This is a genomic window from Alkalihalobacterium alkalinitrilicum (assembly GCF_002019605.1).
Classification (GTDB): domain Bacteria; phylum Bacillota; class Bacilli; order Bacillales; family Bacillaceae_F; genus Alkalihalobacterium; species Alkalihalobacterium alkalinitrilicum.
Map to the genome: position 1 here is coordinate 4,793,097 of NZ_KV917368.1, position 332,573 is coordinate 5,125,669.

General features: G+C 35.9%; 349 protein-coding genes, 1 tRNA gene, 10 pseudogenes and 1 riboswitch. Of the genes and pseudogenes, 247 read left to right on the top strand and 113 right to left on the bottom strand.

Features of this window, described 5'->3' with window-relative positions; genetic code table 11:
- Window positions 1-157: 157 nt before the first annotated feature.
- Window positions 158-307: a YrzI family small protein gene (locus tag BK574_RS23135; RefSeq protein ID WP_078430246.1), complete on the top strand. Its 150-nt coding sequence runs from the start codon at window positions 158-160 to the stop codon at window positions 305-307.
- An 85-nt stretch (window positions 308-392) separates the two neighbouring features.
- Here BK574_RS23135 and phnE (BK574_RS23140) read toward each other — a convergent pair whose 3' ends face one another.
- From phnE (BK574_RS23140) to BK574_RS23160, 5 genes are all read right to left on the bottom strand, one after another.
- Window positions 393-1,193, bottom strand: a complete 801-nt coding sequence (phnE, locus tag BK574_RS23140; RefSeq protein WP_078430247.1) for a phosphonate ABC transporter, permease protein PhnE — start codon at window positions 1,191-1,193, stop codon at window positions 393-395.
- Window positions 1,193-1,984: a phosphonate ABC transporter, permease protein PhnE gene (gene phnE, locus BK574_RS23145; RefSeq protein ID WP_078430248.1), complete on the bottom strand. Its 792-nt coding sequence runs from the start codon at window positions 1,982-1,984 to the stop codon at window positions 1,193-1,195. Before phnE (BK574_RS23145) ends, phnE (BK574_RS23140) begins: the two co-directional genes overlap by 1 nt.
- On the bottom strand, window positions 1,977-2,753 hold the full coding sequence (phnC, locus tag BK574_RS23150; RefSeq protein WP_078430249.1) for a phosphonate ABC transporter ATP-binding protein: 777 nt from the start codon (window positions 2,751-2,753) through the stop codon (window positions 1,977-1,979). The genes phnE (BK574_RS23145) and phnC overlap by 8 nt, the downstream gene beginning before the upstream one ends.
- A 113-nt stretch (window positions 2,754-2,866) precedes the next feature.
- Window positions 2,867-3,823, bottom strand: a complete 957-nt coding sequence (locus BK574_RS23155) for a phosphate/phosphite/phosphonate ABC transporter substrate-binding protein (RefSeq protein WP_078430250.1) — start codon at window positions 3,821-3,823, stop codon at window positions 2,867-2,869.
- Window positions 3,824-4,101: 278 nt separating this feature from the next.
- Window positions 4,102-4,998: an EamA family transporter gene (locus tag BK574_RS23160; protein ID WP_142248023.1), complete on the bottom strand. Its 897-nt coding sequence runs from the start codon at window positions 4,996-4,998 to the stop codon at window positions 4,102-4,104.
- Between the two features lie 251 nt (window positions 4,999-5,249).
- On the opposite strand from BK574_RS23160, the gene BK574_RS23165 reads away from it, so the two are divergent.
- The 14 genes from BK574_RS23165 to mgtE (BK574_RS23230) all read left to right on the top strand — a co-directional run bounded on the left by BK574_RS23165 (window position 5,250) and on the right by mgtE (BK574_RS23230) (window position 19,376).
- Entirely contained in the window at window positions 5,250-5,675 is a 426-nt protein-coding gene (locus BK574_RS23165; protein ID WP_075385822.1) for a disulfide oxidoreductase, read from the top strand.
- 6 nt (window positions 5,676-5,681) lie between these two features.
- Entirely contained in the window at window positions 5,682-6,155 is a 474-nt protein-coding gene (locus tag BK574_RS23170) for a thioredoxin family protein (protein ID WP_078430251.1), read from the top strand.
- Window positions 6,156-6,265: 110 nt separating this feature from the next.
- Complete coding sequence (locus BK574_RS23175; protein WP_142248024.1) at window positions 6,266-7,240, top strand: YncE family protein; 975 nt, start codon at window positions 6,266-6,268, stop codon at window positions 7,238-7,240.
- Window positions 7,233-7,919, top strand: a complete 687-nt coding sequence (locus BK574_RS23180; RefSeq protein WP_078430253.1) for a response regulator transcription factor — start codon at window positions 7,233-7,235, stop codon at window positions 7,917-7,919. The genes BK574_RS23175 and BK574_RS23180 overlap by 8 nt, the downstream gene beginning before the upstream one ends.
- Window positions 7,916-9,301 carry a sensor histidine kinase gene (locus BK574_RS23185; RefSeq protein WP_078430254.1) on the top strand — a complete coding sequence of 462 codons (1,386 nt, stop codon included), beginning with the start codon at window positions 7,916-7,918 and terminating at the stop codon, window positions 9,299-9,301. Before BK574_RS23180 ends, BK574_RS23185 begins: the two co-directional genes overlap by 4 nt.
- A 197-nt stretch (window positions 9,302-9,498) precedes the next feature.
- Window positions 9,499-10,023 (top strand): FixH family protein, encoded by a 525-nt coding sequence (locus tag BK574_RS23190; protein ID WP_078430255.1) that lies wholly within the window; start codon window positions 9,499-9,501, stop codon window positions 10,021-10,023.
- Between the two features lie 539 nt (window positions 10,024-10,562).
- Window positions 10,563-12,629 (top strand): chemotaxis protein CheW, encoded by a 2,067-nt coding sequence (locus BK574_RS23195; RefSeq protein WP_078430256.1) that lies wholly within the window; start codon window positions 10,563-10,565, stop codon window positions 12,627-12,629.
- 24 nt (window positions 12,630-12,653) lie between these two features.
- Window positions 12,654-13,100: a chemotaxis protein CheW gene (locus BK574_RS23200; RefSeq protein ID WP_078430257.1), complete on the top strand. Its 447-nt coding sequence runs from the start codon at window positions 12,654-12,656 to the stop codon at window positions 13,098-13,100.
- Between the two features lie 41 nt (window positions 13,101-13,141).
- The gene (locus BK574_RS23205; protein ID WP_075385830.1) at window positions 13,142-13,504 is read left to right on the top strand and encodes a response regulator; all 363 of its coding nucleotides are present in this window, start codon (window positions 13,142-13,144) and stop codon (window positions 13,502-13,504) included.
- A gap of 228 nt (window positions 13,505-13,732) precedes the next feature.
- Window positions 13,733-14,875 (top strand): MBL fold metallo-hydrolase, encoded by a 1,143-nt coding sequence (locus BK574_RS23210; RefSeq protein ID WP_078430258.1) that lies wholly within the window; start codon window positions 13,733-13,735, stop codon window positions 14,873-14,875.
- Window positions 14,876-14,891: 16 nt separating this feature from the next.
- Window positions 14,892-15,146: a DUF3006 domain-containing protein gene (locus tag BK574_RS23215; RefSeq protein WP_075385832.1), complete on the top strand. Its 255-nt coding sequence runs from the start codon at window positions 14,892-14,894 to the stop codon at window positions 15,144-15,146.
- Window positions 15,147-15,296: 150 nt separating this feature from the next.
- Window positions 15,297-15,461: riboswitch (M-box (ykoK) riboswitch) on the top strand.
- A gap of 376 nt (window positions 15,462-15,837) precedes the next feature.
- Window positions 15,838-17,196 carry a magnesium transporter gene (gene mgtE / locus BK574_RS23220; protein ID WP_078430259.1) on the top strand — a complete coding sequence of 453 codons (1,359 nt, stop codon included), beginning with the start codon at window positions 15,838-15,840 and terminating at the stop codon, window positions 17,194-17,196.
- A 91-nt stretch (window positions 17,197-17,287) separates the two neighbouring features.
- A complete protein-coding gene (locus BK574_RS23225) occupies window positions 17,288-17,977 on the top strand; it encodes an MgtC/SapB family protein (RefSeq protein ID WP_238458076.1) in 690 nt (229 codons plus the stop codon).
- Window positions 17,978-18,008: 31 nt separating this feature from the next.
- On the top strand, window positions 18,009-19,376 hold the full coding sequence (gene mgtE / locus BK574_RS23230; RefSeq protein ID WP_078430261.1) for a magnesium transporter: 1,368 nt from the start codon (window positions 18,009-18,011) through the stop codon (window positions 19,374-19,376).
- A gap of 76 nt (window positions 19,377-19,452) precedes the next feature.
- Here the strand turns inward: mgtE (BK574_RS23230) and BK574_RS23235 are convergent, their stop codons facing one another.
- Window positions 19,453-20,157, bottom strand: a complete 705-nt coding sequence (locus BK574_RS23235; RefSeq protein ID WP_238457495.1) for an MgtC/SapB family protein — start codon at window positions 20,155-20,157, stop codon at window positions 19,453-19,455.
- 200 nt (window positions 20,158-20,357) lie between these two features.
- Complete coding sequence (locus BK574_RS23240) at window positions 20,358-20,714, bottom strand: YhjD family protein (protein ID WP_078430262.1); 357 nt, start codon at window positions 20,712-20,714, stop codon at window positions 20,358-20,360.
- A 163-nt stretch (window positions 20,715-20,877) separates the two neighbouring features.
- Between BK574_RS23240 and pcp the strand changes: the two genes are divergently transcribed.
- Window positions 20,878-21,501, top strand: a complete 624-nt coding sequence (gene pcp, locus BK574_RS23245; protein ID WP_078430263.1) for a pyroglutamyl-peptidase I — start codon at window positions 20,878-20,880, stop codon at window positions 21,499-21,501.
- A 266-nt stretch (window positions 21,502-21,767) separates the two neighbouring features.
- Complete coding sequence (locus tag BK574_RS23250) at window positions 21,768-22,064, top strand: IDEAL domain-containing protein (protein WP_075385838.1); 297 nt, start codon at window positions 21,768-21,770, stop codon at window positions 22,062-22,064.
- Between the two features lie 97 nt (window positions 22,065-22,161).
- Here BK574_RS23250 and BK574_RS23255 read toward each other — a convergent pair whose 3' ends face one another.
- Complete coding sequence (locus BK574_RS23255) at window positions 22,162-23,328, bottom strand: FAD/NAD(P)-binding protein (RefSeq protein ID WP_078430264.1); 1,167 nt, start codon at window positions 23,326-23,328, stop codon at window positions 22,162-22,164.
- Window positions 23,329-23,496: 168 nt separating this feature from the next.
- On the opposite strand from BK574_RS23255, the gene dcd reads away from it, so the two are divergent.
- The gene (gene dcd / locus BK574_RS23260; protein ID WP_078430265.1) at window positions 23,497-24,027 is read left to right on the top strand and encodes a dCTP deaminase; all 531 of its coding nucleotides are present in this window, start codon (window positions 23,497-23,499) and stop codon (window positions 24,025-24,027) included.
- A gap of 112 nt (window positions 24,028-24,139) precedes the next feature.
- Here the strand turns inward: dcd and BK574_RS23265 are convergent, their stop codons facing one another.
- Both BK574_RS23265 and BK574_RS27145 read right to left on the bottom strand, forming a co-directional pair.
- Complete coding sequence (locus BK574_RS23265; protein WP_078430266.1) at window positions 24,140-25,681, bottom strand: class I adenylate-forming enzyme family protein; 1,542 nt, start codon at window positions 25,679-25,681, stop codon at window positions 24,140-24,142.
- Window positions 25,682-26,161: 480 nt separating this feature from the next.
- A complete protein-coding gene (locus tag BK574_RS27145; protein WP_218970612.1) occupies window positions 26,162-26,317 on the bottom strand; it encodes a hypothetical protein in 156 nt (51 codons plus the stop codon).
- Between the two features lie 325 nt (window positions 26,318-26,642).
- Here BK574_RS27145 and BK574_RS23270 point away from each other — a divergent pair, with 325 nt between their 5' ends.
- The 13 genes from BK574_RS23270 to fabG all read left to right on the top strand — a co-directional run bounded on the left by BK574_RS23270 (window position 26,643) and on the right by fabG (window position 44,300).
- Window positions 26,643-28,007, top strand: coding sequence for a sigma-54 interaction domain-containing protein (locus BK574_RS23270; RefSeq protein ID WP_078430267.1), 1,365 nt, complete (start codon window positions 26,643-26,645; stop codon window positions 28,005-28,007).
- Window positions 28,008-28,345: 338 nt separating this feature from the next.
- Window positions 28,346-29,449: a TRAP transporter substrate-binding protein gene (locus tag BK574_RS23275; RefSeq protein WP_078430268.1), complete on the top strand. Its 1,104-nt coding sequence runs from the start codon at window positions 28,346-28,348 to the stop codon at window positions 29,447-29,449.
- A 106-nt stretch (window positions 29,450-29,555) separates the two neighbouring features.
- Entirely contained in the window at window positions 29,556-30,071 is a 516-nt protein-coding gene (locus BK574_RS23280) for a TRAP transporter small permease subunit (RefSeq protein WP_158211732.1), read from the top strand.
- A 3-nt stretch (window positions 30,072-30,074) separates the two neighbouring features.
- Entirely contained in the window at window positions 30,075-31,403 is a 1,329-nt protein-coding gene (locus BK574_RS23285) for a TRAP transporter large permease (protein WP_078430270.1), read from the top strand.
- Window positions 31,404-31,524: 121 nt separating this feature from the next.
- Window positions 31,525-32,301: a 3-hydroxybutyrate dehydrogenase gene (locus BK574_RS23290; RefSeq protein WP_078430271.1), complete on the top strand. Its 777-nt coding sequence runs from the start codon at window positions 31,525-31,527 to the stop codon at window positions 32,299-32,301.
- A 695-nt stretch (window positions 32,302-32,996) separates the two neighbouring features.
- Complete coding sequence (accC, locus tag BK574_RS23295) at window positions 32,997-34,337, top strand: acetyl-CoA carboxylase biotin carboxylase subunit (RefSeq protein ID WP_078430272.1); 1,341 nt, start codon at window positions 32,997-32,999, stop codon at window positions 34,335-34,337.
- A 47-nt stretch (window positions 34,338-34,384) separates the two neighbouring features.
- A complete protein-coding gene (locus tag BK574_RS23300) occupies window positions 34,385-35,017 on the top strand; it encodes a TetR/AcrR family transcriptional regulator (protein ID WP_180320601.1) in 633 nt (210 codons plus the stop codon).
- A gap of 22 nt (window positions 35,018-35,039) precedes the next feature.
- On the top strand, window positions 35,040-35,519 hold the full coding sequence (gene accB / locus BK574_RS23305; protein ID WP_078430274.1) for an acetyl-CoA carboxylase biotin carboxyl carrier protein: 480 nt from the start codon (window positions 35,040-35,042) through the stop codon (window positions 35,517-35,519).
- Window positions 35,520-35,566: 47 nt separating this feature from the next.
- The gene (locus tag BK574_RS23310) at window positions 35,567-37,117 is read left to right on the top strand and encodes an acyl-CoA carboxylase subunit beta (protein WP_078430275.1); all 1,551 of its coding nucleotides are present in this window, start codon (window positions 35,567-35,569) and stop codon (window positions 37,115-37,117) included.
- Between the two features lie 231 nt (window positions 37,118-37,348).
- Complete coding sequence (locus BK574_RS23315) at window positions 37,349-39,469, top strand: methylmalonyl-CoA mutase family protein (protein ID WP_142248026.1); 2,121 nt, start codon at window positions 37,349-37,351, stop codon at window positions 39,467-39,469.
- A complete protein-coding gene (scpA, locus tag BK574_RS23320; protein WP_075385846.1) occupies window positions 39,466-41,658 on the top strand; it encodes a methylmalonyl-CoA mutase in 2,193 nt (730 codons plus the stop codon). Before BK574_RS23315 ends, scpA begins: the two co-directional genes overlap by 4 nt.
- Window positions 41,651-42,781 (top strand): methylmalonyl Co-A mutase-associated GTPase MeaB, encoded by a 1,131-nt coding sequence (gene meaB, locus BK574_RS23325; RefSeq protein ID WP_078430277.1) that lies wholly within the window; start codon window positions 41,651-41,653, stop codon window positions 42,779-42,781. The genes scpA and meaB overlap by 8 nt, the downstream gene beginning before the upstream one ends.
- Before the next feature lie 778 nt (window positions 42,782-43,559).
- Window positions 43,560-44,300, top strand: a complete 741-nt coding sequence (gene fabG / locus BK574_RS23330) for a 3-oxoacyl-ACP reductase FabG (RefSeq protein ID WP_078430278.1) — start codon at window positions 43,560-43,562, stop codon at window positions 44,298-44,300.
- A 146-nt stretch (window positions 44,301-44,446) separates the two neighbouring features.
- On the opposite strand, the gene BK574_RS23335 is transcribed toward fabG, so the two are convergent.
- Entirely contained in the window at window positions 44,447-45,382 is a 936-nt protein-coding gene (locus tag BK574_RS23335; protein ID WP_078430279.1) for an AEC family transporter, read from the bottom strand.
- 84 nt (window positions 45,383-45,466) lie between these two features.
- Here BK574_RS23335 and BK574_RS23340 point away from each other — a divergent pair, with 84 nt between their 5' ends.
- The 4 genes from BK574_RS23340 (at window position 45,467) to BK574_RS23355 (ending at window position 50,289) form a co-directional block, all read left to right on the top strand.
- Window positions 45,467-46,225 carry a TatD family hydrolase gene (locus BK574_RS23340; RefSeq protein ID WP_078430280.1) on the top strand — a complete coding sequence of 253 codons (759 nt, stop codon included), beginning with the start codon at window positions 45,467-45,469 and terminating at the stop codon, window positions 46,223-46,225.
- A gap of 392 nt (window positions 46,226-46,617) precedes the next feature.
- Window positions 46,618-47,631: a TAXI family TRAP transporter solute-binding subunit gene (locus tag BK574_RS23345; RefSeq protein ID WP_078430281.1), complete on the top strand. Its 1,014-nt coding sequence runs from the start codon at window positions 46,618-46,620 to the stop codon at window positions 47,629-47,631.
- 11 nt (window positions 47,632-47,642) lie between these two features.
- Entirely contained in the window at window positions 47,643-48,122 is a 480-nt protein-coding gene (locus BK574_RS23350) for a DUF1850 domain-containing protein (protein WP_158211733.1), read from the top strand.
- 13 nt (window positions 48,123-48,135) lie between these two features.
- Window positions 48,136-50,289 (top strand): TRAP transporter permease, encoded by a 2,154-nt coding sequence (locus BK574_RS23355; protein WP_078430283.1) that lies wholly within the window; start codon window positions 48,136-48,138, stop codon window positions 50,287-50,289.
- A gap of 57 nt (window positions 50,290-50,346) precedes the next feature.
- On the opposite strand, the gene BK574_RS23360 is transcribed toward BK574_RS23355, so the two are convergent.
- The 3 genes from BK574_RS23360 to BK574_RS23370 form a co-directional block, all read right to left on the bottom strand.
- Window positions 50,347-51,093, bottom strand: a complete 747-nt coding sequence (locus BK574_RS23360; protein WP_078430284.1) for an NADPH-dependent oxidoreductase — start codon at window positions 51,091-51,093, stop codon at window positions 50,347-50,349.
- Between the two features lie 73 nt (window positions 51,094-51,166).
- A complete protein-coding gene (locus tag BK574_RS23365) occupies window positions 51,167-52,078 on the bottom strand; it encodes a DMT family transporter (protein ID WP_078430285.1) in 912 nt (303 codons plus the stop codon).
- Window positions 52,079-52,139: 61 nt separating this feature from the next.
- Window positions 52,140-53,906, bottom strand: coding sequence for a B12-binding domain-containing radical SAM protein (locus BK574_RS23370; protein ID WP_078430286.1), 1,767 nt, complete (start codon window positions 53,904-53,906; stop codon window positions 52,140-52,142).
- A gap of 173 nt (window positions 53,907-54,079) precedes the next feature.
- Between BK574_RS23370 and BK574_RS23375 the strand changes: the two genes are divergently transcribed.
- The gene (locus tag BK574_RS23375; protein ID WP_078430287.1) at window positions 54,080-54,712 is read left to right on the top strand and encodes a hypothetical protein; all 633 of its coding nucleotides are present in this window, start codon (window positions 54,080-54,082) and stop codon (window positions 54,710-54,712) included.
- 80 nt (window positions 54,713-54,792) lie between these two features.
- On the opposite strand, the gene BK574_RS23380 is transcribed toward BK574_RS23375, so the two are convergent.
- Entirely contained in the window at window positions 54,793-55,284 is a 492-nt protein-coding gene (locus tag BK574_RS23380; RefSeq protein ID WP_078430288.1) for an AbrB family transcriptional regulator, read from the bottom strand.
- Entirely contained in the window at window positions 55,262-55,804 is a 543-nt protein-coding gene (locus BK574_RS23385; RefSeq protein WP_078430289.1) for an AbrB family transcriptional regulator, read from the bottom strand. Before BK574_RS23385 ends, BK574_RS23380 begins: the two co-directional genes overlap by 23 nt.
- Before the next feature lie 370 nt (window positions 55,805-56,174).
- On the opposite strand from BK574_RS23385, the gene BK574_RS23390 reads away from it, so the two are divergent.
- From BK574_RS23390 to BK574_RS23410, 5 genes are all read left to right on the top strand, one after another.
- On the top strand, window positions 56,175-57,194 hold the full coding sequence (locus BK574_RS23390; protein ID WP_078430290.1) for an ABC transporter substrate-binding protein: 1,020 nt from the start codon (window positions 56,175-56,177) through the stop codon (window positions 57,192-57,194).
- A gap of 140 nt (window positions 57,195-57,334) precedes the next feature.
- Window positions 57,335-58,330: an ABC transporter permease gene (locus BK574_RS23395; RefSeq protein WP_078430291.1), complete on the top strand. Its 996-nt coding sequence runs from the start codon at window positions 57,335-57,337 to the stop codon at window positions 58,328-58,330.
- Entirely contained in the window at window positions 58,317-59,111 is a 795-nt protein-coding gene (locus BK574_RS23400) for an ABC transporter ATP-binding protein (protein ID WP_075385863.1), read from the top strand. The genes BK574_RS23395 and BK574_RS23400 overlap by 14 nt, the downstream gene beginning before the upstream one ends.
- A 121-nt stretch (window positions 59,112-59,232) precedes the next feature.
- Window positions 59,233-59,529 (top strand): hypothetical protein, encoded by a 297-nt coding sequence (locus tag BK574_RS23405; RefSeq protein WP_218970614.1) that lies wholly within the window; start codon window positions 59,233-59,235, stop codon window positions 59,527-59,529.
- Window positions 59,530-59,591: 62 nt separating this feature from the next.
- Window positions 59,592-60,497 carry a fumarylacetoacetate hydrolase family protein gene (locus BK574_RS23410; RefSeq protein WP_078430293.1) on the top strand — a complete coding sequence of 302 codons (906 nt, stop codon included), beginning with the start codon at window positions 59,592-59,594 and terminating at the stop codon, window positions 60,495-60,497.
- A 40-nt stretch (window positions 60,498-60,537) separates the two neighbouring features.
- Here the strand turns inward: BK574_RS23410 and BK574_RS23415 are convergent, their stop codons facing one another.
- Together BK574_RS23415 and BK574_RS23420 are read right to left on the bottom strand one after the other, a co-directional pair.
- Window positions 60,538-61,272 carry a hypothetical protein gene (locus BK574_RS23415; RefSeq protein WP_218970615.1) on the bottom strand — a complete coding sequence of 245 codons (735 nt, stop codon included), beginning with the start codon at window positions 61,270-61,272 and terminating at the stop codon, window positions 60,538-60,540.
- Between the two features lie 140 nt (window positions 61,273-61,412).
- Window positions 61,413-62,594 (bottom strand): KamA family radical SAM protein, encoded by a 1,182-nt coding sequence (locus BK574_RS23420; RefSeq protein WP_078430295.1) that lies wholly within the window; start codon window positions 62,592-62,594, stop codon window positions 61,413-61,415.
- A 357-nt stretch (window positions 62,595-62,951) separates the two neighbouring features.
- Between BK574_RS23420 and BK574_RS23425 the strand changes: the two genes are divergently transcribed.
- Together BK574_RS23425 and BK574_RS23430 are read left to right on the top strand one after the other, a co-directional pair.
- On the top strand, window positions 62,952-64,355 hold the full coding sequence (locus BK574_RS23425) for an aspartate aminotransferase family protein (protein WP_078430966.1): 1,404 nt from the start codon (window positions 62,952-62,954) through the stop codon (window positions 64,353-64,355).
- A gap of 5 nt (window positions 64,356-64,360) precedes the next feature.
- Window positions 64,361-65,215, top strand: a complete 855-nt coding sequence (locus BK574_RS23430) for a MurR/RpiR family transcriptional regulator (RefSeq protein WP_075385868.1) — start codon at window positions 64,361-64,363, stop codon at window positions 65,213-65,215.
- 155 nt (window positions 65,216-65,370) lie between these two features.
- Here BK574_RS23430 and BK574_RS23435 read toward each other — a convergent pair whose 3' ends face one another.
- The 5 genes from BK574_RS23435 to BK574_RS27720 form a co-directional block, all read right to left on the bottom strand.
- A complete protein-coding gene (locus BK574_RS23435; RefSeq protein ID WP_078430296.1) occupies window positions 65,371-67,314 on the bottom strand; it encodes a TRAP transporter permease in 1,944 nt (647 codons plus the stop codon).
- 109 nt (window positions 67,315-67,423) lie between these two features.
- Window positions 67,424-68,416: a TAXI family TRAP transporter solute-binding subunit gene (locus BK574_RS23440; protein ID WP_078430297.1), complete on the bottom strand. Its 993-nt coding sequence runs from the start codon at window positions 68,414-68,416 to the stop codon at window positions 67,424-67,426.
- A 309-nt stretch (window positions 68,417-68,725) separates the two neighbouring features.
- Complete coding sequence (locus tag BK574_RS23445; RefSeq protein ID WP_078430298.1) at window positions 68,726-70,042, bottom strand: IS1380 family transposase; 1,317 nt, start codon at window positions 70,040-70,042, stop codon at window positions 68,726-68,728.
- Window positions 70,043-70,259: 217 nt separating this feature from the next.
- On the bottom strand, window positions 70,260-70,901 hold the full coding sequence (locus BK574_RS23450) for a GerMN domain-containing protein (RefSeq protein WP_078430299.1): 642 nt from the start codon (window positions 70,899-70,901) through the stop codon (window positions 70,260-70,262).
- 246 nt (window positions 70,902-71,147) lie between these two features.
- A complete protein-coding gene (locus tag BK574_RS27720) occupies window positions 71,148-71,306 on the bottom strand; it encodes a hypothetical protein (RefSeq protein WP_158211734.1) in 159 nt (52 codons plus the stop codon).
- 210 nt (window positions 71,307-71,516) lie between these two features.
- Between BK574_RS27720 and BK574_RS23455 the strand changes: the two genes are divergently transcribed.
- Window positions 71,517-72,602, top strand: a complete 1,086-nt coding sequence (locus tag BK574_RS23455) for an AI-2E family transporter (protein ID WP_075385872.1) — start codon at window positions 71,517-71,519, stop codon at window positions 72,600-72,602.
- A 51-nt stretch (window positions 72,603-72,653) separates the two neighbouring features.
- Complete coding sequence (locus tag BK574_RS23460; protein ID WP_075385873.1) at window positions 72,654-73,022, top strand: rhodanese-like domain-containing protein; 369 nt, start codon at window positions 72,654-72,656, stop codon at window positions 73,020-73,022.
- 54 nt (window positions 73,023-73,076) lie between these two features.
- Here BK574_RS23460 and BK574_RS23465 read toward each other — a convergent pair whose 3' ends face one another.
- Window positions 73,077-73,208 (bottom strand): DUF3941 domain-containing protein, encoded by a 132-nt coding sequence (locus tag BK574_RS23465; protein ID WP_075385925.1) that lies wholly within the window; start codon window positions 73,206-73,208, stop codon window positions 73,077-73,079.
- 121 nt (window positions 73,209-73,329) lie between these two features.
- On the opposite strand from BK574_RS23465, the gene BK574_RS23470 reads away from it, so the two are divergent.
- The 4 genes from BK574_RS23470 to BK574_RS23485 all read left to right on the top strand — a co-directional run bounded on the left by BK574_RS23470 (window position 73,330) and on the right by BK574_RS23485 (window position 76,992).
- Window positions 73,330-73,599, top strand: coding sequence for a hypothetical protein (locus BK574_RS23470; RefSeq protein ID WP_078430300.1), 270 nt, complete (start codon window positions 73,330-73,332; stop codon window positions 73,597-73,599).
- 533 nt (window positions 73,600-74,132) lie between these two features.
- The gene (gene ltrA, locus BK574_RS23475; RefSeq protein WP_078427324.1) at window positions 74,133-75,407 is read left to right on the top strand and encodes a group II intron reverse transcriptase/maturase; all 1,275 of its coding nucleotides are present in this window, start codon (window positions 74,133-74,135) and stop codon (window positions 75,405-75,407) included.
- Between the two features lie 253 nt (window positions 75,408-75,660).
- Window positions 75,661-76,482 (top strand): YitT family protein, encoded by an 822-nt coding sequence (locus BK574_RS23480; protein WP_078430301.1) that lies wholly within the window; start codon window positions 75,661-75,663, stop codon window positions 76,480-76,482.
- Window positions 76,483-76,497: 15 nt separating this feature from the next.
- On the top strand, window positions 76,498-76,992 hold the full coding sequence (locus BK574_RS23485; protein ID WP_078430302.1) for a BsuPI-related putative proteinase inhibitor: 495 nt from the start codon (window positions 76,498-76,500) through the stop codon (window positions 76,990-76,992).
- A gap of 598 nt (window positions 76,993-77,590) precedes the next feature.
- Here the strand turns inward: BK574_RS23485 and BK574_RS27725 are convergent.
- The 3 genes from BK574_RS27725 to BK574_RS23495 are packed head-to-tail and all read right to left on the bottom strand — an operon-like array spanning window position 77,591 to window position 81,994.
- Window positions 77,591-77,755, bottom strand: coding sequence for a hypothetical protein (locus BK574_RS27725; protein ID WP_158211735.1), 165 nt, complete (start codon window positions 77,753-77,755; stop codon window positions 77,591-77,593).
- Window positions 77,752-80,733 carry a DEAD/DEAH box helicase gene (locus BK574_RS23490; RefSeq protein ID WP_218970616.1) on the bottom strand — a complete coding sequence of 994 codons (2,982 nt, stop codon included), beginning with the start codon at window positions 80,731-80,733 and terminating at the stop codon, window positions 77,752-77,754. Before BK574_RS23490 ends, BK574_RS27725 begins: the two co-directional genes overlap by 4 nt.
- Window positions 80,726-81,994 carry a hypothetical protein gene (locus tag BK574_RS23495; RefSeq protein WP_078430304.1) on the bottom strand — a complete coding sequence of 423 codons (1,269 nt, stop codon included), beginning with the start codon at window positions 81,992-81,994 and terminating at the stop codon, window positions 80,726-80,728. Before BK574_RS23495 ends, BK574_RS23490 begins: the two co-directional genes overlap by 8 nt.
- A gap of 178 nt (window positions 81,995-82,172) precedes the next feature.
- Here BK574_RS23495 and BK574_RS23500 point away from each other — a divergent pair, with 178 nt between their 5' ends.
- A complete protein-coding gene (locus BK574_RS23500; protein WP_075385878.1) occupies window positions 82,173-82,475 on the top strand; it encodes a hypothetical protein in 303 nt (100 codons plus the stop codon).
- Between the two features lie 272 nt (window positions 82,476-82,747).
- Window positions 82,748-83,830 (top strand): NAD(P)H-dependent flavin oxidoreductase, encoded by a 1,083-nt coding sequence (locus BK574_RS23505; protein ID WP_078430305.1) that lies wholly within the window; start codon window positions 82,748-82,750, stop codon window positions 83,828-83,830.
- 247 nt (window positions 83,831-84,077) lie between these two features.
- Here the strand turns inward: BK574_RS23505 and BK574_RS23510 are convergent, their stop codons facing one another.
- Both BK574_RS23510 and BK574_RS23515 read right to left on the bottom strand, forming a co-directional pair.
- Complete coding sequence (locus tag BK574_RS23510) at window positions 84,078-84,383, bottom strand: AzlD domain-containing protein (protein WP_078430306.1); 306 nt, start codon at window positions 84,381-84,383, stop codon at window positions 84,078-84,080.
- Between the two features lie 14 nt (window positions 84,384-84,397).
- Entirely contained in the window at window positions 84,398-85,099 is a 702-nt protein-coding gene (locus BK574_RS23515) for an AzlC family ABC transporter permease (protein WP_078430307.1), read from the bottom strand.
- A 91-nt stretch (window positions 85,100-85,190) separates the two neighbouring features.
- On the opposite strand from BK574_RS23515, the gene BK574_RS23520 reads away from it, so the two are divergent.
- Window positions 85,191-85,751 carry a helix-turn-helix domain-containing protein gene (locus BK574_RS23520; RefSeq protein ID WP_078430308.1) on the top strand — a complete coding sequence of 187 codons (561 nt, stop codon included), beginning with the start codon at window positions 85,191-85,193 and terminating at the stop codon, window positions 85,749-85,751.
- Window positions 85,752-85,983: 232 nt separating this feature from the next.
- The gene (locus tag BK574_RS23525; RefSeq protein WP_078430309.1) at window positions 85,984-89,040 is read left to right on the top strand and encodes an efflux RND transporter permease subunit; all 3,057 of its coding nucleotides are present in this window, start codon (window positions 85,984-85,986) and stop codon (window positions 89,038-89,040) included.
- Between the two features lie 436 nt (window positions 89,041-89,476).
- On the opposite strand, the gene BK574_RS23530 is transcribed toward BK574_RS23525, so the two are convergent.
- The 5 genes from BK574_RS23530 to BK574_RS23545 form a co-directional block, all read right to left on the bottom strand.
- Window positions 89,477-90,082, bottom strand: a complete 606-nt coding sequence (locus BK574_RS23530; RefSeq protein ID WP_078430310.1) for a hypothetical protein — start codon at window positions 90,080-90,082, stop codon at window positions 89,477-89,479.
- Between the two features lie 119 nt (window positions 90,083-90,201).
- Window positions 90,202-90,654, bottom strand: coding sequence for a GNAT family N-acetyltransferase (locus BK574_RS23535; protein WP_078430311.1), 453 nt, complete (start codon window positions 90,652-90,654; stop codon window positions 90,202-90,204).
- A 289-nt stretch (window positions 90,655-90,943) separates the two neighbouring features.
- Window positions 90,944-91,165, bottom strand: coding sequence for a DUF3813 family protein (locus BK574_RS23540; protein ID WP_075385886.1), 222 nt, complete (start codon window positions 91,163-91,165; stop codon window positions 90,944-90,946).
- Window positions 91,158-91,301: a competence protein gene (locus BK574_RS27155; protein WP_139313800.1), complete on the bottom strand. Its 144-nt coding sequence runs from the start codon at window positions 91,299-91,301 to the stop codon at window positions 91,158-91,160. Before BK574_RS27155 ends, BK574_RS23540 begins: the two co-directional genes overlap by 8 nt.
- Window positions 91,302-91,375: 74 nt before the next feature.
- Window positions 91,376-92,194, bottom strand: a complete 819-nt coding sequence (locus BK574_RS23545; RefSeq protein WP_078430312.1) for a Cof-type HAD-IIB family hydrolase — start codon at window positions 92,192-92,194, stop codon at window positions 91,376-91,378.
- Between the two features lie 182 nt (window positions 92,195-92,376).
- Between BK574_RS23545 and ctaG the strand changes: the two genes are divergently transcribed.
- The 16 genes from ctaG (at window position 92,377) to BK574_RS23620 (ending at window position 108,344) form a co-directional block, all read left to right on the top strand.
- On the top strand, window positions 92,377-93,306 hold the full coding sequence (gene ctaG / locus BK574_RS23550) for a cytochrome c oxidase assembly factor CtaG (RefSeq protein ID WP_338020615.1): 930 nt from the start codon (window positions 92,377-92,379) through the stop codon (window positions 93,304-93,306).
- An 80-nt stretch (window positions 93,307-93,386) separates the two neighbouring features.
- Window positions 93,387-94,016 (top strand): SCO family protein, encoded by a 630-nt coding sequence (locus tag BK574_RS23555; RefSeq protein ID WP_238458077.1) that lies wholly within the window; start codon window positions 93,387-93,389, stop codon window positions 94,014-94,016.
- Window positions 94,017-94,476: 460 nt separating this feature from the next.
- Window positions 94,477-95,517: an N-acetyl-gamma-glutamyl-phosphate reductase gene (gene argC, locus BK574_RS23560; protein WP_078430313.1), complete on the top strand. Its 1,041-nt coding sequence runs from the start codon at window positions 94,477-94,479 to the stop codon at window positions 95,515-95,517.
- 32 nt (window positions 95,518-95,549) lie between these two features.
- Complete coding sequence (gene argJ / locus BK574_RS23565) at window positions 95,550-96,785, top strand: bifunctional ornithine acetyltransferase/N-acetylglutamate synthase (protein ID WP_075385889.1); 1,236 nt, start codon at window positions 95,550-95,552, stop codon at window positions 96,783-96,785.
- Between the two features lie 24 nt (window positions 96,786-96,809).
- Window positions 96,810-97,589 carry an acetylglutamate kinase gene (argB, locus tag BK574_RS23570; protein WP_078430314.1) on the top strand — a complete coding sequence of 260 codons (780 nt, stop codon included), beginning with the start codon at window positions 96,810-96,812 and terminating at the stop codon, window positions 97,587-97,589.
- Complete coding sequence (locus BK574_RS23575; protein ID WP_078430315.1) at window positions 97,586-98,716, top strand: acetylornithine transaminase; 1,131 nt, start codon at window positions 97,586-97,588, stop codon at window positions 98,714-98,716. The genes argB and BK574_RS23575 overlap by 4 nt, the downstream gene beginning before the upstream one ends.
- Window positions 98,717-98,830: 114 nt before the next feature.
- Window positions 98,831-99,910 carry a carbamoyl phosphate synthase small subunit gene (locus BK574_RS23580; RefSeq protein ID WP_075385892.1) on the top strand — a complete coding sequence of 360 codons (1,080 nt, stop codon included), beginning with the start codon at window positions 98,831-98,833 and terminating at the stop codon, window positions 99,908-99,910.
- Window positions 99,903-103,079, top strand: a complete 3,177-nt coding sequence (locus tag BK574_RS23585; protein ID WP_078430316.1) for a carbamoyl phosphate synthase large subunit — start codon at window positions 99,903-99,905, stop codon at window positions 103,077-103,079. Before BK574_RS23580 ends, BK574_RS23585 begins: the two co-directional genes overlap by 8 nt.
- A gap of 12 nt (window positions 103,080-103,091) precedes the next feature.
- Window positions 103,092-104,051 carry an ornithine carbamoyltransferase gene (gene argF, locus BK574_RS23590; protein ID WP_075385894.1) on the top strand — a complete coding sequence of 320 codons (960 nt, stop codon included), beginning with the start codon at window positions 103,092-103,094 and terminating at the stop codon, window positions 104,049-104,051.
- 170 nt (window positions 104,052-104,221) lie between these two features.
- The gene (locus BK574_RS23595; RefSeq protein WP_075385895.1) at window positions 104,222-104,401 is read left to right on the top strand and encodes a YjzC family protein; all 180 of its coding nucleotides are present in this window, start codon (window positions 104,222-104,224) and stop codon (window positions 104,399-104,401) included.
- A 387-nt stretch (window positions 104,402-104,788) separates the two neighbouring features.
- Entirely contained in the window at window positions 104,789-105,544 is a 756-nt protein-coding gene (locus tag BK574_RS23600) for a lipase family protein (protein ID WP_078430317.1), read from the top strand.
- A gap of 43 nt (window positions 105,545-105,587) precedes the next feature.
- The gene (locus BK574_RS23605; RefSeq protein WP_078430318.1) at window positions 105,588-106,508 is read left to right on the top strand and encodes an NAD-dependent epimerase/dehydratase family protein; all 921 of its coding nucleotides are present in this window, start codon (window positions 105,588-105,590) and stop codon (window positions 106,506-106,508) included.
- An 89-nt stretch (window positions 106,509-106,597) separates the two neighbouring features.
- Window positions 106,598-106,762 carry a hypothetical protein gene (locus tag BK574_RS27730; protein ID WP_158211737.1) on the top strand — a complete coding sequence of 55 codons (165 nt, stop codon included), beginning with the start codon at window positions 106,598-106,600 and terminating at the stop codon, window positions 106,760-106,762.
- 66 nt (window positions 106,763-106,828) lie between these two features.
- On the top strand, window positions 106,829-107,785 hold the full coding sequence (locus BK574_RS23610; protein WP_075385898.1) for a BMP family ABC transporter substrate-binding protein: 957 nt from the start codon (window positions 106,829-106,831) through the stop codon (window positions 107,783-107,785).
- A gap of 18 nt (window positions 107,786-107,803) precedes the next feature.
- Window positions 107,804-107,992, top strand: a complete 189-nt coding sequence (locus BK574_RS23615; RefSeq protein WP_078430319.1) for a ComZ family protein — start codon at window positions 107,804-107,806, stop codon at window positions 107,990-107,992.
- 85 nt (window positions 107,993-108,077) lie between these two features.
- The gene (locus BK574_RS23620) at window positions 108,078-108,344 is read left to right on the top strand and encodes a penicillin-binding protein (RefSeq protein ID WP_075385900.1); all 267 of its coding nucleotides are present in this window, start codon (window positions 108,078-108,080) and stop codon (window positions 108,342-108,344) included.
- Between the two features lie 103 nt (window positions 108,345-108,447).
- On the opposite strand, the gene BK574_RS23625 is transcribed toward BK574_RS23620, so the two are convergent.
- A complete protein-coding gene (locus tag BK574_RS23625) occupies window positions 108,448-108,714 on the bottom strand; it encodes a hypothetical protein (protein ID WP_078430320.1) in 267 nt (88 codons plus the stop codon).
- A gap of 246 nt (window positions 108,715-108,960) precedes the next feature.
- Here BK574_RS23625 and BK574_RS23630 point away from each other — a divergent pair, with 246 nt between their 5' ends.
- Both BK574_RS23630 and fabF read left to right on the top strand, forming a co-directional pair.
- Window positions 108,961-109,905, top strand: coding sequence for a beta-ketoacyl-ACP synthase III (locus tag BK574_RS23630; protein ID WP_274379163.1), 945 nt, complete (start codon window positions 108,961-108,963; stop codon window positions 109,903-109,905).
- 54 nt (window positions 109,906-109,959) lie between these two features.
- Window positions 109,960-111,198, top strand: a complete 1,239-nt coding sequence (fabF, locus tag BK574_RS23635) for a beta-ketoacyl-ACP synthase II (RefSeq protein ID WP_078430321.1) — start codon at window positions 109,960-109,962, stop codon at window positions 111,196-111,198.
- Window positions 111,199-111,317: 119 nt separating this feature from the next.
- On the opposite strand, the gene BK574_RS23640 is transcribed toward fabF, so the two are convergent.
- Complete coding sequence (locus BK574_RS23640; protein WP_078430322.1) at window positions 111,318-112,292, bottom strand: LCP family protein; 975 nt, start codon at window positions 112,290-112,292, stop codon at window positions 111,318-111,320.
- Window positions 112,293-112,495: 203 nt separating this feature from the next.
- Here BK574_RS23640 and BK574_RS23645 point away from each other — a divergent pair, with 203 nt between their 5' ends.
- Entirely contained in the window at window positions 112,496-113,782 is a 1,287-nt protein-coding gene (locus BK574_RS23645; protein WP_078430323.1) for an acetyl-CoA hydrolase/transferase family protein, read from the top strand.
- 27 nt (window positions 113,783-113,809) lie between these two features.
- On the opposite strand, the gene BK574_RS23650 is transcribed toward BK574_RS23645, so the two are convergent.
- The 5 genes from BK574_RS23650 to BK574_RS23670 form a co-directional block, all read right to left on the bottom strand.
- On the bottom strand, window positions 113,810-114,019 hold the full coding sequence (locus BK574_RS23650; protein ID WP_075385905.1) for a sigmaY antisigma factor component: 210 nt from the start codon (window positions 114,017-114,019) through the stop codon (window positions 113,810-113,812).
- Complete coding sequence (locus BK574_RS23655) at window positions 114,012-114,359, bottom strand: YxlC family protein (protein ID WP_078430324.1); 348 nt, start codon at window positions 114,357-114,359, stop codon at window positions 114,012-114,014. Before BK574_RS23655 ends, BK574_RS23650 begins: the two co-directional genes overlap by 8 nt.
- Window positions 114,352-114,876 carry an RNA polymerase sigma factor SigY gene (sigY, locus tag BK574_RS23660; RefSeq protein ID WP_078430325.1) on the bottom strand — a complete coding sequence of 175 codons (525 nt, stop codon included), beginning with the start codon at window positions 114,874-114,876 and terminating at the stop codon, window positions 114,352-114,354. The genes BK574_RS23655 and sigY overlap by 8 nt, the downstream gene beginning before the upstream one ends.
- A 156-nt stretch (window positions 114,877-115,032) precedes the next feature.
- The gene (locus tag BK574_RS23665; RefSeq protein ID WP_078430326.1) at window positions 115,033-117,627 is read right to left on the bottom strand and encodes a CBS domain-containing protein; all 2,595 of its coding nucleotides are present in this window, start codon (window positions 117,625-117,627) and stop codon (window positions 115,033-115,035) included.
- A gap of 409 nt (window positions 117,628-118,036) precedes the next feature.
- Window positions 118,037-118,867, bottom strand: coding sequence for an ABC transporter permease subunit (locus tag BK574_RS23670; protein WP_078430327.1), 831 nt, complete (start codon window positions 118,865-118,867; stop codon window positions 118,037-118,039).
- A gap of 359 nt (window positions 118,868-119,226) precedes the next feature.
- Here BK574_RS23670 and BK574_RS23680 point away from each other — a divergent pair, with 359 nt between their 5' ends.
- Window positions 119,227-120,498 (top strand): IS4 family transposase, encoded by a 1,272-nt coding sequence (locus BK574_RS23680; RefSeq protein ID WP_078427785.1) that lies wholly within the window; start codon window positions 119,227-119,229, stop codon window positions 120,496-120,498.
- A 145-nt stretch (window positions 120,499-120,643) separates the two neighbouring features.
- On the opposite strand, the gene BK574_RS23685 is transcribed toward BK574_RS23680, so the two are convergent.
- A complete protein-coding gene (locus tag BK574_RS23685; RefSeq protein WP_078430329.1) occupies window positions 120,644-121,384 on the bottom strand; it encodes an ABC transporter ATP-binding protein in 741 nt (246 codons plus the stop codon).
- 150 nt (window positions 121,385-121,534) lie between these two features.
- Here BK574_RS23685 and BK574_RS23690 point away from each other — a divergent pair, with 150 nt between their 5' ends.
- Window positions 121,535-121,879, top strand: a complete 345-nt coding sequence (locus BK574_RS23690) for a DUF3221 domain-containing protein (protein WP_075385912.1) — start codon at window positions 121,535-121,537, stop codon at window positions 121,877-121,879.
- Window positions 121,880-121,939: 60 nt separating this feature from the next.
- On the opposite strand, the gene BK574_RS23695 is transcribed toward BK574_RS23690, so the two are convergent.
- Window positions 121,940-122,533 carry a cell wall hydrolase gene (locus tag BK574_RS23695; protein ID WP_078430330.1) on the bottom strand — a complete coding sequence of 198 codons (594 nt, stop codon included), beginning with the start codon at window positions 122,531-122,533 and terminating at the stop codon, window positions 121,940-121,942.
- 368 nt (window positions 122,534-122,901) lie between these two features.
- Between BK574_RS23695 and BK574_RS23700 the strand changes: the two genes are divergently transcribed.
- Both BK574_RS23700 and BK574_RS23705 read left to right on the top strand, forming a co-directional pair.
- On the top strand, window positions 122,902-123,165 hold the full coding sequence (locus tag BK574_RS23700) for a hypothetical protein (RefSeq protein WP_078430331.1): 264 nt from the start codon (window positions 122,902-122,904) through the stop codon (window positions 123,163-123,165).
- A gap of 334 nt (window positions 123,166-123,499) precedes the next feature.
- Window positions 123,500-124,519 (top strand): D-alanyl-D-alanine carboxypeptidase family protein, encoded by a 1,020-nt coding sequence (locus tag BK574_RS23705; protein WP_238458078.1) that lies wholly within the window; start codon window positions 123,500-123,502, stop codon window positions 124,517-124,519.
- Window positions 124,520-124,719: 200 nt separating this feature from the next.
- Here the strand turns inward: BK574_RS23705 and BK574_RS23710 are convergent, their stop codons facing one another.
- The 5 genes from BK574_RS23710 to BK574_RS23730 all read right to left on the bottom strand — a co-directional run bounded on the left by BK574_RS23710 (window position 124,720) and on the right by BK574_RS23730 (window position 127,966).
- Complete coding sequence (locus BK574_RS23710) at window positions 124,720-125,163, bottom strand: MarR family winged helix-turn-helix transcriptional regulator (protein WP_078430333.1); 444 nt, start codon at window positions 125,161-125,163, stop codon at window positions 124,720-124,722.
- Window positions 125,164-125,196: 33 nt separating this feature from the next.
- Window positions 125,197-125,673, bottom strand: a complete 477-nt coding sequence (locus BK574_RS23715; RefSeq protein WP_078430334.1) for a glutathione peroxidase — start codon at window positions 125,671-125,673, stop codon at window positions 125,197-125,199.
- Window positions 125,674-125,966: 293 nt separating this feature from the next.
- Complete coding sequence (locus BK574_RS23720) at window positions 125,967-126,416, bottom strand: carbonic anhydrase (RefSeq protein WP_078430335.1); 450 nt, start codon at window positions 126,414-126,416, stop codon at window positions 125,967-125,969.
- A 34-nt stretch (window positions 126,417-126,450) separates the two neighbouring features.
- Window positions 126,451-127,461 (bottom strand): sodium-dependent bicarbonate transport family permease, encoded by a 1,011-nt coding sequence (locus BK574_RS23725; RefSeq protein ID WP_075387224.1) that lies wholly within the window; start codon window positions 127,459-127,461, stop codon window positions 126,451-126,453.
- Between the two features lie 136 nt (window positions 127,462-127,597).
- Window positions 127,598-127,966: a Na-translocating system protein MpsC family protein gene (locus tag BK574_RS23730; RefSeq protein WP_078430336.1), complete on the bottom strand. Its 369-nt coding sequence runs from the start codon at window positions 127,964-127,966 to the stop codon at window positions 127,598-127,600.
- 421 nt (window positions 127,967-128,387) lie between these two features.
- Here BK574_RS23730 and BK574_RS23735 point away from each other — a divergent pair, with 421 nt between their 5' ends.
- The 5 genes from BK574_RS23735 to BK574_RS23755 all read left to right on the top strand — a co-directional run bounded on the left by BK574_RS23735 (window position 128,388) and on the right by BK574_RS23755 (window position 133,691).
- The gene (locus BK574_RS23735) at window positions 128,388-129,272 is read left to right on the top strand and encodes a diacylglycerol/lipid kinase family protein (RefSeq protein ID WP_078430337.1); all 885 of its coding nucleotides are present in this window, start codon (window positions 128,388-128,390) and stop codon (window positions 129,270-129,272) included.
- Window positions 129,273-129,366: 94 nt separating this feature from the next.
- Window positions 129,367-131,340, top strand: a complete 1,974-nt coding sequence (locus BK574_RS23740) for an electron transport protein (RefSeq protein WP_078430338.1) — start codon at window positions 129,367-129,369, stop codon at window positions 131,338-131,340.
- A gap of 341 nt (window positions 131,341-131,681) precedes the next feature.
- Window positions 131,682-132,515 carry a DUF2268 domain-containing putative Zn-dependent protease gene (locus BK574_RS23745; protein WP_078430339.1) on the top strand — a complete coding sequence of 278 codons (834 nt, stop codon included), beginning with the start codon at window positions 131,682-131,684 and terminating at the stop codon, window positions 132,513-132,515.
- A gap of 106 nt (window positions 132,516-132,621) precedes the next feature.
- Window positions 132,622-132,834, top strand: coding sequence for a YuzI family membrane protein (locus tag BK574_RS23750; protein WP_078430340.1), 213 nt, complete (start codon window positions 132,622-132,624; stop codon window positions 132,832-132,834).
- 104 nt (window positions 132,835-132,938) lie between these two features.
- Window positions 132,939-133,691, top strand: coding sequence for a DUF3603 family protein (locus BK574_RS23755; RefSeq protein WP_078430341.1), 753 nt, complete (start codon window positions 132,939-132,941; stop codon window positions 133,689-133,691).
- A gap of 677 nt (window positions 133,692-134,368) precedes the next feature.
- On the opposite strand, the gene trpS is transcribed toward BK574_RS23755, so the two are convergent.
- Window positions 134,369-135,358 carry a tryptophan--tRNA ligase gene (gene trpS, locus BK574_RS23760; protein WP_078430342.1) on the bottom strand — a complete coding sequence of 330 codons (990 nt, stop codon included), beginning with the start codon at window positions 135,356-135,358 and terminating at the stop codon, window positions 134,369-134,371.
- Between the two features lie 213 nt (window positions 135,359-135,571).
- Here trpS and BK574_RS23765 point away from each other — a divergent pair, with 213 nt between their 5' ends.
- Window positions 135,572-136,699: an MGDG synthase family glycosyltransferase gene (locus BK574_RS23765; RefSeq protein WP_078430343.1), complete on the top strand. Its 1,128-nt coding sequence runs from the start codon at window positions 135,572-135,574 to the stop codon at window positions 136,697-136,699.
- 8 nt (window positions 136,700-136,707) lie between these two features.
- Here BK574_RS23765 and BK574_RS27735 read toward each other — a convergent pair whose 3' ends face one another.
- The gene (locus tag BK574_RS27735; RefSeq protein WP_158211738.1) at window positions 136,708-136,875 is read right to left on the bottom strand and encodes a hypothetical protein; all 168 of its coding nucleotides are present in this window, start codon (window positions 136,873-136,875) and stop codon (window positions 136,708-136,710) included.
- A gap of 76 nt (window positions 136,876-136,951) precedes the next feature.
- Between BK574_RS27735 and BK574_RS23770 the strand changes: the two genes are divergently transcribed.
- Window positions 136,952-137,509, top strand: a complete 558-nt coding sequence (locus BK574_RS23770; protein ID WP_078430344.1) for a peroxiredoxin family protein — start codon at window positions 136,952-136,954, stop codon at window positions 137,507-137,509.
- A 124-nt stretch (window positions 137,510-137,633) separates the two neighbouring features.
- Here the strand turns inward: BK574_RS23770 and BK574_RS23775 are convergent, their stop codons facing one another.
- The gene (locus tag BK574_RS23775) at window positions 137,634-138,632 is read right to left on the bottom strand and encodes a sodium:calcium antiporter (protein ID WP_078430345.1); all 999 of its coding nucleotides are present in this window, start codon (window positions 138,630-138,632) and stop codon (window positions 137,634-137,636) included.
- Window positions 138,633-138,907: 275 nt separating this feature from the next.
- Window positions 138,908-139,444: an HD domain-containing protein gene (locus BK574_RS23780; RefSeq protein ID WP_078430346.1), complete on the bottom strand. Its 537-nt coding sequence runs from the start codon at window positions 139,442-139,444 to the stop codon at window positions 138,908-138,910.
- 260 nt (window positions 139,445-139,704) lie between these two features.
- On the opposite strand from BK574_RS23780, the gene BK574_RS23785 reads away from it, so the two are divergent.
- Together BK574_RS23785 and BK574_RS23790 are read left to right on the top strand one after the other, a co-directional pair.
- Window positions 139,705-139,935, top strand: a complete 231-nt coding sequence (locus tag BK574_RS23785; RefSeq protein WP_078430347.1) for an excisionase family DNA-binding protein — start codon at window positions 139,705-139,707, stop codon at window positions 139,933-139,935.
- A gap of 58 nt (window positions 139,936-139,993) precedes the next feature.
- Window positions 139,994-141,205, top strand: a complete 1,212-nt coding sequence (locus tag BK574_RS23790) for a putative glycoside hydrolase (RefSeq protein WP_078430969.1) — start codon at window positions 139,994-139,996, stop codon at window positions 141,203-141,205.
- A 104-nt stretch (window positions 141,206-141,309) separates the two neighbouring features.
- Here the strand turns inward: BK574_RS23790 and BK574_RS23795 are convergent, their stop codons facing one another.
- Window positions 141,310-141,492: a hypothetical protein gene (locus BK574_RS23795; protein ID WP_078430348.1), complete on the bottom strand. Its 183-nt coding sequence runs from the start codon at window positions 141,490-141,492 to the stop codon at window positions 141,310-141,312.
- A 297-nt stretch (window positions 141,493-141,789) separates the two neighbouring features.
- Here BK574_RS23795 and BK574_RS23800 point away from each other — a divergent pair, with 297 nt between their 5' ends.
- A complete protein-coding gene (locus BK574_RS23800) occupies window positions 141,790-142,359 on the top strand; it encodes a GNAT family N-acetyltransferase (RefSeq protein WP_078430349.1) in 570 nt (189 codons plus the stop codon).
- Window positions 142,360-143,341: 982 nt separating this feature from the next.
- On the opposite strand, the gene BK574_RS23805 is transcribed toward BK574_RS23800, so the two are convergent.
- Both BK574_RS23805 and BK574_RS23810 read right to left on the bottom strand, forming a co-directional pair.
- The gene (locus tag BK574_RS23805) at window positions 143,342-146,422 is read right to left on the bottom strand and encodes an efflux RND transporter permease subunit (RefSeq protein WP_238458079.1); all 3,081 of its coding nucleotides are present in this window, start codon (window positions 146,420-146,422) and stop codon (window positions 143,342-143,344) included.
- Entirely contained in the window at window positions 146,419-147,645 is a 1,227-nt protein-coding gene (locus tag BK574_RS23810; protein WP_078430351.1) for an efflux RND transporter periplasmic adaptor subunit, read from the bottom strand. Before BK574_RS23810 ends, BK574_RS23805 begins: the two co-directional genes overlap by 4 nt.
- A 370-nt stretch (window positions 147,646-148,015) precedes the next feature.
- On the opposite strand from BK574_RS23810, the gene spxA reads away from it, so the two are divergent.
- Window positions 148,016-148,411 (top strand): transcriptional regulator SpxA, encoded by a 396-nt coding sequence (gene spxA / locus BK574_RS23815; RefSeq protein ID WP_075387240.1) that lies wholly within the window; start codon window positions 148,016-148,018, stop codon window positions 148,409-148,411.
- A 47-nt stretch (window positions 148,412-148,458) separates the two neighbouring features.
- On the opposite strand, the gene BK574_RS23820 is transcribed toward spxA, so the two are convergent.
- Window positions 148,459-149,136, bottom strand: coding sequence for a TerC family protein (locus BK574_RS23820; RefSeq protein WP_075387241.1), 678 nt, complete (start codon window positions 149,134-149,136; stop codon window positions 148,459-148,461).
- A gap of 373 nt (window positions 149,137-149,509) precedes the next feature.
- Here BK574_RS23820 and mecA point away from each other — a divergent pair, with 373 nt between their 5' ends.
- The 4 genes from mecA to pepF all read left to right on the top strand — a co-directional run bounded on the left by mecA (window position 149,510) and on the right by pepF (window position 155,202).
- Window positions 149,510-150,205: an adaptor protein MecA gene (gene mecA / locus BK574_RS23825; RefSeq protein WP_078430352.1), complete on the top strand. Its 696-nt coding sequence runs from the start codon at window positions 149,510-149,512 to the stop codon at window positions 150,203-150,205.
- Between the two features lie 240 nt (window positions 150,206-150,445).
- Window positions 150,446-151,957, top strand: coding sequence for a cardiolipin synthase (cls, locus tag BK574_RS23830; RefSeq protein ID WP_078430353.1), 1,512 nt, complete (start codon window positions 150,446-150,448; stop codon window positions 151,955-151,957).
- A gap of 117 nt (window positions 151,958-152,074) precedes the next feature.
- Window positions 152,075-153,256 (top strand): competence protein CoiA, encoded by a 1,182-nt coding sequence (locus BK574_RS23835; protein ID WP_158211739.1) that lies wholly within the window; start codon window positions 152,075-152,077, stop codon window positions 153,254-153,256.
- 131 nt (window positions 153,257-153,387) lie between these two features.
- A complete protein-coding gene (pepF, locus tag BK574_RS23840) occupies window positions 153,388-155,202 on the top strand; it encodes an oligoendopeptidase F (RefSeq protein WP_078430355.1) in 1,815 nt (604 codons plus the stop codon).
- Between the two features lie 115 nt (window positions 155,203-155,317).
- On the opposite strand, the gene BK574_RS28130 is transcribed toward pepF, so the two are convergent.
- From BK574_RS28130 to BK574_RS23860, 5 genes are all read right to left on the bottom strand, one after another.
- Window positions 155,318-155,494, bottom strand: a complete 177-nt coding sequence (locus tag BK574_RS28130) for a hypothetical protein (protein WP_218970617.1) — start codon at window positions 155,492-155,494, stop codon at window positions 155,318-155,320.
- 388 nt (window positions 155,495-155,882) lie between these two features.
- Complete coding sequence (locus BK574_RS23845) at window positions 155,883-156,812, bottom strand: DsbA family protein (protein WP_078430356.1); 930 nt, start codon at window positions 156,810-156,812, stop codon at window positions 155,883-155,885.
- Window positions 156,813-156,828: 16 nt separating this feature from the next.
- Complete coding sequence (locus tag BK574_RS23850; RefSeq protein WP_075387246.1) at window positions 156,829-157,218, bottom strand: globin domain-containing protein; 390 nt, start codon at window positions 157,216-157,218, stop codon at window positions 156,829-156,831.
- 257 nt (window positions 157,219-157,475) lie between these two features.
- Window positions 157,476-158,126: a lytic transglycosylase domain-containing protein gene (locus BK574_RS23855; protein WP_078430357.1), complete on the bottom strand. Its 651-nt coding sequence runs from the start codon at window positions 158,124-158,126 to the stop codon at window positions 157,476-157,478.
- Window positions 158,127-158,408: 282 nt separating this feature from the next.
- A complete protein-coding gene (locus BK574_RS23860) occupies window positions 158,409-158,993 on the bottom strand; it encodes a CYTH domain-containing protein (protein WP_078430358.1) in 585 nt (194 codons plus the stop codon).
- Between the two features lie 266 nt (window positions 158,994-159,259).
- On the opposite strand from BK574_RS23860, the gene BK574_RS23865 reads away from it, so the two are divergent.
- The 4 genes from BK574_RS23865 to BK574_RS23880 all read left to right on the top strand — a co-directional run bounded on the left by BK574_RS23865 (window position 159,260) and on the right by BK574_RS23880 (window position 162,131).
- Window positions 159,260-159,640 carry a UPF0738 family protein gene (locus BK574_RS23865; protein ID WP_078430359.1) on the top strand — a complete coding sequence of 127 codons (381 nt, stop codon included), beginning with the start codon at window positions 159,260-159,262 and terminating at the stop codon, window positions 159,638-159,640.
- Between the two features lie 141 nt (window positions 159,641-159,781).
- On the top strand, window positions 159,782-160,411 hold the full coding sequence (gene yjbM / locus BK574_RS23870) for a GTP diphosphokinase (RefSeq protein ID WP_075387250.1): 630 nt from the start codon (window positions 159,782-159,784) through the stop codon (window positions 160,409-160,411).
- Window positions 160,412-160,440: 29 nt separating this feature from the next.
- The gene (locus BK574_RS23875) at window positions 160,441-161,235 is read left to right on the top strand and encodes an NAD kinase (protein ID WP_078430360.1); all 795 of its coding nucleotides are present in this window, start codon (window positions 160,441-160,443) and stop codon (window positions 161,233-161,235) included.
- 5 nt (window positions 161,236-161,240) lie between these two features.
- Window positions 161,241-162,131: an RluA family pseudouridine synthase gene (locus BK574_RS23880; protein WP_078430361.1), complete on the top strand. Its 891-nt coding sequence runs from the start codon at window positions 161,241-161,243 to the stop codon at window positions 162,129-162,131.
- Between the two features lie 53 nt (window positions 162,132-162,184).
- Here the strand turns inward: BK574_RS23880 and BK574_RS23885 are convergent, their stop codons facing one another.
- Both BK574_RS23885 and prpE read right to left on the bottom strand, forming a co-directional pair.
- A complete protein-coding gene (locus BK574_RS23885; RefSeq protein ID WP_078430362.1) occupies window positions 162,185-162,625 on the bottom strand; it encodes a hypothetical protein in 441 nt (146 codons plus the stop codon).
- A gap of 112 nt (window positions 162,626-162,737) precedes the next feature.
- Entirely contained in the window at window positions 162,738-163,487 is a 750-nt protein-coding gene (prpE, locus tag BK574_RS23890) for a bis(5'-nucleosyl)-tetraphosphatase PrpE (RefSeq protein ID WP_075387254.1), read from the bottom strand.
- Between the two features lie 165 nt (window positions 163,488-163,652).
- Between prpE and BK574_RS23895 the strand changes: the two genes are divergently transcribed.
- From BK574_RS23895 to BK574_RS23910, 5 genes and pseudogenes are all read left to right on the top strand, one after another.
- Entirely contained in the window at window positions 163,653-165,716 is a 2,064-nt protein-coding gene (locus BK574_RS23895; RefSeq protein WP_078430970.1) for a cation:proton antiporter domain-containing protein, read from the top strand.
- A gap of 78 nt (window positions 165,717-165,794) precedes the next feature.
- Window positions 165,795-165,944 carry a hypothetical protein gene (locus BK574_RS27950; RefSeq protein ID WP_169917363.1) on the top strand — a complete coding sequence of 50 codons (150 nt, stop codon included), beginning with the start codon at window positions 165,795-165,797 and terminating at the stop codon, window positions 165,942-165,944.
- A gap of 156 nt (window positions 165,945-166,100) precedes the next feature.
- On the top strand, window positions 166,101-166,880 hold the full coding sequence (fabI, locus tag BK574_RS23900) for an enoyl-ACP reductase FabI (RefSeq protein ID WP_075387255.1): 780 nt from the start codon (window positions 166,101-166,103) through the stop codon (window positions 166,878-166,880).
- A gap of 519 nt (window positions 166,881-167,399) precedes the next feature.
- Window positions 167,400-168,675: pseudogene (gene ltrA / locus BK574_RS23905) on the top strand (group II intron reverse transcriptase/maturase).
- 246 nt (window positions 168,676-168,921) lie between these two features.
- A complete protein-coding gene (locus BK574_RS23910) occupies window positions 168,922-169,611 on the top strand; it encodes an FkbM family methyltransferase (RefSeq protein WP_158211740.1) in 690 nt (229 codons plus the stop codon).
- A 109-nt stretch (window positions 169,612-169,720) separates the two neighbouring features.
- Here BK574_RS23910 and BK574_RS23915 read toward each other — a convergent pair whose 3' ends face one another.
- Both BK574_RS23915 and BK574_RS23920 read right to left on the bottom strand, forming a co-directional pair.
- Window positions 169,721-170,347, bottom strand: a complete 627-nt coding sequence (locus tag BK574_RS23915) for a class I SAM-dependent methyltransferase (protein WP_078430364.1) — start codon at window positions 170,345-170,347, stop codon at window positions 169,721-169,723.
- 64 nt (window positions 170,348-170,411) lie between these two features.
- The gene (locus tag BK574_RS23920; RefSeq protein ID WP_078430365.1) at window positions 170,412-171,215 is read right to left on the bottom strand and encodes a glycosyltransferase family 2 protein; all 804 of its coding nucleotides are present in this window, start codon (window positions 171,213-171,215) and stop codon (window positions 170,412-170,414) included.
- A gap of 247 nt (window positions 171,216-171,462) precedes the next feature.
- On the opposite strand from BK574_RS23920, the gene BK574_RS23925 reads away from it, so the two are divergent.
- On the top strand, window positions 171,463-172,146 hold the full coding sequence (locus BK574_RS23925) for a PIG-L deacetylase family protein (protein ID WP_075387259.1): 684 nt from the start codon (window positions 171,463-171,465) through the stop codon (window positions 172,144-172,146).
- A gap of 199 nt (window positions 172,147-172,345) precedes the next feature.
- On the opposite strand, the gene BK574_RS23930 is transcribed toward BK574_RS23925, so the two are convergent.
- Entirely contained in the window at window positions 172,346-172,819 is a 474-nt protein-coding gene (locus tag BK574_RS23930) for a hypothetical protein (protein WP_078430366.1), read from the bottom strand.
- A 208-nt stretch (window positions 172,820-173,027) separates the two neighbouring features.
- On the opposite strand from BK574_RS23930, the gene BK574_RS23935 reads away from it, so the two are divergent.
- From BK574_RS23935 to BK574_RS23955, 5 genes are all read left to right on the top strand, one after another.
- Window positions 173,028-173,381, top strand: coding sequence for a DUF1360 domain-containing protein (locus BK574_RS23935; protein WP_078430971.1), 354 nt, complete (start codon window positions 173,028-173,030; stop codon window positions 173,379-173,381).
- A gap of 65 nt (window positions 173,382-173,446) precedes the next feature.
- Window positions 173,447-174,439: a dTDP-glucose 4,6-dehydratase gene (locus BK574_RS23940; protein ID WP_078430367.1), complete on the top strand. Its 993-nt coding sequence runs from the start codon at window positions 173,447-173,449 to the stop codon at window positions 174,437-174,439.
- 148 nt (window positions 174,440-174,587) lie between these two features.
- The gene (locus tag BK574_RS23945) at window positions 174,588-175,700 is read left to right on the top strand and encodes a CotS family spore coat protein (RefSeq protein WP_078430368.1); all 1,113 of its coding nucleotides are present in this window, start codon (window positions 174,588-174,590) and stop codon (window positions 175,698-175,700) included.
- On the top strand, window positions 175,697-177,175 hold the full coding sequence (locus BK574_RS23950; RefSeq protein ID WP_078430369.1) for a glycosyltransferase family 4 protein: 1,479 nt from the start codon (window positions 175,697-175,699) through the stop codon (window positions 177,173-177,175). The genes BK574_RS23945 and BK574_RS23950 overlap by 4 nt, the downstream gene beginning before the upstream one ends.
- A gap of 309 nt (window positions 177,176-177,484) precedes the next feature.
- Window positions 177,485-178,444 (top strand): nuclease-related domain-containing protein, encoded by a 960-nt coding sequence (locus tag BK574_RS23955; protein WP_158211741.1) that lies wholly within the window; start codon window positions 177,485-177,487, stop codon window positions 178,442-178,444.
- 42 nt (window positions 178,445-178,486) lie between these two features.
- On the opposite strand, the gene sat is transcribed toward BK574_RS23955, so the two are convergent.
- From sat to BK574_RS23995, 9 genes and pseudogenes are all read right to left on the bottom strand, one after another.
- Window positions 178,487-179,623 carry a sulfate adenylyltransferase gene (gene sat, locus BK574_RS23960; protein WP_078430371.1) on the bottom strand — a complete coding sequence of 379 codons (1,137 nt, stop codon included), beginning with the start codon at window positions 179,621-179,623 and terminating at the stop codon, window positions 178,487-178,489.
- 11 nt (window positions 179,624-179,634) lie between these two features.
- Window positions 179,635-180,258, bottom strand: coding sequence for an adenylyl-sulfate kinase (gene cysC, locus BK574_RS23965; protein WP_078430972.1), 624 nt, complete (start codon window positions 180,256-180,258; stop codon window positions 179,635-179,637).
- 38 nt (window positions 180,259-180,296) lie between these two features.
- Window positions 180,297-180,731 (bottom strand): SLC13 family permease, encoded by a 435-nt coding sequence (locus BK574_RS23970; RefSeq protein ID WP_078430372.1) that lies wholly within the window; start codon window positions 180,729-180,731, stop codon window positions 180,297-180,299.
- A 3-nt stretch (window positions 180,732-180,734) separates the two neighbouring features.
- A complete protein-coding gene (locus tag BK574_RS23975; RefSeq protein WP_158211743.1) occupies window positions 180,735-181,172 on the bottom strand; it encodes a cation:proton antiporter regulatory subunit in 438 nt (145 codons plus the stop codon).
- A gap of 45 nt (window positions 181,173-181,217) precedes the next feature.
- Window positions 181,218-181,538: pseudogene (locus tag BK574_RS29330) on the bottom strand (TrkA C-terminal domain-containing protein); the annotation flags it as partial.
- Window positions 181,427-182,065, bottom strand: coding sequence for an SLC13 family permease (locus tag BK574_RS23980; protein ID WP_078430374.1), 639 nt, complete (start codon window positions 182,063-182,065; stop codon window positions 181,427-181,429). The gene BK574_RS23980 and the pseudogene BK574_RS29330, both read right to left, overlap by 112 nt.
- Window positions 182,066-182,320: 255 nt before the next feature.
- On the bottom strand, window positions 182,321-183,472 hold the full coding sequence (locus BK574_RS23985) for a glycosyltransferase family 4 protein (RefSeq protein ID WP_078430375.1): 1,152 nt from the start codon (window positions 183,470-183,472) through the stop codon (window positions 182,321-182,323).
- 2 nt (window positions 183,473-183,474) lie between these two features.
- Complete coding sequence (locus BK574_RS23990; protein WP_078430376.1) at window positions 183,475-184,428, bottom strand: NAD-dependent epimerase/dehydratase family protein; 954 nt, start codon at window positions 184,426-184,428, stop codon at window positions 183,475-183,477.
- Complete coding sequence (locus BK574_RS23995) at window positions 184,425-185,705, bottom strand: UDP-glucose dehydrogenase family protein (RefSeq protein ID WP_078430377.1); 1,281 nt, start codon at window positions 185,703-185,705, stop codon at window positions 184,425-184,427. Before BK574_RS23995 ends, BK574_RS23990 begins: the two co-directional genes overlap by 4 nt.
- A 279-nt stretch (window positions 185,706-185,984) precedes the next feature.
- Between BK574_RS23995 and BK574_RS24000 the strand changes: the two genes are divergently transcribed.
- From BK574_RS24000 to BK574_RS24030, 7 genes are all read left to right on the top strand, one after another.
- Entirely contained in the window at window positions 185,985-186,188 is a 204-nt protein-coding gene (locus BK574_RS24000) for a hypothetical protein (RefSeq protein ID WP_078430378.1), read from the top strand.
- 11 nt (window positions 186,189-186,199) lie between these two features.
- Window positions 186,200-186,841 (top strand): glycosyltransferase family 2 protein, encoded by a 642-nt coding sequence (locus BK574_RS24005; RefSeq protein WP_158211744.1) that lies wholly within the window; start codon window positions 186,200-186,202, stop codon window positions 186,839-186,841.
- 51 nt (window positions 186,842-186,892) lie between these two features.
- A complete protein-coding gene (locus BK574_RS24010; RefSeq protein ID WP_078430380.1) occupies window positions 186,893-187,762 on the top strand; it encodes a hypothetical protein in 870 nt (289 codons plus the stop codon).
- Entirely contained in the window at window positions 187,734-188,591 is an 858-nt protein-coding gene (locus tag BK574_RS24015) for a galactosyltransferase-related protein (RefSeq protein ID WP_218970618.1), read from the top strand. The genes BK574_RS24010 and BK574_RS24015 overlap by 29 nt, the downstream gene beginning before the upstream one ends.
- 122 nt (window positions 188,592-188,713) lie before the next feature.
- Complete coding sequence (locus BK574_RS24020; RefSeq protein ID WP_078430382.1) at window positions 188,714-189,406, top strand: glycosyltransferase family 2 protein; 693 nt, start codon at window positions 188,714-188,716, stop codon at window positions 189,404-189,406.
- A 323-nt stretch (window positions 189,407-189,729) separates the two neighbouring features.
- A complete protein-coding gene (locus BK574_RS24025; RefSeq protein WP_238458080.1) occupies window positions 189,730-190,437 on the top strand; it encodes a galactosyltransferase-related protein in 708 nt (235 codons plus the stop codon).
- Window positions 190,438-190,469: 32 nt separating this feature from the next.
- Complete coding sequence (locus tag BK574_RS24030; protein ID WP_158211746.1) at window positions 190,470-191,168, top strand: galactosyltransferase-related protein; 699 nt, start codon at window positions 190,470-190,472, stop codon at window positions 191,166-191,168.
- A gap of 61 nt (window positions 191,169-191,229) precedes the next feature.
- Here the strand turns inward: BK574_RS24030 and BK574_RS24035 are convergent, their stop codons facing one another.
- Genes BK574_RS24035 through BK574_RS24045 form a run of 3 tightly spaced genes read right to left on the bottom strand, consistent with a single transcriptional unit; the run spans window position 191,230 to window position 193,775 of the window.
- Entirely contained in the window at window positions 191,230-192,165 is a 936-nt protein-coding gene (locus tag BK574_RS24035) for a glycosyltransferase (RefSeq protein ID WP_158211747.1), read from the bottom strand.
- A 16-nt stretch (window positions 192,166-192,181) separates the two neighbouring features.
- A complete protein-coding gene (locus tag BK574_RS24040; RefSeq protein ID WP_078430385.1) occupies window positions 192,182-192,958 on the bottom strand; it encodes a glycosyltransferase family 2 protein in 777 nt (258 codons plus the stop codon).
- Between the two features lie 52 nt (window positions 192,959-193,010).
- The gene (locus tag BK574_RS24045; protein ID WP_078430386.1) at window positions 193,011-193,775 is read right to left on the bottom strand and encodes a polysaccharide pyruvyl transferase family protein; all 765 of its coding nucleotides are present in this window, start codon (window positions 193,773-193,775) and stop codon (window positions 193,011-193,013) included.
- A 353-nt stretch (window positions 193,776-194,128) separates the two neighbouring features.
- Between BK574_RS24045 and BK574_RS24050 the strand changes: the two genes are divergently transcribed.
- The 25 genes and pseudogenes from BK574_RS24050 to BK574_RS24165 all read left to right on the top strand — a co-directional run bounded on the left by BK574_RS24050 (window position 194,129) and on the right by BK574_RS24165 (window position 216,748).
- Window positions 194,129-194,881: a sugar phosphate nucleotidyltransferase gene (locus BK574_RS24050; protein WP_078430387.1), complete on the top strand. Its 753-nt coding sequence runs from the start codon at window positions 194,129-194,131 to the stop codon at window positions 194,879-194,881.
- Complete coding sequence (gene rfbB, locus BK574_RS24055) at window positions 194,874-195,827, top strand: dTDP-glucose 4,6-dehydratase (RefSeq protein WP_078430388.1); 954 nt, start codon at window positions 194,874-194,876, stop codon at window positions 195,825-195,827. Before BK574_RS24050 ends, rfbB begins: the two co-directional genes overlap by 8 nt.
- A gap of 123 nt (window positions 195,828-195,950) precedes the next feature.
- Window positions 195,951-196,694, top strand: coding sequence for a dTDP-4-dehydrorhamnose reductase (gene rfbD, locus BK574_RS24060; RefSeq protein WP_274379471.1), 744 nt, complete (start codon window positions 195,951-195,953; stop codon window positions 196,692-196,694).
- Window positions 196,687-197,142, top strand: a complete 456-nt coding sequence (locus BK574_RS24065) for a dTDP-4-dehydrorhamnose 3,5-epimerase family protein (RefSeq protein ID WP_078430389.1) — start codon at window positions 196,687-196,689, stop codon at window positions 197,140-197,142. The genes rfbD and BK574_RS24065 overlap by 8 nt, the downstream gene beginning before the upstream one ends.
- A 438-nt stretch (window positions 197,143-197,580) precedes the next feature.
- Window positions 197,581-197,871 (top strand): annotated as a pseudogene (locus BK574_RS28595) (dTDP-4-dehydrorhamnose 3,5-epimerase family protein); the annotation flags it as partial.
- A 708-nt stretch (window positions 197,872-198,579) separates the two neighbouring features.
- Window positions 198,580-199,977, top strand: coding sequence for a capsular polysaccharide export protein, LipB/KpsS family (locus BK574_RS24075; RefSeq protein WP_078430390.1), 1,398 nt, complete (start codon window positions 198,580-198,582; stop codon window positions 199,975-199,977).
- Window positions 199,978-200,092: 115 nt separating this feature from the next.
- The gene (locus tag BK574_RS24080; RefSeq protein ID WP_078430391.1) at window positions 200,093-201,793 is read left to right on the top strand and encodes a CDP-glycerol glycerophosphotransferase family protein; all 1,701 of its coding nucleotides are present in this window, start codon (window positions 200,093-200,095) and stop codon (window positions 201,791-201,793) included.
- Window positions 201,783-202,787: an SDR family NAD(P)-dependent oxidoreductase gene (locus BK574_RS24085; RefSeq protein WP_078430392.1), complete on the top strand. Its 1,005-nt coding sequence runs from the start codon at window positions 201,783-201,785 to the stop codon at window positions 202,785-202,787. The genes BK574_RS24080 and BK574_RS24085 overlap by 11 nt, the downstream gene beginning before the upstream one ends.
- Window positions 202,788-202,802: 15 nt before the next feature.
- Window positions 202,803-203,750, top strand: a complete 948-nt coding sequence (locus BK574_RS24090) for a dTDP-glucose 4,6-dehydratase (RefSeq protein ID WP_078430393.1) — start codon at window positions 202,803-202,805, stop codon at window positions 203,748-203,750.
- Window positions 203,751-203,763: 13 nt separating this feature from the next.
- Window positions 203,764-204,960 carry a UDP-4-amino-4,6-dideoxy-N-acetyl-beta-L-altrosamine transaminase gene (gene pseC / locus BK574_RS24095; RefSeq protein ID WP_078430394.1) on the top strand — a complete coding sequence of 399 codons (1,197 nt, stop codon included), beginning with the start codon at window positions 203,764-203,766 and terminating at the stop codon, window positions 204,958-204,960.
- A 19-nt stretch (window positions 204,961-204,979) separates the two neighbouring features.
- Window positions 204,980-205,525, top strand: coding sequence for a GNAT family N-acetyltransferase (locus tag BK574_RS24100; protein WP_158211748.1), 546 nt, complete (start codon window positions 204,980-204,982; stop codon window positions 205,523-205,525).
- Window positions 205,526-205,589: 64 nt separating this feature from the next.
- The gene (locus BK574_RS24105) at window positions 205,590-206,474 is read left to right on the top strand and encodes an aldo/keto reductase (protein WP_218970619.1); all 885 of its coding nucleotides are present in this window, start codon (window positions 205,590-205,592) and stop codon (window positions 206,472-206,474) included.
- A 22-nt stretch (window positions 206,475-206,496) separates the two neighbouring features.
- The gene (locus BK574_RS24110) at window positions 206,497-207,276 is read left to right on the top strand and encodes a cytidylyltransferase domain-containing protein (RefSeq protein ID WP_078430397.1); all 780 of its coding nucleotides are present in this window, start codon (window positions 206,497-206,499) and stop codon (window positions 207,274-207,276) included.
- Window positions 207,269-208,561, top strand: coding sequence for an aminotransferase class III-fold pyridoxal phosphate-dependent enzyme (locus tag BK574_RS24115; protein WP_078430398.1), 1,293 nt, complete (start codon window positions 207,269-207,271; stop codon window positions 208,559-208,561). Before BK574_RS24110 ends, BK574_RS24115 begins: the two co-directional genes overlap by 8 nt.
- A 28-nt stretch (window positions 208,562-208,589) precedes the next feature.
- A complete protein-coding gene (gene pseG / locus BK574_RS24120; protein ID WP_180320625.1) occupies window positions 208,590-209,702 on the top strand; it encodes a UDP-2,4-diacetamido-2,4,6-trideoxy-beta-L-altropyranose hydrolase in 1,113 nt (370 codons plus the stop codon).
- A gap of 6 nt (window positions 209,703-209,708) precedes the next feature.
- Window positions 209,709-210,068 (top strand): hypothetical protein, encoded by a 360-nt coding sequence (locus BK574_RS27745; protein WP_078430399.1) that lies wholly within the window; start codon window positions 209,709-209,711, stop codon window positions 210,066-210,068.
- Between the two features lie 169 nt (window positions 210,069-210,237).
- Window positions 210,238-211,287, top strand: coding sequence for a pseudaminic acid synthase (gene pseI, locus BK574_RS24130; RefSeq protein ID WP_078430400.1), 1,050 nt, complete (start codon window positions 210,238-210,240; stop codon window positions 211,285-211,287).
- 478 nt (window positions 211,288-211,765) lie between these two features.
- Complete coding sequence (locus tag BK574_RS28955) at window positions 211,766-211,900, top strand: DegT/DnrJ/EryC1/StrS family aminotransferase (RefSeq protein WP_274379443.1); 135 nt, start codon at window positions 211,766-211,768, stop codon at window positions 211,898-211,900.
- Between the two features lie 112 nt (window positions 211,901-212,012).
- Window positions 212,013-212,288, top strand: a pseudogene (locus BK574_RS28960) (DegT/DnrJ/EryC1/StrS family aminotransferase); the annotation flags it as partial.
- A 68-nt stretch (window positions 212,289-212,356) separates the two neighbouring features.
- The gene (locus BK574_RS28135) at window positions 212,357-212,539 is read left to right on the top strand and encodes a cytidylyltransferase domain-containing protein (RefSeq protein ID WP_218970621.1); all 183 of its coding nucleotides are present in this window, start codon (window positions 212,357-212,359) and stop codon (window positions 212,537-212,539) included.
- 243 nt (window positions 212,540-212,782) lie between these two features.
- The gene (gene pseH, locus BK574_RS24145; protein WP_238458081.1) at window positions 212,783-213,430 is read left to right on the top strand and encodes a UDP-4-amino-4,6-dideoxy-N-acetyl-beta-L-altrosamine N-acetyltransferase; all 648 of its coding nucleotides are present in this window, start codon (window positions 212,783-212,785) and stop codon (window positions 213,428-213,430) included.
- 13 nt (window positions 213,431-213,443) lie between these two features.
- A complete protein-coding gene (locus BK574_RS24150; RefSeq protein ID WP_078430401.1) occupies window positions 213,444-214,157 on the top strand; it encodes an SDR family oxidoreductase in 714 nt (237 codons plus the stop codon).
- A gap of 17 nt (window positions 214,158-214,174) precedes the next feature.
- Window positions 214,175-214,642: a hypothetical protein gene (locus BK574_RS24155; RefSeq protein WP_078430402.1), complete on the top strand. Its 468-nt coding sequence runs from the start codon at window positions 214,175-214,177 to the stop codon at window positions 214,640-214,642.
- Window positions 214,627-215,226, top strand: a complete 600-nt coding sequence (locus BK574_RS24160) for a PseG/SpsG family protein (protein ID WP_158211750.1) — start codon at window positions 214,627-214,629, stop codon at window positions 215,224-215,226. The genes BK574_RS24155 and BK574_RS24160 overlap by 16 nt, the downstream gene beginning before the upstream one ends.
- Before the next feature lie 204 nt (window positions 215,227-215,430).
- A pseudogene (locus tag BK574_RS24165) lies at window positions 215,431-216,748 on the top strand (IS1380 family transposase).
- A 441-nt stretch (window positions 216,749-217,189) separates the two neighbouring features.
- Here the strand turns inward: BK574_RS24165 and BK574_RS24170 are convergent.
- Entirely contained in the window at window positions 217,190-217,930 is a 741-nt protein-coding gene (locus tag BK574_RS24170; RefSeq protein ID WP_078430404.1) for a sulfotransferase family 2 domain-containing protein, read from the bottom strand.
- Between the two features lie 319 nt (window positions 217,931-218,249).
- On the opposite strand from BK574_RS24170, the gene BK574_RS24175 reads away from it, so the two are divergent.
- The 5 genes from BK574_RS24175 (at window position 218,250) to BK574_RS24195 (ending at window position 221,712) form a co-directional block, all read left to right on the top strand.
- Window positions 218,250-218,564, top strand: a complete 315-nt coding sequence (locus BK574_RS24175) for a hypothetical protein (protein WP_078430405.1) — start codon at window positions 218,250-218,252, stop codon at window positions 218,562-218,564.
- 66 nt (window positions 218,565-218,630) lie between these two features.
- A complete protein-coding gene (locus BK574_RS28965) occupies window positions 218,631-218,960 on the top strand; it encodes a peptidase G2 autoproteolytic cleavage domain-containing protein (protein WP_078430406.1) in 330 nt (109 codons plus the stop codon).
- Entirely contained in the window at window positions 218,918-219,178 is a 261-nt protein-coding gene (locus tag BK574_RS28970) for a peptidase G2 autoproteolytic cleavage domain-containing protein (RefSeq protein WP_078430407.1), read from the top strand. The genes BK574_RS28965 and BK574_RS28970 overlap by 43 nt, the downstream gene beginning before the upstream one ends.
- A 224-nt stretch (window positions 219,179-219,402) precedes the next feature.
- A complete protein-coding gene (locus tag BK574_RS24190; protein WP_078430408.1) occupies window positions 219,403-220,122 on the top strand; it encodes a peptidase G2 autoproteolytic cleavage domain-containing protein in 720 nt (239 codons plus the stop codon).
- Between the two features lie 300 nt (window positions 220,123-220,422).
- Complete coding sequence (locus tag BK574_RS24195) at window positions 220,423-221,712, top strand: glycosyltransferase family 2 protein (RefSeq protein WP_078430409.1); 1,290 nt, start codon at window positions 220,423-220,425, stop codon at window positions 221,710-221,712.
- Window positions 221,713-221,743: 31 nt separating this feature from the next.
- Here BK574_RS24195 and BK574_RS24200 read toward each other — a convergent pair whose 3' ends face one another.
- The 6 genes from BK574_RS24200 to BK574_RS24225 form a co-directional block, all read right to left on the bottom strand.
- Window positions 221,744-222,721 carry a CgeB family protein gene (locus BK574_RS24200; RefSeq protein WP_078430410.1) on the bottom strand — a complete coding sequence of 326 codons (978 nt, stop codon included), beginning with the start codon at window positions 222,719-222,721 and terminating at the stop codon, window positions 221,744-221,746.
- 70 nt (window positions 222,722-222,791) lie between these two features.
- Entirely contained in the window at window positions 222,792-223,277 is a 486-nt protein-coding gene (locus BK574_RS24205) for a hypothetical protein (RefSeq protein ID WP_078430411.1), read from the bottom strand.
- Between the two features lie 106 nt (window positions 223,278-223,383).
- The gene (locus BK574_RS24210; RefSeq protein WP_078430412.1) at window positions 223,384-224,355 is read right to left on the bottom strand and encodes a BMQ_0737 family morphogenetic spore coat protein; all 972 of its coding nucleotides are present in this window, start codon (window positions 224,353-224,355) and stop codon (window positions 223,384-223,386) included.
- 369 nt (window positions 224,356-224,724) lie between these two features.
- Window positions 224,725-225,453, bottom strand: coding sequence for a BMQ_0737 family morphogenetic spore coat protein (locus BK574_RS24215; protein ID WP_078430413.1), 729 nt, complete (start codon window positions 225,451-225,453; stop codon window positions 224,725-224,727).
- A 201-nt stretch (window positions 225,454-225,654) separates the two neighbouring features.
- Complete coding sequence (locus BK574_RS24220; protein ID WP_078430414.1) at window positions 225,655-226,365, bottom strand: BMQ_0737 family morphogenetic spore coat protein; 711 nt, start codon at window positions 226,363-226,365, stop codon at window positions 225,655-225,657.
- 301 nt (window positions 226,366-226,666) lie between these two features.
- Window positions 226,667-227,404 carry a BMQ_0737 family morphogenetic spore coat protein gene (locus BK574_RS24225; RefSeq protein WP_238458082.1) on the bottom strand — a complete coding sequence of 246 codons (738 nt, stop codon included), beginning with the start codon at window positions 227,402-227,404 and terminating at the stop codon, window positions 226,667-226,669.
- 247 nt (window positions 227,405-227,651) lie between these two features.
- On the opposite strand from BK574_RS24225, the gene BK574_RS24230 reads away from it, so the two are divergent.
- The gene (locus tag BK574_RS24230) at window positions 227,652-230,234 is read left to right on the top strand and encodes a hypothetical protein (protein WP_078430416.1); all 2,583 of its coding nucleotides are present in this window, start codon (window positions 227,652-227,654) and stop codon (window positions 230,232-230,234) included.
- A 712-nt stretch (window positions 230,235-230,946) separates the two neighbouring features.
- Window positions 230,947-231,741: a CsxC family protein gene (locus tag BK574_RS24240; protein ID WP_476559211.1), complete on the top strand. Its 795-nt coding sequence runs from the start codon at window positions 230,947-230,949 to the stop codon at window positions 231,739-231,741.
- A gap of 133 nt (window positions 231,742-231,874) precedes the next feature.
- On the opposite strand, the gene BK574_RS24245 is transcribed toward BK574_RS24240, so the two are convergent.
- A complete protein-coding gene (locus BK574_RS24245) occupies window positions 231,875-232,177 on the bottom strand; it encodes a hypothetical protein (protein WP_078430419.1) in 303 nt (100 codons plus the stop codon).
- A 195-nt stretch (window positions 232,178-232,372) separates the two neighbouring features.
- On the opposite strand from BK574_RS24245, the gene cysQ reads away from it, so the two are divergent.
- The 6 genes from cysQ (at window position 232,373) to BK574_RS24270 (ending at window position 238,092) form a co-directional block, all read left to right on the top strand.
- Window positions 232,373-233,185 (top strand): 3'(2'),5'-bisphosphate nucleotidase CysQ, encoded by an 813-nt coding sequence (cysQ, locus tag BK574_RS24250; RefSeq protein ID WP_078430420.1) that lies wholly within the window; start codon window positions 232,373-232,375, stop codon window positions 233,183-233,185.
- A gap of 276 nt (window positions 233,186-233,461) precedes the next feature.
- Window positions 233,462-234,286 carry a UTP--glucose-1-phosphate uridylyltransferase GalU gene (gene galU, locus BK574_RS24255; RefSeq protein WP_078430421.1) on the top strand — a complete coding sequence of 275 codons (825 nt, stop codon included), beginning with the start codon at window positions 233,462-233,464 and terminating at the stop codon, window positions 234,284-234,286.
- A gap of 193 nt (window positions 234,287-234,479) precedes the next feature.
- The gene (locus tag BK574_RS27750; RefSeq protein ID WP_158211751.1) at window positions 234,480-234,644 is read left to right on the top strand and encodes a hypothetical protein; all 165 of its coding nucleotides are present in this window, start codon (window positions 234,480-234,482) and stop codon (window positions 234,642-234,644) included.
- Between the two features lie 26 nt (window positions 234,645-234,670).
- The gene (locus BK574_RS24260; RefSeq protein ID WP_078430422.1) at window positions 234,671-236,374 is read left to right on the top strand and encodes a glycosyltransferase family 4 protein; all 1,704 of its coding nucleotides are present in this window, start codon (window positions 234,671-234,673) and stop codon (window positions 236,372-236,374) included.
- Window positions 236,375-236,561: 187 nt separating this feature from the next.
- Complete coding sequence (locus BK574_RS28015) at window positions 236,562-237,011, top strand: hypothetical protein (RefSeq protein ID WP_158211752.1); 450 nt, start codon at window positions 236,562-236,564, stop codon at window positions 237,009-237,011.
- Window positions 237,012-237,282: 271 nt separating this feature from the next.
- Window positions 237,283-238,092: a beta-1,6-N-acetylglucosaminyltransferase gene (locus tag BK574_RS24270; protein WP_158211753.1), complete on the top strand. Its 810-nt coding sequence runs from the start codon at window positions 237,283-237,285 to the stop codon at window positions 238,090-238,092.
- A gap of 67 nt (window positions 238,093-238,159) precedes the next feature.
- Here the strand turns inward: BK574_RS24270 and BK574_RS24275 are convergent, their stop codons facing one another.
- Window positions 238,160-240,451 carry an ATP-dependent helicase gene (locus BK574_RS24275; protein ID WP_078430424.1) on the bottom strand — a complete coding sequence of 764 codons (2,292 nt, stop codon included), beginning with the start codon at window positions 240,449-240,451 and terminating at the stop codon, window positions 238,160-238,162.
- Window positions 240,452-240,656: 205 nt separating this feature from the next.
- Between BK574_RS24275 and BK574_RS24280 the strand changes: the two genes are divergently transcribed.
- From BK574_RS24280 to BK574_RS24285, 3 genes and pseudogenes are all read left to right on the top strand, one after another.
- Window positions 240,657-240,896, top strand: a complete 240-nt coding sequence (locus BK574_RS24280; RefSeq protein ID WP_078430425.1) for a hypothetical protein — start codon at window positions 240,657-240,659, stop codon at window positions 240,894-240,896.
- Window positions 240,897-241,039: 143 nt separating this feature from the next.
- Window positions 241,040-241,216, top strand: a complete 177-nt coding sequence (locus tag BK574_RS27760) for a hypothetical protein (RefSeq protein WP_158211754.1) — start codon at window positions 241,040-241,042, stop codon at window positions 241,214-241,216.
- Window positions 241,217-241,423: 207 nt separating this feature from the next.
- A pseudogene (locus BK574_RS24285) lies at window positions 241,424-241,683 on the top strand (HNH endonuclease signature motif containing protein); the annotation flags it as partial.
- On the opposite strand, the gene mscL reads toward BK574_RS24285, so the two are convergent.
- A complete protein-coding gene (mscL, locus tag BK574_RS24290) occupies window positions 241,680-242,180 on the bottom strand; it encodes a large conductance mechanosensitive channel protein MscL (RefSeq protein WP_142248102.1) in 501 nt (166 codons plus the stop codon). The pseudogene BK574_RS24285 and the gene mscL overlap by 4 nt on opposite strands.
- Before the next feature lie 176 nt (window positions 242,181-242,356).
- Between mscL and BK574_RS24295 the strand changes: the two genes are divergently transcribed.
- Window positions 242,357-243,808 carry an ATP-binding protein gene (locus BK574_RS24295; protein ID WP_078430427.1) on the top strand — a complete coding sequence of 484 codons (1,452 nt, stop codon included), beginning with the start codon at window positions 242,357-242,359 and terminating at the stop codon, window positions 243,806-243,808.
- Window positions 243,809-243,883: 75 nt separating this feature from the next.
- Here the strand turns inward: BK574_RS24295 and BK574_RS24300 are convergent, their stop codons facing one another.
- From BK574_RS24300 to BK574_RS24310, 3 genes are read right to left on the bottom strand one after another with little or no spacing between them, the layout of a single operon-like run.
- Window positions 243,884-244,306 (bottom strand): GNAT family N-acetyltransferase, encoded by a 423-nt coding sequence (locus tag BK574_RS24300; RefSeq protein ID WP_078430428.1) that lies wholly within the window; start codon window positions 244,304-244,306, stop codon window positions 243,884-243,886.
- A gap of 2 nt (window positions 244,307-244,308) precedes the next feature.
- On the bottom strand, window positions 244,309-244,824 hold the full coding sequence (locus BK574_RS24305) for a YjcG family protein (protein WP_078430429.1): 516 nt from the start codon (window positions 244,822-244,824) through the stop codon (window positions 244,309-244,311).
- Window positions 244,825-244,851: 27 nt separating this feature from the next.
- Complete coding sequence (locus tag BK574_RS24310; protein WP_078430430.1) at window positions 244,852-245,577, bottom strand: alpha/beta hydrolase; 726 nt, start codon at window positions 245,575-245,577, stop codon at window positions 244,852-244,854.
- A 196-nt stretch (window positions 245,578-245,773) separates the two neighbouring features.
- On the opposite strand from BK574_RS24310, the gene BK574_RS24315 reads away from it, so the two are divergent.
- The 3 genes from BK574_RS24315 to BK574_RS24325 all read left to right on the top strand — a co-directional run bounded on the left by BK574_RS24315 (window position 245,774) and on the right by BK574_RS24325 (window position 247,832).
- Window positions 245,774-246,640 carry an exostosin domain-containing protein gene (locus BK574_RS24315; protein WP_078430431.1) on the top strand — a complete coding sequence of 289 codons (867 nt, stop codon included), beginning with the start codon at window positions 245,774-245,776 and terminating at the stop codon, window positions 246,638-246,640.
- Between the two features lie 288 nt (window positions 246,641-246,928).
- Window positions 246,929-247,480, top strand: coding sequence for a phosphatidylglycerophosphatase A family protein (locus BK574_RS24320; RefSeq protein ID WP_078430432.1), 552 nt, complete (start codon window positions 246,929-246,931; stop codon window positions 247,478-247,480).
- A gap of 157 nt (window positions 247,481-247,637) precedes the next feature.
- Window positions 247,638-247,832, top strand: a complete 195-nt coding sequence (locus BK574_RS24325; RefSeq protein WP_075387739.1) for a hypothetical protein — start codon at window positions 247,638-247,640, stop codon at window positions 247,830-247,832.
- Window positions 247,833-248,132: 300 nt separating this feature from the next.
- Here the strand turns inward: BK574_RS24325 and fumC are convergent, their stop codons facing one another.
- On the bottom strand, window positions 248,133-249,515 hold the full coding sequence (gene fumC / locus BK574_RS24330; protein WP_078430433.1) for a class II fumarate hydratase: 1,383 nt from the start codon (window positions 249,513-249,515) through the stop codon (window positions 248,133-248,135).
- Window positions 249,516-249,871: 356 nt separating this feature from the next.
- Between fumC and BK574_RS24335 the strand changes: the two genes are divergently transcribed.
- The 5 genes from BK574_RS24335 (at window position 249,872) to BK574_RS28975 (ending at window position 254,317) form a co-directional block, all read left to right on the top strand.
- The gene (locus BK574_RS24335; protein WP_078430434.1) at window positions 249,872-251,086 is read left to right on the top strand and encodes a NupC/NupG family nucleoside CNT transporter; all 1,215 of its coding nucleotides are present in this window, start codon (window positions 249,872-249,874) and stop codon (window positions 251,084-251,086) included.
- A 412-nt stretch (window positions 251,087-251,498) separates the two neighbouring features.
- Window positions 251,499-251,897, top strand: coding sequence for a GntR family transcriptional regulator (locus tag BK574_RS24340; protein WP_078430435.1), 399 nt, complete (start codon window positions 251,499-251,501; stop codon window positions 251,895-251,897).
- On the top strand, window positions 251,884-252,762 hold the full coding sequence (locus BK574_RS24345) for an ABC transporter ATP-binding protein (RefSeq protein WP_078430436.1): 879 nt from the start codon (window positions 251,884-251,886) through the stop codon (window positions 252,760-252,762). The genes BK574_RS24340 and BK574_RS24345 overlap by 14 nt, the downstream gene beginning before the upstream one ends.
- A gap of 10 nt (window positions 252,763-252,772) precedes the next feature.
- Window positions 252,773-253,765: an ABC transporter permease subunit gene (locus tag BK574_RS24350; RefSeq protein WP_218970622.1), complete on the top strand. Its 993-nt coding sequence runs from the start codon at window positions 252,773-252,775 to the stop codon at window positions 253,763-253,765.
- A gap of 429 nt (window positions 253,766-254,194) precedes the next feature.
- Window positions 254,195-254,317, top strand: coding sequence for a hypothetical protein (locus tag BK574_RS28975; protein ID WP_274379444.1), 123 nt, complete (start codon window positions 254,195-254,197; stop codon window positions 254,315-254,317).
- On the opposite strand, the gene msrB is transcribed toward BK574_RS28975, so the two are convergent.
- Window positions 254,306-255,262 carry a peptide-methionine (R)-S-oxide reductase MsrB gene (msrB, locus tag BK574_RS24355; RefSeq protein WP_078430438.1) on the bottom strand — a complete coding sequence of 319 codons (957 nt, stop codon included), beginning with the start codon at window positions 255,260-255,262 and terminating at the stop codon, window positions 254,306-254,308. The two genes, BK574_RS28975 and msrB, sit on opposite strands and share 12 nt — an antisense overlap.
- 173 nt (window positions 255,263-255,435) lie before the next feature.
- Here msrB and BK574_RS28980 point away from each other — a divergent pair, with 173 nt between their 5' ends.
- The gene (locus BK574_RS28980) at window positions 255,436-255,561 is read left to right on the top strand and encodes a hypothetical protein (protein ID WP_274379445.1); all 126 of its coding nucleotides are present in this window, start codon (window positions 255,436-255,438) and stop codon (window positions 255,559-255,561) included.
- Between the two features lie 13 nt (window positions 255,562-255,574).
- On the opposite strand, the gene BK574_RS24360 is transcribed toward BK574_RS28980, so the two are convergent.
- Window positions 255,575-256,231 (bottom strand): potassium channel family protein, encoded by a 657-nt coding sequence (locus BK574_RS24360; protein WP_078430439.1) that lies wholly within the window; start codon window positions 256,229-256,231, stop codon window positions 255,575-255,577.
- A gap of 498 nt (window positions 256,232-256,729) precedes the next feature.
- Here BK574_RS24360 and BK574_RS24365 point away from each other — a divergent pair, with 498 nt between their 5' ends.
- Window positions 256,730-258,466: a BCCT family transporter gene (locus BK574_RS24365; protein ID WP_078430440.1), complete on the top strand. Its 1,737-nt coding sequence runs from the start codon at window positions 256,730-256,732 to the stop codon at window positions 258,464-258,466.
- Window positions 258,467-259,264: 798 nt separating this feature from the next.
- Entirely contained in the window at window positions 259,265-260,713 is a 1,449-nt protein-coding gene (locus tag BK574_RS24375) for a SulP family inorganic anion transporter (protein ID WP_180320602.1), read from the top strand.
- Window positions 260,714-260,911: 198 nt separating this feature from the next.
- Here the strand turns inward: BK574_RS24375 and BK574_RS24380 are convergent.
- A pseudogene (locus BK574_RS24380) lies at window positions 260,912-261,565 on the bottom strand (glycoside hydrolase domain-containing protein).
- 435 nt (window positions 261,566-262,000) lie between these two features.
- On the opposite strand from BK574_RS24380, the gene BK574_RS24385 reads away from it, so the two are divergent.
- A tRNA-Val gene (locus tag BK574_RS24385) sits at window positions 262,001-262,076 on the top strand.
- Between the two features lie 118 nt (window positions 262,077-262,194).
- Here BK574_RS24385 and BK574_RS24390 read toward each other — a convergent pair.
- The 3 genes and pseudogenes from BK574_RS24390 to BK574_RS24400 all read right to left on the bottom strand — a co-directional run.
- The gene (locus tag BK574_RS24390) at window positions 262,195-263,382 is read right to left on the bottom strand and encodes a tyrosine-type recombinase/integrase (RefSeq protein WP_078430442.1); all 1,188 of its coding nucleotides are present in this window, start codon (window positions 263,380-263,382) and stop codon (window positions 262,195-262,197) included.
- 16 nt (window positions 263,383-263,398) lie between these two features.
- On the bottom strand, window positions 263,399-263,764 hold the full coding sequence (locus BK574_RS24395) for a hypothetical protein (protein WP_078430443.1): 366 nt from the start codon (window positions 263,762-263,764) through the stop codon (window positions 263,399-263,401).
- 1 nt (window position 263,765) lies between these two features.
- Window positions 263,766-264,182 (bottom strand): annotated as a pseudogene (locus BK574_RS24400) (ImmA/IrrE family metallo-endopeptidase); the annotation flags it as partial.
- Window positions 264,183-264,366: 184 nt separating this feature from the next.
- Here BK574_RS24400 and istA point away from each other — a divergent pair.
- Together istA and istB are read left to right on the top strand one after the other, a co-directional pair.
- The gene (gene istA / locus BK574_RS24405; RefSeq protein WP_078428143.1) at window positions 264,367-265,914 is read left to right on the top strand and encodes an IS21 family transposase; all 1,548 of its coding nucleotides are present in this window, start codon (window positions 264,367-264,369) and stop codon (window positions 265,912-265,914) included.
- A complete protein-coding gene (istB, locus tag BK574_RS24410; protein ID WP_420796988.1) occupies window positions 265,911-266,666 on the top strand; it encodes an IS21-like element helper ATPase IstB in 756 nt (251 codons plus the stop codon). The genes istA and istB overlap by 4 nt, the downstream gene beginning before the upstream one ends.
- A 293-nt stretch (window positions 266,667-266,959) precedes the next feature.
- Here the strand turns inward: istB and BK574_RS24420 are convergent, their stop codons facing one another.
- The 5 genes from BK574_RS24420 to BK574_RS24440 all read right to left on the bottom strand — a co-directional run bounded on the left by BK574_RS24420 (window position 266,960) and on the right by BK574_RS24440 (window position 271,025).
- Window positions 266,960-267,214, bottom strand: a complete 255-nt coding sequence (locus BK574_RS24420; RefSeq protein WP_218970623.1) for a hypothetical protein — start codon at window positions 267,212-267,214, stop codon at window positions 266,960-266,962.
- Window positions 267,215-267,287: 73 nt separating this feature from the next.
- Window positions 267,288-268,397 carry a hypothetical protein gene (locus tag BK574_RS24425; protein ID WP_078430445.1) on the bottom strand — a complete coding sequence of 370 codons (1,110 nt, stop codon included), beginning with the start codon at window positions 268,395-268,397 and terminating at the stop codon, window positions 267,288-267,290.
- Window positions 268,387-269,022 (bottom strand): hypothetical protein, encoded by a 636-nt coding sequence (locus tag BK574_RS24430; RefSeq protein WP_078430446.1) that lies wholly within the window; start codon window positions 269,020-269,022, stop codon window positions 268,387-268,389. Before BK574_RS24430 ends, BK574_RS24425 begins: the two co-directional genes overlap by 11 nt.
- Window positions 269,023-269,042: 20 nt before the next feature.
- Window positions 269,043-270,344 carry a hypothetical protein gene (locus BK574_RS24435; RefSeq protein ID WP_158211755.1) on the bottom strand — a complete coding sequence of 434 codons (1,302 nt, stop codon included), beginning with the start codon at window positions 270,342-270,344 and terminating at the stop codon, window positions 269,043-269,045.
- Between the two features lie 246 nt (window positions 270,345-270,590).
- Window positions 270,591-271,025 (bottom strand): helix-turn-helix domain-containing protein, encoded by a 435-nt coding sequence (locus BK574_RS24440; protein WP_078430448.1) that lies wholly within the window; start codon window positions 271,023-271,025, stop codon window positions 270,591-270,593.
- Window positions 271,026-271,203: 178 nt separating this feature from the next.
- Between BK574_RS24440 and BK574_RS24445 the strand changes: the two genes are divergently transcribed.
- A complete protein-coding gene (locus BK574_RS24445; RefSeq protein ID WP_078430449.1) occupies window positions 271,204-271,440 on the top strand; it encodes a helix-turn-helix transcriptional regulator in 237 nt (78 codons plus the stop codon).
- 32 nt (window positions 271,441-271,472) lie between these two features.
- Window positions 271,473-271,631: a hypothetical protein gene (locus tag BK574_RS27770; protein WP_158211756.1), complete on the top strand. Its 159-nt coding sequence runs from the start codon at window positions 271,473-271,475 to the stop codon at window positions 271,629-271,631.
- Here BK574_RS27770 and BK574_RS24450 read toward each other — a convergent pair.
- The gene (locus BK574_RS24450; RefSeq protein ID WP_078430450.1) at window positions 271,615-271,827 is read right to left on the bottom strand and encodes a hypothetical protein; all 213 of its coding nucleotides are present in this window, start codon (window positions 271,825-271,827) and stop codon (window positions 271,615-271,617) included. The genes BK574_RS27770 and BK574_RS24450 overlap by 17 nt on opposite strands.
- 80 nt (window positions 271,828-271,907) lie before the next feature.
- Here BK574_RS24450 and BK574_RS24455 point away from each other — a divergent pair, with 80 nt between their 5' ends.
- From BK574_RS24455 to BK574_RS24675, 51 genes are all read left to right on the top strand, one after another.
- Window positions 271,908-272,165: a helix-turn-helix domain-containing protein gene (locus BK574_RS24455; protein ID WP_142248032.1), complete on the top strand. Its 258-nt coding sequence runs from the start codon at window positions 271,908-271,910 to the stop codon at window positions 272,163-272,165.
- A gap of 14 nt (window positions 272,166-272,179) precedes the next feature.
- A complete protein-coding gene (locus tag BK574_RS24460; RefSeq protein WP_078430452.1) occupies window positions 272,180-272,425 on the top strand; it encodes a hypothetical protein in 246 nt (81 codons plus the stop codon).
- Window positions 272,418-272,591 (top strand): hypothetical protein, encoded by a 174-nt coding sequence (locus BK574_RS27775; RefSeq protein WP_158211757.1) that lies wholly within the window; start codon window positions 272,418-272,420, stop codon window positions 272,589-272,591. The genes BK574_RS24460 and BK574_RS27775 overlap by 8 nt, the downstream gene beginning before the upstream one ends.
- Before the next feature lie 82 nt (window positions 272,592-272,673).
- The gene (locus BK574_RS24465; protein ID WP_078430453.1) at window positions 272,674-272,961 is read left to right on the top strand and encodes a hypothetical protein; all 288 of its coding nucleotides are present in this window, start codon (window positions 272,674-272,676) and stop codon (window positions 272,959-272,961) included.
- On the top strand, window positions 272,954-273,307 hold the full coding sequence (locus BK574_RS24470) for a hypothetical protein (RefSeq protein WP_078430454.1): 354 nt from the start codon (window positions 272,954-272,956) through the stop codon (window positions 273,305-273,307). The genes BK574_RS24465 and BK574_RS24470 overlap by 8 nt, the downstream gene beginning before the upstream one ends.
- 198 nt (window positions 273,308-273,505) lie before the next feature.
- Window positions 273,506-273,655, top strand: coding sequence for an FmdB family zinc ribbon protein (locus tag BK574_RS27780; protein WP_158211758.1), 150 nt, complete (start codon window positions 273,506-273,508; stop codon window positions 273,653-273,655).
- Window positions 273,656-273,667: 12 nt separating this feature from the next.
- Entirely contained in the window at window positions 273,668-274,444 is a 777-nt protein-coding gene (locus BK574_RS24475) for an ORF6N domain-containing protein (RefSeq protein ID WP_078430455.1), read from the top strand.
- A gap of 12 nt (window positions 274,445-274,456) precedes the next feature.
- Window positions 274,457-274,804 carry a zinc-finger domain-containing protein gene (locus BK574_RS24480; RefSeq protein WP_078430456.1) on the top strand — a complete coding sequence of 116 codons (348 nt, stop codon included), beginning with the start codon at window positions 274,457-274,459 and terminating at the stop codon, window positions 274,802-274,804.
- 82 nt (window positions 274,805-274,886) lie between these two features.
- Window positions 274,887-275,462, top strand: coding sequence for a host-nuclease inhibitor Gam family protein (locus BK574_RS24485; RefSeq protein ID WP_078430457.1), 576 nt, complete (start codon window positions 274,887-274,889; stop codon window positions 275,460-275,462).
- Complete coding sequence (locus BK574_RS24490) at window positions 275,462-276,259, top strand: exodeoxyribonuclease X C-terminal domain-containing protein (RefSeq protein ID WP_078430458.1); 798 nt, start codon at window positions 275,462-275,464, stop codon at window positions 276,257-276,259. The genes BK574_RS24485 and BK574_RS24490 overlap by 1 nt, the downstream gene beginning before the upstream one ends.
- Complete coding sequence (locus BK574_RS24495) at window positions 276,256-276,582, top strand: DUF6906 family protein (RefSeq protein WP_078430459.1); 327 nt, start codon at window positions 276,256-276,258, stop codon at window positions 276,580-276,582. The genes BK574_RS24490 and BK574_RS24495 overlap by 4 nt, the downstream gene beginning before the upstream one ends.
- A 38-nt stretch (window positions 276,583-276,620) precedes the next feature.
- Window positions 276,621-277,673 (top strand): DnaD domain protein, encoded by a 1,053-nt coding sequence (locus BK574_RS24500; protein ID WP_078430460.1) that lies wholly within the window; start codon window positions 276,621-276,623, stop codon window positions 277,671-277,673.
- A 12-nt stretch (window positions 277,674-277,685) separates the two neighbouring features.
- Window positions 277,686-277,850: a Fur-regulated basic protein FbpA gene (locus BK574_RS24505; protein WP_078430461.1), complete on the top strand. Its 165-nt coding sequence runs from the start codon at window positions 277,686-277,688 to the stop codon at window positions 277,848-277,850.
- A complete protein-coding gene (locus BK574_RS27785) occupies window positions 277,847-278,017 on the top strand; it encodes a hypothetical protein (RefSeq protein ID WP_158211759.1) in 171 nt (56 codons plus the stop codon). The genes BK574_RS24505 and BK574_RS27785 overlap by 4 nt, the downstream gene beginning before the upstream one ends.
- Window positions 277,999-278,151, top strand: a complete 153-nt coding sequence (locus tag BK574_RS27790; protein ID WP_158211760.1) for a hypothetical protein — start codon at window positions 277,999-278,001, stop codon at window positions 278,149-278,151. Before BK574_RS27785 ends, BK574_RS27790 begins: the two co-directional genes overlap by 19 nt.
- On the top strand, window positions 278,152-278,337 hold the full coding sequence (locus BK574_RS24510; RefSeq protein ID WP_142248033.1) for a hypothetical protein: 186 nt from the start codon (window positions 278,152-278,154) through the stop codon (window positions 278,335-278,337). It begins immediately after the preceding gene.
- A 38-nt stretch (window positions 278,338-278,375) separates the two neighbouring features.
- A complete protein-coding gene (locus tag BK574_RS24515) occupies window positions 278,376-278,684 on the top strand; it encodes a hypothetical protein (RefSeq protein ID WP_078430463.1) in 309 nt (102 codons plus the stop codon).
- A 35-nt stretch (window positions 278,685-278,719) separates the two neighbouring features.
- Complete coding sequence (locus tag BK574_RS24520; protein WP_078430464.1) at window positions 278,720-278,986, top strand: hypothetical protein; 267 nt, start codon at window positions 278,720-278,722, stop codon at window positions 278,984-278,986.
- On the top strand, window positions 278,983-279,537 hold the full coding sequence (locus BK574_RS24525) for a dUTP diphosphatase (RefSeq protein WP_078430465.1): 555 nt from the start codon (window positions 278,983-278,985) through the stop codon (window positions 279,535-279,537). Before BK574_RS24520 ends, BK574_RS24525 begins: the two co-directional genes overlap by 4 nt.
- Window positions 279,537-280,055, top strand: a complete 519-nt coding sequence (locus BK574_RS24530) for a hypothetical protein (RefSeq protein WP_078430466.1) — start codon at window positions 279,537-279,539, stop codon at window positions 280,053-280,055. The genes BK574_RS24525 and BK574_RS24530 overlap by 1 nt, the downstream gene beginning before the upstream one ends.
- On the top strand, window positions 280,036-280,425 hold the full coding sequence (locus BK574_RS24535) for a hypothetical protein (RefSeq protein WP_078430467.1): 390 nt from the start codon (window positions 280,036-280,038) through the stop codon (window positions 280,423-280,425). Before BK574_RS24530 ends, BK574_RS24535 begins: the two co-directional genes overlap by 20 nt.
- On the top strand, window positions 280,418-281,125 hold the full coding sequence (locus BK574_RS24540) for a hypothetical protein (protein WP_078430468.1): 708 nt from the start codon (window positions 280,418-280,420) through the stop codon (window positions 281,123-281,125). Before BK574_RS24535 ends, BK574_RS24540 begins: the two co-directional genes overlap by 8 nt.
- 16 nt (window positions 281,126-281,141) lie before the next feature.
- A complete protein-coding gene (locus BK574_RS24545; protein ID WP_078430469.1) occupies window positions 281,142-281,438 on the top strand; it encodes a hypothetical protein in 297 nt (98 codons plus the stop codon).
- 68 nt (window positions 281,439-281,506) lie between these two features.
- Window positions 281,507-281,947 (top strand): ArpU family phage packaging/lysis transcriptional regulator, encoded by a 441-nt coding sequence (locus BK574_RS24550; protein WP_078430470.1) that lies wholly within the window; start codon window positions 281,507-281,509, stop codon window positions 281,945-281,947.
- A 220-nt stretch (window positions 281,948-282,167) separates the two neighbouring features.
- On the top strand, window positions 282,168-282,689 hold the full coding sequence (locus tag BK574_RS24555) for an Ltp family lipoprotein (RefSeq protein ID WP_078430471.1): 522 nt from the start codon (window positions 282,168-282,170) through the stop codon (window positions 282,687-282,689).
- Window positions 282,690-282,729: 40 nt separating this feature from the next.
- Entirely contained in the window at window positions 282,730-282,906 is a 177-nt protein-coding gene (locus BK574_RS27960; protein ID WP_169917364.1) for a hypothetical protein, read from the top strand.
- Window positions 282,907-282,969: 63 nt separating this feature from the next.
- Window positions 282,970-283,680 carry a hypothetical protein gene (locus tag BK574_RS24560; protein ID WP_078430472.1) on the top strand — a complete coding sequence of 237 codons (711 nt, stop codon included), beginning with the start codon at window positions 282,970-282,972 and terminating at the stop codon, window positions 283,678-283,680.
- Between the two features lie 91 nt (window positions 283,681-283,771).
- Window positions 283,772-284,041, top strand: coding sequence for an HNH endonuclease (locus tag BK574_RS24565; protein WP_078430977.1), 270 nt, complete (start codon window positions 283,772-283,774; stop codon window positions 284,039-284,041).
- 147 nt (window positions 284,042-284,188) lie between these two features.
- The gene (locus BK574_RS24570) at window positions 284,189-284,503 is read left to right on the top strand and encodes a P27 family phage terminase small subunit (RefSeq protein WP_078430473.1); all 315 of its coding nucleotides are present in this window, start codon (window positions 284,189-284,191) and stop codon (window positions 284,501-284,503) included.
- Window positions 284,490-286,145: a terminase TerL endonuclease subunit gene (locus tag BK574_RS24575; RefSeq protein WP_338020617.1), complete on the top strand. Its 1,656-nt coding sequence runs from the start codon at window positions 284,490-284,492 to the stop codon at window positions 286,143-286,145. The genes BK574_RS24570 and BK574_RS24575 overlap by 14 nt, the downstream gene beginning before the upstream one ends.
- A 14-nt stretch (window positions 286,146-286,159) precedes the next feature.
- A complete protein-coding gene (locus BK574_RS24580) occupies window positions 286,160-287,317 on the top strand; it encodes a phage portal protein (protein WP_078430475.1) in 1,158 nt (385 codons plus the stop codon).
- Window positions 287,317-288,030 carry a head maturation protease, ClpP-related gene (locus tag BK574_RS24585; RefSeq protein WP_078430476.1) on the top strand — a complete coding sequence of 238 codons (714 nt, stop codon included), beginning with the start codon at window positions 287,317-287,319 and terminating at the stop codon, window positions 288,028-288,030. The genes BK574_RS24580 and BK574_RS24585 overlap by 1 nt, the downstream gene beginning before the upstream one ends.
- 31 nt (window positions 288,031-288,061) lie before the next feature.
- Entirely contained in the window at window positions 288,062-289,249 is a 1,188-nt protein-coding gene (locus BK574_RS24590) for a phage major capsid protein (RefSeq protein ID WP_078430477.1), read from the top strand.
- Between the two features lie 14 nt (window positions 289,250-289,263).
- Entirely contained in the window at window positions 289,264-289,488 is a 225-nt protein-coding gene (locus tag BK574_RS24595; RefSeq protein WP_078430478.1) for a hypothetical protein, read from the top strand.
- Between the two features lie 8 nt (window positions 289,489-289,496).
- On the top strand, window positions 289,497-289,805 hold the full coding sequence (locus BK574_RS24600; RefSeq protein ID WP_078430479.1) for a phage head-tail connector protein: 309 nt from the start codon (window positions 289,497-289,499) through the stop codon (window positions 289,803-289,805).
- The gene (locus BK574_RS24605; RefSeq protein ID WP_078430480.1) at window positions 289,780-290,124 is read left to right on the top strand and encodes a head-tail adaptor protein; all 345 of its coding nucleotides are present in this window, start codon (window positions 289,780-289,782) and stop codon (window positions 290,122-290,124) included. The genes BK574_RS24600 and BK574_RS24605 overlap by 26 nt, the downstream gene beginning before the upstream one ends.
- Window positions 290,117-290,509: a hypothetical protein gene (locus BK574_RS24610; RefSeq protein ID WP_078430481.1), complete on the top strand. Its 393-nt coding sequence runs from the start codon at window positions 290,117-290,119 to the stop codon at window positions 290,507-290,509. The genes BK574_RS24605 and BK574_RS24610 overlap by 8 nt, the downstream gene beginning before the upstream one ends.
- Complete coding sequence (locus BK574_RS24615) at window positions 290,493-290,912, top strand: hypothetical protein (RefSeq protein WP_078430482.1); 420 nt, start codon at window positions 290,493-290,495, stop codon at window positions 290,910-290,912. The genes BK574_RS24610 and BK574_RS24615 overlap by 17 nt, the downstream gene beginning before the upstream one ends.
- A complete protein-coding gene (locus BK574_RS24620) occupies window positions 290,912-291,493 on the top strand; it encodes a phage tail protein (protein ID WP_078430483.1) in 582 nt (193 codons plus the stop codon). Before BK574_RS24615 ends, BK574_RS24620 begins: the two co-directional genes overlap by 1 nt.
- 60 nt (window positions 291,494-291,553) lie before the next feature.
- On the top strand, window positions 291,554-292,036 hold the full coding sequence (locus BK574_RS24625) for a hypothetical protein (RefSeq protein WP_078430484.1): 483 nt from the start codon (window positions 291,554-291,556) through the stop codon (window positions 292,034-292,036).
- Between the two features lie 177 nt (window positions 292,037-292,213).
- Window positions 292,214-294,532 carry a phage tail tape measure protein gene (locus tag BK574_RS24630; RefSeq protein WP_078430485.1) on the top strand — a complete coding sequence of 773 codons (2,319 nt, stop codon included), beginning with the start codon at window positions 292,214-292,216 and terminating at the stop codon, window positions 294,530-294,532.
- The gene (locus BK574_RS24635) at window positions 294,533-295,990 is read left to right on the top strand and encodes a phage distal tail protein (RefSeq protein ID WP_078430486.1); all 1,458 of its coding nucleotides are present in this window, start codon (window positions 294,533-294,535) and stop codon (window positions 295,988-295,990) included. It abuts the gene before it with no gap.
- A 12-nt stretch (window positions 295,991-296,002) separates the two neighbouring features.
- Window positions 296,003-300,595, top strand: a complete 4,593-nt coding sequence (locus tag BK574_RS24640; protein WP_078430487.1) for a phage tail spike protein — start codon at window positions 296,003-296,005, stop codon at window positions 300,593-300,595.
- Window positions 300,596-300,608: 13 nt separating this feature from the next.
- Window positions 300,609-300,902: an AbrB/MazE/SpoVT family DNA-binding domain-containing protein gene (locus BK574_RS24645; RefSeq protein WP_078430488.1), complete on the top strand. Its 294-nt coding sequence runs from the start codon at window positions 300,609-300,611 to the stop codon at window positions 300,900-300,902.
- Window positions 300,899-301,330 (top strand): DUF1617 family protein, encoded by a 432-nt coding sequence (locus tag BK574_RS24650; RefSeq protein ID WP_078430489.1) that lies wholly within the window; start codon window positions 300,899-300,901, stop codon window positions 301,328-301,330. Before BK574_RS24645 ends, BK574_RS24650 begins: the two co-directional genes overlap by 4 nt.
- Before the next feature lie 56 nt (window positions 301,331-301,386).
- A complete protein-coding gene (locus tag BK574_RS24655) occupies window positions 301,387-301,608 on the top strand; it encodes a hypothetical protein (RefSeq protein WP_078430490.1) in 222 nt (73 codons plus the stop codon).
- A gap of 183 nt (window positions 301,609-301,791) precedes the next feature.
- Window positions 301,792-301,998: a methionyl-tRNA formyltransferase gene (locus BK574_RS24660; RefSeq protein WP_142248103.1), complete on the top strand. Its 207-nt coding sequence runs from the start codon at window positions 301,792-301,794 to the stop codon at window positions 301,996-301,998.
- A gap of 68 nt (window positions 301,999-302,066) precedes the next feature.
- Window positions 302,067-302,348 (top strand): hypothetical protein, encoded by a 282-nt coding sequence (locus BK574_RS24665; RefSeq protein WP_078430492.1) that lies wholly within the window; start codon window positions 302,067-302,069, stop codon window positions 302,346-302,348.
- A 3-nt stretch (window positions 302,349-302,351) separates the two neighbouring features.
- Window positions 302,352-302,585 (top strand): phage holin, encoded by a 234-nt coding sequence (locus BK574_RS24670; protein WP_078430493.1) that lies wholly within the window; start codon window positions 302,352-302,354, stop codon window positions 302,583-302,585.
- The gene (locus tag BK574_RS28985) at window positions 302,585-302,707 is read left to right on the top strand and encodes a hypothetical protein (RefSeq protein ID WP_274379446.1); all 123 of its coding nucleotides are present in this window, start codon (window positions 302,585-302,587) and stop codon (window positions 302,705-302,707) included. Before BK574_RS24670 ends, BK574_RS28985 begins: the two co-directional genes overlap by 1 nt.
- Window positions 302,707-303,501 (top strand): N-acetylmuramoyl-L-alanine amidase family protein, encoded by a 795-nt coding sequence (locus BK574_RS24675; protein WP_218970624.1) that lies wholly within the window; start codon window positions 302,707-302,709, stop codon window positions 303,499-303,501. The genes BK574_RS28985 and BK574_RS24675 overlap by 1 nt, the downstream gene beginning before the upstream one ends.
- A gap of 41 nt (window positions 303,502-303,542) precedes the next feature.
- Here BK574_RS24675 and BK574_RS24680 read toward each other — a convergent pair whose 3' ends face one another.
- A complete protein-coding gene (locus BK574_RS24680; protein ID WP_238458084.1) occupies window positions 303,543-303,902 on the bottom strand; it encodes a YjgN family protein in 360 nt (119 codons plus the stop codon).
- Window positions 303,903-304,083: 181 nt separating this feature from the next.
- Here BK574_RS24680 and BK574_RS27175 point away from each other — a divergent pair, with 181 nt between their 5' ends.
- Window positions 304,084-304,338, top strand: coding sequence for a DUF2535 family protein (locus BK574_RS27175; protein ID WP_142248034.1), 255 nt, complete (start codon window positions 304,084-304,086; stop codon window positions 304,336-304,338).
- On the opposite strand, the gene BK574_RS24685 is transcribed toward BK574_RS27175, so the two are convergent.
- Entirely contained in the window at window positions 304,292-304,543 is a 252-nt protein-coding gene (locus BK574_RS24685; RefSeq protein ID WP_142248035.1) for a hypothetical protein, read from the bottom strand. The genes BK574_RS27175 and BK574_RS24685 overlap by 47 nt on opposite strands.
- 592 nt (window positions 304,544-305,135) lie before the next feature.
- Between BK574_RS24685 and BK574_RS24690 the strand changes: the two genes are divergently transcribed.
- The 8 genes and pseudogenes from BK574_RS24690 (at window position 305,136) to BK574_RS24720 (ending at window position 311,311) form a co-directional block, all read left to right on the top strand.
- Window positions 305,136-305,363, top strand: coding sequence for a hypothetical protein (locus tag BK574_RS24690; RefSeq protein ID WP_078430496.1), 228 nt, complete (start codon window positions 305,136-305,138; stop codon window positions 305,361-305,363).
- Window positions 305,364-305,859: 496 nt separating this feature from the next.
- Window positions 305,860-307,210, top strand: a pseudogene (locus tag BK574_RS24695) (IS4 family transposase).
- Window positions 307,211-307,480: 270 nt separating this feature from the next.
- Entirely contained in the window at window positions 307,481-307,987 is a 507-nt protein-coding gene (locus BK574_RS24700) for a GNAT family N-acetyltransferase (RefSeq protein ID WP_078430497.1), read from the top strand.
- A gap of 354 nt (window positions 307,988-308,341) precedes the next feature.
- Window positions 308,342-308,773, top strand: a complete 432-nt coding sequence (gene tnpA / locus BK574_RS24705) for an IS200/IS605 family transposase (RefSeq protein WP_078430498.1) — start codon at window positions 308,342-308,344, stop codon at window positions 308,771-308,773.
- A gap of 140 nt (window positions 308,774-308,913) precedes the next feature.
- A pseudogene (locus tag BK574_RS24710) lies at window positions 308,914-309,659 on the top strand (amidohydrolase family protein).
- Window positions 309,660-309,725: 66 nt separating this feature from the next.
- Entirely contained in the window at window positions 309,726-310,319 is a 594-nt protein-coding gene (locus BK574_RS28615; RefSeq protein WP_238458085.1) for a MarR family winged helix-turn-helix transcriptional regulator, read from the top strand.
- A 41-nt stretch (window positions 310,320-310,360) separates the two neighbouring features.
- Window positions 310,361-310,660 carry a GNAT family N-acetyltransferase gene (locus BK574_RS28620; protein WP_238458086.1) on the top strand — a complete coding sequence of 100 codons (300 nt, stop codon included), beginning with the start codon at window positions 310,361-310,363 and terminating at the stop codon, window positions 310,658-310,660.
- 228 nt (window positions 310,661-310,888) lie between these two features.
- Window positions 310,889-311,311 carry a hypothetical protein gene (locus BK574_RS24720; RefSeq protein ID WP_078430499.1) on the top strand — a complete coding sequence of 141 codons (423 nt, stop codon included), beginning with the start codon at window positions 310,889-310,891 and terminating at the stop codon, window positions 311,309-311,311.
- A 175-nt stretch (window positions 311,312-311,486) separates the two neighbouring features.
- Here the strand turns inward: BK574_RS24720 and BK574_RS24725 are convergent, their stop codons facing one another.
- Both BK574_RS24725 and BK574_RS24730 read right to left on the bottom strand, forming a co-directional pair.
- On the bottom strand, window positions 311,487-312,710 hold the full coding sequence (locus BK574_RS24725; protein ID WP_078430500.1) for an IS110 family RNA-guided transposase: 1,224 nt from the start codon (window positions 312,708-312,710) through the stop codon (window positions 311,487-311,489).
- 356 nt (window positions 312,711-313,066) lie between these two features.
- Entirely contained in the window at window positions 313,067-313,924 is an 858-nt protein-coding gene (locus BK574_RS24730; protein ID WP_078430501.1) for a manganese catalase family protein, read from the bottom strand.
- Between the two features lie 256 nt (window positions 313,925-314,180).
- On the opposite strand from BK574_RS24730, the gene BK574_RS24735 reads away from it, so the two are divergent.
- The 14 genes from BK574_RS24735 (at window position 314,181) to BK574_RS24800 (ending at window position 327,504) form a co-directional block, all read left to right on the top strand.
- Window positions 314,181-314,501: a hypothetical protein gene (locus tag BK574_RS24735; RefSeq protein WP_078430502.1), complete on the top strand. Its 321-nt coding sequence runs from the start codon at window positions 314,181-314,183 to the stop codon at window positions 314,499-314,501.
- A 14-nt stretch (window positions 314,502-314,515) separates the two neighbouring features.
- Window positions 314,516-315,679, top strand: a complete 1,164-nt coding sequence (locus BK574_RS24740; protein ID WP_078430503.1) for a diguanylate cyclase domain-containing protein — start codon at window positions 314,516-314,518, stop codon at window positions 315,677-315,679.
- A gap of 414 nt (window positions 315,680-316,093) precedes the next feature.
- Complete coding sequence (locus BK574_RS24745; RefSeq protein WP_078430504.1) at window positions 316,094-316,813, top strand: HAD family hydrolase; 720 nt, start codon at window positions 316,094-316,096, stop codon at window positions 316,811-316,813.
- On the top strand, window positions 316,791-317,657 hold the full coding sequence (locus BK574_RS24750) for a MurR/RpiR family transcriptional regulator (protein WP_078430505.1): 867 nt from the start codon (window positions 316,791-316,793) through the stop codon (window positions 317,655-317,657). Before BK574_RS24745 ends, BK574_RS24750 begins: the two co-directional genes overlap by 23 nt.
- Window positions 317,658-317,684: 27 nt before the next feature.
- Window positions 317,685-319,256, top strand: coding sequence for an ABC transporter substrate-binding protein (locus tag BK574_RS24755; protein WP_078430506.1), 1,572 nt, complete (start codon window positions 317,685-317,687; stop codon window positions 319,254-319,256).
- Window positions 319,257-319,276: 20 nt separating this feature from the next.
- On the top strand, window positions 319,277-320,239 hold the full coding sequence (locus BK574_RS24760; protein ID WP_078430507.1) for an ABC transporter permease: 963 nt from the start codon (window positions 319,277-319,279) through the stop codon (window positions 320,237-320,239).
- A 1-nt stretch (window position 320,240) separates the two neighbouring features.
- Complete coding sequence (locus BK574_RS24765) at window positions 320,241-321,035, top strand: ABC transporter permease (RefSeq protein WP_078430508.1); 795 nt, start codon at window positions 320,241-320,243, stop codon at window positions 321,033-321,035.
- Window positions 321,035-322,030, top strand: a complete 996-nt coding sequence (locus BK574_RS24770) for an ABC transporter ATP-binding protein (RefSeq protein ID WP_078430509.1) — start codon at window positions 321,035-321,037, stop codon at window positions 322,028-322,030. Before BK574_RS24765 ends, BK574_RS24770 begins: the two co-directional genes overlap by 1 nt.
- Window positions 322,027-322,848: an ABC transporter ATP-binding protein gene (locus BK574_RS24775; RefSeq protein ID WP_078430510.1), complete on the top strand. Its 822-nt coding sequence runs from the start codon at window positions 322,027-322,029 to the stop codon at window positions 322,846-322,848. The genes BK574_RS24770 and BK574_RS24775 overlap by 4 nt, the downstream gene beginning before the upstream one ends.
- 27 nt (window positions 322,849-322,875) lie before the next feature.
- On the top strand, window positions 322,876-323,643 hold the full coding sequence (locus tag BK574_RS24780) for an MBL fold metallo-hydrolase (RefSeq protein WP_338020618.1): 768 nt from the start codon (window positions 322,876-322,878) through the stop codon (window positions 323,641-323,643).
- Between the two features lie 234 nt (window positions 323,644-323,877).
- Entirely contained in the window at window positions 323,878-324,099 is a 222-nt protein-coding gene (locus BK574_RS24785; RefSeq protein ID WP_078430511.1) for a hypothetical protein, read from the top strand.
- Window positions 324,100-324,101: 2 nt separating this feature from the next.
- A complete protein-coding gene (locus tag BK574_RS24790) occupies window positions 324,102-324,848 on the top strand; it encodes a type II toxin-antitoxin system VapC family toxin (protein WP_078430512.1) in 747 nt (248 codons plus the stop codon).
- 86 nt (window positions 324,849-324,934) lie between these two features.
- Entirely contained in the window at window positions 324,935-326,086 is a 1,152-nt protein-coding gene (locus tag BK574_RS24795; RefSeq protein WP_078430513.1) for a hypothetical protein, read from the top strand.
- 264 nt (window positions 326,087-326,350) lie between these two features.
- Window positions 326,351-327,504 (top strand): IS3 family transposase gene (locus BK574_RS24800; RefSeq protein WP_274379447.1). Its coding sequence is split into 2 segments (ribosomal slippage): window positions 326,351-326,606 and window positions 326,606-327,504, totalling 1,155 coding nucleotides; the frame shifts between segments, so codons are not numbered across the junction.
- 65 nt (window positions 327,505-327,569) lie between these two features.
- Here BK574_RS24800 and BK574_RS24805 read toward each other — a convergent pair.
- The 4 genes from BK574_RS24805 to BK574_RS24815 all read right to left on the bottom strand — a co-directional run bounded on the left by BK574_RS24805 (window position 327,570) and on the right by BK574_RS24815 (window position 329,902).
- A complete protein-coding gene (locus tag BK574_RS24805) occupies window positions 327,570-328,436 on the bottom strand; it encodes an IS3 family transposase (RefSeq protein WP_078430514.1) in 867 nt (288 codons plus the stop codon).
- Complete coding sequence (locus BK574_RS24810; RefSeq protein ID WP_075387519.1) at window positions 328,400-328,963, bottom strand: helix-turn-helix domain-containing protein; 564 nt, start codon at window positions 328,961-328,963, stop codon at window positions 328,400-328,402. The genes BK574_RS24805 and BK574_RS24810 overlap by 37 nt, the downstream gene beginning before the upstream one ends.
- 180 nt (window positions 328,964-329,143) lie before the next feature.
- On the bottom strand, window positions 329,144-329,311 hold the full coding sequence (locus BK574_RS27965) for a hypothetical protein (protein WP_169917365.1): 168 nt from the start codon (window positions 329,309-329,311) through the stop codon (window positions 329,144-329,146).
- 99 nt (window positions 329,312-329,410) lie between these two features.
- On the bottom strand, window positions 329,411-329,902 hold the full coding sequence (locus BK574_RS24815) for a spore coat protein (protein ID WP_142248104.1): 492 nt from the start codon (window positions 329,900-329,902) through the stop codon (window positions 329,411-329,413).
- Between the two features lie 187 nt (window positions 329,903-330,089).
- Between BK574_RS24815 and BK574_RS28990 the strand changes: the two genes are divergently transcribed.
- Both BK574_RS28990 and BK574_RS24820 read left to right on the top strand, forming a co-directional pair.
- On the top strand, window positions 330,090-330,224 hold the full coding sequence (locus tag BK574_RS28990; RefSeq protein WP_274379448.1) for a hypothetical protein: 135 nt from the start codon (window positions 330,090-330,092) through the stop codon (window positions 330,222-330,224).
- A gap of 389 nt (window positions 330,225-330,613) precedes the next feature.
- Window positions 330,614-331,930 (top strand): IS1380 family transposase, encoded by a 1,317-nt coding sequence (locus tag BK574_RS24820; RefSeq protein ID WP_078430515.1) that lies wholly within the window; start codon window positions 330,614-330,616, stop codon window positions 331,928-331,930.
- A 265-nt stretch (window positions 331,931-332,195) separates the two neighbouring features.
- Here the strand turns inward: BK574_RS24820 and BK574_RS24825 are convergent.
- On the bottom strand, window positions 332,196-332,573 hold a 378-nt coding region (locus tag BK574_RS24825), incomplete at its 5' end, for an IS3 family transposase (protein ID WP_158211761.1).

Genomic DNA, 332,573 nt, shown 5'->3' on the forward strand with positions numbered 1-332,573 from the left:
CAGAGGCCGACCTGTGGCTTTTTATATATATTTTTGCTTATAAATTCAAAAAAAGGAGGTAATAACAATGATGATTGTTCAAAGTTCTGTAATTATTTGGTATAAGAAGGTGAAAGGCCTCACCTAATCATGTTCTAATGAAAAGGAGGCAATTAGTATGACGATCCAGTTTTTATTTTTCACGATTACGATTACGAAACGTAAAATAGCGGAAACTGATGTTGAAAAATATCACCAACGTGAACAACGTGAAAAAGAAATAAAAGAAAAGATTGACCGCTACAGACATGTACGTCAATATTTCTAATAGTAAAATAAAGAAGAGCGTTCAAAGATTGAACGCTCTTTCTATTGGTTTGGGAGTGAATCCTTCGTGACAATTCGTGTTTTGATTATACGATTCGCTTTCGAATCTGTGCACTGATCGTATCAATAAGTGTTACAACAACTATAATGACAAGTAAAATCATACCGACTTCATCCCATTTACGGTTAGAAATTGAAATAGTAATTAAAGTACCGATACCACCTGCACCAATGATCCCTAAAATGGTAGAGGCACGGACGTCGATTTCAAACCGGTAAATAGCATAAGATAAGAACTCAGGAATGATTTGTGGTAAGACTCCGTAAAAAAGAACTTGAATACGATTGGCGCCATTTGCTTGTAAAGCTTCAACAACATTCATATCAATCGATTCGATTACTTCGGAATAGAGCTTACCTAGCATTCCGATTGAACCAATTGCAATGGCTAATACCCCAGCAAACGGTCTCGGACCTACAGCGGCAACGAACATAAGGGCAAGTACTAACTCAGGGAAAGCACGAATTCCATTTAAAACTCCTTTGGAAAAGTTATTTAATACCTTGTTCTTGACCATATTACTAGCTGCAAAAAGGCCAAAAGGAATGGCTAAAATCGCGGCTAGTAGTGTTCCAGTATAGGCCATTTGTAAAGTTTGCCACATTAAGCCCATCACCTTTGGAAAAGCACTCCAATCAGGTGAAAATAACTGAGGAATGACCCGTCCAACATTTCGTAAGGTTTGTTCACTGAATACTCGGTCCCAACGAATATCAATAGAAACGAACGTCCATGTATAAAGTGCAATAATAGCAATTGCGATAAGAATGTTACGAATAATCTTTTTAACCGAACGTTTTTTCTTCGGTGGCATAATTAGTTCCATTAGACAATTCTCTCCCTTATCTTATTACTAATGTAGTCAATGATGATAACGGCGACAAAAATAATGATAATGATCGTCATGACTCGTGGATAATTAAAGAAACTAATTTGTTGTTGAAGTAATAAACCGATACCACCAGCCCCGACAAATCCTAATACGGTTGATGCTCGTACATTGACTTCAAAAACATACAAGCTAAAGGAGACGAATTGTGGTAATACTTGCGGAAGTACCGCATACCAAATTACTTGTAACGTATTTCCTCCAGATGCCCGAATGGCATCAAGCGGGTTCATATCAATAGCTTCAATTGTCTCATACATTAACTTGGCAAGTAGGCCAAGAGAAAAGATAAATAAAGCAATAATACCAGGGAAAACACCTACACCAAAAATTCCAACGAAAATAATGGCGAGTAAAATGTCAGGAATCGTTCGTAATACATTCATGATAAAACGAACGGGTTGGTGGATCCATGGGCTTGGAAATAGGTTTGCTGCTGATAATAAAAAAATAGGAATACTAATAATGGCGGCAAGCGTTGTTGCGATGATAGCCATATGTATGGTTTCGGCTAGCTTATCCCAAACTTGTGGTGCGTAAGCCAAGTTTGGAGGAAACAAATCCGTTGTAATTCGCTGAAAGCCACTCCATCCTCGAATAAGATCTCCTGGTGTGGACCGGGTTGCCCAAGATGTGTAAATGTATACTCCGACGATTGCGATTAAAATAAGGGTCATTCTTAGTTTAGCTTTTGAGGATATAACACCTTTTATTTCGGGATTACTCATCGTCTTGACCTCCTACAAGGTCATCCTCTCGAATTTTTCGACCGTATATTTCTTCGAATGTTTGTTCAGATACTTCACTAGAAGGACCATCAAATACAACTTCTCCTGCACGCATACCAATAATACGGTCAGCATACTCCATGGCCATGTCAATAAAGTGGAGGTTAACAATCGTCGTAATATTGTCTTCCTTGTTTACTTTACGTAAATAGGTCATGACCTGATGAGATGTTGGTGGGTCAAGGCTCGCAACGGGCTCATCGGCAAGAATAATTTTCGGCTGTTGAGTTAGAACACGAGCAATAGCAACCCGTTGTTGTTGACCACCACTAAGCTGATCCGCTCTTTGGTATACTTTCTCAGCAATATTTACACGTTGAAGGCTGTTATAAGCTAAAGCAATATCTTCTTTTGAATATAAGTTTAATAGACTTCGTAAAGTACTTGTATGTCCTAAGCGTCCAGAAATAACATTCTTCATAACAGTGGAACGTTTGACTAAGTTATAGTTCTGAAAGATCATTCCAACTTCTGTACGAAGCTTACGGAGTTTACGTTGTTTATACTTTAAGATATCTTCTTCATCAATAAGGAGCTCACCATTTGTTGGAGTAACGAGTCGGTTCATGCTACGGATGAGTGTTGATTTTCCTGCACCAGACAACCCTACAATTACAACAAATTCACCTTGATTTATTTTAAGGTTTACATTTTTTAAGCCTTGTGTTCCATTTGGATAAACAAGTGATACGTCCTTAAACTCGATCATGTTCTTCCCTCATTTCGTCATCTTTGTAAGTATTGCCCTCCTCTTATGTCCTCTAAATGATAGAGGACATAAGAGGAGGGGAGAAGTGGTCTCCTCCCCTAGCACATATTAAATTAGTTTAGCATGTCTGGGAAAACTTGTGCTGTTTCACGTACTACATCATAGTCGCTGTCAGATGCTGTATCGATACCAGTCCAGTTATATACTTCATCCATAATCGTTAACATTTCTTCGTCACTATTAAAAGCCATAAATACTTCAACGATTAAATCTCTTAACTCTTGTGGAAGATTTGTGTTTAGAGAGATAGTATCGTTCGGAATCTCAGCAGTGTAATCCAGTATACGAAGCTCTTCCATCGCTTCAGGATAATCAGCTTCGATTGCTGTACGAGCATCATCGAATGTTGTTGCCACATCGGCATTTCCTTCAAGTACTTGAATTAATGCATTATCATGACCACCAGCTTGAATTAAATCAGAGAAGAAACCGCTGATATTTTCTGGGTCAACTCCATATTCGTTTACGAGTTGTGCTGCTGGGAAAAGGTAACCACTTGTAGATGCAAGGTCTGGGAATGCCCAAACTTTTCCTTCTAAATCTTCAAGGGATTGAATATCTGAATCTGTACGTACAGTGTATTGTGCTTTGTATGTTGAACTACCATGACGGATTGATTTTAAAACAGCATCTATATTATCATAACGTTCTGTTGCTAAAACGTAACCGAAAGCTGGAATGAAACCGATATGTACTTGATCATTACCCATTGCTTCAACGAGTGCTGTGTAGTTCGTCATAACTTCACCACGAACATTAACACCTAATTCTTCAGATAAGCGATCTGCAAGTGGGGCAACTGTGTCAGCGATATTCGCTGAATCTTGAGAAGGAACAAATCCCATGATTAATTCATCAGGCCATTCCGCTACTGTAGCGTCCTCTTCAGTTGTTTCTGGTGTATCTCCACCAGCATTTTCTTCTGGAGGTTCAGTATCATCAGCCGTTCCACAGCCAACAAGTGCGATGCTCATTGCAAGGGCAAGTACCATTGAATAAATCTTTTTCATTTTTTTCACCTCAATAAGAATTTTAAGTACTTTGACATTATGCCTTAAGATTTTTATAAAATCTAGGGGTAGTACGAACATCTTTAAATTTTCTTAATATAATTATTCGGATCTTAACGAAATTTACACTGGATTAACAAAACATTGGTTTACTTTAACACTGAAACCTGTATTATTAGGTGAATATGTTTTGTTTAACCCATCAGCATATATCTTATGAATAAACTACCAAAGGAACAACAAAAAGGCTGACAAATTGTCAACCTCCTTTTTTAACATCATGATGTTTTCTCATGTTTTTTTCGAATAAGGGGAAGGTTCTGGTACTGAGAATAGGTAATGGCGGCTAAGATCAAGATGACACCTGCCCATTGAGCCAGTGAAACAAATTCTTTTAATACGAGAACGGACATCACTACAGCAGTCGGTAATTCTGCAGCGCTGAGGATGGTTCCTAGGCCTGTCCCGATTTTTGGGATCCCGATGGCAAATAAGATAGTTGGTAAAACTAATCCGAAAAAGCCTAAGGGAAGTGCATAAATCCACAATCCATTCTGTAATGCCCCACTTAATAGGAAGGAGGGAGGGAAAACGAGTAGTGTAAACAACATCGCACCTGTGACGAACAAAAAACTCCGTAAGATTGGATTAACGGATATAGCAACTTTTCCGCTTAAAAAGATAAACCATGCAAAAGCAAAAGCAGCAATCAGCCCATACATAACTCCTATCAAAGTCAATTCTTCCGTTAACCGTAAAAGGGGACCTGCGGCTAAAAATGTTCCGATAAAGATCAGCCCTATGGAGATCAATTTGGATTTAGATGGCCATTTTTTTTCCGAGATCGCTTCTATTAGTACACCTATCCATGTAAATTGAAATAATAGAATAATGGCTAGAGAAGCTGGAATCGTTTCAAGAGCCAAATAGTAAAAAATTCCTGTTAAACTAGTTGTTGTTCCTGCTGCAAGTAATAGAAAGAGGTTTTTTCGTGTCATTTTCTGTTTATGAATAAACAAGATGAGCAAAAGTAATAAAAACCAGCCGATAAAAAATTGACTTCCAATGACTTCAGAGTGACTAAACCCTTGTCCATAAGCAAGTTTCACGAATGTGGATAAAATACCATAACTGCAAGCTCCAATAAAAACTAAAAGCGAATATTTTAATTTCACAATATATACTCCTTTACTCAATAACGCGTTTATCTTATCGAAGTCACATCAAATGTGCAAGTTTAACGAAAGAATTAAATAGTCTTGTTAATGAGTAGAGAAAGAGTAATCTTTTTCTCTATTTTTTTTTGTTTCATATTTTATTCATATTTTCCTTTTATTATATAGAGGTATTTGTTTGCTGTGTTTCTGTTTTTTTTGTACTATAAGGATTAGAGTTTAGGGACTAATAAGCTTAATGAGGGTGGAGAATGAAAAATCAAAAACAAAGTGAAAATCTGTTGTTTGCAGCATGGAGCGTTTCTTTAGTTGCGACGTTGGGAAGTTTATATTTTTCAGAAGTACTTGGATATATTCCGTGTGAACTTTGTTGGTATCAGCGGATTTTTATGTATCCTATCGTTCTTATTTTAGGGATAGCTGTTGTGAAAAAAGATTTAAAGCAAGCTTTATATTCTGCAGTATTTTCAGGAATAGGGATTTTAATTGCTTTTTACCATTACTTGCTTCAAAAAGTACCAGGAATGTCTGAACTGGATTCGTGTGGATTAATACCTTGTGCGGGCCAATATATTAATTGGTTAGGGTTTATTACGATTCCATTTTTAGCTTTAGTTGGATTTACTATTATTTTTGTATTAAGTGTCATGATTTTAAAAACAAACCGAGGGAGATAGAAACCGATGAAAAAAATATTAATCTTTTTAGGGGTCGTGGTTGTTCTGTTTGCAGGGTTAGCGATCGTAAATAATGCTTCAACGAGTAAAAAGGTCGAGGGAAATCCATTTGAAAAATCAAGCCTACATCCAGAAACGATTAAACAATTAGATAATCCAAATTATCAAAATATTATTTTACCAGAAGAGCTAAAATCTTCATTAGATGCTGATGAAAGTATGACTGTTTATTTTTATCAACCGACATGTCCTGCATGTGTTGAGGCTTCACCTATTATCGTTCCGATGACAGCTGATATGGGAATCGATTTAAAGTTATACAACCTTTTAGAGTTTAACGAAGGATGGGCGGAACACAACATTCAATCAACACCTACCGTCATCCATTATCAGGATGGTCAAGAAGCTGGAAGAGTAGAAGGGTTGTATCCTGAAGAACAATATAACCTTTGGTTTGAACAAGTGAAAGCTTTAGACTAAAGAATTGGTAGAGAGGCTAACATTATAACGTTAGCCTCTTTTTTCACAAACTCATCACAATTGTATAGTAGTTTAATTAGAGTAGGACGAATACGAAAATAGGTGATGAAATGAAAGGATATGTAGTGATTTTTGTATTCATATTTCTGGTGTCTGGCTGTCAGCACCTGCATCTATCACTTCCTGAGAAGAAGCCGCTATTAATGGTGACACATTTAAAAGAACAAAAACTCAGTTTTGTCGACCTTAATACATTTGAGTTGGTATATTCAGAAGCATTTCCATTTGAAATTCACTCATTAGAAATGCTTGCACGAAATCAAGTCGCTCTTGCAGGTCAATTAGAGGAAGAGGTATTAGTACTTGATCTAAGTTCTGGGCGTACCGAGACCCTCCTTGGGCTTGGGCAGGGAATTACAAGTATGAATTATGATCAACGTGAACAGCTTTTGTTCATAACAGATGCAAAACACCATCGATTACATGTGTATCATTTGGGTAAAGATGAAGTCGTTCAATCTATACAAGTGGAAAATCATCCGCTTCAAGTTTCTTTAGATGATGGTGGAAATTATATATATGTCTTGAGTGGAGGGAATCCGTCCATAACCGTCATTAATCGATTAAATTATGCGGTGGAGCTAACATTTCCTGTCCTGGATATGCCAACAGACCTAATCTTTGATGGACAGTACGCCTGGGTAACTGGACATGGTCATTACACAAACTGGAACGAAAGCATTAAAGCATATGACCCGCTATCTGGTGAAAACGTCCGAGAGGTAAAAGTTGGTCTAATGCCGATTTATTTCTATGATGACTCAATGGGAGAGGAATTTTTTGTCTTATGTCACGGGTCTAATGAGATGTATGCGATTGACCGCAACACTTATGAAGTGACGGAGACAGTATTAGTTGATGATAACCCTCATTATATGAGTGGAAATGATCAGTATTTGTTTGTCACAAGTTTAGATGGTAATAAATTAACGGTCATTGATCGCAATACTTATGAAGTAATAGCGAAAACGGACATGGCTGCAGGACCATTTGGGATTGCGATAGGAGAGTTAGAAGATGAGTAAAAAAACCATATTAGTTGTTGACGATGAGAAAGAATTAGTGGAATTAGTATCTTCTTATCTGATCAAAGAAGGTATGGATGTAATTAAAGCGTATGATGGCCATGAAATAATACCAATCCTACAACGAGAAAAAGTTGATCTTATCGTTTTAGATGTGATGATGCCGACAATAGATGGTTTTACCGCATGTGAGATGATCAGAAAAAAGTGGACAGTTCCTATTATAATGCTAACTGCAAAAGGCGGTGAAATGGATCGAGTTCAAGGATTAAAAATTGGGGCTGACGATTATGTCGTGAAGCCTTTCAGTCCGAAAGAACTTGTAGCGAGAATAGAAGCGCAGCTTCGTCGTATCGAGTTAGTGACTATGAAACCATCTATAATTCGCTATGGTGAGCTTGAACTAGATCTTGACGGACGGTCAGTTAATGTTCGTGGCAGTCAAGTAGTATTGACGAGAAAAGAATACGATTTACTTTTATACTTAATCCAGCATGAAAAACAAGTGTTCAGTCGAGAACAAATTCATGACTATGTGTGGGGAATGGATTATGAAAAAGGTACGTTTCGTACAGTCGATACCCACATTAAAACGTTACGTATTAAGCTAGGAGAGTATGGGAAATGGATTAAAACCGTTTGGGGTGTAGGATATAAATTTGAAGGTGACCATGGATGAAGCGAAGCGTGTTGAAACAAAGAGTACGGGTGTCCTTCATTTTACTTATTTCTTTAACGGTAATTACTATTATTATGTTAACCTACTTCTTATATGAGAAGTTTTATGTGGAGAAGCAAATCTCATTACTTCAATCACATGGGCAATTAGTTGCTGCTCAATATGGTCAGTTTTCAAATTCGGAGTTCATCGAGAAAATTAACTGGCTCGATAGTGTACTAGAGGCTAATGTTATTTTTACATCAGACCCGATGTTATTGAGTGGTGGTCTTCCATTTGAAATGGAGATTGAAGAAACATTAATAACATTTGAAGAACGTCAAGTGCTACTCGAAGGAGATACGCTTGTACTTATTCGTGAACATCCTCGGTTTGCGCAAGATATATTAGCTGTTGTAACGCCGATTATGGGAAGTCAAGGACTTGAAGCTGTTCTATTTTTGTATATGCCGTTGGTTACTGTTTATGAACCATTTGAATCGATCCGGTATATACTGATTGGGTTTGTTGTTCTGACGGTGATGGTTGTTAGCTTTGTGACCCGTAAAATTACGAACTACTTTATTCGCCCTATCGAAGAAATGATGGAAATAACAAAGAAAATGGCAAATGGAGATTTAACGGAACGACTTGAAATAAACCGAAGGGATGAACTAGGTCAATTAGCCATATCATTCAATCGAATGTCATCTTCTTTAGAGCAAGCAGAGACGAAACGGAGAGAGTTTTTATCTAATGTTTCACATGAGCTAAGGACGCCAATTAGCTATATGCAAGGATATACGGAAGCATTTGAAGAAAAGATGATTACACCAGAAAAGTATATGCAAACGATGAAAAAAGAAACGGCATACATTGGTAGGCTTGTTCATGATCTATTAGATTTAGCGCAATTAGAAGGCGATACATATCCCATCACTAAAGTGCCGTTACCATTTGCCCAGTTGATTGAAGAGGTTGTCGAAAAATTTGAGTGGAGTATAAAAAATAAAAAGCTAACGATTCGGAAAGAACTAGATGAAGAAATAATTGTAGAAGGTGATGAAGATCGTCTTGCTCAAGTGATTTCAAACGTGCTTACTAATGCGATTCGATATAGTAACGAACATGGGAACCTCAGTATTCGTCTTGATGCCCATGACAATGAAGCCGTATTAATATTTAGAGATGAAGGAATAGGTATTCCTAAAGATGACGTAGATAAAATAACGGAACGGTTTTACCGAGTAAATAAAGGGCGTACTCGTAAAGACGGTGGAACAGGCTTAGGACTGGCCATTGTGCATCAAATCGTGAAGCTTCATGGTGGAAAAATAGAGATTCAATCAGAACTTAGACAAGGTACAACGGTTTCTGTCTTTCTTCCTATTTATCCCGTATAAATGGCGTTAAGACTATCACTTTAAGGTTTTTAAGGTTCATGATTAATACTAATATTCAGGATGATTGCTGTTGTTCAATAATTTGTTTGAGAGATTTCAAAGTTTTATCACAAATTAGCGCGATCATTTATTACTAATACGACAGTAAATTTAATACTATAGGGTAATCCTATCAATATTTAAGGGAGATAAGGAAAATGAGAAAAAAATTAAGTGTAATTAGCACAGTTTTATTATTAGGGTTTTTGACTGCTTGTGGACAGTCAGGAGATGAAGGGCAAACGGAAGGGACAACAGGCGCATGTGATAATCCACTCGTACCGATTGAAGTTGATTTTACCTGGACTCCTGACACGCTAGAAAGTGGACAAAGCCACCTTTTTTCAGCGCATGTTACACATGATGGATTTGATGTTGAGGAAGCTGAAGACGTGAAATTTGAAATTTGGGAACATGCCAATCCAGATTATCATCATATGTTAGAAACTGAAAATCAGGGAGAAGGGTTATACACATTAGATTGGACATTCCAAGAAGATGGCGTATACTATGCATATTATCATGTAACCGCATGTAGCATGCACCGTATGGAAAAAGAGATGCTCGTTGTTGGCGATGTAGATGTAGATGCGATTACAGCTGAACCTGATACGATTTCAACGAAAATGGGCGGTCATAATAGCCATGAAGACCATGAAGACCATGGAGACCATGATCATTAATAGATGGTGGTAGAAAAAGTGAAGAAGCATGGACTACGGGTACTTTATATTCATAAAGTAGTGTGAATTTTAGGATCAAACCGACCTTGGTTCCTTTATTGTCTGTTAAGATAGGTCTTTTTTAATAAAATTCAGCAATTAAAGGAAGCTGTGTCAGCAAAACGTTAAAAAGTGACGTTTTTCTAAAATACCGGATGTCTGGACCGTTCAAAACCTAATAAGGAATCTTAAAAGTGATTCGAATAAGAATAAGACGTGTATGAAAATAATGGCTGAGGGAATATTCTCTCAGCTATTTTTCATGTAAAGAATTTCGACAAAAATTAACAAATCAATAGCGATAATTTTACGAAATTTATTAATTCGACTATATTCTTAGGCGAGATTAGTTTATGATATGTGTAAATAAACTCTATGGCACGTTACTTATTTCCTAGATTCATGGTACTATTTATTAAGTATTTCTATTAATAATTTTTTACAATGATTATATAAAAATAAAACTCTGGTAGACTTTAAATGTTGAGGTGAAGAGAGTCTTGAGTACTTCAGAATACTTAGATGTGTTTATTGATGAGAGCCAAGAACACTTACAGTCATTAAATGACAACCTATTATTATTAGAAAATGAACCTACTAATTTAGCAATTGTTGGTGAAATTTTTCGTTCGGCTCATACTCTAAAAGGTATGGCAGCGACAATGGGCTATGATGATTTAGCTCATTTAACACATAGTATGGAAAATGTATTAGATTTAATAAGAAACCAAAAACTGGATGTTTCAACTCCTGTTCTAGATGTAGTATTTGCAGCCGTCGATGATTTAGAAGCGATGGTAAATGATATCGCATCAGGGGGAACAGGGAAGCGTGATGTCTCAAATGTAACCGTATTACTTGAGCAAATTGAAAAAGGGGGTTCACCTTCTCAAGTTGCTGCGACGGTAGAAGAGGTAGAAATACCAACAACTGAAGAAACATTGACAGCAGCATTTGATGTTTCTTATGACCAGTTTGAACTGACTGTACTTATGCAATCTCAAGAACAAGGCTATCATTCGTATCAAATTAAAATTTCTTTAGATGAGCGGACGATGTTAAAAGCTGCTCGTGTGTTTATGGTTTTTGAAGTGCTTGAACAAGTCGGTGAAATCATAAAATCGAATCCAAGTGCAGAAGATTTAGAGGAAGAGAAATTTGATCTTGAATTTGTGGTTACATTTATTTCCAAAATAGAAGCTGAGGAAATTGTTAAGCGAGTAAATAAAGTTTCCGAGATATCATCTGTTCAAGTCCATCAATTAAATATTGAGGAGTTAAAGAAAGCAGCCTCTGAAAAAGAAACAGGTCTTGAGGAAGTAGTAGTAGAAACGGTCGTATCTCCTCAAAAAGCCGTTGAAGAAGCACCGCAAGAAAAAACAACGGCGATTAATGGAAAAAAAGTAACAAATGAAGCAAATAAAACGATTCGAGTGAATATCGAAAGACTTGATGTATTGATGAATTTATTTGAAGAACTTGTTATTGATCGTGGTCGTCTTGAGCAAATTGCTAGCGACCTGAAAAATAATGAACTAAATGAAACGGTTGAAAGAATGTCTAGAATTTCAGGGGACCTTCAAGAAATCATATTAAACATGAGAATGATGCCAGTCGAACAGGTATTTAATCGATTCCCACGCATGGTTCGAAGCCTTTCGAAAGATTTAAATAAAAAAGTAAATCTGCAAATCTTAGGAGCGGAAACGGAGCTTGATCGAACCATCATTGATGAAATTGGTGACCCCCTCGTTCATTTAATTCGAAATTCAATTGATCATGGAATTGAAACGCCACAAAAACGCCTTGAATTAGGAAAACCTGAAGAAGGAACAGTTATTCTGAAAGCTTTCCATAGCGGAAATAATGTCTTTATCGAAATTGAAGATGACGGTGCAGGAATTGATCGTGACAAAGTATTAAAAAAAGCATTAACAAACGGTGTTGTAACTGAAGATGAAGCAAGTAAAATGACAGATCAGCAAATTTATGGTCTATTGTTTAGAGCGGGCTTTAGTACAGCTGATAAAGTGACTGACGTATCCGGTCGAGGTGTAGGTTTGGATGTTGTTCGCTCTACATTTGAGTCTTTAGGCGGTGTTGTAACCGTGGACTCTACATTAGGTCGGGGGTCTGTTTTCTCTATTCAACTCCCATTAACTCTATCGATTATAGACGTTATGTTAGTAGAAGTAAGTGATGAAAAGTATGCGATTCCTTTATCATCGATCGTTGAGACAGCGATTGTGAATAAGAAAAATGTATTTAGTGCTCATAATCAAAAGGTGATTGACTTCCGTGGAAAAGTAGTTCCTCTTGTATTTCTTAAGGATTTATTTGAAATACCTGTGGAAGATGAACTAGACGAAGAGTACTATTCTCTTGTTATTGTTCATAAAGGAGACAAAGTGGCAGGATTAGTTGTCGATTCACTAATTGGACAACATGATATTGTATTAAAATCATTAGGAAACTATCTAACAAATGTGTTCGCTATTTCAGGTGCAACCATTTTAGGGAATGGACAAGTAGCCTTAATTGTTGATACGAATGCACTAATTAAGTGATTACAAGGATGGAGGCAAACCTCGATGTCTGTTGAAAGTGCAGTAGGTACTGAGTTAAAAGTTATTGTTTTTCAACTGAAAGACGAAGAATACGCAATCGAAGTTGAATACATTCAATCCATAGAGAGAATGCAACCCGTAACTCGTATTCCTAAAACTTATTCATTTATAAAAGGAGTTATGAATTTACGTGGCGTAATTACCCCAATAATGGATTTAAGAACGCGATTTGGGATAGAGTCTAAAAAGTCAGATGATGCGACTCGCATTCTTGTTATTTCAAAAGACAATATTGAAATTGGCTTTATTGTAGATGGGGCGAATGATGTCATTGATATTCCGTCAGGAAAAATCGAACCAACGCCTGAAGTCGTTGGTGGAGTTGAGGCTGACTATTTAAGTGGGGTCGTAAAGCTCGACACTCGACTATTTACATTGTTAAATATTGATAAGGTAATATTAAATTCATAGTTTCTCAGTAATAGATTTCAATATAGGGGTGAGATGTTTAAATGACTTCAGTTTTAGTTGTTGATGATGCTGCTTTTATGAGAATGATGATTAAGGATATTTTAACCAAGAATAACTTTGATGTTGTTGGTGAAGCGGCGAATGGTCAAGAGGCTGTTGACAAGTATAAGGAATTAAATCCTCAGATTGTAACAATGGATATTACAATGCCTGAAAAAGATGGGATTGAAGCACTTCGTGATATTAAAAGTATCGATCCAGATGCTAAAGTCATCATGTGTTCAGCAATGGGGCAGCAAGCGATGGTTATTGATGCGATTCAATCAGGCGCTAAGGATTTTATCGTAAAACCGTTTCAAGCGGACCGAGTAATTGAAGCTCTTCAAAAAGTTGCGAATTCGTAACTGTACCTCTTATGAATAATAGACTGACTCTTAGTAGAATGTCAGGCAACTCAATCAGCGAATCAAAAGCTAGTAATTGGCTATCATGTTTCGTTTAGGAGACGCGTTGACACTAGGGGTCAGTTTTTTTTGCATTTTAGTAGACTTGGTTTCATGATTGATTTAATTTGTTAAAATAAGCTTAATAGTGTAATGCTAGTGGAGATAAAAATGAATTGAGGAGAAGTTATGCAACTTAGAACTTGGAGTTTATCTGTTATTATTTTTATATTGCTATTGACAGGGTGTGAATTAGGCCAGAATCAACCGAAAGCCCCTGTTGTGACTGAAACAAACGGTGAAGAACTACTCATTCATTTTATTGATGTAGGTCAAGGAGACGCCACGTTATTCCAAGGACCTGATTTTACGATCCTTGTTGATGCAGGAAGACATGATCGAAGTGATGTTGTTCCATATTTGCAGCAAGTAGGGGTCACGAAGTTTGACCTAGTGGTGGGTACTCATCCTCACGCAGATCATATTGGGCAAATGGACCAAGTATTAAAAGCATTTCCTACAAAAGAAGTGTGGATGTCAGGAGATGAACATACAACACGGACGTTTGAGCGTACTATTGATGCAATCATGGAAACAGATGCTGAATATTATGAGCCGCGGGCGGGGGAAACATTTGAAATTGGTTCACTTTTCATAGAAGTAGTTAATCCAGAAGAATTAACGACTGATTTTCATGAAGGATCATTAAGTATGAAGCTTACTTATGGAGAAGTATCCATACTATTGACAGGAGATGCTGAAAAACAAACAGAAGAATGGATCCTTTCGCAACGGTTTAATTTAACATCAACTATTTTTCAACTTGGTCACCATGGTTCAAGTACATCCAATACAGAAGCTTTTCTGGAGGCAGTTGATCCACAAATTGCAATTTACTCGGCAGGTAAAAATAACGAGTATGGTCACCCTCATCGAGAAGTGATAGAGCGTTTAAATGGAATGAATATTCCTGTATATGGTACTGACCAACAAGGAACAATTGTAATAATCACAGACGGAAAAGACTTAGAATTACACACGGAACATGAAGTTAATCAGGAAGTAAATTTAGATGAAGAAAGAGCAGATGGAAACGAAGAGGAAGTAAATCTTATAGATGGCGACTTAGCTGATAGTAGAGAAGAATGTATAAATATTAACAATGCAACCCTCGAAGATTTAATTGAAATTGTCCATATTGGAGATGAGCGAGTTGAACAGCTTTTAGCTTTTAGACCATTTGAAAAGATAGAAGACTTAACGAAAATTAACGGAATTGGAAGTGGACGGTTAGCAGAAATTATCGAACAAGGCTTGGCTTGTCTCGAATAAAAAGAGGTGAATTTGAATGAAAGCGGTCATTGATCGAATAATTGGTGAAATAGCTGTAGTACTCGTAGAAAACGAAGAAAAAGAATATAATATTTCAATCGAAAAACTTCCAGCAAACGTGAAAGAAGGAAGCATAGTTGAAGTTGAGTTTAAAGGTGAGATGTTAACGATCTTAACTATCAGTCCTAACGAAAATAAAGAAACAACGAAACGAATTTCTGATAAAATGAGTAAACTGCGTCAACGAAAAAATAGTCAATTTAAACGCTAAAACTTTATAGTAGCTCTAAAGAAGGCTGCTTGTTTAATGATAAAAATATACTAGAATAACAAATTTATAAAAAGTTGACAAATTTTAATTCACTTGTTGACAGATTACTAGCCTTGCTGTAACATCAACAATGCAATAAGGAAATTAAATATAATTCCTCGTTAGGTGAGGCTCCTGTACGGAGATATGCTGCTGCCCAAAAATGTCCAAAGACGCCAATGGGTCAACAGGAACCATCGAAATAAGGTGGTTTTTAATGTAGCTGGTCATAGACCTATGCCGTACAGTGCTAAAGCTCTACGATTGAAGGAATGCTAATGAACACTTTTTTAAGTATGCTTATATATTAAAGTATGCCTTAATTTTGATGTGGATTTAACACCTTCTTTCGTAGAAGGTGTTTTTTGTTTCACTTTAAGCAAGTTCAACTTTTATAGAGGATTAAGCTTAAGAAAATCATTGATCATCACAATTTACAACAGATCAATCGTATTTTCTTACCGTAAAAATCTTCTGTCAATAAATCTTTTTTGGAGGTGATGTGGAATGGATAGCTATCCCGAACCCGAACCCGAACCTGAAATTTGGTGTTTAGTATATAAAACAAAAGGAATAATACAAGGAAAAGGGAGGATTCCACTTCACTTCCGATGTGGTGTGAACGAATTCTCCCTCTAGGGAGGAAGCGACCATGGTTAGACTTAACGAACAAACACGTGAAGAATACGTCAATCATATACTTCACGTATTAAAAGAAAATGACAAAGCACAATTTAGAGAAGCATTTCTGGAGCTACATCCAACTGATCAAATGGATATTTTCTCCAATTTAGAAAAGGATCAACGTCAGCTCATGTATGGCTATCTTTCAGCTGCTGAATTTGCGGAAGTATTCCAAGAGTTAGACATTGATGATCAAAAAAATATTGCGCTTGAATTAGATGATGATTTTATTGCAGAAATGTTTAATAACATGTATGCCGATGATGTCGCCGATTATCTTGCTGAAATTAAAGATGTAAAAGCAAAAGCAATTCTTAGCGCAATGGATAAAGAAGATGCGGATGACGTAAAAGAATTATTATCATATCCACCAGAAACAGCTGGTGCGATCATGACAAAAGAATATATATCCATAAAAGCGTCGCAAGCTGCATCAGAGGTAATTGACCTTCTACGCGAGCAAGGTCCAGATGCGGAAACGGTATATTATCTATATGTTGTAGATGAGAAAGACAAATTAGTAGGAGTAATTTCGTTGCGTGATCTCATCATTGCACCAATTACAGAAAAAATTGAAAACATTATGAGCTCTCGAGTTGTTTCAATTGAGGCGCATATGGACCAAGAAGAAGTGGCAAAGTTAATTAAGAAATATGATTTTCTTGCTGCACCAGTTGTTACAAGCACGGGAGAGTTAATAGGTATCGTAACCGTCGATGATGTAATGGATGTATTAGAAGATGAAGCAACCGAAGATTTAGGAGAAATTTCTGCAGTAAGAGGGGCAACGGATGTTAATGTCACCGCATTTACTGCAGCGAAGAAACGTTCCCCGTGGATTATCCTATTAATGTTTTTTGGATTGATTACGGCTGGCGTAATTGGCACATTTGAGGAAACACTTGAGGAAATCGTTCTTTTAGCCGTGTTTATTCCGTTAATTATGGACTCTGCAGGTAATACAGGTACACAGTCTCTTGCAGTTACTGTCCGTGCATTAGCAACAGGAACATTAGAGAAAAAAGGATTATGGAAAACGGTTAAGCGTGAGTTTGGAACAGGTATGATGTTAGGACTAATATGTGCCGTGACATTAATTCTTGTTGTTCCGTTCCTTTATGGCTATATGATTGCCTTTATTGTTGGTGTTTCTTTATTCATAACCTTAAGTATCGCAACGGTTGTTGGTGCAACTGTACCGCTACTTATTAATAAATTAAAGTTAGATCCTGCGATTGCATCAGGTCCATTTATTACAACCGTAAATGATATTTTAGGGTTACTCATTTATTTTTCAATTGCAACTTCTTTAATTCAATATTTATAAGCAGGTAAAAACGGTGCCAGGCTCCTTTAAGGTGCCTGGTATCAATGTGTAAAGGTAGGTGAAAAGGATGATCCTAACATACGAAGTGTTCATGAAACTTTCTTTTGCTCTTTTACTCGGACTTTTGATTGGAATTGATCGGCAGCTCAAGCATAAGCCACTTGGCTTAAAGACAAGCATGGTCATTTGTGTAGCGAGTTGTCTCATAACTATCGTATCAGTTGAATCATTTCATCGTTATGCAACGCCTACCTTTAATACTATGGATCCGATGCGATTAGCAGCGCAAATCGTAAGTGGTGTCGGTTTCTTAGGTGCAGGGGTAATACTAAGACGAAATAACGATGTCATTTCAGGTTTAACGACGGCAGCGATGATTTGGGCTGCTTCAGGACTTGGAATTGCGATCGGGGCTGGATTTTATGCTGAGGCACTTTATGTAGTCCTTCTTCTTATTGTAGCAGTGAATACCCTTCCTTTTTTTGTGAAGAGAATTGGCCCGAGTACATTGAGTAAACGAGATGTCTCAGTAAAAATTGTGATGGAACAGAATATGAAAATGACCGAGCTATTGCGAGCGATTGAACGAAAAGGAGATAGCTTAAAAGAAAGAAAAAATTACGAAATCAACATTCGTAATGTGAAAATTAAAGATCTTGAAAACGGAAATCAACAAATCGATCTAGTCATTTCAGCTCCTGAAAAGCAATATACAACTGAAATTTACTATTTATTTAAAAAAATTGACCACGTATTAACGGTTGATGTGGAACATTTATAAAAATTAGCCTCTGTGAAGGGAGGTAACTGATATGGTGATGCTAAATTTTAAAAACAGAGAAGAATATACATTTTATTTACAATTATATTTAAAACAAGAGAAAAGAGAAGAATTTTGTAAAGATTTCCTTTCTCTTCATCCAACGGATCAAATCGACATCTTTCAAGAATTTAGTGAGATCCAAAGAAAGCTCGTTTATCAATATTTATCAACAGAGGAACTCTCAAATATTTTTGTAGGGCTTCCAGTAAAACAACAGAAAATTGTCATTTCAGAGTTAGATGAACACTTGGTCCCCACGTTACTAGAAGAACTTTCTGCAGATGATGTGACCGATTTTTTAAGTGAAATACCAGACCACATTGCCAATTACTTTTTAGAGCGAATGAGTAAAGAAGACGCAGATAATATTAAAAAGCTGTTATCTTATCACCATGATACGGCGGGCTCCTTAATGACGACGGAATTTATTACGGCATTAGAAACGGAAACCGCCGAGCATATTATGGAGAGATTACGAACGGAAGCAAAAGATGCTGAAACGATTTACTATATTTATGTGACAGATGAGAAGATGGTCTTAAAAGGAGTTCTTTCTTTAAGAGAAATGATCTTAGCTGAACCACTTGATATGGTTGCAAATATAATGAAAAATAGGTTTATTTCAGTACTACCATCAACTGACCAAGAGCAAGTAGCAGAAGTTATTAAAAACTATGATTTAATAGCCGTTCCCGTCGTGACTGAAAAAGACGTTATCATAGGAATTGTAACAGTGGACGATGTGATGGATATTGTTGAAGAAGAAACGACTGAAGACATTGAAGACTTAATGGCGACGAAAGGTTCTGTTGATCTTGAAGTCGGTCCTCTAATAGCCGCTAAACGGCGCTTACCGTGGTTAATTATCTTAATGATATTAGGAATCGGTACAGCAGGTATTATCGGACAATTTGAAAGTACATTAGCTGAAATGACCATATTAGCGATATTTATTCCGTTAATTGCTGATATGGGCGGTAACACTGGTACGCAATCATTGGCAGTTGTAGTAAGGAGTATTGCACTTGGTAATTTAGACGAACAAAATATTTTTCGTAAATTGTTAAAAAGAGAAGCGTTAACAGGATTAATTATGGGAGTTTGTTGCGGTGTTATTGCGTTTCTAATTGCTTTAATTTTTGATATTAGTGGAATGTATTTTGGTGTAGTAGTCGGTATTTCATTGTTTTTTACTATTGTTATATCGACGATTACAGGAACAATTATTCCTTGGGTTGTTCATCGTTTAAAAATAGATCCTGCCGTTGCTTCAGGACCATTTATTACAACGATCAATGATATTGTTGGGTTGTTCATTTATTTTTCAGTTGCTACTACCTTGCTTCAATATGTTTAAATGACAAGTGTGTGAGTGTATTGAAGAGAATGGCGTCTGACACCATTCTCTGATTCGTCTTTCGTATCTAATTTACTTATTCTAAACTTTCGGCTTCTACCTTTATTACCCCATTTAATGATTTAATGGAATAATAAATATCTGTTGTATAAACCTTTTTATGGACGGTCACAATACAGGTAATAATAATATCGTCGGCTCCCTCTTCTTTTATCTTCACATGTTTGATTCCTAGATCTTTTGATTTCATTTCTTTGAGTAATGTAGTTAAATCGGTTGCCATTTTAATATATAGTTTTATTTTTATTTCCTTTTCATTTAATTTTTTTGGTCCGAGCTTATTAAATAGATAGGGAATGACTTTCATTCCTATAATGATAAAAATTACACCTGTTAACGCTTCGATATAAAAACCTGCACCAATAGTTATTCCTAACGCTGCTGAACCTAGGACTAATGCAGCTGTGGTTAAGCCTGAGATTGCTTCATTACTTCTCCGAAGAATTACACCAGCACCTAAAAAACCGATACCACTGATAATATAGGAAGGGATACGACCTGGGTCCATTGGTCGTGAATACTCCTTAGAATATAAAAAAGCCGACTCAAATGATACGACGGTTAGTAAACAAGATATTACAGATACAATTAGGCAAGTTTTTAATCCTAATGGTTTCCCCTTAAGTTCTCTCTCCAAACCTATTACTAATCCAGCTACGGCAGCAAAACTCATTTTTACAAAAATTTCATAATTAATTACATCATGTAATATCTTCTTCACCTCCTCTAACTATTTTTAGAGTTAACTATTATATTATTAATATAAAATATATATAAAATTATGCCTTCTTTTAAAAACTATTAAATTTGTTAGAATTTTAATAGTTTAGTTAACTATCATTAATCATTCTTATTTGAGTGTAAAATGAAAAAAAAGAAGAGGGCAACAAATACTTTGTTGGCCCTCGTTTCATAATTTGCTTATTTTACTCCATTTGCAAAACAGTTCGTTATATATTGTGTAACTTGATTTTTTAAGTTCACATTTAAGTAATGATTTTGCCCTTCATACCCACGACAGAAATAATGGTAATAAGAAAATGTGCCGTCATTTTTTCCAACTTCAACTTTCAACTCTTTTTGTTTCATATAACGCTTAATGACTCCAAGTTCTTTACTTAGTTGATCGAGTACAGTTGTTGTTAGGTTTAGATAAGCTGGTTGTAGTTTTAAAGAAGATGCTTTTAGTTGTTCAAGGTCTTTTTCTAATGCTTTCCGTGCAATTGTTAATAGCACAAATTGATGAATGGTTGTTTGGTCTTCCTTCGTTATCACCATAAACGATCAATCCCCCCGTTGTAAGAACGTTTGTTTGTATTTATTATATGAGAACTAACGTTCTTTTACAACTGCATAATATTTGGAAGCGGCTTTACATTGCCACTTAGTGTAGCGACCTTTACAATAAAACTATACAGCAATGAAGGAGGCAATCATAATTATGAAAGTATTATTATCAGGGTTTGAGCCGTTTGGTGATTTCAACGTAAACCCTACTTTAGAAATAGTAAAGGCATTAAAGAACCAAGGGGTAGAAGGAGTAGAAATCGAGACGATCGGACTACCAGTAGTGTATGGTCAATGTGTAGATACCCTTCTAATAAAAATGGAAGAGATAAATCCAGATGTTGTCATTTCTTGTGGACTTGCTTTTGGACGAGCAGCGATTACTCCGGAGCGAATTGGGATCAATGTTCAGGATACAGCTGGTGAAGGAGATAAAGGCGATAATCAAGGAGATAAGCCGGTCGATCGTACGATTTTTAGTGATGGTCCAGATGGGTTATTTACGACATTACCAATTCGCAATATGGTAGAACGGCTAGTTTCTGAAGGCATTCCAGCGCAAATTTCGAATACGGCTGGTACTTATATTTGTAATAATACATTATATGGGGTCTTGCATCATATTCAGCAAAATGAGTTAAATATTAAGGCTGGGTTTGTTCATTTTCCAGCAACACCAGATATGGTAACAACTCGCCCGAATATACCAAGTATGTCGTTAAATGAACAAATAAGAAGTTTAAAAGTAATGGTTGAAGCGATAAGAGATCATGAGTAGACCTGACTAATTATATATAATAAATAATTCAACACCTCTAACAATTTTGCATGCAACGAAATTTGGACTGCGTTTTATTGTGTAGAGGTGTTTTTTAGTGTTTCAAATAGGGCAAATTCGTCTGATAGAAAGGTTTATTTATAGATAAAGTAGGGTAAAAAGATTGTAAATCAAAATAATTAGATAAAATTGGGTAAAATTAGACAATTAAAATGTTTGAATTATCCGAAAATTTAGTGTAAAATAACAAAAAGGAGGTAACTTCTATGAACAAATTTGCCATTGATAAAAAGCTTATGAAACAATTAGCCGCGATTCGTAACAAGAAGAAGCCTTCAGAAGAAATTCTGAATTCCCTCTATGCCCAAGCGATGCTTGAATATTCAATATACGAGTATCAAAAGAACGAGATTTGTAAGCAGATTGATGATGCATTAGAGGAAAATAATGAACAAAGGTTTTTCGTATTATCAACGCAATACAATGAACTGTTAGATCGTTATCGACCAGGCAAAATGTTATTTGAAAAAGGATATGAATTAGATATACAATTTATTGATTAATCATAGCAGAGTGTCTTTGTGCACTCTGCTTTTTTTGTTTTTTTTATTGTTTACTTATGGTGGGTTAGCTACTGAGAAAGTCAAAATGAATATGAAGTTAAAAGGACTGTAGTATTTTTTCAATTCCACGGCGCGCACCCGATATATTTCTTGCGACAGGTCCAATCTCAAGTTCAGAAAGTGCACCAATAGCATATAATCCTTCATCCCATTGTAATGAATTAGACAATATAGGATAGCCGCACGCAGCACATCGAAGCTTGCGTTCTTCAATCGTTGTACTTAGCCATTCAATGCCAGGTGGTGATTGATGAAAACCAGTTGCAAGAAGAATATGTTCACTGTTAACCGTATCACCAGACAGTAACTTAACTACATTCATGGAGTCGTTTATTTGTAGACCCACAACTTCATCACGTAAAAAGGACAGAGCGCCGCTTTTTATTTGTTTACTAATTTTCGCTTTAAGGTCAAGGGGGAGTGAACCTCTATGCCTAGCTTGACGTATCATATCTCGTCGCTTGTCATAACTCGAAACGGCTTGGAAGCTTCTCATTAATTTTGGACCAAGCCATCCAGGGTCAGAGTCAAATTGGTGGACTCGAAGCGGATGTCTTGAAATTTGAGTCACGTTTCCTGGAAGATGACGGCTCCATTTGATGGACGCATGGGCAGCTGTAATCCCACCACCGACAATTATTAAGGATTTGGTCGTCTCCGGTACCTGTCGTTCACGGTCGAACACATGTGAAATAGAAGCACCGTTTTCCTTAGCCATAACCGCCCACTCAGGCCAGTATGGATGTTCACTCAATCCAATGGCTAATATAACATTTTTGCTTTCAAGCTGTTGACCATCCTTAAGGACAACTTGCCAATTTTTATTACCTTTCTTTAACTGAACGACTCTGCCTTGAATCCAACTATTATAAAGTGTAGTTTCTTCAAATAGGTGCTCACAGTGATTGTTAAAAAGCTTTAAACCAGGTCGATCATAAGGCTTATAAAAAGCAGCGTAAGGCTTTCCGCTTGCCGTTTTCGAAAACTTTTCAAGGTCAAAATGAGCGGGTGCCAGATGATGAATCGATGGGGAACGTAAATAAGGCATTTCAATAGTAGATGTACAATGAAGCCACATGGATAATGGCTTTTCATTTGGGTCGATTATGGCTAAGTTTTCAATTGCAACTTTTTTCTGTTTTATGAGATAAACAGCTGCCGTGCAACCTTGAATACCTCCACCAATAATTAGCCAGTCAAACATGATGTAACCTCCAAAACTATAATCGTAATCATTACTATTTAATATACAAAAATACAGTTTATTATGCAATGTATTCTTTTATGATGGAGAAGAATATGGTACACTTCAAATCGTAACAGTTTCGTTTTGTTTATAATAAATAATTATAGTAATAGTGAGGAGAAAGCGATGATCTTATCAGATAAAACAATAAATGAAATGTTAAACAAGGGAGAGCTTTCAATAGAGCCTTTAGTGGATGGACAAGTACAACCCGCTTCTGTAGACATTCGTTTGGGAACACACTTTTTAAAAATTGATGAAAATGCCATCGAATCGATATCACTTGATAAAGAAGCTAAGTATATTGAATTTGAAAGTGATGAAGTTGTCATTCCATCAAACTCATTTCTATTAGCAACAACGAAAGAATATATAAAGCTCCCAAACCATGTAACCGCATTTGTAGAAGGGCGAAGTTCAATTGGAAGAATGGGATTATTTATTCAGAATGCTGGCTGGGTCGACCCTGGCTTTGAAGGTGAAATTACATTAGAGCTATATAATGCGAACCGACTTCCTATTAAATTGAAGTCAGGGCGTCGAATTTGTCAGCTCGTTTTTGCATTAATGGATCAAGAAGCAAAAACACCTTATCAAGGAAAATACCAAGGACAACGTCAAGCTGTAGGAAGTCGAATTTATAAAGATATCGATTAGCAGCATCGAAAAACAGAGGGCCTGAAACAGGACCTTCTGTTTTCGTTTCTAGATGCCTCGCAGCGTTCAGTGGATGTCGCTCTAAAAAAAATAATATCGTGAAACATGGAAATTAGATCCTTTTTCCTTGACCTTGCCAGTAAGGTGCACGAAGGTCTGTTTTTAGTATTTTACCAGACGGATTACGAGGCAAGACTGAAACGAAGTCTACCGATTTAGGCTTCTTGTAACTAGCTAATCTGCCTTCACAGTAGGAGATAATTTCTTCTTCTGTTAAGGAAACACCTGCTTTAGGTACGACAATCGCCTTAACCGCTTCACCCCAAACTGGATCAGGCACACCGATGACAGCAACTTCTAAAATGCCTGCATTTGTATATAAAAACTCCTCAATTTCACGTGGATAAATGTTAACACCACCACTAATCAGCATATCTTTTTTACGATCCACGATATAATAATAACCGTCATCATCCTGTCGAGCCATATCCCCGACTGTAAAGTAATTACCGTAAAAAGCATCTTGATTCGTTTGATCATTTTGGTAATATTCATCTAGCAAATAAGGGGCTTTAATATAAAGTTCGCCAACTTCTCCTCTTGCCATAGGATTTTTTTGATCATCTAAAAGTAAACACTCAACCATTGGAAATGGAAGTCCTACACAAGCTTCTTTTTGCCGAATATCCTTTGGTTTAATATTTAAAGTAATTCCACTCTCTGTGGACCCGTAAAACTCATGAAGATCAGCATCAATAAAATATTTAAGCACATCATTTTTTGTTTGTGTTGGCAAGGGAGCACCAGCTGAAATCAGTACCCGCATCGACTCGTGATTATACTTTTGCTTAATATCAGTCGGGAGGTTCACGATGAAATTAAACATAGTTGGTGCCAGAAATGTGTTTGTTGCCTGGTATTTTTCCGTAAGTTGTAAAAATTCTTCGGGATCGAATGTTTCTTGAATAATGATCGTACCACCAACAATGAGTTGCATTAGTAAGAAAATCCATGGTGCTGCATGATAAATTGGGCCAGCAACAATATGAACATCATCTTCGGCCACTTTGTATTCAGTGGCAGCCACGATGCCAGTAAGTACACGAGAACGATGAGAAATGACAACGGCCTTAGGTTTTCCTGTTGTTCCAGAAGTATAGCCAAAATAAAAGGGATCATTTTCATGAATTTCTACGTCGGGTTCTTCGTTGGAACCAGATTGAAGGAATGGCTCGTATTGATGAAAGGGATATTCTCCCTCACTTCCAAGCATAAGTAACGTGTCAAGCTGGGGAGTAGCAGGGATAACAGAACGAATGAGACTTTCATATTCTCCTGTTGTAATAACCGCACGACATTTGGAATGGTTAATAATATATTGAACATCTTTACGAAGAAGTCGGTAGTTAATGGGAACGATGATGACACCAATTTTTGCAAGTGCACCAATTATTTCAATATAAGCGGCATGATTCTTCATAAGCACTGCAATTTTGTCACCTTTTTGATAGCCTTTTTTAACAAGAGCATTTGCCAATCGATTTGCTCTTTCGTTTAATTCTTGATATGTAAGGGTCTGGTCACGATCGATGATGGCAATTTTATTTCCATACTTCAAGTTATTTTGTTTGAAAAAAGTTCCGATAGTTAGCATTTGCTCACATCCTTTTAAAAATAAGTGCCACTAATATTGTAACAAAATTCTGAAAATAACAAAATAAAATAATTGGTCAAATTTAGTCAGAAGAACTTGGAAATAAAGTCATTGGACAACAAGCTGCGGTTGAAAGTGTTGCAAAGGCAGTACGCAGAAGTCGTGCAGGGTTTAGCCGTGCCAATCGTCCGATTGCCTCATTCATGTTTGTCGGTCAAACAGGGGTAGGGAAAACAGAATTAACGAAAACATAGCAAAGTTAAAAATTTAACTCGACTGATGGAAAGTTTGAAGAGATCTAATAATTAAAGTTTAGTGCCATAAAACATAAAACGAAAACTTTCACATAAAGCAATAAAAGGTAGTTAAAAAGATAAAAGAAGCATCCTAATGTCATGAAATATGGTGACGGATGCTTCTCTATTCTTTCTTTATATCAATAGTTGGGTATAACTTTAAATTAATCGTATACTTCATTATTTACGTTAAATGAACATAAGCATTTTGGAGAATTTTTTCTTTCATAACATATGTTTGAAAGACAATTTCGAGTGCAGTATCTTCGCAACCTACTTTTTCTTTCACATCTTCATAAGTGCCATGTAGAAACCTGTCAACTTCTAACAACTTTTTCATTTTTATTGGATTGTAACCCATCACCATCACCCTTCCGTTATTATGCATAGCCACTTTATCCTTCGCGTTTTTTTACTATTATTAGCATACTATGTCGAATTCGTCTAGATATGTGAACGATAAAATAATGCCTACTCATTCTATAACCGCAAAGGATAGAACTTAAACGTATGTAATATATATGTATTAGCTGTATAAGAAAATGGTGAAAGGGTTTTGGTTTTAATTAAAATCTATTCTCATTCGACAGTATTTATGTAAAAAAAGGGAAAGCGTTTATTGAAATAGAATTAAATATTAAGTAAAGTATTGAAGGAATGATCTTATGATTAGATACGACATAAATAAAGAAATACTTGAAACGATAATTGATTCTGCGTACGAAAGAATTGTAGTGGTTGATCAAAGTGGTTATATTACGTATTTGAATCGGTCGTATTGTGAGTTTATAGGTGTGGATATAGAAGAAGTAATTGGCAAACATGTGACTGACGTGATTGAAAATACGCGAATGCATATTGTCGTTGAAAGTGGTAAAGAGGAAATTGCACAACTTCATTATATAAATGGTACGTATATGATCGCTAATCGTGTACCTATATTACGTGGTGATGAAATCATCGGGGCAGTTGGTAATGTCATATTTAGAGATACAGAAGAATGGCAACAGATGAACACTCACATTAAAGCATTAATGTCCCAGCTTGAGTATTATCGTAAAGAATGGGAAAAAACATCAGGTGCTAAATATGACTTAAGTGATATTATAGGTAATTCAGAAAAGCTCCAACAGATCCACGATCAAGTACAGAAAGTGGCAGCAAGTGATATTTCTGTTCTCATTCGTGGAGAAAGTGGAACGGGTAAGGAACTTTTTGCTCATGCAATTCATCAGTTAAGCAACCGTAGTCATAAACCGTTTGTTAAAGTGAATTGTGGAGCAATACCAGAACATCTTCTGGAATCAGAGCTATTCGGCTATGAGGAAGGTGCATTTACAGGAGCTAGAAAGGGTGGTAAGCCAGGCAAATTTCAACTTGCTGATTCAGGAACAATTTTTCTTGACGAAATTGGTGATATGCCGATTAATATGCAGGTAAAACTGTTACGTGTTTTGCAAGAAAAGGAAGTCGAGCCTGTTGGGGCAACGAAGTCAGAGTCTATTGATGTTCGAATTATTACGGCGACTAACCGTCCCTTAGAAAAGATGGTGAAAGATGGCAAGTTCAGAGAAGATTTATTTTATCGAATTAATGTTATTCCTTTGACAATCCCTCCATTACGAGAGCGAGTAGAAGACATTATCCCTATTTCTAACGCTCTTATCGAAAAAGTAACCAAAAAAATTGGAAAGCGAAAACTACTTCTTTCCCCAGAAGTTGAAGAAGTATTGCTGCAACATCATTGGCCAGGTAATGTGAGAGAGTTAGAAAATGTAGTTGAGGCATCCGTACATTTTGCAAATGGCAATGAAATTACTATAGAAGCATTGCCTGAATACTTAAAAGAAACCGTAAGTCTTGCAACTGGTGAAAAAACGTTGAAAGAAATACTTGAGGAGACGGAAAGAAAAGTCATTAAGAATATGTTGGTCAAGCATAACTATGATAAGTTAAAGACGGCTAAGTATTTAGGTGTAAGTAAATCGAGTTTTTATGAAAAGCTGGCGAAATATAAGTTTAAATATTAAGCTATGCCTTCATTCCGTAATCTTGGAATTCATTCCAAAATTACGGAATTTTTACTTTTGCTTGTTTTACCTTGATTTTTGAATGAAACGACTAAGTTAGCGCTTTGATTTTTCCGAATATATGGAATATTAAATAAACGGATTCAGTTTCATAATTTGAGTTTTCTCTTATAACAAGAGGGATAGAAGGGAAAGAAACAAAAAAAATGAAACATGGCATAAATATTGCAGATAGGAGATAAGCAAACCATTAGCTTAATAAAAGGAGGGGTAATTTCTAATCTATTAATGTAAGCGTTTACTTAATGGTTGATTAATAACCAAAGGGGGAATAAAGTATGAAAAAAAAGTTGTTAATGATGTTATCAGTCGTAATGATTGCTTCTATTTTTATGGTAGGTTGTACGTCTAAAGAGTCAAGTGGTGGGGGAGAAGGTAGTGCTGATGCTGGAAATAGTGGGAAAACGTATAAATGGGTTGCGCAGTCACCATGGCCTTCAGGGACAACTCTTCACTGGATGGCAGAAGAAATTGCCAGAGACATTACTGCAGCTACTGGTGGACGTATAGAAGTTGAAATGCATCCAGCAGGGTCGATCGTAGCAGCATTCGATATCTTAGACGCGGTGGATACAGGAACTCTCGATGCAATTCATAGCTGGGAAGGGTACTGGGTTGGACAAATACAAGCGGCAGGTTTCTTTGCATCCATGCCTCTTGGGATGAATGAACAACAATATATGACGTGGGTATTACAAGATGAAGGTACGGAACTTTGGCAAGAGACGTTCTCAGATTACAATGTAGAAGTTCTTCCAGCGGGCGCCTATACACCAGAGGTTTTCTATCATTCTACAGTTCCTATTCATAATTTAGATGATTTAAAAGGTTTGAGAGTACGTGGTTCGGCGTTCTGGGGCGAAATTCAATCACGCTTAGGAGCAAATGTTGTAAACGTTCCAGGTGGCGAGGTGTATCAAGCGCTTGAACGTGGAATGGTTGATGCTGCAGAATTTGCGACACCTACGGATAATTTTGGATTAGGTTTCCATGAAGTTGCAGAGTATCTTGTTGTACCTGGAGCCCATCAACCGACATCAACGTTTTCGTTTATGGTTAATAAACAACGTTGGGAAGAGCTTCCAGATGATTTAAAAGAAATTGTGTCACTAGTCACTGAAAATATGTGGGGGAAAGCTTGGTCTTATGCTGCTTATCAAGATATGCAAACAATGGAAAAGTATCGTGAGTTAGAAGAGCAAGGAAAGCTAACAATTATTGAATTTGATTCCAGTGACCAAGTTCGTATGAGTGAAGTAACGAATGAATACTATGCAGAACTTGCAGAAAATGATGAACAGTTTAGAAAGGTATGGGAATCACAAAATCGTTTCCTTGAGAAATACAATTTTTGGAGAGACTTTATGAGTCCAAGTTACTAAGATAAATGTTTGAGGCTGACTCTCATTCAGGGGGAGTGAAGACTCCCCTTGAATTTCCGAAGTTCTAGCAAAGCTAGAACGAGTTTTCTCTTCAGGAGGGATACAAGTGACGAATATCTTAATAAAAGTGTCACAAACATGTGATGCAATTAGTGAATGGGCAGGAAAATTAATAAGTTGGTTCATCGGAGTATTGATTTTAATTTTAACGTATGAAGTCATTTCTAGGTTTCTATTTAATCGAAACGTACCATGGGCGATGGATGTCAGTTATATGCTCGGTGGTTCGGCCATTATCATTGGAGCGGCTTGGGCATTGAAAAACCGCCAACATGTAAGAGTAGATACTTTTTACGATCGGTTTCCACCTAAGATGAAAGCGATTATTGATATTGTGTTTGTTCTTTTACTGTTTTTCCCGTTAATTATCTTTGGCCTTATGAATTCGTTTGATGCGGCTTTACTTTCGTGGCAAAGAAACGAACATATTATGACTGGAAACTGGCAACCTCCAATTTATCCACTAAAAAGTGCGATTCCAATAGCCTTTTTTCTATTACTTATCCAAGGTATAAGTGAGCTATGCAAAAGTATTTTACAACTAACGGGAAAGGAGGAATAGCCAATGGATGCTAGTGCTTTAACGATATTTATATTAATGCTCGTCGGTTTAATGATCGGAATTTTCTCTGGGTATTATCTTTTTATCGTATTAGGTGCTTTAGGATTGTTATTCGGTCTGATCTTTTGGGGAGAAGGCGTTATTAACTTAATCACATTAAATGCATTTGATACTATTAGGAACTATTCACTTCTTGCAATCCCGTTATTTATTTTTATGGGGAACGTCATTGATCGATCGGGTATAGCAGAGCGATTGTTTCATGCGTTAAGTATAAATTTAGGCAGTATTCGTGGTGGCTTAGCGATATCGGCATTATTGATATCTATTTTATTTGGTGCAAGTACAGGTGTTGTCGGGGCAACCGTCGTTACGATGGGGGTGTTATTTCTTCCAGCAATGTTAAAAAGAAACTACAATAAGTCGATGGCGACTGGTGTAATATGTGCGGGAGGAACTTTAGGTGTTTTAATACCTCCAAGTATTATGTTAATTCTTTATGGTCCAGCAGCAGGTATATCTGTCGGGCAACTTTTTTATGCGGCCTTAATTCCAGGGTTATTAATGGGTTTCTTATATATTGTGTATGTACTCGTTCGTTCATACACGAATCCAACCTTTGCCCCTGCTATTCCTAAAGAAGAGTTAGCTCAATACTCAACAAAAGATAAAGTTATTGGTATCCTTCATATTTTACCTGTATTAGCCATTGTGTTTGCTGTTCTAGGTTCGATTTGGTTTGGTATTGCACCTCCTACTGAAGCAGCAGCTGTCGGAGCATTTGCTTCATTAATTGTTGCAGCTGCGTATCGAGAGTTAAATTTTACGGTAATTAAAGAGTCGCTCTATCGAACACTCCAAGTGTCCGCGATGGTTTATGCAATTATTATCTTTGCAGGATTTTTCGTCAGTGTGTTTATGCGGTTGGGTGGCGGACGAATAGTAGAACAAGCAATTCTCGCTATTCCTTTAGAAAAATGGGGCATTTTCATTATGATGATGCTTATCGTCTTCGTTCTAGGTTTATTAATGGACTGGATTGCTTCGATCTTAATTATTATCCCGATCTTTACGCCAATTGCTGCAATGCTAGGGTTTGATCCGATTTGGTTTGCAACGATGGTTTGTATTATGTATCAAACGTCTTTCTTAACTCCACCTTTCGCTTACTCTATTTTTTACCTTAAAGGTGTTGCCCCTAAGGAAGTGCAAACGTCTGATATTATGAGAGGGGTTTGGCCGTTTGTCGGTATTCAAGTATTAACTCTCATTTTATGTGCACTTTTTCCAGAGATTGTTCTTTGGTTACCGAATAAAATGATTGGAAATTAAAGATTTTTAATCGATATCGTATAACGTTAGGGCTAGTAAAAACGTAGGTAATGAGGTTAGCTAGTTAGATTTCAGGAATTTATGAATAGCTCTAATAGTTGGAGTAGAAGGAGAGGTATAGATGCTTAACGAGCGAGTTGTTTTTATTACTGGCGCAGGTAGTGGGATTGGCTATGCATTAGCCGAATATTTTGTCAAAAATGGAGCTTATTTAGCCATATGCGATATTAACGAACAAACTGTGGAACAAGCAGGAGAGAAACTGAAGGCTCATTCTGAAAATATATTAACATTAGCATGTGATGTAACGAATGAACAACAAATGGTGGATGCCGTTCAACAGATCTATGATCACTACGGAAAAATTGATGTCTTAATTAATAATGCAGGGAAGCAACATATTGCAAAGATTGAAGAGTTTCCATCAGAAACGTTTGAACAATTAATGAAAATCATGCTCGTTGCCCCTTTTTTGGCGATGAAGTATGTTCTCCCTTATATGAAAAAACAACAATATGGTCGCATCCTTAATATCGCTTCTATTAATGGATTAGTAGGATTTGCTGGAAAAGCTGCATATAATAGTGCAAAGCATGGTGTAATTGGATTAACAAAGGTTGCGGCACTAGAGTGTGCAAGTGATGGGGTAACCGTCAATGCTCTGTGTCCTGGTTATGTAGATACACCATTAGTCCGCAATCAACTCGAGGGGTTATCGAAAACAAGAAATGTATCATTAGAAAGGGTCCTTGAAGATATCATTTATCCACTCGTTCCGCAAAGGCGACTGTTGGATGTAGAAGAGGTTGCTCATTATGCGATGTTTTTAGCAAGCGAGCAAGGAGCAGGGGTTACGGGGCAAGCTGTTGTTATTGATGGTGGTTATACTGCGCAATAGAGCGAACTCGTTCCAGCAACCTAGAACATCGGGGAATCAGGTGGAGTCGAGGCTCCACCTTGATTAGATCATCCCACCTACGCTACGCGGTGGGAACGGACCGTGAAGCCGTTATTTTTAGAAATAACGGCTTTACGGTCCGCTAAAATGTTAAAAAAATATTTTTTGTAGTCACCCATTTAGGAAGCATAAATGTTAATTCACTATAAAGAAAGGTTAACAATTCATAGATTATAGTTAGAAGACATGACTCCGTTATAGCTCGGTTTTAGGTTAGCCCCATCTGAATTCTCCAACCATTCATTACGTGAAGCGTATGTATTATATAAGGAAAATATATGAATGGATCCCTCAAGCGAATTCGTTTTAGCAAGCTGAAACATCGAGGATGCAGATGTTCGCGACTCCACCTGATGAGAACATCCTACCAACGCTACGCTAAGAGGTGGAGGTCTTTACCCTAAAAACTAAACCAAAATCAATGAACTCCATTTCATGCTTCCAACCGAATTTGGGTATAATACGAAATGGAGTGTTAGATAGAACAAAAATTTCAGTTAACAAAATAAAACTAATAGTTAGCTAGAAACAATTACTTGACAAAAACCGTTAATTTTCTTAAAATTCAGGTATACAGACTGACTAGTCGGTCTCGGTAAAAACAAAAAGGCTCATAAACGGAAAAGGGTGAGAGAATGTTTAAAAAGGTATTGATTGCCAATCGAGGCGAGATTGCAGTTCGCGTCATTCGTGCTTGTAAAGAATTAGGAATTGAGACAGTAGCTGTTTTTTCAGAAGCGGATAAAGAAGCTTTACACGTTCATTTAGCAGATGAAGCATACTGCATTGGACCGCACCTTTCTAGTAAAAGTTACTTAAATATGATTAACCTTTTGAGTGTTGCCGTAAGTACTGGAGCAGATGCCATTCACCCAGGATACGGTTTCCTAGCTGAAAATGCTGATTTTGCAGAGAAGTGTGCTGAGCATAACATTACTTTTATCGGTCCTTCACCAGAAGCGATCAATAAAATGGGTGCAAAAGCTGTAGCTCGTGACACGATGCAAGCAGCAGGTGTTCCAATTGTTCCAGGTACTGATGGAATTATAGAAAATATCGATGATGCACTCGTTACTGCTAGAGATATTGGTTTCCCTGTAATGGTTAAAGCTACAGCAGGTGGTGGCGGTAAAGGAATGCGTGTCGCTCAGACAGAAGCTGATTTACAAAAAGCGATTTCCATGGCACAGCAAGAAGCTGAAACCGCTTTCGGTAACCCAGGTGTTTATTTAGAGAAATTCGTTGAAGAACCACGTCACGTTGAAATCCAAATTATCGGTGATAGTTTTGGAAACGTTGTTCATTTAGGAGAGCGTGATTGCTCTATCCAACGTAGACACCAAAAATTAATTGAAGAAGCTCCATCACCAGCGCTTGACGAAGACCTTCGTGCAAAAATGGGTGAAGCTGCACTTAAAGCAGCGCAAGCGGTTAGCTACTGTGGTGCTGGAACGGTCGAGTTTTTATTAGACAAGCATAAGAACTTCTATTTTATGGAAATGAATACTCGTATTCAAGTTGAGCATCCTGTATCTGAATTAGTAACAGGGGTAGACTTAATAAAGGAACAAATTTTAGTTGCAAGTGGTAAAAAACTATCATTCACACAAGAAGAAATTCAAATTGACGGATGGTCGATAGAGTGTCGTATCAATGCAGAAAATCCAGATAAAAACTTTATGCCATCACCTGGAAAAATAGAAATGTACTTACCGCCAGGAGGATTAGGTGTTCGTGTTGATAGTGCCGTATACCCAGGTTATACGATTACACCTTTCTATGATTCAATGATTGCAAAGCTTATCGTTCATGGTAGAACTCGTGAGGAAGCTATTGCAAGAATGAAACGAGCACTTAATGAATTCGTAATTGATGGTGTGGAAACAACGATCCCGTTCCACCTTCGATTATTAGAACATCCAGATTTCATTTCTGGCAACTTTAATACAAAGTTTTTAGAAAAAAACAAAGTATAACAAGTTGCTATAAATGTCGACCGTCTTAAAAAGTAGGTGAGTTGAAATTGACACAACGATCGACAAAAGAGCGAATTACGGAAGCTGCTCTTCATTTGTTTGAAGAAAACGGCTTCCATGCAGTAACGGTCGATAAGATTGCGAGAGCAAGTGGTACATCCAAGGGTGGTTTTTATCACAATTTTAAATCAAAAGATGAACTGCTATACACAATTCATGACTCATTTATAACGTATGTACTAGATAAAGCAGAGGAAGCCTATCAAACGTATAACACTCCAGCAGAAATCTTATACGAAACGGTTAAATCGTTTGTTATGATGTTTGATATGTATCGGCCACACGTTACTGTTTTTTATCAAGAAAGCTTGTACTTATCAGCTGATTATTTTCAATCGATTAAACATAAGCGAGATCGTTATAAAGAAATGATGTTTAAAGTGGTTCGAGAAGGAATTGACCAAGGGGAGTTTCGTCCAGAGCTACCTGTACCGATCACATCGATGGGGATATTCGGGATGATTAACTGGACATACAAATGGTATAAATCCAATGGACGTTATTCAATAGAAGAAATTGCAACAATATATGCAGATTTCGTTATGCATTCAATTCTTACAAAAGATACTCTTGAAAAACCAGAGTATCAACGATTTTTCTTGAAAAATCAACCAAACTAAAAAATATTAAGGAGTGTTTTACATGTTAAAAATTACTGATCTTAAAGAACTTATCCGTGCGGTGGACCGTTCAACGATTACAGAGTTAACAATTAAAGGGGAAGGTAAACAAGAAGTTACAATCAAACGTGGAACAGCAACAGAATTTGTAGCACCAGCAGAAGCAGTTACTTCAGCACCAGCACCTACTCCAGCACCAGTAGCAGTAGCACCAGTGAAAGACGAAAAACAACCTGAAGCACAAGCACCAGCTGTAGAAGATGCAAATCTACAGAAAATCGTATCGCCAATGGTAGGAACGTTTTACGCATCTCCATCTCCAGATGCAGATCCATACGTAAAAGCTGGCGATAAAGTAACTCCAGACAGTGTTGTTTGTATCGTTGAAGCGATGAAATTAATGAATGAGTTAGAAGCAGAAATTAGCGGTGAAGTTGTTGAAGTATTAGTAGAAAACGGCCAATTAGTAGAATACGGTCAACCTTTATTCCTCGTAAAATAAGCTTAATTTGCAAAAGATAAATACCGAACAGAATGGAGGAATAGACGATGGACATGTTTGATAAAATCGAAATTATGGAAGATCGCCGCGAGAAAGTTAAACTTGGTGGTGGTGAAGATCGTATTGAATCTCAACATGCTAAAGGTAAGTTAACAGCTCGTGAGCGTATTGACCTACTTCTTGATGAAGATACATTTGTAGAAATCAACCCTTTTACTGAAACGAGAAGTGTTGAATTTGGTATGGCAGAAGCTCCTGGTGAAGGGGTTGTGACTGGTTACGGTAAGATTGATGGTCGCTTAGTTTTTCTTTTCGCCCAAGATTTCACTGTATTTGGTGGAGCACTAGGAGAAATGCATGCTCAAAAGATTGCAAAAGTCATGGACTTAGCAGCTGAAAACGGTGCGCCATTCATTGGTTTAAATGACTCAGGTGGTGCGCGTATTCAAGAAGGTGTGCTATCTCTGGATGGTTATGGTCATATTTTTTACCGTAACTCGATTTATTCAGGTGTAATACCGCAAATCTCCGTTATTATGGGACCTTGTGCAGGAGGAGCTGTATATTCTCCAGCAATAACAGATTTTGTGTTCATGGTAGAAAAAACAAGTCAAATGTTCATTACGGGTCCAAAAGTAATTGAAAGTGTGACAGGTGCAAAGATTAATGCAGAAGACTTGGGTGGTGCGCGTGTTCATTCATCAGTAAGTGGTAATGCTCATTTTACAGCTACTTCAGAAGAAGAAGTTCTAGAGGATGTTCGTAAATTAGTAAGTTATTTACCACCAAATAATGAACAAAAACCGCCTACTGTAGATCCTAAAGAGAAGAAGCCAATCAATGAAAGAGTTGATGAGCTAATTGATGCAGTTCCTGTTGACGGAACAAAAGTGTACGATGTTCGCAAAGTTCTCAACTTAATTCTTGATGATGGTGAATTCATGGAAGTTCAACCGAAATTCGCTAAAAACATTGTGAATGGTTTTGGTCGTATTAATGGAGAAACAGTAGGAATTGTAGCGAACAATCCAAAAATGATGGCTGGAGGACTTGATATTGACTCCTCTGATAAATGTGCTCGTTTCATTCGTTTCTGTGATTGCTTTAACATTCCGATCATTACGTTTGAAGATGTAAGTGGCTTTATTCCAGGTGTTCAACAAGAACACGGTGGAATTATCCGTCACGGTGCGAAAATCTTATACGCATATTCTGAAGCAACTGTTCCGAAGATTACTGTGATCCTTCGTAAAGCGTTTGGTGGTGCATATGTTGCCCTTAACAGTAAAGCAATTGGTGCCGACTTAGTATTTGCATGGCCGAATGCAGAAATTGCCGTAATGGGTCCTGAAGGAGCAGCGAACATCATTTTTGCAAAAGAAATCCGCGAGAGTGCTGACCCAGAAGCAACAAGAGCGGCAAAAATTCAAGAATATCGTGAACGATTTGCAAATCCGTATGTTGCAGCAGCTAATGGTATCGTTGATGACGTTATCGATCCTCGCGACACACGAAAAAGTTTAGCAAATGCTTTAGATATGTTGAAAAACAAGAAGAAATCATTACCGAAGAAAAAGCACGGAAATATCCCGCTATAAAAGAAAGAATAGTAGGGTAGGAGTGGGACTATAGATTGTACGACTTTTTAGAGATAGATAAAGTGGAGAGAGCCGACTTGGATCGGACGGAGTAAACGATTGATCATTTCCATAGCCGTTCAAAAGAAAAAATGGACGAAGTCGATTGGCTTCATCCTCGTTTTATAGTAACAAGAATGAACTTTTGAACGATCTTAAAAAGAAGGGAGAGAGCGGTAAGTATTCATTGGAGTGCTTACCGCAACTATTATGGGTGATAAAAAAGCGTTAGAACCATTTTGGGAATTTCCAATTCCGTCGTACGATGAATGGCGTGAAGTAACTGAAAAATCGTTAAAAGGTGCTTCTTTTGAAAAGAAATTAGTTACGAAGACGTATGAAGGAATTGCCTTACAACCGATGTATCAACAAAAAGATGCACAAGATTTACCATTTATTGATTCGCTTCCTGGTCAAAATCCATTTTTAAGAGGAGCAGGAGTAGTTCCTACGAAGGATAAAGCATGGGAGATTAGCCAAGAACTCACAGTTTCAACACCTAAGGAATTTAATCTTGCTGCGAAACACGACTTGTCTCGTGGTCAAACTGCACTTCATATCGTACTAGATGAAGTTACCAAGAAAAGGCTTCCTATTGAAGATGCGAAGGGGTTAGTAGGCCAATTAGGGTTAAATGTTGCAACAGTAGAAGATATGCAAGTTGCAATTGAAGATATTGATTTAGCCAATACCCCTGTTCATATCCATACTGGAGTCAATTCAGTTCCAGTTTTAGCAATATTATTAGGTGCGTTACAAAAGAATAATATTGAGGTTTCAAAACTTAATGGTGTAGTCGGAATGGACCCGATTGGCCAATTAGTTGAAAATGGTACGATCGATACAGCATTAGAGGAATGCTATAACGTAATGGCTGATGTCGTAAAATGGTCAAAAGAAAATACACCAGCTCTTCAAACAGTACTTGTGGAAGGAACTCCGTATCATAATGGTGGAAGCAGTGCGGTTGAGGAATTAGCATTTTCATTAGCTACTGGAGTTGAGTACTTACAGGCGTTAACTTCTCGTGGAGTGTCGATTCAAGATGCAGCAAAATCAATTCGGTTTGTTTTCTCAGTTGGCTCAGATTACTTTATGGAAATCGGTAAAATCCGTGCAGCTAGAATTCTTTGGTCTAAAATTGTTACCGCTTTCGGTGGAGAAGAAAGTGATGGACAGCTTTATATTCATGCCCGCACATCTTCATGGACGAAAACAAAGTACGATCCTTATGTGAATATGTTAAGAAGTACGTCTGAAGCATTCGCAGCGGCTGTAGGTGGAGCCAACAGTATTCATGTAAGCCCGTTTGATGAGCCAATCCAAAAGTCAACCGCTTTTTCTCGTAGAATAGCACGTAACATTTCGATTATTTTGCAAGAAGAATCTCATATTGGTAAAACAGTAGACCCTGCTGGTGGCTCTTGGTATATCGAAGTATTAACGAATGAACTAGCTGAAAAGGCTTGGGCACTTTTCCAAAAAGTAGAAATGACTGGTGGGATTGTAACAGCATTACATTCGGGATTACCACAACAGGAAGTTGCTGATACAAAAGCAAACCGTCTCAAAAATATTGAACAACGCAAAGATATTTTTGTCGGGACGAATATGTATGCGAATACGACCGAAAAGACGATTGATGTATTGCCAGAAGATGATTCGGCTTATATTGAAAAACATGTTGCTGAAAAGTTGAAAGCAGGAGCTACGACGGTTCAATTTACAAATGAAACGAATGTTGTGGATCAAGCCATTCAATTTGCAGTTAACGGGGCAACAGTTGCCGAGCTCGCTACTGGATTAGGGCAAACGGAAGTAGCGTTAGCAATTGAGCCGATCGTTCCTAGCAGAGGAGCAGAGAAGTTTGAAGAAATTCGCCAAGCAAGTGAAACGTATGCGAAAGAACAAGGTGAGTCTGTTAAAGTATTTTTAGCAAATCTCGGACCTATTCCTAGTCATAAAGCTCGTGCTGACTTTACGGCAGGTTTCTTTGAAGTTGGTAGCTTTGAAGTACTTCGTAATAATGGCTTTATGACAAGTTCTGAAGCGGCTCAAGCAGCTATTGATTCAAAGGCTAGTGTAGTAGTGATCTGTGGGAAAGATGAAAGTTATCAAGAGCAAGCTGCAGACATTATTAAAGCGATCAAGCAAGAAAACGAAGAGGTTACAGTGATGATCGCAGGGAAGCCAGCGGATGAAGACGAGGCGAACTACCGTAACGCAGGTGTGGATGAATTCGTTCATATTCGATCTAACTGTTATGAAGTTCTAAGGAAGCTTCAAGTCGAGAAAGGAGTTGTTAAAGGATGACGAAGCCGGATTTCACAAGTATATCTTTTACCGCAGAAAAACCTTCTTCTAATTTAGACAACTGGCGCCAGCAAGCGGAGCAAACGACTGGAGCTTCATTAGAAGAACTAACATTTCATACGACCGAAAAAATCGATGTAAAACCACTTTATACAAAAGAAGATACAGAAGGTATGAAGCATCTTGACTATGTGGCCGGGATTGCACCATTTTTCCGTGGGCCATATCCTGCGATGTATAAAGCGCGCCCATGGACAGTCCGCCAATATGCTGGGTTTTCTACAGCGGAAGAAAGTAATGCCTTTTATAGACGTAACTTAGCGGCTGGACAAAAAGGTTTATCGATTGCGTTTGATTTAGCGACTCACCGTGGTTATGATTCTGACCATCCGCGTGTTGTCGGTGACGTAGGTAAAGCAGGGGTTGCCGTAGATTCGATCTTAGATATGAAAATCTTATTTGATGGCATTCCGCTCGATCAAATGTCAGTTTCAATGACAATGAACGGTGCGGTTCTTCCAGTTATGGCCTTTTATATCGTTGCTGCAGAAGAACAAGGGGTAGCACAAGAACTTCTTTCTGGGACGATCCAAAATGATATTTTAAAAGAATACATGGTACGTAATACGTATATTTATGGACCTGAAATGTCGATGAAAATCATCGCAGACATTTTTGAGTATACATCCAAATATATGCCGAAATTTAATAGTATTAGTATTTCGGGTTACCACATGCAAGAAGCAGGTGCAACTGCTGATATCGAATTAGGTTATACATTAGCTGATGGTTTAGAATACGTTAAGACAGGCTTAAAAGCGGGTATCGATATTGATAAGTTCGCACCACGTTTATCGTTCTTCTGGGCCATCGGAATGAACTATTACATGGAAGTCGCAAAAATGCGCGCAGGGCGTCTGATTTGGGCAAAACTAATGAAGCAGTTTAACCCGAAAAACGACAAGTCATTAGCTCTTCGTACACACTCACAAACATCGGGATGGAGCTTAACAGAGCAAGATCCATTTAATAATGTGACGCGTACATGCATTGAAGCGATGGCAGCTGCATTAGGGCATACACAATCGTTGCATACAAATGCATTAGATGAAGCGATCGCTTTACCAACGGACTTCTCAGCTCGTATTGCTCGGAATACGCAACTATATCTTCAAGATGAAACAGGTATTTGTAATGTGTTAGATCCTTGGGGTGGTTCGTATTACGTTGAGTCATTAACGGCAGAACTCGTTGAAAAAGCATGGGCTCACATTCAAGAAGTTGAAGAGCTTGGTGGAATGTCAAAAGCAATTGAGACGGGTCTTCCGAAAATGCGTATTGAAGAAGCTGCAGCAAGACGACAAGCGCATATTGACTCTGGAAAAGAATCGATTATCGGTGTAAACAAATACCGTTTAGAAAAAGAAGATCCAATTGAAATTTTGGATATTGATAACACAGCAGTTCGTGAAGCACAACTTCGTCGACTTGAAAAATTAAGAGCTGAACGTGACCCACAAAAAGTCGAAGCAGCGTTAAACGCGATCACACAAGCAGCTGAAACGGGTAAAGGCAACTTACTTGAACTTGCTGTTGAAGCCGCTCGTGTACGTGCGAGCTTAGGTGAAATTTCTGATGCGATTGAAAAAGTAGCAGGAAGACATAAGGCGGTGATTAGGTCGATTAGTGGAGTATATAGTTCAGAGTTTGGTGATGCAGAACAAGTGAAAGTCGTTCGCACAATGACAGATGAGTTCGAAGAGCGTGAAGGACGTAGACCGAGGATTATGATTGCTAAGATGGGGCAAGATGGACATGATCGTGGGGCGAAGGTTATTTCGACTGCTTTTGCTGATTTAGGGTTTGATGTTGATATCGGACCACTTTTCCAAACTCCAGAAGAAGCTGCATTACAAGCGGTTGAAAATGATGTTCATGTATTAGGTGTAAGCTCACTAGCAGCTGGTCATAAAACACTTCTACCTCAAGTCGTTGCTGAATTAGAACGTCTTGGGCGAGGAGATATTGCTGTCGTAATTGGTGGGGTTATCCCAGCTCAAGATTATGATTACTTGAAAGAAAAAGGAGCTGCCGCTATTTTTGGACCAGGTACAGTTATTCCAGTTGCAGCTGAAAAAGTGTTAGTTGAAGTGAATCGTAGACTAGGTTACGAGGATCACAATGAGTAACGAAAAATCAAGACCAGAATGGGTAACAAATCAAGCTGAAGGCTATGCTAGTCACTACCTTAAAGGAATTGAAGGGGGACATGACGGTATGAGCAATGATAAAAAAACGGTGACAGGGAACCAATTTCCTCGTCGCCGTCAGCTTTCAGTTGACGACTATGTTGCGGGGGTTCTTGAAGGAAATAGGGCAATAATAGCTCAAGCGATCACATTAGTGGAAAGTAATTCACAAAAGCATATCCAACTCGGTCAAGAAGTGTTAAAGAAATTAATGCCTTACACTGGGAACTCCGTTCGAATAGGGTTTACTGGTGTCCCTGGGGCAGGAAAAAGTACACTTATTGAATCCTTTGGTACGATGTTATGTGACCAAGGTCATAAAGTGGCAGTTTTAGCGGTAGATCCATCGAGTAGTTTATCAAAGGGGAGCATACTCGGTGATAAAACGAGAATGGAACAACTATCAAGACATCAAAATGCTTACGTTCGTCCATCACCAGCGGGAGGAACATTAGGTGGTGTCGCCAGAAAAAGCCGCGAGACACTACTTATTTGTGAAGCGGCTGGATATGATGTCATCATAGTAGAAACCGTTGGCGTTGGACAAAGTGAAATTACCGTTCGTTCGATGGTCGATTTCTTTCTTGTAATCATGTTGACTGGTGCTGGTGATGAATTACAAGGCATGAAAAAAGGCGTGATGGAAATTGCTGATGCGATTTTCATAAATAAAGCGGATGGCAATAATAAGCAAGCGGCTTTGACTGCGAGAGCAGAATATAATCGTTTATTACACTTTCTGCAGCCCGCCACCCAAGGGTGGGAAACGAAAGCCTATACAGTCTCAGCTTTAACTGGTGAAGGTGTCCCAAATATTTGGGAAGTAATCCAACAATACGAACAAGATACGAAGGCATCAGGAGTGTTTGACGAACGCAGGAAACAGCAGATGTTAGACTGGGTAAGAACGTTAATCGACGATCAGCTAAAAACACGGTTCTACCAAAATGAACAGGTGAAAGAAAATTTGCCTACCATTGAAAAGTTACTAATCAATGGTGAGACATCCCCAACACTAGCTGTTCAAACGTTATTAAAAATCTATGATGAAGGTACTATCTAAATTGGATAAACCATGGTCTAGGCTCTTTACTGACAGACAATCATCCATACGATTGTATGTGAAGGTTAGGTCTTAAAGGGTCTAGTTTTTTTGTTTTACAACTTTAAATTTAGTGAGATTTATCAAGCGTTGAGTGACGAGGTTGAAGGTGTTTTGGACTTTGCAAAGGATTGACCGATCCCTAATTAATCATTGTGACATAGATCAAGAAAAGCAGCGAAAAATACGGAGCATAAAAGAATCACTTGTGAAAAAGGGATAACCTTATTGGCTGAGGGGATTGAGCGAAAAGAAGAACTATTATATTGTAAAGATATCGGTATTGATTTAGCCCAAGGGTATTTTATAGGAAACCAAAAGCGTCTCCTGTATTCACCCCGTCCATTATCATCTGTAGGTCTGACATCGATTTGTCAGTCTTTTTCTTTTTTGAGTTCTATTTTTCATTTCTTTGTACGTATACTTTGATGAAAGTCTTCTTGGATAAGGCGAAAGTGTATCACGTTTAATTGGGGCTGTGACTCCCACTTCAAAGTACTCAGGAAGCAAGAAAGACAAAGTGTGGGATAAGAGCAAGTAACTGAATGAAGTTTACTTTAAAAGAGATATAATATGACAGGCAGGAGTTGAAGTATATTTGTCGAAGTATAATGATGTCGGAATTGTAAGAAGGAAAGTGATAATTGTTAGATTTTGAAAACGTTCACAAAGTTAAGTACATAGAAGTACTTTGAGTAATTGTGGAAAGTATTAATCTATCTAAATAGGAGGAAGTTTGATGAGATTAAAAGACAAAACAGCAATCATTACGGGTGGAGGAAATGGGATTGGTAGAGAAGCTGCTCTTACATTTAGTAGAGAAGGAGCTAATGTAGTTGTAGCTGATTTTGACGAAGTAGCTGCCGAAGCGGTAGTGGCTGAAATTAAAGAAAACGGTGGTCAAGGAATAGCGGTAAAAGTGAATGTTGCAGATCAAACGAGTGTTACACAAATGGTAGAAGAAACGGTAAATGCATTTGGAACCGTTCACATTTTAATTAACAATGCGGGTATTACAGCAGACGCTATGCTACATAAGCTAACGCCTGAAGATTGGCAAAAAGTCATTGATGTGAATTTAACAGGTGTATTCTATTGTACGCAAGCAGTTATTCCAAAGATGGTCGAACAAGGAAAAGGAAAAATCGTTACGACTTCTAGTGTTTCAGGGGTTTATGGGAATGTCGGTCAAACGAATTATGCAGCAACAAAAGCAGGCGTCGTTGGTATGACAAAATCATGGGCAAAGGAACTAGGCGGAAAAGGCATTAATGTCAATGCGGTTGCACCAGGATTCGTTGAAACGGGAATGGTTGCAAAAGTTCCTGACAAAGTGATTGAAAAGTTAAAAATGACGATCCCAGTTAACCGACTCGGAAAGCCTACTGATATTGCGAATGCGTATTTATTTTTAGCTTCTGATGAATCTGATTATGTAAATGGTACGGTTCTACATGTCGACGGCGGCATTATGATGTAACCACAGATTTTTTCTGTGGTTTTTTTTACACTTTAGAGAGTTTAATTTTTCTAAAGTTATAAAGTATTAGAAAAGCTTCAATCTTTTAAGGATTGAAGCTTGAAAAAGGACATTTTTCTACAAGAGAGCAGCGAGTGTCATTCAATTTAAAGCAACCAGGAAACAAAGAGGGCAACAATCGGTATCGTGAGTAATGACAATAATGTGGAGTAAACGGTTGTTACAACAGCGAGTTCCTCATCGTTTGAATATTGAGCAAATAGGACAGTTGCGAGCATGATCGTTGGCATTGCGGAAAGAATGATCACGATGTTTTTTAATAAGTGATCTAATGGAAGTACATACATAATCGCTAGTGTTACAATAGGAATAACTAAAAGTCGAACACTTAGTGGAAACCACATTTGTCGGTAACCTAAGGATTCTCTTTTTTGAAAAAGCGGTGGTAGTAACATTCCAATATATAGCATTGCTAACGGTGCAGCGAGGCCAGCTAGCATACTCGTTAGTTGTTTAATAAATTGTGGTGGCTCTACTCCTGTTATTACTGCTGTTAAGCCAAGGATGATGGCCAATAAAGGTACATTTAATAGCGCTTTTAATTGTCTAAATTGAAAGCGTTTTTCGGACTGCAACATGTAAATAACAACTGAAAATAAGACGATGTCTAGCCCCGCATCAAAAATAGCTGCTAATAGGCCTCCAATTGGGCCAAAAATGGTTGCACATAGCGGTATTCCGATGAAGCCAGTATTTCCAAGAGCTGCTAAAATGGTCATTTTTTTAGCAAAAGAACTCTTGAAACGACATACTTTTGCTAAAATCCATGCAAATAATAGTGCACCTAAATGAAATAAAATCGACACAATAAAAATGATGAGTACTTGATGTAATAATTGTGATGTTACTTCTGTATTAAAAACACCATTCAAAATAATAGAAGGTACGGCAATATTTAATATGATTAAAATAAGGACATGTTTTATTTCTTTTGTAATATCTGCTTTAAAAGCTAACAACGCTCCTAATGCAATAATAATTCCCATCACGGTTATAGAGGTTACGACAACGTATATTTCCATTAGTAATCCTTCTTTTTTAATAGTAATAGTTTCATTGTAGCTTAATCTTAAGTACTGTCAAAATTTTTTTCTTTGGAGGAATGTATGATTGATTCACATATTCACCTTTATCAGTATGATCAAGTCGAAAAAAGAATGAATCAGTGGCTATCAGAAGGAATTCACAAAGTCGTAGCTGTTTCAAATGATCTCAAATCTGCCTATGAAACGTTAGAGTTAAAACAAAGATTTCCGAATTTTATTCTTGCAGGAGTAGGTTATCATCCTGAACAAAAACCGATGCAAGTACGAGAGATGAACGAATTCATAAACTTGATCTATTCTGAAAAAAAGGCTATTTCTCTAATTGGAGAAGTAGGACTGCCTTACTATGAACTAAATCGATTAACGGAACGTGAACAAGACCTCCATCTGGAGCAGTTTGCTTGGTGGGTGGAAATTGCTCGCCGAGAAAACTTACCGTTGGCCATTCATGCGGTTCACTCTCAAGCTGAACGAGCACTCGCGATACTAAAAAAAGTACCTACCGTTTCTGCTCATTTTCATTGGTTAAAGGCTCCTGTACCAGTTGTTCAAGAAATTGTAGCAGCAGGCCACTTTATTTCATTTACTCCTGAAATTTGTTACCGTGAACGTGATCAAAAACTCGCTGAGATAGTACCACTTACGCAATTGCTGATCGAAACAGATGGTCCTTGGCCTTATAATGGTCCATTTGAACAACTAGAAACAACACCATTATTGCTAAAGCATATTGCAAAAAAGCTAATAGAATTGAAAAATGAACCCCATTGTCAAATCGTTCATCAAACGGTTACGAATACAATTCATTTATACCGTTAGCCTTTAATGGACGACTTATTTTGTTCATCTTTCGTTCATATAAAGTGTTATTTATATCATGTAATACATAATAGGAAATCATGCTAGATAGATGGATGATCAGTCAATAATTAATAACATAAATTCTAGGCATGTACACTAGTTTGCTCTGAATAAAAACAACCAACATAGATTAAAAAGCCTATCAATGAAAGAGTTTGGATATTGGTCCAAGCTCTTTTTTTAGTGCTAAATTCAAAACTTAATAATTTGTTAATATTTCCCTCTCCCTTTCATATTGTTATTAAGAGGAGAATGACGGTTGTTCAGGTTACTTTAGGGTGGTCTGTACTTAAGAAGTCATTTTGTAACTACTCTAGTTTAACTAAATAATAGAAATAGGGGGGAAAGGTATGAAAAAATTGAGTTGGTTCACATCTCTGATGTTTGCTCTCATCTTCTTTTTAGCAGCGTGTGGTAGTGGAGGTACGAATGATGGAAGTAGTGAAGCAGAAATAGATGGTGGTAATACGGATATAGCAGAAGAAGGAGGTATGGTTGATATTACGGTTTTAACTGGTGGAGAACAAGGTACATATTTTCCACTAGGAGCAGCACTTGCGAATAATATTATTAATCCAAACGTTGATAATGTTATTGCTTCTTCATTTTCTTCGGGAGCTTCCGTTGCCAATATAAATGATATTGTGGACGGAGGTGCTGATTTAGCATTAGTACAAAATGATATAGCGTATTATGCTTCAAACGGACTTAATATGTTTGAAGGTGATGTCCCGTTAACAGGTTTCCACGGAATCGCAACATTGTATCCTGAAGTTGTCCAAATTATTACTGCGGCAGACAGTGGGATTGAAACGGTAGATGATCTAGTTGGCAAGCGAGTAGCAGTTGGAGATATCGGTTCAGGTGCTGAAGCGAATGCCAAACAAATATTGGATATACATGGAATCACGTATGATGACATTAATGAAGAATATATGAGTTTCGGTGATGCGGCTGGAAGCATTCAAGACGGTAACATTGATGCTGCGTTCATTACTGCTGGATTACCAACAGGTGCAGTTGAAGCATTAAAAGCAACGAAAGATATTCGACTCGTATCCATCAATGCTGATAAAATTGCTGAAATAAAATCAGAGTATCCTTACTATACTCCGTATACTGTGTCTGCAGATGAATATGGAACACCTTCTGATGCAACAACTGTTGCCGTACTAGCGATGTTAATCGTCAAATCCGATATGAGTGAGGATCTTGTATATGAAATAACCAAAGCGATGTTTGAACATGTGGAACAATTCGGTAATGCCCATCAGCAAGGTCTCAACATTACGTTAGATACGTCATTAGACGGTATGCCAATTGATGTTCACCCGGGAGCACAGCGCTTCTATGATGAACAGTAATGCTCATAAACATGAACAGGAAAAAGGCATTGCTTTTAAGCTTTGCCTTTTTGTTCCTTATTCCTTACAGTATTTTATCGATGACTAAAGCGGAAGCGGAAAACTATTATTTACAAATATATCTTTTAAAAGAAAATGAGGTTTACTGGGAAACGAAAGTGAATAAGAACGATACGTTTTATCATGAATATATTCATTCGGTCGAGCTAAGTCCTGTCAGAGAATATTATTTTATAGTCGAGCAGTATTCACTAGTAGCACAAGAAAGTTGGACGAAATCGTTCGGTGCGGGTTTACCTACAGAAAAGAAAAGGGAGATCGAGTTTAAGGATGGATTTATGGTCATTCGCGATGAGCGACCCATTGAGTATATTAATATGCAATCTTCACATTTATTTCCACATTATTTGTATGTAGGTAAAGAACAGGTAGAGCTGTCTAGTCAGTATTTAAGTGGGAAGCCGTTTCGGATTAGAGTCCTTTTGAAGTAAAGGAGTTGAATTCATGACAAACCAAAAGGAAGAGAGTAGCTACAAGCCTGATACTACGATAAATCAAAAAATGAATGAACTCGCAGGAAGTGATCGTGTCGTGCGTGGGTGGATGGCATTATTAATTTTAGCGGTCACTATTGCGATGTCATTATATCATTTTTATACGGCAGGTTTTGGCTTAATGCCAGGTGTTGGAACAAGGTCACATATGATCATTCATTTAACGTTTGGGCTATCACTCGTTTATTTAATTTTTCCAATCAAAAGAGGGCTAGGACAAAAGTCGATCGTTTGGTATGATCTTTTACTCGCGATCATTGTTGTTCTTATTGGGTATTACTTATACACAAATCAAACATCGCCATCGGTTTTAGCTGGGCGAATGACGATAATGGATAAAGTAGTGGGCATCGGATTACTTGTACTTGTGTTAGAAGCGACGAGGCGCGTGGTAGGGAAACCTTTAGTGATCATTGCTTCTTTGTTTATCGCGTATTTCTTCTTAGGGGGCTATTTAAATCCTCCCTTTAGACATACACGAGCAAACTTTGATAACTTTATTTACGAGATGACCTATACAGGTTCGGGCATTTTTAGCACACCACTGTCTGTATCTGCTACTTATGTTTTTGTGTTTATTTTATTCGGCGCGATTTTGGAGGCTACTGGTGCTGGGAAAATGTTTATCGATTTAGCACTAAGAGCGTTTGGTAAATATAAAGGGGGTCCTGCAAAAGCTGCAGTTGTTTCCTCAGGGATGCTAGGGTCTATCTCTGGTAGTTCAGTAGCGAACGCCGTAACGACAGGGACGTTTACTATACCACTAATGAAAAGAGTAGGATTTAAGCCGCAAGTGGCAGGGGGAATAGAGGTCGCAGCTTCATCTAGCGGTCAATTGTTACCGCCGATTATGGGGGCAGCAGCATTTTTAATGATCGAATATACACCGTATTCATATGCGGAAATTATTACGTCAGCAGCTATTCCAGCCATTTTAAGTTACTTGGCGATCTTATTTATGGTTCATCTTGAAGCTTCGAAAAATAATATTAAAGGTTTGCCTAAAGAATCTCTCGTTTCCGCGCGGAAAACATTAATACAACATGGTTATTTAATATTACCTGTTATTGTTCTAATCTACTTTTTAGTAAAGGGGAATACGGTTCCAAACGCAGCCTTTTTTTCGATCATGATACTCCTTACTTTAGCTGTGTTTACGCATCGCATTCGCGAGAAAATGGGAACAGGGATCTTAATCGCTGCGATTATTGGGGGAATGGCTTATGGAATGCATTTTGTACTGGACTGGAGAATTGAAATCGCGGTTATGATTTCAATTGGAATTTTTGTGGCTTTATTCGTTGTCTTACTACAAACCAAGTATAAAATTGATGCGGCACCTGTTCGTTTTGGATTACGAGAATTAGCAGCTGGTTTTGAGATGGCAGCAAGAAACTCATTGACGGTTGTTGTTGCCTGTGCGACAGCAGGTATTTTAATCGGGGTCATTAACTTAACAGGGCTTTCAGCGAAGATACCGATTATTATCGTTAATTTTGCAGGTGACAATCTTTATCTTGCACTAGCTTTTACTTTAGTGGCTTGTTTAATTTTAGGGTTAGGGTTACCAACGACTGCGACGTATGTCATCTTGGCGGCCATGGTAGCACCAGCACTTGTGCAGATGGGTGTTCCTATTTTGGCGGCGCATTTATTCGTACTTTACTATGGAATTTTAGCTGACGACACACCACCGATTAATTTACCAGCTTATGCTGTATCGGGAATTGCCAATTCTGAACCGATCCGAACAGGTATCCAAGGGTTTAAGTTTGACTCAGGAGCATTGCTGTTACCGTTTGTATTTGCAACGAATACGATTATTTTATTACTTCCAGAAAACGCCGGGCTATATAGTTGGCCTGTTATTGCACAAAATATCTTTACAGCGTTAGTTGGGATTATTGCTTTTGTTATGTTTATTCAAAACTATTTATTTACGAAGCTGCGAATATACGAACGGCTTCTTGCATTAGCGGCTGCGCTCGTACTTATTCACGGTTCTCTTATAACAGATTTGATCGGTATTACCCTGGTTGTTCTACTCATGTCTATGCAATATACGAAAAAGAAGAAAAATGAAAATATCGTCCAAAATGTTTAAAATAAACGGTGCCAGGTACCTTTATTATACTATAGGTGCCTGACACCGTTGAATTATTTAGTTCATATTCTTACAGTTATATCCTTGTTGTTTTAGCATTTCGGCAACATTTTGATAATAAGGTTTGCTGTAAAGGGTACCAATCCGAGTTGACCAATTCGTTTTCGTTTGTCCATTCGAATGCTTTGAAGTATGTTGTTCCATTTGTTCATCATACGTATCAAGGATTTCTTTAAGATTTGAATTATAAGTTTCGGTATGAAGTACTGCTTCTTTAGGAAAACGTAGCTTTTTTACAGGGTCTTCAGCTGCATAACCGATACACAACCCTGAAATAGGAATAACGTATTTAGGAAGTTCAAGTAGGTTAATGACTTCAAGTGAATTTCGACGGATACCACCGATTGGTACACAACCTAATCCTAATGATTCAGCAGCAGTAATCGCATTTCCTAGTGCAAGACCTACATCTGTAGCACCAACTAAAAGGAAATCGACATCCTCTTCAATCGCTAGGGCTAAACCTTCTTTTTCAGCGGCTAAAGAAGAACGATAAAAATCAGCACAAAACACGAAAAAAACAGGAGCTTCATCAACGAACTTTTGATTACCAACGAGTTCTGATAATTTCTTTTTTTTCTGCTCATCTTTTACGCAAATAATCGAAACTTGCTGTCCATTCACCCAAGAAGGGGCTGCTTGAACTGCTTCAACGATGGCTGATAAGTATTCTTCACTTACAGGTTCATTCATGTATTTGCGAATGGACCGATGGTTCTTTAATGTTTCAATGACTTTATTCATTGAAATTCCTCCCATTCTTTTTTCATTAGCATAAGACTTTTTAAGAATAAAAGCAAAGAACCTAACCTACAAATTACACCGATTGATCCATCTTTGACTTCTTATTAAATTTCGTAATCGAGATATTTTGAACCGCAATGACAGAGATAATGACGAGAATTACGCCTATGTATTGCCAGACTTGTAAAACTTCAGCATAAAATAACATCCCGATAAAAGCAGCGACAACAGGTTCTAACGTGGCTACGATAGAAGCTTTGCCTGCTTCAACTTGCCCAAGGCCTTTCGTATAAAAAATAAAGGCTAACACGGTTGGAAACAATCCTAAGCTAGCAGCATAGAGCCAAATTTTTAAATCGGATAGATAGGCCGCCCATGTCCAAATTTGACTTACAGGTAGAATAAATATAGTTGCAAATATAAAAGTATAGGTCGTGACGGTTATTGGATGATATATTTTTAGAGCAAACTTTCCAAAGATACTATACAAGCCGTAAAATAACCCAGAAGCGATTCCTGCAAGAATGCCAAACGTTGTCATTGTGATCAAGCCATTCGGTAGTAATTCGACGACAAGCATACAACCACTCAATGTCAAGGCAAGAGAAACGAGCTTCCTTGCCGTTAATGGTTCTTTAAATAAAATTCGTGACAACAGCAGGACAAATGCAGGAGCCGTATAAAGTAAAATGGCGGCAACTGAAATTGATGTTTCTTGGATAGCAATAAAAAAACACCAATTGAAAAATACCACACTTATAACCCCAGTTCCAATAAAAATGGGACTATCTTTGATATGAATACGAAGCCACTGTCGATTAATAACGAATGCATAGCTTACTAGAAAAATAACTGCACAGCTGACACGGAGAGCAACGACTTGTAATGGAGTTAACCCAAGGCGATAAAGCTCTTGTACAAACAACCCAATCGTTCCCCAAAGCGCAGCACCTGCGGCAATGGATATATAAGCCCAACGATTCAATTTTTCCCCTCCTAATTAAAACTACAACAGGATAATTCAGTTCTAAAGTGGAAAAAACGACTTATGAAAAGGCGCCTTGTTGGAGTTTGGTTAGAGAGCAAGTATAATGTGTTGTTTCCTGATCTTTTGGATTGAAATAAGCGACGATTAATTGCTCTTTACAAACTATTTCATTAGTTTGTAAATAATGATCAAGATCAAAGGATATGACTTCAATCATTGTATGTTTATGAAGATTTTTTTCTGAAAGGTCTAATTCACTAAAAGAGTCGGAAATCAACTTTGGTGATGCAGCAACTGATTTCAAGTAGTGAGATTGTTCGTCTTTTGTTAACGAGAAATTCCACCATGTTGTTCGTGGCTTATGTTTGTGACGAATGAAATAGTCATAGATCATTAATCCTTTAATGATTTCAAGATTATTCGTCTCTCTTTCTTGTAAAAACTGATATAAGCGTCGAAATAAATCTTCAAGTTGGTGACCAATCTTTGCCCAGCCTTGTTGATCCCAATAATCTCCAAATTGTTGAAAAAAATCAAATGGCGATGCAAACTCTTTCGTTACTAAATATTCGATCGTTTCATCCATTCGATGATCGTTCCAATATTTTTCTAACACATCTTCTACCCGTTTAATCCGAACGATGTCTTGAAAAGCGAGCACATTATTGCCTAAAATTTCATATGGGGCGTGCTCCATATAGACATAGTCATGATCGTTTGCGCGAAGACGAAGTCCAGTTCCTCTTAACATTTTTAAGAAACCGAGTTGTAGTTCTTCAGGACGAAGAGCAAATACATCATTAAAAGTATTTTTAAACGACTCATAATTTTCTTCGGGTAAGCCAGCAATTAAATCAAGATGTTGATCGATTTTGCCACCTTCTTTAACGAGTGTTACCGTTCGAGATAGCTTTTCAAAATTTTGCTTTCGCTTCACGAGCTCATTTGTTGCATCATTTGTGGATTGAACCCCAATTTCAAATCGGAAGACGCCAGCAGGAGCATTTTCATTTAAAAACTCCAGAACTTCTGGACGCATAATATCAGCTGTTATTTCAAATTGAAAAACACAGCCTTCGTGGTGATCAATAAGAAATTGAAAAATTTCAAGAGCATAATCGCGTTTAATATTAAACGTTCGATCGACAAATTTTATGAGTTTTGCTCCACTTTTAATTAAGAAAAGTAAATCTGATTTGACTCGTTCAATATCAAAGTACCTGACTCCGACTTCAATGGAAGATAAACAAAATTGACAGCTAAACGGACAGCCTCGACTCGTTTCAAAGTAAGTGACACGCTTTGATAGAGCGGGTAAATCTTCCTGAAAGCGGTAAGGAGATGGAATAGCATTTAAATTTAGTTTTGAACTTGGTGGATTAACAATTCCTTTTCCGTCTTTTCGATATGCCAGTCCAAACACCATATGATATTTTTTATCACGGCTCAATTCATCCAATAACAGTTTAAATGCTTCTTCTCCCTCACCGACAACGATAAAGTCTGCTTCAGGAATTTGGTCAAGCCAGTAAGCAGTATCATAAGAAACTTCTGGTCCACCAAGGACAATTTTCACGTTTGGCATTACTTTTTTTATCATTTCAACGACTTTGATCGTTTCTTCAATATTCCAAATGTAACAACTAAATCCGATAACATCAGGATTTTTTTTGTAAAGGTCAGTCACGATATTCATGATCGGATCTTTTATTGTAAACTCGATCATTTCTATAGGGTATTCAGGTTCAGCATAAGCTTTCAAACAGCGAAGCGCTAAGCAAGTATGAATATACTTCGCATTTAATGTAGTTACAACGACTTTCATTTTAGTTTACCTCTATTCTATAGTACTTTATGTTTACATCAGATGGTCCGAGCCTTTTCTTTGACAAGAATAAAAAAGTCTTATGCTCATTGTTTTGCTTTTGAGCGGTAATTTATACGTTAAGTATGATACCATATTTTCTATGGAGAATTATATAGATAGGATTTGATAGAATGTTGTTATTATTTCCAAGTTGGCTATTCATTGTAGTCGGCTTACTATTAGTTGGTATTCTTTGTGCTTGTTTATCAATTTTTATTTCAAAGTGGATGAAAAAGAAAAACATAATAGACAAACGGATCGAAAATGTTGCGGCATTTTTAATCGTTATTGTAGTCTTTGCCAGTGCAATGTTTATAAAAGAGAATATGTTTACGAGTGTGTATGAGGGAAGTTTAATTGTGACAGAAGATGGGATTGTTGAAGTTCCGTATTCAAGCGCTGAATTTTTAACTCTTAATGATGTAATTATTATTGATTATCTTTTTGCACAGGTAAACTACGGGGAAAATTTTCAAATGAACAACAAAGAAAACGAAAATGTGCGAGTAACAGTTGCAATAAATGATTTTCGACCGTTATTAACATATATGAAGAAGTATGAGCAAGAAGGAATTGAAGGGTATGTCCAACATCATTTCCCGTTTGACATTTATTTTGAGCGCGAACATTTCGAAAAGGTTAAACAAGTTATTGAAGGAGTGGACTCTACTCAATCATGTGAAAATCTTCTACCGTCGCTAAAACAGGAGTTAGCGCAAATGGAGAAAGACTATTATGAGTATGAAGTGACATGTGTAAAGTAACGAGGGTGACATCGATTACCCTCATTACTTTTGGTTTTTGCTCTAAGAGTAGGAGAAGTGATTAGGTGCTTGCTTACTTTTTAACGAATGAATAAATAATAAATGAGAAAGGGCATCACACTTACAATGAGCATAAGACGGAATAAATGTAGTGTAACTACCGTTGGAACGGAAACAGGATATTTTTCAGCAAGGACGATCATTTCTGTCATCCCTGCAGGTGCTGAGCTACATACTGCCGTTAATGTATCAAATTTAAGCCATTTTATTAGAAAAAACGCTAACAGCAACGAACCAATAATTTGTAATAATGGTAATAAAAGTGCGGAAAGCCAGATGGATGATAATACAGAAAATGTTTCCTGACTAAAAGTAAGTCCGATGCTTCCTCCTAAGAGCATTTGGATAATTTGTTTTGCTTTTTGGGGCAATGAAGGAAGTTTATTGGTCTTCATTTGAAAGATAGCAATCATTATTAGTGCACCTAAGAGAGGGTCTAAAGGAAACGACGTTAGATATCCAAACAGTCCACCAAGTAAAGCTAGTAAACTAGTGATGACCCAGCGTTTCATAATGAGAGCCTCCCTTTTGTAGCTCTTTCCGATGTAAATAATCAAGTAAAATTGGAAAGATCGTCATAACACTAAGAACCCGAATTAGATGAAGCATAATGACGACAGGAGCATGAAGGGAAAGTGTTTTAGCAATCGTCGCCATTTCTATCATTCCACCAGGGGCAGCGGATAAAATAGCATCACTAAGCTCAAAAGAAGAGAATGTTGAAATAAGCACTCCACTGCCCAGCGTGATGAAAAAAATGCTAAATGTAACTGCAACGAGACTCGTGGCTAATTGGCGGAGTTGTGTCACGGATAACTTCAAAAACGTTAAACCGACCATTAACCCTAATGTCACTTGTAGAAGAAATGACATAAGCACGGTCGTTTCTAACGTTAGTAGTTGAAATGTTTTGGCAAGTCCAACCGCAAACATTGCTCCAACGATGGTCCCGACAGGAATTTTTAATTTTTGTCCAATCGTCCCTCCTATAATTGAAAGTGTAATAAACAGTATAAATTGTAAGACATCCATTTTAATCGACCCTTTTTAATCTAGTTCTTTCCTTACTGTATGAAAAGGATAAATTAATTGCAAGAACAATATTTTTATCATCAAATAGCGATGCGTATAGTTAGCAAAGGAAATTATATCGAGAATACCCCCCTTTTTTTAAAAAAATTATGGAACTGAAACTATTCTGAAAAACAGTATAAACCATCTCAAATCAAGATATTCGCAAGTCATATTCAACAAATAAGAAAGTTTCGGTGTAAGAGAGTTCAGTACTTGTTTGCATAAACGCTTTAACCCAATAAAAAAAGTTATTTACAATCTGAGGACAGTTGTACTATGATTATACATAACTATTAGAAAATTATAAAAACTATAGGGGGATAATGAAATGAAGAAATGGATGAAATTAGTAGGGACTGCAGCTGTAGGTCTAATGGCGCTTACTGCATGTGGTCAGGATAGTAGTGCACCAGCAGAACCAGAAGAAAATCAAGGTGGAGAAGAAGCACCTGCAGAGGAAGAAGTTACTTTTAAAATTGGTGCAACCCAAATTGTGGAACATCCTTCACTTGATGCGGCTTATGAAGGGTTTAAAAAAGCAATCGAAGATGCTGGACTTTCGGTTACATATGATTTCCAAAGTGCACAAGGTGATCAAAACAATGTTCATACGATTGCGAATAACTTTGTCGCTAATAATGTAGACTTAATTTTCACGAATTCTACTGTCAGTACGCTAGGTGCATTAAATGCAACTGATGAAATTCCAATTGTCTTTGCTTCAGTTTCAGATCCAGTAGCAGCAGGACTTGTTACTTCATTAGATGAACCAGGCGAAAATATCACAGGTGTTATTGACTTACATCCTGAATTTACAAAGAAAACAGTAGAATTTATTGAAGAAAATTTTGAAGGTGCTACCGTTGGAATTATCATTGATTCTGGCGAGCAAAACTCAATTTCTCAATTGGAAGCAGTTAAAGCAGCGATGGAAGGAACTAGTCTTACACTCGTTGAAAGAAGTGTTGACTCATCAGCAGTTGTAGCTGAAGCGGCGCGTTCGTTAGCAGATCGAGTCGACGTTTTCCTAATGACAACGGATAATACAGTTGTGCAAGGACTAGGAGCTTTAGTCGGAATTGCAAACGACTACGATATTCCATTAGTAGTGGGAGACCCTGACTCACTAGATGGTGGTGGGTTTGTAACGTATGGAGTTGATTTCTTCTCTATTGGTTACCGTGCAGGTGAAATGGCTGTACAGATTTTAACAGGTGAAAAAATACCTTCAGACATTCATATTGAAATTCCACCAGAGCTTTCTTTATTAATCAACAAAAAAGCAGCTGAAGAACAGGGCGTAGAGTGGAACGATGAGTGGGATGCAATTGCTGAAATAATCGAATAATAAAAAAGGCACGGTCGGCTCTAAATAGTAAAGCAGTTAGTCTATGATGCTTTCTAATAGTGTAAAACCTATGCTGGATATAGAGTCGGCTAGTGTGTCTAATAATAGAGAAATATTAAGAGGGAAGGAAGAGGTTCATCATGTTTATCTCGATATTTGGCTCAATTGAATCTGGAATCATTTATGCACTCATGGCACTAGGGGTCTACCTCACCTTTCGGATTCTTGATTTCCCAGACTTAACTGTGGATGGGAGCTTTGTGACAGGAGCAGCAGTTGCTGCGATGATGATTATTAATGGGTATTCTCCTATCATTGCTACTATTGTGGCTGTCCTGGCCGGATTTATTGCTGGTTGTGTCACAGGGATTCTCCATACAAAAGGAAAAATTAATCCGTTATTGTCTGGTATATTAATGATGATTGCACTTTATTCTATTAATTTACGTATTATGGGACGACCTAATCTACCATTATTAAATGAGACGACATTAGTCAACCAACTCACGGGCTTTTGGCAAAGCCTAGGGTTTGATCAATTTTTTAATAGTATTTTAACGCTTTTAGGAGTGCCACAACTTCCACGTACGTGGGCTGTTGTCTTTTTTGCTTTAATTATTACATTAGTGATTAAGATTTTACTTGACCAATTTTTGAAAACAGAAGTTGGTTTGGCACTTAGAGCAACAGGGGATAACAAGCGCATGATTCGTAGTTTTTCTGCGAATACTGACTATTTAATTATACTAGGTTTAGGGATTTCAAATGGACTTGTTGCTTTATCTGGTTCACTCATTGCCCAATACGGCGGGTTTGCTGATGTTGGTATGGGTATAGGGATGATTATTATAGGCCTTGCCTCTGTTATTATTGGTGAAGCACTCTTTGGAACTAAAACGATCGCACGTACAACATTAGCGGTAATTGGTGGTGCGATTATTTACCGAATTGTTCTGACCTTAGCACTACGTGTTGAGTTCTTAGAAACAGGAGATATGAAGTTGATAACAGCGGTGATCGTCGTTGCAGCACTTGTAACTCCGAAAATATTAGCGGCCCGGAAAGAAAAACGACGACGATTAAAGAAACGGGCACAGCTTTCACAACTTGGGGGGGATGGAAATGTTGCATCTTAATAACATTAGCATTACCTTTAATGAAGGTACACTAGATGAGAAAAAAGCGTTACAACATATTAATCTAGCACTAGAATCTGGAGATTTTATTACGGTTATTGGAAGTAATGGTGCAGGGAAATCAACGTTAATGAACACCATTTCTGGAACACTATCTCCAGATGTCGGAGATGTTATTATTGATGGAAATCACGTGACCCATTTACCAGAATATAAACGATCTACTTTCATTGGTCGTGTGTTCCAAGATCCGATGGCTGGAACAGCACCGACGATGACGATTGAAGAAAATTTAGCAATGGCGTATTCACGAAATAAAAAACGAACGCTTCGTTTTGGCGTAACGAAAAAACGTCGTGAAATGTTTCGTGAATATTTAGCAACGCTAAATTTAGGTTTAGAAGACCGACTCACAGCAAAAGTAGGCTTATTATCAGGTGGAGAAAGACAAGCGTTATCGTTATTGATGGCGACTTTTACAGAACCGAAAATTCTCTTATTAGATGAACATACCGCTGCGCTTGACCCTTCAAGAGCAGAGCTCATTACACGCCTGACAGGTGAAATTGTTCGTAACTTCAATTTAACAACATTAATGGTTACACATAATATGCAGCAAGCGCTAGACTTAGGAAATCGTTTAATCATGATGGATAAAGGGCAGATCATCTTTGATGTAAAAGGTAAGGAAAAGCAGAATTTAACGATAGAAAAACTATTAAGTGAGTTTCAACGCATTCGTGGAGAACAGATGGCTAGTGATAAAGCAGTACTTGGGTAAAAAATGAACCTACTAAATATTCATTTATATGGACGTAGAGGAGCTTAGACATTTAATAGTCAGCTCCTCTTATTTTATTTGTGTACGGCTTGTTCCGTTCTAAATTGTGCTTATGACCGAAGTGAGGAACGAGTTAGTGATTCTCCAACGAAAATCGCTGTATATCAAAAAGAACATATTTAAAGATGAACATCCTATTGCGAAAAGCTCGAGTGCTTTTGTTGAGATAAAAAATAGAGATGAACGAAAAAATCTGGAAACAAACGATGAAAAGAAAGAGGATTTTGAAGGAAAACGAGGAATTATTTTAAAGGAAGAAACACGCTTTAACTCAACAAGTTGTGAAACAGACAACGGGCGTTGTACCAACTTTGGACTTCAACTAACTATCAGTGGGGAAAGAGAAAACCCTAACTGATGGAAGTTTCACTTCATAATATTAGTGGCTAGTAATAATCATTTTTTGAAAGGGTGTTATCTATGAAGTTTCTTACATTTGAGTATAATGGTTTACAAGGGGTTGGGATTTTAAATCAAGATCAAACGAGAATTATTGGTCTACAAAAAGTTCAAAACGATAAAGAACATCATGTAAAGGTGCCTAATTCTTTACTTGAAGCAATCGAATTAGGAGAGGCCTTTATTCATGAAGCTACTGAAATTTTGAAGTGGGTTGAAGAAAGAAACTCCGAAGAATATTCGTATCCTCTCTCCAATCCTAATGTGAAGGTACTAGCTCCAATACCAAGGCCAACAAAAAATATTTTCTGTGTAGGGAAAAATTATGCAGCACATGCAATTGAAATGGGAAGTGCAGATGATATTCCTAAACATTTATTAATGTTTACGAAAGCACCTACCGCTGTTATTGGAACAGAAGAGACGGTATTAAACCATGCTGAACTAACGAGTGAATTAGATTATGAAGGTGAAATTGCAATTGTCATTGGTAAAAAGGGGAAGGCCATTAAAGAAGAAGAAGCATTAGATTACATATTTGGATATACACTTCTTAATGATATTACCGCAAGAGATCTTCAAAAAAGACATAACCAATTCTTTTTAGGGAAAAGCTTAGATACAACCTGTCCGATTGGGCCATGGATAACTCATTCTAGCTTCGTTAATCATAATGAATTAGATATTGAAACGAGAGTAAATGGGGAATTAAGACAAAAAGGGAGTACGAACCAAATGATATTCTCAATTCCGACAATTATTTCGGTTATTTCCCAAGGAATGACGTTAGAACCAGGAGACATTATAGCTACTGGAACTCCATCAGGGGTTGGAAGTGGTTTCAATCCTCCTAGATATATGAAATCTGGGGATGAAATCGAAATTAGGGTCAATGGGTTAGGTGTATTAACAAATACAATTGAATAATAACGTCACATGAAAAGCTGACCCATTCCGAGGGGTCAGCTTATTTTAGCGTGATCGTGATTGGATAGTCCCAAAGCATATCTTGAAGACGATGACGTTTCACTTTTAGTGTGAAAGGGTCAGGTATATTGATAGCAAATTCATGGTTTGCGATAATAGAATGATTAAATTTACCAATTTCAGTTGATGAAAAAACAGGATAAATTTCTTCTCCACCATGGACCATTGTTGTTTCTAAGCCTTGTATATTGTGTACATCTTCTATATATAAGGTTAATTTATTTTTATCTGTTTTTACACGAGCAATGTTTAAATCATTAACAACCACATTTTCGCTATCGTGATCTAATTCTTCGAAGAGAACGGTTTGTTGATAATATAAGGGCTTAGCATAGAACAATACGGATAGTTTACTACTTTCTATGTTTAACTCAGGTTTAAAATATTGTCTAAAATAAACGGTCCCCTCTGGTAGCGTTTCTCCGTTTTCTTTTTCTGTAATGATTTCAGTTTTTACACTTTCATATTGATTGCCTACATCATCTTCAATCACCCGCTGTAACGCAAATGAAAAATGCTTATCATCTAATGGATAAGGTCCAATTTGGTCAATTTGAAAAGTCATATAAAAGCCGTTTTCCGCATCTTTATTTGTATTTGCAAGACCGTCATAGGCAACAGAAAGATGTTGATTTTCAAATTGAGAAGGAGAGGCAGTTGATTTTGTTTCAGAACCAAGATTACAACCGCTCAGTATGAAGATTACAATTAACATGAAAAATCGGATGGAAAGTTTCATGATACACCTCTCGAAGTAAAGATAGTTCTATTCTAGCACTTTCTCGTGTTGTCGAATAGAGACTAAATATTAGAAAAAATGAAAGAGGCTGACAAAATTTGTCAGCCTCAAAATTATTATTTAACAATTGCTTTTCCTTGTTTTCCTTGTGGTACATCTGGAAGTTCATTAACAGAGATGACTTTATCTGTTTTCTTAGATGGTTTATTCCAGTATTGTTCGTTACCTGGAAGATCATCAAACCAAGCTGCTTCTTTCGGACAGTCCAGTACCATAAATTTACCATATTCATTATCACGAGATTGGTGATATTTTAAATAGGCTTTTCCATTTTCGATCGCTAGTATTTCAATTTTACCAGATGTATGACTCATTGAAAGGCGAACTCGTTTTCCTAATCCAGACGTGCGAGCTTTTGCCCCTTCCACGATATTATACACTTCTTCTAACGAAAGAACGAAATCTTTGTTACCTGCAACTGGGCGATTGACGAAGAAATAGTACGGTGTAACACCAGCCCAAGATAGTTTATCAAGAAGTTCTCCTAAAACGACAGGATCGTCATTAATCCCTCTTAAAACTGGGGTTTGGTTAACTACGATTGCACCAGCTTCATGAAGGGCTTGGAAACCTTTTCTTGCTTCATCAGTAATTTCTACTGGATGGTTAATATGTGCCATAATGTAAATTCGTTTTTCAGATGTTGAGTATTCACGAATTAAGTTTAGCAACTCTTCATCTTCATAGATTCGCATTGGGTTAAATACTGGTAGCTTAGAACCAATACGGATAATTTTTACGTGATCAATCGCACGTAGACGATCGAGAATATAGCGAAGTTTCTTTGTTGCAAGAATTAATGGATCTCCACCAGTAAGAAGAACATTATTAATCTCTGGAGTGTTCGCAATGTATTCTAAACCAGGATCAACATCAGACATTGCTTCTTTTACATCGTTACGGAACAAGCGTTTTCGGAAACAATAACGACAATAAGCACCACACACTTCAGAACAGATAAGAAGTGCAGTTGTTTTATATTTGTGCTGACAACCAGGAACCGCATAGTTGGTGTCTTCATCGGAAGCATCCCAGCGCCCATACTCTTCTAATTCATTTTCATTAGGTATGACCAATTTCCGTATAGGATCGTTCGGATTATCCCAATCAATTAAGCTTAAATAATATTCGTTTACTCTGAAAACAAATTTATCGGTAATTTGCTTGAGTTTTTCCCGCTCTGCTTTAGGGATCTGCTCAAGTTTATCAATGTTCATAATATATTTTGGCTGAGCCACAACTATCACCCTCCATTTTCGTAGTCTTTAATATTATAACAAGATTAGTAGAATATCGTCAAAAAAGAAAGAAATCATTACTTTTTTTATATTTTTTGAAGTTTTTACTTCAAATTTATTCGAAATTGAGTAGAAATACGACGATAGCTTTATGCGTTAGATGATATTTTAATAACATTCTATGTAAAATGCTAGACGTTGAAATAGGCGTAGGTAACAGACTAATTATAGGAAAAAGAGTATGTGTTGAATGTAATTTTTCATATGATATATAAAAATGAAATATTACCTTCATTTAGTGAGGTGTATGAGAATACTCATGTGATGAAGAAATATTTTAATAATGGGGGATCAAAAGTGGCTTTACGAAAGAGTGAACACCCAATCATCGAGTTAATGAAAAGAACGAAAGGGTCTTTAGTTTTTAATGAACAGGCAAAAGAAGTAATGCCTGGGGGTGTGACAGCCAATATAAAATACTTTGCTCCGTATCCGATTGTTATGAAAAAGGGGAAAGGGGCGTATTTGACAGATATTGATAATAATCAATATATTGACTACCTGTTATCATATGGGGCATTGATGCTCGGTCACGGACATCCAAAAATACAACAAGCAGTTGAAGAACAACTGCACAACAATGGAACTTGTTTATTTGGTACACCGCACCCACTAGAGTACGAATTAGGAAAAAAAATTCAACATTATTATCCAAGTATGGAGTTGTTAAGGTATACCAATTCAGGTACAGAAGCGACGTTATTATCGCTTCGTATTGCAGCTGCGTATACAGGCAAGTATAAAGTTGCGAAGTTTGAAGGTCATTATCATGGTGGATTTGATCAAATGTTGCTAAGTGTAAATCCGCCTGTATCAGAAGCAGGTCCAATAGAGAAGCCCCTTCCAGTCATCGAGTCTAAAGGGATTAATGATTACTATCAAAAACATACAATCATTTTACCATTTAATGACCTTGAGAGTTGTGAAGCGATTTTGAGAGAAAAACACGAGGAAATAGGAGCAGTAATAATTGAGCCTGTCCAAGGAGGGTTTATCCCAGCGGAACAGGAATTTATGGATGGACTACGAAAGGTCACAAAAGAACTTAATATACTATTCATTTTTGATGAAGTAAAAACAGGGTTTAGAGTAGGACTAGGTGGAGCACAAGCCCTTTACAACATCAAACCAGACTTAACTACATTAGGAAAAGTAATTGGAGGCGGTTATCCAATTGGTGTTATCGGTGGAAAAAAAGAAGTTATGGAGATAACGGCTCCAAGTGTTGCATCCGATGTATTTGACAACAGCCAGAGCAATACTTCTTCAGCAAAAGATGTTCTTTTTCATAGTGGTACTTATAATGGTCATCCGACGATATTAGCAGCTGGTCTTGCAACGATAAATGTATTAGAGAGAGAGATCTCTCATGTTCTTCATGTAACGGATCAATTAAAAAAGCGACTAGAAAAGCTGTTCTCCTATTATGATATACCGATGAAAGCGATTGGCGTTGGTTCAATCTTTAGTGTAGTATTAACTAGTAAAGAGAAAATACGAAACTATCGAGACCTTCAAGAAGCCGACCTCATGACAAGAAAAGAAATAGACTTATATTTATTGAGTGAAGGCATTTATACGAAGCCGCTTAATCGATATAGTTTATCTACTGCACATACTATGATAGAAGTAGATCAAACGGTAGCGGCATATGAACGAGTTTTGAAAAAAATGTATGGGGGTCCCGTCATCAAAGGGTGATTACGATGCTACAAAGCGAAGTATATCAAAGGATTAGTGAAATGAAGAATAAGATGAGTAAATCGCAAATGAAAATTGCGAACTACCTCATTGAATATTCTGAAACAGCGCCATTTTTGACGGCTTCCAAATTAGCCAAAAATGCAGGAGTTGGAGAAGCAACTGTTATTCGATTTGCTGTCTTTTTAGATTATAAAGGATATCCAGACCTGCAAAGACATTTACAGGATGCATTAAAGCGCAAATGGACATCAGCGGAAGTGTTTGCAAGAACAACAGATGCAACGGATGTACCTGAAAATGCATTAAAGGAAGTTTTGTCTGACGATATTCAAAATATAAAAAGTACTTTACAGCAAATCAATCCTGACGTTTTTCAAGAGGCAGTCAATGAGATTATTTCAGCCAAACGGATTTATATTGTAGCGTACCGAAGTGCAATGAGTTTAGGTATGTTTTTACAATTTTATTTAGATCTCGTGTTACAAAATACAGAAATGATTGATCAAGCTGATGGGGTATCCGAGCATCTATTAGACTTAACGGAAAACGACTTAGTGATTGGGTTTGGATTTGCACGATACACGAAGAGAACAGTAGAGGTATTAAAATATGCGAAGCACAAAGGTGCAAAAACTTTAGTGATCACGGATCATCTAATGTCTCCTCTAGTCCCGTTTGGCGATAAAAACTTACTAGCAGCTACAGAGATCAATTCATTTATCGATTCCTTTTCCGCGCCATTAAGTCTTGTAAGCGCTCTAATTACAGCAGTTACTCGATCGGAACATATTAAAGTGGAAAAAAGGTTAGGTCAGTTAGAAGGGCTTTGGGAAAGTTTTGATGTGTTCACTGATTAATATGTGACCCACATCGTGTGGGCCTCAAATAACCATCAGTGGGGGAAGAGGTAAACCCCTGACTGATGGAGATTTCACTTTATTATAAAAAGTAGGCTTAGAGAATTCTCTAAGCCATTTGTAATGCTTTAAATACTACGAATTAATGTGGATTATTATGTGGCAACTTTTTGCCTGCGACTACGAAAAAGTTGAAGAATAGAAATACCGACGAATATGGCTAATCCTGATAATGATACGGAGATGTTTCCAGGATAGATGAGTAATAAGCCGCTAATAAATAGCAAACCACGTTCGACTATGTTTGGTGATGTGATGTAATAGTTCATCATTGAAGCACTAACGGCTGTCATCCCAACGAGTGCAGTAATTAAAGCAGGTGCTAGTGTAGCTAGTGTTGCTTCATGTAAAACAAGCACGGGGTTATACACGAAAGCATATGGGATAATAAAGGCCGCTATCGCTAATTTTAATGCAGTTACCCCTGCTTTCATTGGGTTTGCTCCTGCAATTCCTGCTCCTGCGTACGCAGCTAAACAAACGGGAGGTGTGATGTCCGCTACAATTCCAAAGTAAAACACAAACAAGTGCGCAGCAATAACAGGAATATCAAAAGCAATAAGGGCTGGTGCAGCCATAGAAGCAGTAACGACGTAATTTGCTGTCGTTGGTAATCCCATACCGAGTAAAATACAAGCGATCATCGTAAACAACAGAAGTAAAAAGAAATTTCCACCAGCTAAATTCAATATCCCTCCTGCAATTTTTCCGCCTAGACCTGTTAAGACGACAATTCCGACGATAATCCCAGCTGAAGCACAAGCAGCGATTACAGGTAATGCGACTCTTGCCCCTTGTTCTAATGTTTGTAACATATTGCTTATCGTCATCCGAGTATCTTTTCGTAAAAAGCTTAACCCAAATGCAACGGCAATTGCCCATAAGGCTGCAAATGTTGGGGTATAGCCAAGATAAAGAAGAATGATGATTGTAAACAAAGGAAGCAATAGATCGAGACGCTTTACTATTCCTGATAAAGAAGGAAGCTCATTTTTAGGCAATCCACGTATTCCTTGTTTTTTTGCTTGAAAATGAGTGCCGATAAAAATTCCTGAAAAATAGAGGAGTGCAGGAATTAATGCAACTAAAATAATTTCGTTATAAGGAACTCCTGTATACTCCGCCATAATAAATGCGGCAGCTCCCATAATCGGGGGCATAATTTGACCACCTGTTGAGGCAGATGCTTCAGCCGCTGCAGCAAACTCAGGCTTAAAGCCTGCTCGTTTCATCATAGGAATGGTAAATGAACCTGAACCAACAGTATTTGCTACTGAACTTCCCGTCACCATCCCTTGAAGCGCACTAGCAGAAACGGCCGCTTTTGCAGTCCCACCCGTCATACGTCCTGTTAATCCAAATGCGAGATCATTAAAAAAGCGGGCAATTCCCGTTCCAGTTAAAATGACACCGAAAAATAAAAACAAATAAATAAATGTAGAGGAAATTTGTATTGGAATGCCAAATACAGCTTCTGTTGTATAAAACATTCTCGTCATTAGTCGATCAAAATTAAATCCAGCATGTCCAAAGTGAGGAATTCCTTTTCCCCAAAGACCGTATGCTAGTGCGATAAGAGCAATTATGACGATCGGTAGACCAACAGCTCGTCTTGTCCCTTCAAGTATTAATAAGACACCGAGAGTAGCCATGATGATATCCAATGTTGAAAAACCAAGGATAATGGTTTGCGTACTTGTTAACCTCGTATAATTAAAAATAATATAATAATGGGTTGCTAACGAAGTAAAGGCTAAAAGCACGTCATACCAAGGGACACCGTCTCTTTTTAAAAGGGACCTTTTGAACGGATATAAAATAAAAATAAGTGAAAGTCCTGTTCCAAGATGTATAGCTCCTTGCATAATACGTGGCAATGGAACTGTAATAGCCGTATATAAATGAAAAATGGTTAATGAACTTCCAATGATCGCAACAATCCATGCCCATTTCCCAATTTGGGATCGGTAGGCAGATTCTTTATCATACTTCTCCAATAATTGTTTTGCACTAATATTTTGATCACTTTCATTACTCAAAAAAAATCACCACCTATAAGGGAAAAGAGGTTAACTCATGTTAGGGGCATATAAGCTAATTATATGCCAGAAATTAATTGAATCTTTGAGTTAACCACGTCTATTAGCTTTAGTCTTGAAGTCCGATTTCTCTAAAGTACATTTCGGCACCTGGATGCAACGGAAGCAGCTCTGAACCATTTAAGAAGTTCTCTTGTGTCATAAAGCGTCTTGCTACGTCATGTGTCATCGTATCGATGTTTTCATATAACGCTTTTGTAATCTCGTAGCCTAATTCTTCACTGATTTGATTTGTTGAACCAACGAGTACGGCATAAGCTGTAATCGTATTAACAGGACCATCAAGGAAGTTATACGTATCATCAGGAATTTCTAATGATCCATAACCACTATTTTCTTCAATATATTGTAATGCCTCGCCTTCAATTGGTAGAAGGACGATATTACGAGACCTGTTTATCGATTCCATTTCACCGTATGGAAGTCCTAGCAATCCAAATGAAGCATCAACTGTACCGTCACCAATAGCATCTGCGGCAACACCAAAGCCTTCTTGTAAAGGTGTATAATCACCATCTTCGAGACCGTAAGCTTCAAGTATTAATTTTGCTGCAGACTGAGTAGCACTTCCTGGTGGACCAATAGCAACGCGTTTTCCTTCCAAGTCTGCAATTGAATTAATTCCTGCATCGGCCCGAGCGATAACTTGCATAACTTCAGGATAAATATGAGAAATAAAGCCGAAGTTTTCAATAGGAGTACCATCAAATTCACCTTGACCATTTAATGCATCAATCGCTGTTACATGTACGGTCATTCCTAATTGGAAATTTCCTTGTAAAATACTCGCTAAATTTTCAACAGATGCCCCCGATGCAATCGCACTTACGTCAAACCCTTCAGTATCTACATTGGCATTCATTACATTAGCGATCTCTTGCCCTAACGGATAATAAGTTCCACCTGTACTACCAGTGCCTAATTGAAGAGTCGTCATAAAGTTTTCGTCACCAGCTTGTCCGCCTCCATCCGTTCCACAAGCAGGTAGAATGAAACTTATTACAAATAACACGAGTAGAAAAGGCATTAATTTTTTTCTCATCATAAATTCCCCCTTTTGTAAAATGTTTTCTTATATGATGACTTTGCTTATTTTTTACAAAAAGGGTGACTTTTATCAAAGAAATTTACGAATGGAATAAAATATAATATTAGACCTGAATTATTCATACTTCCTAGTTAATACATGAATGAAGACAATACCAGATATTTTTCTGCTCTCTTGAAACTTATCAAGTTGATTTCGCTACTTAAGATGTGATTTTATATTAAATGCTTGAATATAATCAGTTTTTGGGCAGACTACTCCCTTGTTCTGACATTTAATTTTAAAAATAGGTATTAGGGTAGTTCACTCTAGCTTTAGCTTCTGAATTCGCTGAAGTACTTTCCAAAAGAATTCTTGGTAGACGAAACTTGACGATAGTTTAAAGTAAAGGGACCGTCCTGACGTTACTAATTTACTAGCAACTTTAATACTTCGTGTTCGGATTGTATCAATTTGCATGTTCTTTTGTTCTTCTGGAAAACAAAGAGTACGTAGCCAATTGGTTAGATTATAGGCTAACAGGCTCAACATCATCTTTACCTCGTTTACTTGGAAAGAATGACTATTCATTTTATCAAAACTAAAACCATTCTTGGTTTCTTTAATGTAGTTCTCCATCGTTCCCCTTTTTTGATAAGAAAGAACGATATCCTTGGGAGAAAAGACATCTACTAAATTAGTGACAAAGAACGAATGGCTGAAAATTAATTCACCAGCCGAGCGGACTGATTTTATAATCACTTTTCTAGGCTTAGCCCAAGATTTGGCTTGATAAATAGTTTCTTCATAATAGCATTCTGCCTTCGTAACATCGGAAGGTAGAGATGATGGAAGGAGTTCATCCGCGATTCGTTGCAAATTTGCATTGGATTTGAGCCGAATCACGTAATAAACCGATTCTTTTTCGCACAAATCATACAAAGCAGGTACGGCAAACCCACTATCCCCGCGAATAAATGATGTCGTCTCTGGGAATTTTTCGTTGTAATGTTCAATGAGAGGTTGTATAAATTCCACAACACCATTAGAGGTATAGACATTCCCAGGTCGTAGCTTGGCTTTAAGGAAATCGCCTGTTACTCCGTCAAAGGCAACTAATGGATGGAAACCAACAGTTCCATAATGAGCATTGTAAGCTGCAGCTTCTTGATCTCCATAGGTATCTGAATGCGTTGAATCCAAGTCAAAAATGAGTGATTTAGACTCTCTAAATTGATGAACTTTGTCAATCAGTTCTTGGTTGGCTTGATTTAACTGTTCGATAGATTGGTTATCGAAACGTCTAAAGAAACGAGATAGGCTAGGCTGCGAAGCTAGCGCATCAGTACCGATGATTCGAGTAAATACAGGATCTTTCGTCAATTGATCCGCTGCATCATCTTCGGTATAACCCGCAATGATTTGATAAATCTTTTGACGAAGTAAGTTTTCATTCGAATGAACGTAGTAACGTCTGTTGTCTTTCAGGTTTAAAAACTGTGCCAATGTAGAAGAAAAACCTACCTTTTCATCGAATTCTCTAAAAAGGAATTCGCCAGTATCGGACGAGAGTTCTCCTCCATCATTAGATAATTTAATTTGACGATTGAAATCTAGTGTTAATTGCGGTAAAGTAGCCATTATAAGAATCCTTTCTGGTGGTTATTAGTCGCATTTTAACCTTATCAGAAATGGGTTCTTTTTTCATTTTTCAAGTGAAAAACTATTTAACAAAAAAACTTATTAGATAGGCATTAATGGCCAATTAATGATTTTCTATGAATAATTCAGGTTAGAGATTTGCCTCGTTAAATTAGATCAAAAAAAGCTGACTCCTCGAAGTCAGCTTTCAACGCTACTAATTTATTTTTTCATAATTGGCAGGATTATTTGCTTGAATTGGGACATTTGTTTCAATATGACCAAAAAGCGCATCCTTAATATTTCCATCAATTAATATTTGTGTTTCGTTAAATCCGAATTGTTTCATTGTGAGGGCAATTTGTTGTAGAAGCATTTCCTCAATACCAGATCCTACATTGGCATCTAGTAATTCTTCTGAAAACGATACATGAGCAATGCCACCTTTTTCTTCTACATATTGCACTTGAACATTAGATGGAATTAATGAAATTAATTGATCGTGTGTAGGACCAGCAACCCAAGCTTCTAATGTTTTGACAAAAACATCTTCTTTTTCAGCTTCAATCGTTGTCTCTACTCTGTACATATTCATAACTTGATTATCTGCAAAAAATAACTCAACAGGATGGACGGTATCTTCTGTTGTAACTTCTGTATTTTCCTCATCTTCGGTAATTGGTTCTGCTAAGTTATCTTCTTCTTGTTGATCATTATCCTCAATAAGCTCTTCATTATGGTCTGAGTCAATTCCACTACCATTTTCTTCAGGCTCAATAGGTCCTTCACCTTGTCCACAAGCAGCTAATATGAGAGCAGTCAGAATTGCTACAAACAACAGATGTAATGATTTTGTCATATAGATCCCCCTAAAAGTAAGAAATAGGTTTATTAATACAAATTTAATTTCCCTATTTCTATTAAGTTGGCTTTTATTCACAAAGTGCTTAGAAAATAAAGCCAATTTTTTTCTATTGTACAATATAGGCGACAAAATTCAATCATTTTTTGCTCAAAATATGCTCTACACTTTAATAGAAAATAAAGAACAAAGCTAAGGATAAGTGAATAAAGTGTGTATTCCTAATGATTTCGTCGTTTATCATTAATTTTGAAAAAAAGGAAATACGTATTGTACTAGGAACCAAAGAAAACCGAAAAAGATGACAATGTAAGCAACATACTTAATAAAAGTGGCAGCAACCATACTAGAATTTTCTTTCTTTTCAACATTCCGCTTTTGTACTTCTACATTTTTATTCATTGAAATTTCCTCCTTGTTTTATTGCTTGGTTGTTTAACTGTTACCCGAAAAAAATTGTCGGAAAACATAAGGTGAGATTTCAAATGGAAATGGGAGGGAGTATGCCTGTAGAACTGCAAAAGAAATCGTTTAGCTATTTTTATTGTTATTTAAACCCAGTATAATGATATAATAGATTTATTAGCACAATTTTACATATGGGGTGAGAAAATGCCTCGTGGCAAATTTTTCTATTTTTGTTATGGCGTAATACTTGTATTTTTAATTATTTTGTTAGGTTCAAAAGTACAATTTATCTTTAGACCGCTCGTTGTTCTTGTGCAAACATTGTTTGCACCGATCATTATTGCAGGAGTATTGTTTTACTTATCGCGACCGTTCGTTAATCTTCTGTCTCGCTGGATGCCAAGAGGAATATCCATCTTAATTTTGTATTTAAGTGCGATATCGATTTTCACCATGCTTATCTTATTAATTGGACCTGAACTACAAATACAGTTTAACAGTTTAGTTAAAAATATGCCTCTATTTGTTAATGAGATGAGAGATCTACTTATTCAAGTACAGGAAAATGAATGGGTTGCAAGATTCCAACAAAATGAAAATTACACGATTGAAGAAATTACGTCTAGTCTTGTTGAGTATTTAAATGAATTAGTTTCAGCAATTGGTTCGAATGTTGCAACGTTCATTGGTTTTATTACTAATATTATCATCATTATGATCATCATTCCTTTCGTGTTGTTTTATATGTTAAAAGAAGGTGAAAAGGCGCCTCAACAAGTAATTCGCTTATTACCAGTAAAGCAGCAACAAGAAGGTCGGCATATTTTAAGTGATATGGATACGGCCCTGAGTTCCTATATTCAAGGTCAAATTATTGTAAGTATTTGTGTCGGAGTGCTGTGTTACATCGGTTTTCTCATTATCGGTCTCGATTATCCGCTCGTGCTAGCATTAATTGCCATGTTTACGAATGTTATTCCTTTCGTTGGACCTTGGATCGGCACGATACCGAGTGTGATTGTCGGATTACTTCATTCACCCTTAATGGTGTTACTCGTCATCATCGTTGTCATTATTGTTCAACAAGTGGAAAGTAATTTAATTTCACCACAAGTAATGGGAAGGAAATTAGCGATACATCCTTTAACGATTATCTTACTCCTTTTAGTAGCTGGTCGCTACGCCGGGCTGTTAGGTCTCTTATTAGCAGTACCCACCTATGCAGTCGGAAAAGTAATTGTTAGTCATACGTATCGGTTATGGAAGCTGAAAAAGTATCCGATTGAGTAATAAGTGGCAAAGTGATAAAATAGTTAAATTCTTACGATGAGGTGATTCTCTATGGCATACGAAGTTGAAGGTATTAAACAAATTGAAACAAATGAGTTACAGGAAATTGTAAATGAAGGGAAAGCAGACCCTATTTTAGTAGATGTTCGAGAGCCTGAAGAATATGTAGAAGGGCATATTAGCAATATTCCTTTAATCCCTATGCATAATTTGCCTGCGCTTATCGATCAATTTGATAAGGATAAAGAATATATTTTCGTTTGTCGAAGTGGTAATCGAAGCCAAAATGTAGCGATGTTTTTCAAAGAACGTGGCTTTGATAAAGTAAGTAACTATGCCGGTGGCATGTTAGCTTGGGATGGCGAATTAGCAACAGGTATGGAACGTGTCATTACAGATGTTAAAGAACTTTATAAATAACCAAGAAGAGATGCAAACGATTATCAAGACGCTTGCATCTCTTTTCCTGTTTATTTACAAATGGTCGGTTTTCTTAGAATATTGATTTTTGCCTCGTTCAGCATTTTTCTCGCGTAAGCTGTTTTTTTGTTGCAGCTTTGCATTGTTATCTTTCTTCTTCTTGTCGTCATCTTTCGTTACAGACATACTTGTTACCTCCCTCATCATCGGTGTTCTCCTTTATTGTAACCATGTATTTGACCCGATATGTTTAGCATTTATCTTTAAGGGTATAAAATCATTAACAAATAATTGGGAGGGAATATAAATGGTTGGTAAAGGAATTATGATAACAGCAGTAGCAGTAGGGGCGGTAGGAACAGCCATATATACATTTAGCGACAGAACTAAACGAGAAAAAGTCATGAATAAAGTCAGAAAAAAAAGATCTTCAAATCAGATAAAGATAGATAAAAACGTTGGACATCCCGACCCTTATGATGTGAAGGATAACACGATGGTTAGTGAAGGGGCTTTATATGCGATACAGCGGTATAATGAAGAGGTTCAACAAAAGGACGAAAATAAGACGACGTAAACCCTTTGAGCTGATACGATCAGCTCTTTTTACTTGTGTGCCAGGCATGGCAACTATCTAGGTGGTGAAAGTCCACTGTGGGGGTACACATCGACCAACCACTAAGGAAGCGCAAGGTACTTATCGTGAGGTAAGGGCTAGAGGAAGCGTGGAATAAAATCTTGGCTCGACGAACAGAAATCTGATACCAAGGCTTTATAAAGGGATGAGGCTCCATGACAAGTCAAAGTCCAAAAGATGTGCGTAACTTTATAGAGTAAATCAGGCGAGTAAAAGAGGAAAGATAGTTGTCTTACCCTGGGAGATCTTGCGAATGTACATATGTACATTCGAAAAAGGTTAACCGCAAGAAGTCAGCAGAAGCCATAGTAATGAGTAATCTCATGAAGGGCTGAACAATTTATAGTGTTTCAACGCCACGAATGCGTAAGTGACGAACTCCGAATGTGTTAATGGTGAAAGAATGAGCGTATCTCAAAGGATAGCCAAAATGGAGCTATCACTTACTACGTGAGAGGAGAGGAGAAACGAGTGTGAAGCTTTTAGAGCAGATTTTAAGTAATCAAAACATGAACGAAGCTTACCTGCGTGTTTATAGAAATAAGGGTGCAAGTGGGGTCGACGGAGTAACAGTCGACGAACTAAAACAATATCTGAAAGAGAACAAGGATGAACTGCGCCAGCGCATCAGAACAAGAAAATACCAACCACAAGCTGCCTTAAGAGTGGAGATCCCAAAAGAAAATGGAAAGATGCGCAAATTGGGAATACCAACAGTAGTGGATAGGGTAGTTCAACAAGCAATTCACCAAGTACTTAGTCCGATATTCGAAAAGCAGTTCAGTGAATTCAGTTACGGCTTTAGACCAAAAAGAAGTTGTGAGATGGCAATTATAAAAAGCTTGGAATATCTGAATGATGGACACGATTGGATAGTGGACATTGACCTTGAAAGATTCTTCGATACAGTCCACCACGATAAACTCATGCGAATTATTGCCAACACAATAGATGATGGAGACGTTATCTCTCTAATAAGAAAATATCTTGTTAGTGGGGTCATGGTGAATGGGAAATATGAAGAAACACCAACCGGGACTCCGCAAGGAGGTAACCTCAGTCCATTATTGAGTAATATTATGTTGAATGAACTCGATAAGGAATTAGAAAGTAGAGGATTACGATTCATAAGATACGCTGATGACGCACTCATCTTTGTGAAAAGCGAAAAAGCCGCTGACAGAGTGATGAAATCAATCGTGAGATTTATAGAAGAGAAATTAGGATTGATAGTAAATGCCGAAAAGAGTAAAGTTTCTCGCCCAAAAGAGTTAAAATTCTTGGGATTTGGGTATTATTATGATCCTAATAACAAGAGATATCAAGTGCGGCCTCATCCAATTTCAGTACAGAAATTTCAAAGGAAGCTTCGACAATTGACAAAGCGAAATTGGAGTGTTCCGTTAGACTACCGAATACTGAAACTGAAACAAGTCATATTCGGATGGGTGAATTACTTTAGAATCGCAAATATGAAAACAGCAATGAGTCGAATAGATAAGAAATTACGCTCAAGATTAAGGGTAATCATCTGGAAACAATGGAAGGTAGCGAAAAAACAAATCAAGTCGCTAACTCAATTAGGGATACCTGAAGAAGAAGCGAAAGGATTAACGTTCTGCCGGAAAGGTTATCGGTATATCGGATTATCGAAAGTTGTTCAAAAAGCAATCTCAAACAAAAGACTAAAACAAAGGGGAGTACCCTCTGCTTTAGAACGTTACTTAAAAGTACACACTGTAATATAAATTGAAACGCCGTATACGAGACCCGTATGTACGGTGTTGTGAGAGGGGCGAAAATAGGTTAACTTATTTTCCCTCTACTCGATTTCCTTTTTTAAAGAATAAGCTAAAATAAATTTATAGATATGAAACTTGAATACACAAAAGGCATGGAGAGAAAGCTTACTGATTTCAAGTGAGCTTTCTCTTTATGTGTTTAATATAGTCTCGAAACGTTAAAACTACAATTAGCACTATTATGTAGGAGAAGATAAGCATGGAAATTGTAAAAAAGTTAATTGTAATTATTTTGGGTGCCCTTCTATTAGCTATAGGCTTAAATATCTTTTTAATTCCAGCTAACGTATTTGCGAGTGGATTTACAGGGGTAGCTCAGCTCATCGCAACGCTTATTCCGTTGTCGACAGGTATCCTTTTATTACTTTTAAATATACCAGTTGCGATCTTAGGTTGGTTAAAAATTGGGAAAGCTTTTACTCTTTATAGTTTTTTAAATGTAGTGCTTACGACAATCTTTCTAGAAATCATTCCTGTGATTGAAATTTCATCTGACTTACTTTTAAATGCCGTGTTTGGTGGAGTTATTTTAGCGTTAGGTGCGGGGATCACCCTTAAATGGGGGGCATCTTCTGGTGGTTTGGATATCATTGCTCTATTTTTATCACGTAAGAGTGATCGCCCTGTTGGTATTTATTTTTTCGGTTTAAATGCACTTATTGTGATTACTTCAGGTTTATTATTTGATTGGGAAAGAGCGCTTTATACACTAGTATCGTTATATGTCAGTTCAAGAGTGATTGACGCTATTTACACACGTCACGTAAAATTAACAGCTTTTATTATTACGAAAAACGCTGATAAATTAAAAAAAACTATACATGATCGAATTACGAGAGGTATAACACGAATACCTGCAAAAGGTGGCTATTCACAAGAAGAAAAAGAAATAGTGATGATAGTTATTACGAGATATGAGCTCTATGAATTAAAGAAAGTCATTCAAGAAGTAGATCCTAGTGCCTTTACAAACATTGTGGAAACCGCGGGTATCTTTGGTTTATTTAGGAAAGAAAATTAGAAAGGAAGAAGTGAGATGAAAAAAATACTCTCTTTGTCGTTATTGATTGTTATAGCATTAGTAGGATGTGGTACATCTGATGAAGTTACCGAAACAAACGGTGAAGGTAATCAAGGGGGAGAAGAAGTGAGTACACTAGCAACATCTTTAAAAGTAGATAAAGAAGAAGACCAACTTGCTTTTACAATATCGCTAACCAATAAAGGTACAGAAGAAGTGAGTTTGCAATTCCCAACAGGACAATTGTTTGATTTTATGGTCGCCACAGAAAAAAGTGAAGTGGTTTATAAGTATTCAGAAGGAATGATGTTCACTCAAGCAATCGTTGAAAAACAGTTAGGTCCGAATGAAACGATTACGTTTACAGATGAATGGGATTTAACGTTCGATGGGGAGAGAGTACCTGCTGGTAGTTATAGAGTAATTGGCGAACTACCAATCATGACAGTGAATGGAAACGAAGCATTTAGAGAACAATTTCTCGTCGAGGAAAATATTATTATCGAGTAAAATAAAAACAATGGAAAGACGTCTCTAAGTTTTGCCACTTAGAATGTGTATTCGTTGACCCACTGAATAGCTAGAGGTACAACAAATATTAAATGTTGTACCTCTTTTCGGTTTTATTGCAATCCTGTTGTGGAAAAATCAGGAGACAGCCGTAACGAAAGAAGAGGATAAGTGTCCATAAGAGGAAAAATCAAGAGACAGCCGTAACGAAAGAGGAGGATTAGTGCCCGTAAGAGGAAAAATCAGGAGAATACGGTAACGAAAGAGGAGGATTAGTGCCCGCAAGAGGAAAATTCAGGAGAATACGGTAACGAAAGAGGAGGATTAGTGCCCGTAAGAGGGGAAATCAGGAAAATACGGTAACGAAAGAAGAGGATTAGTGCCCGCAAGAGGAAAATTCAGGAGAATACGGTAACGAAAGAGGAGGATTAGTGCCCGTAGGAGGAAAAAATTAGGAGAACTCGGTAACGAAAGAGGCAGATTAATCCCCATAAAACAAGTAGGTGAATGAGGTCTCAAAAAAGAAAGATTAAAAAAACGCGAAAAATGAGAAGAGTTCCCATTTCACGCGCTTTAAATAGCCTTTTGATCAAAATTACTATTTCGGTCCCCACTCTTTTTGGGCAGCGTTTTGAATAGATTCCAACAATAATTTCCACTCTTTTCCAAGTTCTTCATAGTTAGTTATATTAGCTTCTTTTTCGGGCAAAATTCCTTTTCCCTTCCAGTATTCGGCACAATGTTTCGGAACTACTCGTTTCATGATGACGCGTCACTCCACTCGAGTAAAGATTTTAGTTCATCCGTTGATAACTCAGAGACACTTTTTTCATCTGAAGATAATATGTCGTCTGAAAGAGACTGCTTTTTCATGAGTAGCCGATCAATTTTTTCTTCGATTGTACCTTTAGCAACTAGTTTATAAACGGTTACTTTTTCAGTTTGACCAATTCGGTACGCTCGATCAGTCGCTTGATTTTCAACGGCTGGATTCCACCACCGATCATAATGGATGACATGATTAGCAGCTGTTAAATTTAAACCAACTCCACCTGCTCTTAAGGATAAAATGAAAATAGGAGTTTTTTTGTCTTGTTTAAACGTCGTAATCAGTTCTTCCCGCTCATGTCGCGCTAATCCTCCATGTAGGAAAGGTACTTCCACATTAAACTGTTCTCTAAGGCCCAGTTGTAATAACTCTCCCATTTCTCGATATTGCGTAAAAATTAACAGTTTTTCTTCATTGTCAATAATTTGCTCGACGAGTGTAAATAGTAAATCCCATTTTTCAGAACGATGCTGGAGACGACCGCGATCTTTTAAAAATTGCGATGGGTGGTTACAAATTTGTTTAAGTCTCGTAATACTACTTAAGATGGTTGCTCTTCTTTCGATTGAATTTTTTTCATCAATGGTTGTTAGTAGCTCATTGACGACCGCCTGGTATAGTGAAGCTTGTTCAGCGGTTAAGCCGACAATATAGGTTTGCTCGGTTTTATCTGGTAATTGAAGCTCTAATGCTTCGTCAGATTTTTTTCGTCTTAACAGGAAAGGCGATATTAATAGTTGTAATTGATGTAGCTTCTTTTCATTTGGTTGACCGCCTTCAATTGCTTTTACAAAAGCTCGTTGAAATTGTTGGAAGCTGCCTAAATACCGATCATTTAACATATCCATAATTGACCAAAGCTCTTTCAGACGATTTTCAATAGGTGTCCCTGTTAAAGCGATGCGATGGAAAGCGTTAAACATTTTAATTGCTTTTCGTTGTTTTGTTTCCACATTTTTGATTTGCTGTGCTTCATCAAGAATGAGTCCGTTCCAAACTGTGTTCGAAAAAATGCTTTCATCACGAAAAGCGAGTGTATAAGAAGTAATAACAATATCATAGTCCGTTTGATTACCTTCTTGTTCGGTTAAGCGCTCAACACCATGGTGGATAAATATTGAAAGGCCAGGAGCGAACCGGTGCAATTCTTCTTCCCAATTTCCGATGAGTGATGTAGGACAAATAATGAGAAATGGTGCTGTTTGATCTTTTACTTGGTTTTCAATAACTTCTAACATGTAGGCAATTGTTTGAATAGATTTTCCTAACCCCATATCATCAGCTAAACAAGCTCCGAATCCAACTTTACGCATATGTAACAACCATGACATCCCTTCCACTTGATAAGGTCTAAGCTCTCCTTTTAATGAAGAGGGTGGTGTAATGGTAGGTACTTTTTTATTAAGCGTAGCATCAACGGCACTTGAAAGTTTATCGTCCCATTGGATTGATATATCGAACCCATCATTTTCTTCTGCATCGGCTATCAGGTACGTTTTCCATGTGTCGAGAAGCGATGGTTGATTATCTTTTTGTCGGTTTAAATATTGATTTAAATGCTTTGCTTCAATCGGGTCCCAATATAACCATTTCCCATTCCATTTAATAAAGGGTGTTTTCATTTCAACTAGCTTTTTAAATTGTTCTTCGCTTAACTTTTCACCATCAAGGACAATTTCATAATTAAATTCGCTAATGTTTTGCCAATTGAACGTCGATTCGCTTTCGCTCGTAAATTCACTAGGCTTATCAGCAACTTGAATAGTAGTTTGAAAATGATTGGGCCGTTTTTTTAGCCAATTTGGAACAACAACACCTATTCCTAAACGTCGTAGTTGATCGTATTGCTCAGTAAGCAGTTCGTAAACGACTTCTTTTGATACCAGTGAAGTAGGGTGTGTTATCGATAACGCAGAAAGTTCAGGAATGATTTGAATAATTTCTGCTATATCTTCTTTTAAACGAGTAATCGGGTTCGTTCTCCACGGGTGATGTCCGCTATGTAGTTCTTCAAGTGCAACGATCAAAGAAGGATCTTTACGATCTTGTAGGAAAAGTAAAATTTTCCAACTCTCTTCATCTTGTGCAGGTTCTTCAATAGCGATTGTCGTCTGAAAAGGTACGGTTGGGATCGCTCCAAGTTCTTCGAGAAATGTTTTGTCATTTGTTTCTTGGTTATCGACATCATTTAATAAATATTGTTTTGATACATGAAGTTCAGTAAATGCTTTTTGAACATATGGATTTTCTGCAATCAAGTAACGAATAAAGTGACTACAAATTTCATTTGTTATTTCTTTGTAGGAATAATTCTCACGTTGTTTATCAAGAAGATGAGCATGAACTCCCGATTCCATTAAAGAAAACGAAACAGTCGGTAAGGCATCCTCCCAGTCATCCCAATTCCATTTCGCAATTTCCCATGCTCCGGAAGGTGTTAACAAAAGATTACCGTTGATAATTTCAGATTGAATGTTTGTAAAAGTCGTCAACCAAAAGGTAAAGTCATACGCTAATGTTATTTTAGGTCGTTGTTCCCATGTTTTCATGCTTTCCACAGCTTTAGGTAAGTCTTTTTTGTGAATGATAATGCCTTCTAGCGGGAACACAAATTCAGTCGATGTGGTCGTTGCTTGATAGACGAGAGTATCGCCTACTTCGCTATAAAACATTCGATCTTCTACAGGAGCGATTAAGGAAGCTTTTTTTGTAGGAATGAATGTTCCATAAAATGAAGCCGCGTCATCTTGAAAAAGAGTTAACTTTAATTCAAAAGGTGAATAAAGAAATGGGTATTGAAAGTTTAAATAATCTTTATACTTCTTATGTTGTTTTTGTTCACCCCATATAAAAAAGTAGTCTCCTAACCAGCCACCATGAATGAGGACGTTGTTTGGATTATAATTACTCATCAATCGTTTTCATCTCCTGAATTAATGCACGGTAAGTTTTATAGGTTTGCTTAAAAATAGCAGTATATTCATGAAATCGCTCAGTTTGGTTGAGCGTTTCATATAATCGTTTCAATTTTTTCATATATTGAACAGCGTCTGAATAATGTGACCGGGTTTTTTTCTCCACTAAGCGAACGATAAATTGATGGTAGATCGGTATTGTTCTTTCAGGGAGGTGCTTTTCTAGCTTTTCTAACAATTGCTGCTTTTCTACACTTAGTTGAAAGGGATTGTGCTCTTGGTTTAAAAAGTAATAAATAGCCTCATCCCATTTCTTTTCGTATAAAATAATTTCAATAAAGAGCTTTTGAATTGTTGGATAAGATAGTTGATTATTGAAACTCTCTTTAACTTTTTCAAAAAGTAATTCTCTTTCATTGTTTTCTACGGAACTAGATAACTCCATATAAGATTGAAGTGTAGGATAATTGATCCATTTTGTTAACCGGTCCGTAAAGTGAAATGAGCTTTTGTTATGTTTTATTAATTTAGTGTAGAAAGGCTGAAGATTGCCAATCGAATGATTCCAACTCGCTGTAAAAAGTTCGAACCACCTTTGCATCGTATCCCATTCACGACGGGTGTTTAACAACGAAAAATGGTGATACAAATCGTTTGCAGTTAATCTTTGTTTATAAAGTTTTAAATAAGTAAGAGACCCGACACCGTCCTGACAAATTAGGGCTAATAAGCTTGTTATAATGGTAAGCTGAAACGGGCCATTCTGTTCTTGGTGCATCTTTTGAAAATATTGATAATAAGGTTTAACCCATGGCTCATGCTCATTTTTGACCAACCATTTAGGGAGGAGGTTATACCATACGGTTTCTCCTAAATCCAAATATCGAATAAACAAAAGAACAAGTACTTCTGTAATGGCTTGCTTTTCTTCCATTTTTAAATTAGAAAAATGATTATCTAATAACCCAATAATTCTGTCACCGAGAATGGTTAAGAAAAGGTGAAACCTTCGTTCAAAAGAAGTGTAAGTCGTAAATTTCACACTAAGTGATAATAGACCGTTCATGATCATGAACGCTTGGTCAACAATTGACAATGGATCTAACTGTTTATGGAGTTTATCCATAGTTTCTTCTACAAGTTCTGAAATTTGAACATCCTTTAAATAAGTAGAAGACGTTATTTTTTTATACAGCTCAAGAATATGTCCTTCAAGGTCGTTTATTTCATCATGGTCGTATTGTTTTAAGTTCAGCATTACTACTATCAATCCTTTACTTCAACTATTTCATAGGATGGTCAAAATCGCTTTATTATACAATAGTAACAAAAAAGCTTGTAAGATACCTAAAATTTAAGGAGGAAATACGAAAAGCATAAAGAATGAAAGAGATATAAATAATCTTTAGACGAATAGAAAAAGGAGTGGGTATGAAATGAGTATTCGTAGTAAACTGCATATTGAACAATTACTACAGTCGTTTAGTAAATGGTCCGAATATGATGCTGTTCACTTAAAATATTATTTTATCTTCGATGATAAGGAGCGCGGTGGAATTATTACATTAATGAACAAAGATGGTCGGTGGTCTATTCATGGAAAGGGCGAAAGTTATTGTGATCATGAGGAAACTTTACTACAAATAGACGACGTAAAAAAGCTAATATGGAATCATCGTGCAGCGGTAAACCGAGCAATCAAAGCAATACATGGGGACAAACAATTAATTGTAAGCTGAACTACTGTTCATTCAATTCGATAAAAAAGCGAACTCGTTCCAGCAAGCTGGACCATCGGGGAATCAGATGGATTCTCGATCCCACCTGATTAGACATCCCACCTACGTTAAGAGGGGGGACCTTTACCCTAAAAGACGAAACAATAAAAAAAAGGTAGAAGGATATGGCAGGTTATTCCTTCTATCTTTTTTTGGCACTTATACAACCTTCATTCTAAGTTATGAAAACAATTCATTTTCTCAGTTTTATATTAAATTAGGAGGAAAATAAAATGTGGTATGAGACAAAGTTAACCAAATTACTAAAAATAAAACGACCAATTATTCAAGCGGGGATGGCAGGAGGACCGACAACGCCTGAGTTAATCGCAACGGTTTCAAATTGTGGGGGTCTAGGAACATTAGGGGCAGGCTATATGGGGCCTGAAGAAATAAAAGGAGCGATCCAAAGAATTAAACAATTAACGGATCAACCGTATGCCGTAAATTTATTTATTCCAGAGACTACGACGATAGAAGAAAGTAAAATTATAAAAATGACGGATACTTTAAAAGGATTTTATGAAAAGCTTGGGATAGAACAGCTATCGTTACAAGATGAATGGGGACCTAACTTTGAAAAACAAATCGAAGTGATTATTGAAGAAAGTGTGCCTGTTTTTTCATTTACATTTGGAATACTCGAAACAGAATGGATAAATAGGTTGAGGGCTAATGGAACAATTGTAATTGGCACAGCAACAACAGTTGAAGAAGCTTTGCAACTTGAAAAAATGAATGTCGATGCGATTGTAGCGCAAGGAAGTGAAGCAGGTGGACATCGTGGGACTTTTTCAGGTGCTGCTGAAGATGCGATGATTGGGACGATGGCGCTCGTTCCACAAATGGTTGATGCTGTACATATTCCAGTGATAGCTGCAGGTGGAATTATGGACGGAAGAGGCTTAATTGCAAGTATTTCACTTGGTGCAAGTGCTGTTCAAATGGGAACGGCTTTCTTACCGACGCTTGAGAGTGGAGCCAATCCGCTTTATAAAAAAGCAATAATTCAAGCAACGGAAGCAGCGACAACCGTAACGACCAAATTTTCAGGAAAAGCTGCAAGAGGACTTAAAAATGAATTTATTGATCGTTTAAAGGATGTACCTGTTAGTGAAGTTCCAATTTATCCAGTGCAAAATGCATTAACTCAACCCTTACGTAAAGAAGCAGCGAAGCAAGAAAAGTCAGAATGGATGTCGATGTGGGCAGGACAAGGATTGCGTCTAACTGAAGGTATCGGGGCTAAACAAATCATTGATCGGATAATGGAAGAAGCGAATGCCACATTACTTCGTTTAACCAAAAAGGGCTGACAAATAAATTCATCAACCTAGAGGGTAAGCGCTATTCTTTTATCCCGCAACAACTGACAGTGATACCCCCGCTTCAAGACTTCGAGGAATTAAAGAAGGATAAGTGGGGGATAAACTGCCAGTAAGTGCTTAATGAACACAGACGTTGCCACGTCCTGTGGCAACGTCTGTGTGACCCACATCGTGTGGGCCGCAACTAACCATCAGTGGGGGAAGAGGAAAACCTCTCACTGATGGAAGTTTCACTTTATAAAAAAAAGGAAATGATTGATAAAATTCCAATACTACTGAGGACTACAACAATCAAACTTGCACCGAAATAGGCAATAATGGCAGCTGTAATTCCGCCAATAATCCCAAACATGACGTTCTCATGTACGGTTAAGATGCCAGGGAAGATTAATGCACCAAGAGCTGCATACGGTACATTTCTTAAAATGGCTTGCATTTTTGGTGGAATTTTTTTAGCGTCCCAAAATACAAGCGGTAACATTCTAGGGATGTAAGTTACAATTGCCATTCCAGCAATAATGAGGAGAATGCTCGTATCCATTATGTTTTACACTCCTATGCAGTTTTTTTGTCAATGAGTTCAATGACGATACAAGAGGTTAATGTCGCACAAATGATCGCCCATCCACTTGGAATAAATTGAGATAGTATCATATTTAGTACAGCGGCAAACACAGCTAATGATACTACTTTTCGATGTTTTTTCAATGAAGGCATAAGCAAGGCGATAAACATGGCATATAAAGCAATGGCCATACTTTGTTGTAATGTTTCGGGGAGGATTGAACCTGCTAGAAACCCTAACCCTGAATTGATAACCCAGCTGCCGTAAGCCATAGAAGCAACACCTACGATAAAGCCTGTCTTAATCGTACCTTCCTGTGTTGATGTTACTGCGAATACTTCATCGGTGATTCCGAATGAATAAAGAGCCTTCTTTATCGGATGCTCGTCTTCTACTTTTTCACTAACAGCAGCACTCATAAGTAAATGACGAATGTTGACAATAAAAGTAGTAAAAATAATTTCAAAAGCACCCGTACCGATTGCAAGTAAATTGAGTGCCATATATTGAGATGCACCAGCAAAAACAAACATGCTCATCGCGACCGTCTCGACAAAGCCTAATCCTGTAGCTTTCGCTAAAAGGCCAAAGGTAATCGCTGCAGGTGTATAACCGATCGCAATACCGACACCAACCATCACCCCTTTTGTGAAAGGTTGATTCGCACGGTTAGCGCTCGTTAAAGTTGCCATTCTATTCCCTCGCTTCTAGAATAATAGATTGTATGTTATGATATACTGAATTGTAAATCATAATATACATGTTTTCAAGGAGAATTCTTCTATGAGTAAATTGAATTTAAATGAAATTATTGGTAAGAGACTTAAACAAATTCGTGCAGAACGAGGACTAAGTTTAGATAAGTTAGCTCAAATAACCGAAGTTAGTAAACCAATGCTTGGACAAATTGAACGAGGGGAATCAAATCCAACGGTCAGTACATTATGGAAAATTGCTAACGGTTTGAAAGTCCCTTTTACCACATTTATTGAAGAAGAAACCCCTTTTATTCAAATTGTAAGTCGTCAAGAAGTTGAACCGCTGATCGAAGAAAAAGGCGTAGTTCAAGTTTATCCGTTGTTTCCGAAAGAATACCAAAAGCCATTTGAAATCTTTTCTCTCATTCTTCAACCTGGATGTCACCATGAGTCGGATCCTCATGCGTATGGTGTCGAAGAATATATATTAGTTGAAAAAGGAAAAATGGAAATTGGAGTGGTTGAAGAAAAATTTTCCATTTGTACTGGGGAAGGGATCCGTTTTTCAGCTCACTACAAGCATCGTTACATTAATAAAGGTGTAGAAGATGCCATTGCAACGATGATAATTTTTTACGCAATCTAATAAATAAATAAATAAATGAAGATGACTTATCCGTTTTCAGCACTTCATTTTAGGGGGAATTACAGAAGTTGTTCAGGTGAAAACAACTATTCTTTTCTCTTGAATGATGATGTGAGCATAGGCTAAGTCATTTTTTTTGTTTTCTTAAGTAAAAATAGTTGTAATATAATTATACATATCGTATAACAAATGTATAGGTTTTGTTGTTTGTTTTGAGAGGGGCGAAAAAGCGATGTTTGATTGGCTAATTAAAAAGTCAAAAATTACCCTTATGTTATTATTTTTCCTAATGCTTATTGGGTTGATTACGTTTTATCAATTACCGCAGAGAGAAATTCCAGAAATTTCATTACCGATAGCTACAGTGTCAACCGTTTTTCCAGGAGCTAATCCTGAAACGGTAGAGCGATTTATTACGGTTCCTATTGAGGAAGAGATAGAAAGAGTGGAGGGGATAAGTGCTTATTCATCATTTTCTGCATCGAGTGTATCAACGATTGTTTTGGAGCTTGAAGAAGGTGTTGACCAAGAAAATGTTTTAACTAAAGTTACTCAGTCCATGTTAAATATTTCTTTTCCAGAAGGGACCTTACCTCCAACTATTAGTGATGATCGGGCATTAGGTGCACTGTCATCTTACCATTTTGTAACCGAAGAAAGTTATGAAGAACTTTATTATTTACAGCCACTTATTACTGAATGGCAAAGGGTTATTGAAAGTATCTCAGGGGTAAAAGCAACGATCGTAAAAGGAATTCCAAATCAGGAATTGCTTTTAAAACTTGATCAAGATGTAATGAATCAATTGGAGATTTACTTACCTAGTGTAATAGATGCACTTGAAGGTGAGTTTGACCAAGTACCGTTAGGAAAACAAGAAATAAATGGCCGTCTGAACCAACTAACATTACCTGTCGTAACAAACATTGATCAACTTGGGGAACTCGTTGTTGGGTTTTCGAATGGAGAACCTGTTCAATTAAATGAGATAGGAGAAGTTGAAATTCGATACGAACAGCCGACCGATATTATTACGTATGAAGGAAAGTTTACAGTATCATTTACGATCATTCCTGAAAGCGGAATCGATGTACCTTCGCTTCACCGTAATGTAGATGAAAAAATGAAAGAACTAAGTCAAGCACTACCAGCTACCATTGAGTTGGACTTATTCTATACTCAAAATAGTATTGTTACAGAGATTTTTAGTGATTTAGCGGTTTCTTTTATCATCGCTGTTATTGTGGTCATTATCGTAACATTATTAGGACTAAATTTTATTTCAGCAATTATCGTTGCACTAGCGATTCCTACTTCGATATTGCTTGGGCTTATTCCGCTCCCTTATTTAGGGGTGGATTTAAACCAAATTTCCATTATTGGCTTCATTATTGCTATAGGGATATTAGTTGACGATGCGATAGTCGTTAACGATAATATTGAACGTAGATACAAACTAGGTGACTCAGCACTAGAAGGTGCTTTAATTGGAACGAGAGAAGTTAGAGTTTCAATTATTACTTCAACATTAGCGATCGTATTTACCTTTTTACCACTTGTGTTTATATCAGGTAGCGGTGGAGATTTCATTCGAGCGCTTCCAAGTGTTTTAATTACAACGATTATTGCATCGACGATTATTTCGTTAACGCTAGTACCCATTTTTCAAATTTGGCGTCACAAAAAAAGAAAAGCGCCTAGAAAGTTTGATAACGGTTTACTTGGAACCCCAATTGATAAACTAGCTAATTGGTATGCGGATAAAATTTTGGGGAGAATTGTTTTAAAGCCATGGCGGATTGGAATCTTTGGGCTTGCGCTATGTACTGTTGTATACGGTTTGGTCCCATTTATTCCTGTTGTCTTTTTCCCAAGTGCAGATCGACAAGAAGTTACTGTCGATGTGACTGCACCTATTGAAATGACTATTGAACAAACCGATGATCTATTAGTAACCATTGAGGAAAGTATGAGAGCGGACGAGGCCATCCTTGAAGTTTCTCGGTTTACAGGAGGAGGTTTACCACCTCTATTCGGATCAGTTCTTTCAGGTGCAGGTGAGAACACAGGACAATTACTCGTACGGGTTGACAAAGATATTCAATCAGCAGAAGAAACGATCAGTAAATGGAGTGATATTTTACAAGAAGAGTTTCCTTCCCTTGAAACGAAGTTAACAACCATTGAAGCAGGACCACCCGTTGGTGCACCAATAGCTATTAAAGTTTCAGGAAAAGAAATGCAAACGATTCTCGATATTGTAGAAGATTTGAAGAATTCCATTTTAACTATGGAAGAAACGCGTACAGTTGTAGACGATGTTGGCGATCCTTGGCCTACTATTTTATTTGAACCAGACCGTGAAAAAATGAACGAACATGGAATTACGATGAGGGACATTAGTCAACAAATTCGTCTAGTAACAGAAGGTATACCAGTAGGGCAATTTGATGATGGCTTCAATTATTATGATATGAGGTTAGTTATTCAAGGAGACGGTTCTACTGATGAATTAGATTTATCGCAATTTGAAATTTCAGGGAGAGGTGAGGAAGGTTCATCAACTTTATTAAATGACCTATTAGTTGAAAAACGGACAGAAAATATTCAAAGAATTCCGCATGAAAATGGTATTCGTACGGTAACTTTACGTGTTTATCCGCGAGAAGATAAGAAAACAATGTTAGAAACAAATATTAATGATTATATTCAAGGGTATTCGTACAATGAAGAATATTCGATCACTATAGGTGGAGAAACAGAAGCAAGAAGTGACTTCTTTATTGAAGTAGGTAAACTGTTTATCATTGTTATCTTTCTTATTTACATTGTGATGGCTGTCCAATTTTATTCTTTATCTACGCCTATACTTGTAATGAGTACAGTATATTTAGCGATCTCAGGTGCAGTAATCGGTCTTTTTATTACTCAGACAGGGTTAGGGTTTATGGCGATGATGGGTGTAGTATCATTAGCTGGGATTGTTGTTCGAAATTCGGTGGTACTTATTGAATTTATTGAGCAACGAATGCGGGAAGGGTATTCACTCACAAGAGCAGTTATAGAAGCAGGTAGAGCGAGGTTACGTCCGATAATCTTAACAGCACTCACGGCTATTGCTGCACTGATTCCAATTGCGTTAAGTGGGGATGTATTATTTACACCGTTAGCGATTTCCATTATGTCAGGTATTTTCTTTTCAACATTTTTTACGCTTATATTAGTACCAGCACTCTATACAGCCATAAGTAAGAGAAAAAAGGATAAAATGGATAAGGTTAATATGTAGGAAATATCTAAAAAGACGCAAGCCACACGGTTTTGCGTCTTTTCTAGGTCTTGTATAGTGGTAAATATTAATCTTGAAACTTGTCTTATTCAAACAAACAATTAACAAAGACACCATTTCTATTTTATAGAGACTAACTAAGAAGTTCCTACTTTTTTTCAATCAGGGGTATATGTATTAACATGGTGGATGGAACTGTGTTATTCATAAAAGTTTAGGCTGACTCACAAGTTTCATGTTTCCTCATTACAAGAGAGTGCTACCATTGATGGGAACGGCTAATAGTGTCTAAGAGGTGTTTGATACATGAAATAGAGTCAGCCTAACTTTTGACCATTAAAATTAGAGTGTATGGTGAGCGTTGGTGAAAAAGCTTAGAAGTGAAAAGGAACGCAGTTTATCATAATTGTTGTATTAGCTTTATTCATTTTACATATTATAAAAGTTGAGATACTTCTTCCTTGCGATTAAGTAATTTCCTTAAGCGTTTTTTGTGCACTCTTATTTTTTGTTCATCGTTTTCTTGAATAGCTTCATGTAATTCCATCAGTTCATAATCAATCTCCATATTGGTAATATTATAAACTGTCTGGGGTTCCAAATTATGACCATACTCTCTGTATTCTACAATCGAACCATTCCTATTCATAATAATTTTTTCACTCCCATCAATTTCGATAATAGACTGAATACTCCCCGTTTTGTAATTTGTGATGTAATGGGGACCGCCAGTACCCGTGAACTTTTTTACTACACCATTCCCGTTAAACCGAGAAATAATGACTTCTAGGGCTTCAACAATAATCTCATCGTTAACTGTGAGGTGTTCAATATCTAAAGTTAAAAATTCATTATTTCGGAAGAATGGTATTTCGTAAAGTGTTTCATGGTTGTCGATAATAAGTAAGATCGAGTCGTCTTCATACCGCCAAAAGAGTGAGAAATCTTCATTCATCATTTTTTTAATAAACTGATGGAGTGCATGCTTGGACAGTTCCACATGGAGGTTGTTAAATTCTGCTTCGTAGTAATAATAAGACATGGGCCACACTCCTTTATCACTGTCATGACTGAGTTTTCTAGAGGTTGCTACTATACTATGAACAACAAAAAAGAAAAAGAAGTAAAAAAAATAAAACTGTTGAATATTACTCAACAGTTTTAAAATCTAAATCCATATCGTTTTGAAATGATGTCATAAAAACCTAAAGAATTATACAAGGCTTTCGTTGCTTCATTATTAATACCTGTTTCTAATTCAATTCCTTTGATACTTGTATTTTCAGACCAGTAAATTATCTTTAATAGAAGTTTCTTGGCGATTCCACGATTTCGGTACTCTTTATGAACATAGAGATCATTTAACCAAATGTAATGACCACCTTTAGTCATACTAATTCCGATATTGAAGAACGCAGCACCGATAATGGCGTCTTCCAATTCGGCTACAAAAATATGTGCGGGCGATCCTTCTTGCAGTGCTAGATTAATAGCATTTAATAATTGATCATAAGCGTCTTCTTTACCAAGTGATTCCATTTGCCCCATTAAAAGATCCGCTAGACGAATTCGTAATGCTTGATCAGCGTTTTTTGGAACTTCATAAACTTTCATAAACCCTAGTCCCCCTATCCAAGACCAATATATTCAATTCTAGAGTAAAATTACATGTTTTTCATGTGTCTACAAACGAAACGATTCTCCATTTAATAGAGTAACATAAAAAGATTAGAGCGAATAGGGTTATCGAAATGATTCTTCATTTACATAAAGAGGTTTAATCTAACGCTTATACATGAAAAATACATTTTATAAACTTTTTGGAAGACGAAGATCGATAATTGAAAAAAGCCACTTAACCTAGGCAATTTTTGCCAAAAAAAGGAGGTTAAGTGGGTTGTATTTATTGATATTCATTATCGATTTGATTTAGACACTCTTGCATTTCTTCTAATTGTTGTTTTTGGGCAATAGTCGAATTGGCGTAAGCAGATAGCAAATTATTTCTTGCTTTTTCAACTTGTACTTGTGCGGCTTGCGTTTCTTCTGGTGTTACAGCATGTTGTGCCATTTGCTCGGCTAACTCAATCGCTGTACGAGCTTCTTGTAAAAGTTGATTACTCATGACAATCCCTCTTAGAGTGACGACTGGATTTTTCAGCTTCAGCCATTGTTGTCACGTTTGTATATCGTTCGTTTTCTGGTTGTACCGCATCTTTACCTTGCTGTATTTCACGCTTAGATCGAGATCGTTTGCTCATTTTTTTGTCTCCTTTGAAAAAAATTAAAAAGTAATGCTCTTACGCACTAGTATTTTTTCCAAGGAGTCATTTTCTTATGTAAGTTTAAGATTGAGCTTTTCTTCCAGAAAGATTGCAATACCATCGTCTTCATTACTTAAGGTTATTTCATTAGCGATCGATTTTAACTCAGTTATACCGTTTTTCATTGCTACACCTGTACCTGCATATTCAATCATTTCAAGATCGTTGTCTTCATCGCCAAAGGCGATAATTCGATCTTTTGGAATATGGTAATATTCAGCAATTCGTTTTAAACCGACTGCTTTATTCATCCCTGCACGAATAATTTCAATAATATTCCAGGGGGCTCCCCATGAACGTTGATCTACAACTTCAGCATGAGCGTCTGCTAACAAATTACGTAAATCATCGATATGCTCGCCTTTAGGGTGAACGAGTACAGAGGTAGGGTCATCTTGGAGAATTTGTTGTAAATTACCGTGTTCTACAGGAGTTTGTCCCATTGTAAATGTTTCAATAAATACTTTATCATAATAACGGAGGTAATAATCGTCAATAATTTCTACCATAATATTATTAACTCTAAAGGCTTCACATGTTTCAATGATTGTTTTCGCAGTTTTTATGTCTAAGGGGGTATGATGATATCCAAAGGAGCTTTCCAAAGGATGATGAACAAACGCACCGTTAAAATTCACAATAGGTGTAGTTAGAGATAACTCGTTATAATATTGTACGCTTGCGCGGTACGGTCTTCCAGTAGAAATACAAACGATATGACCTTGAGATTTCGCTAGTTCAATTACTTTTTTCGTCCGAGATGAGATGGTTTTATCATCTTTTAACAAAGTACCGTCGAGATCAAGAGCAATTAAATGTGGTTTACTCATATTACGACTCCTTTACGTTCAAAATATTGTTAGAAATTAGCCATCACTTTACACCTTAGGAAAAGGAATAAAGTGTGCTATAGTTATAGACGAGAGTATCATACATCGTATATTTACACTACTAATAGTAATTTTATTCCCTATTTTTAATGAAGGAATGCACTCGATAGGAGGAAAGATCAGTGATACAACAGTTATTTACAAACTTTGGTTTTCGTGCACTTTGGACACCAGAGCTCATCATTATATTAGTTATTGTCGGCTGGCTCTATTTTAGATTAGTCGGAAAGTGGCGCGACCGTTTTGTTGGAGCTGAACCTGTCTCAGGAAAACAAAAAACATATTTTATTCTCGGTCTCATCGCACTCTATCTAGGTTGGGGAAGTCCGCTTTATATAGCAGGACATTTAATGATCTCTTTTCATATGACGCAAATGGTGTTTGCATATTTTGTTGCCGTCCCACTTTTTATTCTAGGTACACCAAAATGGTTCTTCCGTGCCGTTTTGCATAAATCAAAAGGGACATCGCTTGAGCCGATTGGGCGACTTTTTTTTAACCCGTTAATAGGGGTATTATTCTTTAACTTTCTTTTTTCGGTTTATCATTTACCCAACATCTTTGATTTCTTAATGCGAAATGTAATGCTCCATAGTGCATATGAGATGTTGATGTTTGTTGCTGCTACTTTAATGTGGTGGCATATGTTAGCACCAATTCCAAGTAAATTCCAGCTTTCTGATTTACGACGTATTGGTTATATTTTTGCAAATGGTATTTTAATCACGCCTGCTTGTGCTCTCATTATATTTGCAGGTACACCGATGTATGGAGTCTATACAGATCCGAACACGTGGGCAACGGTCATGGCGTTTTGTTTACCTGCAGGTGCAGATATTCCATATGACCTTTTTGCGAGTGGGGCCAATCCATTCTCACCAATGAAGCCTCTCTATGATCAACAATTAGCAGGGATTGTAATGAAAATTATGCAAGAAATTACGTATGGCTTTACCATTGGCTATGTTTTTAAACAATGGATTAAGAAAGAAAAGCAGTCTGAAGGACCTTCAATTAGTGATATTCCAGTCACTCACACAATTAAAAATTAATAGTATTGATTATCATCGATCCATAAGTGGAGAGAAAAAACTCCACTTATGGAAGTTTTTAATGATTAGGAGTTGTAAATATGAGTTATAAATTAATGAAGTCACTTGGTCAAATAAAAATACTAGTACCTGTATTAGCATTCACTGTTTTGTTAAGTGGGTGTGGCTGGCTTTACCACACAGAAAAAAAGGAAGAAAACGACTTTGACCTCACAGCAGCTAATTTAACAATTAGCGCGTTTGCAGCCGAGAATCAATCGGGAGAAATCATTACAAATGAAGATTTACTTGGAACGCCATGGATCGCTAATATGGTGTTTACTCGTTGTCCAACCGTTTGTAATTTGATGACACCTAACTTTAGAGTGTTGCAATATGCATTAGAAGATGAGGGGTTAGACGTAAAGATGGTTTCATTTACCGTAGACCCAGAATATGACTCACCAGAAGTGTTAAAAAAGTATGGTGAAAATAATGACGCAGACTTCTCACGTTGGATGTTTTTAACAGGCTATTCAGAAGAAGAGATTTCGGCTCTTGCTACAAGTTCTTTTCAAACCATCGTCCAACCATTAGCTGATAGTGACGATATTATGCATGGAACGAGCTTCTATTTAATAGATGAAGCAGGAAACGTTATTCGGAAGTATGATGGTTTAAATGCCGATCCACAACCCATTATTAATGATGTAAAAAACTACTTACGATAATTACTTTTAGTTAAGTAGTGTACGTGGTGATTACATATAAAATCATTCGTTATCATACAAACACATAAAATTAGATATACAAAAAGCAGAGAAATTCATTTTCTTTGCTTTTTTGTGTTCGATGGCTTTGTAATTGAGTTAATAGCATAGCAAGATAGTCCAAACTAGGACTCTTTGGTTTAGCAAGGAAAGTCACGAATGTAAACATTTCAGTATTTGTTCTTATTCACTTAAAATTTGGTTATGGTTAATTGTATATTCAAGGAATTTACATTTAAAAAACGTAAACAGAAATGAAGAGCTTGTATAAAACATTCCAGTGAAAAAAGGTTAAGAAAATTTCAATTAAAAATAAAAATACAGTTGCATTTATTTTTATTCATACTTATAATTATACACAACGTTAAGAATATGGAATAGATTGAATTGAATGAAGAAGTAATTGGAGGAGGAGAAACTAATGAAGGCAGCAATTATCGGTGCAACGGGTTACGGCGGAGCAGACTTAATCCGGCTACTACATAATCATCCAGAGGTTGAGTTACGTTCTGTTCACTCTTCCTCACAACAAGGAATAAAGATCAGTGATAGCTATCCGCACTTACAAGGAATAAATGACTTAGTTTTACAAGATATAGACCCTCAAATAATTAAAGAACAAGCAGATATTGTATTCTTATCGACACCACCTGGAGTATCAAGGGACATTTCAGAACAACTATTAGATGTAGGTCTGAAAGTGATTGATTTATCAGGAGATTTACGGTTAGTAGATGGGAATGTTTATGAGAAATGGTATGGTATCGATGCTGCAAAGGATAGTTTACTAGAAAAAGCAGTGTATGGATTACCTGAATGGGAAAAAGAAAAAATACAACAAGCTGAATTAATATCCAACCCTGGCTGTTATCCGACAGCTACATTACTTGGACTTTTACCACTCATAAAAAATGAATTAGTTGATAATCAAAGTATTATCGTCGATGCGAAATCAGCGGTTTCAGGTGCAGGGAGATCCCCATCAGCCGTGACACACTTTAGTGAAATGAATGATAATTTTAAAATATATAAAGTGAATCAACATAAACATATTCCAGAAATTGAACAAGGATTAAATGTATACGCAGGGGAAGTACCTTTTGTTACCTTTAGTACTCACCTTGTGCCAATGACAAGAGGGATCATGGCAACGATTTACGTGAATAGTAAGAGTGATCAAATAACTGAAGAACAGTTACGAGAACTGTTTGAAGAAACATATAAGAATTCACCTTTCGTAAGAGTTCGAAAAATGGGTCATTACCCATCTACAAAAGAGGTTTACGGTACGAACTATTGTGATATCGGGATTACGTATGATGAGAGAACTGGAAGAATTACCGTTGTTTCAGTGATCGATAACTTAATGAAAGGCGCTGCAGGTCAAGCGATTCAAAACTTAAATTTAATGCACGGGTTTGAGGAGACTTTAGGATTAAATTATATCCCAACTTACCCTTAAGCAACCAGGATGATGAGAGGTGGAAATACAATATGAAAACAATTAGTAAAAAGGTGGAGGCCGTAATTCCTGTTGAAGGTGGAAGCATCGTGACTCCAAAAGGATTTTCGGCGGCGGGTGTATACACGGCTGTCAAAAAGAGACGTCTTGACTTAGGGGCAATTGTATGTGAAGTGCCAGCAAGTAGTGCTGGGGTATTCACGTTAAATAAAATTCAAGCTGCACCATTAAAAGTAACGAAAGAAAGTATTGCAGCAGAAGGTAAATTACGTGCCATTATCGTTAATAGTGGGAATGCGAATGCTTGCACAGGTAAAAAAGGGTTAGAAGATGCTTATGAAATGCGTGAACTAGGAGCAAAAAAGTTCTCTTTACCTGTACATCAAGTCGCCGTAACTTCAACAGGAGTTATTGGTGAATTTTTACAAATGGATAAAATAAGAAAAGGGATTACCGAGTTAGATCCTGAGGCGTCATTTGAAGGTGCTGAACGTTTTAATGAAGCGATTTTAACTACGGATACAGTAAAGAAACATGCTTGTTATCAAACGAAAATCGATGGAAAAGAAGTGACGATTGGTGGAGTCGCAAAGGGATCAGGAATGATTCATCCGAATATGGCGACGATGCTTGGCTTTGTAACAACAGATGCAAATATTGAAGCAGAAGATTTACAAAAAGCTTTATCCTATGTGACTGACAAAACATTTAATCGCATAACAGTTGATGGAGATACGTCAACGAATGATATGGTTGTGGTCATGGCTAGTGGGTTAGCAAATAATGAGCCTTTAACTGAAGAGCACCCAAATTGGTCAGATTTTCTTACAGCTTTAGAGAAGACGTGTGAAGGCTTATCGAAAAAGATTGCTAGAGATGGTGAAGGTGCCACAAAGCTTATTGAAGTCCAAGTACGTGGTGCGAAGAATGATGAAGAAGCAGGTAAAGTGGCAAAACAAATCGTCGGATCTGATCTAGTTAAGTCAGCGATATACGGTACAGATGCAAACTGGGGACGTATTATTTGTGCGATCGGTTATAGTGGCGCTGATATCGAACCAGAAACGATTGATATTGCACTTGGATCAATTGAAACGTTAAAGATGAGCCAGCCTGTCTCCTTTTCTGAAGAAGAAGCAACGGCGTATTTAAATAATGAAAATATTACGATAAACGTAGACTTACATGTTGGTGATGGTTTTGGAAAAGCATGGGGTTGTGATTTAACGTATGACTATGTCAGAATAAATGCCGGTTATCGTACGTAAACGATAACAAGTGAGGGGAGAACTATGAAAGAGATTGTCGTTGTTAAATGTGGAGGAAGTACAATCGGAGAACTTTCAGATGATTTTTTTCTAAGTATAAAGTCTTTAAAAGATGCAGGAAAGTCACCTGTGATCGTCCATGGCGGTGGGCCGGAAATTAACAAACTATTAACTGTAATGAAAATAGAGAGTGAATTTATAAATGGTTTACGAAAAACAACAAAAGATGTACTAGATACTGCTGAAATGGTTCTTTGCGGAAAAGTAAACAAAAATTTAGTTTTAAAGTTGCAAGAAGCAGGGTTAAATAGTATTGGATTATCAGGTTGTGATGGGAAGCTTATGACCGCTAAACCGATCGATAAAGAAAGATTAGGTTTTGTTGGTGAACCCGTTTCTGTTAATAAGCAAATGCTAGAACAGTTAATCGACAGCGATTTAGTCCCTGTTATTGCTCCAATTGGACTTGGTGAGAATGGCGAACGATATAATATCAATGCAGACACAGCTGCGGGGGTTATTGCAGACGCTTTAATTGCGAAACAGCTATTATTCGTAACAGATGTCCCAGGTATTCTAAAAAATGGAACTTTATTAGAACAAGTTACAACAGAAGAGGTAGAGCAATTAATTGAAAGTGGAACGATTTATGGTGGTATGATCCCTAAAGTAAAAGCAGCAATTAAAAGTCTACAAGGCAAGATTGAAACGGTGATGATTGTTAATGGAAAGGGAACTTCATTAACGAAACACGGTTCAATCGTTGGCACGAAAGTGATTAAAGAAAAGGTGGCCTTATCATGAGTTCGATTTTTCCAACGTATGCAAGATGGGACGTAACAGTGCAAAAAGCAGATGGAGCTATATTAGTTGATACGAATGACAAAGAATATTTAGACTTTACATCGGGAATTGGTGTTTGTAATTTAGGACACAATCACCCGACTGTAAAAGAAAAAGTTATAGAACAATTAGATCAAGTGTGGCATGTATCTAATTTATTTCATATACCGACACAAGAGCAAGCTGCGATGATGTTAACTGAACATACATGTGGTGATTATGTTTTCTTTTGTAATAGTGGTGCAGAGGGAAATGAAGGTGCGATAAAACTAGCACGAAAATATACAGGGAAATGGAAAATCATTTCTTTTAAACAATCATTTCACGGCAGAACGTTCGGTTCAATGTCTGCGACAGGTCAGGATAAAATTCATGAAGGCTATGGTCCATTACTACCTTCTTTTGAATATGCAACTTTTAATGATATCGACTCGGTTAAGAGTTTAGTAGATGATCAAGTGGCAGCTGTCATGATTGAAGTGATCCAAGGTGAAGGTGGCGTCCATCCTGCTGATCCAGTCTTTATGGAAGCACTTGAGCAGTTATGTCAAGAAAACGGGATCTTATTAATTGTGGACGAAGTGCAAACAGGTATTGGCCGAACAGGAAAGGCATTTGCTTATGAACATTACAACATTTCACCAGACATTATCGTATCTGCAAAAGGTTTAGGAAACGGATTTCCAATCGGTGCGGTTATCGGAAAAGAAAAGTTGAAAGAAGCCTTTGGTCCAGGAAGCCATGGCTCCACATATGGTGGAAACCCGTTAGCAACCGCTGCCGCTAGTGCTGTAATGTCAGAAGTTTTTCGGCCTGAATTTCTTAAGCAGGTAGAAGAAAACGGGCATTATTTTATGAAGTTATTAACGGAAAAACTAACTTCAAGCTTTGTTAAAGAAATCAAAGGAAAAGGTTTAATGATTGGAATTGAATGTACAGGTGAAGTAGGTCCATTATTAACGCAAATGAGAGAAGAAGGCTTCTTAGCCCTAAGTGCAGGCCCTAATGTTATTCGATTATTACCGCCATTAACGGTGACGAAAGATCAATTGGAAAAAGCGGCAGCAATACTAGCCGATGTTCTATAAACCATAATAAAATAGATATCTCAAATGACGAAATTTTTTTTAAGTAATATTGAATAAAAATACTAAAACTAAAATAAATATACGGACATTGAGTGTGGTGAGGAGGAGAAGGAAATGAAAGGCTATTTAGTGCTCTCCACAGGAGAAACATTTGAAGGGGAATGGGTTGGCCAAGAAGTAGATGTGTACGGTGAGGTCGTTTTCTTTACAGGGATGACAGGATATCAAGAGGTAATAACAGACCCTTCTTTTAAAGGTCAAATCGTCGTATTTACGTATCCGTTGATCGGAAATTACGGCGTAAATGATTTTGATAATGAAAGTAAGCATCCACAAGTTTCAGGTGTAATTATGAGTGAATGCAACCCAAGTGGTTTTCACTACGAATCGAAACAATCTTTTCAAGATAATTGTGAAAGCTCAAATATTCCAATGTTAACGGGCATTGACACACGTGCGGTTGTGAAGCGTATTCGTGAACTAGGTGACATGGGTGCTATTATAACGACAGATTTAAGTCGAGTGAACTTTGACCAATATGAACCGATTGATCAGTTAAATTTAGTCGAAGAAGTTTCGACAAAAGAAACTGTTACTTACGGTGAAGGTAGTTCTCATGTCGTTCTCATCGATTTTGGTTATAAGAAATCGATTGTCGATACATTAGTGAAATTCGATTGTAAAGTTACAGTCGTTCCCTACGATACACCGTTTGAAACGATAGTAACGTTAAAGCCAGATGGCATTTTATTATCCAATGGCCCTGGTAATCCAAAACAGATGGCAGCTCAACTAAATGATATTAAAAAATTAGCAGCAACATATCCAACGTTCGGTATTTGTTTAGGTCATCAATTGCTAGCATTAGCGTTTGGAGCAGATACAGAAAAGCTTCGTTTTGGTCATCGTGGTGCAAACCAGCCTGTCCAAGATTTACTTACGAAAAGAGTGTATATGACCTCACAAAACCATAGTTATGTTGTAAAAGAAAATTCTTTACAAGATACGGGTCTAGTCGCTCGTTATAAAAATATTAATGATGGATCGGTTGAAGGTCTTATTCACACTCAATTACCAGTAGCATCCGTTCAATTTCATCCTGAAGCCCATCCTGGCCCGTCAGATAGTGAAGAGATTTTTTCAATTTTCATAAAAGAAATGAGCAGCAAGAGGAGAGAGAAAGCTTATGCCTAGAATTACGTCGATATCGTCAGTGCTTGTGATTGGCTCAGGACCAATTGTCATTGGGCAAGCGGCAGAATTTGATTATGCTGGAACACAAGCATGTCTTGCACTAAAAGAAGAAGGAATCCGCGTTATACTCGTTAATAACAATCCAGCAACTGTCATGACCGACGAAGCGTGTGCAGACGTAGTTTATTTTGAACCGCTAACCGTTGAGAGTATTGAGAAAATCATTCAAAAAGAACAACCCGATGGGCTTCTAGCAACATTAGGTGGTCAAACGGGATTGAATTTGGCTTTTGCTCTTCATAAGGCTAATATTTTAGACAAATATAACGTTCATCTTTTAGGTACACCGATCGAGTCGATTATGAAAGGTGAAGACCGTGAAGAATTTCGCGACTTAATGAACGAGTTAAATGAGCCTGTTCCTGAAAGTCAAATTGTATCAACGGAAGAAGCTGCTGTGAAGTTTGCAAACTCAGTAGGGTATCCAATTATTATCCGTCCCGCTTACACATTAGGAGGAGCTGGTGGTGGCATAGCAGATGATGAAAAGGAACTTCGTTATATCGTAAAAGGTGGTTTAGCGCAAAGCCCGATTACGCAATGCTTAATTGAACGAAGTATCGCAGGTTTTAAAGAAATTGAATATGAAGTCATGCGTGATGCAAACGATACGTGCATTACGGTTTGTAATATGGAAAACATCGATCCAGTAGGTATTCATACAGGAGATTCGATTGTTGTTGCACCTTCTCAAACATTAACAGATGTTGAGTACCAAATGCTTAGATCGGCTTCTGTTAAAATTATTCGCGCATTAGGAATTGTTGGTGGTTGTAATATTCAATTTGCACTTGATCCTAATAGTAAGCAATATTATTTAATTGAAGTAAACCCACGTGTAAGTAGGTCTTCAGCACTTGCATCTAAAGCAACAGGCTATCCGATTGCTCGTATGGCGGCGAAGTTAAGTATAGGTTATCATTTGCATGAACTACTAAATCCTGTAACAGGACATACGTACGCAAGTTTTGAACCTGCCCTTGACTATGTCGTCGTAAAATTCCCACGTTGGCCGTTTGATAAATTTACTCAAGCTGATCGTAAGCTTGGAACACAAATGAAAGCGACAGGGGAAGTTATGGCGATTGAAAGAAACTTGGAAAGTGGTATTCAAAAAGCTGTTCGTTCTTTAGAGATCAAAACAGACGGTTTATCGTTCCCAGCCCTAAAGAAATGGGGTGACGAAGAGCTTTGGGAAGTCGTGAAGAAAGCTGATGATCGACGCTTCTTTGCGATCCTCGAGTTGTTGCGTCGCGGGATTACAGTAGATACTATACATGAGGAAACGATGATTAACTTGTTTTTCTTATATAGCTTCAAACACTTGATTGATTTAGAACAAGAAATTACAAATTCATCACTTGAGTTGGTTAGTGAAGCGGATTTAATCAAATATAAACGATTTGGATTTTCTGACCAATGGATCAGTCAAGTTTGGAATGTTTCTCTTCATGATGTGCGTGAAAAGCGAAAAGCTTATGGCATCTTACCATCATATAAAATGGTCGATACGTGTGCAGCAGAGTTTACTGCTAATACTGCCTACTATTATTCAAGTTGGCACGGCGAACATGATGTTGATGTTTCAAGCAATAAAAAGAAAATATTAATCGTTGGCTCAGGGCCAATCCGAATTGGTCAAGGGATTGAGTTTGACTACTGCTCAGTTCACGGGGCCATTAGTTTAAAAAAGCTTGGTTATGAAGCGATTATCATGAATAACAATCCAGAAACGGTAAGTACCGACTATGAAATGGCAGACCGTCTCTATTTTGAACCATTAACAGTCGAGGATGTCTTGAATGTTGTGGAATTAGAACAAATAGAAGGTGTAATCGTTCAGTTAGGAGGTCAAACGGCTATCTCTCTCGTTCAAGGGTTAGAAGAAGCTGGAGTTCGTCTCTATGGCACAACAATGGATACAATTGATCAACTTGAAGACCGTGGACGATTTTATGATTTTATGAAGAGCGTGAATGTTCCACATATTCCAGGAGTTACTGTGTACGATGAAGTTGGCTTAGTAGAACAAGCAGAAAAAATCGGTTATCCTGTGTTACTTCGTCCTTCTTATGTTATTGGTGGTCAAGGAATGGTCATTATTACAAGTCGAGAAGAAATGGTTGATTATGTAAATAATCAAGACCAATCCATCGTTTTTCCTATTTTAATTGATGCGTATTATCCTGGGGTAGAGATTGAAGTTGATGCCCTTACAGACGGAGAAGATATTTTAATTCCTGGGATGTTCGAACATATTGAAAAAGCTGGAGTTCATTCAGGAGATAGTATGGCGGTAACTCCACCGTTTTCTTTAAAAGAAGAGGTCAAACAAACGGTTTACGAATATACGAATAAAATTGCAAAAGGAATGGATTTTAAAGGGATTTTTAATATCCAATTTGTTTTGTATAATCATCAGCTATATGTAATTGAAATTAACCCACGAGCATCGAGAACAGTTCCAATCTTAAGTAAAGTAACAGGTCTTAATATGGTGGAAACGACGGTCCAACTATTATTAGGTCAGTCATTACGTAATTTAGGATTACCGACAGGACATCTTCCTGAGACGAATTATTATACAGTCAAAGCACCAATTTTCTCGTATAGCAAATTAGCAGGATTAGATCCTATCCTTGAAGCTGAGATGAAATCGACAGGTGAATTAATCAGTATTGGTAATACTGTGGAAGATGCGATGAAAAAAGCATTTGCTTGGAGCGAAGGGCAAATTCCACCGCTATATCGACAAAAAGGATTGATTTTTGTTAACATCGCAGAGGAAGAGCTAGCTGAATTTCGTCCTCTAGTTAAAAAGATGAGCGAGTTAGGGTTTACAATTGTGGAAGAAAACCAGCTTCTATCTGATAGTAGACCACTCACTTTTAATGAGTGGATTGACCAAGAAGATGCAGTCGCCTATATTAGTATACCTAAAAAAGGGTATAAGACATGGAAAGAACAAAGACAACAGGCTTTGAAAAACCGTGTAACCGTCATTACGGAAATGACGACGTTATCGATGATGCTTAATAGCATAAATGGAAATGCTGATGAAGTTGTTTCTATACAAGAATGGATGCACCGAACAAAATCAAGTGTATAAGGTTGTGATCAAATGCTACAGTTTGAAACAAAAGTAGATGTGAATAAATTAAAAGGAAAAGATTTTTTAACTTTACTTGATTTTAGTTCTGATGAAGTTTTCTACTTATTAGAGTTAGCAAGTAAAATGAAAAAGGAACAAAAGGAAGGAATAATCTCAAATGTACTTCAAGGAAAATCCCTAGGAATGATCTTTGAAAACGCGTCGACAAGAACGAGGGTATCCTTCGAAGTTGGTATGACACAGCTTGGAGGACATGCGTTATTTTTAAGTCCTCGCGATCTTCAAATTGGAAGAGGTGAGCCGATTTCAGATACAGCCCGTGCATTATCTCGTTATGTTGATGCGATTATGATCCGTACGAATAGTCATGAGAAAGTGGAAGAACTGGCCAATTATTCAACAGTACCCGTCATTAATGCACTGACGGACTATTATCATCCATGCCAAGGATTAGCAGACCTGTTAACAATCTATGAGCATAAAGGAACATTTGAAGGAATTAAAGTAGTGTATGTTGGCGATGGAAACAATGTCGCGCATTCGCTTATCATTGGTGCTGCTAAAGTAGGAATGGATATTTCGGTAGCATCTCCAAGTGGTTACGAAGTGGACCCAGATATTGTTCAGAAAGCGCAAGAGGTTGCTGCGTTAACGGGATCAAACATAACGATTACAAATGATCCAATTGAGGCTGTAACAGATGCTGACATCATCTATACTGATGTTTGGGCAAGTATGGGTTATGAGGCAGAGCAAAAAGACCGAGAAGCTGCTTTTGCACCGTACCAAGTAAATCGTGAATTAGTCAGCTACGCGAAAGATGATTACATTTTCTTACATTGTCTGCCTGCTCATCGCGGTGAAGAAGTAACCGCAGATATCATTGATAGCCCACACTCTGTTGTCTTTGATGAAGCGGAAAACCGTTTACATGTACAAAAAGCAGTACTGGCAACATTAATTAAATAACCGCAGCAAAATAAATATATACTATCAAGAGCGTAATGAATGTAAAAGTCATTGCGCTCTTTGGTTTGTACTTAAATCGTGGAAATCCTCTTCATAAATTTCTTCCTAATACGTAAAATACACGTTAACTGGTTATATTATTTATGACACTGTAAAAGGAGTGAAATAAAATGGGCCAAAACCATCAATTTGTACCTGGGCAAAAAGTGCCGAATAATGGAATATACGTTGAAATAGGTGAAACTGGAAGCATGGTGCAAAATCCAAAGTCTATAAAATTAAAAGCGGGCGATACATTCCCACAAGCAACAAACCAAAATCGCAAATGGATGCCTAAACGCAAACCATAAAACATCCCCAATAGGGTGACTAGGCCAGTGCCTAATTGCAGTAGAGGACTTGTAGTCACCCTACTTTAGATTAGCAGGAAAATGAGTAATAAATTAACAATAAAAGCATTTTTCTTTTATTTAGTACATATGAATAATAAGAAGTAGGGACATATTTTGGAGGTTCTTATGGAAAATTTAAAAGCGGAGTTAGATGCGTTATTAGAGCAACCAGAGAATAATTTAACTGAAATTGGTAGAGAACGAATAGAGTGGATTTTACAAGAATTAAATAGTGAAGAAGAATAGCCTCATAACTAATCTAACGTTCAGTTATTGCATTTCTCGAATTTTTGCATAAATTAAATTGAGATGTTCGAGAAATATTCACATGAGGATGAGGGAAAAATGAGCGTAAGCGAACGGTTTTTTTGTATCCATGAACAGTGGAGTGTTGTCCATTTACCAGAAAAACCGAATGGATTTGCAATTCTATTAATAGGTGATATTGATCACTATGTAAATGAACGAACGTCGTTGTGGCTCAAACACCCAGAACGCTTAATTTTTATAAACACACTTAGAAAAGAAGGATATACTATTTTCACGTCGAATTTTTTTGGAAGACATTGGGGTAGTGAGAAAGCATATGAATTGGCCGAAAGTCTTTACCACTTTATAATGAAAAGAGAAACCTTAAACCGTCATATTCATATTATCGCTGAAGGAATGGGCGCATTATTGGCATTGAAGCTTTTTGAAAGAATGGATAATAATATCCGTTCAGCAATCATGATTAATCCGTGCCTTCACCTTTATCGACATTACAAGACAGAGCAAAATAACCGTTTATTTTATAAGCGTCTTCTTTCAGAGTTATCTTCCGCTTACGGCGTAGAAAAAGAAGAAGTGGAAGAACAAGTATTGAAGGTAAATAAGGTGTGGAAATCGAAACACCAAATACCATTGCACATTTTTCACGAGACAAGTTATCGAAAATATAGATTTGAGGAACATAGTAAAAGATATGAGAAATATCGTTCTTCAATCAATCATCCTATCAACCTCACACTGTATTTACCAGGAAAATCAATTTCGTATTTTAATAACCAAATCTTTTCTTTTTTTCGGCAATATGAAAAAAACTTAACAAATCCTCTCTGACAGTATATTCAGAGAGGATTTATTTTAAGAATGGGGGAAAAGTATGAAGCGAGCAATCGTGACAGGAGCTTTAGGTTTCATTGGCTTCCACTTATGTTCGAAATTAATAGAAGAAGGTATAGAAGTGTATGGAATAGATTCTAAGATTAATACAGCACAACAAAGCCAAGCAGATGAAAGACTTTTGTATATGGGCAGAAATTCGTTGTTTCACTATATTCCACAGCCAGTGGAAAGTATAGACTTTTCAGCGATTTTAACGAATGATACAGTGATATTTCATCTTGCTGCATCGACTCAAACTGATAACCAATGGAAGATACTACGAGAGACAATCCATCACAATGTAAAAGCGACAGAGCATTTAATTAAAGCAGTGACGGGAAAAGGAAGAATCGTTTTTACTTCAACGGTGCAAGTATATGGAGAAAGAACAGGGATAATTACTGAACGAACGCCATCTAATCCAATAAATCCGTATGGGCTAACGAAAATGGCTGGTGAATCATTACTTCTCCAACAAAGCAAAAAAAATAATATAGAAGTAGTTATTGTGAGGCTTCCAACGGTGTACGGTCCTTTTCAACGAGAAGATATGGCGTATCATCAATTATTGAAGGCAAAATTACAAAAAAAAACTTTCCCTGAAATTGTCGACCGATCAACATATGATATATTATATATAGAAGATGTGGTTCATGGTTTATTATTAGCTGGAGAAACAACGCATGTAAATGAAGTATATAATTTATCATCTGGAATGAAAAGGCAGTGGTTTAAAGGTAAAGAGCTTATTACAGGTAAAAAAGATATTGGGTGGCGTAACATTCGTGATGAAGTGTTTATTTCGAATGAGAAAGTGACAAAAAAACTTGGTTTTAAAGAAAAGACTTCAATTCAAAAAGGAATTAAAGAACAGGAAGAATTCATTAAAAAATCGTTAAAACTAAAGAGATTACCGTAATAACGGTCAATATTGGTAACTTCCATTGCTTCCCTTCTATTAAATTATTAGGTAAAATTAATAGGAGTATGAAGTAATGGAGGATACAATTGAATACAAAGTCTGTTGTTATAGGTTTTTTCATATTTTCAATAACTACAATTACGATGTATCTTGTAATCGATTATATTACGAAGTGGAATGATGGAATTAAAGTTATAATCGCTTTAGTAATAGGTTTTTTATTGGAGTATTTGTATCGTAAGAGGAACTAGAAAGGATTACAACATGTCAAATGGTTAGTGTAGTATTTTATAACATTTGGCTAAGGTGACTATTTTATGAGAAAATTACATTTCTTTTTAATTCTAATTGTTATATTGGTGATAAGTGGATGTTCTAATAATCCTACAGCATCAAATTTAAAAAAAGTGGGTCTATTATTAGAAGACACAATCGATGATAAAGGGTGGAATTTTAAAGGGTATCAAGGTTTATTAAAAATTCATTCCGATTTAAATGTAGATGTTTATTTTAATGAAGAGATTAATACTTTATCGAAAGTACAAGCTGCAATAAGTGAACTAGATGAAAAAGACGTGAATTTGATCTTCGGTCATGGGCGTATTTTTGCAGAGTACTTTAATGAGATTAGTAAGAATTATCCACATATCCACTTTGTCAGTTTTAATGGTGAAGTTTCAGGAGAAAATGTGACTAGCTTGCACTTTAACAGTCATGCTATGGGTTTTTTTGCAGGAATGGTTGCTGCCAAGATGACGCAGTCTAACAAAGTGGGTATCATTGCGGCCTATTCTTGGCAACCTGAAGTAGATGGTTTTATGAAAGGTGTAGAATATCAAAATAATACAATTGATGTGAAAGTTGATTACGTTAAAGATTGGGGAGATGTTGATACAGCACTACAATTTTTGGCCAATATGAATAAGGATGGCATTGACGTATATTATCCAGCAGGAGACGGATATCACATAGCTGTCATTGAAGAAGTGAAGAATAACGGTCAATTTGCGATTGGTTTTGTAAGTGACCAATCTGATATAGGAGGATCTACCGTATTAACAAGCACGGTTCAACATGTAGATCATCTCTACCAAGTCGTTGCTGAACATTTTAGTCGAGGAGAGCTAGCTGCTGGTAATTTATATTATGATTTTGCCGATGGAGTAATAACGTTAGGTGAATTCAGTTCAGTGGTACCTGAAGAATTTCAAGCTGAAATTCGTGAAGCGATTGAATACTATATTATTTCGGGAAAACTACCAAAAGAAGAATAAAATTATGAGGTGAATGTAATGAATGTAAATCCAGAATTACAAATGAAGTTTATGCAAATTGCAATGAAATACATACCTGAAGGAAAAGCGATCCTTGATGAAAAAGGGATTGAACTGAACATGGAAGATTTACAACCGATGGTTAATATGTTAGTAAAAGTAATGAATGAAGCATATGAATTAGGAAAAGAAGAAAGTAGCAATTAAAAATTTGCATAAATCGGACAGGCTCATTGAGGAGGGCGAGTACATAGGATAAGTAGTGAAAACATGATGGAAGGAGTTTTCCAAAATGAACTACTATCCGATGTACCGAGATGGTTCAGGTCATGGCCATGGCCATCATCGTCACTTTCCAGTACTACCGTTTTTAGCTGGATTAGCAGTTAGTCCTTTCTTATTTGGTGGATTTGGTGGCGGAGCTTATGGTGGCCCATATTACGGTCCACAGTTTGGCCCGAGTTATGGTCCGCAATTCGGTCCGAGTTATGGCCCGCAATTTGGCCCGAGTTTCGGTCCACAGTTTGGTCCAACCCCTTATGGCGGAGGATTTTGGTAAAGTTAAATAATATAAAGAGGCTGACTCATTAAAAAGTGAAAAACCCTTCAGGACCACATTGTGTGGATACCTGAAGGGCCAACACTTTGGGAGTCAGCCTCCTTTATTTTTTGTTAGAGAAAAATGATTGTAAGTTAGAGAGCATAGGTGAAAGTTTTGAAAGGTAAGGACCGACGACTTGAGCAATTTCCATAATATATTCTATTTGGCTTTTTTCTTGATTTGCTTCTTGCTGATTTGTAGTCTCTTCATTGTCGGATGAGTTTGACGAAGGTTCTTCTGTATTTTCACTTTGTGATCTTGGTTTTCCGAACATTAATTGATCAAAGAAATCTCCTTGATTTTCAGGTGATTTTTTTTCTTGTTCCATAGATAAAGCCTCCTTGCATTGAAATTTTCCCCAAAAAAGTATTGTTATTTTAACTACCCCTTATAGTAATAGATATGCTAGTACATAATAATAGGTGTTTAGTTGAAACACCCATTTTAATATAGAGAGAAATTGTAGGAATATAGACAATACATGATTTTTAAGATAAAATTAGTACTAGGTCATAATAATTGATAGTAAGTATCTATAGATATGAAGTATTGTCATTGTTAAGGGGGAAGGAATATGGAAAAGAAGATCAATGCTGGAATACTTGGTATGGGAAGCTTTTTAGGAGATCGAGTAGTAACTAATGCAGAATTTGAAAAGATGTTAGATACATCAGATGAGTGGATCAGAACAAGGACAGGAATTGAAGAAAGACGATTTGCTTCTGAAAACATTAATACTTCTCATATGGCGTTTGCAGCAGCAAAAGAAGCAATTGAAAATTCAGGAATTGCACCTGAAGATATTGATTTAATATTAGTGGCAACGGTTACACCTGACATGCCGTTTCCGTCAGTTTCAGCAATGATACAAGATCAGCTAGGTACAATTAATGCAGCTGCAATGGATATTAGTGCTGCGTGTGCAGGGTTTATTTATGGATTAGTAACAGCGCAGCAATTTATCACGACAGGAGCATATACAAACGTACTCGTAGTCGGTGTTGAGAAGTTAACGAAAATAACAGACATGACTGACCGTAATACTGCTGTTCTTTTTGGAGACGGTGCAGGTGCGGCTGTGTTAGGTCCTGTATCAGAAGGCAAAGGTATTCTATCCTTTGAACTAGGTGCAGATGGTAGAGGTGCGATGCACATTCATCAAAAGAAACACCTTTACATGAATGGACGTGAAGTCTTTAAATTTGCTGTTCGCCAAATGGGTGAATCTTCTTTAAAAGTACTTGATAAAGCAGGTCTAACAAAAGAAGATGTTGACTATTTAGTGCCACATCAAGCTAATATTCGAATTATGGAAGCTTCTCGTGAAAGATTAGAACTTCCAATTGAAAAAATGGCTGTAACAGTTAATAAATACGGAAACACATCCTCTTCTTCAATTCCAATTGCATTAGTTGAGGAACTAAAAAATGGTAAAATTAAAGATGGAAGTTTGGTTGTCCTTGTTGGGTTTGGTGCTGGCCTCGTTTGGGGAGCAGTCGCAATCCGCTGGGGGCGCTAACCTTACAATTGAAAAACGAAGCAAATGAAGTGATTAAAGGAGAGAGAGATCGATATGAAAAGACGTGTAGTTATTACAGGATTAGGAACTGTGTCACCAATCGGTTGTGATGTTGAAACGATGTGGAATAATGCCATTACAGGTGTTTCGGGTGTTGCCCCTTTAACACGTGTGGATGCATCCAAATTTCCTATGAAAGTTGCAGCGGAAGTTAGCGATTTTGATCCTACACAATTTATGGATAAAAAAGACGCTCGGAAAATGGACCGCTTTACTCAATTTGCGGTTGCAGCATCAATAATGGCACTAGAAGATGCTGACTTAAAAATTACGGACGAGATCGCACCTCGTGTTGGTGTTTGGATTGGGTCAGGTATCGGTGGAATGGAAACGTACGAACAACAATTCCGTATATTTGAGGAAAAAGGTTATCGTCGTGTAAGTCCTTTCTTTGTGCCAATGATGATTCCTGATATGGCTTCAGGACAAGTGTCAATTGTAACTGGTGCAAAAGGGATTAATTCTTGTTCGGTAACAGCATGTGCTTCTGGTACAAACTCAATTGGAGATGCATTTAAAGTTATACAACGTGGAGATGCGGATTTCATGATTACAGGAGGAGCTGAAGCACCGATTACTGACATGGCGGTTGCTGGTTTCTGTGCTGCTAAAGCGATTTCGACGAATGAAGATCCGAAAAATGCATCAAGACCATTTGATTTGAACCGAGATGGCTTTGTTATGGGAGAAGGAGCTGGGATCCTTATTTTAGAGTCACTGGAGTCAGCTCAAGCGCGTGGAGCAAAAATCTATGCAGAAATCGCTGGATATGGCGCAACAGGTGATGCTTACCATGTAACAGCTCCAGCTCCAGAAGGTGAAGGCGGCGTACGAGCGATGCTCCAGGCTATTGCAGACGCTGATTTGCAACCTGAAGAATTAGATTACATGAATGCACATGGAACAAGTACTCCATATAATGATAAGTTTGAAACGATGGCTATTAAAACAGTATTTGGAGATCATGCGAAAGAGTTAGCTATTAGTTCAACAAAGTCAATGACGGGGCATTTACTAGGGGCAGCTGGGGCTGTAGAAGCAATTTTTACAGCAAAAGCGATCGAAGAAGGTATTATTCCTCCAACGATCAATTACGAAACACCTGACCCTGAATGTGATTTAGATTATGTTCCAAACGAAGCGAGAAAACAAAACATTAGAGCAGCGATTAGCAACTCTCTCGGTTTTGGTGGACATAATGCTTGCATCGTTCTTAAGAAGTATGCTGAATAAATAAAAAAGTGCCAGTTCCTTATCTGTCTAAAGGGACTGGCATTTTTTTTATTTACCTTGATATGTCTTTCTTTAGAGGATGTAAGGAATTAAATCGCCATTCTGTCAATTGTGTTCTTCTAATCATATTGTAAAAATTGATGCAGAGCCTCTTTATTTTTTTCAATATCTATATCAAGAACTAATCCTGCGTGCGGATATCGTTTGTCTGTAAAACTATGTTCAATTGGTATGGTGATGGTATCAATGTCTTCCACGGGGTTAAGGAAAAAGTCCTTCCCTAAGCTTAAAACTTTCCTCGTATTCATATTTGTATCAATGTAGGGTTCGATCGAACCAATGAGTTGCGGGACTTTTGTAACACCGCGAATCGTTAGCATTTCATCTTTCAAAGTGGAAAGCACTTCTTGTTGGCGGCGAACTCGTCCAAAATCATTTTCATGGTCATCGCGAAAACGAACATATCTTAACGTATCTTTACCATTTACAATTTGTTTACCTGGTTCAAAGTGTAATTTTATCGATGGTTTATACATTCGATGTTCAACGTTAATCTCAATACCATTTGGTGCTATTGTATCGACGATTCGCTCAAAACCATCAAAGTTAACCATCGCGTAATAATGGAGATCAATGTCAAAATTTTCTTTTATGGTCCTTCTTAAGAGTTCGGGACCACCGAGAAAAAAAGAAGCATTAATCTTGTTCGGTTGATGATCAGGTATCGCAACATAACTATCTCGCATAATTGAAGCCACTTTCGCAGTTCCTTGATTAGGATGGTATTGAGCAATCATAATCGTGTCTGTTCGTGAACGATCTCCTTCTGCTTTGTCTACCCCAATTAAAAGAATATGTACAGGCCCATTTTTCTCTTGAACTTCTGCATGAAAAGGAATGGCTTCTTGATCTTTTATAACTAGAGAAGCAGATTCTTCAAGTGTTTCTAATGAATTTTTCCGTGCGTTTTCATATCCAATTTTTCCATAAGCTCCAAAAGCTATCAAAAGTAGGAATGTGAGTGAAATGAGAATGGTAATCCGTTTTCTCCATTTATATTGTTTGTTTCGTTTTCTATAATCACGTGAACTCATACTATTCGGCCCCCTCCTCATCGCATCCAGAAAAAAATTAAATAAGATTAACAATTGAGTAAAAGCTAAATTATAAAAATAATTTATATAAATTGACGTTATGTTTGTTCTTAAGTAAAGTAAATAAGGTTAATTTAGTATTAGTATTTGTTGATTTTTATTACGTATCAAAAAAATTTTTGGAACTAAGTGTTGGAGGAATTATGAACATTACTAAAATATTTGAACAAAAACGAATAGCATCAGCTTTACAGACAGTTAATTTGATCCAACCACAAACAGATATTATTGTTCCGATCGCAGTAGGGGAACCCCCTGGATTATTAGATGCACTACCAAAAGCTGATCACCTAAAGGGAAATCGATTGTTTCAAATGCTTTCGCTGCGACCTGTATTACAAACGAACAAAGATAAATTAAACATTGTATCAATGTTTTTAAACAAGGATGAACGGCGAGCTTTTTATGAACATCAAATTGATTTATTACCAAACCATTTTTCAGACTTACCGTATATACTGAATGAAATTACTTCAAATCGGGTATTGATGGTTGCAGTTTCGCCAATGGATGAAAATGGATATTTCTCTCTCGGCACGAATTGTGATTATATTTCTTTTTTTATGGACAAAAGCGTAATGATTATTGTAGAAGTTAACGAATATATGCCAAGAACGTATGGAAAAAACCAAATTCATATTAGTCAAGTCGATGCTATCTTTGAAAACCATCAACCGTTACCAGAAACACCGTCAATACCAGTCCGTGAAGAGGATAAAATTATTGGTAATTCAATCGCAGAATTGATTAAAAACGGTGATACATTACAAATTGGCTTTGGAGCAATCCCAAACGCTATAATGAATGATTTAAAGTCTTACCAAGATTTAACGATTTTTACGGAAATGATTCCAGATCAAGTCGTGGATCTTTTTGAAAGTAGTGCTATCTCTAATCGGAATAATCCACTAGCCCCTGGGAAAATGACGGCGACATTTGCGTATGGAACGAAACGACTTTATGATTTTATGCATGAAAATAAAAATGTGTTTATGTTGCCAGTAGATGAATCCAATAATGTCCGTTATATTGCCAGTATCGACCGAATTGTAACAATCAATGCAACTGTGGAAGTAGATTTCCTTGGTCAATGTAATTCAGAAACGATTGGTGGAAGATATTACTCTTCTACAGGAGGACAAGGTGATTTTGGAATTGGTGCTCGAATGGCAAAAGAAGGTAGAGGGGTGATTTGTTTACATTCCACTGCAAAAAATGGAGAAATCTCCAAGATTGTTCCTACTTTACCGAATGGAGCAGTTGTTACGACATCGAAAAACGATGTTGATTATGTTGTTACGGAATATGGGGTTGCAAAACTAAGAGGAAAAACAATTCGTGAGCGAACAAAAAATCTAATTGAAATCGCTCATCCGAAATTTAGAGAAGAGTTAACTTATGAAGCGAAGAAGATGGGCTTTTTAATCTAAATAGAAGGCTGACGTAATGTCAGCCTCTTATTTGGTACGAAGTTTTTGAACGAGTAATCTAGACCATAATAAATATACAATTAATGGTATAGGAGCATGAATTAGTCCCCATATGCCCCAAAACCACCGTCGGTGCCCACGTCGTTTTGCATCAATAAATAACCACGTGCTTTGTATGATAAGAATTGTTGCAATCATGAGCCAATGATAAATTGTTAAGTCTTTTAGCTCATTCATTTTGGTAACCCTTTCTTATCGACCAATTTTTTCTTAAAGAATAGTAAAAGTATCCAATTAAACAAGCAACAATGGCAATTTGTCCCATAAATATAACAATAAAGAAATTAGCATAACTCCACAATACAAGGGCTATCACAAAGATAGCAATACCCCAGAACAGAAGTAACTCTTGATAAAGTTTTTTCTTTTGATTGGTTTGAACCGTTTCAACTAGCTGTTCAAGTTCCAGAATTGAAGGGGGAGTTACTTCGAAATTTTGTTCAAGTTTATTTAATGAATTGTGGATCTCTTGTTCAAACGGTTCAAGTTTTTTTTCAGTGTCCTTTTGATTATTCATCTCTACTTAACTCCTTCCTTAGCTGTTGAATGGCAGTATGAACTCTAGATTTTGCTGTTCCTTCAGGGATCTTTGGAAAGCGTCCAATTTCGTCGTATGAGTATCCATAATAATGTTTTAGTATGAGTGGGAGGCGTACGTCTTCAGATAATTGGTAGAGCTGTTCCACGGTGTCTGTCCATTTATCATTTGGTTGAAGAGATACTTTTTTTATCAACTCACCATATTGTTGTTCTTTAACCCATTTGTTTTCCGTTTTTATCTTACGTAATGCATCGATATAAAGATTTGTACCGATTTGAATCAACCATGTTGAAAACTTTGCTTTTCCGTTATACTGATGAATTCTTTCAATACATTTCATCATCGTTTCTTGTGTGAGGTCATCCGCAAGGGAAGGCTGTAATGTTGCTTTAATTAAATAATGTTTTAAAAAAGAATAATTTTGTTGCAACAGCATAGCGAGTGCCTTCTTATTTCCTTTTTTTGCTTCCTTTATTAGTTGGTCTTCTCCCATGTAAAGATACTCCTTTTTAGAATTCGGAAGCTGATAAATCTGATTAAGTTGCTTTATCATTCATACGATTAGTGAATGTAATTCGTTCAAACTTTTTTTGAAAAATGTATTTTTAGTAAAATAACGATTTTCGGATTCTTAATGGTGAACCATATTTCACAAATCATTTCTATTATTATTGATTTGATGTTGTAACCATTCGATCGCTTGGTCTTTATTTGTAATTTGTTCATTTAATATAGCAACTTCAAGGTCTAACAAAACCTTCGAAAACACAGGCCCTGGTTCTAATCCATGACTTTTTAAATCTTCACCTGTTAATAGCATTCGAAGCTGACTACGTTTTTGTATATACTCGAACATATATGGGTGAGAGTCGGACTGTTCTTTTGAAGTGTAGAAAAGTATCGTTTCAACAGAATAGACCTTCAATATTCGATGTAATTCACCGCAACTTTTTAAGTTTTGCCAATCATGTATTGAATTTAAGGCAGAAACTTCTTTCAAAAGCTTTCCGTCTTTTTTAGTTAAGGCAAAGTGCTTTGCTGCATCAACATCGTTTGCATAATAAAAAGGAATGAGGAAATACATAAACCAGCTTGGACTTTCGGAGATTGTCCTATCTGATTGATAATTTTTATAAACGTTTTCGAGTTGTACAGCATGGTTGTAACTTTGTGTTGCTTGATCGTCGTTGATGCCAAATTGTTGCCAAAATTGAAGCTCAAATAGACGTTGCATTGCACGAGATGGAGAGGCATCGTTGAAAAGCTTTTCAAGTTCATGGTTTACTCTTGTCGCTGATAAAGCTTTCATTTTATCGATTGAAATAAGGGCTAGTTCTTTTGTTTGCTCATCCATGGAAAACTGGAAACGGGTCTCGAAGCGAACTGCACGCAGAATTCGAGTAGGATCCTCGATAAAGCTCAAATTATGTAGAATCTTGATCGTTTTTTCTTCAAGATGGGTTTTCCCAAGAAAAGGATCAACAAGTTGACCAAAATTTTTGCGATCTAAACAAATGGCCATTGCATTAATCGTAAAGTCACGACGGTATAAATCTTCTTTCAAGGAAGAGTGTTCTACATCTGGTAGGGCCGCAGGGCAGTCATAATATTCGAGTCTTGATGATGTAATATCAATTTTTAATCCTGTAGGGTGCGTCCATGTTGCCGTACCAAAGTCTTCGTGTGTAAAAACTTCACCACCATAGTCTGATTCTAGATTATGAGCAAATGCGATTCCATCCCCTTCTACGACGATGTCAATATCATCATTTTCACGTCCTAACAAGATATCACGGACGATTCCACCAATCAAATAAACCGACATATTCGTTTTGGTCGCAGTCGTACCAATTTCTTTTAATAACTGAAAAACATCTGTAGGAAGTCGATTTTTCATTTTTGCACGTAAGTTATTTTGCAAATCATTCATGGCTGACTGCTGTAGATCTTCTTTTAGCGCTTGATTATGTAAAATTTCAATGACGTTCGTTCGTGATAAAATACCGACGAGTTTTCCATTATCAACAACGGGTAATCGTCCAATATCATGCTTAATCATTATCGTTTGTATTTCTTCTAACGATGTATTCGGCCCAATTGAAATTACTTTTGAACTCATATAGGCTTTTACTGGTGCATGTCCTAAACCATGATGAGTTGCTTTATCTAAATCACGTCTCGAAATAATTCCAAGCAGTTTATCCTCTTTGACAATCGGAAAACCTGTATGTCCATAACGATACATGAGGTGACCAGCTTCTTCGATCGTCATTTCAGGTGGAATTGTTTTGACAGGGCTAGCCATAATCACTTTCGCAGTAATTGCAGGTTTTAAGATCAGTTCAAGATTGTTTGTTACTTTTTTGACTACTGTTTCTAGGTCGGCGTGTTTTAATGTTGCGGACCCTGCTTTTTCGTGACCACCACCGCCCCATTCATATAGAATTGGAAGGAAATTAATTCGGTCAGAACTAGCTCTCCCAACGATATAAATACGTTTTTGCATTTCTACAATGGTTAGAACAGCATCTGCACCTGTTGTTTCTAATAACTTTCTAGTTAATGTCGATAGTCCACCTTGAAACTTTTTCTGTTGATAAGAGCTAACAATAATATTTAATCCATCCATTTCAAATTCGGACGAGTGAAGGAGAAGGTGGTTAAATATTTCTTGTTGTTGTTGAAATAACATTTGATCAGAAAAACGTTGAATAATTTCTAAGCTCATTCCGTTTTCCATAAGAAAGCTTGCTGCTTGCAGGTCTCTTGAAGTTGTATTTGAATAAGTAAAAGATCCTGTGTCAGTATACATCCCTAAACCAAAAACCGTCGCTTCAAAAGGTGAGAGCGTAAAGGAACGTTGTCTAATTTCTTCTATAAGTAGTGTAACGGTTGCACCAACAGCTTCAATGGCCCCTTTATCGCTCACCACATCTCCTTCTTGAGTAGGGTGATGATCATAGACGGTTATTTTCAGGTTGTCTCTATTGAGGTTCTTTGTATATTCACCCGTTCTTGTAAGAGAGGCAACATCAACAAGGATAAGCTCAGTAACAGTAGACCAGTCAATAAGATGATCTTGAACTAAATCAAGACTATCTCGGTAAATCGCTAAAAATTGCTTTACTGCCGCATTTTGTTTATCAGATATAACCATTTTAGCATTAGGATAAAGTTTCTTTGCTGCAAGCATCGAAGCTAGTCCATCAAAGTCTGTATTAACGTGTGAAATAATAATTTCCAATTTTATAATCCTCCCCTAATCATAAATCTATCTATTGGTTGTTTTGCGATATTATGTTTCTTCCTCGATAATAAGGCCGTTGTATTCCTAAGTAATTTTAAGGTGGTTGCTCATTGTTATTGTTTCCTTTTTCAATGAGTGCTAACAATTCTATTTTACTTACATATGAGCACTTGTTCGATTAACATAGCTCGAACGAAGCCAATTAGCTCGTAATGAAGAAACTCTCGTAATTCGATTCATGCATTTTCCCCTTCTATTCATTTTATCGAAAGATTGAGCTTAACGTTAAAGAATATTGCAAAATAAGTTAGAAGATTTAAAATGAGCTTTAATGAGGCCGTGCAATGCTTGATTGAGAGCTACTCGTATAATCGGATAGGGAAGGGGAGAGCTGATTTCGTCAGCTCTATATTTGTTGCTCGGATAAGCGAAAACGGTCATTCCATTTCGAAGCGACTTGAAGAAGGATAATATTTAGGAACAATAAAATAAATCCAATGAGGATTAAAACAGTATGGCTTAAAAATAACAACCCTGTTAATTGACTGACGATAAGTCCAACAATCGGAAGGACAATAATCCCACCAAGTTGGTACGCCTCTTGATAACCCTTTACTTTAGCTGAAATAATAACGTTAAATAAAATGACGAGTAAACTAAGAAAAGGAGTGATCCAAACGATCAAAATCACCCAACCCCAGTTAGGAAAGATTATGCGATCAAACATAGGGTATGCTATGAAATTGGTGACAACTCCATACAATATGGCTGTAATAAATGTAACAATGACAGCAGGAATAAAGGCCGATAAAATTTTCCCAATAAAGATTGTTTTCATAGAAATAGGGGCAAATAATAAACTTTCTAACGTTTTCCTTTCTTTTTCACCAACAAAACTATTCGCTGAGATGACACTTGAAGCCATCGCTGGAATGAGCATAAAGAAAGGTGTGAACCCATAAAGTATGAAAAAGTAGACGAGCTGATGATTTAAAGAAGGTAGGCTTTCTAAAGTTTGTTTCAACGTTCCTTCAGGTAGATCTTGAATAACATTAACAATAACCTCCGTATTTCCAACAACGGTTAAATCAAACGCTCTAGCAGTGATTATTAGGGCACTTGGAACAACAATACCGAGAATGAATGGAACGATCAACATAGGTAACCAAATTTGAATATTGGAAGTGATGGCCTTCATATCTTTCACAGCAATCGACCACATCGCTTTTTTATTCATGACGATAACTCCTTCTAATTGTAAAATATAGAGCCTCTAGATTATTGTTTAAAATCTCAGCTGAGTACAATTTCCCATTATCTGTAACTTTTTTTAGTAGTTGAGATACGGCTTCTAAATTAGGTAAAGTCAGTGTCATCCCATCGCTATCCTCAACTATAGAGAGATCTTGGTTGATTAACAATGAATGAGGGAAGACCCCAATGTCATCAACTTAAGATTACAAAATATGTAAATGGATAAGATTGTCATAAAAATATTATTAACAGCACGAAAAACCACTTGACTTTTCAAAATCACCACAATAATCGACCTGAATACCATTTTTTGGTATATCAACGATGAAGTGGTGATTTTTTGTGGCAAAAAGCCTGTTTTTAGAAGCTGTAGAGGTAACCCAGAACGTCCTACATGACTATGTTTTTAAGTGTGAATCACGTTCCAAACCAACCTATTTTACTCGTGAAGGGAGAAACAAATTAAATTTTATTAGCACTATTCTTTTTATGCTCAATTTCGTGAAAAAAAGCTTTCAGATTGAGCTGGATGACTATTTTAAGCTTCTTGGAAATAGGACGGAAAGTATTAGTAAACAGGCGTTTTCTGAGGCTAGAAAGAAGATTAAACCGGAAGCATTTATAAAATTATTTGATACCATTGTGGATTGGTACTACAAGGAAAATCCTTATAAAAAATTTATGGGGTTTCGTATTTTCGCTATCGATGCATCCATCTTGGAAATAAATAATTCCATAAGATTAAGGGATGCCTTTGGCGTTTCGAAAGGCAGTTCTTTAGAACTGGCTCGCGCAATGGCATCCTGTATCTATGATACCGAAAATAATCTAATTGTAAAGGCTTTGATTACAAAATGTACAGATGGAGAACGGTCTGTCGCTATCAAACTGATGAACAGCTTTAAAGATCACTTGAACAATAACGACCTTTTTCTTTTTGATCGAGGATATCCATCATTAGATTTTTTCGCTTATCTAATAGAATTAAATGTAAAATTTATGATTAGAACACCTGTCAATTATTATAAATCTAGTATTAAATCTTCGGTGCCTGACCAAATAATTGAGCTTAAAAGAAAAGGGAGCGTGATGCGCTTAAGGGCTATACGGTTTACACTGCCATCGGGTGAAGATGAGTTGCTCATCACAAATATAGAAGATGAAACATTTGGGATACAGGATTTTAAAACACTCTATTTTAAGCGGTGGAGAATTGAAACAAAATATGATGAATTAAAAAATAAACTTCAACTTCAAAAGTTTACAGGTGATACTCCTCTTTCAGTTGAACAAGATTTTTATGCGACCATGTTTCTAGCAAACATGGCTTCGCTAGTTAAACAAGAGGCTGACGAAATGATTGCCAAAGAGCAAGAAGGAAAGGATCTAAAATATGAATACACAGCTAACGCCAACGTTTTGACCGGTAAGCTGAAAGCTAATCTAGTCCGTATTATATTAGAGGAAAGTCCAAGACGACGTAAAAAGCTATATAAGCAAATGCTTGACGAAATCAAAAGGAATCGTACTCCCATAAGACCAGGTAGAAGTTTCAAACGTACTAAGGGGTTGCGAGCTAATAGAAACGGGCTAGTTCAGAAGTCTGCATTATAGCATTTAACGAAGTAAAATAGGATGCCTTAGGGTGATGTAAAAAAATGTAAAACATCTCCCGGGCATCCTATTGTCTTTTTTTAGTTGTTTTCAGTATCATAGTTTGGAATTTTTCATTTTAATACTGTGTGGTTCATGAGAGTTACTAATTGGGAACTAATTGGAAACTTGTCTTGATGACATTGGGGAAGACCCCCTTAATTTTAAGATGAATTTCATGTAAATATTTTCGTTCAAGCTCTTGCCTTGTACCTTCCTCAATTTTGCTACCATTTTCAATAAAGATATAACGATTACATACAGTTTCTAATTGCTCAAGAACGTGTGAGCAAATGAGGATTGTTGTTTTCTCTTGTTGGTTTAGTTGTTTTAAATAAGATAAAACGAGTCTTATACCATCTGGATCTAAGCCATTTGTAGGTTCATCGAGGAATAATATTTTGGGTCGGTTTAGTAAGACTTTGGCAAGGTCGAGCCGCTTTTTCATCCCTGTACTGTACGTTCCGACTTTTCGATCTATAAATGGTTCGAGATGAAACAGTTGAATGAGTTCATCTATTCGTGCTTGGCTAATATTGTTATAAAGAGAAGAAAAGAAGTTAAGATTATCTCGACCTGTCATATGTTCATAAAGACCTGCATTTTCTGTCATTGTGCCACTAATGGAGCGAATGTCGTTGCCATTATCGTTAGGGGAAAAACCAGCAATGTTTATTCCACCGCTACTTGAAGCAATTATGCCGTTCATTAATCTAATGAGTGTTGTTTTCCCTGATCCATTAGGACCGATTAATCCCACAATTGCACCTTCTTCTATGGAAAAGCTCATATCTTGAATGACATTGTGATTACCAAATGACTTAAAAAGTTGTTTAACAGCAATCATGATCGTGCACCACCTTACAAATACATTTATGGATATGACGTTGCAGGGACGCTAATCGTTCATTTATTTTAAAAAATTTTTCGTTTCATGTAACGTCTTTATGACTTTCCACGTCAATAGGGTAGTAAGAGAAATAAGTGAGGGGTTTCCATGAAAAGAGTATTGTTGTTATTTTTTCTACACGTTCTACTAGTAAGTGGGTGTGGCGATGGTGAAGAAGTGAATTTTTCAAGCATCACGGGATTAATTAGTGCAAAAGAAGGCAGTCGGATACTAGTCATTGAAAATGTGACACAGGAACAATTAGAACAGTTCGAAATAGATGAGATCCTTAATAAAGGATTGGGATCAGCAGCGATTTGGTTTGAAGTTGAAGATCAACAATTGTTTGACGACTTACGTGTTGGGGAAAAAGTACTTGTAGAATATGATATGGTAGCAGAATCATACCCAGGTCAATCGAAAGCGATTAATATTAGACGGTTAGAAGAATAAAAAAAGGAGTCAGGCACCTTTAGTGGGCTAAAGGCACCTGACTCCTTGGACTACATAAGATTACTTAGCAAATACATGATTACCAATCGTTACTGTATGTTGACGAGTGGCAATCCAGTGGTTTGTAGCGATACGTGGATTATAGAAGAAAACTGATCCTGAGCCTTGTCCTCTAAAGGCTAAAGCTTCATTGACCGCACGAATAGATTCGGCATCAGCAGCTCGGTTAATTCGACCGTTCTGTACTGGTGAGAATGCATAATGTCCATTGGATACTTCATTAATAACGCTGCGAACCGTATTCGGAAAATCTTTATGATCTACACGATTTAATACGACAGTCGCAACAGCTACCTTACCAGCGTAAGGTTCACCTTCAGCCTCAGCACGCACTAAACGTGCCATTAAGTCTCTTTCACTAGCAGTAACTCCTGCAGGAATAGATAATCTTTCTCCAGCAAAAACCATATCAGATGTTTTATTGTTAACTCTTTTAATAGATGAGATTGGAACACCATATTGATTTCCAATAATCCATAAGCTTTCTCCTGACCGTACAGTATGAGTTGTATTTGCATCTGCATTAGAAGTAAATCCAAAAAGTAATAAACTCATTGTAAAGATAAAGCTAGATAACCAAATTCGTTTTTTCATAGTGTATTTCCTCCTTTTGTTCTCGTAAGCTCACAAACTAGGCTAACAAGAAATAGAGCTGATTACCTTAGGAGATGTTTTCCAACTGTTTTTAAGAGAGGTAAAAAAACTGTATAGGACAAGTGTTTGAGCATTTATATTACAAATCTATTACTAACTGTGTAATAATCTATTAATTTACGGAAAAATACAAGAATAAAAACCTATCAAAGTACAGTAAAAGCCTTTAAACTATATGCTGAAGCCAGTTTTAGAAAATATGAAATAAGTAAAGTTGGAAAATAGACCCATCATTTTATCCTTTAATTATGCTAAAGTGAAATGGTCGAATATTCTTCGTACAAAACATAGTTAATGGAGGTATTACATTGAAGAAATTACTGACAACATCATTTGTAGCCTTAATTATGACGAGTTTATGTACAGGTAATGCAAATGCTTCTAATGAAAAACAAAACAACGAAAAATGCAACCATCTTGAACAAGCTGAATCGAATGTAATAAACGAAGTAGAGAATCTATACAATGAAATCAATTCTAATAAGGACATTCAATCTTTAATAGACAAAATACAAGCAAAATATCCAAATGTTAGAATTGACTCTGTCAAGAAACCGAGGGAAGACGTTTAATAGGAAAACAGGAGGTAAAGTAGAGTATCTACTTTAAAGGGTTATGATTGCTAAATCTGATCATAGGAGGCTGATTCCGAGGAGTCAGCTTTTTGGTTTGTCAGAATGAGAGGATTACAAGGTAAGCTAAGCGAGTGATTAGTGAGAATACATCTAAAAACTAGAGGAGTAAAAAGAAACTAAGCTAACTAGGGAGCGTTAATTGTAATAAAACTGTCATCATAATTTAATGCAAAACATATTATTTTTTATCTATAATTTGAAGAGTAAGAGAGGTGAGAATATGTATAGAAAAATAAGCAATTTGTTCATTTTATTCCTGACATTTCTATTCATGGAAAATGGAGCTGTCTTAGCTAATGAAGGTGAGTTTACTGATGACCTATACAGTGAAGCTGTTATTTTAATAGATAGTAAGTCTGGAAAAGTATTATATGAAAAAAATAGTCAACAGCAGATGTATCCAGCAAGTATTACAAAAATCATTACTGGCATTCTTGCAATAGAAGAAGGTCATTTATCTGATACGGTTACAGTAAGTCAGAAGGCGCGGGAAGTGATTGGGACTCGTGTTTATTTGCTTGAAGGCGAAGAAGTAGAGTTAAAAAAGCTTGTTCAAGGATTACTAATTAGTTCAGGAAACGATGCAGGTTTGGCAATAGCTGAACATATTTCTGGAAGCGAAACAGCATTTGCTGATAATATGACAAGGTTTGTAAAAGAAACAGTCGGGGTCGAGGATACTAATTTTACCAACCCACATGGCTTATTTGATGAAAGGCATTATACAACGGCATACGATATGGCAAAAATTTCTATGTATGCGATGAAAAATGAGACGTTTCGTGAAATCGTAAGTACAAAAGAATTACCTTGGGTTGGTGAAGGTTGGGAAACAACGATTTATAATCATAATCGCATGCTTTGGAACTATGAGGGTGCTACAGGAATAAAAAATGGCTATGTTCAAAAATCAGGTTACACACTAGTAACCTCAGTTGAAAAAGGAGAAACGGAGCTCCTTGCTGTGACGTTAAATGCCCCATCATCTAATCATGCGTATCGGGATATGAATCGTCTCTTCGACTATGGATTTGAGCATTTTGAAACAAAAATGATTTCTAAAGACGAAGTGTTTGAAGATCTATTTGGAAATGAGTACACTCTTGCAGAAGATATGTATATTACTACGAAAAAAGATGAAATAGTCTTTTTAGATGTTAGCATTTACGGTTATTTAAAAGTAATCGGTACACAAAATCAATTGGTAGGTATTCGAGGTTTACAACGAATCGAGGACCAATATACACAAAATTCTCCGCGCTTTTTAGCTAGTGTCGGTAGGATCAATTAATTGAAATAGAAGTGAGTAGGGGATAGTTAGGACAAGCAAAAGGTCTATTTGAAGCATGCGTTATGCGGGTAGTTTACCAAGTTTCGTCTTAGATGAGGCTATTTCCTAATTAGTTTTTTGCAAATGAAGTTGTTTATTTAGGACAGTCGTGGACATCGATTTACACCACGGCTGTCCTAATGATTTTTAGCTACAGTCGTTTATTCACACGATTTTCGTTCCTTTAATTTTTTTTGCAGGCTTTTTAATTGTTTCATAAGTTGTTCGTATTCATCTATCCCAATATTACAGGATTGAATTTCATTTGAGATCTTTTCTGTTATTATCTGTTTTTTTTCTATTGATTTTTCTTGTAATAATATACATACATGACGTTCGTCCGCTGCAGAACGTTCTTTTATAACCCAACCATTGGCTTCCATTCTTTGAAGCATCGGTGTCAAAGTGCCAGTACCGAGATTTAATTTTTCTCCCAATTCTTTTACGGTTAGCCCATTTCTTTCCCATAATGCTAAAAGGACTAAATATTGGGGATAAGTAATCCCAAATGGACGGAGTACTTTCGTATATAATTTATTAAACCGGCTGGATGCTTCGTAGATGGCAAAACAAAGTTGGTTTTCTAAAGTTAAAAAATCGTCCAAGTTGTTCACCCTCAGTAGTCTTTAGTTAGCCCCTCAAAAAAGCTCCTTAATATCATTTTCAATTTTACTTGGTTCAGTGGTCGGTGAATAACGTTCAATGACTTTACCTTCTTGGTCTACAAGAAACTTAGTGAAATTCCATTTTATTTTTTTAGAGAGCATTCCTTTTTTCTGTTCTTTTAAGTAAGTGAATAATGGATCTTCATTTTCACCATTGACATCGACCTTTGCGAAAATTGGAAACGTTACACCATAATTTAATTGACAAAACTGAGTTGTTTCATCAATATTAGCATACTCTTGATTATTAAATTGATCACAAGGAAAACCCAAAATTTCTAAACCTTGTTCTTTGTAGTTGTCATATAATTCCTGGAGACCTTTAAATTGAGGGGTTAAGCCACATTTACTAGCGGTATTTACTATTAATAACGGTTTGCCATTGTAGTCATTTAATGATTTTTCCTTACCATTAGTCATTTTTACATTAAAGTCATATACCGTACTCATCTTAAATTCCTCCTAGTAATACTAATATATCGTGTGCGATTTAATCTTACACGATATATTAATCGGTGGCAATATATAAGAATTAAAATTTAGAGGCAAGAGATCATTCTAACAAATTCGTACAAATAAAAATCAAAGGAAATGCTTAAACCACGAATTAAAGGATAATGGCAATAAAAATTCAATGTATTAACCGATTATTAAACTACCCCTAAGATAGCATTTTTTTAATATATGAAATGGTTGATAAAAAAATAGAACTCCTAAAAAATAGGAGCTCCCACATGTGTAATCTACGATGCAGTTTCTATGATGTTCTCATCTTCCCAAATCAACCCTTTCACATTAACATTTGCAGGCAATAAAGGATGTTGTTTTACATATTGAATACTTTTACGTAACATTTCATGTACATCTTGCTCACCAAGCCAACTGCCAAAGTCAGCCTCTTGATTATTTAACGTATAGTTCATTAGGTCAATTGTTTGTTTTGTACGATTTGTTCCTGTCCACTCTGGTATGTTAGTTTCAAGATTATTGTCTTTTACACTAATAAATATCACTTCTTTTGTGTCATGTTGATGAGTGGCCATTATAATGGTTCGCAGTAAAGAATCATACGGATGAACGATATATGGTTGATAACCGCTAATAACGGATACCTCATCTCTTTTTTTATCAAGCGCTTTTATAATGAAGGGTAGGGATTGGTTACAATTACAAATAATTAACGTATTTTTCATTTAGATCTCCTCCAAGAATAAAGTTTTAGGTTACTTAATAAAGCCATTGTGCAATTGAATAAAAAATCGGTATTCCAATCGTTAAATTAAATGGAAATGTGATACCGAGTGCAAGCCCTAAATAGATCGAAGGATTGGCATCAGGAACAGATGCACTCATCGCTGCAGGAGCCGCAATATATGATGCACTAGCAGCTAATACACCCATTAATGTCGCACCACCTACGGATAAACCACAAGCCATTCCAACAAGAACGCCGATGACACCATACAGAAGCGGCATCACAAGTGCAAATGAAAGTAATTTTAACCCATGTTTTCGAACAACGGCTAAACGTTGCCCAGCAATAAGACCCATATTTAAAAGAAACAAAGTTAATACACTTGGATATAAATCAATAAATAATGGTTGAATTAAAGGCTTCCCGTCTATTCCTATCGCCATACCAATGATTAAACTCCCTGCAAGTAATAAGACACTTTTTCCTAAAAAACATTCTCGAAGTTGTTCTTTACTTAATTTAAATGATAAGGTAGGAGCAACGAATCCGACTTTTCGAACGGAAACATCTTCTGGTTTTCGATCTTTCAAAAACTCAAGAAGGACGAGTGCGATTAGTATAGCGGGTATTTCCATTAACACGACCATCGCATTCATGAATGCTTCATAATTAATGGCCCGATTTTCAAGAAAGGCTGCTGCAGCCCCGTATGTGACAATGCTTACTGAACCATAGGTAGCGGCTAAAGCAATGGCGTTTTTCGTATCAAGCTTAATCACCTTTCTTAAATAGAAAAGAGTAATAATTGGAATAAGAGTACCTAGAAAAATGGTTCCTAATATCGGTTTACTTACTTCAGCAATGGAGTATTGAGAAAGTTCAATTCCACCTTTTAAGCCAATAGCGATTAATAAATACAAACTTAATGTTTCCCCAAGCCCCTTTGGAAACGTAAAATTAGACCCAAGGGCTACCGCTACCATGCCTAGGACAAAAAAGAGCACGGCTGGATTTAATAAATTTTCGACGACCATTTGTAACATTGTTTTCCCCACCCCTTATATCATTAAAATGAGTGAATTGAATATTATCTTTAAACATAAAAAGACCAGCCCTGTAGTAAACATACGAGGCTGGTCTATCATTTCCGTATCCGAGGATATTGAAATAATCTCCCAATTAACTATTTAATTTTGCTTCTAAGTCTTCCGCTAGCGTGAAAACAATGACGCGTTCGCCGCTTCTTGTACTAATATCGGTATGAAAGCATGTCGCTTCCACTCCTGTTATTTCATGAATGATTTTTTTTAATTCATTACTGCCTGTTTCAATGAGTTCGGAACGATTTCTTTTGACCGCCAGCATTCCTGGTTCGGTTTTCGTTAATGCTTGTTCAGCAGGTGTTAGAATACCTTTTAATTGTATAATAAGTAGGTTCCTTAGAATATCGGTTTTTACTTGAACAGACCCTCTACCTAAATATTCTTTCTCCCATTGAGTTAATGTTTTACTAATTTCAGCTTCAACTAATCCTTTTTTCTTATTCATAGCACCCACCTCCATCCTACATGAGTATAACAAAATTTTTCCAATAAAAAACGGTATACCCCAAATAGGAGTATACCGATTATTTCAAATCATTACTTATTACTGTACATATGGTTGTCATTTCATCTCTGCGTCTTCATCACAGCGATGCACTGCTAACCTTAAATAGGAAATAAGTAAGTATCATAAACCTTCGGTGTTATTTTAACTATATTTATTATATAGTGGAAACAAAAAAAGTGTCAATAAAAACTTTTTGTTCCAAAATTTACAGTGGTTGTGGAGAGTTTATGATATATTCTACATAGGTTGTTTGTACAAAGTATATACATATATAAACTAATATTTAGAATAAGTAAAAAATAAAAGGTGACAATGGTAATAAATGGTGAGTGTATCGTTAGTCTGGGAGTGTGAAATTATGTATGTATTTATTATTAATCCTATATCTGGTAATGGAAAAGGGGAGCTCGTTTGGAAGCGGGTTGAAAAGATTTTAATAGATAAACAAACGAACTATAAAGCGTATTATACAAAAGATAAAGAACATGTTACCGAAATTGTGAAAACTCTCGATCCTGAGATTGTTACAGCTTGTGTTGTAATTGGTGGTGATGGGACGGTTCATGATGTAGTCAATGGCTTACAAAGTGTGAAAATTCCATTAGGGATTATCCCTGCTGGGACAGGTAATGATTATGCAAGGTCGATGAAAATTCCAAAAGGATATCAACTGGCACTTGAACGGATTTTATCGGGTGAAAAGAAAAAAATAGATATATTACATGTTGGGGAACGGGTTTGTATGACGGTCATTGGAATTGGTTTTGATGGAAAAGTAGCTCAACTAGCAAATGAGTCAAAGTCTAAAAAAATATTAAATGGTCTTCGTCTTGGGAAATTTACGTATTTACTCATTGTTTTGCAATTATTGTTTAAATATAAGCCAACTCAAGTAAGGCTAGAGCTAGATGATGTTACCTATGAATTTGAAAATGTTTGGTTAATTGCTGTTGCTAACCTACCCTATTACGGTGGGGGAATGTATATTTGCCCACAGGCAGTAAGTGATGATGGAGCTTTTGATGTCTGTATCGTTCATCACACTTCTAAAATGAAGTTAATGCAAGTTTTCCCAAAAGTGTTCCGAGGAAAGCATATTAATCATTCCTCAGTCACTGTATTAAAGGGGAAAACGATTAAAGTAATTTCAGATATACCTGTTGTTATTCATGGTGATGGTGAGATTATTGGTGAAACCCCAGTTGAAGTAACAGTAAAAAAAGATGTATTAGATATTATATAAATAAAAAGAAGGACCTATCGTTCAATACATAGTGGATTAAAGAATGTGTAAAAATATCCTTTAGTACACTGATTTTGAAGGGTAGGTTTTTTTTATGAAAAAACGGAGTGTTGTTTGGTTAGTGGCTATTTTCGTTGCCATTATTGTTGTTAGTATGTTTGTCATTGAACCAGAATACGCTTATATTCCACCAGAAAGTCGGATTATGAATCATGATACAACGATGATTGGCAGTGAGGCGACGATAGACATGTGGGGAGTAACAATTCAACAAAAAGATAGGAATGGTATCGGTCAAACGATTCAAGGACAACAAACATTGTCGGCCGAAAATGGAGCAGTCCACGTTGATGAACCCTTTGTTGAATTAGGTAGAGAGCTTTTTTATGAAGAAACTTTCGGCAATGAAGTATTTCTAACGGATATCCTTGGAATGCTTGATGGCCCCCTTACTGTTTCCAATATAATGAAGGCGATTTTCGAGCTTAGAGGTGGACATACGAATAATCTACAAGTAGAACTAGCTTACGATATCACTCTAGGTGACCGAACATATAATAAAGGTGAAAAAATTGATACGGGTTTTGATGTACCGAAGGGAGCTATAGCTCCACTCGGCATGCCGATTACATTTTCAGATGGGCGTCTTAAAGCAGGAGTCAGTTGTGCCGCTTGTCATGCCACGGTTGATCGCGATACAGGACTTGTAATCGAGGGTGCACCCAACTTGAATTTTAATGGAGGCTTATTAATCGCCTTAGCAAGTAACTCAGCAGCTTACTTTACTAACACAGCAGTCGATGAAGAAAAATTACGCAATTTTATTACAGAAAATAGTCAAACGATTGTTACAAAAGATGGAAAGGTAGCGTCTTTACCCGATCCTAAGGTTATGGAAATGGCAGTTGATGAGATGTTAGTCAAATGGCCAAAAGGAAATTTTGACTCGACAATGGATCTTAAAAATAACCCTGCACAAATTCCTGATTCATTTACTTTAGGTGATCATCCGTACGGTTGGAATGGTTTTGCTGCAGTTGGTCCATTTAAAGGGTTAAGTTCTTTAAATAATAATGTTCATGCGCAAAACTCAGATATATTAGCTCAGTCGGAACAAAGTGATACACTTTTTGAAATTGATAAAGAAGTGTTTATAGGAACGATCCTACAAAATGCCGCTAACGAGAATTATCGTTACGACCCAGCATCCAATATCAAGCCATCTGAATTTTTAGCGCAAGTGGATGATACGCCTGAAGTTCCTGGTGTCAATGAAATGGTCAAGCCACCCAATTTTCCGAAAGTTTCCTTATTTACACCAAATGGCACTGTTATTAGTTCGCCAGGATTTCGGTATGGCGAACAAATTAATGCTTTATCGGCGTTTCAAAACTCACTTGTGCCGCCTCGTAATGAGGGACATGCATCAGATACGACGATAGCAACGGGCAGAGAAGTCTTCACCAGAGCAGGTTGTATTACTTGTCATAGCGGAGCAACTTATACAAACCACCGTGTAATACCTGTAGGTGAAGTTAAGACCGAACCTTCGAGAGCAAAAGCTTTTCAAGATATTCCGAAATTGCTAGATGAAGCGCTCACCTACTCTCCTGATGAGATTGTTCCTTTACGTGAGGACGCAAAGGTCTTAAAAGTACCAACCGACCATTTAGATGAAGAGCAACTAAAGCTAACACTTGCTCAAGACCATGATGGAAAAGGAGGATATAAAGTAAAGGGGCTCATTGGCTTAGCCTATTCACCGCCTTATTTACATGATGGTGGTGTTGCAGTAGGCCCTAATGAAAAAGAAGATGTTGGTATTGCAGGAACACTCGAACGAGGAATTGACCCTGATCCATACAATAGCTTAAAAGCTTTACTTGATAAAAAACTAAGACAAAAAGTTATCGAGGCAAATAAAAGTAACAAGGACCTACATGATGTACATGTTCAAGGCATTGGCCATGAATATTGGGTCGATCAAAATACAAGATTTACTGAAGAAGAGCAACAAGCTCTCATTCAATTTTTACTATCAATTACAGACTCAAGTGAGGAAAATTAAGACTTTAACGTTTGGCAAAATGGTGAAATTGTATTAATGAAATGGCTAAGACGGCTTCAGATGAATTATGTTCTGGGGTAATTTTTCGTCATTAAAATAGCTTGTGAGTTCATCAAAGCGTTTATACCGTTTAACTGGCTCAGTAACAACCCAGTTGATTGAAGTTTCCCTTGATAATAAGAATCAATTGGTTTTCTCATTCTATTTTCATTATTATCTCTGTTCACTTACTTTCTTTTTTTACAAAACATGAAGGTGATGTCAATGGATTCAGGCTGATACCTTCGCGAATCTTTGTTAGATTGCATACACTGGTAGTGTGAAGAAAGGAAGAGAGTTATATGGGAACAGTTGCTACTGATCGATGGATCAAAGGCTTTATTGAAGAAGCAAGTCAAACGTCTTTCGTACATCAAAAGTGGAATATACATTTAAGGACAATCATCCAGCCTGTTTCGCGCCATTTTCATAAAATGCCTCTTTACGCTCTTCATCGATCATTACTTGAACAGGGACTCTTTTCTCCAGATCAAGATGTGAGTTCGATTTATAGCCGTATGAAAAAATTAAAAATGTGGGCATATGTTCAAAAGGTATATAGTGAATTAAAAAATGAATGGGAAGGACCAGCAGTTAAAATTATAATTTTACCAGCAAATGAAGAAAATGAAGTGATTATGGATCGTTTAGGTGGAAAGATGGGCATCGGTTTTATGGATAAAGTGATATTGTTTGTAACCACGAAAACGACTCATTTTGATTTAAGAACTTTATTAACGCATGAATACAATCACAGTTGCAGGCTTATGCAATTACAAAAGGCTGAAAATGAACTAACGTTACTCGATTCACTTATTGTCGAAGGAATGGCTGAATATGCAGTGAAAGAAAGGTGTGGTGAGCGAGCTCTCGGAAAATGGCATCATCGTTTTTCAAAAGAAGAATTGCAATCTTTATGGGAGAGGTTGTATAAAGAAAGAATGTTTGTAAAAGGGAAGCATTATCATCGGCCTTTTTTATTTGGAAGTGAGTCTATTGGAATTCCATTATGGTCTGGATATGCGCTAGGTTTTGAAATTGTTCGCTCGATGATGGAACACCAAAATTACAGTATACAAAAGTTACTTTCACTTCAGTCAGAAACTATATTAAAACAATCAGCATTCAAAGACTAATTCTCCCTCTTTCGTTTTGTAAAGAGGGATTTTTGTATAAATAGCTAATTAATAAAAATAGAGATTGTTAGATGCGGACGAGCACTTATGTATATGAGGGGAGGAGATGTGTATCTTCAGAGTTTTTTCATTATTAATTGGCTTTGGTTTAGCTGTAGCTGGCGGAGTTAGTTTGCTTGCATATTTAAATTTATTAACAGCTGGGTATGATTTCCTAACGTATCTCCACTTTATTTCAACAAGAATTGAGCTATATATGGTGATTATTGGAGGTATTATAATTACATTATCAATTTACTGGCCAACGAAACGAAAATAAACGGCATATTTTTTATTTGGAATGAATATAGTACTTGTGGAATAAATTGCCTTACCTCTGACTATACTGATGGTACAAGCACTTAAAGTAAGGGGGCGATTTTGTTGGTCCACATTCGGGATGTTTGGATTAATTGGTTCGAAGGTGAAGAAAATGGTTACAATGTGTGTGATTTTTATGAATGGAGAACTGATGACCGGATCGAAGTATTAGACCAAGCCATTGTTGTGAAAGTTTCGAAAAAGCTCTTTAGTTATATTGAAAATAATCTAGCAGACTTACCAGAAACCTTATTAGAAGATGTACATCGTAAAAGTTATTTAAGAAAAAACATGTCACGTATTCAGTTAGACTATTGCTTTATTGCAACGGATGGTGAACGTATTATTGCGGTCGATACGATTGGGTACAAAACACCGATTCGTAAAAGTAGATTAACACCGAGACAAGAGCAAATTGTTCTCGAATTAATTGAGACAGAGCAGATGGAAATATACGAACTTGAAGAATACGAATATGAATATGAAAAGGAATACCATATATTATCACCTAGCCCAGAAGAGATGCGAGGACTAACAAGAAAAGAACGACAATTAAAGCAGTTACTCTTTATGGCACTCGACCAGCTATACTCCACAGGAAATGCAGCAGAAATTCGTTACTGGTACACAGAGTGGGAGCCAACGAAGTATATGGAAATTCAAGCGATGAATTTTGAAGAGGTTTGGAATGGTCTTTTTGAAGAAGTGAGACACAGCTGGTCAAATCGACATTATCATCTATGTGAAGCCATCGTAAAAGGACAACCTTTCTTTGAGAAACTGTGGGAATTAGAACATGGCGAAAGCGTAAAGTAACGTTACATAAAGGACGAAGGAGAACGGATGACGTTCTCCTTTTTTGTGCATAAAATCATGGAGTAGGGACGATTTGAGATTTAATAAGAATGAGCAAAAGTTCCTGAACATAGTGATTTTTAACTAAAAGAGAGGATAGAGCCTAGAATTACCTGAATATGGAATAATGGTGATCTAAACGAGAGAATAGAGGATAATGTTACCTGAATATGGAAGAATAGTGACCTAAACGAGAGGTAAGGCCTAACAATTTCAGGAGCTAGAAAAACGCCTTAAAGTGAAAACAAAGCATAACATCCCCTGAAATTGGAAAAAATAACCTCATAAGGTCATAGCACATGTCAGGTGATTGATCATGACCTCACGTCAACGATCAAATGTGAGCATTTTTGGAAAGGTTAGATCAAACATTTACACCCTAGTCTTTGTTCTCTATAATAAAATAGTAGATCTATCTAAAATCAGTGTATGGATGTTCTAAATTCTTTTTTTGGAGGAGGGTAATCATGGACGGATTTGTACACTTTCTTATGCAACTTCTAACGGTTGTCGTTGTTGTTGGAACATTAGGAGTTTCTTTCTTAGTTGGTGCAATTTGGAAGAAGCAAAAAGGATATTAATGCAATCATACATTAGAAGGAAACAAGGAGTAGAGACACCCTCTACTCCTTGTTTTTTTAACGTTTTTTTCTTCCTAATCCCATTGCTCGTTCTGCTTTTACCACCATTTTAGTTGCCGCACGATTTGCTTTTTCAGCACCATTGTCAAGGATTTCGTCTAGCTCAGTAGAATTGATTAACTCTTCGTACCGTTCACGGATCGGGTTGAGCGTTTCAACGACAACGTGGGCCAAGTCTTCTTTAAATTGACCATATCCTTTTCCTTCGTACATTGATGTAATTTCATCATACGACTTTCCTGAGCATAATGAATAAATAGACATTAAGTTTGCAAGCGCAGGTTTATTCTCTTTGTCATAATGAACAGAATTGTCAGAGTCAGTAACTGCACTCTTCATTTTCTTAATGATTGTTTTTTCATCGTCAAGCATCGAGATAAAACTTTTCGGGTTAGGGCTTGATTTACTCATTTTTTTAGCTGGATCAGTCAATGACATAATTCTTGCGCCGACTTTCGGAATTTGTGCTTCTGGAATTGTGAAAATGTCGTTGTACTTTTTATTAAATCGTTCAGCTAAATCTCGGGTTAACTCAATATGCTGTTTTTGATCTTCTCCAACTGGGACAACATCTGTTTGATAAAGGAGAATGTCTGCAGCCATTAGTGGGGGATATGTCAGAAGTGCAGCTGAGACAGCTTCTTTCCCGTCAGATTTATCTTTAAATTGAGTCATTCTTTCTAGTTCACCTATGTATGATACACATTGCATCATCCAACCTAACTGAGCATGTGCAGGTACTTCAGACTGAATAAAAAGCGTTGATTTTTCTGGATCAATACCAGCTGCAATATATAGAGCAGCTAAACTTTTAATGTTTTTTCGTAATTCCGTTTTATCTTGAGGAACCGTAATGGCATGTTGATCTACAATACAAAAATAACAATGATAGTCGTCTTGCATATCAACAAAATGTTTCATTGCCCCTAAATAGTTACCTAACGTTAGAGTTCCACTTGGTTGAATGCCTGAGAAAGCAATTTTCATTTACCTCTTCCTTTCCAAAAAACGTCTGTATACATCATCTTAGCGGATTATGAAGAAAGAGTAAATAATATTACTCATATTAAGTTAGGATCAAGAGTTTGTAATAGGGTATGTTTTCTAATCTTTTACGAATAATATATTAATAAAGATGTCGAAAAGAGAATTTTATCATTTAGTTTGATCATTTAGTTTGAGGAAAAGAGGGAAAACAGGATGAAGGCCAGACCATTAATTTTTTCTGCATCGATTGGACAAGGTCATCAACAAGCAGCAAAAGCATTGTATAACGAGCTTGAGGAGAAAGGATATTATCCAAAGATTATCGATACGTTTTATAAACTAAGTCCTTTACTTCATCACTGTATGGTAAAAAGCTATTTAAATTTGCTTAAATTAGGCCCTGCTGTTTGGAGAAAAATTTATTTCAACGCTGAAAAACATCCGTATTTCCTATATATTGACCGATTTAGTACATTATTTACGGAACGACTTCATAGACTGATTGCAGAAGAAGAGAATGTCCCATTTATTATTTCGACAAATCAATTTGTCACACCTTTTCTTACAACTGTGAAAAAGAAGAAAAACATTAATATTCCAATCTATTATGTTATAACTGATTTTTTATTACATCCCGCTTATTTACGGGAAGAAATTGATCGTTACTTTACGGCAGATCCGACTTCATTACACTTTGCCAAAAAGAACAACTTCCCAACCGACCGATTTAGTTTGACGGGTATCCCTGTTCCACGACACCCAGCTTTTTCAACTACGAAATCGAAAAGTCGAGAAAATCTACAATTAGATGAGCATAAAAAGGTTGTTCTCATTGCTGGAGGAGGTTTTGGTCTTACAAAGTATGCTAAGGTCATTCATGCCTTAGAACAGTGTAAGGAAGAACTACTGATTATTTGTATGACGGGAACGAATTCAAAGGCAGCTAAAAAATTAAATAATTATAAAAGTAAACATTCCATAAAAGTAATTCCTTTTACCGACCGTTTTCTAGAATATTTACGAGCAAGTGATGTTGTTATATCAAAGTCTGGTGGCTTAACCATGTCAGAAGCACTTATTTGTGAAACACCTATTATCATTTACAAACCTGTCCCTGGCCATGAAGAGCATAATGCACAATATCTAGTTGAAAAGGGAGCGGCTGTAAAAGTTCAGCACGATGAAGAATTACCTTTCATCATAAAAAAAGTACTATTCCAGAAGAAGATAAGCGATGAAATGAGATATTCTGCTAGAAAGATCAAAAAACCGACAGCTGCTGAAGAAATTATTGAGGAAATTATTTTAGCTTTGGAACAAAAACAACAGGCGGTTAGATAGAGAGAAACTTACGATTTCTTTTTCTTTGTCCACAAATAAAGTAGGAATAGCCCAATGGTAATAACAAGGAAAGGGATAAAGACGAAATCATTAGAATAGTTGAGTTGATTTGAAATTATAACATATAGTCCTAAACTAATGGTCATAATTAATACTGTTTTTTGAAGCAATTTCATAGACAACCCTCATTTTATTTAGTCTTAAAATATTATAACAGACGAGTACATCTGTTTATACAAAAGAGGTGAAGTAATGCAACTTCGGAAAAATGCCATGTATAGTTCTTTCCTTTTTTTACTTTTGTTTGTTGTTGCCTTTTTATATGAAGGGTCCAACCATATTTTTAGACAAGTAGAAGTGGCAGTAGCAGCCAGTTCAAAAGTCGGTGCATTTGAGAACGAGAAAGCTCCTAACTTTGAATTATTAAATTTAGAAGGAAAAAAAGTTTCTTTAGAAGACTTTCGTGGCCAAAAAGTTATTCTCAACTTTTTTGCAACATGGTGTCCTCCATGTCAAGAGGAGATGCCTTTATTAGTAGAGATAGATGAAAAATTACAAAATCAAAACATCGTGATGCTCGGTGTTAATATGACGAGTCAGGAACGTAATGCGAATGCCGTTCGTTCATTCTTGTCTTATTACAAAGCAGAATATGATGTGGTCTATGATGTTGATGGTAAAGTGATGAAAGATTATCGAATCATGGGGATTCCGACAACTTTTATAATCGATGAACAAGGAATCGTTGAAAAGAGAATTAATGGAATGGTAACACCTAATCATGTACCGCTTTTGTTAGGAAAAGAATAATTGACGTTACGTTTATTCTTTTGTCTCGGAGATTTCTCTTCTTTAGAGGATGATGCATTAGCTTTAAGTAAAATGAACAAAGAGGAAGTCTCAAGCGACTTCCTCTTTTCGTATAGGGATTTGTTTAGTGAACGAATATTAAATACGATGATACGAAATAAATGATAATTAGTAACACGGATGGGAATGTGTACGTTGTAGCTGAATGATAGTTTTTTCTTAGAAGTGAATAGAGAATAATCACTGAAAGTACAGAAACAGCTGCAGCCGTAATTTGATTGACAGGTGATACAAAGGAAAGAACGCCACCTTGCTGATATAAAACATCTGTACCTACTAAGATGACCATGTTAAAAAGATTACTTCCTAATATTGATCCAATCGCTAAATTATAATTTCTTAACTGAATTGCAATTAAAACTGCGATAGCTTCAGGTAACGATGTTGTAGCTGCAATGAGAAAGCTACCGACAAAGCTAGAACCAAGCCCTGTAATCACAGCAATTCGATCACCTGTAATCGTAAGGAAAGTTCCAGTCACTAGAATGACAATTGCCGCAATAATAAATCCATAAACGGCTCTTTTTAATGATATCGCTGACGAGTTCAGTTTACTTTTTTCTTCTTCTTCTACAGGATCCACGTTAATGATTTGTTCTTTTTTTGAAAGATTCGTGAGCACAAACATGCCAACTGCATATATTGTAATGATTAGTAACGTATCAATGCCGATGCCTAAGAATGTAAAGTTAAGTTTTAACGATAGAGCTAGAAGTGTGGTTACAGCTAATAAAAAACCGATACTGGCAGTATAAAAATGTTCTCCAGAGGCACCTTTGAATATTTGTTTTTTACGGAAATATAAGTCAAAGCTAGCAAGGATTAATAAATTAAACATATTACTACCCAAAACATTACCAATCGCGATATCTGGATTATCGAGCATTATCGCTGAGATGCTTGTCGTAACTTCAGGAAGTGATGTTGCACCTGCTAAAAGAACGGTTCCAACCATCATACCACCTAATGCCGTTTTTTCACTTAGAGCATCAGCATAAGTAGACAGTTTAATGGCACATATCACCGTCACAACTGCACATAAAAAAAATAATATAAATACCATGAAAATAAATTCCCCTCTCTCTAATTAGACACAAAAAAAGACCCTTTTATGAGAGTTTACCCGTAAACTAAACACTCATAAAAAGGTCTTGCGTACTTTGTCAAGGCAATTTATGACAAAGCTTAATGAACCGAGTGGTATCCCACTGTCATGACGACTCATTAACCTAGGAAGGTCGCTACTCCCCTTTTTAGGACTTATGTGATTAATATCAATTTAGCACAGGAAGTAATGAGCGTCAATAAAAAAATCTTTGGTAACTAATCCAAAGATTTTTAAACCGACCTGCGAAATAGATGCTCTGAAACGCTAGCATCCACTAACGAATCGAGATGTTGAATTTGTTGTAATGCTTTTTCATTACTTATTTGCCGATAATGATGATCGCCGTTCGGTTCCTCATCTAACTCATCAGCAAGAGCGACAACTTTTTGTAAACTATTCAGTTCTAACTGACCGTTTGGCAAATAAGAATCCGTATGAAGTAATATCGCTAATGCAATTTGCTTCGCTTTCCGTGGATCTTCACCTAGTCGTACTAACAATTTGTGAGCACGCTCTGCACCTTTGATGGCATGTATGTCATTTTCTTTATAAAGTTCAAAATCCCATTGACCATTTTTATACCAAGTATAGTGTCCGATGTCATGAAGAAAGGCGGCTTTGGTTGCTAAGTCAGGATTGACGTCATATTTTTTTGAAAGCTTTTGAGCATGATAAGCAGTCGAGATGGCGTGCGCTAAACCTGAACGCTTTACATATTTTTGAGTAACTGGGTGACTGTAAATTTCTAGCAATGTTACATTTCTCATTTTCCTTTCCCTCCTCATGTGAGATCTTCTCTTACGGTTTCAAGGTATTTTTTCTATTATATTTAGGAAGGCCTTGTTTTGCAACCATTATTTGTACTATAGATCATAAGAATGACTTAAAAAGTGCTATAACTGGAAGTCACAGTAGTAAAATCAGTTAAGTAGTTAAATGTTTCTTTTTATATCGTTCGTATTGTGTAGTCCTTTTATCAATAGTCATACGATTTAAATAACGATATAATTTAATTGGAGGGATTTTTATGTATATTACAGTTGAGGAATTAGCAGAGTATTTAATTTTACCATCAGAATATCTCTATGACCAAATTCGAAAAGGAAATCTAAAAGCCGTTTTTGACGGTTCGCAATATTTATTGAATAAAGATCAATTCAAATGGCATAAACATCAGCTTGACCTTAAGTTGGAGGAATTGAGAAGAGACGCATTGGAAGAGATTCCAGAAGATATTGATGTTAAAGACGAGGATTAAGACATACATATAAAAAAAGGACAAATCCTAAGTGGTAAAGGGTGAAAGGCGTGAGATGATGGGGAAAAAAATGGTGATGTTACTTTTCATTCAAACGATAATGTTTACTTTGTTCGTATCAGCACATGAAGTGAGTGCTGAAGCAACCGAGGAAAAAAACGTACAATACCATTCAGCTAAGGAAGTAACTAAAAAGGACCTAGAAGTTCCAGCACGAATGGCACGCTTTATTTTTGACTCAGGTTATACGTTTGAATACCCCGATGCAGTAAGGGGAATTTATGTTACTGGGAATTCTGCTGGCGGTGAGAGGATGGAAAGTTTATTAGAGTTAGTCAACTCGACTGAACTCAACGCGATGGTTATTGATATTAAAGATGACCACGGGTATTTAACATATCGTCCTGAGGAAGGCTCGCCATATTATAACATTTCACAAAACTTTATTCACAATCCAGAAAATTTAATGAAAACATTGGAAGAAAAGCAAGTATATCCAATTGCTCGTATCGTTGTATTTAAAGATACAGTATTAGCGGAAAAGACCCCAGAATGGTCATTTCAAACGAAGGATGGTAAAGTTTGGAAGAATAACCGAGGAGAAGCGTTTGTTAATCCATTTTTAAAAGAAGTTTGGGATTATAACGTAGCTATTGCTGAAAAAGCAGCTAAAATGGGCTTTAAAGAAATTCAATTTGATTATGTTCGCTTTCCAGAAGGTTTTGAACGAAGAGATGAAGATCTAAAGTATAGTGTTGGAAAGTATGAAAAGAGCGATCAAGATAATGTTCAGCGGCGTGTCACAGCTGTAACAGACTTTGTTGCCTATGCAAGAGAACAATTAGCTCAATATGATGTCGATGTATCCGTAGATATTTTTGGTTATGCAGCGACAATTTCAGAAGCTCCAGGAATTGGGCAAAATTTTGCAAAGATATCTGAAAATGTAGATGTAATATCTTCTATGATCTATCCGAGTCATTGGACGTCCTATTTTGGAATTGATAAACCTGACTTATATCCGTATGAGCTCGTTGATGCTTACGCAAAAGTTGAAAACGAATTGTTAGGTGGATTAGAAACTCCACCAGTATCAAGACCATGGATACAAGATTTTACAGCGAGCTGGTTAGGAGCAGGAAACTTTAAGCAATATGGCAAAGAAGAGGTAGAAGCACAGATCAAAGCATTAAAAGACAATGGGATTAATGAATACCTTCTTTGGAATGCGAGTAATCGATATACTCCTGGGGTAAACTACACACCATAATAAAAAAGGGTGACTTCATCCGTAAAGAAGGGGCACCCTTTTTTGTGTACTTTAAGATAAAGGTATTGGATTGTCGTTAGTTGGGATAATTGAGTTTTCAAATATTATTGCTTTCCGCCAACTTTTTTCCATCCTGTTTGTACGTTTGTGGATGTGTTCTTAAATTTATTAACATTTCCTCGTCCAAACACTTTCATACCGAACACATTTGTAATTGTACCCATTAAAGCTGTAAGACCGATAATAAACACCGCAAGTAAAATAAAATCGATAACAAAGTTATCCATGGGAATCCTCCTAATGTGAATACTTCTTATCACTTATTGTACAGAATGAAAGCCAAAAATGAAAGGGATTTCATGAAAGTACCATGTCTTTATGTAGTTCTTTACTGTACTAACAAAAAGGGAAGGATCCTTATTATATGTGAGGAAACGATGGTATTTATAAAAGATAGGGAAATGATGTTGGGTATGGAGTAAATATTACTAAATGATGGCAATAACCTCCTCTTAGTGCCGTTTATCGTCTTAACGTTCTTGCATATAATAAAGAGACTAAAGACAAATGGAGGTCATAGTCAAGTGAATTGGTATAAAAAACTCAATCAGTATTTTCCAATTGAAGAAATGAAATCAAAAGAACACATGGAATTGCTTTTAGCCGAAAAGTCAGAAATATATTTCAAAGATGAAAGTGAAGATCACGTGTTAATGTATGTTGAAATGGACGACTTTGTTTTTATCGACTACTTGTTCGTATCAAAAAATGCAAGGGGAAAAGGAACAGGAAAAAAATTAATTGATAAATTGAAAAACAAAGGAAAACCGATTATTCTAGAAGTAGAACCAATTGATTATGAAGATACAGATACACAAAAAAGACAACGGTTTTATGCAAGAGAAGGCTTTAAACATGCCGAAGCAATTGGTTATCGTAGACGGTCGCTTGCAACAAACAAAATTAACGAACTAGAAATTTTGTATTGGTCGCCAACGAACGAATCAGAAGAAAGCATTTATGAAAAGATGAAAAAAACATACGAAACGATTCACACTTACAAAGATAAACAGTTATATGGAGAGTCTTACAGTCCTGTTGATGATGTATTAACGTTTGAGGAAGATGTTGTAGAACAACAAGATCAAATCTAATAATGCTATGTAAGGGTGGTGAGAAGGATGAAAGGGAGAGAGAAAAGTAAAAGAAGAAAGCGTGAACTCTTAAAGGAATTGCTCCGAAAAAAGTTAAAGAACTTAAAAGAAGCTCCAAAACGCAGACCCACCACTAACACGAAAACAATAGCGTAAATGAAATTCTTTGGCAATTTGAGCAGACTCATTCAATTTTGAATGAAGTCTTTTTTTTTATAAAAGATTTCCAAATATGAGGATATAAGGAAGGATCGAGCGGTAAAAGAGCGTACCATTTCTAGTATAAGTATGAAACCAGTGCTAAAGCGGAGTATAGAGCTTGTTGTTTCCAGTATAAGTAAGGAATGAGTGCTAAAGCGGAAGATCGAGCTTATTATTTCCAGTATAAGTAAGAAATGAGTGCTAAAGCGAAGTATAGAGCTCATTGTTTCCAATATAAGTAAGGAATTAGTGCTAAAGCGGAGGATAGAGGTCATTGTTTCCAGTATAAGTAAGAAATGAGTGCTAAAGAGAAGTATAGAGCTCATTGTTTCCAATATAAGTAAGGAATTAGTGCTAAAGCGGAGGATAGAGCTTATTATTTCCAGTATAAGTAAGGAATGAGTGCTAAAGCGGAAGATCGAGCTTATTATTTCCAGTATAAGTAAGAAATGAGTGCTAAAGCGGAGGATAGAGCTTGTTATTTCCAGTATAAGGAAGAAATGAGTACTAAAGCGAAGGATAGAGTTTATTGTTTCCAGTATAAGTAAGAAATGAGTGCTAAAGCGAAGCCTTTTTAGATGTTCTACTAACACAAATAGAGAAGCACTGATTTTCATTTTTCTATCTTTTGTGGATGGACACTAATCTGATGCCTTTGATAGTAATTACTTGGTTTTCTTGAAAGTATTGAATTAGACCCATATGGAGCTTACTAAAAAAACTTATATAAATCAAAAAGTTAACGGTGCCACGATTAGCGTGACACCGTCATTGGATCAGTTCAAGTTAACATTTCTTGTTTTTTTAACAGCTTTCTTTCTTTACGCAAATCAAAGACGTAGTAAATGACTGGAATTAAAATCAATGTAATGAATGTTGCAAAACTTAAACCGAATACGATGACGATTGCCATCGGTTGTTGAACTTCTGTTCCTTCACCGAACCCTAAAGTTAGCGGAATGAGCCCGAGTATTGTCGTTAGTGCCGTCATGAGTATGGGGCGTAAACGTATTGGACCAGCTTCCACGATCGCATCAAAACTAGAGAGCCCTTTTTGCTTTAAAGTATTAATATAATCGACTAATACAATGGCATTATTAACGACAATGCCTGTTAAAATTAATATTCCTACTAATGATCCAACACCAAAGGGTTGAAATGTTACTAACAATCCAACGATGATCCCAATCATAGTGATCGGAACACTAAACATAATAATAAACGGATAAAATAAAGATTCAAATCGTGCAGCCATTACCATATAGACTAATACGATAGCAAGAGCGATTGCGCCAGCCAATTTAAAGAACGCATCGTTCATTTGTTCGTTTTGACCCCCAAAGCTAATTCGGTACCCGGTAGGAAGGAGTGGTGCGAGTTCTTCTTTCAATACGGCTTCAATATCGTTAATGACACTTCCTAAATCTCTATTTAAGATGGAGGCCGACACGGTTACTTCCCTGAGACGGTCTGCTCGTCGTATCGTGCTCGGACCTTGGTCTCTAGCAATCGTAGCTACTGCGTCTAGAGGAATTCGTTCTCCCGAAGGAGCATCGATCAACAATTGGCCAAGTTCTTCAATAGAAGCCGTATAACGCTCTTCTACGACTAATCGAACATCGAGTTCCTCCCCACCTCTCGCTAATCGTGAAGCTACCATCCCTCTTGTGGCATTATTTACTGCACTTGCAATCTGCGCACTACCTATTCCATAATTCGCGGCGCGATCTCTGTCGATCGTTACTGTAATTTCAGGACTTCCGACGGTGAAATTAGAAGATGGCTCACGCACACCGTCAACCGTAGAAATGAGCTCAATAGCCTTATGAGACAAATGGTGTAATGTTTGTAAATCTTGCCCCTTAATAGTTATTGATATTGGATTTTCGGCAAATCCAGTATCACTAGCAGATACTGAGATTTCAGCACCTGGTATGTCTTCTACAAGATTGCGGATCTCTTCGGCAATGGTTAAATCACTCTTTGTTCGCTTGTTAGGTTCATGTAACAAAATACTATATGAAGCCCGGTTCGTCTGCGAACCCGCACCGACCGTAAAATTGTCTGTACCCCCAACAGTGACATAAATTAAGTCAATTTCAGAAAGGTGTTTTATTCTTTCTTCTATTTCATCTGCTACATCCTGTGTACTTTCAAGGGAACTTCCTGCTGGAAGTCTAGCGTCAACACTAATAAAACTTTGATCTTGAGCTGGAAGAAATTCAGTCCCTATAAACGGAATGCCGGCAAAAGAAAGGGCAAATAAACTGAATGAAGTGATCATGACCGTCTTGGGTCGTTTTAACGCTTTGATTAACATTTTTTTATAAAACGATGTTAACCTTTGAAAGCCTTCCTGAAAGAAGGACGTTTCCTCATTTACTTTCATAAGAGTAGAAGATAATAATGGCACAATGATAAGTGCTGTAAATAATGATGCTAATAGAGAAAAGGCGACAGTTAAAGCGAGTGGTTTAAATAACTGTGCAGCTAATCCTTCTACAAAAATGATGGGTAAAAAAACAACGACAGTAGTGAGGGTAGAAGCGATAATTGCCCCACCAATTTCACTTGTCCCTTCAATCGCAGCTTCTTTAATTGAGAGACCATCTTGTCTGAGCCGGTAAATATTTTCTAAAATAACAATTGCATTATCAACCATCATTCCAACACCGAGAGCAAGCCCCCCAAGTGTAAGGACATTCAAGGTTTGTCCACTAAAATACATAAACAAAAAGGTCGTAATAATAGAAATTGGAATTGAAAATCCAATAATCATTGTGCTTCTTATATTCCGTAAAAATAAATAAAGGACTATACCAGCTAGAAGACTTCCTAGTACTATATTCCACGCTACAGCACGGATCGATTGTTCAATAAAACGACTTTGATCAAAGATCGACCGAATTTGAACTCCCGATGGAAGTAACTCTTCTAGCGTTTCTATTTGTTGATTAATATTTCTTGCAACCGCAACGGTGTTGGTGCCCGTTGCTTTTAAAATAGAAATTCCTACACTCGGTTGACCGTTTAAATAACTAACTTGTGTGGTTGGTTTTAATGTTTCAACGACATCAACGATTTCAGATAAAGGGATCGCCCCTTCTTTTGTCGGAATTGGTAACGTTTTAATGTCATAAATGGAAGTAAATTGCCCTGTCACTCGTATCGGTAAATTTAAGTTAAAGTCTTGAAGTTGTCCACCAGGCAAATTTAAGTTTTCACTCGCAATTATTTGTTGGAGATCCGTGATAGATAATCCATATGCGGTTAAACGATTAGGGTCGACGATGAGTTGAATTTCTTGTTCAGTACCACCTTCAATTTGAACGGAAGCGACTCCATCTACTGAATCCAACATGGGTCTTATATCGTTTTCAGCTAATTTCCTAGCTTCAATAATATTCCCGTCAGGTGCACTTACAGCTAGTTGGACGATTGGCAGAAGACTTGGGTCAAATCGAAGAACTTGAGGTGTTGGCACTTCATTCGGTAACGCTTCCCTAATCATATCAATTCGCTCGCGCATATTTAATGTCGCAAAATCCATATCTGTACCCCAATCAAACGCTACAAGAATCAGCGCACCACCTGTTCTTGAAGTAGAAGTCACCGATTCTACATTTGGCAAACTAGACATCATTTCTTCGATAGGTTGTGTAATAATTTGTTCAATTTCTTCAGGACCAGCTCCTTCATAAGAAGCGGTAACTGCAACGATAGGGAAGCTAAGCTCAGGAAATAAATCAACAGATAAATCTTTTAAAGAAACGATACCGAGTATGATGACTAGGCAAATGACCATACCCATCGCTACTGGTCTCAGAACAGATAGTTTAGCAATATTCATGTTATGTTTCACTCGCTTCGTATCGTAATTTGTGCACCTTCTGTTAAACGTTCTTTTCCAGTTGTGACAACCGAATCATTTACTTCAATTCCCTCAAGTACTTCAATTAGATTTCCTTCCCGTGATCCGAGTTCGACCGATTGGCGAACGACAGATGTATCAGCTACTTTATACACATAGGCTTTATTATCTTCATATAAAACACTATCGATTGGAATGACTATGGCTTCATCAATTGTGCCTAAATCAACCATTGCTGTCGCACGCATTCCACCTTTTATCAAAAGGTCAGGGTTTTCTAACTCAGCTTCAACCGTAAACGTATTCGTTTGTGGATTAATGACAGGAGATACTGTTGTAATAGAATTCGGAAACGTTTCATTGAGCCCGTTAATCGTAATATCTACATCCATACCTTGCTGAAGTTTAGATATTTGAAAACTGTTTGCAGAAAACATAGCAATAACAGGATCTAAATTAACAATGACTGCGATGGGAGAATTAGGGACAGCCATTTGTCCAACAGTGACCTCCATTTGAGCAATAATACCTGTGATGGGTGCAGTCAATTCGGTGGCTTGTAACCCTTTTTCGGCCTGTCGGACATTCTGCTTAGCGGTTTCGAGTTGGATTTCTAGTTCCATTGTATTAATCGCAGGTATTTGTTGAAGATTTCCAGCTGCTTGAGAAAGCTCCGCTTGCTTTAAACTTAACTCTAAAGAACTACGAATAAATTCAAGCAAGGCAACATCAGCATTTTCTTCATCAAGATTTTCAAGAGTGCTTCTTGTTGTATTTAACGATTGTTGCATTTCTTGTTGAAGAGTTTGTAATTGTTTTATTTCATTTTGCGCTGTCCGATTTAACTCTCTAGCTTGTTCAAGCGTTTTTTCCAATTCGGCGACCGCATTTTTTGCTTGATTCACTTGTTCTCTTGCTAACTCTGTATCTAGCGTGACTAACAATTCACCTTTTTTTACAGTGTCACCAACACTTTTATGTACATTTTTGACTTCTAGCGGTGTAACAGTAAAAAGAGGGACTTGATCTTTAGGGATCATTTGTCCATTTAATTCTAATGACTGCCGAATGGTTGATTGTTCCGCTTGTTCTACAGATACTAACAAGGATTGTCTTTCGGTACTATCACTCGTAATATCATCTGTACCACAACCTACAAAGAAGACAATGAGAAAAACGAAAACTGTGAATCGATTAAATATATATTTAATCATTATGGTCACTCCTATTATTAATCCTCAGTTTTTAAAAGTCTTATTAAAAAATTTCAATATCTATATTTTTAGTTGAAAAATGAGAGTACTTCCATATGATGTGACAATCATGTAACAACTATGTTATTTTCATTTCAATTTCCTAATTAAGAAGGAAACTTTATAAAAATCAGAGAAGTTTCAGTATGTACTTTTTAAGGCTATTGCTGTCAACAAAGCCTGTTTCCTCTATGAGCATGTTGTATAATCTATGTACATTTATTTTCAAATGGGGGTATTCAATTTAGAATTATTATTGTATAATGCTTAATGTAAGTAAAAATTAATTGTAATGATGTTGATATACATTGTTGAAGGGAGATGTCCATTTATGGTAACCCTATTAACATCACCGAGTTGTACATCTTGTAGGAAAGCTAAAGCTTGGTTAGAAGAACATGACATTCCTTTTCAGGAACGAAATATTTTTGCCGCACCACTATCCATTGATGAAGTGAAAGAGGTCGTAAGAATGACTGAGGATGGAACGGATGAAATTATTTCAACACGTTCTAAAGTCTTTCAAGATCTTGATGTTGAAGTAGAGGCTTTACCGCTTCAAACTTTATTTAAGTTAATCAGTGAAAACCCAGGTTTACTTCGTCGTCCAATTATTTTTGACGATAAAAGGTTACAAGTTGGATATAACGAGGCTGAAATTCGTCGATTCTTACCAAGGAAGGTTAGAACGTTCCACTTATTAGAAGCACAAAAGATGGTCAACTAAATATAAAAAGAGGCTGATAGTTCAGCCTCTTTTTATATTCCATTAAATTAATATTTTGTATAGAAGTATGATAATAACCCGCGTTGTTTAAAAAAGCCTGTTAAAAGAACACCGATAATGACAGCTGCTTGAAAAATAATAGTAATAATTGGATGGCTCTCGAACAAAGGTGCTAGCTGTTCTTCATGAGTGATCATTCTTCCAGCTGTAAAAGCAAGAATACCTGCACCAATGTAAATAACAAATGGAAATCTCTCAAAGAAATAGAGGATCAGTTTACTACCTAAGATAATAATAGGTACAGAAATGATTAAGCCGAAAATGACAAGTGCTGGATACCCATGCGCAGCTCCAGCAACTGCAATGACATTATCTACACCCATAATAAAGTCTGCAATGAGAATAGCCTTAACTGCACTAAATATATTGGACCCACTATGTACATTATGTTCATTGTCCATTTGAGAAATGAGATCGTAAGCGATATAAATTAACAAAGCACCACCAATCGCAAGTAAATAAGGGATTTGAAGAAGTTGAACGGCTACAAGGGTTAATGCGATACGAATAAATAGAGCTAAGCTGATACCGAGAATGATAGCTTTGTTGCGCTGTTCTTTTGGGAGATTACGACAAGCAAGAGCAACAACAATCGCATTATCTCCACCTAAAATGATATCAATACCAATGATGGTTAATAGGGAAATTATAAAATCCATATCCATTTTAAACAATCATCCTTATCTGTTTCATTGACAAAACAAACCGTAATCGCTCATAATAAGTATTTAATAATAAGCATAGCCTTAAAACAAAGGTGGAAAGGTTGTCTTATTCCTAGTCTATACGTCATAATAATAGTTCAGAACAGAAAACTGATCGGGCTGACGCACAATTCAGAAAAAAAAGTAAAATTGTCCGTTTTTTAATTTCCAATTCCGATCATTTTGTCATACAATAGAAGTAATATAGAGAAACTCTAATTTACAATACACCCTCAATGAGTAGTTGAAATTTATTAGAATTACGTCGTTTGGAAGCTATGAATATCAATTTAGAAGGCTTTCTTCTATTGATAATGTCTGGAGGGAGAGATATATGGAAATCGAAAGAGTGAATGAATCTACAGTTAAGTTTTATATTACGTATAAGGATATTGAATCCCGTGGATTTGACCGGGATGAAATTTGGTATAATCGTGAAAGAAGCGAAGAACTCTTCTTTGAAATGATGAGTGAAGCGCATGATCGAGAAGAATTTGAGCTTGAAGGACCACTGTGGATCCAAGTACAAGCTTTAGATAAAGGATTAGAAATTGTTGTAACAAGAGGTCAAATTTCAGACGGTCATGTAAAATTAGAAATTCCAGTTTCGAATGATAAAATGGCTGATTTACCAGTAGATCAAAATATAGTTGAAATGTTAGACGCTCAGTTTGGAAACGGTAATTCTGAGGAAGACATAGATGAAGACTATAATGAAATACTTGAACTTGTGATAGGTTTTGAAGATTTTGAAGATCTCATCGCCTTAAGTCATAGTTTTGTACCAGAAGGAATGGAAAATCAACTTTATCATTTTGAGGGGAAATATTACCTTCATGTTGTCTTTAATGATGACCGGTACGATGAAGATGAACAAGATGATATGTTAAGTCAAATTTTAGAGTATGGCTATGAATCTGAAATTACAATTTATCGTATTCAAGAATACGGAAAATTAGTTATGAAAGACGATGCATTAACAACTGTACGTAATTACTTTAGTTTAAAACACTCCTCAAATAATGAGTGATCGTAGTTTAGAGTTTTGATGAGGCCGACTCATAAGTGTCCTTGCTCTTCGCATATGATGATATATAGGTTATTTCTATATTCATTGTATTGTGATTAGGAGGAGTAACACTTTACATTTGAGTCAGTCTTTTTCTTTTTACATAAGTATATAAATTTAGCTAAATATTAAGTAGACCCTTAACATGTACTCAATGGTGTGTGTCTCTGCAGATGTATTAGATCGTTCAAGGAGATTATTATGAAAACAAGGTTAAATGTAATTATATTTATTTTATTGATTATCAGTGTGCTCTATTTGTTTAGGGACTATATGGAAGGATGGATCGTTGGGGCGTCTAGTATTATCTTTTCATTGTCTGCCCTTTTTATTGCGATTGTCATCTTTTTTGAGAACCGTCATCCGTCAAAGACGTTGACATGGCTAATGGTACTTGGTGTATTTCCAGTCGTTGGTTTTTTCTTTTATCTTTTGTTTGGTCAAAATCATCGAAAAAAAAGGTCATTTATTCAAAAAGCGATTCAGGATGAACAAGCATTTGAAAATATTGAAGGAAATCGGCAAATAGACGAATCACGACTTGAAAAAATGGGTGGACATCATCAATTAGTGTTTCGGTTAGCGCACCGACTAGGTAATAACCCTATATCTTTTTCAACAGAGACGAAGGTATTAACAGATGGTAAAGAAACGTTCGCACATATTTTACAAACATTAAAAATGGCAAAACGGCATATTCATCTTGTTTACTATATTGTTCGAGATGACGAACTTGGACAGGAAATTAAAGAAATTTTGATTGAAAAAGCGCAAGAAGGAGTCAAGGTTCGATTTTTATACGATGCAGTTGGTAGCTGGAAACTATCAAAAAAATATATACAAGACTTGCGGGAAGCAGGAGTGGAACTGAGGCCATTTGCTCCCGTTAAGTTACCTTATTTTACACATAAGGTTAACTATCGCAATCATAGAAAGATCGTCGTTATTGATGGCCATGTCGCCTTTGTCGGCGGGTTAAATATTGGCGATGAATATTTAGGGAAGGATCAGTATTTTGGCTATTGGAGAGATACACACTTGTATGTAAGAGGAGAAGCGGTTCGAACTTTACAACTTATCTTCTTAAAGGATTGGTACTATGTTACGAAGGAAGCTGTTTTAGATCCAGAATATTTTTCACCTGTCCTCGTTGATCGAAATGACGAAGGTGGTGTGCAACTCATATCTAGTGGACCTGATACGCAGTGGGAGGTCATTAAGAAGCTATACTTTTCAATGATTGTTTCCGCTAAAAAATCAATTTGGGTTGCATCGCCTTATTTTATTCCTGATGACGATATTTTAAGTGCATTAAAGATCGCAGCATTAAGTGGGGTAGATGTACGAATTCTAGTTCCGAATCGTCCTGATAAACGAATTGTCTTTTATGCTTCACGTTCCTATTTTCCAGAATTATTAGAAGCAGGAGTGAAGATTTACGAGTATCACCGTGGATTTATGCACAGTAAAATTGTAATTGTTGATAAGCAAATCGCTTCGATTGGAACAGCGAATATGGATATGCGGAGCTTTCATCTTAATTTTGAAGTCAACGCATTTTTATATCGTACGAAAAGTGTGACGAAGCTCGTTAGTGATTATATTTTTGATTTGGAACATTCCAATCAACTCGACTATGAAATTTTTAAGAAACGATCGATTATTCATCGTTTGTTAGAATCAACATCTAGGTTATCAAGTCCGTTATTGTAAAGGCCTTTCTCTATGGAGAAGGGTTTTTATTTTCGTTTTGTAAAATTCCAGTAAAGACAGAAGGGATTATCTCATTGCAGTAGAAGGTATTCGTGGAATATGAAAGGAGTGTGGACTTTGCTTGTAGCACATACCAATGATAAAAAGAGAATTAATTTAGTAAAGGGGTGGAATAAAGAACAATTAGAAAAACTTCGCAAGAACTTTCGCTTCGTTTGTCCCGTTTGTAAAAAGTCAGTAAGACTAAAACTAGGATCAAAAAGACGATGGCATTTTGCTCATTATGGTGAAGTCAGTTGTAATCTTGAGTTAGAAGCCGAATCAGACTATCATTTGTTAGGAAAAGAACAACTTTATCACTGGTTTATCAGCCAAAATATTCATGCGTTACTTGAACCATACTTAACTTCGATAAATCAAAGACCAGACATCCTCATTCATTATCAAAAGCGCTATTACGCAATTGAATACCAATGTTCACCGATCCCCCTTTCATTATTTGAGAAACGAACGAGGAGTTACTTGGAAAAAGATATCTTGCCTATTTGGATCTACGGCGGCAATCGACTTACTCGTAAGTCTTCAATACTATTCTCACTATCTCCGATCGAATGGGCAGCATTACAACCTCATGTTCAGCTTGATAACTTCCTACTTTATTATTGTTCCACTACGCAACAATTTTTTTCCTTACTAAATGTCTCCTCTCTTTCGTCACAATCAGCCTTATCCCAAATAAAAATCACACGGCTCCAAGATTGTTCTTTTGCATCGTTATTAGGTAACGTTGATGTTTATGACGATAACTGGAAGTTATATTGGATTACAATAAAAAAGAAATGGCGTTATAGTGTGACGCCTTATCCAAGTCGGACGCAAAAATATTTTAATGACTATTGTTTACAGCGCAAGATCTCTCCTTGGTTATATCCGATTGAAGCAGGATGGCCAACGAAACACCATCAATGGTTTGAAACTTCTCCACATATATGGCAAACATTCATCCTTATCTACCTATTAAATTTTCCTCTTGAATACAAATTTACTTTTCAAGATGTATATCGATACTTAAAAGAGTTGGTAAAAACGAACATCTGTAGAATTAGATCGCTCCCATATTATGAGGGACATTTTTCGTATGCGATTATGTCTTATTTACAACTCCTCCTTCATTCTGGTTTTATTAAAAGGAATAAAACTAAAGAATTTTTTAGAGTAAAAGAGATCAAATATCCACAGTCTATCGAAGAAGCGATTAAAAGAGACGAAGAGTTTGTTAAGAATGTAAAAATTAATTAAATATTAATGGGTAAATAAAGGAATGTTATTATCCATATAGAACGTATATTAAGTAGAGATAACAATCATCCTTTTAGTGATTATGTAATCACTGTAAAAAAGGAATTAGAGAAACAATGGAGGTATAAATTATGGCAAAAGCTACAAAATCATTACCGAAACGTGAGGAAATTGATAAAGAATTAACATGGGATTTAGAAGCGATATTTGCAACAGATGAAGAGTGGGAAAAAGAGTTTTCAAATATAAGTAATGCCTTACCACAATTAGCAAAATATAAAGGAACATTAGGACAATCGGCTGAACAGTTGTACGAAGCATTGCAACAGCAAGATGACCTTTCATTAAAATTATATCAACTTTATACATATGCGCATATGCGTTATGACCAAGATACAACAAATTCGTTTTATCAAGGCTTAAATGATCGTGCTCAAGGATTAGCTGCAAAGTTTGGTCAAACAGCATCCTATATGACTCCTGAAATTTTATCTATCCCAGAAGAAACGCTAGGCCAATTTATAGCGCAGCATGAAGGGTTAAAATTATATAAACATGCATTAGAGGAGCTTAATGAAAGTCGTCCACACGTCTTAACAGAAGCAGAAGAAGCTATTCTTGCTCAAGCAGCAGAGGCACTTAAAACTCCTAGTTCTACATTTGGTAGCTTAAACAATGCAGACTTGAAGTTCCCGACAGTAACCGACGAGAAAGGTGAAGAGATTGAAATTACACACGGACGCTTTATCCGCTTTTTAGAATCGTCAGACCAAAGAGTAAGAAGGGACGCTTTCAAGGCTGTTTATGAAACCTATGATAAATTTAAAAATACGTTTGCAAGTACTTTGAGCGGGCAAGTGAAGAAGGACATTTTCTATGCGAATGTGCGAAAATATGATTCAGCGAGACAGGCAGCTTTAAGTAAAAATCATATTCCTGAAATTGTTTACGACCAATTAGTGTCAACGATTAATGATCACCTGCATTTACTACATCGCTACGTTAAGCTACGTAAAAAAGTGTTAGGTGTTGATGAACTCCATATGTATGATTTGTATACACCACTTGTTAAAGATGTACAAATGGAAGTCCCTTACGAAGAAGCAAAGGATTTGGTATTAAAAGGTGTTGCTCCTTTAGGAGAAGATTATGTGAACATCATTAAAGAAGGATACGAAAAACGTTGGATCGATGTTGAGGAGAATGTAGGTAAGCGAAGTGGAGCCTATTCTTCAGGAGCATACGGAACGATGCCATATATTTTAATGAACTGGCAAGATAATGTGAACAATCTATTTACATTAGCTCATGAAATCGGACATTCTTGTCATAGTTACTATACGCGAGAAAACCAACCTTATCCGTATGGCGACTATACCATCTTTGTTGCAGAAGTAGCTTCTACTTTAAACGAGGCTTTGCTCAATGATTATTTACTTAAGACGACCGATGATAAAAAGAAGAAGCTTTATTTATTAAATCACTTTTTAGAGGGCTTTAGAGGGACTGTGTTTAGACAAACGATGTTTGCGGAGTTTGAACAGAGCATTCATGAAAAAGCGGCAGCAGGTGAAGCGCTGACGCCAGAGTTATTAACGAAAACGTATTATGATTTAAATGTGAAATATTTTGGCGATGAAATTACAATTGACGAAGAAATTGGTTTAGAATGGGCGCGTATTCCTCACTTCTATTACAATTTCTATGTGTATCAATATGCAACAGGTTATAGTGCAGCAACTGCTTTATCTAAACAAATTTTAGAAGAAGGGCAGCCAGCGGTGGATCGATATTTGGAATTCTTGAAAGCTGGAAGTTCAGATTACCCAATTCAAGTTCTTCAAAAAGCAGGCGTAAATATGACATCTGCCGAACCAATCAAACAAGCTTGTACAGTATTTGAACAAACATTAGATGAAATGGAAAAGCTGCTAGAAGCTGAATAACATAAGAGAAGCTGGTGCCTTGGCGCATCAGCTTCTTTCTAGGTCAGGCATATATTATCCCATTTAACTGGAGCTAAGACTCCCACTTCAAGGCCTTGAGGAAATACTTGATTAATTAACGAAACCCCCGAAAACGATTGCGTTCATTGAGTACAATTAATGTAAAAACCACCGAAATAAATAAAGCAGGGGCAGCTATGAAAATGGGAAATACGTTCATTAATCCAAGAATCATGAAATAAAAACTAATAATGATCAAGAAGATCCCAATGGTTAATAAGACCTTTCTCATTTCGCTCACCTCAATTTATGTTCAAACCACCTTTAAAAAATAATATGTGAATGTTAAATAAGACATGCTAGAATTATCAAAATTATACAGTGACAAATATCATGACTGTTAAAAGAATTGTAATTTTGTTGAGAAAAAACTTGCTTTATAATGAAAAAGAAACAAATACTAGAAAACTTGTGACAATGTTTCGAACGGTTTAGGATAAGAGTTTAAATTAATATGTAAGTATGGTAAATTATTATTGTAAAATAATTAAGTGTTAAACAACATTTTCTCCCCCTATTAAAGAAGAGGCTGACATTGTCAGCCTCTTTATTGTTTTTGTATATTAAATTGTAAAAATAGGAAATAGGTGTTTACCAATTATCGATTAAAATGATAGTTGCTAACAACCGATGTATCTCCAAAAAGTTCCATACTTCACAGGTACTCGTTCAACCTTTTGTTGTAACATTAAGCGTTTTAACATTCTCTCAGCCTCTATAATCGAAACATTAAAGACGACAGCCACTTCTTTTGTAGCTACAAAGTTATAATAAGATAAAAACTTTTCTAGAGTAATCGATTGAGAAGGTTCAGGTGTAAAGCACAGCAACTGTTGAATAATTTCAACATACACTTCATAGGGATAAAACCCTGTTACCTTTAATCCTTCGTCCTCAATAATATCGTTGAAAAATACAAAAGTAGGGGAATAATCTATTCCTAGTTCTTTTGTCATTTTGACATCACACTGAAGTGCTTTAACGGCGCCTTCCGAATGAAGATCTTTTGTAAACTCTTCAACGTCTAAACCAGCTTTGTTTGCACATTCAATTAATACATTTTCTTTTGAAATATTTTTTTTATCTAAAAATAATAATTCCCTTAACTTTCGTAAAAATTTCATGGCGGCAAACTGGCCTTGCATTTCAGCAGCTTTGATGGCGATAGAAGCGGTGTAAGGAGAAGTGATCGGATCTTCAAACCAAAGATCACCATCACAGCTCATCCCTGTTCGACTAGCTGTCATTTCCCAATTTCTGGCAATTTCTTCAAGTTTTTTCGTTTCTACGGTTTTCGTATTTGGCTTATTCCAATACTCAAGCGAACCAGCAACAAAGTACCGTATTTTGAAATATTGTCCGTATTCAACTTGCATTTTTTTTAGTATTGGCTCAAAGGCCCAACATTGAGGGCACAGCGGATCAATAAAAATATAGATTTCCAACGGTTTCTTATTACAATTGTTTTCTTTGGATACGGATGGTTCGTCAATAGGACCACAAAAGCCTCGAACGTTATCACAGCTAGACTGATTTTCTTTTGAAGTCACCTAAGTGCCCTCCTTCCTATTCCGTATCGTGCGGTTGATTAACCATATGATGAGCCGTAAAAGTTAAACGACTAAAGATCTGCTCTCGTAAAGGTCCTTGTAATCCAACTTCGTCCATAGCTTCTTTCATGCAAGCTAACCAAGCGGAAGCACGACGGGTTGTAATTTCAAAAGGCATATGTCGAGCTCTTAACATCGGGTGACCATGTTCGTCTGAATACAAGGTTGGTCCTCCAAGGAATTGCGTTAAGAACTGTTTTTGTTTTCTTGCAGTTTCAGTTAAGTCATCTGGAAAAATCGGTGCAAGGTCTGGGTGGTGACTTACTTTATCGTAAAAGGTATCGACTAGTTGGCTTAAAATTTCGGCTCCACCTAATGCATCATAGGGTGTTTTATGTTCTGACATAGTTATCTCCTTTAAGAGGATGTTTTAGTTATAATTTCTTAAACCCATTTTAGCAATCGTCAGTTCTAACAGCAAATAATCTGTTTTGAACTTGCCTTCTCGTTAGGAAGATAGGAATATTCTCTAAATAGGAAGCGTGGAAACATTAGAGGAGTAAAAAATTGATATTAGACGATATAGTTTCCATTAAATAGTTAAAATATTATGTGTAGCAAAAAATGCTTAGATGAATATTCATCCAAGCATTTTTAGAATAGTTACGTATTTAAAATGGTGTTCATCACTTTCGGGACGTAATTTTGAGTTTCTTTAAATGGAGGAATTCCACCGTATTTATCGACATTGCCTGGTCCTGCATTATAAGCAGCTAAAGCTAGACGAACATCCCCATTATAACGATCGAGCATTTGTCGTAAATACTTTGCACCGCCTTCAATATTTTGTTGCGGATCATATACATTTGTAACACCTAAGTATCTGGCTGTTGCAGGCATCAATTGCATTAGTCCACCCGCACCAGCATGACTTGTAGCATTAGGGTTAAAGTTAGACTCATGCTTGATGACTGAAGCAATCAGCTTTGGATCTAAATTATATTTGCTTGCGGCGTCATTAATCCAATTTTTATAACTGTCTACCCGTGAATTACCTGTTTCTTTTAAAGGAATAACGGTTCCATTTGTAAGCGGGTTCGTATGTTTTTCACTCTCAAGTTGTATGGTTGGATGTATAAATAAATCCATATTTCGTTGATTTGAGTCGAGTTGTATATTATTCTTCTCCATTTCGTTTTGGATAAAATCAGAAAATAATGTTTGAAATGGGGAGTTATTCGTTGGGGAATTGGTTCCTCGAAACTGTCGGATTGCATTCATTTCTGCAATTTGTTGAAACATCATTATGTTCATTGACGTCACCTCGGACTGAATTCTTAATTCTATTAACTAGTTTAATGTACTAGACAATATTAGACAATGTCCGATTTGGATTTTTATAAATCATGGTGTTGCTGTTTTATTGGCTCTTTTCTCAAAGATTGTTGCTCTTTGCTTTTGGAACGTAAGCCAAGGGGATGCTTGGCTCTTCACGCTACGAGTGAAGCTTTTGAAAACAAAATAGCTGTTCAGACAAATGAATTTGTCATGAAAAGGCTACTTTATTTTAAAAAAACGGTCCAAAAGCAACAAAGTTCACAAAAACAGCCTTTGTTTTCTTTCAAAAAATCGTAAAATTTTATTTTTAGTCGGTCTCTTTGGAATGTTATGTTGTTTTAAAATACGGTTAAATTCTTCCTGTACGGTATCCACATTAGTTCCTTCGACTTCTAATTCGTAGTCGACTATGTTTAAATAATGACTAATATCTAGAACAATAAGTTGTTGATTATATTGTACTTCTGCTCTAGACGTCTTTAGTGAACCTAAATAAGTAAATTTTGCAGGAGGAACTTTCAATGCCTCAATATCTGACTTCACATCACCATTTGGAATGGTCCCAGTTTCGAGCATAAGATTAGCTTCTTCAGTGGAAACCAATTGGTTAGTTTCTAATAAACCGACTTCGTTCGGTTGTTTTAAAGTCATTATATATTTGTTATTTTTTTCGCGAATTCGAAGCGCAGCCTTTTTTTCCTTTAAAGCAAAATCAGTAGTATCAAAATAATGGTTGGTTTGAGAAATAAATTCGGAATCGGATAGGGAAAAATAGTGTTGTAAACGTTCAAGTTCTTCTTTAGTCAATAAATTCTTTGCCTCTATTTCTATTTCACGTCCCATGTATAATAACTCCTTTTATAAATGATGTTCCTGCAGTTTAAATGAGCGGCGTCAAAAAATCGACAGGTGAAAACAGATCAAAAAAGACTTTAGTGCATTTATCAAATGGCCGTTATAGTGCGTAGCGAAGGCCATCGCTTTTTTTCATTATGTCATAGATAGAAATACGGTACAATCGGGGAGATGTAATGGTTTTATATTCTTGTCTAACTGAAAATTATGGTAAGATGGATACGTAAATAAGAGAGGTAATAGGAGGACCAACTATGATATCAATAGAGGTTAACGATATTTCTATACAAATTGATAAAATAATCTTACATATTTCCAAACCATTATCAAAAGAAGAGGCTTCTTTATTACAAGCTGCAGGGAGAATGCTAGCAAATTCCGACCAATTGGCATTCATCTACCTTTTAGAAGACGATGAAAGGTATCAACATGTAAGTATTCCAGAACACCTTTGGGCAGAATTAACCACAGCATTAAGGAAAATAAATAACGTATATATAGAATTAGCTAGTGAATATGAGATTGAATGTACATATTTTAAAGATGAATTTAATTACTTACTAGAAAATATTCAGGATAACAGCAATTATGGCGATAAAATGGTAGAAGCTGTTGGGAGAATTATTTCAAAATAATCAACATAGCTTTAGAAAAACACGATTTTTCGTCACGATGGAGAAAATCGTTGTTTATCTAATTCTTTATTCCTTTAAAAATTAATTTTCTTAAAGTGATAAAAAGTGAAGGCGATTATTTGAAGAATGGTTGGTGGTTACATGTACAATTGGGATACGTTCTTAATCCCATATAAACAAGCGGTAGAAGAGCTAAAAATTAAATTTAAAGGGATCCGTGAGCAGTATCAAAAGTCTTCTAAGCATACACCGATTGAGTTTGTAACTGGAAGAGTGAAGCCTGTTGCCAGTATTATTGATAAAGCATTACGTAAAGATATACCCCTTACACGGATTGAAGAAGATATGCAAGACTTAGCAGGAATCCGTATTGTTTGTCAGTTTGTAGAAGATATTAATACTATTATTGAATTTCTTCGACTACGAACTGATTTTGAAATCGTAGAAGAACGCGATTATATAAACCATAAGAAAGAAAGTGGATACAGATCGTATCATATTGTTATAAAATATCCTGTCGAGACGATTGCAGGAAAAAAACAAATTTACGTTGAATTACAAATACGAACACTCGCCATGAACTTTTGGGCAACGATTGAACATTCTTTAAACTATAAATATAGTGGAGAAATTCCTGAGTATTATAAACAACGTTTACAACGTGCCGCCGAAGCTGCTTTTCAATTGGATGAAGAAATGTCGCAAATTAGCGAAGAAGTTAGAGAAGCCCAACGAATCATTTCAAAAAAACATGGTCGCATTAATAATTAATAAATTTTCTAAAGATGGAGTCTGATGTTATGAATTTTACCGTGACTTCTAGAGGAGATAACGTTTCGAATGCACTTCAGCAAAGAATTAAAACATACTTAGTTGAATTCGGATTAAAATACGATGAAGATAAGCCTGAAATTGTAATTACGGTCGGTGGCGATGGGACATTACTTCATGCCTTTCATACGTACAAACACCGATTAGAAGAAACTTCATTTGTCGGTATACATACAGGACATCTAGGATTTTATGCAGACTGGATGCCCGAAGAAGTAGAAAAATTAGTCATTCATATCGCAAAAACACCATTTCAAATTGTTGAATATCCGTTGTTAGAAGTTGTAATTCGACATTATGGTGATAATAAATCTGAGCGCTTACTAGCTTTAAATGAATGTACGGTGAAAAGTCCTGAAGAATCACTCGTCTGTAACGTTGAAATTAAAGGTGAGAAGTTTGAGACGTTTCGCGGGGATGGACTTTGTATTTCAACACCATCTGGGAGTACGGCCTATAATAAAGCACTTGGTGGTGCGATCTTACATCCTTCACTTGCGTCCATTCAATTAGCTGAAATGGCGTCGATTAATAACCGAGTATATCGAACGGTAGGATCCCCACTTGTTTTACCACAGCACCATACCTGTTTATTGAAACCACAAAATGATGTGAAATTGCTTATAACAATCGATCACTTTTCCTGGACTCATCAACAGGTTAAATCGATACAGTGTCGGGTAGCTGAGGAAAAGATTAAGTTTGCAAGGTTTAGACCGTTCCCGTTTTGGAAACGTGTAAAGGAATCTTTTATTGGAGACTAGAAAAAATGGCAGGACTACAAATCACATGGACTGTAGAAGAAAACTGGGAAGGTAAACTTCTTCGTGAGTTTTTAAAGGAAGGAAAAAAGTTATCCAAAAGAGCCCTAGCAGATATTAAATTTGCTGGTGGCTCCATTTTTGTAAATGGAGAATTTGCAACGGTCCGAAAACAATTACGACTGAACGATGAGGTAATGATTGTTTTTCCACGAGAAACAAGAAGTGATAGTATTCTACCCGAAAAAATTCGACTCAATATATTATATGAGGACAATCACTTCCTAGTTGTCAATAAACCTTCAGGTATGCCTACGATCCCATCAAGAGATCATTTACGTGGAACACTGGCAAACGGAGTATTGTATTATTATGATCAGTACGGGATTCCATCAACGTTTCATGCTGTTAATCGTCTCGACAAAGACACTTCAGGAATTGTTGTTATTGCGAAGCATCGTTTTGCCCATGATTTAATGGCAAAAGAACAAAAAACAGGTAGTATTCATCGAGAGTATATCGCCATTGTTGATGGACAATTAATGTCAGAAAAAGGGACAATTAATGCTCCAATTGGTAGAACCAGTGATAGTATTATTGAAAGAGAAGTGCGTTCCGATGGTCAAGTTGCCATCACACACTATACTGTACTTTCAAAAAGTGAGGAAGAAACAGTTGTTAGAGTTAAGCTTGAAACAGGGAGGACCCATCAAATTCGTGTCCATTTTGCGTATTTAGGACACCCATTAATAGGCGATGATTTATACGGTGGAAAGCGAAATAAAATGATGAGACAAGCATTACATAGTTATTATTGCTCTTTTATCCATCCATTTACACTAGAGCAAATTACGATGGAAGCACCAGTACCTAGCGATATGCAAAAGTGGATGCCATAATGAATTATAAATGATGATTGTAATATCTAAAAAAGGACTACAAGTTGTAGTCCTTAATTGGTCTCCATTTCTACATGCGTAATAGAAAAACGAGTGACATCATCACCGTCTTCATCAAAAATAACTACTTCAACAGCATCTGCCAATGTCTCTTCCGTAAAGATTTGCTCGACTTCAAATGACTCTCCAATAAAGTATCCACTATTCGCACTTATTTTAAATGCTTCTGGAATTTGATTTTCATTGACAAAAGGTATCGTTTCTTGACCGAGTTCTTCAATCAATTCAGCACTTAATAGTTCGAATTTTGCAAATAGATTCCCCGAGGGTAAATTACTCGTGTTTTCTAGCCGAACGTAAAAAGTTAGTAAATTACGGTCTTCATCAATGATGACTTTGCTTTGGTCGACATCGCCTTGAATTTCTACTTGCGGACCACAGCTAGCTAGTACGAAAACAATTGAAAAAAATAAGATTATCTTAAAAAATTGCATGGTTTCACCTTCTTTAGAAAAACACGATTTATCGCCAAAAATGGCGAAAATCAAAGTCTTTTCTTATACTTTAGTCCCTTAATCAAGTTAAACATTCTTAAAGTGTAAAAAATTACTCGATCGTATCGTCAAAAGTACGGAACTTCTCGCTAACGTAAGGCATCGTTGATGAAACAGAGACAGTTTTTAATTCAGGATAGCGTAAAGAGGTTAATTTACCACCAAAAACACATCCTGTATCAATGTTAACGGTGTAATGAATAAACCGTGGTTCAGCAACTGGTGTATGGCCGTACACAATCCAAGCATCTCCAGTATAGTTTTTGGCCCAGTCTCTTCTAACAGGTGATCCATCAGGGTGTTTTTCACCCGTTATATCACCGTATAGGACAAACGTTTTTACTTTTTTATCGTGCCTACCAATATAATCTTGTCTAATTCCAGCATGGGCAATCACTAACTTCCCATCATCTAAGACAGCATATAGATTAGAATTTTCAACGAGTTTCCGGAACTTTGAACTGATTGCATTATAATCTTTACGAGATAACTGTTCAAGTTCTGCGACTGTTGTTTCTAAGCCATGAGTCGTTTGTACGTTTCGACCGAGGAAATAGCGGTAAAGTTTATCACAATGGTTTCCAGGAACGTAGTAGGCTAATTTTCGATGAACGAGCTCATATACGACCTCAATAACTCGGATGGAATGTGGTCCCCTGTCCGTTAAATCACCTACAAAGGCTAATTTTCTACCATCAGTATGAATAGGAATATTTTCTGACCAATCATAGCCGAGCTCTTCTGTTAGTTGTTTAAATTCATCATAGCAACCGTGAATATCACCAATTATATCAATAGACATATTAGTTTCCTCCAGTGTAAAAATGTAGTATCATAAAAAAACTGTTCGACAGCATAGTACAAGTAGTTTTTCCATAAAATGAGGGAATATGGCATTTCTGTTTAAACACTTTCGCATCGAAAATGTTTAAAGGGAAAAGTAACAAATGAGGAGGGAGCAATGCATATGCTAGAAAATCCAATTTCTAATCCAGTGTTAATTTTTGCAATTGCTATGCTAATATTCCTTTTAGCTCCCATAATTATGGCCCGAATAAAAGTTCCTGGAATTATTGGGTTAATATTTGCAGGAGTGATTATCGGCCCAAAAGGTTTAGGGCTATTAGATCGAGATCCAACAATCATATTATTAGGTACAGTAGGCCTTTTATATATTATTTTTATTGCAGGTCTAGAAATTGATTTAGAAGGCTTTAAAAAATATAGGCAACGAAGTATTGTCTTCGGTTCATTATCCTTTACTATACCATTCATCTTTGGAACAGCTCTAGGGATAATCCTTCAATACTCAGTCCCAGCAGCGATATTATTAGGATCATTGTTAGGGTCACATACTTTACTTGCGTATCCGATTGCCAGTCGATTAGGGATTGCTAAAAATAAAAGTGTAACGACAACTGTCGGTGGAACGATTATGACAGATACATTGGCACTTTTAATTCTCGCCATTATCGCTGCATCAATGGAAGGAGATTTAAACGGCGCTTTTTGGGTAAAAATGCTGATTTCATTAGGTGTTTACGTAGCGGCTGTTTTAATCATTATCCCGTATCTTGCACGATCCTTTTTTCGTTCGATGAGCAGTGAAGGGACATTAGATTATATTTTTGTTATGACAATCTTATTTATTACAGCTTTTTTTGCAACGGTTGCTGGATTAGAACCGATCATAGGTGCTTTTTTAGCTGGTCTTGCACTAAATCGATTTATTTTGGAACATAGTCCGTTAATGAACAGGATAAAATTTGTAGGTAATGCCATTTTTATTCCTTTTTTCTTGTTATCTGTCGGAATGTTAATGGATGTTCGTGTGTTATTAAGTGAACCTAGTGCTTGGGTTTTAGCTGCTGCGATTGTTTTATTTGTTCAGCTAGGAAAATTTCTAGCGGCATGGATTAGTGGTAAACTTTATCAATATTCAAAAGATGAAATTCGTCTCATGTTTGGCTTGTCCGTACCACAAGCAGCAGCGACGCTAGCAGCAACACTTGTCGGCTTTGATCTTGGGTTATTTGACCAAGCCACGGTTAACGGGGTAATTGTCATGATTCTTGTTACGTGTATGGTAGGTCCATACATGGTCGAGAAATATGGTCGGAAAATTGCTTTGTTAGAAGAACAACAGCCGTATGAACCAAGTAATGCACCTGAAAGAATATTAGTTCCATTAGCTAATCCAAATTCAGTTGAAGCATTACTCAACTTATCATTTAGCATACGTGGAAATAGTAATGAGCCAATCTATCCGCTAACGGTCGCACGCGAACAAAATGGCAGATCCGCAGAAAAGGTAGCTGAAGCCGAAAAGATGCTCGGTAAGGCACTCACCTATGCCTCGGGAGCGAATATTCCTGTTCATTTATTAACTCGTGTCGACCCCAATATATCTTCAGGCATTCTTCGAGCAATAGAAGAAACGAGAATTACAAAAGTAGTGATCGGGTGGAATGGAAAATTATCAACTCCTCAGCGCATTTTTGGCGGAGTATTAGACCAATTGCTCGATCGAACGAACGAAATGGTTTTAGTTTCTATGCTGGGCCACCCACTCAATACGACGAAAAGAATTGTCCTTATTTTACCATCAGGTGTCAATCATAAGTCAGGATATTATGAAGGTATTAAAACGGTAAAAGAAATGGCGAATCAAATAGGAGCTAAATTGTCTGTACTCGTCATTAAGGACGAAAGCACATCTTATAAAAAAACGTTTGAAGAAATGAAACCTGATGTTTCTATGAAATTTGCAAATGTAAAAACGTGGAATGAATTAATTGAAAATTACTTGTTAATGTTGAAAAAAGATGACTTAGTTATTGTCCTAAGTGCAAGAAGAGGAACAATTGCATGGCACCCTAAGTTAGAAGAACTGCCACGTATCCTTGCGAAGGCAATTCCTGAAAGCTTTATTATCTTATTTCCACCTGAAAAAGATAAAGTTGATTTACGTGGTTCAAGAGGGACAGATGTGCCAAGAACCTTACTACCAAGAAGAGAATTTGGTGATTAATTTTACGCCTCCTATTATTAGGAGGTTTTTTGTTGGCGATAATAATAACAGACATTCATAAGAAAAGAGGGGTATGAGGTGGAAATGGAGCCAGTCGTCGTTTGTCCAAAGTGCAAAGTTGAAAAGCCATTAAATAACTTATTAACAGCCCAATCAAATCAAAACGTCATTTTTGAATGTGAAAACTGCCAATTTATTAAGCGAAATATCGTCACAAAAAAAGGGTAATCCGAGTAGAAGAAGAATATTAAAAAAGGGAAGACTATGCCAATAGATACAAAACATGCTATACTCATATTAGTACCAAGTACTAATAGCAAGTGATTAGTCAATTAAAAATTTTTATTACATGGTTCCTTAAATATTAGGAGGGGAATGAACATTATGAATTTATCATTACAAGATCGTACATATGTGATTATGGGTGTAGCTAATAAACGAAGCATTGCTTGGGGGATTGCGCAATCTCTATCGAAAGCAGGAGCGCGTTTAATTTTTACTTATGCTGGAGAACGTCTAGAGAAGAATGTTCGTGATTTAGCAGGAACATTAGAGCGAGACGATTTCTTAGTTCTTCCTTGTGATGTAACAAATGATGAGGAAGTGGAGAAAACTTTCGCTAGCATTAAAGAAGAAGTTGGAGTGATTCACGGAATCGCACACTGTATTGCTTTTGCAAACAAGGACGAACTTGAAGGCGAGTATTTAAATACAACTCGTGACGGGTTCTTGCTCGCGCAAAATATTAGTGCATATTCATTAACAGCAGTTGTGAAAGCAGCTCGCCCAGTAATGACAGATGGCGGAAGTATTGTGACGTTAACGTACCTCGGTGGAGAGCGTGTCGTGAAAAATTATAACGTCATGGGTGTAGCAAAAGCATCATTAGATGCAAGTGTGAAGTACTTAGCAAATGACTTAGGAAAAGATGGGATCCGCGTTAACTCGATTTCAGCTGGTCCAATTCGTACGTTAGCGGCAAAAGGCATTTCTGGATTTAACGATGTGTTAAAAGAAATCGAGGAGCGTGCACCACTTCGCCGTACGACTACACAAGAAGAAGTAGGAGATACTGCGTTATTCTTAATGAGTGATTTATCACGCGGGATTACAGGCGAAATGATCCATGTGGATTGTGGGTATAATATTTTGTCTTTGTCGTAATATCGTAATAAGAAAGGAGCCCAGATATGGGCTCCTTTTTGTGTGTGTGCCAGGCACATCAACTAACCACTAGAGGAACGCAAGGTACTTATCGCGAGGTAAGGGCTGAAGGAAGCGTGTATCAAAATCTTGGCTCGACGAATAGAAATCTGATACCAAGGCTCTGTAGGTGGATAAGACTCCATAACAAGTCAAAGTCCGAAAGATGTGCGTAAACCTATAGAGTAAATCAGGCGAGTAAAAGAGGAAAGATAGTTGTCTTACCCTGGGAGGTCTCGCGGACACTTGAGGAGTCCCCTATAAAGAAAGCTGGTCGAAAAAGGTTTATCGCGAGAAGTCAGCCGAAGCCATAGTAGTGATTAAATCACGAAGGGCTGAACAATTTATAGTGTTTCTACGCCATGAATGCACGGAGGATATACTTCTGAATGTGTTAATGAGGAAAGTATGAGCGTATCTCAAAGGATACTCAAAAGAGAAGTGTCTTACCGTCACGTGAAAGGAAAGGAAGAAACGAGTGTGGAGCTTTTAGAAGAGATTTTAAGCAACCAAAATATGAATCAAGCTTATAAGCGCGTATATCGCAATAAAGGTGCAAGTGGAGTAGATGGAGTGAGTGTAGAAGAGTTGAAAGAATATCTGAAAGAACATAAGGATGAACTTCGTGCTCAAATTCGGAAAAGGAAATACCAACCTTCGCCAGCACTGCGAGTAGAGATTCCAAAGGAAAATGGGAAAATGCGCAAACTAGGTATTCCAACGGTTGTCGACAGGGTGGTACAACAAGCAATCAGTCAAAAACTGAGCCCATTATTCGAAAAAACAATTTAGCGAATACAGCTATGGCTTCCGACCGGGAAGAAGTTGCGAGATGGCGATTATCCAAGCGTTGGAATATATGAATGACGGATGTGATTGGTTAGTATATATTGACCTAGAACGATTCTTTGATACGGTGCATCACGACAAATTGATGAGAATCATCTCCCATACGATAAGCGATGGAGATGTAACTTCCCTTATAAGGAAATATCTCGTAAGTGGGGTGATGGTCCATGGTAAATATGAAGAAACGCAAGTTGGAACACCACAAGGAGGCAACCTTAGTCCACTCCTAAGCAACATTATGTTGAATGAGTTGGACAAGGAATTGGAAGCAAGAGGACTGCGTTTCGTTAGATACGCAGATGATAGCCTCATTTTCGTCAGAAGCGAAAATGCAGCGAATAGAGTGCTCACTTCCATTACAAAATTTATCGAAAAGAAACTAGGACTTAAAGTGAATGTGGAAAAAAGTAGAATCTCACGTCCTAACCAAACAAAATTTCTTGGATTTGGCTTTTACTACGACTCAAATAAGAAGAAAGTACAACCAAGACCTCATGGGAAATCGATTCAGAAATTCCAAAGGAAACTACGTCAGCTAACAAAACGAAGCTGGAGTACCTCTCTAGATATGAGAATTGTTAAGCTGAAACAGGTTATTTACGGTTGGGTTAATTACTTTAAGATAGCTAACATGAAGAAAGCGCTTGGAGTAATAGACGCGAAACTTCGTTCCAGACTGCGAGTAATCATTTGGAAGCAATGGAAGTCCAACAAGAAAAGAATAAAATCCCTTGTCCAACTGGGCATTTTCAAAGAGGAGGCAAAGGGATTAACGTACTGTCGAAGGGGCTACCGTTACATTGGACTATCGAAGGTAGTTCAAAAAGCATTATCTAATAAACGCTTAAGGCAAAGGGGTATTCCTTTTGCCTTAGACTACTACTTGAAAGTACACACTGTAATATAAATTGAACCGCCGTATACGGAACCGTATGTACGGTGGTGTGAGAGGGGCGAAAATAGGTTAACTTATTTTCCCTCTACTCGATTGAATAGCAATAAAGGGTTATAGGTTCATCTAATTACGTTAACGAGTGGCAAACCGTTGAAAAAAAGCAATAAGGAAAAATGATTGACCTAAACAAAGTTATATGCCGTTACCCGCCTTTAGGTTTACCCATATAGATAAAGAAAAGTGGGGATGGTGAATAAATTGAATAATAACAAATATAGATCTTCTAAAGTACCAAGTATTAAGAAGCCCGTTTTATATCGGAAAAATTCTACTGATTATGAAACATTAAAATATATTTTTTATGATAGGATGTTTAGCTTGGACGAGTTCGATCTTGAACCGAAATGGATTATAGATGGGGGAGCCTATGTTGGTTATACTAGTGTTTATTTTGCAAATGAATTTCCTAATGCACAGATTATTGCAGTCGAACCAGATGGACCAAATTTTCAGTTGCTAAAAAAGAATGTAAAGCCATATCAAAACGTGATCTTGGAGCAGTCAGGTCTTTGGAATAAGGACACTTATTTGCAAGTTAAAGATGTTGGATTAGGAGAGTGGGGGATGGTGGTGGAGGAACTAAATAAGCAGGAACCTGGAGCAATTAAGGCTACAACCATTACCTCATTAATCAACAAATACAAAATAAATACAATAGATATATTAAAGTTGAACATTGAAGGAGCAGAAAAAGAATTGTTTTCTGCGGGTTATGAAGATTGGCTTAATAAAGTTAAAATCCTTATTATTGAACTTCACGACCGAATCAAACCTGGATGCAGCGATGCCTTATTTAAGGCTCTTGAGCCATACAACTTCGGTTCTTATAAAAAAGGTTGGAATAATATATTATATAATAAAAACTTTCTAGATCATACAGTGACTTAATTTGTTTACTAACCATTGTTAAATGCAAAGAATGAATAACTATATTTTAAATAATAGAGCAATAGGTATGGATTTACCTATTGCTCAAAATCTTTGTTACAGATTAAATTTATATAGCAGCCTTTTGAACAAATGCAGTTATAACAACCTGATAATTACGATCATGAACATTTAGTACTTTCTTCGGAATTTCGTGTAGTGCAAGGCCGTCGAGGAAAGCTTTTGCGACAGCGACATTACCGTGGGAATTTACTTTGATTTCGTTTCGGCTGTCAACTTCAGCGAGTAATTTTTTTAAGGAAAGATCAGTAAATCTCCAATAATCTCCATAAGTATCATTGCCACAATATTGGCTGATACCCGTAGTTGTTAGAAGCAACACCCCACCTGGTTTAAGTGCGTTCAATGTATTTTCAATTACAGCCCTAATATCATAAATGACATGAAGTACTTGGGTGAGTATAATGCAGTCAAAAGTGGAAGCAGGGATGTTCTTTCCAGTTGCTAGATCTCCAACAATGGTTGAATATTTGGTTTTATTAATGTCGAGCACGTCGCTTTTTTTAACAGCTGTACCGTATTTACGTGTATATGCATTTTCACCGATTTCAAGGACATGCCCATGAATGGCGGATTTATGCTGGTTTAAGAAGTTTTCAATGTAATATCGGTCGATAGGTTTACCACGGTCAAATCCAAACACCTTACTAACAGGTGTTGTAGAAAATTTCTTCATTTTTATTCTCCCTTATAAGAATTATTGTTCTTCCAATTTACGATAGTAGTATTTTCACAACGCCTCATTTTTTTAGATTTTTTCTTTTGGGAATTAATTTTTCCACAAATATCCATCCGCCCATTTTCTTATAAACAGGTTTATAATGATCGCCCCACCGTTTTAATGAATCTTTTACAAGCCATTCTTTCATTTCATTCATCAGATCCTTATTGCCGCTCATATTGTTAGTATGACGGCGGTAATTATATAACAGTTCATTAATCCAATGAAATTTAAAGTGTTCTATCAGTCGGTGATCCATCCTTTGATCTTCCAAATACCTGCCTTCATACGGATCGTCCGTAGGCCATCCCCCGACAAATCTTAATGCTGATGTTCGATATAATCTAGGATAGGGTACAATATTCGCTAAAATAAACTCGTATTTTTCATCAAAACCACGACCAAACCTTCGAATCTCTTCTTTTACAATCTTTCCATTTTTATCTTCATGAATAATTTTTTTATTTCCAAAAATAAGGGCAACATCATCAGGGATTTTTTCAGCTTCTTTTGCAAGTATTTCTAATGTATTTGGAAATAGCCAATCATCACTATCAAGCATGAGAATAAATGGGGTATCAACATGTTTTAATCCGACATTTTGAGTCTTCGACTGTCCCATATTCATTCGATTTTGTAAAACTTGTACACGGGGATCTTTTGTGTAATCTTTGATGGTAGAAAGACTATTGTCCGTTGAGGCATCATCTACAATGATCAGCTTCCAATGCTTGTAAATCTGTTCAAAAACACTTTTTACTGCTTTTCTAAGGTAGCGCCCAGGATTGTAAGATGGAATTAAAACGGTAATTTCAACTTTCAATCTGTTTCACACCCTTTCTTTTCTACTAGAGTTTATAGCTACAATAATTCAATTACCCACCTTTATTTATCGACTTTATTATTTTATGATGCAAAACAGAAAAAAGTATGTGCTTTTTCCTTATAGTTCTTAAGATAAAAAGTCTTACATATTTCATTAATTAAATAAATTTGGTACATACACCTATCCCATCAATGTATATAGGTGAATAGTGTATTATTAATACATTATAGATAGGGATGGTTCTATGTTAGAATTAGGACAAGAGAGGATATTAATTATTGCACCTCATGCCGACGATGAAGTACTTGGTTGTGGTGGTTTAATAGAAAAAGCATGCAAGCATGGAAATGTAGTTAAGGTTGTCATTGGAGCAGTGGGAGATACTGAATTTCGTCATAATGCTAAAAAAATAACCGCGACAACCCGTATAAAGGAATTAACGGATGCATTACATTATCTCGGGTGTGATGATTTTGAAGTAATGTATGATGATAAAGAAGCATTATTAGATACGGTTCCCCAAAAGGAGATTATTTCTTTTCTAGATCAATATATTAAAGATTTATGTCCAACGATGGTTTTTATACCTTATCCTAGTTTTCATCAAGATCATCGGTCTTTATTTCACGCATGTATGGCTGCGTTACGGCCATACCCAAAACATGAGTATAAGCTGATTGCCATGTATGAGTATCCATTTATTGTTTGGCAATTTCCGAAAATTGGAGATCTAGGTGAGTTATATTTAGACATAAGTAAAACGGTGAATAAAAAGATTGAGGCTCTATTAAAACACAAATCCCAAATTCGAGAAGAAGATCATTTAATCTCACCAGAAAGAACGAAAGAGTGGGCAAGAAAACGTGGGCTAGAAATTGGTGTCGATTATGCGGAAAAATATTATATTCTCCAGGCTAGGTTACTTTAATAGAGTTTTCTAGTCTTTTTCTCTTTTTTATTGAAAATATTATTTTTAATGTACATATTTTTAAACATATAGGCTGTAGATTAAGATCTTTTAGAAACGTTAGTTTATCCCTGTAAAAGAATTGACATTGCAAAATGTATCAACAGGTTTCGAAAGAAAAAATCGGCATTCTCCAATTAGAAGAAGCCGATTTATAAATCTATCGTTGTTGTCCTCCCCCGAATGCCGTTCCAAACAACCATGGCCAAAAGCCCCCGCCATGTCCATGTCCAGGTTGCCAAGGGGAAGGCTGCCACGGTTGCCACGGTGAAGGTGGTCCTGGTTGCCATGGCTGCCAAGGAGATGGCGGAGATGGTTGCCATGGTGGTGAAGGTTGGTGATGCTGTGGACGAGGTGGTGTTGGCCCAAAGTAAGGACTAATCCCGACCATGTCACTGTAGTGAACTTGGATGTATTGTTGCCGATATCGTGGTGCTTGATAGATAAACATAGAGACCATACCCGTCCTTGGGTTGTAATCGAGGACGTAAGCAACGACTTGCCCATAGTTAGGTATAGATGTAGTAATCCATTGGTTGACATAACGTTCAATTACGGTTGGAGGGATATATTGTACAGAAGGCTGTTGACGGTAATGATCATATAAGTTTTCATAATTTTGATAGTCATACATATTGATAACATCTCCTTTCTTTACGTTACTAGGCTATGGCAGAGACAGAAAAGTGTGCATATGACTAGTAAGTTTAATTGGTGAATCGTATGGTAAATTACAGTTTTAAGATGAAAGCCCCCAAAAAAAAACGTAAAGTAATTAGGCACATATTTCAGTTTTAGACATATTTTGTTAGCAGATTGAAAAAGAGGATGGATGAAAAGTGATAAGTCCTTTCGAATTTATTTTGTTATTACTAGCTTCTTTTCGTTTAGCACATTTAGTAGTGTTTGACCAAATAATGGCACCATTAAGAAGGCCATTTCATGACATCATAACGGAAACATTGCCAGACGGAACAGTGGCAACTTATCTTGAAGTGAGAGGGAGCGGCATTCGCAAATTTATTGGAGAATTAATCGCCTGTTATTGGTGTACTGGAATATGGACAGCTGCGGTTCTCTATTTTGGTTTTATTTATTTTCCGTTCATCTTTTTCCCAATCGTTATGATTTTGGCGATCGCAGGATGTGGTTCTATCATTGAAGCGATTGTTCAAAGAGTTATTCAATCATCTTAATACAATTGTTTAGTAATTTACCTCATCATTTTGAATCATGTCAGTGTTCATGGAGGGAATATAAAGTGAGAAAGGAAATATTAGTAACTGGTGGTGCAGGTTTTATAGGGGTTAATTTAATAGAGTATCTTCTAAACGAAACATACTACCACATCACAAATATGGACTCTCTCACACATTCAACTAATGAAGAGACTCTTACAACATTTTTAAGGTCACCTAACTATCGATTTTTTCAAGTTAATATATGTAATCCAATAAAACTAAATGAGGTCTTTGATCGTCAATATGATGTTGTTATACATTTAGCTGCGAAGACTGACGGAATTGAAACACTAAAGTCATCAATTGATTTTTTTGATGTTAACGTGATCGGTACAATGAATATACTAGAAAAGGTAAGACGTGGTTTTGCAAAAAAATTTATATATGTATCAACTGGGAAAGTATATGGAGCTCTAGGTGAAAAAGATCGACCATATACAGAAGATGCGTTCTTAAATCCGAGTAATGTTTATGCAGAAAGTAAAGCGAGTGGCGAAATGGTTGTTCGGGCCTACATGAAAACATATGGATTGCCAGCTATTATTACACGCTGCAGTAATAATTATGGTCCGTACCAACCACAGGAAAAATTAATACCGACAGTAATTTTAAATGCACTCGAAGATAAGGAAATTTCGATTTATGGAGATGGACATCATATTCGTGACTGGATATTTGTTAAGGATCATTGTAAGGCGCTTCTAAAAATTGTCGAACATGGGAAGTTAGGGGAGATTTACAACATTGGCGGTGGCCGTGAGCGATCGACGATGGATGTTGTTAAACTTATTCTCGACTATATGAATAAAGATCACGATTTGATGAAACATGTAGCAGATCGAGATGATGGTGGTAGACGCTATGCACTGAATTGGGAAAAAATTCATTTCACACTTCAGTGGAAACCGCTAACTTCTTTTTATAGTGGCTTAGTTGAAACGATTGAATGGTACGCTGAAAACAACTTCAAAAAAGTTGACAAAATAAGAAAAAGTTCAACTTCAATAAAGTAGAGAGTTAATTAAGTGAAAGAACTCATTGTAATTATTTTAAATTATGTGAGTTTTTTCGCTTTTTTGCTATTTGTGGGTAATTGTCCATTCCTAAAATTCGTGTAAAGAATACATTAGTTATTATATTAGACTATAAGGAGGTAAAGTGATGGAAAATGAGCAACTAATTACCCCCTGGGATTTAGAAGAAGCTGAACGCCAAGATAGTTTTTATGTTCCAGAATACATTGTTAATATGGCTCATGAAGTGAATAAGCATTACGATATGCAGGTTAGTCATATGGAAGTCATTACAACAAAGGCTGATAAAGGCGGACTCATTTGGAAAATAGAAACGGATAAAGGTCCGAGAAGTTTAAAATTATTGCACCGTAGACCGACTAGGAGTTTGTTTAGTCTCGGCGCACAAGAGTATTTAGTGAAGGAAAAAAATGCGAGAGTCCCGTCTATTATTCCAACGAAAGACGGAAAACTGTATGTAGAAATAGGTGGGAAGTTGTGGTTTGTCGCTGAATGGATTGAATCGCTCTTCCAAGTTACGAAAGATTTAGAAGGAGCTAAAGAACTTTGTTATGCAATTGGTGAATTTCATCGATTGTCTAAAGGCTACACACCACCACCAGGAGCTGAAAATGCTTCAAGACTGTATCGTTGGCCGAAAACGTATAACAAGATTGTGAAAAAGATGACTTGGTTAAGAGATATTGCAACTGTATATAATGAAATGCCCGCAAGTTCGACCGTGTTATCTGTTATTGATATGTTTGAACAACAAGCAATTAAAGCGGTAGAACGGCTAGGGCAATCTGCTTATTATGAATTAGTCAAAAAAGGAAACAAAGAATGGGGACTTGTTCATCAAGATTACGGTTGGTCGAATGGCCAAAAAGGTGATGGAGGCATGTGGATCATTGACCTGGACGGCGTGGCGTATGACTTGCCGATACGTGATCTACAAAAATTAATTACAGGAACGATGGATGACTTAGGTGGTTGGGATGTACATTGGATTAAAGAGATGATTTCCGCCTATCATGAGGCAAATCCAGTAGACGACCAACTTTATGAAATACTAATGATTGACCTGTCACTACCAAATCTGTTTTATAAAAATGTAAAAGAAATGGTTTATGAACCAACTGTATTCATGGATGAAGAACTTAAGAATTTAGTGCAAAGAATTGTAGATATCGATAAAACAAAATGGCCTGTACTCGATGAGTTAGCAGATAACAGTTGGCTTGGAGGAAAAAGTAAGTGAAAGTCTTAATAATCTGTACTGAAAAACTACCAGTTCCTCCTGTCCGTGGCGGGGCGATTCAAACGTATATTGCTGGTATTGCTCCTTTTTTAGGTCAAAAACATGAGATTACAATCATAGGAAGAAACGATCCATCTTTACCAGATCAAGAAACGAAAGAAGGCATTCAGTACGTTCGAGTACCAGGCGGACTACTAGAAACGTATCGACAAGGCATTGTGGATTATTTAAACTCAAATTCTTCGTTTGATTTAATCCATATTTTTAATCGTCCACGACTTGTTACTTCGGTAAGAGAATGTGCACCGAGTGCTCGTATCTTCTTAAGTATGCATAATGATATGTTTAAACCTCAGAAAATTAATCCTGATGAAGGCCAGATAGCAATTCAAGAAGTAGAAAAAATTATTACGATTAGTGATTACATTGGGCAAGCGATTACAGAATGGTTTCCAGAAGCAGCTCCTAAATTAAAAACGATATATTCAGGCGTCGATTTAGACCGTTTCGTCCCTGTTTATTCTACAAAAGCGGAAAAAATTCGGAAAAAGATACGAAAAGAATACAATCTGGAAGGAAAAAAAGTCATCTTATTTGCAGGCCGTCTTTCAGCAAATAAAGGAGCCCATGTTCTCGTCCGGGCGATGAATAATCTAGCCAAAAACCATTCTCATGTCGCTCTCGTCCTTATGGGAAGTAAATGGTTTAGTGATAATCGAGTAACTGATTATGTTTCCTATGTGAGGTCATTAGCAGAACGTTCACCAGTCCCAGTAATTACAACTGGATTTGTCTCACCTGATAAAATCCAAGACTGGTTCGCAGCAGCAGATATTTTCGTTTGCCCTTCACAATGGCAAGAACCGCTTGCACGCGTTCATTATGAGGCGATGGCGTCAGGACTACCGATTGTGACGACAAATCGTGGGGGAAATCCTGAAGTGGTCGAAAGAAATAAAAACGGTTTTATTGTTGAAAAACCAGGTGATCCAAAGGAGTTTGCTGAACATTTATCAACCTTGCTCAATAATGCGCAGCTTTGTAAAGAAATGGGTCAATATGGTAGAAAGCTAGCTGAAGAAAAATATCACTGGGATCGAGTTGTTCATGACATTTTAGAAGTGTGGAATGAAATCGAGCAGAAGGTCAAAAATAACATCCCTATAAATGTAGAAGCAACAGAAGAACAAGTAACGGTAGAGGAAGTCGAAGAACAAGATGTACTAGTTACTGAGATAGAAATCGCTGCAGAAAGTGATACTGAGATTGAAGAAATTATGGAAGAAACAGAAGAACTAGAAGAAGTTGAAAAGGTAGAGGAAGACGAAGAAGAAGTGGAAGAAGTTGAAAAGGTAGAGGAAGACGAAGAAGAAGTGGAAGAAATCGATGAAGCGGAAGAAAAGCGCAATAGAGGCATCTTTGTCTGCTATTATAATCCACCAGCACCACCGTGGATTAATACGAGAGCTGGTTAATGGAAACAAGAGTGAAAAGGTTTGGGGAAATATCCCAAACCTTTTTTGTGATAATATATAGCTCAACTTAGGGTTATATCCCTCATAGACTGATATATTGTGAGTTAGACTGATAAAATTGAAATTAGACCGAAAATTTCAGAAATAGACCAATATAATTAAAATTAGACTGATATATTTCAATGTAGACCAATAAATTAATAGATCGGTAATTCCTAAGTAAATTTATTATTAAATTTTGCTCAATATGAAGGAAATTAACAACGAAGGAGGAATATTTAATTTAAAAATATGAGGAGAGTGAATCACATGATTAAAAAACCTCGAAAAATCCCCCTGAAAATTCTCAAGTTAGAAGCTTTACTTAGAAGATTACCATCCGATCATCCAAAAAGAAATCAATTAAAGGAAGACCTCGCCAAAAATAAGGCGGGATACAATGGAGAAAAGGCGATTGATTACCATTTATTATTACTCCCAGATGATAAATATACGATTTTGCACGACATACGAATACCTCATAATAATACCCACTATTTTCAAATTGATAGTTTAATAATTACTCCAAAATATCTTCTAATACTCGAAGTGAAAAATATCAATGGTTCCTTACACTTTGATCAGACGTTTCATCAGTTAATACGTACGATAAACGAAGGAGAAGAAGCATTTCCAGATCCCATCCTACAAGTACAACGTCAAACCTCCCAGCTTAGGATGTGGTTAGAAAAACATAAGTTTCCATCTATCCCGATTTGTTCATTCGTTGTAATAAGCAACCCCTCGACAATAATAAAAGCAGCACCAAATAAAGTAGTCATTCATGCTGCCTCACTCCCTCACAAGATAAACAAGTTAGATAAATTTTATACACAGGACATCCTAACCTTAAAAGAAATAAAGAAACTTTCAAACCTCTTAACAAAACAGCATCAGCCTTTAGATCAAAACATTCTCCAACACTACCATATTCCTCAAACTGACATTATTACAGGCGTTTATTGTCCAGAGTGTTTCCATATTTCAATGATAAGAAAAAGAGGAAAATGGTTTTGTCCCCAGTGCTTAAACCTTTCTCGTGATACTCACATTCCGTCGTTAAAAGATTACTCCTTCCTTATAGGTAAAGAAATTACGAACCAACAAGCAAGAGAATTTTTAAATATTACCTCTATCACAGTGACAAAAAAGCTACTCCTATCATCGAACTTGCAATATTCTGGGGATAAGAAAGGGAGAAAATATAAACTGATTTTTCCAGAAACCTAACAACTTATTAAGAAAGTTATTAGGTAAACATTTAGAATAGAGTCAACTTTTCATTCCTTTCATTAAAATGTCAATGACTTCAGGACGGCTAAACTGTGGCGTTGGTGTTACACCGTTTCGAAGCATTTCCCGAACTTTGGTTCCCGATAAATGGAGGTGATCCTTCTTGTCATGAGGACATGTTTTACTCGATGCCATATTGTCACACTTATTACAGTAAAAGCTATGCTCAAAACATAGAATATTGATCCCAATGTCATCAGGAGGAAACTGCTTAAAAATCTCTTGCGCATCATACGTTCCATAATAGTCACCAACACCAGCATGATCTCGCCCGACAATAAAATGAGTGCAACCATAATTTTTTCGCACAAGCGCATGAAATATGGCTTCTTTTGGTCCAGCATAACGCATAGCTGCTGGAAATACAGATAAAAGTACACGATCACTAGGATAATAGTTTTTTAGTAGTACTTCATAGCTTTCCATTCGAATCTCAGCAGGGATATCATCTGATTTTGTTTCGCCAACAAGCGGGTTAAGAAATAGCCCATCAACTGTTTCAAGAGCACATTTCTGAATATACTCGTGAGCTCTGTGTACGGGATTTCTTGTCTGGAACCCAACGACGGTTTGCCAATTTTTTTGTTTGAAAAATTTCCTCGTGGAAGCAGGTTCATTATAGTATTGTAAAAAGCGTTTATTTTTACTTGGAACTTTTGTTAAGGTAATCGGTCCTGCTACATAGACGTTAGGGCGGTCTATGAGTTTTTTTACTCCTGGATGGTTTTGGTCTGTTGTTTGATATACGAGCTTTGCTTCTAGTAGTTTATCAGGAGTGTACATTTCATCCACGTGTAAGATGCCGTAAACGGTATTTTCAAAGGTTAGTTTTACATGCTGACCTACTATTATATCACTGGCCAATTCTTCAGTTACAGGAAGAGTAACCGGGAGACTCCAAACCAATCCAGCTTTTAACCTCATATTGTATAAAACAGATTCATAGTCTTCTTTTCCTAAAAAACCAGTAAGTGGGCTATAAGCTCCATTTGCGATTAACTCCAAGTCGGACAATGCCATTTTATCAATCTCAATTTCAGTAGTGATCGAAGAATAATCAAAGTTTAAATCAATTTGATTGACGAGTTTTCCACCATGAGGAATACTTTGTGTCAAATTTCTCACTCCTAACTTTTTTCACCCAGACTTAACTTTTTTTCAATGAAAGATTTAATTTTTTGTACACATTTCTCAACAGACATCGTTGTCGTATCAACGATTATTTCGGGGCTTTTAGGTTCTTCATAAGGCTGACTTATCCCAGTAAATTGAGGGATTTCACCATTTCGAGCTTTTTTATATAACCCTTTAGGGTCTCGTTTTTCACATTCCTGTAATGAACATTTCACATATACTTCAATAAATTCACCTGGTTCAAATAGTGACCGTGCCTGTTTTCGGTCTTCCTCATAAGGTGAAATAAGGGCTGCCAAAACGACAATCCCTGCATCAACAAATAGTTTTCCGACTTCAGCCGTTCGTCTGACATTTTCTTTCCGATCTTCTTCAGAGAAAGTTAAATTACGGTTGATCCCATGGCGCAGATTGTCTCCGTCTAATAAATAAACACTAACACCTGCTTTAAATAATTCGTGTTGAAGTGCGTTAGCTATTGTAGATTTACCAGATCCAGAAAGTCCTGTGAACCAAAGCATGAGACTTTTATGGCCGTGTAATTTTTGTCGATCTTGTTTTGTTATATTTGAATGATGCCAAACAATATTAGATGGGTTATTTTTATTTTCTTTAATTTTGGACAACTCCTTTCCTTTTGTAAAATTATTCTATGCTACCCCCATATGAATACAGAAAGAAAAACGGTAACTACCATACAAAGAATGCTTAAGGGGAATCCTACTTTGAAAAAATCAGTAAATCGGTATCCACCTGGTCCGTAAACGAGTAAATTCGTCTGGTAACCTATTGGGGTAATAAAGCTACAGGAGGCGGCAATTGAAATAACGATTGCAAATAGTTCAGGGTTGTATCCTAGCTGAACAGCTAAAGAAAATCCTATTGGAAACATGAGGGCAGCTGCTGCAATATTGCTAATGATTTCTGTTAGAACTAATGTTACTAGGTAGATTATGAAACTAAGCACGATTAGGTTAATTTGATTTTCAAAGTTTAAAAGATTGGTTATTAGAGTTGGTAATCCTGTATTTTCTACTGCCTTTGCAATTCCGATGGCTGAAGCGATAAGGATCAAAATACCCCAATCAATTGCTTATTTTGCTTCTGTAGTTGTAATCGATTTGGTTACAGTTAGAATAATCATTCCAAGAAGAGCTGCTTGGAGAATGGATAGTAGTTGAAAAGAAGCTAATGCAATGACACCAATTAGTGTTGGGATAATAATTTTAGTTTTATCAGGTCCTATCGGTTCTTCGGTTTCGATGCCTGATACAAGATAAAAATCACGGGAATTTGACCATGATTTTAAAAAATCTTTACCTGTTAACAGTAGGAGTGTATCTCCAGGTTTGATAATAATGTTTCCAATCCCAGAGGAAATTTGTTGATTTTTTCTTCGGATAGCAACGATAGCAGCATTATATTGGGCTCTGAAATTGGAGTTTTTTATTTTTTTATTTATTAATGGGGAAGAATGGGATACAACAACTTCGACTAAATTTGAGTTATAGCGTTTATAAACAGATTCCAATTCCTCGTTTGAAGTGGTCAGTTTTAGCCCCTTTATATTTTTTAACTTCAGGATGTTTTCGATATTACCTGAAAAGATAAGTAAGTCGTTTTCTTGAATGACTTCATAATTGGAAGCTGGAGTAATGACGTTATTTTTTCGAATAATTTGAACTAAAAAAATATCATGTAATGACCTTAAATTTACATCCTTTACTGTTTTGCCATCCCATAAAGATTCACTCGTTACTTTTACTTCAACTGTATAATCTTTCCTTATAGACTGGTAGGCTTCAAATAAATTTTTATTATTTGGTAATTTTTTTGACCATACATAATCATATATAATAAGCAGATAAAAAACAGCGGGATTCCAATAAGTGAAAATTGAAACATTGAAAATCCTGGATGTCCATTTTGTTGTAGCAATCCATGAATAAGTAAATTAGTGGAAGTACCGATTAAGGTAACTGTCCCTCCAACAATAGCAGCATAAGATAGTGGTATTAATAGTTTTGAAGGAGAAATTTTATTTTGTATTCCCCATTTATGAACAATAGGGGTAAGCATTGCAACAATTGGAGTATTGTTCATAAAAGCTGATAACAAGGATACGGGAAACATAACTTTAAGGAGTACGATGGATAGTTTTTTATTTGTTCCTAATATACGTGTTAGGAGTTTTGGAACAACCCCACACTTTTGAACTGCATAAGCAATAATCATTAATAAGGCAATAGTATGGACGGCAGGGTTAGCAAAACCTTGGAATGCCTCATTAATAGGAAGAACGCCTAATACAATAAGTAAAGATAATGCGGTAAAAACGGTAAGTTCAGGTGAGTACCACTCTTTAATGAGACTTAAAAACATAAGAATTAAAACAACAATAACCGTAATTACAACAGGTGACATAATAACACTCCATACATATTCAAACTTATCACTACTATTTAAGTATGTATTGTATAGTGATTTTGTCCTGTCTGTTGCCTATTTTGTAATAATCTTTGAAATAAATGTTTTTAATAATTGAATAACCGAAAAAAGAGCCTTCCTATTTTCAAAGAGTTTGTAAGTAAAGTTAAACCTTCGACTTTTAGGAAGGAACTCCTTTTGGTATCATGATACCTTGAATGTGAGAGAAAGATTTTGTTTTTTGAACTGATACTATTTTTCATTTATTGAGGATCGTATAGAATCGTATACTGTTTCTATATGTTTAAAAGTATGTTTATATTGAAAGTTTTCTTCAACAAGTAATCGACCGTTCTTCGCATATTGTAAAGCAACGTTTGGGTTTGATAAATAGTAATCAATTGCATCGACAAATTCATTCGGATGATTGTATTCATCGATCACGTATCCATTTTTTAAATGGGAAATCACTTCGGTGTTGCCTCCCCTATTTGTCGTAATGATCGGAAGACCAGCAGCCATTGCTTCGTAGTGAACACGAGCTAGTGGTTCCTCCCATTGTGAACTACATACAAAAATATCAGCCATGAGAAAGAATTTAGGGATTTCTTGGGCTGGGATAAATTTTGTGAATAGAACTTTGTCTTTTAAAGGTTTTGCTAGTTGGTGTAAGTAATTTACATAATAATCGATCGAATTGTCGCTGTACCATCTGCCGCCAGCAATAACTAAGACGGCATCAGGATGTTTTTTTAGCAGCGGTTTCATCGCTTGGATTAAAAGATGTGGACCTTTTGATTTGCAAAGGCGACCAGCAAATAATATTACTTTTTGATTTTCAACACCATATTTTTCACGGTAATGTTGACGGATCGGTTGGATATAAGGAGACCAAATTGGTGGAAATTCATTTAGGTTAATACCTGAGTAGGCCACTGTTGTTTTCTGTTCAGCTTCAGGAAACCGTTTAATAATTTGTTGTTTGATAAAATGGCTTATCGTTAAAATATGGTCGCAAGTTTCAATGACTTTAATTCCTAATTCGGAAGAAATTTTTGCTTCGCGCATAACGTCATTGTGTAGACTTAATATAAACTTACTGTTAGGAGCAACCTCCTTATAACGAAGAATAGCTTTCGGACGATTGTAAACTTGAATAATATCAAACTGGGACTTAGCTAACTGTTTTGTGATCTCTCGTGAAAAATATTGATAAGGAACTCGAATATATTCAATGTTACCGATTTTCTCTTGTTTCGGTAAGGGAGGATCAGCTACAGAAAAGATTGTAATGTCATGCTTCTCGCTTAATATCGGTACGATTCCATCAATCAATACTTGGATAGCTCCACCTTTGATAGCAGGTGAAGGGAGGTTTTCGGTACATACGAAAGCAATTTTCATAATTACACCCCCTTATAAAGTATTTTTAAATCTTCTATTTCTTTTTGCAATCCTTCCTTAAGAGAGATGACTGGTTGATAATGTAGGAGCTTTTGAGCTTTTGAGATGTCGGCCCATGTATGTTTCGGCTCTCCACGAGTCTTTCCCGTATATTCGATGGTCGCTTTTCGCTGGAAAATTTCTTCAATAGTTGCAATGGTATCTAATACTGAAGCACGTTCTTTTCCACCAATGTTGATCGTCTCGCCGATAATAGGATGATCTGTATATAGTGCGGCTGCAGTACCTTTGACACAATCAGAAATATACGTGAAATCCCTCGATTGTTTTCCATCTCCAAAAACATGAATAGGATCACCAGCCATCATCTTTTTTATAAAACGATGAAAGGCCATATCTGGTCTTTGTCTAGGTCCGTATACGGTGAAGTACCTTAAAATCACAATCGGGACACCATCATTTTCATAATAAACATTACATAAATATTCTCCTGTTAACTTCGTAACACCGTACGGGGAAAGCGGTGCACAAGTCGCGTCTTCTGATACCATGCCAGTTTTATCGCCGTAAGCTGAGGAAGTTGAAGCATAAATGAACTTTTTAATCGGTAGTTTACGACTAGCCTCTAATAACCGCTGGGTACCATTGATATTATAATCAACATAAAGTTTAAAGTCCTCACCCCAACTCGTTCTGACACCTGGCATTCCAGCTAAATGGAAAATGACATCTATTCCTTCAAGGTGATCCTCCCAATTGATATGGAGTAAATCCTTCTTAACCAGTTGAAAACGTGGATGGTTTATGAGATTGAATAAGTTTCTCTGTTTGATCGAGTGATCCGTAAACCCTAAAAATCCATCTACACCAATCACTTCATTGGCTTCATCTAATAAAAGATACTCACATAAGTGGGAACCTATAAAGCCAGCAGCTCCTGTAACTAATATTTTCACAGTTGCCCAACCCCTAAATAATGGAAACCAACATATTTTACCGTCCTAGGGTCAATGATGTTACGACCGTCTAGAACGATATTTCCATTCATTTCTTCTTTTACTTTTAACCAGTCGATCCCCTTAAATTCCTTCCACTCAGTGGCAATGATGAGTACATCTGATTGTTTTACCGATTCATAGACGTTTGAATGACAGATAATATTGGGTTTATCCAATTTAACAATAGGATCATACGCGTGAATATTAGCCCCTTCTTCCAGCAATTTATCTATTAACCGTATGGAAGCTGAATAACGAATATCGTCCGTATCAGGTTTAAAAGAAAGTCCCCAAACCGTAATTTGTTTTCCATTTAGGTCTGGAATAGCGCTTTTTAGTTTTTTAAAATAGACGTCAATTTGCGTATCATTAACGTTTTGTACAGAAGTGATTAGCTCGGGGTGAATGTTTTTCTTTTTTGCAGAATACGTAAGTCCCTGTAAATCTTTAGGGAAACACGAGCCACCGTATCCTAAACCAGCTCGAAGGAAGAGTGGACCAATCCTAGGATCGGTTCCTAGCCCTAAGGAAACATCCGATACATTCACTCCATAAGCATCACAGATTCGTGCAATCTCATTTATGAACGAAATTTTAGTCGCTAAAAAAGCATTTGAAGCATATTTAATCATTTCCGCACCCGTTAGACTTGTGACAATATAAGGTGCATGTACCTGTTTATAAATTTTTTGCATGACTTGAAGTGGCTCAGGTCTTTTGATTCCAATAACAATCTTATCTGGTTCTAGCATATCTTTTACAGCCGTTCCTTCACGAAGAAATTCAGGATTTGAAACAATATCAAATAATGATGGATCAACATTTTTCTCTAGTAGCATGTTATGAATTTCTTCATTTGTTCCAGGTGGTACCGTACTTTTTACAATAATTGTTTTGTGTGAAGTAATTGACGCTGCAATATCATCAACCACTGACTTCACATAGGATAGGTTAGGACTTCCATCTTCTAATGAGGGGGTGCCAACTGTAATAAATATAATCGGATTTTCAGCAATCTTTTCTTTTACTTTAGTTGAAAAAGTTAGGAAATTATTTTGTATGCTCTTATCAATGATCTCTTTTAACCCTGGTTCAAAAATAGGGACAATTCCTTTTTTTAAAACCGCAATTCTTTTAGAGTCAATATCTACACAATCGACATAATGACCACAGTCGGATAACACTGCTGCAGTTGTAAGTCCTACATACCCAGCTCCAATCACACATATATTCATCCGAAATCTCCTTCCAAACAGCAAATACGACATCGAAATTTATGGCTTATATATCGTATTAATGGGCAGGGGAAATACGTGACAATATCCCATCGAAACAATGAAAAATAGGTGAAGTCCTAGATTACTCCATTGGAAAAATTCATTTCTTTCTGGGATTAGGTATACGGAAGGAGTAAGTATTCTTATAGTTTACTTATCAAAAAAGCTTTTTGAATGAGACAACTTCCTTAGAAATATTTATAAGAATAGAGTACTAACAAGAGTAGAGGGATAGGGATGAAGATGACAAAAGTAAAAAAAATCGACAATGCAGGTGATGGTAAAAGAGTTATTAATACAAGTAACAATCATAGAACGTGTCATATTGGTGAACAGGTTCTAGTCTTATTTCATAAATTTAGTAAAAGCGATAAAACAGCTTATTTATTAGAAGTTAGGAGAAGAGTAGATAAATGGTTTCGATTATTACATGTACTATGAGATCAGAATGTATGGACAATGTATTTGAAAATTATAACCAACAAACGTGGGAGCATAAAGAATTAATTATTGTTCTTAACACTGATGGTATGGACATAAAAAAATGGAAAGAGAAAGCAAATCAATTTCCGAATATTTCCGTTTTTTATCAACCAAATAATGTTACTTTGGGTGAATGTTTTAACTTTGCGGTTACAAAAGCTAAATACGAATATATTGCTAAATTTGATGATGATGATTATTATGCGCCAAAATATTTGTCAGAAATAATGGAGGCCTTTAATCAAACAAATGCGGATATTGTTGGTAAAAAATCAATTTATGCTTATCTCCTAGAAAAAAAAGCTCTTGTCATTCGAGAGAAGGGTCATGAAAAAAAATTTACGGAAAATGTTAGAGATTGTACATTAGTTGTGAAGAAAGAAGTCTTTAACAATATTACACTAGCACATAAAAACCAGCGTGCATTTTGGGAGTTTCAAATCGAATGTCGAAACAAAGGATATATCATCTATTCAACCAGCAAACAAAACTTTGTCTATATCAAGCGAAAGGAAAATTATCATACGATGAAATGGAGTATCAATGAGTTTATGAGACAATGTAAATTTGTTAAATATACAGATGATTTTAAATCTGGAATAGAGTCATAAGAGGTTCACTATTCATCAATTGAATGCTGAGATTAAAAGGATGGTTGAAGAATGAAGGTTGAAAATAATCATTCCGTAAATCATATAAGGGATTATCTGGAACAACTTGAAGATTACTTTAATCAAGATGAATCCCTAACAAAAGAAGAGGAAAATCCGGTTGAAATTACTTTTGCCATTTCTTTAAAAAGTAAACAAGTATCACGAAACTGGAACACAGTTCAAGAAAATTTATCAAAAACGTTAAGATCAATTTTAAACAATACTGATCAACACTTTCGAATTATAATAGCAGGGCATGAGAAGCCCCAAATTAATGAATTAAATCATGGCAGTGTTACATGGTTGCCAGTAAAGTTTCGCCGTCCAAGGAATTCTGGAGAATTTTCTATGGATAAACTAAATAAACGTAAGGTGATCGGTGCATTTTTGAGGAAAGTTGGCTTTTCAGGGTACTTTATGCCGCTTGATGCTGATGATTGGATCCACTATAGATTTGTAGAGTATTTAAGCAAACAGCCATTTTCAAATGCTTTTATATTACAGAAAGGGTTCATGTTAAATACAAAGCTTAAAGAGATTTGGGAGAGGGATAATTTTTACCGAGGGTGTGGTAGCGGTATTATCTATTACTTTCGCAATTCTGACTTTCCTTTAAGTACAAGGATAAGAGATATTCAGCGAGTTTCTTTCAAAGTAGCGTTAAGGCCTCACCTAAAAGTTATTCAAAATCTTAAAATCATTAAAAAAGACTATCATATGGTTACTACTCCACTTGCAATTTGGGTTCTTGGTCATGGAGACAATAATAGTATATTAAAAGGAAAGAAAGATAATTCAATATCAGCAAAGAACTATAATGCTCAAGGAGAAAAACTTGAAGAGTGGTTTTATGATTATTTTAAAATTAAGGAGAAATAAAGGTATCCAGTTTAAGTATATTTTTTTGAAGGATATTTCTATTTTTAGTGAAAATAAAACTACGAAAATGCTTTTATATTCAGATGTTAGTTTCGATAGAGCGATAATGAAGGGTGAAATAACTATGTTAAATAATGTATCGGTATTGATCCCATACAAGCCAGATAATGGGGTAAGAGATAACTTATTTAAATGGGTGCGATCATTTTATGAAAATGTTATGCCTGATGTAGAGCTGTGTATCGGTGAAGACCATAGTGAACTTTTTAATAGATCACGAGCAATTAATACAGCTGCTCAAAAAGCGAGTAAAGAGATCTTTGTAATTGCTGATGGTGATGTCATTTATAATCCAGAAATGATTGTTCAAGCTATAAAATTACTTGATAAACATGCTTGGGTGATACCTTATCGGAAATGGTTGAATCTCGATAAGGAAAGTACTGAAAAAATTCTTAAGATATCCCCCGAATGGCCTTTACCGATAGAAGTGAAATATAAACAACGAGGTCATAAGAGAAATAAAAAACCTAACCCAGAAAGCGGAGTGCTAGTTCTTCCTCGTAAAAACTTTAATATTGTAGAAGGGTTTGATGAAAGGTTTAAAGGGTGGGGAAAAGAAGACAGAGCTTTTTGTATAGCAATGAACACACTATGTGGTCCATATAAGCGCATTGAAAAAGGGTTTTTATACCATTTATGGCATCCAAGTACGGGAGCAGGAGGAAACCCCCATTTTGAAAAAAACAATGAGTTATATTTAGGATATGTAAAGTGTAGGGGGAATAAATCTAAGATGAAAAATTTTATTAGGAATAGAGAGATATAGTATTAGTCAAAGTAGGATTTCTATTTACTGGATCAAAAAGGAGAAACAGAACAACTGGCCAAGAGCGTTGATAAACTAATTGAAAATGCATCAAAATTCGGTCTTATATTTGAGGTGATGAAATGGTTTCTATAATAGTAAGTACAACTAGACAGCATCACATCAACATTGTTTTTGCAAATTACAAGAGGCAAGAATGGAAGGAAAAAGAACTAATTATTATATTAAATAAGGAAGATATGGATATTTATGAGTGGAAAAAAGAAGCGAAGAAACATCAAAATGTCACGGTGTTTCAATTATCAGAAAAATTAACCCTAGGAGAGTGCCTAAATTTCGGCATAGAAAAATCCAAATTTGAATACATTGCTAAGTTTGATGATGACGATTATTATGGACCTTGTTATCTTAAACAATCGATGACAGCCTTTGAAAACACAGGTGCCTCAATTGTTGGAAAACATACTGTCTTTATGTATTTTGAAAATAGTAAAACACTAGCGGTATGTAATCCAAAGAGGGAGAAACAATTTACTAGGTTTATTAAAGGTGGAACGATCATGTTCAAAAAAGAGATTTTTAAAAAGGTTAAATTTATTAAAGCCCCTGTCTCCACAGATCTTTATTTTCTTAGAGATTGTGCTAAAAAGGGGTATAAAATATTTTCTACCGATCGATATAATTATACATGTATTAGGAGGGGGGATAAAAATACCCATACTCAAAGAAGTAGTGATAAGAGCTATTTAAAACAAAGTATAATAGTTTGTAAAACTGATAATTTTGTTCCTTTAGTGACAAAAGATATTCTCTAGGGGGATGGAAAAATACAACTTGTTTCCCGTCCCCTCTCTTGGGACACAATTCCACCTCTTTCCCCTTTCAAATTTCAACTTTGGAATCCTGCAAAATGATATATCCTATTCAATGAGAAACAACCTCAAAGCTGTTCAGCAAATAACTATTTTCAATTACTTGATTTATTAAACTATGTCCAGTGTATCCTCCATTTCATATAAATATTAGAGGTATTCAAAGCAGTTCAATTTTGTTTATTGAAGGTGGCTTTGAAAGCTCAGAAATGAGTGTTTAAAGATGAGTTCTCTTTTATTTATGAAAGAAAGTGAGGAGGATAATGATGTTGAAAAATGTTTCGGTGTTAATTCCTTATAAACCAGATAACGGATTAAGGGATCAGTTACTCGCCTGGGTTATTACATTTTATAAAAATGTATTGCCTAAAATAGAAATTTGTATAGGAGAAAATCATGATGACCTTTTTAGTAGAGCACAAGCTATTAATAATGCTGCAAAGAAAGCAACGAAAGATATCTTTGTAATTGCAGACGGAGATATCGTATATAATCCGCAAGTCATTAAACGGTCTATTCAGTTACTTGAAAAGTATGCATGGGTAATCCCATATAAAAAGTGTTTAGACCTTACAGAAGACAGTACTAATAAGCTCTTAAAAAAACCACCACATTGGCCCTTACCTAAAGAAATAGAGTATACAGAGCGGTTTAAAGATGATACAAAATACCAGTCTGTAGGTGGCTTCACCATCCTTTCACGTAAAAATTTTAATAGTGTTGGAGGATTTGATGAAAGATTTAAAGGCTGGGGAGGAGAAGATGACGCATTTAAACATGCGATGGATACAATATGTGGGCCTCATAAACGAATTGAAGATGAGTTTATCTATCATTTATGGCATCCAAAAGTTGGGGGAAAGAAAAACCCTAATATTGAAAAAAACCGACACTTTATTAGACGGTATGCCAGTTGTAATGGAAATATAGAAAAAATGAAAACCTTAATTAATAAACGTAAAAGCATGGGTTAATTCAATAATATGCATTTGGAGGAGGAATGCCGATGCTAGGAGATGTTTCCATTTTAATACCTTTTAAGCCAGATAACAGAATTAGAAGTGAATTATTTAATTGGGTAATAAAATTTTATGAAACTTTGTTACCTGAAGTTGAAGTATGCGTAGGGGAAAATCATGAAGAGCTATTTAATAGATCAATGGCGATTAATAATGCTGCAAAGAAAGCAACAAGAAATGTATTTGTGATTGCAGATGGTGATATCATATATAACCCAAAAGTTATTGTTCAATCCTTACTGCTGCTTGATAAATATGCATGGGTAATCCCCTATAAAACCTTTATGGATTTTACGCAGGAAAGTACCAAAAAACTATTAAAAAAAATACCAATGTGGCCATTACCTGTTGGGGTGGAGTATGCTGAACGTTACAAAAACAATTATAAATGTGTGAGTGGTCTTATTATTGTTCCTCGGCAAAATTTCAATAGAGTCGGAGGATTTGATGAACGGTTTAAAGGATGGGGGGGAGAGGATGATGCATTTATGAATGCTATGAATACTTTATGTGGCCCCTATAAAAGACTAGAAGAAGAGTATATCTATCATTTATGGCATCCAAAAGTTGGATCGAAAACAAATTCAAATTATGCTAATAATTACAAATTATATAAAAGATACCTTGAAAGCAATGGAGATGCGGTAAAGATGGAAGAGTTAATAAGAGAACACAAAATGAAATAAGCTTCTTTTCAAATTAATGAAGGGAAGCTTATTTAAGCCTTTTTCTGTATTGTTAAGTTTTTCATAGTTGAATATTCAGGTAGTCAAGAATATATTGAATAAATTGATGAATTCTAATTTCCGTAGTATGCCTAGATCTGACCATTTTGTAACCATTTTCTGCAATGTGTAACCTCTCAGCATCATTTTTTATATAATATTGTGCCTTTGCAAAGTAATTTTTATCATTGATCTCCACAAAAGTTTTTCGATCTACAAAACCAAGATCCTTTAATTCTTGTGAATCAGTAGCGAGAAGTAATGTGTTACATCCAAGCACTTCAGTATATTTTTTAATAGGGAACTTATATATTGAATCATCTGTAAAAAAAATTTTTGCTCTGTTAATCTCCTTGGCATAATTTTCACCTATTAGCGCAGTTTTAATAGCATCTGCAGAGAAATATTTATAACCTGGGTGTATATGATGAACAAAACCGTTAACACCATTCATCTCATTGGCAATTTTTTGTCGCAAAGGATAATGCTTTTCTGTTGTAGCTCCCATTAGCAAATAGTCAATATCTTTATCTAATTTATAATCCTTAAATATCGGTGTATGAATAAAGTGTGGTAACCATCTGTACATATGTGAGAATTCAGGAAAGTGTTGTAAAAAGTAATCTCGATAATGGACAAATATTAAATGAGCTGAATAATCTTTAACCAGCTGTTTAAATTTTTCTTGGTTAGAATGTAAATCGTGATAAAGTATGCCCACTGGGATATTACAATCTCTTAAACCAGTAATCGGCTGATTGTTAAAGAGTCCGTCGAAATAAATAAAATTAGGTTTGAAATTTAATTCATCTAATAATTTTTTTATATGTCCTCCTTTCGTAATAAATCGGACATCAACGTTTGAATGTTTAGCAAGTTCAGATTTAAAATATTCTTTATCCTCATGCAAGTAGTTTTTTTTATCTACAGTTGAATATAATATTTTTAACTTGCCCACGTAACCCCCCCTTAATTCAGGTAAGATAAGCTGATATGGTTTCTTGGCTAAAATATTTTTTGTAATTGATTTTTTCAAAATGAGACTTTGATCCGGCTGATTTGAACTCTTTAATTCCATGTTTTTTCTCATACAATAGGTATGAGTCTTGTGTTTGAAATCTATATTTCTGATAATGTTTTTTTTGCACCTGTTTATGGTAAATAAACACCTCAGGGTGAAGAGCAACTTTCATCTTCCCTTTATGGGAAAAAAAGAAATCAATATGATGAAAAACCTTCAGTCGATCATCCCAAGGGTGTTTTATAAGTACATCCGTCCTAGCCAGGAAGAAGTTATGAATAATATCATAAAGCTTACAGCCAGCTTCTTCACCATAAGAATCTTTCGTATGGGTTAATACGCCATCTTTATAGTTTAATTTACCGTGATAGCTATGGACTCTATTTTTCCAAATCCAACGTCCACCTACTATATCTACATCGGAATTTTCAAGTACGTGTAATAATTTTTCAATTTTTGTTTCTTTAATAAAACAATAATCATCATCGAGGACTAAAACATAAGGGGTTTTAACTTGTTGTATTAAAAAATTCCTGCCTTTTGACATCCCAATATTGAAGGGTAAAACATGGAACTCAACGTCATTCCTAGGTTGGGGATTTTGACTATCATCAGCAACAATAATCTTTAATTTGGGATAATACTTTTTAATACTATTTATTAATAGATCTAAACACTCCGGCCGTTCAAAGGCTTTAATAATGGCAGTTACCTTTTGTTCTACGTTCATTTTTCGGCTCCTTCCTTATACTAGTTATTTTACTTTTAAAGTAATTAGAGGTTTAGAGGAAATATACAGGGAAGCCTTTAAGGGAATAATTGGCAATTCCACGTACTTTATGATAGTTATTATCACGACAATAGACCTTTTTACCCATCATTGCTGCTGCAATCATAACGTGTGCTCGGTCGGTATGGATAATTTCGTGCCTGCTAATCATTTTAAGCCATTCATGCAAATTCTTACATTTGATGGAAATGTCTATATTATCTTTTGGGATCCGTTTATTGATCGAATCATGATCTGTACGAAAGGCGTTTAAGTTGCCATTTCTTGTTTCACTGTAGGTGGAAAAATTATAAAAAAAGGCACAGTCATAGGCAAGATCTGCATCACATAAATTTTTGATTTGTTTGAATGATTCTACTTCTCTTGCAAATACTAAAGCTTTTGTTTTCATAAGCGCATCTTTTACTAATGTTAAGGAAGTATCGAATGATGATGGGAAAATAATGACATGCTCAAATCTTTCCTCAACAAAAGGTAGTAATTCTGGCCATAAATGATAAGCATGACACCAGTTACCCCCACCTGCAATAATTGCGGTTTCACCCGAAGTTTTCTTAATCCTTCTCCAATCGATCTCCTTATAATTTTTATTAGAAAGCAGATCTCGTGTAGCTTCCCATATAAGATGGTCTCCTATATTTCCTCCTGATTTCATTAAAGTAATATCAGTTGCATTGTCTATTAACCTTTTTAACTTTTTTTTACTGTATTCGATCTCCTTCTTCTGTATTAGATATTGTTCTAAGTTTCTCTCCACTGAAATAGGCCCCCTATATCAATCTATAATGTAAGGTATGTAAACGAAATGGGTTAAGTCACGGCTAAAACTTTAAGTTGTTAGTTATATCTGGAGAAGAATATATCCCATTAGGTTAAAAGCGTGGTTCTTCCTCATTCTTCCTATCGTTTTTCAATACCATTACTTTGGACTAACGGAACCGTTATGGTAGATAAAAGAAAAGTGGAAAAGACTTTTTAGAATGGACAACTTACTTTCCCTTTGTAACAAGAATAGAGTACTAGCAAAGAGATAAGGAGAAAAACTCGAAATCGCTATAGGTTAATTTATATGGGGCGAAAGTAGTTAGGAAGTTCTAAGGGGGTGATGAGATGAAAGGGGTTATTCTAGCAGGAGGAAAAGGTACTCGGTTAAGACCTTTTACTAAAATTATAAATAAACATCTTCTTCCAGTGGGACCATTCCCAATGATTTATTGGTCAATAAAAAAGCTCAAGGAGGCTGAAATAAAAGACATTTTAATATTGACAAATAAAGAGCATTTAAGTAACTTTATATCTATTTTTGGAAATGGTAAGGGATTAGGAGTGAATTTAACCTATAAAGTTCAAGATGGGCCAAATGGAATTGCAGATGGCGTAGCTTATGCAAAGTCGTTTGTAAGGGATGAAAAATTTATTACCATTTTAGGTGATAATATTTTTGAAGATTCCCTTGTACCTTACATTGAAAGTTTTAAACAACAAAAAAGTGGGGGAAGAGTTTTATTAAAAGAAGTACCAAACCCTTCACGTTATGGAATTGCCATATTAAATAAAGAAACAAACACCATTCAATCAATAATTGAAAAACCTGAAAAGACGAATTCTCCTTACTGTGTAACAGGAGTTTACATGTATAATGTTCAAGTGTTTGATTTTATTAATGCTATAAAACCATCCGCTCGTGGAGAATTAGAAATTACAGATGTTAACAATTTATTTATAAATCAAAACCAACTGCAATATGATATTTTAAAAGGCTGGTGGATTGATGCAGGTACACATGAATCGCTATATAAAGCTAATACTTTAGTTTATGAGCTTATTAAAATATCAAAAAGGAAGGGGGAGGAACGTGAGTAAACACCTTCTAGTTACAGGCGGTGCAGGATTTATCGGTTCAAACTTTATTGAGTATATGTTAGGGAATACAAGTTATTCAATTACCAACATTGATGCATTAACTTATGCAGGTGATATTGACAACATTAAACACTTTAATCAGAACTCAAAATATCGATTTATTCATTGTGATATTAGCAATAGTACTAGTTTAAAGCAAGCTTTTGACCGTGAATATAAAGCAATTATTAATTTCGCAGCAGAATCTCATGTTGATCGTAGCATTGAGAATGCTCATCCTTTTATAAATACAAATATTAACGGAACACTTAATCTTTTAAATGCTGTACTTGTCGGAAAAGCCAAAAAAATGATTCAAATTTCAACAGATGAAGTGTATGGATCCTTAGGGCATGAAGATCTTCCATTTACTGAACACTCTCCCCTAGCACCTAATAACCCTTATTCAGCAAGTAAAGCAAGTGCTGATTTGCTTGTTCGCTCCTTCTATAAAACATATCAATTACCTTTGATAATCACTCGATGTAGCAATAATTATGGTCCTAAGCAACATAGAGAAAAATTTATCCCTAAAGTAATCATAAATGCTTTGAATGACCAAAAAATTCCTCTTTATGGAGACGGTCAAAATGTTCGCGATTGGCTGTTTGTGGATGATCATTGTCGTGCCATTCATATGGTGTTAGAACATGGAGAACCAGGTGAGGTTTATAACATTGGCGGCGGACATGAGAGAACGAATAAAGAAGTGATTACACTAATTCTTGATTATTTAAATAAAAAACATCAATTAATCGAATATGTTGAAGATCGAAAAGGTCACGATAGAAGATATGCAATCAATTGGGGCAAAATTCATAAGGAATTAGGATGGAAGCCACAAGTAACATTTAGAGATGGACTTATTAATACGATCGAATGGTACAAAAACAACAAAATCCAATAAAGTAGGTGAAAAAACTGGTGCGGATTTTGATTACTGGTGCAAATGGCCAATTAGGAAAAGATCTTACGAAAATTGTAAAAAAAAAAAGCAAATATTACAGCCTTAGGAAAAGATCAGCTAGACATTACTAATCAAGTCGAAGTTTTACGAATTATATCCAAACTGAAACCAGAAGTAATTATTCATGCAGCAGCTTATACGGCTGTAGATGAATGTGAATATGAACAGAAGAAAGCATTTGAGGTTAATAGTTTAGGAGCCTTTCATGTAGGAATTGCAGCAAAGAATGTTGGAGCAAAAATGGTCTATATTAGTACGGACTATGTGTTTGATGGAGATAAAACGAGTCCGTATGTGGAAGAAGATCAACCCAATCCAAAGAATGTTTATGGGATGAGCAAATGGCTTGGAGAACAACTAGTTCAGTTAACATTAGAAGAATTATATGTTGTGAGAACATCTTGGCTTTACGGAAGTTGCGGAAAAAATTTTGTGAAAACGATGCTTAAATTAGCTGAACAAAAGCAAGAAATTAAAGTGGTCGATGATCAAATCGGTTCACCCACTTATACGAAAGACCTTGCAGATGTGATTATGCAGATTATCGGTAAATCTTATGGGGTTTATCATGTTAGTAATACAGGAAGCTGTAGTTGGTATACGTTTGCGAAACATATTTTTAAGCAAGCAGGCTTTGATCCATATTTGATTCAGCCAACGACAACCGAAGCTTATGGAGCTTTAGCGCCAAGGCCAGCATATTCAGTTATGGCTCACAAGTCTTTAGAGAAAGAAAAACTGGAAGTTCCAAGAAGATGGGAAGAGGCAGTAAAAGAATTTATTAAGGAGGAGTTAAGGCGTGATTGAAGGTGTAAAAACGAAGAAATTATTTAAACACTGTGATGATCGAGGTTTTTTTGCTGAGCTTGTAAGAGATGACGAAGCTTTATTAGAGCGATTCGGGCAAGCATCATGGTCGATGAGTTATCCTGGTGTTATTAAAGCTTTCCATTATCACGAAGAACAAGATGATTTATGGTTTTTTCCATCTGGAAATGCTCAAGTCGTCCTTCATGACTTGCGCAAAAAAGCGGAAACATATGGCGAAACTGATGTCTATTACATGGGGGAAGAAAATCCAATTGTACTATTGATTCCTAAAGGTGTTGCGCACGGTTATCGTGTCCTTGGGCAAAAACCTGCAACGATTATTTATTTTACAACGCAATCCTATTATCCTAAGAAGCCTGATGAAAAACGGATACCGTGGGATGATCCTATTATTGGGTTTGATTGGGAGACGAAAAATAGATAAACTCTTTTAAATAAAACGAGAAAAGTCCTAGTTGAATTTATAACTTTAATAAATTCGAGAACAACGGCCAAAAATAAATGGTCTTAATCGTCCGATGAAAATTTAAAGGATAAGTGTAGGTAAATTTGTTCAAAAAAGATACAGGAATTATAAGCGTTTTTTCTTAAAGAGAAACCCTTTTATCAATAACTGCCCTTTTCAAAATGGACAACTTCCTTTTCAGAAAATGCAAGAATTGAGTATATACGAGCAAAGTTATAAAATCGTATTGAATTCAGCTTGAACACTTTAGCATTCATTATCATCGCAGCAGGTATGCAGTTGCAAAACATATTTGCAACAGGAAGGCTATAATTCTGAATTGATTAAGCCAACTACAACAAATCGGGGCACTAGCACCAAGACCAGCATACTTAATGATGGCGTAAAAACTTTGGAAACGATCGAGGTACTTTTGCTGAGCTTGTAAGAGATGACGAAGACCTTTTGGAGCGTTTCGGGCAAGCCGAGGTTCGATGAGTTATCCAGGTGTTATTAAGGCTTTCCGTTACCATGAGGAACAAGATGATGTATGGCTTTTCCAGTCAGTCAACCATAAGTAGTCCTTCATGAGATGCATAGGAATCTCGAACTTACACGCAAACTGAGATCTATTACATGGGTGAAGTGAATCCAATGGTGTTACTTATTCCTAAAGGTTTGACCACGGCTATTGTGACCTTAGGCAAAAAACTGTTCGTCTGGTTGTTAGGGTTTACGATTGCGTTGTAAATAACTAATCGTTGAAGCGGATACCTTGGAATGATTCTGCAATGGTTTTGATTGGAAGAAGAAAAATAGATAAAGTTTTTTAAATAAAACTGGAAAAGACATATATCTATACCATTCAAAAAAATGAACATAGTATAATTACCAAATGAGTAAAAAATGGAAAGATTGGTGTTATGTTATGTCCAATAGAATAGGGAAACCCATTTTTTAATTCCCTATTTTAAAGAGAAAATAGGGGGAGGAGAAACACTAAAAAAAGAGTTTGGATACGATATCCCTTCACCTAACACGGGTGAGTGCTGGGCAATAAGGTTAAGGTTTCTTACAGAAATTCTTCTATCTTATTAAGAAAAAACTTAAAAATAAAATTAGATCTAGAGAGAATGGGACCATCTGAAATTCCAAGAATAGTGGATCATACAAAGCTAAAAGAAAGCCAGAAATCTCGCCTGAACAATCATTATCAGACATCTATAATTTTTGGGTATTAAAAGCGTAGTGGTCATTATAAATTTGCTAGTAAGGTTGAAATATTCCCTATGGAAGGTATTGGTAAAATCTTATTTCAATGAAATCTTTTTTGCATAGTATGTCATTAGACTAACAATGTATTCTTTTAATAATGTTCGATTCTTTTAATTAAATAACATAATAGGAGTGAATGGTTTGAAATGGGAAAATAAAAATTATTGGTCTTTATATTTGGAATTTATTGAGGAGTTTAAGAAATTAAAATATAAAGGTATCCCAATTCCAATAATTTGTAATTTTTCAGAACTTATTAAAGATAATGCTATTCTAAAAGGAGAAATGAAAAAGCCATATTTTATAAATAATCTTAAATATAAAATCTCATCAGAAAATGATATTCAACCTTCCTTTGACCGATTTAACCCTTTTAAAAACAGTATAACTAAAACAATACAAACAAATGGTAAAGTACTGCTTTATGAATATGTTTTACGTTTTCCTCCTCAGGTTTTAAAAAAAAATTTTAATCAAGTAAAAACCTTTATTCTTCGAAAAAGACGAAAGGAAGGATATAATAATATACTTCCGACCTATTTCTTAGACCAATATCAATGTGAAATTTCTTCAATGGTAAAAAAAATACAAATTCAATCAATGGATATTTTTTCTTGTCCTACATGTCATCCAGTTTTTAAAAACTGCGAGTTTCAAGAGAAATTTATCCAAACTATACCCCAATTGTTAATGAATCTAGAAAGTATTATAAATTGTTTTAAGGATGTCCGTATTTCCTGTGTAATTGTTGGTACTACGGAAGATTCGCTTAGTCGTAGTATTGTTGCTGTTGCATCATTAAATGGTGTACCAAGCATTTGTATGCAACATGGATTAATTGTGAGAGAAGAAGGCTATTTTCCAGTACTAACAACAAAGCAGGCGGTGTATGGTGAATTTGAGAAAAAGTGGTATTTAAGTAAAGGAGTATTAGAGCAACAAATTGAAATAATCGGTCACCCTCGTTTTGATGAAATATTTACAAAACAATACAATAATACTTTGGACAGAAAACTAAGGTTAAATACTAGGAAAAAGTGGGTGCTTCTTGCAACACAACCATCAGATAGATCGAAATGGTTAAAATTAATATCTTGTCTGATGAAAGATCATTCAATTGAAATTATTATTAAACCACATCCTTTGGAAATAAATAATGGTGATTATTTAGATTATAAGATATTAGGTTCAAAGTATACTAGAATTAAACTAATTTCGAAAAATAGGATACATTTATATGAAATTCTTTCAAACGTTGATATTGTTGTAGTGAATGCTTCAACGGTTGGATTAGAAGCAATATTGATGGGAAAACCAGTTGCAATTTTAAAAAATGATACTACCGATTATTATGATAAACTAGGTGAATTTGTTCAGTCTAATCCAAATTTACTTGCTGAAAATATCAAAAGAGTTTTACACGATGATTTTTATAAAAAGCATTACGAACAAAGACGTAAAAAGTTTATTGCTTTTTCTTATCCACAACAACTTTCAATAAATAGATTAATAAAGGTTATAAATGAGCTAATTAATTAAACTTTCATTATAAAGTGACAATAACCAAAAGACTAATCTAGTTTGTTAGCTGTAGATTCAAAAATCTCGCATTCGTGGTACAAATAAATAAAAATCTTTAATTGGAGAGGTAAATATGAATACATTTTATAGAAATTATTGGTCCTTATTCGTACAATTTATTGAAGATTTCTACAATGTAAAGTATAAGAATATTCCTTTACCCTTATTAAGTGCATTTCATTTTTATTTAGATGATGATCTAAAAAGGCAAATGAGAGAGGTGTCTTTTAGCAAAGTGTTGAGAACTAAGATTATAAAGGAAAATCAAATTCAATCACACTTTGATTTATATTTAAACAATATAAATCAACATAATAAATTAGCACCGCCTGGTAAAATTCTAATTCATGAAGGTGACCTATTACGGTTTCCCCAAGATTATTTACGTAGTTTTGATAAGAGAACAACAGAATTATTATTCTCATCAAAGATGAAAAATACTAAAGCATACCACAAACATTTAAAAAATCTAAAAGAAATAGGCAAGGTTCACCTTTTAGATAATCATCGAGAGAATGTCGAAAACTTAAAGAATCAGTATATAGCTGAAATAAAATCCCTATTTGCTCAATATAAGGAGCATATTGTATATAGTAATGAAAATTTCAAACAAAAGTTTATTGAGGATATTCCAGTTATGGTTGACTTATTAGTGGCATATGAAAATTTCTTTAATAAAGTACCAATATCATGTGTTATTGTCGGAAATACAAGTGGAATGTTTAGTCGTATACTCACATTAATAGCCAATTCAAAAGGTATACCTACAATTTGTACACAGCATGGGATAATTGCAAGTGAATTAGGTTATTTGCCAGCCTTTGCTTCGAAATATGCTGTCTATGGGTATTATGAAAAGGAATGGTACCTAAAGAAAGGTGTTCCAAGTGATTCAATTGAGATAACAGGGCATCCACGGTTTGATCATATATTTACAAATGAACATATGTCAAAACAAAAATTAATAAAACTATTAAATATTGGACCTAAGAAGAAGCTTGTATTTATTGCAACAAATTTTAACCGTGAACTCAACATTTGGTCCACCTTTATTAAGGAATTACAAAAAAATCCTTTCATTACAATTATAATTAAACCCCATCCTACAGAAGAAAGAAGGTTAGGAATTCAACATTATAAAGAACTTAGTGCAAAGTATAATTCAGTAAAACTTGTTCCAGCATCGATGAATTTATATGATATTATCGCAAATGTTGATGTCGTTGTTCAAGAGTTATCTACAGCAGGTTTAGAAGCAATGCTATTTAATAAGCCAGTTTTTTGTTTAAGAAAAAAAGACTATTATGATCAGAATGATCGATACTACTACGAAAAATTGACGGAATTTTCTGAAACTAACCCTAAAAATCTTTCAAAAATAATTGTAAGATTTTTAAATGATGGTAAAATGCAAAAACATAATAAACTAAGGCAAAAAGAGTTCCTTTCCTTTGCATATCCTCAAACATTATCGGGGGATAAAATTCATAATTTATTACACAAAGTCACTTACCAAAAAAGTTATAGTTCAAAAGCTTTTGAAGATGGCACAATTGTTAAAGGAACAGAGGCCCCAATTTATCTTATATACAAAGGAAAAAAACACCATATTCTATCCCCTTTTATATTTAAAAAATTAGGTTGTAAAGTAAACGATGTACTAATGGTTAGTGATCAAATTTTAAAAAGTATACCAGACGGTTCTAATATCAATAGAGATAATTTATTCGAATTCATTCGAATTAGAAAGGAAGGAAGTACCGATGTTTTTTAAAGATAAGAAAATATTAATTATCGGTGGAACAGGTACTATTGGTCAAAGTTTAGTAAAACATATTCTAAAAGAGCAACCCAAGCTAATCCGAATTTTAAGTAGAGATGAGTATAAACAATTTCACTTACAAAATAAACTAGGTAATCAGAATAACCTCCAATTTTTAATAGGAGATGTACGAGATTATGATCGAGTTGTCTCTGCCCTAGAAGATATAGATTATGTTTTTCATGTTGCTGCTATGAAGCATGTCCCAACATGTGAATATAACCCTTACGAAGCCGTACAAACAAATATAAATGGAACTTATAATGTTATTAAAGCAGCCAGTGCTCAAAATGTTAAAAAGGTAGTATTTACTAGTTCTGATAAGGCAATTTCACCAACAAATACGTACGGTGCAACGAAACTTATTGCTGAAAGATTAATTTCATCAGCTCAGTATAGCAATGGGCGGATCAATACAACCTTTGCAAGTGTTCGATTTGGTAATGTAATGGGTTCAAGGGGATCAGTGATTCCATTATTTATTAGACAAATTTTGAAAAATAAAAAGGTAACAGTCACTAACCTTAAAATGACCCGGTTTATGATGACGTTAAATCAAGCAACAAGCCTTACAATTAAAGCCCTCCAAGAATCAAAAGGAGGAGAAGTTTTTGTTTTAAAGATGCCAGTCATTACCTTAAAAGATATGGTAAAGGTTGTAATAGAACAAACCTGTAAAAAATATAATCTAAATAGTAGTGAAATTAAAATTGAAGAAATAGGCTTAAGACTAGGTGAAAAAATGTATGAGGAATTAATGACTTATGATGAATCGACTATTGCCTGGGAATTGCCAGAAATGTTCATTATACCTGGAATACGAGAGGAAAAGAGCAGTTACCTAAATGCAAGAGTGGCAAGTTATGGGACATATAGCTCTGATAGTCACCCCCCTATTTCAATCGAAGAAATCAAAACAATAATTTTAAGTGAAAACCTAATTTAAAAGGAGGAAGCAATTTTGAAAATTCTTGTCACTGGTGGTGCAGGATTTATAGGTAGATGGGTTGTTAAACAATTATTAAAGGATGGTCATCAAATCTGGGTATTAGACGATCTTTCAAATGGCAGACAAGAAAATATCAATGAATTTATGAAACATAAAAATTTTATGAAATTTATAAAAGGTGACATTAAAGATATTCCGCTACTTGAAAAGCTATTTTTTAATAATGGATATGATCTTTGTTACCACCTAGGAGCGAGTATTAACGTTCAAGATAGCATTGATGATCCAATATCGACCTTTAATAACGATACAATAGGAACTTTTCAAGTTTTGGAACAATGTAGAAAACATCATGTAAAAATTGTTTTTATGAGTACCTGTATGGTTTATGATCGAGCTACTAATCCAGATGGTATAAAGGAAACAGATCCGATAAAACCAGCTTCGCCATATGCTGGTGCAAAAATCTCTGCAGAAAATATGGTTTTGTCTTATTTCTATGCATATGATCTTCCAGCCGTCATTATTCGTCCATTTAACACGTATGGACCTTTCCAAAAAACAGGAGGTGAAGGTGGAGTAGTAGCTATTTTTTTAAAAAATAAATTAGATGGTAAACCGCTGTATATCTATGGTGATGGAACACAAACACGTGACCTTCTTTATGTCGAAGATTGTGCTCGTTTTGTCGTCCAATCGGGATATTCGAACAGTGTAAATGGTGAAATTGTTAATGCTGGTTTAGGACGTGACATTTCCATCAATGACTTAGCAAAATTAACTGTTAAAGATGAATCTAGAATTCAACATGTAGAACACATTCATCCGCAAAGTGAAATACAAAAGTTATTATGTAACTATGAAAAAGCAAAACGGTTATTTGATTGGGAACCTAAAATCAGTTTAGAAGAAGGAATTAAAAAAACTGAGGAATGGATAAGAACAACAAACCTTATATAAAGGAGAAAAAATAATGAGTAAGGAACAATTAGCCATTCATGGTGGAAAGTCCGTTAGAGATTCATATCTTCCATATGGACGACAGTGGATTGATGATAAAGATATTCAAGCGGTTGTTAATGTATTAAAAAGTGATTACTTAACGACAGGACCTATAATTACTCGATTTGAAAAAGAAATTGCCGATTATGTTGGTGCAAAATACGCAGTAGCATTTTCAAATGGAACAGCTGCCTTACATGGAGCATGCTTTGCTGCAGGTATCAAAAAAAATGATGAAGTGATTACAACTCCAATGACATTTGCAGCAAGTGTTAATTGTATACTCTATCAAGGTGGAAAACCAGTATTTGCCGATGTAGATCCTAAAACCTATAATATTTCTCCTAACAATATCAAACAACTTATTACTAAAAAAACAAAAGCGATTATTCCTGTCGATTTCACTGGTCAGCCAGCCACCCTTGATGAAATTATTTCCATAGCCAATAAACATAAACTAATTGTTATTGAAGATGCAGCTCACTCCTTAGGAGCCTTTTACAAAGGTAAGAAAATCGGTTCAATTAGCGATATGACCATGTTTAGCTTTCACCCAGTTAAACATATAACAACGGGTGAAGGAGGAATAATCACAACAAATAATAAGGACTATTTTGAAAAACTTATGCAATTTCGAACTCATGGTATAACCCGTAATAATGATAAATTATTTCAATATCATGGACCGTGGTATTATGAGATGCAATTTCTTGGTTTCAATTATCGGATGACAGATATCCAAGCTGCACTGGGCATTAGTCAATTAAAAAAATTAATTCAATTTATTGAATATAGAAAACGAATCATTGAAAAGTACAATATGGGATTCAAAGATCTGGAGCAAATTACAATTCCATACCAAAAAAAAGACCATGAATCTAGTTGGCATTTATATATTATTCGATTAAATTTAGATCAATTAACAGTAGGTCGTAAAGAAGTTTTTGAGGCGTTAATAAAGGAGAATATTGGTGTAAATGTGCATTATATTCCTGTTCATTTGCAACCTTACTATCAAAGATTAGGGTATAAAAAAGGTATTTGTCCAAATGCTGAAAAGTTATATGAAGAAATTATTACACTTCCGCTTTTTCCTGCAATGTCTGAAAAAGACGTAGAAGATGTGATAAATGGCGTTAAAAAAGTTATAGAATTTTATAGATATTAAAACAAGGGAGGAGGACTTAGTGAATAAATACTTTATTACAGGTAAAAAAGTAGGGTTAAGAGAATTGAACGTAAATGACGCAAATGAAAAATATATATCTTGGATGAATGATAGAGAGGTTACAAAGTTTTTAGATACAGGAAATTTTCCAACTAGCCAAGATGATTTAACCAGATATATTACTACTATTAATAAAGGTACAGATATCTTTTTAGGAATTTTTGATAGACTTTCACAACAGGAAGAACATATTGGAAATATAAAGCTTTCTAACATAAATTGGATTCACCGAACAGCAGAATTAGGAATCATGATTGGTGATAAAAGTTATTGGGGAAAAGGATACGGCTCTGAAGCCACATCGTTGTTAGTAGATTTTGGTTTTCGGACGCTAAACATAAGAAAAATATACCTCGGTGTTTTCGCTAACCATAAATCTGCAATAAAAGCTTATGAAAAAGTGGGTTTTAATATAGATGGAAACATGAAAAAGCATCTTTATTTGGATGGTAATTATGTTGATAAAACTTGGATGTCGATTTTTAATAACAATATATCAAATTGATCAAGATAAAATTTTTCAGATACTAATTTTATCCATAAAGTAGGTGGTAGGTATTGCGAATCTTTTGGATAACAAAATAGGAATTGGAACAGCTCAATTTGGCAATGTTTACGGTGCTTTTAATCAACATGGGAAAACTCCCTTAAAAGAAGTTGAAAAGATTATAAATTATTGTTTAGAGAAAAAAGTATATATAATAGATACTGCTCCCACATATGGAGAAAGTGAATTAGTAATAGGGAAATGTTTACCTCTCTATCATCCATTTAAAATTATTACTAAGACTCCCCATTTTAAAACGGATAAAATTACAACTGTTCATACAGAAAGACTCGTAAAAACGTTTTTATTATCATTAGAAAAATTGAAACAACCCTCACTGTACGGGTTATTAATTCATCATGTCAATGATTTGTTCGTTGATAATGGTCATTTACTCTATGAAGTCATGCAAGAATTTAAAAGAAAAAAGTTAGTAAAAAAAATAGGGGTTTCAATATACACAGGTGAACAAATTGATCAATTGATGTGTCAGTATCATTTTGATCTTGTACAATTGCCTATTAATATATTTGATCAACGGTTAATCGAAGGTGGACAATTAAAGAAATTGAAAGAGCAAGGGGTAGAAATTCATGCTAGATCTGCTTTTTTACAGGGTCTACTAGTTACACCTCCTGATAATCTACATTCCTATTTTAATAATATTAAGAATAGATTAATAGAATATTATAAGTTTATCCAAGCGTATAGTCTATCACCAACCCAAGCAGCTTTAGGTTTTTTAAAACAGATAAATGAAATAGACGTTATCGTATTAGGAGTAGAGACTAAGGAACAATTAAAGGAAAATATAAAAGATTATAGCAGAGTATGGCCAAGATGTGATTTAAGTCAATTTGCAATAAGCGATGAAAACATCATCAATCCAACATGTTGGAAAATTTAGGGTTCAAAGGAGTTTTTATTTGATGATATTAGCAATATTACAGGCGCGAATAAGTTCTACAAGATTACCTGGTAAAGTTTTGCAACCTATATTGGGTACCCCTATGCTTTTAAGGCAAATTGAACGAGTATCACGATCAAACACTATTAACCAACTTATCGTTGCAACAAGCAATGATCCTTCTGATGATCCAATTGAAAAAGTATGTATTGAAAATAGGATTAAATACTTTCGTGGAAGCCTTGAAAATGTTTTGGATCGATTTTATCAGGCAGCACTTCCATTTTCTCCTTCAAATATTGTTCGCATTACAGGTGATTGTCCTCTTATTGATCCAAATTTATTGGATAACATTGTGAAGTTTCACCTGGACAATCAATTTCAATACACCAGTAATACTATAGAACAGACTTTTCCAGATGGTTTAGATATAGAAGTTTTTGAATTTTTTTGTTTAAAGAAAGCTTGGGAGGAAGCAGAACTTCCCTCACAAAAAGAACATGTAACTCCTTTTATTTATCAAAATAAAGATCGTTTTAAAGTAGGCAGTTATAAAAATGATACCGATTTATCCGAGTATCGTTGGACTGTCGATGAGGAAATAGATTTTGTTTTGGTAAATACAATATTTGAAGCTCTCTATCCAGTAAATCCAGTTTTTGAAACAATGGATATATTAAAATTTTTAGATGATCATCCCCATCTAAAACTTATAAATATAATGCACAAACGGAATGAAGGTTATGAAAAATCAATCATAGAGGAAAGTAAAACAGAAAAAGAGGGATTGGAAAATGAATAAAAAACGATATATTCATTCAGAATTACTACTGAAAAGGGCATTAAATACCATTCCACTCGGAAGTCAAACTTTTAGTAAAAGTAAAACTCAATATCCTTTTGGAGTTTCCCCTTTTTTTTTAAAAAAAGGAGAGAAGAGTCGTGTTTGGGATGTAGATGGAAATGAGTATATCGATTTTGTTAATGGTCTTGCGGCTATTACATTAGGTTACAATGATCCAGATGTGACAAAGGCTGTTCAAGAACAATTATGTGAAGGAGTTATCTTCACTCTACCGCATCCAATTGAAGTTCAAGTTTCTGAAAAAATTGTGGATATGGTACCATGCGCAGAAATGGTTCGCTTTGGCAAAAATGGCTCGGATGCAACTGCTGGTTCTATACGGTTAGCTAGAGCCTATACAAGGAGAGATCATGTTGCAGTATGCGGTTATCATGGTTGGCAAGATTGGTATATTGGTACCACGAATCGTGATCTTGGTGTACCCAATGTAACAAAAAATTTAACACATACATTTACTTATAATGATATAGAATCATTAAAGAAAATTTTTAATCAATTTCCTGATCAAATAGCAGCAGTTATATTGGAGCCGATGAATATTGAGGAACCTAAAGATGGCTTTCTAGAAGAGATAAAAGAATTAACCCATAATTCAGGATCTTTACTAATATTTGATGAAACAATTACAGGTTTTCGCTTTGCAAATGGCGGTGCTCAATCTTATTTTGGTGTGATTCCTGACCTTGCTACCTTTGGTAAAGGAATGGCAAACGGATTTCCAATATCCGCACTTACTGGTTCTGAAAAAATTATGAAATTAATGGAAGAGGTTTTTTATTCTTTTACATTTGGTGGTGAAGCTCTATCTTTAGCCGCTTCATATGCAACCATGTCGAAGTTACAACATTATCCAGTAATTGATACTTTAAAATCACAAGGAGAAAAAGTAATAACCGGAATTCAATCCTTGATTCAAAAACATCATATGAGTCATATATTATCTATAACCGGTCATCCATCATGGTCCTTTTTATTATTTAAAGATGTACGTCAATATAATCAATGGGAAATTAAAACCTTATTTTTGCAAGAGGTGTTTGCAAGAGGAATTCTATCGCTCGGTACGCACAACATGAGCTATGCACATACTGATCAAGACATAGTACGTTTACTACAAGTTTATGATGAGGTTTTTTCGGTTATAAAAGAAGCTGTAGATCAATCCAAAATGGATAAATTCCTTAAGTGTAATCCTTTAAAGCCATTATTTAAACTTCGATAAAGGAAGTGAAATGGGGATAGATAAAAAAATGGAGGTTTTTATACGTGTTGATGCTTCAATTGAGATCGGAACGGGTCATGTTATGCGGTGTCTAACACTTGCCAATGAATTAACGAGGAAAGAGGCTAAAGTCTATTTTATTTGTCGTCAACTTTCAAGAAATCTCTGTAAATATATACAAAAAAAGGGCTTTAATGTCTTTTCTTTACCTGCTCCCCAAAAAGGAAAAAGGCTCGAAGTTGATCCTTATGTTACTCATTCACATTGGTTAGGAGTTAACTGGAGAACAGATGCAAAACAAACAAAGAAAATATTAGTTAATCAAAAAGTGGTCGATTGGTTAATTATTGACCATTATGCGATTGATAAAAAATGGGAAGAAGAATTTCGCCCCTATGTAAAAAAAATTATGGTGATCGATGATTTAGCAGATCGAGCCCATGATTGTGATATATTATTGGATCAAAATCTGTATGTCAATATGGAAAGTCGTTATGAAGGGTTATTACCTGAATCTTGCATTAAATTATTAGGACCTAAATATGCATTGTTACGACCAGAATTCCAAAAGGTTAGGAAACAATTGAAAACACGAGATGGAAAGGTTAGACGCATATTAATATTTTTTGGTGGAACGGATCCATCAAATGAAACAATGAAAGCATTAGAAGCAATAAAATTATTGAATAGAAATGATATTATCGTAGATATTGTCGTTGGAAGTCCAAACCCTAATAAGGAACAAGTGAAACAAATAGCTTATCAGATGCCCAATGTCTATTATTATTGTCAAATAGATAATATAGCTGAACTTATGGCTCAAGCAGATTTAGCCATTGGTGCTGGGGGGAGTACCACTTGGGAAAGATGTTTTTTAGGGCTGCCAACAATAACAATTATTACAGCTTTTAATCAAGTTGAAGTAATTACAGCTGCAGAAACAAAAGGTATTGTAATTAATTTAGGAAAAGCTATAGAAATACAATCAAAAGATATAGCAATAAAATTGGAAGAGTTGATCAGAGAACCTTCAATAATAAAGAAACTATCTAAACATTCCCTTGAAACAATGTCAGAAATATCGAATTGTACGATTTCTAAATACATTTTAGAGGAGAATGAATATGGACAAAGTTGGTAATACTCTTTGAAAGATTTAGATCAAAATGATTTAGAGATAATACTTAAGTGGCGCAACTCTAATAGAATCATAAATTTAATGTATAGAGATACTGAAATCACAATGAGCGAGCACGAACAAGGGTTTCAAAGAGTAACAAAAGATAAAAGATATTTAGTAAAACTTTTAGTATATGAAAATCGAAGGTTGGGATTAGTTAACTTTGCAGACATTGATAGAATGAACAACAGATGTTATTGGGGATTTCATATAGGGGACCTGGGAGCACCACGTGAGTCTGGAACAATGATGGGGTTGTTAGCTTTAAATTTAATCTTTGAAAAAATGGGACTTAGAAAAAGTATGTGCAGAAATATTGGAATTTAATAGTACCAGTTTAAAATACCATAAAAAATTGGGGTTTACGGAGGAAGGAAGATTACTACAGCATGTTTTAAAAAATGGCCAATATATAGATGTGTTACCGATGGCTCTTTTTTCCGATCAGTGGAAAGAAGTGAAGAAAAAACTTTTAACGAATGTTAGGTGAATGAACATGAAAATAATTGAAATACAAGGGAGAAAAATTGGCACTAAATACCCCCCATTCATCATTGCTGAAATGTCAGGAAATCATAACCAATCGTTAGAACGTGCGTTAGAGATAGTTGAGGCGGCAGCGAAAGCAGGAGCTCATGCTTTAAAGCTTCAAACCTATACGGCAGACACAATGACTTTAAATCTTTCTCATGGTGACTTTTTTATTAGTGATTCAAACAGTCTATGGAAAGATCAGTCATTATATAAACTCTATCAAAAAGCTTACACGCCTTGGGAATGGCATAAACCGATTTTTGATCGTTGTAAAGAGTTGGGTATTATAGGTTTTAGTTCGCCTTTTGATGAAACAGCAGTTGACTTTCTTGAGACGTTGGATGTACCTTGTTACAAAATTGCATCATTTGAAAATACGGATTTGCCTTTAATTCGCAAAATAGCTTCTACTGGGAAACCGATGATTATTTCCACTGGGATGGCAACAGTAGCAGAAATAGATGAAGCTGTTCGTACAGTTAAGGCATCCGGAGCAATGAAGGTTATTCTATTAAAGTGCACAAGCACATATCCAGCTACGACAGAAAATTCAAATATTCTTACTATTCCACATATGAGGGAACTTTTTCAATGTCAGGTTGGTTTATCTGATCATACTATGGGAGTAGGTACAGCTGTGGCTAGTGTAGCTTTAGGTTCTACAGTGATCGAAAAACATTTTACTCTATCTCGAGCCGATGGTGGAGTAGACTCTACATTTTCCTTAGAACCCGACGAAATGCAATTGCTAGTTATTGAAACAAAGAGGGCATGGGAGTCACTCGGTAGTGTTCATTATGGGTCATCACAAGAAGAAAAGGTATCCTTACAATATCGACGTTCATTGTTCGCTTCCCAAGATATAAAAGCTGGTGAAGTATTTACAAAAAGTAATTTAAGAATAATACGGCCTGGAAATGGTTTAGAGCCAAAGTACTACGATGTTTTGTTAGGCAAACAGGTAAAGGTTGATGTTAAAAAAGGTACCCCTGTCAGTTGGGATTTAATATAAGTGTTAAGCTACTCGATAAGAGGAAAGAATATTAACCTAAATTGAAATAATTGATAGCAGCTTGGAGTAATTAGAATAGTCACTGTGATACCCCGAAAAATATTGTTTCACGGAATGTTTCACGTTGGTAGATGGAATGGGAGTCTGACCCACTAAGGTTAAGCAATAGTGCAGTGGGGGTCATTGAATTGCCCCCTGTTAAGTAGACAGGACTCTTTTTAGGGTCATAGTCATGAATGAATTTAATTGGAGTTATGACTCTGAATAATCTCTATAATCTCTTGACCATATTGTTCAGCCTGGCTTCACGTTGAGTTCTTTTGAACGCCTCGTGCGAAAATCTGTAAGCGTTACCTTTAATTCTTCCAGGTTAGTATCTGTAGACTGAACATTCGTCGACATTCTTTGAGAGATAGTCTCTATACGTTCGGACAAATAATCAGGAATATTATAATAAATTAGTTAACTTTAGATCCCATTGTATTACAAGACATATAAATCAGTTAGAAATAAAGATGGTGGGGGTTGGTATTATGAACAATTAGATTTAGGTTTCAACTATAGATTAACGGACTTTCAAGCTGCTCTGGGAATAAGTCAACTAAAAAAATAGATAAGTTTATTACGAGAAGAAAAGAAATAGTAGCAAAGTATAATGAAGCATTTGAAAATCTAGATGGAATAATACTTCAAAAAAATGCTGACTTTTCAGGTCAAATCACCTTTATGTTTTAGAATTAGATTTAGAGAAATTAAAGGTTGATCGAAGACATATATATGAAGCACTTTTGGCTGAAAACATAGGAGTTCACGTTCATTATATCCCAGTTTACTTGCATCCATACTATCAAAGTTTAGGATATCCTAAAGGTTTGTGTCCAAAAGCAGAAGACCTATATAATAGTATGCTAACAGTGCCTTTATTTCCTGCTATGTCAGATAAAGATGTAGAAGATGTTATTAATGGTTTTTACAAAATTATAAACTTCTATCGGAAATAGGAGGTTAATATGAAAATAGCAGCTATTATACAAGCAAGAATGGTTCAGCAAGACTTTCAGGTAAAGTAATGAAAGATATAATGGGAAGAACTGTACTATCGCATGTTATAGAAAGAGTTAAACAATCTAATTTAATAGAGGAGATTATTATTGCTACAACAGTACAAGAGAGAGATAAATCTATTGAATATGAAGCAATTAAATGTGGTGCTAAGGTATATAGGGGTAGTGAAGAAGACGTTCTCAGTTAGTACTATTTAGCAGCGAAAGAAAACAATATAGATATTATTGTAAGAATTACTTCTAATTGCCCTGTAATTGATTCAAATGTAATAGATGAAATTATTAACTTCTATCTAAAAAATAAATATCACATCGTAACAAATGCTGGATCAGATCTAAGTCAAAGAACATTTCCTAGAGGATTAGACATTATATAATTTAATGTAAATTTCACGAGCTTTACCAGTTCTGTAACTCAATACAGACCCTTATTGGATGTTATTGAACCTGTTGGACAACTATCCAAAGTAAAAGAGGGATTAATCCGTCACATTGAGCAAAAAACGAGAGGTGATCGTAATATGACCGCGAGACTACGAAAAGTAACGGAACATGATTTAGAACAAATTATGTTGTGGAGAATGTCTGAAGAAGTAACAAAATACATGTACACAGATCCTGTTTTAACCTTAGAAGACCAGCGCAATTGGTTTAAAAAAATCAATGAAAATATTCATGTAGAAAAATATTGGATTATCGAGCTTGAAGATGGAACACCTGTTGGGCTTATGAGTGTTAATCACATTGATAAACGAAATCATCAAGCCTCTTGGGCCTATTATCTTGGAAGTGTGGAAGCAAGAGGAAAAGGTCTTGGGCGTATTTTAGAATGTAACATGTATGACTATGCGTTTGATACGCTAGGCCTTCATAAACTTTGGTGTGAGGTGTTTCAATTTAACGAAAACGTTATCGGCATGCACCAAAAGTTTGGGTCAAAAATTGAAGGAACATTTATTGACCATATTTACAAAAATGGAGAGTACCACAATGTTGTAAGAATGGGTATCCTTTCTCATGAATGGGTTGAACGAAAACCACTTACGCCTTATGAAAAAATAACCATTGAAATTCAGTAGGGGGAACTTAAATATGTTTGGATTAGAAGGGAAAGTTATTCTTGTTACAGGTGGGAACAAAGGAATCGGAGAAGCTATTGTAGCAAAACTAGAAGAATTAGGGGCTATTGTGGCCTATACAAGTCGTTCAGAAAAGGGTCGTTTTGGTCATCTCTTTATCCGAGCAGACGTCTCAAAAACAGAAGAAATGAAACATGTTGTTTCAACTGTACAAGAAAAATTAGGCCCAATTTACGGTGTTGTTAGTAATGCTGGAATTAATCGGGACACATTTTTCCATAAAATGAGTGAGAAAAATTGGAGTGAGGTTATGGATGTTAATCTACTTGGAGCATTCCATACCTTACGCCATGTTCTTCCTGATTGTTATGAGCGACAATCCGGTTCGATTGTATTGATCAGTAGTATTGTAGCTTCTATGGGGAACCTTGGTCAAGTTAATTATGCTGCAAGCAAAGCAGGTTTAATTGGCTTGGCAAAAAGCCTTGCGAAAGAATCAGCACGAAAAAGTGTACGTGTCAATGTCGTTGCTCCTGGCTTTACTCACACGGACATGACTGAAGGAATTCCTATGAAAGTAAAAGAAAAAATCACAAATGATATTCCTTTGGGGAGATTTGCTAAACCTGAAGAAATTGCTTGGTCAGTTGCCTTTTTATTATCACCAAATCTTTCTAGTTATATCACAGGGCAAGTTCTTGCTGTAAATGGTGGTCAGTACATGTGAGAAAAGAGTGAAAACCCATGAAGGTTGTAATTCGAGTGGGTTCCTCGGTTAATATTGGGACAGGTCATGTAATGAGGTGTTTAACTCTTGCTGAGCAACTTAGGCGATTTGGGTGTGAGGTATCCTTTATAACTGCCGCCTTAAAGGGGCACGTAATTTCTATAATTAAACAAAGAGGGTATCACACACATGTTCTACCAAATCCTTCAGCGCATTGGCAAGAGAGGGGATGGGAAGAAGATTGCGGGATGACGCTTTCTTGGATAAACCATGCGGAAAAAAGGGTTGACCTTCTTGTTGTAGATCATTACTTTTTAGATGAAAAGTGGGAGAGAGCTCTTGTCCCTTATGTAGGGAAAATCCTTGTGATTGACGACTTGGCTAATCGCCGGCACAATTGTCATTATCTTCTCGATCAAAATTACAAATGTTATGTGATGACCCCCTATGCGTCACTCGTTCCTTCACATTGCAAGATCTTCTAGGACCCGATTATGTGTTACTGCGGGATGAATTTATCGATTTTGCCCCCAATGTAAAAATTCGTTCAGGTAGTCTTTCCCGGCTTCTAGTGTTCTTTGGTGGCACAGATTCAACAAACGAAACAATGAAAACACTCCGTGCAATATCGGATTGTGATAAGAACTGGCATATAGATGTTATTGTTGGGTCATCGAATCCGAATATTGAAGAAATCAAGTTTATGTGTGAACGTTATGGCTACTTCTTACACATTCAAGTGTCGACGATGGCAAGATTTATGCATGAAGCGGATTTCGCTATTGGTGCAGGACGCTCAACGACGTGGGAACGTTGTTTTATGGCTCTTCCGTCTCTTACTATTATTGTGGCTGACAATCAAAAAGAAATCACAGAAGCCGTGGCTGAATATGGGGCAACTGTTTTGTTAGGAGAGTCTTCTTCTGTATCATCAGATGATATTAAAGATGCACTTCTAACATTAGCGAATGACCAGGAGAGAGTTAGAACCATCTCTTTAAAATCTTCCCAACTTGTAAAACGGGATGTGGTAGCGTCTTATCCTCTGCCACGTGCTTTAATGGAATGAATAAAATGTTTGAACAGGGTCACCTTATTACGATCCAACCCCATCATCTTGACCCTGAATTATTCATAGAAAATCATTAATTGGCCATTAATGCCTATCTAATAAGCTTTTTTGTTAAATAGTTTTTCACTTGAAAAATGAAAAAAGAACCCATTTCTGATAAGGTTAAAATGCGACTAATAACCACCAGAAAGGATTCTTATAATGGCTACTTTACCGCAATTAACGCTTAATTTCAATCATCAGATTAAATTGTCAAATAACGGAGGCTCTCTTTCCTCTGATACAGGTGAATTCATCTTTAGAGAATTCGATGAAAAAATTGGTTTCTCTAAAACTTTGGCTCAGTATCTAAACCTAAAAGACAACAGACGTTACTATTTTCATTCGAATGAAAATTTGCTTCGTCAAAAGATTTATCAAATCATTGCTGGATATCCTGAAGATGATGCCGCAGATCAATTGACAAATGATCCTGTATTTACTCGGGTCATTGGAACAGATGCGTTAGCCTCTCAACCCAGTTTATCTCGTTTTTTTAGACGGTTTGATAACCAATCTATAGAACAATTAAATCGAACCAATCAAGAACTTATTGACAAAATTCATCAGTTCAGAGAGTCAAAGGTACTCATCTTTGATTTGGATTCTACGCATTCGGATACCTATGGAAACCAAGAATCCGCAGCTTATAATGCCCATTATGGAACTGTCGGTTCCCATCCATTAGTTGCCTTTGACGGAATTACAGGCGATTTTCTTAAGGCTAAGCTACGTCCTGGGAATGTCTATACCTCTAACGGTATTGTGGAGTTTATTCAACCCCTTATTGAACATTACAACGAAAAATTCCCAGAAACGACATCATTTATTCGTGGTGATAGTGGTTTCGCCGTCCCTGCTTTGTATGATTTGTGTGAAAAAGAATCGGTTTACTACGTGAATCGACTTAAATCAAATGCGAATCTGCAACGAATTGCGGAAGAGCTACTTCCATCATCTATACCTTTCGATGTTACGAAGGCGGAATGTTATTATGAAGAAACCATTTATCAAGCGAAATCATGGTCTAAGCCTAGAAAAGTGATTATAAAGTCGGTACGCCCTGCAGGTGAGTTGTTATTTACCCATTCGTACCTGGGTGACCAATTTAGTAGATGCCTTTTCTTCCAAGGATATCGTCCTCACTTACCAAAAAAGAGGGACAATGGAGAACTACATCAAGGAAGCCAAGAATGGTTTTGGTTTAGATAAAATGAACAGCCATTCTTTCCAAGTAAACGAGGTTAAGATGAAGTTGAGTCTGTTAGCTTATAACCTAACGAATTGGCTGCGCACCCTTTGTTTTCCTGAAGAACAAAAGAACATGCAAATCGAAACCATACGTACACGGATCATTAAAATTACTAGTAAATTAGTAAAGTCAGGACGGTCCCTTTACTTTAAACTATCGTCAAGTTTCGTCTACCAAGAATTCTTTTGGAAAGTACTTCAGCGAATTCAGAAGCTAAAGCTAGAGTGAACTACCCTGATACCTATTTTTAAAATTCAATGCCAGAACAGAACAGAACAAGGGAGTAGTCTCCCCAAAAACTGATGATTTTCTAGCATATATTTTAAAATCACGTCTAAAGTAGCCGAATTATGATTTCTTTTAATGGTAAAGAAAAATATTTGTTTTTGGTTTATTTTATGACTTAACTACAAAGTATGAATAATTCAGGTCAAATATTTAAAATAAATAGGAAAAGAGCTAGGGAAATGCATGTCTACATTCTAAAAATGCAAAAATTTTTTAGAAAAGATTATAAATTAACCTAGAACACTTCAGAATGTATCATTTAAATGGAAACTATTAAAAAAGGACTGTCCTAATGGAGTTCAAAAGATCTCAAGCCTTGTCGAGGTTGGAGTAACTTCCTTGGGACAGTCCTAACATTTTATTAAATTATGTTCAATTTGTCTAATGAGATTGTTGCCTAATGGTAAATTGTAACAGTTTATTTCTTTCAATCTCATTAAGAGCATTTAGTTTAGTCTTTAATATTTCTCTCGCATAATTATATAATTCAATATCTAAAACGTTATTTTTTGATATTTTATCCAACGTGCTATCTGCAATATTAGTAGGTTTCCCTCTTGTAATATTGTATTTTTTATAAAATATATTCATCCATCCAAATTCCTTTTGCATTAAAAAAATTGACTCGTTAAATAATTCAGTAATTCCAACTATTTTAAAATGTTTTTTTATATTTACTTTTGCTTGTTGTATATCTTCTTGTGAGAGTACCTCTTTTGTAACTTTGCCTGAAAGAAGCCGGGTTTGTAAATTACAATTTCTTAGTTCTTGTTGGTATTCGGTTAATGTCATCTTTTTAACTTGTTGATGTAACTCATGTCGTGGAATACTTTTAATAAAGTAATATTCAGAAATGACACGTTCGACGGGATTTCTAAGCATTGTTATATATATGGCTTTTTGATCTAGCAGTTCGTGAATTCCATACGGAAAATGCCCTTGAATACACTTAATGTCTTTTTGATTTAGATTCGATAAGATCTTTGATAATTGATTTCCATATCTATAAAGCTCGTAACTTTTACTACTATCTACATTTTGTTTTATGATTGTTCTTAATGTAGTCCCAGCGGTTTTGGGCATGTGCAAATGAATTAATACTTCCGCAATTTGATTTCTCATGACACAATTGATAACTCCCTTCTGTTTCGTTCAAAAATAAAATATTAATAGAAACACTTCTTGCATTTAATCCAATTTATGATAAAGAATGTCAACTTGTTATGTTTTTTGCAAAAAATGTGAGTTCATGTATTTTCCTCATAATGAAAATTTAAATAGACAAAAGGTTAAAGATAATAGACGTTTCAAATTTATTTTTTTACCGTAATACCGTAAATTAAAATAGATGATTAGCAGATCAAAAAGTAGTTCTCTGAGCTACTCGAGGTTTGAAAAAGAAAATCAAGAGGAAGGTAGTCAAGAACAAGGAGTAGGGATCATGCAACCTCAAGCCTGTTGTCCTAACGGTTGTATTATTACGAATGCTACAAATGGATGCTCCGTCGCGGAAGGTAGTGGAACGACTGCAAGTGGATTCGCTTCTCATGCGGAGGGGTTAAATACGACAGTTAGTCAAACGACAGCTCATGCAGAAGGAAATAGCACTATAGCCAGCGGGGTGAATTCTCATGCCGAAGGTTTAAATACACTGACCAGCGGCTTTATCTCTCATGCCCAAGGAAGAGATACGATCGCTAATGCTCATCTATCCTATCTCATGCCGAAGGAAATAATACGAGTGCCAATGGTTTAACGGGTGTCCATATCATGGGCAGATTTGGAGATTCTAATGATTTAGATTATTCTTGGTATTTAGCAAATGAACAGGGCCGCAAATAGAGGGTTAGCAGCTAAAATACTACGAGATGGCAACGTGAAGGTTGATGGTACTGTGAGTAGTCCTGCATCCGATTATGCGGAGTTGTTCGAGACCGTAGATGGTAATCCGATTGACGTGGGGTATTTTGTTACTTTAGATGGTGAAGGTGATAGAATACGAAAAGCAAATAAAGAAGATGACTATATATTGGGAATTACTAGTGTGAATCCAGCGGTATTAGCCGACAGTGGAGAATTAAGGTGGAAAAATAAGTATCAAACTGACGAGTGGGGCAGAGTCAAATATTACGATGTGATTTTACAGCAGTAAAGGATAATGAAGGAAATATAATTGTTCCTGAGTATACAGAAACACAACCTATTCTAAATCCAGAATGGAATCCGAAAGAAGAATATATTCCACGAATGAAAAGACCGGAATGGGTGCCTGTTGGCTTATTAGGAAAACTTCTCATTCGAGATGATGGAACGTGTCAGCCAAAAGGATATTGTGTCCCAAAAGACGGTGGAATCGCAACAGCTTCATAGAGGGTACCGAGTATTGAAACGTACAGGAAAAGAACAGATTTTGGTTTTGTTTAATGGCAATACCCTCCGCATGAGAGACAAAGCTATTCGCTGTCGTATTACTCCCTTCGGCATGAGAGGCAAAACCACTTGAGGTCGTACTACTTCCTTCCGCATGCGACGCTCCACCACTAGCGTTCGTATTTCCCCCCTCGGCATGAGCGGCCACTTGGTGCGCACTCGTATTGATTCCATCCGCATGGGCGGCAGTGGCACCATTATTGTTAATAATCCTTTACCTGACCATGTTATTAAAAAGAATAATGAAAAATTATCCTTTAAAGTATTGGGATGAACAACCGATTGACGTGGGCTATTTTGTGACCTTTGACAGTGAAAGTGAAAAGGTAAGAATAGCTCGGCAAAGTGATGATTATATTTTGGGGATCACAAGTGCTAATCCAGTCGTGTTAGGAGATAGTGCTGAATTACGCTGGGATAAGAAATATATGACCGATGAATGGGGGAGAGTTTTATACAAGGACGTAGAGGTGCCCGCATTGAGAGACGAAGAAGGAAATATAGAGGTCCAAAAGCGTATCGAGTCAAAACCAGTCATTAACCCTGAATGGGACCCAGAAAAAGAATACATTCCCCGTTTAAAGAGGCCAGAGTGGGTCGCGGTCGGCCTCCTTGGAAAAATACGTGTACGTGACGATGGAACCTGTCAACCAGGAGGCTACTGTATTCCAAATGATGAAGGAATAGCTACTGTTTCAGATAAAGGATATCGTGTTTTGAAACGTACAAGTAAGAACCAGATATTAGTTGCAATTATACCTGATTGTTCTAAAAATACTATAAGTAACGTAGAACAACTAGAAAAACTTGCTAGATTGAGAGAGCAAGGGTTTTTAACAGAAGAAGAATTTGATCTACAGAAGCAAAATATTTTGGAAGCTTAAATGATTAATAAATTTTGAAGAATGTAGTTACTAAATTACATTCTTTTTTCTTCCTTTTTTTAAAGTACAACAAAGCTCTACTGAAAATGGTAAAAAGAATTGAGTAGAAAAACAAAAGTATTCTTCTAACCTAATTTTAAAGATAAAAGTATTACAATTAAAATGAGTAATACTATCATATAGACAAATAAGGAATTATGGTTGTAATTAATTATTTTAGTTACTGACTTATGAAAATTGCATAGCTTATTAGAAACAATACCTTAAAAATTTTATAATTTGGGAAGAAGGAGGAATGGTATGAATCCAAAAGTCTCTATAATTTTAACTTGTTATAATAAACCAGAAACAGTTAGGAAGTCAATCGAGAGCGTTTTAAATCAGACGCTAAAAGAATGGGAACTATTTATCATGAATGATGCTTCAAATGAACACACTACAAATATTATTAAATCCTATATTAGTGATATAAGAATTCATTACTTTAATAGCCATATCAATAATGAAAATAGGCATAAAACAACACGCTATGCTACATTAATTAATCAGGCTATTCCATTATCCAAAGGAAAATACATTTCCTACTTAACCGATGATAATGAATACTTGCCTGAGCGTTTGGAGATAATGTCAAATTATTTAGATGATCATCCAAATGTTCATATTGTTTATTCCAAGCAAATTTTTCGTAGGTTAGATGAAAGTTTTAGTATCAGCTCCCAAACCATAAGAGATACCAGAGGTGTATTGAAAAAAGCTTCGAATATTGTTGATCATTGTTCGGTCATGCACACACGTGAAGCGATTGAAAGAGTAAAGAGAAAGTACAATAATTATTGGGATGACCATCCAGATCATTGGCATAATGCTGATGCTGTTGCTTGGGAAAGGTTAAATGAATTTTACCCTTTTCATCCAATAGAAAAAGCACTGGATATTAATAATAAAACACCGTATTCTTTTCAAATATTAAATCGATATTTACCAGACACTATTCCTGAGGGGACCTTAATTAAAGGGCTTTCACCAGACATTTATGTAATTGAGAGTAAAGCAAGAAGAAAAATTTCTCCACAATTATTCAGTCAGTTAAAATACAACAAACAAAAAATTGTAAATATCCCAGACCCATTTTTATTTAAATATCCTCTAGGACCACCCGTTGACGATAAAATTTTTTATAATGGTAAATTACCTAATAACCTCCTCGTAAAGGATAGATCACACAACATTTATTTTATACAAAAAAACAAAAAAAGGTTAATAAGACCAATGGCAATGAGAAGATATAATTTTAGATATAATGATATTATTGTTTTAGACAAAAAAAATCTACAAAGAATACCAAACGGACCACCACTTGAATCAAAAATAACGAGGAATACGATCTTACCAGATGGTATATTGTTTACATGTACTGGAAAGTATTATATATGTGAAAATAATAGTTTATCTCCTATTGATTATAAGTATTTAAATAAGTTATGTTTTTCAACTAGAGAAAGTGTTCAGTTAAGTCCTTGGGAGCTAAATTACTTTAATAAGGGCCGTCCAATATCATGGAGCTTTTTAAATAAGAAGAAAAAATGAAATGGAAGCTTAAAAATCCATTTCATTTTTTTTATAGAGAATTTCCTATTATATTTAACATCTTATTTAATCGGTAAGCAAATGTATGATTCTTTAAAACTCTTTTTCTCGCATTTACTCCGATTCCTTTTCTTTCTTTCTCGTGTTTAAGATAATAGTTAATTTTTTGAAGTAAATCATTTATTGATGTAAAAGAAACGATCTCTTTATTATCTATGAAATATTTAACGAGGTCTGGTTTGAGTTCAGTTAATTGAAAAGCCCCACAACTTGCAATTTCAAATGTTCGATTGTTAATACTCTGATTTATAACGCCTTTTGTATTCCGATTATATTTAAAATCATATGGACGGTATGTGTTTAAAACTATTTTACTTTGATTGTAAAAGCTTGCTACTCTTTGTGGTTCAACCCATGTTTCTATGATTTGATAATTATTCGTAGATTTATATTTAGCTAGTAAAGAATTCCATGTGCTTCCAACGGTTAAGATCGAGTATGGGGTATGATCAAGTAGAAATTGTACAATTTTAATACGGTCAGGATACGGAAAACCAACTAAACAAATATCATATTTTTCATTATTTTTAATAATAGACCCGGGAGAAAAGATTGATGGATTTACGCCGAGTGCTAGATGATGAACATTTTTATGTCCTTCCTTTTTATAAATGTCGACACAGGCAGACTCAATGGTGAAAATATAATCATAATGATGGATAATCTTAAGTGTTTTATCAGTATAATACGGGTCTTCTGTTAACCAAATAGCAATAGGGATTTTTAGTTGCTTTACTAAAATGAGTACAGGAGGTGGCATTTTAAATCCAGCCATTGTAAGGATAAGATCGGGTTTAAATGAGGATACAGTGGCTTTTAACTTATTAATATTTTCCTTTATTGTAAAAGTTTTAATTTGATGTTTTAACTTTATTAGTTCTTTTATTATTGAATCATCGAAGTAATCATAAACTCGTTTATATCCAGAGGGAATATAAATGATTCTCATTAAGTCACTCCTTAAAATGTGTATATATGTAAAAAGGGGGTAAGTATCCCCTCCCTTATCAATACCAATATTAAAAATTAACAATTATTTTATTTAAAGCGGGAACTCCTTGTTGAAGTTCTTTAAAATAAACAAAACCTTCCACAATTACAGAGTTTTTTTCTTCAGGTTTAGAAAGATTGATGTCGAAGTTTGAAAAAAAGAGTTTTTCCCCTGGACTTAGTTCCTTACTTTCGACTGGCTTTAACCAGTATTCTCCATTCTCCTTCAAATTGTCCTTCCGCTCTTGGCTAATGAACTGCCACTCCTCTGAATTTGAGGCATCTACAATCATTTCATTACGTGGGGCTGCTTCTATTTTTCCTCCTAATTTTCCTGATGAAATTGGATTAACCCTTAAACAAATGATCGGTGTGTGTAACATTTCTTCTCCCGTATTTTCTATAATAAAACTCCCCATAATAAGAACTTCCCTTTCTTCCTCATCCAGTTCGGGTAAGATGACAGAGTAATTAAAAAATCCTTGTGCATTCATTTTCTTTTGTTCTTCCGTCATATTTTTCCCTCCTTAAAAATAGGTTCCTCACTCATATGTATGTAGAAGGTAACGACAATATTTTATTGTGAAGGAAAAAAGAAAAGACAGCAAAGAATGCTGCCGATTAAGTGCACGAAATTCTAAGTGTCACATTTCTTGTCTGTCCTGTTTGATCATTTCTCACTGTAACTACCGCTGTTGTAGTACCAGCTGCTATACAATGTACACGAATCCCTCTTTCACCACTAATTGTTTCTAATGTTACATTTGCAATCCCAGTTGGGGTTATTGAAATGACTTGAGTAACAGATTGATTTGGACCAAAACTTACAAATTGAGGTTTACATACTTTTCCTGAAATATCGCGAATATCACTTATTGGAAAGAAGCATTGCTGTGGAATTTGTGGTGCAGGACAGTCAAATGGGATTTCTTGACGTGGTTGACAGAAATCTGCAGTGATTTGTAACTTTACTTGAGCTTCCATTTGAATGTTTTGACACATGTTAATATGAACAACAAGTTGACTGAATGTATCATCTTCACGACAACAAAGAACAGCTTCACATTGGAAATGTGAAATTTCGCATTGTAATTTCGTACCTGGTGGAGCACATAGGAAGAATTTTTCAACTGTTGCAAACGACTGGGGAGCAGATGTACAAATAATTTCATTTCCATTAGATACTCGGATGACAAAAAAACCTTTCTTTAATACTTTGACTTTTTGTAAAGTAGTACTTTCACCATCCAAGTTGACGCTAACACTTTCACGATTTCTAGGATCCGTTATTTCTTTACAAATGATTCCACCGGGTGCTTCTGGATCGACAGGGTGACCAAAAGCATCAGTAATAATACAATCAACGTTCAGATGATCACAATTAACCCCGAGGTTGTTATGACCATTAGCTCCATTCAATATAAAACATGGATCAGCTTCAGGTGTAAAGCCGTTATTACACTCAAATTCAAGATCAGCTAATCCTTGTGATCCCGAGAACGTTTTTTTTATATCTGCTTGCCTAGTAATCCAATCATAAACTTTTGGAACCCGGATACAGAGTGCTTCTTGTATTGGACTGATTTTGTTCATACTATTTTCATCCTTTCCGCTTTGGACTACTTCATAATATGTATTTGCCTTAATTAATGGATAAGTCAATAGTTTAGATTGAGGTCATTTTTATTAAAATGATTAATTAATCTAGATTAATAGGTGATATAAAAATTAGTGAATTAATTGTCAGTATGATGAAGTTCAAGTGAATGGCTCATATAAAAAGTATGAGAATAAATTCTAAAAATCCGCGAAAGCCTTGGTCATTTGCCATGTACTATTTTAAATTTTTGAATATACATAAAGTAGAGAAGGTGAAAAAGTAGGTCTTTAACAAATATGAATTCATATAAATAATTGTAAAAAAAAAGAGGAGGATTTCTCCTCCATAAAGAACAATAACACTTAATAATCGTCAGGAACAGGAAAGATTTCCGGACATTGTGGCGGAAAGCTAAGTGGTGGGCAAGTAAAAGGTACCTCAGGACGAGGTTGACAGAAATCAGCACAAATTTCCAATTTTACAATAGCTTCCATTTGAATATTTTGGCACATGTTAATGGAAACATCAATTTGTTGAAAAACTGGATCCCCTTCTTCATCTTCTTTACAAATTAAATTAACATCACACTCAAAATCGGTAATTTCACATTGTAAATATGTTCCTTCAGGAGCACACAGGAAAAACTTTTCAGCGACGGCAAAATGTTGAGGGTCAGATGTGCATACAATCGTTCCAGCAGCATTTTTTATCTGTACAATATAATATCCTTTTTTCAAAACTTTTACTCTTTGTAGAGTTATGATTTCTCCATTATGAAGAGTAAGTTCAACAACTTGACGGCCATGGTGTTGTGGAATTTCTTTACAAAGGATAGCACCTGGGGTTAAGGGATTAACTGGGTTACCTTCTGAATCTGTTAAAATACATTCAATAGTTAAGGCACCCATATCAGCTAGTGCCGCACAAGGGTCTACACAATCATGTCCGTTACAACTAAAATTTAATTTTTTTAAGGCTTCAGGACCTGTGAATGATTGAAGCGGAACATCAACTTGCCTAGTTACCCAGTCATACACTTTAGGCACTTTGATACAGAGAGTTTCTTTTCCTCCCTTAATAGACTTATTCATTACGATCCATCCTTTCATAGTGGTTAGGTAAAATGTCTAATTTATACTATGAACTGAAGCACAATATGTGCCAGTCTTTTTTCTCTTTAAATGAAACCATGACTTTGATCGCACCTGGAGTCAAAAGTTTAAGCAAATAAACCCTCAATAAAGTTTCACCTGAAAACAAAAAAGAGGGTGGCGGCCCTCTTTTTTGCTACATTAAGATGGAAAGATTTCTGGACATTGTGGTGGAACGTGAAGTGGAGGACATTCAAATGGTAACTCTTGACGAGGTTGGCAGAATCCTGCTGTAATCTCTAATTTTACAAGAGCTTCCATTTGTACGTTTTGGCACATATTAATTGAAACATCAATTTGCTGAAATTCAGGATCTCCATTTTCATCTTCTCCACAAATTAAATGAGCATCGCACTCAAAGTCAGTAATTTCGCATTGCAAATGTGTACCTTCAGGAGCACATAGGAAAAACTTTTCTGCAACTGCAAAATGTTGAGGCTTAGAAGTGTAGACGTGAGTTCCAGCTGCATTGGCTACTTGCACGACGAAATATCCTTTTTTCAATACTTTTACTTTTTGTAATGTAACAACTTCTCCATCGGGAAGTGTAATTTCTACTTCATGTCGACCGTGTGTTTGAGGAATTTCAGTACATAAGATAGAACCATGCTCTAACGGATCAACAGGGTTACCTAATGAATCTGTAAGGATACATTTAATTGACAATGCCCCCATATTAGCTAGGTCTAAACAAGGATCTGAACAGTTTCCATTAAAGTTTAACTGCTTCAATCCTTTCTCACCAGTAAAAGCTTGAAGTGGTACATCTACTTGTCGAGTTACCCAGTCATATACTTTAGGAACTTTAATACAAAGCGTTTCTTGACGCCCTTCAATTGATTTAATTTCCATAATTTATTTATTTCTCCTTTCGAGCGTTGTGATAGGGTTTCTTCCCACTTTTATACTATGTAAATGCCCTGATTTGGTGATGACCTTTTTTAAGAAAAATAGATTGTAGTCGCTTACTATCCAGTTTCAAAATTCAGTGGTACTTTTCTTCAGTAGGTTTTTTTCATTCCTACTTATTTTTATTTCAATCCCAAATTAGTATGGGTGTTAATACAAAAACTATATTAAAATTGAATGAAAAAGCTGTTGACCGAGGGAGGTCAACAGCTTAGAAATGAGAAGTGCCCTTGTTTTAGTAAAATTATGAACCAGGGAAGACTTCAGGGCATTGAGGTGGAACTTGAAGTGGAGGGCACTCAAATGGTATTTCTTGACGAGGTTGACAGAAATCAGCCGTGATTTCAAGCTTTACAATGGCTTCCATTTGAATGTTTTGACACATATTGATAGATACATCAACTTGTTCAAATGTTCCATCATCTCTACAACAAAGGACAGCCTCACATTGGAAGTCTGTAATATGACATTGTAGTGTAGTCCCTCTTGGTGCACAGAGGTAGAATTTTTCCACTGTTGCAAATGACTGCGGGGCAGAAATACAAACTACACCATTTCCATTTGATACTTGGATCCTAAAAAATCCTTTCTTTAATACTTTCACTTTTTGAAGTGTAACAGTTTCCCCATTCAGTGTGAATTCAAAACTTTCACGGTTTCTTGGATCTGTTATCTCTTTACAAATAATTCCATTATCTGCTTCTGGGTCAACAGGATTTCCAAAAGCATCAGTAATAATACATTCAACGTTGAGGTTATCACAATTGATACCAAGGGTGCTATTGCCATTACCGCCATTCAAAATCAAACATGGGTCAGCCTCAGGAGTAAATCCATTCGTACATTCAAAATCGAGCTCATCTAAACCAGTTTGTCTATTAAAGGTTCTAAAGATATCAGCTTGTCGAGTTACCCAATCATAAACTTTAGGAACTTTAATACAAAGTGTTTCTTGACAACCGCCAATTGGACTAATCTTCAATTCAATCATCCTTTCAAAGGGTTTAATAGGTTTATACCACACTGTATAGTATGTTAGCCCGAATGTTTGGTTTGGGTACATGCACAAGTTAAATGATATTAATCTAATTTTTTTTGAGTTATAAAGAAACAATTAAGCATTTGCCCATATACATAGTACAGATGGATAATATTTGCCTATAAAAATCATTTGTTTTGTTCACTTTTGATAAACGGATATTCAGTTTTATTTGAAAGGAGAGATTGTTTTGAGCCGTCAAACAAAAAGTGAGTTCAATAACATTCAACAAAAGCAAATGTTATTGCACTTAAAGTCAGAATTGGCACGCTACCAAATTAACGAGGAAAGGTATGAACGTTTGGTTGAAAAGCTTAAAAAGGAAAAGATTGAATTACAGCATGCATTTAAAGAAAAGATCTCTCAATTAAACGAAACTACAGAGGAAAATCGGGAGTTTTATAGTGAGAAATTAGCCCTGTTATCCCGACTTGAGGATATAGGTAAAGTAAAGGTAGATCTAGAGCAAACTGTTTGTGATTATGAAGAAGAAAAAATTCAAATGAAAGAACAGATTGAAGAACTCCAAGCTATAATTAACCAAGGTCAGCAACCTTTATTAGAGGAGATAGTCCTTCTAAAAAATGAAAAAAAAGAACTGCAATTAGCTTTAGATGAGCAAACTAATGCGTTAAATAATATTGAGCATTTGAAAAATGATTATATACAGGAAAAAGAGGCACTTATTAATGAAAATGAAGTGGTTATTCAACAACTAGAAAGTTTAGAAGAAAAACAACAATTCTATGACGAGGAAATATCTAAGTATATAGAAGTAAACAAGCAGCTTCGGGATGAAATTACACTTCTTAAAGAAAAAATTGACGTTGACCAACTCACTGTTATTGAGGAATTAGAGGAAGTTACGAAGGAGAAGCAACAAATCCAGCAGGAACTTAAGGAGAAAATAACTGAGCAAATAAAGTTAGATGAGGAATTACAAAGTTATTATTTAGAAAAAGAAAATTATGATCAACAATTCCAACATTTGAACGATGAAATTAAAAACTCCCAGGCCATCATTGAAGAAAAGGACAAAACCATTCAAACGTTAAACGAAGCAACAGACCAGAAACAAGTAGAGCTAATTCATCAATTAGAACAAGCAAACAATCAACTCCAAGACCAAGAAACAATGATTAATGATTTACATCAAGAAATACAAGATATTAACGAAGAGTTAGCACATTTTAAAGCTGAAAAATTGACCTATGAAGAACAAGTAACAAACTATGAAACATTAATTAACGAACTGGAAGAAGAAGTTAATCTTTATAAAGAAAAAACAGATGAGGACCAATTGAAATTAATTCAGGAACTAGAAGAAGCTTCAAATCGTTACGCTAAGTTACAACAAGAGTTAGAGGAGAAAATTTCTGAATTTACTCAATTAGAAGAAGAAAATCAGCGTATTAAACAACATCAAGAAAATGCCATTCAACAAATAGAAAGTGAGAGGTCTGAAAAAGAGGTATTAAAAAATCAAATTATTGATCTTCAGGAGAAAGTAGAAGAGTTTGAGGGGAAAATTAAAGAAAATCAACAAGGTTTTAATGAGAAGGTTGAATTACTCAAGAAAGAAAAAGAACAATTACAATATGATTATGAGCAGCAATTAGAAAGTATAACAAAACTTAATGAAGTTACGAATCAATACTCTATGGAACAAGAACAGCTACTTGAACAAATAAAACAGTTAGAAGAGGATAATGTTACATTAGATCTTAAGTTGAGAAATTATAAAGAAGCCCAGCCAGAAGTCAAAGAAATTAAACAAGAGCTTGCACAAAAAGCAACTGAACTTGCAGAACAAATTAGTCATTTGAAAACTTTACAAGATCATTATCGAGAAAGTACTAATGAGAACGAAAGATTAGTACGAGATAATGAAGCGTTAAACAGTCAACTTCAGCGTCTTGATCAACAAAATAATAGTATTCATGAACATGTTAAGTACTACGAAAGCTTGAATAAAGAAATGAAGCAAGAAATTACAAATCTAACAAAGGAAATTAGTGAAATTCAAGCAGACTTAAAAGTAAAAACAAAAGAAAATAATCGCTTAGATAACGAATTAGAAAAGCAAATATCTGCATTTAATCAAGTAAAGCAACAGCAAAAAGACTCTATTCAAGAATATGAAAGTATCATTAAGGCAAATAAGGCCTTTCAAGCTGAAGTAAAGCAAATTCAAGCAAATAATAAATCGCTGGAAAGTAAACTTTATAAGTTGGATGAGGAAAAAAGGAAAAATGATTTGCAAATTAAAGAGTATAAGGATGCTTTAAACCAAGCAGAGAAAAGTTTGAAAGAATTGAAAAAGGAACATCAAAAATTAGAGCATCAATTAGAAAAACAAACAGCTGAATTAATTCGTACCAAAGAACAAAGAAATGAATACTTGGAAGATAAAAAACTTTTAGTTAACCTTCTTCAAAACTCAAATGCTAATTTCAAAATGGAAACGAAAGCTCAGTCAAATACTATTAATCAACAAGCAAATCAGCAATCAAAAGTGTCTAATGAAGAGATGGTAGCAAGACAATTTGATGATTCAGTAAATAACTCATGGTTTTTACGTAACTTAAGAGACCAAAGTTCAATTAAAAATAAAGTGAATCCAAAACCGTTACCAACTTATAATCGAACGACAGTCGATTCCTTTTTATCATTTAATAATAATAAACGCTCACAACAACAAAAACCCGCTAATCAACCCGCTACTGAACACCAAGTAAATCATACTGAGAGTCAGGATGAACAACAAGAATAAGAACAGTATTTACTATATGAAAAAACAAGTCTATGAACAAATAGTTGAATACTGTAAAGAAGAGGCGCCAATTGAGGCATGCGGGTTAATTTCTGGTGTAGGTAATAAAATTAAAGTTAGAATTAATATAATTTGAAGTTTTTCTGTTGGTACATGTAAAGAGGAGAGGTAAAAGAAATAAGTATAGGTGTATTTTTAAGCGAGGTAGCACATGAGCTACCTCTTTTTTTGAAGGGGAACTGATGCGGAATCACCTTTTATGGAGAATGCATACAATAATATAGAAATGTTTAATGTTGTCTAAAACCTAAATGAGGAGGGATCTATTTGAACCCGAATAAAAAAAGACTAATTCCTGGGTCATACCACACTAGTGGTCATGTTCATATGAGCCATTCAAAAGGAAATAAAAGTCATTCACCATATAATATCTATTCCTCTACTAATAAACAAATTCGACCTAAAAGCGGCGGATGTGGTTGTGGGAATAAAGCTCAAAGAACTTAATACTACATCACGAGTGTCTGTTTCCTCATAATTGCATGATATAGATTAACACTATATCGTGGTTGAGGTATCAGGCACTTTGATTTTTAAGCTTGTTTTTTTACATATATATCCAATCTATGGCTAGAAGATAGATCTATTTATAAGTTTATAACTAAATAAGGGTATATGCCTCATTTTAGGTGAAGATAGTGAATTTGGACTCTTGTCCTGTTACAAACAAACACCCCTTTGCATTTTATATATTGTACAATCAAAAATAATAGAAAGGTGGATAAGTATGAGCTACTCAAAAGGTAAGTTCAAAAAAACTCATAAAGCAAGCAGCTGCAAAACAGCAGATGAAGCTAAAACACTAAATTGTGAAAGTTTTCCATTCGAAAATGGAACACAAGGATATGCTAAAGTACCGATTGTCATTGCAGAAGAGTGGGTTCAAGTAGATATTGAATCTGTTGAGAGACTTCCTAAAGCAGCTAGAGAAATTAAACGTATTCGCAAAAATGTTCACTTAACACAGTGTAAACTGGTCCAATCTCAATTTGCTCAACCTTATAACAATAACAATAACGATAACACATTTTCACCAGGTGTTTTAAAACTCTTTTTAGCAGGTTTTGTAAGAAAGAATATTGAATATGTTCCAAGTTGTTCTGGAGCTGTAGAACACCATACAGTTGATGTGCCGTTTCACTGTGTCGTTAGATTAGAAGATGCTGGTGCTTTCATTGATGATCAGCAATTAAGTGTTAAAAATGGAGTTCATGAACTTGTATTTAATGACAAAAAAGGCATGGGTATGGATCCAAAAGTACAAGGGTTCGCAACATATGAATTTTTCAATAATATGCCGTTCTGCCAGTTAGAGTTTGCAGGAGTTACTGAACTTGATATTGCTGAAGATTGGAAACCAGGCTGTAACGTATTTAGAACAGTTCGAGAGAAAATGATTGTTGAGATGCACTTAAAAGTTTTACAAGTTCAACAAGTTCCCCTTTAATGGAACCTGATTTATAAATGAGGATGTTGACTTAAGGGTCAACATCCTTTACAAGATTATAAATTTCTAAAGTATGACGTGTTAATTGAAATACAAAAAAGTTTTTGGATCATTATCGATGATTAATATTGATTTATCTTTTTTGGGTAGTTGTAAATATTTTAATTGTATTCGTGTCATTTAAATCTTTATATATTTGTTTTTTATCTTGTATACTTCCTATTACAGATTGCTTTTCATGGAAGTCATCCATGTTTACCTTGTTTTTCTTTACTAAAAACCCGTTAATTAGATCATGAATGTCTTTTGCGAAATTTTTAATTTCTTGTTTTTCTTTTTTAGATAGTTGACTTTTTGGACTAATGTCATTTTGTTTTAATACAGTTGAAACAAACATCTCCACTAATTTTTTATTAGAGAGATTATTAGGTTTCATAATTATTCCTCCTTTCCAAAAAAATTAAAGAAGCTTACTATACGGTATGCATGACTAGGTATTTAGTGTAGGCTATAAACTAGATTTGAACTCATGCTAAAGTTAGACCTATTAGGGCAACTTTTTTGTGTGGAGAATCAAAATACATAGGCATACTTGTTTTCGCTAAATTAACTAAAAGCAGGAGGTTTAAACATGGTTGGTAATATTAAACTACATGAAATTATTAATATAGCAATAAAAGCAGGAAATCGTATTTTAGAAATCTATCAAACGGTAGACTTTGAAGTTCAAACAAAACAGGACGACTCTCCTTTAACAATAGCAGATAAAAAATCAAATGAAGTGATTACGAAAGAGCTAACTACGCTTTATCCAGAAATCCCAATATTAAGTGAAGAGGGAATACACCTTTCCTATGAAGAAAGAAAAATGTGGGAGTATTTATGGTTAGTTGATCCTTTAGATGGAACAAAAGAATTTATTAAAAAAAATGGTGAGTTCACTGTAAATATTGCATTAATTGAAAAGGAAAAACCTGTGCTTGGGGTGATTTACGCTCCAGTTTTAGATACTGTTTATTTTTCAAAAGAAGGTGTAGGATCGTTTAAATTAGAAAAGGTTTCGGAATATTTGAAAACAGGTCGTGATCTAATTGAATTGGCTAATAGGTTACCTTTAAACGTAGAAAAAGAGAACACTAAAGTGATTGCAAGTCGATCACATATGTCCAAAGAGACAAAAGAATATGTCAATGTACTAAAGAAAAAAGTAGGGGAAGTAGATATTATCTCGATTGGAAGTTCATTAAAGCTCTGCAAGGTGGCTGAGGGAGAAGCGGATATTTATCCAAGGTTTGCTCCAACGATGGAATGGGATACAGCAGCTGGGCAAGCCATTGTTGAACATTCAGGTGGGAAGGTTATTCATACTGATAGTGAAGAGTCACTTCGCTATAATAAAGAGAATTTGTTTAATCCGTGGTTTATTGCAAAAATGAACGCTTGAATGGTTAAAGAGGATTTAGAAGGGGGGCCTTGTAAATAAGGTGCTCCTTTTTGCGTACGATGGGTTATCGCATCTTGTGTAGTCAAAACTACACAAATAAATGGTTAAGGTTGGAATAGTTACCTCGTTAAAAACAGACAAACAAAACTAGCCATTTTATGGATGCTTATTAAAACTGAGAAGGTTGTGACTTCTGCCCTTTTTTATAGTACAACTTCCTTTTCAGACTTGGACGAATATCTTAGTAAGAGGAACAAGTTTTAAAGGGGGAGCGATATGAAAATAAAAAAAGCCATTATTCCTGCTGCAGGATATGGAACGAGAAGTCTCCCGATAACTAAAGTTCTTCCAAAAGAAATGTTTCCTATCAATGGAAAGCCAGCTATTCATTATGTCGTTGAAGAAGCTGTAGCCTCAGGAATTGAGGAAATACTAATTGTCGTCTCGAGAAATAAAAATATGATTATTGATTATTTTGATAGATCACTTGAATTGGAAACATTTTTAGCGGAAACGAATAAACACCACTTGTTAGAAAAGTTATCGGTTCCAGAAGCACATATACAATTTGTACGTCAGCCGTATGCAAAGGGATTAGGTGATGCGTTGGAATTGGGAAAACCCTTTATCAATGAGGAGCCTTTTGCGGTTCTTCTTCCAGATGATCTGTTTATTGAAAAAGAACAGAGTTTAAAGCAATTAATTAAAGTTTATGAGAAGTTTAATAGTAATGTAATTGGAGTTCAAAAAGTAAAAAAAGAGTTGCTAAAAAATTATGGAGTCATTAAGGAAAAAAACATTTCAACTCGATTACATGAAGTTGTGGGTATTGTTGAAAAACCTCAAACTGCACCACCTTCCAACCTAGCTGTTGTAGGTCGGTATGTTTTACATCCCGATATTTTTTCGTTTCTAATGAAAACGAAACCAGGAGTTGGTGGTGAAATTCAATTAACTGATGCTTTAAAAGAGATGTTAAAAGAAAGAAACTGCTATGGGTATGAGGTTTCGGGAGAACGTTATGATATTGGCTCACATAAAGACTATTATAAATTATTAAAGAAGATGAATAATGATAAAGATTACTTGGATGAACTATAAAATTAGATATTAAAAGGCTATCAACTATACCTAATTTATTTCAGAGAATACGATAACTACTAGCTAGGTAGTAGTTATCGTATTCTTTTTTGCACTTTAAGAAGTTTTACTTTTTTGGATTAAAGTATAGAAAAGACATCGATTTTCGTCCATTACTGGCGATAAATTTTGTTTTTCTAATTGGAGGGAAATAATGAAAGAAAAACTAATCACCCCTTGGGATGTGAGTGGAAAGCTACAGGAGTTATATGTTCCTTCTAATATAGAAGAGATGGCTCAAAAAGTTATCGCATCAAGATTTTGGATAGACGAATTGTTAATACGGACCAAACAAAAGGTCCTGCGATTGAGGAATTAGTTAAAAGTTGGAAAGGGGAAATGATAATGAAAGTTCTAATGATCTGTACTGAGAAACTTCCTGTCCCCCCCATTAGAGGTGGCGCGATACAAACGTATATAGAAGGTGTTTCTTCATCGTTATCAAAACAATACGAATTAACTATTTTAGGTAAGGACGATCCAGATCTTCCAAATGAAGAAAAAATCCGAAATATATCGTATGTACGTATCCCAGGTGGTTTATTTGAAATTTATGAGAGGGGGGTTATTGAGTATTTAAAAGAGAATACATTCGATATTATTCACATTTTTAATCGACCTCGACTAGTTAAAAGTGTAAGAGCTGTGGCACCTATGTCTAGACTCGTTTTAAGTATGCATAACGATATGTTTAAACCTGAAAAAATTGATCAAGAAGAAGCAACAATTGCGATAGAACAACTAGATAAAATTATTACCGTTAGTGATTATATCGGTCAAACGATCGCTGAGCCTTTTCCTCAAGCAAAACCAAAACTAAAAACGATCTATTCTGGTGTTGACATCGATCGCTTCGCACATCCGCATTCTGAACAAGCTCGCAAAATGCGTAATAAAATAAGACAAGAACATAATCTTCAAAATAAAAAAGTCATATTATTTACTGGAAGACTTTCTGCAAATAAAGGAGCAGATATTTTAGTTAAAGCAATGCCAAAGCTAGCGAAAAAGCATCCTGATGCTGCTTTAGTTATTGTCGGTAGTAAGTGGTTTAGCCAAAATGATGTGACGGATTATGTAGCATATGTTCGGGCACTAGCTGATAGATTACCTATTCCTGTCATAACGACGGGTTTCGTTTCACCAGACGAAATCCAAAATTGGTTTGCTGCTGCTGATATCTTTGTTTGTCCTTCGCAATGGCAAGAGCCGCTAGCTCGTGTACACTATGAAGCGATGGCTTCGGGGCGCCCGATTGTAACCACTGCAAGGGGAGGGAATCCTGAAGTAATTGTGGAAAATGAAAATGGAATCGTTATTAAAAATCCAGAAGATCCCCAAGAGTTTGCGGATCGGTTATCATATTTACTTTCAAGCCCTACTTTAGCAAAGAAAATGGGAGAGTACGGGCGGAGCCTTGCAGAAAGTAAGTATACGTGGAAACGTGTAGCTGATGATATTTTATCGGTATGGAATGAAATCGAATATAAGATTAAGAACAATCTTACAGTTACGAGTGAGGAAGTCAAGGAGGAAACGGTTTTCGCAGAAGTCTTAAACGAACCGTCAGTCGAAGATGTGGTGCTAGGTACTGAAGAAGCAATGGAAACAGACGACATATTCATACCAGATGTGGAAACTGTAGAAGAAGAAGTACTAATAACAGAAGTAGTGTCAGAACGTGTAGTAGAAGACACAAGTGATGACAAAGTAGAGGAAGCAAAAGTCACAAGACCGTTAACGAAAAAAGAAAAAATAAGAGCGATTTTATTTAACGAACTTACAAAAAGTAATCCTTTTATGGAGTCATTACTGGCAGATGCAGAGGATAAAGTGGAAGATGATAACGAGAACGAACTACAACAAACCGTAAAAAGTATGTTAGAAGGAATAGAAAAGCAGCTATTAGCGAAACGAGAAGAAGAAGCAAAGCCAAAAGAAGAACCAAGGCATGTAGTTGAAACCGTTAATGATATTGCGACAGCCAAGCTATTTTCAAATGTAAAGCAGTTTAGTAGAAGCCGAAAAAAACGTAGGAAAAATGCTTAATACAACAAATCTTATAGGTTGTTTGAAGCTGACTCAGAGAGTTAGCTTCATCAAGTTTATATTTAAGTGCTCTTTAATAGATAAAAAAATATAAATCATCTAATCAAATACCTATACCAATATTAATTCCTAACATACTTTATATAAGTGTTAAAAATATTAATGAATACATCTAGGGAGGATAAATATGAAAAGTGAACTTCATGAATTAACGATCGAACTTGAACTTCAAGACGAAACTTTTTATGAATTAGAATTTGATGGTGAAGTAGGGGAGTTAACCATTCATAAAAAATCAAGTGATGGTGAAGAAGTGGTTGACAATGCAAGTGTTGTAAATGCTAATTTTATGGATGATTTATCGATTTCATCTGATATGACAGAAGAGCAATTAATCGAAAAAATTCTTAAGGCATTAGGCAATGATTCTTTCATTGAACTAGATGTAGAAATCACATTTGTAGATGGTACCGAAGTGGAATTTAAAATCGAAAATGATGGCGACGAAGATGAAGAAGATGACGAAGATGATGACGATGATGATGACGAAGATGAAGATGAAGATGATGATGATGATGATGACGAAGACGAAGACGAAGACGAAGATGAAGACGACAATGATGAAGACGAAGACTAAGTAAATTGTTCGGGGGACTCAATAGCAACACACCATACACTTAACGATATTTAGTATATATATTGAGGAGCTTTACACTTATGAGTCCTGAGTCCTCCAATTTTTTTGAAAGGGTCAACAACTGTTAATGCTCGTTGTATTGTGACTAGGAAGGTTATGAAACTTAAAAATGTTCAATCCTATTTCCTCTAATAAAAACTCCTTTATTACTAACAAAATTACTCAAGAAGTATATAAAATAAGTAGTGTATACTGCTATGAGGTAGATCGAATGAATATTGCCTATTTAATATTAGCTCATAAAAACCCCCATCAACTTGAAAGGTTAATTAAAGCCATTTATAACGATAAAGATTATTTTATTATTCATTACGATGGACGTTCGAATGAAACGGAGTACAAAGATATACAAAAAACATTTGCTACTTCAGAAAATGTTTACTTTCCAAAAAGGCATAAATGTTATTGGGGACATTTTAGTATAGTAGAAGCGACATTAGAGTGTATTAAATTCTTGAATAATAACCAGATCACATATGATTATGCAATCCTATTAAGTGGACAGGATTATCCAATAAAAAGCCCTGAGACCATACGAAAATTTTTAATAAAAAATAATGGCTATGAATTTATACATTACGAGAAACTGCCTAATAACAATTGGAAGAATGGTGGAATGAATCGACTAAATTATCCGTATTTTTTGGGGGAATATATGCTTACTTTCGATGGAGTATACGGCGGATCCCAATGGTGGTGTTTATCAAAAAAATGCCTTGAATATATTTTGTCATTTATTAATACCAATCCTCACTATATATCTTTTTTTAAAAATGAAGTGTATAAGTTTTCAGATGAAATGTTTTTTCAAACGATTATTATGAATTCTTCCTTTAAAGAAAAAGTAATTTGTAATGACTTAAAATATATTGACTGGTCGAAAAGAACAAGACCTGCGATATTAACTTTTAAGGATTTCAAAAAATTAATATACTCTAATAAATTATTTGCTCGAAAGTTTGATTTTCAAAAAAGTGCTATATTGTTAAACATGCTGGATAAATATCTAAAAACAAGATAATCATCGGTGCGGTGTCAGGCACCTTTAGTCTAATATGTCTAATAAAGGTACCTGGCACCATTTCTGTTTATCTTAAAAACCGTGACCGAACCGCTTTTTTACCGCGGCGCATGGATGGTACCGATATATAAAGTGCTTCTTTGGCACGGGTCATTGCTACATACATCAGCCTTCGTTCTTCTTCAATCGGTTCATCGTCACCATCACGCCATGCATCAAGAGCGTAGTCGTGTGGAATTCCACCATCGACTACGCCAATAACATAAACGTGGTTAAATTCAAGGCCTTTAGAGCGGTGGATCGTCATTAATTGGATTGCTTCTCCTGTTACCCTATTCTTATTTGCAACAATTTCTTTATGTTTGTGAATGATATGGTCAACATAATCAAGAAATTCGATAACGGACGTATGTGATTGAGCAGCAACTCGTAAATCTCTAACGTCATCAGACCCTTTATCCATCGTATTTCCTTCATTCCCTTGCTTTTTCAAGTAATCAGTTAAACCCATCTCTTTTTCAATGAAGTCGATGGCTTCTACTGGTTTTAATGTGGCTATTTTCGTAAACAAGGGGACAATCGTCTTTAGTTTTTTTAACTGGAAAGGTGCAAGCTTTGTTAATTTAGTCAAAGCTTCTACTAATGAACAATCTTCAATAATACTTAGTGCCTTTAAATCCCGTAGCACCTCTTGTTTTAAAAATAATGCTCCGATAAGGTCACCCATCGCTTCGGTATCATTTGGATTTATCGATAATTTCATATACGCTAAAATCTTTTTAACGGTCTTTCGTTGATAAAATGAATCGCCTTCTTGTTCAACGATGAAAGGCAAGCTCGTATGAACGAGACGTTCAAACAAGGCACGGGTCGAAACATTCGTACGATAAAGAATTGCAAAATCAGAAGGTTTGGCGCCTTGGGAAATTCTTTTTTTCATATCTTCGACAATCATCGTAGCTTCAAGTTCTTCATCATACGGGAAAAAAATGAGTGGCATGAAGGAACTGTTTGTTAAGGCTGAGAGCTTTTTGTCGTAACGGTGCTTGTTCTTTGATATAACATGGCTTGCCGCACTGACGATCGAATGAACCGAACGATAATTTTTGGCAAGGATAACGGTTTTTGTTGTAGCGAAATCCGTCTTGAAATTTAAAATATACTCTGGGTTACTTCCTCTAAACGAGTAGATCGATTGATCGTCATCACCAACAACACATAAATTATTTTGAGGCTCAGCCAACATTCTAACCATTTTATATTGAACAAGGTTAATGTCTTGAAATTCATCTACAGAAATATAGGAAAACCGCTCTTGATACTTTTCTAGTAAACTACTGTTCTCGGCTAGAAACTGATAACAGCCGATCAACATATCATCAAAATCAAATAATTGTTCGTTTGCTTTGATTGACTCATATTGCTTGTATATATGTAATGTTCGTTCTTCAAACAGATCTTTCGGTATGACTTTTTCAGGAACTATTAAATTATTTTTCCACCAGCCGATTTGAGTAAGTGCCTGATCGTAAGCGAACTCTTTTTCCTCAAGTCCTAAATCTCTGCCTATTTGTTTGGCGATTTTTTCCTTTTGCCATTCCCATTTGAGTAATCGTTCTTGATGCCACCGATTTGGATCATGGTGCAAAAGTATTTTGTAAAAGATACTGTGGAAAGTTCCTACTAAAAGCTGTCTTGTGTCCTTTGGATGAAGGTTTGGATATTGTAACATCCGTTCTTTCATTTCTCGTGCTGCCTTAGCAGTAAATGTAACTAACAGTAAGCGGTTAGCTGGTATCTGTTTTTCGGTCATCATATAAGCAGCCCGTGCTGTTAGCACTCTTGTTTTTCCACTTCCAGCACCAGCTAATATCAATAAAGGACCATCGGTAGATTTGACGGCTTCCCATTGATAATGATCGAGCATAAAACCTCGCTTAGCTAATTTATCATAATAAGGATCAGAAATGATTTGTTGATCATCTCGTTGTTCCTCAAAAGATGAAATACGGCAAACGATTTCTGGTTTTTTCCATTGTATTTTAGATCGTGAGTTAGTAGCAACATTAGTAATTGAGCGCCTTTCAGGTAGCCGAAATCCAACCGTTGTTTTATTTACTACCGATTTCATTTGGTCCTCATGTTCTAAAAGAGACTGAACCGCTTTTTGACAAACGGTATCATCATGAGGGTGAACAAAAAGAGGAGGTTGTTCGATACTAACTGAAAAGGCTATGATTTCTCGACAGTGTGCACAAGTGACTTTTCCGCGTTTACTATCTCGGTAAAGCTGTTGGTACTGACTAGGTTCGACTTTTGTTAATTGAACAAGACGTTCATTCCAATATGCGACTTCCACTTCCACTTCCTCCTTAAAATGAACGGGCAATAACTAAAGTAGCATTGTAGCACAAATCGACATAAAGGAAAACTACAAACAATAAACAAGAAACAGTAAAAACTAAGAGAAAAATATAAAGAAAAGAGGAATAGTTTAGGTAAGTATCGAATAAAACATAAAGTTAAGAATATTCTGTTTATTTAATAAAAGGGGGAAGGAACATATGGGATATGTACCTCCACATCATAATATTGTGGCTGTTCATTACGGAAGTCGAATGCAAGTGAAACAAGCTTCGATCAGAAGAAAAGAACGTGTACAAAAAATTCAATTACCTGACCTCTTAGAACAATACGAAAAAGAAGAACGTCTTGAAGGAAAAAATGGTGTCTTATATCGCAAACGAAAACGTATAGAAAGTGACCTACTTCAAAAAGGAAGTTTTTTCGATCAGCAGGCCTAATTCAGGTCTGTTTTTGTTAATGGTGAGTTCTTTAGTTATCTGACTAAAACATCGCAATAAGAATTCCATAAAATAGTTTCCTACATTTTTCATTTAATGAAGACTGTTGGAAACACTAAAGGAATAAAGGAGGTAGGAAGTGGATGATTTCTTTCCTAATTCTTGGAATTATTGTTACAATAGGAGCAGGAATATTTTTTTATTTAGGACTGACGATCGAAAGTCAATTTTTATTTGGACCCTTTATCGGCCTAGTTGTTGGAATTAATTTTGTTTTTATGGGGATCATTCGAATGTATCAAATAAAAAGAGGGCATTGAAGATGGAACTTAAACAAATAGAGGATCAAAATTATTTCCCGAGAAAAGTAGACACCATTAGCTCAGCTTATCGCTGATTTTTGTCGGTTTCAGTGGGTTAAAATAGAAAATCTGACATCATGAGAATTATATAGGACGACGGTTTATTCATATGTTCAACTAACATTCAGTGGGGATGAGGACCCCCCCACTGAATGAAGTTTCACTTTATGTGAGCGAGAAGCGGTTGAACGCACAGTCCATCATTTAATTCCAAAAGAAGAAGGTGGAGTGAACTTGCCGACCGTTTTACTATGTCTTCCTTGTCATCAGCAAATTCACGCTTTGTATACGAATCAAGAGTTAGCAATCAGGTTAAATACAGTTGAAAAATTAAAGGATGATGAAGACTTAAAAAGTATTTAAAATATATTAAAAATCAACCTGCTACCAAGTCAGTACCCGTTCGTAAAACGAAAAGACGTTAACCCGTTCTTTTTTTTATCGTAATTTTTGTTGCTTTTTTCTGACGATCTTTTTCTTCAGTTTCAATAAGCGCTGAAGTGCAATTCGGACATCTTGTTGCTTTAAAAGGGATATTCGAGTAACAATAAGAGCACATTTTTTGTTTCATATGTTCTAGTGGATCACCTTCAGGACGTCTTAGTCGATTTACTTGGCGAACAAATAAAAATAGAACAAATGCAACAATGAAAAAATGAATGGCATGATTAAAAAAAATGCCATAGTTTAGCGTCGGTACACCTGCATCTCTAGCTTCGGCTAACGTACTGTATTCGCTAGATGAAAGGTTAATATAAAGGTTAGAAAAATCAACTTTACCAATGAATAACCCGAATGGCGGCATTAAGATGTCATCAACAAACGATTGGACAATTGTAGCAAACGTGGTGCCAATAATTACACCTACGCTCATATCTATCACATTGCCACGCATCGCAAACTCTTTAAATTCAGTGAAAATTTTCATTTATTGATCCCACCTTTAGATGGTTGTCTTTAAGATGTTATGCATATTCTTCTATAAGAATGACGTCTTCTTGCCTTAGGTTAATTAAAATTCAAGAAAAGTAGGTATAATAAGACTTCGCCAATTTGCTCTTAATGAAGGGTTAAAAAGATAAATAAAGGGGAGACTTTATGGGAAATTCATGGAGCTATGAATCTATGCTACTAAAAAATTCAGAATATACAAATAAGTATAAGTGGTTAATCGATAACTCTCTAGATATGATATCTATTCATACATCTGATGGTAGATATCGCTATGTTTCACCCTCATTTACTGAAACTCTAGGTTATACGAGTATTGATTTGCTACATAAATTTCCTATTGATTTTATTCATGAAGACGAACTAGAAGTCGCTATGAAAAATCATGAACAATTATTATTAGGAAAGGAAACGATTGAAACGACGTTTAGACATCAGCGAAAACATGGCGAGTATATTTGGTTAGAAGCTAAAATTAAAGCTATTCGAAATGATGAAGGAGAAGTTTTAGAGATATTGGCTTTTACAAGGGTAATAGAAGATAAAGTGAGATATGAACATCAACTATTAGAAGCTAAGCAGGAACTTCATAATATTATTTCAAATCAACAAGGGCTAATTTTTAAGATCTTAAGAAAAGAAAGCGCATACATTTATTCTGTATTTGCTGGTGAATTAGTTCAGTTAATAGGGAGAAAGCCTGAGGATATAGTTGGAAAATCGCCATATGAAATATTTACAAAAGAAATGGCGGATTATTTAGTAAATCAATATGATTTATCGTGGGGAAATAAAGAGAAAGTAACTTTTGAGTATACCACAAATAACAATTACAATTTATTAGTAAAAATTAAGCCAATTGTTAAACACGGGGAAGTGACTGAATTAATAGGTTCATGTGTAGATATTACGACATTAAAAGAAGCGGAACAACAACTTATTCAATCCGAAAAACTCTCTGTTATGGGTGAGTTATCAGCAGGTATTGCCCATGAGATAAGAAATCCATTAACTGCTATCAAAGGATTCTTACAAATTATGAAAATGGAACAGCACAACAAATACATTGACATTATGGAATCTGAAGTAAACCGAATAGAGTTAATCACAAGTGAATTTATGGTGTTGTCAAAACCGAGTGTGGAAAAGTATAAAAAACTTCAAATTTATTCCGTTATCGATGATGTGTTATTTTTGGTCGAAGCGGAAGCTTTTAAGAAAAGAATTACGATTGAACGGACGATTACTGAAGAGTTATTCATAGAAGGTGAAGAATACCAAATTAAACAGGTCCTCCTCAACATGATGAAAAATGCAATTGAGTCGATGAGTCAAGCAGGGGTTATTCATGTTACCGCGTTCCAAGAAAACGATAAAGTATGTATCAGCATAACGGATCAAGGGTGTGGCATACAAGAAGAAAAAACGGTTCATTTAGGAAAACCTTTTTATACGACTAAAGAAAAGGGAAATGGCCTTGGATTAATGATTTGTTACAAAATCGTTAAAGAACATGGAGGTACAATTAGCGTCGATAGTAAGCTAAATGAAGGTACGACGTTTACGATAGAACTCCCGATAGTTCACAATGGTTCATAATGCATAATATAAAGTAGAAAGCGCAGCTGCTCTTAGCGAGATCAGCAGCTGCGCTTTGGTTGGTTATAAGAATATTTACTCTGCTTTTGTCATCGTAACATGGGGTATTCCAGCATCAAGAAACTCACCAGAAACAGTTTCGTATCCGAGTGATTTATAAAATGGTTCGGCTTGGATTTGTGCATTTAGTTTAAATTTTGTCAGTCCTTCGCTTTGACCGACACTTTCAATTTTATCCATTAATAGTTTACCGATCCTTTTTTTTCGATATTCATTTAAAATGCATATACGCTCTACTTTGCCGTAACCATCGACAACTCTTAATCTTCCAGCACCAATAGGCTTACTATCGTCGTACACTACAAAGTGTATAGCGTCTTCTTCAAATTGATCGATTTCTTCTTCTTCAGGTACTTTTTGTTCCTCCACAAATACTGTAGTTCGTACAGAGTACGCGTCTTTTAATTGTTCTTTGTTTTCAACGACAGTAACTTTCAAATTTAACAATCCTTTCCTAAATGAAATGTTTCATGTACAGACCAAGATCCATTTTCTAATTGGTATAGAAGCTGTATTCGGTCAATGGTTTCTTCATAATTAACCGTATACATTTTTAATTGTCCTAGTACATCAAAATGCTCTTGATTCGTTAAATCTTGCCCAATCGTGACGTGAGGAGTATATTTCTGAGATTGTTCCTCATGAAGAATATCTTGATGTAATAATTGATGCAGCTTTTCTAATGACGAATTTGAACGGATTTTAAAGAAGATCTTATTCGTGTTTGGATAGAACGAGTCAATTTTATAAATATGAATGGTAAAAGGCGAAATCGATGTAGTCACAGTTCGAATATAGTTTGTTATAAGCTGGAGTTTTTCTCCTTCGATCTCAAATGGATTTTTTAGCGTTATATGTGGAGGGATTAATGAATAATGCGAGTCATATCGCTTTCGATACGAATTTGCTTCGTCTTGTAAGGCCTTAGATGGAAATATTGCAATCCCATATTTCATAAAAATCATCCTCCTATACAATCCACTTTATTTTGTTAACATATAATGCAGTGCACTTTTAATATCTGGTTGCCAAAAGGTCCAGCGATGGTCCCCTTCAAATTCATGATAATGATACGTCATTCCCCTATTTTCTATTAACTGGTTCAAGTCCCGGTTAGGCGTTAGAAAGTCTTTTCGTACACCGTTCGTTGTCTCTACATTCGTTTCTTCATTTCCTATTACATGATAAATCTTAAGGTGTTGATTGTCGAATGTAGACATCTGATCGAGAATGCTTTGATTGATGTATGGAGACTGCAATATGACTTGACCAAATGTGTTTGGATAATGCATGGCTGCTAATAAAGAAACCGTTCCTCCTAATGAATCGCCAATAAGTGTTCGTCCTGCTGCGAGGGAAAACGTTTGAAAATGGTCTTCTGCATATGGCACAAGTTCTTCAGCGAGGAAGCGAAGATACGAATTAAAGAGTTGACCTTTTGGATGATACATTTCCCTACGATTTTTCACATTATCATAAGGAATACCAATAATGATAACGTCCTCAATTTCATTATTTGAAATCATTTCTTCGGCTTGCCGAGCTATTCGACCAAGCTGAAAGTAATCTCTTCCATCTTGAGCAATGAGCAAATGATAACTGTATAAAGGGGAGTAATTTGGTGGTAAGTAAATAAGGATGGGCATTTCTTTCTTTAAATATTTGCTGTATATTTGTTCTTCTCTAATTGTTCCATATAGTCGCTTCATTTCATTACAACCTTTCAAATTGTCCAGAATTTCAACCATGATGATTTTATTATTTTAACATATATGCAGAAAATACAGTTTCAAAACGAACTTTTAAAAAGATAGAAGGAACAAGTTTCATGTATACCTAATAATACATATTAATGTTTTATGTTAATGTCAAGGTACTTACGTGTTTTATAGGGAGTGAAAAAAATTGACTAAAATATATATATTACCTGTTCCAGATAGGCTGCAGCCATTACGAAAAGCAACCCAAAGATACCCATTTCATAATAAGGATTATCATATCGAAGAAGATTTTTTAAATTACTTAAATAAGGAAAGAGATTTACTTGTGTTTGATCCAAAGGAAGCAGATTGGCATTACCTACCTATATTTTGGACTAGATGGGTAAGTTATGGCCTAAAAAGAGATAGATTAAAAAAGTTAAAACATGATATAGATAATATTATTATTGATGATAAAAAGACATTCACGATTTGTCACCACAAAGATGCGCCATTCATATCTCTTGATAAAACATTGATATTCTCAACAACTCGAAAGCACAATTCAATTGATGTTCCACTTCTTTCAAGTCCTCATCGCCTTCCTAATTCAGTTCCGCGAAAAAAATATCTCGCATCTTTCGTAGGTTCTCTTAGAACACACCGAATTAGAATGGATATGTTTATGAAACTCAAACATCGTAAAGATATATTTTTGTATAATGGTAATAAAGGAGATACTTTCTTTGTTAATAAGTTGTTAGAATCTTATATATCGCTTTGTCCTAGAGGGTTAGGGGTGAATTCTTACCGATTTTTTGAATCAATGCAATTGGGTGTGGTCCCATTGATTATTGGAGATATCGATACAAGACCATTTAAAAAGTACATTGATTGGGATCGAGTTAGCTATTATATTTGTACAGTTAGTAATATTAATGAGCTGATGGATAATTTAGATAAAAAAGAGTTAATAAAGATGGGCCATGAAGCTTCAATTCTTTGGAAAGAAAAATTACAATATCAAAAATGGTGTAGATATGTCATTCACGAATTAAATGAATTGAAATAAGTTATATAACTTCTAAATATATACAGTTATACTAAAAGGTAATGTAATGAAAACGGACTCGGTAAGAAGGAGTCTGTTTTTAATTATATGAAAATTCTAAAATAGGTAAACTTCTTTGAAGATTTTAGTTAAAATAATAGTAAGGACAATTAATGAATTTGCGAAAGTATTGCGATATTGTGTAGGAACTAATACTGGAATGGTGAAAAAGAGTATTGGTTTAAATACTTTAGCTAATACGTAACTTAAACAAATTCTACAACACGTTCTTTTTAAGGGGGAGACATAATGAAAGTACCAGTTCCATCAAATGTTGTCGAACAAGCTGCACGAACAAAATTACAAGAACGAGGCGTAACATTAGAAGATATCGCAAATATTGTATACGAACTCCAAGTGAAATTTTATAGCAAACTAACAATGGAGGATTGTTTAGAAAGTGTAGACGCTGTTTTGTTTAAGCGTGAGATACAACATGCTATTTTAGTTGGAATTGAATTGGACGAGCTGGCGGAAAGAGGCCAGTTATCTGAACCGTTATTATCTATCATTCAATCAGATGAAGGGCTATTTGGTGTAGATGAAACAATTGCACTCGGGTCTGTATTTGGATTTGGAAGTATTGCGGTTACGACTTTCGGTTATTTGGATAAAGCAAAATATGGGATCATAAAGGATCTTGATGAGGGAAAGGAAAAGACGCATACGTTCTTAGATGATTTAGTAGCAAGCGTTGCAGCGAGCGCTGCTGCAAGACTTGCGCACCGTTTACGTGACCGAGATGAAAAACGTGGTCGACAAGAAATAGAAAAACGTGACCTAGAAGATAAAATTGGCTAAATAGGTAGTCTAAGGATGATACCATTACGAATTCCCAACTCCTATTTCTCGTTCGTTTTAATACGTTAAAAAAATCCCAATTCTTAAAAAAAAAGTAAACTTTTATTGTATTTTCGGATAAAATAAATAAAAATCGTTGAAAGGCAAGGGAAACGTAATGGGAAAACAGCCACGTTGGATTTATTGGAAGCAAACATTTCAATCTAAATTTCAAGCTGGATGCTTAAAAGCAAAACTTGAAGATAATTGGCATAATGGCTATGAGATTGGACCATGTGTTGAAATAAAAAAATTGAAAACAAATAAGTACGTAGTTAGATATACTTATGATGAGATGTCAGAATGGTCCTGACGTCTCTTTTTTGTGATGAATATCATATGACTTGTGCAAGGTGATTGATAATTGTGTTTCTATAAAAATCAGTCGGATTATGTTTGAAGTTTCAACTTTATAAGACATATTGTACTTGTATTTAGTACCGTAATTGATTTCAATTACGGTACTATCAATTTCCGTAAACCAAATACATTCAACATCGGAAGTCAAGAAGTTGCGGATTTGAATATATTTCTATTTTAAGTAATCCAAAAAACACATACGACCACTCATATCATCATTATAGGTATGCCTTTTTCATGATGAGCTTATTTTTTATTTTCCAATCATTTTTTCAGGAATGACAATTTCATCGAATTGTTCTCCTGATAATAAGCCGCTTGATATCGCAGCTTCTCGCAACGTCGTACCTTCTTCGTGCGCTTTTTTTGCAATTTTAGCCGCATTTTCATAACCGATATGTGGATTAAGCGCAGTGACGAGCATAAGTGACCTCGATAAGAGAGTTTCAATTACGTCAGTATTTGCTTCGATTCCAACAAGACACTTGTCATTAAATGAAATAATCGCATCGGAAAGAAGTTGAACCGATTGTAAATAATTATAAATAATGACAGGTTTAAATACATTTAATTCAAAGTTTCCTTGACTAGCCGCAAAGCCAATTGTTGCGTCATTACCCATCACTTGAACAGCAACCATCGTTAAGGCTTCACTTTGAGTCGGGTTGACTTTTCCAGGCATAATCGAACTACCAGGTTCGTTAGCAGGGATCGTAATTTCTCCAATACCTGATCTTGGACCACTCGCAAGCCACCTGACATCATTTGCAATCTTCATTAAATCGGCTGCGAGTGCTTTTAAGGCACCATGAGCATAAACTAGCTCATCATGGCTCGTTAAGGCGTGAAACTTATTTTTAGCCGATGTAAATGTGGTTCTCGTTATTTTACTGATTTCTTCAGCAACTTTATCCCCAAACTGGGGGTGAGCGTTAATACCAGTTCCGACAGCTGTTCCACCAATTGCTAATTCTTTTAAGTGCACTAAACTTTCATTGATCATTTTCTCAGATTTTTCAAGCATTCGCAGCCAACCACTTACTTCTTGACCAAGCGTAAGAGGGGTTGCATCTTGTAAGTGCGTTCGTCCAATTTTTATAATATCCTTAAATTCATCGATTTTCCTTTCTAATGTTGCTTTCATGGCTTCGATGGCTGGGAGTAATTGTTTTTCAACTTGATTCACAGCTGCGATATGCATTGCAGTAGGAAAAGTATCATTAGAACTTTGGGATCGATTTACGTCATCATTTGGATGAACACGCTCTTTACTATTATTTGATGTTAGGTGAAGGTTTGCTTCAAAGGCAATGACTTCATTTACGTTCATATTTGATTGAGTCCCACTACCTGTTTGCCATACAGACAATGGAAAATGATCATCAAACTCTCCAGAAATGATTTTCTCAGCAATTGTTACGATCGCGTCTTTTTTTTCAGCTTCAAGATTGTTAATTTCGTGATTGACAATCGCAGCTGACTTTTTCAAAATCGCAAAGGCATGAATAATTCGCATTGGCATTTTTTCAATCCCGATCTTAAAGTTCTCTATACTTCTTTGGGTTTGTGCACCCCAGGATTTTTCATTTGGTACTTTGATTTCTCCAATCGTATCTTTTTCAACTCGAAATTCCACTTTTCATTCCTCCAAACGTAGATGATATTTATAGCTTTTTATATTCTTTGGTAATCAATACCCTTTTTTCCATTGATCGTATTATTTTATGTAAAAAAATTAATTTCATATGATGAATGTTTTTTCTTCGTATAACTAATGAAAGAGCATTACTGTTACTTATCATTCATGGTCAAATTCAAATGAGGTTATTTCCAGGTTTAGTCGAGACAATAGGAGCAATTGAAAGCTCTATTTGAGCAATTCTTATGAAAATTAACTTTGTTAATTTTGAATGAATTTACCAACAGAGCTAATAATAACCCCATAGTAAGGAGTGCATCATTTGATCATTTTCAATTTAATGGGGTGGGAAGATGAATATCCTATGGGGAGTAATAGGAATTCTCGTGATTTTTGCAATTGCTTTTTTACTTTCAAACAAACGATCAGCTATTAATTTAAGGACGGTTTTAGGAGGATTTGCGATACAACTCTTGTTTGCTATTCTTGTACTAAAAGTCCCAGCAGGAAGAGAGGTATTGAATTGGCTTACTTTAGCTGTAGGTAATATTATTGATTATGCCAATGCTGGAATTGGATTTGTGTTTGGTGAGATGTTTATAAAAGAAGATGGAATATTTATGTTTGCGATTAACGTTTTGGCCGTTATTATATTCTTTTCGTCATTGATCTCAGTACTTTATTATTTAAATATAATGCAGTGGGTTATTAAAATTCTTGGTGGAGCTTTATCGAAACTATTAGGTACGAGTAAATCAGAATCATTGAGTGCGGCAGCAAATATTTTTGTTGGGCAAACCGAAGCGCCGCTTGTCATTAGACCTTATATTTCCAAGATGACACAGTCTGAATTATTTGCTGTGATGACAGGAGGGCTTGCCTCTGTCGCTGGTTCGGTTCTCGTTGGTTATGCGTTACTAGGTGTTCCTCTTGAATACTTGTTAGCCGCGAGCTTTATGGCGGCTCCAGCAGGATTGGTCATGGCCAAAATGATCGTTCCTGAAACAAATAAAGACCAGCTAACGGGAGAGTTTCACATGGAAAAAGATAAGGAATCAGCTAACGTCATTGATGCTGCTGCAAGAGGAGCTAGCGTCGGCTTGAACTTAACTCTTAATATTGCGGCAATGTTACTCGCCTTTGTCGCTCTAATTGCATTGCTTAATGGAATTCTCGGTGCCATTGGTGGGTTGTTCGGGTTTAATGGACTTACGTTAGAAATGATTTTAGGATTTGTCTTTGCTCCCCTTGCCTTTGCTATTGGTGTACCTTGGCATGAAGCGGTAACAGCTGGAGGTTTTATTGGACAAAAGCTCATCGTCAATGAGTTTGTTGCGTATCTTTCGTTTGCACCACAAATTGAGATACTATCGGAAAAAACAGTGGCAGTTGTTAGTTTTGCTCTTTGTGGATTTGCCAACTTATCTTCACTGGGAATTTTGCTTGGTGGGCTTGGAAACTTGGCACCCGATAGAAGAGCGGATATAGCAAAACTTGGGTTACGTGCAATTGCAGCAGGTATGCTAGCTTCTTTATTAAGTGCTGCAGTGGCTGGTATGTTATTCTAAGATGATTTTTGGTTCTTCTTCTATATGTAGAAGGGCCATTTTTTGTACGTTTAACTGGCACTATGACATCTACTTCAAGGTTTTGAAGGATAGGCAAGGCTAAGTGGGAGATAAGTGGCCAGTAAAAAGTAGAGCCTGTGTGAGACCGACAGAGTAGGGCGCAAGTCTCATTCATTGGTGGGGATGAAGGAAACCCCCGCATTCAATGAGGTTTAAATTTATACCTAGGTACATTCGAATGTCAGTTATTAGACTGGCATTCTTTTTTATTTACACTATACAATCGATTGATTAAGAATAAGAATTACTAGGTGAGTATTGACAGTACATGGAAAAAGTATTAATGTATTAAGTGTACTACACTATGCAATACAGTATAGAGAGATTGAGCAACCTAAAAGGTGGTGACTCCATGCTTTTACGAATTGACCCTAAAAGCAATGTACCGTTATACGAACAAATTATTATGCAAATTAAAGAACTTCGAGCAAAAGGAATAATCGAAGCGAATGAGAGGCTTCCTTCCGTTCGGGAGTTGAGTTCACAAATTGTGATTAACCCGAACACCGTAAGTAAGGCGTATAAAGAACTTGAAAGACAAGGGATTATCGTGACCATTCGAGGAAAAGGAACGTTTGTAGCCGAAGGTGAAACGATAGCAGCAACGGATAAGGAGAGAGAGAAGATGAAAAAGTCTTTAGAGCAGCTGGTTATTGATAGTGCTTATTTAGGAATTACAAAAGAAGAGCTGCAGCAATGGATAAATGACTTATTTCAAGATTTAGGTGGTGATATACATGATAGAAATTAATCAGCTTTCGAAATCCATTCATAATCACGAAGTCCTTAATGATATCAATTTCGAATTAAAACCTGGAAACATAATTGGATTGATTGGGAGGAATGGAGCTGGAAAAACAACACTTTTACGTCTCTTAGTGGGAATCCTTTTACCGACAAAAGGAGATGTTCTTCTCGATGGAAAAAGCATTTATCAATATCCAGAAGTGAAAAAGGAAATTGTATTCGTCCCCGATTCGCCAGAAGCACTGAAAAATTATGCAACACAAGAAATTGTAAAGTTATATAAGCAAATCTATCCTAATTTTGATGAAAAGTATTTTTATGATCTTCTTGAGCGTTTTTCCTTACCGAAAACGAGAAAAATTGGAAATTATTCAAAAGGAATGAAGGCTCTCTTTGCTCTAGTGTTAGCCTTTTCTACTCGAGCAAAATACATTTTATTAGATGAACCAACAGATGGTTTAGATGTTATCGTAAAAAAGAAAATTTTACGATACATTATCGAAGAAGTCGCAGAACAACAAGTTTCCGTTATTATTTCTTCACATCGTCTAGATGAACTTGAATTTATGGCTGATCAAATTATTGTTATAAAAGATGGCACAATTGATTCAAATTATGATCTCGATGAAATGAAAAAATCCTACCGGAAAGTACAAGTCGTATTTAAAGGATATCTACCTAATGAACTGAGCGAACAAGTGAATGTATTGTCCCAAAGTGGAAGAGTATACACATTGTTGCTTGACGGTGATTTAGCTAAGAAAGAAGCGGAAATTAAAAAGCATGAGCCGCTCTTATATGAAGAACTTTCGGTCGTTTTAGAAGATATTTTTGTTGCGAAGCTTGGGGGTGAAGAGTTTGCTAATTAAAGCACTTTGGATGAAAGAGTATAAACAGACAAAAACACTAATTTGGGGTTTACTCATTCTATTCTTTTTTGATTTTCCGATTCGTGTTTCACTTAACTTAGAAAGTTGGAAGACGATGGAAGAGCATGCGTTAATTGAACCGACAGCATATGCCAATCCTATTGTCCACGACTTTATGGTTCGATCGTTGTTTTTTGGGGGATTTGCAACGTTTTTAGGAATGATTATTATTGTGTTACTTGCAGGTATAATGATCGGTTCTGAGCGAAATACGCGAAAGAATGATTTTTCATTTGCGTTGCCGTATAAACGAAGGGATATGTTTTTAACGAAATGGTTAATTGGAGTTTTGTCTGTTAGTGTTTTTTATACCGTAAATTACTTAGCAGCTTACTTTTTAGTTGCGACTTCCGATTATAAGCATTTTTTAGAACAATTTTCACATGTACAGTTATTAATTATGCCGCTTCTAGGATTTATTACTCTGTTTAGTTTTGCGATGCTTATTGGGACGGTTTCTGGTGAAATGGTTTCTCAAATGGTTCTTACGTTTATTTTTACGTTCTTTCCATTAGGTTTCTATTATTTAGTTTCAGGATTTTGGATGATTCACACTAATGAGTATTTACATGAACCAACTGCACTTACGTACTTCGTTTGGCCGATTTATAGTATTGATGCCTACTCTAATAAACCATTACTCATACCGATTGTTGCGACGATCATTTTTACGATAATAGCGACAAAATTATACACGGTTAATAAAACTGAACATAATGGGGAATTTCTCATTTTTAAAGGGTTACAGCCGGTTTTTAAAGTCGGTATATTAATCTGTTTTGCATTATTAGGAGGAATGTTAATTTCAAGCTTGACGCCATACACGAATGGTAATATACTGACTATCGTGTTCTATTGGATAGGGTTTATCGTTTTTGCACTTCTATCCTATCGTTTAACCACAAGGTTGTTGACAATGAACGTCACTGTAAAGAATAAGTAAAAGGTGAGAAAAGATGAAGAGAGCATTTTGGTTATATTTTTTGTTACTGTTTTTCCTAGCTTTTTGTTTTGTCTATATTGAAAATATGAACCTACCATCTTAATAATTAAGGTGTTTAATAGGTAATAAGCTAGTAAATAAAAATTTCAGATCGTATACAGGATCTCCAAGAGTGAAAAGGATAGTTCAAGCTAGGTGTTTTATAGCTGAATTATCCTTTTTTATTTACTTTAAAAAAGGATAGATGATAGAGGAATAAAAAAAGAGACTAATTACATCAATCCCTCTTTATAAAAAATTTAAATAAAGTTATAAAAGCTCTTATTACTATTCACTTTGTTCGTTTGGAATTATAGGTTAGTTCGAAGACTAGTTTAATAAAACTACATAATTTGCAAAGAAATAGTAAATTACTCAGGAGTAACTTTGGTGAGAGTTATTAAGTTCGAGGAAGTTTTATTGTTTATCTTTCAACTAAATGAGTATGCTTTAAGTAAAAAAGAAGACGACCAGTATCTTGAGTCGACTTCTTCCTTTTTGTTATTGAAATAAACTTTTATATTCCCCGTATCCTTCTTTTTCGAGGTCATCTTTATGAATAAATTTAAGCGCCGCAGAATTAATACAGTATCGTAAACCTGTTGGCTTTGGTCCATCGTCAAATACATGACCTAAGTGAGAGTCTGAGTTTTTACTTCGTACTTCAATTCTCCTCATTCCATGACTTGTATCGAGTTCTTCTGCTACTTTGTTTTGATGAAGTGGTTTCGTGAAACTTGGCCAGCCACAACCAGCATCAAATTTATCAAATGAACTAAATAACGGTTCACCTGAGACGATGTCGACATAAATTCCTTCTTCTTCATTGTTCCAATATTCATTGTGAAAAGGAGGCTCAGTACCGTTATTTTGCGTTACTTCATATTGTATCGGTGTTAATGTTTTCTTTAATGTTTCTGGATCTTTTTTTTCGGACCAATGTTCCTTTATAAAGTGATCTCGTCCTGAGCCTTTACGATAGGTCATGTATCGAAATGGATTTTTTTTGTGAAAGTCTTGATGGTAGTCTTCTGCAGGGTAGAAAGCTGTTGCAGGTAGTATTTGTGTGGCAATCGGCTTTTGGAATCTGCCGCTTTCTTCTAATGCCTTTTTTGAGTCTTCAGCTATTTTTTTTTGTTCTTCTGTATGGTAGAAAATGACCGTTTTGTATGAGTGCCCACGATCATGAAATTGTCCACCTGTATCTGTAGGATCTATTTGTTGCCAAAAAGTTTCAATAAGCTTCTTATATGGAAAAATAGATGGATCGTATGTGATTTCTACCGCTTCATAATGTCCAGTCGTTTCACTACAGACTTCCTCATAAGTTGGGTTTTCTTTATGACCACCTGTGTATCCTGAAACCACTTTTTCAATTCCTGGTAATTCGTCAAAGGGAGTTACCATACACCAAAAACAACCGCCTGCAAATGTTGCTGTTTCAAACGTTTTATTCACGAATTCCTTACCTCCATTCAGTAAAAACGATTCTATGTATGTAGTATACAAATAATATGTAATGAAAAACAAAGAAAATGTATTATATAATAAAAAAATACAAAACCATTCTTGCTGTTTACTACGTATATTATAAAGGAAACTGTCATTCAGTAGGGAGGAGAGTGATTGTTATGAAAAGAACTCCAAAGAAAAAGAAACGTTTAGAAGATGGATGGGTTTATTTTATATTTGAAATTTTTATAGAAATTATTTTCATTCTTCCTAGATTGCTTATCCGTATCTTTAAGCATGGATAATTCTAAAGGAATACTACATACCTTCTTCTTCAAAACGTTTCAAATCATTTTTGTGGCCGATCATGATTAATATATCGTTCCTTTCAATTAAATTAGAGGGATATGGAGAAATATTGATGTCCTTTCCTCGTTTAATCGCTAAGATGGTACATCCAAATTTGGCACGAACGTCTAATTGTTCGATTGATTTATTTGAAACTTTGTCAGTCGCAATAACTTCGATAATACTATACTCATCTGAAAGCTCTATATAATCAACTATTTTTTCTGATACGAGATGTTGCGCAATTCGAATGCCCATATCTTGCTCGGGATGAACAATTCGATCGGCACCGATTTTTTCAAGGACGCGATGGTGGTAATAATTTTGTGCCTTTACCCAAACATTGTTTACGCCCATTTCTTTCAGGATGAGTGTGCAAAGAATACTCGATTGAATATTATCACCGATAGCCACAATTACATAATCGAAATTCCGTAGGCCGAGTGAGTGAAGCGCATTTTCATCTGTTCCACTTGCAATCACACTATGAGTCGAGTGTTCCGTCATGTTGTTTACTTTTTCTTCGTTATTATCAATCGCTAGAACATCATGACCTAATTTATAAAGCTCTTTGCAGATACTACTTCCAAACCGTCCTAAGCCAATGACAGCAAACTGTTTTTTCATCGTAATCTTCTCCTTGTTTCCCAACGTTTCTATTCCAAAATATAAAAAAAGAGAGCAAGTCCAAGCATTGTTAGTATGACTTTCCTGTTTAAAATTTATGATTGGAGTGTACGGCTTAAGTAATGTTAAATTTTTAAGTTTCAACTTTTTAGAGATCGGGTAAAAAAGGAGAGGAGCAATTGTAAGAGAGGTGCCGATTATAACAATCTACTGAAAAATGGGAATTTATCCAATCGTTATTGATATTGTGATATAATTTACATTCGCTTTGTTGGTAAAGATCAAAAGATAGTTGAACCTGATTTTAATTTTGTATAAATGAAAGAAGGGTGAGGAAACTTAAATATTAATTGTAAAAGATTACCCAAGTACGGCAAAAACTAGGTAACTGGGCTTCCTCTTATTATAACGATACATAATGTTTACCTCAAAGACATAATTCATTTTTTTACTTTGAAGGGAGGGACCTTACGATTAAAGAGTAATCGTAAGGATGTTATGGAAAAGTACACATACGACACAAAAAAACCAGGAAGTGTCTTTGTCATTTCCGCTATATTTGTTAGTTTATTTGTATTATGGGGTGTATTAGCGCCTCGGGGATTAGAAGAAACGGCAAGTGAATTACTAGCAACAACGATTGAAAACTTCGGTTGGTTTTACATGATTGTTACCGCTATTTTTATAGCGTTTGTTTTATTTTTAGCAATCAGTCCGTTCGGTAAAATGAAACTTGGAAAGGAAGAAGACAAACCTGAATACTCCTATTACACATGGGTGGGGATGTTGTTTTCAGCAGGGATTGGCGTTGGTTTTGTCTTTTGGGGAGTAGCAGAGCCTGTTCTTTACTACATGGATCCTCCATACGGCGTTCAACCTGAAACAGTAGAAGCCGCGAATATTGGTCTACGCTATGCAGTTTATCATTGGGCCCTTCATCCGTGGGCAATTTTTGGGTTAGTTGCTTTAGCATTAGCTTATGTTCAATACCGGAAAGACCAGCCAGCACTTATTAGTTCAGCCTTTTACCCAATTTTAGGGGAGCGAGTCAATGGTTGGTTCGGTCGCGGGATTGATATTCTTGCTGTTCTAGCAACATCTACTGGAGTTGCAACAACTTTCGGTTTAAGTGCGATGCAAATTACAGGTGGGTTATCTTATTTAACTCCAATTCCGAACAACGTAACGACACAGCTTATCGTCATTTTTGTCGTTGCCATTTTATTTATGTTTTCTGCTGGGTCGGGTTTAAATAAAGGAATTCGAATTTTAAGTATTACAAATTTAACGATTGCGGCAATCCTTTTACTGTTCATGATCATTTTTGGTCCTACTCTATTTATTGCTGAAGGGGTTGTCACAACTTTAGGGGGATACATTTCAAATATCATCCCGATGAGTTTAACAATGACACCATTCACGGATAGTGTATGGTTAGGGGCATATACGATATTTTTCTGGGCTTGGCATATTTCATGGGCTCCTTTTATGGGAATATTTATCGCCAGAATTTCAAGAGGTAGATCAATTCGTGAATTTGTTTTTGGTGTCTTATTTGTCCCTTCCTTGCTTGGTCTAATTTGGTTCACTGCATTTGGTGGAACAGCTCTTCATTTAGATCGAACGGCAGGAAGTAACATTGCTGAGATTGTCATGAACAATGTAGAAGTCGCGTTATTTGCAACATTAGCGGAGCTCCCTTTTGGTGGGATCATGAGTGTTTTATCGGTCTTGTTAATTCTTATTTTCTTTATTACCTCAGCTGATTCGGCTTCGTATGTTTTAGGAGCGATGACTTCTAGAGGAAGTCTAAATCCTGCGCTTTATGTAAAATTGATTTGGGGCTTCTTAATTGCAGCAACAGCAAGTGTGTTACTCTTAAGTGGTGGCTTACAAGGATTGCAGACAGCTTCTATCATTGCGGCATTACCTTTTGGCATTATCATGCTAATGATGGCTGTGTCGATGTTTATGATGATAAATAAAGATTATCGCGCTATAAGGAAAAAGAAACGTACAAAACAAATCGAAGAGATTAAAGAAGAAGTACGTGAAGAGATGAAAGAAGATATATACGAAGAAATCAAAGTAGAAATGCTAGAAGAAGTTAGAGATGAAATAAAGGAAGAAGTATTAGAAGAATTTAAAGAAGAGATATATGAAGAAATGAAAGAAGAAATTATTGAAGAGTTTCAAGCGGACGACGACAAATCTTCAAATTCAAAAAAAGAATAATGGTAGTTGTAATGAAAAGACTGAATTTTCATCAGTCTCTTTTTTTTGTAGGTAAGAGAGCATTTCGCCAGCTTCTCGCTTTCCTCGTTGGTCGGTGAATTTAAGGCCATAACTTATAATTTTAGCGGCATTGTATCGAATGTATTTTTCAGACTCTAGAAATGAAAGGAGCTAAGGCTGACTTTAGAGCATATTTCTTCCTTATACTGGAAATAAAAGGAACTAAGGCTGACTTTAGAGTATGTTACTTCCTAATATTGGTGATTGAAGGAGCTAAGATCGACTTTAGAGTACAACACTTCCTTATATTGGTAATTAAAGGAACTAAGATTGACTTTAGAGGACATTCCTTCCTGATACTGGTAATGAAAGGAGCTAAGATCGACTTTAGAGGACGCTTTTTCCTGATACTGGAAATTAGAGGAGCTAAGTTTGATTTTAGAGAATATTACTTCCTGTTACTGGAAATACGAGGACTGAAATGGACTTTAGAGCGCACATTTCTTCCTAATATTAGGAATGGAAGTCGCTAAACCTTAAAGATACATACTGTAATAATAAATTTTCAAAACTACTTGGTCATCTTTAATACACCAATTTAAAGAAAATGTAGATGTGAATTTTTTATGAATGAATTAGATTTTGAAAGAAAATAGGAGGAAAAGCGGGAAAAACAGTGGTTGAACACGGTTACATTAAGATTTAAGTATTACAAAAATCGTGGTACAATGCATTTCGTTATGTGCGGAATTGATTTTCCCAGATGGAAAATCTCTAAATTAATGATAGAGGTGCAAAATGAATATCGAGAAGATAAAAAATGAATGGTTTGGTAATGTGAGAGGGGATGTACTTGCTGGGATGGTAGTCGCGCTCGCGTTAATTCCAGAAGCGATTGCCTTTTCCATTATTGCTGGTGTTGATCCGATGGTTGGATTGTACGCTTCTTTCTGTATTGCTGTTGTAATCGCATTCGTTGGGGGACGACCAGGAATGATTTCAGCGGCAACAGGTGCGATGGCGTTATTAATGGTTACGCTCGTTGCCGATCACGGACTTCAATATTTACTAGCAGCTACGATATTAACGGGTATTATTCAAATTTTCTTTGGAGTCTTTAAGCTCGCTCGTTATATGAAGTTTATTCCACGTTCGGTCATGATCGGATTTGTAAATGCGTTAGCAATTTTAATTTTTATGGCCCAACTAGAACAGTTTGTCGGTGCGACTTGGATGATGTATGTACTAGTGGCTACAACATTAGTGATTATCTATGTGTTACCGAGATTTACAAAAGCAGTTCCATCAACGTTAATAGCGATTATTGTCATAACGGCTTTTGTTATTTTAACAGGTACTGGTGTAAGTACAGTAGGTGATATGGGAACATTAACTCAGTCATTGCCGATGTTTTTAATTCCACATATTCCATTAACAATTGAAACGTTATTGATCATTCTACCGTACTCTTTAGCTTTAGCAATTGTCGGTATATTAGAGTCATTATTAACAGCTCAAATTGTTGATGATATGACGGATACGGAAAGTAATAAAAATAAAGAAAGTCGCGGACAAGGGATCGCCAACATCGTTTCTGGCTTTTTCGGTGGAATGGCGGGTTGTGCGATGATTGGCCAGTCTGTGATTAATGTAAAATCGGGTGGACGAGGCAGATTATCAGCATTAGTTGCGGGTGTGTTCCTTATGATCCTTATTGTTGCCTTAGGTAATCTTGTTGTGCAAATACCAATGGCAGCACTCGTTGGGGTTATGATTATGGTATCGATCAGTACATTTGATTGGAATTCTGTTCGTACCCTTCATAAAGTACCACGAACAGATGCGGCAGTTATGGTTGTTACAGTGGGAACAGTTGTTATTACTCATAACTTAGCCATCGGTGTTCTCGCAGGGGTTGTACTTAGTGCCATATTCTTTGCAGGGAAAATTTCTAAAGTCAATGTCTCAGCGGAAGTGCTCAATCGCAAGAAAACTTATTACGTTCAAGGGCAAATTTTCTTTGCGTCTGTTACTGATTTTGTTGCTGCCTTTGATTATAAAGAAGAAGTTACCGATGTTGTGATTGATTTAAGTCAATCGCATTTATGGGATGATTCAGCGGTAGGAGCGATCGAAAAAATTAAACACAAGTTTGCGCAAAATGGTATCGATGTAAAGATTATCGGATTAAACAAAGATAGTACTAATTTAATGAGTAAAGTTGGTGGCATTTCGTCAGGCCACTAATGGTAAAGTGATGGTGTCAGATCCTTAGGAAACTAAGGTATCTAACACCATTTTTTGTGCTAGGCTTCACTCTTAAGTTACATAATAAGTTGAGGGAAGTGTCAGCCATTTTTTTTGGTCCAAAGTAGGTTAAACAAAATGAATAAAACAGTGGCATGATAAAGACAAAGATTATAGCAATGACATTAGGTCACAAGACTACCACATGTCATCATAAAGACGCCGATCACTTAAAACCGTATCGATCGGACAAATATCAGCATCTCTTCCATATTGCCATGCCCATACAATAGCATCACATGGTGGTTTAGCTGGAGTAAATCGTTGTGGACGATTTTGTTTTGTTGTTACCCCAGGTTCAGGTTCTGCACTCCATAGTACCGATTGTACTTTTACGCGTTCACTATTAGCAACAGCAGCGCAGTAGGCATCACTAAAAGGTCCTTCAACGGGATCGTGATAAAAACCAGGTTTGTAGCCACTCGGATAAAAAGCATCGACCCACGCTCGGATCCACGCCTCATCGACATCAAAGAAGTTTTCAATATTGGCAAATACTCGAACTCCTGTAGGAAAGCCGAGTCTTCTTGCATGGAAAATGGCATTCGCTGAAGCAATTTCCCCAGCACGGTATCCTACAGCTTCAGCAAATCCATTCTAAATGGGCATGACTCTAACACCGTTTCCACGTAACCTCCCGATTTCTTCTACGGTCAATCCGTCGCTAACATTGGGTATTGTCGTTAAGTATCTGCCCCAATATTCTGGTTTACCAAAGTTTTCAATCACACAATCATATAAGGCAGGAGTTACGGCCGCTGCTGAATCAACCCCCCAAATGGTTCTCGCCATGTAATCACTCCTAACTTTCAATATCAAATCACGGGTCGTCAAACGATCTATTTTATATCTTATCGTTTTAAAAGTTGTACTATGATAAATAAAAAGCGATTTCTTACATGTTGGAATCGGAAAGAAGTGGATGTAGATTGAAAATTTACTGTCGTTTGATGGGTTAAGGGCATGTTATTGTAGAAGCTGGATGGAATTAATGCACGGAGAAGGTATTAGTACAAGGTATATAGGCATTGAATTTATACAAGTAGAATATTCAAATAGGAAGTAGGGTTTATCTACCATAGAGTTTTTAGTTGAAAGGATTAATATGATAGTTTATGATTTTAAAAAAACTTCCTTCGAAAAAAGTGAGAATTAACTTTTTAAAAAGTGTTGACACATATTAAAAAATACGGTATATTTATTTTGTCGCTAAAATAAATGATCTTTGATCCGTTAGCTCAGCTGGGAGAGCGCCACCTTGACAGGGTGGAGGTCGGCGGTTCGATCCCGTCACGGGTCACCATAAAAACGTTGATACAAAGGGATTTTCTCATTAAAGGGAAATCCCTTTTTTGTTTATTTTTTTTTTGCCGACATTTCTGCCGACATTTTTATACAAACGAAATCAAATGAAAGCATATTTAACCTTTCTTGAACAAAGTATCAAGTGAATTCGCAGCTTCTCGATCTGCTTTTTCTAACACATGGCCATATGTGTTCATCGTGGTTTTTATATCAGCATGACCTAAACGACTGGAAATGGTTTTGGCATGAATTCCTTGATTAATGAGCAAGGTTGCCGACGTGTGACGTAAAGCGTGAAAATTGATATACTTTAGCTTATGACGGTTAATAAATCTTCTCCACCAAGTCGTGACAGATGTGGGGTGGAAAGGTATACCCTTGAAATCAGAAAATAGGAAAAAGTAGTCTCCACCATTCCAAAGTTCCTCAGCTGCTATTCGCTCTTGCTGTTTTTTTGTTTTTAACTTTTTTAATTCTGGAATAAGGGAAGAAGGAATGGTCACTGTTCTTTTGCTATTCTTTGTTTTCAATTCACCAATTTGAAATCCACTACTCTTGGAATAGGTAAGTCCTTGTTTTACTGCAATAATGCCTTCCTCTAGGTCAATATGTTTCCATTCAAGACCAAGTAATTCTGATCGTCGTAACCCTGTAGTAATAGCAATTTTAATCATAACTCTCCAGTGAAGAAGCTCTTTGTCTAGTCGATTTAAAAGAAGTGCAGCTTCTTCCTCATCATAAACCTCTATTTCTTTGGGCGTTTCTTTTGGCTTCTTAACACCTACTACTGGGTTTTCTTTAATTATCTTCCATTCAACAGCTCTACTAAAGATGTTTTTTAGTATCCTATGATGATAAGCAATAGTTGCTGGAGAAAGAACATCTTCCTTACCATCTTTTCTTAGTCCAGGTTCAGAAAGGTTGTCTAAAAAATCTACGATATGAATGGTTTTGACTTGATCAATTCGTAATGCTTGGGATGCAGGTAATATTCGATTGTTGATGTGCAGTAGATAGGTATCTAATGTCCTTGGAGCCAGATGTTTCTTGGCGTATTTAGGAAACCAGTGTTTTTCAACAAAATCAACAAACATCATTTTTTCAGGCTCAAAATAACTATCAGCTGTTACTTCAGTTACAAACTGAGCAAGCATTTTTTCTGCTTCGCGTTTCCCCTTGGCTTTGACAGTCTTATATTTCTTTTGTCGTTTCTTCTTACCCGTTAAATGATTAAGTTTCATACCTAGATCAACTTCAAGTTGCCATTTACCATCGCCTCGATCTCTTATCGATCCTTTGGCCATTTGTTCACACCATCCTTTACCACTCTAAATGATTTCTTATAGCAGGCATTTGAAGGACTTCTTCTATGTCACCGACTTGAATGATAAACTGAGTAACATCTTCATATATCCCACCGAAATTAGTAATAGTTTCTTTAATACGAGGGAGGTATACGCCAATAGTATTTGGTTTCTCGTAGGAAACAGTAAGATCACCAAGTGTAACAGATGCACTCAATATTTCATTATCAAAATCTTCGATACCATGAACTTCAAATGGAGCTACTATAGGTATATATAAGTATTCTGCATCCCAGTCAAGATTTCCAGTCCCAAAATTTAGCACAAACCAAGTAGGTACTTTTTCACCTTCATAATAATCATAATAAACAGTTGATCTCATTTTAAAATGCACCTTCCTTTACTAGTTTTCTTTCCACAGCTGTTTGTAAAAGTAACTTTGTTTCAGCTGACCAATTGGATGGATCAGCTTTTCTTGTTTTCATTTCCTCAAATGACCGAATATTATCATCCATTTTAGATTGAAACACTCTTCTTTTAATTTGTTCTAGACGTAAAGTGGCCATGTAAATAGTTACTTTAAATCTATCAGATAATAATGCTATTATTTCAGCTTCATAGTTTGGTAATGCTAGATTACTTATCATAGAAAATGGCATTGTAGCGTATAGTTGGAAGTTTTTTGTTTGGGCTTCTTGTAGCTCTCGAAATGCATTTGGCATCATTGTTTGTCTACCAGCGTGCCTTAATACATGGCACAATTCATGAAAAAATACTTCACGTTGTTCATCTTGAGGGAGTCTAGAATCAACTGATTATTGCAGAGAAAATGAGCCACTTATGCGGAGTTTTGAGCCAGTCATTGCGGCGTAAAGAGCCACCCTTTGCGGAATGCTGCGCCACTATAAATAGAATAAAGAAAAGCCTCCTGTATAATAACCTTGCATGCTAGCAAGCATGACATTATTATACAGGAGGCTTTTTATGGTTAATTACCGTAAGATTCTGGAACTTTATCTTGAAGAAGTTAGTCAAAGAACGATTAGTTCTAGCACTGGGCACTCAAGGGATACAGTTTCAGATGTTGTTCAACGTGCCAAAAAACTTGGTGTAGAAAGCTTGAATGACACCATGACCAATCCATGGCTAGAAGCGTTTCTCTTCCCAGAGAAACAGGCTGTTGAGAAAGGGTACTTCCCAATTGATTGGGAAAGAGTGCATAAGGAACTACAAAAGAAGAATGTAACCCTGTCCCTGTTACATCACGAGTATTCCACAGAGGCACGGGAAGGCGGCAAGATTCCCTATGCCTATCGTACATTTTGTGAAAACTATGGGAAATATGCGAAAAAGTATAAGTTAACTATGCCTATTCGTAGAAAGCCAGGTGAAGTCATGGAAGTAGATTGGGCTGGGACGACACTAAAGATAAATGATCGTTCTACAGGCGAAACGATTCCAGCGTATGTTTTTATTGCGACCTTACCTTATAGCCAGTTCAGTTATGTTGAAGCTTTTTTAGATATGAAATCAGCTAATTGGCTTATCGCTCATATTCATGCATTGGAGTATTTTGATGGAGTTCCTGAAACAATGGTTCCTGATAATTTGAAAACAGGGGTTACGAAAGCACATCGGGAAGAGCCTCTTCTAAATGAAGCCTATCGTGAAATGGCAGATTACTACCGTACTGTCATTGTTCCAAGCCGTGTTCGAAGGCCAAAAGATAAAGCGAGTGTCGAAGGCACTGTTGGATATATTTCCAGACAGATTATCGCTCCACTAAGAAACTATCAGTGTTTTCATCTTCAAGATTTAAACCAGAAAATCTTTGAAAAATTAGAAGAAATCAATACCACTGAATTTCAAAAGCGACCAGGTTCGCGTAAAAAGGTGTTTGAGGAAGAAGAGAAATCCTACCTTCAACAGCTTCCTCAAACAAGGTATAAACTTGCGGAATGGAAAACAGCAAAAGTTCAACTGAACTACCACATCCAAGTTGATCGAATGTATTATTCCGTTCCATATGATTATGTCCGAGAGAATGTCGATGTTCGACTGACTACGGATTTAATTGAAGTTTACTTCAAAGAAGTACGGATTGCATCCCATAAACGACAACATGGTGAAATTGGCCAGTTAGAGACCAATCCAGATCACATGCCTGACAATCACCGATTATATTTAGATCATAATCCAGAAAATAACCGGAAGTGGGCAGAAACAATTGGACCATCTATGACTCAATTTGTCTCTCATATCTTAGAAATGAATGTAGAGAAAAAAGCATTAAATAGCCTTAGCACACTGAGGAATATAGCTAAGAAATACCCAAATGAAGAAATAGAGAAAGCAACAGAAACCTTACTTGAAATTTCAACAAACCCAACGGTTTCTGTCTTTAAAAGTGTAGTAGAAAGAAATAAGAAGAAAAAACAAACTAAAAAAACGGATATTAACAGACCTCGCACTACATCTGACGACTATGGATTTGTCCGTGGAGCTAAATACTTTGGGAGGGATACAAAATAATGAACCAAGAAACTTTACGTAAACTAGTAGAAATGAAAATGGGTGCGATGGCGGAATTATATCAGCAGCAAAAGCAGAATAACGATTATAGGGACATGGATTTTGATGATAGGTTCAATCTCCTGGTAGATTATGAATATGATAGACGTAAATCGAATCGACTTGAACGACTAATTAAACAGGCTACACTCAGCGAACCAACAGCAGCTATTGAAGATATCGAATATCATCCGGATCGTAATTTGGATAAGAATCAAATATTAGAGTTAGCAACTGGGAATTACCTTCAAAATCACCATAACATCATTTTAATGGGCGCCTCTGGGAACGGAAAGACATGGATATCCAATGCCTTTGGGGTACATGCATGTCGCCAATTTTATAAAGTGAAATATATAAGGTTACCAGAATTACTAGATGAATTAGCTGTAGCAAAGTATGAAGCAGATGGCAGCTTCCGTAAGTTAATTCAGAAATACAAAAAGATTGATTTATTAATCCTGGATGAGTGGCTACTAACAGAGCTTTCAGAGGAAAATATACTGCATGTGTTGGAGATTATTGAAGCAAGGCTCAAAAGAGCCTCTACTATTTTCTGTTCCCAATTCTCACCTGAGGGATGGCATTCAAAACTAGGACAGGCACAAATAGCAGATGCGATTCTTGACAGAATCGTTCATGATTCATATAAGATTCTAGTTGATGGTGAAGTTTCGATGAGGGAACGTCATGGATTGAGGGTATCAAAATGATTCCACTAGAAGTTGAAAATCGTACAGCTGGATATTTTCTTCATAGGTATTTACCTGATGAGATACAGAAGGCTCTAGAGGCAACACTATTACCCTCCTGCATTTGGAACGACGAAGAGGATAGGATGAACTAGTTAGCCGGGCTATTGAGATTATTGATAAGGAATTAAGAGATAAGAGATAAGAGATTTAAATAATAATATAAACAGCCATTGGAGCAAGTGAAGTTCCAGTGGTTGTTTATATTATTAACTACTTTGATAAAAGTGGCTCTCGCCCCCACACTTAATGGCTCAGTTGACCGCAAATAGTGGCTCAAATCTCCGCACTAATGGCTCAATCTGTCCGCAATACTCATCAACAACGATCATGTTAAAAACATCTGTAACAACATAATGAGATTCGCTTTCAGATTTTGAAAGGTAGATATCCAAGCTATCGGCAACGACCTCTTCATCTAGATCTTCTGTAGAATAAATCCCATTCCCTTCATAAAGTGTATGGACCCAATCTTCAAGTGGAGTAGTGTAGTAGTACTTTAGCAACATCATCACCTCATGACCATTATACGAATATACGTTCGATTTGTAAATGAAAAGAAAAAGCCCAATACTTAGGGCTTTAATTGGAGGAAGAGCTATATACTCTATAATCAATATGGGATTTTTCACCTAAACCTTCGAAATATTTTTTATCGATAGTATCCTCAACGAAAGAGACATTCTTGAAAATCACAAAATAAAAATGATTTTCACTAACTGTTTTTTTTATGAGCTTATATCTAGCAACAATATTAAGATCTTTATTGAAAATAAGTAGTTCTCCATAAGAATCGTTTTCTTGTAAGTCATTAAAAATTTTTCTTGGGAATTCTTCAGTTAAACTAACAAAATATTCTTTGCCTACGTGAGTTGAAAATGACTCTTTAGATAATACACCATAACTGGTCATTAAAATTTGCTCATTTGAGTAGAGTTTAATTAAAAACCTATAGTTTTTTAACGGAAGTGGTAATTCAATTGAACTTTCATATGTAGGTTTTGAAGATGGTGGATTTTTATAAAAATTTAAATAAGGATAGTTTATAGAAAAGAATTTATTTATATCAATATCTTCATTTAATAAGAAATCAACATTAGTTATATTTTCAATTGAAGGGAGGTACCCTTTTTTGGTTGGGTTCTTATTAAATCTTATAAGATGTATTATCCAGCCCACTAATAAGAAAAGTGATAAGAAGATCACCAAAGTAAAATAAAGATTAAAAACCATAAAAGAACTTATAGTAAGGTCAGGGATGAATGAGAATTTAAATTTTGTATAATACCCAATTATTACACCTAAAATTATTGTTAAACTCCATCCAATAAATAGAAAAATATAAAAGATAAATTTCAATAGCTGGTCTTCAACAATGAAATTTTTATAATTAATAAAATTATTCTTTAATTCATCAATATCCTTGTTATATGGATAGAAAATTTGATTTAATGTATTACTAGCCTTTACTAATTTATTTTCTGAAATAAAAGCAATAAAAAGAGTTGTAAAACTTACTAAGGTCATTATGCTAGCAACTACCCAACTAAGTATTTGTGCTTGTTCAAAAATTAAATTTTTTAAAGTACTATCCATTTTAGGATGTGTAAAATCAATTAAATAAAAAATAAGAATTGGAGAAAATGCTACGAATATTAAAGTTAGTATTGATAAATATTTTTTAGATCTCATTTAAAACCCCATTTAAGACAAAGATTATACTCTCGATGTTTATTGTTTCAGGAAAAGAAATAACAGATTCAGGATCGAGATAGAAATAAGAAAATTTGTGGTTGCATGAAAATGTTAAACTAGAAATCAGATCTGTTTTTTTTGTTAAAATATCCTTTATTTCATCATGTTTTTTATCATTTATATGAACTTTTATAGTCTCATCTTCATCATATGGAACAATTTCATTTTTGATGTGAATGGTTATCAAATCACAGAACCACTGTGACTGGGTAATATAAGCTTTTTTCCATTGATTATATATCTCCAAAACAGAGAACGTTGCTTTTAGATTTTTTTCTAGTTTGTTTTTTATGTAAGAAACTTCGCTTTGTGAATTACTAAAAAAAACAATTATATTTTTTTGGTTAAAAAACCAACATATGATATTTTTAGCTTTATTCGAATAAATCTTATCACTAATTTTTATAGAATCGATCCATTGATATTCAATTTGTAAGATATCTTCATTTATGTCTTTGATGTAAATTTTTTCAAAAACAGAAGGGGTTATACTATGAAAATTTTCTTTAGACAAATTTTTATCAATATTAAAAAATAAAGAATCTTTTGCCCAAATTAACATAAACACCCCTCCTAATATAATTACTTTTCAACTGAAACAACTTGATCATCTTCATTTTCTTCATCTAGTTCACTAAGATCACTCTCAAGGAATTCTTTAATTTTCTCTAGGTTTTCATCTATTCCACTATAACCAACTGCATCTAAAATAATTTTATTATTATATACAATTTGATTAACTAATTCAAAGTAATCGTGTTCCGATTCTGCTTCTTCAAGTAAAGAGGCTAGGTTTTTATTTACGTTTAGTATACCAGTTTCAATTACATTGTTAACAAACTTATCACCTTGTGCAAATTTTGTTTTAATTGTATCTAATAAGGCGTTTGTACTCTTCATATCTTTAATCCCATCAGAGCACATTTCGATATAATTATCTTGGATAAGTCTCATAACATTTTCTTTGAAAGTTTGGTCTTCAACGTCTACAATTACTATTTTCATTAAATCGTATTGTTTATCCTTCAATGAAAAAATAGCTGAAAACTCTCTGTCAGAATATATCATATTTAACTTAAATGATATTACACTGGTCCCTCGAGTAATATACTCACATGCTAACTGAGATGAGAGTATATCATTCCCGTTAATTGTTACATTTCTAATTCCTTCACTATTTTGTAGCTTTCCAGTTGTATTAAATTTAATTTCTTTAAACTTTGAAATAAATCCTTCTGGAGCTAACCTGTTATTAATAAAATCCAACAAAACAGCTGTTTTAAAACTAATACTTCCAACTTGGAAGCTCTGGTTGGTTTTTTCGATAATCCTATATCCGACTAATGGCCATTTTAGTTCAACTGTACAAAAGTCCTTAACAACTTGGTGAATTAAGTCATTTCCAGCAAAAATAGTTGCAACTTGTTTAACTTTATCTAACTCCAAATTTATGTTATGTACAGATGTAAGACTATTCATATCTAGTAATCCAGCAGTTCTCCATTTTTCGTTATATGATTTAACACGAAGATTAAGTTTTAGAATGTTGTTTTCACTGTTAACTTCTTCAATTTTGATAATATAACTTCCAAGAAAAACATATTCTCTTTCCTCAATGTGATCTTCTATTCCATCAAGTTTATTAACTTTATACGTGAAGGCTGGTAAACCTATGTTCTTAGTCATAACAGCCATTTCAACAAATTCTTCTATTTCTTCATCACGTATTAATGGGGATAAAGCAAGGAAATCATCAAAAAGATCTTTCTTTCGTTTTTGCTTTTTTTTATCATGTACCCACATTGGATTAACAGCTTTAATTACATCAATAACATTATTTTTATTTAATTTATCAAATACTCGTTTTAAAAGTTCTTGTTTCATTATCATAATTGAAATTCCCCTTATGTTTAATTTTAATAATGAATTTAAAAATAAGACACGCTCATAACAGCTGCGTGCCTCGTGTTGTGTTTTTATTTAATTTACTTATAAATTGCTTATAACAAGATCAATATTGAAGTAATCTTTGTAAAAAAGCCCTTATATTCATGGTAATTTATTTTGTAGATATCAATAGTTGAATTATTCCTACTAAAAACGGTGATATAATTTTAATTTATTTAAGAGTTAATCTTTTTTCTTACGTTCCTTCGCTTTATGAGCCACCCACTCAAAATGCTTCAATACTTCTTCTACATCTTCACGGCTCATATCTTTCCATTTATCAATATCATAGAAGCCTATATCTTTAATTCCTAGTTCATCCAGCCGCTTATTGATCTCGGCCAGTGGGTCAAATTTATCTTCTGGTAGCTTATCGAAGTCTATATATTGCTGGCCATCTTTTTCCACACCGAAATAAGGGACGTCGGTTCGGCCTAAAAGAAAATCAGTGGTGACACCTAACGTATTTGCAAGATCGGTCAGCATTTCATTTGAAGGCGAGCTATGTCCATTTTCGTAATTGCTAATTGTACCCTTCGTCGTCTTTATTTTTTTAGCAAGACCTTCTTGAGTCAAGTTATTTAATTTCCTTGCTTTTTTAAGACGTTCAGAAAACATAGTAATATCGCCCTTTCAACAAACTTTGTACAAGCTAATTGTACATCATATAAATGAATTAAAATAATATAAACACAAAAAGTACAAGAAAATTATATTTTTGTGTTGACGTACAAGAAACTTATACTTATAATAAAAACAAGAAGTACAAGAAACTTATACAAAGGTGGTGCCATCAATGAGAAAAAATACTCGATTAGTAAAAGCTAGAAAAGAAGCTGGATTAACTCAGGAAAAATTAGCAGAGTTATTAGAATGTCAAAAATCCACTGTTAGTAACTGGGAAAATGGTTATTCAGTACCAAGATTGTCTGATGCTTTTCGTATAGCTGAAATTTTAAATAAGGATGCTAAAGAACTTTTTTTTGAAGATTTAGTACAAGATACTCATACACTCAAGGTGACTACTGCATAGCACTTTCTAGTTTATGTAAAGGGGAGAATTGCATGAGTAAAACTAAAAAGCGTATTAAAAAACTTGAGCAAAAAATTGAAGCTCTTGAACTAAAAATTGCTTCATTGGATAGCACGACTGAAAATGCTGAACTTAAACCAATCCAGAATACGCCACAAGAAAAGAGAGGTGGAATTAAATTTTCGATGTAATTGAGTCGAAATTAAGTCTCCAGCCGTCCTTTTCAAGATCTGCTTTTAAAGATTGGTTGAGAAGGTCATTCATTTTTTGTGGAAGATATTCACGACAGCAAGGACATGAAATTCTAACAACTTCATGTGATAACAAAATGTCGTTTATCTTAACAGCAAATTCAGTTTGGCAAGAACCGCAAGTTAGTTCAATCATAAAATCACCTCATTTTATATATATTCGTTAAATTAACGAATAAACCTATAAGAAATTTTGTCGAAAGGAGGGTGCTTTTGGTGAACAAACTTCCAAAAGTTCAAAGAACAACATTAGACACCAAAGAAGCTGCTGAATATTTAGGTGTTCATGTCGATACGGTTCGACGCTGGGTACACAAGGAGGGCTTACCAGTACTTAAGTTAGCAGGTGGCCGCAAGTGGTTGTTCAAGATTGAGTACATCGATAAATGGATGGAAAAGAAAATGGACATCGATCAACAATTTGAGGAGAAGTTTGAAGAAGACTACGGGAAGTTGAGAGTTTTAAAAGCTTAAAGGGGGCATAAGGAATGGAATTTAAAATCGATCATCAAAACCATTCGAAATTTGATATTGAAAATGCAGTTACTGGAGCTTTGTTTCAAACCATCGGTTACTTAGAAGCAACTACGGGAAATGACTTTTCAACTCGTACAAAAGAAGAGGTTGAACTTGCTAATCGATTATTAGGTCTTATCCATAAAAATTTAGAGCCTGTGTTAAAAAAAGAAGAGGGTGTGAAGTTGCAGAGAGAAGAGATGATGAGTAATGACTAAAGATATTACTCATCGAATTGATTATTACACACGTAAAGTAGCTGAAAAAGCTTCTATCCATCCAGCTAAGAAACCTCCTCGATCCTACACATATAGGCAAGGACGATTGATGACTTACAAAAAATTAATGCATCAAGAAATAGAAAGAGACATGGAAAAAACTTAATTCCTCCCAGGAGGAAATTCTTTTTACCACAGTTGCGAAATTTGTTGAAGAAAGCTGTCAAATGAAAGGAGAAACGATAAATATGAACATAAAAGAACATGTGTTAAAAAAAGATGTCGAAATGGCAAACGAACTTGATCTGTGTGCTAGATACAGTCTGTTAAGAGCCTCGAGGGCAATTAAGAAATCAGATTACCAAGAAGCCAATCATTGGATTAATGAATACATAAAGTGTTCTCAAGAATTAGAAGAATTAATGGATAGAAAATTAAACGTTGAAAGAGAACAACGTCAATTAGATCAACTCGTAAAAACTCTTCAAGCCAAGGGAGTAAACATTCAAATTATTAGGGGGATTAAAAATGCTTAATTGTAAACCACTAGCAAACTTAAAAATTACAGAGGTTGGTCAAGTTATTCAGTCCATGCATTGCTATAGAAGAAATTTGAAGTTTAGTGAAAAGATTGTGTTTGATATCGCATTTAAAAACATTTTAAACAATGTGAGGTTAGCAGAAATGGACGGTATGCAAATGAAGTCAATCATCGATGCGCTTAACTGGAAGGCTTTGAAACTATCAAACTTAGGGTATACGAAACAATTTATTCATTATCGTTGTTTGAGTGGAAAGGTAGTAGCGAGTTTAAGAGAGTTCCAAGAAAAAAACGGCCCGAAAATAGAAAAGGCTGCTTGCGAACCAACGCAAACAGCATAAACCAGAATGTTACATAATCCGAATGTGTTTCTATATTACCACGTTAAAGTAGATCGAGCAAGAGCAAGACTCTTGCCGATGAGGCCACGACGACTTTTGACAAATGGTGTCCCCCTACACTATTTACCTTCCACTCCATCCCTCGTCGTGGTCTGATCGGTGCGAGTTAGCGCCAATACATAAGAAAGGTGGTACGCGATGGATAAAATAGCATTCCATATATACGAATGTGAACATTGTGCCGTTGTATTTGCAGTAGAACAAGCTTTTGATGAACAACATCTTGTTAAGTGTCCTGTCTGTTGTGCTGAAAGTGCCGTTGAAGACATTCGAGACGGTGAAATGTAAAGGAGTGAGGATATGAGCCAATTAACAATAATTGAACAAAATGATCAAAGAGTGCTTACAACTCAACAATTAGCTGAAGTTTATGGAAGTGATACAGAAAGAATTGTGAAAAATTTTAACCGTAATAAAGAGCGGTATACGAATGGCAAGCATTTCATATTCCTTGAAGGCGATAGCTTAAAAGAGTTTAGAGCAAAAGGACAAATTGACCTTTCGCCAAATATCAACCGTTTGTACTTATGGACTGAAAAAGGAGCATGGCTCCATGCGAAATCATTGAATACAGATGAAGCTTGGGATGCTTATGAAATGTTAGTCGATGATTATTACCATCAGAAACAGAGTCAGATCGATGTACAACAACTTAGTCCAGAACTGCAAATGTTTAAGACGATATTTGATACTGTGGCCCAAAAGCAAATAGAAGATACTAAGCGAGATGAAAAGCTTCAGAAATTAGAAAATGGAATGAATACCATCAAAGAAACGTTCACAAAGAAAGATGACGACTGGCGAAAGTCGGTTAACTCCATGTTAAATAGTGCTGCTAAGCGAACTGGTGGAAATTATAAAGATTTACGTGTCGAGAGTTACAGCATTTTAGAAGAACGAGCAAAGTGTAACCTTACAATTCGTGTAAACAATCTTAAACAACGTCTAGAAGAAACAGGAGCTACCAAAACAAAAATTAATAACACCACCAAAATGGACGTTATCGAACAGGACCAACGTTTAAAAGAGATTTATACAACCATCGTCAAAGAGTTGTCGATTGGAACATTAATTTAAGGGGTGGAATTGGTGGATAGAAAGGAAATGTTACTTCAAATTGATAGTTTGCTTGAGGGGCATTGTCGCAATTGTCATGTGTATTCGGAATTACGTAATAAAACAGATGAGAAAAAAGCATACCGATTTTGTATTGATCGGTGCTGGGTCCAGAAGGAAATGCAACGTATTGCCAACCTTAGCAATGAAGGTGAAAAGAAGTTTAGCCCTGGAGAAACCTTTTACTTGGTCAATCATATAGAAATATTAGGTATGGAAAGAGGACTTCCACAAGTAGCAAAGCAGCTTAATCGAAAAGTAGAAGACATTGAGTGGAAGTACTTCGAATTACAAGAAAAAACTCGCCACATGGCCGTGTGACGAGAAAAAGCAATTTTTTATTAAGCCTTAGAGCTAGTATATGTTTTTTCTTGATAAATATCAAACCTAGGAGGAAAGAGTTATGAACCAATTACAACTTACGCAAATGGAAGAGTTAGAGTCCATCGATTACCAGAATGAAGAGCAGTTAATCGAGGCGAAGGAACGTTTCAAGATTAATGATTTAGGTGGATTAAATTGGGCATTTCGTATGTTGTCTGCCTTAGAAGCTAAGAAAAAAGAGGTGAACAAGCTTGCTTTAGAAGAAATGGAACGTATTCAAGCTTGGGAAGATAAAGAATTGAGGTCCATAAAAGGTAATTATGATTTTTTTGCAGCACTCGTTCATGAATACCATAAAAAACAATTAGAAGCTGATCCGAAGGCGAAGACACTGGCGACTCCTTATGGAAAATCTAAAACAAGATGCTCAAAAGAGGCACCTGAAAAAGTAAGCGAGGACAAGGTACTAGAACATATTAAAGCTGCTGGAATGGATGAATACATTAAAGAGTCGGTGAAGTGGGGCGATTTCAAGAAAGGTCTTAAGATCGTCGAAGTAGACAATAAAAAAGTGGTCATCGATGAGAATGGGCAAGTGATAGATGGTGTTGATATTAAGCCTGAGTCCGTCACATATAGCTTGGAGGTCAAGTAATGTCAAATATCGTCTCTCAATCTCAAAACTCACTTTCTATTATCGAAAGTGTAGATATTAATAGTGTTCAAACCACTCTAGCAAAAATCAATCAATTTCAAACCATTGTACAAGGCACATTAAAAGTTAATCATGACTACGGAATTATCCCTGGTACTACAAAACCAACTTTGTTAAAGCCAGGTGCCGAAAAAATTCATATGTTGTTTGGGGTTACTGGTGAATATGAAGTTGTTGAACGCATTCAAGATTATGACAAAGGCTTCTTTGCTTTTACTGTTCGTTGCTACGTATTGAAAAATGGTCTAAAGATTACTGAGGGACTCGGTCATTGTAATACTAAAGAGAAAAAGTACATCAATCAAGACCCGTACACATTAGCAAATACATGCTTAAAAATGGCTAAAAAAAGGGCACAAATTGATGCTACTTTAACACTTGCTAGCCTGTCTGAAATATTTACACAAGATATTGAAGATATGAAAGAGTATTTGGAAACGGAACAAATCGAAACTATGACACCAGAAGATGCAGGAAAGAAAAAACTGACCTTTGGTAAGCACAAAGGAAAAACCTTGAAAGAGATCTTTAAAGAAGATAAGCAATATCTAGAATGGGTGAAAAATAACGATCGGACTGATCCAATCATCAAAAAAGCTGTCGAAATCATGTTTGATGCAGTAAAAAATCAAGCTACGAAGAGCGATCCTCAGCCAGCACAGGAAGAAGCATCTGAAGCAGTGGATTTTGAAGGTGAAGAAATATCAATTAGTGATGAGGATATACCATTTAAATGATTTATAAAATACCCATCCCACAATGCTACATATGGATGTCTGAAGGCTATTCCAACCGCGGTATCTTATTTAAGCGGTATGTAGAGGGATATATTGCAAAATCATTCCCTGATATGCGTCTCATTCGTATTTCAGGGATGACAGCGATATGTGAAAGGAGCGTACCGATTATGAAACAAGGAAAACGTCCAACCAAGAAACAAAAGATTGCGATAGAGGAAAGAGGCTTAAAAGCCTCAGATTGGCTCATAACAAAGAGCTTAACTAAAAGGTTACACATTATCCATAAGTCCACTGGAGAAGAAAAGGAATTAGCCATATAACATCTAGAGAATAGTTCTCTTGGAAGGGGGAGCAAAAGTTGAATAGTGAACAGGATTCCAAAATCGAATTGATGTGGGGTAATGAAATTTTAGACGATGGTTTTTCTATATTACCTAACATGTTAATCAGATATGCAAGAAAGCTAGGGCTTACTTATGGAGAAATACATCTAATTAATGTTATTTCAACCTATAAACATGACAATAGAGACCCGTATCCAAGCCAAGAAGCAATTGCTGAACATATGGATATTACGACAAGGCAAGTAAGGAAAATGATTGAGTCGATTGAAGAGAAAGGCCTTGTTATGGTAGGGCAGCGTACCGCAGAAGGTAAATTCAAAAGTAATGTATATAATTTTCAACCACTTATCGAAAAGTGTCTTGAATTACAAAAGAAAAATCGAAAAGATAATGAGGAAAACGAAGAAATTCGTTGGAAGAAAAAAGAAAATACCGTAGGAACAAAACCTTCCTACGGTCAAAAAGTACCGTCGGAACCTTTTGGGTCAGAACCGTCGGAACGTTTTGGGTCGTTACCGTCGGAACAAAAGGTTCCTACTAAAATAACAAAAGAAAAGAACAATATAAAAGATAAAGAAGAAGAAGTTGAAGGGAAGGAAAATCCTAACCCATTTCAATTCTATGAACAAAATGGCTTCGGTATGCTAGGAAGTTATCTAGTTGAAAAAATAAATTATTGGTTAGACTGTGATTTCTTTGATGAACCAGAAGCAATGGTTGTTGAAGCTATGAAAATATCAATTGAAAATAACGTTAAGAGTTGGAAGTATGCTGAAACGATCTTAAATGATTGGTCATCAAAGAGAGTTAGAAACGTAAACGATGTAAAAGCGTTCATTGCTAGACATAAAGAACATAAGTCTCGTAAAAATCCAGCTTATAACTACAAATCTAAACCTCAGCAAAGAAAAGAGAAATTACCAAGGTGGATGACAGATCCTAAACAGGCATCAAGTGATAATCAAACGAACAGTGAAGAGCTGCAGCGTCAAAAGGAAAAGTATGAAGAGAATTTGAGGTTATTAAAGGAACGGAAAGAACAAAGAAAATTATCAAGCGGTACTTAGTGGGGTGAGTATATGAACAACCAAACTGGTTTGTTACGAAGGGCAGTTGAAGCTAAAAAACAGGAGTTAATTGCCCAATTAATAAGCACTGGAGTAACTAAAATGTCTGATGGACGTCAATTGTATGAACTTACTTTAACTGAGCTTCAGGATGAATTCAGGAAGGTGAGAAGATGAATATTTTCACAGAAAGTGAGATTGATAGAATTTCAGAAAGTTTCTCAAACTTCCGTAAAAAGTGGCATGAAAGACGTCTTCAAAAAGTAGACGAGAACAAAAAGATTGCTAATAAGAAAAGGCATTCACAGCGTAAGAACTGGTCGAAATGGAAGAAGCGAAAATGAACTTAAATGAGCTATGTAATTTATATTTCGAAGATCAATGTAAAGATTGTCCGATGTTAGATTATTGTAACGAGTATGTTCCACCAGGAATTAGTTTGATTGAACATACGAAAGCCTCCAAAAGTAAGGAGTAAATGATTATGAAGAATAAAGAAGCGCAAGCATTTGTGGAATTGAGCACTGAAGAGATCCGCAACAAATTGATCAATTGCAAAGTGCAATACAAGACAGCAAAAGAAAATTACGAATTCGAACAAGCATCTATGTTGTTAGCAGATATTAATATCCTTCAGAAAGAAATAAACAGACGGAATGGGTGAATAGTCGAAGGAAACTGCGACATAAAGGGGATGAATGAATGAGTAAAATTAACTCAGTGACTATTGAATATCAAGTTCGAAAAGACATTTGTAACTGCTGTTATCAAAGATTACCAGAATCCAAAACGAGTGGGTTTAGGGAATTTAAATTCAGTAAAGAAAACATGATGAGTTACGCACAGTGGGCAGAAATAACAGAAGATAAAGAAGAGTTTGAAGTAATGGTTGAAGAGTTTGTTTATGAGACTATCCATTTCTTTGCAGTAGATATAGACGATAAACTCATTATTGATAGCGATGAAATAACAAAGGTTAAACAGTTTATATCAGATTGCGTTAGTGCGTAGTTCGAGTCAATGATGAAACTAAAGGAGGGTGGATTGTGATGAATGAGCGATTGCAGGAAATAAAAGAAAGCAGAAAACTACCTTGTACTTATGTAACTGAAAATAGCGAAAGAAAAGGTTACTATTACGATTTAATGGACGTAGACTTTCATTGGCTTATTGAACAGGCTGAAAAAGTTAAACGTTACGAACAATCCCTTAAAAATATATACAACTGGGAAACACGAACAGACATCAATAAAACTGTCCATTTGTCGGAAAGTGCGATATTAGCCAAACAAGCGTTGGAGGGTGGAAAATGAACATCGAAAAACTATTCGATATGCAATATGAACTCGATAAACATATTGAAAAAGAACATCCTACACAACCAGATGAAGATCGAACAGAAAAGAGAATACTTGCATTACAAGTGGAATTAGGAGAGCTTGCTAATGAACATCGTGGGTTTAAGTTTTGGAGTCATGATCAAGATCCGAGGACGAAGGTTGTTAAGTGGGAGGATGCTTATACTAAGGACAACCAAATTGTAGTGAAGAAGTATACTAACCCACTACTTGAGGAGTATGTGGATTGCTTGCATTTCATCTTATCGATCGGCTTAGATATGAAATATTACCATTACATCTTCGATTTAGAACCGATTAAAGCAGAAAACATTACTAAACAATTTTCTTTTACGATTACAAAAGCTGGAACGCTATTAATTATTAATAAACTACCAAACTATATTACATTATTAGAAAACTTCATAGGACTTGGTGAAATGCTAGAGTTTACTTGGGAACAGATCGAACAAAGTTATATTGAAAAAAATACTGAAAATCATACACGTCAGGAAAGAGGTTATTAATGCGTTATATAGGAATTGATCCATCTACTAAGACAGGACTAGTTATTTTAGAAAATAGCAAAGTTGTAGTAGGTAAGGAGATTACTAGTAAACAAAAGAAAGACCCTGACCGATTTATTGAAATAGCCAAAAAAGTAATTGCTGAACTGAAAGAAGAGGACGAAATATGCTTAGAGGGTTTCTCATACGGTTCCAAAGGTAGTGCAGTAAGTATCCAGTATGGAGTAGGTTGGATCATTCGGGCCATGTTGACTGAAAAAGGGTTTACATATAACGAAGTGGCCCCAACCGCTTTAAAAAAGTATGTGACTGGAAAAGGGAATGTCAAAAAGGATGAGTTAGTATTACCAATCTATAAGCGTTGGGATTTTGAGCATAAGAGTGACAACGTAAGAGACGCTTTTGTTTTGGCCCAAATGTGCCGAGCTTTACATGAACCAATTGAATTAACCACATTTCAAAAAGATGCTTTAAATAAAGTGACTAGGAGTGATAAAGATGTCAAAACCAATAGTTGATTTAAATACCTTTGCCAATGGAGCTGTAGCAGAAAGATTTAACGATGAGTTACAGAAAATACTTGAAAACATTTCTGACCCTAATACCGACGCAGGGAAAGTTAGGAAGCTAACACTAACAGTAAAGCTAGCTGGGGATGATCAAAGAAATCTAGCAGTAGCTGTTGTTGAAGCAAAGTCGACATTTGCTTCAGCAAGAGAAATTCAAGCCAAAATTATTATGGATTATGACTCGAACGGAAAAGTAACTGGTGCTGAATTAAAAAGTGGAGTAAAAGGTCAAACATATCTTGAAGAAGATGGTGTTTATTCAGATGCAGGTGAAAAAATCTATGATTTCAAACGAAAAGGAGAGGTTGTAAATGATTAAAGAAGCATTTCAATACTTAGTAAGCTTAGGAGCGGCAGATATTCATACTGTAAATGGACAAGAGTATTCAGATAAGCAGCTGCACTTAATAAAAGAAGGGACAGCACGATCTATTAACCTGCATAGTTTAACTGGTTTGGTAGAATACTTGAAATCTGATTTTGATGGGGAAGAAAAATTAATGGTACATGTAGTAAGCCCAACAGAAGTCGTCGTATTTGACCAATTGAATTCTAATAAAAGTCGTAGTGAATTTATAGAAGCAAAAGCAATGATACCTTCATTCTCTTTTGATCGATGGCATGACTCAGAAGACTTTAATATTAAATTACAATCTTGCTTTGTAAAAAATGAAGATCGAGACATTATGCTAAAAGTGGTTGGTAACATCAAAGAAGAAGCTGTAAATACTGTTGGTGATGATGGGGTATCTCAATCCGTTGTTGCTAAAACAGGCGTTGCGAGTGTTGGAAATGTAAAAGTACCTAATCCAGTGGTATTAAAGCCATATCGTACATTCGTCGAAGTGGATCAACCACAAAGTGAGTTTATTTTCCGAATGAAGTCGGGTCCAAGTTGCGCTTTATTTGAAGCTGATGGTGGAGCTTGGAAACTTGAAGCAATGAAAAACATTAAGAATTATCTGAAACAGGAATTATCAAAGGAAGTTGATGAAGGAAATATTGTTATTATTGCATAGAAAAAGGTGACAACCCATGAAGGGGCTAACTGATAAGGAAGCCAAGAGTATAAATCAAACCAAATCGAGCATAGAAACACGATACTTCCAACGTGAACCTGGGGAAACCTATTTCGTTAATGAGGATTTAAAACAAGATTGGTCCATTCATGAAGTCGCAGAAATCCAACATATGTGGGAAGATCATATGCATATACGAGATATTGCCAAAGCTTTTAAGTGTGATCCAGACGAGGTGTTTCTCTTATTGTTTGACCTAGCAAGGAAAAGCAAAGGGGAATTAAAGATCAATATAGAAAATTTAGTCATGTAAATAAAAAAACCGCCCTCTCGGACGGATATCGCTAAATTCATCATATCACATCTGGGAGGGATGTTTGAATGAAATTAATCTTTGATATACCTGAGATTGATCGAAAAGAAACTAAAGAGGCCGTTGAGAAAGCGTTAAGTAACTACAAATGGTATTTACTAGCGACACCAGAAGAAGAACTACCTCGTATGACAGCTTCCTATTCATTAACTCCTCCTTCAAATACTAATGCATTTCATTCATCAACAGAAGAGGCAGCTATAAAGAATGCACATTTTGACATCGAACGAAAGAAATATATTGATAAGTTTGTTAGAGCGTTTAATCGATTATCAGCTATTGAACGACAAGTTATCAATAAACGATACTTAGAAGAGGATGAGATATTTGATTATCTCGTATTTAATGAATTAGGATTAGGAGAAACCAAGTATTATGAGGTTAAGGGTAGAGCCATTTATAAATTAGCATTCGCTTTACGTTTGGATGTAATGAAACCATATCAATAAATTTCGCGAAGGAATTGCGAAGGATATAAAAAGAAAGTTTGTTATTTTTCCTGATAATATGATAGTAACAACAAATTTAAGAGATAACGATAGCATCTTCACGGTTGGTTGGAGGTGCTTTTCTATTATCTAAGAACGTCGAACTTTGTCGAAGGTATTCCATTTATTTGAAAGAATAGTATAATAATTCCTGTACCAGAAATAACAGGGGGCTAATACTATGAAAAAAATACTATCTTTAACGTTAATGGCTTTATTGATTGCCGTTATGGCCGCATGCGGAGGAGAAGAAGGACAAGTATCTGACGAACCAGAGGAAACGGAAGAAATTGAAACTGATACTGACACTGATACTACTGCCGATGAAGAAACAGAAATTGAAGTAGCAGAAGAAGAGGAAGAAGCGGAAGAGGCTGAACAAGAAGTAGATGACGTTCCACGTGAATATCGAAATGCTTTAAGGTCTGCTCAAAATTATGTCGACATCATGTCGTTTTCAGAAAAAGGACTTTTTGAACAATTGACATCTGAGTATGGAGACCAATATCCAGAGGACGCTGCTCAATACGCTATAGAAAATGTAGAAGTGGATTATTACGAAGAAGCCCTTGAAGCTGCGAAAAGCTATCAAGAGCTTATGCCAATGTCTGACCAAGAATTATTGGACCAACTTACATCGGAATACGGCGATCAATATACAAAAGAACAAGCGCAATACGCTCTTGATAATTTACCAAATTAATCAAAAACATGAAGACACTCTTAACTGGGTGTCTTTTTGTATGCCGAAAGAGGTGGTCTGGTTGAAAAGCGGAGATCGTCTTGATAAGTACACAAAAAGTAAACTCGAAAAAAATGAAAAAGAAACAGAAAAGTTGTCTGAAAAAGATATTAAAAATCTAATGGGAATGAACCGTGATCGTTATGAAAGACGCGGTGGAGCAATAAGAAGGAAGTAACTTGAAGGGAAATACGTCCTTTTGTCGAAGTGTGTTAAAGGTTTGCACGGAAGGAGAGTATTTGTGAAAATTAAATTAGGAATAATTCTAGTTGTCTGCTTATCGATTACATTATTTATTCAATTTATGTTGTACAACTTTAACGAGGAATTCTATCAAGGGTTAATTGTTAGTTTAATTGTCGAAATAGTAGGGATTATTGCGGTTGTTTACTTAATTGACCAATTGATAAAAAGACATGAAGAAGAGAGTAAATGGGAAACGTTTAATCACCTTACTAGGCTTAAGTATAAGTATTTTGTACAAAAGTTGGCTCAGAACTATGTTCATGTAATAAAGAAAAAACCACCTAATGGGCTAGAAGTAAAGGATGAAGAGTTGCACGAAATAATTGATAATATTAATAAATATATAGGTCCAAATTTCGTTAATGAAAAGATATTAGTTTATAAGTTTAATCCTAGTAATATATACGAACCACTTAACGAATATTGGAATTATAGTAAGTTTGTTTTCTCAATTAAGAGAGAAATGAATGAAGAAATCACAAAATTTTTAAATAGATACCTAACTCTATTACCTGTTGAAATAAGGGACTCAATATATACGATAGATGACCTTTTATTGAACGGGGTATTTTTTAGTACTTTTGAAATCGGCTACGATATAGTAGGAAATGGAAATGTTCAAATAAATGAAGAGCATTTCAAAGAAGCATACAAGAATTTAGGGATAGAAATATTAAATTTGATGGGATATATAGATAAAAGTTAAGCCCTTTTATACAGGGCTTTTTATTATACCTTTGGAGTGATAGTACGTGTTTACTGAGGAAATTATTAGATTAATACAGACTAAAAACCTCATGAAATTCTATAAATCTAAAGAGTGGCTAACATTACGTAAGAAAGCATTAAGGCGTGACAACAATGAATGCCAGCTGTGTAAGGCAAAAGGAAAGTATCATAATGCTGAAAATGTCCATCACATGAAAGAGGTTAAGACAGATCCACACTTAGCATTAGCTTTAGATAATCTCCAGTGTCTTTGTATTCAGTGTCATAATGAAGTACACGATCGATTGGATAAAGTACAGAAAAAGAAACCTAAGTTTATGAATGAGGAGCGGTGGTAACACCCCCCGGTTAAAAAGTTTGCCTGTCTAGTGGGGAACCGCTCAACGGGGAGGGGTGAAGATTGTTTTTCCGTGAAGCTTTCTCGCGTGAAAAAGAATAGGGATAAAATGTAAATCATTTACGTCTATGTAGAAGGGAGGGTTATCATGGCGAAAGTAAGTCGAGCGACTCTTAGAAAACGCATTGAAAAAGATTTGTCAAGCCAATTGAAGGAAAAGTGGATTACTGGAAACCACTATACCGACATGGTTCAAGACTATCTTGCACTATGGGATATTAAGAACAAGTTGATTGATGATATTCAGGAAAAGGGAATAAAAGTTGCTGGCATGCATGGTCCAAAATCCAACCCAGCTATCAACGACTTAAATAAAACAAATGGTCAAATGCTAAAGATATTGTCTGAGATTGGGTTAAAAGCGACATCCGATCAAAAGGATGATGACGATGACGACTTCTAAAGTTACCTATAATGAACATATTGATTTTTATATAAATGAAGTCGAGAGGGGACGTATTAGAGCATCAAAAGAAATTAAACTCCTTATCAAATATGTAAAAGCAAAGCTTGATCGTGAGGATGTCTATATAAACGGCGATGAGATAAACGAAGCAATTGAAAATATTGAGAAGTATTTTCCTTTTAAATTATTACCGTGGCAAAAGTTTATTACAGCCTTTGTTGTTGGTGTTTTTTATGAAGATGGTTCATTAGTATTCAATGAGTTTTTTATTATGATGGGGCGTGGAGCTGGAAAGAATGGTTTCATTGCTGCATTGTCTTTTTACTTGATATCTAAGCAAAAGATAAAAAACTATGATGTTGCTATTGTAGCTACGAGCGAAACACAGGCTAAAACTTCTTTTATGGATGTATGGAACGTATTAGATGACAACTGGAAAAAGCTTCACAAGTTTTTCAAGAAAACTTTAGAAATCATTGGTTTCTATAAAACAAAATCTAAACTCCAGTACTATACTAATAATGCCAAAACAAAGGATGGTTTAAGACCTGGAGCCATAATCTTTGATGAAGTTCATGCTTACGAGAGTGAAGATAATATCAAAGTTTTCACGTCTGCATTAGGTAAAGTACCAAGACCAAGACGTTTTTACATTACAACTGACGGTAATATACGTGATGGTTTTCTTGATCAAATGAAAGAAGAGTCAAAAATGTTATTGAGCGGCGAAATTGAAAATAGTCGACTTTTTCCGTTCATTTGTAAATTAGACGATCCAGAAGAAGTACATGACTTTATGATGTGGGAAAAAGCAAATCCATCGATTAACTATTTTCCAGATTTAAAGTTAGAAATGGAAACTGAGTATAATAATCTTGAACACCGTAAGTCAGCTAAGATTGAATTTATGACAAAAAGGATGAATATACCTTCACAAGATGCTTATGATTTAGTAGCAGAATGGGAGAAAATCAAGGCTACTGAACAAGAAATTCCTGATTTAAAAGGTATGGCATGTATTGGAGCAGTTGACTACTCGGATACTACAGACTTTGTTGGTGTAGGTTTACTATTTAAACGAGGAAAGAAAAGGTACTGGTTACACCATACTTTTATCAATTACAAATCATTAAAACATAACAACTACAAAATCGATATAGAACTAGCGAAAAGTTTAGGTCTTGTCACCATTATTAAAGATGAAACGAACAAACCAGAACATATTGTAAAATGGTTTGCTGAAATGGCAAAGACCTATCAAATAAAATTTATTGCTAGTGATATGTACCGTATTAATTATTTAAAAGAAGAATTTGAGAAGTACGGATTTAATAATTTAGTAGTTGCTAGGAGTGGAAGTAAAACACATACCCAGTTACAGCCAATCATTGAGGACTTATTCGCATATGAGAATATGGTGTACGGGGATGATATGATGATGCGCTGGTACACCAACAATGTTTATATAAAGCGTGATGCAAAACAGAATATAACCTATGAAAAAATTGAGCCACGTTTACGGAAAACGGATGGCTTTTTTGCATTGCTGCATGCTTTACAATTCGATGCGGAATTAAAAGAAAGTGTCCCACTTACGAAAGAAAACGTTAGTAAGATATTTAAATCTTTTAACTTTTAGAAAGGGGTGAGAATGTGGGTTTTAAAGATTGGTGGTATGGTTTTCTTTTTAAAGATACAACATTAGTAAAACTTAGCGATGATTTTTTTAAATTGAAAGCAAACGTATTTTATAAACACCTGGCGGTTGAAACATGTATTGATTTCATAGCCAACACCTTAACCAGGTGTGAGTTTCAGACGTTTGAAAAGGGTAAAGAAACACGAGGACAAAATTATTATTTGTTAAATGTTCAACCCAACCAAAACCAAAATGCATCTGAATTTATGCATAGTTTAGTTAATCATTTAATCAAGAATAATGAGTGCTTGGTTATTATGCAGGATAAACAGCTTTATGTTGCGGATACCTTTAACAAGAAAGAATTTACTTTAAGAGAAAACTTTTATGATGAAGTGACGGTTAGAGACTTAAAGTTTAATAAGACTTTTAAAGAGTCAGAAGTTTTATATTTTAAGTTAAATGATAGAAATATAATGTCTGTTATTGATGGCTTATGGTTGGACTACGGAAAATTGTTAGCTTCTGCAATTAATTATTACAAGAGGAAAAATAACAAACGTATTTTAGTTAAAGGTGATTTTTTAAGAGCTCAAGATCAAGCGACACAAGAAGCAATTGACGAAATGTTTGAGTCACAACTTAAAAATTGGTTTGATCCCGATAAAGAGGGTTCAGCTTTTCAAATTCAAGATGGATATTCATTTGAAGATCTTAGTGACGGGAGTACTGGAAAGGCTCAAAACAGCACAAGCAGAGATGTTAGCGACTTAGTGAACGACATGATCAATTATGTATCTATGGCTTTTCATATTCCTCGGGGATTAATAAAAGGGGATGTTGCCGACATAGATAAACAGATAGATAGTTTTATTATGTTTTGTATTAAACCTATTGCAAAGCTTATAGCTGATGAATTCAATCGCAAGATGTACACCAAAGAGGAATATCTGAAACGCACTTATTTGAAAGTGGAAACAAATGAGTTAAAGATGGTTGATATTACTCAATTTGCAAATGCTGCAGATAAGTTATTTGCCATTGGTGGATTATCCATTAACGACATTCTTAAAAAGTTAGGTCAAGAACCAATTGACGAAGAATGGGCAAACAAACGTTATGTAACAAAGAATTATCAAGAAGCTGACTCACTGAAAGGAGGTGAAAGCTAATGATAAAGCGATTCAAAAATGAGAAATTTAATAGTTTACCGCCAATCGAGAGAGTATTTAAAGCCGAAACATCTAATGGAGATGCAACTAAATTAACCATTTATGGAGATATTGGTGAGTCTTGGTGGGGTGAATATATAACCGCTTCAGATGTGGAAAGAGAATTGAAAAATATCACTTCAAGTACAATTGATGTTCACATTAACAGCTATGGTGGAGATGCTTTTGACGGGATTGCTATTCGCAACCAATTAAAAGATCATCCTGCTAAAATAATTGTCCATGTAGACGGTATTGCCGCATCTGCAGCATCTATCATCGCGATGGCAGCTGACGAAATTATTATGGGTGTAGGGTCAATGATCATGATACACGAAGGATCAACATTTGCGTGGGGAACTAAGACGGACCTTAGAAAGACGTTAAATGCTCTTGAAGGACTCGATAATTCAATAATTGATGTTTATATGACTCGTTACAAGGGTGACCGTTCAGAGATTGAGACTATGCTCGTAAACGAAACTTGGTTTACTTCAAGTGAAGCCGTGGAAGTCGGTTTAGCTGATAAGGTTAACGAAGATGTCAAGGAAGATGAGATCGATGCTGAGGAATTTAAAAATAACGTATTACAAAGGTTTCGACAGCAACAACAACCAAAGATTGCAGCAAGCACCAACCAAACCATATTAAGCAAATTCAAGCGCCCAGAATAGGCGTTTTTATTTTGCCATTAGGAGGATAAAGATGAATAAATTTAAATTAAACTTACAGTTTTTTGGTGGAATTAATAATCTAGATCGCCCAGGTGTTATTGAAAATAAAGAAGAACAAGTAAAAGCAATGCAAGAAGCTTTTGAAAATGGAGATGCAAAAGAAGTTGCGGAAAGAATTGTTACCAACTTTGAAAATAACTTTGTCCAATTTCAAACCATAATGAATGACACAATTAAAGAAGCACGTCAGGCTCAAGAGGAAAATTGGGATACACAAGTTTTAGCTTCTCGTGGAGTTCGTATTCTTACATCAGAGGAAAAGAAGTTTTATAACTCGGCAATTGAAGCGCAATCTTTCGATGAAGTTCACAAACTAATGCCTCCAACTGTGTTTGAACGTGTATTTGAGGACCTTGAAAAAGAGCATCCTTTACTTTCACTTGTTAACTTTCAACGTACTGGAGCTACAACTGCATGGGTTCTTAGAAAACCAGGTGAGGCAGCTGCATTCTGGGGAGATGTAACAGCAGCTATTCAAGAAATGGTTGATGAAGGATTCCGTACGATTGAACAAGGGATGTTCAAATTAAGTGGGTTCTTAGTTGTTTCTAAAGCAATGTTTGAATTAGGACCTGAATGGTTAGATCGTTACGTTCGGACATTCATGAAAGAAGTAGTTGCAGATGAAATGGAGAATGCAATTGTAAATGGTACTGGTAACAAGCAACCTATTGGAATGACTAGAGACCTTGAAGGAGCTGTCGAAGGTGGAGTTTATCCATTTAAAGCAAAAGTACCTCTAACTGATTTCACTCCTCAGACGATTGGAGAAAAAATACTTGCTCCTACTACTAAAGGAGGAACACGCCGTTACACTGGAGTAACTTTAATTGTAAATCCACTAGATTATGCAATGAAGTTCTTCCCAATCGGTGCAAAACAGAAAGATGATGGTACATGGACATATGATAATTTTGCAGTCCCAGGTCTAACTATGGTTCAATCTCCAGCAGTTCCACTAGACACTATGATTGCTGGTAAGCCAAAAGATTACTTTATGGGTGTTGCTACTAATCAAACGTTAGAGCATACAGATATTTTACGAATGGTTGAAGACCAACGTCTCTACCTAATCCGTCAATTAGCGAATGGTCGCCCTTTAGATCCAGACTCTTTCGAAGTATTCGATATTAGCGATTTAGGGACACCAACACCATAAGGAGGAATAAATAAATGGCCTATGAAGTAATAAATACATTTATTGAAAAAGAGCATAAACATATCACTTATACTAAAGGCGAAACTTATCCAAAAGAAGGATTTGAAGCGGATCCTAAAAGAGTAAAGTTTCTACAATCAACTAAAAGTAAATATAAAAAGGCTTTTCTTGGACCTGAAATAGACAAAGAAAAAGAAGAGACTCCAAAGACAGCTAAGAAGCCTCCAGCTAAGAAGTAGGCGATCATATGAATGATCAGCAGTTACTAGTAGAATTAAAAGATCGATTACAAATCACTTGGAGTGAAGAAGATAACCATTTAATTGGGATCATTCAAAGAGCGAAGGCGTACTTGTCGGGTTTGACGAGTGCGTCTTTTAATTATGAGGTAGAGGGTGTCCCTAAGGAGTTACTTCTCGAGCGTTGTCGTTATGTTTACAATAATGTGGGAGATGAATTCGAAAGGAACTTTGCCCATGAACTAAAACGATTAATATTACATGTGGCCTTAGGGAAAGTGGGTGTAATCGATGAAAGCATATCGGGAGACGTTTAATGATGGCTTTTTAGATTATGGTCATAAACAAACCCAACGTTCATCCACAGGGAAGCGAATTGGTGATACTTTTTCATCTGAAGGTAAATTGGCTTATCGTTTGTTGTCCTGTAGAGATAGTGATTATGAAATGGCTGGAGCTATGGGTGGAAGTTTGGATATGAAAGTAAAAACTAGATTTCCACCTTCTTTTCGTAAAACGGATAGAAATAAATTGAAATGTGTATTAAATAATGTTGAATTTGATGTGTTGAAAGTGGATAGCGACAAAAGTTATCTTTATTTTTATTTACAGGAGGTGGGAGCGGTTAATGAATGATAAGACAAAAAAGATGTTAAAAGAACAAAACGAAGAGATATACAATAGCTTACAAAATCATTTCGAACTTCCCACTTTTCAAGATGATATCGCAGATGATGAAGTGCCATCCGAGTTTAACTATTTTCTAATTGTGTACGGTGACTTTGAGCCAACCGAGACAAAACGAACATTAATTCAAGAGTGTTATGTTGTTTACGTTTGTGAAGATAATGACCTGGTAGACGAACAGACTATTGATGTGATTTCTACAATTTCTAACGTTAAAGGATTAAACTTCGTAGGAACTCAGAAAAGGCGACTCCAAAAGAAAGATCAAGACGATTATGTTGATCAGGTTACTATTGTTTTTAACAGGAAGGTGCCTTATGAGTGCAAGGTATGAATTTGATTTTTCGGAATTAGAGAAATTAGAGGAAAAGATTTTAAGGGTCCCTGGTAATACTGAACAGATCATTAACGGTGTCCTTCATAAAGCTGGTATCAAAATAGCAGTGGATGAAATAACAAAGCGTATGCCAGTATCCAGAAGAAATAAAAAGCATGCAAAAACAAGCAACTGGTCTAAAGGTGATAAGGATAATTTAGGGTTTACAGTTAAAGCAAAAGGTGGAGCAGCAAAGAGACCTGGAAGTTTTGGTTATCTCGTTTTCCCGAATGATGGAAGAGGACCTTATAACCATGTTGCGCAAAACTTTTTTGAAGATGGGTTGGATGATGGTTCACCTAAGATACTGGATGATTTAAATATAGAAATTGAAAAACAAATAAGGGAGGATATTTCATAATGCCAACAATCGTTGAAAATTTTGACTCAATGGCCATTAAAAATAGTTCAGTTCAATTTTTTAAGAACGGTCAACAGCAAGAAGGTACAAAGTTTGGTTGTGTAGGGAGTTTAGGAGGAGAAACGACGTTAAAAGAAATTATTAAACGTTGTGAAGGTGTTGAAGTTCGTAAACTTACTAAGCCTGAGAAAGTTGATATAACGGTTTCCGCTCATATTCCAGTTGCTGTTGTTCGTGACTTATTTGGAATTAATTCAGAAGATTTAAAGCCAGGTGTATACAAATACTCACAAAATAGTAGAGGTAAAGAGTTTGTTTTTACAGCGGATGTCATCGATGAATTCGAAGATGTAGTGAAGTTGATCGCCTTTCCTAAATGTTCAAGTGCTACAGGGTTTCGATTTACGATTGAAAATGGAGCCGATGAAGTTGCAGAACTAGAAGTGGAAATTACCGCTTATCCAGATTCTAAAAAGAACCTTTACTATGAAGCGTTTGTTAGTGAAGTGGATGAAACAGTTGCCGATCAGTGGCACCAGACATTCAGCTATGAATTAGTAGAGGGAACACCAACACCTTAAAGAGTGGCTAATGAGCCGCTCTTTTTTGTTTGATCTAAAAAAAGTAGGAGAGTGGATGGTATGGGAATTAAGGTTAGTACGATTGAACTAAAAGAAATTGATGTTATTCAATTGGAGGATGGAACGTTCGAAAAACGATTTATTAATGTGAAGAAATATCCAGCTTTCTTAACTAATCGAGCACTAGCTACTGGGCGCAATATGGGCATTACAAAGACATCATTGATCACTGAATTGATACTGATACAAGGTTTATTAGGTCCCGAAGACGACATTGACACTGAAAACCTCACAACTGAACAAGCGGAAGCAATTGACTTTAGTAGATATTTACCAGTGATTTATTTAGGGATTATTGGAGCGAATAAAAAGTTAGACCTTTCTTATGATGATTTTCTTGATCAATATCACGGTGACTTTGAAGAAACTTTAAATGATTATATTGCTTTAGTTGAGCCTTACATTTCACAAAATCCTAATGAGTTTAAAAAAGGATTGGAGCAAAGTACTAAAAAAAAGCGCAAAAAGGCGAAAAGAAAGTAAGACCGCCTAAACTCAATATTCAATGTGTGGAGGACTTATACACCCTCTATGTTCTAGTGTACGGCATTGATCCAGAAACATTCTGGGATTATCCAGCTGTTGATGTACTACGCATTTTCGAAAATAAACAAGCTTTTGACAGTTGGCAGAACAGCCCGATGTAAAGGGGGTGGGTGAATGGCTAAAAATCCTGAAGTAAAAGTAAAGTTTAGTGTCTTTAATAAAGAGTTTAACGACGGCATGAGAGAAATCGGACGTGAAAGCTCCAATCTACGTAAAGAGTTTAAATTAAAAGAATCCCAATTAAAACAAAACGGTACCGAATCGGATCTCCTAAAAAATAAGGTTAATTATCTATCGAAAGAACATGAATTAGCTTCTAATAAAGTCAAGGCAACAGAGGAACAACTCGCTAAAGCAAAGGCAATGTACGGTGAAAACTCCACAGAAGTGGAAAGGTTAAATTCAAGACTTTTAGATGCGAAGGTTCGAGAACAACAATTTGCAAATGAGTTAGCGGAAGCAACTAAAGAGTTGGCAGATCAAGAGGACAAGGTTAAACAGTTGTCCAAAACTCTTGATGAAACTGGCGGTAAAATGAAAGATATGGGTGGTACGCTTACCAAAGGTGTCACACTCCCTATAGTTGCAGCAGGTGGGGCCGCGGCTAAGTTTGCGATCGATCAAGAAACTGCATTTGCGAAGGTATCGACCTTACTTGATGAGTCATCTACAGATATGGAGGAATACAGAAAGAATGTTCGGGATGCTTCTTCAGATATGGGCGTTGCATTTGGAGAGTACAGCGAAGCCGTTTATCAATCCATATCCGCTGGAATAGATCAAGGTGAGGCAGTAGAATTTTCAGGGAAAATGGCGAAGTTGGCTAAGGGTGGTTTCACTTCTATGACCACAGCTACCGACTTAACTACAACAGCCTTAAACTCTTATGGCTTGAGTATTGAAGAGACTGATAATGTCATGGATATGCTTATTAATACTCAAAATCAGGGTAAAACAACTGTTGATGAGTTGGCCTCATCCATGGGTAAGGTTATTCCAACGGCTAAATCACAAAATGTTGGTTTAGATCAATTAAGTACAGGTTACGCAGTTTTAACTAAAAACGGTATAGCTACTGCAGAAGCTGGAACTTACATGAATGCTATGTTTGGTGAATTGGGTAAATCAGGCTCAAAGACAGACAAAATATTACGCGAAAAAACAGGGAAATCCTTCGCTGAATTACAAGCTGAGGGAATGAATACAGCAGATGTACTAGGGATATTGCAACAAGAAGCCGATGGAGCAGGATTACAATTATCTGATATGTTTGGATCATCAGAAGCTGGAAGAGCTGCAATGGTCTTATTAACCGAAGAAGGTAATGAGTTTAATGAAATCCTCGCATCGATGGGTGATGTAGCTGGAGCTACAGACGCGGCCTTCGAGAAAATGAATGATACAACTGGCCAAAAACTTAAGCAATCCTTAGTTAAGGCCCAAAATGCAGCAGCTGAATTTGGAGATGTAATAGCACCAATAATCGGTAAAGCGGCAGATATCGTTTCTAACCTCATTGGTCGATTTAGCAACCTGTCCCCCACAATGAAAACGTCTATTGTCGTGGTAGCAGCTTTAGCGGCGGCAATTGGTCCATTGCTAGTTGTATTAGGAACAATCATACAAAGTATAGGGGTTATTTTGCCGTTATTGACTAAGTTAGGCGCTCTACTTAAGGTAGTACGTGTTGCAAAGTTAGCTTTACTTGGTCCAATTGGACTTGTTGTTGCTGCCATAGTTGGACTCATCGCTTATTTTGTCCATTTATACAAAACGAACGAGAATTTTAGAAATAAGGTTAATCAGATATGGAATAAGATAAAAGAAATATTCTCAAGTGCAATAAACAACACTATTCAAAAGTTTAATGAAATGCGAACAAAGTTTACTAATACCGCAAATCAAATATGGACAACGGCTACAAATATATTTAACAATGTTAAAAATGCTATTATGAACCCGATTGAAACTGCGAAAAGTACAGTGTTGGGTATTATTGAGGAAATCAAAAGTGCATTTTCAAACATGAAGATAAATATTCCAAAACCAAAATTACCTAAGATCAATGTTTCAATGGAAAAGAACAGTTGGGGTATCCCTTATCCAAAATTCGATATATCTTGGTTTAAAACAGGTGGTGTATTTACACGACCAGTAGTCGCAGGGAATGCGGGTTTTGGTGATGTAGCAGAGGCAATCGTTCCTTTTGAAGGTAGCCATGCTATGAGAATAGCAAAATTAATAGCAGAAGCACAAAATAGACTTTCTGAAAATCTAGCAAACAAGCAAGATGGTAATAATAATGTGTTAGTAACAGTTGAAGCTTCTGATGTAATAATGGACGGCCGTAAGGTAGGAAGTATTACATGGAAGCAGGTGAAAGAATTTATTGACCGTGATGATAACAGAGGGCAAAAGTTTAGGGGTGAGTAGATGAAAAGTGAACAAAACTTTATTATTAAAAAACATAATAAAATAATAGCTGATATGCATGAAATTGGAGTGTGGATTGAGTCTTTTCATATCTACTCACCTAATATCAGTCGTACAAAATTAAAAGTATCAGGAAACCCAGGTTCATTATTAGTGGATACCCATGAAGATGAACGACGTGTTTCTATTATTATGCAAATAGAAGAAGATAATTTAAAGAAGTTTGATGGGAAAAAGCATCTAATCTATGACTTAATTTTTAGTGAGGAACCTTTTGCAATTGTTCGAGATTTAACTCCAGACCGTGAGATATATGTAATCCAAGAAGGTGATTACGACATAGGAAATATTACTCCAGAAGATGGAGTCTTTGAGCTTGAACTTACTATGGTCGATCCTTATTTATATGGACCTATGCATCAATCTAACTTTCAAAACGACGCCATCACCTTACTAAATGAAGGGACAGCGGAAGCCTATCCAATCATAGAAGCCACTGCTAAAGAAGATGTAACATTCCTACAGGTGGCTAAAGAAGATGAATATATGATGATAGGTCGTCAATTAGACGCTGGAATACAGCCATTGGATCGAGAAGAGTTAGTCATGCACGATACCTTAACGACTACGACAGGTTGGACCACAGGAACAGCAACCGACATCGAACGTGCTATTTCAGGTACGATGATTTCAAATGGTACAGGGTTTGTGGTTCAAGACTATGGATCAGGAACGGATGTCTATCACGGGCCAGCATTGAAAAAGAGTGTGCCAAGCCCGTTACAAGACTTCCGTGCAGAAGCATTTGTCCGCTTTCCGAATGGTAGTGGTCAAGTCGGAAGAATAGAAATGGTCGGTTTAGATGCTAACAATGCTCAGATTTTCCGTATTGGCTTATATGACAGTAAACCTTCTGGTAATCGAACGAAAGCGGCTGCACGAGTCGGAACACTCACAAATGGTATTCGTATCACAGACACAGAAGCAGTCTATGTCGATAACTGGACCAACTACATTGGTATCTATCGTATTGAGCGAGTAGGCAATACTTGGAGCGTTTATTTTGCTGAAGTGGATCTTGCGACAGGAATACATCATACAACTCATAGAAGGACATTGAATACCAGTGAATTTAATCAAGAATTAACGCAAATTCAATTGTATATTGCCAAATACACAGCAAGTTGGGGGAGTTATGATCCAGTAAACAGTATTTTCGAAGACTTGAAAGTATATCGTATTAATGAAGAATCTGAAATCCCTTATATTGCTCATGAGGGTGATGTTATAACACTTGATCATCAAACCAACAATATATTGATTAATGGTGAAAGTAGGCTCGATCTAAAAGATTTCGGGGCGTCTTTTTTTGCGTTGAATAAAGGAGTTAATCATTTATTTACGTTTCCAGAAGGGGCGTATGATACGAAAATAAAGTGGCGTGAAAGGTTTAAGTAAGGAGGTGTTAATTTGACTATTATTCACATTCTCGATCATCTAACTGATAAGATTGTTCAAACACTTGAGAACAAACAAAACTCTCAACCATTTTGGAATGACAATCACACTAGTAACCTTAAAAATGAGGAACACTTTGACTTCCAAACGTTATACGATAATAGTCAACATCTTACTTCGAGAAACCGTGTCATCATTCCCGATGAAGACGGTTTTTTTCGTGAGTTTATTGTCGATGAAACAATAAAAGACAAGGAAACAAAAGAGGTTTATACAACCGCTTCCTATCTAGATTTACGGAAGCAAAAAGTAATTGAACCAACTACGTTAGAAGGGGCTACGGTAAATACTTCTACAGACTTTATTTTAAGCGGCACTGAGTGGAAAAGAGGAATAACCGAATATGCTGGTATTCGTTCGATTACATTTGAGAATTACACCGATCCTTTTAAGGCACTGAAACAGATTGCGAGTATGTTTGAGTTAGAATTGCGCTTCCGAATTGAAGTACAAGGCGGTAGTGTTGTAGGTCGATATGTTGATTTGATCAAACGCCAAGGTGAGTGGAGAGGTAAAGAGGTTGAGGTCGGCAAAGATCTAATCGGCTTAAAGCGTAGAGAGCAAGCAGAAAACATTGTATCTGCTTTACTATGTTTAGGTCCTGAACGTGAAGATGGTACGCAATTAGTATTAACTGTGGAAGATGAAGAGGCAAGGCAACGTTGGAGCCGAACCGGTCAGCATATGTGGGATATTTACGAGCCACAAAGTGAAGATCAGGATATGACTGAAGAAAGACTTCGTTCACTTGGGGAAACTGAACTTAATAAGCGTATCAATTCCGTTGTACAGTATGAAGCAGATCAGGCAAGTATTGAACATATTTTCGGCTATGAACATGAAAAGGTGCGGCTAGGAGATACCACACGCATTAAAGATACATCATATGCACCAGCACTATATATGGAAGCACGCGTAATATCTGTGGAACGTTCTATTTCAGATCCATCTCAAAAGAAATACATTTTAGGAGATTTCATTGAGTATGATGAAGAAGATTTAAAAGCTAATTTTAGAGCCTTGCAGAAGATTGTGGCCCAAAAAGTATCGGAACAAAAATTATTAGATACGACCTATACAAAAGTACAAATTGACGATAAGGATGTAGGAGTGTATCAGGACGGCACGATTTATACGGATCAACGCTCAGATCAAGCGGAAACTAATGCAAAAGATCACGCTGAGCAAAAGGATGAAGAAGTAAAACAAGAAGCTAAAAGCCATGCTGATGATAAGGCTAGAGAAGCTGAGGATAATGCAAAAGGTTATGCTCTAACAGAAGCAGAAAAAGCAAGGTTAGCTGCTATTCAAGCTGCAGAACAGGACGCACAGAATAAGGTGAATGAAGCTAGGACAGCACTTGAAGCGGATATATCGGCAAAAGCAGACAAGCTCTATGTGGATGCTGAAATTGCCTTAAAAGTAGCACAAGATATTTACGATGCAAAGGTTGCTGAATTAGAAGGAAGTATTGACAGCAAGGTAGCAGAAACTACGTTTAATACGACAATTACTAATATTAATGCGGATATTGCGGAAAAAGCTGGTCTTGAATATGTGGACGGCCAATTAGTGGACAAAGCTAACAAAGGTGATGTCTACACAAAGATAGAAGTAAACAACGCTTTAGATAGCAAGGTTAGCACCACTACTTACAATACTGACATGGATGGTGTTGTAACCCGATTAAACAATGCGGAGACATCTATAAGTTCCAACGAGTCAGAGATTGCCCTAAAAGCATCGCAAACGGACTTGGATACGATCAAAGGAAGACTCTCTACTGCAGAAACTTCTATTACTGCCAATGCAAATGAAATAGCGCTGAAAGCATCGCAGACAGAAGTAAACGAAATAGAAGGTCGAGTATCCACAACTGAGAGTACCTTATCAGTCCATGCAAACGAAATAGCATCTAAAGTATCACAAGTTGATCACGACTCTCTCACAGGTCGAGTAAGCACAGCTGAAACAAATATTACGCAGAATGCAAATGAGATAGCGACTAAAGCTTCACAAACTGATGTAGATGCTCTTGGGACTAGAATGACAAATGCTGAGACTACCATTACTCAAAACTCTAATGACATTACCCTAAAAGCTACACAGTCGGATTTAGACACGGTGGAAGGTAGAGTCACAGATGCAGAAGCAGAAATAGTTATTAACGCTAATGAAATTAGTCAACGTGTTGCTAAAACAACCTATGATACTAAGATGAGTGAACTAGATAACTCAATAAGTAATCATGCCACACGCCTTTCAACTGCAGAAACTAGTATTACACAAAATGCTAACGCTATTGAAAGTAGGGCAACTAAAACAGAAGTCAATAACTTAACAGGTAGGGTTAGTACTGCTGAAACAACGTTAACACAACATTCCACTGAAATTAGTTCTAAAGCTAGTCAGACAGCTTTAAACACGTTAACAGGACGTGTTAGTACTGCTGAAAGTAATATCACACAAAATGCTAATGAAATCTCTCAAAGGGTAACTAAAACTGAGTTTGATGATTTAACTATTGGTGGTAGGAATTTTGCTTACGGGGAAATTTTAAGAGGTTTTAACCTTGGAAATGGACTTTCTTCAAACAACGCGTACAGAAATTTTGATGTTTTAACGTTAAAACAAGGGATATATATTATTTCACACCAAACTGATTTGGGAGTTAGGTTGTCCCCTTCAACAAACATAAATGTGTTAGACGGTGCGGGAACTTATAACTTTACCAATCCTTTTAGGGTAGAGGTTACTGAAGAGGTAAATATAAGAGTAAATATGAGGAATGCGGAAACGTCTGATTTAGGGGACGATTACCTAACATTAAAAGAAATAGGTTTCAAACTTGAAAAAGGTAACAAAGCAACAGACTGGACACCAGCACCTGAGGACATTGACAGTGAGATTAACAGTTTAACAGGGCGGTTATCTAGTGCTGAAACCTCTATAACACAAAATGCTACAGATATTACCTCTAAGGCTAATAGAGTGGATGTTTATACTAAGGGTGAGGCTAATACCTTACTAAATGGTAAGGCAAATCAAAACGACTTAACTAACCTTACTACACGCGTAACTAGTGCTGAGACAAGTATAACTCAAAATGCTGAGTCAATAACTAGTAAGGCAAGTCAAACGGATTTAAACACGTTAACAGGACGTGTAAATACTGCTGAAAGTAATATAACTCAAAACGCTACTGCAATTACTCAGCGAGTAACTACTACAACCTATGAAAGTGGTATGGCTGGTAAAGAAAACACAGTATTTAAACAAAATTCAGCACCAGCGCACTTAAACGGAAGATTATGGTTAAATACCTCAGTAACGCCTAATATCTTATATCGGTCAACTGGTTCTGCGTGGGTAAAAGCTACACCAACAACAGCAAGTGAAGTAGGTGCATATTCATCTAGTGATGGAAGTAATTTAGCAACTAGAGTCTCAACAGCGGAAAGTACAATCACTCAACACGCAGATGAAATAGCTTTAAGAGTAGAAAAAGATGGGGTAATAGGTGCCATTAACCTAACAAGTGAAACAGCAAGAATTGCAGCTAATAAAATTCACATTGACGGTAATGTCACGTTTTCTAGTGGATATAACCCCAAGACCGCTAATGATACTATAGATGGAAATAAAAGCACTTGGGATAGAGCAAGCAATATTAACTCAAATGGTACGTTTAACACGTCTAAATTAAGTGGTACAGTAGCCGAAAATCAAATTAACTCAACGTCAACAGCCAAATGGAATACAGCTAATGCCGATACGTCCCGTTGGAAAATGTTAGGTAAAACTACTATTAACGGTGGACAAATCGAGACGGACACAATAACAGCGGTACAAATCAGTGTAACGTCATTAGATGCTATTTCAGCTAACTTAGGAACGGTTACAGCAGGTACTATTCAAGGTGTAGAGATTATTGGTGGTAGCATATCATCCAATACCAATATCAATGTCACTACCGACCTTTACGTAGGCGACAATATTTATATAGGTAACAGCGCGCAACTCGGTACAAAGAGGTTAATGTTTAACGAGGACAGTTACTTTCAAGCCATAGATAATGACGTATTCATAAATGCTTTAAACGGGAAATTAGACATTGCGGCTAACGGTAGAATGAACCTCCTTGCAGCTAATGACACATTTGAACTTTACACAAAGCAAGCTGTATTACAAACCACTGATGATTTTGTACGGGTAAGAAGAGGGTCAAGACCGACGACAATATATGAAGTACTAGGAAGATCCGATACTACGGAAATATACTGGAACGCTGACCAAAATAACGATTACGGGATGATTTATAGAGTCGGTGGAACCATTGCCGCTAGAATGTACCGAACAGGTGCAATGGACATCGAGGGTGATCTAACAGTCAAAGGTACGAGGGCCATTGTTAACCAACTTGGTTTCTCTAGTGGTACTATTTCAGGTACTCGAAACGGTGACATATGGTACGGTAATGGCTTTGCTGGTGTCGGGTGGTATTTCCGTAAAGCAAGTGGTTGGGTTCGTGAAATTGCAGGATAAAGGAGTTGTAAAAATGGAAGATAAGCCAACTAGTCAATTTTTAGGAAAGGTTATTGAAATCAACGGGAATGGTGCAGTAGTCATTCCAAAAGACTTTATAGACATTGCTCAAATTAGAGGAGATAAAGTGGAGATCTTCGCTAATGACGGTGGAGTAACCATCCGAAGCATCGACCAATTTTGTTACTTTTGTGATACCAATGGTTCGATGAGTAAGATATTTTTTCAAGGAGAAGATCGAAACATTTGCCAAAGTTGTAGAAGTCAATTGTTACAAGATGTTAAAACTGGGGAGGAAGCAGAATGAAACTAAAAAATAATGATCTTAGAAGTCTAGCAAACTTTTTAGTAGATGAGAAATTAGGTGGTAAAGCTTCCAGAATGCGAACGAGGTTTATTAAAATTCTTAATGAACGACTTAAGGAAGTTGAAGAGTTTAGGATTGAATTACTAGAAAAGTATGCTAAGAAGGATGATGAAGGTAAAGCTATACTAACTGAAGGTAGTTATGAATTAGATGATTTAGAAACGTTTAATAAAGAGTACGCTGATCTTATGGACGAAGAATTTATCATCGATGAAACGGAATCCAAAAGAGAAATGTTAACTCATGTTAAGCGTATCTTAGAGAATACAGAAAAAGAATTCAACGGTGCTGATGCGTTTGCTTATGATCGTTGGTGTGAGACGTTTGAAAACTTAAAATATGAAGATAAAGCAAGTCCTAAGGAATAAGGGCTTTTTTATTTTGTGTTAATTTGTCCATTTGAATTTAAAGGAGATGAAAAATAATGAACGTACAAATTACATCGGTAAATATGAGGTATTCTGACGGAAAGATGACATCTGTTGATATTCATTTTAATGGAATTGACGAACAACGGACCGTCCATTTAAATGGTTATATCCCACTAACTGCAGAAGAATACAGTGGGAATGAATCTCTAACTGCATTGACTAATATTGTTAGAGAACAATTAGTTAACAGACTATTGGAAGAAGAGTCTGAGTAGGGCTTTTTTGTCTCAAAAAATAATTGAGTATTATTCAAACTGCAGCCGCCATTTAATTCATTATGGTTAAACACAGTTGTTAGCCGTGGAATTTGCTAAAACACAGTTGCAGGGTTTTGTTATATACTTTTATAAAATATGTAATTAGAGAGAGGATGAATTAAAATGGCCTTGGTTAATAAAATGGACAAAATCACCAGGAATTCAAAAGTTCATGATGAAGTGGATGCTGCCTACAATGTTCTTGAAATGGGTGGTAAAAAATATATACAAATTAACACCTATGGTTCGAAGGATCGAAAAGCAAAAGGAATTGTAAGCCAAACTATCCAACTTAGTGAAGAAGCAGTAGAGCAATTGCAGTCTATTATTGACAAGGAATTTTCCTAAATCTAACCGTAATCAAAGTCCAGCAATGGGCTTTTTTATTTTGCCTTTGATAGGAGTGAGAAACTTTAATGACAATTGAAATCGGTGTATTAATTGCTGTATTATCGCTACTTATTAGTTATTTAGCTTATTCGCTGAACAAAACAAAAGCGATTAAGTCTAAAAGTGAAGAGAGCGCTGAGGTAAAAGCTGAATTAGGTTACATTCGAAAGGGCGTTGATGATATTCGAATTGACTTAAAAGCGAATGAGAAGCAAATGGTAGCGCTCGGTGAACGTGTTACTCGGGTTGAAGAGAGCTCAAAACAAGCTCATAAGCGCATCGATAATATAGAGAAAGAGGGGAATTAATGTATGGGTATTAGTAAAGAAGTATGGGTTCGAATAATTGTTTTCCTTCTAGCATGGTTAAATGCCCTTTTATCAAAGTGGGGTTATTCGTTACCTTACATTGGAGAAGAGTTTATCGCAATTGTTCTTGCAGCTGTCGTATCTGTTTGGACTGGATGGAAAGACAATGACATTACTAAAAAAGCTATCGATAAGAAAGCGAGATTAAAAGAAATAGATGTGAAGGAGAATGGATGATGGAAAAGCAATTCACCGAATGCGTCTACTGTGGTAAGCAAATGGAGTGGAAACAAGAATTATTTGCAGAAGGTGATCACGGGGAACCAGTTTGTGATGAATGTAAAGAAGGTGATGAATGATGATTAAGTGGATGGATGATCCTGGACACGGTGGCCATGATCCAGGAGCGGTCGGGAATGGCTTGAAAGAAAAAGACATTGTTATGAAAATTGCACTAATGAACCGCGAGCTTATTAAAGAATATGAGGGTATCGAACATCGGCTAACTCGTGACCGTGACACATTCGTTAGCTTACAAGATCGTGTCAAGATGGCTAACGATTGGGGAGCTGATTATTTCACATCTTTACATGTCAATGCTGCCACACCATCTGCGAATGGGTATGAAGACTTTGTAGCACGTGTAGCTTCTGCTAAGTCCATTGCCAACCGAAATGTCATGCATGATGAAATTAGAAAAATAACTTCACAGTTCACTAATCGAGGAAAGAAAACCGCTGCCTTTTATGTCATTGCTCACACGAAAATGCCAGCCATTCTAACGGAAAGTGGGTTTATTTCCAATCCACAGGATGCAGCTCTTTTGAAGGATGAGAACTTCCTATATAAGATTGCTCAGGGGCATGTGAATGGAGTTGTAAAAATATTTGGTTTGAAAAAGAAAATCGTTGTACCTGTTTCGGCATCGCAAGCACAAAATCAACCAGCGGTCCGTATCCAAACTGGTGGGCTAGACAGTGCAGATAAGATTAAGGAAATATCAGAGTTTTTAATGACTAAACGTTGGTGGGCACAACTTCAATTTGAGAACAACCGTAATCCACGTATCACTACAGGTGGATTAAACCCTTCCATGCGGAAAGAGTTTGAAGATTGGTTGAAAGAGCGCAATTGGTGGTATACGATAGTATAAATAAAAAATGGCCCTCTACACATTGTAGGGGGCTTAATTCCTTAATTAACGAATGTAGTATGTTTTGCTTTCCATTTCTCTAAAGCGATAAATAACCAGAAACTATAAATTCCTAGAGTAATAATCGTTAAGAACCACCACTTGATCCAATTTCCGAAAAGACCAATTGCTGTACCGTTAAACTTCAATCTTCTTCCCTCAACTACCGTATGATCAATTTTCCAACCATAAATCATGCATACCGCCCACGGATAACAAATCCCTAAAGTGAAAACTGTAACAAGTGTGCCTAAAATAACCCATCCTATAAATTGCAGTAAGCCACCATCAAAATAAGAACGTAATTCCACTGTGTAAGTCTCGTTTGTGTTTTCTTCTTGAACAGTTAGGTTTGTAGACATTTAATCCCCTCCTTTTTACATAGTTTTTTAGAATTTACGCTATTATAGTACCACTTATTCAAATTATTGGAAAGATTTATAATTTTTTGGTATTTAAATTTACAAAATTTTAACTTTTCCCTAATTGTTCTTACAAATAAAATGGTTATTCTAAATATAGAACAAAAAGGAGGGATATTATTTGAATACGCAAAGTATTGAAATTTACCATATGTCTGGTGTGAAATACACTATTATAGACATTCCGATTCTAAAAGAAAAATGGATCTTACTTGAGTATTATTTGCAAATGTTAATTAATCACTTAGAAAATCGTGTAATAAACCATGATGAATATTCTTTTTCGGAATTTGTGATTAATGAACTTGGTATAGAAGTATATACCCACCTTATCTCTTCTTCGGTTGTTTCCATACGTAAGGCTCACGATTATTAACTTTCTCGTCATAATCTATATTCAAGTCAAACAACATCTCTTCGTTCAGATTACCTTCTTGGAAATCCTCATCATAGACTTTTAAAATTTGACCTTCTTTCATATCCATCACTTGCAGTACCTTTTTTAATCCTTCAAAATAGTACAACATAATATGGTATCGTCGTTTCACTTCATAACAATCTGGACACAACTTTTTATCCATTCTAACCTTCAAGTTCTTTGCTCTACCTTCCCTTAAGCAATTTTCACACCGCCCTAGTTCAGCCATAATAATAACCTCTTTCGCACGGAACGTTCGTTCTTAAATTAATATATATATGAGAAATGATAAAAATGCAAATTTTTTATAAAAATATGGACATATAGGACAAGTAATAGCTCATACCTTTTATTAAAGACGTCAATGAGGCGTCAATAAAAGGAGGCTATCACATGACAAAAGAAATCGCTATGCAACTACTTCAAAGAAAAGACGTCTATCTGACGTCAGAAGGAAAGAAGATCTTAGAAGGTATCATTAAAGGTAAATTTGCGGTGACGTCTAATGTATAGACCTACTGTCCGTTACAATGACATTTACAAGGAATATGTTGATGAAGTTTTCCGTTCCACCACTTTAGATCGAAATCAGATCATTCGTTTAGCATTGTTCGCAGCTCCTTTCAGTCCTTTATTCAATTCTCAACTAAAAAAATACATGACGTCCTCACCCCCTACTCCACTTTGGGAGGTTACGGACCATGGATTGTGGATGGAACAATGCCCAATAAACAGGGGAGAGGAGAGGGACGTCAATGAAAATGACAATAGAGAGATTGAGAGACGAGAAAGGGAGATTTATTCCGAAAAGCGAGTCTTCAAAAATGCAGGAGGAATTAAATTCTCACTCTAACCTCGTTGTAAAGTGGGTACCAACAGAAGGAAAGAAATATCATCTAAAAAGGACTGAACGAGAAAAAGCAGACATGTTTGGGATAACTATTCTAATAATCTTTGGAGTTTTAATTTTATTAGTAAAATAGAGTATTTTTGCCGACATTTCTGCCGACATTTCGCCGACGAAAAAATAAAAACCGCTAGAAATGAAAATATTTCTAGACGGTTAAAATGTTGATATATCAAGGTTTTAACATGTTTATTCTGATCTATACTACCCTACAATGTCACCTTGACAGGGTGGAGGTCGGCGGTTCGATCCCGTCACGGGTCACCATACATATGATTGTTCAACCCCTTGCGTAGCAAGGGGTTTTGTTGTTTTTGCGGATCTACTACTCGACCACAATTTTTTTCTTCAAATAGCTTTGACCACATTTTGACCACATTAAATTTGCATACTAGTTTATATTAACTCAACTTTCGCACCTAGAAAAATGTGATTCGTTTAACTAGCTGTAAGGCTAGTAACCGTTGAAGTATGGTCATTGACAGGAAAAAAATGCATAAAAAAACACCTCAACGTTTGGTATAGTTGATTTGTCTAGAATCACATAACCATACAGAAGAGGTGTCTCCTATATGATAGCGAATAATGACCAAAATAAGCAACTACCAAATGAATTAACATCCACATTTAAAGAATTAAAGGTACTAAAACATTTAAGAAAAGCTGGTATTACAAAGTCTTTTGGCTTTTCTTGTGCCTACCTATTTAAATTGATTTTTGTTTGATCTTTGAAAACAAGAACTGGTTTAGAACCCTTGATAGTAAAAAATCTACCGATTTCCCTGCCAAAGATACGGTCTATCGTTTCTTGAATCAGTCTACATTTGCATGGAGAAGGTTTTTGCTTAATCTCAGTGCTTACACAATTGGGAAGGTAACTAAGCTAACGAACCATAATCGTCCAAAAGTGCTTATTTTTGATGATTCTTCTTATGATCGCAATCGGAGTAAATCAGTAGAACTCTTAGCGCGTTGTCACGATCACTCTTCTCAGAAAGTGCGCTTCTTTAAAGGATTTCGAATGCTTACTCTTGGTTGGTCAGATGGGGCCACATTCATCCCAGTTGACTTTTCTTTATTAAGTTCTAAAAAGAGCCAGATCAACGGAATATCTGACAAGATAGACAAGCGTAGCTCTGGGTATAAGCGGCGTCTTGAAGCCCTTCAAGCAGCACCAGAACAGATGCCTGATATGATTAAACGCGCCATGCAGGCTGGGATCGATGCCTCTTATGTGTTGATGGATAGTTGGTTTACCCATCAACCGCTCATTAAGAATATCAAAGAACAAGGACTAGACGTGATAGGTATGGTTAAGAATTTGAAGCAGCGTTACCTCGTAAAAGATGAGCGTGTTAGCCTAAATGAACTCTATCGTATAGCTACACCAGTCAAAGGAAAGAAAGGGCTCCTTCGTTCCATCCATACTACCCAAGCGAATGGTGTACCAGTCAAAGTAGTCTTTGTTCGAAATCGCAATAAAAAGAGTGAGTGGCTAGCCATTTTGAGTACCGACTGTACGCTAAGTGATAAAGAAATCATCCGTATTTATGGTATACGGTGGGATATTGAAGTCTTTTTCAAAACAACAAAATCCATATTAAAACTCCAAAAGGAGTTTCAAGGTGTTCGTACGATTCCCTAATCAGTCATACAACGATAGTCTTTGCAAGATATATCGTGTTGTCCTGGCAAAATAGATGTAGTACAGATGAACGAACGTTAGGTGGAATCTTCTATGAACTTTGTGATGAAATTAGTGATCTCGATTGGGCTGTCGCTCTACAGCAATTAATCGAGCTTCTTGAAGATACCTTGAAAAGGAGCAATAAAAAGATACAAAAATTAATTAAAAGTCAATTACAACATTGGATTGCGGGCTTGCCTAGCTATATCAAGGCGTACCTGCCTATTTCAGTCTGAGAAAGTTGAGATATTAATTAAAAGGAAATTAATTTTAAAATCAAGATCAGAAAATAAGAAAGTCTTATGTCTTTAATGTGTAGTAGACCATTACTACGCAGCAAAGATCTTCATTTTTAGCCGACTTTGTGAAAGAATGTACTTAAGCTAACGGGCAGGATTGTTTAATAAGAACAGGTATTATTAGGTATTTTGTCGAATTAGTTCACATATCGAATACATAGGTTCTATTAAATTAAGGAAGATAATATATTTATTGAGGTGATTCTGTTGGTTAATAATGTGCAGATTGAACAAGTGGAAATTATTGATAAACACGTTGATGAACTTTCCGAACTTCTGATACAGCTAGTAAAAGATGACGCATCGATTGGTTTTTTACCACCACTGCAAATTTCGGATGCTAATAAATATTGGATGAATGTATTAAATCCTGAAGTGCTTCTATTTGTCGCTAAAATAAACAATCAGATAGTTGGAAGCGTACAGTTACAGCTATGCACTAAGCAGAATGGTGGTCATAGAGCTGAAATTGCAAAACTAATGACACACCCTAATTATCGACGTAATGGTATTGGTCGTTCACTTATGAAGAAAGCTGAAGAACGAGCCAAGCAGGAGGGCAGGTCATTATTAGTTCTCGATACAAGAGAAGGAGACCCTTCTAACCTTCTTTATTCTTCAATTGGTTATATTCATGCTGGTAAAATCCCTTATTATGCTAAATCGGCAAATGGAGAACTACATTCTACCGTTCTTTATTATAAATCTTTTTAATTTAAGCGGAGGTTATTTCTGATGGAAAGAAGAGCATATCAAATTAGCAATCCCTTAGTATCATCATCTTACATCTTGAACGGGTGCCATTTTCAATTAAGTAGGTACCCTTTTTCTTATTCAAGTAAAGGGGGCTTTCCTTGAATAAGGAATTGCACTCCTTGTTCAACTATTGGAGCAGTTTAGTTCAATAAGATATACTTATGAATTTGCATTATTATCCCAAAATTTTCTTTATGTGCCGTATTTGATATGTTTAATTTCCAAATTCGTGGTCTAACTCCACCGCCTTTAGACGGTATCCGCTTTTAGCCTTATACCTCGATGTCCATACTTGAGGATGAGGTGAAAAGTATGGACGGCTACAAAAAGAATAGTCATGCAGTTTTTGATATCAAATATCATGTTATCTGGGTAACAAAATACAGGTATAAGGTATTACATGGTCCTATTGCCATAAGAACACGGGAGTTAATTAGGCAAGGATGCGAAGCGAGAGGAATCACAATATTGCAGGGAAGTGTTGGAAAAGATCACATCCACTTATTGTTATCCTGTCCACCAAGTCTTGCCCCAAGTCAAATCATGCAATATCTAAAAGGAAGGTCATCAAGGTTACTTCAAGATCAATTTCCAGAATTAAAAAAGAAATATTGGGGTCAACACTTATGGGCAAGAGGCTATTTTTGTGCAACTGTAGGAACAGTGGATGAAGAAACAATTAGAAATTATATTGCCAATCAGTTTAATGAAGAAAAGAACGATATATTTACGATTGAGGAATGAGTTAAGTCAAAATTAAGATTGCTTAAGCATTGGGACTTTAAGATGACTTGAGTCATAATTAACGACTTTAGTCGTCGACATTTTATGTCCAAATCCACCTGCTTTAGCAGGTGGTCGTTTAAGAAAAGAAATGGGGAAGTATAAGGAGAATTTTTGATGCGCATTTTCATATTATTGATTTTGACTTTCCAATTATCGAGAAACAAGGATATTTGCCTCCCAGTTATGTTGTAGAAGATTATCAAAATGAAACTGCTGATTTAAATGTATTAGGTGGAGCAATTGTATCTGGGTCATTCCAAGAATTTGACCAACAATATCTATTAAAGGCATTGAATCAAATGGGTTCAACATTTTGTGGTGTAACGCAATTGCCTTTTACAGTGACGGACGAGGAAATACTAAGTTTAAATGAATACGGGGTAAAAGCATTACGCTTCAATATTAAAAGAGGCGGTTCAGAAGATTTATCGAAGCTGGATTATTTTGCTAGAAGAGTTCACGAACTAGTAGGGTGGCATAGCGAGCTTTATATTGATGCAAAAGAGTTGCCGGAAATTACATCACTATTGAAAAATTACCAGCCATATCAATCGACCATTTAGGGTTATCTGAAGAAGGATTACCACATTTATTAAAGCTAGTGGATAAAGGGGTACATGTAAAAGCTACTGGGTTTGGTCGTGTAGATTTGGATGTTAAGATTGCCTTAAAATCGGTTTATGAAGTTAATCCAGATGCTCTTATGTTTGGAACAGATTTACCATCTACAAGAGCAAAAAGACCTTTTGAGTATGCAGATATTGAATTGATCCAACAGCTATTTGATGAACAAGCTACCGATAAAATCCTGTACACGAATGCTTTCAAATGGCATTTTAATTAATTGACTTTAACAATTAATTTAATTATAATATTTGACAAAGTCAACTATATTTAAGGAGTGATTATTTTGTCAAATATTCCGTCTGAAGAAAGAATAAATGCTGTTCGTCATTTTAATCGTTTTATGACAAGACAAATTGGGGCTTTGCGTGAGGGTTTATTACATAGCCCTTATTCACTAACAGAGTCAAGGGTACTATTTGAAATTGCTAACAACGATAACCTTACAGCATCAAATTTAATTCATGAGCTGGGACTGGATGCAGGGTATTTAAGTCGTTTATTAGCCCGATTTGAAGAGAAAGGTCTTGTACAAAAAGAGCGTTCCGCTACAGATGCTAGACAGCGTATCCTAAAACTTACTCCAGAAGGAGAAAAAGCTTTTTCTCAACTCAATGAACGTTCATACAATGAAATAGCTGAACTCCTTGGAGAATTGTCGGAAAGTGAACAACAACAATTAATTAACGCTATGACAACAGTTGAAGGATTGCTCAATAAGAAGGAGAGTCTTAAATATTCAGGACCATATTTTCTTCGTCAACATGAACCCGGTGATATGGGGTGGGTTGTTCAACAACATGGTATCTTATATTCAAAGGAATATGGATGGGACCAGAGTTTTGAAGCACTTGTATCTCAAATTGTAGCTGATTTTTAAATAACTATAACCCAAAGCGAGAGCGTTGCTGGATTGCCGAAATGAACGGAGAAATTGTGGGTTCTATTTTTGTTGTAGAAGGAAGTGAAGATACGGCTAAACTTCGTTTACTAATAGTAGACCCAAAAGCTAGAGGGTTAGGACTAGGTTCACAATTAGTTGAAGATTGTATTAACTTTTCTAGACGGGTTGGATATAAGAAACTCGTCCTATGGACGAATAGTGTCCTAAAGGAAGCTCGGCATATTTATCAGAAAAAGGGATTTAAACTTGTAAATGAAGAAAAACATAATAGTTTTGGGCAAGATTTAGTTGGAGAGACATGGGAACTGTTACTTTAGAAAAAAGTTTAAGTCACTTTCATTAAACTATAGGGTTTAATAGTGCAAGAGCATGGGCTGTCATTTAGGCAGCCTCTTTTTATTGTGTTACATGGAAACAATGATAAAATGTGCACTATATCAATGTTTTAGATCGGTTACTATATAAGCCCTCGTCAATTGAATAAGATATAATAAAACAGTGAGGGATAAAATGAAAGTTCACCCTATAACAAGGAGTTTATGAAAATGAGTATGGCAACCTATATTGGTTTAAATTTTCCCGTAAAACTTAATGAATATTATACAGAGGATGAAGTTGAAATTGATTATGTTTTCTCAGATGAAGAAATTCGTAATGTAGTTAAGCAGAAGCATTTTACTACGCCCTATATTTATGAAGTTTCTGAAAAAGGTCATCCTATTTGGCAAATGAATGAATATCAAAAGATTCATTCTCCACATAACTACGAGAAATCCAAAAAGACTTTTCTCTATTTATGTCACCTACTAAAAGAGTTGCTTCCGAAAGGTGATTATTGTGAAATCTATATTTGTTGGTTAGGTGAAGAAGAGGAAGAGCGTGAGGATGATTTGAAAATTGATTTAAATAATCTACAAATTGAAACAATAGATATTTATGAAAAATGCTTTATCAGAATAGAAAACTAAAGGGCTTAACTCAAAATAAGATTAGCATTCTTTTGTTTAACTTACTAAACTACCATGAAAATAAACTTCTGTAACTTAGGAAAAACGGCAATACTAAAGAAGACGCACTCATTCATTTTAAAAAAAAAGGGGAGAGCGCCTGTTTCGTTGGTACTATTTGAAGTAATGGACTGGATCAAGAGGCTTCTGATTCTGACAATGATACGGTGTAACCTAAACTCTCAAGTCTGCGCAGCGAATGTCGAACAATGGATTGCTCTCTTTGCTTATCAAAGTAATCTTCGCCTAGATCTACATACATCTTTTTACGGATTAAGAGATAATAAGAGATACGTAACATGGCGTGAGCGACGACAATTCCTGCTCGTTTCCTGCCTTTGCGCGATGCTGTACGCCTATACAGTGCGCCAAGGTAGTTTTTGGATCCTCTCACTGAATGAGCTGCTTCTGTTAATGCCGATCTCAGATACTTGTTCCCTTTTCTGGTTTTAGAAGACTTCCTTTTACCAGCACTCTCGTTCTGTCCAGGTACAAGACCTGCCCACGAACACATGTGAGCCGCACTTGGAAACTGCTGCTTTACATCAGTTCCAACCTCAGATAAGATTTGTTCGGCCATTCGAGTAGCGATTCCAGGAATAGAATCTAGCCTATCTATATCCTCTTGATAGGAGCTGACTCTTTTAGCTACTTCTTGATCAAGCTTCTCAATTTCCTCACTTAAAAAATCAATATGCTTTATAATCGTTTTTAACATTAGCCGTTGATTTGGACTTATATAACCTCGAAGAGCGAGTTCAAGATCATCCTTTTTTCGTTTTAATGTACGTTGAGCCAAGTTTGCTAGTTTTTCAGGATCGTCTTCACCTTCGGCTATGGCACGAAGCATATTTTTAGATGAAACCCCCATGATATCTGATATAACAGAACCTAGTTTAATATTAGCTCCTTCTAGCACTTTTTGGATCCGATTATGTTGTCTTGCACGTTCCTCAATGATGCTCCGACGATAACGAACGAGCTCCCGTAATTCTCGTTGGTTTCGATCAGGGATAAAACTTGCTTTTAACAATCCATGGCGAAGCAGTTTTGCAATCCATTCGGCATCATTTACATCAGATTTACGTCCAGGAACCGCTTTGATGTGTTGGGCATTGACCACTAAAAACACAATGTCTTCACTCTCAAGTAAATTCACGATTGGCTTCCAATATGCACTTGTACTCTCCATGGCAACGTGTGTACACCCATGTTCCTTAATCCAGTCTAGTAGTTTCAACAAAAACACTGTTTTCGTTGAAAATGATTGAATCTCCTTTCCTTTTGGGGTGATAATACATGCAGTAATAGAATCTTTATGAACATCCATCCCGCATGCTCGTTCAATGATTACATCCATTGTAATCTTCCTTTCTACGACTTAATATGGAGGCTGTCGCAACAACCAGAATAGGATTAATCTACCATGAGTGCTTCCGCAAGGGAGCAACAGTCAGTGGTGCACCGTGGTCGAAGGAGTCAGACTAACGGAAGGGTTCTTCTAGCGCCATAGTTTATCGACCTTCCTCTTCCAGCCGTAGAAACAGTATTGACGGTTTTTAACCATTTTCATTCTCTGTGTGCAGCGCCGATTTTGCGCTGCATGGATGGCTAACGGGTGGCTTTAGTACAATAAGCAACAATAATTTAAAAAATGAAAAACGCCCTAAAGCTAAGGGCGTAGTAATAAAATAAAAATGTTATGTTATTAACAATTTAATTATTGAGATCAAAAAGACCTGGGGCATGCTCATTTGGCATATCAGGCATTTCAGGAACCGGATAGCCTTGTGGTGGATTAATGACTGATAACTCTCCGCCATTTCTGCTTGGAGTAGTACCCTGAAAGATTTCACCGATTCTCGTATCATCTAGGCGGAAATTGAATTGTGCATTATGGAAGCCCATATCCACATATTTACGGCATTCTGGGTATTTGTTTAAATCATAATTTGGAATCGGAAAAAGTTTTCCCCAATCAACACCCATTGTTTCTAATGCTTTGGCGAATGCATTTTGATGGGCATTATCCCGTACAATCAAGAAAGCGATTGTTTCCCTTAACGTTTTATTGTTGCTCATCTCGTAAATTCTTGACTTCTGAAGAACACCAGTGGATTCTAGTACAACATTATTAAGTAGATTTGCTACAAGGTTTCCGTGGTCATATACCCATGAACCATTCCATGGATTGCCGCCTGCATCAACTGGTAGGGAAGATTTAGCACCCATAATATAATGGTGAGGGTTTGCGCCAGATTGTATGACATCATCTAATGGAGCAGCATCAGATGCCTGATTTCCTGGCATATCTCCGCCGGATTCGTTTAAAAGTTGGTTAATTGTCGTTTGAACGAGCTCCACGTGACTAAGTTCTTCAAGAAATATCCCTCTTATTAGGTCACGATATTGTTTCGCTTTACCCCTGAAATTGGCACTTTGGAATGAGAATTGCATCAGAGTTCTCATTTCACCAAATTGACCCCCAAGCGCTTCTTGGAGAACTTTTGCAGCATGAGGATCTGGTTTATCAGGCACAATCATATTAATTAAGTCTTCTTTATAAAAATACATATTACCTACCATCCACCTTCCAAATTAATTCTAATATATATTGCCAAATTGATATGATTAATATTCCATGAAGATATAGGAAAAAAAGATTAACACATGGAATCAATGGGTTGTTTATCAAAAGGGTAGCGGTGCTTATTAAACAAGGCATCCTTCCATTGTTCTAAGAATGGAAGGATTAGTGAAACAGGAGATCCGTTCAACAATTCCTTCTATAATTGTTGTTATAACAGAATGTTTATAGTGGGGTGAGTTAATGAAAAAGTATTTATTCCGTTCTATTCTTGTTTTACTAATCGTAATAGGACTCCTATTTATATTTATAGAGTTAAATAAGGATGAAACATTTACAATTGTACAAAAGGAAGCGGAAATAGGAGTTTTGATTGAAAGCAATAAGCTATTAAATCCAAGCTATAAACGAGCAATTTTAGGTTTGAAGAATGTACAAATAGTGAAAGCGACAGGTGACGAAATAGATTTTAGTGAGTTAGAGATAGGAGACAATATAAAAGTTGATTGGCGGGGTTTCCAGTTACCCAGAAGTATACGGATCCTTCAGGTGAGAGGGTATTAGGTGATTATCGCTGGGTGAATAATCAACAATGGCTCATCATTGGAGAAATAACAAATGGGGATATATTAATGCCTATTTTTAGTATGGCTTCAGCATTATCCACGGTCATTGTCTTAGTATTACTGATCGGCTTTTTCATCATGATTTGGATTTCAAATCATATAGAGCATCCCATTCGTAAAGTGTTAGAAGGAACGCGGATGGTAGGTAAAGGTCATTTTGATTTTCAACTAGAAACCAGTACGTTTAAAAGCCAATCCTCAGAACTAAGAGAACTTGGAAGTAATTTCAATAGTATGACTGGCTTAATTCAAAAATACATAATGAATTTAAGAAACAGTGAAGAGCGGTATCGGTTAATCCTAGAATATTCAAGTGATATGATTACCGTCCATGACCCTAGTGGGAAGTATCTTTATGTTTCCAAATCCGCAAAAGAAATTTTACAATATGAAGAAGATGAAATGCATGGGCAAGACATTTATCACTTTATTCATCCTGATGATGTTGAGTACATCAAAAACAATCATGACATTCTTTTGACGACTGGTTTTGTCGTTTCAACATATCGAATGAGGAGAAAGGATGGGGAGTATATATGGTTTGAGTCCTCAATAAGAGTTTTACAGGATCAACAAAATGAAGTGGATCAATTGATTGTGGTGTCACGGAATATCTCGGAACGCAAAAAAGTGGAACAACAATTAAGGGACGCAAACAAAGTATTGCAACAGCTGTCTACAAAAGATAGCTTAACGAATGTTGGCAATCGGCGTTACTTTGATGAAAAACTACATGACGAATGGCACCGATCATTAAGAAACGGTGCACCACTTACCCTTATTATGCTAGATATTGATTATTTCAAAGCATATAACGATCACTCTGGTCATCCTGGTGGGGACGAGTGTTTAAGGAAAGTTGCTGCTGCTATTCAAAAGACAACTTTGCGTTCCGGGGATGTGGTGTGTCGGTATGGGGGAGAAGAGTTTGTAGTCATACTACCGAACACGGATGAAAGAGGTGCAAGTTTAGTCGCTGAAAACATTCGAAATACGGTCGAGGCATTGAGAATCCCGCATAAGCAATCCGAGATCAGCGACATTGTCACCGTCAGTTTAGGAACAACAACAGTAGTCCCAAACCGAAATATGGAAATGAACCATTTGTTCAATTAGCAGATAAGGCTTTATATGAAGCGAACCAGTGTGGAAGGAAGCGATTTTGTTCGTTTTGCAGTTAATTGAGGTAAAAGTATTATAGAAAAGGCTTAGAGATTAATTTTCTCTAAGCCTTTTTAACCTTTGGAACCAGTATCACGTTATAAGAAACCACTAGTTTCACTCCAATGTCCATCATTTCAATCTTTCCTATTAATTCTTCTATCACCTTACCTTAGTGCGTCACCTTGACTATCTGTTAATTTACCAACGATGGAGTCTATTTATTAATTTGACATTTACTAATAATTAGCATTTTTTAAAACTAGCTTAATACTAGTTTTACAATTTATTTATACACTAGGTGTTGTAGTTAAGACTACAAATTGATTGATTTTGAAAGAAGTCATCACACGCAAAGGGAGGGTTTAAATGTTAGATGAAGTAAAAGTGATTGGTTTTGATCTCGGCTATACGCTAGCTTTTAACCATCGTGAAGATACGTATTTAGCATTTGCAAAAGAAAATAAAACCGAGTTAAGACGAAGAGAAGTAGAAATCGCCTTTCATTTAGCTGATAAAACATTTATGCGGCAGTATCCAGGAGCGCTTGGAAAACGGGCTGAAACGTATTTTCCGTGGTATTTGGGTGTGGTAAATTATCACCTTCAATGCAGATTCGATATTGAGAGACAGTATGAGTTTTTCAAGAGCCAGCGCAAAGGTTGGTCACCTTTTCCGTGGAGCCAACCTATACTAGAAGAATTACAAAACAAAGGATATCGACTAGCATTGCTGTCAAATTGGGATGAAAGCTGTAGGGATGTTCTTAGTCAATTAAGCTTAGAGCGTTATTTTGAAGAAATCATCGTTTCTTCGGAACAAGGGATTGAAAAACCGGACCCGCGCATCTTTACAAGATTAATAGAAAAGATGAATTGTAAACCAGAGGAGCTGCTATATGTCGGTGATAATTACTACGATGATGTAGTCGGTTCGAAAAAGATAGGTGCACAATCAATCTTAATTAATCGCTTTGGTCGTCTGGGAATTGAGGAACTAGGTTCTATACCAGTAATTGAAAAGACAGATTCGCTCCTTAGCTTACTGCAAGAAGGTGAAACACTTCATGACATTTGCTATTCAAGATGAACGATCAGATAAGACATTAGAAGAACGAATTGATCGACATTATAAAAAGCTAAGTCCATCGCAAAAGAAAGCAGCTGAATGGATGAGGAGAAATCTTCAACAAACGGCATTATCGACTGCAAAAAAAGTGGGTGAGGAGGCATTGGTCAGTGAAGCGACCGTCCATCGTTTGGTGCATGTGTTGGGCTACAAAGGATTTCAAGATATGAAGAGTCATCTGCAAGAAAGCTTTATTGCGGATCGGACCGTTTTACGCTTTGAATACTCTAATGAGGCCACCAATGATTTATCGTGGATCCAACAGGCTGTTCAATTAGAATGTGTAAACTTAAGAGGATCTTTTACGGGTGAATTAGAAGAAGCGATCCGAGAGGCAGCTACTAAGATTCTCTACTCTAAAAACCGTTATGTTGTAGGTTGGCGTGCAGGTTTATCCGTTTCCACCTCCTTGAGCTATCTACTTAACCTTATAATAGGTGATACGCAACTTCTTCCTGCTGGTGGGGAGCTTAGTGAGAAATTAGCTTACATATCTGAAGAGGATCTCATTATTGCCATTGGATTTCCGCGATATTGCAAAGTAACAAGGCAAGCTGTTGAGCAAGCCAAAGAAAACGGCGCAACAAGTATTGTTTTTACCGATACACCAATTTCACCGTTCTATCCAATAGCAGATGTTGCACTATTGGCGAATACCCAATCGAGTGGTTTCTTTGACTCTTATGTAACGCCATTATTAATCAGTCAATTATTAATTCAAGAAATCGGCCGTCAAGCTCCAGAACAAGTAAAACGTAATTTGAAAAAGCAAGAAGAGCTCTTTAGAAAATTGTGTGTCATTTAATTCATAAAACTTGAGGAGGCTTTATATATGAACCGTAAAAATTCCTTTTTCCTAGCATGTCTGGTTACTTTACTGAGTTTGGTTTTATTTGCTTGTAACGCCAATGAGTCATCGGTTGAGACAGAACAGACAAGTGAAAACACAGATACAGAACCGACAACAGAAGAAGCAATCAATGAGGAGGATCATCATTTAGTTTATGCGATCGCTAATGATGTAGACGGACTGGACCCGCATCGTACCGTATCAGCCTCTACTTTCCAAGTGTCCAACAATATTTTTGATACGTTAATCGGAGTAACTCCTGATGGGGAACTTATTCCAAGATTATCAACGAGCTGGAACTTTAGCGAAGATGGATTAGAGTGGACTTTTACCATCAAAGAAGGGGTTATGTTTCATAATGGTGAGTCCCTTTCGGCTAGCGATGTCGTTTATTCTTTTGAGCGACTTTTAAGTGAAGAAAGCCCAAGGGCAAATGATTATGCCAATATTGAAGAAGTGAGCAAAGAAGATGATCAAACGGTTAAATTTACATTGAAGAATCAAGATGCTACATTTATTTCCTCATTGGCTATGCCTTGGACAGCAGTTGTACCAGAAGGTGCTGGTGATGAATTAAAGAGCACACCGATCGGCTCTGGACCATATCAGCTTGAGAAATGGAATCCGCAACAATCGGTTGTGTTAACTAGATTTGATGGCTACCATGGTGAGAAAAAACCACAGATTCAAAAGGTAACAATGGAAATCATCCCTGAAAGTTCAACTCTATTAGCAAATCTAGAAGCGGGACAAATTGATATCGGTGGAATTGGTGGAGAAAATGTAGACCAAATTGAGAGAAATGCAAACTTAGAAGTATTTATGTCTCCGCAAAATAATGTTCAAATCTTAGCCATGAACAATGAACGTGAGCCATTAAACGATATTCGTGTGAGACAAGCGATCTCTTTAGCGATTAATAAAGAGGAAGTCATTACTGGCGCAAACTGGGGATTTGGAGAAGAGATCGGAAGCCATATGGCACCAACAAGCCCTTACTTCATCGACTTGAAGAATGTTTTACCTAACAATGTAGAAGAAGCGAAAAAGTTACTAGAAGAAGCAGGATACTCTGACGGATTTTCTGTATCCTTAGCTCTTCCTGAAACGTTTCGAATTCATGTTGATGCTGGTCAAATCATTGCCGATCAATTAAAACAAATTGGAATTGATGCAAAAATTGAAATGGTAGAGTGGGGAAGTTGGTTAGAAAACGTATATACGAACAGAGAATACGATATGACGATTATCGCTCATACTGGAAGACTAGACCCAGATGCGATGTTAGCTAGATACCAAATTGAGTCAGGAGAAAACTACTTTAACTATGTGAATGAAGAAGTAGATACAGCAATCAAAACAGCAAAGACCGTTCAGGATGAGCAAGAAAGAAAGAGTCATTATGACTTCATTCAAGAAACATTAGCAACAGAAGTACCCGCTGTATATATTCAAGCTCCATACACTTTAATGGCAGTTAAGTCTGAAATCAAAGGACTAGAAGTGTTTCCAATTGACATTATTGAATTGAAAAATCTCTACATTGAAAAATAGAAGAAAAAGGAAGGTTTTCCATGGGTTTTTACATTCTTAGACGATTAAGCTCTTCCTTCATATTAATCTTTATCGTTTCACTCATCACGTTTATGGTTCTTATGTGGTTACCTGGGGATGCTGTGCATGTCATGTTAGGAACGGAGGCTTCTCACGATACAGCTGAGAAGCTCCGGGCCCACCTAGGTCTCGATCGACTATGGTATTTACAATATGGTGAGTGGTTAATCAATATATTCCAAGGTGACTTTGGTACCTCTATGTTATATGGCCAACCCGTTCAAGAGTTACTTCTTGAAAGACTTTGGATTAGTTTATCGCTTGCTTTCTATGCTTTTATCCTAACACTCATTTTTGCGTTTCCTTTAGGTGTGTTAGCGGCAGTAAAAAAGAATAGTATAGTCGATCGCCTCATACAAGGAAGTGTTCAAATAGGTTTGGCGGTACCGGCCTTCTGGTTTGCGATCCTGTTAGTATTAGTATTTGCAGTCTATTTTCCTATTTTTCCACCAAGTGGATATTTACCTATTTCAGAAGGCATTGGACCACATTTGAAGTCCGTCCTATTACCGTCTATATCGCTAGCTATAGTAGAAGCAGCTGTTTTAATTCGTATGATACGTGGGTCACTACTATCGGTCTTGAAAGAAGATTATATTACGTTTGCTAGAACAAAAGGTTTATCTCCTTTTCAAATCTATTTTAAATATGCCTTAAAAAAAGGAATGATCTGGCCATTAACCTTAATGGGTATGCAAGTGATGAGTTTGGTGTCAGGAGTCATCATCATTGAAAATATCTTTGCGATCCCAGGGCTGGGAAGACTTTTATTAATTGCTGTTCAACAGCGGGATTTAATGCTTATTCAAGGGGTAGTTGTGGTGATGTCTATGATTGTTATTATCGTAAATTTAGTCGTCGACTTACTTTATTCGTATATGGACCCTCGAATTAAGTTACATGCTGTAAAGGAGGGACAATAAGGTGCGGTCATTTGTATTCGGTTTAAGTTTATTTTTTTTACTCGTATGTATGGCGGTTCTGTCACAGTTACCGTTTGTACCTGATCCTAATGCAATGAATATTTCCAATCGCTTTGATCATCCGTCGACTACACATTGGCTCGGTACGGACCAGTTTGGGCGAGATATTTTTAGCAGAATCCTTCATGCTTCAGGTATTGCCTTAGCTGTAAGTGTTGGGGCTGTATCGATCGGCATGATCATCGGGTGTTTGTTAGGGGCTATTGCCGGAAGTACAAAAGGTATCGTCAGTACACTCATCATGAGAACGATGGATGGCATGTTTTCTTTTCCTAATTTATTACTTGCTTTAACCATTGTCGTGGCCTTAGGTGTAGGAGCCATCAATGCCCTGATCGCGATAGCTTTGTTTAATATTCCACTCTTTGCCAGACTGATGTATGGGTTTATTTTAGAAGCTAATGAATATGGTCATGTAAAAGCTGCGAGAACGTATGGTGCGAGTAGAAAGCGAATTTTATTCATTCATATGATCCCATCAGCGTTACCAAGGATCGTTATTCAAGTGACGACGAGTATGGGTGGAGCTATTTTAGCTGAAGCAGCTTTGTCATTTCTAGGTTTAGGCGTACAACCACCTCACCCAAGTTGGGGGAATATGTTGAGTGAGTCTCAAAGTTTCCTCTCCATGGCCCCGTGGTATCCTGTTATTTCAGGCGTGGCGATACTAATCGCTGTAATGGGCTTTAACTTAATGGGAGATGGATTACGTGAAATGGAAGGGGATGCTAGTTAATGTTGGAGCTTAAAGATGTAACGGTTGAACTTAAACGTAATAAGCAGTCCGTTCCAATTGTTCAGTCCGTTAACTTCGAATTGAAACGTGGAGAAATCTTAGGAATGATCGGCGAGTCAGGATCTGGAAAATCGATGACCGCAAAAGCAATACTAGATATCCTTCCATCCCAAGCATTTGTCTCAAAAGGGGATATAATGTTTGAGGGAAAATCTTTATTAAATCTGACTAAAAAAGAATGGAGACGTTGGTACGGAAAAGAAATTTCAGTGATCATGCAAAATACGACTGAGAATTTAAACCCTGTCATGAAAATAGGTCCTCAAATGCTCGATACTTACTTGGTTCATCACAAGGTTTCAAAGAAAAAAGGGAAAGAACGGGTAATCGAAGTTTTAGATCAAGTCGGCATTAGGGACACAGCGAAAGTATTTGATAGTTACCCTCATGAGTTAAGTGGTGGAATGAAACAACGAGTAGTGATAGGAATTGCGATTATCAATCATCCAAAAGTGATTATTGCAGATGAGCCAACGACGGCTCTGGATGCTACCATTTGTAAACAAATTTTAGATTTATTAATGAAGCTAAGAGATGAGTTAGGAATTGCGATCTTGTTTATCAGTCATGATATCCATGTCATAGAATACATATCCGATTCTCTTTTTGTTTTATATGGTGGCCTCCCGCTTGAAAAAGGACCGAGTCAAGCTGTTTTATCATCACCGTTACATCCTTATACTGAAGCTTTACTACATGCTGTACCAAGTGTGAAGGAAAAGAAATCGGTTCAAGGCATTCCAGGAAAGGTCCCGACGTTTGAAGAAAGAGGAACGGGGTGTATTTATAGGGAAAGGTGTCATTATGCAGTTGAAGCATGTCATTTATTACAACCCTCTATGTACATCCATGAGGAGTTAGGAAAGAGAAGGTGTGCTTGCCATGCTCCTTTAATTCATCGTGAAATGCAAAAAGAAACGGAGAGATTTGCATGATTTACACAGTCTCAAACGAAGACCGCGAATACGAACGGAAACCTCTCATTCAGATCAGCGGATTAGAGAAGAGTTACCCGTTGCCTAGGAAAAGATTATTCCAAAAAAAGTCCCAGGTAACGATATTAAAGAATATTAATTTAGAAATTAATACAAATGAAACGGTTGCATTAGTAGGAGAGAGCGGCAGCGGCAAAACCACGTTAGGTGAATGCATTGGAGGTTTGCGTTCCATTCCTCATTCAACCGTTTATTTTAACGGGAAATGTATCAACGAGCTAAAGAAGGAGGAGAGAACGTATTTCCGAAAATCGGTCCAGTTTGTTTTTCAAAATCCTCATAGTTCAGTGAACCCGAGGATGACCGTCTATGACATATTGAGAGAGCCGATTAGTATACACAAGCTAACAAAGACAAAAAAAGAGGAACAAGAAATGATTTTACAGTTGCTAGAGGATGTCGGTTTACCTTCTTCACTATTACACTCCAAAGCTAAGAATTTAAGTGGTGGGCAGTGTCAACGTCTTGCCATTGCACGGGCCATTTCGTTGAAACCACCACTAATTATTTGTGATGAAGCCGTATCAGCATTAGATGTTTCGGTACAAGCGACGATTATTCAATTACTTCAATCGCTTCAGAAAAAGTATGGATTATCCTACTTGTTTATTTCACATGACTTAGGAGTTGTTCGTGCGATAGCCGATCGTGTGGTTGTTTTAAAAAACGGTGAAATCGTGGAAGAGCAACTAAGTGAGGAGTTATTTAATCAACCGAAACATAGCTATACGAAAGAGTTATTATCTTCCGTGCTATAACTAGAAGGAAAGAAAAGAGGTATAAATATGATAAAACTGATTCCATTAGGAGTATGGGGTGGTTATCCAAAGGCTAATTCAGGAACCTCGTCATTTTTATTGAAGTTAGATGATTTTTCATGTTTAATCGATTGCGGCAGCGGAGTTCTTTCTTCTCTACAAAACTACCTACCGTTAGAACAGTTAGATGCAGTTATGGTCAGTCACTATCATTTTGACCATATTGCGGATATCGGCTGCTTACAGTATGCCATGTTAGTGCAATCACAACTAGGGAACCGAAAAAGTGAATTGCCGATTTTTGGCCACGCTAAAGATGAAGAGGCTTTTTCTAAATTATCATTTATGAACTATACGAGGGGCATCCCAATTGAAGAAACGAAAACGTTAATATTAGGGCCATGGAAAGTAACATTCAGTCCTACAATCCATCCCGCTCACTGCTTAGCGATGAAGTTTGAACACGATGGTGTCTCCATTGTTTTTACCGCAGATACCGAGTGGTGTGAAGACCTGGTGTCATTTGCAAAAGGCGCAACGATATTAGTAAGCGAAGCCAACTTATACGAAAGACACATCGGTAAAGTAAAAGGACATATGAGTGGACGCCAAGCTGGAGAACTCGCTCATAAAGCAGGGGTAGGCCAATTGATCTTAACCCACCTGCCACACCATGGGAACTTAGAAGACATCTTAACTGAGGCGAAACAGGCATTTTTAGGGAATGTCGAGATAGCTCAGGTTGGGAAAGCTTATGAGGTTGTGGTAGATGAAAGGGAAGTTACTACAGGATGATAATTTGAAAGAAATGCTTATTCTGTTGAGGAATGAGCATTTTTTTACGTTAATATTTATATGTGATAGGTTAAAAAAATTATAGTCTTGTTTGTGGATTCTAGGGGATGAATTTATTTTCTTTCATTTTCACTATTCATCTTTAGTTCAGTTTGATCATAGTATAAATACATAGGTTTCTAGGGTATATTTTGGGGGAAACTGATCAATAAATGTGGTAAGGGGTGGTAAATAATGGACAAAAATTCAGAAAAATCATATAATAGTGATATTATAAACAATTTGGGAGTGATTAATTTGAGTAATATGGTAACTCCATCTAAATTTTTAAAACCTACAGAAGATAAGAAATTAGTTACACGAAAACCTCAAAATGCGCGAGACTTGCGTAAAATGATCGGGACACGTTCAGCCACTGGTCAAAAATTAGTAGATATTTATAAGCAAGGGAGATAAAGATGCCTATTTTACCTGGAAATTTATTATTAAGTGAACAGTGTGTTACTAATATCATGCAAGCATCTGTTTACGTAGATGCTTGTTTTATTTTGGCTTATTTAGATGAAGATGATGAACGTACAGACAAAGTTGCGAATTTTATAGATAATTGGAGCAATAACCAAATAAAAATGGGAATTAGCTCCCATATTTTTGCGGAAGTTGTAGGCGTTCTTCTTATTAATAAGGTAGAAAGGTCGTTAGCTATCTATACTGATCACACAGATGACATTGAATTATATGGCCTATCTAAACTAAGTGAAGAAGATCAGAGGGATATTCTATCAGTAGAGGCAGCTAAAAATTTATATGAAATTAAAGAATCTATTAAACAAAAAAATAATAATGAAGGTGAAGAACATAAAGTTACCGCTAGAGATATTCTTAAAGTAGGGAAGCGCCATGAAAAGAGGAAGGAACTTTTAGAAATTTTTTATGGGTACTCGCTACAAATGTTTGAAGAATTTATTTATAACATGCAGGAACACTTTAGTATAGAAGTGGAAATTCTTTCTACAGATTACAGTACAATAGAAACTGCATCTCAATATATTAGATTACATAAACTTGAAAGCTATGATGCGATCCATTTAACAATGGCCAAAAAAAATTCTTATGATTACTTTGTTACTCTTGATAAAGATTTTATACAAGACTTTACCGAGTTTGATCAAAATTTTTTAACTAATGTTATATATGTTGCATAAATTACAGGCTCTTTAAGCACTTTTTAAAGAGTCTTTTTAATTGTTAGAAAAAAGCATAATAATACTACTTTTAAAGGTGGATCATGATGGACAATGGGATTTTGGGTACAGTGAAAGGGGTACTAGTAAAATTAAAATCCTTTTTACCAATTAACTTCATTTTACAAAACAAGTTAATTTCGATTATTACGTTATTTTCATCCTCTATTGTATCGTATGTAGCTGGGTATCTTTTTCTATGGGGGTATTACTTTGGAGGAGCAGAAGATTATTCAATATTAACAATGGCTATAAATTATGTTCCTTTAGATCAACCCATTGTTATTATCATAGGTTACTTTTACTTGTTTATAATTGCTATCGTAGCCCTTGCATTATATACGCTTTGGAAGGAAAAATTATCTCTTATCTCTATACTTTTTATGTCTGTATCAGTATTTTTGGCGAATTTAGCACTTGTATTATTCTTTCACGGTGACCCTAATTGGTCATTATATATAGGAATGTTGAAGTTTTTTTTATTACCGTTGATACTAGTATTTGTGTTCTTTTACTTGTACATATTTACTATGCATCCATATTTGGTAATTAGTTTTCTTATATATATATTTGTCCTTTATATAAATCTAACCGTCTTATCAAGAATGACTAATAACGATTTCTTCAATATAATAACAACGAATGAAATTTTTTTATTATTGAATTATTTTGGTTTGCCCTTGACTGTCTTTATCTTAAAGATAAAGACAAATTTTTTAAAGGCTTTAAAGGTTTTTGCTTATTCTTCATGTTTAATTCCATTAATTCCAGTATTAATAATGGCATTAATACCAAACGTAATATTGACAGTATTTTTTAGCATAGTTACATGTACAATTATCGTTTTATTAATAGAATACTTAATTCCTAAAATTAATAACAAAAAACAAAGGAATACATTTGAAAAAAATGATAAACCACTTTACCTTACCAAGCCTTTATTGTCGTGTCTTTTTTTTATAGTCGTATTTTTCAATGTTTTTATAGCAGTGCCCCATCTATTAATCAGAGGTGGAGACTATTTTCAGTCAACCGTTATTGAGCATAAATACCAACAAATAACATATATCTGGAATGGTGAAATGATAGATATTAAAGGTAATATAGTTTCAAATGTTAATAATAAATATTACATCTCGACTGTTGAACAAAAACTATTAATTATACAAACAGATGATATTAGAATTGAAACTAAATAAGAAGCCTATATTTTTCTATTACTTGTTATTGGACAACTCCCTAAAATCATATAGTAGTACAAGAGTTAATTAGGGGGAGAAAAGGATGAATATATTTACAATTGTAGGTTCAATTTTGGTTACGGGTTCTCTAGGTCTTGCAGGATTTGCTTCATACCAATTAATAACAGACAATGCCAATAAAGCAAAAAAGTGATGCTAGACTAAAAAGTGGACACAGATTGTTATAATAAAATTAACTAACAATTTGTGAGGTGCATCCGAATGCCAAAAGGTAAACGTTATGATGAAGAATTCAAGAAAGACACAGTAAAGTATGTGTTAGAAAACCATAAGTCTGTTGCTCAAGTAGCTAGAGAAATGGATCTTAATGAAAACACTTTGTATAACTGGGTGAAAAAATATAGCCACCAACCAGAAATAAAAGCTGCACAAACCTTCGCCACACCAGATGCTGAGGTAAAAGACTTACAAAAGCAACTGCGTGATCTAAAAGAAGAGAATGAAATCTTAAAAAAGGCGATGCACTACTTCGCGAAAAGCCCTCGGTAAAGTATGAATTTATTCATAAGAAACGCTCCCAGTTCCGAGTGGAGAAGATGTGCACAGTTTTGGGAGTTTCTAAGAGTGGCTATTTTAAATGGTTAAGTCGCCCTAAAAGTGACTGTCAGAACAAGCATGAAAAACTAAAGAAATTGATTTTACGTACGCACATTGAATTCAAACAAAGGTATGGCAGTGTCAAAATTACTAAAACGCTAAAGAAGCGTGGTGTGAAAGTCAGTGAACGAACGGTATCCAGAATTATGACCGCAAATAACTGGAAATCCTGCACGGTTAAAAAATATAAAGCGACAACCAACTCAAAACACAAACATCCAGTCAGTGAAAATATACTTAATCGTAAGTTCCAAGTAGATCAGCCTAACCGATTCTGGGTAACTGATATCACTTATATTTCAACCAACGAGGGCTGGTTGTATTTGGCGAGCGTTATGGATCTATATTCTCGTAAGATTGTTGGTTGGGCAATGGATAAAACAATGACGAAAGAGTTAGTTATCAATGCTTTAAAAATGGCTTATAAACGCCAAAGACCCAAACCAGGACTGATTCATCATTCAGATCGTGGTGCTCAGTATGCTTCAAGTGAATATCAAAAACTATTAAACAAGTACAAAATGGTCGGCAGTATGAGTCGTAAAGGTAACTGTTACGATAATGCTTGCATCGAATCTTTTCATGGAATTCTTAAGAGAGAGTTAGTCTATCAAACAAAGTTCAGAACTAGATCCAAAGCAAGAAAATCCATCTTAGAATACGTTGAGTTTTTCTATAATTCAAAACGAATTCATTCTACACTTGATTATCACACACCAATTGAATTCGAGAAAAAGTATCATTTAATAGCAGCATAGAATCTACCTTTCATAAAAAGGGTTAAAGTGCTTTTGGTGGTTACCCCTAAAAGTTAGAGTTTTTATTATGCAGCTGATTGGCTGGGTTGAGTTCGGTATTCTACTGGACTTAAACCAGCCAATTTTCCTTTTGATCGTACATGGTTGTACCAGTAGATATATTCTTCAATCCGTCTTTTTAATTCTTCATAGTTTACTAATTCTTCCCCATAATACATTTCTTGCTTTAAAATACCAAAGAAATTCTCCATCGAAGCATTGTCTGCGCAGGTTGCTTTACGTGACATGCTTTGGAATACTTTATTTTCTTTTAATGTCCTCACCCATTGACTGTGCTGGTAATGCCAGCCTTGATCGGAATGGATGGTGGTGCGATAAGTTGCATGATTATTTATTATCTCTATTGTTTCTTTTAAAGGCTCCATGACAAGGTCTAACGTGGGACGTTTCTTGATTTCAAAAGCAATAATTTCCCCGTTATAAAGGTCAAGAATCGGATTTAAATATAACTTCTCTTCGTCTAGACATTTGAATTCTGTAATGTCGGTTACTAATTTTTGTAGAGGGATAGGTGTGCTAAAGCGGCGGGATAATCTGTTTTTCGCTATTCTTCCAACCTTCCCCTTATAAGAATTGTATTTACGAGATTTCCTCATAAATTTCACACACTTTAACCCCAATTCACGCATTATACGATACACTTTTTTATGGTTTATAGAATGTCCTAACTTCTTTAATTCTTTCGTGATCCGTTTATAACCATAACGTTCATGAAACTTTTTAAATAGTTCCGTAATGATTTTTTTAAATTCTGAGTCCGAATCTTCTCTGTCAAAGTTCCCGACATGATAGTGGTAGGTTGCTTCTGGAATTCCCACGATAAGGAGAATATCTTTTAATCGGAATCCATCTTCTTTGAGTTCGAATGCCACCTTTGCTTGTGCTTTTCGTGGAAGGCATTCTGATTCTCTCGAAAAGCTTTCAACTTTTTTAGGTAAGCATTTTCTAGTCGCAATAATTCATTCTCGCGTTCCAGTTCTTCTTCGCGTGTTAACTTCTTCTCTTCTTTTTTCATTGGTTTATTGGTGTTTTTAGACATAGAAGATCGCCCCTTTAATCTTGGTTTTAGGCCTTCTATCCCTTGTTCATTAAATGTTTTCATCCAACGGTGAATTAATGAAGGATTATTCAATCGAAATTGTTCAGCAGTTTCCTGAAAAGAAGCACCTGTCTCTACCATAAATTGTATCGTATCCATTTTAAATTGAACAGAGTAGGCACCTTTCATTTTTCTTCGCTTTAATCCCTCTATCCCTTTTATTTTATAGGCTCTTACCCAATCTTGTATTGGTGTTTGAGAGGGCATATTGTATTTTTTCGCTAGTGACTTATATCCAAGATTTCCATTTAAATACTCGGTAACAAGCTTTATTTTAAATGCTTCACTATATTTGGCCATAAAAACACCCCCGAGAGTTAGATTTTCTACTCTAACTTTCGGGGGTCGGTACCTTGTGGGACTCTTTTTGTTATTTGTTTTCATTTCTTTATAGTAGTATTAGTAGTGGGTTGAAAGGAGAAAATAAAAATGATCCAATCCTTAATTTAATTTTATGAAATTTATCCACATTTTGTTCATTTAACAGTCGTTATTGTTGTTATTATTTTGGTTATTTCGATTGTTTAAATTTTGTGCATCGTTTTCATTTGCAAATTCAGTATTTGCATTGTCGATATTTAACTCTTGGTTGCTATTGTTATTGTTATTGTTATTGTTATTACGACTACGGTTATTATCGTTTGCCATATGTATCACCTCCTATTGGTTAAGCTACCCTAGGATCTAAAAGTTAATACTTTAAAAAATACACAATTGAGTTCATAAAAAACCAGGAGGAGCTCCTGGTTAAAATGTTTTATTTAATGCTTTATTTGCAAGCTCTACGTCATTTTGTAGCAACTGATCCAAGTTATAGGAAGGATAATAACTTCTTTCATACATATAATTAAAAACTTTAGCGTGCATATCTATACCACGATTTAAGTGTTCCTTTAAAACATTTCGAAGAGCTGGAGTCGCTGTTTCAGTAATTGCAATGGCATAGTTTCTTACACCTGTTTTAAAAAGAGCTAACAAATCCCCAGCATAGAATGGGATGTTATGGTTTCGGTTATTTTCATCATCTTGCTCTTGTCTTGGTGCTAATGGGTAGAACTGTAAAAGTTCACGAATATTATCACTTATACCCTTTATAGCTTGGGTATAGAGTTGTTTTAAAGCAGGATCAGTAATTTCAGGAAATGCTTTTTTTAACTTCAATAATCCTATAGATTGAAAGGCAACTAATTCATGCATATCTAAAGTTTCGTGCCATGCAAGATGTTGCGGTGAGTTAATATGATCCAATTAATTTTCCTCCTAATAATAAAATTTACCTTATTACTTTATTCGGATTAGAAATAATGGGATTTTGTCTAATTATTTTTGGGCAGTTTAAAACAGCTAATAATGTTAGTGAAAAGAACACAACTTAATAATGTGTGCTGAACACAAAATTTTTAATTGTAAAGGAGGTTACTTTATATTGACTAACAATAATAACAATCCATCAGGTCAAACAGGAGCAATGGGGCAGACAAAAACCAATTCTGCAACTTCTGGAGCAAAGGCAGCTAATACTGGATCAGTGGGGGTAGGTGGAAGGAATAAGAAGAAATAAAAGTATTTAAAAAGAGTCGATTAATGTTGTCGACTCTTTTTTTTGTGAATGGATATAATGGCCACTTGCAGAATACTGGTCCTAATGATTTAACAAAAAAAGCCCCAATTCTGAATGGGGACTTGTAAGGAGGAACTCTAGTGGCCTCCTTGAATGAATAACAAAAAGGAGTCGTTATCCTAAGAGGTTTAACGAGGCCAGATTAAACCCACAATTAATAATATGAAACAAACTAAGCCTGATTTATTCATAAAAAAATAATATTTGCCTACTAATGTCCATTTAATAAGCTTTTTTGTTACTCGTTAACGCATCAAATAAATGAAAAAAGAACCCATTTCTGATAAGTTAAAAGTGCGAACCAATAACCATCAGAAAGGATTCTTATAATGGCTACTTTACCGCAATTAACACTTGATTTCAATCGTAAAATTAAATTATCTAATGACGGAGGAGAACTCTCGTCTGATACTGGTGAGTTCCTCTTTAGGGAATTTGATGAAAAGATTGGTTTCTCTAAAACATTGGCTGAACATTTAAACCTGAAAGACAATAGACGTTACTATATTCATTCGAATGAAAACTTAATTCGTCAAAAGATTTATCAAATCATTGCTGGTTATACCGACGATGATGCAGCTGATCAATTGACGAAAGACCCTGTATTTACTCAAATTATTGGTACAGATGCGTTAGCTTCTCAGCCGAGCTTATCTCGTTTCTTTAGACGGTTTGATAGCCAATCTATTGAAGAATTGAATCGAGCCAACCAAGAGCTTATTGACAAAGTGCATCAATTTAGAGAGTCAAAGGTACTTATTATTGATTTAGATTCTACGCATTCCGATACCTACGGAGACCAAGAAGCTGCGGCTTTCAATACTCATTATGGTACCGTTGGTTTTCATCCATTAGTTGCCTTTGACGGAGTAACAGGTGATTTCCTTAAAGCAAAGCTACGACCTGGAAACGTGTATACTTCAAATGGTGTCGTCGATTTTATTCAACCACTCATTGATCATTACAACGAAAAGTTCCCAGAGACAACACCTTTTCTTCGTGGTGATAGTGGGTTTGCGGTCCCAGCTTTGTATGAATTGTGCGAAAAAGAAAGCGTCTATTACGTGATTCGGCTGAAATCAAATGCGAATTTACAACGAATTGCGGATGAACTCCATCCTTCGTCTGTCATTTCCGATGTTTCAAAGGCGGAAATTTATTACGAAGAAACCATCTATCAAGCAAAATCTTGGTCGAAGCCTAGAAAAGTAATTGTCAAGTCAGTACGTCCAGCTGGTGAATTACTGTTTACTCATTCCTTCTTTGTGACAAATTTAGTTGATTCCTTTTCTCCTAAAGCGATCGTTCTTAGTTATCAAAAAAGAGGAACGATGGAGAACTATATCAAGGAAGCCAAGAATGGGTTCGGCTTTGATAAAATGAATAGCCACTCTTACCAAGTAAATGAAGTAAAAATGATGTTAAGTTTGTTGGCTTATAACTTAACGAACTGGTTGCGTACGCTATGTTTTCCAGAAGAACAAAAGACCATGCAAATCGATACCATACGTACACGAATTATTAAAGTTGCCAGTAAATTAGTAAAGTCAGGACGTTCCCTTTACTTTAAACTAGCCTCAAGTTTCGTGTATCAGGAATTCTTTTGGAAAGTACTTCAGCGAGTTCAAAAATTGAAATTCAATTAAAAATGATCAAATAACCAATTTTTAGAAACTACACACCAGACCAAGGGAGTAGTCTGCCTAAAAACAGATATTTTCAAGCAAAACTTTTAAAATCACAACTGAAGTAGCCAAGTTACTATGATTTCACTTTATAATGAAGTAATTTATTGGTTTTTTGAGTTCAATCGTGATTTAACTTCGAAGTATGAATAATTCAGGCTAAGTTTTATGTATAAAATAAAATGGCCCACTCTTCGGAGTGAGAAATAGGACTTTCTTTTTATTGCTAGGTATTTTGGTATGTCAACACTAAATCAAACAATTTTTTAGGGGCTAAGTTTCGATAACTTGCTGGACTTTGATACCCCAGGGCACTGTGCGAACGGATGTTATTGTACCAATTGATATAATCAAACAGTTCAAGTTCTAGGTGGTTAAGGGAATGGAACTGCTCCCCATGAATTAGTTCTGTTTTTAGAATCTTAAATGTCGCTTCTGCCACTGCATTATCATAAGGGTTTCCTTTATCGCTCAATGAACGTTCAATCTCATTTTCACTTAATAATTCATCAATAGCTACGTTTTTAAACTCAGATCCGCGATCTGTATGAAAGAGTTTTACATTCTCTAATGGCCGATTAACCGTTGCGAAGGCGCGTTGAAC

What these genes read in the sequence shown, in the direction of transcription:
- BK574_RS23135 (WP_078430246.1), top strand. Translation starts at nt 158, where the DNA reads ATGACGATCCAGTTTTTATTTTTCACGATTACGATTACGAAACGTAAA.
- phnE (WP_078430247.1), bottom strand. Translation starts at nt 1,193, where the DNA reads ATGGAACTAATTATGCCACCGAAGAAAAAACGTTCGGTTAAAAAGATT.
- phnE (WP_078430248.1), bottom strand. Translation starts at nt 1,984, where the DNA reads ATGAGTAATCCCGAAATAAAAGGTGTTATATCCTCAAAAGCTAAACTA.
- phnC (WP_078430249.1), bottom strand. Translation starts at nt 2,753, where the DNA reads ATGATCGAGTTTAAGGACGTATCACTTGTTTATCCAAATGGAACACAA.
- BK574_RS23155 (WP_078430250.1), bottom strand. Translation starts at nt 3,823, where the DNA reads ATGAAAAAGATTTATTCAATGGTACTTGCCCTTGCAATGAGCATCGCA.
- BK574_RS23165 (WP_075385822.1), top strand. Translation starts at nt 5,250, where the DNA reads ATGAAAAATCAAAAACAAAGTGAAAATCTGTTGTTTGCAGCATGGAGC.
- BK574_RS23170 (WP_078430251.1), top strand. Translation starts at nt 5,682, where the DNA reads ATGAAAAAAATATTAATCTTTTTAGGGGTCGTGGTTGTTCTGTTTGCA.
- BK574_RS23175 (WP_142248024.1), top strand. Translation starts at nt 6,266, where the DNA reads ATGAAAGGATATGTAGTGATTTTTGTATTCATATTTCTGGTGTCTGGC.
- BK574_RS23180 (WP_078430253.1), top strand. Translation starts at nt 7,233, where the DNA reads ATGAGTAAAAAAACCATATTAGTTGTTGACGATGAGAAAGAATTAGTG.
- BK574_RS23185 (WP_078430254.1), top strand. Translation starts at nt 7,916, where the DNA reads ATGAAGCGAAGCGTGTTGAAACAAAGAGTACGGGTGTCCTTCATTTTA.
- BK574_RS23190 (WP_078430255.1), top strand. Translation starts at nt 9,499, where the DNA reads ATGAGAAAAAAATTAAGTGTAATTAGCACAGTTTTATTATTAGGGTTT.
- BK574_RS23200 (WP_078430257.1), top strand. Translation starts at nt 12,654, where the DNA reads ATGTCTGTTGAAAGTGCAGTAGGTACTGAGTTAAAAGTTATTGTTTTT.
- BK574_RS23205 (WP_075385830.1), top strand. Translation starts at nt 13,142, where the DNA reads ATGACTTCAGTTTTAGTTGTTGATGATGCTGCTTTTATGAGAATGATG.
- BK574_RS23210 (WP_078430258.1), top strand. Translation starts at nt 13,733, where the DNA reads ATGCAACTTAGAACTTGGAGTTTATCTGTTATTATTTTTATATTGCTA.
- BK574_RS23215 (WP_075385832.1), top strand. Translation starts at nt 14,892, where the DNA reads ATGAAAGCGGTCATTGATCGAATAATTGGTGAAATAGCTGTAGTACTC.
- mgtE (WP_078430259.1), top strand. Translation starts at nt 15,838, where the DNA reads ATGGTTAGACTTAACGAACAAACACGTGAAGAATACGTCAATCATATA.
- BK574_RS23225 (WP_238458076.1), top strand. Translation starts at nt 17,288, where the DNA reads ATGAAACTTTCTTTTGCTCTTTTACTCGGACTTTTGATTGGAATTGAT.
- mgtE (WP_078430261.1), top strand. Translation starts at nt 18,009, where the DNA reads ATGGTGATGCTAAATTTTAAAAACAGAGAAGAATATACATTTTATTTA.
- BK574_RS23240 (WP_078430262.1), bottom strand. Translation starts at nt 20,714, where the DNA reads ATGGTGATAACGAAGGAAGACCAAACAACCATTCATCAATTTGTGCTA.
- pcp (WP_078430263.1), top strand. Translation starts at nt 20,878, where the DNA reads ATGAAAGTATTATTATCAGGGTTTGAGCCGTTTGGTGATTTCAACGTA.
- BK574_RS23250 (WP_075385838.1), top strand. Translation starts at nt 21,768, where the DNA reads ATGAACAAATTTGCCATTGATAAAAAGCTTATGAAACAATTAGCCGCG.
- BK574_RS23255 (WP_078430264.1), bottom strand. Translation starts at nt 23,328, where the DNA reads ATGTTTGACTGGCTAATTATTGGTGGAGGTATTCAAGGTTGCACGGCA.
- dcd (WP_078430265.1), top strand. Translation starts at nt 23,497, where the DNA reads ATGATCTTATCAGATAAAACAATAAATGAAATGTTAAACAAGGGAGAG.
- BK574_RS23265 (WP_078430266.1), bottom strand. Translation starts at nt 25,681, where the DNA reads ATGCTAACTATCGGAACTTTTTTCAAACAAAATAACTTGAAGTATGGA.
- BK574_RS27145 (WP_218970612.1), bottom strand. Translation starts at nt 26,317, where the DNA reads ATGAAAAAGTTGTTAGAAGTTGACAGGTTTCTACATGGCACTTATGAA.
- BK574_RS23270 (WP_078430267.1), top strand. Translation starts at nt 26,643, where the DNA reads ATGATTAGATACGACATAAATAAAGAAATACTTGAAACGATAATTGAT.
- BK574_RS23275 (WP_078430268.1), top strand. Translation starts at nt 28,346, where the DNA reads ATGAAAAAAAAGTTGTTAATGATGTTATCAGTCGTAATGATTGCTTCT.
- BK574_RS23285 (WP_078430270.1), top strand. Translation starts at nt 30,075, where the DNA reads ATGGATGCTAGTGCTTTAACGATATTTATATTAATGCTCGTCGGTTTA.
- BK574_RS23290 (WP_078430271.1), top strand. Translation starts at nt 31,525, where the DNA reads ATGCTTAACGAGCGAGTTGTTTTTATTACTGGCGCAGGTAGTGGGATT.
- accC (WP_078430272.1), top strand. Translation starts at nt 32,997, where the DNA reads ATGTTTAAAAAGGTATTGATTGCCAATCGAGGCGAGATTGCAGTTCGC.
- accB (WP_078430274.1), top strand. Translation starts at nt 35,040, where the DNA reads ATGTTAAAAATTACTGATCTTAAAGAACTTATCCGTGCGGTGGACCGT.
- BK574_RS23310 (WP_078430275.1), top strand. Translation starts at nt 35,567, where the DNA reads ATGGACATGTTTGATAAAATCGAAATTATGGAAGATCGCCGCGAGAAA.
- scpA (WP_075385846.1), top strand. Translation starts at nt 39,466, where the DNA reads ATGACGAAGCCGGATTTCACAAGTATATCTTTTACCGCAGAAAAACCT.
- meaB (WP_078430277.1), top strand. Translation starts at nt 41,651, where the DNA reads ATGAGTAACGAAAAATCAAGACCAGAATGGGTAACAAATCAAGCTGAA.
- fabG (WP_078430278.1), top strand. Translation starts at nt 43,560, where the DNA reads ATGAGATTAAAAGACAAAACAGCAATCATTACGGGTGGAGGAAATGGG.
- BK574_RS23335 (WP_078430279.1), bottom strand. Translation starts at nt 45,382, where the DNA reads ATGGAAATATACGTTGTCGTAACCTCTATAACCGTGATGGGAATTATT.
- BK574_RS23340 (WP_078430280.1), top strand. Translation starts at nt 45,467, where the DNA reads ATGATTGATTCACATATTCACCTTTATCAGTATGATCAAGTCGAAAAA.
- BK574_RS23345 (WP_078430281.1), top strand. Translation starts at nt 46,618, where the DNA reads ATGAAAAAATTGAGTTGGTTCACATCTCTGATGTTTGCTCTCATCTTC.
- BK574_RS23350 (WP_158211733.1), top strand. Translation starts at nt 47,643, where the DNA reads ATGAACAGGAAAAAGGCATTGCTTTTAAGCTTTGCCTTTTTGTTCCTT.
- BK574_RS23355 (WP_078430283.1), top strand. Translation starts at nt 48,136, where the DNA reads ATGACAAACCAAAAGGAAGAGAGTAGCTACAAGCCTGATACTACGATA.
- BK574_RS23360 (WP_078430284.1), bottom strand. Translation starts at nt 51,093, where the DNA reads ATGAATAAAGTCATTGAAACATTAAAGAACCATCGGTCCATTCGCAAA.
- BK574_RS23370 (WP_078430286.1), bottom strand. Translation starts at nt 53,906, where the DNA reads ATGAAAGTCGTTGTAACTACATTAAATGCGAAGTATATTCATACTTGC.
- BK574_RS23375 (WP_078430287.1), top strand. Translation starts at nt 54,080, where the DNA reads ATGTTGTTATTATTTCCAAGTTGGCTATTCATTGTAGTCGGCTTACTA.
- BK574_RS23380 (WP_078430288.1), bottom strand. Translation starts at nt 55,284, where the DNA reads ATGAAACGCTGGGTCATCACTAGTTTACTAGCTTTACTTGGTGGACTG.
- BK574_RS23385 (WP_078430289.1), bottom strand. Translation starts at nt 55,804, where the DNA reads ATGGATGTCTTACAATTTATACTGTTTATTACACTTTCAATTATAGGA.
- BK574_RS23390 (WP_078430290.1), top strand. Translation starts at nt 56,175, where the DNA reads ATGAAGAAATGGATGAAATTAGTAGGGACTGCAGCTGTAGGTCTAATG.
- BK574_RS23395 (WP_078430291.1), top strand. Translation starts at nt 57,335, where the DNA reads ATGTTTATCTCGATATTTGGCTCAATTGAATCTGGAATCATTTATGCA.
- BK574_RS23400 (WP_075385863.1), top strand. Translation starts at nt 58,317, where the DNA reads ATGTTGCATCTTAATAACATTAGCATTACCTTTAATGAAGGTACACTA.
- BK574_RS23410 (WP_078430293.1), top strand. Translation starts at nt 59,592, where the DNA reads ATGAAGTTTCTTACATTTGAGTATAATGGTTTACAAGGGGTTGGGATT.
- BK574_RS23415 (WP_218970615.1), bottom strand. Translation starts at nt 61,272, where the DNA reads ATGTTAATTGTAATCTTCATACTGAGCGGTTGTAATCTTGGTTCTGAA.
- BK574_RS23430 (WP_075385868.1), top strand. Translation starts at nt 64,361, where the DNA reads ATGCTACAAAGCGAAGTATATCAAAGGATTAGTGAAATGAAGAATAAG.
- BK574_RS23440 (WP_078430297.1), bottom strand. Translation starts at nt 68,416, where the DNA reads ATGAGAAAAAAATTAATGCCTTTTCTACTCGTGTTATTTGTAATAAGT.
- BK574_RS23445 (WP_078430298.1), bottom strand. Translation starts at nt 70,042, where the DNA reads ATGGCTACTTTACCGCAATTAACACTAGATTTCAATCGTCAAATTAAA.
- BK574_RS23450 (WP_078430299.1), bottom strand. Translation starts at nt 70,901, where the DNA reads ATGACAAAATCATTACATCTGTTGTTTGTAGCAATTCTGACTGCTCTC.
- BK574_RS27720 (WP_158211734.1), bottom strand. Translation starts at nt 71,306, where the DNA reads ATGAATAAAAATGTAGAAGTACAAAAGCGGAATGTTGAAAAGAAAGAA.
- BK574_RS23455 (WP_075385872.1), top strand. Translation starts at nt 71,517, where the DNA reads ATGCCTCGTGGCAAATTTTTCTATTTTTGTTATGGCGTAATACTTGTA.
- BK574_RS23460 (WP_075385873.1), top strand. Translation starts at nt 72,654, where the DNA reads ATGGCATACGAAGTTGAAGGTATTAAACAAATTGAAACAAATGAGTTA.
- BK574_RS23465 (WP_075385925.1), bottom strand. Translation starts at nt 73,208, where the DNA reads ATGTCTGTAACGAAAGATGACGACAAGAAGAAGAAAGATAACAATGCA.
- BK574_RS23470 (WP_078430300.1), top strand. Translation starts at nt 73,330, where the DNA reads ATGGTTGGTAAAGGAATTATGATAACAGCAGTAGCAGTAGGGGCGGTA.
- BK574_RS23480 (WP_078430301.1), top strand. Translation starts at nt 75,661, where the DNA reads ATGGAAATTGTAAAAAAGTTAATTGTAATTATTTTGGGTGCCCTTCTA.
- BK574_RS23485 (WP_078430302.1), top strand. Translation starts at nt 76,498, where the DNA reads ATGAAAAAAATACTCTCTTTGTCGTTATTGATTGTTATAGCATTAGTA.
- BK574_RS27725 (WP_158211735.1), bottom strand. Translation starts at nt 77,755, where the DNA reads ATGAAACGAGTAGTTCCGAAACATTGTGCCGAATACTGGAAGGGAAAA.
- BK574_RS23490 (WP_218970616.1), bottom strand. Translation starts at nt 80,733, where the DNA reads ATGAGTAATTATAATCCAAACAACGTCCTCATTCATGGTGGCTGGTTA.
- BK574_RS23495 (WP_078430304.1), bottom strand. Translation starts at nt 81,994, where the DNA reads ATGCTGAACTTAAAACAATACGACCATGATGAAATAAACGACCTTGAA.
- BK574_RS23500 (WP_075385878.1), top strand. Translation starts at nt 82,173, where the DNA reads ATGAGTATTCGTAGTAAACTGCATATTGAACAATTACTACAGTCGTTT.
- BK574_RS23505 (WP_078430305.1), top strand. Translation starts at nt 82,748, where the DNA reads ATGTGGTATGAGACAAAGTTAACCAAATTACTAAAAATAAAACGACCA.
- BK574_RS23510 (WP_078430306.1), bottom strand. Translation starts at nt 84,383, where the DNA reads ATGGATACGAGCATTCTCCTCATTATTGCTGGAATGGCAATTGTAACT.
- BK574_RS23515 (WP_078430307.1), bottom strand. Translation starts at nt 85,099, where the DNA reads ATGGCAACTTTAACGAGCGCTAACCGTGCGAATCAACCTTTCACAAAA.
- BK574_RS23520 (WP_078430308.1), top strand. Translation starts at nt 85,191, where the DNA reads ATGAGTAAATTGAATTTAAATGAAATTATTGGTAAGAGACTTAAACAA.
- BK574_RS23525 (WP_078430309.1), top strand. Translation starts at nt 85,984, where the DNA reads ATGTTTGATTGGCTAATTAAAAAGTCAAAAATTACCCTTATGTTATTA.
- BK574_RS23530 (WP_078430310.1), bottom strand. Translation starts at nt 90,082, where the DNA reads ATGTCTTATTATTACTACGAAGCAGAATTTAACAACCTCCATGTGGAA.
- BK574_RS23535 (WP_078430311.1), bottom strand. Translation starts at nt 90,654, where the DNA reads ATGAAAGTTTATGAAGTTCCAAAAAACGCTGATCAAGCATTACGAATT.
- BK574_RS23540 (WP_075385886.1), bottom strand. Translation starts at nt 91,165, where the DNA reads ATGAGTAATCAACTTTTACAAGAAGCTCGTACAGCGATTGAGTTAGCC.
- BK574_RS27155 (WP_139313800.1), bottom strand. Translation starts at nt 91,301, where the DNA reads ATGAGCAAACGATCTCGATCTAAGCGTGAAATACAGCAAGGTAAAGAT.
- BK574_RS23545 (WP_078430312.1), bottom strand. Translation starts at nt 92,194, where the DNA reads ATGAGTAAACCACATTTAATTGCTCTTGATCTCGACGGTACTTTGTTA.
- BK574_RS23555 (WP_238458077.1), top strand. Translation starts at nt 93,387, where the DNA reads ATGAGTTATAAATTAATGAAGTCACTTGGTCAAATAAAAATACTAGTA.
- argC (WP_078430313.1), top strand. Translation starts at nt 94,477, where the DNA reads ATGAAGGCAGCAATTATCGGTGCAACGGGTTACGGCGGAGCAGACTTA.
- argJ (WP_075385889.1), top strand. Translation starts at nt 95,550, where the DNA reads ATGAAAACAATTAGTAAAAAGGTGGAGGCCGTAATTCCTGTTGAAGGT.
- argB (WP_078430314.1), top strand. Translation starts at nt 96,810, where the DNA reads ATGAAAGAGATTGTCGTTGTTAAATGTGGAGGAAGTACAATCGGAGAA.
- BK574_RS23575 (WP_078430315.1), top strand. Translation starts at nt 97,586, where the DNA reads ATGAGTTCGATTTTTCCAACGTATGCAAGATGGGACGTAACAGTGCAA.
- BK574_RS23580 (WP_075385892.1), top strand. Translation starts at nt 98,831, where the DNA reads ATGAAAGGCTATTTAGTGCTCTCCACAGGAGAAACATTTGAAGGGGAA.
- BK574_RS23585 (WP_078430316.1), top strand. Translation starts at nt 99,903, where the DNA reads ATGCCTAGAATTACGTCGATATCGTCAGTGCTTGTGATTGGCTCAGGA.
- argF (WP_075385894.1), top strand. Translation starts at nt 103,092, where the DNA reads ATGCTACAGTTTGAAACAAAAGTAGATGTGAATAAATTAAAAGGAAAA.
- BK574_RS23595 (WP_075385895.1), top strand. Translation starts at nt 104,222, where the DNA reads ATGGGCCAAAACCATCAATTTGTACCTGGGCAAAAAGTGCCGAATAAT.
- BK574_RS23600 (WP_078430317.1), top strand. Translation starts at nt 104,789, where the DNA reads ATGAGCGTAAGCGAACGGTTTTTTTGTATCCATGAACAGTGGAGTGTT.
- BK574_RS23605 (WP_078430318.1), top strand. Translation starts at nt 105,588, where the DNA reads ATGAAGCGAGCAATCGTGACAGGAGCTTTAGGTTTCATTGGCTTCCAC.
- BK574_RS23610 (WP_075385898.1), top strand. Translation starts at nt 106,829, where the DNA reads ATGAGAAAATTACATTTCTTTTTAATTCTAATTGTTATATTGGTGATA.
- BK574_RS23615 (WP_078430319.1), top strand. Translation starts at nt 107,804, where the DNA reads ATGAATGTAAATCCAGAATTACAAATGAAGTTTATGCAAATTGCAATG.
- BK574_RS23620 (WP_075385900.1), top strand. Translation starts at nt 108,078, where the DNA reads ATGAACTACTATCCGATGTACCGAGATGGTTCAGGTCATGGCCATGGC.
- BK574_RS23625 (WP_078430320.1), bottom strand. Translation starts at nt 108,714, where the DNA reads ATGGAACAAGAAAAAAAATCACCTGAAAATCAAGGAGATTTCTTTGAT.
- BK574_RS23630 (WP_274379163.1), top strand. Translation starts at nt 108,961, where the DNA reads ATGGAAAAGAAGATCAATGCTGGAATACTTGGTATGGGAAGCTTTTTA.
- fabF (WP_078430321.1), top strand. Translation starts at nt 109,960, where the DNA reads ATGAAAAGACGTGTAGTTATTACAGGATTAGGAACTGTGTCACCAATC.
- BK574_RS23640 (WP_078430322.1), bottom strand. Translation starts at nt 112,292, where the DNA reads ATGAGTTCACGTGATTATAGAAAACGAAACAAACAATATAAATGGAGA.
- BK574_RS23645 (WP_078430323.1), top strand. Translation starts at nt 112,496, where the DNA reads ATGAACATTACTAAAATATTTGAACAAAAACGAATAGCATCAGCTTTA.
- BK574_RS23650 (WP_075385905.1), bottom strand. Translation starts at nt 114,019, where the DNA reads ATGAATGAGCTAAAAGACTTAACAATTTATCATTGGCTCATGATTGCA.
- BK574_RS23655 (WP_078430324.1), bottom strand. Translation starts at nt 114,359, where the DNA reads ATGAATAATCAAAAGGACACTGAAAAAAAACTTGAACCGTTTGAACAA.
- sigY (WP_078430325.1), bottom strand. Translation starts at nt 114,876, where the DNA reads ATGGGAGAAGACCAACTAATAAAGGAAGCAAAAAAAGGAAATAAGAAG.
- BK574_RS23670 (WP_078430327.1), bottom strand. Translation starts at nt 118,867, where the DNA reads ATGAATAAAAAAGCGATGTGGTCGATTGCTGTGAAAGATATGAAGGCC.
- BK574_RS23685 (WP_078430329.1), bottom strand. Translation starts at nt 121,384, where the DNA reads ATGATTGCTGTTAAACAACTTTTTAAGTCATTTGGTAATCACAATGTC.
- BK574_RS23690 (WP_075385912.1), top strand. Translation starts at nt 121,535, where the DNA reads ATGAAAAGAGTATTGTTGTTATTTTTTCTACACGTTCTACTAGTAAGT.
- BK574_RS23695 (WP_078430330.1), bottom strand. Translation starts at nt 122,533, where the DNA reads ATGAAAAAACGAATTTGGTTATCTAGCTTTATCTTTACAATGAGTTTA.
- BK574_RS23705 (WP_238458078.1), top strand. Translation starts at nt 123,500, where the DNA reads ATGGAAAATGGAGCTGTCTTAGCTAATGAAGGTGAGTTTACTGATGAC.
- BK574_RS23715 (WP_078430334.1), bottom strand. Translation starts at nt 125,673, where the DNA reads ATGAGTACGGTATATGACTTTAATGTAAAAATGACTAATGGTAAGGAA.
- BK574_RS23720 (WP_078430335.1), bottom strand. Translation starts at nt 126,416, where the DNA reads ATGAAAAATACGTTAATTATTTGTAATTGTAACCAATCCCTACCCTTC.
- BK574_RS23725 (WP_075387224.1), bottom strand. Translation starts at nt 127,461, where the DNA reads ATGTTACAAATGGTCGTCGAAAATTTATTAAATCCAGCCGTGCTCTTT.
- BK574_RS23730 (WP_078430336.1), bottom strand. Translation starts at nt 127,966, where the DNA reads ATGAATAAGAAAAAAGGATTAGTTGAAGCTGAAATTAGTAAAACATTA.
- BK574_RS23735 (WP_078430337.1), top strand. Translation starts at nt 128,388, where the DNA reads ATGTATGTATTTATTATTAATCCTATATCTGGTAATGGAAAAGGGGAG.
- BK574_RS23740 (WP_078430338.1), top strand. Translation starts at nt 129,367, where the DNA reads ATGAAAAAACGGAGTGTTGTTTGGTTAGTGGCTATTTTCGTTGCCATT.
- BK574_RS23745 (WP_078430339.1), top strand. Translation starts at nt 131,682, where the DNA reads ATGGGAACAGTTGCTACTGATCGATGGATCAAAGGCTTTATTGAAGAA.
- BK574_RS23750 (WP_078430340.1), top strand. Translation starts at nt 132,622, where the DNA reads ATGTGTATCTTCAGAGTTTTTTCATTATTAATTGGCTTTGGTTTAGCT.
- trpS (WP_078430342.1), bottom strand. Translation starts at nt 135,358, where the DNA reads ATGAAAATTGCTTTCTCAGGCATTCAACCAAGTGGAACTCTAACGTTA.
- BK574_RS23765 (WP_078430343.1), top strand. Translation starts at nt 135,572, where the DNA reads ATGAAGGCCAGACCATTAATTTTTTCTGCATCGATTGGACAAGGTCAT.
- BK574_RS27735 (WP_158211738.1), bottom strand. Translation starts at nt 136,875, where the DNA reads ATGAAATTGCTTCAAAAAACAGTATTAATTATGACCATTAGTTTAGGA.
- BK574_RS23770 (WP_078430344.1), top strand. Translation starts at nt 136,952, where the DNA reads ATGCAACTTCGGAAAAATGCCATGTATAGTTCTTTCCTTTTTTTACTT.
- BK574_RS23775 (WP_078430345.1), bottom strand. Translation starts at nt 138,632, where the DNA reads ATGGTATTTATATTATTTTTTTTATGTGCAGTTGTGACGGTGATATGT.
- BK574_RS23780 (WP_078430346.1), bottom strand. Translation starts at nt 139,444, where the DNA reads ATGAGAAATGTAACATTGCTAGAAATTTACAGTCACCCAGTTACTCAA.
- BK574_RS23785 (WP_078430347.1), top strand. Translation starts at nt 139,705, where the DNA reads ATGTATATTACAGTTGAGGAATTAGCAGAGTATTTAATTTTACCATCA.
- BK574_RS23790 (WP_078430969.1), top strand. Translation starts at nt 139,994, where the DNA reads ATGGGGAAAAAAATGGTGATGTTACTTTTCATTCAAACGATAATGTTT.
- BK574_RS23795 (WP_078430348.1), bottom strand. Translation starts at nt 141,492, where the DNA reads ATGGATAACTTTGTTATCGATTTTATTTTACTTGCGGTGTTTATTATC.
- BK574_RS23810 (WP_078430351.1), bottom strand. Translation starts at nt 147,645, where the DNA reads ATGATTAAATATATATTTAATCGATTCACAGTTTTCGTTTTTCTCATT.
- spxA (WP_075387240.1), top strand. Translation starts at nt 148,016, where the DNA reads ATGGTAACCCTATTAACATCACCGAGTTGTACATCTTGTAGGAAAGCT.
- BK574_RS23820 (WP_075387241.1), bottom strand. Translation starts at nt 149,136, where the DNA reads ATGGATATGGATTTTATAATTTCCCTATTAACCATCATTGGTATTGAT.
- mecA (WP_078430352.1), top strand. Translation starts at nt 149,510, where the DNA reads ATGGAAATCGAAAGAGTGAATGAATCTACAGTTAAGTTTTATATTACG.
- cls (WP_078430353.1), top strand. Translation starts at nt 150,446, where the DNA reads ATGAAAACAAGGTTAAATGTAATTATATTTATTTTATTGATTATCAGT.
- pepF (WP_078430355.1), top strand. Translation starts at nt 153,388, where the DNA reads ATGGCAAAAGCTACAAAATCATTACCGAAACGTGAGGAAATTGATAAA.
- BK574_RS28130 (WP_218970617.1), bottom strand. Translation starts at nt 155,494, where the DNA reads ATGAGAAAGGTCTTATTAACCATTGGGATCTTCTTGATCATTATTAGT.
- BK574_RS23850 (WP_075387246.1), bottom strand. Translation starts at nt 157,218, where the DNA reads ATGTCAGAACATAAAACACCCTATGATGCATTAGGTGGAGCCGAAATT.
- BK574_RS23855 (WP_078430357.1), bottom strand. Translation starts at nt 158,126, where the DNA reads ATGAACATAATGATGTTTCAACAAATTGCAGAAATGAATGCAATCCGA.
- BK574_RS23860 (WP_078430358.1), bottom strand. Translation starts at nt 158,993, where the DNA reads ATGGGACGTGAAATAGAAATAGAGGCAAAGAATTTATTGACTAAAGAA.
- BK574_RS23865 (WP_078430359.1), top strand. Translation starts at nt 159,260, where the DNA reads ATGATATCAATAGAGGTTAACGATATTTCTATACAAATTGATAAAATA.
- yjbM (WP_075387250.1), top strand. Translation starts at nt 159,782, where the DNA reads ATGTACAATTGGGATACGTTCTTAATCCCATATAAACAAGCGGTAGAA.
- BK574_RS23875 (WP_078430360.1), top strand. Translation starts at nt 160,441, where the DNA reads ATGAATTTTACCGTGACTTCTAGAGGAGATAACGTTTCGAATGCACTT.
- BK574_RS23880 (WP_078430361.1), top strand. Translation starts at nt 161,241, where the DNA reads ATGGCAGGACTACAAATCACATGGACTGTAGAAGAAAACTGGGAAGGT.
- BK574_RS23885 (WP_078430362.1), bottom strand. Translation starts at nt 162,625, where the DNA reads ATGCAATTTTTTAAGATAATCTTATTTTTTTCAATTGTTTTCGTACTA.
- prpE (WP_075387254.1), bottom strand. Translation starts at nt 163,487, where the DNA reads ATGTCTATTGATATAATTGGTGATATTCACGGTTGCTATGATGAATTT.
- BK574_RS23895 (WP_078430970.1), top strand. Translation starts at nt 163,653, where the DNA reads ATGCTAGAAAATCCAATTTCTAATCCAGTGTTAATTTTTGCAATTGCT.
- fabI (WP_075387255.1), top strand. Translation starts at nt 166,101, where the DNA reads ATGAATTTATCATTACAAGATCGTACATATGTGATTATGGGTGTAGCT.
- BK574_RS23915 (WP_078430364.1), bottom strand. Translation starts at nt 170,347, where the DNA reads ATGAAGAAATTTTCTACAACACCTGTTAGTAAGGTGTTTGGATTTGAC.
- BK574_RS23925 (WP_075387259.1), top strand. Translation starts at nt 171,463, where the DNA reads ATGTTAGAATTAGGACAAGAGAGGATATTAATTATTGCACCTCATGCC.
- BK574_RS23930 (WP_078430366.1), bottom strand. Translation starts at nt 172,819, where the DNA reads ATGTATGACTATCAAAATTATGAAAACTTATATGATCATTACCGTCAA.
- BK574_RS23945 (WP_078430368.1), top strand. Translation starts at nt 174,588, where the DNA reads ATGGAAAATGAGCAACTAATTACCCCCTGGGATTTAGAAGAAGCTGAA.
- BK574_RS23955 (WP_158211741.1), top strand. Translation starts at nt 177,485, where the DNA reads ATGATTAAAAAACCTCGAAAAATCCCCCTGAAAATTCTCAAGTTAGAA.
- BK574_RS23980 (WP_078430374.1), bottom strand. Translation starts at nt 182,065, where the DNA reads ATGTCACCTGTTGTAATTACGGTTATTGTTGTTTTAATTCTTATGTTT.
- BK574_RS23985 (WP_078430375.1), bottom strand. Translation starts at nt 183,472, where the DNA reads ATGAAAATTGCTTTCGTATGTACCGAAAACCTCCCTTCACCTGCTATC.
- BK574_RS23995 (WP_078430377.1), bottom strand. Translation starts at nt 185,705, where the DNA reads ATGAATATATGTGTGATTGGAGCTGGGTATGTAGGACTTACAACTGCA.
- BK574_RS24000 (WP_078430378.1), top strand. Translation starts at nt 185,985, where the DNA reads ATGAAGATGACAAAAGTAAAAAAAATCGACAATGCAGGTGATGGTAAA.
- BK574_RS24005 (WP_158211744.1), top strand. Translation starts at nt 186,200, where the DNA reads ATGGACAATGTATTTGAAAATTATAACCAACAAACGTGGGAGCATAAA.
- BK574_RS24010 (WP_078430380.1), top strand. Translation starts at nt 186,893, where the DNA reads ATGAAGGTTGAAAATAATCATTCCGTAAATCATATAAGGGATTATCTG.
- BK574_RS24015 (WP_218970618.1), top strand. Translation starts at nt 187,734, where the DNA reads ATGATTATTTTAAAATTAAGGAGAAATAAAGGTATCCAGTTTAAGTAT.
- BK574_RS24020 (WP_078430382.1), top strand. Translation starts at nt 188,714, where the DNA reads ATGGTTTCTATAATAGTAAGTACAACTAGACAGCATCACATCAACATT.
- BK574_RS24025 (WP_238458080.1), top strand. Translation starts at nt 189,730, where the DNA reads ATGTTGAAAAATGTTTCGGTGTTAATTCCTTATAAACCAGATAACGGA.
- BK574_RS24030 (WP_158211746.1), top strand. Translation starts at nt 190,470, where the DNA reads ATGCTAGGAGATGTTTCCATTTTAATACCTTTTAAGCCAGATAACAGA.
- BK574_RS24040 (WP_078430385.1), bottom strand. Translation starts at nt 192,958, where the DNA reads ATGAACGTAGAACAAAAGGTAACTGCCATTATTAAAGCCTTTGAACGG.
- BK574_RS24050 (WP_078430387.1), top strand. Translation starts at nt 194,129, where the DNA reads ATGAAAGGGGTTATTCTAGCAGGAGGAAAAGGTACTCGGTTAAGACCT.
- BK574_RS24080 (WP_078430391.1), top strand. Translation starts at nt 200,093, where the DNA reads ATGAATACATTTTATAGAAATTATTGGTCCTTATTCGTACAATTTATT.
- BK574_RS24085 (WP_078430392.1), top strand. Translation starts at nt 201,783, where the DNA reads ATGTTTTTTAAAGATAAGAAAATATTAATTATCGGTGGAACAGGTACT.
- pseC (WP_078430394.1), top strand. Translation starts at nt 203,764, where the DNA reads ATGAGTAAGGAACAATTAGCCATTCATGGTGGAAAGTCCGTTAGAGAT.
- BK574_RS24110 (WP_078430397.1), top strand. Translation starts at nt 206,497, where the DNA reads ATGATATTAGCAATATTACAGGCGCGAATAAGTTCTACAAGATTACCT.
- BK574_RS24115 (WP_078430398.1), top strand. Translation starts at nt 207,269, where the DNA reads ATGAATAAAAAACGATATATTCATTCAGAATTACTACTGAAAAGGGCA.
- pseG (WP_180320625.1), top strand. Translation starts at nt 208,590, where the DNA reads ATGGAGGTTTTTATACGTGTTGATGCTTCAATTGAGATCGGAACGGGT.
- pseI (WP_078430400.1), top strand. Translation starts at nt 210,238, where the DNA reads ATGAAAATAATTGAAATACAAGGGAGAAAAATTGGCACTAAATACCCC.
- BK574_RS28135 (WP_218970621.1), top strand. Translation starts at nt 212,357, where the DNA reads ATGAAAGATATAATGGGAAGAACTGTACTATCGCATGTTATAGAAAGA.
- BK574_RS24150 (WP_078430401.1), top strand. Translation starts at nt 213,444, where the DNA reads ATGTTTGGATTAGAAGGGAAAGTTATTCTTGTTACAGGTGGGAACAAA.
- BK574_RS24155 (WP_078430402.1), top strand. Translation starts at nt 214,175, where the DNA reads ATGAAGGTTGTAATTCGAGTGGGTTCCTCGGTTAATATTGGGACAGGT.
- BK574_RS24170 (WP_078430404.1), bottom strand. Translation starts at nt 217,930, where the DNA reads ATGAGAAATCAAATTGCGGAAGTATTAATTCATTTGCACATGCCCAAA.
- BK574_RS24175 (WP_078430405.1), top strand. Translation starts at nt 218,250, where the DNA reads ATGCAACCTCAAGCCTGTTGTCCTAACGGTTGTATTATTACGAATGCT.
- BK574_RS28965 (WP_078430406.1), top strand. Translation starts at nt 218,631, where the DNA reads ATGAACAGGGCCGCAAATAGAGGGTTAGCAGCTAAAATACTACGAGAT.
- BK574_RS24195 (WP_078430409.1), top strand. Translation starts at nt 220,423, where the DNA reads ATGAATCCAAAAGTCTCTATAATTTTAACTTGTTATAATAAACCAGAA.
- BK574_RS24200 (WP_078430410.1), bottom strand. Translation starts at nt 222,721, where the DNA reads ATGAGAATCATTTATATTCCCTCTGGATATAAACGAGTTTATGATTAC.
- BK574_RS24205 (WP_078430411.1), bottom strand. Translation starts at nt 223,277, where the DNA reads ATGACGGAAGAACAAAAGAAAATGAATGCACAAGGATTTTTTAATTAC.
- BK574_RS24210 (WP_078430412.1), bottom strand. Translation starts at nt 224,355, where the DNA reads ATGAACAAAATCAGTCCAATACAAGAAGCACTCTGTATCCGGGTTCCA.
- BK574_RS24215 (WP_078430413.1), bottom strand. Translation starts at nt 225,453, where the DNA reads ATGAATAAGTCTATTAAGGGAGGAAAAGAAACTCTCTGTATCAAAGTG.
- BK574_RS24220 (WP_078430414.1), bottom strand. Translation starts at nt 226,365, where the DNA reads ATGGAAATTAAATCAATTGAAGGGCGTCAAGAAACGCTTTGTATTAAA.
- BK574_RS24245 (WP_078430419.1), bottom strand. Translation starts at nt 232,177, where the DNA reads ATGAAACCTAATAATCTCTCTAATAAAAAATTAGTGGAGATGTTTGTT.
- cysQ (WP_078430420.1), top strand. Translation starts at nt 232,373, where the DNA reads ATGGTTGGTAATATTAAACTACATGAAATTATTAATATAGCAATAAAA.
- galU (WP_078430421.1), top strand. Translation starts at nt 233,462, where the DNA reads ATGAAAATAAAAAAAGCCATTATTCCTGCTGCAGGATATGGAACGAGA.
- BK574_RS27750 (WP_158211751.1), top strand. Translation starts at nt 234,480, where the DNA reads ATGAAAGAAAAACTAATCACCCCTTGGGATGTGAGTGGAAAGCTACAG.
- BK574_RS24260 (WP_078430422.1), top strand. Translation starts at nt 234,671, where the DNA reads ATGAAAGTTCTAATGATCTGTACTGAGAAACTTCCTGTCCCCCCCATT.
- BK574_RS28015 (WP_158211752.1), top strand. Translation starts at nt 236,562, where the DNA reads ATGAAAAGTGAACTTCATGAATTAACGATCGAACTTGAACTTCAAGAC.
- BK574_RS24270 (WP_158211753.1), top strand. Translation starts at nt 237,283, where the DNA reads ATGAATATTGCCTATTTAATATTAGCTCATAAAAACCCCCATCAACTT.
- BK574_RS24280 (WP_078430425.1), top strand. Translation starts at nt 240,657, where the DNA reads ATGGGATATGTACCTCCACATCATAATATTGTGGCTGTTCATTACGGA.
- BK574_RS27760 (WP_158211754.1), top strand. Translation starts at nt 241,040, where the DNA reads ATGATTTCTTTCCTAATTCTTGGAATTATTGTTACAATAGGAGCAGGA.
- BK574_RS24295 (WP_078430427.1), top strand. Translation starts at nt 242,357, where the DNA reads ATGGGAAATTCATGGAGCTATGAATCTATGCTACTAAAAAATTCAGAA.
- BK574_RS24305 (WP_078430429.1), bottom strand. Translation starts at nt 244,824, where the DNA reads ATGAAATATGGGATTGCAATATTTCCATCTAAGGCCTTACAAGACGAA.
- BK574_RS24310 (WP_078430430.1), bottom strand. Translation starts at nt 245,577, where the DNA reads ATGAAGCGACTATATGGAACAATTAGAGAAGAACAAATATACAGCAAA.
- BK574_RS24320 (WP_078430432.1), top strand. Translation starts at nt 246,929, where the DNA reads ATGAAAGTACCAGTTCCATCAAATGTTGTCGAACAAGCTGCACGAACA.
- BK574_RS24325 (WP_075387739.1), top strand. Translation starts at nt 247,638, where the DNA reads ATGGGAAAACAGCCACGTTGGATTTATTGGAAGCAAACATTTCAATCT.
- BK574_RS24335 (WP_078430434.1), top strand. Translation starts at nt 249,872, where the DNA reads ATGAATATCCTATGGGGAGTAATAGGAATTCTCGTGATTTTTGCAATT.
- BK574_RS24340 (WP_078430435.1), top strand. Translation starts at nt 251,499, where the DNA reads ATGCTTTTACGAATTGACCCTAAAAGCAATGTACCGTTATACGAACAA.
- BK574_RS24345 (WP_078430436.1), top strand. Translation starts at nt 251,884, where the DNA reads ATGATAGAAATTAATCAGCTTTCGAAATCCATTCATAATCACGAAGTC.
- BK574_RS24350 (WP_218970622.1), top strand. Translation starts at nt 252,773, where the DNA reads ATGAAAGAGTATAAACAGACAAAAACACTAATTTGGGGTTTACTCATT.
- BK574_RS28980 (WP_274379445.1), top strand. Translation starts at nt 255,436, where the DNA reads ATGAAAAGAACTCCAAAGAAAAAGAAACGTTTAGAAGATGGATGGGTT.
- BK574_RS24360 (WP_078430439.1), bottom strand. Translation starts at nt 256,231, where the DNA reads ATGAAAAAACAGTTTGCTGTCATTGGCTTAGGACGGTTTGGAAGTAGT.
- BK574_RS24365 (WP_078430440.1), top strand. Translation starts at nt 256,730, where the DNA reads ATGGAAAAGTACACATACGACACAAAAAAACCAGGAAGTGTCTTTGTC.
- BK574_RS24375 (WP_180320602.1), top strand. Translation starts at nt 259,265, where the DNA reads ATGAATATCGAGAAGATAAAAAATGAATGGTTTGGTAATGTGAGAGGG.
- BK574_RS24390 (WP_078430442.1), bottom strand. Translation starts at nt 263,382, where the DNA reads ATGGCCAAAGGATCGATAAGAGATCGAGGCGATGGTAAATGGCAACTT.
- BK574_RS24395 (WP_078430443.1), bottom strand. Translation starts at nt 263,764, where the DNA reads ATGAGATCAACTGTTTATTATGATTATTATGAAGGTGAAAAAGTACCT.
- istA (WP_078428143.1), top strand. Translation starts at nt 264,367, where the DNA reads ATGGTTAATTACCGTAAGATTCTGGAACTTTATCTTGAAGAAGTTAGT.
- BK574_RS24420 (WP_218970623.1), bottom strand. Translation starts at nt 267,214, where the DNA reads ATGTTGCTAAAGTACTACTACACTACTCCACTTGAAGATTGGGTCCAT.
- BK574_RS24425 (WP_078430445.1), bottom strand. Translation starts at nt 268,397, where the DNA reads ATGAGATCTAAAAAATATTTATCAATACTAACTTTAATATTCGTAGCA.
- BK574_RS24430 (WP_078430446.1), bottom strand. Translation starts at nt 269,022, where the DNA reads ATGTTAATTTGGGCAAAAGATTCTTTATTTTTTAATATTGATAAAAAT.
- BK574_RS24435 (WP_158211755.1), bottom strand. Translation starts at nt 270,344, where the DNA reads ATGAAACAAGAACTTTTAAAACGAGTATTTGATAAATTAAATAAAAAT.
- BK574_RS24440 (WP_078430448.1), bottom strand. Translation starts at nt 271,025, where the DNA reads ATGTTTTCTGAACGTCTTAAAAAAGCAAGGAAATTAAATAACTTGACT.
- BK574_RS24445 (WP_078430449.1), top strand. Translation starts at nt 271,204, where the DNA reads ATGAGAAAAAATACTCGATTAGTAAAAGCTAGAAAAGAAGCTGGATTA.
- BK574_RS27770 (WP_158211756.1), top strand. Translation starts at nt 271,473, where the DNA reads ATGAGTAAAACTAAAAAGCGTATTAAAAAACTTGAGCAAAAAATTGAA.
- BK574_RS24450 (WP_078430450.1), bottom strand. Translation starts at nt 271,827, where the DNA reads ATGATTGAACTAACTTGCGGTTCTTGCCAAACTGAATTTGCTGTTAAG.
- BK574_RS24460 (WP_078430452.1), top strand. Translation starts at nt 272,180, where the DNA reads ATGGAATTTAAAATCGATCATCAAAACCATTCGAAATTTGATATTGAA.
- BK574_RS27775 (WP_158211757.1), top strand. Translation starts at nt 272,418, where the DNA reads ATGACTAAAGATATTACTCATCGAATTGATTATTACACACGTAAAGTA.
- BK574_RS24465 (WP_078430453.1), top strand. Translation starts at nt 272,674, where the DNA reads ATGAACATAAAAGAACATGTGTTAAAAAAAGATGTCGAAATGGCAAAC.
- BK574_RS24470 (WP_078430454.1), top strand. Translation starts at nt 272,954, where the DNA reads ATGCTTAATTGTAAACCACTAGCAAACTTAAAAATTACAGAGGTTGGT.
- BK574_RS27780 (WP_158211758.1), top strand. Translation starts at nt 273,506, where the DNA reads ATGGATAAAATAGCATTCCATATATACGAATGTGAACATTGTGCCGTT.
- BK574_RS24475 (WP_078430455.1), top strand. Translation starts at nt 273,668, where the DNA reads ATGAGCCAATTAACAATAATTGAACAAAATGATCAAAGAGTGCTTACA.
- BK574_RS24485 (WP_078430457.1), top strand. Translation starts at nt 274,887, where the DNA reads ATGAACCAATTACAACTTACGCAAATGGAAGAGTTAGAGTCCATCGAT.
- BK574_RS24490 (WP_078430458.1), top strand. Translation starts at nt 275,462, where the DNA reads ATGTCAAATATCGTCTCTCAATCTCAAAACTCACTTTCTATTATCGAA.
- BK574_RS24495 (WP_078430459.1), top strand. Translation starts at nt 276,256, where the DNA reads ATGATTTATAAAATACCCATCCCACAATGCTACATATGGATGTCTGAA.
- BK574_RS24505 (WP_078430461.1), top strand. Translation starts at nt 277,686, where the DNA reads ATGAACAACCAAACTGGTTTGTTACGAAGGGCAGTTGAAGCTAAAAAA.
- BK574_RS27785 (WP_158211759.1), top strand. Translation starts at nt 277,847, where the DNA reads ATGAATATTTTCACAGAAAGTGAGATTGATAGAATTTCAGAAAGTTTC.
- BK574_RS27790 (WP_158211760.1), top strand. Translation starts at nt 277,999, where the DNA reads ATGGAAGAAGCGAAAATGAACTTAAATGAGCTATGTAATTTATATTTC.
- BK574_RS24510 (WP_142248033.1), top strand. Translation starts at nt 278,152, where the DNA reads ATGATTATGAAGAATAAAGAAGCGCAAGCATTTGTGGAATTGAGCACT.
- BK574_RS24515 (WP_078430463.1), top strand. Translation starts at nt 278,376, where the DNA reads ATGAGTAAAATTAACTCAGTGACTATTGAATATCAAGTTCGAAAAGAC.
- BK574_RS24525 (WP_078430465.1), top strand. Translation starts at nt 278,983, where the DNA reads ATGAACATCGAAAAACTATTCGATATGCAATATGAACTCGATAAACAT.
- BK574_RS24530 (WP_078430466.1), top strand. Translation starts at nt 279,537, where the DNA reads ATGCGTTATATAGGAATTGATCCATCTACTAAGACAGGACTAGTTATT.
- BK574_RS24535 (WP_078430467.1), top strand. Translation starts at nt 280,036, where the DNA reads ATGTCAAAACCAATAGTTGATTTAAATACCTTTGCCAATGGAGCTGTA.
- BK574_RS24540 (WP_078430468.1), top strand. Translation starts at nt 280,418, where the DNA reads ATGATTAAAGAAGCATTTCAATACTTAGTAAGCTTAGGAGCGGCAGAT.
- BK574_RS24545 (WP_078430469.1), top strand. Translation starts at nt 281,142, where the DNA reads ATGAAGGGGCTAACTGATAAGGAAGCCAAGAGTATAAATCAAACCAAA.
- BK574_RS24550 (WP_078430470.1), top strand. Translation starts at nt 281,507, where the DNA reads ATGAAATTAATCTTTGATATACCTGAGATTGATCGAAAAGAAACTAAA.
- BK574_RS24555 (WP_078430471.1), top strand. Translation starts at nt 282,168, where the DNA reads ATGAAAAAAATACTATCTTTAACGTTAATGGCTTTATTGATTGCCGTT.
- BK574_RS27960 (WP_169917364.1), top strand. Translation starts at nt 282,730, where the DNA reads ATGCCGAAAGAGGTGGTCTGGTTGAAAAGCGGAGATCGTCTTGATAAG.
- BK574_RS24565 (WP_078430977.1), top strand. Translation starts at nt 283,772, where the DNA reads ATGAAATTCTATAAATCTAAAGAGTGGCTAACATTACGTAAGAAAGCA.
- BK574_RS24570 (WP_078430473.1), top strand. Translation starts at nt 284,189, where the DNA reads ATGGCGAAAGTAAGTCGAGCGACTCTTAGAAAACGCATTGAAAAAGAT.
- BK574_RS24575 (WP_338020617.1), top strand. Translation starts at nt 284,490, where the DNA reads ATGACGACTTCTAAAGTTACCTATAATGAACATATTGATTTTTATATA.
- BK574_RS24585 (WP_078430476.1), top strand. Translation starts at nt 287,317, where the DNA reads ATGATAAAGCGATTCAAAAATGAGAAATTTAATAGTTTACCGCCAATC.
- BK574_RS24590 (WP_078430477.1), top strand. Translation starts at nt 288,062, where the DNA reads ATGAATAAATTTAAATTAAACTTACAGTTTTTTGGTGGAATTAATAAT.
- BK574_RS24595 (WP_078430478.1), top strand. Translation starts at nt 289,264, where the DNA reads ATGGCCTATGAAGTAATAAATACATTTATTGAAAAAGAGCATAAACAT.
- BK574_RS24600 (WP_078430479.1), top strand. Translation starts at nt 289,497, where the DNA reads ATGAATGATCAGCAGTTACTAGTAGAATTAAAAGATCGATTACAAATC.
- BK574_RS24605 (WP_078430480.1), top strand. Translation starts at nt 289,780, where the DNA reads ATGAAAGCATATCGGGAGACGTTTAATGATGGCTTTTTAGATTATGGT.
- BK574_RS24610 (WP_078430481.1), top strand. Translation starts at nt 290,117, where the DNA reads ATGAATGATAAGACAAAAAAGATGTTAAAAGAACAAAACGAAGAGATA.
- BK574_RS24615 (WP_078430482.1), top strand. Translation starts at nt 290,493, where the DNA reads ATGAGTGCAAGGTATGAATTTGATTTTTCGGAATTAGAGAAATTAGAG.
- BK574_RS24620 (WP_078430483.1), top strand. Translation starts at nt 290,912, where the DNA reads ATGCCAACAATCGTTGAAAATTTTGACTCAATGGCCATTAAAAATAGT.
- BK574_RS24625 (WP_078430484.1), top strand. Translation starts at nt 291,554, where the DNA reads ATGGGAATTAAGGTTAGTACGATTGAACTAAAAGAAATTGATGTTATT.
- BK574_RS24630 (WP_078430485.1), top strand. Translation starts at nt 292,214, where the DNA reads ATGGCTAAAAATCCTGAAGTAAAAGTAAAGTTTAGTGTCTTTAATAAA.
- BK574_RS24635 (WP_078430486.1), top strand. Translation starts at nt 294,533, where the DNA reads ATGAAAAGTGAACAAAACTTTATTATTAAAAAACATAATAAAATAATA.
- BK574_RS24645 (WP_078430488.1), top strand. Translation starts at nt 300,609, where the DNA reads ATGGAAGATAAGCCAACTAGTCAATTTTTAGGAAAGGTTATTGAAATC.
- BK574_RS24650 (WP_078430489.1), top strand. Translation starts at nt 300,899, where the DNA reads ATGAAACTAAAAAATAATGATCTTAGAAGTCTAGCAAACTTTTTAGTA.
- BK574_RS24655 (WP_078430490.1), top strand. Translation starts at nt 301,387, where the DNA reads ATGAACGTACAAATTACATCGGTAAATATGAGGTATTCTGACGGAAAG.
- BK574_RS24660 (WP_142248103.1), top strand. Translation starts at nt 301,792, where the DNA reads ATGGACAAAATCACCAGGAATTCAAAAGTTCATGATGAAGTGGATGCT.
- BK574_RS24665 (WP_078430492.1), top strand. Translation starts at nt 302,067, where the DNA reads ATGACAATTGAAATCGGTGTATTAATTGCTGTATTATCGCTACTTATT.
- BK574_RS24670 (WP_078430493.1), top strand. Translation starts at nt 302,352, where the DNA reads ATGGGTATTAGTAAAGAAGTATGGGTTCGAATAATTGTTTTCCTTCTA.
- BK574_RS28985 (WP_274379446.1), top strand. Translation starts at nt 302,585, where the DNA reads ATGGAAAAGCAATTCACCGAATGCGTCTACTGTGGTAAGCAAATGGAG.
- BK574_RS24675 (WP_218970624.1), top strand. Translation starts at nt 302,707, where the DNA reads ATGATTAAGTGGATGGATGATCCTGGACACGGTGGCCATGATCCAGGA.
- BK574_RS24680 (WP_238458084.1), bottom strand. Translation starts at nt 303,902, where the DNA reads ATGTCTACAAACCTAACTGTTCAAGAAGAAAACACAAACGAGACTTAC.
- BK574_RS24685 (WP_142248035.1), bottom strand. Translation starts at nt 304,543, where the DNA reads ATGGATAAAAAGTTGTGTCCAGATTGTTATGAAGTGAAACGACGATAC.
- BK574_RS24690 (WP_078430496.1), top strand. Translation starts at nt 305,136, where the DNA reads ATGAAAATGACAATAGAGAGATTGAGAGACGAGAAAGGGAGATTTATT.
- tnpA (WP_078430498.1), top strand. Translation starts at nt 308,342, where the DNA reads ATGGACGGCTACAAAAAGAATAGTCATGCAGTTTTTGATATCAAATAT.
- BK574_RS28620 (WP_238458086.1), top strand. Translation starts at nt 310,361, where the DNA reads ATGAACGGAGAAATTGTGGGTTCTATTTTTGTTGTAGAAGGAAGTGAA.
- BK574_RS24720 (WP_078430499.1), top strand. Translation starts at nt 310,889, where the DNA reads ATGAGTATGGCAACCTATATTGGTTTAAATTTTCCCGTAAAACTTAAT.
- BK574_RS24725 (WP_078430500.1), bottom strand. Translation starts at nt 312,710, where the DNA reads ATGGATGTAATCATTGAACGAGCATGCGGGATGGATGTTCATAAAGAT.
- BK574_RS24730 (WP_078430501.1), bottom strand. Translation starts at nt 313,924, where the DNA reads ATGTATTTTTATAAAGAAGACTTAATTAATATGATTGTGCCTGATAAA.
- BK574_RS24735 (WP_078430502.1), top strand. Translation starts at nt 314,181, where the DNA reads ATGAAAAAGTATTTATTCCGTTCTATTCTTGTTTTACTAATCGTAATA.
- BK574_RS24745 (WP_078430504.1), top strand. Translation starts at nt 316,094, where the DNA reads ATGTTAGATGAAGTAAAAGTGATTGGTTTTGATCTCGGCTATACGCTA.
- BK574_RS24750 (WP_078430505.1), top strand. Translation starts at nt 316,791, where the DNA reads ATGACATTTGCTATTCAAGATGAACGATCAGATAAGACATTAGAAGAA.
- BK574_RS24755 (WP_078430506.1), top strand. Translation starts at nt 317,685, where the DNA reads ATGAACCGTAAAAATTCCTTTTTCCTAGCATGTCTGGTTACTTTACTG.
- BK574_RS24760 (WP_078430507.1), top strand. Translation starts at nt 319,277, where the DNA reads ATGGGTTTTTACATTCTTAGACGATTAAGCTCTTCCTTCATATTAATC.
- BK574_RS24770 (WP_078430509.1), top strand. Translation starts at nt 321,035, where the DNA reads ATGTTGGAGCTTAAAGATGTAACGGTTGAACTTAAACGTAATAAGCAG.
- BK574_RS24775 (WP_078430510.1), top strand. Translation starts at nt 322,027, where the DNA reads ATGATTTACACAGTCTCAAACGAAGACCGCGAATACGAACGGAAACCT.
- BK574_RS24780 (WP_338020618.1), top strand. Translation starts at nt 322,876, where the DNA reads ATGATAAAACTGATTCCATTAGGAGTATGGGGTGGTTATCCAAAGGCT.
- BK574_RS24785 (WP_078430511.1), top strand. Translation starts at nt 323,878, where the DNA reads ATGGACAAAAATTCAGAAAAATCATATAATAGTGATATTATAAACAAT.
- BK574_RS24790 (WP_078430512.1), top strand. Translation starts at nt 324,102, where the DNA reads ATGCCTATTTTACCTGGAAATTTATTATTAAGTGAACAGTGTGTTACT.
- BK574_RS24795 (WP_078430513.1), top strand. Translation starts at nt 324,935, where the DNA reads ATGGACAATGGGATTTTGGGTACAGTGAAAGGGGTACTAGTAAAATTA.
- BK574_RS24810 (WP_075387519.1), bottom strand. Translation starts at nt 328,963, where the DNA reads ATGGCCAAATATAGTGAAGCATTTAAAATAAAGCTTGTTACCGAGTAT.
- BK574_RS27965 (WP_169917365.1), bottom strand. Translation starts at nt 329,311, where the DNA reads ATGGCAAACGATAATAACCGTAGTCGTAATAACAATAACAATAACAAT.
- BK574_RS24820 (WP_078430515.1), top strand. Translation starts at nt 330,614, where the DNA reads ATGGCTACTTTACCGCAATTAACACTTGATTTCAATCGTAAAATTAAA.